At 49.5% G+C, this 447,512-nt stretch carries 458 protein-coding genes, 8 tRNA genes, 6 rRNA genes, 4 pseudogenes and 1 riboswitch (2 of these 477 cut by a window edge); of the genes and pseudogenes, 250 read left to right on the forward strand and 226 right to left on the reverse strand.

Features of this window, described 5'->3' with window-relative positions; genetic code table 11:
• The 3 genes in view from AC2D8L_RS11320 to AC2D8L_RS11330 are tightly spaced (at most 40 nt apart) and all read left to right on the forward strand, a layout consistent with a single transcriptional unit that may run on beyond the window.
• Positions 1 to 344, forward strand: the final stretch of a protein-coding gene (locus AC2D8L_RS11320) for a DUF2259 domain-containing protein (RefSeq protein WP_484685588.1). It extends 382 nt beyond the left edge of the window; 344 of the gene's 726 nt are visible here — the last part of the coding sequence; its start codon lies off the left edge, out of view; it ends in the stop codon at positions 342 to 344.
• 5 nt (positions 345 to 349) lie between these two features.
• Positions 350 to 1,081 (forward strand): molybdopterin-synthase adenylyltransferase MoeB, encoded by a 732-nt coding sequence (gene moeB, locus AC2D8L_RS11325; RefSeq protein WP_484685589.1) that lies wholly within the window; start codon positions 350 to 352, stop codon positions 1,079 to 1,081.
• A gap of 40 nt (positions 1,082 to 1,121) precedes the next feature.
• Positions 1,122 to 2,081 carry a Gfo/Idh/MocA family protein gene (locus AC2D8L_RS11330; RefSeq protein WP_484685590.1) on the forward strand — a complete coding sequence of 320 codons (960 nt, stop codon included), beginning with the start codon at positions 1,122 to 1,124 and terminating at the stop codon, positions 2,079 to 2,081.
• 129 nt (positions 2,082 to 2,210) lie between these two features.
• Here AC2D8L_RS11330 and AC2D8L_RS11335 read toward each other — a convergent pair whose 3' ends face one another.
• Together AC2D8L_RS11335 and AC2D8L_RS11340 are read right to left on the reverse strand one after the other, a co-directional pair.
• Entirely contained in the window at positions 2,211 to 2,834 is a 624-nt protein-coding gene (locus AC2D8L_RS11335; RefSeq protein ID WP_484685591.1) for a class I SAM-dependent methyltransferase, read from the reverse strand.
• A gap of 53 nt (positions 2,835 to 2,887) precedes the next feature.
• Positions 2,888 to 3,340 (reverse strand): MarR family winged helix-turn-helix transcriptional regulator, encoded by a 453-nt coding sequence (locus AC2D8L_RS11340; protein ID WP_484685592.1) that lies wholly within the window; start codon positions 3,338 to 3,340, stop codon positions 2,888 to 2,890.
• Positions 3,341 to 3,422: 82 nt separating this feature from the next.
• On the opposite strand from AC2D8L_RS11340, the gene AC2D8L_RS11345 reads away from it, so the two are divergent.
• Entirely contained in the window at positions 3,423 to 4,055 is a 633-nt protein-coding gene (locus AC2D8L_RS11345; protein WP_484685593.1) for a DUF2306 domain-containing protein, read from the forward strand.
• A 43-nt stretch (positions 4,056 to 4,098) separates the two neighbouring features.
• On the opposite strand, the gene rpiB is transcribed toward AC2D8L_RS11345, so the two are convergent.
• The 4 genes from rpiB to AC2D8L_RS11365 all read right to left on the reverse strand — a co-directional run bounded on the left by rpiB (position 4,099) and on the right by AC2D8L_RS11365 (position 6,915).
• On the reverse strand, positions 4,099 to 4,548 hold the full coding sequence (rpiB, locus tag AC2D8L_RS11350) for a ribose 5-phosphate isomerase B (protein WP_484685594.1): 450 nt from the start codon (positions 4,546 to 4,548) through the stop codon (positions 4,099 to 4,101).
• A gap of 145 nt (positions 4,549 to 4,693) precedes the next feature.
• Positions 4,694 to 5,575 (reverse strand): sigma factor-like helix-turn-helix DNA-binding protein, encoded by an 882-nt coding sequence (locus AC2D8L_RS11355; protein WP_484685595.1) that lies wholly within the window; start codon positions 5,573 to 5,575, stop codon positions 4,694 to 4,696.
• Positions 5,576 to 6,319: an SDR family NAD(P)-dependent oxidoreductase gene (locus tag AC2D8L_RS11360; RefSeq protein ID WP_484685596.1), complete on the reverse strand. Its 744-nt coding sequence runs from the start codon at positions 6,317 to 6,319 to the stop codon at positions 5,576 to 5,578.
• A gap of 134 nt (positions 6,320 to 6,453) precedes the next feature.
• Positions 6,454 to 6,915 (reverse strand): putative quinol monooxygenase, encoded by a 462-nt coding sequence (locus AC2D8L_RS11365; RefSeq protein ID WP_484685597.1) that lies wholly within the window; start codon positions 6,913 to 6,915, stop codon positions 6,454 to 6,456.
• Positions 6,916 to 7,016: 101 nt separating this feature from the next.
• On the opposite strand from AC2D8L_RS11365, the gene AC2D8L_RS11370 reads away from it, so the two are divergent.
• Positions 7,017 to 7,598 (forward strand): TetR/AcrR family transcriptional regulator, encoded by a 582-nt coding sequence (locus AC2D8L_RS11370; protein ID WP_484685598.1) that lies wholly within the window; start codon positions 7,017 to 7,019, stop codon positions 7,596 to 7,598.
• A gap of 41 nt (positions 7,599 to 7,639) precedes the next feature.
• Here AC2D8L_RS11370 and AC2D8L_RS11375 read toward each other — a convergent pair whose 3' ends face one another.
• The 3 genes from AC2D8L_RS11375 to fabA form a co-directional block, all read right to left on the reverse strand.
• Positions 7,640 to 8,185, reverse strand: coding sequence for a GNAT family N-acetyltransferase (locus tag AC2D8L_RS11375; RefSeq protein WP_484685599.1), 546 nt, complete (start codon positions 8,183 to 8,185; stop codon positions 7,640 to 7,642).
• 118 nt (positions 8,186 to 8,303) lie between these two features.
• Positions 8,304 to 9,530, reverse strand: coding sequence for a beta-ketoacyl-ACP synthase I (fabB, locus tag AC2D8L_RS11380; protein ID WP_484685600.1), 1,227 nt, complete (start codon positions 9,528 to 9,530; stop codon positions 8,304 to 8,306).
• Between the two features lie 29 nt (positions 9,531 to 9,559).
• Positions 9,560 to 10,072 (reverse strand): bifunctional 3-hydroxydecanoyl-ACP dehydratase/trans-2-decenoyl-ACP isomerase, encoded by a 513-nt coding sequence (fabA, locus tag AC2D8L_RS11385; RefSeq protein WP_484685601.1) that lies wholly within the window; start codon positions 10,070 to 10,072, stop codon positions 9,560 to 9,562.
• 354 nt (positions 10,073 to 10,426) lie between these two features.
• On the opposite strand from fabA, the gene irrA reads away from it, so the two are divergent.
• Entirely contained in the window at positions 10,427 to 10,843 is a 417-nt protein-coding gene (irrA, locus tag AC2D8L_RS11390) for an iron response transcriptional regulator IrrA (protein ID WP_484686397.1), read from the forward strand.
• A 22-nt stretch (positions 10,844 to 10,865) separates the two neighbouring features.
• Here irrA and AC2D8L_RS11395 read toward each other — a convergent pair whose 3' ends face one another.
• Positions 10,866 to 11,378, reverse strand: coding sequence for an SH3 domain-containing protein (locus AC2D8L_RS11395; protein WP_484685602.1), 513 nt, complete (start codon positions 11,376 to 11,378; stop codon positions 10,866 to 10,868).
• A gap of 202 nt (positions 11,379 to 11,580) precedes the next feature.
• Between AC2D8L_RS11395 and AC2D8L_RS11400 the strand changes: the two genes are divergently transcribed.
• Positions 11,581 to 12,570, forward strand: coding sequence for a 2-hydroxyacid dehydrogenase (locus tag AC2D8L_RS11400; protein WP_484685603.1), 990 nt, complete (start codon positions 11,581 to 11,583; stop codon positions 12,568 to 12,570).
• A gap of 371 nt (positions 12,571 to 12,941) precedes the next feature.
• Here AC2D8L_RS11400 and pnp read toward each other — a convergent pair whose 3' ends face one another.
• From pnp to rimP, 9 genes are all read right to left on the reverse strand, one after another.
• The gene (gene pnp, locus AC2D8L_RS11405) at positions 12,942 to 15,062 is read right to left on the reverse strand and encodes a polyribonucleotide nucleotidyltransferase (protein ID WP_484685604.1); all 2,121 of its coding nucleotides are present in this window, start codon (positions 15,060 to 15,062) and stop codon (positions 12,942 to 12,944) included.
• 232 nt (positions 15,063 to 15,294) lie between these two features.
• Positions 15,295 to 15,564, reverse strand: a complete 270-nt coding sequence (rpsO, locus tag AC2D8L_RS11410) for a 30S ribosomal protein S15 (protein WP_484685605.1) — start codon at positions 15,562 to 15,564, stop codon at positions 15,295 to 15,297.
• A 165-nt stretch (positions 15,565 to 15,729) separates the two neighbouring features.
• Positions 15,730 to 16,638 carry a tRNA pseudouridine(55) synthase TruB gene (gene truB / locus AC2D8L_RS11415; protein WP_484685606.1) on the reverse strand — a complete coding sequence of 303 codons (909 nt, stop codon included), beginning with the start codon at positions 16,636 to 16,638 and terminating at the stop codon, positions 15,730 to 15,732.
• Between the two features lie 20 nt (positions 16,639 to 16,658).
• The gene (rbfA, locus tag AC2D8L_RS11420; protein WP_484685607.1) at positions 16,659 to 17,075 is read right to left on the reverse strand and encodes a 30S ribosome-binding factor RbfA; all 417 of its coding nucleotides are present in this window, start codon (positions 17,073 to 17,075) and stop codon (positions 16,659 to 16,661) included.
• 12 nt (positions 17,076 to 17,087) lie between these two features.
• Complete coding sequence (locus AC2D8L_RS11425) at positions 17,088 to 17,726, reverse strand: LysE family translocator (RefSeq protein ID WP_484685608.1); 639 nt, start codon at positions 17,724 to 17,726, stop codon at positions 17,088 to 17,090.
• A gap of 95 nt (positions 17,727 to 17,821) precedes the next feature.
• The gene (infB, locus tag AC2D8L_RS11430) at positions 17,822 to 20,536 is read right to left on the reverse strand and encodes a translation initiation factor IF-2 (protein ID WP_484685609.1); all 2,715 of its coding nucleotides are present in this window, start codon (positions 20,534 to 20,536) and stop codon (positions 17,822 to 17,824) included.
• A gap of 10 nt (positions 20,537 to 20,546) precedes the next feature.
• The gene (locus tag AC2D8L_RS11435) at positions 20,547 to 21,152 is read right to left on the reverse strand and encodes an RNA-binding protein (RefSeq protein ID WP_484685610.1); all 606 of its coding nucleotides are present in this window, start codon (positions 21,150 to 21,152) and stop codon (positions 20,547 to 20,549) included.
• Between the two features lie 27 nt (positions 21,153 to 21,179).
• The gene (gene nusA, locus AC2D8L_RS11440) at positions 21,180 to 22,826 is read right to left on the reverse strand and encodes a transcription termination factor NusA (RefSeq protein WP_484685611.1); all 1,647 of its coding nucleotides are present in this window, start codon (positions 22,824 to 22,826) and stop codon (positions 21,180 to 21,182) included.
• Between the two features lie 34 nt (positions 22,827 to 22,860).
• Positions 22,861 to 23,508 (reverse strand): ribosome maturation factor RimP, encoded by a 648-nt coding sequence (gene rimP / locus AC2D8L_RS11445; RefSeq protein WP_484685612.1) that lies wholly within the window; start codon positions 23,506 to 23,508, stop codon positions 22,861 to 22,863.
• 215 nt (positions 23,509 to 23,723) lie between these two features.
• Between rimP and AC2D8L_RS11450 the strand changes: the two genes are divergently transcribed.
• Complete coding sequence (locus AC2D8L_RS11450) at positions 23,724 to 24,584, forward strand: DUF6544 family protein (RefSeq protein WP_484685613.1); 861 nt, start codon at positions 23,724 to 23,726, stop codon at positions 24,582 to 24,584.
• A gap of 11 nt (positions 24,585 to 24,595) precedes the next feature.
• Here AC2D8L_RS11450 and trmB read toward each other — a convergent pair whose 3' ends face one another.
• The 20 genes from trmB to AC2D8L_RS11550 form a co-directional block, all read right to left on the reverse strand.
• Positions 24,596 to 25,324: a tRNA (guanine(46)-N(7))-methyltransferase TrmB gene (gene trmB / locus AC2D8L_RS11455; RefSeq protein ID WP_484685614.1), complete on the reverse strand. Its 729-nt coding sequence runs from the start codon at positions 25,322 to 25,324 to the stop codon at positions 24,596 to 24,598.
• Positions 25,325 to 25,329: 5 nt separating this feature from the next.
• Entirely contained in the window at positions 25,330 to 26,499 is a 1,170-nt protein-coding gene (gene metK, locus AC2D8L_RS11460) for a methionine adenosyltransferase (protein ID WP_484685615.1), read from the reverse strand.
• Between the two features lie 125 nt (positions 26,500 to 26,624).
• Positions 26,625 to 27,032, reverse strand: a complete 408-nt coding sequence (locus tag AC2D8L_RS11465; protein WP_484685616.1) for a helix-turn-helix domain-containing protein — start codon at positions 27,030 to 27,032, stop codon at positions 26,625 to 26,627.
• A 1-nt stretch (position 27,033) separates the two neighbouring features.
• The gene (gene lnt / locus AC2D8L_RS11470) at positions 27,034 to 28,698 is read right to left on the reverse strand and encodes an apolipoprotein N-acyltransferase (protein WP_484685617.1); all 1,665 of its coding nucleotides are present in this window, start codon (positions 28,696 to 28,698) and stop codon (positions 27,034 to 27,036) included.
• A 58-nt stretch (positions 28,699 to 28,756) separates the two neighbouring features.
• A complete protein-coding gene (locus tag AC2D8L_RS11475) occupies positions 28,757 to 29,842 on the reverse strand; it encodes a hemolysin family protein (protein WP_484685618.1) in 1,086 nt (361 codons plus the stop codon).
• A 47-nt stretch (positions 29,843 to 29,889) separates the two neighbouring features.
• Complete coding sequence (gene ybeY / locus AC2D8L_RS11480) at positions 29,890 to 30,372, reverse strand: rRNA maturation RNase YbeY (protein ID WP_484685619.1); 483 nt, start codon at positions 30,370 to 30,372, stop codon at positions 29,890 to 29,892.
• A 26-nt stretch (positions 30,373 to 30,398) separates the two neighbouring features.
• On the reverse strand, positions 30,399 to 31,367 hold the full coding sequence (locus AC2D8L_RS11485) for a PhoH family protein (protein ID WP_484686398.1): 969 nt from the start codon (positions 31,365 to 31,367) through the stop codon (positions 30,399 to 30,401).
• Positions 31,368 to 31,494: 127 nt separating this feature from the next.
• Positions 31,495 to 32,844, reverse strand: a complete 1,350-nt coding sequence (miaB, locus tag AC2D8L_RS11490) for a tRNA (N6-isopentenyl adenosine(37)-C2)-methylthiotransferase MiaB (RefSeq protein WP_484685620.1) — start codon at positions 32,842 to 32,844, stop codon at positions 31,495 to 31,497.
• Between the two features lie 120 nt (positions 32,845 to 32,964).
• Positions 32,965 to 33,771 carry a lysophospholipid acyltransferase family protein gene (locus AC2D8L_RS11495; RefSeq protein WP_484685621.1) on the reverse strand — a complete coding sequence of 269 codons (807 nt, stop codon included), beginning with the start codon at positions 33,769 to 33,771 and terminating at the stop codon, positions 32,965 to 32,967.
• Positions 33,768 to 34,217, reverse strand: a complete 450-nt coding sequence (locus tag AC2D8L_RS11500) for a Fur family transcriptional regulator (protein ID WP_484685622.1) — start codon at positions 34,215 to 34,217, stop codon at positions 33,768 to 33,770. The genes AC2D8L_RS11495 and AC2D8L_RS11500 overlap by 4 nt, the downstream gene beginning before the upstream one ends.
• Positions 34,218 to 34,308: 91 nt before the next feature.
• Positions 34,309 to 34,785, reverse strand: a complete 477-nt coding sequence (gene rimI / locus AC2D8L_RS11505; RefSeq protein WP_484685623.1) for a ribosomal protein S18-alanine N-acetyltransferase — start codon at positions 34,783 to 34,785, stop codon at positions 34,309 to 34,311.
• Entirely contained in the window at positions 34,782 to 35,462 is a 681-nt protein-coding gene (gene tsaB, locus AC2D8L_RS11510) for a tRNA (adenosine(37)-N6)-threonylcarbamoyltransferase complex dimerization subunit type 1 TsaB (protein WP_484685624.1), read from the reverse strand. The genes rimI and tsaB overlap by 4 nt, the downstream gene beginning before the upstream one ends.
• A 19-nt stretch (positions 35,463 to 35,481) precedes the next feature.
• The gene (locus AC2D8L_RS11515) at positions 35,482 to 36,045 is read right to left on the reverse strand and encodes a NifU family protein (RefSeq protein WP_484685625.1); all 564 of its coding nucleotides are present in this window, start codon (positions 36,043 to 36,045) and stop codon (positions 35,482 to 35,484) included.
• Between the two features lie 142 nt (positions 36,046 to 36,187).
• Complete coding sequence (locus AC2D8L_RS11520; RefSeq protein ID WP_484685626.1) at positions 36,188 to 36,712, reverse strand: universal stress protein; 525 nt, start codon at positions 36,710 to 36,712, stop codon at positions 36,188 to 36,190.
• 63 nt (positions 36,713 to 36,775) lie between these two features.
• Complete coding sequence (gene trpS, locus AC2D8L_RS11525; protein ID WP_484685627.1) at positions 36,776 to 37,813, reverse strand: tryptophan--tRNA ligase; 1,038 nt, start codon at positions 37,811 to 37,813, stop codon at positions 36,776 to 36,778.
• Between the two features lie 212 nt (positions 37,814 to 38,025).
• Positions 38,026 to 39,579, reverse strand: coding sequence for a murein biosynthesis integral membrane protein MurJ (gene murJ / locus AC2D8L_RS11530; protein WP_484685628.1), 1,554 nt, complete (start codon positions 39,577 to 39,579; stop codon positions 38,026 to 38,028).
• Complete coding sequence (locus AC2D8L_RS11535) at positions 39,576 to 42,377, reverse strand: [protein-PII] uridylyltransferase (protein WP_484685629.1); 2,802 nt, start codon at positions 42,375 to 42,377, stop codon at positions 39,576 to 39,578. Before AC2D8L_RS11535 ends, murJ begins: the two co-directional genes overlap by 4 nt.
• Complete coding sequence (gene mutS / locus AC2D8L_RS11540; protein WP_484685630.1) at positions 42,364 to 45,204, reverse strand: DNA mismatch repair protein MutS; 2,841 nt, start codon at positions 45,202 to 45,204, stop codon at positions 42,364 to 42,366. The genes AC2D8L_RS11535 and mutS overlap by 14 nt, the downstream gene beginning before the upstream one ends.
• An 89-nt stretch (positions 45,205 to 45,293) precedes the next feature.
• The gene (gene olsB / locus AC2D8L_RS11545; protein ID WP_484685631.1) at positions 45,294 to 46,256 is read right to left on the reverse strand and encodes a l-ornithine N(alpha)-acyltransferase; all 963 of its coding nucleotides are present in this window, start codon (positions 46,254 to 46,256) and stop codon (positions 45,294 to 45,296) included.
• Between the two features lie 123 nt (positions 46,257 to 46,379).
• Positions 46,380 to 47,282, reverse strand: coding sequence for a LysR family transcriptional regulator (locus AC2D8L_RS11550; RefSeq protein ID WP_484685632.1), 903 nt, complete (start codon positions 47,280 to 47,282; stop codon positions 46,380 to 46,382).
• A 108-nt stretch (positions 47,283 to 47,390) separates the two neighbouring features.
• On the opposite strand from AC2D8L_RS11550, the gene AC2D8L_RS11555 reads away from it, so the two are divergent.
• Together AC2D8L_RS11555 and AC2D8L_RS11560 are read left to right on the forward strand one after the other, a co-directional pair.
• The gene (locus AC2D8L_RS11555) at positions 47,391 to 47,603 is read left to right on the forward strand and encodes a hypothetical protein (RefSeq protein WP_484685633.1); all 213 of its coding nucleotides are present in this window, start codon (positions 47,391 to 47,393) and stop codon (positions 47,601 to 47,603) included.
• Complete coding sequence (locus AC2D8L_RS11560) at positions 47,588 to 48,343, forward strand: haloalkane dehalogenase (protein WP_484685634.1); 756 nt, start codon at positions 47,588 to 47,590, stop codon at positions 48,341 to 48,343. The genes AC2D8L_RS11555 and AC2D8L_RS11560 overlap by 16 nt, the downstream gene beginning before the upstream one ends.
• A gap of 85 nt (positions 48,344 to 48,428) precedes the next feature.
• Here the strand turns inward: AC2D8L_RS11560 and AC2D8L_RS11565 are convergent, their stop codons facing one another.
• Complete coding sequence (locus tag AC2D8L_RS11565; protein WP_484685635.1) at positions 48,429 to 49,850, reverse strand: helix-turn-helix domain-containing protein; 1,422 nt, start codon at positions 49,848 to 49,850, stop codon at positions 48,429 to 48,431.
• Positions 49,851 to 50,023: 173 nt separating this feature from the next.
• Here AC2D8L_RS11565 and AC2D8L_RS11570 point away from each other — a divergent pair, with 173 nt between their 5' ends.
• Both AC2D8L_RS11570 and aceA read left to right on the forward strand, forming a co-directional pair.
• On the forward strand, positions 50,024 to 50,269 hold the full coding sequence (locus AC2D8L_RS11570) for a hypothetical protein (RefSeq protein WP_484685636.1): 246 nt from the start codon (positions 50,024 to 50,026) through the stop codon (positions 50,267 to 50,269).
• A gap of 111 nt (positions 50,270 to 50,380) precedes the next feature.
• Positions 50,381 to 51,667 (forward strand): isocitrate lyase, encoded by a 1,287-nt coding sequence (gene aceA / locus AC2D8L_RS11575; RefSeq protein ID WP_484685637.1) that lies wholly within the window; start codon positions 50,381 to 50,383, stop codon positions 51,665 to 51,667.
• An 82-nt stretch (positions 51,668 to 51,749) separates the two neighbouring features.
• Here the strand turns inward: aceA and AC2D8L_RS11580 are convergent, their stop codons facing one another.
• The 4 genes and pseudogenes from AC2D8L_RS11580 to AC2D8L_RS11595 all read right to left on the reverse strand — a co-directional run bounded on the left by AC2D8L_RS11580 (position 51,750) and on the right by AC2D8L_RS11595 (position 55,006).
• Entirely contained in the window at positions 51,750 to 52,139 is a 390-nt protein-coding gene (locus tag AC2D8L_RS11580; RefSeq protein ID WP_484685638.1) for a hypothetical protein, read from the reverse strand.
• 121 nt (positions 52,140 to 52,260) lie between these two features.
• A complete protein-coding gene (locus tag AC2D8L_RS11585; protein WP_484685639.1) occupies positions 52,261 to 54,036 on the reverse strand; it encodes a sensor domain-containing diguanylate cyclase in 1,776 nt (591 codons plus the stop codon).
• A 76-nt stretch (positions 54,037 to 54,112) separates the two neighbouring features.
• Entirely contained in the window at positions 54,113 to 54,352 is a 240-nt protein-coding gene (locus tag AC2D8L_RS11590) for a hypothetical protein (RefSeq protein ID WP_484685640.1), read from the reverse strand.
• Positions 54,353 to 54,503: 151 nt separating this feature from the next.
• Positions 54,504 to 55,006, reverse strand: a pseudogene (locus tag AC2D8L_RS11595) (DinB family protein).
• Between the two features lie 101 nt (positions 55,007 to 55,107).
• On the opposite strand from AC2D8L_RS11595, the gene AC2D8L_RS11600 reads away from it, so the two are divergent.
• A complete protein-coding gene (locus tag AC2D8L_RS11600) occupies positions 55,108 to 55,653 on the forward strand; it encodes a hypothetical protein (RefSeq protein ID WP_484685641.1) in 546 nt (181 codons plus the stop codon).
• Between the two features lie 21 nt (positions 55,654 to 55,674).
• Here AC2D8L_RS11600 and AC2D8L_RS11605 read toward each other — a convergent pair whose 3' ends face one another.
• Positions 55,675 to 57,192 carry a YifB family Mg chelatase-like AAA ATPase gene (locus AC2D8L_RS11605; RefSeq protein WP_484685642.1) on the reverse strand — a complete coding sequence of 506 codons (1,518 nt, stop codon included), beginning with the start codon at positions 57,190 to 57,192 and terminating at the stop codon, positions 55,675 to 55,677.
• A gap of 83 nt (positions 57,193 to 57,275) precedes the next feature.
• Positions 57,276 to 57,599 (reverse strand): hypothetical protein, encoded by a 324-nt coding sequence (locus AC2D8L_RS11610; RefSeq protein WP_484685643.1) that lies wholly within the window; start codon positions 57,597 to 57,599, stop codon positions 57,276 to 57,278.
• Between AC2D8L_RS11610 and AC2D8L_RS11615 the strand changes: the two genes are divergently transcribed.
• Entirely contained in the window at positions 57,598 to 58,512 is a 915-nt protein-coding gene (locus AC2D8L_RS11615; protein ID WP_484685644.1) for a LysR substrate-binding domain-containing protein, read from the forward strand. The genes AC2D8L_RS11610 and AC2D8L_RS11615 overlap by 2 nt on opposite strands.
• A 13-nt stretch (positions 58,513 to 58,525) precedes the next feature.
• Here the strand turns inward: AC2D8L_RS11615 and AC2D8L_RS11620 are convergent, their stop codons facing one another.
• From AC2D8L_RS11620 to rsmI, 4 genes are read right to left on the reverse strand one after another with little or no spacing between them, the layout of a single operon-like run.
• Complete coding sequence (locus AC2D8L_RS11620; protein WP_484685645.1) at positions 58,526 to 59,167, reverse strand: MarC family protein; 642 nt, start codon at positions 59,165 to 59,167, stop codon at positions 58,526 to 58,528.
• 17 nt (positions 59,168 to 59,184) lie between these two features.
• Positions 59,185 to 60,135, reverse strand: a complete 951-nt coding sequence (gene gshB, locus AC2D8L_RS11625) for a glutathione synthase (protein WP_484685646.1) — start codon at positions 60,133 to 60,135, stop codon at positions 59,185 to 59,187.
• A 14-nt stretch (positions 60,136 to 60,149) separates the two neighbouring features.
• Positions 60,150 to 60,518, reverse strand: a complete 369-nt coding sequence (locus AC2D8L_RS11630) for a YraN family protein (protein WP_484685647.1) — start codon at positions 60,516 to 60,518, stop codon at positions 60,150 to 60,152.
• On the reverse strand, positions 60,508 to 61,392 hold the full coding sequence (gene rsmI / locus AC2D8L_RS11635; protein WP_484685648.1) for a 16S rRNA (cytidine(1402)-2'-O)-methyltransferase: 885 nt from the start codon (positions 61,390 to 61,392) through the stop codon (positions 60,508 to 60,510). The genes AC2D8L_RS11630 and rsmI overlap by 11 nt, the downstream gene beginning before the upstream one ends.
• Positions 61,393 to 61,539: 147 nt before the next feature.
• Between rsmI and AC2D8L_RS11640 the strand changes: the two genes are divergently transcribed.
• Positions 61,540 to 62,760: a penicillin-binding protein activator gene (locus tag AC2D8L_RS11640; RefSeq protein ID WP_484685649.1), complete on the forward strand. Its 1,221-nt coding sequence runs from the start codon at positions 61,540 to 61,542 to the stop codon at positions 62,758 to 62,760.
• Positions 62,761 to 62,780: 20 nt separating this feature from the next.
• Here AC2D8L_RS11640 and hemW read toward each other — a convergent pair whose 3' ends face one another.
• Genes hemW through rph form a run of 3 tightly spaced genes read right to left on the reverse strand, consistent with a single transcriptional unit; the run spans position 62,781 to position 65,281 of the window.
• Positions 62,781 to 63,902: a radical SAM family heme chaperone HemW gene (hemW, locus tag AC2D8L_RS11645; protein ID WP_484685650.1), complete on the reverse strand. Its 1,122-nt coding sequence runs from the start codon at positions 63,900 to 63,902 to the stop codon at positions 62,781 to 62,783.
• Between the two features lie 22 nt (positions 63,903 to 63,924).
• The gene (rdgB, locus tag AC2D8L_RS11650) at positions 63,925 to 64,563 is read right to left on the reverse strand and encodes an RdgB/HAM1 family non-canonical purine NTP pyrophosphatase (protein ID WP_484685651.1); all 639 of its coding nucleotides are present in this window, start codon (positions 64,561 to 64,563) and stop codon (positions 63,925 to 63,927) included.
• A gap of 1 nt (position 64,564) precedes the next feature.
• Positions 64,565 to 65,281, reverse strand: a complete 717-nt coding sequence (gene rph / locus AC2D8L_RS11655; protein WP_484686399.1) for a ribonuclease PH — start codon at positions 65,279 to 65,281, stop codon at positions 64,565 to 64,567.
• A gap of 207 nt (positions 65,282 to 65,488) precedes the next feature.
• Between rph and hrcA the strand changes: the two genes are divergently transcribed.
• Together hrcA and grpE are read left to right on the forward strand one after the other, a co-directional pair.
• Positions 65,489 to 66,580 (forward strand): heat-inducible transcriptional repressor HrcA, encoded by a 1,092-nt coding sequence (hrcA, locus tag AC2D8L_RS11660; protein WP_484686400.1) that lies wholly within the window; start codon positions 65,489 to 65,491, stop codon positions 66,578 to 66,580.
• Between the two features lie 99 nt (positions 66,581 to 66,679).
• Positions 66,680 to 67,306 (forward strand): nucleotide exchange factor GrpE, encoded by a 627-nt coding sequence (gene grpE, locus AC2D8L_RS11665; RefSeq protein WP_484685652.1) that lies wholly within the window; start codon positions 66,680 to 66,682, stop codon positions 67,304 to 67,306.
• 84 nt (positions 67,307 to 67,390) lie between these two features.
• On the opposite strand, the gene AC2D8L_RS11670 is transcribed toward grpE, so the two are convergent.
• Both AC2D8L_RS11670 and AC2D8L_RS11675 read right to left on the reverse strand, forming a co-directional pair.
• The gene (locus tag AC2D8L_RS11670; RefSeq protein ID WP_484685653.1) at positions 67,391 to 67,804 is read right to left on the reverse strand and encodes a GFA family protein; all 414 of its coding nucleotides are present in this window, start codon (positions 67,802 to 67,804) and stop codon (positions 67,391 to 67,393) included.
• Positions 67,805 to 67,890: 86 nt separating this feature from the next.
• A complete protein-coding gene (locus AC2D8L_RS11675) occupies positions 67,891 to 68,505 on the reverse strand; it encodes an alpha-ketoglutarate-dependent dioxygenase AlkB (protein ID WP_484685654.1) in 615 nt (204 codons plus the stop codon).
• A 309-nt stretch (positions 68,506 to 68,814) separates the two neighbouring features.
• Between AC2D8L_RS11675 and dnaK the strand changes: the two genes are divergently transcribed.
• From dnaK to AC2D8L_RS11715, 8 genes and pseudogenes are all read left to right on the forward strand, one after another.
• Complete coding sequence (gene dnaK / locus AC2D8L_RS11680) at positions 68,815 to 70,716, forward strand: molecular chaperone DnaK (protein ID WP_484685655.1); 1,902 nt, start codon at positions 68,815 to 68,817, stop codon at positions 70,714 to 70,716.
• Positions 70,717 to 70,806: 90 nt separating this feature from the next.
• Positions 70,807 to 71,955, forward strand: coding sequence for a molecular chaperone DnaJ (dnaJ, locus tag AC2D8L_RS11685; protein WP_484685656.1), 1,149 nt, complete (start codon positions 70,807 to 70,809; stop codon positions 71,953 to 71,955).
• Positions 71,956 to 72,028: 73 nt separating this feature from the next.
• Positions 72,029 to 72,571, forward strand: a complete 543-nt coding sequence (locus tag AC2D8L_RS11690) for an NADPH-dependent FMN reductase (protein WP_484685657.1) — start codon at positions 72,029 to 72,031, stop codon at positions 72,569 to 72,571.
• 2 nt (positions 72,572 to 72,573) lie between these two features.
• Positions 72,574 to 73,167 (forward strand): histidine phosphatase family protein, encoded by a 594-nt coding sequence (locus tag AC2D8L_RS11695; RefSeq protein ID WP_484685658.1) that lies wholly within the window; start codon positions 72,574 to 72,576, stop codon positions 73,165 to 73,167.
• Between the two features lie 144 nt (positions 73,168 to 73,311).
• Positions 73,312 to 74,007, forward strand: a pseudogene (gene pyrF / locus AC2D8L_RS11700) (orotidine-5'-phosphate decarboxylase); the annotation flags it as partial.
• Positions 73,996 to 74,529 (forward strand): GNAT family N-acetyltransferase, encoded by a 534-nt coding sequence (locus tag AC2D8L_RS11705; protein WP_484686401.1) that lies wholly within the window; start codon positions 73,996 to 73,998, stop codon positions 74,527 to 74,529. The pseudogene pyrF and the gene AC2D8L_RS11705, both read left to right, overlap by 12 nt.
• Before the next feature lie 64 nt (positions 74,530 to 74,593).
• Positions 74,594 to 75,397, forward strand: coding sequence for a 4-hydroxy-tetrahydrodipicolinate reductase (dapB, locus tag AC2D8L_RS11710; protein WP_484685659.1), 804 nt, complete (start codon positions 74,594 to 74,596; stop codon positions 75,395 to 75,397).
• 39 nt (positions 75,398 to 75,436) lie between these two features.
• The gene (locus tag AC2D8L_RS11715) at positions 75,437 to 76,054 is read left to right on the forward strand and encodes a 2,3-bisphosphoglycerate-dependent phosphoglycerate mutase (protein WP_484685660.1); all 618 of its coding nucleotides are present in this window, start codon (positions 75,437 to 75,439) and stop codon (positions 76,052 to 76,054) included.
• A 31-nt stretch (positions 76,055 to 76,085) separates the two neighbouring features.
• On the opposite strand, the gene AC2D8L_RS11720 is transcribed toward AC2D8L_RS11715, so the two are convergent.
• Positions 76,086 to 76,940: a methylated-DNA--[protein]-cysteine S-methyltransferase gene (locus tag AC2D8L_RS11720; protein WP_484685661.1), complete on the reverse strand. Its 855-nt coding sequence runs from the start codon at positions 76,938 to 76,940 to the stop codon at positions 76,086 to 76,088.
• Between the two features lie 169 nt (positions 76,941 to 77,109).
• On the opposite strand from AC2D8L_RS11720, the gene nth reads away from it, so the two are divergent.
• Both nth and AC2D8L_RS11730 read left to right on the forward strand, forming a co-directional pair.
• Entirely contained in the window at positions 77,110 to 77,766 is a 657-nt protein-coding gene (gene nth, locus AC2D8L_RS11725; protein WP_484685662.1) for an endonuclease III, read from the forward strand.
• Positions 77,767 to 77,832: 66 nt separating this feature from the next.
• A complete protein-coding gene (locus AC2D8L_RS11730; protein WP_484685663.1) occupies positions 77,833 to 78,837 on the forward strand; it encodes an adenosine kinase in 1,005 nt (334 codons plus the stop codon).
• Here the strand turns inward: AC2D8L_RS11730 and coaA are convergent.
• From coaA to hisB, 7 genes are read right to left on the reverse strand one after another with little or no spacing between them, the layout of a single operon-like run.
• Entirely contained in the window at positions 78,834 to 79,787 is a 954-nt protein-coding gene (gene coaA, locus AC2D8L_RS11735; protein ID WP_484685664.1) for a type I pantothenate kinase, read from the reverse strand. The two genes, AC2D8L_RS11730 and coaA, sit on opposite strands and share 4 nt — an antisense overlap.
• A 4-nt stretch (positions 79,788 to 79,791) precedes the next feature.
• Entirely contained in the window at positions 79,792 to 80,109 is a 318-nt protein-coding gene (locus AC2D8L_RS11740; RefSeq protein ID WP_484685665.1) for a phosphoribosyl-ATP diphosphatase, read from the reverse strand.
• Positions 80,110 to 80,111: 2 nt separating this feature from the next.
• Positions 80,112 to 80,912: an imidazole glycerol phosphate synthase subunit HisF gene (gene hisF / locus AC2D8L_RS11745; protein WP_484685666.1), complete on the reverse strand. Its 801-nt coding sequence runs from the start codon at positions 80,910 to 80,912 to the stop codon at positions 80,112 to 80,114.
• On the reverse strand, positions 80,909 to 81,640 hold the full coding sequence (gene hisA / locus AC2D8L_RS11750) for a 1-(5-phosphoribosyl)-5-[(5-phosphoribosylamino)methylideneamino]imidazole-4-carboxamide isomerase (protein ID WP_484685667.1): 732 nt from the start codon (positions 81,638 to 81,640) through the stop codon (positions 80,909 to 80,911). The genes hisF and hisA overlap by 4 nt, the downstream gene beginning before the upstream one ends.
• Before the next feature lie 14 nt (positions 81,641 to 81,654).
• Positions 81,655 to 82,311 (reverse strand): imidazole glycerol phosphate synthase subunit HisH, encoded by a 657-nt coding sequence (hisH, locus tag AC2D8L_RS11755; protein ID WP_484685668.1) that lies wholly within the window; start codon positions 82,309 to 82,311, stop codon positions 81,655 to 81,657.
• Complete coding sequence (locus AC2D8L_RS11760; RefSeq protein WP_484685669.1) at positions 82,308 to 82,799, reverse strand: DUF2628 domain-containing protein; 492 nt, start codon at positions 82,797 to 82,799, stop codon at positions 82,308 to 82,310. The genes hisH and AC2D8L_RS11760 overlap by 4 nt, the downstream gene beginning before the upstream one ends.
• Positions 82,800 to 82,832: 33 nt before the next feature.
• A complete protein-coding gene (hisB, locus tag AC2D8L_RS11765) occupies positions 82,833 to 83,420 on the reverse strand; it encodes an imidazoleglycerol-phosphate dehydratase HisB (protein WP_484685670.1) in 588 nt (195 codons plus the stop codon).
• A gap of 168 nt (positions 83,421 to 83,588) precedes the next feature.
• On the opposite strand from hisB, the gene hslV reads away from it, so the two are divergent.
• The 5 genes from hslV to AC2D8L_RS11790 all read left to right on the forward strand — a co-directional run bounded on the left by hslV (position 83,589) and on the right by AC2D8L_RS11790 (position 86,861).
• Entirely contained in the window at positions 83,589 to 84,152 is a 564-nt protein-coding gene (gene hslV, locus AC2D8L_RS11770) for an ATP-dependent protease subunit HslV (protein ID WP_484685671.1), read from the forward strand.
• Positions 84,149 to 84,670, forward strand: coding sequence for a GNAT family N-acetyltransferase (locus AC2D8L_RS11775; RefSeq protein ID WP_484685672.1), 522 nt, complete (start codon positions 84,149 to 84,151; stop codon positions 84,668 to 84,670). Before hslV ends, AC2D8L_RS11775 begins: the two co-directional genes overlap by 4 nt.
• Positions 84,667 to 85,977 carry an ATP-dependent protease ATPase subunit HslU gene (gene hslU / locus AC2D8L_RS11780; RefSeq protein ID WP_484685673.1) on the forward strand — a complete coding sequence of 437 codons (1,311 nt, stop codon included), beginning with the start codon at positions 84,667 to 84,669 and terminating at the stop codon, positions 85,975 to 85,977. Before AC2D8L_RS11775 ends, hslU begins: the two co-directional genes overlap by 4 nt.
• A gap of 138 nt (positions 85,978 to 86,115) precedes the next feature.
• On the forward strand, positions 86,116 to 86,445 hold the full coding sequence (locus tag AC2D8L_RS11785) for a TM2 domain-containing protein (RefSeq protein WP_484685674.1): 330 nt from the start codon (positions 86,116 to 86,118) through the stop codon (positions 86,443 to 86,445).
• An 8-nt stretch (positions 86,446 to 86,453) separates the two neighbouring features.
• A complete protein-coding gene (locus tag AC2D8L_RS11790; protein ID WP_484685675.1) occupies positions 86,454 to 86,861 on the forward strand; it encodes a TM2 domain-containing protein in 408 nt (135 codons plus the stop codon).
• Between the two features lie 26 nt (positions 86,862 to 86,887).
• On the opposite strand, the gene AC2D8L_RS11795 is transcribed toward AC2D8L_RS11790, so the two are convergent.
• The 4 genes from AC2D8L_RS11795 to AC2D8L_RS11810 are packed head-to-tail and all read right to left on the reverse strand — an operon-like array spanning position 86,888 to position 89,439.
• On the reverse strand, positions 86,888 to 87,673 hold the full coding sequence (locus AC2D8L_RS11795) for an SDR family NAD(P)-dependent oxidoreductase (protein ID WP_484685676.1): 786 nt from the start codon (positions 87,671 to 87,673) through the stop codon (positions 86,888 to 86,890).
• 28 nt (positions 87,674 to 87,701) lie between these two features.
• Positions 87,702 to 88,085, reverse strand: a complete 384-nt coding sequence (locus AC2D8L_RS11800) for a helix-turn-helix domain-containing protein (RefSeq protein ID WP_484685677.1) — start codon at positions 88,083 to 88,085, stop codon at positions 87,702 to 87,704.
• Positions 88,082 to 88,693, reverse strand: coding sequence for a Smr/MutS family protein (locus AC2D8L_RS11805; protein WP_484685678.1), 612 nt, complete (start codon positions 88,691 to 88,693; stop codon positions 88,082 to 88,084). Before AC2D8L_RS11805 ends, AC2D8L_RS11800 begins: the two co-directional genes overlap by 4 nt.
• Before the next feature lie 20 nt (positions 88,694 to 88,713).
• Positions 88,714 to 89,439, reverse strand: a complete 726-nt coding sequence (locus tag AC2D8L_RS11810) for a Tim44/TimA family putative adaptor protein (RefSeq protein WP_484685679.1) — start codon at positions 89,437 to 89,439, stop codon at positions 88,714 to 88,716.
• 151 nt (positions 89,440 to 89,590) lie between these two features.
• Between AC2D8L_RS11810 and AC2D8L_RS11815 the strand changes: the two genes are divergently transcribed.
• A complete protein-coding gene (locus AC2D8L_RS11815; RefSeq protein WP_484685680.1) occupies positions 89,591 to 90,052 on the forward strand; it encodes an FxsA family protein in 462 nt (153 codons plus the stop codon).
• A 97-nt stretch (positions 90,053 to 90,149) separates the two neighbouring features.
• A complete protein-coding gene (secB, locus tag AC2D8L_RS11820; RefSeq protein ID WP_484685681.1) occupies positions 90,150 to 90,647 on the forward strand; it encodes a protein-export chaperone SecB in 498 nt (165 codons plus the stop codon).
• 52 nt (positions 90,648 to 90,699) lie between these two features.
• Here the strand turns inward: secB and dnaQ are convergent, their stop codons facing one another.
• Genes dnaQ through AC2D8L_RS11840 form a run of 4 tightly spaced genes read right to left on the reverse strand, consistent with a single transcriptional unit; the run spans position 90,700 to position 93,451 of the window.
• Positions 90,700 to 91,401 carry a DNA polymerase III subunit epsilon gene (gene dnaQ, locus AC2D8L_RS11825; protein WP_484685682.1) on the reverse strand — a complete coding sequence of 234 codons (702 nt, stop codon included), beginning with the start codon at positions 91,399 to 91,401 and terminating at the stop codon, positions 90,700 to 90,702.
• A gap of 35 nt (positions 91,402 to 91,436) precedes the next feature.
• Positions 91,437 to 92,030, reverse strand: coding sequence for a dephospho-CoA kinase (coaE, locus tag AC2D8L_RS11830; RefSeq protein WP_484685683.1), 594 nt, complete (start codon positions 92,028 to 92,030; stop codon positions 91,437 to 91,439).
• Entirely contained in the window at positions 92,027 to 92,866 is an 840-nt protein-coding gene (locus AC2D8L_RS11835) for a shikimate dehydrogenase (RefSeq protein ID WP_484685684.1), read from the reverse strand. The genes coaE and AC2D8L_RS11835 overlap by 4 nt, the downstream gene beginning before the upstream one ends.
• Complete coding sequence (locus AC2D8L_RS11840; RefSeq protein ID WP_484685685.1) at positions 92,867 to 93,451, reverse strand: Maf family protein; 585 nt, start codon at positions 93,449 to 93,451, stop codon at positions 92,867 to 92,869.
• A gap of 452 nt (positions 93,452 to 93,903) precedes the next feature.
• Here AC2D8L_RS11840 and hemE point away from each other — a divergent pair, with 452 nt between their 5' ends.
• The 8 genes from hemE (at position 93,904) to AC2D8L_RS11880 (ending at position 102,407) form a co-directional block, all read left to right on the forward strand.
• Positions 93,904 to 94,941, forward strand: coding sequence for a uroporphyrinogen decarboxylase (hemE, locus tag AC2D8L_RS11845; RefSeq protein WP_484685686.1), 1,038 nt, complete (start codon positions 93,904 to 93,906; stop codon positions 94,939 to 94,941).
• A gap of 3 nt (positions 94,942 to 94,944) precedes the next feature.
• Positions 94,945 to 95,370: a protoporphyrinogen oxidase HemJ gene (gene hemJ, locus AC2D8L_RS11850; protein ID WP_484685687.1), complete on the forward strand. Its 426-nt coding sequence runs from the start codon at positions 94,945 to 94,947 to the stop codon at positions 95,368 to 95,370.
• 162 nt (positions 95,371 to 95,532) lie between these two features.
• Entirely contained in the window at positions 95,533 to 96,798 is a 1,266-nt protein-coding gene (gene rho / locus AC2D8L_RS11855; protein ID WP_484685688.1) for a transcription termination factor Rho, read from the forward strand.
• A gap of 15 nt (positions 96,799 to 96,813) precedes the next feature.
• Complete coding sequence (gene mnmE / locus AC2D8L_RS11860) at positions 96,814 to 98,124, forward strand: tRNA uridine-5-carboxymethylaminomethyl(34) synthesis GTPase MnmE (RefSeq protein ID WP_484685689.1); 1,311 nt, start codon at positions 96,814 to 96,816, stop codon at positions 98,122 to 98,124.
• A 33-nt stretch (positions 98,125 to 98,157) separates the two neighbouring features.
• Positions 98,158 to 100,026, forward strand: coding sequence for a tRNA uridine-5-carboxymethylaminomethyl(34) synthesis enzyme MnmG (gene mnmG / locus AC2D8L_RS11865; protein WP_484685690.1), 1,869 nt, complete (start codon positions 98,158 to 98,160; stop codon positions 100,024 to 100,026).
• A gap of 8 nt (positions 100,027 to 100,034) precedes the next feature.
• Positions 100,035 to 100,682, forward strand: coding sequence for a 16S rRNA (guanine(527)-N(7))-methyltransferase RsmG (gene rsmG, locus AC2D8L_RS11870; RefSeq protein ID WP_484685691.1), 648 nt, complete (start codon positions 100,035 to 100,037; stop codon positions 100,680 to 100,682).
• 24 nt (positions 100,683 to 100,706) lie between these two features.
• Positions 100,707 to 101,507 carry a ParA family protein gene (locus AC2D8L_RS11875; RefSeq protein WP_484685692.1) on the forward strand — a complete coding sequence of 267 codons (801 nt, stop codon included), beginning with the start codon at positions 100,707 to 100,709 and terminating at the stop codon, positions 101,505 to 101,507.
• A 9-nt stretch (positions 101,508 to 101,516) separates the two neighbouring features.
• Positions 101,517 to 102,407 (forward strand): ParB/RepB/Spo0J family partition protein, encoded by an 891-nt coding sequence (locus tag AC2D8L_RS11880; RefSeq protein WP_484685693.1) that lies wholly within the window; start codon positions 101,517 to 101,519, stop codon positions 102,405 to 102,407.
• A 27-nt stretch (positions 102,408 to 102,434) separates the two neighbouring features.
• Here the strand turns inward: AC2D8L_RS11880 and holA are convergent, their stop codons facing one another.
• The 3 genes from holA to leuS are packed head-to-tail and all read right to left on the reverse strand — an operon-like array spanning position 102,435 to position 106,565.
• Positions 102,435 to 103,457, reverse strand: coding sequence for a DNA polymerase III subunit delta (gene holA, locus AC2D8L_RS11885; protein ID WP_484685694.1), 1,023 nt, complete (start codon positions 103,455 to 103,457; stop codon positions 102,435 to 102,437).
• A complete protein-coding gene (gene lptE, locus AC2D8L_RS11890) occupies positions 103,454 to 103,951 on the reverse strand; it encodes an LPS assembly lipoprotein LptE (protein ID WP_484685695.1) in 498 nt (165 codons plus the stop codon). Before lptE ends, holA begins: the two co-directional genes overlap by 4 nt.
• The gene (gene leuS, locus AC2D8L_RS11895; RefSeq protein WP_484685696.1) at positions 103,938 to 106,565 is read right to left on the reverse strand and encodes a leucine--tRNA ligase; all 2,628 of its coding nucleotides are present in this window, start codon (positions 106,563 to 106,565) and stop codon (positions 103,938 to 103,940) included. Before leuS ends, lptE begins: the two co-directional genes overlap by 14 nt.
• 174 nt (positions 106,566 to 106,739) lie before the next feature.
• Here leuS and AC2D8L_RS11900 point away from each other — a divergent pair, with 174 nt between their 5' ends.
• From AC2D8L_RS11900 to AC2D8L_RS11910, 3 genes are all read left to right on the forward strand, one after another.
• Entirely contained in the window at positions 106,740 to 107,414 is a 675-nt protein-coding gene (locus tag AC2D8L_RS11900) for a YggS family pyridoxal phosphate-dependent enzyme (RefSeq protein ID WP_484685697.1), read from the forward strand.
• A 104-nt stretch (positions 107,415 to 107,518) separates the two neighbouring features.
• Entirely contained in the window at positions 107,519 to 108,202 is a 684-nt protein-coding gene (locus AC2D8L_RS11905) for a response regulator transcription factor (protein WP_484685698.1), read from the forward strand.
• Between the two features lie 13 nt (positions 108,203 to 108,215).
• Positions 108,216 to 108,659 carry a cyclic nucleotide-binding domain-containing protein gene (locus tag AC2D8L_RS11910; RefSeq protein ID WP_484685699.1) on the forward strand — a complete coding sequence of 148 codons (444 nt, stop codon included), beginning with the start codon at positions 108,216 to 108,218 and terminating at the stop codon, positions 108,657 to 108,659.
• Between the two features lie 6 nt (positions 108,660 to 108,665).
• On the opposite strand, the gene AC2D8L_RS11915 is transcribed toward AC2D8L_RS11910, so the two are convergent.
• The 5 genes from AC2D8L_RS11915 to AC2D8L_RS11935 form a co-directional block, all read right to left on the reverse strand.
• Positions 108,666 to 109,469: an exodeoxyribonuclease III gene (locus tag AC2D8L_RS11915; RefSeq protein WP_484685700.1), complete on the reverse strand. Its 804-nt coding sequence runs from the start codon at positions 109,467 to 109,469 to the stop codon at positions 108,666 to 108,668.
• A 98-nt stretch (positions 109,470 to 109,567) separates the two neighbouring features.
• The gene (locus AC2D8L_RS11920; protein ID WP_484685701.1) at positions 109,568 to 110,176 is read right to left on the reverse strand and encodes a LolA family protein; all 609 of its coding nucleotides are present in this window, start codon (positions 110,174 to 110,176) and stop codon (positions 109,568 to 109,570) included.
• Positions 110,177 to 110,295: 119 nt separating this feature from the next.
• Positions 110,296 to 112,968: an FtsK/SpoIIIE family DNA translocase gene (locus AC2D8L_RS11925; RefSeq protein WP_484685702.1), complete on the reverse strand. Its 2,673-nt coding sequence runs from the start codon at positions 112,966 to 112,968 to the stop codon at positions 110,296 to 110,298.
• Positions 112,969 to 113,124: 156 nt separating this feature from the next.
• Positions 113,125 to 114,426, reverse strand: a complete 1,302-nt coding sequence (locus AC2D8L_RS11930; RefSeq protein WP_484685703.1) for an ammonium transporter family protein — start codon at positions 114,424 to 114,426, stop codon at positions 113,125 to 113,127.
• A 22-nt stretch (positions 114,427 to 114,448) separates the two neighbouring features.
• Positions 114,449 to 114,787, reverse strand: a complete 339-nt coding sequence (locus AC2D8L_RS11935; protein WP_484685704.1) for a P-II family nitrogen regulator — start codon at positions 114,785 to 114,787, stop codon at positions 114,449 to 114,451.
• Positions 114,788 to 115,057: 270 nt separating this feature from the next.
• Here AC2D8L_RS11935 and AC2D8L_RS11940 point away from each other — a divergent pair, with 270 nt between their 5' ends.
• Complete coding sequence (locus tag AC2D8L_RS11940) at positions 115,058 to 116,278, forward strand: FAD-dependent monooxygenase (protein WP_484685705.1); 1,221 nt, start codon at positions 115,058 to 115,060, stop codon at positions 116,276 to 116,278.
• A 15-nt stretch (positions 116,279 to 116,293) separates the two neighbouring features.
• On the opposite strand, the gene AC2D8L_RS11945 is transcribed toward AC2D8L_RS11940, so the two are convergent.
• From AC2D8L_RS11945 to trxA, 3 genes are read right to left on the reverse strand one after another with little or no spacing between them, the layout of a single operon-like run.
• Positions 116,294 to 116,500 (reverse strand): Trm112 family protein, encoded by a 207-nt coding sequence (locus tag AC2D8L_RS11945; protein ID WP_484685706.1) that lies wholly within the window; start codon positions 116,498 to 116,500, stop codon positions 116,294 to 116,296.
• The gene (locus tag AC2D8L_RS11950; protein ID WP_484685707.1) at positions 116,500 to 117,156 is read right to left on the reverse strand and encodes an LON peptidase substrate-binding domain-containing protein; all 657 of its coding nucleotides are present in this window, start codon (positions 117,154 to 117,156) and stop codon (positions 116,500 to 116,502) included. Before AC2D8L_RS11950 ends, AC2D8L_RS11945 begins: the two co-directional genes overlap by 1 nt.
• A gap of 23 nt (positions 117,157 to 117,179) precedes the next feature.
• A complete protein-coding gene (gene trxA / locus AC2D8L_RS11955) occupies positions 117,180 to 118,109 on the reverse strand; it encodes a thioredoxin (RefSeq protein ID WP_484685708.1) in 930 nt (309 codons plus the stop codon).
• 255 nt (positions 118,110 to 118,364) lie between these two features.
• Between trxA and AC2D8L_RS11960 the strand changes: the two genes are divergently transcribed.
• The 5 genes from AC2D8L_RS11960 to AC2D8L_RS11980 all read left to right on the forward strand — a co-directional run bounded on the left by AC2D8L_RS11960 (position 118,365) and on the right by AC2D8L_RS11980 (position 122,473).
• Positions 118,365 to 118,439 (forward strand) — tRNA-Gly (locus tag AC2D8L_RS11960).
• Between the two features lie 246 nt (positions 118,440 to 118,685).
• Positions 118,686 to 119,174 carry a fasciclin domain-containing protein gene (locus tag AC2D8L_RS11965; protein WP_484685709.1) on the forward strand — a complete coding sequence of 163 codons (489 nt, stop codon included), beginning with the start codon at positions 118,686 to 118,688 and terminating at the stop codon, positions 119,172 to 119,174.
• Between the two features lie 162 nt (positions 119,175 to 119,336).
• The gene (locus AC2D8L_RS11970; RefSeq protein ID WP_484685710.1) at positions 119,337 to 120,137 is read left to right on the forward strand and encodes a CPBP family glutamic-type intramembrane protease; all 801 of its coding nucleotides are present in this window, start codon (positions 119,337 to 119,339) and stop codon (positions 120,135 to 120,137) included.
• 169 nt (positions 120,138 to 120,306) lie between these two features.
• A complete protein-coding gene (locus AC2D8L_RS11975) occupies positions 120,307 to 121,488 on the forward strand; it encodes a helix-turn-helix transcriptional regulator (RefSeq protein ID WP_484685711.1) in 1,182 nt (393 codons plus the stop codon).
• Positions 121,489 to 121,801: 313 nt separating this feature from the next.
• On the forward strand, positions 121,802 to 122,473 hold the full coding sequence (locus AC2D8L_RS11980) for a hypothetical protein (protein WP_484685712.1): 672 nt from the start codon (positions 121,802 to 121,804) through the stop codon (positions 122,471 to 122,473).
• Positions 122,474 to 122,571: 98 nt separating this feature from the next.
• On the opposite strand, the gene AC2D8L_RS11985 is transcribed toward AC2D8L_RS11980, so the two are convergent.
• The gene (locus AC2D8L_RS11985) at positions 122,572 to 123,006 is read right to left on the reverse strand and encodes an Lrp/AsnC family transcriptional regulator (protein ID WP_484685713.1); all 435 of its coding nucleotides are present in this window, start codon (positions 123,004 to 123,006) and stop codon (positions 122,572 to 122,574) included.
• 146 nt (positions 123,007 to 123,152) lie between these two features.
• On the opposite strand from AC2D8L_RS11985, the gene rocF reads away from it, so the two are divergent.
• Positions 123,153 to 124,091, forward strand: coding sequence for an arginase (gene rocF / locus AC2D8L_RS11990; RefSeq protein WP_484685714.1), 939 nt, complete (start codon positions 123,153 to 123,155; stop codon positions 124,089 to 124,091).
• Positions 124,092 to 124,150: 59 nt separating this feature from the next.
• Here the strand turns inward: rocF and AC2D8L_RS11995 are convergent, their stop codons facing one another.
• A complete protein-coding gene (locus tag AC2D8L_RS11995; RefSeq protein WP_484685715.1) occupies positions 124,151 to 124,588 on the reverse strand; it encodes an Lrp/AsnC family transcriptional regulator in 438 nt (145 codons plus the stop codon).
• A 178-nt stretch (positions 124,589 to 124,766) separates the two neighbouring features.
• Between AC2D8L_RS11995 and putA the strand changes: the two genes are divergently transcribed.
• Entirely contained in the window at positions 124,767 to 128,330 is a 3,564-nt protein-coding gene (putA, locus tag AC2D8L_RS12000) for a bifunctional proline dehydrogenase/L-glutamate gamma-semialdehyde dehydrogenase PutA (protein ID WP_484685716.1), read from the forward strand.
• A gap of 96 nt (positions 128,331 to 128,426) precedes the next feature.
• Here the strand turns inward: putA and rplS are convergent, their stop codons facing one another.
• The 3 genes from rplS to AC2D8L_RS12015 form a co-directional block, all read right to left on the reverse strand.
• Positions 128,427 to 128,939 carry a 50S ribosomal protein L19 gene (gene rplS / locus AC2D8L_RS12005; protein ID WP_484685717.1) on the reverse strand — a complete coding sequence of 171 codons (513 nt, stop codon included), beginning with the start codon at positions 128,937 to 128,939 and terminating at the stop codon, positions 128,427 to 128,429.
• A gap of 1,142 nt (positions 128,940 to 130,081) precedes the next feature.
• Entirely contained in the window at positions 130,082 to 130,645 is a 564-nt protein-coding gene (locus AC2D8L_RS12010) for an ImmA/IrrE family metallo-endopeptidase (protein ID WP_484685718.1), read from the reverse strand.
• Positions 130,646 to 130,652: 7 nt separating this feature from the next.
• Positions 130,653 to 130,988 carry a helix-turn-helix domain-containing protein gene (locus AC2D8L_RS12015; protein WP_484685719.1) on the reverse strand — a complete coding sequence of 112 codons (336 nt, stop codon included), beginning with the start codon at positions 130,986 to 130,988 and terminating at the stop codon, positions 130,653 to 130,655.
• Between the two features lie 211 nt (positions 130,989 to 131,199).
• Between AC2D8L_RS12015 and AC2D8L_RS12020 the strand changes: the two genes are divergently transcribed.
• Positions 131,200 to 131,583 (forward strand): YegP family protein, encoded by a 384-nt coding sequence (locus tag AC2D8L_RS12020; RefSeq protein ID WP_484685720.1) that lies wholly within the window; start codon positions 131,200 to 131,202, stop codon positions 131,581 to 131,583.
• Positions 131,584 to 132,218: 635 nt separating this feature from the next.
• Here the strand turns inward: AC2D8L_RS12020 and AC2D8L_RS12025 are convergent.
• The 6 genes from AC2D8L_RS12025 to ffh all read right to left on the reverse strand — a co-directional run bounded on the left by AC2D8L_RS12025 (position 132,219) and on the right by ffh (position 136,981).
• Complete coding sequence (locus tag AC2D8L_RS12025; RefSeq protein WP_484686402.1) at positions 132,219 to 133,046, reverse strand: sterol desaturase family protein; 828 nt, start codon at positions 133,044 to 133,046, stop codon at positions 132,219 to 132,221.
• 18 nt (positions 133,047 to 133,064) lie between these two features.
• On the reverse strand, positions 133,065 to 133,562 hold the full coding sequence (locus AC2D8L_RS12030) for a hypothetical protein (protein WP_484685721.1): 498 nt from the start codon (positions 133,560 to 133,562) through the stop codon (positions 133,065 to 133,067).
• A gap of 104 nt (positions 133,563 to 133,666) precedes the next feature.
• Positions 133,667 to 134,365 (reverse strand): tRNA (guanosine(37)-N1)-methyltransferase TrmD, encoded by a 699-nt coding sequence (gene trmD, locus AC2D8L_RS12035; protein WP_484685722.1) that lies wholly within the window; start codon positions 134,363 to 134,365, stop codon positions 133,667 to 133,669.
• Positions 134,362 to 134,910, reverse strand: a complete 549-nt coding sequence (gene rimM, locus AC2D8L_RS12040) for a ribosome maturation factor RimM (RefSeq protein ID WP_484685723.1) — start codon at positions 134,908 to 134,910, stop codon at positions 134,362 to 134,364. Before rimM ends, trmD begins: the two co-directional genes overlap by 4 nt.
• Before the next feature lie 29 nt (positions 134,911 to 134,939).
• Positions 134,940 to 135,347, reverse strand: coding sequence for a 30S ribosomal protein S16 (gene rpsP, locus AC2D8L_RS12045; protein ID WP_484685724.1), 408 nt, complete (start codon positions 135,345 to 135,347; stop codon positions 134,940 to 134,942).
• A gap of 71 nt (positions 135,348 to 135,418) precedes the next feature.
• Complete coding sequence (gene ffh, locus AC2D8L_RS12050; RefSeq protein ID WP_484685725.1) at positions 135,419 to 136,981, reverse strand: signal recognition particle protein; 1,563 nt, start codon at positions 136,979 to 136,981, stop codon at positions 135,419 to 135,421.
• 328 nt (positions 136,982 to 137,309) lie between these two features.
• Between ffh and dapF the strand changes: the two genes are divergently transcribed.
• From dapF to AC2D8L_RS12075, 5 genes are all read left to right on the forward strand, one after another.
• Positions 137,310 to 138,179 carry a diaminopimelate epimerase gene (gene dapF / locus AC2D8L_RS12055; protein WP_484685726.1) on the forward strand — a complete coding sequence of 290 codons (870 nt, stop codon included), beginning with the start codon at positions 137,310 to 137,312 and terminating at the stop codon, positions 138,177 to 138,179.
• A 25-nt stretch (positions 138,180 to 138,204) separates the two neighbouring features.
• On the forward strand, positions 138,205 to 139,470 hold the full coding sequence (gene mtaB, locus AC2D8L_RS12060) for a tRNA (N(6)-L-threonylcarbamoyladenosine(37)-C(2))-methylthiotransferase MtaB (RefSeq protein WP_484685727.1): 1,266 nt from the start codon (positions 138,205 to 138,207) through the stop codon (positions 139,468 to 139,470).
• A 23-nt stretch (positions 139,471 to 139,493) separates the two neighbouring features.
• Entirely contained in the window at positions 139,494 to 140,816 is a 1,323-nt protein-coding gene (ftsY, locus tag AC2D8L_RS12065; RefSeq protein WP_484685728.1) for a signal recognition particle-docking protein FtsY, read from the forward strand.
• Complete coding sequence (locus tag AC2D8L_RS12070) at positions 140,816 to 141,415, forward strand: septation protein A (RefSeq protein WP_484685729.1); 600 nt, start codon at positions 140,816 to 140,818, stop codon at positions 141,413 to 141,415. Before ftsY ends, AC2D8L_RS12070 begins: the two co-directional genes overlap by 1 nt.
• Positions 141,416 to 141,562: 147 nt before the next feature.
• Entirely contained in the window at positions 141,563 to 142,078 is a 516-nt protein-coding gene (locus AC2D8L_RS12075) for a hypothetical protein (protein ID WP_484685730.1), read from the forward strand.
• Positions 142,079 to 142,097: 19 nt separating this feature from the next.
• On the opposite strand, the gene AC2D8L_RS12080 is transcribed toward AC2D8L_RS12075, so the two are convergent.
• Genes AC2D8L_RS12080 through ccmA form a run of 5 tightly spaced genes read right to left on the reverse strand, consistent with a single transcriptional unit; the run spans position 142,098 to position 144,894 of the window.
• A complete protein-coding gene (locus AC2D8L_RS12080) occupies positions 142,098 to 142,643 on the reverse strand; it encodes a DsbE family thiol:disulfide interchange protein (protein ID WP_484685731.1) in 546 nt (181 codons plus the stop codon).
• Entirely contained in the window at positions 142,644 to 142,814 is a 171-nt protein-coding gene (gene ccmD, locus AC2D8L_RS12085; RefSeq protein WP_484685732.1) for a heme exporter protein CcmD, read from the reverse strand.
• A complete protein-coding gene (locus AC2D8L_RS12090) occupies positions 142,811 to 143,596 on the reverse strand; it encodes a heme ABC transporter permease (RefSeq protein ID WP_484685733.1) in 786 nt (261 codons plus the stop codon). Before AC2D8L_RS12090 ends, ccmD begins: the two co-directional genes overlap by 4 nt.
• A gap of 9 nt (positions 143,597 to 143,605) precedes the next feature.
• Complete coding sequence (ccmB, locus tag AC2D8L_RS12095; protein WP_484685734.1) at positions 143,606 to 144,271, reverse strand: heme exporter protein CcmB; 666 nt, start codon at positions 144,269 to 144,271, stop codon at positions 143,606 to 143,608.
• Complete coding sequence (gene ccmA, locus AC2D8L_RS12100) at positions 144,268 to 144,894, reverse strand: heme ABC exporter ATP-binding protein CcmA (protein WP_484685735.1); 627 nt, start codon at positions 144,892 to 144,894, stop codon at positions 144,268 to 144,270. Before ccmA ends, ccmB begins: the two co-directional genes overlap by 4 nt.
• A gap of 394 nt (positions 144,895 to 145,288) precedes the next feature.
• Here ccmA and AC2D8L_RS12105 point away from each other — a divergent pair, with 394 nt between their 5' ends.
• The 4 genes from AC2D8L_RS12105 (at position 145,289) to AC2D8L_RS12120 (ending at position 152,625) form a co-directional block, all read left to right on the forward strand.
• A complete protein-coding gene (locus AC2D8L_RS12105; protein WP_484685736.1) occupies positions 145,289 to 148,081 on the forward strand; it encodes a bifunctional aconitate hydratase 2/2-methylisocitrate dehydratase in 2,793 nt (930 codons plus the stop codon).
• Positions 148,082 to 148,379: 298 nt separating this feature from the next.
• Complete coding sequence (acnA, locus tag AC2D8L_RS12110; protein ID WP_484685737.1) at positions 148,380 to 151,055, forward strand: aconitate hydratase AcnA; 2,676 nt, start codon at positions 148,380 to 148,382, stop codon at positions 151,053 to 151,055.
• A gap of 131 nt (positions 151,056 to 151,186) precedes the next feature.
• Positions 151,187 to 151,930: a DUF1223 domain-containing protein gene (locus tag AC2D8L_RS12115; RefSeq protein ID WP_484685738.1), complete on the forward strand. Its 744-nt coding sequence runs from the start codon at positions 151,187 to 151,189 to the stop codon at positions 151,928 to 151,930.
• A gap of 305 nt (positions 151,931 to 152,235) precedes the next feature.
• Complete coding sequence (locus AC2D8L_RS12120) at positions 152,236 to 152,625, forward strand: DUF2794 domain-containing protein (RefSeq protein ID WP_484685739.1); 390 nt, start codon at positions 152,236 to 152,238, stop codon at positions 152,623 to 152,625.
• Here the strand turns inward: AC2D8L_RS12120 and AC2D8L_RS12125 are convergent.
• Both AC2D8L_RS12125 and AC2D8L_RS12130 read right to left on the reverse strand, forming a co-directional pair.
• Positions 152,617 to 153,126: a GNAT family N-acetyltransferase gene (locus tag AC2D8L_RS12125; RefSeq protein ID WP_484685740.1), complete on the reverse strand. Its 510-nt coding sequence runs from the start codon at positions 153,124 to 153,126 to the stop codon at positions 152,617 to 152,619. The two genes, AC2D8L_RS12120 and AC2D8L_RS12125, sit on opposite strands and share 9 nt — an antisense overlap.
• Positions 153,127 to 153,204: 78 nt before the next feature.
• On the reverse strand, positions 153,205 to 153,972 hold the full coding sequence (locus AC2D8L_RS12130; protein ID WP_484685741.1) for a Bax inhibitor-1/YccA family protein: 768 nt from the start codon (positions 153,970 to 153,972) through the stop codon (positions 153,205 to 153,207).
• 277 nt (positions 153,973 to 154,249) lie between these two features.
• Between AC2D8L_RS12130 and thpR the strand changes: the two genes are divergently transcribed.
• Positions 154,250 to 154,789, forward strand: a complete 540-nt coding sequence (thpR, locus tag AC2D8L_RS12135; RefSeq protein WP_484685742.1) for an RNA 2',3'-cyclic phosphodiesterase — start codon at positions 154,250 to 154,252, stop codon at positions 154,787 to 154,789.
• Positions 154,790 to 155,135: 346 nt separating this feature from the next.
• On the opposite strand, the gene AC2D8L_RS12140 is transcribed toward thpR, so the two are convergent.
• Positions 155,136 to 155,603 (reverse strand): low molecular weight protein-tyrosine-phosphatase, encoded by a 468-nt coding sequence (locus AC2D8L_RS12140; RefSeq protein WP_484685743.1) that lies wholly within the window; start codon positions 155,601 to 155,603, stop codon positions 155,136 to 155,138.
• A 206-nt stretch (positions 155,604 to 155,809) separates the two neighbouring features.
• On the opposite strand from AC2D8L_RS12140, the gene AC2D8L_RS12145 reads away from it, so the two are divergent.
• The 3 genes from AC2D8L_RS12145 to rlmN all read left to right on the forward strand — a co-directional run bounded on the left by AC2D8L_RS12145 (position 155,810) and on the right by rlmN (position 158,308).
• Positions 155,810 to 156,355, forward strand: coding sequence for an invasion associated locus B family protein (locus tag AC2D8L_RS12145; RefSeq protein ID WP_484685744.1), 546 nt, complete (start codon positions 155,810 to 155,812; stop codon positions 156,353 to 156,355).
• A 72-nt stretch (positions 156,356 to 156,427) separates the two neighbouring features.
• Positions 156,428 to 156,964 carry an invasion associated locus B family protein gene (locus AC2D8L_RS12150; RefSeq protein WP_484685745.1) on the forward strand — a complete coding sequence of 179 codons (537 nt, stop codon included), beginning with the start codon at positions 156,428 to 156,430 and terminating at the stop codon, positions 156,962 to 156,964.
• A gap of 147 nt (positions 156,965 to 157,111) precedes the next feature.
• A complete protein-coding gene (gene rlmN / locus AC2D8L_RS12155; protein WP_484685746.1) occupies positions 157,112 to 158,308 on the forward strand; it encodes a dual-specificity RNA methyltransferase RlmN in 1,197 nt (398 codons plus the stop codon).
• On the opposite strand, the gene AC2D8L_RS12160 is transcribed toward rlmN, so the two are convergent.
• On the reverse strand, positions 158,305 to 159,192 hold the full coding sequence (locus AC2D8L_RS12160; protein ID WP_484685747.1) for a LysR substrate-binding domain-containing protein: 888 nt from the start codon (positions 159,190 to 159,192) through the stop codon (positions 158,305 to 158,307). The genes rlmN and AC2D8L_RS12160 overlap by 4 nt on opposite strands.
• A 108-nt stretch (positions 159,193 to 159,300) precedes the next feature.
• On the opposite strand from AC2D8L_RS12160, the gene AC2D8L_RS12165 reads away from it, so the two are divergent.
• On the forward strand, positions 159,301 to 160,002 hold the full coding sequence (locus AC2D8L_RS12165) for an SDR family oxidoreductase (protein WP_484685748.1): 702 nt from the start codon (positions 159,301 to 159,303) through the stop codon (positions 160,000 to 160,002).
• A 9-nt stretch (positions 160,003 to 160,011) separates the two neighbouring features.
• Here the strand turns inward: AC2D8L_RS12165 and AC2D8L_RS12170 are convergent, their stop codons facing one another.
• From AC2D8L_RS12170 to AC2D8L_RS12185, 4 genes are all read right to left on the reverse strand, one after another.
• Entirely contained in the window at positions 160,012 to 161,016 is a 1,005-nt protein-coding gene (locus tag AC2D8L_RS12170; RefSeq protein ID WP_484685749.1) for a GlxA family transcriptional regulator, read from the reverse strand.
• A gap of 1 nt (position 161,017) precedes the next feature.
• On the reverse strand, positions 161,018 to 161,572 hold the full coding sequence (locus AC2D8L_RS12175) for an isochorismatase family protein (protein WP_484685750.1): 555 nt from the start codon (positions 161,570 to 161,572) through the stop codon (positions 161,018 to 161,020).
• 116 nt (positions 161,573 to 161,688) lie between these two features.
• Positions 161,689 to 162,540, reverse strand: a complete 852-nt coding sequence (locus AC2D8L_RS12180; RefSeq protein ID WP_484685751.1) for a 23S rRNA (adenine(2030)-N(6))-methyltransferase RlmJ — start codon at positions 162,538 to 162,540, stop codon at positions 161,689 to 161,691.
• A 7-nt stretch (positions 162,541 to 162,547) separates the two neighbouring features.
• Positions 162,548 to 163,210: a LysE family translocator gene (locus AC2D8L_RS12185; RefSeq protein ID WP_484685752.1), complete on the reverse strand. Its 663-nt coding sequence runs from the start codon at positions 163,208 to 163,210 to the stop codon at positions 162,548 to 162,550.
• 174 nt (positions 163,211 to 163,384) lie between these two features.
• Here AC2D8L_RS12185 and AC2D8L_RS12190 point away from each other — a divergent pair, with 174 nt between their 5' ends.
• Positions 163,385 to 164,605, forward strand: a complete 1,221-nt coding sequence (locus tag AC2D8L_RS12190) for an argininosuccinate synthase (RefSeq protein ID WP_484685753.1) — start codon at positions 163,385 to 163,387, stop codon at positions 164,603 to 164,605.
• A gap of 5 nt (positions 164,606 to 164,610) precedes the next feature.
• Positions 164,611 to 165,222: a VOC family protein gene (locus tag AC2D8L_RS12195; protein WP_484685754.1), complete on the forward strand. Its 612-nt coding sequence runs from the start codon at positions 164,611 to 164,613 to the stop codon at positions 165,220 to 165,222.
• Between the two features lie 195 nt (positions 165,223 to 165,417).
• Here AC2D8L_RS12195 and AC2D8L_RS12200 read toward each other — a convergent pair whose 3' ends face one another.
• The gene (locus tag AC2D8L_RS12200; protein ID WP_484685755.1) at positions 165,418 to 166,596 is read right to left on the reverse strand and encodes a benzoate/H(+) symporter BenE family transporter; all 1,179 of its coding nucleotides are present in this window, start codon (positions 166,594 to 166,596) and stop codon (positions 165,418 to 165,420) included.
• A 179-nt stretch (positions 166,597 to 166,775) separates the two neighbouring features.
• On the opposite strand from AC2D8L_RS12200, the gene typA reads away from it, so the two are divergent.
• Positions 166,776 to 168,599: a translational GTPase TypA gene (typA, locus tag AC2D8L_RS12205; protein WP_484685756.1), complete on the forward strand. Its 1,824-nt coding sequence runs from the start codon at positions 166,776 to 166,778 to the stop codon at positions 168,597 to 168,599.
• Positions 168,600 to 168,655: 56 nt separating this feature from the next.
• On the opposite strand, the gene AC2D8L_RS12210 is transcribed toward typA, so the two are convergent.
• On the reverse strand, positions 168,656 to 169,099 hold the full coding sequence (locus AC2D8L_RS12210) for a hemerythrin domain-containing protein (protein ID WP_484685757.1): 444 nt from the start codon (positions 169,097 to 169,099) through the stop codon (positions 168,656 to 168,658).
• Between the two features lie 243 nt (positions 169,100 to 169,342).
• Here AC2D8L_RS12210 and ccoN point away from each other — a divergent pair, with 243 nt between their 5' ends.
• Genes ccoN through ccoP form a run of 4 tightly spaced genes read left to right on the forward strand, consistent with a single transcriptional unit; the run spans position 169,343 to position 172,754 of the window.
• Complete coding sequence (ccoN, locus tag AC2D8L_RS12215) at positions 169,343 to 170,956, forward strand: cytochrome-c oxidase, cbb3-type subunit I (RefSeq protein ID WP_484685758.1); 1,614 nt, start codon at positions 169,343 to 169,345, stop codon at positions 170,954 to 170,956.
• A 12-nt stretch (positions 170,957 to 170,968) separates the two neighbouring features.
• Complete coding sequence (gene ccoO, locus AC2D8L_RS12220; RefSeq protein WP_484685759.1) at positions 170,969 to 171,700, forward strand: cytochrome-c oxidase, cbb3-type subunit II; 732 nt, start codon at positions 170,969 to 170,971, stop codon at positions 171,698 to 171,700.
• A gap of 9 nt (positions 171,701 to 171,709) precedes the next feature.
• Complete coding sequence (locus AC2D8L_RS12225) at positions 171,710 to 171,883, forward strand: cbb3-type cytochrome c oxidase subunit 3 (protein ID WP_484685760.1); 174 nt, start codon at positions 171,710 to 171,712, stop codon at positions 171,881 to 171,883.
• Between the two features lie 4 nt (positions 171,884 to 171,887).
• Entirely contained in the window at positions 171,888 to 172,754 is an 867-nt protein-coding gene (gene ccoP, locus AC2D8L_RS12230; RefSeq protein ID WP_484685761.1) for a cytochrome-c oxidase, cbb3-type subunit III, read from the forward strand.
• Between the two features lie 82 nt (positions 172,755 to 172,836).
• On the opposite strand, the gene AC2D8L_RS12235 is transcribed toward ccoP, so the two are convergent.
• On the reverse strand, positions 172,837 to 173,415 hold the full coding sequence (locus AC2D8L_RS12235) for a flavodoxin family protein (protein ID WP_484685762.1): 579 nt from the start codon (positions 173,413 to 173,415) through the stop codon (positions 172,837 to 172,839).
• A 215-nt stretch (positions 173,416 to 173,630) separates the two neighbouring features.
• On the opposite strand from AC2D8L_RS12235, the gene AC2D8L_RS12240 reads away from it, so the two are divergent.
• Positions 173,631 to 174,014 carry a winged helix-turn-helix transcriptional regulator gene (locus AC2D8L_RS12240; RefSeq protein ID WP_484685763.1) on the forward strand — a complete coding sequence of 128 codons (384 nt, stop codon included), beginning with the start codon at positions 173,631 to 173,633 and terminating at the stop codon, positions 174,012 to 174,014.
• Between the two features lie 12 nt (positions 174,015 to 174,026).
• On the opposite strand, the gene AC2D8L_RS12245 is transcribed toward AC2D8L_RS12240, so the two are convergent.
• On the reverse strand, positions 174,027 to 174,467 hold the full coding sequence (locus tag AC2D8L_RS12245; protein WP_484685764.1) for a MarR family winged helix-turn-helix transcriptional regulator: 441 nt from the start codon (positions 174,465 to 174,467) through the stop codon (positions 174,027 to 174,029).
• A 68-nt stretch (positions 174,468 to 174,535) separates the two neighbouring features.
• On the opposite strand from AC2D8L_RS12245, the gene AC2D8L_RS12250 reads away from it, so the two are divergent.
• Entirely contained in the window at positions 174,536 to 175,048 is a 513-nt protein-coding gene (locus tag AC2D8L_RS12250; RefSeq protein ID WP_484685765.1) for a hypothetical protein, read from the forward strand.
• Positions 175,049 to 175,055: 7 nt separating this feature from the next.
• The gene (locus AC2D8L_RS12255; protein ID WP_484685766.1) at positions 175,056 to 175,382 is read left to right on the forward strand and encodes a hypothetical protein; all 327 of its coding nucleotides are present in this window, start codon (positions 175,056 to 175,058) and stop codon (positions 175,380 to 175,382) included.
• Here AC2D8L_RS12255 and AC2D8L_RS12260 read toward each other — a convergent pair.
• The 3 genes from AC2D8L_RS12260 to AC2D8L_RS12270 form a co-directional block, all read right to left on the reverse strand.
• Complete coding sequence (locus tag AC2D8L_RS12260; protein WP_484685767.1) at positions 175,379 to 176,056, reverse strand: DUF6058 family natural product biosynthesis protein; 678 nt, start codon at positions 176,054 to 176,056, stop codon at positions 175,379 to 175,381. The two genes, AC2D8L_RS12255 and AC2D8L_RS12260, sit on opposite strands and share 4 nt — an antisense overlap.
• 102 nt (positions 176,057 to 176,158) lie before the next feature.
• A complete protein-coding gene (locus tag AC2D8L_RS12265) occupies positions 176,159 to 176,758 on the reverse strand; it encodes a GNAT family N-acetyltransferase (RefSeq protein WP_484685768.1) in 600 nt (199 codons plus the stop codon).
• Entirely contained in the window at positions 176,742 to 177,038 is a 297-nt protein-coding gene (locus AC2D8L_RS12270) for a CBU_0592 family membrane protein (protein WP_484685769.1), read from the reverse strand. Before AC2D8L_RS12270 ends, AC2D8L_RS12265 begins: the two co-directional genes overlap by 17 nt.
• Before the next feature lie 178 nt (positions 177,039 to 177,216).
• Between AC2D8L_RS12270 and AC2D8L_RS12275 the strand changes: the two genes are divergently transcribed.
• Complete coding sequence (locus tag AC2D8L_RS12275) at positions 177,217 to 177,432, forward strand: GDCCVxC domain-containing (seleno)protein (RefSeq protein ID WP_484685770.1); 216 nt, start codon at positions 177,217 to 177,219, stop codon at positions 177,430 to 177,432.
• Here AC2D8L_RS12275 and AC2D8L_RS12280 read toward each other — a convergent pair.
• The gene (locus tag AC2D8L_RS12280; RefSeq protein WP_484685771.1) at positions 177,429 to 178,022 is read right to left on the reverse strand and encodes a TetR/AcrR family transcriptional regulator; all 594 of its coding nucleotides are present in this window, start codon (positions 178,020 to 178,022) and stop codon (positions 177,429 to 177,431) included. The two genes, AC2D8L_RS12275 and AC2D8L_RS12280, sit on opposite strands and share 4 nt — an antisense overlap.
• An 87-nt stretch (positions 178,023 to 178,109) precedes the next feature.
• Between AC2D8L_RS12280 and AC2D8L_RS12285 the strand changes: the two genes are divergently transcribed.
• Complete coding sequence (locus tag AC2D8L_RS12285) at positions 178,110 to 178,475, forward strand: hypothetical protein (RefSeq protein WP_484685772.1); 366 nt, start codon at positions 178,110 to 178,112, stop codon at positions 178,473 to 178,475.
• An 83-nt stretch (positions 178,476 to 178,558) separates the two neighbouring features.
• Here the strand turns inward: AC2D8L_RS12285 and msrB are convergent, their stop codons facing one another.
• The gene (gene msrB, locus AC2D8L_RS12290) at positions 178,559 to 179,005 is read right to left on the reverse strand and encodes a peptide-methionine (R)-S-oxide reductase MsrB (RefSeq protein WP_484685773.1); all 447 of its coding nucleotides are present in this window, start codon (positions 179,003 to 179,005) and stop codon (positions 178,559 to 178,561) included.
• 262 nt (positions 179,006 to 179,267) lie between these two features.
• On the opposite strand from msrB, the gene ccoG reads away from it, so the two are divergent.
• From ccoG to AC2D8L_RS12315, 5 genes are read left to right on the forward strand one after another with little or no spacing between them, the layout of a single operon-like run.
• Positions 179,268 to 180,842 (forward strand): cytochrome c oxidase accessory protein CcoG, encoded by a 1,575-nt coding sequence (gene ccoG / locus AC2D8L_RS12295; protein ID WP_484685774.1) that lies wholly within the window; start codon positions 179,268 to 179,270, stop codon positions 180,840 to 180,842.
• Positions 180,843 to 180,844: 2 nt separating this feature from the next.
• A complete protein-coding gene (locus tag AC2D8L_RS12300; protein WP_484685775.1) occupies positions 180,845 to 181,318 on the forward strand; it encodes a FixH family protein in 474 nt (157 codons plus the stop codon).
• A gap of 12 nt (positions 181,319 to 181,330) precedes the next feature.
• Complete coding sequence (locus AC2D8L_RS12305) at positions 181,331 to 183,625, forward strand: heavy metal translocating P-type ATPase (RefSeq protein WP_484685776.1); 2,295 nt, start codon at positions 181,331 to 181,333, stop codon at positions 183,623 to 183,625.
• A complete protein-coding gene (gene ccoS / locus AC2D8L_RS12310) occupies positions 183,622 to 183,783 on the forward strand; it encodes a cbb3-type cytochrome oxidase assembly protein CcoS (protein ID WP_484685777.1) in 162 nt (53 codons plus the stop codon). Before AC2D8L_RS12305 ends, ccoS begins: the two co-directional genes overlap by 4 nt.
• A 19-nt stretch (positions 183,784 to 183,802) precedes the next feature.
• Positions 183,803 to 184,087 carry a 4a-hydroxytetrahydrobiopterin dehydratase gene (locus AC2D8L_RS12315; RefSeq protein ID WP_484685778.1) on the forward strand — a complete coding sequence of 95 codons (285 nt, stop codon included), beginning with the start codon at positions 183,803 to 183,805 and terminating at the stop codon, positions 184,085 to 184,087.
• Positions 184,088 to 184,095: 8 nt separating this feature from the next.
• Here the strand turns inward: AC2D8L_RS12315 and AC2D8L_RS12320 are convergent, their stop codons facing one another.
• A complete protein-coding gene (locus tag AC2D8L_RS12320; RefSeq protein WP_484685779.1) occupies positions 184,096 to 184,608 on the reverse strand; it encodes a hypothetical protein in 513 nt (170 codons plus the stop codon).
• Positions 184,609 to 184,731: 123 nt separating this feature from the next.
• Between AC2D8L_RS12320 and AC2D8L_RS12325 the strand changes: the two genes are divergently transcribed.
• From AC2D8L_RS12325 to AC2D8L_RS12340, 4 genes are all read left to right on the forward strand, one after another.
• Positions 184,732 to 185,187 (forward strand): tellurite resistance TerB family protein, encoded by a 456-nt coding sequence (locus tag AC2D8L_RS12325; RefSeq protein WP_484685780.1) that lies wholly within the window; start codon positions 184,732 to 184,734, stop codon positions 185,185 to 185,187.
• Positions 185,188 to 185,529: 342 nt separating this feature from the next.
• Positions 185,530 to 185,820, forward strand: coding sequence for a YggT family protein (locus tag AC2D8L_RS12330; RefSeq protein WP_484685781.1), 291 nt, complete (start codon positions 185,530 to 185,532; stop codon positions 185,818 to 185,820).
• Between the two features lie 20 nt (positions 185,821 to 185,840).
• Positions 185,841 to 186,176 (forward strand): DUF167 family protein, encoded by a 336-nt coding sequence (locus AC2D8L_RS12335; protein ID WP_484685782.1) that lies wholly within the window; start codon positions 185,841 to 185,843, stop codon positions 186,174 to 186,176.
• A gap of 53 nt (positions 186,177 to 186,229) precedes the next feature.
• Positions 186,230 to 186,703 (forward strand): nucleoside deaminase, encoded by a 474-nt coding sequence (locus tag AC2D8L_RS12340; protein WP_484685783.1) that lies wholly within the window; start codon positions 186,230 to 186,232, stop codon positions 186,701 to 186,703.
• On the opposite strand, the gene AC2D8L_RS12345 is transcribed toward AC2D8L_RS12340, so the two are convergent.
• Complete coding sequence (locus AC2D8L_RS12345) at positions 186,700 to 187,428, reverse strand: Crp/Fnr family transcriptional regulator (RefSeq protein ID WP_484685784.1); 729 nt, start codon at positions 187,426 to 187,428, stop codon at positions 186,700 to 186,702. The genes AC2D8L_RS12340 and AC2D8L_RS12345 overlap by 4 nt on opposite strands.
• A 220-nt stretch (positions 187,429 to 187,648) precedes the next feature.
• On the opposite strand from AC2D8L_RS12345, the gene AC2D8L_RS12350 reads away from it, so the two are divergent.
• The 4 genes from AC2D8L_RS12350 (at position 187,649) to AC2D8L_RS12365 (ending at position 191,338) form a co-directional block, all read left to right on the forward strand.
• Positions 187,649 to 188,230, forward strand: coding sequence for a helix-turn-helix domain-containing protein (locus AC2D8L_RS12350; protein ID WP_484685785.1), 582 nt, complete (start codon positions 187,649 to 187,651; stop codon positions 188,228 to 188,230).
• A 106-nt stretch (positions 188,231 to 188,336) separates the two neighbouring features.
• Positions 188,337 to 189,542 (forward strand): glycine C-acetyltransferase, encoded by a 1,206-nt coding sequence (locus AC2D8L_RS12355; RefSeq protein WP_484685786.1) that lies wholly within the window; start codon positions 188,337 to 188,339, stop codon positions 189,540 to 189,542.
• A complete protein-coding gene (gene tdh, locus AC2D8L_RS12360; protein WP_484685787.1) occupies positions 189,539 to 190,567 on the forward strand; it encodes an L-threonine 3-dehydrogenase in 1,029 nt (342 codons plus the stop codon). Before AC2D8L_RS12355 ends, tdh begins: the two co-directional genes overlap by 4 nt.
• Before the next feature lie 24 nt (positions 190,568 to 190,591).
• Positions 190,592 to 191,338, forward strand: a complete 747-nt coding sequence (locus tag AC2D8L_RS12365; RefSeq protein ID WP_484685788.1) for an SDR family oxidoreductase — start codon at positions 190,592 to 190,594, stop codon at positions 191,336 to 191,338.
• A 1-nt stretch (position 191,339) separates the two neighbouring features.
• On the opposite strand, the gene AC2D8L_RS12370 is transcribed toward AC2D8L_RS12365, so the two are convergent.
• Both AC2D8L_RS12370 and AC2D8L_RS12375 read right to left on the reverse strand, forming a co-directional pair.
• A complete protein-coding gene (locus AC2D8L_RS12370) occupies positions 191,340 to 192,059 on the reverse strand; it encodes a carbon-nitrogen hydrolase family protein (protein ID WP_484685789.1) in 720 nt (239 codons plus the stop codon).
• 110 nt (positions 192,060 to 192,169) lie between these two features.
• The gene (locus tag AC2D8L_RS12375; protein ID WP_484685790.1) at positions 192,170 to 193,090 is read right to left on the reverse strand and encodes a DMT family transporter; all 921 of its coding nucleotides are present in this window, start codon (positions 193,088 to 193,090) and stop codon (positions 192,170 to 192,172) included.
• 106 nt (positions 193,091 to 193,196) lie between these two features.
• Positions 193,197 to 193,362, reverse strand: a riboswitch (FMN riboswitch).
• Between the two features lie 136 nt (positions 193,363 to 193,498).
• On the opposite strand from AC2D8L_RS12375, the gene AC2D8L_RS12380 reads away from it, so the two are divergent.
• Together AC2D8L_RS12380 and AC2D8L_RS12385 are read left to right on the forward strand one after the other, a co-directional pair.
• Positions 193,499 to 194,680 (forward strand): BaiN/RdsA family NAD(P)/FAD-dependent oxidoreductase, encoded by a 1,182-nt coding sequence (locus tag AC2D8L_RS12380; protein WP_484685791.1) that lies wholly within the window; start codon positions 193,499 to 193,501, stop codon positions 194,678 to 194,680.
• A 179-nt stretch (positions 194,681 to 194,859) separates the two neighbouring features.
• Positions 194,860 to 195,030 (forward strand): annotated as a pseudogene (locus AC2D8L_RS12385) (NAD(P)/FAD-dependent oxidoreductase); the annotation flags it as partial.
• A 274-nt stretch (positions 195,031 to 195,304) separates the two neighbouring features.
• Here the strand turns inward: AC2D8L_RS12385 and AC2D8L_RS12390 are convergent.
• The 6 genes from AC2D8L_RS12390 to sigJ all read right to left on the reverse strand — a co-directional run bounded on the left by AC2D8L_RS12390 (position 195,305) and on the right by sigJ (position 203,394).
• Positions 195,305 to 198,700 carry an error-prone DNA polymerase gene (locus tag AC2D8L_RS12390; protein WP_484685792.1) on the reverse strand — a complete coding sequence of 1,132 codons (3,396 nt, stop codon included), beginning with the start codon at positions 198,698 to 198,700 and terminating at the stop codon, positions 195,305 to 195,307.
• Positions 198,701 to 198,715: 15 nt separating this feature from the next.
• On the reverse strand, positions 198,716 to 200,323 hold the full coding sequence (locus AC2D8L_RS12395; protein WP_484685793.1) for a Y-family DNA polymerase: 1,608 nt from the start codon (positions 200,321 to 200,323) through the stop codon (positions 198,716 to 198,718).
• Positions 200,205 to 201,113 (reverse strand): ImuA family protein, encoded by a 909-nt coding sequence (locus AC2D8L_RS12400; RefSeq protein ID WP_484685794.1) that lies wholly within the window; start codon positions 201,111 to 201,113, stop codon positions 200,205 to 200,207. The genes AC2D8L_RS12395 and AC2D8L_RS12400 overlap by 119 nt, the downstream gene beginning before the upstream one ends.
• Positions 201,114 to 201,317: 204 nt before the next feature.
• Positions 201,318 to 201,632 carry a Dabb family protein gene (locus AC2D8L_RS12405; protein ID WP_484685795.1) on the reverse strand — a complete coding sequence of 105 codons (315 nt, stop codon included), beginning with the start codon at positions 201,630 to 201,632 and terminating at the stop codon, positions 201,318 to 201,320.
• Between the two features lie 107 nt (positions 201,633 to 201,739).
• Positions 201,740 to 202,423, reverse strand: coding sequence for a methyltransferase (locus AC2D8L_RS12410; protein WP_484685796.1), 684 nt, complete (start codon positions 202,421 to 202,423; stop codon positions 201,740 to 201,742).
• Positions 202,424 to 202,494: 71 nt separating this feature from the next.
• Positions 202,495 to 203,394 (reverse strand): RNA polymerase sigma factor SigJ, encoded by a 900-nt coding sequence (sigJ, locus tag AC2D8L_RS12415; RefSeq protein WP_484685797.1) that lies wholly within the window; start codon positions 203,392 to 203,394, stop codon positions 202,495 to 202,497.
• Positions 203,395 to 203,529: 135 nt separating this feature from the next.
• On the opposite strand from sigJ, the gene AC2D8L_RS12420 reads away from it, so the two are divergent.
• The 3 genes from AC2D8L_RS12420 (at position 203,530) to AC2D8L_RS12430 (ending at position 205,304) form a co-directional block, all read left to right on the forward strand.
• Positions 203,530 to 203,913, forward strand: a complete 384-nt coding sequence (locus AC2D8L_RS12420; protein ID WP_484685798.1) for a hypothetical protein — start codon at positions 203,530 to 203,532, stop codon at positions 203,911 to 203,913.
• Positions 203,910 to 204,443, forward strand: a complete 534-nt coding sequence (locus AC2D8L_RS12425) for a hypothetical protein (protein WP_484685799.1) — start codon at positions 203,910 to 203,912, stop codon at positions 204,441 to 204,443. Before AC2D8L_RS12420 ends, AC2D8L_RS12425 begins: the two co-directional genes overlap by 4 nt.
• 66 nt (positions 204,444 to 204,509) lie before the next feature.
• On the forward strand, positions 204,510 to 205,304 hold the full coding sequence (locus tag AC2D8L_RS12430; protein WP_484685800.1) for a DUF2189 domain-containing protein: 795 nt from the start codon (positions 204,510 to 204,512) through the stop codon (positions 205,302 to 205,304).
• Positions 205,305 to 205,316: 12 nt separating this feature from the next.
• Here AC2D8L_RS12430 and AC2D8L_RS12435 read toward each other — a convergent pair whose 3' ends face one another.
• Positions 205,317 to 206,366: a glutathione S-transferase C-terminal domain-containing protein gene (locus AC2D8L_RS12435; RefSeq protein ID WP_484685801.1), complete on the reverse strand. Its 1,050-nt coding sequence runs from the start codon at positions 206,364 to 206,366 to the stop codon at positions 205,317 to 205,319.
• A gap of 320 nt (positions 206,367 to 206,686) precedes the next feature.
• Between AC2D8L_RS12435 and AC2D8L_RS12440 the strand changes: the two genes are divergently transcribed.
• Both AC2D8L_RS12440 and AC2D8L_RS12445 read left to right on the forward strand, forming a co-directional pair.
• Positions 206,687 to 207,118, forward strand: a complete 432-nt coding sequence (locus tag AC2D8L_RS12440) for a MarR family winged helix-turn-helix transcriptional regulator (protein ID WP_484685802.1) — start codon at positions 206,687 to 206,689, stop codon at positions 207,116 to 207,118.
• Positions 207,119 to 207,127: 9 nt separating this feature from the next.
• Positions 207,128 to 207,841, forward strand: coding sequence for a deiodinase-like protein (locus tag AC2D8L_RS12445; RefSeq protein WP_484685803.1), 714 nt, complete (start codon positions 207,128 to 207,130; stop codon positions 207,839 to 207,841).
• Here the strand turns inward: AC2D8L_RS12445 and AC2D8L_RS12450 are convergent.
• The 3 genes from AC2D8L_RS12450 to AC2D8L_RS12460 form a co-directional block, all read right to left on the reverse strand.
• Positions 207,838 to 208,791: a hypothetical protein gene (locus AC2D8L_RS12450; RefSeq protein ID WP_484685804.1), complete on the reverse strand. Its 954-nt coding sequence runs from the start codon at positions 208,789 to 208,791 to the stop codon at positions 207,838 to 207,840. The genes AC2D8L_RS12445 and AC2D8L_RS12450 overlap by 4 nt on opposite strands.
• Before the next feature lie 139 nt (positions 208,792 to 208,930).
• Positions 208,931 to 210,340, reverse strand: coding sequence for a heme biosynthesis HemY N-terminal domain-containing protein (locus tag AC2D8L_RS12455; RefSeq protein WP_484685805.1), 1,410 nt, complete (start codon positions 210,338 to 210,340; stop codon positions 208,931 to 208,933).
• Complete coding sequence (locus AC2D8L_RS12460) at positions 210,337 to 211,428, reverse strand: hypothetical protein (RefSeq protein ID WP_484685806.1); 1,092 nt, start codon at positions 211,426 to 211,428, stop codon at positions 210,337 to 210,339. The genes AC2D8L_RS12455 and AC2D8L_RS12460 overlap by 4 nt, the downstream gene beginning before the upstream one ends.
• Here AC2D8L_RS12460 and AC2D8L_RS12465 point away from each other — a divergent pair.
• Complete coding sequence (locus tag AC2D8L_RS12465; RefSeq protein ID WP_484685807.1) at positions 211,415 to 211,783, forward strand: hypothetical protein; 369 nt, start codon at positions 211,415 to 211,417, stop codon at positions 211,781 to 211,783. The two genes, AC2D8L_RS12460 and AC2D8L_RS12465, sit on opposite strands and share 14 nt — an antisense overlap.
• Positions 211,784 to 211,815: 32 nt before the next feature.
• On the opposite strand, the gene AC2D8L_RS12470 is transcribed toward AC2D8L_RS12465, so the two are convergent.
• Positions 211,816 to 212,526, reverse strand: coding sequence for a uroporphyrinogen-III synthase (locus AC2D8L_RS12470; protein WP_484685808.1), 711 nt, complete (start codon positions 212,524 to 212,526; stop codon positions 211,816 to 211,818).
• A complete protein-coding gene (gene hemC, locus AC2D8L_RS12475) occupies positions 212,526 to 213,476 on the reverse strand; it encodes a hydroxymethylbilane synthase (RefSeq protein ID WP_484685809.1) in 951 nt (316 codons plus the stop codon). Before hemC ends, AC2D8L_RS12470 begins: the two co-directional genes overlap by 1 nt.
• Positions 213,477 to 213,540: 64 nt before the next feature.
• Between hemC and tsaD the strand changes: the two genes are divergently transcribed.
• The 8 genes from tsaD (at position 213,541) to AC2D8L_RS12515 (ending at position 219,849) form a co-directional block, all read left to right on the forward strand.
• Positions 213,541 to 214,617, forward strand: a complete 1,077-nt coding sequence (tsaD, locus tag AC2D8L_RS12480) for a tRNA (adenosine(37)-N6)-threonylcarbamoyltransferase complex transferase subunit TsaD (RefSeq protein WP_484685810.1) — start codon at positions 213,541 to 213,543, stop codon at positions 214,615 to 214,617.
• Positions 214,610 to 215,599 carry an NAD(P)H-dependent glycerol-3-phosphate dehydrogenase gene (locus AC2D8L_RS12485; RefSeq protein WP_484685811.1) on the forward strand — a complete coding sequence of 330 codons (990 nt, stop codon included), beginning with the start codon at positions 214,610 to 214,612 and terminating at the stop codon, positions 215,597 to 215,599. The genes tsaD and AC2D8L_RS12485 overlap by 8 nt, the downstream gene beginning before the upstream one ends.
• A 42-nt stretch (positions 215,600 to 215,641) precedes the next feature.
• A complete protein-coding gene (locus AC2D8L_RS12490) occupies positions 215,642 to 216,196 on the forward strand; it encodes a hypothetical protein (RefSeq protein WP_484685812.1) in 555 nt (184 codons plus the stop codon).
• Between the two features lie 90 nt (positions 216,197 to 216,286).
• Positions 216,287 to 216,583 (forward strand): YciI family protein, encoded by a 297-nt coding sequence (locus tag AC2D8L_RS12495; RefSeq protein WP_484685813.1) that lies wholly within the window; start codon positions 216,287 to 216,289, stop codon positions 216,581 to 216,583.
• The gene (locus AC2D8L_RS12500) at positions 216,583 to 216,999 is read left to right on the forward strand and encodes an EVE domain-containing protein (protein WP_484685814.1); all 417 of its coding nucleotides are present in this window, start codon (positions 216,583 to 216,585) and stop codon (positions 216,997 to 216,999) included. The genes AC2D8L_RS12495 and AC2D8L_RS12500 overlap by 1 nt, the downstream gene beginning before the upstream one ends.
• Positions 217,000 to 217,060: 61 nt before the next feature.
• Positions 217,061 to 217,489: a DUF1761 domain-containing protein gene (locus AC2D8L_RS12505; RefSeq protein WP_484685815.1), complete on the forward strand. Its 429-nt coding sequence runs from the start codon at positions 217,061 to 217,063 to the stop codon at positions 217,487 to 217,489.
• A 289-nt stretch (positions 217,490 to 217,778) separates the two neighbouring features.
• The gene (locus tag AC2D8L_RS12510; RefSeq protein ID WP_484685816.1) at positions 217,779 to 218,291 is read left to right on the forward strand and encodes a PAS domain-containing protein; all 513 of its coding nucleotides are present in this window, start codon (positions 217,779 to 217,781) and stop codon (positions 218,289 to 218,291) included.
• Positions 218,266 to 219,849, forward strand: a complete 1,584-nt coding sequence (locus tag AC2D8L_RS12515; RefSeq protein ID WP_484685817.1) for a methyl-accepting chemotaxis protein — start codon at positions 218,266 to 218,268, stop codon at positions 219,847 to 219,849. Before AC2D8L_RS12510 ends, AC2D8L_RS12515 begins: the two co-directional genes overlap by 26 nt.
• 22 nt (positions 219,850 to 219,871) lie before the next feature.
• On the opposite strand, the gene AC2D8L_RS12520 is transcribed toward AC2D8L_RS12515, so the two are convergent.
• Positions 219,872 to 220,066, reverse strand: a complete 195-nt coding sequence (locus AC2D8L_RS12520) for a DUF1674 domain-containing protein (RefSeq protein ID WP_484685818.1) — start codon at positions 220,064 to 220,066, stop codon at positions 219,872 to 219,874.
• A 101-nt stretch (positions 220,067 to 220,167) separates the two neighbouring features.
• Here AC2D8L_RS12520 and htpX point away from each other — a divergent pair, with 101 nt between their 5' ends.
• The 4 genes from htpX to purH all read left to right on the forward strand — a co-directional run bounded on the left by htpX (position 220,168) and on the right by purH (position 225,940).
• A complete protein-coding gene (gene htpX, locus AC2D8L_RS12525) occupies positions 220,168 to 221,151 on the forward strand; it encodes a zinc metalloprotease HtpX (protein ID WP_484685819.1) in 984 nt (327 codons plus the stop codon).
• Between the two features lie 38 nt (positions 221,152 to 221,189).
• Positions 221,190 to 222,494 carry an RsmB/NOP family class I SAM-dependent RNA methyltransferase gene (locus AC2D8L_RS12530; RefSeq protein ID WP_484685820.1) on the forward strand — a complete coding sequence of 435 codons (1,305 nt, stop codon included), beginning with the start codon at positions 221,190 to 221,192 and terminating at the stop codon, positions 222,492 to 222,494.
• An 82-nt stretch (positions 222,495 to 222,576) separates the two neighbouring features.
• On the forward strand, positions 222,577 to 224,223 hold the full coding sequence (locus AC2D8L_RS12535; protein WP_484685821.1) for a heparinase II/III family protein: 1,647 nt from the start codon (positions 222,577 to 222,579) through the stop codon (positions 224,221 to 224,223).
• Positions 224,224 to 224,353: 130 nt separating this feature from the next.
• A complete protein-coding gene (gene purH, locus AC2D8L_RS12540; RefSeq protein WP_484685822.1) occupies positions 224,354 to 225,940 on the forward strand; it encodes a bifunctional phosphoribosylaminoimidazolecarboxamide formyltransferase/IMP cyclohydrolase in 1,587 nt (528 codons plus the stop codon).
• Positions 225,941 to 226,185: 245 nt separating this feature from the next.
• Here purH and AC2D8L_RS12545 read toward each other — a convergent pair whose 3' ends face one another.
• Positions 226,186 to 226,737 (reverse strand): hypothetical protein, encoded by a 552-nt coding sequence (locus tag AC2D8L_RS12545; RefSeq protein ID WP_484685823.1) that lies wholly within the window; start codon positions 226,735 to 226,737, stop codon positions 226,186 to 226,188.
• A 121-nt stretch (positions 226,738 to 226,858) separates the two neighbouring features.
• Here AC2D8L_RS12545 and ppa point away from each other — a divergent pair, with 121 nt between their 5' ends.
• Entirely contained in the window at positions 226,859 to 227,392 is a 534-nt protein-coding gene (ppa, locus tag AC2D8L_RS12550) for an inorganic diphosphatase (RefSeq protein WP_484685824.1), read from the forward strand.
• 119 nt (positions 227,393 to 227,511) lie between these two features.
• On the opposite strand, the gene AC2D8L_RS12555 is transcribed toward ppa, so the two are convergent.
• Entirely contained in the window at positions 227,512 to 232,266 is a 4,755-nt protein-coding gene (locus AC2D8L_RS12555) for an NAD-glutamate dehydrogenase (RefSeq protein WP_484685825.1), read from the reverse strand.
• A gap of 233 nt (positions 232,267 to 232,499) precedes the next feature.
• Here AC2D8L_RS12555 and leuC point away from each other — a divergent pair, with 233 nt between their 5' ends.
• The gene (leuC, locus tag AC2D8L_RS12560; protein ID WP_484686403.1) at positions 232,500 to 233,909 is read left to right on the forward strand and encodes a 3-isopropylmalate dehydratase large subunit; all 1,410 of its coding nucleotides are present in this window, start codon (positions 232,500 to 232,502) and stop codon (positions 233,907 to 233,909) included.
• Between the two features lie 8 nt (positions 233,910 to 233,917).
• Positions 233,918 to 234,514, forward strand: coding sequence for a DUF4893 domain-containing protein (locus tag AC2D8L_RS12565; protein ID WP_484685826.1), 597 nt, complete (start codon positions 233,918 to 233,920; stop codon positions 234,512 to 234,514).
• Here the strand turns inward: AC2D8L_RS12565 and AC2D8L_RS12570 are convergent.
• The 4 genes from AC2D8L_RS12570 to AC2D8L_RS12585 all read right to left on the reverse strand — a co-directional run bounded on the left by AC2D8L_RS12570 (position 234,504) and on the right by AC2D8L_RS12585 (position 237,365).
• Positions 234,504 to 235,220 carry a hypothetical protein gene (locus AC2D8L_RS12570; protein ID WP_484685827.1) on the reverse strand — a complete coding sequence of 239 codons (717 nt, stop codon included), beginning with the start codon at positions 235,218 to 235,220 and terminating at the stop codon, positions 234,504 to 234,506. The two genes, AC2D8L_RS12565 and AC2D8L_RS12570, sit on opposite strands and share 11 nt — an antisense overlap.
• Entirely contained in the window at positions 235,201 to 236,085 is an 885-nt protein-coding gene (gene hfaB / locus AC2D8L_RS12575; RefSeq protein WP_484685828.1) for a holdfast anchoring protein HfaB, read from the reverse strand. The genes AC2D8L_RS12570 and hfaB overlap by 20 nt, the downstream gene beginning before the upstream one ends.
• Before the next feature lie 8 nt (positions 236,086 to 236,093).
• On the reverse strand, positions 236,094 to 236,522 hold the full coding sequence (locus AC2D8L_RS12580) for a hypothetical protein (RefSeq protein WP_484685829.1): 429 nt from the start codon (positions 236,520 to 236,522) through the stop codon (positions 236,094 to 236,096).
• 141 nt (positions 236,523 to 236,663) lie between these two features.
• Positions 236,664 to 237,365, reverse strand: coding sequence for a hypothetical protein (locus AC2D8L_RS12585; RefSeq protein ID WP_484685830.1), 702 nt, complete (start codon positions 237,363 to 237,365; stop codon positions 236,664 to 236,666).
• Between the two features lie 378 nt (positions 237,366 to 237,743).
• Here AC2D8L_RS12585 and AC2D8L_RS12590 point away from each other — a divergent pair, with 378 nt between their 5' ends.
• Positions 237,744 to 238,340, forward strand: a complete 597-nt coding sequence (locus AC2D8L_RS12590; protein WP_484685831.1) for a DUF998 domain-containing protein — start codon at positions 237,744 to 237,746, stop codon at positions 238,338 to 238,340.
• On the opposite strand, the gene AC2D8L_RS12595 is transcribed toward AC2D8L_RS12590, so the two are convergent.
• From AC2D8L_RS12595 to AC2D8L_RS12615, 5 genes are all read right to left on the reverse strand, one after another.
• Positions 238,315 to 239,091 carry a COG3904 family protein gene (locus AC2D8L_RS12595; RefSeq protein WP_484685832.1) on the reverse strand — a complete coding sequence of 259 codons (777 nt, stop codon included), beginning with the start codon at positions 239,089 to 239,091 and terminating at the stop codon, positions 238,315 to 238,317. The genes AC2D8L_RS12590 and AC2D8L_RS12595 overlap by 26 nt on opposite strands.
• The gene (locus AC2D8L_RS12600) at positions 239,088 to 240,449 is read right to left on the reverse strand and encodes a hypothetical protein (protein WP_484685833.1); all 1,362 of its coding nucleotides are present in this window, start codon (positions 240,447 to 240,449) and stop codon (positions 239,088 to 239,090) included. Before AC2D8L_RS12600 ends, AC2D8L_RS12595 begins: the two co-directional genes overlap by 4 nt.
• 85 nt (positions 240,450 to 240,534) lie before the next feature.
• A complete protein-coding gene (locus tag AC2D8L_RS12605) occupies positions 240,535 to 241,170 on the reverse strand; it encodes a DUF998 domain-containing protein (protein WP_484685834.1) in 636 nt (211 codons plus the stop codon).
• Between the two features lie 57 nt (positions 241,171 to 241,227).
• The gene (locus AC2D8L_RS12610) at positions 241,228 to 241,878 is read right to left on the reverse strand and encodes a hypothetical protein (RefSeq protein WP_484685835.1); all 651 of its coding nucleotides are present in this window, start codon (positions 241,876 to 241,878) and stop codon (positions 241,228 to 241,230) included.
• Positions 241,878 to 242,129 (reverse strand): zinc ribbon domain-containing protein, encoded by a 252-nt coding sequence (locus tag AC2D8L_RS12615; RefSeq protein ID WP_484685836.1) that lies wholly within the window; start codon positions 242,127 to 242,129, stop codon positions 241,878 to 241,880. The genes AC2D8L_RS12610 and AC2D8L_RS12615 overlap by 1 nt, the downstream gene beginning before the upstream one ends.
• A gap of 126 nt (positions 242,130 to 242,255) precedes the next feature.
• Here AC2D8L_RS12615 and AC2D8L_RS12620 point away from each other — a divergent pair, with 126 nt between their 5' ends.
• Positions 242,256 to 242,618 (forward strand): MerR family transcriptional regulator, encoded by a 363-nt coding sequence (locus AC2D8L_RS12620; protein ID WP_484685837.1) that lies wholly within the window; start codon positions 242,256 to 242,258, stop codon positions 242,616 to 242,618.
• A 26-nt stretch (positions 242,619 to 242,644) separates the two neighbouring features.
• On the opposite strand, the gene deoD is transcribed toward AC2D8L_RS12620, so the two are convergent.
• Positions 242,645 to 243,355 carry a purine-nucleoside phosphorylase gene (gene deoD / locus AC2D8L_RS12625; RefSeq protein WP_484685838.1) on the reverse strand — a complete coding sequence of 237 codons (711 nt, stop codon included), beginning with the start codon at positions 243,353 to 243,355 and terminating at the stop codon, positions 242,645 to 242,647.
• A 135-nt stretch (positions 243,356 to 243,490) separates the two neighbouring features.
• Between deoD and leuD the strand changes: the two genes are divergently transcribed.
• The 6 genes from leuD to AC2D8L_RS12655 all read left to right on the forward strand — a co-directional run bounded on the left by leuD (position 243,491) and on the right by AC2D8L_RS12655 (position 248,257).
• Positions 243,491 to 244,099, forward strand: a complete 609-nt coding sequence (gene leuD, locus AC2D8L_RS12630; RefSeq protein ID WP_484685839.1) for a 3-isopropylmalate dehydratase small subunit — start codon at positions 243,491 to 243,493, stop codon at positions 244,097 to 244,099.
• Positions 244,100 to 244,201: 102 nt separating this feature from the next.
• On the forward strand, positions 244,202 to 244,591 hold the full coding sequence (locus tag AC2D8L_RS12635) for a RidA family protein (RefSeq protein WP_484685840.1): 390 nt from the start codon (positions 244,202 to 244,204) through the stop codon (positions 244,589 to 244,591).
• Between the two features lie 62 nt (positions 244,592 to 244,653).
• Positions 244,654 to 245,103, forward strand: coding sequence for a hypothetical protein (locus tag AC2D8L_RS12640; RefSeq protein WP_484685841.1), 450 nt, complete (start codon positions 244,654 to 244,656; stop codon positions 245,101 to 245,103).
• Positions 245,104 to 245,215: 112 nt separating this feature from the next.
• The gene (gene leuB, locus AC2D8L_RS12645) at positions 245,216 to 246,313 is read left to right on the forward strand and encodes a 3-isopropylmalate dehydrogenase (protein ID WP_484685842.1); all 1,098 of its coding nucleotides are present in this window, start codon (positions 245,216 to 245,218) and stop codon (positions 246,311 to 246,313) included.
• Between the two features lie 376 nt (positions 246,314 to 246,689).
• Positions 246,690 to 247,727: an aspartate-semialdehyde dehydrogenase gene (locus AC2D8L_RS12650; RefSeq protein WP_484685843.1), complete on the forward strand. Its 1,038-nt coding sequence runs from the start codon at positions 246,690 to 246,692 to the stop codon at positions 247,725 to 247,727.
• An 89-nt stretch (positions 247,728 to 247,816) separates the two neighbouring features.
• A complete protein-coding gene (locus AC2D8L_RS12655) occupies positions 247,817 to 248,257 on the forward strand; it encodes a GNAT family N-acetyltransferase (protein WP_484685844.1) in 441 nt (146 codons plus the stop codon).
• Here the strand turns inward: AC2D8L_RS12655 and AC2D8L_RS12660 are convergent.
• Positions 248,254 to 248,901 (reverse strand): carbonic anhydrase, encoded by a 648-nt coding sequence (locus AC2D8L_RS12660; RefSeq protein WP_484685845.1) that lies wholly within the window; start codon positions 248,899 to 248,901, stop codon positions 248,254 to 248,256. The genes AC2D8L_RS12655 and AC2D8L_RS12660 overlap by 4 nt on opposite strands.
• Before the next feature lie 127 nt (positions 248,902 to 249,028).
• On the opposite strand from AC2D8L_RS12660, the gene AC2D8L_RS12665 reads away from it, so the two are divergent.
• The 19 genes from AC2D8L_RS12665 (at position 249,029) to AC2D8L_RS12755 (ending at position 267,351) form a co-directional block, all read left to right on the forward strand.
• Complete coding sequence (locus AC2D8L_RS12665) at positions 249,029 to 249,235, forward strand: DUF1737 domain-containing protein (protein ID WP_484685846.1); 207 nt, start codon at positions 249,029 to 249,031, stop codon at positions 249,233 to 249,235.
• 185 nt (positions 249,236 to 249,420) lie between these two features.
• A complete protein-coding gene (gene sdhC, locus AC2D8L_RS12670) occupies positions 249,421 to 249,795 on the forward strand; it encodes a succinate dehydrogenase, cytochrome b556 subunit (RefSeq protein ID WP_484685847.1) in 375 nt (124 codons plus the stop codon).
• An 18-nt stretch (positions 249,796 to 249,813) separates the two neighbouring features.
• On the forward strand, positions 249,814 to 250,194 hold the full coding sequence (sdhD, locus tag AC2D8L_RS12675) for a succinate dehydrogenase, hydrophobic membrane anchor protein (RefSeq protein ID WP_484685848.1): 381 nt from the start codon (positions 249,814 to 249,816) through the stop codon (positions 250,192 to 250,194).
• A gap of 6 nt (positions 250,195 to 250,200) precedes the next feature.
• Positions 250,201 to 252,006, forward strand: coding sequence for a succinate dehydrogenase flavoprotein subunit (gene sdhA / locus AC2D8L_RS12680; protein ID WP_484685849.1), 1,806 nt, complete (start codon positions 250,201 to 250,203; stop codon positions 252,004 to 252,006).
• A 9-nt stretch (positions 252,007 to 252,015) separates the two neighbouring features.
• Entirely contained in the window at positions 252,016 to 252,528 is a 513-nt protein-coding gene (locus tag AC2D8L_RS12685) for an AprI/Inh family metalloprotease inhibitor (RefSeq protein ID WP_484685850.1), read from the forward strand.
• Positions 252,529 to 252,531: 3 nt separating this feature from the next.
• A complete protein-coding gene (locus AC2D8L_RS12690) occupies positions 252,532 to 252,975 on the forward strand; it encodes a DUF3052 domain-containing protein (protein WP_484685851.1) in 444 nt (147 codons plus the stop codon).
• Positions 252,976 to 252,993: 18 nt separating this feature from the next.
• Positions 252,994 to 253,770 (forward strand): succinate dehydrogenase iron-sulfur subunit, encoded by a 777-nt coding sequence (locus tag AC2D8L_RS12695; protein ID WP_484685852.1) that lies wholly within the window; start codon positions 252,994 to 252,996, stop codon positions 253,768 to 253,770.
• Positions 253,771 to 253,797: 27 nt separating this feature from the next.
• Positions 253,798 to 254,025, forward strand: a complete 228-nt coding sequence (locus AC2D8L_RS12700; protein ID WP_484685853.1) for a hypothetical protein — start codon at positions 253,798 to 253,800, stop codon at positions 254,023 to 254,025.
• A 168-nt stretch (positions 254,026 to 254,193) separates the two neighbouring features.
• Positions 254,194 to 254,829 (forward strand): AprI/Inh family metalloprotease inhibitor, encoded by a 636-nt coding sequence (locus AC2D8L_RS12705; RefSeq protein ID WP_484685854.1) that lies wholly within the window; start codon positions 254,194 to 254,196, stop codon positions 254,827 to 254,829.
• Entirely contained in the window at positions 254,829 to 255,983 is a 1,155-nt protein-coding gene (gene zapE / locus AC2D8L_RS12710; RefSeq protein WP_484685855.1) for a cell division protein ZapE, read from the forward strand. The genes AC2D8L_RS12705 and zapE overlap by 1 nt, the downstream gene beginning before the upstream one ends.
• A gap of 134 nt (positions 255,984 to 256,117) precedes the next feature.
• The gene (gene mdh, locus AC2D8L_RS12715; RefSeq protein ID WP_484685856.1) at positions 256,118 to 257,080 is read left to right on the forward strand and encodes a malate dehydrogenase; all 963 of its coding nucleotides are present in this window, start codon (positions 256,118 to 256,120) and stop codon (positions 257,078 to 257,080) included.
• A gap of 47 nt (positions 257,081 to 257,127) precedes the next feature.
• Positions 257,128 to 258,324, forward strand: coding sequence for an ADP-forming succinate--CoA ligase subunit beta (gene sucC / locus AC2D8L_RS12720; protein WP_484685857.1), 1,197 nt, complete (start codon positions 257,128 to 257,130; stop codon positions 258,322 to 258,324).
• Between the two features lie 3 nt (positions 258,325 to 258,327).
• Positions 258,328 to 258,699, forward strand: coding sequence for a cupin domain-containing protein (locus AC2D8L_RS12725; protein ID WP_484685858.1), 372 nt, complete (start codon positions 258,328 to 258,330; stop codon positions 258,697 to 258,699).
• A gap of 8 nt (positions 258,700 to 258,707) precedes the next feature.
• Positions 258,708 to 259,613 carry a succinate--CoA ligase subunit alpha gene (gene sucD / locus AC2D8L_RS12730; RefSeq protein ID WP_484685859.1) on the forward strand — a complete coding sequence of 302 codons (906 nt, stop codon included), beginning with the start codon at positions 258,708 to 258,710 and terminating at the stop codon, positions 259,611 to 259,613.
• A gap of 162 nt (positions 259,614 to 259,775) precedes the next feature.
• Positions 259,776 to 262,757 carry a 2-oxoglutarate dehydrogenase E1 component gene (locus tag AC2D8L_RS12735; RefSeq protein ID WP_484685860.1) on the forward strand — a complete coding sequence of 994 codons (2,982 nt, stop codon included), beginning with the start codon at positions 259,776 to 259,778 and terminating at the stop codon, positions 262,755 to 262,757.
• 47 nt (positions 262,758 to 262,804) lie between these two features.
• Complete coding sequence (gene odhB, locus AC2D8L_RS12740; protein WP_484685861.1) at positions 262,805 to 264,334, forward strand: 2-oxoglutarate dehydrogenase complex dihydrolipoyllysine-residue succinyltransferase; 1,530 nt, start codon at positions 262,805 to 262,807, stop codon at positions 264,332 to 264,334.
• Positions 264,335 to 264,366: 32 nt separating this feature from the next.
• A complete protein-coding gene (locus AC2D8L_RS12745; protein WP_484685862.1) occupies positions 264,367 to 264,774 on the forward strand; it encodes an MAPEG family protein in 408 nt (135 codons plus the stop codon).
• 64 nt (positions 264,775 to 264,838) lie between these two features.
• Positions 264,839 to 266,242 carry a dihydrolipoyl dehydrogenase gene (gene lpdA, locus AC2D8L_RS12750; RefSeq protein WP_484685863.1) on the forward strand — a complete coding sequence of 468 codons (1,404 nt, stop codon included), beginning with the start codon at positions 264,839 to 264,841 and terminating at the stop codon, positions 266,240 to 266,242.
• Positions 266,243 to 266,352: 110 nt separating this feature from the next.
• Positions 266,353 to 267,351, forward strand: coding sequence for a threonine/serine dehydratase family protein (locus AC2D8L_RS12755; RefSeq protein ID WP_484685864.1), 999 nt, complete (start codon positions 266,353 to 266,355; stop codon positions 267,349 to 267,351).
• Between the two features lie 4 nt (positions 267,352 to 267,355).
• On the opposite strand, the gene AC2D8L_RS12760 is transcribed toward AC2D8L_RS12755, so the two are convergent.
• From AC2D8L_RS12760 to AC2D8L_RS12775, 4 genes are all read right to left on the reverse strand, one after another.
• A complete protein-coding gene (locus AC2D8L_RS12760; RefSeq protein WP_484685865.1) occupies positions 267,356 to 268,378 on the reverse strand; it encodes a TraB/GumN family protein in 1,023 nt (340 codons plus the stop codon).
• A gap of 89 nt (positions 268,379 to 268,467) precedes the next feature.
• A complete protein-coding gene (locus AC2D8L_RS12765; RefSeq protein ID WP_484685866.1) occupies positions 268,468 to 269,430 on the reverse strand; it encodes a DMT family transporter in 963 nt (320 codons plus the stop codon).
• Positions 269,427 to 270,584, reverse strand: a complete 1,158-nt coding sequence (gene argE / locus AC2D8L_RS12770) for an acetylornithine deacetylase (protein WP_484685867.1) — start codon at positions 270,582 to 270,584, stop codon at positions 269,427 to 269,429. Before argE ends, AC2D8L_RS12765 begins: the two co-directional genes overlap by 4 nt.
• 136 nt (positions 270,585 to 270,720) lie before the next feature.
• On the reverse strand, positions 270,721 to 271,653 hold the full coding sequence (locus AC2D8L_RS12775) for a tyrosine recombinase XerC (protein WP_484685868.1): 933 nt from the start codon (positions 271,651 to 271,653) through the stop codon (positions 270,721 to 270,723).
• Positions 271,654 to 271,758: 105 nt separating this feature from the next.
• Between AC2D8L_RS12775 and AC2D8L_RS12780 the strand changes: the two genes are divergently transcribed.
• The 13 genes from AC2D8L_RS12780 (at position 271,759) to AC2D8L_RS12840 (ending at position 288,745) form a co-directional block, all read left to right on the forward strand.
• Positions 271,759 to 273,939 carry a primosomal protein N' gene (locus tag AC2D8L_RS12780; protein ID WP_484685869.1) on the forward strand — a complete coding sequence of 727 codons (2,181 nt, stop codon included), beginning with the start codon at positions 271,759 to 271,761 and terminating at the stop codon, positions 273,937 to 273,939.
• A 277-nt stretch (positions 273,940 to 274,216) separates the two neighbouring features.
• On the forward strand, positions 274,217 to 274,777 hold the full coding sequence (locus AC2D8L_RS12785; RefSeq protein WP_484685870.1) for a F0F1 ATP synthase subunit delta: 561 nt from the start codon (positions 274,217 to 274,219) through the stop codon (positions 274,775 to 274,777).
• Positions 274,777 to 276,309, forward strand: a complete 1,533-nt coding sequence (gene atpA, locus AC2D8L_RS12790; RefSeq protein ID WP_484685871.1) for a F0F1 ATP synthase subunit alpha — start codon at positions 274,777 to 274,779, stop codon at positions 276,307 to 276,309. The genes AC2D8L_RS12785 and atpA overlap by 1 nt, the downstream gene beginning before the upstream one ends.
• A gap of 33 nt (positions 276,310 to 276,342) precedes the next feature.
• A complete protein-coding gene (locus AC2D8L_RS12795) occupies positions 276,343 to 277,218 on the forward strand; it encodes a F0F1 ATP synthase subunit gamma (RefSeq protein ID WP_484685872.1) in 876 nt (291 codons plus the stop codon).
• Positions 277,219 to 277,237: 19 nt separating this feature from the next.
• Positions 277,238 to 278,668 carry a F0F1 ATP synthase subunit beta gene (gene atpD, locus AC2D8L_RS12800; RefSeq protein ID WP_484685873.1) on the forward strand — a complete coding sequence of 477 codons (1,431 nt, stop codon included), beginning with the start codon at positions 277,238 to 277,240 and terminating at the stop codon, positions 278,666 to 278,668.
• Between the two features lie 15 nt (positions 278,669 to 278,683).
• Positions 278,684 to 279,100, forward strand: a complete 417-nt coding sequence (locus tag AC2D8L_RS12805) for a F0F1 ATP synthase subunit epsilon (RefSeq protein ID WP_484685874.1) — start codon at positions 278,684 to 278,686, stop codon at positions 279,098 to 279,100.
• A 283-nt stretch (positions 279,101 to 279,383) separates the two neighbouring features.
• Positions 279,384 to 281,909 carry a methyl-accepting chemotaxis protein gene (locus AC2D8L_RS12810; RefSeq protein WP_484685875.1) on the forward strand — a complete coding sequence of 842 codons (2,526 nt, stop codon included), beginning with the start codon at positions 279,384 to 279,386 and terminating at the stop codon, positions 281,907 to 281,909.
• Positions 281,910 to 282,154: 245 nt separating this feature from the next.
• The gene (locus AC2D8L_RS12815; protein ID WP_484685876.1) at positions 282,155 to 284,260 is read left to right on the forward strand and encodes a methyl-accepting chemotaxis protein; all 2,106 of its coding nucleotides are present in this window, start codon (positions 282,155 to 282,157) and stop codon (positions 284,258 to 284,260) included.
• Between the two features lie 246 nt (positions 284,261 to 284,506).
• Positions 284,507 to 284,872, forward strand: a complete 366-nt coding sequence (locus tag AC2D8L_RS12820; protein ID WP_484685877.1) for a methylglyoxal synthase — start codon at positions 284,507 to 284,509, stop codon at positions 284,870 to 284,872.
• Positions 284,873 to 284,976: 104 nt separating this feature from the next.
• Positions 284,977 to 285,747 (forward strand): ABC transporter ATP-binding protein, encoded by a 771-nt coding sequence (locus AC2D8L_RS12825; RefSeq protein ID WP_484685878.1) that lies wholly within the window; start codon positions 284,977 to 284,979, stop codon positions 285,745 to 285,747.
• A complete protein-coding gene (locus tag AC2D8L_RS12830) occupies positions 285,744 to 286,448 on the forward strand; it encodes an ABC transporter ATP-binding protein (RefSeq protein WP_484685879.1) in 705 nt (234 codons plus the stop codon). The genes AC2D8L_RS12825 and AC2D8L_RS12830 overlap by 4 nt, the downstream gene beginning before the upstream one ends.
• A 15-nt stretch (positions 286,449 to 286,463) precedes the next feature.
• Complete coding sequence (locus AC2D8L_RS12835; RefSeq protein WP_484685880.1) at positions 286,464 to 287,459, forward strand: branched-chain amino acid ABC transporter permease; 996 nt, start codon at positions 286,464 to 286,466, stop codon at positions 287,457 to 287,459.
• Positions 287,456 to 288,745: a branched-chain amino acid ABC transporter permease gene (locus AC2D8L_RS12840; protein WP_484685881.1), complete on the forward strand. Its 1,290-nt coding sequence runs from the start codon at positions 287,456 to 287,458 to the stop codon at positions 288,743 to 288,745. Before AC2D8L_RS12835 ends, AC2D8L_RS12840 begins: the two co-directional genes overlap by 4 nt.
• 71 nt (positions 288,746 to 288,816) lie before the next feature.
• Here AC2D8L_RS12840 and AC2D8L_RS12845 read toward each other — a convergent pair whose 3' ends face one another.
• Together AC2D8L_RS12845 and AC2D8L_RS12850 are read right to left on the reverse strand one after the other, a co-directional pair.
• Positions 288,817 to 289,410, reverse strand: a complete 594-nt coding sequence (locus AC2D8L_RS12845) for a class I SAM-dependent methyltransferase (protein WP_484685882.1) — start codon at positions 289,408 to 289,410, stop codon at positions 288,817 to 288,819.
• 94 nt (positions 289,411 to 289,504) lie between these two features.
• On the reverse strand, positions 289,505 to 290,713 hold the full coding sequence (locus tag AC2D8L_RS12850; protein WP_484685883.1) for an ABC transporter substrate-binding protein: 1,209 nt from the start codon (positions 290,711 to 290,713) through the stop codon (positions 289,505 to 289,507).
• Positions 290,714 to 290,891: 178 nt separating this feature from the next.
• On the opposite strand from AC2D8L_RS12850, the gene AC2D8L_RS12855 reads away from it, so the two are divergent.
• The 5 genes from AC2D8L_RS12855 (at position 290,892) to pyrE (ending at position 295,810) form a co-directional block, all read left to right on the forward strand.
• Positions 290,892 to 292,010 (forward strand): glycine betaine ABC transporter substrate-binding protein, encoded by a 1,119-nt coding sequence (locus AC2D8L_RS12855; RefSeq protein WP_484685884.1) that lies wholly within the window; start codon positions 290,892 to 290,894, stop codon positions 292,008 to 292,010.
• Positions 292,011 to 292,276: 266 nt separating this feature from the next.
• Positions 292,277 to 293,290, forward strand: coding sequence for an ABC transporter substrate-binding protein (locus tag AC2D8L_RS12860; protein WP_484685885.1), 1,014 nt, complete (start codon positions 292,277 to 292,279; stop codon positions 293,288 to 293,290).
• A 67-nt stretch (positions 293,291 to 293,357) separates the two neighbouring features.
• Positions 293,358 to 294,230, forward strand: a complete 873-nt coding sequence (locus AC2D8L_RS12865) for an ABC transporter permease (protein ID WP_484685886.1) — start codon at positions 293,358 to 293,360, stop codon at positions 294,228 to 294,230.
• Positions 294,230 to 295,255, forward strand: a complete 1,026-nt coding sequence (locus tag AC2D8L_RS12870) for a quaternary amine ABC transporter ATP-binding protein (RefSeq protein ID WP_484685887.1) — start codon at positions 294,230 to 294,232, stop codon at positions 295,253 to 295,255. Before AC2D8L_RS12865 ends, AC2D8L_RS12870 begins: the two co-directional genes overlap by 1 nt.
• 15 nt (positions 295,256 to 295,270) lie before the next feature.
• Positions 295,271 to 295,810, forward strand: a complete 540-nt coding sequence (gene pyrE, locus AC2D8L_RS12875; RefSeq protein ID WP_484685888.1) for an orotate phosphoribosyltransferase — start codon at positions 295,271 to 295,273, stop codon at positions 295,808 to 295,810.
• A 23-nt stretch (positions 295,811 to 295,833) separates the two neighbouring features.
• Here pyrE and glpK read toward each other — a convergent pair whose 3' ends face one another.
• Positions 295,834 to 297,321 carry a glycerol kinase GlpK gene (glpK, locus tag AC2D8L_RS12880; RefSeq protein ID WP_484685889.1) on the reverse strand — a complete coding sequence of 496 codons (1,488 nt, stop codon included), beginning with the start codon at positions 297,319 to 297,321 and terminating at the stop codon, positions 295,834 to 295,836.
• 243 nt (positions 297,322 to 297,564) lie between these two features.
• Between glpK and AC2D8L_RS12885 the strand changes: the two genes are divergently transcribed.
• Positions 297,565 to 297,975, forward strand: coding sequence for a protein tyrosine phosphatase family protein (locus tag AC2D8L_RS12885; RefSeq protein WP_484685890.1), 411 nt, complete (start codon positions 297,565 to 297,567; stop codon positions 297,973 to 297,975).
• Positions 297,976 to 298,060: 85 nt separating this feature from the next.
• On the forward strand, positions 298,061 to 301,504 hold the full coding sequence (gene pyc, locus AC2D8L_RS12890; RefSeq protein ID WP_484685891.1) for a pyruvate carboxylase: 3,444 nt from the start codon (positions 298,061 to 298,063) through the stop codon (positions 301,502 to 301,504).
• Positions 301,505 to 301,527: 23 nt separating this feature from the next.
• Here pyc and AC2D8L_RS12895 read toward each other — a convergent pair whose 3' ends face one another.
• The gene (locus AC2D8L_RS12895; protein ID WP_484685892.1) at positions 301,528 to 301,839 is read right to left on the reverse strand and encodes a YkvA family protein; all 312 of its coding nucleotides are present in this window, start codon (positions 301,837 to 301,839) and stop codon (positions 301,528 to 301,530) included.
• A 149-nt stretch (positions 301,840 to 301,988) separates the two neighbouring features.
• On the opposite strand from AC2D8L_RS12895, the gene ispG reads away from it, so the two are divergent.
• Positions 301,989 to 303,209: a flavodoxin-dependent (E)-4-hydroxy-3-methylbut-2-enyl-diphosphate synthase gene (ispG, locus tag AC2D8L_RS12900; protein ID WP_484685893.1), complete on the forward strand. Its 1,221-nt coding sequence runs from the start codon at positions 301,989 to 301,991 to the stop codon at positions 303,207 to 303,209.
• A gap of 54 nt (positions 303,210 to 303,263) precedes the next feature.
• Here ispG and AC2D8L_RS12905 read toward each other — a convergent pair whose 3' ends face one another.
• Positions 303,264 to 304,163, reverse strand: a complete 900-nt coding sequence (locus AC2D8L_RS12905; protein ID WP_484685894.1) for a polyprenyl synthetase family protein — start codon at positions 304,161 to 304,163, stop codon at positions 303,264 to 303,266.
• A 215-nt stretch (positions 304,164 to 304,378) separates the two neighbouring features.
• On the opposite strand from AC2D8L_RS12905, the gene rpmF reads away from it, so the two are divergent.
• Together rpmF and AC2D8L_RS12915 are read left to right on the forward strand one after the other, a co-directional pair.
• Positions 304,379 to 304,561 carry a 50S ribosomal protein L32 gene (gene rpmF / locus AC2D8L_RS12910; RefSeq protein WP_484685895.1) on the forward strand — a complete coding sequence of 61 codons (183 nt, stop codon included), beginning with the start codon at positions 304,379 to 304,381 and terminating at the stop codon, positions 304,559 to 304,561.
• Positions 304,562 to 304,701: 140 nt separating this feature from the next.
• Positions 304,702 to 305,109, forward strand: coding sequence for a hypothetical protein (locus AC2D8L_RS12915; protein ID WP_484685896.1), 408 nt, complete (start codon positions 304,702 to 304,704; stop codon positions 305,107 to 305,109).
• Positions 305,110 to 305,150: 41 nt separating this feature from the next.
• On the opposite strand, the gene AC2D8L_RS12920 is transcribed toward AC2D8L_RS12915, so the two are convergent.
• Together AC2D8L_RS12920 and gloB are read right to left on the reverse strand one after the other, a co-directional pair.
• On the reverse strand, positions 305,151 to 305,426 hold the full coding sequence (locus AC2D8L_RS12920) for a hypothetical protein (RefSeq protein WP_484685897.1): 276 nt from the start codon (positions 305,424 to 305,426) through the stop codon (positions 305,151 to 305,153).
• Positions 305,427 to 305,559: 133 nt separating this feature from the next.
• Positions 305,560 to 306,324, reverse strand: a complete 765-nt coding sequence (gene gloB, locus AC2D8L_RS12925; RefSeq protein ID WP_484685898.1) for a hydroxyacylglutathione hydrolase — start codon at positions 306,322 to 306,324, stop codon at positions 305,560 to 305,562.
• 94 nt (positions 306,325 to 306,418) lie between these two features.
• Here gloB and AC2D8L_RS12930 point away from each other — a divergent pair, with 94 nt between their 5' ends.
• The 3 genes from AC2D8L_RS12930 to AC2D8L_RS12940 all read left to right on the forward strand — a co-directional run bounded on the left by AC2D8L_RS12930 (position 306,419) and on the right by AC2D8L_RS12940 (position 309,301).
• A complete protein-coding gene (locus AC2D8L_RS12930; RefSeq protein WP_484685899.1) occupies positions 306,419 to 307,159 on the forward strand; it encodes a class I SAM-dependent methyltransferase in 741 nt (246 codons plus the stop codon).
• 107 nt (positions 307,160 to 307,266) lie between these two features.
• Positions 307,267 to 308,358 (forward strand): histidinol-phosphate transaminase, encoded by a 1,092-nt coding sequence (gene hisC / locus AC2D8L_RS12935; RefSeq protein WP_484685900.1) that lies wholly within the window; start codon positions 307,267 to 307,269, stop codon positions 308,356 to 308,358.
• A gap of 7 nt (positions 308,359 to 308,365) precedes the next feature.
• Positions 308,366 to 309,301 carry a prephenate/arogenate dehydrogenase family protein gene (locus tag AC2D8L_RS12940; protein ID WP_484685901.1) on the forward strand — a complete coding sequence of 312 codons (936 nt, stop codon included), beginning with the start codon at positions 308,366 to 308,368 and terminating at the stop codon, positions 309,299 to 309,301.
• A gap of 7 nt (positions 309,302 to 309,308) precedes the next feature.
• Here the strand turns inward: AC2D8L_RS12940 and AC2D8L_RS12945 are convergent, their stop codons facing one another.
• Positions 309,309 to 310,256, reverse strand: coding sequence for a DUF2125 domain-containing protein (locus tag AC2D8L_RS12945; RefSeq protein ID WP_484685902.1), 948 nt, complete (start codon positions 310,254 to 310,256; stop codon positions 309,309 to 309,311).
• A 139-nt stretch (positions 310,257 to 310,395) separates the two neighbouring features.
• On the opposite strand from AC2D8L_RS12945, the gene AC2D8L_RS12950 reads away from it, so the two are divergent.
• Entirely contained in the window at positions 310,396 to 310,917 is a 522-nt protein-coding gene (locus AC2D8L_RS12950; protein ID WP_484685903.1) for a gamma-glutamylcyclotransferase, read from the forward strand.
• Between the two features lie 10 nt (positions 310,918 to 310,927).
• Here AC2D8L_RS12950 and AC2D8L_RS12955 read toward each other — a convergent pair whose 3' ends face one another.
• The 4 genes from AC2D8L_RS12955 to ftsE all read right to left on the reverse strand — a co-directional run bounded on the left by AC2D8L_RS12955 (position 310,928) and on the right by ftsE (position 313,870).
• Positions 310,928 to 311,281, reverse strand: coding sequence for a hypothetical protein (locus tag AC2D8L_RS12955; protein WP_484685904.1), 354 nt, complete (start codon positions 311,279 to 311,281; stop codon positions 310,928 to 310,930).
• A gap of 132 nt (positions 311,282 to 311,413) precedes the next feature.
• Entirely contained in the window at positions 311,414 to 312,202 is a 789-nt protein-coding gene (locus AC2D8L_RS12960) for a lysophospholipid acyltransferase family protein (protein WP_484685905.1), read from the reverse strand.
• Positions 312,203 to 312,279: 77 nt separating this feature from the next.
• The gene (locus tag AC2D8L_RS12965) at positions 312,280 to 313,224 is read right to left on the reverse strand and encodes a cell division protein FtsX (RefSeq protein ID WP_484685906.1); all 945 of its coding nucleotides are present in this window, start codon (positions 313,222 to 313,224) and stop codon (positions 312,280 to 312,282) included.
• Entirely contained in the window at positions 313,211 to 313,870 is a 660-nt protein-coding gene (gene ftsE / locus AC2D8L_RS12970) for a cell division ATP-binding protein FtsE (protein WP_484685907.1), read from the reverse strand. Before ftsE ends, AC2D8L_RS12965 begins: the two co-directional genes overlap by 14 nt.
• 136 nt (positions 313,871 to 314,006) lie before the next feature.
• Between ftsE and AC2D8L_RS12975 the strand changes: the two are divergent.
• The 4 genes and pseudogenes from AC2D8L_RS12975 to AC2D8L_RS12990 all read left to right on the forward strand — a co-directional run.
• Positions 314,007 to 314,105 (forward strand): annotated as a pseudogene (locus AC2D8L_RS12975) (zinc-ribbon domain-containing protein); the annotation flags it as partial.
• A 57-nt stretch (positions 314,106 to 314,162) separates the two neighbouring features.
• A complete protein-coding gene (locus AC2D8L_RS12980; RefSeq protein WP_484686413.1) occupies positions 314,163 to 315,116 on the forward strand; it encodes a hypothetical protein in 954 nt (317 codons plus the stop codon).
• A gap of 19 nt (positions 315,117 to 315,135) precedes the next feature.
• Entirely contained in the window at positions 315,136 to 315,543 is a 408-nt protein-coding gene (locus AC2D8L_RS12985; protein ID WP_484685908.1) for a response regulator, read from the forward strand.
• A 214-nt stretch (positions 315,544 to 315,757) separates the two neighbouring features.
• Positions 315,758 to 316,468: a DNA helicase gene (locus AC2D8L_RS12990; protein ID WP_484685909.1), complete on the forward strand. Its 711-nt coding sequence runs from the start codon at positions 315,758 to 315,760 to the stop codon at positions 316,466 to 316,468.
• A gap of 38 nt (positions 316,469 to 316,506) precedes the next feature.
• On the opposite strand, the gene lysA is transcribed toward AC2D8L_RS12990, so the two are convergent.
• Positions 316,507 to 317,775: a diaminopimelate decarboxylase gene (gene lysA / locus AC2D8L_RS12995; RefSeq protein WP_484685910.1), complete on the reverse strand. Its 1,269-nt coding sequence runs from the start codon at positions 317,773 to 317,775 to the stop codon at positions 316,507 to 316,509.
• Positions 317,776 to 317,787: 12 nt separating this feature from the next.
• A complete protein-coding gene (gene argH, locus AC2D8L_RS13000; protein ID WP_484685911.1) occupies positions 317,788 to 319,173 on the reverse strand; it encodes an argininosuccinate lyase in 1,386 nt (461 codons plus the stop codon).
• 24 nt (positions 319,174 to 319,197) lie between these two features.
• Between argH and AC2D8L_RS13005 the strand changes: the two genes are divergently transcribed.
• The gene (locus tag AC2D8L_RS13005; RefSeq protein WP_484685912.1) at positions 319,198 to 319,884 is read left to right on the forward strand and encodes a TlpA family protein disulfide reductase; all 687 of its coding nucleotides are present in this window, start codon (positions 319,198 to 319,200) and stop codon (positions 319,882 to 319,884) included.
• Here AC2D8L_RS13005 and AC2D8L_RS13010 read toward each other — a convergent pair.
• Both AC2D8L_RS13010 and AC2D8L_RS13015 read right to left on the reverse strand, forming a co-directional pair.
• Positions 319,881 to 320,468, reverse strand: coding sequence for a sugar O-acetyltransferase (locus tag AC2D8L_RS13010; protein ID WP_484685913.1), 588 nt, complete (start codon positions 320,466 to 320,468; stop codon positions 319,881 to 319,883). The genes AC2D8L_RS13005 and AC2D8L_RS13010 overlap by 4 nt on opposite strands.
• Before the next feature lie 69 nt (positions 320,469 to 320,537).
• The gene (locus AC2D8L_RS13015; RefSeq protein WP_484685914.1) at positions 320,538 to 320,729 is read right to left on the reverse strand and encodes a hypothetical protein; all 192 of its coding nucleotides are present in this window, start codon (positions 320,727 to 320,729) and stop codon (positions 320,538 to 320,540) included.
• Positions 320,730 to 320,933: 204 nt separating this feature from the next.
• On the opposite strand from AC2D8L_RS13015, the gene AC2D8L_RS13020 reads away from it, so the two are divergent.
• The 3 genes from AC2D8L_RS13020 to AC2D8L_RS13030 are packed head-to-tail and all read left to right on the forward strand — an operon-like array spanning position 320,934 to position 322,790.
• Positions 320,934 to 321,611 (forward strand): hypothetical protein, encoded by a 678-nt coding sequence (locus AC2D8L_RS13020; RefSeq protein ID WP_484685915.1) that lies wholly within the window; start codon positions 320,934 to 320,936, stop codon positions 321,609 to 321,611.
• Between the two features lie 2 nt (positions 321,612 to 321,613).
• Entirely contained in the window at positions 321,614 to 322,240 is a 627-nt protein-coding gene (locus AC2D8L_RS13025; RefSeq protein ID WP_484685916.1) for an N-acetyltransferase, read from the forward strand.
• Positions 322,185 to 322,790, forward strand: a complete 606-nt coding sequence (locus tag AC2D8L_RS13030) for a TetR/AcrR family transcriptional regulator (RefSeq protein ID WP_484685917.1) — start codon at positions 322,185 to 322,187, stop codon at positions 322,788 to 322,790. The genes AC2D8L_RS13025 and AC2D8L_RS13030 overlap by 56 nt, the downstream gene beginning before the upstream one ends.
• Positions 322,791 to 322,802: 12 nt before the next feature.
• On the opposite strand, the gene AC2D8L_RS13035 is transcribed toward AC2D8L_RS13030, so the two are convergent.
• From AC2D8L_RS13035 to AC2D8L_RS13050, 4 genes are all read right to left on the reverse strand, one after another.
• Entirely contained in the window at positions 322,803 to 323,483 is a 681-nt protein-coding gene (locus AC2D8L_RS13035) for a rhomboid family intramembrane serine protease (RefSeq protein ID WP_484685918.1), read from the reverse strand.
• A gap of 314 nt (positions 323,484 to 323,797) precedes the next feature.
• Complete coding sequence (locus AC2D8L_RS13040) at positions 323,798 to 324,373, reverse strand: cob(I)yrinic acid a,c-diamide adenosyltransferase (protein ID WP_484685919.1); 576 nt, start codon at positions 324,371 to 324,373, stop codon at positions 323,798 to 323,800.
• 9 nt (positions 324,374 to 324,382) lie between these two features.
• Positions 324,383 to 324,574, reverse strand: coding sequence for a twin transmembrane helix small protein (locus tag AC2D8L_RS13045; protein WP_484685920.1), 192 nt, complete (start codon positions 324,572 to 324,574; stop codon positions 324,383 to 324,385).
• Between the two features lie 18 nt (positions 324,575 to 324,592).
• Positions 324,593 to 325,501 carry a LysR family transcriptional regulator gene (locus AC2D8L_RS13050; protein WP_484685921.1) on the reverse strand — a complete coding sequence of 303 codons (909 nt, stop codon included), beginning with the start codon at positions 325,499 to 325,501 and terminating at the stop codon, positions 324,593 to 324,595.
• 101 nt (positions 325,502 to 325,602) lie between these two features.
• Between AC2D8L_RS13050 and AC2D8L_RS13055 the strand changes: the two genes are divergently transcribed.
• The gene (locus AC2D8L_RS13055) at positions 325,603 to 326,580 is read left to right on the forward strand and encodes an NAD-dependent epimerase/dehydratase family protein (RefSeq protein WP_484685922.1); all 978 of its coding nucleotides are present in this window, start codon (positions 325,603 to 325,605) and stop codon (positions 326,578 to 326,580) included.
• On the opposite strand, the gene gluQRS is transcribed toward AC2D8L_RS13055, so the two are convergent.
• Positions 326,577 to 327,470, reverse strand: a complete 894-nt coding sequence (gene gluQRS / locus AC2D8L_RS13060; RefSeq protein ID WP_484685923.1) for a tRNA glutamyl-Q(34) synthetase GluQRS — start codon at positions 327,468 to 327,470, stop codon at positions 326,577 to 326,579. The two genes, AC2D8L_RS13055 and gluQRS, sit on opposite strands and share 4 nt — an antisense overlap.
• A 39-nt stretch (positions 327,471 to 327,509) precedes the next feature.
• Between gluQRS and AC2D8L_RS13065 the strand changes: the two genes are divergently transcribed.
• The 3 genes from AC2D8L_RS13065 to AC2D8L_RS13075 all read left to right on the forward strand — a co-directional run bounded on the left by AC2D8L_RS13065 (position 327,510) and on the right by AC2D8L_RS13075 (position 329,498).
• On the forward strand, positions 327,510 to 328,169 hold the full coding sequence (locus AC2D8L_RS13065; protein WP_484685924.1) for a DNA-3-methyladenine glycosylase family protein: 660 nt from the start codon (positions 327,510 to 327,512) through the stop codon (positions 328,167 to 328,169).
• The gene (locus tag AC2D8L_RS13070; RefSeq protein ID WP_484685925.1) at positions 328,166 to 328,846 is read left to right on the forward strand and encodes an alpha/beta hydrolase; all 681 of its coding nucleotides are present in this window, start codon (positions 328,166 to 328,168) and stop codon (positions 328,844 to 328,846) included. The genes AC2D8L_RS13065 and AC2D8L_RS13070 overlap by 4 nt, the downstream gene beginning before the upstream one ends.
• A 94-nt stretch (positions 328,847 to 328,940) precedes the next feature.
• Positions 328,941 to 329,498, forward strand: coding sequence for an HNH endonuclease (locus tag AC2D8L_RS13075; protein WP_484685926.1), 558 nt, complete (start codon positions 328,941 to 328,943; stop codon positions 329,496 to 329,498).
• A gap of 205 nt (positions 329,499 to 329,703) precedes the next feature.
• Here AC2D8L_RS13075 and AC2D8L_RS13080 read toward each other — a convergent pair whose 3' ends face one another.
• The gene (locus AC2D8L_RS13080; protein WP_484685927.1) at positions 329,704 to 330,165 is read right to left on the reverse strand and encodes a disulfide bond formation protein B; all 462 of its coding nucleotides are present in this window, start codon (positions 330,163 to 330,165) and stop codon (positions 329,704 to 329,706) included.
• Positions 330,166 to 330,235: 70 nt separating this feature from the next.
• Positions 330,236 to 330,817, reverse strand: a complete 582-nt coding sequence (locus AC2D8L_RS13085; protein ID WP_484685928.1) for a YqaA family protein — start codon at positions 330,815 to 330,817, stop codon at positions 330,236 to 330,238.
• A 132-nt stretch (positions 330,818 to 330,949) separates the two neighbouring features.
• On the opposite strand from AC2D8L_RS13085, the gene AC2D8L_RS13090 reads away from it, so the two are divergent.
• The 4 genes from AC2D8L_RS13090 to AC2D8L_RS13105 all read left to right on the forward strand — a co-directional run bounded on the left by AC2D8L_RS13090 (position 330,950) and on the right by AC2D8L_RS13105 (position 336,848).
• Positions 330,950 to 331,034 (forward strand) — tRNA-Leu (locus AC2D8L_RS13090).
• A 239-nt stretch (positions 331,035 to 331,273) separates the two neighbouring features.
• On the forward strand, positions 331,274 to 333,580 hold the full coding sequence (locus AC2D8L_RS13095; protein WP_484685929.1) for a methyl-accepting chemotaxis protein: 2,307 nt from the start codon (positions 331,274 to 331,276) through the stop codon (positions 333,578 to 333,580).
• A gap of 378 nt (positions 333,581 to 333,958) precedes the next feature.
• The gene (locus tag AC2D8L_RS13100; RefSeq protein ID WP_484685930.1) at positions 333,959 to 336,070 is read left to right on the forward strand and encodes a putative bifunctional diguanylate cyclase/phosphodiesterase; all 2,112 of its coding nucleotides are present in this window, start codon (positions 333,959 to 333,961) and stop codon (positions 336,068 to 336,070) included.
• A 58-nt stretch (positions 336,071 to 336,128) separates the two neighbouring features.
• A complete protein-coding gene (locus AC2D8L_RS13105) occupies positions 336,129 to 336,848 on the forward strand; it encodes a substrate-binding periplasmic protein (protein ID WP_484685931.1) in 720 nt (239 codons plus the stop codon).
• A 70-nt stretch (positions 336,849 to 336,918) separates the two neighbouring features.
• On the opposite strand, the gene AC2D8L_RS13110 is transcribed toward AC2D8L_RS13105, so the two are convergent.
• The gene (locus AC2D8L_RS13110; RefSeq protein WP_484685932.1) at positions 336,919 to 338,091 is read right to left on the reverse strand and encodes a serine hydrolase domain-containing protein; all 1,173 of its coding nucleotides are present in this window, start codon (positions 338,089 to 338,091) and stop codon (positions 336,919 to 336,921) included.
• 40 nt (positions 338,092 to 338,131) lie between these two features.
• On the opposite strand from AC2D8L_RS13110, the gene AC2D8L_RS13115 reads away from it, so the two are divergent.
• A complete protein-coding gene (locus AC2D8L_RS13115; protein WP_484685933.1) occupies positions 338,132 to 338,716 on the forward strand; it encodes a winged helix-turn-helix domain-containing protein in 585 nt (194 codons plus the stop codon).
• 86 nt (positions 338,717 to 338,802) lie between these two features.
• Positions 338,803 to 339,888, forward strand: coding sequence for a D-alanyl-D-alanine carboxypeptidase family protein (locus AC2D8L_RS13120; protein ID WP_484685934.1), 1,086 nt, complete (start codon positions 338,803 to 338,805; stop codon positions 339,886 to 339,888).
• A gap of 14 nt (positions 339,889 to 339,902) precedes the next feature.
• Here AC2D8L_RS13120 and AC2D8L_RS13125 read toward each other — a convergent pair whose 3' ends face one another.
• From AC2D8L_RS13125 to AC2D8L_RS13150, 6 genes are all read right to left on the reverse strand, one after another.
• On the reverse strand, positions 339,903 to 340,967 hold the full coding sequence (locus AC2D8L_RS13125; protein WP_484685935.1) for a bifunctional transcriptional activator/DNA repair enzyme AdaA: 1,065 nt from the start codon (positions 340,965 to 340,967) through the stop codon (positions 339,903 to 339,905).
• Between the two features lie 63 nt (positions 340,968 to 341,030).
• The gene (locus tag AC2D8L_RS13130; protein ID WP_484685936.1) at positions 341,031 to 341,246 is read right to left on the reverse strand and encodes a sulfurtransferase TusA family protein; all 216 of its coding nucleotides are present in this window, start codon (positions 341,244 to 341,246) and stop codon (positions 341,031 to 341,033) included.
• Positions 341,247 to 341,278: 32 nt separating this feature from the next.
• Positions 341,279 to 341,743: a CAP domain-containing protein gene (locus tag AC2D8L_RS13135; RefSeq protein WP_484685937.1), complete on the reverse strand. Its 465-nt coding sequence runs from the start codon at positions 341,741 to 341,743 to the stop codon at positions 341,279 to 341,281.
• A 112-nt stretch (positions 341,744 to 341,855) separates the two neighbouring features.
• Positions 341,856 to 342,335: a DUF1203 domain-containing protein gene (locus AC2D8L_RS13140; protein WP_484685938.1), complete on the reverse strand. Its 480-nt coding sequence runs from the start codon at positions 342,333 to 342,335 to the stop codon at positions 341,856 to 341,858.
• A gap of 123 nt (positions 342,336 to 342,458) precedes the next feature.
• Entirely contained in the window at positions 342,459 to 342,872 is a 414-nt protein-coding gene (fosX, locus tag AC2D8L_RS13145) for a FosX/FosE/FosI family fosfomycin resistance hydrolase (RefSeq protein ID WP_484685939.1), read from the reverse strand.
• A 29-nt stretch (positions 342,873 to 342,901) separates the two neighbouring features.
• On the reverse strand, positions 342,902 to 343,453 hold the full coding sequence (locus AC2D8L_RS13150; protein WP_484685940.1) for a DUF924 family protein: 552 nt from the start codon (positions 343,451 to 343,453) through the stop codon (positions 342,902 to 342,904).
• Positions 343,454 to 343,636: 183 nt separating this feature from the next.
• Here AC2D8L_RS13150 and AC2D8L_RS13155 point away from each other — a divergent pair, with 183 nt between their 5' ends.
• Positions 343,637 to 344,953: an NAD(P)H-dependent oxidoreductase gene (locus tag AC2D8L_RS13155; RefSeq protein WP_484686404.1), complete on the forward strand. Its 1,317-nt coding sequence runs from the start codon at positions 343,637 to 343,639 to the stop codon at positions 344,951 to 344,953.
• Here AC2D8L_RS13155 and znuA read toward each other — a convergent pair.
• Positions 344,945 to 345,937 carry a zinc ABC transporter substrate-binding protein ZnuA gene (znuA, locus tag AC2D8L_RS13160; protein ID WP_484685941.1) on the reverse strand — a complete coding sequence of 331 codons (993 nt, stop codon included), beginning with the start codon at positions 345,935 to 345,937 and terminating at the stop codon, positions 344,945 to 344,947. The genes AC2D8L_RS13155 and znuA overlap by 9 nt on opposite strands.
• Positions 345,938 to 346,083: 146 nt before the next feature.
• On the opposite strand from znuA, the gene AC2D8L_RS13165 reads away from it, so the two are divergent.
• From AC2D8L_RS13165 to AC2D8L_RS13180, 4 genes are all read left to right on the forward strand, one after another.
• The gene (locus AC2D8L_RS13165) at positions 346,084 to 346,911 is read left to right on the forward strand and encodes an ATP-binding cassette domain-containing protein (RefSeq protein WP_484685942.1); all 828 of its coding nucleotides are present in this window, start codon (positions 346,084 to 346,086) and stop codon (positions 346,909 to 346,911) included.
• The gene (locus AC2D8L_RS13170; protein ID WP_484685943.1) at positions 346,904 to 347,716 is read left to right on the forward strand and encodes a metal ABC transporter permease; all 813 of its coding nucleotides are present in this window, start codon (positions 346,904 to 346,906) and stop codon (positions 347,714 to 347,716) included. The genes AC2D8L_RS13165 and AC2D8L_RS13170 overlap by 8 nt, the downstream gene beginning before the upstream one ends.
• Positions 347,716 to 348,111 (forward strand): Fur family transcriptional regulator, encoded by a 396-nt coding sequence (locus tag AC2D8L_RS13175; RefSeq protein WP_484686405.1) that lies wholly within the window; start codon positions 347,716 to 347,718, stop codon positions 348,109 to 348,111. The genes AC2D8L_RS13170 and AC2D8L_RS13175 overlap by 1 nt, the downstream gene beginning before the upstream one ends.
• A gap of 274 nt (positions 348,112 to 348,385) precedes the next feature.
• Positions 348,386 to 349,342: a sensor domain-containing diguanylate cyclase gene (locus tag AC2D8L_RS13180; RefSeq protein ID WP_484685944.1), complete on the forward strand. Its 957-nt coding sequence runs from the start codon at positions 348,386 to 348,388 to the stop codon at positions 349,340 to 349,342.
• Positions 349,343 to 349,373: 31 nt separating this feature from the next.
• Here the strand turns inward: AC2D8L_RS13180 and AC2D8L_RS13185 are convergent, their stop codons facing one another.
• The 3 genes from AC2D8L_RS13185 to AC2D8L_RS13195 form a co-directional block, all read right to left on the reverse strand.
• On the reverse strand, positions 349,374 to 350,543 hold the full coding sequence (locus AC2D8L_RS13185) for a pyridoxal phosphate-dependent aminotransferase (RefSeq protein ID WP_484685945.1): 1,170 nt from the start codon (positions 350,541 to 350,543) through the stop codon (positions 349,374 to 349,376).
• 89 nt (positions 350,544 to 350,632) lie between these two features.
• Positions 350,633 to 350,709 (reverse strand) — tRNA-Arg (locus AC2D8L_RS13190).
• A complete protein-coding gene (locus AC2D8L_RS13195) occupies positions 350,687 to 350,881 on the reverse strand; it encodes a hypothetical protein (protein ID WP_484685946.1) in 195 nt (64 codons plus the stop codon). Before AC2D8L_RS13195 ends, AC2D8L_RS13190 begins: the two co-directional genes overlap by 23 nt.
• On the opposite strand from AC2D8L_RS13195, the gene AC2D8L_RS13200 reads away from it, so the two are divergent.
• Positions 350,874 to 351,653 carry a thermonuclease family protein gene (locus AC2D8L_RS13200; protein WP_484685947.1) on the forward strand — a complete coding sequence of 260 codons (780 nt, stop codon included), beginning with the start codon at positions 350,874 to 350,876 and terminating at the stop codon, positions 351,651 to 351,653. The genes AC2D8L_RS13195 and AC2D8L_RS13200 overlap by 8 nt on opposite strands.
• On the forward strand, positions 351,650 to 353,104 hold the full coding sequence (locus AC2D8L_RS13205; protein ID WP_484685948.1) for a M48 family metalloprotease: 1,455 nt from the start codon (positions 351,650 to 351,652) through the stop codon (positions 353,102 to 353,104). The genes AC2D8L_RS13200 and AC2D8L_RS13205 overlap by 4 nt, the downstream gene beginning before the upstream one ends.
• 52 nt (positions 353,105 to 353,156) lie before the next feature.
• Here the strand turns inward: AC2D8L_RS13205 and AC2D8L_RS13210 are convergent, their stop codons facing one another.
• The 5 genes from AC2D8L_RS13210 to AC2D8L_RS13230 all read right to left on the reverse strand — a co-directional run bounded on the left by AC2D8L_RS13210 (position 353,157) and on the right by AC2D8L_RS13230 (position 359,062).
• A complete protein-coding gene (locus tag AC2D8L_RS13210; RefSeq protein WP_484685949.1) occupies positions 353,157 to 353,723 on the reverse strand; it encodes a CarD family transcriptional regulator in 567 nt (188 codons plus the stop codon).
• A 323-nt stretch (positions 353,724 to 354,046) separates the two neighbouring features.
• Positions 354,047 to 354,385 (reverse strand): ferredoxin FdxA, encoded by a 339-nt coding sequence (gene fdxA / locus AC2D8L_RS13215; RefSeq protein WP_484685950.1) that lies wholly within the window; start codon positions 354,383 to 354,385, stop codon positions 354,047 to 354,049.
• Between the two features lie 188 nt (positions 354,386 to 354,573).
• The gene (locus AC2D8L_RS13220; protein ID WP_484685951.1) at positions 354,574 to 354,963 is read right to left on the reverse strand and encodes an RNA-binding S4 domain-containing protein; all 390 of its coding nucleotides are present in this window, start codon (positions 354,961 to 354,963) and stop codon (positions 354,574 to 354,576) included.
• A gap of 11 nt (positions 354,964 to 354,974) precedes the next feature.
• Complete coding sequence (locus AC2D8L_RS13225) at positions 354,975 to 357,806, reverse strand: helicase-related protein (RefSeq protein ID WP_484685952.1); 2,832 nt, start codon at positions 357,804 to 357,806, stop codon at positions 354,975 to 354,977.
• 455 nt (positions 357,807 to 358,261) lie between these two features.
• Positions 358,262 to 359,062: a DUF3108 domain-containing protein gene (locus AC2D8L_RS13230; RefSeq protein ID WP_484685953.1), complete on the reverse strand. Its 801-nt coding sequence runs from the start codon at positions 359,060 to 359,062 to the stop codon at positions 358,262 to 358,264.
• A 236-nt stretch (positions 359,063 to 359,298) separates the two neighbouring features.
• Here AC2D8L_RS13230 and rpmB point away from each other — a divergent pair, with 236 nt between their 5' ends.
• The 3 genes from rpmB to AC2D8L_RS13245 all read left to right on the forward strand — a co-directional run bounded on the left by rpmB (position 359,299) and on the right by AC2D8L_RS13245 (position 361,750).
• On the forward strand, positions 359,299 to 359,583 hold the full coding sequence (gene rpmB / locus AC2D8L_RS13235) for a 50S ribosomal protein L28 (protein ID WP_484685954.1): 285 nt from the start codon (positions 359,299 to 359,301) through the stop codon (positions 359,581 to 359,583).
• Positions 359,584 to 359,706: 123 nt separating this feature from the next.
• A complete protein-coding gene (locus AC2D8L_RS13240) occupies positions 359,707 to 360,351 on the forward strand; it encodes a VUT family protein (protein ID WP_484685955.1) in 645 nt (214 codons plus the stop codon).
• Positions 360,352 to 360,550: 199 nt separating this feature from the next.
• Positions 360,551 to 361,750 carry a PQQ-dependent sugar dehydrogenase gene (locus AC2D8L_RS13245; RefSeq protein ID WP_484685956.1) on the forward strand — a complete coding sequence of 400 codons (1,200 nt, stop codon included), beginning with the start codon at positions 360,551 to 360,553 and terminating at the stop codon, positions 361,748 to 361,750.
• Positions 361,751 to 361,845: 95 nt separating this feature from the next.
• Here the strand turns inward: AC2D8L_RS13245 and AC2D8L_RS13250 are convergent, their stop codons facing one another.
• The 5 genes from AC2D8L_RS13250 to AC2D8L_RS13270 all read right to left on the reverse strand — a co-directional run bounded on the left by AC2D8L_RS13250 (position 361,846) and on the right by AC2D8L_RS13270 (position 367,683).
• Complete coding sequence (locus AC2D8L_RS13250; protein ID WP_484685957.1) at positions 361,846 to 362,892, reverse strand: M42 family metallopeptidase; 1,047 nt, start codon at positions 362,890 to 362,892, stop codon at positions 361,846 to 361,848.
• Positions 362,893 to 362,984: 92 nt separating this feature from the next.
• Positions 362,985 to 363,950, reverse strand: coding sequence for an esterase-like activity of phytase family protein (locus AC2D8L_RS13255; RefSeq protein WP_484685958.1), 966 nt, complete (start codon positions 363,948 to 363,950; stop codon positions 362,985 to 362,987).
• A 29-nt stretch (positions 363,951 to 363,979) separates the two neighbouring features.
• Entirely contained in the window at positions 363,980 to 365,869 is a 1,890-nt protein-coding gene (cobT, locus tag AC2D8L_RS13260; RefSeq protein ID WP_484685959.1) for a cobaltochelatase subunit CobT, read from the reverse strand.
• A gap of 36 nt (positions 365,870 to 365,905) precedes the next feature.
• A complete protein-coding gene (cobS, locus tag AC2D8L_RS13265; protein ID WP_484685960.1) occupies positions 365,906 to 366,877 on the reverse strand; it encodes a cobaltochelatase subunit CobS in 972 nt (323 codons plus the stop codon).
• Positions 366,878 to 367,062: 185 nt separating this feature from the next.
• On the reverse strand, positions 367,063 to 367,683 hold the full coding sequence (locus AC2D8L_RS13270; RefSeq protein WP_484685961.1) for a J domain-containing protein: 621 nt from the start codon (positions 367,681 to 367,683) through the stop codon (positions 367,063 to 367,065).
• 72 nt (positions 367,684 to 367,755) lie between these two features.
• Between AC2D8L_RS13270 and AC2D8L_RS13275 the strand changes: the two genes are divergently transcribed.
• Positions 367,756 to 368,031: a BolA family protein gene (locus AC2D8L_RS13275; protein WP_484685962.1), complete on the forward strand. Its 276-nt coding sequence runs from the start codon at positions 367,756 to 367,758 to the stop codon at positions 368,029 to 368,031.
• A 5-nt stretch (positions 368,032 to 368,036) separates the two neighbouring features.
• Here the strand turns inward: AC2D8L_RS13275 and AC2D8L_RS13280 are convergent, their stop codons facing one another.
• From AC2D8L_RS13280 to AC2D8L_RS13290, 3 genes are read right to left on the reverse strand one after another with little or no spacing between them, the layout of a single operon-like run.
• Positions 368,037 to 369,317: an HlyC/CorC family transporter gene (locus AC2D8L_RS13280; RefSeq protein WP_484685963.1), complete on the reverse strand. Its 1,281-nt coding sequence runs from the start codon at positions 369,315 to 369,317 to the stop codon at positions 368,037 to 368,039.
• Positions 369,317 to 370,438 carry a 3-dehydroquinate synthase gene (aroB, locus tag AC2D8L_RS13285; protein ID WP_484685964.1) on the reverse strand — a complete coding sequence of 374 codons (1,122 nt, stop codon included), beginning with the start codon at positions 370,436 to 370,438 and terminating at the stop codon, positions 369,317 to 369,319. The genes AC2D8L_RS13280 and aroB overlap by 1 nt, the downstream gene beginning before the upstream one ends.
• Before the next feature lies 1 nt (position 370,439).
• Positions 370,440 to 371,036 carry a shikimate kinase gene (locus AC2D8L_RS13290; RefSeq protein ID WP_484685965.1) on the reverse strand — a complete coding sequence of 199 codons (597 nt, stop codon included), beginning with the start codon at positions 371,034 to 371,036 and terminating at the stop codon, positions 370,440 to 370,442.
• 153 nt (positions 371,037 to 371,189) lie between these two features.
• On the opposite strand from AC2D8L_RS13290, the gene AC2D8L_RS13295 reads away from it, so the two are divergent.
• The 5 genes from AC2D8L_RS13295 (at position 371,190) to AC2D8L_RS13315 (ending at position 375,512) form a co-directional block, all read left to right on the forward strand.
• On the forward strand, positions 371,190 to 371,339 hold the full coding sequence (locus AC2D8L_RS13295) for a histidine kinase (RefSeq protein ID WP_484685966.1): 150 nt from the start codon (positions 371,190 to 371,192) through the stop codon (positions 371,337 to 371,339).
• 10 nt (positions 371,340 to 371,349) lie between these two features.
• The gene (locus tag AC2D8L_RS13300) at positions 371,350 to 372,261 is read left to right on the forward strand and encodes a site-specific tyrosine recombinase XerD (protein ID WP_484685967.1); all 912 of its coding nucleotides are present in this window, start codon (positions 371,350 to 371,352) and stop codon (positions 372,259 to 372,261) included.
• Between the two features lie 162 nt (positions 372,262 to 372,423).
• Complete coding sequence (locus AC2D8L_RS13305) at positions 372,424 to 373,380, forward strand: acetyl-CoA carboxylase carboxyltransferase subunit alpha (protein ID WP_484685968.1); 957 nt, start codon at positions 372,424 to 372,426, stop codon at positions 373,378 to 373,380.
• A 130-nt stretch (positions 373,381 to 373,510) separates the two neighbouring features.
• Positions 373,511 to 374,545 carry a L,D-transpeptidase family protein gene (locus AC2D8L_RS13310; RefSeq protein ID WP_484685969.1) on the forward strand — a complete coding sequence of 345 codons (1,035 nt, stop codon included), beginning with the start codon at positions 373,511 to 373,513 and terminating at the stop codon, positions 374,543 to 374,545.
• Positions 374,546 to 374,600: 55 nt separating this feature from the next.
• Positions 374,601 to 375,512, forward strand: a complete 912-nt coding sequence (locus AC2D8L_RS13315) for a hypothetical protein (RefSeq protein WP_484685970.1) — start codon at positions 374,601 to 374,603, stop codon at positions 375,510 to 375,512.
• Here AC2D8L_RS13315 and AC2D8L_RS13320 read toward each other — a convergent pair.
• Both AC2D8L_RS13320 and AC2D8L_RS13325 read right to left on the reverse strand, forming a co-directional pair.
• Entirely contained in the window at positions 375,509 to 375,973 is a 465-nt protein-coding gene (locus AC2D8L_RS13320) for a GNAT family N-acetyltransferase (RefSeq protein ID WP_484685971.1), read from the reverse strand. The genes AC2D8L_RS13315 and AC2D8L_RS13320 overlap by 4 nt on opposite strands.
• A gap of 6 nt (positions 375,974 to 375,979) precedes the next feature.
• Positions 375,980 to 377,755, reverse strand: coding sequence for an SLC13 family permease (locus tag AC2D8L_RS13325; RefSeq protein ID WP_484685972.1), 1,776 nt, complete (start codon positions 377,753 to 377,755; stop codon positions 375,980 to 375,982).
• 218 nt (positions 377,756 to 377,973) lie between these two features.
• Here AC2D8L_RS13325 and AC2D8L_RS13330 point away from each other — a divergent pair, with 218 nt between their 5' ends.
• Genes AC2D8L_RS13330 through AC2D8L_RS13345 form a run of 4 tightly spaced genes read left to right on the forward strand, consistent with a single transcriptional unit; the run spans position 377,974 to position 380,241 of the window.
• A complete protein-coding gene (locus tag AC2D8L_RS13330) occupies positions 377,974 to 378,150 on the forward strand; it encodes a hypothetical protein (RefSeq protein WP_484685973.1) in 177 nt (58 codons plus the stop codon).
• A complete protein-coding gene (locus AC2D8L_RS13335; RefSeq protein ID WP_484685974.1) occupies positions 378,143 to 378,724 on the forward strand; it encodes a uracil-DNA glycosylase family protein in 582 nt (193 codons plus the stop codon). The genes AC2D8L_RS13330 and AC2D8L_RS13335 overlap by 8 nt, the downstream gene beginning before the upstream one ends.
• Positions 378,725 to 378,758: 34 nt before the next feature.
• Positions 378,759 to 379,529: a hypothetical protein gene (locus AC2D8L_RS13340; RefSeq protein ID WP_484685975.1), complete on the forward strand. Its 771-nt coding sequence runs from the start codon at positions 378,759 to 378,761 to the stop codon at positions 379,527 to 379,529.
• 1 nt (position 379,530) lies between these two features.
• Positions 379,531 to 380,241, forward strand: a complete 711-nt coding sequence (locus AC2D8L_RS13345; RefSeq protein WP_484685976.1) for a hypothetical protein — start codon at positions 379,531 to 379,533, stop codon at positions 380,239 to 380,241.
• A 21-nt stretch (positions 380,242 to 380,262) separates the two neighbouring features.
• On the opposite strand, the gene AC2D8L_RS13350 is transcribed toward AC2D8L_RS13345, so the two are convergent.
• Positions 380,263 to 380,967 (reverse strand): class I SAM-dependent methyltransferase, encoded by a 705-nt coding sequence (locus AC2D8L_RS13350; RefSeq protein WP_484685977.1) that lies wholly within the window; start codon positions 380,965 to 380,967, stop codon positions 380,263 to 380,265.
• A 66-nt stretch (positions 380,968 to 381,033) separates the two neighbouring features.
• Positions 381,034 to 383,706 carry a preprotein translocase subunit SecA gene (gene secA, locus AC2D8L_RS13355; protein WP_484685978.1) on the reverse strand — a complete coding sequence of 891 codons (2,673 nt, stop codon included), beginning with the start codon at positions 383,704 to 383,706 and terminating at the stop codon, positions 381,034 to 381,036.
• A gap of 246 nt (positions 383,707 to 383,952) precedes the next feature.
• On the opposite strand from secA, the gene AC2D8L_RS13360 reads away from it, so the two are divergent.
• Genes AC2D8L_RS13360 through AC2D8L_RS13375 form a run of 4 tightly spaced genes read left to right on the forward strand, consistent with a single transcriptional unit; the run spans position 383,953 to position 386,702 of the window.
• A complete protein-coding gene (locus AC2D8L_RS13360; protein ID WP_484685979.1) occupies positions 383,953 to 384,801 on the forward strand; it encodes a peptidylprolyl isomerase in 849 nt (282 codons plus the stop codon).
• Between the two features lies 1 nt (position 384,802).
• The gene (gene argJ, locus AC2D8L_RS13365) at positions 384,803 to 386,044 is read left to right on the forward strand and encodes a bifunctional glutamate N-acetyltransferase/amino-acid acetyltransferase ArgJ (RefSeq protein ID WP_484685980.1); all 1,242 of its coding nucleotides are present in this window, start codon (positions 384,803 to 384,805) and stop codon (positions 386,042 to 386,044) included.
• 12 nt (positions 386,045 to 386,056) lie between these two features.
• On the forward strand, positions 386,057 to 386,467 hold the full coding sequence (locus tag AC2D8L_RS13370) for a (deoxy)nucleoside triphosphate pyrophosphohydrolase (RefSeq protein ID WP_484685981.1): 411 nt from the start codon (positions 386,057 to 386,059) through the stop codon (positions 386,465 to 386,467).
• 31 nt (positions 386,468 to 386,498) lie between these two features.
• Positions 386,499 to 386,702: a Flp family type IVb pilin gene (locus tag AC2D8L_RS13375; RefSeq protein WP_484685982.1), complete on the forward strand. Its 204-nt coding sequence runs from the start codon at positions 386,499 to 386,501 to the stop codon at positions 386,700 to 386,702.
• Here the strand turns inward: AC2D8L_RS13375 and AC2D8L_RS13380 are convergent.
• A complete protein-coding gene (locus tag AC2D8L_RS13380) occupies positions 386,699 to 387,556 on the reverse strand; it encodes a methyltransferase domain-containing protein (RefSeq protein WP_484685983.1) in 858 nt (285 codons plus the stop codon). The two genes, AC2D8L_RS13375 and AC2D8L_RS13380, sit on opposite strands and share 4 nt — an antisense overlap.
• Positions 387,557 to 387,622: 66 nt before the next feature.
• Between AC2D8L_RS13380 and AC2D8L_RS13385 the strand changes: the two genes are divergently transcribed.
• The 6 genes from AC2D8L_RS13385 (at position 387,623) to AC2D8L_RS13410 (ending at position 390,901) form a co-directional block, all read left to right on the forward strand.
• Positions 387,623 to 388,411, forward strand: a complete 789-nt coding sequence (locus tag AC2D8L_RS13385; protein WP_484685984.1) for a ComF family protein — start codon at positions 387,623 to 387,625, stop codon at positions 388,409 to 388,411.
• Between the two features lie 33 nt (positions 388,412 to 388,444).
• Entirely contained in the window at positions 388,445 to 388,711 is a 267-nt protein-coding gene (gene grxC, locus AC2D8L_RS13390) for a glutaredoxin 3 (protein WP_484685985.1), read from the forward strand.
• A gap of 1 nt (position 388,712) precedes the next feature.
• Entirely contained in the window at positions 388,713 to 389,549 is an 837-nt protein-coding gene (locus AC2D8L_RS13395) for a carbon-nitrogen hydrolase family protein (protein WP_484685986.1), read from the forward strand.
• A 28-nt stretch (positions 389,550 to 389,577) separates the two neighbouring features.
• The gene (locus tag AC2D8L_RS13400; RefSeq protein ID WP_484685987.1) at positions 389,578 to 390,003 is read left to right on the forward strand and encodes a DUF1178 family protein; all 426 of its coding nucleotides are present in this window, start codon (positions 389,578 to 389,580) and stop codon (positions 390,001 to 390,003) included.
• A 111-nt stretch (positions 390,004 to 390,114) separates the two neighbouring features.
• Positions 390,115 to 390,432: an ArsR/SmtB family transcription factor gene (locus tag AC2D8L_RS13405; protein WP_484685988.1), complete on the forward strand. Its 318-nt coding sequence runs from the start codon at positions 390,115 to 390,117 to the stop codon at positions 390,430 to 390,432.
• Entirely contained in the window at positions 390,422 to 390,901 is a 480-nt protein-coding gene (locus tag AC2D8L_RS13410) for an SRPBCC domain-containing protein (protein ID WP_484685989.1), read from the forward strand. The genes AC2D8L_RS13405 and AC2D8L_RS13410 overlap by 11 nt, the downstream gene beginning before the upstream one ends.
• Before the next feature lie 60 nt (positions 390,902 to 390,961).
• Here the strand turns inward: AC2D8L_RS13410 and AC2D8L_RS13415 are convergent, their stop codons facing one another.
• The 4 genes from AC2D8L_RS13415 to ubiG form a co-directional block, all read right to left on the reverse strand.
• Positions 390,962 to 391,375 (reverse strand): SRPBCC family protein, encoded by a 414-nt coding sequence (locus AC2D8L_RS13415; RefSeq protein ID WP_484685990.1) that lies wholly within the window; start codon positions 391,373 to 391,375, stop codon positions 390,962 to 390,964.
• Positions 391,372 to 391,701, reverse strand: a complete 330-nt coding sequence (locus tag AC2D8L_RS13420) for an ArsR/SmtB family transcription factor (RefSeq protein ID WP_484685991.1) — start codon at positions 391,699 to 391,701, stop codon at positions 391,372 to 391,374. The genes AC2D8L_RS13415 and AC2D8L_RS13420 overlap by 4 nt, the downstream gene beginning before the upstream one ends.
• 337 nt (positions 391,702 to 392,038) lie before the next feature.
• Positions 392,039 to 392,656 carry a LysE family translocator gene (locus tag AC2D8L_RS13425; RefSeq protein WP_484685992.1) on the reverse strand — a complete coding sequence of 206 codons (618 nt, stop codon included), beginning with the start codon at positions 392,654 to 392,656 and terminating at the stop codon, positions 392,039 to 392,041.
• A gap of 4 nt (positions 392,657 to 392,660) precedes the next feature.
• A complete protein-coding gene (ubiG, locus tag AC2D8L_RS13430; protein WP_484685993.1) occupies positions 392,661 to 393,401 on the reverse strand; it encodes a bifunctional 2-polyprenyl-6-hydroxyphenol methylase/3-demethylubiquinol 3-O-methyltransferase UbiG in 741 nt (246 codons plus the stop codon).
• Between the two features lie 271 nt (positions 393,402 to 393,672).
• Here ubiG and AC2D8L_RS13435 point away from each other — a divergent pair, with 271 nt between their 5' ends.
• From AC2D8L_RS13435 to prmC, 4 genes are all read left to right on the forward strand, one after another.
• Positions 393,673 to 394,944: an aspartate kinase gene (locus tag AC2D8L_RS13435; protein WP_484685994.1), complete on the forward strand. Its 1,272-nt coding sequence runs from the start codon at positions 393,673 to 393,675 to the stop codon at positions 394,942 to 394,944.
• Between the two features lie 83 nt (positions 394,945 to 395,027).
• Positions 395,028 to 397,295: a phosphoenolpyruvate--protein phosphotransferase gene (gene ptsP, locus AC2D8L_RS13440; protein WP_484685995.1), complete on the forward strand. Its 2,268-nt coding sequence runs from the start codon at positions 395,028 to 395,030 to the stop codon at positions 397,293 to 397,295.
• A 32-nt stretch (positions 397,296 to 397,327) separates the two neighbouring features.
• On the forward strand, positions 397,328 to 398,404 hold the full coding sequence (gene prfA, locus AC2D8L_RS13445) for a peptide chain release factor 1 (RefSeq protein ID WP_484685996.1): 1,077 nt from the start codon (positions 397,328 to 397,330) through the stop codon (positions 398,402 to 398,404).
• Positions 398,405 to 398,407: 3 nt separating this feature from the next.
• Positions 398,408 to 399,247 carry a peptide chain release factor N(5)-glutamine methyltransferase gene (gene prmC / locus AC2D8L_RS13450; protein ID WP_484685997.1) on the forward strand — a complete coding sequence of 280 codons (840 nt, stop codon included), beginning with the start codon at positions 398,408 to 398,410 and terminating at the stop codon, positions 399,245 to 399,247.
• 10 nt (positions 399,248 to 399,257) lie between these two features.
• Here prmC and AC2D8L_RS13455 read toward each other — a convergent pair whose 3' ends face one another.
• Positions 399,258 to 399,779: a nitroreductase family protein gene (locus AC2D8L_RS13455; protein WP_484685998.1), complete on the reverse strand. Its 522-nt coding sequence runs from the start codon at positions 399,777 to 399,779 to the stop codon at positions 399,258 to 399,260.
• A gap of 94 nt (positions 399,780 to 399,873) precedes the next feature.
• Here AC2D8L_RS13455 and AC2D8L_RS13460 point away from each other — a divergent pair, with 94 nt between their 5' ends.
• Both AC2D8L_RS13460 and AC2D8L_RS13465 read left to right on the forward strand, forming a co-directional pair.
• The gene (locus tag AC2D8L_RS13460) at positions 399,874 to 400,752 is read left to right on the forward strand and encodes a LysR family transcriptional regulator (protein WP_484685999.1); all 879 of its coding nucleotides are present in this window, start codon (positions 399,874 to 399,876) and stop codon (positions 400,750 to 400,752) included.
• 391 nt (positions 400,753 to 401,143) lie between these two features.
• The gene (locus tag AC2D8L_RS13465; protein ID WP_484686000.1) at positions 401,144 to 401,773 is read left to right on the forward strand and encodes a DUF4167 domain-containing protein; all 630 of its coding nucleotides are present in this window, start codon (positions 401,144 to 401,146) and stop codon (positions 401,771 to 401,773) included.
• Between the two features lie 35 nt (positions 401,774 to 401,808).
• Here the strand turns inward: AC2D8L_RS13465 and ftrA are convergent, their stop codons facing one another.
• On the reverse strand, positions 401,809 to 402,798 hold the full coding sequence (ftrA, locus tag AC2D8L_RS13470) for a transcriptional regulator FtrA (protein WP_484686001.1): 990 nt from the start codon (positions 402,796 to 402,798) through the stop codon (positions 401,809 to 401,811).
• Between the two features lie 133 nt (positions 402,799 to 402,931).
• Here ftrA and AC2D8L_RS13475 point away from each other — a divergent pair, with 133 nt between their 5' ends.
• The 3 genes from AC2D8L_RS13475 (at position 402,932) to AC2D8L_RS13485 (ending at position 407,034) form a co-directional block, all read left to right on the forward strand.
• Entirely contained in the window at positions 402,932 to 403,198 is a 267-nt protein-coding gene (locus tag AC2D8L_RS13475) for a hypothetical protein (RefSeq protein ID WP_484686002.1), read from the forward strand.
• Between the two features lie 201 nt (positions 403,199 to 403,399).
• Complete coding sequence (gene clpB / locus AC2D8L_RS13480; RefSeq protein WP_484686003.1) at positions 403,400 to 406,003, forward strand: ATP-dependent chaperone ClpB; 2,604 nt, start codon at positions 403,400 to 403,402, stop codon at positions 406,001 to 406,003.
• Between the two features lie 173 nt (positions 406,004 to 406,176).
• Positions 406,177 to 407,034 carry an MBL fold metallo-hydrolase gene (locus AC2D8L_RS13485; protein WP_484686004.1) on the forward strand — a complete coding sequence of 286 codons (858 nt, stop codon included), beginning with the start codon at positions 406,177 to 406,179 and terminating at the stop codon, positions 407,032 to 407,034.
• Here AC2D8L_RS13485 and AC2D8L_RS13490 read toward each other — a convergent pair.
• Both AC2D8L_RS13490 and AC2D8L_RS13495 read right to left on the reverse strand, forming a co-directional pair.
• The gene (locus AC2D8L_RS13490) at positions 407,031 to 407,351 is read right to left on the reverse strand and encodes a DUF2834 domain-containing protein (RefSeq protein WP_484686005.1); all 321 of its coding nucleotides are present in this window, start codon (positions 407,349 to 407,351) and stop codon (positions 407,031 to 407,033) included. The genes AC2D8L_RS13485 and AC2D8L_RS13490 overlap by 4 nt on opposite strands.
• A 268-nt stretch (positions 407,352 to 407,619) precedes the next feature.
• Positions 407,620 to 409,092 carry an MATE family efflux transporter gene (locus AC2D8L_RS13495; RefSeq protein ID WP_484686006.1) on the reverse strand — a complete coding sequence of 491 codons (1,473 nt, stop codon included), beginning with the start codon at positions 409,090 to 409,092 and terminating at the stop codon, positions 407,620 to 407,622.
• A gap of 595 nt (positions 409,093 to 409,687) precedes the next feature.
• On the opposite strand from AC2D8L_RS13495, the gene AC2D8L_RS13500 reads away from it, so the two are divergent.
• A complete protein-coding gene (locus AC2D8L_RS13500; protein WP_484686007.1) occupies positions 409,688 to 409,897 on the forward strand; it encodes a hypothetical protein in 210 nt (69 codons plus the stop codon).
• A gap of 66 nt (positions 409,898 to 409,963) precedes the next feature.
• Here AC2D8L_RS13500 and AC2D8L_RS13505 read toward each other — a convergent pair whose 3' ends face one another.
• Entirely contained in the window at positions 409,964 to 410,320 is a 357-nt protein-coding gene (locus AC2D8L_RS13505; protein ID WP_484686008.1) for a hypothetical protein, read from the reverse strand.
• A gap of 350 nt (positions 410,321 to 410,670) precedes the next feature.
• On the opposite strand from AC2D8L_RS13505, the gene AC2D8L_RS13510 reads away from it, so the two are divergent.
• From AC2D8L_RS13510 to AC2D8L_RS13520, 3 genes are all read left to right on the forward strand, one after another.
• Positions 410,671 to 411,012: a VOC family protein gene (locus AC2D8L_RS13510; protein WP_484686009.1), complete on the forward strand. Its 342-nt coding sequence runs from the start codon at positions 410,671 to 410,673 to the stop codon at positions 411,010 to 411,012.
• Between the two features lie 11 nt (positions 411,013 to 411,023).
• A complete protein-coding gene (locus AC2D8L_RS13515; RefSeq protein ID WP_484686010.1) occupies positions 411,024 to 411,524 on the forward strand; it encodes a cupin domain-containing protein in 501 nt (166 codons plus the stop codon).
• A gap of 88 nt (positions 411,525 to 411,612) precedes the next feature.
• Entirely contained in the window at positions 411,613 to 412,041 is a 429-nt protein-coding gene (locus tag AC2D8L_RS13520) for a CBS domain-containing protein (protein WP_484686011.1), read from the forward strand.
• Positions 412,042 to 412,056: 15 nt separating this feature from the next.
• On the opposite strand, the gene AC2D8L_RS13525 is transcribed toward AC2D8L_RS13520, so the two are convergent.
• Complete coding sequence (locus AC2D8L_RS13525; RefSeq protein WP_484686012.1) at positions 412,057 to 413,997, reverse strand: M23 family metallopeptidase; 1,941 nt, start codon at positions 413,995 to 413,997, stop codon at positions 412,057 to 412,059.
• A gap of 918 nt (positions 413,998 to 414,915) precedes the next feature.
• Here AC2D8L_RS13525 and AC2D8L_RS13530 point away from each other — a divergent pair.
• From AC2D8L_RS13530 to AC2D8L_RS13555, 6 genes are all read left to right on the forward strand, one after another.
• A 16S ribosomal RNA gene (locus AC2D8L_RS13530) occupies positions 414,916 to 416,401 on the forward strand.
• A gap of 165 nt (positions 416,402 to 416,566) precedes the next feature.
• Positions 416,567 to 416,643: transfer RNA gene (locus AC2D8L_RS13535), tRNA-Ile, on the forward strand.
• Between the two features lie 16 nt (positions 416,644 to 416,659).
• Positions 416,660 to 416,735: transfer RNA gene (locus tag AC2D8L_RS13540), tRNA-Ala, on the forward strand.
• A gap of 261 nt (positions 416,736 to 416,996) precedes the next feature.
• Positions 416,997 to 419,718: ribosomal RNA gene (locus tag AC2D8L_RS13545) — 23S ribosomal RNA — on the forward strand.
• A 142-nt stretch (positions 419,719 to 419,860) separates the two neighbouring features.
• A 5S ribosomal RNA gene (rrf, locus tag AC2D8L_RS13550) occupies positions 419,861 to 419,976 on the forward strand.
• The 16S, 23S and 5S rRNA genes sit together here with 2 tRNA genes alongside, the layout of an rRNA operon.
• A 160-nt stretch (positions 419,977 to 420,136) precedes the next feature.
• The gene (locus AC2D8L_RS13555; protein ID WP_484686013.1) at positions 420,137 to 420,448 is read left to right on the forward strand and encodes a DUF1294 domain-containing protein; all 312 of its coding nucleotides are present in this window, start codon (positions 420,137 to 420,139) and stop codon (positions 420,446 to 420,448) included.
• Between the two features lie 104 nt (positions 420,449 to 420,552).
• On the opposite strand, the gene AC2D8L_RS13560 is transcribed toward AC2D8L_RS13555, so the two are convergent.
• Positions 420,553 to 420,924: a type 2 periplasmic-binding domain-containing protein gene (locus tag AC2D8L_RS13560; protein ID WP_484686014.1), complete on the reverse strand. Its 372-nt coding sequence runs from the start codon at positions 420,922 to 420,924 to the stop codon at positions 420,553 to 420,555.
• A 1,220-nt stretch (positions 420,925 to 422,144) separates the two neighbouring features.
• Between AC2D8L_RS13560 and AC2D8L_RS13565 the strand changes: the two genes are divergently transcribed.
• The 6 genes from AC2D8L_RS13565 (at position 422,145) to AC2D8L_RS13590 (ending at position 428,227) form a co-directional block, all read left to right on the forward strand.
• Positions 422,145 to 423,630 (forward strand): 16S ribosomal RNA (locus AC2D8L_RS13565).
• 165 nt (positions 423,631 to 423,795) lie between these two features.
• Positions 423,796 to 423,872 (forward strand) — tRNA-Ile (locus tag AC2D8L_RS13570).
• Between the two features lie 16 nt (positions 423,873 to 423,888).
• Positions 423,889 to 423,964 (forward strand) — tRNA-Ala (locus tag AC2D8L_RS13575).
• A gap of 261 nt (positions 423,965 to 424,225) precedes the next feature.
• Positions 424,226 to 426,947 (forward strand): 23S ribosomal RNA (locus tag AC2D8L_RS13580).
• Between the two features lie 142 nt (positions 426,948 to 427,089).
• Positions 427,090 to 427,205: ribosomal RNA gene (gene rrf / locus AC2D8L_RS13585) — 5S ribosomal RNA — on the forward strand.
• A gap of 215 nt (positions 427,206 to 427,420) precedes the next feature.
• Positions 427,421 to 428,227 (forward strand): hypothetical protein, encoded by an 807-nt coding sequence (locus AC2D8L_RS13590; protein WP_484686015.1) that lies wholly within the window; start codon positions 427,421 to 427,423, stop codon positions 428,225 to 428,227.
• 15 nt (positions 428,228 to 428,242) lie between these two features.
• Here the strand turns inward: AC2D8L_RS13590 and AC2D8L_RS13595 are convergent, their stop codons facing one another.
• Positions 428,243 to 429,445: an MFS transporter gene (locus tag AC2D8L_RS13595; RefSeq protein WP_484686016.1), complete on the reverse strand. Its 1,203-nt coding sequence runs from the start codon at positions 429,443 to 429,445 to the stop codon at positions 428,243 to 428,245.
• Positions 429,446 to 429,587: 142 nt separating this feature from the next.
• Positions 429,588 to 430,490 (reverse strand): LysR family transcriptional regulator, encoded by a 903-nt coding sequence (locus AC2D8L_RS13600; RefSeq protein ID WP_484686017.1) that lies wholly within the window; start codon positions 430,488 to 430,490, stop codon positions 429,588 to 429,590.
• Between the two features lie 125 nt (positions 430,491 to 430,615).
• On the opposite strand from AC2D8L_RS13600, the gene AC2D8L_RS13605 reads away from it, so the two are divergent.
• The 4 genes from AC2D8L_RS13605 (at position 430,616) to AC2D8L_RS13620 (ending at position 433,397) form a co-directional block, all read left to right on the forward strand.
• Positions 430,616 to 431,071: an SRPBCC family protein gene (locus tag AC2D8L_RS13605; RefSeq protein WP_484686018.1), complete on the forward strand. Its 456-nt coding sequence runs from the start codon at positions 430,616 to 430,618 to the stop codon at positions 431,069 to 431,071.
• 37 nt (positions 431,072 to 431,108) lie between these two features.
• Complete coding sequence (locus tag AC2D8L_RS13610; protein ID WP_484686019.1) at positions 431,109 to 431,513, forward strand: DUF427 domain-containing protein; 405 nt, start codon at positions 431,109 to 431,111, stop codon at positions 431,511 to 431,513.
• Between the two features lie 142 nt (positions 431,514 to 431,655).
• Positions 431,656 to 432,582 carry a pirin family protein gene (locus AC2D8L_RS13615; RefSeq protein WP_484686020.1) on the forward strand — a complete coding sequence of 309 codons (927 nt, stop codon included), beginning with the start codon at positions 431,656 to 431,658 and terminating at the stop codon, positions 432,580 to 432,582.
• Between the two features lie 167 nt (positions 432,583 to 432,749).
• On the forward strand, positions 432,750 to 433,397 hold the full coding sequence (locus AC2D8L_RS13620; protein WP_484686021.1) for a nucleotidyltransferase family protein: 648 nt from the start codon (positions 432,750 to 432,752) through the stop codon (positions 433,395 to 433,397).
• On the opposite strand, the gene AC2D8L_RS13625 is transcribed toward AC2D8L_RS13620, so the two are convergent.
• The 9 genes from AC2D8L_RS13625 to AC2D8L_RS13665 form a co-directional block, all read right to left on the reverse strand.
• The gene (locus AC2D8L_RS13625) at positions 433,398 to 433,682 is read right to left on the reverse strand and encodes a DUF3781 domain-containing protein (RefSeq protein WP_484686022.1); all 285 of its coding nucleotides are present in this window, start codon (positions 433,680 to 433,682) and stop codon (positions 433,398 to 433,400) included.
• Positions 433,683 to 433,765: 83 nt separating this feature from the next.
• Positions 433,766 to 434,893 (reverse strand): DNA alkylation repair protein, encoded by a 1,128-nt coding sequence (locus tag AC2D8L_RS13630; protein WP_484686023.1) that lies wholly within the window; start codon positions 434,891 to 434,893, stop codon positions 433,766 to 433,768.
• A gap of 3 nt (positions 434,894 to 434,896) precedes the next feature.
• Positions 434,897 to 435,394 (reverse strand): lysozyme inhibitor LprI family protein, encoded by a 498-nt coding sequence (locus AC2D8L_RS13635; protein WP_484686024.1) that lies wholly within the window; start codon positions 435,392 to 435,394, stop codon positions 434,897 to 434,899.
• Positions 435,391 to 436,071 (reverse strand): DUF599 domain-containing protein, encoded by a 681-nt coding sequence (locus AC2D8L_RS13640; RefSeq protein ID WP_484686025.1) that lies wholly within the window; start codon positions 436,069 to 436,071, stop codon positions 435,391 to 435,393. Before AC2D8L_RS13640 ends, AC2D8L_RS13635 begins: the two co-directional genes overlap by 4 nt.
• Positions 436,072 to 436,143: 72 nt before the next feature.
• A complete protein-coding gene (locus AC2D8L_RS13645; protein WP_484686026.1) occupies positions 436,144 to 436,887 on the reverse strand; it encodes a hypothetical protein in 744 nt (247 codons plus the stop codon).
• Positions 436,884 to 437,585 (reverse strand): fluoroquinolone export ABC transporter permease subunit, encoded by a 702-nt coding sequence (locus AC2D8L_RS13650; RefSeq protein ID WP_484686027.1) that lies wholly within the window; start codon positions 437,583 to 437,585, stop codon positions 436,884 to 436,886. The genes AC2D8L_RS13645 and AC2D8L_RS13650 overlap by 4 nt, the downstream gene beginning before the upstream one ends.
• A complete protein-coding gene (locus AC2D8L_RS13655) occupies positions 437,582 to 438,427 on the reverse strand; it encodes an ABC transporter ATP-binding protein (protein WP_484686028.1) in 846 nt (281 codons plus the stop codon). The genes AC2D8L_RS13650 and AC2D8L_RS13655 overlap by 4 nt, the downstream gene beginning before the upstream one ends.
• 2 nt (positions 438,428 to 438,429) lie before the next feature.
• Positions 438,430 to 439,041 (reverse strand): TetR/AcrR family transcriptional regulator, encoded by a 612-nt coding sequence (locus AC2D8L_RS13660; RefSeq protein WP_484686029.1) that lies wholly within the window; start codon positions 439,039 to 439,041, stop codon positions 438,430 to 438,432.
• Between the two features lie 412 nt (positions 439,042 to 439,453).
• Positions 439,454 to 440,047, reverse strand: a complete 594-nt coding sequence (locus tag AC2D8L_RS13665; RefSeq protein WP_484686030.1) for a TetR/AcrR family transcriptional regulator — start codon at positions 440,045 to 440,047, stop codon at positions 439,454 to 439,456.
• A 99-nt stretch (positions 440,048 to 440,146) separates the two neighbouring features.
• Here AC2D8L_RS13665 and AC2D8L_RS13670 point away from each other — a divergent pair, with 99 nt between their 5' ends.
• Positions 440,147 to 441,184, forward strand: coding sequence for an alpha/beta hydrolase family protein (locus tag AC2D8L_RS13670; protein WP_484686031.1), 1,038 nt, complete (start codon positions 440,147 to 440,149; stop codon positions 441,182 to 441,184).
• 3 nt (positions 441,185 to 441,187) lie between these two features.
• Here the strand turns inward: AC2D8L_RS13670 and AC2D8L_RS13675 are convergent, their stop codons facing one another.
• Positions 441,188 to 442,228, reverse strand: a complete 1,041-nt coding sequence (locus tag AC2D8L_RS13675) for an aldo/keto reductase (RefSeq protein WP_484686032.1) — start codon at positions 442,226 to 442,228, stop codon at positions 441,188 to 441,190.
• Between the two features lie 225 nt (positions 442,229 to 442,453).
• On the opposite strand from AC2D8L_RS13675, the gene AC2D8L_RS13680 reads away from it, so the two are divergent.
• Positions 442,454 to 442,530, forward strand: a tRNA-Met gene (locus tag AC2D8L_RS13680).
• A 79-nt stretch (positions 442,531 to 442,609) separates the two neighbouring features.
• On the opposite strand, the gene AC2D8L_RS13685 is transcribed toward AC2D8L_RS13680, so the two are convergent.
• Positions 442,610 to 445,009, reverse strand: a complete 2,400-nt coding sequence (locus tag AC2D8L_RS13685; protein ID WP_484686033.1) for a PIG-L family deacetylase — start codon at positions 445,007 to 445,009, stop codon at positions 442,610 to 442,612.
• A 15-nt stretch (positions 445,010 to 445,024) separates the two neighbouring features.
• Positions 445,025 to 446,212, reverse strand: coding sequence for an ROK family protein (locus tag AC2D8L_RS13690; protein WP_484686034.1), 1,188 nt, complete (start codon positions 446,210 to 446,212; stop codon positions 445,025 to 445,027).
• A gap of 192 nt (positions 446,213 to 446,404) precedes the next feature.
• Here AC2D8L_RS13690 and AC2D8L_RS13695 point away from each other — a divergent pair, with 192 nt between their 5' ends.
• A protein-coding gene (locus AC2D8L_RS13695; RefSeq protein ID WP_484686406.1) for an extracellular solute-binding protein crosses the window boundary here: on the forward strand, positions 446,405 to 447,512 show its 5' portion. The gene runs 143 nt beyond the window's last position; 1,108 of the gene's 1,251 nt are visible here — the first part of the coding sequence; the start codon lies at positions 446,405 to 446,407; the stop codon falls past the right edge of the window.

A 447,512-nucleotide genomic window follows, 5' to 3' on the forward strand; every position in this document is an offset into this window, starting at 1 on the left:
GTGTGCCCGGCTATAGCAAGCCAGCGGCCATATGGGGTGAATATGAGTTGAGCTTTGACATTTACAAAGCGCCTTCACCGCAAATGTGTGTCGACTATATAGGCGAAGACGCCATGGGCTTTCGCCTAAAATTCAATGATGGGGAAAGTGAGACCATATTGCATGAAGACAGCAAGGTGCCTCAATCCCGCGGATGTCCCATCACCTATCGCGCAAGTGCGGTTGCTATACCGTTTGATGCATACGACCTGAACCATGCGGTTGCCTTAATCTCTGTTTGGGCGCATGGATTTGAAGGGTTGGACCGACGCTATGTTGCTGTTCCAATTTCACCAGGTAACTAAACTATATGCTGAACGCCGATGAGATCAAACGCTACCAGCGCCACATTGTGTTGAAAAATGTTGGCGGCGCTGGCCAGCAAAAACTCAAAGCGGCGAAGGTTTTGATTATCGGCGCTGGTGGGCTCGGCAGCCCGGTAATCGCTTATTTGACAGCAGCCGGGGTTGGCACCATTGGCGTCGTTGACGATGATGTGGTGTCCCTTTCCAACCTGCAGCGCCAAATTGTTCATCGCACCAGCGATGAAGGCGTTGAGAAAGTGGCGTCTGCAAAACGCTTTGCGCAAGATCTAAATGCGCACGTGGATTTTCAAGCGATAAATGAACGGCTTGATGAAGATAATGGCGCGCGCATAATCGCCCCCTTTGATGTGGTGATTGATGGATCAGACAATTTTGAAACCCGAGCAAGCGTCGCCAAACTATGCGAGCAAGCGGCGAAGCCGCTGATTGCGGGTGCAGTGTCGCTGTTTGACGGCACGCTGACGGTCTTCATGCCCTATGAAAATAACAATCCGCGCTTTGTTGATCTCTATCCAGAGGTGCCGACCCCAGATCAGCTCCCGAGTTGCGAGGAGACTGGCATTTTGGGACCTATCACGGGTGTCATTGGTGGGTTGCAAGCCATGGAAGCGGTAAAACTGATAACCGGGGTTGGGGAACTGCTGGTCGGGCGCTTGATGATTTATGACGGGCGCGATGCTCGATTTAGAGAGATGAAATATCGACGCGCCCCTTAGGCGATGATAGCCTCCTCGAAATATGGAGGGGGACATGGCCATGCACGACAAAAATTCAGTATCGGTGATCGGGTTAGGCATCATGGGTCGGCGTATGCTGACGGCGCTGAATAGCCACGAGAGGTTTTCTGCCGGTCACATTTGGGACCCCAATGCTGAAGCTGTCGCCAAAGCCACCGCCATTGCGCCGCAAGCCATCGTGACGGACAATCCAGAAACCGCCATCGAGGCCGCTGACCTGCTTTATCTGGCCTGCCCGCCAGTGCCGCGACGCCTTTATGCGATGATGGGCGCCGACTGCGGCAAGCCTTTATTCTTGGAAAAACCCCTTGGCGTAGACCTGCCTGCCAGCCGTTCTTTGGTACACCATATCGAGCAGGCGAATGTGCCAGCTGCAGTCAATTTCACACAGGCTACGGATATGCCACTTGAAAGGGTTACTGCCGCGCTTGCCGAGGGTGAAATGGGAGAGTTTTTGGGCATTGATATCCATGTCTCTTACCCACAATGGCCGCGCGCGTGGCAAATTGAAGCCGATTGGCTGCGCTTTCGTGCAGAAGGGGGCATGACCCGCGAAGTTATTTCGCATTTTGTTTTTTTCGCTGAACGGTTGATGGGCACAACGCACCTCAATTGGGCGCACCCAGATTTCCCCGATGATGAACTTTGCGAGACACACCTTTGCGCACGCCTGAGTAACCATGAAGGCTTACCGCTCAATATTTTCGCCGCAGTTGGCGGTCAGCAGCCCAATCTGCAAGAAGTGTTTGTGAAGGGCAGCAAGAAGAGCTTCAAAGTTCAGCATTTTAGCGAGCTATGGGAGAGCAAGGGCGATGGTTTCACCCAAATTGTCGACCCGGGCGAGAACTCCCGGATTGATGGGCTTCATACCCAGCTTGATGCCCTAGTGGCGTGCATGCGCGGTGAACCAAACAAACTCGCCACCATTCAGGAAGCGCTGAGCGTTCAAGAAAAAATTGAGGGCATGTTGGCAAGTTAGGGCCGGATTGCCCCTACCATAAATTCGTTCTTTTAGGTATTTTGATTGATGAAATTTGTAATTCTTATTGGCCCCCAGGCTGTCGGCAATCGTGCTGATCAAACCCAATGGCTCAGTGGCATTTAGACCTCAATCATCTAAGCGTTTTTGACCGATAATGCATGTTGCTGGCGCGTCGCCGTCGATAATTTGCTTTTTTGAAATATTGGCAAAGCCTGCTGCGGCAAGCGCCTCCTCGACTTGTCGGATCATTTCTTTTGTTGCCGCAGGGCTGTCTTTATCTAAGCGCGGTTGATAGGTGGTAAGGCACGTCCCGCCTGGCTGTAGCGCGCTATAAATGGTGCGGAAAAAGGCCAATTTGTCACTTTGAAACTGTATGACATTTATGGAGAAGACATAGTTGAATATTAAGGGCCACTTCGCCAACTGGTCTACTTCACCTGTGACAAGCTCAACCCTGTCGCCACCATCACATTTGCGCAATCGGTCGCGCGCTTGGCCAATCATTACTTCAGAATGATCAAGGCCAACCAAACGACCAGACGTGAGAATTGGTGCACAATTGGCCAAAGCTAGCCCCGGGCCGCAACCAATTTCCAGCACTTTGCTGTCCGGCTTTAGGCGCATCAGCTCGATTGTCTTCTCGTTGCGCAAGCGGTTGGACGGCCGTGCGGCCATGACCCGCCCAGCCAGAGCACCCAGCAAACCGGTGGGTTGACGAAATTGCGCAAAAATGACGGATTTCAATGTCATATTGGGGAGCAAGAATTGGCGAACGGAACGTGCGGTTTCACATCAGTCATTATTCAATATTCACCGTTGATTTGAGATTGCAACGTTTGGTTTAAAAGCGCCAATAGTTTTGTTGCGGCGACAACGTCTTGCGGCGGGAGCGTTTTGGCCAACATATTCATTGGCGCTGCCTCTCGCGCCTCAATTTCGGAAAATAGCTGTTTGCCCGCCTGTGTTGGGAAGTAATGAACTGAACGCTTGTGATCTGGATTGTCCTTTGCGTGCACAAGCCCTGCTTCCAACAGAACATTCATGTTTTTTTGAACATGTTGGCGGGAAACGGTTTTTGCCTTGGCAATTTCTGGCACCGTTTGTGGGGCCATTAGAACTAGAGTTTGTAAAGTTGCGCGCATGGATGGCGTTACTTCAAGATCGGCATGTAGCCCTTGAGCCACGGATTTTAGCCGATTGAATGCCGTTCTGATTTCGCCGATTAGCGCACTCATTTGGGCTTGGTCTTTTGCCATGTGGGTCCCTTATGGAATATTTGACAACTTACTTGTCAACATATATGTATGACAACCTTGTTGTCAATATGTGGAGATCAAGATGTCAATTTCTCAGCCCTCAAAAACCCAAGCCAAAAAATGGCTTATCGGTCCTTGGCATCTGGGTGTTTGGGGCATATGGAGCATATTGGCGCTAATTTGCGCGATCTATGGTTTGTTTGCATTTGCAGCCGGTTTAGGGTTTTTGGAAAGCGAAAAGACACGCTCATTGCCGCTGGCATTCAAAATTCATGCGTTGGCGGGGGGCGTTGTTTTGATGATGGGGATCATACAATTCAATCCAAGCCTACGCGCCAGATGGCTTTGGGCCCATCGCTGGGGCGGGCGCATTTATGTGATATGCGCGTTGGTTGCAAGTGCTGCGGCGGTTGCCAATGCCGCGTTTTTTGATGTTGGGCTGTCCGCACGCATGTCATTTGCTGTGCTTGGTGCGATCTGGTTTATATCGACTTTAATCGCTTATCAAAAAATTCGGTCCCGCCGTCTTAAACAACACCGACAATGGATGATACGAAGCTTTTCGCTATCGCTGTTCTTTGTCAGCTTCAGCATTTGGGTGCCCGTTTTGGCTGGAAATTCGAGCGGAAATGAACTCGCCTATTTCGCCGCCGTCACCCTTAGCTGGGTGCTCAACCTCGCCATTGCAGAAATCTGGATTTGGCGCACCAAATGACAAGGCGCGCCAAGCGTAGGAAACTCAAAATCCGGCGGCTTGACTATTCGTCTTCTGTTTCAATCATGTCTACCCGGGTGGCGTGGCGGCCGCCTTCAAATTCGGCGTTGAGGTAGGCGTCAACAATATCAAGCGCTAAGCCTTCGCCGACAACCCGCGCGCCGATGGAAAGCATGTTGGCATTATTGTGTTGCCGGATCATGCGAGCGGAGAATGTGTCGCTGCAAACGCCGCAGCGAATGCCGGGAACCTTGTTTGCGGCCATCATGATGCCTTGGCCGGTGCCGCACAGGATGATGCCGAGTTGGCAATCACCTGAAGCCACCATTTGCGCGGCTTCTTTGCCGTGTTTTGGATAGTGCGTGCTCTCACTGGTCATCGGGCCGATATCCACGGCCTCCCAACCCGCAGCGGCCACATGGCGCGCGATGGTTTGGCGAAGTTCAATATCAGCGTGATCGCTGGAAAGGACGATGCGTTTATTTTCTGTCATGATGAAACTGTTCCGTTTCCAAATGGCGGCTTGCTGGCTCATTTGGGCCGTGCCGATGATTGCTTAACTGCTCGTTCAATGACTATCACAAGCTTTTTTGACGGCCAATCCTTTAGGCATGTTGGCGACAAGAAATGCATTAGACTTAAGTCAATAATGACCAATTCGCATCTTGCATGGCATAGCGGGCATATCGGAAATCGCGAATGAACTCGACGCTGGACGCGTTCACATCAAGCAGAATAAAATAGGCAGGCGCGTGACCCGGCTGACTTTTGTCCATCGCCAAGATAGCCGGGCGCCCTTCAACCAAGCCAGGGAACATTTGCCAATCGTTGCGTTTTGCGTAATTGGAGAAATAGCCAGAGACTTTTTCTTTGCCCTCACGATAGTCGACGGAGACCAATTCCATCCGCACTTCACCGCTGAGCATGTCGCGCAGCCCATCAAAATCATGGGCGTTGAAGAGGTCTGCATATTTATGCAGGGCCTGTGTTTCGCTTTTTGATAATATTTCTTTTTCAGGATTAGGCTTTTCGCGTGCATCGCTCAAGGCGAGGCGACCGCGTCGAAGTGCCGATTTGACCGCACCGACATTGTTGCCCGTCAGGTCTGCAACTTCCTTGGCGGAATATCCCAGCACGTCCCGCAAAATGACAACACTTCGCTGCATCGGCGTGAGCGCCAAATAGGGGGTGAGGGCTTCGGGCAAAGTGTCGCCGCTCATTGGCTGGTCCATTGGTGGCATATGAAATAGATGTTCTTTCATTTGAGCCTCACGTTTTCGGGCGCGAAACATGTTTAGCGCCGTATTGTGGGCGATACGGAAAAGCCAAGCGCGCATATTGTCCACTTCAACCCCGCTTTGAAGCGCGATTGACGCGGCGAGCAATGTGTCTTGCAAGACATCTTCGCCATCAATGACAGAACCGGTCATTCGGGCAAGATAGCGATGCAATTCGCCGCGAACCGCTGGCAGCAGTGCTGAGAGTTGTGTAAGACCTGAAATTTCCGTATCGCTTTTCATTTAGCTCAAAGGTTCCATTTTCGCGCCCGTGACACCCCAAGCACCTGGCTTGTTGTCCGCTTCTGGATTTGCCAAGTCGATGATCTGGCTGGCCAACAATTCGGGGGTCAGTGGTTTTTCCCATTGTGCCATAAATTGATCGTGAGACACACCGCGCGCGGTCGCATAGGCATTTGCGGCACTATTTGCGGTTTTGGTGCCAGCGATGAATTGGCGCGGATAGAGGGTGAAACAGCGCAGATTGAGCTTGCGTTTGTCCGATTCCCAAGCGGTGTAGTCGGTCAGATAATGTTGCATCCGCTTCGCCCCGGCATAGCCACCAGAAAGCGGTGACCCGCCAATTGCGGCGCCGCTGGAAAGGGTGACAATGGTGCTGTTGGGCGCAAGCGGGGCTTGAATTGCTGCTTTGAGAAACTCAAAGGTCGTTTTGGTATCGGCGTTCCAAGTGGCGCTGAAACTTTCCCAATCCTGATCGAAAAAGCTGCCCATCTTCGGGCTTATGCCACCAGCGAGCACCAATAGATCGGGTTTTATCTTTTCGATCAAATCTACCGCGATGCCGGTCGCGCCGTCGCCGACATAAGGATTAATGTTGCTATTCTCTGCAGCCAAAGATTGAAGATCCGCTTGTGTGCGGGCGACGGCGGTTACTTTTGAACCGGCCGCGGCAAGTTGTAGGGCCAGTGCCCGTCCTGTGCCGCGCCCAGCGCCGATGATTAATGCATTTTTGAGTTGAAGAGACATGAGCGTTCCTTTCACGAAGTCTATGAAAGAAAGACACCTCGGCTGGGCAAAAGGGTTCGCGCTTGGATAAATTATTTTATGGTCATGGATAGGTTCGACAGGATCGAGGGGGCATGGCGCCCCCTTTTGAACGATTAGTCGCGCTCAAAACCTTTCCATTCTGTCGTGAATACAGCGCCCATATTCATGCCATACGCCGCGGATTTGAGTTCTGGTGATACGTCACCACGGAAGATGAATGGACCGGGCGCTGCGATTTCGGCAATTTGCGGGAAGTACTTCGCTGCCGTGCCTTGTAGATGAACGGCAAGGGCTTCGTTATTTTCAAATATTTCGTGAATGATGATCTGATCGCCTTTTTCAGACACCGAAATTTCATATTTTAGAAGTCCTGGCTCGCTTGCCTCAAGCACATCGCCCACGGCCGTATATGTGAGAACCAATTGTTCGTTCATGCCAGGCTTTGCCGTCCAAATATATGTGAGATCAATTTGTGTTGATGCTTGATCGGCAAAAGCACCGAGGGTGCCAGCAAGAACCATTGCGCCAGCAACAAGCGTCTTTGTTGCTACTTTTTGCGTGAATTGACGGGTCATTTTATTTTCCTTGTTTCCGTTTTTCAAAAGTAATCGTTCAGTTACCTTGACATTAGTAACCGATCAATTACTTTTATGTCAACAGATTTTTTGAGGACATGATGGCTGGAACAAAAAAATACAATCGCGAGGCATTGCTCGATGAAGCAATCGAGTTGTTTCGTCGACAGGGATATGCCGCAACGAGCACCGCTGAACTTGTCAGCGCTTTGGGCGTAAACCGCAAAAGCATGTATGCGGAGTTCGGGTCAAAGCAGGAATTGTTTGAGGCTGCACTGGATCGCTATTCCAAAGTGCACCTGTCGCGGGTATTGGCACCTATCGAAAAACCCGACGCAAATTCGGACGCTATACGAGCAGCGTTTGATGGCTATGCATCGGCAATTGACAGCCGCTTCAATGGACTTGGATGTTTGATGGCCAATACCGCCGTTGAGCGAAGCGCGCAGGACAGCGGCAGCGCAAAATTTGTTGATGCTTATTTGGAGCGGCTAAATGCTGGGTTTCGGCAAGCACTCAACAATGCACGCAACGAAGGCAAGTTGAGTGATCGCCGCAATATCGACGATCTAGCGTCATTTTTCGCCATGTCAGTTGTCGGCGTGTCTGCGCTCATAAGAGCGAAAGCGCCATCCGATCAGGTTCATGCTGCATGTCGCGCCGTCGTCGGCCAATTAGACTAATAAAAATAGGGGCCAAAAGGCCCCTCAAAACTTTTTGAAATCTACTGTCCTCGTTCAGCCGACCAAACCCAAACCGGCAATTCTGTTCCATTCGAGTTATCTATCCAGTTAAAATCTAGTTCCATTGCCCTTCGCATCGACAGCTTGGCCATAACCGACTGAGACCGAATGTTTTCTGGAGACGTACAACTCAAAATTTTTGTGATATGCAACCGCTCAAACCCGTCGTCCAGCGCCGCCTTCGCGGCTTCCGTCGCCAGACCCTTGCCCCAAAACTTGCGACGAATCCGCCATCCAATTTCGTCATGCGGGCCGAGCGCATTATGTGCTGGGTGATGATTGATCCCAACATAGCCGACAAATTCATCTTGATGATTGAGCACGCACCATCGTCCATAGCCAAACGTCTCACAAAAATGAATGTATCTTGCCAGTTTCTTCTGACTTTCATCCATTGAGAGCGGTGGGCCTTGGTCAGCCATGACTTTTGGATCCGCGTGCATTTTGGCAAATGCAGGAAGATCTGTTTCTCGCCACGGTCGCAGGATTAACCGATCAGTTTTTAAAGAGTGACGCTTTTGAGGCATATTTGGGAACCGTACTGCTTGTCGTGCCTTAATTGTTCACACAGCTCAAAAATTGGATCAAGGAAACAAAAAAAGGGGCCGAATGGGCCCCTTAAAACTTTTGCAATGTCACGCCGAATTAGGCGTCTTTGTGCTTGAACACTAAGGTTGCGTTGGTGCCGCCAAAGCCGAATGAGTTTGACATGACGCAACCAATTTTTTGATTGTCGCGACGTTCGCGCAAAATAGGCATGTCTTCAAATTCTGGATCAAGTTCGAAAATATTGGCCGATTCGCACAAGAAGCCTTCATTCATCATCATGACCGAATAAATCGATTCTTGAACGCCAACGGCACCCAAAGAGTGGCCAGTTAGCGACTTGGTCGCTGACAATGGTGGGCATTTATCTTCGTTGCCAAACACGCGGCGAATGGCTTCGATTTCTTTGATGTCGCCAACAGGCGTCGACGTGGCGTGCGGGTTGATATAGTCAATTGGCATATCAACTGTTTCAAGCGCCATACGCATGCAACGTTCTGCACCTTCGCCCGAAGGTGCGACCATGTCGTAACCATCAGATGTTGCGCCATAACCAACAATCTCAGCCAAAATATTCGCGCCACGCGCTTTGGCGTGCTCATATTCTTCCAACACCATCACACCAGCACCGCCGGCAATAATGAAACCGTCGCGGTTTTTGTCATATGCGCGAGAAGACAGTTCCGGCGTGTCGTTATATTTCGACGTCATGGCGCCCAATGCATCAAACATATTGGACATTGACCATTCTAGATCTTCACTGCCGCCAGCAAAAACGATGTCCTGCTTGCCCATTTGAATCTGCTCGTACGCGTTACCAATACAGTGTTTTGATGTCGCGCAGGCCGACGTGATCGTGTAGTTCACGCCCTTGATTTTAAACGCGGTCGCCAACGTGGCTGATGCTGTGGAGCTCATGGCTTTTGGCACAGCCAATGGGCCGATCCGCTTAGGATTTAGATTTTTGCGGGTAAGATCTGCAGCCTTGATCAAGGTTTCCGTTGAAGGGCCGCCTGAACCCATCACGATGCCCGTGCGTGGATTGGAGATGTTGTCTTCTTCCAAGCCAGCCTGCTCAATCGCTTCTTGCATGGCGATATAGTTCCATGCGGCGCCACGCGCCATGAAGCGCGTTGTCCGGCGATCAAGAATCTCAAACGGGTCTAGCGTAGGCTCGCCGTGCACTTGGCTACGGAAACCATATTCAACATGCATTGGTGCCGTTGTGATGCCAGGCTTGGCATCGTGCAGGCTTTGCAAAACTTCTTTTTTGTTATTGCCGATTGAGGAAACAATCCCCATGCCTGTGATGACAACTCTTTTCATGTAATCCTCTTAATGCGCAAACAGTTCAACTACTTGTTTTCAAGGCCGATGAGGCCAACGCGCAAATTTTCCGCCTTATAAATGATTTCGCCATCTGCTTTTACCCAACCGGTCGCAACGCCAAAGGGCAATGGCGATTTCATGTGTTTTTTGATGTCCACATGATATTCTAGCAGCTTTTTATCGTCAGTGGCTTGTCCAACAAATTTAATTGAACCGCCCAATGCGCGGCCGCGGCCAGGAGAACCTGACCATCCGAGAAAGAACCCAACCATTTGCCACAATGCATCAAGGCCCAAACAGCCCGGCATTACGGGGTCACCAATAAAGTGGCATTTATAAAACCAAAGATCAGGGTTTATGTCCAATTCAGCGGTGACACTGCCTTTGCCAAATTCGCCGGCATCATCGTTAATGTTGGTGATGCGATCAAACATTAGCATAGGTGGAGCTGGCAATCTTGCATCGCCTTGACCTGGCAACTCACCTTTGCCGTGCTGGATTAGTTCTTCGTAGCTAAACTGGCTGGCACGCTCTGTCATTGGCCAAAATTCCTTCATCTTTTGTTTGCTGCGACCAAATTTTGAATTGAATCGTGGCTCGGCCAAACATGCTTTTGGCCGTGCATAACATTTTTGTTCACTTTCGCAAAGCAAATGGTTGTGCGTTTCGACCATTTTTGACGAACGGATACAATATCGCCAAACACCTATGTTTCATGTGAATTTGCCGAAAATCAACATCCAATTTGAACCAATTGCAGGTGAATAAATTGCAATATTCACCACATAATAATTGGTGAGTTGTTTGGCGCGTTGAAATTGATTATAATTCGCAACAATAGACCAACAGATGAATAGACCATTATGAATGCGCCTTTTAGCAATCAACGATTTATGAATGTTTCCCGCGGCCCCTGTTTAACCGCTGTATTGCGGATGGCGGGCCTGCGCCCGACACGCCAAAGACTTGCGCTTGCTGATCTCCTTTATGGTGGCGGACATCGTCATGTGAGCGCTGAAGCATTGCATGCCGAAGCATCTAGTGAAGGCATCACCGTTTCGTTGGCGACCGTTTACAATAGTTTACGTCAGTTCAAGGATGCGGGTTTATTGCGCGAAGTCACTGTTGACGCTGCACGAACCTATTTTGATACCAATACATCTGATCACCATCATTTCTTCATTGAAGATGAGGATCGGGTTGTTGATATTCCGACAAATGATATTGAAATCAGTGGGTTACCTGCGGCCCCTAAGGGCATGAAAATCACCCATGTTGATGTTGTCGTTCGGGTGAAGAGCTTAGGCTAGTTGCACCTAACATCGCTTTTTCCTAGTCGACTTCTTCGCCTTGATAGACACCCCAAAGCGTTGTTTGGCTGATCCAGCCTGAAAAGTTCTGGTTCTTGTCCGCCTCTTTATTTGGCTTAAAGCGACCGGAAATTTCACACCAGCTATTTTCGCATTTATCGACGGTCACCAAAACTTGGGGCTGCAACATTGCGCGTTTTGGCGATGCTGGATCTGGCCGTGCATAAATGGTGGTAACCTCATTAGATGATGCGCGCCAAGGTTTGACCAAAGCCGTGCGACGCCCGGACAGCAGGGTTTTATGGATCCAACCTTCTGCGCCTTCCGAATCACGCACTTTACGCCACGCATCGAATTCCTGAATGATCTCAATTGGCAGTCCGTTTTGTACAAACACCCAGGCCACGTCGTATTTTTGGCCCGGCCCGTGACGCACATTGATTTTGCTGGAACCCAGGGAAGCAAAACGCGGGAGTGGAAGGCCTGAAGCCCCAACATTCTGCGCCCGAACAATGCCAATCGAACTAAAAATCATCACACAGCACAATGATGTAAGGACCATCAATTTAAGCAGGTTATTGAAATTTGGACCCGATATTTGCCGCATTATGTGTGACGCTCTTTCCACAGAATAGAATTTGTCCTAACAATTAGGCAAATACACCTTAATGTATGGCTAAGACAGTTTGGTTCTTTGATCAGACTATAGCGAAATTGGGGCCTAAATGACAGGATCTATGGCTAAGGTTTTTGTGACCCGCCGATTGCCAACGCTTATCGAAGAGCGGATGGCCGCCTTGTTTGACACGCGATTTGTTCGCGATGACCAACCACAGACGGTTGCCGAGCTTATCGCCCAATCCCAAGGTTGCGAAATCTTAGTTTCAACCATCACTGACAATATTGATGCAGAGCTGATTGCTCGGCTTCCCGACAGTGTGCGCATGATCGCCCAATTCGGCAATGGGGTGGACAATATTGACGTCAATGCCGCCGCCACGCGCGACATTACCGTCACCAATACCCCAAGCGTTTTGACCGACGATACGGCGGATATGACCATGGCGCTGATACTTGCAGTGCCACGCCGATTGATCGAAGGCTCGCAAATGCTCTTGAAAGATGGCACATGGCCGGGTTGGTCGCCCAACTGGATGTTGGGGCGCCGATTGGCGGGGAAACGGCTTGGGATTGTTGGCCTGGGACGTATTGGCATGGCCGTGGCACGCCGGGCCCGCGCCTTTGGTTTAGAGATCCATTATTTTGGGCGTTCGCGCAAACCAGCAATTGTGGAAGAAGAACTTGATGCCCATTATTGGGACAATCTTGACAATATGCTGGGTGCAGTGGACATCGTGACTTTGCACACGCCAAGCACTGAGCAAACGCGCACCATCATCAACAAAGAGCGTCTCGAAAAGATGAAAAATGACGCCTATTTGGTCAATCTGGCGCGACCTGACCTGATCGACAAGGATGCATTGATCGAGGCCGTGAACGAGGGCGAAATCAGCGGCGCGGCGTTGGATGTTTTTGAACATCACAAACCGATTGATCCACGTTTGCTTGAGCTAGCGCGACAAGACAAAGTTGTGATGACCGCTCATATGGGCTCTGCGACGCTTGAGGGTCGTATCGAGATGGGCGAAACCGTCATCGTGAATATGCATGCATTCTTGGATGGCCATCAACCGCCGCATAGGGTGTTGCCGGATCGGGTTGGTTAGCTCCTTTCACGCCGCATTGGTCGCTTCGCGCTCGATTCCGGCACCTCCGCGCCGATTAAATTCAAGCCATTCCTAATCCTTGCCTACGCCCTCATCCTGAGCCTGTCGAAGGATGGAAACGCAATGCAATGCATTCATGGCTCGACAAGCTCACCATGAAAGCTTGGATTTGGTTTATGGATCCTCGGGTCAAGTCCGAGGATGGCGTGGGTGGGCAATGCTGCGAATTTGGAAGGCTGCATAAGGCACCAATCGGCGGGGGTCCGGGGTCGGGAGCACCGCGACCAACGGCGGCGAAAAATAGGAGCAAACAAAAAGCCCGGCGCTGATTTATCAGGCCGGGCTTTTCAATTCAGCTAACTAAGAGAAGACTAGTCTTCGTCTTTGATTTCTTCGCCAGTTTCCTGGTTTACAACTTTCATTGACAAACGGACTTTGCCGCGGTCATCGAAGCCCATCAATTTAACGAAGACTTTGCCGCCTTCTTGAACGACGTCAGTTGTTTTTTCAACGCGCTTATCTGCAAGTTGTGAAATGTGCACAAGGCCGTCACGTGGACCGAAGAAGTTCACAAATGCGCCGAAATCAACACATTTAACAACTGTACCCTGATAGATTTCGCCAACTTCTGGCTCGTCTGTGATCGACTTGATCCACTTAACCGCAGCTTCGATGGCTTTGCCATCGCTTGAAGCGATTTTGATGGTGCCATCGTCTTCGATGTTCACTTTAGCGCCAGTTTTCTCAACGATCTCACGGATCACTTTACCGCCGGTACCGATAACTTCGCGGATCTTGTCGGTTGGGATCTTCATGGTTTCGATGCGTGGTGCAAATTCACCAACTTCGTCACGGGCACCGTCAAGCGCTTTAGACATTTCACCCAAGATATGCTCACGACCATCTTTGGCCTGGGCCAAAGCTGTTTTCATGATGTCTTCAGTGATGCCAGCGATTTTGATGTCCATTTGAAGTGAAGTGATACCTTCAGAAGTACCCGCCACTTTAAAGTCCATATCGCCAAGGTGATCCTCGTCACCCAAAATATCAGAAAGAACCGCGAAGCGCTCGCCTTCCATGATCAAGCCCATGGCAATGCCAGAAACCGGACGTGCCATTGGAACACCTGCATCCATCAGCGCCAATGATGCACCACAAACAGACGCCATCGAAGATGAACCGTTTGATTCTGTGATCTCAGACACAATACGAATTGTATATGGGAATTCTTCAACACTTGGACGAATGGGGTTAATCGCGCGCCATGCCAACTTGCCGTGGCCTGTTTCACGACGGCTTGTGCCGCCCATACGACCAGCTTCACCCACGGAGTAAGGCGGGAAGTTGTAGTGCAGCATGAAGTTGTTTTTGAACGTGCCATCTAGGCTGTCAACAAACTGCTCGTCGTCGCCAGTACCCAAAGTCGCAACAACCAAAGCTTGGGTTTCGCCACGGGTAAACACAGCAGAACCGTGCGTACGTGGCAAAATGCCTGCTTCCGCAATGATAGGGCGAACGGTTGAAAGGTCACGCCCGTCAATCCGCTTGCCGGTATCCAAAACGCTGAGGCGAACAACTTGAGCTTGCAATGATTTAAACACTGCGCCAATTGTTTCGTCTTTATATTGCGCTTCTTCGCCATCAGCTGGAGCATAATGCTCTTTAACTTTGGCTTTTGCTGCATCAATAGCTTCGTAGCGCTCTTGCTTTTCAGTGATTTGGTAAGCTGCACGAAGATCATCTTCAACAAGCTTAAGCATTTCAGCTTCAAGTGCAGAATTGTCTTCGGCTTCAAACTCACGAGGTTCTTTTGCGGAAAGCTCAGCAAGTTTGATGATCGCATCGATCACTTTTTGTGATTGCTCGTGGCCATACATAACCGCGCCGAGCATTTCATCTTCGCTTAGTTCGCTAGCTTCTGATTCAACCATCAAAACAGCGTCTTTGGTGCCAGCCATAACCAGATCCAATTTTGAATCTGTTTCTTGCTCTGGGGCGAAGTTCAATACATATTCGCCATCAATATAGCCAACGCGTGCCGCACCAATTGGGCCCATGAATGGGATGCCAGAAATGGTTAGCGCAGCGGAAGCTGCAACCAAGCCAAGTACGTCAGGACGGTTTTCAAGGTCATATTGAAGCACGGTGACAACGATTTGTGTTTCGTGCTTGTAGCCTGATGGGAACAATGGGCGGATTGGACGGTCGATCAAACGACAGATCAATGTTTCCGCTTCTGTTGGACGGCCTTCACGCTTGAAGTAGCCGCCCGGGATTTTACCCGCGGCGTAGAATTTTTCTTGGTAATTCACGGTCATCGGGAAGAAATCGACGCCCGGTTTTGCTTTTTTAGCTGAAACAACGGTTGCCAATACAACGGTTTCGCCAAGGGTTGCCAAAACAGCGCCATCAGCCTGACGTGCCATTTTACCTGTTTCAAGGGTCAGCGGTTGGCCGCCCCAGTTTAGTTCCACCTTATGGTGATCAAACATACTATTACGTTCCTATATGGCTTTGCCGGATATGCCCCTCATGGCCATATTTTCATCGTCGACAAAGCATCATTCGTTCAATTGGCGGAACGGATAAAGAGAGCCGGATGGCAAGGCGCTTTTGAAATGAAGTAAAATACTTCAAAAGCGACCGACGATCCTGCTCGCTAGACCGTTCCGCTAGATTTTAAGTGGCGCGGCGACCAAAGCCACCGCGCCAAATAGCTCTTGATTAGCGACGCAAACCTAGACGCTCGATGAGCGACTGGTAACGTGCCACGTCCTTTTTCTTGACATAGTCAAGCAAACGACGACGCAAGCTAACCATTTTCAAAAGACCACGACGGGAATGGTTATCCTTCTTGTGACCTTTGAAGTGTTCCGTGAGATTTGAAATGCGCTCTGAAAGGATCGCAACCTGTACTTCGGGTGAACCTGTGTCACCTTCTTTGGTTGCGTATTCTTTGATAAGCTCTTCTTTACGCTCAGCAGTAATCGACATCGTAAATTCCCTTCTAGAAAACTAAGAGATTGAAAGCCGCCATGCGCCAAGATGTCGTCCAGCGCTGGCCCGAATTAGCCGCTCAATAGCAATAGCAACGAGCGGTTGGGCTGGCTTATACAGTAAAATGCTCTTCATGAAAAGAGGGAGGTTTTTCGTCCGGCCTTAACCGGCTACAATGACCCGACTTGGCTTAAACTGGCCCTTTTCGACAAAACCGAGGGCAACCAGTTGCCCTTTATGGGTCGCAAATGCTTCCTCAACGGATATTGGTGCGTTCTTGCCGATCAAAAGTGCGGGATTGCCCATGCGGACCAATTGAGCTTGGCGCTCGTCCAAGCTGATTTCTTCGAGGTGAGAAACCGCGTCATTTAGAGGACGAAGTTCCAGATCACGTTCGGCCAATTCTAAGGTCTCAATGTCCTGGATGCTGGTTGCGTCTGCATCGGTGAACGGACCTACAGCCGCGCGATGAAGGCGGGAAACATGTCCTTTGGAACCCAACAATTGCGCAATATCGCGGGCTAACGCACGCACATAGGTGCCTTTTTGGCAGGTTACGCGAAATGATGAGATATCATCATTGTGGGAGATCAATTCAAATGCATCTATATGCACTTCGCGCGGCGGCACATCTACTTTTTCACCTGCTCGGGCCAAATCATAGGCGCGTTCGCCATTAATCTTGATGGCTGAAAAGGCAGGAGGAATCTGGGTGATCAGACCAGTAAATTGTGGCAACACCGCTTCTAATTCACCCCTTGTTGGTCGCACGTCTGATGTTGCGACCACCTCGCCCTCAATATCGTCGGTCGTGGTGGCGCTACCCCATTTGAGATCGAATTCATAAATTTTGACGCCATCTTGCACATACGGTACCGTTTTTGTCGCCTCGCCTAAGGCGATCGGCAATATGCCCGTGGCCAGTGGATCAAGCGTTCCGGCGTGCCCACCTTTTTTTGCACTAAACAGCCATTTGATCTTACCCACAGCCTGGGTCGAGGTCATATCGTAGGGCTTATTGAGAATAAGCCAGCCGGAAATAGACCGTTTTGGGCGCTTCATTTGGGTCATGAATTGTTCTTTTTTGCCGATTACTGGTCGTCTTGATTTTCGGCGTCGTCTTCGTCTTCAGCCACAAGATCTTGCGCCACATGGTCTGAACGCAAAAGGGCGTCGATCCGGCCCGCTTCATCAAATGTTTCATCGGCGTAAAATCTGAACTCCGGTGAAAACCGAAGACCAAGTTTTGGCGTGACTTGACCGCGGATGAACTTTTGATGGCGATTGAGGGCGTCGACCACTATTTCAACCTTCTGGCCGCCCAGCGGCATAATGTAGACTTTGGCCAATTTCAGATCCGGCACCATACGCACTTCAGGCACCGTGATGAATGCGCCGTCGAGATCTGGATCAAGAATTTCGTCACGTGACAAAAATGCTGAAAGCGCATGCCGCACCAATTCGCCGACGCGCAATTGACGCTGGGATGGAAGTTTTTCACCGCTCATAATTTGTTGCCTTTAGTGGCTGGCGGCTGATTTATTGATGGTGGCTAACAATGCCGCGCCCACCAAAAGTGTTCCGCCAGATATTTTGTTGATCCAATGTGCCGCGCCGCGTTTAGCCAAACTCGTTCCTGCGCGCTGAGCGATGAATGCATAAGCCACTACGGTGGAATAATCAAGTATGGCGAAACTTACAGCCATCAGAGCGAATTGGGGCAACAATGGCTGACTAGGGTCAATAAACTGAGGGAAAAATGCAACGAAGAACGCTATGGCTTTAGGACTAGTGATTGCGACCACAAACCCTTGTCTTGCGTGCCACAAATTTGATTTGCGGGGCAGGTCCTCAAGTCCGTCAGTTCTAAATGTCGTTTTAGATCGAATTGTTTTGACCCCCAACCAAACCAAGTAAATAATTCCAGCAATTTTGAGGATTGAAAAAGCCGTTGCAGAAGTTGCCAAAATCAACCCAAGGCCGGTTGCGGCAAGCGCCATCTGAATAACATTGGCGCACACATCACCAAGCGCGGTGAATAGCACACGCCTCCAGCCAAAACTCAGAGAATGTGAAACGCCCAGCAATACAGATGGGCCGGGCGTCAAAACCAAAATGACAACCGCAACTAAGAAGGCAATATACAGCGTAGGGTCCATGATGTGACTCGAATTGTGACGTTGCGGAAAGCTTAGCCCCAAAACAAACATGGCGCCAGAAAGCGCCATGAATAATTCGAAATTCGATCTAAAACTTAGAGCGAGCGCTCGATCGATTCAACGCGGAAACATTCGATCACGTCGCCTGCACGCATATCTTCGTATTTCTCGAAGGCCATGCCGCATTCTTGACCAGACTGAACATCTTTCACTTCGTCTTTGAAGCGTTTCAATGTCGAAAGCTTACCTTCGTGAATAACAACATCGTCACGGATCAAACGCACACCAGCGCCCCGCTCAACCATGCCGTCTGTTACCTGACAACCAGCCACACGGCCCACTTTGGTGATGTTAAAGACCTCAAGAATCTTCGCGTTACCGATAAAGGTTTCACGTACCTCTGGAGACAATAGACCCGACATCGCCGCTTTCACGTCGTCCACGAGATCGTAGATGATGTTGTAATAGCGAATTTCAACGCCTTCGCGGGCGGCTGCTTCACGGGCCTGCTTGTTCGCCCGGGTGTTAAAGCCAATCACAACCGCATTTGAGGCCGCTGCCAATGTGACATCACTTTCAGTGATACCACCAACGCCGCCAATAAGGACTTGGGCCGAAACTTCGTCCGTCGCCAATTTATCAAGCGCACCGTTAATCGCTTCAACAGAGCCTTGCACATCGCCTTTAATCACCAATGGGATTTTGGCCATGTCTTCGGTTTTTAGCTGAGACATCATTTGCTCAAGCGAAGTTACGCCGCCCGCTGCTGATTTCTCACGTTTTGCCCGTTGACGATATTCAGAAATCTCACGCGCTTTAGCTTCGTGCTCAACTGCACCAAACAGGTCGCCAGCATCTGGAACACCGGTAAAGCCAAGAATTTCAACAGGTGTTGAAGGCCCGACGGTTTTTACTTGCTCACCTTTGTCATTGATCAAGGCGCGAACTTTAGCCCATTGCGATCCAGCGACCACAATATCACCAACAGAAAGCTTGCCATTTTGAACCAATACAGTTGCAACAGCGCCGCGGCCTTTGTCCAGTTTCGCTTCAATTACGATACCTTGTGCGCGACCTTCTGGATTAGCTTTGAGCTCAAGAATTTCTGATTGTAGAACGATCGCGTCCAGAATGCCTTCAAGGTTCTGCTTTTTCACCGCCGAAACTTCAACATCTAGAATTTCACCGCCCATGGTTTCAACAAACACTTCATGTTGAAGCAATTCGTTGCGCACACGGCTTGGATCAGCTTCCGGCTTATCCATTTTGTTGATCGCTACGATAATTGGCACTTCGGCCGCTTTTGCGTGTTTGATCGATTCAATGGTTTGAGGCATGACGCCATCGTCGGCCGCAACCACCAAAATGGCAATATCAGTTGCCTGTGCTCCACGTGCCCGCATTGCGGTAAACGCTTCGTGGCCCGGTGTATCCAAGAAGGTAATTTGCTGACCGTCGCGGTCAACTTGATAAGCACCAATATGTTGGGTAATGCCGCCAGCTTCGCCAGAAACAACATTTGCTTCCCGGATCGCATCAAGCAGTGATGTTTTACCATGATCGACGTGACCCATAATGGTCACAACTGGTGCGCGTGATTTCAAGTCTTCAGGGTTTTGCTGCCCCTCATCTTCAAACACACCGGTCTCAACATCAGCCTCAGCAACACGTTTTACGGTGTGGCCCATTTCTGTTGCAATCAATTCGGCCGTATCCGCGTCAAGCACATCATTGATGGTGACCATTTGGTCTTGCGCCATCATGAGCTTAATCACGTCAACCGCACGTTCTGCCATCCGGTTGGCCAATTCCTGAACGCTAATAGCCTCTGGAATGGTCACTTCACGTGCAATTTTTTCTTTAGGCACCTGTGGGCCTTTGCCGCGCTGTTTTTCACGACGACGGCGCATAGCGGCCATTGAAGGGCCGCGATCGCGCTCGCTGTCACCACGGGTGGCCGAGGTAACGGTTAGGCGTGTTTTGCGGCGATCAGGTGCTGTTGATTTTTTAGTTGGCTGCGGTTTCGCCGCGCGTTTTGCCCGCTCCAATTCGTCCTGACGAACCAACGGTGCACCAGATTTGCGTGCATGTTGTTCAGGTGTTTTGGAATTTGCGCGCTCGGTTGGCGGCACAGGCGGTTCATATGGCGCTTCCACCGCCGCCCTTTGTGCAGCTTTTGCAGGCGCAGCAGCTTTTTCTTTGGGCGCTGCGGATTTTTGCTTGGCTTCTTCAGCGGCCGCTCGTTCGCTTTGAGCGCGCTCTTCAGCAAGACGCGCCTCTTCAGCCAATTTTGTGCGTTCTGCTTCTTCACGATCCGCTTTGCGACGCGCGGCGTCATCGATGCGGCGTTGCTCAGCTTCAGCCTGTAAACGCTTTTCTTCGTCGGCCCGTGCTGCAGCGGCGCGTAGTGCGCGCTCGCGTGCTGCATTTTCTGAACTGGTTAAACCTTGTTGAACTGGCCGTTTGTCGCCGCCGCCTGCTGGACGATTGCGATTATTGTTTGGCCGGCCACTTTGGTTTTGAGAGCCAGGGCGCTGACCGCCCGGACGTTGCCCACCGGGTCGCTGACCTTGGGGACGTTGGCCTTGAGGTCTCGCCGCTGGCGTTGGTGCACTATCGCCGCCCGAAGGACGGGGCGCGCCAGAACCACCAGGTGTGGTGAATTGGCGGGTTCGTTTTTCCACTACGACGGTCCGAGAAGACCGCGCACCACCAGGACGACCGCCAGCAGCTGGTCCGCCTTTTAGTGATAGGGTTTTCTTACCCTCATCACCTGATGTTGCATCTGATCTTTTATCGTTGTCACTCATATATTCGCCACTATCCATCTGTTTTGGCCAAATAGCGTACAAGCATTTTGTACCGCTCTAGGGCCGAATTTGCTGCCGCACCGCCAATCAGCGCTGCATGTATCACATTTTTACCGCCAAATGCCAAACTCAATTGTTCGGCACCTAATATATCTATATGAGGCAACGTTCCATCGAGTTCTAAAACCCGCAAAAGTTGCATCATTTTGCGTCGACCATCTTCACGCGCATCCTGCGCTGTGATCAATGCACGGGCTTTGTCCGATTCTAGGGCACTGCGCACTTTCACCGCGCCCATCACCAAAAAACCGCCCTTGCGGGCCAACTGTAACGCGCCAACCAACCGGTTTTCCAAGTGCTCTTGGGTCAAACCGGCGAGGTCGTCTGGCATTTTAACCGGCATTTTTAGTGCGCGGGTAAATGCCTTGCGTTTTTGTGCCTCAGCGACATGATGCGCTGTTGGGGTTACCCATACGCCTCGTCCGCCAGCTTTTCCAGTCACATCTGGATAAATTTGGTCATCTGGCCCAACAACAAACCGCATTAACTCGGTTTTTGGCAAAATTTGTTTGGTCACGCAACATTCACGTGTCGCAATTTGCCGATGTGTTGTCATTGAGCCTTTATGTTCCTTACCTTGGTCTTATTCAGTTATCGGCTGATCGCTTGTTTCAGCTTCTACCACTGGCTCAGCTTCACCCTCAACGCCTTCAAGTTCGCCTTCAGTTTCATCAGACAATTCATCCAACGTTACCCAGCCAGCCTGCAGACGCGCAGCCATGATCATTTCTTCGGCTTCTTCGCGGCTTACTGGGAAGTCTTTGAACGTGCCGTCAAAGCGTGTCACTTCGCCGTCTTTTTTCTCAGTCCAACCAACCAGATCGTCCGCTGCAAAGCCTGCAAAGTCTTCAATCGTTTTGACTTCTTCCTTGCCCAAAGCTACCAACATCGCGCCGGTCAAACCGGGGATATTATATAGCTCATCTTCAACGCCGAGCTTTTTGCGCTCATCGTCGCGCTCTTTTTCGGTCGCTTGGATATATTCAGCGGCACGGGCTTGAATTTCAGCCGCAGTATCTGTGTCAAAACCATCAATCGATGCGATTTCAACTGGCTCAACGTAAGCAACTTCTTCAAGTGAGGAGAAGCCTTCAGATGCCAACAATTGCGCAACCATTTCGTCAACATTCATCGCGTTCATGAACAGATCAGAACGTTCAGTGAATTCTTTTTGACGACGCTCTGATTCTTCTTGCTCGGTAAGGATATCAATATCCCAACCCATCAATTGTGATGCGAGGCGCACATTTTGACCACGACGGCCAATCGCCAAAGACAATTGCTCGTCAGGCACCACAACTTCGATGCGCTCGGCTTGCTCGTCCAGAACAACTTTTACCACTTCGGCAGGCTGCAATGCAGAAACCACCAAATCAGCAATATTTTCTGTCCAAGGAATAATGTCGATCTTTTCGCCCTGCAATTCGTTCACAACGGCTTGCACGCGAGACCCACGCATACCCACACAGGCACCAACCGGATCGATCGAGCTGTCATTTGACAGAACGGCGATTTTCGCACGGCTACCCGGATCACGCGCGATGGAGCGGATATTGATAATGCCGTCGTAAATTTCAGGCACTTCTTGCATGAACAATTTCGCCATGAATTGCGGATGGGTCCGTGACAAGAAGATTTGTGGGCCGCGTTGTTCTTGGCGCACATCGTGAATGTAGGCACGCACACGATCGCCGTAGCGGAACGTTTCGCGTGGGATCAATTCATCACGACGAATAATGGCTTCGCCGCGACCAAGATCAACGATTACATTGCCATATTCAACACGCTTAACTGTGCCGTTGATGATATCGCCCAAGCGGTCTTTAAATTCGTCATACATGCGCTCGCGCTCAGCATCGCGCACTTTTTGCACGATAACCTGTTTCGCGGATTGCGCAGCAATTCGACCAAATTCAATTGGTGGAAGCGGCTCGGTGATAAAATCACTTAGCTTGGCGTCGGCATTACGAACCTGCGCGTCTACTAGCGAGATTTGACGACCGTGCTCTTCAACATCTTCCACAACTTCGAGCAAGCGCCACATGCGCAACTCGCCCGTTGTTGGATTGATTTCAGCTCTTACTTCGGTCTCAGCACCATAGCGAGAGCGCGCCGCTTTTTGAATTGCGTCTTGCATTGCTTCAATTACGATCGTGCGATCAATTGATTTCTCGCGCGCTACAGCGTCTGCGATTTGCAATAGTTCAAGCCGATTTGCACTGACAGCCATTATGTCATCTCCTCAATTGTAAACAGGCGCCCAATTAGGCGTCGCTGTCCTGTTCACCGTTTAGTTCGGATTGGTCGATTTCTGTTTCAATTTCTTCATTATCCAACAGGTTTTCTTGGTCCAACGGGTTCGCCATTTCTTGTCTGGCGCGCGCTTCGTCGAGCAATTTGTCGGTCATCATCAATTTAGCTTCAGCCAAATTTTGAATTTCAATTTTATGCAGGTCTTCTTGACCTTCAGGAATATCCGGCAGGCGGATCAAAACTTGATTGCCTTCAACTGCCTCGATCGTACCGCGATATCGGCGCCGACCATCAACCATGTTTTGCAGCTCAATTTTTGCCTCATGGCCAACCCATAATGCAAAATCTGAAAGCCGAACCAAAGGACGATCAATCCCGGGGGATGATACTTCCAAATGATATTCGCGGCTAATCGGGTCTTCAACATCCAAAATTGGTGAGATCTCTTTAGAAAAATTCTCACAATCTGTGATGCCAAATTCGCCCTGAGCATTTTCAGCCATGATTTGCAGCGTACAACCATTATCGTTGTTGACGCGCACGCGAACCAGCCGATAACCCATATCATGGGCCACCGGTTCAAGGATCGTTGAAACGCGCTGTTCTTGGCCCGTTTCGCGATTATATCTTTGTTCGTTTAAGTCGAGTTCGACGCTCATTTGACCCATTTTGGTATTAAAAAAGAGCGGGGCCGGTTGGCACCACTCTCATATTTAGATTGAGATTTTGAGGTCTATATACTGACCTTATGCCGTTTTGGCAAGCATTTTGAACATACGCCTTTCGGCCATGAACGATGAGCAGAGTTGACTTCCATCAACGTAATTGTCTGTTGATCAAGACAATGTGGATATTCAACTGTAAGGGGATCACGATGGTTAAGAGCTACATTGTCTATGCGTTCTATTTCATCGGGGCGGCCATCCTCATGTTGGCGATGATTGGTTTTTGGTTCAATTTCCGCGATCAACGAGAACTCGAGCGCACCAACCAAAAGATTTGGACATTGGATAATGGGGCAACGGGCACATATGAGCAGTCCCTAATCGCAGAACTACCCGAGGCCGTTCAACGCTATTTCAACTTTATGATTGCTCCCGGTGCAGAACTAAAAATCAACCACCGTATGGAAATGGTTGGGGAATTTGGACTTGGAGACGTGCAGGAGCACAACTATTTTGCCTTTAAGGGCACCCAACATAATGCGCCACCCGTCGGGTTCACATGGTCGCTTCTAACATCCAACAGTTTGATGGTCATGAATGGCAATGACACTTTTTGGGTCCAAGAGGCATGGACAAAGTTCTGGTTGATGGGCGTCTTTCCCATAGTGCGAGCAGGTGGGAATGTGGATTATCAAAGATCTGGGTTTGGTCGCATGGTCATCGAAATGGCCGCATGGTCCCCCGTTTCTCTTTTGCCCCAATATGGGGTGATGTGGGAACAGGTTTCATCCGACCAAATCCGGGCAACCGTGCGAGCCCATGACCTCACCCAAGCCGTTGACATCAAAATTGACGAAGAAGGTGCACCGCTTGAATTTTTCATCGAACGTTGGAGCAATGCAAATCCGGCCAACGAATTTCAACTTCAGCCATTTGGCGGCATCGCCCATCAATTCATAACCATTGATGGCATTAAAGTGGTGAGCGAAGTTGAAGTGGGGAACCATTTTGGCACGCTCGACTATTTCGCGTTCTTTAAAGCGCAAATAACCAAATTCGAATTTAAATAGCCAAGCGGCCTCTAGCGGCGCGTAAAGCTGAAGTAGAACGAAATGTCGCGGCCTTCTTTACGCGCTTTTTGCTCATAGCGGGTGGCTTGCCACCCCTCCCAGGGCTGGTGCCATGAGCCGGCCTTTGCGACCGGCCAATCGAACTCTTTATGCCGCACAATGTGCCCAAGGGTCCAAGTGGCATAATCTTCAATATCCGTCGCAACACGAAATTGCGCACCGGGCTTTAAGATTCTTGCTAATGCGTCAAGCGTCACCGGATTGATGAACCGGCGTTTATGGTGGCGCTTCTTCGGCCACGGGTCCGGATAGAGCAGAAAAGCGCCGTCAAATTGCGCTTCTGGCAATACTCTGAGCAAATGCAGAGCATCATCGGTATAAAGGCGCACATTCTTGAGGCCATCTTCATCGATGGATTGTAGCATTTTGCCAATGCCGCCGATAAACGGCTCGCAGCCAATGAAGTTGGCGTCCAGATTTGTGCCCGCTTGACGTGCCAGATGTTCGCCGCCGCCATAACCAATTTCGATGAAATTCTTCGCCGCAGGTTGATCAAATATATCACCTAGCCCAATAGGAGCGGCAGGCAAGTCCAGTTTGACCTTTGGCAACAAGTTTTGGGCCAGCTTTTCCTGGGTTGGATGCAGCTTATGGGCCGAGCGGCGGCCAAAAAAGGCTTTGCGCTCAGCTTCTGGTCCGTAATCATCTTTTCGCATATGCGACGTGGATACCGGTGACATTAGTTTTAGGTCAGTTCCGACAGAATTGATTGGGCCAAGTCCGTGCGTTCCCAAGAAAACCCGCCATCATTTGTTGGGTTTCGGCCAAAGTGGCCATAGGCGGCTGTGCGCTCATAAATTGGCTTATTCAATTGCAGTGCTTCGCGAATACCGCGCGGAGAAAGGTCCATAACTTTGTTCAGCACAGGCCCCAATTTATCATCGTCTGCAGTGCCGGTGCCAAATGTATCGACAAAGATGGAAAGTGGCTTAGAAACACCAATGGCGTATGACAATTGAATAACGCATTTTTTGGCTAATCCAGCCGATACAACGTTTTTCGCCAAATAACGGGCTGCATAGGCCGCAGAGCGGTCAACTTTGGTTGGGTCTTTACCTGAAAATGCACCGCCACCATGTGGGGCTGCACCGCCATATGTGTCCACAATGATTTTGCGACCAGTTAGGCCTGCATCACCGTCTGGACCGCCAATGACGAAAGCGCCGGTGGGATTAACGTAGAAATCTTCTTCTGGGCACATCCAGCCTTTTGGCAGGGCGTTGACAACAAATGGTCGCACAATATCGCGCACTTCGGCTTGGCTAACGCCTTCCATATGTTGGGTAGAAACCACGATAGATGTCGCACCTACCGGTTTTCCATCTTCATATTTCAACGTGACTTGGCTTTTCGCGTCGGGTGCGAGCTGCGGCACTTCGCCAGCGTGGCGGGCGGTCGCCATGGTGCGCAAGATTTTATGGGCATATTGGATTGGCGCGGGCATCAATTCAGGGGTTTCGTCAGTCGCAAAACCAAACATAATGCCTTGGTCGCCTGCCCCCTCGTCCTTATCGCCTGCCGCGTCTACGCCTTGTGCGATCTCTGCTGATTGCTCGTGCACATAAACATCGATGTCGCAGTTCTCCCAATGGAAGCCGTCCTGTTCGTAACCAATATGCTTGATGCAACCGCGCGCAATGTCTTGCATTTTCGCTTTATCAATCGAGTCAGGTCCACGCACTTCACCGGCCAAAACCACTTTGTTGGTAGTGGCAAGCGTTTCCACAGCAACCCGCGAATAAGGGTCTTCCTTTAGAAAAGCGTCCAAGACAGCATCTGAAATGCGATCGCAAATCTTGTCGGGATGGCCTTCTGACACTGATTCAGAGGTGAAAAGATATGACGAAGTTGCCACAAGCAAAGCCTTTCCTTCAGGGTCGAGAGGCGCACAGAGTGCCCCATAGTCCCAATTGTTGCCAAGAGTGATATTCCTTGCTCGTCATAATTGCAACAGGATATAAAGATTTCGTTATATCAAACTCATTCATCTTGTTTTTGATGAGGGGATGGCGCTGCCATTTGGTCTGCAAGGTCCAAAAGGGTTTTTCTGGCTTGTGGGGATGGAATTGAATTAAACGCTTGCAACAGCCGCTGATCATCAGGTGAAAGAGACGAAAATGAGGTTTGTTCGTCCTCAGACAAGCCTGTTTGAGGCGGGTTGGCATAAAACTCGCCCGGTGTGCCACCCAGCAACTCAGCGATCAACGCCAGACGGGACACGGGAATTCTGTTGGCACCTGTTTCGTATTTTTGGACTTGTTGGTACGTAATGCCGATTTTTTCTGCCAATTGTTTCATCGACATGCGGCGGGTCTTGCGACGAAGTCGGACTTGGTTTCCTACATGCTGGTCAACCAAATCGGGTTGGCGTGGGCTGGTGAATGACAAATTAGTCCTCCCATCGACGACGCCATCGATTGCGCAATATTACAGAAAAAAGCGTCGCAAAGATTATCAGGTAAAATACATTATGACGATATTGGGAAAATATAGTTTTCTCAAGTCTTTGTGGCAAATTGGCTGTTAAAACCAGCGCTTGGTCCTGGGCAAGCGCTGCTGTAACACGGCCCAACGGACCAATAATCGCCGTGCGACCGGTATTGGCGACCCGCACCAGCGGCAAGCCTTGTTCAACGGCCCGCATCCTAGCATGTTCAAAATGCTGGGCCGGGCCAATGGTGCCTTGAAACCATGCGTCATTCGTCAGGTTTAATATCCAATCTGCCTGCTGAACCACAGGGCCAAGCGAGCCAGAGAAAATCACCTCATAACAAATTAGTGGAAGCAACGGGGGCGTTCCCAAAGGCTGGAACGGTTTTTTCTGCGCAGCCCCATGGATAAAGCTATCCGAAGCGGTGACCAATTCTCGAATACCAAGCAGAGAAAGTAGCGGTTTGAACGGCACATATTCACCAAAAGGCACCAGCCGATACTTGTCGTAAATGGCGTTTATCTCGCCTTGATCGTTAAAACTGATGATCGAATTGAAGATGCCATCGTTGCTCGGATCTACCCCAGAAAGAGAGAAATCCTGTCGCGCTGCGCCCGCGATTAATGTGGTGCCATTTGGCAGCAAACGCGCGATGCGTGCCAACGCATCTGGGTGATCATTAATTAGAAATGGAAACACTGATTCTGGCCAAATGAGATGTGTCGCAGCGATTAATCCGGGGTCTGACGGTGAGCTTTTTTCCTGAGATTGGGCCAAGAGGTTTTCAAAAATCGGCACCGCATTTTTTGGCTTCCACTTTTCGGCTTGTGGAATGTTCGGCTGCACCAGACGCAAACGCACATCATCTCTATAAAGCGTTGGGTTGGCGTTCAGTTGCATCTGCCCAAATGCAGCAAAACCAACAAGCATAAGGATGCTGGCGACAAATGGGCCAATTCGTTTCACGCCGACTTGTTCCATATGTGGCCAAATCGTTGCTGGCGACATGGCGAAAAGAAATGCGAAAAAGCTCAGTCCATAAATGCCGATGATGGAGGCGAGTTGCAGCGTTTGATCTGTGACGGCGAAAACATAGCCGGGCAAGTTCCACGGAAAGCCAGTGAATAAGTGCCCGCGCAAAAATTCTGCGATGCTCAAACTGGCCGCGAGGGCAAAGATCCGCTGCCCGTAATCAGACCACAGTAAGTGAGCCAGGGCAGCACCGACGCCCCAAAATAGGGCTAAGACGGCGGGCAAGCCAAAAAGGCCTAGGGGTAAAGCCCATAGGAATAGATCTGGTTCCACAAAGAAGGCGCCAGACATCCAGTGAAGTGAAAGGGTAAAATAACCAAAACCAAATGCCCAGCCGATGCGAAAGGCAGGACCAAACAACCTTTGGCGCCAATTTAGATCGGTCTCGACCCCATCAAGCAGCCAAACCAGAATTGGAAAGGCAACAAACAGGGCGGGGAAGACAAAAAGCGGTGGCATGCTGAGTGCCGCCAGTGCGCCGGCGGAAAAGGATAGCAAAAGACGTCGCCATCCATGAACCAACATGCACCATTGTGCGAAATTTTCCAGCATTTTGCGGCTCAACCCAATTTGCAAATCAGTTAGGGGCATTGCTCACGTTTCAAGGCGTGTTCGTCAAGTGCCGAACATGTCTATTCTTTACTGATCTCTATTCCGCCGCGGTTTTGTTGTTGTCGTTTTCGCCACTTTCTTGGCTCTCTTCGATTTTGAGTTTGCGCGTTGGTCGGGGGCGTACCGCTCGTTTGCGCTGCGTTACCTTTATCGTACGTACCCGGCGCGGGTCAGCATGAATAATTTCAAACTCAAATCCACGCAATTTCGAAATCACTTCGCCGCGAACCGGCACACGATCAACGAGCGAAGTTATTAAGCCGCCCAATGTATCTACATCTTCTGCATGTTCGCCGGGGTCAAAGTCTGGGCCTAGCGTCTTGGCCAGATCATCCAATTCACAGCGCGCGTCCACAACAAACGTGGTTTCGTCCAATTGGCTGATTTGAATTTGCGCGGCCTCATCGTGCTCATCTTCGATGTCGCCAACAACTTCTTCAATCAAATCTTCAATGGTCACCAACCCATCAGTGCCACCATATTCATCAACAACAATTGCCATGTGAATGCGGGTTGATTGCATAGATTGGAGCAAGCTGCCAACCGGCATTGCCGGGGGTACATATAGCACCTCTCGCACGAGACCCGTATTGATCAATTTGGTGCGCAAAGTGCCAGATTTAAGCTTCTCAGGCTGAGACTTCTTATCGCTAACCTCTTGGGGTTCGGACAAGCTGAGCAAAAGATCTTTGATGTGGACCATCCCCACAATATTGTCGAGCATGTCGTCATAAACAGGCAGCCGAGAATGGCCTGCATGGCGAAAGCGCGCAATCAGGTTGGAAACCGTGTCGTCAATTTCTGTGGCTTCGATATCTGCCCGATTGATCATCACATCTTCGACACGAATTTGGGACAGATTGAGGACGTTTTGAATGAGCGCGCGTTCGCCATCTGAGAAGGCAGCGTCAAATCCATTGCTGGTGCCGTCTTCTAATGCCTCTTGCAGATCTTCGCGCAATGTTGGGGCGCGAAACGCTAATTTTGCTCGGATTTTTCCCCAAAATGACAGCTTTTTATCGCCCAGCTGTTTGTCTTGAGACTGAATTTGAGGGGTTGCACGGTCGCCAGATTGACGATGCGGCCTTTGCGCCGCGGCGATGGGTTGATCTTTGTCGTTCATTTCGATGCGGCCGTTGGGCCGTTTTTGCTCCTCTTAAAAGCTCTAAATTAGTTTGCTATTTCGGTATATGGGTCATCAATTTCAAGCGTCGATAATATTTCACGCTCTAATTGTTCCATTTGCTCCGCGTCTTCACTGGTTAGGTGATCATAGCCCAAAATATGTAAAAAACCATGCACACAAAGGTGCGACACATGACCTTTTAGGCTTTTACCTTCGCTCTGCGCCTCTTTTGCAACGGTCTCATATGCCAAAGATATATCGCCAATAAGGCCAGAAACAGGCGCGAATGGTTCAATTTGAGGGAATGACAGCACGTTCGTTGAGGACTGTTTTTCCCGCCATTGGGCGTTGAGTTGATGCTGGTGTTCATCGTTGGTCAGCAAAACCGACAGCTCAGTTGGGCCCTCGATCATAAGTTTTAGATGGGCAATGGCGGCGTTAATTACGCGCAATATCTCGCCTTCCAGATGCTCCGGCCAAGCCTCATCTTCAAAAAGGACATCGATTTCTAAGTCAAATCTAGGCACGCGCAATTACCAAATTTGCAGATCGCTTAATCTGCATTTTTGGCCTTTTTCTCCGCTTTATCGTAAGCGCGAATAATGCGGGCCACCAGTTTGTGGCGCACAACATCTTTGTCGCTAAAGCGCGTGACATGAATGCCTTCGACACCTGATAGAAAGTCCAACGCCTCAACCAAACCCGACCGAACGCCGCGCGGCAGATCCACTTGAGAAGGGTCGCCGGTGATGATCATTTTTGAGTTTTCACCTAAACGGGTCAAAAACATCTTCATCTGCTGGGCAGTTGTGTTTTGCGCTTCATCCAATATCACGACGGCGTTAGATAGTGTCCGACCCCGCATAAAGGCTAAGGGCGCAACTTCGATTGTGTGATTTTCAATGCAGCGGTCAACAATTTCGGGCTGCATCATATCGTAAAGCGCATCGTAGAGCGGGCGGAGATAGGGGTCGACCTTGTCTTTCATATCGCCGGGCAAAAAGCCCAGATGTTCGCCAGCTTCAACGGCCGGGCGAGACAGGATGATCCGGCTAATATCGCCGCGCTCGAGCATTGTCGCTGCATATGCCACAGCAAGATAGGTTTTGCCGGTTCCCGCCGGGCCAACGCCGAACACCAATTCGGTGCGGTCCATGGCGCGGATATAGCCATCTTGGGCCGGTGATCTGGCAATGATGGTGGATTTACGGGTCGCAATTTGTGCCATGCGTACACGGCCTTTTTTCTCAAATGTTGGCAAAGTGAGTTGGCTATCCTCGGTGAGGATCATACGGATAACACCATCCACATCGCCAATCGAGAAATTTTGGCCATCTTCGAGCTGAGCGTAAAGAGATTCTAGGGTTCGGCGCGCCTGATCAACACTTACAGCGTTGCCAGAAAGCATGACGTGGTTACCACGTGTATTGGCGCGAACGCCGAGCTTTTGTTCAATCAGAGCCAAGTTTTGGTCAAACTCGCCATAGAGTTGGGACGCGAGACGGTTATCTTCAAACGCCATTTCCAAATCTGTTGTTTCCGATTTATGGCCTTCGGGTGACCATGATTTTGTCAAACAAGAGCTCCTAAATGTTTTGCGACTCAATTTACCATTTCAGTATGCCGCAACTATTGAAATATTGATCTATCTATTTTGTGACAATCTTACCAAAAAGTGAAAATTTACCCACCGATTCCACAAAAACATCCTGAATAGTCCCGATATGGGACGGATCTGCATCAACTTGCACCGGTTGGAGGTATGGCGAACGGCCAACAATTTGGCCTGGGTCACGGCCTGTTTTTTCAAACAAAACCTGCATTGTGGAGCCAATACGGGACTTGTTGAATTCGGTTTGTTGGTGATTGAGAAGCTCTTGCAAACGCGCCAAACGCTCTGACTTCACTTCTTCAGGCACCTGATTTTCCATCACGGCACCCGGTGTCCCAGGGCGGGTTGAATATTTAAACGAATAGGCCTGCGCATATTCCACGTCACGCACAATTTTCATTGTCGCTTCAAAATCTTCGTCTGTTTCGCCAGGGAAGCCAACGATAAAATCGCCAGACAGTGCAATATCAGGCCGCGCTTCGCGCATGCGATCCAAAACCCGCAAATATTCTTCAGCCGTGTGTTGCCGGTTCATCGACTTTAAAATCGTGTCCGAACCTGATTGCACTGGCAGATGCAGGTACGGCATCAACATATCTAGATCGCGGTGCGCATTGATCAAATCATCATCCATATCACGCGGGTGCGATGTGGTGTAGCGCAGGCGATCCAGACCTTTGATCTCGCTGAGGCGATAAAGTAGTTGGGCCAAACCTTTGGTTTGCCCGCCTGCATCTTCACCGTGATAGGCGTTTACATTTTGCCCAAGCAGCGTGATTTCTTTCACGCCAGCTTCAATCAAATTCTCGGCTTCGGCGACAATTTGGGCGACCGGGCGAGACACTTCCGCCCCCCGTGTATAGGGCACCACGCAGAAAGTGCAGAACTTATCGCAACCTTCTTGCACCGTCAGGAACGATGTTAGCCCGCGCGCAATGGTGGTTTCTTTTGCCGGCTTTGGCAGATGTTCAAATTTATCTTCAGCAGAGAAATCAGTTTCGACCACCCGGCCCTTTTGTGCCTTTTCAACGAGTTCGGGCAATTTATGGTAAGATTGCGGGCCAAACACCAAATCAACAACCGGTGCACGGCGCACAATTTCCTCGCCTTCGGCTTGGGCAACACAACCAGCAATGCCGATCATCATTTCGCCGCCAGCTTGTTCTTTTTTCTCACGCATAATGCGCAAACGGCCAAGCTCGGAATAGACCTTTTCAGCCGCTTTTTCCCGAATGTGACATGTGTTGAGAACCACCAAATCGGCCTGATCGATATCCGTCGTTGCTTCATAGCCCGATGGGGCGAGCGCGTCCGCCATACGATCACTGTCATAGACATTCATCTGACAGCCATATGTTTTGATAAACAGTTTTTTTGTATGTGTCATTTTTTGGGGTTCAAAACCGGTGTTTTAAGGTCACATTAAATGGGTCTAAAACCCAAGGTGAAGCGCTTTGTTACACCAAAGTACGGGATGTGGCAAAGACTTCTGATCTACCTACTAATCTTAGCTCAGATGGGCTTTAGGCAAGGTGGTTTGACGATTAATGGCGACCAACATATCACGCACAGCCTGCTCAGCTTTCTTGGTCACCAATTTACGGTCTTCGTCGCGCGAAAATAGGATCGGTTCGCCAAACATGATGGTGACAGATTTGGTGCCCGATTTAAGAATGTCGCCGATATTGTCTTCGATGCCCATATCTCCCACCCAAGCGATCTTTGATCGCTCGGCACGCGAAATTGGCAACCCATTGAGGTGGGTATAGGCGATGGTCATTGGCTGAATGTATAACTCACTGATCGCGTCGTTCTTCATCGCGGTCTGGGTGCTGCCCACCAGCGCCGAACGAAACGGCAAAACATGCAACCCAAGGTCTGATGTGCCCTCAGCAAAAAGCAGCACAGGTTGCCCGCTGGACATGCGCTCGCTCATTTCATTGGTCACGCGGCCCGTGTCGGTTTTCTTTTGCCGATCGACGTAAATTGTTTTTTGCAAATTGGCCAAGAACCCAACAACGGGCCAGCGACCAACTTCAGATTTCGCAACAAAGCTAACCGGCGCGGTCATCCCGATGGCGGGAATATCGAGCCAAGATATATGGTTGGATACCAGAAGGGTTGGCTTGTCTGTAGCGGGTTGGCCGATTTGGCGCACCTTTATGCCCAAATTGAAACAGACCAAACTGTGGGCCAAACGAGGGAAAAAGTGCCAATTGGAGCCCTTAAGCCACAATGTAACCACCTGGCAGGCGATGATGGCCAGAAGGCCGGGCACCGTGATCAAAACAAAGAAGATGATCCGCCAAATCATTTGTCGTCTTCGTCTGCCGGTTTATCTTCCAGCGGCACGCCATAAAGTTCAAGCCGGTGATCCACGAGCTTAAAGCCGAGCTTTCGGGCAATAACTTCCTGAATCGCTTCAATTTCTTCATTGCGAAATTCGATGACTTTACCTGTGCGCACGTCAATCAGGTGATCATGGTGTTCGTCTGGAATTTGCTCAAATCGCGCGCGGCCATCCTTAAAATCGTGCTTGGTGACCAAGCCTGCTTCCTCAAACAGGTTCACGGTGCGGTAAACCGTTGAAAGTGAAATTTTGGGGTCGATGGCAGATGCGCGTCGGTAAAGTTCTTCCACGTCCGGATGGTCTACCGCTTCGGCAAGCGCCCGCGCGATGACGCGACGCTGCTCGGTCATGCGCATGCCGGATGTTTCGCAAAGCTGTTCTAGGTTCGCATTTTGATTTGAATTGCTCATCAGCTAAACCCCATAGAATCTGCGCTTTGACTAATCGCGTTTTCGAACCGCAAATCCATGCAGCCTTTGCTGAAATCGCTCTAGACTTGAATTATCCGAGATCAGCTTTCATGACAAGCGCCGTTGCAGTTTTGCCGTCTGGACGTGGATAATATCCCCGTCGTTCACCAATTTGAATAAAACCGAAGCGATCGTAGAGTTTTCGGGCGGGCTGATTGTCTTCGTCCACTTCCAAAAACATTTTGGTGACCGGGCTCATCATCAAATCTTCGATCATTGCCTGCATGAGCGCGGTCGAGAGGCGTTTGCCCTTAAACTTCTTACCCACAACGATGGTCATCAATTCGCACTCATCACCCGTAATGCGCAACATGGAAAAACCCGCAATCTTACGCTTCGCGTCACAGGCAACATAAATTGGGGTTTCTGATCCGCGTAAATAGGATTGAAAATCGACTGTAGTCCAGCCGCGAAAGAACCCTTCAGCATGCAGCGCTGCTAGCGGTTTTTCATCGCCGATTTGGGCCGGTTCTACATGAAGTCCGGCTGGAGCCATCCAGATTTTCATAGGCGTTCAATATGTTTTGCGGATTGCGGCTTTGCGTCAGCTGCCCGGATGTAACAAGGCTCTGGCGGGAAATCTTCGATATTTGCGAGCTGACCAAATTCGGCCATCTTCACCGCATTGATGAAGGTGCGCATATCTGGATCGCGGGCCAATTCAATATTTTGAACACCACATTGCTCTGCCGCCCATTCAGCACCTGAACCAAGCACACGGCTTTCGCTATTTAGACCTTCTAACGCAACGTGATTATCAAGCGCCATCGGCCCGGATTTTGGTACGCCGGGCGCCGAAAAATCTTGACGAAAATGCTGGTCGCGTCGTGCGTCGATGAGCACTGTTAGGGGGTGTTTTTCTTTGCCGCTCAAAGAAAGGGCCAGCATGGTGGGGATGCCTAAACATGGGATATCCAGCGCAACCGCCAATCCCCGCGCGGCAGCTAGACCAACCCGCAATCCTGTGAAAGATCCTGGACCCGCACTGACAACAATCCGTTCCAGGTCGTCATATTCGCGCTGTGCATTGTCTAAAAGCGCGTCGATCTGATCCATCACATGCTCAGCATGGCCGCGGGCCCGCGCTTCGGACATAGCATAACTGGAACCATCAGCATCGATCAGCGCGCTTTGACAGCTCGCCTGCGCTGTATCGATGGCAAGGGTGATGGGGTATGTGCTCATCTAACAATTATAGCTGAAGCTAGATTTGCTGTACATCTTCAACACCAGGTACAAAGTGGCGGAGAAGGTTTTCAATGCCATTTTTTAGCGTGGCGGTTGACGATGGGCAACCAGCGCATGCGCCTTGCATATGCAAATAGACAGTGCCCTGCTTGAAGCCTTTAAAGGTGATGTCGCCGCCATCCATGGCCACAGCTGGGCGAACCCGGGTGTCCAACAGTTCTTTGATCACTTCGACCATTTCGGTATCGGCTTCTTCAAAAAACTCGTCCGCATCATCGCTTTGCGATTGGCTAGCGCCATCGGCCAAAAGCGGCTGCCCGGACATGAAATGTTCCATGATCGAGCCCAAAATCGCCGGCTTAATATGCGACCAATCATCGTCGCCCTTGGTGACGGCAATAAAATCTGATCCGAAGAACACGCCAGACACACCATCAATGGTGAAAAGTGCGGATGCTAAAGGCGACGCTGCCGCCGCTTCTTCGGTTCTAAAGTCCATCGGCTCGCCTGCCAACACATCACGGCCCGGCAAAAACTTTAGTGTTTGCGGATTTGGTGTTGCTTCAGTTTGAATAAACATTGTTCTCAGGTCTCCGAGCTCTTAGGCCCAAATGTGGGGCTAAATCTTCTTTAGAATAGTTCCAAAATAGTATTTTTATACGCAAAGGCAAGGGGTAACATCGAACTGTGACGCTTTAATGCCGAAGGAACACGACAAAGCGTTAGGCCAATTCTTCGATTTCGTCGTCACTGAGGAAGCCCGGGACAATTGCTACGGGAATTGGCAGTGCCGTTGCGCCGCGTGCAGCAATGGCGCTGACCAAGGGGCCCGGGCCATCTGTGGATTTTGAGGACGCCAAAACTAAAATAGAAATATGCTTATCTTCAGCAATCGCTGCTTCTAACTCATCCGCCTTATTGCCTTCGCGAATTTCACGCTCAACAGGAATGTCCCCAAGCGCTTTGATCCGCGCTTCGGCCTCATCCAGCCACCGGTTGGCTTCTTCAAAAGCTTCGGCACGCATGACATTTTCAACACCAATCCAATGTTGAAACTGATCGGGTTCGATTACGACCAACAGCTTGACGATGCCGCCGGTACGTCGCATTCGGCAGCCCGCAAAGGTGACGGCCACGGCGCATTCGTCCGTGCCATCCAAAACCGCCAAAAATTTGCGATTATATTTTTCTCGATCCATATGTGCCGCATTTTCCAGTTTGGTGCATGCTGACATTTGCAGCGCCATTTGCCAAGATAGAAATCCAGTCGGAATTCAAAGCAAAATTGACGCGGCAAATTTCAAATTGAATTAGCTAAGAAAGCCAACAATTTGACGCACATGCTTCATGGTTTCTTCTGCGATCTCGCCCGCCCGTTCCGCGCCATCACGCAAAATAGCATCTATTTCGTCTGGTTCAGCGAGCATCCGGCTGATTTCAGCTGAAATTGGGCTAAGACGCTCAACGGCCAAGTCAGCAAGGGCTGGCTTGAACGCGCCAAACCCTTGGCCGCCAAACTCAGCTAAAACATCTTCTGGTGATTTTTCTGAAAGGGCAGCGAAAATCTCAACAAGATTTCGGGCTTCTGGACGTCCCTCAAGACCTTCAACTTCAGACGGTAAAGGTTCTGCGTCAGATTTTGCCTTGCGGAACTTTTTCGCAATTTTATCAGCATCATCCATCAACGCGATACAGGACATTTCGGACGGATCAGATTTTGACATCTTCTTTGTGCCATCGCGCAAAGACATGATCCGCATGGCTGGGCCGGAAATGAGTGGCTCCGTGATGGGGAAGAACTGCCCGTCGTCAAAACCTTCTTCAACAATTTCGGCGTTGAAATCATTATTAAACTTTTGCGCGATGTCGCGGGTGAGTTCTAGATGCTGTTTCTGGTCGTCACCAACGGGTACATGGGTGCCACGATAAAGAAGAATGTCCGCTGCCATTAGGGTTGGATAAGCATAAAGCCCAAGCGACGCGTTTTCGCGATTTTTGCCCGCCTTGTCCTTGAACTGCGTCATGCGGTTCATCCAACCGATCCGCGCGACACAATTAAACACCCATGCCAATTCCGCATGTTGCATGACTTGGCTCTGGTTGAAAATAATCGAACGTTTTGGATCAACACCGGTCGCAATATAGGCGGCGGCCACTTCACGGGTTTTTTGCCGCAGCGCTTTTGGGTCCTGCCAAACGGTAATGGCGTGCATATCAACAACGCAGAAAATGCAGTCAAATTGATCTTGCAATGGCGCGAAGCGACGGATCGCGCCCAAATAATTGCCTAAATGAAGATCACCGGTTGGTTGTACGCCTGAAAATAGGCGATTTTTGAATTCAGTCATGGTGTGGACCCAAGCTTTGTGAGTAGAGCATTTTGAGTTTAAACGGAACCACCCTAAATGCTCTATATTATTGATTGTTCGCGTTTTCGAACCGCAAAACCGTAAACACTTTTGCTGAAAACGCTCTTGATGAATGGATTACCTAAACGAAGTCAGGTAAAATTGTAAACAGGCAAGTCGGAGACATGTCTGGCAGGCCTTGCTCGCCAAAATCAAGATTTCACAAAATCTCGCCATCGATTAAGGCGCTGAATACCCAAAATATGGAGCAACGCAAAATAGCTACCGGCCCCAACAACAACCAACAGGGCCAAACACATTGCGCGCCACAGTAAAGGCAAATCAGCCGCAAATTGGCCGTCTAGATAATTTGATGAGAAATAAAGAACAGCGCCCATAATCGAGCTGACCGCCAGGAGCGCGACAACGTTGAAAATGACCGATTTGGGCAACATCAATTGACGCCAAAACCCCAAGGTTACAACCAGCAATAGCACATTTGCCCACCCTGAAAGGGTTGTCGCCCATGCGATGCCGACATGTTGCAGCCTTGGAAACAGAAGCAGTGAAAAGCCAATATTCAACACTACCGAGACGGCGGCAAAAATGGCCGGTGTTTTTGTATCTTCACGGGCGAAGTAACTTGGTTGGAACACTTTGACCAAAACAAAGGCGGGCAGGCCAAGGGCAAAGATTTGCAAAGCAGCGGCGGCTTGTTTTGTGGCGACAGCGTCAAACGCCCCACGTTGAAAGAGGGTGCTGATTATTGGTTCAGCGATGACGAAAAGGGCAACGGCGGCAGGTAGCGTGAGCATTAAGCCGAAAAAGAGGCTGCGTTCTTGCACATTGGCGGCTTTGCTGGCCTCGCCAGATTTGAGCAAACGGGAGAGTTCGGGCAAAAGCACCACGCCAATGGCAATGCCAATCATGCCCAATGGCAATTGATAAAGCCGATCCGCATAATAAAGATAGGCAATCGCGCTTTCTTGGCCAGATGCAATGTTGGTGCCCACCAGAATATTGATCTGGGTGACGCCGCCGGTCAAAATGGCGGGGATGGCCAGTGCCCAGAATTTCTTTAGGTCACTATCCAATTTGGGCCAAGTCAAACGCGGAAAGTAGCCCGTGCGCATGAGTGCCCAAGCCACCAGCGCAATCTGGGCGAAACCTCCAGCCAACACACCAAAAGATATAATGATGCCCGCAGTGCGTGTTTCAACAGCAACCAGCACCAAATAGGCCAGAACGATCACCAATACAACGTTCAGCAACACCGGGGCCAAGGCCGCGAGGAAAAATTTGCGCAAGCCATTTAGCACCGCGCCATAGGCCGCCATCAATGACATGCAGGCCAAATAGGGGAAACAAATGCGGGCAAGCAACACTGTCAGTTCAAATTTCTCTGGATCGTTTGCAAAGCCCGTGGTGAGCAGCAAAATCAATTGCGGCATGAAGATTTCGGCCAGAATAGTCAAAGCCAGCAGGATGAAAATAAGCGAAGAGATAATATTGGCGGAAAAGCGTTTTGCTTGCGCCTCGCCTTCTTGCTCCAAAGCTTTGGCAAAAAGCGGGATAAAGGCCGTGTTGAACACGCCTTCGGCCAAAATGCGCCGGAACATATTGGGCAGGCGAAAGGCGGCGACGAACGCATCTGCCACCGGGCCTGCGCCTAAAATGCCGGCCATCATGATGTCCCGGGCAAAACCGAGCAAACGCGACAATAATGTTGCGCTGCCGACGCTGGCAAAGTTCTTAATCAATCTCACGCGCTTGTCTCATTTGGCTTTTTCTTCGCCGGTTTCTCGCCATCACCTGACGGGAAGATATCCGAAAGCACGGCTTTTATTTTCTTTTGCCGTTTTTCGTCCGTTACCTTCATGTCGGTCAAGTCGGTCACATAAAACACATCAATTGCCCGCTCGCCAAATGTGCCAATATGGGCAGACCCAATCGTGAGGTTGAGGTCGGCAATCGCCTTCGTCAGGTCATGCAACAGGCCGGACCGATCAAGCCCGGACACTTCGATAACCGTGAATTTTTTGGACAATGAATTTGAGATAATCACGTCCGTTGGAACGCTAAACGGCTTAAGCCGTTTATTGAGTTTTGACCCCTTACCCATTTCCGGCAGGATATGTTTTTCGCCGCTTAGGAGCTTTTGCACGAGTTCGACGATTTTAAGCGCTCGGATACGTTCTTCTTCGTCCGACTTGAAGCTACGTTTTAGGCGCAATGTATCCAAGGCCCTGCCGTCTCGCATCAAGGTGATTTGCGCACCAACAATATCCGCATTTGAAAGGGTACATGCGCCCGCAATCATCGAAAGCAGGCGGGGATGATCTGGCGTGTAAATCGAGATTTCGGTGATCGCTTCAAAGCTTTTAACCCCGACGCAGCCTGCAAATTGCTGGCCCAACCGGTTAGCTTTGCGGATCATGTGCGCATGATCAATTTGCAGCTGAAATTCTGAGCGCAGCCAGTAGGCAGGATAATGGCCCTCAAGATATTCTTGAGCCTGCTCTGTAGGCCAGTCGCGTAAGGCTTGGGCCAAGCGAAGTTTGGCTGCATCGATGCGATCAGCTTGGCTAACTTGGGAATGTCCGCCAGAAAGCAACGGCTCTGTGGCATAATAAAGGGCCCGCAAAAGAGAGCCTTTCCACCCGGTCCAAACGCCCGGACCCACAGCACGGATATCGCAAGCGGTGAGTACCAGCAGCAGGCTAAGCCGAGCCGGGCTCTGAATGGTTTGGGCAAAATTTTTGGCGGTTTCAGGGTCTTGAACATCTCGAGATTGGGAAATCTCGCTCATCACTAGATGTTTTTCGATCAACCAAGCCACCGTGTCGGTTTCCGCTGCACTAAGACCAATACGCGGGCAGAGGCGTCGAGCGATTTTCGCGCCCGCGATTGAATGATCTTCTGGCCGGCCTTTTGCGATATCGTGCAAAAACAAAGCAACAAACAGCAGTTTAACATCTGCGAGATGGGGCAAAAGTTCATGGGTGAGCGGTAGTTCATCTTTTAGGCCGCCCTGAACGATTTCAGCCATGACCCCAACTGCGCGAATGAGGTGCTCATCCACCGTATAATGGTGATACATATTGAATTGCATGAGCGCGACGATTTTACCGAATTCGGGCACAAAACGCCCCAAGACCTCGGCTTCGTTCATTCGACGCAGTATGCGTTCGACAGACGGCGCGTGGGTGAGGATTTCAAGGAAATATTTGTTGGCCTCAGGGTCAGCCCGCAAGTTCTTGTCAATCAGTCTACGCGATCGATTGATCTGCTTTAAACTATCGGGATGAAACAAAATCCCTTCGCGCCCGGCAATGTAAAAGATCTTGATCATATTGACCGGATCTTTTTCGAACACATCTTCACTAATGATGTTCAAGCGCCCGCGCTCGATGACAAAATCTGTTTCGCCCTTGATTTTGCGCCGCCGCGACAATGTTTTGCGCACCTGCCCGACAAAATCCAAGTCTTTGGCATGATTGAATTCAAGCGACGTACAAAAAATGCGCGTCAGGTCGCCAACATCTTTTGCGACAGCGAAATAGCGCTTCATCAGCCGCTCGACGGGCATTAACCCGGCGCGACCTGTTACATTTAGCCTTGCGGCCAATTCCTGCTGAAGATCAAAACTGAGTTTTTCCTCCGCGCGGCCGGTGAGAAAATGAAGGTGGCAGCGAATGGCCCACAAAAAGTCATCCGATCGTCGGAAGCGGCGATATTCCTTTTTCGAGAAGACGCCTTTTTTAATCAGCTGGGCGCTTTTATCAACACGATAGAAATATTTGGAAATCCAAAATAGCGTATTGAGGTCCCGTAATCCGCCCTTGCCGTCCTTGATGTTCGGCTCAACAACAAAACGTGTATTGCCGATTTTCTCGTGCCGCTCATCGCGTTCCGCCATTTTCGCTGCGATAAACTCGGGCCCGGTATCGGCGACAATTTCGTCGCCAAACCGCTTTTGCAGCTCTTTAAACAGCACCATATCGCCCGTTATGTGACGCGCTTCAAGGGTTGCGGTGCGCACGGTCATATCAGCTTTGGCCATGCGCAAACATTCGTCAATCGAGCGAACCGCATGGCCGACCTTTTGGCCTAAATCCCACAATAAATAGAGCACATATTCGGTAACACTCTCGCCCCAAGGTGTTTGTTTGTAGGGCAATATGAACAGCAAATCGATGTCTGAACCGGGGGCCAGCGTGCCCCGCCCATATCCGCCCACCGCGGCGATGGACAAAGATTCTGCTTCTGAACGATTAGTGACCGGATAGACATATTTTGAGGCGAAACGGAACGCCATTTTGATCAGTTCGTCTTGCGCATTATTGAGGTTTTTCGCGCAGGCGCGGCCCCGGCCATTGGCGATGAGGTCAATCTCAGCCTCTTTATGTGCGGTAGCTAGAACTGCCTTGGCTTTTTTAAGAACAATCGCCCTTGCTTTGGAACCCGACGGGTCTTCATCACCAATTTCTTGCAAGATTTGGGCGACCAGATCATCGGCCTTTGCAAGTGAAAAATTTAGATTTTGGCGACTAGCGTTCGGCATGTTTTTGCCCAAGCTTTTTGAGTTCATACAACAGATCAATTGCCATACGCGGCGTTAGTTCATCTGGATTAATTTCACTAACGCGTTTTTGCAGCTCATCATTAATTTTTGGCTGCGGCGTTGGGCGTCGTTCCGCAAATAAGGGCAATTGCGCAACCCCAGCGGCGACATCATTGGTTTCGCGTTGCTCCAAAATCGTCAGAACTTCCTGCGCCCGCTCAACTACATGGGCGGGAAGACCTGCAAGCTTTGCCACTTGAATGCCGTAGGACCGGTCGGCCGTGCCGTTTGCAACTTCGTGCAAAAACACGACGTCGCCTTCCCATTCGCGCACCTTCATCGTGTGGTTCGATACCCGATCCAAACGATCAGAAAGCGCGGTTAGCTCATGATAGTGAGTGGCAAATAAAGACCGGCAACCTGTATTTTCGTGCAATGCCTCAACAGCTGCCCATGCAATGGAAAGCCCATCAAATGTTGCGGTGCCGCGGCCAATTTCATCTAAGACAACGAGCGAGGCCGACGTCGCGCGGTTCAAAATGGCCGCAGTTTCTACCATTTCGACCATGAAGGTCGAGCGCCCATGGGCAATGTCATCTGCTGCGCCGACCCGGGAGAAGACCCGGTCGATGGTGCCAATATGCGCAGCGCCTGCGGGCACGAAAGATCCCATTTGCGCCATGATCGCAATCAGTGCATTTTGGCGCAGAAACGTTGATTTACCACCCATATTCGGGCCGGTGATCAACCAAAGCGCGCCGCCATTCTGCGTTTCGGGCCCATTACTGGCATGGGGTGGGGACAGGTCACAATCATTTGCCACAAATGCCGTTTCGCCAGATTTGGCGAGCATCATTTCAACAACAGGGTGACGACCATCGGTGATTGCAAATGATCTAGTATCATCAATTTTGGGTCGACAGTAATTTTGCTCCAGCGCCAATTGACCCAAAGCGGCGGTGAGATCAAGCTCAGCAAGCGCATCGGCTAGTGCTTGTAGGTTAGCGGTTTCACGCAAAATCAATTCACGAAGCTCATCGAACAATTTCAATTCAATCGCCAATGCCGCGTCGCTGGCATGGGTGATTTTGCCTTGCAGTTCGGACAATTCAGTTGTGTTAAACCGTACCGCATTGGCTAGGGTTTGTCGGTGAATGAACGTTTCATTCAATGGCTCTGCCATCAGCTTTGCGCCATGGCTGGCGGGCACTTCGATGAAATAGCCAAGTACATTATTATGTTTGACTTTGATCGCTTTAACGCCGGTTTCGTCGGCATATCGCGCTTGTAATGCTGCGATGATTTGGCGGCTTTGGGTGGCGAGGGTGCGAAACTCATCTAGCTCGGGGTCGAACCCCTCGCTTATGAACCCACCATCGCGCGGTAAAAGTGGCACTTCGTCTTTTAACCGTTCGCCGATTTGGGCCGCCAGTTCAAACGGCGCGCTCTTAAAGCCATCAGCAAGGCGCTGCACCCCAGCGCTCTGCATTTCAAGCGCTTGCAACTCATCGGCCTGCAATCCTGCAGTTTCAATAGCGGCTTTGATCGCCAGCATTTCGCGTGGACCGCCGCGGCCCAGCGCCAAACGGGTTAATCCACGCATGATATCCGGCGTTGATTTGAGTTTTTCGCGTACCAGAGATGTCACAAGTGAATTGTTGAAGAAGTCACCCACCATATCATGGCGCTCAATGATCGCAGGTGCATCGCATAATGGGGCGCTTAGACGCGAGGACAGTAGGCGGGAGCCTGCAGAGGTCACACATTTGTCCATAGCGGCGCGCAGCGCGCCTTTTGTTTCACCCCGGTTGGTGCGCAACAATTCAAGCGACATCCGGGTTGCTGCATCAATTTGCATCAGCTTTTCGCCAGCCCGTTGGGGCAGACGCAGCGGCACTTTCGCGCCTTTTTGGGTTTGGTCAATGTACGTGACCGCCCCCGCAATAGCGGATCGTACAATGCGAGATTGTCCCAACAGATCATTTGCTGTGTCGCCGAAAGCTTCGCGCAGAATATCAGTGGCGGCTTCTGAGTTGAAAATATCTGAAGGTTGCACCGCCAATTGACCTGAAAAACTGATCGGGATCAGGTTGTGCTCTGTGATGAACTTGTTGGTTTGTTCTGAAACGATGAGCTCTGTGGGTTCAATCCGCGCCAACTCGTCGCTGAGTTGCTCTGCGCTGATGTCACAATAAAACATTTCGCCGGTCGAGATGTCCGTGTAGCAAATCGCAAAATCCGCATCACCATGTTGGATCATCGCGAGGCTGGCGAGGTAGTTGTTGGCACCGTCGTCCAACAGATCATCTTCGGTCAACGTACCGGCAGTGACAAGACGAACCACATCGCGTTTAACAACAGACTTTGCGCCGCGTTTTTTCGCTTCTGCGGGGTTTTCCATCTGCTCGCAGACCGCAACGCGGTGCCCAAGTGCAATGAGTTTTTTCAAATATCCTTGCGCGGCGTGAACGGGCACCCCGCACATGGGAATGTCTTGATCTAGGTGCTTACCCCGTTTTGTGAGGGCAATGCCAAGGGCGCGGGAGGCGATCTCGGCGTCATCAAAGAACAACTCGTAAAAATCACCCATGCGATAGAACAGCAAATATCCCGGATTAACCGCTCGAATTTCGAAAAATTGCGCCATCATGGGCGTGAGTTGAGACGAAGGTTTTGCAGCGCTTTTTGATTTTACCGGCTTTAGCCCGGATAAGCTGGCCGTAGGTGTCGCCTCTGCGTGCGGGGCACTAGCCATGGGTGCGCCCTTAATCGGCGCTTGGGCCACATCGTCACGGGGTTGAGCAAATTGCAGGTTTTCGTCTGTCATCAGTGTCGTTTAAGCCAATCAGTGCGCCATCGAAAGGCAAGACTAGGCTAACCCGTCTAGTGTGCCAACATTAAACCTGATGGTTTTACCTAGTTTTTGCGATCCAAATTGGTCGCGCCGCGAAAATGCTGTTTGTAACGCTCTGGAATTTGATCAATTAGCGCCACAATCATCACGTCCGTCGTGCCAAACTGATGGTCAACGAACACGCCATCGCCGACATGAGCACCGACACGCAAATAACCTTTAATCAAAGGTGGCAATATTTTGAGCATTTGCTTTTTGTCATATGCATGCTCGTCCAAATATTTGACCTGCTCGCCCACATCCGGCAGGGCCGACACAGACCATTTTTCGGGGGTTCTAGCTGTGTGATGAAGAAAACTCAGCGGTTCGATATGCTCTTGAACATCAATGCCTTCAAAACTGGCAACGCCGAAAAAGACATCAATGTCATAGAGCACTGAATAGGCCCAAAGACCTGTCCAAAGGGCTTCCATTGTGCGCCGATCCCGATAGGGCGGCAACACACAAGACCGGCCAACCTCGCAAAAGCTATTTTGCCAATTGTTGGCAAGCATCGATTTCAGATCAAACTCAGCTGCCGAATAAAACCCGTTATTAGCATAAGCCACTTCGGCCCTCAGAGCGCGATAGGTGCCGACGATTTTTGGACGCGCAGGAATGCCTTCGGTATCATCATGGTCAACCACAATGATGTGGTCGCAAATCGGATCAAACTCGTCCGCATCGCGTTTTGTGCGCATTGTACGCAGGTCAGCGGTGGCTGACATTTCTTCGTAGAACACTTCAAAACGCAGACGCTGAGCGCGCCGCACCTCGCTTGCCGTCTGGGCAATCCGCACTTCCAACGACCCGATACGTGCCAGCGACGCCGGGTCTCTTTGTTCTTTAATCGCAGATTTCGAACGACCAATCGCTGCGGGGCTAGAGCCGATAATTTGCTGTGCGCTGGTGGGCAAAATTTGTTCAAACCATCGTCTTGGACGTCGATGAACCGGCACAAATTCTTGCGGCTTCAGATTAAACATAGATATTTTTACGCTTTCTCCGCCGCATTCTTGGCCACATTTTTGGAGATCGTTTTGACAATCATTATATTCAAGCATTCGAAAGGATGCAATTGGTCGATATTGCGCCCCATTGACCCAACGCTAAGTCTTATAAAATGGCCCCTGCATTTTTCGCCGCAACTCCCGGAAACCTTGGGCAAGAAAATCCACAAATCGTTGTACGCGAACCGTGCGGCGCAAATCGGTATGGAGCAAAATCCATATTGTGCGGCTTAGTTCATATTCGGTGCCCGGGACCTTTTGCAAATCAGGGTATAGATCTTCATATATGATCGGGAGTTTGGACATGCCACATCCCTGACGCAGCAAGCTGAGATGCATGTAACCTTCGTAAGAGCCGTGACGCACTTGCGATTGAGGGAATGGTGATTGCTGTAACCAAGCGGGGTTGGTTTCTGGTCCCGTCCAGCCAATCCATTCTAAACCCACGCCGCCTGGGCCAGCATTTGCGACAGTGTTTTTAATGTAGGAATGGCTGGCGAAGGTGCCGATGGCCATCGGGTACATTTTTCGCGCCACAACATCGTCGCCAACTTCAAATGCGACCCGCAGTGAAATGTCCGTCTCAGCCCTATTAATGTCCTCAATGGCGTTGGTGACACCCACTTCGACATCGATCCCCGGATAGGCCTTGAAAAAACGCGCTAGGATCGGTGCCACAATATCAAACGCAAACATTGGCGGCACGGAAAATCGGATTGATCCGGTTTCAGTTTTGTCTAAGCCTTGCAGACGACGCCGAGCACCAAACATGGCCTGTTCGGCTTCTTCGGCCAGTGGCAGCAAAGCTTCACCGGCTTCGGTAAGTTCAAAGCCCCGCCGTGAGCGGGCGAACAGTTGAACGCCATAGCTGGTTTCAAGTGTTTCAATATTGCGCCGCACGGTCACATGGTTGGCGTTGAGCAGTTCAGCGCCTGCCCGCAGGCTACCTTTTCGCGCAACCGCCAAAAACGACGGCATCATTTCCCAATCAAATGTGCTCATGGGTCACCCTTTGTGTTTCACCTATGAAACGTGATGTTCAATTTCTTGCGGTATGCCATCGTAAAAATGAAACATAGATTGATCTTCAACACAATATTGGAGACAAAAATGAAACGCAGAACTTTCTTTGGCTTGGCAGCAGTCCTGGTTGCCGCAACTACAATGGCAGCAGGGCCTAGCTTTGCTCAGGCGCCTAACGCATTGGACAAAAAATACATGGATGTCCAAGGCCAACAAATCGCCTATATCGACCAAGGTGGGGGCCGACCTGTCGCTTCCTTCATGGCAACCCAGCCTCATCCTATTTGTGGCGCAACATAATCCCCCATGTGTCAGGCAATTACCGCGCAATTGCGCCCGATTTGGTAGGGATGGGCGACAGCAGCAAACCCTTGCTTGAAAACACATATGCGGACAGCGCTGAATATATGTTCGCGTTTCTCGAATCACTTGAGCTAAAAGATGCGGTTTTGGTGATCCACGACTGGGGATCTGGAATTGGCTGGCATTATGCCCGCACCCAGCCCGAAGAAATTTCAGGCATTGCCTTCATGGAAGCGATGACACCGCCTTTTATTCCTTATGAAAGCTACGAGGCCATGGGCGATTTTGCCGATTTCGTGCGCAGCATCAACACGGTCGGCGCAGGCGAAGAAATGGTGATGAACCAAAACATGTTGTTGGGCCAATTTATGCGCCACGGCAGCCCCAATGGCTCCTTATCAGACGAAGTGATGGCGGAATATAACCGTTACTATCCAACTGCTGAGAGCCGCAAAATCTTACTGGATTGGCCGCGTGAAATTCCTATTGCCGATGAACCAGCAGATGTTTTTGCCGTCGCAACGGCAAACAATGAATGGCTTGTTGAAAGTGATGTGCCCAAACTGATGTTCCACGTTGATCCGGGCGCGATTATCTCAATGGCGCAAGCTGAGAATTTGAAGAACTCGCTGAAAAACTTGGAAACTGTGTTTCTTGGACAAGGCGGACATTTTGTGCAGGAAGACTATCCTGACGAAATTGGCAAAGCGCTGGTTGATTGGCTTTCTCGCCACTAAGTGCCAGCTAGCATTCAGTTTAAATCAAGCGCATCGCCCAAAAAGCGGTGCGCTTTGACGTTGTATTATGTTGCTGTCGCCCTCTTCACCGCATTTTGGCATATAGATTTTCAGGTTTTGTGGCGCTGTCGATCTGGAACCTATGATCAGCCGGGGGGTGAGCGCGTTGGCCGCATTCAAGTCTTGGACATATGCGGCAGCCCACGCCAATTGGCACCACCTGGCTCAAGTTTTTAAGGTCAACGCCCTCGGAATAAATCATCTCTTTGGCATGTGAAATATGGCACCCCAAGCCGATGGAAAGGTGACGCCGGGGGGCATTATGCCGATATCCGCCCTTGGCAATTGATTTTGCGATGCAAAAATAGGTTTCGCTGTCCGGCATTTGAGAAATTTGAATATTGATTTTTTCTGGTTGTAGGAAAGCCGAATAGATATTCCAGCGCGGGCACGCACCTGAATGGCGTGGAATGTGAATGCCCGACATCGAAAAGCGCTTGGATATGTTGCCAGCAATGTCAGTGCGCACCAAATGCAGCGGAATGCCCTGCTCACCAACGCGTTGCAACGTCGTCATCCGGTGGCAAACTTGTTCAAAACTTGCGCCAAACCGCCGAGACAGGCGCTCCACATCGTAGCGGTATTCACGACAGGCGGTCAGAAACCGGGTGTAGGGCATCACCAACGCGGCAGCAAAATAGGAGGCGAGAACATTGCGCGCCAATATAGGCGCATCGCCTTCGGGCAAATTCGATTGCTCAACAATATTTTCGATTTCATGGGTCGCCGTCAGCAGCGCTGCACGATGTGCCATCGAAAATAGGGCGGATTCTGGGCTCAATATGTCGGAAATATGCAGCTTGTTGGTTGCCTCATCCAGCTGTTGGGCAATGCCCGAAGGCAATGAAGTCACCTTACATTCAAGGCCGAACACGTTGGCCAAATATGTTTTAAGGCCCAACTCAAAGCTATCGGAGGCGTGATCAATGTCATGCCGCACGCGCTCCGCTGACATTTCAAGAGCTGGGAAATGATTCGCATTTTCTTGGATGAAATCCGAAATTGCCTCGGTCGCCATGTGATAGCCAGTCACCGGCGCTGGTTCCTCGCCATCCGATATACCTGTGCCGCCGCCATTTGATTGAACTTCTTGGTATTTGTCGAACAGGCGTAAAATCGCCCGCCCAGCCGTTGGGTTGGCAAATGCCAGATCCCGAATTTCGTGATTTGTCAGATCAGTATCGGCAAAAATATCATCACCAAACAATTCCATTAAATCGCCGACGAGCTGACCTTCGTCACTTTCAACGAGTTCGCCCGGCTCAATGCCAAAATGACCAGCGAGCTTAAACAATAATGGAACGGTGATGTTGCGCCGATTATGTTCGAGCAAATTCAAGTAGCTCGCCGAGATACTCAACGCGGTGGCTAAGTCAGCTTGAGAAATGTGCTTTTGCCGCCGCAAACGCCTGATTTTGCCACCAATTTGCGGTCCTGACTTTTCCACTTTTGCCTCCAAAACCCATGTAAACTTTACAAGAGTTTACAAAATTTGATAACGCGCTTTACTAAACTTTACAGCTTAACACGTTGATTTTATGAATTATCTTGCATTTGTACGGCATATGTCAAATCTTTACATCATCACTTCTCGGAATGGTTCCGGGTATGGAGGAAAAAATGACAACTACAATCGACAACCGGCCACATGCAACGCAAGATGAATACATCACGATCATTGCGCGCACCGTCGCAGATGCGATGCGCCAGTTCAAAGCCAAAGGACTTGATAAGTTGGGCTTTGCGATTGTGGGACCAGTCGACAAACATCAATTCTCGCTTGCTGAGGGTGGAGAAAGTGTCACTGAAATGTTCGACGGCAATCCGATGATCGCCGCAACGTTTAGGCGCAGCACAGCCCAGTAAACAAACCAAATTCCATTCATCTATCTCTCCAACGCTCCTTGGATCAGTATTGTTGCTGATCCAAGGGTCGGCGGAGCTTTGAGCCTAATTGGCAAATACAGGACCAAAATCATGCTTGATCGAAACAAAAAACAATTTGCAGCACCGGAATGGGCACCAGACCGTTGGGACAATATCGCTCGCACATATTCGCCTGAGGACGTGGCTAGACTGGCCGGCTCCTTACCCATCAAACACTCGCTGGCCGAAAATGGCGCGAAGAAGCTTTGGGCGTTGTTGCATAGCGAAGATTATGTGCCAACGCTCGGCACCTTCACCGGCAATCAAGCTGTGCAACAGATCAAAGCTGGTCTGAAAGCAATTTATCTTTCTGGTTGGCAAGTCGCGGCAGATGCCAACAATTCTGGAAACATGTACCCGGATCAAAGCCTTTACCCAGCAGACAGCGTTCCGGCGGTTGTAAAGCGCATCAACAAGGCGCTGCAACGTGCAGACCAAATCCAAACCATGGAAAAACTTTCTGGCGAACAAACAACAGATTTGGATTTCTTCGCGCCCATCATTGCGGATGCGGAAGCCGGATTTGGCGGCCAACTTAATGCGTTTGAATTGATGAAAGGCATGATTGAAGCTGGCGCCGCCGCGGTGCATTTTGAAGATCAGCTTGCTTCTGAGAAAAAGTGCGGACATTTGGGGGGCAAAGTTTTGGTGCCGACCAAGACGTTCGTACGTACGTTGAACGCAGCGCGTCTCGCTGCAGACGTTATGGGCGTTCCGACTTTGATCATGGCTCGTACCGACGCTGAGGCCGCTCGTTTGATCACTTCAGATGTTGATGAGTATGACGCGCCATTCGTAACTGGTGAACGCACAGAAGAAGGCTTTTATCGCCTAAAAGGTGGTTTTGATGCAGCTATTGCCCGCGGTTTGGCCTACGCACCATACGCAGATCTAATTTGGTGTGAAACATCAACGCCAAACTTAGTTGATGCGCGACGGTTCGCTGAATCGGTGAAACGCGAATTCCCAGATCAAATGCTGGCTTATAATTGCTCACCATCGTTTAACTGGGCAAAGCATATGGATGAAAGCCAGATGGCTAAGTTCCAATCGGAATTGGGCGCGATGGGTTATAAATATCAATTCATCACCTTGGCTGGTTTCCACAACCTGAGCTACACAACCTTTGACTTAGCAAGCCGTTATAAAGACCGTGGCATGGCTGCATATTCTGAATTGCAACAAGCTGAGTTCGGCGCAGAAAGCCGTGGCTTTTCAGCTACCCGTCACCAACGCGAAGTGGGCACAAGTTATTTTGATGCGGTGTCGATGGCCGTTAGCCAAGGCGCAAGCTCGACCACTGCCATGGCTGAATCAACTGAAACAGCGCAATTCTAATTTCTCATGTAGGTTGTGCGTGTCCCCACATATGCGCCAACCTATTGAGAGGCCAAGGCCGGCGGGGTTTCCCCGTCGGTTTCTAATCATTATGGCTTGCTCGCCGATCCAATTCGGCGTGAAGCGACGCCAATAGCTCCTGTGCCTTACCCAATCTAATTCCACATTGAACAGACCCTGGCACCTGAGAAAGTTGCTCTGGTAACTTCAACGCCACGAAAATCTGGGTGAGATGATGTCGGCTAATCCCAACATGATGGGGACTAGTCCCCGCAAAATAGTTATAGGTTTTGCCCCACCAAGCGCGTGATCTAGCATGTGCCAGCTGCGCGTTCATCACGCGAATATGTAACAATTGGATCAACCCATGAAGCGTGTGATTTGCCAGTTCAACTTGCTGACTGAGAACAGAGCCACCTTGCGGGCCTAGGCGAAGTGACCGCCTCATATCCAACACAAAATAATCATCCATCAACATCACTCACTTAACTCACCACGTCCAACTTTTTCACAAAAGCTCTTTGGCGGTGATCGCTGCCTTGAAATTTGTGGGGGACTTGAAGAAGACCGACCATAGCATTTCTATATGCACGCTACTTGCTGGCGGCGGTGGATGCCACAATAGACTGCATCTCTTCATTTTCGAACAATTGATCGTCTCGATATTGATAGGCCAGCGTAACTTTGTTTCTGCCGGCGGCTTTTGATCCATAAAGTGCTTGATCAGCCGACTTCATCAATGATTGTGGAGTGCTGCCATCCAGCGGGTAAATTGCAATCCCTGCGGAAACAGTTAGTCTTGGGAGCTTGTTCCCGTCATAGCGCACACTTAATTCTTCAACAGCTCTTCTGAATGTCTCGATCCGCACAAACGCCTCTTCGCGACCAACGCCATCCAACAAAATTGTGAATTCTTCTCCACCAATGCGGAATGCAAAATCGTTGCCATCAAATTCTTCTGCCATTAGCTCCGATAAAGATCGAATTACAACGTCGCCTGCGTCATGGCCGTGATTGTCGTTGAACAGTTTGAAATGATCAATATCAAAAGATGCGATGGCAAATGTTTGATTTTTTCTGTCCGCCACTGCAACTTGGTTGCGACAAACCTCGAAAAAGTGTCGTCTGTTGAATAGACCAGATAAGGGGTCTCTAATCGATTGCTGGCGTAACTCGTCGCGAAGGCGAACATTGGCAATCGCCAAACTCAGTTGCTCTGCACAGGTTTGTGCGAGTTTTGCCGCTTCTTCAGTTTTGTTTTCTTCGCTATTGCGCGCTCCCAGATCAATATGCATCAAACCAATCGTGTCGCCATGGGCAATAATTGGAATACAATAATAGATGTTCTCGTCGCTAAAATGGTCATGGGAACAGGTGAAGTTCAATTCATCATGACCGTAAGTGTATGTTCGCCCGCGCCTTAGGCCCCAGCAATCATCCGCCAAGATTTCGCGTTCAAAATGAGAGCCATTCCAGCTGCAAGCGCCTTCCAAAATGTCTCGCGAATTGGAATAAATATAGATGCTGCCAGAACTTTGCGGCAATAGCCGCTCCAAAATAGTTGTCGCAATGGAGAACAATTCATCCATTGATTTACTAGCTTGCATCCATTCGCTTAGCTGGGACAGCAAACGAACTTCACGGTTTCGCTGCAAATCGCGTTCTAGAATTTCTGCTGTTCTTTTCCGCTGCTCTTTGCCCAATGCGTTAACACGCCGACGAAAAGCAATTCCAGAGAAATAAGCAAAGAGGATCGTAAAGGTAAGCGCCGCAAAGATAATCAATCCGGCGACCAAAAAGCGTATTTTGTTTATTTCAACTTGATCGGTTATGTCTCTAAAGGTCTCTACAACCCCATGAACTTCGCCCTTGTGAATTACAGGGATGTAAATTTCTGAAACAAGTCGATCTTGGTTCTGGATATATTTCTGCCCAAAGTGATCTTGTTCAAATCCTTCAATTGTATCGGCCTTCACAACAACGAACGACTGACTGCTCCGTCCTTGTGTAATCGTCTCTCTGAAAAACAGTGTGGCCGCGATGTTTACATCACGCGCAGAATCTGACGTCCAAAAACTCATTCCGTCTTCGTCATAAAGGCGAAGCCGAAAAGCATCAGAAGACAAAACAAAATTTCGCAGCGCAGCGTCGTCTTTTAGGGCCAATCGGCCTTTTTCAAAAACTTCGTCGCTGTTTCCCAATAGTCTGAGTACGCGAACCTGCCAAAGCTTGGCGGCATTTTGTGTTTCAACAGCGACAAACTGGCGCGCAAAATATTCTGGACCCCAATAAAGGCTGGCAAAAACACCTGCAAAATAGACGCAAAAAAGCGTTAGCAAGATGGTTTTACTCTTCCAATACCGCTCCATAACAGGCCCAACTTTGCATTCATCGTTACGATCTGAATGCAAATTTGGCAGAATTTGGTTTATTATTTGTATTTTTTTACCGTTCAGATGAATTTATCCGCCGTTTCGTCAGGCATAAATTGCCAACGGCCACGTTCGCGGGACATCGGGCAAAGCGGCTGACGATTGTGAAGACCGGTGCTAAGCGCCCCGTTTTGTCCGTCAGTTTTAGCGGCACCATTGCGGATAAACGCTTCCATCGACGGCCAATTTGCAACGCAATATCAACCACTTTCATAAATCGATCTTCAGTTCCAACCCGCCAATTCATCGACATAACATCGCGACATGCCTTGCAAATTGAGATGGCGAACCTTTTCACCAGCACGCTTATTTTTGCTTGAGCCACAGCGAAGCAAAAAATGTCTGTTTTGTGCAGTTTTTTAGCCCGTTTTGGCCGTTAGCGGTGCCCTGGACATCCATTTGGGCTAATATTTTGGCAAATCATGTTCTGCGATACCAAGATTTTCTAAATCCCCCGCACGATCATCGTGGTCAACCCGAAACATAAACTCATCCAGTTGCGGCGGCGCGACGGATGTGCTCGCAAACATAGCGTGGGCTTGGCCGCGGTGATGAACTTGATGCTGGAAAAGATGGGGTAAAATATTGCCAAAGGCTCTTCATACTGCAGCAAAGTGACCGGTTTTGATAAAGTATCTTCGCCAAGTTGTGCGCAAATTTGGATGAGCCGCTGATCCACTTCATGTTGCGCATGCTTGAGTGACGTTGCATCATCGAATGGCTCCGCGTTTTCCCAAGCTTTGGCCCCGAGTGTGCCGCCTTCAATGGCATCCACATAGTACCAATCGACAGTGATGTTGTGATTTAGAGTTTTTCTGATCGACGGGAAAAAGCCCGTTCTTTGTGCTTCGAACTCACCCGGCTGCAATTGTTCAGCGGCGGACAATAAACGATGATTGGCAAACATGTTGTTGTGTGCAAGTTGGCAATATATTTTAAGCAACTGATTTTCCTTGTTAAATGCATAAAAACGCACTACCAATTTTCAAAAATATTTTTGGAGTATTTATGTCATTTCGAGTTGGAGCTGTCCTAATTGTTTGTCTTTTCAGCCTGTTGGGCACCCTTGGCCAAGCTCTACCCAAAGATGTGAGTGTTGAGAGCTTACAATTTATAGAATCCTTCACAAAAAACGTTAAGAAAACGCGCGCTTATTATTCGGGCAAAACCCTGCATTATTATGCAAGAGGTCATGGCACACAGATTGAATATATGGCTTCAAATGGCCTTTCGTACCTTTGGTACCCCAAAAACAGAGCAATTGTGCCGGGACGTTGGAAAATTCGCTCACGGGACGGTCATGCTCAAGTTTGCTATAAATACCCAACAAACAGCTATAACCCGCTAACCATGAAATCCGGTGGCACTTGGCAATGCCAATATGCTGTGAATTCACTGCTCAGCAATGTTGAACGCGTGAAAGGCGGTCCGTTCAACTTGAAGGCTAAACTGCCATTCAAATTGCGAAAGAGCAAAACAACCCTCAAAAAACTGGCCCGAAAAGCAAAATTGAAATCATCAAATTTCAAATACCTCAAAGTTCCACCCAAATAGGTGAGCTGCGTTAAGTAACGCTCACACGCCAAATCCAATTCGATAGCCCAACGCTTCGGCGATATGAGGCTTTCGAATATGTTTGCTATTTGACAGATCCGCCAGCGTGCGCGCCACTTTGAGCACCCGATGGTAGGCGCGGGCGGAAAGGGCAAATTTTTCAGCGGCTTTTAGCAGCAGTTTTTTGCCGTCAGCATCTGGCTGCGCCACTTGTTCGATCAATTTCGCGTTGGTCGCGGCATTATTGTAAACGCCCTTCGCGCCCAGCCGCAGATATCTATCCATTTGTATTTCTCGCGCGCGCATAACGCGTATCGCGACTTTTTCGCTTGGCTCTGCATCCCCTTGTTCAATCATATCCAGCGCCGTAACGGCTGGCACATCAATTCGAATATCGATGCGGTCCAAAAACGGGCCCGAAATGCGCCCCTGATAGTCATCAGCGCAACGGGCCCCTCGTTTACATGTGTGCCCCGGCGTCCCTGCCATCCCACACTTGCAGGGATTCATCGCCGCGACCAGCTGAACCCTTGATGGATAGACTACACGGTGGTTCGCACGCGCGATGACCGTTTCGCCACTTTCCAACGGTTGCCGCAGCCCGTCGATAACTTGCGGCGCAAATTCGGGCAATTCATCCAAGAACAACACGCCATTATGGGCCAATGACACTTCGCCGGGCCTCACTTTAAGGCCGCCACCGATCAAGGCCGCCATCGACGCAGAATGATGAGGGGCCCGAAATGGTCGGCTATCGGACAATTGTCCGCCTGCTAATTCGCCAGCAATTGACTGCACCATTGAAACATCAAGCAATTCTCGCGGGTTAAGTGGCGGCAGAATAGAAGGTAATCGTGCTGCGAGCATGGATTTACCCGCGCCGGGTGGGCCCATCATCAGAAAATTATGACCGCCAGCTGCGGCGACTTCCAACGCCCGTTTTGCCCCCTCTTGCCCCTTTATTTCACTCAGATCAGGCAACAAAAGATTGCGGTCTCGTCGCCTGGCGATTGGCCGCGCGCACAGTTGATTGCCGGTCAGGTGATTGACGAGCGCCAAAAGGTTGACCGGGGCAATGATGGTAAGCTCTTCCCCTGCCCAGGCGGCTTCGGGGCCACAATCATAGGGGCAAATTAGTCCCAATTCACGCGATTCTGCGGAAATTGCAGCGGGTAGAGTACCCGCAACCGACGAAATACGGCCATCCAGCGCCAATTCACCCAGCACGACAAACTCGTCCAAACTATCACCCGGAATTGCACCAATAGCTGCCATGAGACCAAGAGCAATGGGCAGGTCATAATGCGAGCCTTCTTTAGGCAAATCGGCCGGGGCTAGATTTATGGTGATACGTTTTGGAGGCAGGGCAAGTCCTGATGAGGTCAACACTGAGCGCACACGCTCTTTACTTTCACCAACGGCCTTATCCGGCAGCCCGACAATGTTAAAAGCGGGCATGCCGTTGGCGACTTGCACTTGCACGTCTACCGGGAGGGCTTCGATGCCTTGAAAAGCAACGGTTTGAACACGGGTAACCATTAAACGGTCCTGAAATGTCTTTAAGTATATCCCCTAAGGCTAGCAGCCTATCAATCGGGACACAAGAACATTTCAGGAACATATTATTTGTATTTGCGCGGAACATTTGAATCCAAAATTCCGATATCACGCAACAAATGTGGGTTTAGCTCCACCATCCGATCATTGGGGACAATTGGCCGCTTTGGCTTCTGTGCCTGCGAGCGGCGCACGATCCAAACTGCTTTTGCAAGGCGCAAGAAGTAACCGCCAACACGGTGGCGATAAGATTCACGTGGAACATTGATGTTGTCTACACAAGTCATGTTGATCTCCAATATGGTTTGTTCGTTGAGCTCAACATGACAAGAAATACGCTTGTCCACCAACAAAAGTTCAGCTACCATACATAAGGAGATTTTATGCATGAGCCTACAGCCCCTTCCCCCGTTGACTGCTTTGCGCGCATTTGAAGCAGCATCGCGCCATAAGAGTTTTACCAAAGCTGCCAATGAGTTAAACATGACTCAGGCTGCCGTGAGCTACCAGATAAAACAGCTTGAAGATCGGTTTGGTGAACCTCTCTTTATTCGCGGTACACGTCAGGTGGATTTATCAGATGCCGGATTGCGGTTAGCCCCTTCGATTACTGAGGCATTTGAATTGATCAGGCGATCGTTTGCCGAAGCCAAGGGACATGCGGATGGATTGTTGACGATCACGACGTCGCAAACCTTTGCAAGCTCATGGCTTGCAAGGCATTTGGGGGGATTTCAGGTTCATTGTGACGAATTGGCGGTAAAACTGGATATTTCCAACACGTCATATAGCGACTTTCAAAGCGCCGGAATTGATATCGCCATTCGCACCGGGCTTGGCAAATGGGACGGGCTTGTGGCGCGAAAGATAATGCATATCGACTACTCGCCAATGCTTTCGCCAAGCTTAGCGGAACAAAGAGGCGGTGTTCCACAACACCCGAGCGAATTGCTGGACATGCAGCTTATTGACCCTTCGGATCAATGGTGGCGCAAATGGTTCGAGAGTGTAGGCGTCGACACAAGCAAACTTAATACGTCCAGGGGCCTGCGATATGGAACCCAAGCTATGGACGGCATCGTTGCCCAATCGGGGCACGGCGTCGGCATCCTCACCCCTAGCTTTTATCGTGATGAGTTGGCGAGCGGCACCCTCATCCAGCCTTTTGAGCATGTGGAAAAAGAAGAATTTGCGGTTTGGCTTTGCTACCCAGAGCGGCGCAAAAATTGGTCAAAAATCAAGGTATTTGAAAACTGGCTATTTCCAATGCTCGACAAAACAATGCCTGACCGGCGAGTTTGACCGTCATGCAACGCTAGGAAATACCGGGAATTAGTCCAGAAGTACGAATGCCATCAAAGATGAACTGAACCGACAGCGCGGCCAATAACACCCCGACAACACGGGACACCACATGAAGAATTGTGACGCCCAATATTTTTTGAAGCTGAGTTGCCCCCAATAAAAGCACATAGGTCCCCATCAAAATGATGAGCAACCCGCCAACGACAGCGGCTTGGCGCGTTGGTTCCCCTGCGGCATCGGCGATCAAAAGAATCGTTGCGCCAATTGCGCCGGGGCCAGCGATAAGTGGGGTTGCTAACGGAAATACCGAGATGTCGTTGCTAGATGCCGCTTCAGCGTTTTCTTCATCGGTTGTCGACGTGGCGCTAGAATCGCGGGCGAACACCATATCGATCGAAATCAACAATAAAAGAATGCCACCTGCTGCCCTTAATGCCGGCAATCCAATGCCAAATATGTGCAATATGGCTTCGCCGAAAAATGCAAAGAACAGTAGAACCGTTCCGCCAATCACCGTGCCTTTTAAAGCCATTGCACGGCGTTCTTTGGCTGATGCTCCCGCTGTAAGCGCTGCAAACAGCACAACGATGTCTGCCGGACCAATGGTGGCAAAGTAGGTCGTTAGCGCGATAAGGAACGTATCAAGTGGCATAGAGTGAGCTTATCTGATCAGCGACGCTTTTCAATAGCATCCATGATAAGCACTGCGATATCGGGTCCGCCAAACCGTTTGATTTCGCGAATGCCTGTAGGTGATGTCACATTGATTTCGGTGATGTAATCGCCGATCACGTCAATCCCGACAAATATAAAGTCTCTTGCCTTAAGCGCTGGGGCGATTTGCGCGCAAATTTCGTTTTCACGTTCGGTCAATTCGCTCAATTCAGGCCGACCGCCCACGTGCATATTGGAACGCGCCTCGCCTTCTGCTGGAATACGATTGAGACCGGCAACTGGCACGCCATCGATTATGATGATGCGTTTGTCGCCCTTCCTGACGTCTGGCAGATATTTTTGAACCATGAAGGGTTCGGGGAAACTATCCTCAAACATTTCAAGCAGCGAAACCAAGTTTTGATCATTCTCGCGCAGCAAAAACACACCCGCGCCGCCATTGCCAAACAAGGGCTTAATAATGATATCACCGTGCTGTTCGCGAAAATTCACGATGCGCGAACGATCACGGGTGACCAATGTTGGTGGCATCAGTTCAGGAAATTCAGTGACCAATATCTTTTCAGGCGCATTGCGCACTGGGTCGGGTGCGTTGACCACCAAGGTTTTGGGGTGCAATCGCTCCAAAAGGTGGGTTGTGGTGATGTAATTCATGTCAAACGGCGGATCTTGGCGCAACATGATCACATCGAGTTCAGAAAGATCTGTTACTTTGAACTCTCCCAACTCAAACCAATCATTGAGGTCATCTTTTAATGAAAGTGGCGCAACATCTGCGGTCACAACATTATTTTCCAGCGCTAAGGTCGCTGGCACGTAATAATAGATCTCATGGCCGCGATTTTGGGCCTCAAGCATCATGGCAAAGCTCGAATCGCCGGTTGGGTCAATCTTGTCGATTGGGTCCATTTGAACCGCGACTTTGAGTTTTTTAGAAGTTGCCATGTAAATATTCCCAATCAGTTGGTCTGAAACGCATCAACGATATGCACGGGCAAGCGATAGGGCGCAAGACCGATCACATCAAATCTTATTGTATGGTGGGCAAAACCTGGGTTTTGACTAAGCCAATAGTGCGCCGCACTAACGATACGATCTTGGCGAACACTTTCAAATGCTTGTGCAAGCACCTCTTTATCGGCGCGTGCCTTTACTTCAATAAATACAAGCAGTTGAGAGCGCTTTACGATGATATCTATCTCGCCATTTCGAGATTTAAACCTTTGCCCAAGAATACGAAATCCTTGCATGCGGAGATAGAGTTTTGCCCAAAACTCACCGCGACGGCCAAATTGTTCGGCTTTTTGGCGTCGTTGACTATTCGCCATCACGCAACTCGAGCGCGGCTTGGTAAACTTGTTTACGTTTGAGATCGAAATCTGCAGCGATCTTGTCAACAGCACCGCGCAATGGAAGCTCCTCCATCAGCGCAACCAGCGCATTTTTCCATTCGTCCGGGTCCGTTTGCGCCTGCCGCTGAGCCCCAGCCACCAAAATCACCACCTCGCCTTTTACGGCTTGGCCGTCAAATTCTGCAGCAAGTTCCTCGGCTGTTCCGCGATATAGTGTTTCAAATCGTTTCGTCAGTTCACGTGCCACCACCACTTGCCTTTCACCACCACAAGCTTCGCTTATCGCGGCAAGTGTTGCGCCGGTACGTTTCGGCGATTCGTAAAACACCATGGTCTGTTCATGGGACTTAAGTTCATTAAGCCGGGACAATCGAGCTTGCTGTTTTGCCGGCAAAAACCCAAAAAAACTAAAACTATCTGTTGGAAGGCCACTTACAGCCAAGGCGCCAAGCACTGCGGACGCGCCCGGAATGGAGAAAATTGAGATTTCGGCTTGGGCGGCCAAACGAACCAGCGGAAACCCTGGGTCAGAGATTAGCGGCGTGCCTGCGTCTGAAATCAGGCAAATCGATTTACCGCTTTTGACTTCATTGACGATATTTTGGGCTTGGGCAGCTTCGTTATGTTCATGTAGCGAGGCTTTTTGTGTTTGAATACCATAGGCATTTAAGAGCTTTGACGAGGTGCGGGTATCTTCGCAAAGGATTAAATCTGCCCCAGCCAAGGTTTCCAGCGCCCGCACCGAGATATCTTTAAGATTGCCTATTGGGGTTGAAACCAGATAAAGAGCGGCTTCCAGTGGGGGCGCGGTGAACGCTTGTCCCGATATTAAAAATTGTTGCGCCGCCATGAAATCTGCTCATTGTCGAATTAATTCTCTTTTGACTCTTTAAGCTTTGCGGCCTGTTTTGTATAGCTATTGGATGATCTGTGCGAAAATGGCTGATTTAGTGCCAAAGCGTGTACGGCGAAAGATCGATTTGGGGTAGAACTAAATATGTTGGCAAACAGTTTGAATTCGATTGCGACCAGCGCAAAATTGATGGCTGGCTCAGCTGCAATGTTGGCGTTGTTGGCCTGTACACCAGACTTTAGTTTTGGTCCTTCTTCACAAAGCACACCAACAAACCGGCCTGCACTGCAAGGCAACCTGCCGCCGGCAAATGGCGAGATATTGGGCAATGGCCCAGTTCGCGTTGTTTTGCTGACCCCATCGAGCGGCGAAGGTGGATTGGGCAATGTGGGTATTTCCATCCGCAATGGCGCGAAAATGGCGATTGATAAAATCAATTCTAGCCCACAATTTTCGTCCAACATTCACTTGGTCGTCAAAGATACTGGCGGCAGCGCCGTAAAGGCAAAAGCATTGGCCGCAGAAGCGGTTAGTGAAGGCGCAAGTCTGATTTTGGGTCCGTTGCGTGCGGATGGCGTGCGAGCAGCAGGTAGTATTGCCCGTACAGCAGGCATTCCACTTATTGGCTATTCCAACAATTCCGGTGCGTCAGCGGCCGGGATATATTTGTTAAATATTTTGCCGGAAACCGAGGTACTGCGTTCGGTCAAATACGCACAAAATTTTGGCCGCAAGAGCTTTGCGGCAATTGTACCGCGCACCGATTTTGGCCAAATCCAAGAAGGCGCGTTCCGTGTTGCTGCTTCGCAAACGGGCGCAAGCGTGCAGGGGATTTATCAATTCTCAAATGAAGAAGAAGCCCGCACGGCCGTTGAACAATTGGTGCCATTCCTGATTTCAGGCTCTGTAGATGCGATCTTTTTGCCAGATCGGGCGACAGCACCATCAATCGCGGTTTTGTTCGAATCTGCACAAATCGAAAAGACCGACATTACAATTATTGGCTCTGCTGATTGGGACGGTGACGTCAAAGTTTCCCAAACGCCATTCTTAACGGGTGCTTTTTTCCCAGCGGTTGATGGCGCAGGATATGAACGTTTAAAACCAGAATATGAAACCATTTACGGCGCTGAACCGCATCCAATGGCGACGTTTGCCTATACATCAGTGTTACTGGCCAATTCGAATTCACTCGCAAATGCAACCCCGCGTTACGGGCGTCAGCAATTGACGTTGCCTCGTGGGTTCTCAGGACAGGACGGGTCGTTCCGTTTCCTTGATAACGGCACGAACCAGCACGCGCTGGTGATGAAGCAAGTGGTGATTGATGGCAGTCGAATCGTTGATGCAGCAAAAATGCCTTAGGGGCTAGCCCCTTGGGAACTTTAAGCCGCTAGATCAGCTACCACTGCGTCAAGTACTGGCCAGCCTTTATCGGTGACCCGTAGATTGCCGTCCTCTAGGATTTGTACAAACCCGATTTCCGTCAGGTGATCAACTTGTTGCTGCTTCAGCTTCTGGCCAGCAAGTGCCTCAAATCGAGACGGTGAAATGCCGGTTTTAAGGCGCAGGCCCATTAACAAATATTCGTCGCCCTGCTCACCCGGGGTCAAGGCATCAAACTCAACAAAGCCGTCGCCTTTTTGGGTAACATATTCGTCCCACTTAAAGGGCATGCGTTCGGTGGATGTTGCGTGGCGTTTGCCGTCGATCAGCAGGCGACCATGTGCGCCCGGTCCAATGCCCGCATATTCGCCATACTGCCAATAAGTGAGGTTATGACGGCTTTCTTCGCCCGGCATGGCGTGATTTGAAATTTCGTAGGCGGGCAAGCCAAAGCTTTCGCAAATCTCTTGGGTCAGCTCATAAAACTGCGCGGACAATTCCCCGTCTGGCATTTTAAGCTTTCCAGCGCGGAACAGATCGTAATAGCGGGTGCCCGATTCAATGGTCAGCGCATAAAGCGAAATATGGTCTCGCGCTAGGTTAAGCGCTTGGGTAAGCTCTTCGCGCCATTCATCAAGGGTTTGGTTTGGCCGCGCATAGATCAAATCATAACTAACCCGATCAAAAATTGACTGGGCTAGTTCGACGGCCTTGATGGCGTCATCAACGGAATGCAACCGGCCCAGCGCCGCAAGCGGCTCGGCCCGCAATGACTGCACACCCAGAGAAACTCTATTTACACCTGCAAGCCGAATGGCTTGAAATTTATCGGCCTCAACGCTTGTAGGGTTGGCTTCTAGCGTTATTTCAACGTCGTTGGACAATTGCCAGTTTGTTGAAATCGCATTGATGATTTTTTCAACCGATTGAGGCTGCATCAAGGAGGGTGTGCCGCCGCCAAAAAAGATGGAGCGAACAGTACGATCCGGCACCAATTGGGCCGTTTGGTTGATTTCGGTAATGTAGCTCTCAATATAGGCGTCTTCGTCAAACGGGCCACGATGGACATGTGAGTTGAAGTCGCAATAAGGGCATTTGGCCGCGCAAAACGGCCAGTGCACATAAACACCAAAAAGATCAGGCTCAGTGGTCAGGACAGCTATCCTTCACAAACAAAGAAAAAGCACGAGAGCGATGTGAAAGGCCAATTTTATCTTTCGACCAAGCATGTTTTTCCGCTTCGCTCATTTCCCCGAACGTGCGCATATGCCCGTCGGGCTGGAACATCGGGTCATAGCCAAATCCCTGATTGCCCCGTGGGGGCCAAATGAGCGTTCCTTCAGCTCGGCCTTCGAAAAACATGGTTTCGCCTTCTGGGTTGGCCAGGCACAAAACTGCAACAAAGGAAGCTTTGCGCATGCCGGGTGCCATTGCGCCCTTTTCCATCAAAGACGTATGCACTTTGACCATCGCGTCGTCAAAATTCTTATCCGGACCTGCCCAACGTGCAGAATAAATCCCCGGATCACCATCAAGCGCATCTACGCTTAAACCCGAATCATCTGATAAAGCCCAAAGGTTTGCTGCTTTTGTTGCCGCTAGTGCTTTAATTTCTGCGTTTGCTTCATAAGTCGTGCCCGTCTCTTCGGGCTCGGGCAAACCCAGTTCACCAGCCGAGACGAGTTCCAACCCAAATGGCTCGAGCAATGTGCGAAACTCGCGCACTTTACCTTCATTATGGGTGGCAACAACTAGCTTTTGGCCTTTTTCAAGTTTGCGCATATCAGTCTTTCAACGCTGCCTTTTGCAATTCAACCAATTCAGAAACGCCTTTTTGCGCCAATCCAATCAATTGAGCCAATTCATCAGCTGAGAACGGGCTTTCTTCGGCTGTGCCTTGAATTTCAACAAAACCACCAGAACCCGTCATCACAAAGTTTGCGTCGGTTTCTGCTTCACTATCCTCATCATAATCAAGATCAAGCACGGGCTGGCCGCGATAGATGCCGCATGAAATAGCGGCCAGCTGATCGGTGACAACATTGTCGCCCACCAAATCACGTTCGCGCATCCAAGATAAGGCGTCTGACATGGCGACAAATGCGCCGGTGATTGAGGCTGTGCGGGTCCCGCCGTCTGCTTCGATAACGTCGCAATCAACTGTGATTTGGTTTTCACCTAGCGCTTCCATGTCAACGATGGCACGCAATGAACGACCAATTAGGCGTTGAATTTCTTGGGTGCGGCCAGATTGTTTGCCTGCGGTTGCTTCCCGACGCATACGCTGGCCGGTAGAGCGGGGCAGCATGCCATATTCAGCGGTAACCCAACCAAGACCTTGGCCCCGACGCCATGGGGGAAGTTTTGTTTCAACGCTTGCGGTGCACAATACTTTGGTGCCGCCAAATGAGATCATGCAAGATCCCTCAGCGTGAGACGATACATTACGTTCAATGGTTACGTCGCGCATTTGATCATTTGCGCGTTTTGACGGCCGCATCGCGGTTCCCCTTACAGAATTTGCTTTGTTGGCATTTGATTGGCTGATAAATCGCTCAACTTCAAGAGTAAAGCACGCCAAACGCCCTAATTTGCCACCGATTGAACGTTTCGCGTTGATTTCTTGCTTGTTTCCCACTTGGCGGCCACACCTTTTAGGCCTAAATAAGCTTGTCGACACGCATTTCTGGATGAGGCAATATTGAGTATGCCACCACGCGAACCACCAATTGGCCAGGATTTTCTGTCTGTTCTGAATGAACGCTCACAAGGCATTTTCAAACGCCTTGTCGAACGCTTTATCGAAACGGGCGAACCTGTGGGTTCTCGGCAACTCTCTCGGGCGCTGGATGTCAGCCTGTCGGCGGCTTCAGTGCGCAATGTCATGGCGGATCTCGAAGAATTGGGTTTGATCGCTGCGCCACATACTTCGGCTGGCCGCGCACCAACCCAAACCGGGTTGCGCTTTTTTGTGGATGCGATGCTCGAAATCGGCGCTGTGGGCAATGAAGAACGGCAAAATATCGAAAAACATATCGATGCGGCAGCCAAAGACGAAAAAATTGAAGATGTCTTGACCCAAGCCAGTCAAGTTCTATCCGGCCTTTCTCAAGGCGCTGGTCTTGTTTTGGCGCCAAAAGCTGACGTTATTCTCAAACATATCGAGTTCGTACGGTTGGACGCCGAGCTAGCAATGGCCGTGTTGGTGGGCGAAGACGGGCATGTGGAAAATCGGGTGTTTTCCATTCCCAAAGGCTTAACAGCGAGCGAATTGACCCAAGCGAGCAACTTTTTGTCCCATCACATTGTTGGCCGGACATTGCGCGAGGTTCGCTCTGTCATTGAAACCCAGCAAATTGCGCGCCGGGCCGAATTAGATGTTTTGACCAAGCGATTGGTCGACGAAGGTTTGGCAACGCTCACCGAACCCCGCGACGATGAATCGCCAACATTGATTGTGCGCGGTCGCGCCAATCTGATTGCGGACACCATGGCCAGCGAAGAGTTGGATAGGGTGCGCCAGCTTTTTGATGAGTTGGAATCTAAAAAGTCGATTATCGACCTTTTGGAAGACACTAACGATGCGAACGGCGTGCGCATTTTTATTGGCTCGGAGAATAAATTGTTTTCTCTTTCGGGCTCGTCGGTAATTTTGTCGCCCTATCGCGACATCAATCAAAATGTTGTTGGGGTTGTCGGGGTGATCGGCCCAACCCGACTTAATTATGCCAAAATTGTACCGGCAGTGGATTATACAGCGCATGTGGTGTCAAAACTCATCAATAAGCGCGGCGTTTAGCCCAATTTTGCATCCAATTGATTTGAGTGCTTGAAATTTGTCTTTCAATAGTCAATATCCGGGGCACAGTTCAAATAAGAGACAAGCAGACCAACCATGATGAGTGACGAAGAGTTCCAGAACGAAGCAGATCAAAATGAGCAGCACGATGCTGAGCCTTTGCATGATGTTGCGGACGAGCAGGACGCGGCATCCCCAGTGGAGGTGCTTGAAGCGGAAAATGCCAAGCTAAAAGATCGCTTGTTGCGTGCTGTTGCGGAAATGGAAAATTTGCGTAAACGCACCGAGCGCGACGTAAAAGACGCTCGCCAATATGCAATGGCGAATTTTGCCCGTGACATGCTCACAGCGACCGACAATCTGTCCCGCGCGCTTTTGACCATGCCTCAAGAAGCAAAAGACGAAGCCGAAGGCTCGTTTAAATCGCTAATTGAAGGCGTGGAGATGACCGAACGCGAAATGATCCGATTGCTTGAAAAAAATGGCATCACCAAGCTAGAGCCTAAAGGCGAAAAGTTTGATCCCAACTTCCATCAAGCAATGTTTGAAATTCCAAACGAAGATGTGGTGCACAATACTGTTTTAGAAGTTGTGCAAGCAGGTTATGTGATTGGCGAACGTGTATTGCGCCCAGCGATGGTTGGCGTGGCAAAAGGCGGCCCGAAAACCGCCCCGGCTGCAACGCCAGCACCAGAAAGCGGCGAAGGCCTAGACAAATCAGTCTAAAGATCTTCTGCAGCCAGATGCAGAAACGAAAAACCGGCGAATTTGCCGGTTTTTTTATGTCTATGTGTAAGTGGGTAAATAGGGCTACGAGCCCATGACTTCTGCGGCGGTTTTTTTGATACTCGCCTCGCTCAGCTCGGCATAATAGGCCGGCTTTTTGTCGATGAAGATTTCACCTGTTAGAGAAAAGTCTTCAACATTATCAAACAGACCTGCCGCATATATATAGTCACAATTGGTCAAAAGCCGATAAAATAAGTTGGTGCCGCACTCTGTACAAAATCCACGTTCCGCCCATTCAGAAGACCTGAAGGATTTGATAAATTCTTCGCCGGTGGCGTTAAGTTCTGGCCCACAATGGATGGCCAAATATGGCCCGCCGCCGCTCCATTTCCGGCACATTTCGCAATGACACGCGCCGATTTCAGTTTTTTCCGATGGAATTGATATTTTAACTTTTTGGCACAGGCAAGTGCCTTGCATCGTTGCTTTTGACATAGATATTCCTGTTCATTTGGAAAAACGATATAGCGATTCTTAGGCAATGCAATTGATAATTCTTGCTGTTTTTGGCACCCGACATTCTATATCTTAGTCACCCGCCTCATGGTCAGATTTATTCTTCCGCCGTCCGGGAACAGTCCAACAGTTTCGTCTAGCAAATTGGACGAATTTGCATATACCCGATCGATACCGTGAAATGCGAGGCGGGTCGCTTTCTCCAAAATCAATACATCGCCGGAGCTGATTTCAAATGATGATGTTTTGCCGCCACGTTTGGTGCCGCCTAGACGAAACCGCGCCCGGTCGCCAAGGGAAACCGAAAGAACCGGCGCATCAAAATCGTTCTCGTCGCGGTCTTGATGCATGCCCATTTTGGCGCCCGGCGCATAATAGTTGATCAAACACGCTTCCGGTGGCGCGGCGTAATCCGTCAATTCAAACCACAATTGTTGGAGCATCTCGGGAATGGCAGGCCAAGCATCACCCGTTTCAGGATGGGTTGGCTGGTAGCGATAGCCGTCTTTTTGGTCGGAAACCCACCCTAAAGGCCCGAAATTTGACATGCGGACCGAGAAAGCTTTTCCAGTTCGTGGCATCCGCGGTACGAAAAGGGGCGCGCTTTGCAGCCCGGCGCTGATTTGAGCCAGGAGATCAATCTGTTCGGATTTGTCGAGCTGGCCGGGAAAAATTCGCATATTTGTCGTTTTTTCTGTCGCTTTTCATATTCTTAGCGTCTATATAACCGCGCTTGTTCTTTGCGGTCCAAAATATTCGCAAAAATTTGGTCAAAATAGGCATGCAACCAAGGTCGTAATTTGAGACATCAAATTTATAGTGCCACCTGCTTGAAGGGCAATTGGTTGCTTCCTATATACCGATCAACAACTGGTTTGAGCGCGACGGTGCTTAGATCTGAATATCAGGGATCCAAACGGCATATTGCCGGTGAAAGACTGCTGGAAACGGGGTCAGACAAAGGGTCTGCCAAAAAAGAGGTTTTATAAATGGGTAAAGTAATTGGAATTGACCTTGGAACGACAAATTCATGTATTGCGATCATGGATGGTTCTGAGCCAAAAATCGTTGAGAACGCTGAAGGTGCGCGTACAACACCTTCCATGGTTGCGTTTACCGATGACGACCGCCTAGTTGGTCAGCCGGCCAAACGCCAGGCTGTGACCAACCCGGAAGATACGCTTTTTGCGATCAAACGTTTGATCGGTCGCCGGTTCGACGATCCAATGGTGAAAAAAGATAAAGATCTTGTTCCATACAAAATTGTAAAAGCCGATGGCGGCGACGCATGGGTTGAAGCAAAGGGTGAGAAATACTCCCCTTCACAAATTTCAGCTATGATCCTTCAAAAAATGAAGGAAACTGCGGAAAGCTATCTTGGCGAAGCTGTTACACAAGCTGTGATTACGGTTCCGGCTTACTTTAACGACAGCCAACGCCAAGCAACAAAAGATGCTGGCAAGATTGCCGGTCTTGAAGTTTTGCGGATTATCAACGAGCCAACAGCAGCTGCGCTTGCTTATGGCCTTGATAAACAAGAAGCTGGCATTATCGCTGTTTATGACCTTGGTGGCGGTACATTTGACGTATCAATCCTAGAAATTGGCGACGGTGTATTTGAAGTGAAATCAACCAACGGGGACACATTCCTTGGTGGTGAAGATTTCGATATGCGTTTGGTTGATTATTTGGCCGACGAGTTTAAGCGCGAAAATGGCATTGACCTTCGTGGCGACAAACTTGCGCTTCAACGTTTGAAAGAAGCAGCTGAAAAGGCAAAAATCGAATTGTCTTCTGCCACTCAAACTGAAGTCAACTTGCCATTTATCACGGCTGACCAGTCTGGCCCGAAACACCTTCAGCTTAAATTGACACGCGCAAAGCTTGAGCAATTGGTTGAAGATTTCATCAAACGCACAATTGAGCCATGTAAAGCTGCCCTAAAAGATGCGGGTATTACTGCAGGCGAGATTGACGAAGTCGTTTTGGTTGGCGGTATGACCCGTATGCCAAAAATCCAAGAGACTGTGAAAGAGTTCTTCGGCAAAGAGCCACATAAGGGTGTGAACCCTGACGAAGTTGTTGCTGCCGGTGCTGCTATTCAAGCGGGTGTTCTACAAGGCGACGTGAAAGACGTTCTTTTGTTGGACGTGACACCTTTGTCTTTGGGTATTGAGACTTTGGGCGGCGTGTTTACACGTTTGATCGACCGAAACACCACAATCCCAACCAAGAAGAGCCAAGTGTTCTCAACAGCTGAAGACAACCAGTCTGCTGTGACCATTCGGGTTTCTCAGGGTGAGCGGGAAATGGCGAACGACAACAAAATGCTTGGCCAATTTGATTTGGTGGGTATTCCACCAGCGCCACGCGGTGTGCCACAAGTTGAAGTAACGTTTGATATTGACGCCAACGGCATCGTGAACGTTTCAGCCAAAGATAAAGGCACAGGCACAGAACAGCAAATTCGCATCCAAGCTTCTGGTGGTCTTTCAGACGACGAGATTGAAGCAATGGTGAAAGATGCTGAAGCCAACGCAGACTCTGACCAAAAGAAACGCGAATCTGTTGAAGCTAAAAACCAAGGTGAAGCTTTGGTTCATTCAACAGAAAGCTCAATGAAAGAGCATGGCGACAAGGTTGACGAGTTGACCCGTGCTTCAATCGACGATGCATTGCAGGACCTTAAGTCTGCGCTTGAAGGCGACGATGCTGACTTGATCAAAGAAAAAACCGGTGCATTGGCTCAAAGCTCAATGAAACTTGGCGAAGCCATGTATCAGGCCAACCAAGAAGAAGACGGCGAAGAGTTCGATGGCGGTGACGCAGCGGATGATGATGTTGTCGATGCTGACTTCGAAGAAGTCAAAGACGAAGACCAAAAGTCGTAAGTCTTTACTGACTTAACCGATCTGATTGGCGGGGCTATTTGCACGAATTGCGCAAATTAGTCCCGCCAACGATCTCGGAGCACCAGCGCCATGTCAAAAAAAGATTTCTATGAAGTTTTAGGGGTTGCCCGCGAAGCGGATGAAAAAACCCTTAAATCTGCCTATCGCAAGCTTGCGATGAAATACCATCCGGACAAAAACCCCGGTGATGCTGCTGCAGAAGCAACATTTAAAGAAGTTTCAGAAGCATATGACACCCTAAAAGACGCGCAAAAGCGCGCTGCCTATGACCGGTTTGGACATGCTGCGTTCCAAAATGGCGGTGGCGGCGGTCAACACGGATTTGGGTCCGAGTTTTCCTCATCAATGTCCGACATTTTTGAAGATATTTTTGGCGACTTTATGGGCGGACAAGGCGGAGGCCGGCGCGAACGCAGTTCAGCGACGCGCGGATCTGACCTCCGTTACAATCTAGAAGTTACCCTAGAAGAAGCCTTTGAAGGCCAAACGGTTGATATTGACGTGCCGTCTATGGTGGGTTGCGACACTTGCTCAGGCAATGGCGCAAAGCCAGGCACCGGATTTTCGGCCTGTGGCACCTGTCAGGGCCACGGCAAAGTACGCGCGGCACAAGGGTTTTTCACCATTGAGCGTACATGTCCACAATGTCATGGACGTGGCGAAACAATGGATCAGCCTTGTACGGACTGTTCTGGCCAAGGCCGTCGACAAGAATCCCGTTCATTGTCTGTTGATGTGCCAAAAGGTATCGAGGATGGTACTCGTATTCGCCTAACCGGCGAAGGCGAAGCCGGCATGCGCGGCGGGCCACAGGGCGATCTTTACATATTCATTTCGATCAAACCGCACGATCTGTTCCAGCGCGATGGGGCAGATTTATTTTGTCGGGTCCCCATATCGATGACCACGGCGGCGCTTGGCGGTGAGTTTGAAGTACCGGGCCTTGATGGTGCGCGGGCCAAAGTTAAAGTGCCTCAAGGTACACAAGCGGGGCAACGTGTGCGTCTTAAATCCAAAGGCATGCCCGTATTGCGCAGCCAACAGGTTGGCGATCTCTATATCCAGATGGATGTGGAAACCCCGCAAAACCTCTCCAAACGCCAACGCGAGTTGCTTGAGGAGTTCAACGAGCTCACCACAAAAGACAATAACCCGACGTCGTCTGGCTTCTTTTCAAAGATAAAAGGACTGTTCGAGGGGTTGAGCGATCATAAATAGTAAGTTTTTGCTTATTATATATTGACACCTCGGCAAAAATTGAGTTTTTTGGCCTGAAATGATTGGAATGAATATGACAAAAATTCTGGCCGTTTCAGGCTCAATTCGTGCTGACTCTTACAATGTCAAGCTCGCGAAAATGGTGGTTTCAAAACTCATTGAAAAGGGTGCAGACGCCGAATATGTCGACCTTGGTGAATATCCAATGCCGATTTTTGACGAAGATCTTGAAAGTCAGCACCACCCTAAATGTGCGCTTGAATTGGCCAAACGGTTTGCTGAAGCCGATGCGGTTTTCATCGTTACGCCAGAATATAATGGCTCTGTTACGCCCCTGCTTAAAAACACGATCGACTGGCTGACCCGGCAAAAACAAGGTTCATTTTCAAAGGCAACCTTCGGCATCGGTGCCGCAACGCCAGGCGCATTGGCCGGTATTATGGCCCTTTCCCATTTACGGGATATCTTGTCAAAGGTTGGCGCTTTGGTTGCCCCAACTGCGCTCGGCGTCGGCATGGCCGCAAGCGCATTTGATGAAAATGGTGATCTTACAAACCCAGCCGTGGTCGCCCGGGCAGCCGCATTGGTCAATGAACTTCTGACAATCAGAAGATAATTGTGCCCCAAGCGCTCTATCTCTCTCACCCCGAAGTCATTATTGACCCGCAAGTGCCCACACCCAAATGGGGTCTATCTCATGTGGGTCGCAACCGGCTGCAGTTAGCTGTTGAACGCGGCATTTTTGATCAAATCGAATTGATCATTTCCTCGGACGAAACAAAAGCTTTAGATGGCGCGACAATGATTGGCCGACATCTTGGCCTTGATTTCGCGATTGATGCCAAATGCGGTGAAAATGATCGATCGAGCACTGGATTCTTGCCTTCAGACCAGTTTGAAGAAACCGCTGATCAATTTTTTGAAGACCCAGAGGAAAGCATTGCGGGCTGGGAAACCGCACGCGACGCACAACAGCGTATCGTTGACGCCGTGAGTAACCATTTGCAACGACACACGGACAAAAATGTCTTATTTGTCGGGCACGGTGCGGTTGGCACATTGCTGAAATGCCATATTGGCCAACGGCCGATCTCGCGTGTCGAAGATCAAAGTCGAATTGGCGCGAAAGGCGGCGGCAATATTTTTGCGTTTAATTGGGAAGAACAGGCGCTGCTTACCGATTGGGTAGCGATGGAAGATTGGCCTATTTAGTCGATTTGCATAGATCATCACCCCACCCTTAATCCCTCCCCATCAAGGGGAGGGAAACATAAGGGACCAATTTGTCTTGTCGATTTGTCCGAACTATGCCAGTTAACAATTCCGACAAACCAAATTGCCGGAGCCCTTGCCTTTATGTCTAATGCGACCCCCCAATTGATCACCGCGCTTGATGTTGCCACCCGCAAAGAGGCCGAAGCGCTTGTTGAGCAAATTGATGATCGGGGTGTGTTTTACAAAATTGGCTATCAACTCATCTATGGTGATGATGGGTTGGGATTGGCCAAATCGCTTAAAGCCGCGGGCAAAAAGATCTTTTGTGACGTAAAGCTTCTCGACATCCCGAACACAGTTGAAAAAGGTGTTGCGGGCCTTGTTGATCTTGGCGCGGATATTGTGACCATCCATGCGGAGCCCCATTGTATGGCTGCGGCTAAGCGGGCTGCACAAGGGTCCAAAACCAAATTGATGGGCGTCACCGTGATGACCTCGCTTGACGATCAGGACCTAAAAGCCAGCGGCTATGCCTATGGCGTGCGAGATCTGGTGGAACGCCGCGCCAAACAGGCAGCGGCTGAGGGCATTGACGGGGTGATTTGCTCGGCACATGAAATTGAATTGGTCAAACAAGCCAGCGGCGAGAAGTTGATGGCCGTCACCCCCGGCATTCGCCCGGCGGGCAGCGCCAGTGACGATCAAAAACGTATTTTGACCCCAAGCCAGGCCATTGAAATCGGTGCGGATCATTTGGTGGTGGGTCGTCCGATCTATCGGGCGGATGATCCATATGCCGCTGCCGGGGCGGTGAATGATGAAATTGTGCAAGCCAACAACACGATCACTGGATTTCGGGCGGCAGACAGTCAGGACGCCGAGGCCCTAAGTGCCATCGAAGATAATGCGGCGCAAATTTTTAGAACGCTAGGTGGGGAATTTTCCCAAATCGACTTTTCCGCCATGTCGCCGCAATTTTATAATGACGCTATCGCGCAAAACCAAATCATCTGGCTTGTGGAACTGCGGGGTGAACCTGTCGGGTTCTTAAGGGCAAAGCCGGTGGACGATATGCTCTATTGCGCCGAAATGTCCGTGCTAAAACACCATCATGGCAAGGGGTTGGGCGAAAAGCTGATTTCACACTTTATGAATTTCGCAAAGTCGGAAGGCTTTTCGGGCGTTACTGGCATTACATTTAAAGACGTGCCGTGGAATGGGCCATATTATCGTCGGCTCGGACTAAATTACCTCAATGATGATCTCATTGGACCCGAATTGCGCAAAATCATGACGAATGAAACTGAAAATGCCTTGCGCAAAGCCGGTACTCGGGTTGTATTTGGGAAAAGATTCTAAAGGCCTAGATTCAAGCCAATGCGGAACAGATCCGCCAAGGTAGAAAACAAACGAGGCGGCGGCAATGATACAGAAAATTACGGTTTTAGGGGCCAGCGGCCGCATGGGTGCCGCAAACATTCGCGCCATATCTGAAATTGAGGGCGCAGCGCTTTACAGCGGACTAGAACGCGAGGGGGTTGATGCCATCGGTAAAGATGCCAGCGCACTTGCGGGGCTGGAAGCTTCCGGTGTGTTGATCACGTCTGATGTTGATGAGGCGCTTTCGGGGTCTGACGCGATAATCGACTTCACGATACCTCAAGTGAGCATTGAATATGCCAAACGGGCCAACAAGTTAGGTCTGGTGCATGTGATTGGCACCACAGGGTGGACCCAAGAACAGGACGATGAAATCGCCGCTTTGTCTGGCAATGCCCGCATTGTTAAAGCTGGCAATATGTCCATGGGCGTGAACTTATTGATGGGTTTGGTGAAAAAGGCAGCGGCGGCCTTACCCGGTGATTTTGATATTGAAGTGCTCGAAATGCATCACCGCATGAAGGTCGACGCACCGTCTGGAACCGCCCTCATGCTGGGTGAAGCCGCAGCAGAAGGCCGAGATATCGAACTAGCTGAAAACGCTGTGCGGTCACGAGATGGGATTACCGGCAAGCGCGAAACCGGCACAATCGGATTTGCCGCGCTGCGTGGCGGTACAGTGATTGGCGATCATTCTGTGATTTTTGCCGGCAGCAATGAACGGATTGAAATTTCTCACCTTGCCCAAGATCGAACTATTTATGCCAATGGCGCCGTCCGCGCGAGTTTATGGGCGCAAGATAAGGCACCCGGATTATATTCTATGGCTGACGTTTTAGGCCTCTAGCAAATTGGCCCCGTGCCACTGGAAATCAAGGAAAGTTAAATGGACCGCAGATTGATACTTGTCCGCCACGGACAAAGCGAATGGAACCTAAAAAATCTCTTCACAGGGTGGAAAAATCCGGGCCTGACAGAAAAAGGCATTGAAGAAGCAACGGCGGCAGGCCAATTGCTGAAATCTCGCGGCTATGAAATTGAACTCTGCTTCACTTCGGCGCTCGTACGCGCACAACATACGCTAGACTTGATGCTTAAAAATATGGATATCGTCAATATGACGATCATCCGCAATCAAGCGCTGAATGAACGCGATTATGGCGATCTCGCAGGCCTTAATAAAGATGATGCCCGCAAAAAGTGGGGCGAAGAGCAGGTGCACATTTGGCGTCGTTCATATGATACGCCTCCTCCGGGTGGCGAAAGCCTAAAAGATACCGCAGAACGGGTATTGCCTTATTATGAGGCTGAGATTGCACCACGGGTTGCTGATGGCGGCACCATTTTAGTCGCTGCCCATGGCAATTCATTGCGCGCCTTGGTGATGAAGCTCGAGGGTCTAAGCCCGGAAGAAATCCTCAAGCGTGAAATCGCTACCGGCAAGCCGATCATTTATGATTTCGATACGGATGGAAATGTCACCAGCGTCGAGAATATCGAATAAGATCTAAAAGGCGACCTCTGGGTCGCCTTTTTTATGCCGTCAGCCCAGCTTCCCAACCAAGGATCGCTTGTTTGCGGGTAAGCCCCCAATGATAACCGGTTAATTTGGCATTTCTGCCGATCACCCGGTGACAGGGCACAACAAATGAAATGGGGTTGCGCCCAACGGCGGCTCCAACCGCCCGCGCGGCTTTTGGTTTACCCAAATGCGCGGCAATATCACCGTAGCTGGTGGCTTGACCCGGTTTAATCCGTAACAATGTCTGCCAAACCCGCACTTCAAAATCGGTTCCGATCATCACAATGCGCACAGGTTCGTCGGCATTCCAACGGGTTGGATCGAATATTTTCTCCGCCATAGTGCGAATTTCATCAGGCTGCGCTTCAACATAATCGGCTTTTGGCCAACGTTTTGTCATATCCGCCAACGCTTCTTTTTCTTCGCCGACATCGCAAAATGCTTGGCCCGCCAAGCCATATTCAGTAAGCATAATCAACGCCAAACCAAAAGGAGATGGGTGAAACCCATAGCGGATTTCTAGCCCCTCGCCTTTCGCCCGATAAATGCCTGGCGGCATAGCGTCATGGGTAACAAACAGGTCGTAAAGCCGAGCCGCAGACGAAAGGCCAAGCTCATAGCTGGTGTCGAGCAAAGACATATTGTCTTTGAGCATTTGCCGCGCCCGATTTAGCGTCACGCAATGGGAAAATGCCTTTGGCGTTAGACCGGCCCAACGCTTAAAGAGCGCCGTCAATTGACGGGTGTTTAGCCCCAGATCGGCGGCGATATGATCCAGATTATGCTCATCCGCTGGGCGTTTTGAGATTTCCTCAATTACCTGCTTGATGAGCTTATAATCATTTGCTTTTGCATATAGTGGTGTCATGTCATTCATAATGAAGACAACATAATGCTGTTCGGCGCACCAAGCGACCCGATTTTGACGGCAATTGACGATGGAATGTGCGTAGTGCGCGAAAAACTGATATTTGCCCTTTAAATCGTGGCGCGCCCATGCCCTAACTTAGGTTCAAGTCACTCCGGTTCAAAGAATAATGGCAAAACGTTCAAGACTTTCCAAACCAACAATTCATCAGATATTCGCCAATTTTCAGGCTAGCGATCCCGAACCTGAAGGCGAGTTGGATTATGTCAATCACTTCACGTTGTTGGTGGCAGTGGTGCTTAGCGCCCAAGCAACCGATATTGGGGTGAATAAGGCGACAAAGTCTTTATTCGAGATCGCATCGACGCCTGAAGCAATGTATGCGTTGGGCGAAGACAAAATTCGTGACTATGTCAAGACCATCGGGCTTTACCGCAATAAGGCGAAGAACGTTTATGCGCTTTGTAAAGACCTGATCGACAAGCACAATTCTGAAGTGCCACAAACCCGCGAAGAACTTGAGGCGCTGCCGGGTGTCGGGCGAAAAACGGCAAATGTGGTGCTCAATATCGCGTTTGGGCAGCCCACCATCGCAGTCGATACCCACCTATTTCGCATTTCCAATCGCACCGGGCTTGCGCCGGGCAAGACGCCACTTGCGGTGGAATTGCTTTTGGAGAAAATCATTCCGGCTGAATTTTTACTCCATGCCCATCATTGGCTCATTTTGCATGGCCGGTATATTTGCAAGGCCCGCAAACCAGAATGTTATCACTGTGTTATTGTAGATCAATGCAAATTTAAGGACAAAGTTCTAAAAGCGTAGGATAAGCAGGTGTTGGCGACGAGTTTGCCACTGAACAAATTACAATGACGCAAAAGGGTAAATCCCATGGCTAATGCCAGATTTGATGTTTTAACCATTGGCAATGCCATTGTTGATGTATTTGCAAAAGTTGATGATGAATTTTTGCGCCAAGAAGGCATGGATAAATCCATTATGCATTTGGTGGACGCGGAGCGGTCTGAATATTTATATTCCCGCCTACCCGGCAGCCCTCAGCATATTTCAGGAGGCTCTTGTTGCAATACCGCGGTAGGCGTTTCCTCGCTTGGCGGCAATGGCGCCTTTATCGGCAAAGTGGCTGAAGATGAGTTGGGCACCACGTTCCGCAAGGATTTGACCAAAGCTGGGGTTGTTTATACCACGCCGACCCTTATTCACGGCACGTCCACCGCTCGGTCAATGATCGTGATTACCCCAGACGGCGAGCGCACTATGAACACCTATCTGGGTGCATGTCAGGAGCTGACAGTCGCTGATATGGACGAAGACCTGATCTCAGCGTCCGCGCTTACCTTTATGGAAGGGTATTTGTGGGATCCGCCGGAAGCCAAACGCGCCTTCGTAAAAGCTGGCCAATTGGCGCATAAACATCAGCGCTTAGCCGGAATTACTTTGTCCGACCCGTTTTGCGTTGGGCGTTTTCGCGACGAGTTCATCAATCTTTTGCGCAACAAAACCATGGATGTTTTGCTTGCGAACGAAGAAGAAATAAAATCGCTTTATCAAGTTGAAGATCTAAATGATGCGATTAATGCAGTAAAGGAAGATTGCGCCACCGTTGCTATTACCCTTGGCTCAAAAGGCGCACTAGCCATCAAAGATGGCGTGGTGAGTGAAGTCCCGGCATTTAAGGTCAATCAGGTTGAAGATGTCACTGGGGCTGGTGATTTGTTTGCATCAGGGTTTCTTTATGGATTAGCGCGTGGTCAGACCATGGAGCAGAGCCTGTCGCTTGGCTGTTTGTGTGCTTCAGAGATTATTTCGCATGTTGGTGCCCGGCCAAACACTAACCTTGAACAAATGGCAAAAGACAAGGGCCTAACGCTTTAAAGCTTGCGCAGCGCCACTTCATCAATAGTGTGGTCTCGCCCCTTTTTGAGGATCAAGTCCGCACGGCCGCGCGTCGGCAGAATGTTATCTGTTAGGTTGGGCAGGTTGATCTGTTCCCAAATGGATATGGCCAGTTCTTTCGCCTCATCAATATTCAGCTTAGAAAATTTATGAAAAAAGCTGGTTGGGTCGCGAAAGGCCGTTTCGCGCAACCGCAAGAACCGCTCAACATACCAGCGCCGTAGGTTTGATTCATCCGCGTCGATATAGATGGAAAAATCCAGATAGTCCGAAGCGAACAGGATAGGCTTGCCGTTTTTGGGCAATTCACCCGGCTGAAGAATGTTCAAACCTTCAACAATCAAAATACTCGGCCGATCGACAGTGATTTCTTCGCCTTTGACCACATCATACACAAGGTGAGAATAGGTGGGCACGCTCACATTCGGCTCGCCCGCCTTGATCCGCGCCAAAAACTTTAGAAAAGCCCCGCGATCATAACTTTCAGGAAAGCCCTTTTTTTCCATCAAACCACGTTTTTCAAGCTCAGCATTTGGCAAAAGAAACCCGTCCGTTGTAACCAGGTCAACCTTGGGCGACGAGGGCCAGCGTTGCAGCAACGCATGTAGAATGCGGGCCGTCGTAGACTTCCCGACTGAAACCGAACCAGCAACACCGATAATAAAGGGTGCTTTTTCGCCATTTTGATGCAGAAATTTGCCGGAAGCGAGATGAAGTGCTTGCACGGCTTCGACGTAAATCGACAAAAGCCGGGTGAATGGCAAATAGACTTTCTCAGCTTCCGCCAATGAAATTGGATCGTTGAGTGATTGCAGCCGCACCAAGTCTTCAGCGGTCAGCGTCATTGGCTCGTCAGCACGCAACGCAGCCCACTCTGCCTTCGAAAAATGACGATAGGGCGATGGGTAGGCGGCGTTGAGTTGATCCAAGGGTCTAGGCCTTTCGTGATGCTTTTTCGTCGAGCCCGCTCTGCGCGGTTCGGGCTTCAAGTTCACTCAACACGTCGCTTAGGGGAATATCTGCGCCCTTTAGAACCACGAGGAGGTGATAAAGCACATCTGCAGCTTCTTTGGTTAATTCATCTTTATCATTAAGAACTGCTGCCAGCGCTGCTTCTACGGCTTCTTCGCCTAGCTTTTTCGCGGCTTCTTTGCCGCCATTTTGCAGCAGCTTCGCCGTATAGGACTTATCCGCAGATGTGGCTGCCTTTTGGGCAATGATGGCTTCAAGATCGCTTAGTGAAAAACTCATATCTAACCTTTAGCCACATTATCTTGGCGCACGGCAATACCACTTTGTGCCAAATGTTCTTTTGCCTCACCAATTGTGTACGTCCCAAAGTGGAAAATCGAGGCCGCGAGAACCGCACTGGCATGACCGTTTTTGACGCCATCGACGAGGTGATCAAGGTCGCCTACACCACCAGAAGCGATCACGGGCACTTCAACCGCGTCAGCAATTGTCTGGGTCAATTCAATGTCAAAGCCAATTTTGGTGCCGTCACGATCCATAGAGGTCACCAGCAATTCACCAGCGCCGCGTTTGACCATATCAATCGCGAATTCAACTGCGTCTATGCCCGTGGCATTGCGACCACCATGGGTATAAATTTCCCACGGGGACTTGCCTTCAGCCATTTGATCTTCAGCGCGTCTTTTCGCGTCTACAGAAACAACAATGCATTGATTGCCAAATTTATCCGCAGCCCGATTAATGAAATCTGGGTCATTTACAGCGGCAGAATTGATCGACACTTTGTCCGCACCGGACAGCAAGAGTTTGCGGATATCTTCAACTGTACGCACCCCGCCGCCGACCGTTAGCGGCATGAAGCAGTGCTCGGCCGTGCGTGCCACAACGTCATAAATGGTGTCCCGCCCCTCGTGACTTGCAGTAATATCAAGGAAGCAAAGTTCATCAGCCCCCGCTGCGTCATAGGCGATGGCACATTCAACTGGGTCACCGGCATCAACTAGATCAACAAAATTGACGCCCTTGACGACGCGGCCATCCTTGACGTCCAAACAAGGGATTAGGCGGGTTTTAAGTGTCATTTTCCGGTCCCAATCATTTCAAGGGCTTTTTCAACATCAATCCGGCCATCATAGAGCGCTCGGCCCGAGATCGCACCTTCAAGTACAGCCATTTCCGGTTTACACATGGATTCGATGTCATCCATTGAAGCCAAACCACCTGACGCCACAACAGGAATTGAAACCGCTTGAGCCAATTCCAATGTCGCTTCCCAATTGATGCCGGTTAGAATGCCATCGCGGTCAATATCGGTGAAAATGATTGCTGCAACGCCAGCGCCTTCGAACTTTTTGGCCAATTCAATCACATCCAATTCAGATGTTTCGGCCCAACCTTCTACAGCGACTTTGCCGCCCCTTGCATCAATGCCGACAGCAATTTGGCCGGGGAATTTTTTGCATGCTTCTTTCACCAGCTCCGGATCACGCACCGCGATGGTGCCCAAAATGACGCGCGCGAGACCACGATCGAGCCAGGCTTGGATATGCTCAATGTTGCGAATACCGCCACCAAGCTGTACAGGCATGTCTACCGATTTTATGATCGCCTCAACCGCGTTACCATTCACGCTTTCGCCGGCAAAAGCACCATTAAGATCAACCACATGCAAATACTCAAAACCTTGTTCTTCAAACTGTTTTGCCTGATCAGCTGGACTGTCATTAAAGATCGTCACAGCATCCATATCACCTTTTTGCAGGCGGACGCATTTGCCGTCTTTTAAATCAATGGCCGGAAACAAAATCATGTAGCTTGGCCTTTCTAGATGGACCAGTTGAGGAAATTTGAGATGAGTTTTAGCCCCAGCGCTTGGCTTTTTTCGGGGTGGAATTGGGTCGCAACCAAATTGTCACGTCCAATAATTGCCGTCAGGGTTTGCCCATAATCAACTGTCGCAATCAAATGCGCCGGGTCAGCTACCTCAAAAAAGTAAGAGTGCACAAAATAGGCGTGCAGGCCATCGTCACCCAGATCAATATCATCAATCAATGGGTGAGGGTTGGTTTGGGTCAGCGTGTTCCAGCCCATATGCGGCACTTTAAGCGTCTCATCATTCGGCTCGATGTGCTTTACAATCCCCGGTATCCAATCAAGACCCTTGGTATATGTCTTTTCTCTACCTTCGCTGGCCAAAAGCTGCATACCAACACATACGCCCAAGAACGGTACCGCATCCAATATGATCCGGCTGTGCAGAGCATCAATCATACCCTCAACGCCTTCAAGGCCAGACATGCAATCAGCAAATGCGCCAACGCCGGGCAATATGATCCGGTCAGCGTCTTTAACGTCTGCCGCGTCATTGGACACAATTACATTGACTTCACGGCCAAGTTCGTTCGCCGCCCGTTGAGTTGCGTTTTGTGCCGATTTTAAGTTGCCAGCGCCATAGTCAACAATCAGAACTTTTTCACTCATTGAACAATTCCAGTTGGACGATCGTTGGACATTAGTGTTGTGGAAGCTTCACTTGTTGAGCCCGTTGCAACCGGTGTGGCCGTTTCGCGAGATTTTTCTGGTGCTTTTGGTTTCAACAAATTTGCAACAAAGCGCCATTCCGCTTCCCGTGCCGAATGGGCGATGGTTTGGCCTTTGAACGCATATCCCTTTCGGCTGAGTGCATAGCCGCGAATTGAAGAGGCTTCAAACCCGATCAGCAACGCCACCAGAAAACCTATCCAGCTCCCAGCGCTTTCACCAGCAAAGAACGCTGCGAAGGCCAGCAAAAAGGCCACCCCAATGAAGGCGACAAGCTCCAGCCACAATCGATGCCATATGCACCATAGTGGCGTTAGAAAACAGGCAAACAGCGAAAAGCGATCTCGAATGACCACAATTTCTTGGGTAATTGGGGATTGCGGTTCATCCTTGGATGAAGGTTTCGCATAAACAGCAAAAAGGCCCATGGCTTGCCTCAATTTTTCAAATTTGGGTCGCGATTAGAGCGTGCCCTTGGTCGATGGAATGCGATCTACGTTACGCGGATCAATTTCTACGGCGTCGCGCAGCGCACGTGCCAGTGCTTTAAAGCAACTTTCAGCAATATGGTGGGCATTGTCGCCATATACGTTCTCAACATGCAGCGTTATGCCTGCATTCATTGCGAATGCCTGAAACCATTCCTGAAACAGTTCGGTGTCAAAATCACCGACCTTGTCGCGCTTAAACTCAACCCGCCACACCAAAAATGGTCGGCCTGAAATATCAATCGCGGCGCGAGACAATGCCTCATCCATCGGTAAATCGCACGATGCATAGCGGCGAATGCCTTTTTTGTCGCCCAGCGCTTCCTTGATCGCTTGGCCCAGCGCAATGCCCACATCTTCGGTGGTGTGGTGTGCATCAATATGCAGGTCGCCTTTGGCGGTGATCTCAATATCGATCATGCCATGGCGTGCCACTTGATCCAGCATATGATCAAGAAAGCCAACATTTGTGTTGATGTTGGATTTTCCTGTACCGTCCAAATTTACAGACACGGAAATGTCTGTTTCATTTGTTTTGCGGGTCAATTCTGCGCGACGCATAGTGAAGGCAACCTTTTACTTGAGTGCGGTTTTAGCCGCCTCGCCTTTAATTTCAGGGCCTTATTAGCATCAGTTCGCGATCACGAAAAGTCGCTATTCGTTTGAAGTGATTGAAATTGGCGAAAGAAGGCCTAAATAGGATGACGCATTGCAGGAGATTATTAAACTATGCAAGAAAATCAACAAGGCTCAGCAGGATGGCGCGGCACAACAATTTTGACGGTTCGTAAGGGCAATAAAGTTGTTGTGGCTGGAGATGGCCAAGTATCCCTGGGGCCGACCGTGATTAAACATGGCGCGCGTAAAGTACGGCGCTTAGCGGGCGGAAACGTCATTACAGGGTTTGCCGGTGCAACCGCAGATGCCTTTACTCTATTTGAACGTCTAGAAGCAAAATTGGAGCAATATCCAGATCAATTGATGCGCGCATGCGTTGAGTTGGCAAAAGATTGGCGTACGGACCGCTATTTGCGCAAGCTTGAAGCCATGATGATCGTCGCGGACAAAAAGGACAGTCTTGTTTTGACTGGCACCGGCGATGTTCTATCACCCGATCAAGGGGTTATGGCGATTGGTTCGGGCGGAAATTTTGCTCTTGCAGCAGCCAGCGCGTTGATGGACACGGATTATGAAGCGGAAGATGTTGCCCGCCGGGCGATGAAGATCGCGGCAAACATTTGTGTTTACACCAATGACCAACTGATCGTGGAAACAATTGATCTAGACGAATGAACCCAAATCTCAGACGCCTAGGTCGCAATGACGCGGCACAATTTCGCCAATTGCGGCTCATCGCCTTCAAAAATCATCCCGAAGCCTTTGGCTCATCTTATGATGAATTTGCCGGACGGCCTTTAGATGACATCGAGCAATGGCTCACCAAATCAATTACATTTGGCGCCTTTGTCGATGGCGAGTTGGTGGCGATTGGCGCCTATTTTCGCGAAGACGGCGAAAAAATGAAACACCGCGCCTATGTCGTTTCGATGTACACCGCACCTGAAGTGAGAGGCCAAGGATTTTCAGGCCAAATCATTGAACTTATGGCCAATTGGGCAATGGGTGATGGCATCATTCAACTCCATTTGGGGGTTGGCGCGAATAATGAAGCGGCAAAGAGTGCCTACAAAAAGGCTGGCTTTGAAACTTATGGCACTGAGCCACGCAGCCTTCTTGTAAATGGTCAATATATAGACGAAGAACTGATGGTGCGCTTTCTTGATAAGGCACCGAAAGGTAAAACAAAATGAGTGAATTGAGTTTTTCTCCAAGAGAAATCGTATCCGAATTAGACCGCTACATTGTCGGTCAAAAAGATGCAAAACGCGCAGTGGCCGTCGCCTTGCGCAATCGCTGGCGCCGTCAGCAGCTCGATAGCGACCTTCGCCAAGAAGTAAGCCCCAAAAATATTCTAATGATCGGGCCAACTGGTGTTGGTAAAACAGAAATTTCGCGCCGTTTGGCCAAATTGGCCCAAGCGCCCTTCGTAAAAGTTGAGGCAACAAAGTTCACTGAGGTTGGCTATGTCGGCCGCGATGTCGAACAGATTGTGCGTGACCTTGTTGAAGCCGGTATCTCCCTTTTGCGCGACAAACGCCGCAAAGAAGTACAAGCCAAGGCCCATCTGCAAGCCGAAGAGCGCGTGCTCGACGCACTTGTTGGTGAAAGCGCTACTGCATCCACGCGAGAAAGCTTTCGCGCAAAATTGCGTGGCAATGAACTCGACGACAAAGATATTGAAGTTGAAGTTGCTGCCCCGCAAGGCAATGGCATGTTTGAAATTCCAGGCATGCCCGGCGCCAATATGGGTATGATCGATCTGTCTGATATGCTTGGGAAAGCCTTCAAGCAAAAAGGCGTCAAACGCACCATCAAAGTCAAAGATAGCTATAAATTGCTGATCGACGAGGAAGCCGACAAGCTCCTAGATCAAGACAAGGTCAATGCAGATGCCATCGACCTTGTTGAGAACCACGGCATTGTTTTCCTTGATGAAATTGATAAAATTTGCGTGCGCGATGGACGCTCAGGCGGTGATGTTTCACGCGAAGGCGTGCAGCGGGACCTATTGCCACTAATTGAGGGCACCACCGTTTCCACGAAATATGGGCCGGTTAAAACCGACCATATCTTGTTTATCGCCTCGGGCGCTTTCCATGTGGCCAAACCTTCAGATCTACTGCCAGAATTGCAGGGTCGCCTGCCGATCCGTGTTGAATTGCGGGCACTAGAGCATGAAGATTTCGTGCGTATCCTGAAGGACATCGACGCAAGCTTGATCAAACAATATGTCGCCTTGATGGGCACAGAAGGTGTGACCCTTGATTTTGCCGACGACGCGATTGACGTCATTGCTGAACTGGCAGTGTCAATCAACGCTAAGATCGAAAATATCGGGGCGCGGCGCTTGCAAACCGTTATGGAAAAACTAGTGGAAGATATTTCGTTCGACGCACCGGACAAAGATGGCGAAACCATCAAAATTGACGGCGAATATGTGCGCAGACAAGTTGGCGTGTTGGCGGACGATACGGATTTGAGCCGGTTTATTCTGTAACAAACCGCCACTAATTTGATGGTCGCACAGCGATGCGGCCATCATTTTGGCCAATCATTCGAGCGCTAAAGCAATTAGCCTGTTGACATATTCTTAGCGAAGCTCTTTTTATGTTTTCTAAATTTGAGGGAAATATAAATGTCAGACTTCCAAGCATCTAATTCAAAATTCATCCACTGCACTGTCTGTGGCGTTGAAATGGCAGCAACTGCGGGTGCATGCCCAAAGTGCGGTGCACCCAATGCACTTATTGAGGCCAATACGTCACAAAAAACCATGGTTGCAGCCGCCCTATTATGCTTCTTTTTAGGCACATTTGGCATCCACCGCTTTTATGTTGGCAAAATCGGCACGGGTATTTTGATGATCTTAACCCTTGGCGGTTTGGGCATTTGGACACTTATTGATTTTGTGATGATCATTGTCGGCTCCTTCAAAGACAAAAACGGATTGCCCCTAAAGCGGTAAATTGACGGATGTCCGACCAAGAGGGCTGGGGTTTTTGCACATATTGCGGCAAGCAGATGGCGTTTTCCGCCAATGCTTGCCCGCATTGTGGCGCGCCAAACTTGTCTCAAACACAACAAGAATATGTTAGCCCTAAAAAATATGGGGTTGCTGTCGCGCTATGTGGTGTTTTTGGCACGGTTGGGCTGCACCATTTCTATCTGGGCAACATTTTGCATGGGATATTTGATCTACTGCTTTTCGGCGCAGCGGCGTATTTCTACATCGTTGGCGCCGTGAACAATGACCCAAATGCAATTATGCTCGCAATCGGCATTTTCTTAATAGATGCAATCCATACATTTGCCGTGTTCATCCAGCTCATTATCGGCAAAGCCCGTGACGGCGATGGATATGTTGTCGCCATCCCAGGATAGACTTCACCGATAAAGTTGATTTGGTTCTACCAAAGCGTATAGCCGCCATCGATCACCAATGCCGCGCCTGTCATATAGCTTGAAGCATCACTGGCGAGGTAAACGGCAAGCGGGCCAAGTTCTTCTGGTTTTCCGGCGCGACCCATTGGGGTGGAATTGGTGATTTGTTCGATCACTTCGGGCTTGGTTTTGTTCCATTCAACATTTGCGTCGGTCATGAAAAGCCCAGGACAAATAGCGTTTACATTGACGCCATGGGGCGCCCAATCAGCCGCGGTGGCTTTGGTGAATTGCACCATAGCCGCTTTTGCCGTTTCATAGGATCGGCCGCCGATGCCGCGGTTCGACACATAAGCATTCATTGACGCGACATTGATGATGCGGCCGCCGTCGCCACGCTTAATCATTTCACGGCCAAGAATTTTTGTACCCAAAAAACAACTGGTTAGATTGAGATCAATCGCATCTTGCCATTGCTCAAGCGTTAAATCCTCAGTTTGGTCGGGGCTGGTGCGCCCTCCAATATTGTTGATGAGGATATGAATAGGGCCGAATTGACCGGCGGCCATCTTTTCGATTGCCGCTTCACAGGTTTTCGGGTCAGCCATATCAGCAGCAACAATATCCACTTTGGTGCCGAACTTGCCCAATTTGTCGCGAGCGGCCTCCAGTGTTTCCATTGTACGGCCAGTGATGATGATATCAGCGCCCGCTTCAGTCAGCGCGGCAGCCATCTGAAAACCCAATCCGCGACTTGCCCCCGTCACCAACGCGCGTTTGCCGGAAAGTTTGAATTGATCAAGTACGTTCATGATGCTGCCCCTTGGTGAACTCATTTATTTATTTGTTGTTTTTCGCCCGCGCCCGCGCACCGCGTTGCTCAACCTCTTGCACCAAAAACACCAAATCTTCTTCTTCCAAACTGGAAATATTTTGCGCCAGTTTGTTGGTCAATTCGGTGGCCTTGGGCGTCAAACCTGCGGTCTCGATATAGATCTTGGGATCTGAAATTTCAGCGAGGCGCTGTAATTCCTCAGCCTCATCCCAAATCACGTTGAAATAGGAAATGATGCGTTGCAGCATAAACCATGTTGGTTTGCCACGATGACCGTGCTCGAGGGCCGATAGGTACGCGCTAGAAACATCCAAATCACTCGCCATCTGTTTAAGCGAAATTTGCCGTTCCTTGCGGATTTTGCGAATTTTTGCGCCAAGTGGGGTCATTTGACCGCCTTTTTCAAGCGGACATATAGCGCGCCCGCGCCGCCGTGATTTTGCGCTGCACTGTCAATACCTGCCACCATATGCATGAGTGTGGGCTCTTTAAGCCAATCTGGCACAAGGTAACGCAAGACACCTTTTTGCTCAAACTCCGCATAGCCCGTGCGCTTCACGCCCTTCCCCGTGATCACCAACACATTGCGTGCACCACGATAAAAGGCGGATGAAATGAAATGCTGAAGTGCCGATCGCGCCTCTGTTTGGCGCATGCCGTGCAGGTCAAGCGTTGCGTCAATTGAAACGCGGCCACGGGCAATTTTGCGCCGTAATTTTTGATCAATCGGCTTGTCAGGCTTTGGCTGAGATAATGTCGAATTAATATGCGGCACATGCCGATTGTTGTCGCCAGGATGGGTTGGAAAAGGCGACCAACTTTTGGCGGTTGGTCGCACTTTTATTTTTAGATTCTTATCAAGTGTTGCTGGCACTTCAGCCGGCTTCACGCGTAGGACATTGTTTTGTTCAGGCCGAAGAGGGCTGACAGATTTTGCGACTTCACTCCAAAGGTGCCAATCAGCAAGGTCTTTTGGCGGTTTTTTGGCGCGAGACATGGTCTAAAAATCCGTTTTCCTTAATCCAGTTGGTTTGTGCTGACCAGTTTCCAGTTTGGATCGCGGGACTTGGTATTGCGAGAAAATGTCCATTCATCAGCAATGTTCACAACAGCTTCTTCATCGCCATCAATCAGCTCGCCGTCACTGTTTCTGGTGGCTGAAACAACTTGCGCGGCATATTCAACTGTCACGACAGCATTTTTGCCGTCTAACTCCGCATTGCTCATTTTCACTTTGGAGAACCCAACAAAGGTGAAATCAATCTTTTCACCGCGTTTTTCGCGCTCTTCAATGGCTGATTCAAAACCTTCATATACTGATTTGTCGAGAATCATTTTCAGCGTCTTGCGATCACCTTGGGCAAACGCGACGACAACCATTTCATAGGCTGAAATAGCGCCGTCCATAAACGACTTTGGTCCGAAATTGGCGTCCGCATCGATAATCTGGTTGAGGCCAGCTGCCAACGCCGCATTATTATCGGCATAGTTTTCAACTTCTGCCTCTAATTTAAGCGCACGTTTATCAGCCTCCAATTTGGCAGGTTTAACCATTGGTGGTTCACGGTTTGGCAGGCTAACGACATTATCTGCGCTATCGTCATTGTCGTCCGTTTTTTCGTCCGGACGCTCAGGCGGCCGCTCAAAACCGTCGCGTGTTCCCAAAACATTTCTAAGCCGCAGTAAAACCACCACCGCTATAACGAGAAAGAACAATGTTGGAATATCAAAAAAGTCGCCCATACTTGCCTCGAATTTGTGCCGCCACGCGGCACTCGTAATCTTTGTCAATCGCCCCTATATATAGAACGAAACATGTCTGTGACTAGCATGCATAACCGGTAAATATGCGTTTTGGTTCACTTTCGCGTGCATTTTTGGAAAGGTTTATCCGTTGGGACGCTATTTATTCGCATTATTTTTGGTTGTGCCGATAATTGAAATCGCAATCTTCGTCGCTATGGGCGGCCTTATCGGCTTCTGGTGGACTATGGGCGGGGTGGTCTTCACAGCCCTATTGGGATCTTATTTACTACGCTTGCAAGGATTTGCTGTTTGGGCTGATGTGCAGGGGAAAATGCGCGTAGGGCAATTTCCTGGCCAATCAATTGTTGACGGCATAATGCTGGCAATCGCTGGTGCATTGCTTCTAACCCCGGGCTTTTTCACCGATGCTGTTGGTTTTGCCCTGTTTGTGCCGCAAGTGCGCTACGCAATCTTTGAATATTTACGCAAACGGGTAAATGTAGTCTCTGCGACAAGCCACACGTCCTACACGTCGAACCCAACCGATCGGCCGGACCAAGATGATGGGGTGATTGATTTGGATGATAACAAGTGGCGTGACGGCCAATAGCCAAGAAATTGACACCCAACTCGTTCATTGCTTGCGGCACCTTTTTAAAGATGCTAGCCAGCTTCTCGAGTTTTTTTAGTGAAAGATAGGCAGATCGATGGCCGACGAAACACCAAACACCGCAACTGACCCAAATGCACCAGCACCTTCATTGCAGATTGTTGGTCAATATATCAAAGACCTAAGCTTTGAAAATCCTAATGCGCCAGCATCTCTGGCCTCTGGCCCAGCCCCACAAATTTCTATCAGCATTAATGTGGGTGCCCAGAAACAAGAAGACGATATTTTTGCAGTGGAATTGACCATCAATGCAAAAGCCGAGCGCGATGAAGCCATCCTGTTCAATGTTGAATTGGTTTATGGCGGATTGTTCAACATCAAGAACTTCCCTGAAAATCAAATCCATCCGTTGGTGATGATTGAATGCCCACGCTTGATTTTCCCATTTGCGCGTCAAATTCTTTCAACAGTTACCCAGAATGGCGGGTTCCCACCGCTTTTGATGGAGCCAGTTGATTTCAGCACAATCTATCGCCAAAATTTGGAAGCCGCAGCGGCCAAAATTAAAGAAGGCGAAGACAAAACTGTAAACTAACAGCCGTCGGCTGTTGGGAGTTTTTGTAGGATCTGTACATACGTTTCAAAAACTAGTTTTGTGCCCAATATTTTTGCCAAATGGGCGTATCAGACATATCAGCGACAAAGTCCTTGTGATTTTGTCGCTGTTTTTCATCCAGCATTTGCGGCAAGGGTTCGGGTCTCATTTGCGCTTTACGTTGAGCGATTTCTACTTCGGTTTGATTTGAGGTTTCCTGAGCCAAGCTAAAAGCAACTTGGCGACCGCCAATCAATTCAAGATAAACCTCGGCCAAGATCTCACTATCAAGCAATGCCCCGTGCAATGTTCGCCGTGAATTATCAATGCCATAGTTACGACATAGGGCGTCTAGGCTTACCCGGGCACCCGGGTGAATTTTCCGCGCCAGAAGTACCGTATCAATCACGTCATTTTCAAGCCGTGGGGCTTTGCACCATTCCAGTTCAGCTTGCAAAAAACCCATATCAAATGGGGCATTGTGAATGATCAGCACAGAATCTTGGATATAGTCGCGAAATTCTTGCTGAACGTCTTTGAACAATGGCTTATCGGACAAAAACTCTTCCGAAAGTCCGTGAACTTTAAACGCCCCCTCGGGCATATCGCGTTCAGGATTGCAATATTTGTGGAAATTGTTCCCCGTGGGAATATGGTTGATCAACTCAACACACCCGATTTCGACCAACCGGTCGCCGCCCGCCGGGCTAAGGCCTGTGGTTTCAGTATCAAGAACAATTTCGCGTTTGGCCATTGATCAATTTGCCTTTTGGGGAATGTGCGTCCAGTTTAACGATTGTTGATGGCGCGACAAGTTTGGATAATTTCATCCACAATCTGTTGGGTCTGCTCTTGGGCAATCCCCGTGTCGATGGCAAAATCCGCACGCTTTTTTTTCTCGGCCTGGCTCATTTGACGAGCCTTGATCGCTTCGAACTTCTCTTCTGTCATGCCAGAACGCGCAAGAGCGCGTTGTTTTTGAATATCATCGTCGCAATAGGTCACCGCGATCTTATCAAGGGGATAGGCTTTGCCAGTTTCAAACAGCAATGGAATTTCTAAAATGATCAGGTCTTCACCCGTACTTTCTTGGGCGTCGATAAATTCATGCATTTTTTGATGAACAAGCGGGTGTACAAGAGCTTCAAGCCGCGCCAACTGCTCTTTATCCGCTAGCACATGGCCTGAAAGCACTTTTCGATCAATTTTCCCGTCGATCACCGCATCGGGAAACAACGCACCGACTGGTTCTACGGCTTCATTTTCATAAAGTTCGTGCACCGCATGGTCAGCGTCGTAAATTGGGACATCGCGCCGGGCGAACATTTGGGCCACCGTGGATTTGCCCGTGGCCATGGATCCGGTTAGTCCAAGCTTGATCATGGTGCAATTCCCAGCATTTTGTCGCGCAATTGAGACCCAACAGTTGGACGGACCCCGAACCAACGTTCAAATCCCGGCACGGCTTGATGTAGGAGCATGCCAAGACCGTCAATTGTTTTCAGCCCGGCTTTTTGCGCGTCTACCAACAAGGGCGTGCGTAGGGGCGTGTAAACAATGTCGGTCACAATGGCATGTTGGGGCAATAGATTGACCTGGAGGCCTTCAAACCGGCTGTTATTCATCCCCACTGCGCTTGTATTCACCAATAAGTCGGCATTTGGCGCATGTCTGTCGAATTCTGCCAAGGTTCCGGCCTGAAAAACGTCTGTGTTCAGCGGTGTGTTTAGTTCGTCGCACAAGTCTTTAGCACGCGCAAATGTGCGGTTGAGCACCACGATATTCTGGTAGTCTCTTTCTTGAAGGCCCACCAAAATTGCGCGCGCGGCACCGCCAGCACCCAACACAATCGCCAATTGGGATTGCGCATCCCACTTAGCAAATTGCTGATCCAAATTGGCCAAAAATCCATATTTATCAGTGTTGTCGCCAAATAGCTCACCGTCTTGGACCCAAAGTGTATTAACAGCGCCGATTGTTTTTGCGGTTTCACTGACTTGGTCACAGAAATGAATGACGTTCTCTTTATGGGGAACAGTGACATTGCCGCCAATAAATTCGCCCGCTTTTAACCGGCCTGCAAAGTCACCTAAAGCAGCAGGTTCAACATCTAATGCGACATACGTGCCGTCCAATTTGTGCTCTGTGAGCCAATGGCCATGCAAAATTGGCGATTTTGAGTGGTTGATGGGATGACCAATAACAATGGCTTTTTTCATTCAGATGGCTTTCAGTTCTCTAAGCGCCGTCAATAATGGCAATAGGGGTAAACCTAAAACGGTAAAATAGTCGCCTTCTATTTTCTTAAAGAGACGAATGGAAGGCCCTTCCAACCTATAGCCGCCAACCGCATGCAGCAATTTATCGCCTTCCAAGGCGATGATTTGTTCAAGCTCTGTTGGGCTAAAATCATGCATCTCAAGCCGGGCAAAGCTTTGATATTGCCACACAATCCCACTGTCTTTGGCTATTGAAATTGCCGAGCACAGATCATGACTTTTGCCCCGCATGGACATGAGCTGCACCCTCAAGGCGTCGAAATTTTCAGGTTTATGCAAATAGGTACCGTCAAAACTCAAAGTTTGGTCGGAACCAATGACGATGTCTTGTGGATAGGCTTTGGCGATATCAAGCGCTTTTGCGTCCGCCAATAAAGAGGTGAGTCCTTGTTGATCAAATGCGCTTGAAGCGGCGGCGGCCTCGATCTCCCGTTCATCGATTCGGGCTGGAACGCACTTAAAATCGAGCCCAGAGTTGGTCAATAATTGTGATCTTATGGGCGACTTGGATGCCAAAACAATCATGATTTCAAATACTTAGATGATTGAACATTTGTTTTCCACATTCTTATCCACCAGGGCAGACCAACTTATGCCCAACCGGCATCAAAATTGGAATTGGTTGGTTTTGTACCCGTTGTAAAAATTCTCATCCACAGGTTGTGACTTGTTCATAAGCGTCTTGGGAAAACCACGCAAATGTGGACAATTATTTTTATTAAAATTTGTCCCATCCTATCCCCTTCTTATCCATAGGTTTTCCACAAATAGAGATTTGTTTACGCTTTGGTAACCATAGGTCTTAAGAGTTTGTTCACCTTTAAAATTGCGATACGCCAATTGCAATGTACAGCCGGAGCGCATTTGCCACATGTGAACAAGACTTGTGGAGTTAAAAGAATTCCTGCAATACACAGATAAGAAGAAGAAGAAGAAAAATAGAATAAGAATCTTTTGGGAATTAAGGTGGATTGATCGTGGTAGAACGAACGGGTCGTAAGTTACTGGATTGTGTCAGAGGTTTTGTTGATGAAGTACCACCTTTGTGGATTATGCGCCAAGCCGGACGGTATTTGCCAGAATACAAAGAAGTGCGTGCATCAACGAAAGGCTTTCTTGATCTTTGTTACACCCCAAAAAAGGCAATAGAGGTGACATTACAACCCCTTCGTCGTTTTGATCTTGATGCTGCGATTATCTTTTCAGATATTTTGGTGATCCCAGATGCGCTTGGGCAAGATGTAAGATTTGAAGTGGGTGAAGGACCTATTTTAACAGAAATCGAAACCGCCCAAGATCTAGCAAAACTTGACGTGTCAAAAGTGTTGGATCACTTAGCGCCTGTTTTGGAAACTGTACGTGGCGTACGCGCTGGTATTGATGATGATAAGACATTAATTGGATTTTGCGGTGCACCTTGGACCGTTGCCACCTATATGTTGGGCGGTCGTGGGTCTCCTGATCAGGCAAAGGCAAGATTATTCGCCTTAGCGCAGCCTGAATTGTTCGCGCAATTGATGGATATTTTGGTTGAGGCAAGTGCTGAATATTTGTTGGCCCAATTTGATGCTGGCGCAGATGTGGTTCAGATTTTTGAAAGCTGGGCGCTCAATCTTGACGAAGTGAACTTTAAAAACTTTGTGGTTGATCCCACCGTTCGCCTTGTCGAAAAAGTGCGCGCCCAACGCCCAGATGCACCAATCATCGGCTTTCCGCGGGGCGCCGCTGCAATGATCCCGGGATATATTGAAGCGACAGGGGTAAATGCGGTGGGGTTGGATTATGCGATGCCGCTTTCTTTCGCAAGGGATCATATCTCGCCCTTGGCGACGGTCCAAGGAAACCTTGATCCTTTGCGGTTGGTGAGTGGTGGCAAGCAGATGCTTGATCGTGCAGATCAAATATTGAATGCCTTTGAGGGGCGGCCGCATATTTTCAATTTGGGGCATGGTATTGTGCCGCAAACCCCGATTGATAATGTTGAAGCGCTAGTGAACCATGTGAAGGGGCATTAGGGAATGGAATGGGTAAAAGCATTACATGTGATATCTATCATCGCTTGGATGGCAGGTTTACTCTATTTGCCACGACTTTTTGTTTATCATTGTGACGCGCCGCATGGGTCTGATAAATCTGACACTTTTATTATCATGGAACGGCGTCTTCTTAAGGCGATTATGACACCTGCTATGATCAGTTCATGGGTCTTTGGTCTGTGGCTGGCGTATGGGTTCCAAATGGTTGCTGTTGACGATATTTGGGCTTGGGTGAAGGGTTTTGGTGTTATTGGTTTAACGGGGATTCACTTTCATCTGGCGAAATATCAGCGTGAATTTTCTCAAGGAAAAAACACTAAATCGTCACGATTTTTTCGCATGATAAATGAGGTTCCAACATTGTTGATGATCGTCATTGTCATCATGGTGATTGTTAAGCCGTTTTAGTACAAAAACTGGTTTCTTTTGGAATTTATTCTTGCAAAGGTCACTGGTTTGGGATATACACCGCCAACTCTAACGAAACATACGGTCTTTTGGAATAATCGACCTCGGTTTACGTCTCCCCACCCTTTTATTGTTGTCTGCCAGCGCTAGGATACGTCCTTTATGCAGAATATGAAGCTCAGTGAGCTCAAGGCTAAAAATCCAGCCGAATTGTTAGCTTTTGCCGAAGAAGTTCAAGTCGAAAGTCCCAGTACCTTACGTAAACAGGAATTGATGTTTGCGATCCTGAAGGAACTGGCGGCAAACGACGTTGATATTACCGGCGAAGGGGTGGTTGAGATTCTTCCTGACGGTTTCGGTTTCTTGCGCAGTCCAGACGCGAACTATCTGCCTGGTCCTGACGATATTTATGTAAGCCCGTCGCAAATTCGAAAATTTTCGTTGCGAACCGGGGACACAGTGGAAGGCCAGATCAGGTCACCAAAAGACGGCGAACGCTATTTTGCGTTGCTCAAAGTCAATTCCGTCAATTTTGAAGATCCGGATCGCGCCCGTCACAAAATCAACTTTGACAATCTAACACCTCTTTATCCTGACGAACGCTTCAATATGGAAGTACAGGACCCTAAACTTAAAGATAGAAGCGGTCGTATCATCGATCTTGTTGCGCCGCTTGGTAAGGGGCAACGTGCGCTGATTGTTGCGCCGCCTCGAACTGGTAAGACCGTATTGTTGCAGAATATTGCACAATCAATCGGCATTAATCACCCAGAATGCTATCTTATTGTGTTGCTAATAGATGAACGTCCTGAAGAAGTAACAGACATGCAGCGCTCGGTGCGCGGTGAAGTTATTTCGTCAACATTTGACGAACCAGCTAGCCGTCACGTGCAAGTCGCTGAAATGGTTATCGAAAAAGCCAAACGTTTGGTCGAGCATAAACGTGACGTTGTCATCCTGCTCGATTCAATTACCCGTTTGGGTCGTGCTTATAACACTGTGGTGCCATCATCTGGCAAAGTCTTGACCGGTGGTGTTGATGCGAACGCACTGCAGCGCCCAAAACGTTTCTTTGGTGCGGCGCGCAATATTGAGGACGGCGGTTCCCTAACCATCATCTCAACAGCCCTTATTGATACGGGAAGCCGTATGGATGAGGTGATCTTTGAAGAATTTAAGGGTACGGGTAACTCGGAAATTGTTCTGGATCGAAAAGTTACTGACAAACGCGTGTTCCCAGGTATTGATGTAACGAAATCTGGTACGCGTAAAGAAGAACTGCTTGTCGCCCCAGAAGTGTTGAAGAAAATGTACGTTCTACGCCGTATTCTTAACCCGATGGGCACCGTGGATGCGATTGAGTTCTTGATCGACAAGCTCAAGCAAACAAAGTCAAATTCTGACTTCTTTGATTCTATGAACACATAACTGCAGGCGATGAGCGTGGGACAGCAGCTTGACACAATTGTGGCACTGTCTTCAGGTCAATTGCCTTCTGGCGTGGCTGTACTTCGCGCGTCTGGCACACTCGCGGCCAAATTGTTGGAACTATTTGGCATTGACGTGCCGAATGCCCGATTTGCCAAATTTTCAAAACTTCTTTCGCCCATCGACAAAACCGTTGTTGATGAGGGGTTGATCCTTTATTTTCCTGCACCATACAGCTTTAGCGGTGAAGATCTCGTGGAACTCCAGCTACATGGTAGCCGCGCTGTTGTTCAATTTGTACTTGATCAAGCTACAAATCTGCCGAGTATTCGGTTGGCTGAGCCCGGCGAATTCACGAGGCGCGCTTTTGAAAATGGCAAGCTGGATCTAACAGCGGTAGAGGGAATTTCAGACCTCATCGAAGCGCAGACCGAGAGCCAACGAGCGATGGCCGTCAGCCGTATGCGGGGCAACCTCAACGAGGTTCTGGTGGGATGGCGTGGCCAAATTACAAAATTACGTGCAGGTATTGAAGCAAATTTGGATTTCTCCGACGAGGATGATGTTCCGTTTGAGTTGCCCTCCTATTTTTTTGAAGATATTCAGCGACTTCGGACAGAAATAGGTGAAAAACTAAGCCGATTTGATCAAGGACGCATGGTGCGTGATGGCGTTCGTGTAGCGCTTGTTGGCCTGCCAAATGTCGGAAAATCTTCATTGTTGAATGCGCTGGCGCGGTCTGACGTCGCAATTGTGACAGAGATACCGGGCACAACGCGTGACGTTGTTTCTGTTGATGTTAATCTGGAAGGAATTCTATTTTCATTTTTTGATACAGCGGGGGTTCGTGAAACCGAAGATGTTGTTGAGAGATTGGGAATTGAGCGGTCTAGGCAGTCAGCCCAAAATGCAGACATTGTGATTGGCCTTACAGACGATGGGAGCTTGCCTGACGGGTTTGACTTGGACTTTATCGTTGCTACAAAGTCTGACTCACGTGAAACACTGTCGACTGATGTTGATGTATCGTGCGAGGTCACGGTCGTGGAAGAGAATGGGCTAACGACCTTCATTGAACTGTTGGTTGGTACAGTCGTTCAGCAAGATGACTCACGTGAAACATTACTTATTTCACATATGCGAGACAAGAATGCACTTGTTGAAGCCAATGAAAGTCTAGATCGCGCCTCGAAAATGCTGTATGCACCTGAACTTCTCGCTGAAGAACTTCGTGGGGCATCATTTGCACTCTCGCGTCTGATTGGCGATGTGGGTACTGAGGATGTCTTGGACGAGTTATTTTCAGGATTTTGCATCGGCAAATGATTCACGTGAAACATTGGGCATTGTGGAAAGACTATGTTGGACAAATTTGACGTCATCATTGTTGGGGGAGGTCATGCCGGCTGCGAGGCAGCCGCAGCCTCGGCGCGTCTTGGCGTCAAAACGGCCTTGATCACCCACAAGTTTACAAAAATCGGTGAAATGTCATGCAATCCCGCGATCGGAGGGTTAGGCAAGGGTCACTTGGTGCGGGAAATTGATGCCCTTGATGGGCTAATGGGCCGTGTGGCTGATCAAGCCTGCATTCAATATAGATTACTCAATCGCCGTAAGGGTCCAGCGGTACGCGGGCCACGCATGCAGGCTGACCGGAAACTGTACCGCAACGCCATGCAGTCAGCCATCTCTGAATATGAAGATTTGACTGTCATTGAGGGTGAAGTTGATGATTTAGTCGTTGAAAATCAGCAAATTACGGGTGTTCAGCTAACTGATGGGCGCACGGTTGATGCCTCACAGGTTGTATTGACAACGGGAACATTCCTACGCGGTCTCATTCACTTGGGCGAACAGCAAATCCCTGCAGGTCGGATGGGTGAAAAGCCGGTTTTGGGTCTATCAAATCGACTTGAGGCGCTTGGCCTAAAGCTAGGTCGCCTAAAAACGGGCACACCTCCACGTCTGGACAAAAAATCAATCAATTGGGATGAGCTAGAAGTTCAGCATGGTGACGAAGATCTTGAGCCGCTATCTGCCTTGACGGACAAAATCACTGTGCGTCAGGTACCTTGTTACATTACCCGCACCCATGCCGGCACCCACAAGATCATTGAAGAGAATTTATCGAAGTCTGCAATGTACTCTGGACGGATTGAGAGCAAAGGCCCGCGATATTGTCCATCAATCGAAGACAAAATTGTTCGATTTGCCGATAAGGATTCCCATCAAATCTTTTTGGAACCTGAAGGACTTGATGACGACAATATTTACCCCAACGGCATTTCGACGAGTTTGCCAGAGGACGTGCAGTTGCAAATTGTTCATTCGCTGCCAGGCTGTCAAAATGCGGTGATCAATCAACCGGGTTATGCGATCGAATATGACTATATTGATCCACGTGAGTTGGACAACACTTTGCAACTCCTAAAGTTGCAAGGTTTGGCACTTGCTGGTCAGATTAACGGGACAACTGGGTATGAAGAGGCGGGCGCGCAGGGCTTGATGGCTGGCGCGAACGCTGCGCTGAGGGTGCTTGGCAGGGAACCATTCGTGCTATCGAGAACGAAGAGCTATATCGCTGTAATGATTGATGATTTGATCACACGCGGCGTCACTGAGCCTTATCGCATGTTTACGTCCAGAGCGGAGTTTAGGCTGCACTTGCGTTCTGACAATGCCGATCAACGATTAACAGACGCTGGTGAGGAAATCGGCCTGATTGGCCAAGAGCGTAAGGTTCATTACGCAAACCGCAAACAGAAGCTGACCGAAGCGCGGGGATTGTTTGACACCCTGTCATTGACGCCGACTGAGGCAAAGAAATTGGGCATAAAGATCAATGCTGACGGCGTGCGCCGATCAGCATTTCAAATTTTATCATACCCCGAGGTTGAGCTTTCAACTTTGGCAAAAATTTGGCCAGAGCTCGACAAGATCGACAAGGACATATCGGAGCAAGTGACGGTCGATGCGCAATATGCGGTTTATTTGGATCGCCAGAAAGCCGATGTTGAGTTGGTGAGACGAGATGAGAACCGCCGCATACCGGCCGACTTAGATTACGACGTGCTTGATGGCCTGTCATCCGAAATGTGCCAGAAGTTAAAGACACATAGCCCGCAGACCATAGTTCACGCACAACGGATTGAGGGCATGACACCAGCTGCGATCTTGCTAATCTTGTCCGCGTTAAAACGTGACGATTACGTGAAGAAAGCAAGCTGAGGACCTATATGGATCACAAGCAAACGCTCGGCCAAATTAGGTCAATTTGTGAAAAGCACGACATCGACGCGGTAAGCACTATCGCCATGTTGAAACAATATGAGCATGAGTTGGCCCGATGGCAAAAAGTTCAGAATCTTGTTTCACGTGAAACATTGCCGGAAATATGGTCAAGACATTTCTTGGATAGTCTACAACTAATTCAGCTCATCAGTGTTGAGAATGGATCAATTCTCGACTTTGGCAGTGGTGGCGGACTGCCCGCCATCCCGTTGGCAATTGCATTGAAAGATAAAGGTGTTTCGGTACATATGGTCGAAGCAAATGGCCGGAAATGCTCGTTTTTGCGGCATGTTATTCGAATGTTGGATCTGGACGGTGTGGTTCACAATGTCCGCGCTGAGTCGCTTAGTCTGCCACGTTCGCTCGAAGTTGGGACAATCACAGCGCGAGCATTTGCGGATCTATCTAGGACTTTTTCGTACATTTTGCCAATTTTTGGTGATCAAACGGCAGCACTTTTGCAAAAAGGCCGTGGATATGATGAAGAAATTTCAACAAGTCGCGAAAAATGGGCGTATGATCTAGTACAACACGAAAGCATAGTGGCGTCAGATTCTGTGGTTCTAGAAATCAAACATCTAAAGGCGCTTTAGAACTAGTCTTTGGAGGAGCCAGCAGTGCAGCCGCGTATTCTTACATTGGCAAATCAGAAGGGTGGCGTTGGTAAAACGACGACTGCTATCAATTTGGCGACGGCTCTTGCCGCTATTGGCGAGCGTGTCCTAATTGTTGATATTGATCCTCAGGGCAACGCCAGCACAGGCTTTGGCATTGAGCGGCAGGCGAGAACCCATTCCGCATTTGATTTGATGACAGGAGAAGTCAAACTCGAAGATGCTATCGTTTCGACAAATGTGCCAAATGTTGTGGTGGTGCCATCGACAATGGACCTATTGGGGCTTGAAATGGCGATTTCAGATCACGGCGATCGAGCGTTTCGGCTCCGCGATGCTTTGAGTGATGCAGGCAACGTGATTTTTGACGGTAAGCCAATTACCTACATTTTGATTGATTGTCCGCCGTCACTTAACCTACTTACGATTAATTCTCTTGCTGCGGCGGATGCGGTTCTCGTGCCCATGCAGTGCGAGTTTTTTGCGTTGGAAGGCTTGAGCCAACTGTTGCAAACGATTGAGCAGATCAAGTCGAGCTTGAACCCAGACCTTTATATACAAGGTGTGGTGATGACGATGTTTGATAAGAGAAATAATCTTTCAAATCAAGTGCTTAGCGACGTTCGTGCGCATTTGGGTGACTTGGTTTATGATACGGTAATTCCACGTAATGTACGGCTATCCGAGGCGCCATCATATGGTAAGCCGGCATTATTGTATGATTTGAAATGTGCGGGTAGCCAAGCCTATCTGCATTTGGCAACAGAAGTTATTAAGCGCGAGCGCCGGTTAACGGCAGCATAGGGCAGCAAAATGAACGACAAAAACACAAATAGCAGACTTGGTCGTGGACTAGCGGCATTGATTGGTGATGTACCGCCAATTGAAGCAACGCGGATAAATAGCGGTGATGGTATTCGTCGCCTTCCTGTCGAGTTCATTGTCGCAAGCCCCAACAATCCGCGGCGGCACTTTGCCCCTGAAGAATTAGAGGACCTAACGAACTCGATCCGCGAAAAGGGCGTGATGCAGCCCATTTTGGTGCGGCCTAGCCCAATCGATCCAGACCAATATGAGTTGGTTGCGGGTGAACGCCGTTGGCGTGCTTCCCAGCGCGCAGGTCTTCATGAGGTGCCGGTTATCATCCGTGAAGTTGATGATCGTGAAGCACTTGAATTGGCGATTATTGAGAACGTTCAACGGGCTGATTTAAATCCTTTAGAAGAATCAAAAGGTTATGATCAGCTGATGGATCAGTTTGGCTACACGCAAGCTGACCTTGCCCAAGTGATCGGCAAAAGCCGTAGCCATGTTGCCAACACGTTGCGGTTGATGAAATTGCCAGCTTCCGTGCAACAATTTGTGTCGGATGGTGCCCTAACAGCTGGGCATGCCCGGGCGTTAATTACTGCAGATGACCCTGAAGCGCTGGCCAAACGCATCATCGAGGGCGGTTTGAGCGTTCGTGAAACAGAAAACTTGGCTCAAAAGCAGGCGCAAGCAAGTTCTGGCGGTGAACCGACGGCCAAAGCATCCGCTAAGGTGGCCAAAGACGCCGATACGTTAGCGCTTGAAAAGACACTTAGCGATTTGCTGGGTCTAAAAGTAGCGATTGATCATAAAGAGCGTGGTGGCAAAATTGAAATCAAATATCGAACACTCGAGCAGTTAGACGACGTTTGCCAGCGGCTTCAGCGGCGCTAGAAACGATCTTATTAACTTAATCCCAGTTTATTGGCGTGCTGCGATCGTTGCGATGGCGAGTATTGCCTGCCGTGTGTGGGCATGATCGAGATTTGCATTTCTTCGGGTTTGCAAAATTGTGTCATGTAGGCGTGCGCAGGCGGCAGCCAAATTCTGCGCCGACCATGACCTTATTTGAACTTCCATCGCATGTTTGCGCGAGAAATGAACGCGGGCGCGGCCTGAGCTCATAATTTCTTGCAGCGTTTTTCCATTGTCAAATGATGCACGCATTTCTCGAAGAGTGGAAAAGTGCATCAGTGCGCGGGTCAATATTGCAGAGGAATGTGTGCCTGAACTCAAGGCGCGGCTGAGCGCAGTATCCAATTTTTGAAGATGTCCCGTTCCTGCACAATCCAAAATCTCGTCCATTGTTTGGGCCGCATTGTCACCACACAAGGTCATTACATCATCATATGAGACATGTTTTGACTGGTCGGCAAACAAAATGAGCTTCTCAACTTCAAGGCGAGTAATCTGACGATCATTGCCCAAAATATCGGTAAGGGCGTTCAAAGCGTCATTTTCGATGGTAATTTGGGCTTTTTGGAACATTTCACGGGCCAATTGACCCAAACTTCTTGCGTCGTCAGCGTAGCAGGGCACCGCTCGCGCCGATTTTTGAGCCTCAGCGAGCTTTCTCAGCCCATCTCTGGGGGTTAAATTGCCCGATTCGACCAATAAAATGGCGTCAAACCCCTCTTGGACAGTTTGCTCGATGTCTTTGGCGAGGGCATTGGTCGCGCCCCGAACGCGAATTACCCGTCTATCACCGAACATTGAAGGGGTATTTGCTTCGACAGAAATGCGTTCGCCTGGATTGTCGACGTCGCCAAATTGAAGACTGACGAGTGCCATTGGGTCGGCATCTTTGCCGTGAAAATGGGCTTGTAGTTTGTCAGTTGTTTCACGAACCCGGCCGGCGTCGGGCCCGTAGATCAGGATAAAGCCTGCTTGGATATCCGGCGCGTTAACAAATCGATCAACATCTCGTGCCTTCAGGCCTGTCAATTTTTGTCCTCATTAATCGCTTTAGCGATGAGTATTTGCAGTTGTCGAGCGACGTCCTTCGCAGCGCGATCATATGCATCTACCCGCGCCGTATTCACAGCCACTTTTTGCGGGTTTTCTTGGTAGATCGCGGTTGCAAAACGAGACGCCTTGGCAATTTGCTCGCCCGTTTCAATTTTTGTCAGCACGAATGATCCGGTGACGCGCGCTTCTGTCTCATTGCGCTTGAAGCTAGAGCTAAGCGAAAAAATGCCGCGCGTTGATGTGCTGGCATTAATATCGACTTCGTAAATCGGCTTGTTAGACTTTCCGATCCGAAACCGAAGTTCCTCAATGATGGATTGCTCGACCTTTGATGCAGGGTCTGCATATGAAACCGAAAAGGAACCGGCTGACTGGCCGTCATAAACTGGGCGAAGTGTGCACCCGGACAGCATAACTGTGCCGGCCAGAATAACTGGTGCTAATCGTGTGAAATATTTAGACAACGACATTTACAATTCTACCTGGTACGACAATCACCTTTTTAGGTGCTTTACCGTCTAAGATGCGCGAAACAGCATCAAGAGACAAGGCCGTATTTTCGATTTGGTCCTTTGGTAGGTCTTTGGCGACTTTGATTTCGCCGCGCCGTTTTCCGTTCACCTGAACAGGCAATATAATTGTGTCATCCGCCAAATATTTGGGATCTGCCTCCGGCCAGCTTTCATCGGCCAAAATTGTCTTGTTGCCCAAATGCGCCCAGCAGGTTTCGGTGACGTGTGGCACGATCGGGTTGCACAATTTCACAAGGGATTGCATTGCGGTTTTTAAGGCCGAACGTTCTTTGATGGTCGGTTTGTCTTTGACCGCAGCGAGCGCCTTGCTCAACGCGTTCGTTAGTTCGTAAAGTTGGGCGATGGCACGGTTAAACCGAAGGCTTTCATAAGCATTTGAAACTTGTTCAATCGCTTTGTGGGTTGTTTTCAGCAAGGCTTCGACGTCAAAACTGTCCGTATTGCTGTCTTCTGCGGTTTCAATAATGGCTTTGCTGTCATCAATGAGGCGCCAAACTTTTTGCACAAAACGCCAAACGCCTTCAATGCCTGCTTCGGTCCATTGGACGTCACGTTCAGGGGGGGAATCCGACAATACAAACCAACGGGTTGCATCCGCGCCAAAGCTTTCAGCCATGGCGGTCATGTCGATCACGTTGAGTTTGGACTTTGACATCTTTTCAATGGAGCCAATCTTTAGGACTTCATTGGAACCCTTATGGATTGCCTTGCGCTCGCCTTCGGCCCCTTCAAAATTGATCTCTTCGGGCGAAACCCAGTCGCCAGATTTTGTTTTATAGGTTTCGTGGGTCACCATGCCCTGGGTAAACAGGCCTTTGAACGGTTCAGTGACGTTTAAATGCCCGGCCTTTTTCATCGCCCGAGCGAAGAAGCGCGAATAAAGAAGATGCAAAATCGCATGTTCCACCCCGCCGATATATTGATCGACCGGCAACCACGAATCTGCAGATGTCGGATCTGTTGGTGTGGATGCATTGGGCGCGGTGAACCGAGCGAAATACCAGGACGAATCGACAAATGTATCCATCGTATCCGTTTCGCGACGCGCCGGACTATCACATGACGGACAGTGTGTGTCTTTCCAAGTTGGATGATGGTCCAAAGGATTGCCCGGTTTTTCAAAGCTAACATCGTCGGGAAGTTCCACCGGCAAGTCCTGCTCACGGACCGGAACAATGCCACAATTGTCGCAGTGAATAATCGGGATTGGGCAACCCCAATAACGCTGGCGTGAAATGCCCCAATCCCTCAGGCGGTAATTGACTTTGCGCTCGCCTTGGACCTGACCGTTAATATCGCTATTGGCCAAACGGTTGGCAACTTCATTAAAAGCTTCATCAGGCGTCATGCCATCAAGGAATGATGAGTTAATCATCACACCGCTATCGGTATAGGCTTCATCTTCCACGGCAAAAGTTGCTGCATCGCCATCCGCTGGCATAACGACCGCTTTAACGGGAAGATCATATTTGCGGGCGAAGTCCAAATCACGTTGGTCGCCAGAAGGGCAACCAAAGATCGCGCCGGTGCCGTAATCCATCAAAACGAAGTTGGCGACATAAATGGGCAATGTCCAATTGTCGTCAAATGGGTGTTTCACGTGAATCCCGGTATTGAAGCCACGTTTTTCTGCAGTCTCTAACGCAGCGACGGATGTACCAAGGCGACGACACTCTTCAATGAAAGCTTGAAGTTCAGGGTTCGACTTGGCGGCTTCTTTAGCAATTGGGTGATCTGCGGCGACGGCCATAAAGCTTGCACCAAAAATGGTGTCTGGCCGCGTGGTATAAACTTCTAAGTCTGAAAATCCATCAGGAGCTGTTGCTGGGTCAAGTGCCCAACGTACCGTCAAACCCTCAGACTTGCCGATCCAGTTCTTTTGCATCAAGCGAACTTTTTCGGGCCAGTCTTTAAGATTGTCGATTTCGTCCAAAAGATCCTCGGCATAATCCGTTATTTTGAAGAACCATTGGGTTAGCTCTTTTTGTTCCACCAATTCGCCAGATCGCCAGCCGCGGCCGTCGATCACTTGCTCGTTTGCCAAGACGGTGTGATCAACCGGGTCCCAATTCACTTTCGAGCTTTTGCGGTAAATTAGGTCTTCCTTGAGAAAATCCAAAAACAGTTTTTGTTGCTGGCTGTAATATTCAGGATCGCAGGTGGCGAACTCGCGGGTCCAATCCAAGCTAAAGCCCATCGATTTAAGCTGCTGCTTCATCGATTCTATATTTTGGTAGGTCCAAGTTTTTGGGTGGGCATTGTTTTTCATTGCCGCATTTTCAGCGGGCATACCAAACGCGTCCCAACCCATAGGGTGCAAAACGTTAAAGCCTTTAGCGCGTTTATACCGCGCGATCACGTCGCCCATTGTGTAGTTGCGCGCATGGCCAACATGGCAACGGCCAGAAGGGTAGGGGAACATTTCAAGGACATAATATTTGGCCCGCTCGTCATCGTTGCTTGAAACAAAGCTTGAGCGCTCGTTCCAAACTTTTTGCCAATGCGGTTCGCTTTCGCGCGGATTATACCGTTCAGAATTATTGCCGGTCACTATCATGCCCTCTAAATCGTCAAGTTCTGTTCAGATCTTGCGTCTGATTTTTCTATGTCTTATCTGGACCTTCACCAGAATTTGGGGGTCGGGTCAACATAGATCGCACGCGAATCGTTTGCCCAAGCCACAAAAATGATTCAAATAGAGTATGTAAGTGATTTGAGGGTCAAAATGGGCATCGCACAATTAGAAGAAGTTCAATCGCGAATTGCATCATCTGCACGACGATTTGGTGATGATCAGGCACAAAATGTTGAGTTGGTCGTTGTTTCAAAAACTTTTGGCGTTGAAGAAATTGAGCCCGTTATTTCGGCTGGGCAGAAGCATTTCGGTGAGAACCGCGTGCAAGAGGCTCAATCCAAATGGGCAGACCTTAAATCACGACACGATGATATTGTGCTTCATCTAATCGGGCCATTGCAGACCAATAAGGTCAAGGACGCTGTGGCGTTGTTTGACGTGATACAGTCTGTTGATCGGGAGAAGCTTGCCAAAGCCCTCGCCAAAGAATTCTCGGATAAAGGGAAAAGCCTGCCCGTGATGGTGCAGGTTAATATTGGCGAAGAACGGCAAAAGGCAGGCATTGCGCCAAATGAAGCTGTTGAGTTTGTTGAATTGTGCCGCACTACATATGGGTTGGATGTTATTGGCTTGATGTGTATTCCCCCGGCCGGGCAGCCACCGGCACCCTATTTTGCCCAAATGGCGGGTCTTGCACAGAAGGCCAATGTAAAAGAATTATCCATGGGGATGAGTTCAGATTTTGACACTGCTGTTGAAATGGGGGCAACCTATGTGCGCGTTGGTTCGGCCATTTTTGGTCATCGGGATTATCCTGCGAATTAACCAATATTGCGTGCACACATGCTTGTGATTGGGATGTTAACAGCTTGTGCCTACATTATTAATTGGAATTAGATTTTGATTGTGGGCCAACAAAGGGCGAGAAAATGAACAAACGGCGGATTTTGATAATTGATGATGAGGACGAACTGCGCCAATCACTCGTGGACCAAATCTCGCACTATCGCGAGTTTGAAATAACCCAGGGTGATAGTGCGGCAGCTGCCTTGAGTGCCGTTAAAGCATCGCCATTTGATTTGGTGGTAATGGATGTGGGCCTGCCGGATATGGATGGTCGCGAAGCGGTTAAGATTATGCGCCAGGATGGGTTTAAAAGCCCGATTCTCATGCTCACTGGACATGATAGCGACAGTGATGAAATTTTGGGCCTTGAAAGTGGCGCGAACGATTATGTCACCAAGCCGTTTCGTTTTTCTGTTTTGTTGGCTCGGGTTCGCGCTTTGCTGCGCCAGCATGATCAAAGTGAAGATGTGGTTTTCACCATTGGCCAGTATAATTTCCAGCCTGCGACCAAAATGCTTGAAACAGAAGATGGCAGTAAGGTCCGTCTAACGGATAAGGAAACATCGATTTTGAAGTTTCTCTATCGTCAGGGACCAAAAACCGTTTCACGTGATGTTCTGTTGCAAGAAGTTTGGGGCTATAATAATCGGGTAACAACGCATACGCTTGAAACCCATATTTATCGCCTTCGCCAAAAGATTGAGCGTGACCCGAGCAATGCGCGTCTGTTGGTAACCGAAGAAGGTGGCTACCGGTTGGTGCCATAAATTAGGACTAAAAATGTCTCTTGAAGAAATCACCTCAATTCTAAAACTGGCAGACCCGTTCCAAACTTTAAGCGACGAACAGCTCAAACTAATCGGATTTGTCAGCGACACCAAAACCTTGTCGAAAGACGAGGTTTTGTTTGTTGAAGGTGACGTGGCGGATGGGGCCTATATTCTGGTTGATGGCGCTTTGACGACGAAACATGATGGGGCAAAAACAACCGGGCAAGTGATCGATGTTCAAGGGACAACTTTTGGCGAGTTGGCATTGATTGTCGATAAGCCGCGCCCGGCAACTGTTAGTGCGTTGGGCGATACCACATTGATCTTTGTGCCACGCCTTCACTTTAAACGGTTGATTGAAAACTATCCTGAATTGGCGGCAAAAGTCGCCACCCGCATCAAGCTTTCGATGAGCCGTTACGTCAATGCACTGTCCGGTGTTCAGGTTCAGTAATTCGATTTAACCAAACCGAGATATGATGGGGACGTGGTCTGATGGTTTCTCACCCCACCCACGCGCGTCTCTGAGCACCACCGTTTCAGAACTATGGTCCGCAATGTCCGGTGTTGCCCAAATATGGTCAAGCCGACGGCCCTTGTTGGATGCGTTCCAATCTTTAGAGCGATAGCTCCACCAGCTATATAGACGTTCCTCATGGGGAATATGTTTGCGCACAACATCAACCCAGTTTCTGCGTGCTTGCAGCGCGTCCAGCGTGTCGGTTTCAATCGGCGTGTGGCTCACCACTTTTAGAAGTTGCTTGTGTGACCAAACATCGTTTTCGTGTGGCGCGATATTGAAATCACCAACAATGACATGACCATTGTCAAAATCATCCTCATCGAACCAGTCTTTCAGTTCGCTCAAGAAATCCATTTTGTGTTTGAACTTTGGGTTGGTGTCGACGTTGGCTTCGTCGCCACCCGCTGGAATGTAAAAATTATGGATGCGGGTTTTGCCGAATGGTGCTTCGACCGAAGCACTGACATGGCGGGCATCGCCCATCTCACAAAACTCTCTTGTGTCAGTTTCGTGCAGGGGAAGACGTGAAACAATCGCGACGCCATGATAGCTTTTTTGCCCATTCACCGCGTGATATTGATAGCCAGATTCAGCAAACGCTTTGGCGGGGAATTGGTCGTTCTGACATTTGATTTCTTGTAAACACAAAACATCAGGTTGATGATCGGCTAGAAATTCTTGCACCATGGGCAAGCGCAAGCGAACTGAATTGATGTTCCAAGTGGCAACTGAAATCGACATTTTTTCTCCCCGGGATGAGCTGGCGAATCGCTAGCTCCCTATATTGGCAAATTGGGGGAGCGGGTCCACCCGTTTTCTACCGTGGGAGAAAATTGTCTTTATTGATAGTCCGGCAGATAGAAATAGGCCTTTGGAATATCGATGTCTGTTGTGGTCTCGTAGATCGAGAAGGTCACTTCGTTGCCGTTCGGCTCGGTGAGCGTCCATTGTTCAATGTCTTTGGTTGCGAGATTGAAAATCATCGTCACAGAAACCGGACCCGCAGGCGTGTCGTCTGCAACAGAAACTGCGATCATTTCTTCGGTTTTGATCACGTCTGTCATATTGGCTGAAAACAAATCGATCTCGTCAGACAGAAATTGACGCAAGGGTACACGCTGTTGCGGATAGGCGAATTTTGTCTCTTCCTTGCGGTTGATGACATAAAAGCCTTTGCCGGTTGAAATCACTTCTTCGTAAGATGGGGGCGCGTATTTGAACCGGATCTTATTTGGTCGTTTCAAATAAAAGATGCCTTCGGATCGATTGCCCGCACTATCAAGTTGCAGGAAGCGTCCGGCCAATTGTTCAACGCCAGAATGGTGCTTGCCGATATCCGTGATGATGGCGATCTCTTCTTCCGTCAATGCGCGATCCAATGCGCTGGCCGCTGGCACAAATGCCAGAAGAGAAATTGCTATGGCGAGGAAGCGAAATGTTTTGCGCATAATGGACCTGGTCTTTGAACAATAACGATACGAATCATTAGTTTTACAATATGGCGATTGAATGAGCGTTGGCCATCACATTGGACGCTCGTGACGAATTGGCTTTCGTTTCACGTGAATCAAAATGGGCTTTCCTCTTCACCGCCAACCAAGATCTCGCGTTTACCGGCATGGTTGGCAGGTGAAATAAGACCCTCTTGCTCCATCCGCTCGATGATCGTCGCGGCACGGTTATAGCCGATGGATAGACGACGTTGGATGTAGCTGGTTGAAGCCTTGCGATCATTCAGCACGATATTGACGGCCTTGTCGTAAAGCTCGTCGCCTGAATTGGCCACATTTGAGTTGCCAAATTCAGCGCCACCACCTTCTTCGTCTTCAGCCGTTACGCTTTCTAGATATTCCGGCGAGCCCTGGGCCTTTAGATGTTTCACAACGGTTTCAACTTCGCCGTCGGCCACAAATGGGCCGTGCAAACGTTTGGTTCTGCCACCACCGGCCATATAAAGCATATCGCCCATGCCCAACAATTGTTCCGCACCTTGTTCGCCAAGGATGGTCCGACTGTCGATTTTCGATGTCACTTGGAATGAAATACGAGTTGGGAAGTTGGCCTTGATCGTACCGGTGATCACGTCCACGGATGGACGTTGCGTGGCCATGATCAAGTGGATGCCAGCCGCCCGTGCCATTTGGGCAAGCCTTTGGATTGCGCCTTCAATGTCTTTGCCAGCGACCATCATCAAGTCAGCCATCTCGTCCACGATCACCACGATAAAGGGCAATGGTTCAAGATCAAATTCTTCGCTTTCAAAGATCGGCTCGCCGGTTTCTTTGTCGAAGCCGGTTTGTACCGTCCGGGTGATGATCTCACCCTTTTGCTTAGATTCGGCAACTTTTTGGTTGAAGCCATCAATGTTGCGCACGCCGATTTTTGACATCTTTTTGTAGCGATCTTCCATTTCGCGCACAGCCCATTTCAGGGCCGTTACCGCTTTTGTCGGATCGGTCACAACAGGGGTGAGCAAATGGGGAATGCCATCATAGATCGATAGTTCAAGCATTTTCGGATCGATCATGATCAGGCGGCATTGCTCTGGCGTCCAGCGATAGAGCAATGAAAGGATGAATGTGTTTACGGCCACAGATTTACCCGAGCCGGTCGTACCCGCAATCAGCAAGTGCGGCATCCGCGCTAAGTCAGCGATAACAGGTTCGCCGCCAATGGTCTTACCAAGGCAGAGCGGCAGCTTGCCTTTTACTTTTTCAAAGTCAGCCGAACCCAACATTTCACGAAGATAAACTGTTTCACGGGTTTTGTTGGGCAGTTCGATACCAATTGCGTTGCGGCCGGGGACCACCGCAACCCGCGCGGAGATCGCGCTCATAGAGCGGGCAATGTCGTCCGCAAGGCCGATGACACGAGAAGATTTGATGCCCGGTGCAGGTTCTAATTCGTAGAGCGTTACGACGGGGCCGGGGCGGACATTGATAATATCGCCGCGCACACCGAAATCTTCCAACACGCCTTCAAGCAGGCGCGCATTTTCTTCCAGCACTTCTGGCAGATGCTCGCGCTCGGTTTTCTTGCTGGGCGGTTCTGCCATATAGCTGAGTTCAGGCAGTTCAAATTCGTCGTTGCCCAACAAACTTTGCTGCGCTTCTGCCACAACGCGACGGCCGGGCGCAGGGCGCGGGGCAGGGGCCGTGACGCGAGGGCTCGGTTTTTGTGGGATTGGAATGTCCGCTGCCTGTCCTGAAGGCGCTGCAGGCGCATTGCCTGCCTCTGGGGCGTAGTCATCATATGGCGCGTCCATATGGTCTGGGGCAGGCTCATCATAATGGCCTTCCACCCAGTTTTGTGCGTCGTGCGCCATATCGCCCTCAAACTGAGGTTCAATTCGTTGTTGCGCCTGATAGGGGTCTTGATGGTCTGGATGATGCTGATTTTGACTAACTTGCGGCTCAAGCACGGGCTCAGCATCACCTTGCCGCCAAGGTTGGGTTTCAGCTTGCTGTTTTTGCGCGTTGCGTTCCGCCCAAGATTTCTTGATTGAAACATGGGTTGAGAAGATCAAATGCGTTAACGCGCCCAAAAGAATGGTGAACATGGCGGCGATTTTTGACCCAAGCCACGCCCATATGCCTTTTGGCTGAACGTTCTTATCGTTGTTCAATGCAATGTCGGTTGCCGGGGCGGGCTCAAGTCCAAACCGGGTACCAGCTCGAATACAAAGCCAAAAGCTTACAATAGCAGGTGTGAGCAGTATGAGCGCAAATAACCATCCAGCGGCCAACCGCATTTCTTCACCAACCACAAATCCGGCCATAGCAGAAAAGCCAAGGCCGATGATCCCGCCCAATCCTGTTGGGAGCGGCCATGTAGCTGGTGTTGGCATGAAGGCCAGAACACCACAAAATAGAATAGTCGTCACAATCCACATCATGGAACGCAAAGTGAAACGAAGCGGCACTTGTTTGCGAATGAGCGTAAGCGACCAAATGGCAGGCGGAATGATGAAGAGCAGGCCAGCAATGCCTAGAAATTGAAATGTCAGATCAGCAATGACGGCGCCGGGATAGCCCAGCCAATTGTTCACCGGTTCGTTGGATACGTAGCTCAGGCTCGGATCGTTGGCCGACCAAGACATGAGCGACAAAATGACAAGCGCAATGGCGACCAAACACAAGATGCCAATCAAGCGCAGGGGTATCTTCACCGCGATTGAGGTGGGGGCCTCTTGGGCCACTTCTTGGTTCTTTTGTAACGCAGACGATGTTTGAACGGCCAATGTACGATCTCATTTTACGCAATAACTCGATATTGATCCTAGGTCCGCGTGGTTAATTTGTGGCTAATAAAGAACAAAAAGGGCCCATCAGCGATTGCTGATAGACCCTTTTTTTACCAATCAAATTGAACTGATCGGTCTCTTCTCCCCTAGAGATTAGAATTCAGGATAGGCTTCAACCCCAACTTCTGCCTTATCTAGCCCAAGCGACTCGCTTTCAGCGCTTACGCGAATACCGATGGTCAATTTTAGGATGAACCAAATCGCGCCAGAAACGGCCATTGTGAAAGCACCGATGGCGATGATGCCAGTAAGTTGGGTGATAAAGTTGCCCGACCCGCTTAGCGGGGTGACCAACGTGCCCCAAATACCTGCCAAAAGGTGCACCGGAATGGCACCAACAACATCATCAATCTTCAACCGATCTAGCATCGGCACAGCAAAGACCACGATGACACCACCAATTCCACCAATCAGCAATGCAAGGGGAACACTTGGCGCTAGGGGTTCAGCGGTAATTGACACAAGGCCAGCCAACGCACCGTTAATGACCATGGTCACATCGATCTTTTTGTAGATGACTTGCAACAGGACTATTGTTGTGATCGCTCCAGCAGCGGCGGCAAGGTTTGTGTTCACAAAGATCCGGGAAACGTCACCAGCGTCAGCAATGGTGCCCATGGCAAGTTGTGACGCGCCATTAAAGCCAAACCAGCCCAGCCACAGAATGAACATGCCGAGTGTCGCCAGCGGAATTGAAGAGCCGGGCATTGGCGTGACCATGCCGTTTTCCCCATAACGACCTGCACGGGCACCCAAAAGCAATGCACCAGCAAGTGCCGCCCAGCCGCCGACAGAGTGAACCAAGGTTGAACCGGCAAAATCTGAGAAGCCCATTTTGAACAACCAGCCTTGGCCCCACTGCCATGATCCGGTGATGGGGTAGAGTATGCCCGTCAGGATGGCGGTGAAGATGAGGAATGGCCAAAATTTGATCCGTTCGGCGAGCGTTCCAGAAACAATCGATGCTGTTGTGGCGCAAAATACCATTTGGAAGAACCAGTCCGAGGCAACCGAATAGCCCGCACTATGGTCATCCGCTCCAGGAGCCGGGAAGTCGTAAGGGCCAAAACTACCGATGAAGCCGCCATCAACGCCCGTATACATCAAGTTATATCCGGTGAACCAAAACATAATCCCGGCGATTGAATAAAGGGCGATGTTCTTGAGGCCCTGCATGGAGACGTTTTTTTGCCGAACGAGGCCCATTTCCAACATCGCAAAGCCAGCGGCCATCCACATGACTAAAAAGCCACCAACCAAAAAGAGGAGCGTATTGAAAATCTGCGCATATTCGGGTGTGGCGGCTTCTTGGGCAAATGCTGGACTAGCGAGTAGGGGCAAGATCGCTGCTGTCAGGCCGAGCGCCATAAGTTTGTTTTTGTTGTTCTTAATCATGTTCTTGGTCTCCAACTGATCTTTAAAGTGCTTCTAGGTCGCGCTCGCCAGTGCGGATGCGCACGGCGTCTTGCAAATCAAAGACGAAAATCTTCCCGTCTCCGATACGGCCAGATCGCGACGCTTCAGCAATGCAATCCACTGCGCCAGCAACTTGATCGCTTGGCACGGCAACTTCGATTTTGAGTTTGGGCAGGAAATTGACCGCATATTCTGCGCCACGGTAAATTTCGGTATGGCCCTTTTGGCGTCCATATCCGCGCACTTCGGTAACGGTCATGCCGTGAATGTCTTTTGCGCTTAAGGCCGAGCGAACGGCATCCAAGCGCGAAGGTTTGATGATGGCGGCGATAAATTTCATGAGCAGCATCCTTGTTTGAGCAATTCGTTCTGCCCAATAGAGCAACAAGAGTCGTGCCAAACTCGGCGTTTGAGGGTTAGTTGTTTGAATTTGTTGCATGAATCGCAGATACTGCCGAATTGTGGACTTTTAGACTATCGGCCTTTCTGCATAATTTATGCACAAATTATGCACGGTGATCAAAAATTAGACATGCTGCGACAACGCACAACTTGAGTGTTGGGCAAATGAGCATACAATGTGCGCAAATTGATTTGGGAGAGCATGCAAATGCCAAAAGAACAACATTTTGATGTGTTGATTGTCGGGGCTGGTCCGGTTGGGCTAACGCTTGCGCTCGCGCTGAAGCGATTTGCGCCCGATATGTCGATCGCCATAAATGATGTGCGGCCACTTTTGGTGCCAGATGATGAACGTTCGTCGGCATTGGCATTAGGGGTAACTAACGTATTTGAGGCGTTAGATGTTTGGTCTGAGATGCTTGACGAGGCGTCACCCATTGCCGGGATGAAAATTACCGACAGTGATAAAGACGATCTGCACCGGCCCTTGTTCCTAAAATTTGAAGGTGACGCGAAACCGGGCCAACCATTTGCCCATATGGTGCCAAATCGCGTGACCTTAAAAGCGCTTATCGAAGGCGCACAGCAATCTGGTGTTGAGATTTTTGCGCCAAATAAGGTTGTTGAATGCCAGGCCGGGTTAGCAGTGTCTCAGGTGAAATTTGAAGATGGCACGCAAATCAGTGCGTCATTGGTAATCGGCGCAGACGGGGCTCGATCTCAATTGCGCGAAAATGCTGGCATCAAAACGTTCGGCCATGATTATAAACAGTCTGGCATCGTGACGACATTTGCCCATGAATATGATCATGACCAGATAGCTTACGAACACTTTCTGACAGCGGGCCCATTTGCCACGCTGCCATTGCCCAACAAACGCTCGAGTTTGGTGTGGACAGAAAAAACAGAAGATGTTCAGCGCTATTTGGATATGAGTTTAGAAGATGCGGCGTTGGAAATTGAACGTCGCATGGGCTCGAGTTTTGGCAAAGTGACGGTTGAAGCGCCGTTGCAAGCATTTCCGCTAAAATTGCAAATTGCCAAGAGTTTCATTTCCGACCGGTTGGCCTTGATCGGTGATGCGGCGCATGTGGTTCATCCGATTGCTGGGCAGGGCATGAATTTAGGCATCAAGGATGTGGCGGCCTTGTGCGAAGTATTGGTGGAGGCTATGCGTCTTGGCGAAGATATTGGCAGTGAAGCGGTGCTAACGCGCTATCAAAACTGGCGACGGGTGGATATTGGTTTGATGGCGGTGGCAACGGATGGGTTGAACAAATTGTTTTCAAACAATATTGCGCCACTGCGGATCGTTCGAGATTTGGGCTTGGGGGTTGTTGACCGGATGCCAGCGCTCAAAAATGCCTTTATTGGGCGGGCCGCTGCGGCGCAGGGTGGCCCCAAATTGCTAAATGGGCGTCCGATTTAGCACAAACGAAGTTTTTTATGGATTTCGTTTTTCGTCATCGCCCAATTGTCTTGCTTCATCCAAAATCAGCAAGGGGACATTGTTCCTGATGGGGAAAGCCAAACGCGCGGCATAAGAAATCAGCTCGGTTTTGTCCTTTGACCATTCCAATTGGGTTTTGGTGAAAGGGCAGACCAAAAGTTCGAGCATTTTAGGGTCGATATTTGCCGCTTCGTTCTGCATCATTGCATGGTGATGTTAGAGGCTTGCCGCGACATTTCGATTTCTGCAAAGGCCATCAGCATTTCAGCGCGTGTTGATAGCGTTTCTGCTTCTAACAATGCCTGGCGCTCCCGCGCTTCATAAGGGCTTGCCATCGAGCAGGAATTTATCAAATCTTCTAAACCCGCTTCGTTGATCTCTTCCCAGTCCAGTTCAAAGTCGGCAAATTCAGCATATGATTTCAGTAATTTTATAAAGCGCGCGCGATCAATACCGCTTTCGCCAAAGCCAGCAATAAGATCTGTTTCAAACGAACGCATATCGATCTCGCCGATCCGGTAGGGTTTATCGGCGCTGAGCTGTTCGCTTTTCAAAGTAAACCGAGAAATACCGTGCAAACCGATCATATAGCGATCGTCTTCGATCTCTTCAAAATGGGTGATGCGGCCCAATGTGCCGATGGTTTGCAGCGCCGGATTATGGCTTTCATCCCCCAAAGTGGGTTGGATGAGGCCCAATAAACGCCCCTTTCCCAAGACATCGTCCACCAACTCCAAATAGCGCGGCTCAAAAATGTGCAGCGGCAAAATGGTGCGCGGCAGCAACAGTGCGCCTTCTAGGGGAAGAAGGGGAACATTGTTTAGTTCCGAATATTTCGCGTCACGGGCAGTACTCATAACTTATTCTAACCCAGATCGTTCTAGCTGAAAAGAACGCTGGAAAGCATGCGGCGGCCTTTGATTGAAGCTGGGTCGGTTGGGCCCCATGCTTCAAATAGTTCCAAAAGTTTCTTGCGTGCGCCGTCTTCATTCCAATCGCGATCTGCTTTGATGATTTTTACAAGATTTTCAGCGGCACCAATTTTGTTACCTTCTGCGTTGTAGGAAATAGCAAGGTCATACCGGCTTTGGTGGTCGTCCGGGTTTGAAGCGAGTTTGGCTTCCAACGCGCTCGCGCCATCAAGTCCTGCGGCTTCTGCTGCTAATTCCAACGCTGCTTTTAATTTTATGAATGCAGGAAGCTTTTGTCCTTCTTCACTCACGGCCATCAGCGTTTGTTCAGCTTTTTCATTATCGCCGATTTTTGAATGGATCGTCGCAATGCCGATAATCGCATCGTCATTTTCCTGATCGAACTGCAAGATCTGGCTGTAAATCTGGGACGCGCTCGCAAAGTCACCCGCATCCATTGCGCCTGTTGCTTGTTCTAACGCGGCCTTAATCTGCTCTTTGGGATCGGTAGGCGCAGGGGGAGCAGCTTTTTGCACTTTGTCGATAAAGGCATTGATCTCGGTTTGCGGGATTGCACCCATAAAGCCATCAATCGGTTGACCACCCACAAAAGCGATAACTGCAGGAATGGATTGGATGCCCATTTGCCCCGCAATGGCTTGGTTTTGATCGATGTCGACCTTCACCAACTTTACCTTGCCGCCAGCTTCGATGACCGCTTTTTCGATCATGGGGCCCAATTGTTTGCACGGCCCACACCATGGCGCCCAAAAATCAACTAGAACTGGAACGGTTTGAGATGCTTCCATCACGTCTGCGGCAAAATTTGCTGTATCAGAATCTTTGATCAGATCGCTTGCTGGGGCAGTTGCAACACCGTTTTGAAGATCTGAGTGCATAATATCGTCCGTTCTATGAGCCGTTAATGTTCTTACTTTTAATGTGGGACCTTCATGCGACAAAAACAAGGCGCTGACTAGGGTCAGATTGGCTTTCAGCCTTGAAAAATCGCCAGTTCAATTCCCAAGAGGAGAGTTTTTTTACCTCGTGCCAAAAAAGGTGCAAAATATGGCTTGCAATTGGTGCGCTCTTTAGGCATATATCCGCGCACACCAGCTACGTCATTCATGGCGCTCATATTGCTGGTTACGGATGCGGGCGTAGCTCAGTGGTAGAGCACAACCTTGCCAAGGTTGGGGTCGTGAGTTCGAATCTCATCGCCCGCTCCAAAAAACTTCAACATCATTGCTATTTGATCCAGCGTCGAGTGATCAATTTCATAGCCTTATCGGCTTGTTACTCGCTTTCGCGCGCGAATATACGGCCAATATTTGGTTTTGGATCACTACTCAGCTGGTCACAATTTGTTGTAAATCCGATTTCAAATTCTGCCCGTTACCTCCCTGACACACACGGCGTGTGCAGCATCGTGATCCCGAAAAATGGGATCCTAGTGATTATCAAGGAGAAAGTTTATGCGGAAATCTATTATCGGGGCAGCTCTTGCAGTTAGCGTTATGGCAGCACCAGCAGCTTATGCGGGTAACATTGTTGAAACGGCGCAAGAAGCGGGTGTTTTCAACACGCTAATTGCAGCAGCAAGTGCAGCTGGATTGGCTGGCGCTTTGGCTGACGGTGAAAATCTAACGGTATTTGCGCCAACCGACGAAGCATTTGCAGCACTTCCGGAAGGTACGGTTGAAATGTTGTTGAAGCCGGAGAACAAGCAAAAGCTCGCGGACATCCTATCCTATCACGTACTTGCCTCTAAAGTAATGTCATCTGATTTGCCAGCGGGTACAAATGACGTGGCGACCCTGAAAAAGGGTGGTGATGAAACCATCACAGTCAAAGTGATGGGCGGCAAAGTAATGATCGATAACGCGACCGTTGTGACGGCCGATGTTATGGCAGACAATGGCGTAATTCACATCATCGACAAAGTGATCTTGCCTTCTGACTAAATCGATCGCGAGACTAAAGATTTCACAAGGGCGTCCAACGGGCGCCCTTTTTTTGTGCTTCATCCAAATAGCGGGGGATTGACTTAGGCCTTGGGGTTGGGTTCCTGTGAATTGTTGTTCAAACGATATCAATTCAATTGCGTAAGCTGAGAACCCCATCCAATGAATTTATCAAGATTTCGAAATGTCGGCATATTCCTACTTATTGTATTGGGGTCCTCCATATTAGCTGGCTATTTGATGAACGCGGGCTATATGGAAGCCGCATTGCTGTTCATTCTGCCGCCATTCATTGTGCCAACTGTTCTGCGAACATTCTTTGGTGATGGATGGGGAAATGCCGGGCTGTCTCTCAGTTTAACAAAGCAGTGGAAGATCCTGCTCTTCGTTATTTTGCTTCCAATTGCCTTTTTCCTAATTGTTCTAACCTTGGCAATTGCATTGGGTTTGGGGGAATTGACCGTCGAAGGCGGAAATTTACTGCCATTAATGTTGGTTCAGATTTCTATCGGGTATCTAGCATTTGGGTTCTTCGAAGAATGGGGATGGCGCGGCTATCTTGAACCGCAGCTACAAAAGCACGGCGTAAAGGCCTTAACGCGTCACCTTGTAGTTGGTGTTTGCTGGGGCCTTTGGCACATTCCATTTTTTTGGGGTACGCAATTATTGCAAGAAATGCCGGCATTTTTCGTCCCGTTGCATTTAATCGGGGCGGTTGTTTTGGCTGTAATTTATGGCCGTATCCGTGCGGCTTCGACTTCGATTTGGCCGACAGTTTTGCTGCATGGATTTTCCAACATGCTGTTTTTCAGTATCGCACTGCCGAATAAGTTATTTGAATTCACCAACCCATCAATTTTGGAGATGGGACCAAACAGCTTGCTCTCCATCCTAATTTGGGCGGGGTTTGCGATTTTTGTCTGGCGTTTGTTTTCTGAATTCCAACCTGACAACAAATTTTGATATTCCGACGAATAGCAAAACAGCTGTTTCGGGCAGCCAGATCGTGGACTTAGCTCGACAGCAGAAATCGTGAGATTGTGAAATCTCGTGTTGGCTGTTATTGGGGCGCAGGTTTATTGGGCTCCAAATTTTTGGGCTTGGGTCAATATGTGGCAAGGGAAATTGGTTTGTGAGCGACACAGAGCTTTTAACAAGTTTTATCTCAGCCATGGTGTTGGCGCTTTCTTTGTTCAGCGCATCGATATTGCTCAGCGAGCTTAAAACCCGCTTTTTTGTCGCCCCATTGGTGCTGTTTTTCATTGTTACAGCAATAACCGAAGTGCCAGTTGTTTCAGAACCGTTTTTGAATGATAGTTCTGACCCCAAAAATATGCTGGGCCTTGTGGGCGTGGTTGGTGTTGTTTTGCCGCCGCTTTATTGGCTTTATGTGCGGGCCTTAACTTCGCTCAAGCCGCCATTCTTCCATCGGCGCGATCTGTTGCACTTCTTGCCTTTCTTGCTCGCGGTCTTGGCAATAATGTTGTTGTTTCGCTTGGCTACCCTTTATCCCGATTTGGGTGGTGTGCAGGGGATTGAAGACATTGACTTGTTTTCGTTGATCTCGCTGATCCTTATTGCAGTAACCTTCACATTGGTGCCGGTTTTCCAATATTCGGCTTATCTATATCTGATCATAATGCGGATGATTAAATATCGAGCTCGATTGCGGCAACGTTTCTCCAGCACTGAAAAAAGAGAGCTGGGCTGGATAATATGGGTCGGTGTTGCGCTTTTCCTTTATTGGATTTTTGAAGTTTTGGGCCCACTTGTTTATTTGGCCATTCGGTCGCTTTTGGACCAATCCCTCAAAATCAATGCGCCTGAAAGTCTGCTCTTGCCAGGCGTTACCAACTTTATTCTGGTATGGGCTTTGTCCCTTTGGGCGCTTCGTCAGCCACGGGCCTTAGAAGAACCTGGTGCGGAGAGTGCCGAGTTGGGGACCGAAAAATACGCGCGATCTGCACTTAGCGAAGAAAAGCTTGCAGCCATTTGCGAAAAACTGGATCGGGTCATGCGCCAACGTTCACCCCACAGAGATCCGAACTTATCTCTTCGTGATCTGTCCAAGCAAGTTGGCGAGCTGCCCAACTATGTTTCCCAAGCGCTAAACACAAAAATGGAATGTTCCTTTTTTGACTATGTAAATAGATGGCGGATTGAAGACGCGAAAAAACTGATCGCTCAGGAAGATCGCCCAATTGTCGAAATCGCATTTGAAACGGGCTTTAACTCTCGCTCGGCTTTTTACCGTGCATTTCGGCGCGAAACGGGGGTTACACCCAAGCAATATCGTCCTGAGGGCAAAGAATAATGGCTTTATTGCCAAGGTGCTAATTGTCCCAATATGTTTGAAAGGACAGTGGTAATTGTCCTTTCCAGCACAACAAGACCTTTTTGGATAATCTTTTGGGTATGAGTTTTCCGAGCGAATGGTTCGGAGATTGAGATGTTGCTAAAATATAAGAGAAACTTTTTAGGCTGGTCGTCCAACGGCTTATTGATCGTTGGCTTTCTATTGTTGTTGATCTCTATTGTGGCCGAACTCACCGTTTAGGGTGTGCTGCTTGCATTGCTTGATTGCCATTCTCTTTCCCTTAAAGAACATAGATCCTGTGAGATAAGTCATGAAATCCATTTCAGTATTCGCGTCTATTGGCGCGCTGCTTGTGCTGTGCGGCCCCGCACTTTCCCAGTCTGCGCTGGAAAAAGCACGAAATCAAAATCAAAGCGGGCCGGCTTACGCCTATCACTTGCAACATACCTCATCCGAGTTTTCGCTGAGCGCACAAGTGAACCCAAATTCCCCTGCTGGTCGACGGGTGGGCATTGTTTCGCCATCGAAGAGTGAGTGGAATGATGAATTGATCGAATTTGTTCGCGAATTGGATAAAGAGGCGGGTGAATTTATTTGGTGCGCTCAATTTTTTGAAAATATTCCAGCCAATGCGCAACTTGTTCGGGAAACCGGGAATTTGGCAACATATGGCTTCAATCCCGTTCCGGACCAAAAAGCTGATGCAGAGGAACGAAAGTTCCTAAAAAGCATGCGTGCGCAGGTCCAAGTTGGAAAAGACAGGCCGGGAATTGTTGAAGTTGAAATGTCGACAACCCAACCGATTAGTCACGGCTTCATGTCTACGATCAGCCGGTATGAATTGCGGGCAAGTTGTAGCCATACCCCGGATGGGCGAGCCTATGTAACAAAGATGGAAAACATCATTGCAGGCAACGCAATGGGTCAAGATTTTAGTGAATCCCAGACAACCGTGATTTCCAGCTTACAAGCTCTTAACTAGAGCGAAGTGTTCGGGTGCCCATCCCCAAGTGTAACCATAACCCTGTCGTAACAACAACGAACTGGTATGTGGGATGGGTGCCTGATTTTACAAGCAAACTATTGATCGAGCTTTGATTTCTTCGGAGCCAGCAAAATATTGGTCTCGGTGAGGCTTACGCCTTCGATCAGTCTGATGCGGCGCAACACATCGTCGAACTCGATGAGATCTGTTGTTTCCAATTCAGCGATAAGGTCCCACTTGCCGTTGGTTGTGTGCAGACTGCGCACCTGGGGCAGGCCCATCATGGATTTAACGACCGCCTCGGCGCTGCGGCCGCCAACTTCAATCAGGGCGATGGCGTGGATGGTCTTGTCGTCGCTAGGGGAACCAGTGATAATCGTGAAGCCTGCGATAACGCCAGTGCTGACCAATTTATCGATCCGCGCCTTAACGGTTGCCCTAGATATGTTTAGGGTGAGGGCGATGGTAGCGATGGGGGTGCGGGCATCGTGCCGCAACAGTGCGATAAGTTTGTTATCTAGGTCGTCCATTTATCAATTTGCTCATATTGGGATAACATTGTGAGAAAGTTAAACTCAATTTTGGTCAAAATTTCAACTATTCGCTGATCTCTATCCATAATATAAATGCTTTAACCGGAATCAAAGAGTTCCGGACGAAGAGCTAGGGTATAGAAATGGGTAATAATGTTTCGCGTGGATCAGTCGCGCTAATTGGCGCGCCTGTTGATGGCGGGGCTGGACTATCCGGTTGTATAATGGGGCCGGCGGCACTGCGTGTTGCTGGCCTTGCAACTTCTCTCACCCAGTTGGGGTATGAAGTGGCCGACCTAGGGGACGTTACCCCTGACGAAGTTTCTCTTAAATTATCTGGCGCAACACATCATGAAAATGAAGTCGCTGGATTTGCGCGCGCCTTAAACCGCAAGGGCTACGAAGCCTTAAAGTCAGGCGCGACACCGATTTTCCTTGGCGGTGATCATTCATTGGCGATGGGGTCCGTAACTGGTGTGGCGAAATATGCCGCTGAACAGGGACGAAAACTGCATGTTTTGTGGCTAGACGCGCATCCAGATTACAATACGACTTCCACATCAACATCCGGCAATATGCATGGCATGTCAGCCGCCTTATTTTGCGGCGAACCAGGGTTTGACGGCGTTCTAGATGAGCCAATTAGCCCAGTTAACCCAACCAATTACCATGTTTTTGGCGCGCGTTCGATTGATGAGCCGGAAGGCGAATTGCTACGCGAACGCGGGGTTGATGTGATGGATATGCGTCGGATTGATGAGCGCGGTGTAGCCACTTTGATTTCCGGTGTGCTTGATGCTGTGCGTGCGGATGATGCAATGTTTCACGTGAGTCTGGATGTTGATTTTCTTGATCCAGATTTTGCCCCTGGTGTTGGCACAACTGTGCCCGGCGGCGCGACTTATCGTGAAGCCCATTTGGCCATGGAAATGATTTCGGATAGCGGGCTGATGACATCAATGGACTTGGTTGAATTAAATCCCTATCTGGATGAACGTGGCAAAAGCGCAAGAATGCTGGTTGCCCTCACTGAAAGTGGATTTGGCCGTCGCGTCTTTGATCGCCCAACATCAACTGGCTGATGTAAAATTCATCCCTTCACTTATGCTGCAATGTTCCGGATGCATTTTGTCGACGACGATTAATGGTCTTTGACCGCTTCCATCGCCACAAAAGTGGAGGTTTGGGCAACATGGGGTAGGGCAGAGATCACCTCGCCCAAAACCCGGCGATAGGCGGATATGTCTTTCGTTCTGACCTTAAGCAAATAGTCAAAACTAGCCGCAATCATATGGCATTGTGAAATTTCAGGCGTTTGTTTCACAGCCTCATTAAATGCGTCCAATGCCTTCGCGCGCGTATCGTCGAGTGTCACTTGCACAAAAGCGATGTGCCCGCGGCCGGTCAATTCATGGTTTATCCTTGCGCCATAGCCCAAAATGACGCCGTCTCGTTCCAGTTTTTTAACCCGCGCTTGGGTTGGGCTTTTGGATAAGCCGACTTTCGTTGAGAGTTCGGACATGGAGAGCCGCGCATTTGCTGAAAGCGCATTGACGATTTTTCTATCGATCTGGTCCATTTGGCTCGTCTTTTGCCTATTGGTGGTTCATTTGGATTGTTAATCTAGGTTACATAGCGGCAAATTCACTGCTTGTCGCCAGAAAACGGGACAATAGACCAGAGTTTCGGTGATAAATTAGGCCAAATATAGATTTTGCGGCAGGTCGTTGCTGATCTGACCTGAGGAGATTGAGGCTATGCTGGATCAAATTCGCGAAGAAATACGGGCCCATTACTTGCCGAATGAGGCTGAGATCATTGAAAAGCTAATCGCTCATGCACAGCTGAGTACAGAGGATCGATCGGCCATCGTTGACGACGCGGCAAATCTTGTCAGCACGCTGCGCGATCAGTCAAAACAAGGCCTCATGGAAACGTTTTTGGCCGAATATGGCCTGTCGACAGACGAGGGCGTAGCCCTCATGTGTTTGGCAGAGGCAATGTTGCGGGTGCCAGATGGCCCAACCGTTGATGATCTTATTGCTGATAAAATTGTCGACGAAGATTGGTTGAAACATCTGGGTGTTGCCGAAAGTTTTTTGGTTCAGGCGTCGACGCTAGGTTTGGTTGTGACATCCGCTTTGTTGGATGATGACGGCCCGGGCATCTTAAAGCCGATTGCACAAATGAGCCGCCGTTTGTCCGCGCCTTTAATTCGCACGGCCGTTGGTCAGGCTATGCGCATTATGGGATCTCAATTTGTTTTGGGGCGCGACATTGATGAAGCGCTTAAGAATGGCGCTGGTCCGGTATCCAAGGGCTACACATATTCATTTGATATGCTTGGCGAGGGCGCCAAGACCGAGGAAGACGCGCAACGTTATCATAAAGCCTATTTGGATGCGATTGAGCGTTTGGCAAAGAATGCAACCTTTGGTGATGTGCGCAAAAACCCTGGAATCTCAATCAAGCTTTCAGCGCTGCACCCGCGCTATGAATATATCAAACGCGATACGGTCGTTGATGAGATGGTTGAACGGGTGATCGAGTTGGTCAAACCCGCCGCCAAAGCCCAAATGGGGCTCAATATTGATGCCGAGGAAGCGGATCGCTTGGATCTGTCGCTTGATATTATCGAGCGCGTGTTGGCTGATCCAGAACTTGAGGGTTGGGATGGGTTTGGCGTTGTCGTGCAAGCCTATGGCCCACGCGCATCGTTCGTTGTCGATTGGTTGCATGCACTGGCGCAAAAACTTGATCGCAAAATTATGGTGCGGTTGGTTAAAGGGGCCTATTGGGACACCGAGATTAAACGCGCGCAAGTTATGGGCCTGTCTGGTTATCCGGTGTTTACGCGTAAAATCAACACGGACATTTCCTATTTGTCTTGCGCGCGCAAACTATTGGATATGACCGATCGAATCTATCCTCAATTCGCAACCCACAATGCGCATACGACATCCGCCGTTTTACGGATGGCGGGCAATGATCGTGAGGGGTTTGAATTCCAGCGTTTGCACGGGATGGGCGAAGGATTACATGACGTGTTGCGTCAGCAAAATGGTACCCGTTGCCGGATCTACGCGCCGGTCGGCGCACACCGGGACCTGCTGGCCTATTTGGTTCGCCGCTTGTTGGAAAATGGGGCGAACTCAAGTTTCGTCAATCAAGCTTATGACAAAAATATCCCACCGCGGGCAATTGTGTCAGACCCGATTGGGGCGCACCACGACCACCAATTGGTGCATAACAACAATATTCCATTTCCGCGGGACATTTTTGGCGCTGGTCGACAAAATGCCAAAGGTTGGGATTTCACGGACGTTAGTGACGTCAAACAAATCCATCTCGATAGCCGAAAATTTGCTGCGCCGTTTCAATGGAGGGCGAAGGCAAGTAAATCCTTAGGTGATGGCGCGACTGAGCAGCCGATTTTTAACCCAACACATCCGAGCGAAATTGTCGGGTTCGTTCAAAATGTCACGCGGGCGCAAGTGACCAAGGCGGTTGATGTTGCGCTTATCGGCCAACAGGCCTGGGGCAAAACGGACGTTGTTGATCGCGCTGGAATTCTAAATCGCGCGGCGACAATGTTTGAAGAGCGGGCAACTGAGTTTTTCGCACTGGCCACCCGGGAAGCGGGCAAGAGTTTGCCTGATGGGATTGCGGAGGTTCGCGAAGCAGTCGACTTCCTGCGATTCTATGCGAATGAGGGCCTAAAAGCTGAAGCAAATGGCGCGCCGCGCGGCGTTATTGCCTGTATTTCCCCATGGAACTTCCCGTTGGCAATTTTCACCGGACAGGTGGCGGCGGCGTTGGTCACCGGCAATGCAGTTGTGGCAAAACCTGCCGAACAGAGCCCATTGATGGCGGGGCTTGCGGTTTCAATTCTGCATGAAGCTGGCGTGCCAAAGGATGTGTTGTTGCTCACCGCAGGGGCGGGCAATATTGGCGCAGCGCTGACCGCGGATCCCCGCATTGGCGGCGTGTGCTTTACCGGTTCAACCGAAGTCGCCAAGCTGATCGATATGCAATTGGCCAAAACCGCGGATACTGACGCTATGCTCATAGCTGAAACGGGCGGCCTGAATGCGATGATTGTTGATAGCACGGCCCTCGCGGAACAGGCCGTGCGCGACATTGTCGCCTCAGCGTTTCAAAGTGCGGGCCAGCGCTGTTCGGCTTTGCGCATGCTTTATGTGCAAGAGGATATCGCGGAAAATTTGATTGAAATGCTCACCGGCGCGATGAACGCGTTGCAACTTGGTGACCCATGGGATGACGCAACTGATGTTGGTCCGGTGATCGACGCTGAGGCACAATCCGACATTTTGGCCTATTGCGCGAAGATGGAGAATGCCGGGCATTTGGTGAAAAAATTGAAGGCCCCGGAGAAGGGTTATTTCGTCGCGCCGCATCTGTTCAAAGTTTCTGGAATTGATGCGCTGGAGCGGGAAATTTTTGGTCCGATCTTACATGTGGCAACCTTTAAGGCCCATGAAATTGACGATGTGATTGCCGACATAAATGCCCGCGGGTTTGGCCTGACATTTGGTCTGCATACGCGGATGGATGAGCGAATTGAGAAGATTGGTTCAAAAATCAAGGTTGGCAATTTTTATGTAAACCGAAACCAAATCGGTGCGATTGTAGGGTCTCAGCCTTTTGGCGGTGAAGGCCTTTCCGGCACTGGCCCGAAGGCGGGCGGTCCGAATTATCTCAACCGGTTTAGAACCGATAGCGCCCTTAAAGATTTGGACGTTGGTGATGCGAGCATATCTGCAACGAAGATCAAAGATGCCTTTGCTGCAACTGATGTTACCGACTGGGTCCAGCGCGATGATCGGGCTGAACTTCTCGGTTTGGCGCCTGCGCAGATGCAATATGATTTGCCGGGGCCGACGGGCGAATATAACCGTCTTTCCTACACATCTCGGGGCAAGTTCTTGATTGTTGGAACGGGTGAGGCGATGGTGGAGTTGGCGAAGGCTGCTTTGAAATGGGGCAATAATGTCGTGGTGGTGACCGAGCAGGTTTCCATTCAACTCGCTCAATTGGGGATGCTAGGTGCGCCAATTTCAATCATTGAAGGATCAATTGATCCCGCAATTTTGGCGGAACTTGAAATTGACGGCATTGGCCTTGCGGGCGCTGGCGCACTTGGGCGGCAGGTGCGGCAGAATTTGGCCAAGCGCGATGGCCCAATTGTGCCGGTGATTAGCGATGCGTTTGATGTGGCTGGTTTTGTGCATGAGCGCGCGATTTGTGTTGATACGACGGCAGCGGGCGGCAACGCATCGCTTTTGGCGCAGTCGAGTTAGGCGTTTTTCTGCTTCAGGGTGCAGCTGTATAAACCAACAAAAAACCCGGCCATTGAGCCGGGTTTTTCAAATTCTACTTGGAGAATTAAGCGTTGATTATTCAGCGCTTGCTTCGCCTTCAGCCGCAGCTGCTGCTTCGGCGGCCTTTGCCGCTTCAGCTGCTTCTTTAGCTGCAACCTTTTCAGCTTCACGCGCTGCTTTTGCAGTTGATGCTGCTTCGCGTTCGCCGTCTTGAATCTTTTTGGTACGTGCGTTTGTTGATTCAAAGATACGAGCTGATTTACCGCGTAGTTCACGCAAATAGTAAAGCTTCGCACGACGGACTTTACCGCGGCGCAGCACTTCGATCTTGTCGACAACAGGTGAGTAAAGCGGGAATACACGCTCAACGCCTTCGCCGTATGAAATTTTGCGAACTGTAAAGCTTTCGTTTAGGCCAGCGCCAGAGCGGGCAATTACAACGCCTTCATAGGCTTGCAAACGCTCTTTGTCGCCTTCGCGGATTTTCACCCAAACTTTAACCGTATCACCATGAGAAAAATTAGGTGTTTCGCGTTTTGCGGCAAGTGCTTCGAGCTGCTCTTTTTCAAGCTGTTGGATAATATTCATTTTTTCGTCCGTTGATTCTCGCCGATCAGAGCGTCCCTAAAAGTCTAGCCAGAAGGGGCGGTTACACCGGGCTTGGTGTTTATGACAAAATAGATTGGTGGGCTATACTCCAAAATACCTACAGAGTCTATGGGTTGCTTGCGTTTTTGATGAAATAGAATGTTTGTTTTTGATATTTTGCCTTGCGGCTCTTTTTTCGCGCCGCCGTCATTCGCTTCGCTCGCATTTTCTGGCGCTCACGCCGCGCAGGCTGACCCCGGCACCCCGAGCATTTTACGTGCCGCCAGTTGGTGTCCAACACAAATGCCGAGCAAGTGAGGGACAAGGCGGGCGAAGGCCTGTGGCCCTGAGGTAAAACAAACCCCAACACCATACCCGCCACACTGCATTCGCAGGCGACGTTGATCCGGCGGAAATGTGAACCCGGCGGGGGTGCCGGGGTAGCGCCGAAGGCGCGACGGCGGTAATGTAATATGTGCAGCATGCGAGGTCTTTATTGTCTCGTTATGCGCGAAAAATATTTTAATGAGACCATAATGACCTCGCATGTGGTGAATTGGCCTTTCATCCCAACTGCCCTCGGGTGCTAAACCCTTTTATCCCATTACCTGCATCATGACCCGTTGAACGGTCATTTGGTTTATTTTACCTCACGGGGCGTACCACAAATCTCATGACGGCCTACACACTAGTGTGTCCCGCCTATGAGATTTGTTGCCCCTCCGGCAGGGCGGCCAAAACGTTGGCCGAATTTCCCGTTTGGTCGGTGCATGTGGGACGCACCAGTTGGCGGGGGTCCCGCCGGAGGGTCCGGTGCCGGGGTAGCAGGCAAAGCCTGCGACGGCGGCGCGTAAAAACAATACGCAACGCGAGGTAAACTTCCAAGAACGGCTTCAACTTGCCGTTCGATGACTTATGGCTGCCTTCGGTGTCTGGCAGGACATATGATGTTGAAAAGTGCCAAGCCGCAAACGTCTTGCGACCCATCACCATCTTCCAACAGGCTGGTCTGATCAAAACCCCACAAGTGGGTCAGTATGCCAACCCGACCACTTCCTGCCCGTCGGCAAGCTGCGTGGTTAAATGAAAGATGGGGGCATGATGGCACAGGTTTATGGGGGCGGGGATAAGTTTTTTGAGAATTAGTATCTGGAGTTTGAAAGCTGTCGGCCAACCCCCGTCATTCTAACTCGCCAGTTTGCCAACTCTATACTAACTCCGTAATGTGCGGCCAATTCTTTCTGGCCAAGCCCATTTCTGCAGTGATATAGGATCCCATCTCGGGGCATTAGAATTGAAGCTGCAAGCCAATCAGCTTCCTCTTCTATATCAGTTGGATAGTCACTTAAAAGTAGGATATTTCCTTCTGAGCGGTCCACACGGTTTGGCTTATGTTTCAATTCTATGTGCGCCCATTCGTGCATCAACGTATTTGCATTTCGTTCGTTGGAATGGGCTGGGTTGTAGATCATAACTATTTGTTCAGCTTCGCGGATTGTCATGCCCGACCACGAATCTGGATCAATTCTTGTCAGCTGATCAAGGCATTCGGGACTCAAATTGGGAACCTGTTCTGGCGTCCATATTGTAATTCCCATGTGGCTGAGAAAAAGTTTTGGTTCAATTTTTTGTTTGCTGTCTAGTCCTATTTCGGCTCGTGCAGAGAGTGCTAGCCTTTCAGCGTTGGCTTTAAATCCACGACGCATATCAGTACTACAGACTTTCTCTATCTCGAATTGCCGATTGTGCCGCGATGATCAATTCACCCAGGGCGCTTGCAGTCGCTATACTCGTTGTCTTCTTCTTTCGCATATGAACGCTCACTGCTGTTGCAGAAGTGGCAGGTTTGGTAAATCCGAGAAATTGAGATGGATCCTCGCCAAGCCATTTGCATATGGATGCGAATGTCTCCAAATCAGGTAGGTGGCCATTTTCGACCCGAGATAGCGTTGCGGGACTAACGCCTACCTCTTTGGCAGTAGCCCTTATTCCGACGGTGCCTCTTCTTTTGAGGATTAATTTCCCAAGCTGTTCAATGTCTAACGGCATTCTTCCCCCAAAATGCAAAAATGACTTTGACTCCGACGGAGAATCAAATCATTGTGTCTCTTGTGTGAGACAAATATCGTTTCGTTTCTGAGACGTCTTATCTAAGAAACAGAGAATCATGTGTTATTTCCTAGGTCAAGCGTCTTGTAAATAAAAGCGATAATTTCCTGCACGGAATTTACAACGCAAACTGAACAAGGAGTGCGTCGCAATGGCTCACTATTTTGAAAAGTACTTTCACTCAAACTCCGAAATCGCAACTCGATTCAGAACGAACAGCGATATTCTGGTTTGGTCTGAGGGGCTGTCCTCTCACGCTAACGCTGACAACAATATCCGTACTATTAAGCAAAACGGACCTTTTGCGCCAATCATTGATCTGACGGTTGGACAGGCGGCTGGTGGGTATCGTTGGGAAATAACCCAAAGCAACGACGGACAGTTCTTCACGCGGTTTAGGGCGTCCAACGGTGAAATCGTTGCTCGCTCTGAAACATATACTGCGAAACACAATGCAATTGCTTGTGCAAATTCGGTGCGGGAAAATGCATCAACTGCCCCCGTAATTGATCTGACTGCCGAAAGCGTTGCCTGAAAAATGTGCGTTGGTATGGATTACCAGCGCACTCCATAAAGGAGAAAATTATGCCTAGAAAATCAAACGCGACCCGTGCTCGAAGCACTATTTCAGGGCGATTCGTGACAAAGGGACATGCCAGGCGTAGTCCGCGCACCACGGTGTCGGAGAGAGTCGGTGGTGGCTCTACCGGTGGTGTACACCGGAGCGCTGTGAGCGGGAAATTCGTTTCCAAAGGCTACGGAAAACGTAATCCCAATACAACGATGCGTGACAGTTGAGTTGGCGTCGCCTTGAACAAGAAGGATCACGGAGGTTTATCCCCCGTGATCCAAAATTTCGTCAGAATCACGTATAAGCCTCGCCACATTTCGGCGTTGCAACACTCCCGCTACCCATAATTCGCAAATCAGATTAAGGTCGCTTTCAAGGTTAGCCACAAGCTGGCCCCGGGGTGTAGTAGCCCCTCCATAAGCGGCTGATATCAGCCGAAATGATGTCTCTCTTGCCTATTAGGGTCGGGGAGGCAATGGCGTATGTCCAGGACCCTCGTGTCGAGCACGAGGGTGGTGAGGGGGGATGAGTGGTTGCGGCAATGAATGAAATGGATTTTCATTCATAAGCTACTGTTCGACCCTTAAGCAAAAATGCAGTTACTTCTTGCGATTTTTGCGTACAAATGGGTGCAACAATAGGCCCTTCATCGAAAACTCTTTTGGCCCCTCATTGGCTGGCAACCCCATGATGAGCTTGCTTTCGCCGGTTGAGGGATGATCGACATAAGTGTTGAACATCCGATCCCAGATGGAAAAAACTTGTCCAAAGTTGGAGTTGCCTTCCCGATGGTCGATTGAATGATGGGTGCGGTGCATGTCGGGTGTGACGATGATCAAACGCAGAATACGGTCAAGCCAAACCGGCAATGCGATATTGGCATGTGAAAAGAGGCTGTGAAACGTTGCAAGGCCACCATAAATGATCAGGGCAATCACGGGCACGCCCAAAGTAACGCTAAAGAACAGGACAAAAAACAAACTCGCGATGGATTCTAGTGGGTGATGCAAAATCCCGGTCTTTGCATCAACATGTTCATCCGCGTGATGAATGGCGTGCAATTTCCACAAAAGTGCGACTTTGTGCGAAAGCAGGTGGAAAGCAAAAAGCATAAAGTCAATCAGCAACAATCCGATGAGATATACCGCAATAATTGGGATATCGAGCTTGGCGATGCTGAAAATCTGAAGCTTGAGGAATAGTGTGATTGCACCAAAATAGATGGATATTTTGATTATCCATATTGCGGCATATGAACAAATGGCCACCATCAAAATCGCGAATACACGCGCGCTTGGCGTTTTGCGGTCAATTCTTGGAAAAAACCGTTCAAGCAGCGCGAATAACGCCACCAAAAGCAGCGTTAATATCCAGTGTGTTTGGTCCAGGGAAAGATAGTATAGAATGCGCTGGGCGAATTCTTTCACAATCAACTCAACGATTTACTAGGTTGGAGGGTCTGCGACAATAACAGTTCCGCGTGCAGGTGGGCCCTTATAGGTCGATATGCCGACATAAGGTGCGACCGAGCCATCAAGGCCGAAGTGTGCGCCGGCATCAACATATGGCCCCTGTACGCCAAGCCCGACTATGCCTTGGTTGTCGCCAAAATCATATCCAACACCTGCTAGGCCTTGAACATTTGTGTTCCCGAATATGCCCATAATTCTGATGACGGGAAGAAATCCCTCCCCCGGGACAATAGGAACAGCAACATCAAGGAGCGCGCCTGTTACGCCGTTGCTGGTGTCTGTCTGTGTGCTTCGCACCGCGCCAACAATGCTTGGTTTGATTGTATCGCCGAACTCAAAACGTAGGCCAATTGATCCTGAGGTTTCATGACTTGAAGTAAAAGTTGGAACAACCACAACAGCACCAGCAAAACCGATAGACGGTATAAGCATTATGGTCACTGCGATGAAAAATCGGGTAAATTTACGCACTTCAAGCCCCCCTAGGAGTTAACTAACTGTTAGTATTTATATCAATGCCACAAGATTGGCAAGAAACCGCCTTCAAATAACAATCTTAGATTGTAGAGCGAGCGCTAGTTTTTGCCTTTGAACGCGTTCCAAAGATCGGGTCGACGTTCTTTTGTCAGTTTCTCAGACTGTTCTTGCCGCCAAACACCAAGCTTTTTGTGGTTGCCACCGGTCACCACTTCGGGGATCGGTTGGTCTTCAAAAATGGCAGGGCGGGTATATTGAGGATATTCGAGCAAACCGTTCTCAAAGCTTTCGTCCATCTCGCTTTCGTTCGAGCCCATTACTCCGGGCAAAAGCCGGGTTGTCGCTTCAAGCAAGGTCATGGCGGCGACTTCGCCACCACACAGGACATAATCGCCAACCGAAACTTCGATTAGATTGCGCTGATCGATGACGCGTTGGTCGATACCTTCAAAGCGGCCACATACGATAACTGCGCCGGGGCCTTTGGACAGTTCTCTCGCGTAATTTTGGGTGAGCGGTTTGCCGCGCGGGCTCATCAAGAGGCGCGGGCGCGGGTCATCGGCTGATGAAACATCATCGATGGCGCGGGCCAGAATGTCGGGTTTGAGCACCAAGCCGGGGCCACCACCTGCTGGTGTGTCGTCGACCTTTTTGTGCTTGTCGAACGCATAGTCACGCAATTGAGTGGCATTGAGCGACCAGAGACCTTTGTCCATAGCGCGGCCAATGATGGACGCGCCTAGAGGGCCGGGAAATAATTCAGGGAAAAGCGTGATGACATCAGCGCGAAACATCAATCAGACACTTGGTTTTCTTTGACCTCAATTTCCAAAGGCAATTCAAGGATCACATAACCTTCAGCGACATTGATTTCCGGAATGATCTTTTTGGTGAAGGGCAAAAGGTCAGAAGGTCCGCGAACCGGTCGGATTTCCAGAATATCGCCGGCGCCATGGTTTTGAATGGCGGTGATGGTGCCATATTTCTTGCCGTCACTGAACCGAACCTCCAAACCAATTAAGTCGGCTTGATAAAATTCATCTTCATCCGAAGAGTCAGGCAATTGATCCCGGTTCACATAGAGCTTTACCCCGTTAAGGGCTTCGGCTGCAGTGCGGTCGGCGACACCTGAAATTGAAGCAATAATGACGGTTTTATTCAACCGGGCCTTTTTGATGGTGATTTCCAAACCGGGCCGGTTGGTCGATAATGGCGAATAGTTTTTAAGCGCCAAAGGGTCTTCTGTGTGGGACTTAATCCGCACCTGACCCTGAATGCCATGGGCAGCACCAATCTGGCCCATAAGAACCCGCTTGGTAAACTTTTTGTCGTCGCTGTCCATGGCTTATTCCTTCGTGAAACAGAGCGAAATTATTCTGCTGCTGCTTCTTCTGCTGGAGCTGCTGCTTCTGCGGCGGCTTCTGCTGCTGCCGCTGCTGCATCTTCTTCAGCCTGACGTTTTTCGTCCAAACGCTCTTGCGCCTTTTTACCCGGCTTTGCTTTGTTTGGATTGTTCTTCTCGTCGCGCTTCAATAGGCCAGCAGCGTCCAAGAAACGGTGCACTCGGTCAGTTGGCTGTGCGCCAGCAGAAAGCCAGTGCTGAATGCGTTCTTCGTTAAGTTTGATGCGGCCTTCAGCGTCTTTTGCGAGCATTGGGTTATATGCGCCAACACGTTCGATGAAGCGGCCGTCGCGTGGTGCGCGAACGTCTGCAACAACGATGTGGTAATAAGGACGCTTTTTAGAGCCGCCACGGGCCAAACGAATTTTAGTAGCCATCTTTAATTTCTCCTTAGATTGATTTTAAACCGCCAATCGAGGCGGTAATTCTGTTGATTATGAAAGGGTGACTATTTCTTGCCACCAAATTTGGGACCAAGGCCGGGAAGGCCGGGGAAACGAGGTGTGCCGCCGCCTTTGAGTAGATCATCAACGCTGGCAGGCAGTTGTTTTGCAGGTTCTGGTGACGCCAAGCCACCAAGATCTGGCATTTGGCCGCCCATTTGCTTTTCCATTTCGGCAAGCATTTGAGGGTCCATCTGGGATGGGTCGATATTTGGCATGCCGCCACCGCCGCCCAACATGCCGCCAAGTGCGCCGGCAATGCCGCCTTTGCCTTTGGACATTTTTTTCATCATGTCGGCCATTTGGCGGTGCATTTTGATCAGTTTGTTGATTTCTTGAACCGAGGTGCCTGAACCTGCTGCGACGCGTTTGCGACGTGAGGCGTTTAGCAAGGCTGGAGTGGCGCGTTCTTTTTTGGTCATGGACTGGATGATGGCGACTTGGCGGTCGAACATTTTCTCGTCCAAATTGGCGCCAGCCATTTGCTTTTTCATTTTGCCCATGCCGGGCATCATGCCCATAAGGCCGCCCATGCCGCCCATTTTTTTCATTTGAAGAAGTTGGTTTTTCAGATCATCAAGATCGAAAACGCCCTTCTTCATTTTCTTGGCCATTTTGGCCGCGTCTTCGGCGTTTACGGTTTCTGCGGCTTTTTCAACGAGCGAAACGATATCGCCCATGCCCAAAATCCGGTCTGCAACGCGAGACGGGTGGAAATCTTCTAGGTCTTCGAGTTTTTCACCCGTACCCAATAGCTTGATCGGCTTGCCGGTTACCGCGCGCATAGAAAGCGCTGCGCCGCCGCGGCCGTCACCATCAATACGGGTGAGCATAATGCCGGTGATCGACACGCGCTCGTCGAACGAACGGGCAAGGTTTACCGCGTCTTGGCCGGTTAAGGCATCAGCAACAAGAAGTATTTCGTGTGGGTTTGTCGCCGCTTTAACCTCGGCGGTTTCCTCCATCAGTTCTTCGTCGATGTGGGTCCGGCCGGCGGTATCTAGGAACAGAACATCATATCCGCCGCGCTTTGCTTCGGTTTGAGCCCGCTTGGCGATTTCAACTGGAGTTTGCCCCGCAATGATTTCTAGGCTGTCGACACCGATTTGGTCGCCCAAGATTTTCAATTGTTCCATCGCGGCGGGGCGACGTGTATCAAGTGAGGCGAGCAAAACCTTTTTATTTTGCTTGTCTTTAAGGCGTTTGGCGATTTTGCCGGTCGCTGTGGTTTTACCCGCGCCCTGCAAACCAACCATCATCACCGCAACGGGCGGTGTGGATTTTAGATCAAGTGGAGCCGCTTCTGTGCCCAACACGGCAACCAGTTCGTCATTTACAATTTTGACGACCTGTTGGCCTGGGGTGATGGACTTGGTGACTTCGGCGCCAACTGCACGGTCGCGCACCTGCTCAACGAACCCACGGACAACTTCCAATGAGACATCAGCTTCAATCAAGGCCCGGCGTACTTCGCGCAGAGCTTTGTTCACGTCGTCTTCTGAAAGAGCGCCGCGGCCTGTAATTCCATCAAAAATACCGCTTAGGCGGTCGGAGAGGCTTTGAAACATATTGGTCCAATCATTAAGCTAAGTTTGCATAAGAGCTTTCACAAATGGGTATTGAACTCATAAAATTAAAGCCCAAAAACCATAAGCAAGTAACACCCACGGGCGCAACGCGCTGGTGGATGTTGACCCCTTACATCGGCAATGCCGCATAAGGTAGTGACTCGAGAAAGGCTCGAATGCTAAAACTTATCGACGCGTGTTTAGGTCAATTGGCATAAAGAGTCAATTAAACTTGATCCATGGGCGCTTAATCTTCATTCGATATGCTGGTAATTCGGGTCAATCTACGCCATATAGGGCAAAATAGACAATTTATATAGGCGATAAAATGAGCGGCGATGCGGTTCCTTTTTTGAAGATGAATGGATTGGGCAATGATTTCGTGGTCATTGACGCGCGAAAACGTGTGCTCACCTTCACTGAAAATAATGTGCGCTGGATTGCCGACAGAGAGCTGGGCATTGGCTGTGATCAGTTGATCATTATGGAAGCGCCGACATCTGATGAAGCCGACATTTTCATGCGCATCTATAATGCCGAAGGCGGCGAAGTTGATGCTTGTGGCAATGCGACCCGTTGTATCGGCTATTTGATGGCAGAAGAGCTGGGCAGTCCTGATGTGACCATTCAGACCAATGCCGGGCTTTTACGCTCAACGCACCGTGGTGACATGGTCAGTGTCGACATGGGGGTGCCGCTATTGCAGTGGCAATTGATCCCATTGGCTGAAGAATTTGAAGACACAACGGGTATCGAGTTGCAAATTGGCCCAATCGATGCGCCAATTTTGCATACGCCATCCGTTGTGAATGTGGGCAATCCACACGCGATTTTTTGGGTTGATGATTTGGACGCCCATGATTTGGAGAAGTTTGGGCCCATGTTGGAAAATCATCCGATTTTCCCAGAACGGGCCAACATTTCTTTGGCGCAGGTCATGTCGCCAACAAAGATCAAAGTGAAAGTTTGGGAACGTGGCGCAGGCCTAACCAAAGCGTGTGGCACTGCGGCCTGCGCGGTGGGTGTTGCAGCGGTGCGCAAAGATCTGACGGAGCGCAAAGTCGACATTGAATTGCCCGGTGGTATTTTGCAGATCGAATGGCGCGAAAGCGACAAACATATCATCATGACCGGTCCGTTTGAGACGGAGTTTGACGGGGAATTGCCTAGCGATTTGTTTGTGGGTGATGCGGCATGAATGTCTGTAACATAAGTGTGAAACCATGAGTGTTGAAACGCTTACGCTTGGCTGTCGGCTCAACACCTTTGAATCTGAAGTGATGAAAGACCAAGCCAAAGCCGCAGGGCTTGATGAGGTCATCATCGTCAATTCGTGTGCGGTGACCCAAGAGGCTGTGCGTCAAACGCGGCAAACCATTCGCAAAGCGCGGCGGGATAATCCGAACAAGAAGATCATCGTTACTGGATGCGCGGCGCAAACCGACGCGGAAAGCTTTGCGCAAATGGGTGAAGTTGATTTGGTGATGGGCAATGCTGAAAAGATGAAAGCTGAGACCTATCAAGGGCTCGCATTCGGCATTGGCGGCAATTCCAAAATCCTCGTTGATGATATTATGAGCATCAAAGAGACCGCTGGTCATTTGATTGAAGGCATGGAAGGGCGCACCCGTTCTTTCGTGCAGGTGCAAAATGGTTGCGATCACCGTTGTACCTTTTGCATTATCCCTTATGGGCGTGGTCCTTCGCGGTCTGTGCCGATGGGTGTTGTGGTCGATCAGATCAAAAAGCTGGCGGACAATGGTGTTGGTGAAGTGGTGCTGACGGGGGTGGATATTACATCTTACGGCCCAGACCTGCCGGGCAAGCCGAGCTTGGGCAAGTTGACCCAGCAGATTTTACAGCATGTGCCAAACCTGCGCCGCCTGCGCATATCGTCAATCGATAGCATTGAAGCGGATGAGGCTTTGATGGAGACGATCCAGTCCGAACAAAGATTAATGCCGCATTTGCATCTGTCGCTGCAGTCTGGCGATAATATGATCTTGAAGCGTATGAAGCGTCGGCATTTGCGTGAAGATACGATTGGCTTCGTCAATGAAGCGCGGGCACTACGACCTGATATGGTGTTTGGCGCGGACATTATCGCCGGGTTCCCGACCGAAACCGAGGAAATGTTCGCAAATTCCATGAAGATCATTGAAGAATGCGACCTGACTTATCTTCATGTGTTTCCATACTCCATTCGTCCCGGCACCCCGGCGGCGAAAATGCCTCAGGTTGACAAGAAGATTGCAAAAGCGCGGGCCGTGAAATTGCGGGCAGCGGGCGAAAAACAGCATAAGAAGTTTTTAAGCCGACAGGTGGGCGAAACTCATTCAGTATTGATTGAGCGGAACGGCATTGGCCGTACCGAACAATTTGCGCCAATAATGATCAAAGGTGCTGAGCAGGGGCAAGTCCTGCAGGCGCGGGTGATCGGTGTGGGTGAGCACGGTTTGATTGGTGAACCCGTCAGGCAAGTGGCTTAAGGGTTAAGACCCAAAGGATTTTTATGAGCGAAAAGAAACCGGGTTTTTTTGGTCGACTATTTGGTGGCAAGCAAGCTGAACCTGAACAGGCTTCGCCTGAAGCGGAAGATATTGCGGTTGATGCTGCTTCTACAACTGAGGGAGCCGTCAGCCCCGATAAGCCAAAGGACGAGATCTCTGAAGTTGAAGTCGCCGCTTCTGAAACGATAGTCGCTCCTGAGCCTGAGCCTGAGCCTGAGCCTGAGCCTGAGCCTGAGGCATCTATTGATGCCGCCGTCGCGCCGTTGGGTGCTACTTCTAGCGCTCACGCCGCGCAGGCACTTTTTAGCGCTCACGCCGCGCAGGCTGTCCCGACACCTTCGCCAGAACCGGAATCTGCACAATCGGAAGCCGCACCAAAGAAAAATTGGTTTCAACGGCTTACAAGCGGGTTAAAGCGCTCGTCGGATCAGTTGACCGACAATATTGGTGCAATTTTCACCAAGAGAAAACTCGACGATGAAACGCTTGAGCAACTTGAAGATGTGTTGATCCAAGCTGATTTGGGCATCGATACGGCGATGATGATTACCGAGAAATTGGCCAAAGACCGTTTCGACAAGGAAATCAGTGTTGATGAAATTCGCGGCGTCTTGCGTGAGGAAGTTGCTTCGGTTCTAACGCCCGTGGCGCAGCCACTTGAATTTGATAGGCAAAAGAAACCGCATGTCATTTTGATGGTGGGTGTAAATGGATCTGGCAAAACCACAACCATCGGCAAGCTGACGGCGAAACTAACGGTTGAAGGCAAAAAGGTTGTTTTGGCAGCCGGGGACACGTTCCGTGCGGCGGCGGTGGAGCAGTTGCAGGTCTGGGGCCAACGTTCAAACGTTGACGTTATTACCCGGCCAACCGGTGCCGATGCATCTGGGTTGGCGTTTGATGCGGTTACTCAAGCCAGCCAACAAGGCGCGGATGTGCTCATTATCGATACGGCGGGTCGATTGCAAAACCGCGATGAATTGATGGCTGAGTTGGAAAAGATCATCCGTGTCATCAAAAAGGTTGATGAAAGCGCACCACATTCAACTTTGCTGACGCTGGACGCTACAACGGGTCAAAATGCACTCAGTCAAGTTGAGATTTTTGGCAAGCGCGCTGGGGTAAGCGGTTTGGTGATGACCAAATTGGATGGCACGGCCCGTGGCGGTATTCTTGTCGCCATTGCGCGGAAATATCAGTTGCCCGTCCACTTTATCGGTGTTGGTGAAGGCATTGACGATCTAGAACCATTTAAAGCCAATGATTTTGCTGAAGCAATTGCGGGCAGTGAATTGGACACAAAATCCCTTGAGGAAGTAAATTAATGAGTGATGCAAAACAGCCTAGTGAAGAGGTGAATTGGGACGAGTTGCGGCCCCAGCTGGTTAAGCTGGTACTTGAACTTGGTCCGCTCGTTCTATTTTTCATATTGAACAGCCGCGCTGGGATTTTTGTCGCGACAGGCTGGTTTATGGGGGCGATGGTTCTGTCGCTTTTGTTGAGCTGGGTGCTGCTCAAGCGTATTGCGGTCATGCCGCTAGTGACGGGTATTGTTGTCTTGGTGTTTGGCGGACTAACGCTTTACTTTCAGGATGAAACGTTCATCAAACTCAAGCCGACCATTGTGAACATGTTGTTTGGCACGACACTACTTGGTGGGCTGTTGTTTGGTCATTCACTGCTCAGATATGTTTTTGGCGACGTCTATAAATTGAAAGATGAAGGCTGGCGCATTCTGACTTGGCGCTGGTGCATCTTTTTCTTCGTTTTGGCTTTGATCAACGAGATCGTTTGGCGCAATTTTTCGACCGATTTTTGGGTCGCGTTTAAGGTTTGGGGCTTGATGCCGTTGACGTTGATTTTCTCGTTTGCGCTGGTGGTGCCGATTTTGACCAAATATGCACCGGATGCTGAAGAGGCATAGAACCTGGGCTGTAACCTGTTGCTCAATTGGTGGGGCCGCGAACCGTTTGGTTGGTGCAGGAATTGCTTTTTATACGAAGCCCCTCTAGAATTTCTGTCTATGACAGCAATTTGTGTCGAAAAACAAACAGTTTAGGCGGGGACGAGTATGGGGTTTAATAAGGTTTTTAGTATTGCGGTTGTCGGGGCTATGAGCCTGACGCTTGCGGGTTGCATCGGCTCAGCCGTCCCGAAAAGTTCTTATACTGCACCGAGCAACACGCTTTACCTGACATCTATTCGAGCGGTTAAAACGACCACGGGTGGTGGCGAAGACCAGATTTACGTTAAGCATTCGGGTAGCATTCACGGTATTAGGCAATATCCTGTGAAGGGAAAGGCCTATGGCATGCGGGTAGGTGATGTTTGGTCTCCAGGCCTATTTACCAATGCTGAAAAGCAAGGCGTAATTCAGATTTATGAGTTTGATACCAATTCGTCTGATGATCTGATCGGTACATTTGCGTTTAACAATAGCCCGGTCGGCACTTACAATGAAAGAATGACCGGTGATGGTTCGATTTATGAAGTCGAATTTGTTGTTTTGCCCCCGGGGCAGCAACTCCAGTCAACAGAACGCAATCTAGCTAATACTGATACGAGCAAACTCAGAGATAAAGGCTAAATCGAGTTTGCTATTTACCTTATAAAGAGGCGGCTAAGGCCGCTTCTATTTGGGGGACCAAAGCTTCAACAAAACTGGCGGCGTTAATTGGGCCAGTATGCTTGTAGACAATAGTGCCTTCTTGGTTGACCAAATAGCTTTCTGGAACTCCGTATACACCCCAATCTAGGCTAACCCGACGGTTGCGATCAGCGCCGATCGCGTCATATGGATTGCCCAATTCTGCCAAAAAGCGCCGGGCATTTTCCGACTGATCATTATAATTAATGCCGTAGATTTTGATGTCGCCTCGCTTGGCGAGCTCGACCAGAAATTCATGTTCGTCTCTACAGGGCACGCACCAGCTGGCAAAGACATTTACAAGGGTGAGTTGACCCTTCAGATCTGCAGATGAAAAGCCGGGTTGATCATGACCATCAACAGGGGGCAGTTCAAACTCGGGCGCTTGTTTATCGATCAGAGCTGAGGGCAACAGGTTTGGGTTTTCATTGATCTGGGTCGCAAACAAGATGAAGAGGCCACCTGTTATCACCAGCGGTAGAAGATAAATCAATATGCGTTTCATTTAGGATGTCTCTTCTGACCGGCGGCGAACGCCCTTGGCTTCAAGGTCTTTCAGGCGCTTTTCTTGAACGTGATAGTCGCGATTGACCAAAAACACTAAACCACCGACCAGCACACAGGTCACTAAATAGGCGCCACCGATATATTCAAAATGTTGTGAGAGGTCGATCATGCGGATTTCCCCCGAATGCTTTGCGCATTGCGGCGTTCAAGTGCCCGCACCCGGCGACGTAGAACTTCTGCGCGCATGGAAATGAAATGCAGCAGCAAAAACAAAAATGAGAAGCCAAAGAACATCACAAAAAGCGGTAGCAAAATTGACATGGGCATGGTGGGTCCATCGGGACGGAAGACACTGGCGGGTTGATGAAGGGTGTTCCACCATTCAACGGAAAATTTGATGATCGGGATATTGATGGCGCCAACTAGTGTGATGACCGCGATGATGCGCCCGGCGCGGGCTTGATCTTCAAATGTGCGCCATAGTGCAATGATGCCAAGATAGATGAACAACATCACAAGGGTGGAGGTCATGCGACCATCCCATTCCCAAAATGTACCCCATGTCGGTGCGCCCCATAATGCGCCGGTGGCTAAGGCAACGGCGGTGAAAGTTGCTCCAAGTGGTGCGGCTGCTTTTGCGGATACGTCCGCCAATGGATGACGCCATACCAACGCACCGATTGAAGCAATCACCATTACCGCATAGCAGAATTGAGACAACCAAGCGTTTGGCACATGCACATACATGATGCGCACGGTATCGCCTTGTTGGTAGTCAGCCGGTGAATTGAAAAATGCGAGATAGGTGCCAAACAGCAGCAATGCGACGGTGATGACCGTCAGCGGCATGAGCCAATGTTTAGACCATTGCAAGAAGTAACCCGGGTGGGCGAGCCGAGAGAAAAATCCCAAATCTTGAGGCGTTGGGTCAATAGATGCGTTTTTTGACATATATTCTTTCTATTCGGCTCCCATTTTCAAAGCAAGCGCTGTTGCAAAAGGTGTGAACACCAATGCAAGCAGGGTAAAGCCTGCGAGAAACAGTAAGGCAGAATTGGCAGCAGTTTCAATTGCGCCGGTCGATAATGCACTTACCCCAAAAATCAGTGTGGGGATCGATAGTGGCAATATAAGGATTGGAGCGATCAATCCACCGCGCTTTATTGTCACGGTAACCGCCGCACCAATCGCTCCAAAGCAAATAAGGGCAGGTGTTCCCAACAGCAATGTGAATATGATCTTGAGTGTTTGTGGGCCATCTAAATTGAGCAATATCGCCAATAGGGGCGTTGCAATGATGAGCGGCAAAGCATTGGTGACCCAGTGGGCGATGAGTTTTGCGAGAACGATCATTTCAAGCGGCAGAGCAGCTTGTCGCATGGCAATAAGTGAGCCATCCTCATGGTCGGTGCGAAAGAGGCGATCTAGGGCAAGTAAAAGCGATAATAAGGCGCTGATCCAAATAATCGCTGGGCCCAGTTTGGCAAGGAGCACTTTATCTGGGCCAATTGCAAAAGGCATGATGGCGCCGACCATGACGTAGAAAAGAACCACCGTTAGAGCGTCGCCCCCAATGCGCGTGGCGAGTTTGATATCCCTGGAAACGACAGCCCAAAAAGCACTCATTGGCCCGCTCCATTGATCAGAATAGTTTTGATCTTGTCTTTTGGCACGTTGGGAATGTCCAAATGGGTTGCGGCGATAATGATGCCGCCTTTATTCGCATGGTTGGCAATCAAGTCACCAACCCATCCTTCTCCTTGTTTATCTAAAGCAGAGGTTGGCTCGTCCAATATCCAAATCGGACGTTCGACAACCAAAAGTCGTGCTAATGCCAGTCGTCTTGTTTGTCCCGCCGAAAGGATGGCGGCGTCGCTATCCGCGATGAGATGAAGGCCGGCCGCGTCGATAGCGTCATCAATATTATTTGAACTGGCATAAAGGTCGGCCCAAAATTGCAAGTTTTCGCGCACGGTTAGGGTCGTTTTCACCCCCGGCACGTGGCCGATGACATGCAAAAGCTCGCGTTTGTTACGTTCTTCATCATCCAATTCAATATCGATCAACCCCTCGCTTGGGGTCAATGTTCCGTGCAATGCGGCCAAGCAGGTGGATTTTCCCGCGCCGTTTGGGCCGCGCAAAAGAATCACCTCACCGGGCATTGCATCAAAGGAAATGCCTTCAAATATGACAAATCCAGATCGCGAACATGATAGTTCGCGCACTTTAATCGATGTTTTTTCAACCATTTGCGGGTTCTGAGCCATATTGCAGTGATATTGGAAGAAAGTAGAGGCTGGCAAGTCTTGATTATATTCATTATAAAGCGCGCGAACGCCAGTGTGGGGACAATGGTGCTCGTTATGTGCTTAGGAACCAGAAGCCGAGTTTTGCTTTTGGACTGAGCCAATTTGCAATTTGAATAGACAGGCAATTGACGTGACAGGTTCCCCAATGAACAAGCTTAGTGTCGGACACAGTTTGACATTGGTTATGTTACCAATCATTTGGTCTTCTGTTCAAAAAATCTTGCAACTCGCAAAACGTTTAAATATTGATGCGCTCAACACGCTTTAGTAGCTTCTCGCATGTATTTAGTGCGGCATCAGGTAAAGCAATATCGGACAAGGAAGGTCGCAAACCATGGGCTTATATACGGATTATCTAGACGAGATTGAAACTCGAAAAGCTGACGGATTGCACCCCAAACCGATTGATAGTGGGGATTTGCTGGGTGAGATTGTTGAACAGATCAAAGATCAAGGCAATGCGCACCGTAAAGAGAGCCTAAATTTCTTCATCTATAACACATTGCCAGGCACCACGAGTGCAGCGGGTGTTAAAGCAAAGTTCTTGAAAGAGATAATTCTTGGGCAAGCCGAAGTCGAAGAAATCTCACAAAAGTTCGCATTTGAATTGCTGTCGCACATGAAGGGTGGCCCTTCGATTGAAGTGTTGCTCGATCTTGCGCTGGGTGAAGATGCAGCGATTGCAAAGCAAGCAGGTGAAGTGCTCAAAACTCAAGTGTTCCTTTATGATGCGGATACCGACCGTTTAAAGGAAGCATTTGCAGCAGGAAACGCAGTCGCAAAAGATATTCTTGAAAGCTATGCGAAAGCGGAGTTTTTCACCAATCTCGCCGATGTTGAAGAAGAGATCAAAGTTGTGACCTATATCGCTGGGGAAGGCGATATCTCTACAGATTTGCTTTCGCCGGGTGGCCAAGCGCACTCTCGTTCTGACCGTGAATTGCATGGCCAGTGCTTTATCAATGAGAAAGCTCAGGCCGAAATTCAGGCACTGAAACTGCAGCACCCTGATAAACGTATCATGTTGATTGCGGAAAAAGGTACGATGGGCGTTGGCTCGTCTCGCATGTCTGGCATCAATAATGTGGCGCTATGGGCTGGAAAACAGGCCAGCCCTTATGTTCCCTTTGTAAATGTCGCCCCGGTTGTTGCCGGTACAAATGGCGTTTCGCCGATCTTTATGACCACTGTTGGGGTGACCGGCGGTATCGGTATTGATCTAAAGAATTGGGTCAAGAAGAAGGGCCCTGACGGCAAACCCATTATCAATAATAATGGTGATGCGGTTCTTGAAGAGAAATATTCTGTCGAAACAGGGACTGTTTTGACCATCAACACCAAAACCAAAAAACTGTTGGATGAAAACGGCACTGAAGAGCATGCTGATATTTCTTCTGCGCTAACGTCGCCAAAAGTTGAATTTATTAAAGCGGCTGGTTCTTACGCCATCGTGTTTGGTAAAAAGCTACAAACCTTTGCAGCTGCAACGTTGGGTATTGAAGCGCCACTTGTGTTTGCGCCTTCAAAAGAAATCTCACACGAAGGCCAGGGGCTCACGGCGGTTGAGAAGATTTTCAACAAAAATGCTGTTGGCGTGAAAAGCACTGCGCCATTGCATGCTGGGTCTGATGTTCGGGTTGAAGTGAACATTGTTGGTTCTCAAGACACCACCGGCTTGATGACCTCTCAAGAACTAGAAGCGATGGCCGCGACCACCATTTCACCAATCGTTGATGGTGCCTATCAGTCAGGCTGTCATACTGCTTCTGTTTGGGACATTAAAGCGCAAACAAATACGCCAAAACTTATGAGCTTTATGAACAAGTTTGGCCTAATCACCGCGCGTGACCCGAAGGGTGAATATCATTCCATGACCGATGTTATTCATAAGGTTTTGAATGACATTACAGTCGATGATTGGGCGATCATTGTAGGTGGGGATTCCCATACACGTATGTCTAAAGGCGTGGCCTTTGGTGCGGATAGTGGCACAGTGGCGTTGGCCCTTGCGACGGGTGAGGCGAGTATGCCCATTCCGGAATCTGTGAAGGTGACGTTTAAAGGCAAAATGGCCGATCACATGGATTTCCGTGATGTTGTGCACGCAACGCAGTTGCAAATGCTTGAGCAGTTTGGCGAGAATGTTTTCCAGGGCCGGATCATTGAAGTGCATATTGGCACGTTGCTTGCCGACCAAGCCTTTACTTTTACCGACTGGACAGCTGAGATGAAGGCGAAGGCCTCCATCTGTATTTCGCAAGATGATACACTTATCCAATCGTTGGAAATCGCGAAAAGTCGCATCCAAGTTATGATCGATAAAGGCATGGAGAATGAGGCAAAAACGCTTCACAATCTGATTTCGATTGCTGACAAACGGATAGCGGAAATTAAGTCGGGTGAGAAGCCTGCTTTGCGTCCTGACGACAATGCAAAATATGCTGCAGAAGTTGTTGTTGATTTGGCCCAGATCGTTGAACCAATGATTGCGGATCCGGATGTGAACAATATCGAGATATCTAAGCGATATACCCACGATACCATTCGTCCGATTAGCTATTATGGCTCTGAGAAGAAAGTTGATTTGGGCTTTGTTGGTTCATGCATGGTGCATAAAGGTGATGTGAAGATTGTCGCGCAAATGCTTAAGAACCTTGAAAAGGCAAATGGCAAGGTTGAGTTTAACGCACCGCTTGTTGTCGCCGCGCCAACATACAACATCATTGATGAATTGAAGGAAGAAGGCGACTGGGATATTTTACAAAAATATTCAGGCTTCGAATTTGATGATACTAATCCAAAGGCGAAGGCGCGTACAGAATACGAAAATATTATGTATCTAGAGCGCCCGGGTTGCAGCCTTTGCATGGGTAACCAAGAAAAGGCGGCAAAAGGGGATACTGTATTGGCAACCTCCACGCGCCTTTTCCAAGGTCGGGTTGTTGAAGATACGCCTGAAAAGAAGGGCGAAAGCTTGCTCGCATCTACGCCGATTGTGGTGCTTTCAGCCATTCTTGGCCGTACACCAAGTCTGGATGAATATAAGGAAGCGGTAGAGGGCATTGACCTCACCAAGTTTGCACCACCTCAGGTGAAGCCGATCGACACAAAGTCGGTGCATTTCTAGGGGTAATTCGCCCTTTATGAGACGAAAATATGAGCCGGTGGGGGAACCCGCCGGCTTTTTTGTGTCGTTGCTTCGCCACTATTCTTGACTCACTTTTCTAAAAAGTCTGTCGAACTTAACTCTCATTACGACAAAGTGACGTTGCACAGTGCTGGAAAATAGGGCCTAGTTTTACTATATATTGGTTGAATGTTGACGTGGGGACGGCAATGTTCATTCACTCGGCTGCTGGTCGAAAGCGACCCTTTATTGTTTTAGATCAGCGCCGGTTTGTTTCATCCAGATAGGCAGGCATAGTTTGACACATACTTCATTGAACAGTTTCAACGCCAAACAAAAGCTCGTTGTTGGCGACAAAAGCTACACTTATTATTCACTTCCTGAAGCTGAAAAAAATGGCCTGACGGGCATTTCCAAACTTCCAAATTCTTTGAAAGTGGTTTTGGAAAATCTGTTGCGCTTTGAGGATGGTCGAACGGTCACGAAAGCGGACATTCAAGCCTGTGCTGATTGGTTGAAGACAAAATCATCCTCACAAGAAATCGCCTATCGTCCCGCGCGGGTACTGCTGCAGGATTTTACAGGCGTGCCAGCTGTTGTTGATTTAGCGGCCATGCGTGACGCCACGGCAAAGCTTGGCGCCGATCCGCAGAAGATCAACCCGCAAGTGCCCGTAGACTTGGTGATCGACCATTCAGTGATGGTTGACTTTTTCGGTACAGGCACCGCGTTCACCCAGAACGTTGAGCGCGAATATGAACGCAATGGCGAACGCTATGAATTTTTGCGCTGGGGCCAAGAAGCATTTGATAATTTCCGCGTTGTGCCTCCCGGAACCGGCATTTGCCACCAAGTGAATTTAGAATACTTAGCCCAAACTGTTTGGACCAAGGAAGAGAACGGCGAAACTGTTGCCTATCCCGACACGTTGGTCGGCACGGACAGCCACACCACAATGGTCAACGGTCTGTCGGTACTTGGTTGGGGTGTTGGTGGCATTGAAGCGGAAGCGGCAATGTTGGGGCAGCCGATTTCAATGCTTATTCCCGAAGTGGTTGGATTTAAGCTTGAAGGCAATATGCGCGACGGCATTACCGCAACTGACTTGGTGTTGCGCGTTGTTGAAATGCTGCGTGAGCGTGGCGTTGTTGGTAAGTTCGTTGAGTTTTATGGCCCCGGCCTTGATAATCTAACACTGGAAGATCAGGCAACGATTTCCAATATGGCGCCGGAATATGGCGCGACTTGTGGGTTCTTCCCGGTTGATGATGATACGCTAAATTACCTCACCACATCGGGTCGTGATGCGGATCGTGTTGCCTTGGTGGAAGCCTATTCCAAAGCGCAGGGCATGTTCCGAGATGAGAATACCACGGAAGCTGAGTATTCGGATACTTTAATTCTTGACCTGAATGCAGTTGTGCCAGCGATCTCTGGCCCAAAACGCCCGCAAGATTTGGTGAATTTGGACGAAGCAAAATCCAAATTTGCTGGTAGTTTGGCGGGTGAATATGCCAAATCGGATACACCGATGGCGTCCGTTGAGGGCACGGATTATTCCATTACCCATGGTGATGTTGTTATCGCGGCGATTACGTCTTGTACCAACACGTCAAACCCGGCAGTTCTGGTTGCAGCCGGTTTGGTGGCGCGCAATGCCCGCAGGTTTGGTTTGACCGTGAAGCCATGGGTGAAAACATCCTTGGCGCCAGGTTCGCAAGTTGTGACCGAATATTTGACCGCCTCTGGCTTGCAAGAAGATTTGGATGCGCTTGGGTTCAACCTTGTTGGCTATGGTTGCACAACCTGTATTGGCAACTCGGGGCCACTGCCGACAGAAATCTCCAATGCGATTAGTGCTGAGGATTTGGTGGCCTGCTCTGTTCTTTCGGGTAACCGGAACTTTGAAGGTCGGGTAAATCCAGACGTCAAAGCGAACTATTTGGCTTCGCCGCCATTGGTTGTTGCCTATGCGCTTGCGGGGTCGATGACGATTGATATCACAACGGAGCCTTTGGGGGCTGATCAGGATGGTAATCCGGTCTATTTGAAAGACGTTTGGCCGTCCGCAGAAGAAATCGCGACAATTGTCCGTGAAAATGTAACCCGCGAAATGTTCCAAAAACGCTATGCGGATGTCTTTAAGGGTGATGCAGGTTGGCAATCTATCAAAGTCGAAGGCGGAGAATCGTACGGTTGGAATTCATCTTCAACGTATGTAAAGAACCCACCCTATTTTGACGGTTTGTCGATGGATATCGCACCAATTAAAGACGTCCATAATGCGCGAATTTTGAGCCTGTTGGGCAACTCCATTACAACTGATCATATTTCGCCGGCGGGTTCGTTCAAGACAGATACGCCGGCTGGCCGTTATTTGGTGGACCGTCAGGTTGCCGCAAAAGACTTTAACTCATATGGCTCTCGCCGCGGCAATCATGAGATTATGATGCGTGGCACATTTGCCAATATCCGGATTAAAAACCAAATGGTGCCCGGCGTTGAGGGTGGGTTTACAAAAGGTCCGAACGGTGAAGTTGCGGCAATGTATGATGCCGCGATGGAATATGGAGAAGCTAGTACACCTTTGATTGTGTTTGGGGGCAAAGAATATGGCACCGGCTCATCTCGTGACTGGGCGGCAAAGGGCACATTATTACTCGGTGTTCGTGCGGTAATCGTAGAAAGTTTTGAACGTATTCATCGCTCAAACCTTGTGGGTATGGGTGTGTTGCCGCTGGAGTTTAAAGATGGCGCGAGCTGGAGTTCTTTGGGCCTCACAGGGGACGAAGAGATTTCCATCGAGGGCCTCAATGATATAGCGCCACGTTGTGACATGACAGTATCAGTAAAGTCAGCTTCAGGCGCGGTGCGCACATTTGAAACGCTTTGCCGGATCGATACTGAAGATGAACTCGACTATTACCGTCATGGCGGGATATTGCACTATGTGCTGCGCAATCTTGTTTCATAAAGGTTCGAAGCTATACGGGCCTCAGTTTGCTGGCAAATAGACGGGTAAATAAATCGCCCATATATTGCCGCTCGCGAATTTGTTAGTTTGTGTGACTGGCGGGTGAGGCGTGTTTAGCTTAAAAAAATCTCATGAAAAAAATTGTCCAACTGATCGTTGCCGCTACTGCGGGTATTTTGCCGGGCTTTGTCAGCCCAGCATTGTCCATGAGTATCAAGTCTGAGCCGGTAGCGGTTCTTGAACTTTTCACTTCGCAGGGATGTTCGTCTTGTCCGCCTGCGGACAAGATATTGTCCGGTCTTGCGAAGGACAAGAAGCTCATCACCTTGGCTTATCACGTGGATTATTGGAACTATATTGGCTGGAACGATACGTTCAGTGATGAAGAGCATTCCAATCTTCAACGCAGCTATGCGCACCAACTTGGCGCCGAACGCATTTATACGCCACAGCTTTTGATCAATGGAACCGTCGATATTGTTGGCTCGCACGGCGATAAGATCGATAAGGCGATTGCATCATCATCTTTGGATGTTGGGGTGTCGTTCTCGGTCGATGGCGATATGCTTTCCATTGAGATCCCTATGGTGGATACCGATGTTGAGCAGGCAACGGTTTGGTTGGTTCCCTATATTTCGAACGCCAAAGTTGAAATTGAACGCGGTGAAAATCGTGGTCAGACATTGACCTATTCGTCCGTGGTCAAGCATCGCCAGATTGTTGGCATGTGGTCGCCCTCTAAGAGCACGAGCTTGAGCATTCCAATGCCGCAAATGTTGGGCGATGAAGTTGATGGACTTGCTGTGCTGGTACAAGAACGCACAGACCGAGGTCTGCCCGGCCGGATGTTGGGTGCAGCTGCTCTTACGCGCTGAGCTCAATAAATCTTTCAAACAACAGACGAACAAAAAGAACCCCCAAATTGTATTTGGGGGTTTTGTGTATTTAGGGCCTAGACCCGAAGTTGATTTTTGGGGGTCCGGCACCTTGGAGCTGCTCTTCGATTGGGGGCTAAAACAGTCCAAGGGCCGGGGTATACTGGAGGCATGATCAATATATAGCCCTTCAATTCGGCAAGAACTCGGTCAGAATGTGACAATTTGATGGTTTATTGTCCCTTGCTTTCCCTCAAAATTGGGGCAATCATTGGTGAAGATGATTTGAATTGAGGAGTTTGACTTTGACTGAACGGGCAATGCCAAAATCTGCCGGAAAACTCAGGCTTGTTCACTCAAATGACGATGTCAAACCACGCAAACCAAAACCTATCCCTGAAACTGTGCGCTTTGATCGCCATGAACTGTCGACTATCCTAAATGTTTATGGACGCCAGGTTGCGCAGGGCGAATGGAAAGATTACGCGATCGACATGCTCAAGGATCGAGCAGTTTTTTCGATCTTTAAACGGGCGAGTGAAATGCCGGTATTTCGGATTGAGAAAGACCCTAAATTACGCAAGAAACAGGGCATGTACAGGGTGGTTGGCCATGCTGGGCAGGTGCTAAAGCGGGGGCATGAGCTGCGCAACGTGCTTCGGGTACTTGACGGCGATGTTGTGGCTCTACGCTAGCGTTGGGTTGAGCTTGCGCTGCATAATTGTCACCCCGTGCCATTGATCTTTTTTGTGTCCCACTTCATCTAGGCGACCGACCATCTCGAAGCCAAATTTTTTATGTAGGTGGATGGACGCTTGCGCTTCGTCTGCAATCATTGCAATGGCCAGATGAAAGTCCTCACTTTCACACAAGGTTTTAATTAGTGGGCGCATCAGTGTACTGCCAATGCGTTGGCCCTGGAATTGGGGATCGAGATAAATCGTCACCTCACAACTATGCTTATAGGCCGCTTTGGGGCGATATGTGCTGGCATAGGCAAAGCCCGCGACAACTCCATTCTCGTTCAATGCGACCAAGACCGGGTAGTTGCCTTCAATTAAAGTCGCTAGTTTTGCCGCCATTTGCGGCACTTCTAGCGGTTCAACATCAAACGTAATTGCGGACTGGCGTACGTAATGGTTGTAAATCTTGGTGATTGCATCAGCATGTTCAGGGTTAAATGCGCAGATATTCATCAGACTTCTCAACAAAAAAGGCTCCGCACAATTGTACGGAGCCTTTGATAAATTGCCAGTTCTAAATGGCTAGCTTGATTACTCGCGGTTGCCGAACAAACGGAGCAACATGATGAATAGGTTGATGAAATCAAGATAAAGGGTCAACGCACCCATAAGCATTTTCTTGCCCATGTTTTCGCTGCCATCGCTTTCGACATACATCATTTTGATTTTTTGCGTGTCATATGCAGTCAAGCCGACAAACACCAACACACCGATCACAGAGATGGCGAATGCCAAAGGACCAGATGCAAGGAAGATGTTGACGATTGACGCGATAATGATACCGATCAAGCCCATCATTAGGAATGAACCCATGCCTGTTAGGTCACGTTTTGTGGTGTAACCATAAAGGCTCATCGCGCCGAATGTACCGGCTGTGATGAAGAATACACGGGCGATAGATTCACCTGTATATTGCAAAAAGATTGATGAGAGCGATAGGCCCATCGCAACAGCAAAGCCCCAGAACACCAATTGAGCGGTTGCAAAGCTCATTTTGTTGATGCCAAAGCTAAGCCCAAACACGAACCCAAGTGGTGCCAAAGTGACAACCCACATTAGTGGCGAACCATAAAGCGTGGCGCCGAATTGGGTTAGATAGTGGCTGCCCATTTGCGCAACGGCGGCGTCAGGGTTGCCTGTTGTTGTTAGAAAAGTCAGGAAATAGGCAACAACACCGGTAATGCCCAGTGCGATACCCATATAGTTGTAAATGCCCAGCATATAGCTGCGTAGGCCTTCATCGATGGCGGCTTGAGCGCCGGCATGCGATGCGGATGTTTGACGTTCATATTGTGCCATTGATAGTAACCTCGTGATCAATTGCATTCATTTTGGCGGCGCAAAACTGTCGCGTCCACCGTTCGTTGGCTAATATGGACATGGAAAGTGGAAATTACAAGGCAAACGCTTTCTAAATTTTCTGGGTTAAGCTGAGGAAAGCTTAACAAAACAAGGTGTTGTGCGCATTTGGCTGCATTGTTAGAAAAATGTGATGCGAATCGTGATATAGTTTGAGTGTTGGGGCCATGTTATTGGGGTTCAATAATGTGGTCAGCGTCACGAATAGTGAGGTTTTATGCCGCGTTTATTTACGGGCTTGGAAATTCCAAGCGATGTTTCATTTGCGCTTTCTTTAAAGCGTGGCGGGCTTGGTAAATCCCGCTGGATCGATCCTTCCAATTATCACATTACATTACGCTATATCGGGGATGTAGATTATCAGGTCGCTGATGAAGTGGCCGATTGCCTTTCTCAAATGCGGGTCGATCCGCCTTTTAGTGTCACGCTAAATCATTTAGGGGCATTTGGCGGCAATCGCCCAAGAATGTTGTGGGCCGGTTTGGATCCCTGTGCCGAACTTTTAGAATTGCACCATGATCATGAACGGGCCTTGCAACGCTTCGGGCTTAAACCGGATGGGCGAAAATATACGCCTCACGTCACCTTGGCTCGCCTAAGCGGTGTTAGCGCTGGGGATGTTGCACAGCATATTGGACGCGCTGGTGCATTTGTTCCGCTGACATTTGAGGTCTCTCGGTTCGTGCTCTACTCCGCCAAGGAGTCCGTTGGCGGTGGGCCTTATTTGGTGGAAGAGGCTTATCCGTTAGCGGCTTAGTTTTCGCTCACGGGGCGCATCGGATTTGCTATGACGCGCTAAAACCGCGCTATAGCAAATCCTGCCCCTGCCCCTGCGCGGCCAAAAAGTTGGCCGAGGTCCTCGTTTCACTCGTCCGCCTTTTCTATCGCTTGCTCAGAATTTCTGGGGTGCACCCATTGGCGGGGGTGCCGGGGTAATGAGCGTAGCGAATGACGGCGGCGTGCAAAAACTCTGGGGTGCCCGGGGTAGGCCCATACGGCCGACGGCCGCATGCAAAAATTCTAGGGTGCTGGAGGCCGCCTACGCGGGCGTGGCCAAAAAGTTGGCCGATGTTGTCATTGAGCCATGTGGCCGTGGCGATAGGTTACGTTAGTGCCTTGATCAACCCATCACTCGCATCTTCGATAAGATCGAGTACATTTTCAAACCCTTGATCGCCACCATAATAGGGGTCAGGAACTTCGCTCACTCTTTGTGTTTTGGCGCTGCCATAGGCCAGAAAGAGTTCGATTTTCGCGTGGCAGTTTGAAGGTGCGCGGGCATTAAGGTCGGCTAGATTGGCATTGTCCATGGCAAGGATGAGATCAAATTTGTCAAAGTCTGCATCTTGCACCGAACGCGCGCGAAGAATGCTTAGGTCGTAGCTGCGTCGTTTAGCATGTTTGGTGGCGCGGCTGTCGGGTGGTTGTCCTTGGTGCCAGTTTCCAGTTCCCGCGCTTTCAATATGCAAGTCTTGAAGACCAGACTGCTTGGCGCGATGGGTAAATACCGCCTCCGCTGTTGGTGAACGGCAGATGTTACCTAGGCAAACGAATAAGATGGATTGGGTCAATGCCGGTCTCGATTTTTGCGTGTTTTGTTAAGACTTCATTCACCTCGAAAGGTGAAACAGGTGCAAAGCTTTGGCAAGCGTCAAATTCCCGCCCAATTGTGGCGTATGTTGGCATTTGTATAAAATGCTGCACAAAGTTTGCAGCTTGGTAACTTCGTTGGCGGATAATAGTGCGGGAAGCGGGTATTTTGGACAGGAACCCAGAGATGAAAATGGCAAAGATGGATTTGGCAAGAAATATGAAAAAATTCGCGATTGCAGCGGGCATAGCAGTGCTCTCAACTTTCTCCGTTGTCGCTAGCGCTGAGGCTGCCACGAAGTTGGGCACATTTAAGGTTTGGACGGCTTGGACGGACAAAGATGCAAATGGCAAAATTTGTTACATCTCAGCAACGCCAGGCGATAGCCAGCCAACAGGTGTGAAACGTAGTCCAATTCACTTTATCATCACCCACCGCGAAGGCAGCAAGAAACGCAATGAAGTTGCGACTTTGATCGGCTACCCGTTTAAGCCGGGCGCTGAAGCTTCTGCGACCGTGGATGGAAAAACTTATCCTATGGTCACCGACAGTGCGCAAGAAGCGGGTTGGTTGGCATCAACTGCGGATGAGCCAAGTTTTGTTGCGGCGATGAAACGTGGTTCAGAATTGGTTGTTCGTGGTATTTCAACACGTGGCACACGCACAACGGACACTTATTCGTTGTCCGGCGTTACAGCGGCGATGAATGAGATCGACAAATCCTGCAAATAGAATTGATGCGTTTTGGGACAAAGTGTGATTTAAAACACTCGCGCTTTGTCCACTTCATAATGAACTGAATTCATGAAAATTACGCTTGCCCGTCGAAAAACCGCCCCGTTGAAACTGATCATTGCCACTGTGTCCGCAGCGTTGCTGAGCAATGTTGCCTTTGGGCAATCTGTCCAATCACTGGGTAGTTTTAAGGCTTGGTCTGCATATTCTACGACACAGTCCAGCACGGCCATTTGCTTTATTCATTCGAAGCCAGTTTTAGTAGAACCCGAACTTGGTGATATTGATCAACCCTATTTCTATGTCACGCATCGTCCAAACCAGCGTGTATCCCATGAAATGAACCTTGTTGCCGGGTTTGAGTTCGGTACAGACAGTTTGGCCAGCGTGAAAATTGGTGGCGAAGAATTTTCAATGTTCACCCAAGGGGACGCCGCTTGGCTTGAAGATATTAGCCGTTCCAGCGAAATGGCTTCTGCCATGCGCCGAGGCACCTCAATGGTATTTGAGGGGGTCAATAAACAAGGCGCCCGCGTCACGTTAACATTCTCGCTTTCAGGCGCCACAGCATCCATGCGCAAAATTGATGCGGCCTGCAACCGCTAAGGCGTAGACCCGAGATAATTCATCCCAACTATTGGTAATTCCTTCATCTATGTGATAGGTGAGCCAACTTTATTGTTTCAACGCGCGTTGAGACGTGGCTTTGTGCCCTCATGCATATCGCCCCTTAACGTATTTGGTGATGAAAAAATGGCTGTTACTCTGGATTTGGCTGCTGCAACACCGGCTGTTGCGAAAAAACAATCTTTGATCGGTATGGATCGCGCACAACTGACGGAAGCGCTGGCGACGTTTGGTCTGACCGACAAGCAAATTCGTATGCGCGTTTCACAGTTGTGGAACTGGCTTTATGTCAATGGGGTCAGTGACTTTGATGATATGCTCAATATCTCAAAGGGTTTGCGTGAGCAGCTTAAAGAGAAATTTGTGCTGACACGTCCCGAGATTGTTTCGGAGCAGGTTTCTAGCGACGGCACACGCAAATGGTTGTTCCGGTTCACTGATCCTGAACAGCCCAACATGCCACCGGTGGACGTGGAAACTGTCTATATTCCTGAAGAAGATCGCGGCACGCTTTGCGTTTCCTCTCAGGTTGGTTGCACGCTGACCTGTACATTCTGCCATACGGGCACGCAGAAGTTGGTGCGTAATTTAACCGCTGGCGAAATCGTTTCTCAGGTTTTGATGGCCCGGGAACGGCTGGGCGATTATGCGGGTGGAACACGACCGACTGACGGCGTTGTACCAAAAGAAGGCCTACGCACCGTCACCAACGTGGTGATGATGGGCATGGGCGAGCCGCTTTACAATTACGAGCATGTCAAACAAGCCATGTTGTTGATGTCAGACGGTGATGGTATTTCCCTGTCCAAACGCCGAATCACCTTGTCGACATCTGGTGTTGTTCCGTTCATTGAAAAAGTGGGCGAAGAAACCGGCGTTATGCTTGCAATTTCTTTACATGCGGTGCGCGACGAATTGCGCGACATCTTGGTGCCGATCAACAAGAAATACCCACTTGAGCAATTGCTGCAAGCATGTCGCGATTATCCAGGTCTTTCCAATGCGCGACGCATAACTTTTGAATATGTGATGCTCAAGGGGGTCAACGATTCTATAGCGGATGCGAAAGCATTGGTGAAAATGCTTGATGGTATTCCTGCCAAGATCAATCTTATTCCATTTAATCCTTGGCCGGGTTCTGAATATGAATGTTCAAGCTGGGCGCAGATCGAAAAATTCGCCGACGTTGTCAATATTGCTGGATATGCCAGCCCTGTGCGCACGCCACGCGGACGCGATATATTTGCTGCGTGTGGACAGTTGAAGTCCGAAACAGAACGTATGACGAAAAAAGACCGAGACGCAATTACAGCGGCTCATTAATTTTTCGGTTCTGCTTGTTCCAATATCCAATCGCTAACGGTGCGTACCGCTGAATTTGTTTCATTGCGGCGCGTTATCAGATGAAATTTGCCGTCGGGCTGAAACTCAAACCGCTCTGGCAGGGCAGGCACCAAATTGCGGTTTTTCAATGCGTCTTCGACAAACACTTTTGAAACTAGAACCACACCTAAACCATTGATTGCAGCTTCAATTGCATTGTTGGCCTGACCGAAATCAACTGTTGATTTGGGCAATTCAATATCAAATGCTGCGCTCCATTTCATCCAAAGTTTTCGGTTGTCATCGATAAGTGGGATGCGCTCCAAAATGGCAAGCGGCTCCGCCGTTTTGTCCACGTTATCTGGGCTTGCAACTGCAATCACTGAATTTTTTAGAATCGGTCGGGCTTCCAATCCTGGTGTTGGTTTGCCATTCCAGCGTATTGCGATATCTGCGGCCCCTTCGCCAACAAAGCGACGTAATTGTTCTGTTGTGTCGATAGAGATTAAAATGTTCGCATGATGTTTATAGAAACTAACCAATCTCGGCATTAGCCAGCGACTGGCGATTGATGGGACTGTGCTGATCACAACATGTTTTCGGCTTGTTTCAAGTGTGTCCTCAAGTTGGGACGTCGCTTGTGAAATAGTATCAAGGGCTGGTTGGATCTGTTTGAGATAATTCGTGCAAGCAGGAGTGGGCCGCAAGCCCCGCGCCCAACGCTCGAATAGTTTGAATTTTATCTGTGCTTCATACTGGCGAACCTGTTGCGCCACCGCGCCTTGAGTGACGCCCATATGGTCCGCCGCGGCTCGAAAACTGCCAAACCGCGCTGTATTGCGGATTGCGTCTAGGGTTAGAATGCTAGGTGCTTTTGTTTTCACTCATTTACCCGATAGATTTTCTATTACCTTAGCATAAAATAATTGATTTGTTGAAGGCAATTATTGCTGACAAACGGGGAGGGAAACTGCTTGAAGGCGAGAATTGACATGAAACTAAGAGTTGCACTTATCGTTGGCGGTGGCAGTGGCATGGGCGCTGATGCTGCGCGGCATTTGGCAAAGTGTGGGTATAAAGTGGGCATTCTGTCTTCGTCAGGTAAAGGCGAAGAGTTAGCGGATGAATTGCTCGGCATTGGCGTAACTGGCAGCAATCAGAATGTAGCGGACCTGAAGATACTTGTTGACCGTGCCATGGAGCAATGGGGCCAGATTGACTGCGTGATATCGAGTGCCGGGCATGGACCAAAGGGCCTCGTGTTGGAAATCTCGGACGAGGACTGGCATGTTGGCATGGACACCTATTTGATGAATGTGGTGCGCATGGCAAAATTGGTTACACCGATTATGCAAGCGCAAGGTGGCGGGTCATTTGTCAATATTTCAACTTACGCAACTTTTGAACCAGAAGCGTTGTTTCCTACTTCTGGGGTGTTTCGATCGGCTTTGGCTGCATTTACAAAATTGTTTGCCGACAAATATGCGGCACAAAACATTCGCATGAATAATGTGCTGCCCGGTTTCATAGATAGTTTGCCAGAAGCAGAAGATCGTCGTGCACGTATTCCCATGGGCCGCTATGGTCGGGTGGAAGAGATTTCCAATGCAATTGAGTTTTTGGCTTCGGATAAATCGAGCTATATGACAGGACAGAATCTGCGGGTAGATGGTGGCATTACGCGGTCGGTCTAGGTGTTTTTGCTAAGGTTGCGCATTCTGCCACTTCTTTGGCGATAGATCATGATGCTGGTTCCATGCGCGTCTAAAATGTCGTGATGAGGCGAAGCCCAACTCGTCGGACAGGCGTTCTATATGTTTGTCTTCGGCACGAAGGCTGTTTTCCGCAATCGCGATCCTGAGGCCGTTTATATAGTCGGGTACGGACAATCCCGTTTGGGCGTTGAAAAGCCGTGAGAAATGGCGCGGGCTCATATTGGCTGCATCGGCGAGTTGGGTGACGTCCCAGTCAATTGTGGGTGTTTGCCCAATCATATCCTGAATGCGATGAATTGTCGGGTGGAGGTGATCTCTGCCTTTTAACCACGGCGACATTTGCGGATCAGTGCCGTTTCGGCGGGTATAGACCACCAAAAATTTGGCGATTTGCGCGGCGATGGCCAGGCCGATTTTCTCGCCGACGATCTCAAGCATCAGGTCAACACCCGAGGTGATGCCAGCGCTTGCATAGCGGTTACGGTCTTTTGTAAACAGGCAATTATCTTCGATCTTGATGCGGTTGCTGATCGACTTTAACTCATCAAGACTATCGTGGTGGGTCGTGCATTTATAACCGTCAAATAGTCCGGCCTTTGCCGCTAAAAGAGCGCCTGAGCACACTGTAATCAGCATGTGGTTGGGCGTTATCATGGTCTTTAGCCAATTGATGATAGCCTCGTTTTCAGCTTTGATTTCTTTGTCGTCGGGCAGGCCGAGTTGGCCAAGCACGGAGCTCGCGCTGCCAGAGATGATCACCATGGCATCATCTTCAACGTCGACAGGCAATGGGTTGATGTTTGAAACCGGCAGGCCGATCGACGTTTGAATGTCAGGATGATTGCCGACAAAGCTGACGTCGAAATAGGTTTCATCCTGCATGATATTGGCGCGGCGAAAAATTTCGCATGGCCCGGCAAAATCCAGCATCAAGGGAATTGGCCCCAAGATGAAGTAGATTTTGATGATGTTTTTTGCCGGTTGCTTGTTCATGTTAGCCCCTAAAATTCGCAATGGCCTCGTCAACTGACCTAATGGTCGCAAACCTGCCGGACAAAACCGTTTCGGTGCGATGTTTTATTTGGTCAGCGGTTAGAGTGCTGCCATCTGGGTGGATCATATCAAAGGTGAGGGTCGCGTCGGTTACATAGTTGATTTTATAACCAATGTCGGAGCCGTGACGGGTTGTGGTCTCACAACATTGCTCTGAGCGAATGCCACAAATGGTCAGTTCATTGATGCGGTTTTCTTTCAGCCAAATGTCTAGGCTGGTGCCTGCAAATGCACTATGGCGGAATTTTTCAATAATGGTGTCGGGTTTGATGGAGATCGGGTGTAGCGTTTTGACTAAGCCAGAGGCTTTTGAAAACGCGCCTTCGGGTTCCACATGGAAAATTTGCACAATTTTGACGCCAGCGGATGCAGCGCCGTTGATTAGTTTTTGGGTATTTTGAATAAAGGCGGGGACATATTTTTCTTGATAATAGTCGCGATGGGGGAAACTCTCCTGAACATCAACAACGATAAGCGCATGGTGTGAATTGGACATAATAGGCCTTTCCTACATTTTGGTAGGATTGAACTTAAGACCTTTATATCAATGCATATATGCAGACTTCAGACAAATTTAGGACAATTTAGGACAGAAGAAGTAGTGCGAATTATCTAGTCTTCGTTATAAATCCAGCTTACTTCAAATCCGCCTTTGCCCGAAGGGGCCAAAATGGGTTCCAACTCGCTAAGGACCAAGTTCATTTCGTCTTCTAGCGTATAGGGCGGATTAACAACGATCATGCCCGTACCATAAAGGCTTGGCGGATTGGTCGGTTGGTTGATGTTAAACTCGATCCGCAGCATTTTTTTTATGCCAGTATTATAAAGCTGATCGGCAAACACGTCGATTTGCGCCTTATCTTTGATCGGGTACCAAAGCGCATAGGTGCCAGTGTTAAACCGCTTGTGGGCACGGAATAGGCCAGAGCCCAATCTTGTATATTCGTCCGGTTTTTCAAATGGTGGATCAACCAGAATAAGCCCGCGTTTTTCCTTTGGTGGCATATGGGCGACAAGCGCTTGCCAGCCGTCCAGCTCAATCGCCTTAACTTGGATGTCACCTTCAAAATGAGATTTGAGGGTGATCGCGTCTTTGGGGTGTAATTCGGTGGCGGTGAGGCGATCTTGAGGGCGCAAAAGTTTGCGGCTCAAAAGGGGAGAACCGGGATATAGTTTTAAAGTGCCGGAGCTATTGAGGCCTTTAATCACGTCCAAATAGGGTTTGATTAGCGCGTCTAATTCATTGGAGCGGTTTGCATCCATTAGGGCTTGAATGCCCTGCTTCCATTCCGGGGAACGCTGTGCCTCGCTGCCTGCAAGATTATAGAGGCCAATGCCCGCATGGGTATCGAGCACGCGGAAGGCTTTTTCTTTTTTTTGCAAATAGCAAATGATCCGCGTCAAAATGATGTGTTTGATGACGTCGGCGAAATTACCAGCGTGGAAGGCGTGACGATAATTCATTTTTTAATTAGTGCCTAGCTTGAGCGGTGAGAATGATGGCGGCGAAACTGGCAAATACAGCGGCAAAACTGTAGTTGAGCGCACGGCCAATCCATTTGGACTTCGTCAATGTTTCAGACAGCCAATCCGCCGCAAATATCATGCCTGCGGTAATGGGCACAGAAACGAGCACAAAAATCACACCTAATGTGAACAATTTATGGGTGGCAAATGGATCGGTGGCGGTTACGAATTGGGGCAAAAAGGTAATGAAAAACAGTGCCACTTTTGGGTTGATCAAATTGATGGTGATGCCGGTTAGGTAGCTTTTGAAATGGCTGGGCGATTTGGTGCCAGCACTACTGGTCATGGCAAGGTCATTGCCAGCCCTTAAGGCGGAAATTGCGAGCCAAATCAGATAAAGCGCACCAGCGATCTTTAGCGCCAAAAATGCCATAGGTGCCGCCGCGATCAATACCGAAATGCCAAGCGCAACCAATGCTGTGTGCACCAAAATGCCAGTACATGCACCGCCCAATGCAGCTAATCCATGCGAGCGGCCATAATTGAGGGACCGGGACAGAAATAGCGCCATATCCGGGCCCGGCGTTACCGCTAGAACAACGGTTGCGACACCAAATGCGGCGAGCATTGGCCAAGTCGGCATAAACATTGAAATCAAATCTGACATAATAGAATTCCCCATAGAATCCTTCGTGCAAAGTTGGCATAAAACTGAACTTGAATTCGCACATATGATCTTTTGATTGGACGTTTGTCTAGTGAAATGACGTTGCACCAATTGTGCGGTTTGCCATAAGGTGAAGCGAAATCCTTCGAACTCGAGAAAAGAACAGCGTTTTTCATGAGCAAAGACATCAACAAAGTTGTGCTCGCCTATTCTGGCGGGCTTGATACATCCATCATCCTAAAATGGCTCAAAGTCGCCTATGATTGTGAAGTGGTGACGTTCACCGCCGATCTTGGTCAGGGCGAAGAACTTGAACCGGCCCGCAAAAAAGCGGAGCTGATGGGCATTAAAGAAATCTATATTGAAGATGTTCGCGAAGAATTTGTGCGCGACTTTGTATTCCCCATGTTCCGCGCGAACGCTTTGTATGAAGGTGTGTACCTGTTGGGGACGTCGATTGCGCGCCCACTGATTTCCAAGCGGTTGGTTGAAATCGCGCAAGAGGTTGGTGCTGATGCGATTTCGCATGGGGCAACTGGCAAGGGCAATGATCAGGTGCGGTTTGAATTGAGTGCTTATGCGCTAAATCCAAACATTAAAGTGATTGCACCATGGCGTGAATGGGACTTGCAAAGCCGGACAAGTTTGATTGCATTTGCTGAGCAGAACCAGATTCCTGTCCCAAAAGACAAAAGAGGTGAAGCGCCGTTTTCGGTTGATGCAAATCTGTTGCACACTTCGTCTGAAGGCAAAGTGCTTGAGGACCCGGCCGATATTGCGCCTGAATATGTTTATCAACGTACGGTTTCTCCAGAAGATGCGCCAGATAAGCCTGAGATTATCACGGTTGGGTTCGAAAAAGGCGATGCTGTTTCCATCAATGGCGAGGCTATGAGCCCGGCAACATTGCTGACAAAGCTTAATGAGCTTGGCGGCAAGCACGGCATTGGTCGCCTAGATTTGGTCGAGAACCGATTTGTTGGCATGAAGTCCCGGGGTGTTTATGAAACGCCGGGCGGCACAATTTTGTTGTCAGCACACCGCGGTATTGAATCGATTACGTTAGATCGTGGCGCAGCGCACCTCAAAGACGAAATTATGCCCCGATATGCGGAGCTAATTTACAATGGTTTCTGGTATTCGCCGGAGCGTGAAATGCTGCAGGCATTGATTGATAATAGCCAAGAAATGGTGACCGGTGAGGTGACCTTGAAACTTTATAAGGGTAGCGCATCGGTGATCGCGCGTTCTTCGCCTTATTCGCTTTATTCAGAAGACCTTGTGACGTTTGAAGAAGGCTCAGGCACTTATGATCATCAGGATGCGCAAGGCTTTATTCAGTTGAATGCCCTTCGATTGAAAACTTTTGCAGCGCGCAAAAAGATCAAGGTATAGGCCTAATGAAGCTAGATCATTTGGCGCTAGGTGTGAATGATCTGGCAAGCGGGACCAAGGCGCTAAGCGAAATGTTTGGCGTTGAGCCCTTTGGTGGTGGCGAGCATGAATTGTTTGCCACCCACAATAGATTGTGGCGGATCGAAACGCCGACTTATCCGATCTATTTGGAATTGATTGCTGTCAATCCAGATGCGAAGCCGAAGCGGCCTCGTTGGTTTGGGCTAGGTGAGCGTTTTGCAAATGATGACATTAATTTGTTGGGCTATATTGCTAGTACCGATGACATTCAAATTGCAGTCAGTAAGCCACCATATGATATTCTGTCACCGATTGATGTTGCTCGTGGACAATTGTCCTGGAAGTTCGGCATTACCGACGACGGGTCTTTGCCCGCAGATGGCGCATTACCCTATTTGATTGAGTGGCAGGGCGGATTTCATCCGCTAGATGGCGTTGCCGCCCAAGGTTTAGAGCTCGCCAAGCTATCAGGTTCAGCAATTGGTCAATTAAAGGGCGATTGGCCGGTTCCCATTTTTGAAGGCCGCTCAACGTTGGCAATTGAGATTAAAACAGCGGATGGCCGCTCCGTGGAATTTTCGCGCAGCCCACTATAATTCTCTGAAGTCAAAAACGGCAAAAACTACAGGAAACCCAAGGGATTGGTATCTATTTGGTTCTCTTGTCAGAGCGGGTTCACATGTGCAATATCGCGCCGCATCTTTGATGCATTGTGAACTCCCTTGTTGCTCTGTGATGGAATAAGGGGAACTTGCCCCGGAGCATTGCTTCGGGGCCCTTTTCATTTCAAGCTAGGGTTTAGGCAAATATTTTGATGCGGTCAGAATTGCGATGCCTGTCAGTAATCCCCAAAACGCACCTGATATGCCAAAAAAGCTCACCCCAGACGCTGTGATCAAAAAGGTGACGGCAGCGGCATGGCGTTCGCGTTCGGCATTTAGGGCACCAAATGTGGCGGCGGCGAAGGCACCAATGAGGGCAAGGCCGGCAACCGCTTCAACTAAGATGGCGGGCGAAAGCGTGATAAAGGTGATCGCCAATCCGGCAAATAGTCCAAATATTATATAGACCACACCTGTGATAATCGCGGCCCAGTAGCGCTTGCCTTTGTCCGGATGGGCGTCAGGGCTGGCGCACATGGCGGCTGTAATTGCTGCCAAGTTTACCGCATGGCTGCCAAATGGTGCAGCGACGGCCGAGAACAGTCCGGTTGCAGTGAAGAGGGGGCCAGCTGGTGTGTTGTAGTCATTGGCTTTCAGAACAGCCATGCCGGGGATGTTTTGTGAGGCCATTGTGACCAGAAACAGCGGCAGTCCGAGTGAAATGATGGTGGCGAAATCGAAAATAGGCATTGTGAAAACAATATTAGGAGCGAGTGCGTTGGCGAGTTTGCCCATCGTGTCTGCGGGTAGATCGACACCAAAGACAATCACCAATATGAAAGCCAGTAAGGCCGCTGGAACGGCCATGAGTTTATTGAAGAAACCGACCACAAGCCACGCGAGGGCAATCGGTAGGCCCAGCATTGGATCAAAGCCAATCGCTTTGATGGGGGCAAAACATAATGGCATCAAAATGCCAGCCAGCATGGCGTTGGCCAGGGGTACGGGCAATTTTTCGACGGCTCGGCCAAATGGTCTAAATACGCCAGAAATGATAATTAGGACTGCACAAAAGAGGAATGCGCCGATGGCCGCGCTGAATCCGCCGGTTAGCTGATCGGAATTGATCATCAGGGCGGCACCGGGTGTGGACCACGCCACAGAAATCGGCATTTTGCGTTGCAGGCTGAGGATAATGGCGCAAACGCCCATGGCGATGCTCATGACGGTAAGCCCGCTGGCAGCCTGTTCTGGGCTTGCACCAACCGCAAGCAAACCTTGCAACACAATTGCGAACGAGCTGGAAAAGCCGACAAAGCCGGTAATGAGCCCAATAATTAGCGCTTGGGGGGAAAAGTCACGTAGCATTGTTGAAGTCCAAAAGGCGGGGATTTGGCAAGCTTAACTACCCAATTGTAGTTTGCAAGTGCCATATTAAGTAAAAGCCGCGCTTTTCGGGCCCATTTTCCAATTAAAACTTGCCCTTTTGGCCAATCGGCCTTAAAGCGTGCGCGAGAGATGAATTCCCTATAGATTGGAACTTTACAATGGCTTTGCGCAATATCGCCATCATCGCGCACGTTGACCATGGCAAAACAACGCTAATTGACGTGCTGCTGAAACAGTCTGGTTCATTCCGTGACAACCAACGGGTTGAAGAACGGGCAATGGATAGCAATGATCTGGAACGCGAACGTGGGATTACCATTCTTGCGAAGGTGACTTCGGTTGATTGGAAAGACACGCAGATCAATATCGTTGATACACCAGGCCACGCCGACTTTGGTGGCGAGGTTGAGCGGATCCTAAACATGGTGGATGGCGCGATCATTTTGGTCGATGCGGCTGAAGGCCCAATGCCACAAACTAAGTTCGTTTTGGGCAAAGCGCTTAAAATTGGTCTTAAGCCAATTGTTGCGATCAACAAGATCGACAAATCTGATGAGCGCCACGAAGAAGTTCTAGACGAAATTTTCGATTTGTTTGTGTCCTTGGACGCGAATGAAGAACAGCTCGACTTTAAAGTGCTTTATGGTTCTGCCAAGCAAGGTTGGATGGCAGAAGAGCCTACAGGTCCCCAAGAAAGCATGACACCGCTTTTGGACATGGTGCTTGACCATGTGGAAGAACCTCATGTTGAAGAAGGTCCGTTCCGTATGTTGGCGACGACGATCGAATCTAACCCGTTTTTGGGTCGAATTTTGACCGGTCGTGTTTTGTCGGGTTCAGTTAAGCCAAATGATGCCGTACATGCTTTGTCAAACGACGGTAAGATTATCGAGCGTGGCCGTATCTCTAAGGTGTTGAGCTTTAAAGGCCTTGAACGCGAGCCAGTCGAAGAAGCAAATGCAGGCGATATCGTTGCGATTTCTGGTTTGGTGACAGCAACTGTTGCGGATACGATTGCTGCGCCGGGTGTTACCGAAGCCTTGCAAGCGCAGCCTATTGATCCCCCAACATTGTCCATGGCGTTCCGCGTGAATGATGGACCGCTGGCCGGCCAAGAAGGCGATAAAGTGCAATCACGGGTAATTCGTGACCGCTTGTTTGCTGAGGCTGAAGGCAATGTGGCGCTTAAAGTCAAAGATGGCGAAGAAGGCGACGGGGACAGCTATGAAGTGGCTGGCCGTGGCGAATTGCTTTTGTCTGTTTTGATCGAAACAATGCGTCGTGAAGGTTTCGAATTGTGCCTTGGTCGTCCAAAAGTGGTTTATCAAGAAATTGATGGTCAGCGTCATGAACCAATTGAAGAAGTCATCATTGATGTTGATGAAGAATTCTCAGGTCCCGTCGTGCAAAAACTTGCAGAGCGCAAAGGCGATCTGATCGAGATGAAGCCATCTGGTGGCGGACGTACACGGCTTGTGTTCCACGTACCGACACGTGGCTTGATCGGCTATCAACCTGAATTGCTTTCAGACACACGCGGCACCGCAATCTTTAACCGTGTTTTCCATGAATATGCCCCATACCGTGGCAAAATGCAGGGTCGTCGCACGGGCGTTCTGATTTCAAACGGTTCAGGCAAGTCTGTTGCTTTCGCGATGTTCAACCTTGAAGATCGTGGACCGATGATCATCGATCCAGGCGTCGATGTTTACACTGGCATGATTGTTGGCGAACACTCTCGCGGCAATGATTTGGAAGTGAACGTATTGAAAGGCAAGCAGCTCACCAATATGCGTGCTTCTGGCAAGGACGAAGCGGTTAAATTGACGACACCGAAGAAAATGTCTTTGGAGCAGGCTTTGTCTTATATCGCTGACGATGAGTATGTTGAAGTCACGCCAAAGAGCATTCGTATCCGTAAGATCATGCTTGATCCGCATGATCGCAAACGGGCGTCACGGGCAGCGGCTAAAACAGGCTAACTTGCACAAAAGATGACAGAATTTTGAGCGGCGCTGGGTGAAAACTCGGCGCCGTTTTACTTTTTGCGCAATGGTCGCGCGAGCTCTTGCTCAAATGCCATATGGCGGCGCAAGTTTTCAAAGAAGCCGCGTAACATATAGCCGGTCGCATCTGCTGTTTGCACCGGTTGACCCGTGCCATAAGATGCCAACACGTCGCGTACCTCTTCGCCAAAACATAAATCTTCGTGATGTTCGATTTTTAAGCGTTCAAAAATAGCGGTTTGTTCAATCGCATCGGTTTGGTGTTTTGTCAGCGCTGGATAGAGCAACTCTTCTTCATATTGGTGCGCCTTTTTGAGAATTGGCTCAATAGCGCGTGCCGTTGCGACACAGATCTGACGATCTACATTGTCCGGCAGCGCATCGGCGATTTCTTCAAGCCGATCGCACAAGGCGTGTTTGTCATGATGGTTTTTGCGCAATAATGCCAACAAATCATCGGTGCTCGTGTCTGACATTTTTGGGCTCTCTCTCCCTACAAAATGGACGGCTGAAACCCAAATCGAGGTCCTCCATTCAAGCGTCCAATCGTTAGATTTGTCGTGAGGCATTTGGCCACAAGCGACATTGGGCAACCTTGACTTAGATCAACGTGTTCTGTTCCAAACAAAACTAAATTGAAATTTGAGTGCAAAAGGGGCGTGCGCGTAATTGGCCCATTTGCGATTAGGGCTATTTGCGAGAGATATTGCGGGGATTATATGAAAAATTTGGGCTGGACTATCGTCTTGGGGCTAGCGGCCTTACTGGCCGTTTTTGCCGCTGCGTTTGGGCAAGATCAACTTTATCAAACCCATGCGTGGGTTTTGGCAGCAACAACGGGTATTGGCGCGATCATTATGTTGCGTCGTGTGGGGGTTGCTGGAGAGGGTCCCGGTGACAAATCTGGGTACTTGGATGAGCCAATTAAATATGGCGTTATCCTGACCACGTTCTGGGGTTGTGTTGGTTTCTTAGTTGGGGTGGTCGCCGCGTTGCAGCTGGCATTCCCTGAACTTAACATTGAACCCTATCTCAATTTTGGTCGCGTGCGACCTCTACATACCTCAGCGGTTGTGTTCGCTTTTGGCGGCACGGCGTTGATTACATCAAGCCTTTATGTGGTGCAGCGTACGACACAAGCCCGCTTGATATCTGATGGTCTTACTTGGTTTGTTTTCTGGGGCTATCAATTGTTCATCCTTATGGCCGCCACCGGTTATTTGTTGGGCAGTACCCAAGGTCGTGAATATGCAGAACCTGAATGGTATGTCGATATTTGGTTGACCATTGTTTGGGTCGGCTATCTCATCCTGTTTATGGGCACGCTGATCAAGCGTAAAGAGCCTCATATTTATGTGGCCAACTGGTTCTATTTGGCCTTTATCTTCACCATTGCGATGTTGCATGTGGTCAACAATCTCTCTATGCCGGTTTCGCTTCTAGGCTCAAAAAGCTATTCGCTATTTGCCGGTGTGCAAGATGCGCTGACCCAGTGGTGGTATGGACATAATGCGGTTGGATTTTTCCTTACTGCGGGTTTCTTGGGCATGATGTATTATTTCATGCCGAAACAGGCTGAGCGTCCGGTCTATTCTTATCGCTTATCCATCATTCACTTCTGGTCACTGATCTTCATGTATATTTGGGCTGGTCCTCACCACCTTCATTATACGGCGCTGCCAGACTGGGCACAGACTTTGGGTATGGTATTTTCCATTATGCTTTGGATGCCTTCATGGGGCGGTATGATCAACGGGTTGATGACCCTATCTGGCGCATGGGACAAATTGCGGACCGATCCGATTATCCGCATGATGGTGATCGCGGTTGCGTTCTACGGCATGTCCACATTTGAAGGGCCAATGATGTCCATCAAAGCGGTGAACGGTCTCTCTCACTATACAGACTGGACCATTGGCCACGTGCATTCAGGCGCTCTTGGTTGGGTGGGCATGATCAGCTTTGGCATGATCTACTTTTTGGTTCCAAAATTGTGGCACCGCAAGCAACTTTACTCTCTCAGGATGGTCAATTGGCACTTCTGGCTCGCAACGCTTGGCATCGTTGTCTATGCGGCGGTGATGTGGGTTTCTGGCATTACCCAAGGTTTGATGTGGCGCGAATATGACGCGGAAGGTTTCCTTGTTTATTCGTTTGCTGAATCTGTTGCTGCACTGAAACCATATTATGTGCTGCGCGCCATTGGCGGGGCGATGTACCTAGTTGGCGGATTGGTGATGGCTTACAATGTGTGGATGACCATTAAGGGCAAAACACGCAATGAAAAACCCATCGTTGTGGCTCACGCTGTATCAGCACAGCCTGCAGAATAGGGGAGAGATCTAATGGGAATTTTAGACAAACACGGCGTGATCGAGCGTAACGCTACCCTATTATTAGTGGGTGGTCTTGTGGTGGTGTCCATTGGTGGGATCGTTGAAATCGCACCATTGTTCTACCTGGAAAACACAATTGAGAAGGTGGAAGGGATGCGTCCTTATTCACCTCTAGAATTGGCGGGACGTAATATTTACATCCGCGAAGGATGTTATAATTGCCACAGCCAAATGATCCGGCCTTTCCGGGATGAAGTAGAGCGTTATGGTCACTACTCATTGGCGGCGGAAAGCATGTATGACCACCCGTTCCAATGGGGGTCAAAGCGTACCGGTCCTGACCTCGCACGAGTGGGTGACCGCTATTCCAACGAATGGCATGTTCAGCACTTGAAGGACCCGCAATCGGTGGTGCCGGAAAGTATTATGCCTTCATATAGCTTCTTGGCGAAGGCTGAGCTGGGATATGAAAATATTGGTGATCACCTGATCGCCAACCAGCGTGTTGGTGTGCCTTACACCGACGAAATGGTGGCCAATGCCTACGCCGATATGAGCGCACAGGCTAATCCGGATGCGGATTGGGAAGGTGTTGAAACACGTTATCCTAAAGCTGTGTTGGGTGATTTTGATGGCGACCCCACCAAGCTGACCGAAATGGATGCGCTGGTTGCATATATGCAAATGCTGGGCACGCTAGTGGATCTGAGCGCATACAATGCTGAAGCAAACTATCGATAGGAGCTGATTATGATTGACTATAATTCATTTCGGCATTTTGCCGATAGTTGGGGCCTTCTCTACATGTTGGCGGTTTTTATCCTGGTGATTCTATTTATGTTTCGCCCGGGCGCAAAAGATCATGCTGAGACAGCCGCGCAAATCCCCCTAAAAGATGATCGCAGTCCTGCGAGCGAGGAGTAGGTCGATGAGTGACAAAAAAGAAATTGACGATATCTCCGGCGTTGAAACAACCGGGCACGAATGGGACGGCATTAAAGAGCTGAACAACCCATTGCCGCGTTGGTGGCTTTGGACGTGGTATGCGACCATCGCATGGGCAATTGTTTATATGATCTTGTTTCCAGCGATCCCTTTGATAAAAGGCGCAACACCAGGATTGCTTGGTTATTCAAGCCGTGGCGAGTTGGCCAAGGAAGTCGCTGTCGCGACGGAAGCTAAATCAGCGTTCGTGAATAAAATCGAAGCAATGGATGTGGGCGACGTGTTGCTGGACGAGGACCTTCGACGGTTTGCGGTTCAGGGCGGCAAATCTGCCTATAAAGTCTATTGTTCGCAGTGCCATGGAGCTGGCGCGTCTGGTTCTGCGGGTTTCCCAAACTTGAACGATGATGATTGGCTTTGGGGCGGTACAATTGAGGACGTTTACGCGACAATTTCGCACGGTGTTCGGTACGAAGCGGATGACGATACACGCCTTTCTGATATGCCAGCGTTTGGTGAAATTCTAGAAAGCGCAGAAATTCGTGCAACAGCAAACTTTGTGGCAAGCCTTTCGGGGATTGATCATGACAGCGCTCAAGTAAGCGACGGCAAACTATTGTACGAAGAAAACTGTGCTGCTTGTCATGGTGATACTGGTGAAGGCATGAGAGAACTTGGCGGACCAAACCTTAAAGATGCTCTGTGGCTCTATGGCGGTACAACTGAGGAAATTGTCCAGCAGATTGCCGAGCCAAAGCACGGCATGATGCCAGCTTGGAAAGAGCGCTTGGGCGATGCAACGGTTAAACAATTGGCTGTTTACGTCCATTCACTTGGTGGCGGCGAATAGGCAAACGAAATGTTCCTTGGAGGGAACTAAACCCCGGGATTGCTTGAAAAGGCATCCCGGGGTTTTCTGTTTTTTGAGCTTGTTAAGCGGCTTGAGCGCGATCAAACCGATTTGCAAGTGCTGTAACATGTTTGCCTAGAAGCTTGGCGGTCTCTAAGTCCGATTTGGATGGGCCGTCTTCAGGACCCTGATCTGCATTGGATTGGGCCATTGCGCCAAGGGAACTACCAAGCCGATTGATATCGTCAACAGAACCGGTTGATGAATTGTTGCCTGGTGCCAAACCAAGCGGCACCCACAACATGCCGTGTTGCGCAGCAAGGACGGACAATTGCTGCAATGTAGAATGTTTGTCGCCATTTTGGCTGGAAGAGTTGGTGAAGCCCGCGGCGAGTTTGTTGTGCCAACCACGCTCAAACCAAACTTTTGAAGATTTGTCCGCGAACGTTTTGAATTGGGCCGACACGCCGCCCATGTAAGTTGGTGAGCCGAATATTATGGCGTCGGCTGCGGCCAAAATATCCCAATTTTCGTCAACATCATCCACCGGGATCAGATGAACTTCGTCATTTGTGTTGGCCGCTGCGCCATCGCGCACTGCTTCTGCTTGTTTTTGTGTGTGGCCGTAGCCGGAGTGATAAACCACTGCAATTTTTGACATGATAAACTCGTTCGTTGTTGGATCGTGCAATTCAGATGCGTAAGTGCACACCGGCTTGCTTGACAATAAAATGCCTATTGGGATAAAAATCGCAAGAAGGCACTATTTTGTATTGTAGGTACAAAGAAGGTACTAAACCAATTGGTAAAATAGTGTGAGCGTAGGAAAACAGGGCGTTAGTCGCTCTTGAGCCTTGAAATTTTCTGGAGAAAAAAATGTGCGGTCTAGATCACTCAACCGGATTAGGCATACCTGAAGGTTTAACCGAGCAGAATAAAAGTCAGTTATGTCCGGTTGTTTATGCCATTTCTCATTTGGGTGGAAAGTGGAAATTGATTGTAACCCATAGCCTGATAGATGGGCCCCTTAGGTTTGGGGAATTGCGCCGTGCTATCCCTTCGATCACCCAACGCATGCTGACATTGACTCTTCGAGAACTTGAAGAAGACGGCATTGTTCACCGAAAAGTATTTGAGGTGGTGCCGCCCCATGTCGAATATTCCCTGACCGAATTGGGGATGCAGCTGGAGCCGGTTATGGACAGTTTGCGTGATTGGGGTCGAGCTAACCTCGTCGCAAAGTCAGCGGCCACAGCATAGGTACCGGCTGATTTATTCTACATCGGCGATTTTGCGTAGGCTTTCGCGTAAGTTTTTGAATTCACCTTCGCCAAGTCGTTTTTGATATCTAACTTCTATATCACGCTTTATTTGATTGGCAGCCGCAAATGCCCCCAATCCAACTTCAGTGAACCGAACGATTTTTGCCCGTTTGTCTGTTGGGTCAGGAACGCGCTCAATCACCCCGTCGCTTTCTAGCTTATCGAGTAATTGCTGAACAGCTTGTTTGGACATGAGCAAGTTGGCTTGCAGCTTGGACTGGTTGATACCGTTTGGCCCAATATGCATTGTCACCGCGCCGGGTGCGCCTGCGTACCAAGCATAGCCGCGGGCCACCATCTCATCAGTTAGATGTTGTTTCCAACTTTTGGCGGCCTGCCAAAGGTCAAGGCCGATATGGTCGATTAGGTCCACACGGGTTTCATTGGTCAAGATGCTTGACTTTCCTATTTCTTCGATATAGTCAAGAAACTAGACTATATTGTGCGTTGGAGCAAGAGATGGATCGACGGAAGGCAATTGGAATGAGCAGTGCTGTCTTTGCATGCCTGTTCTCTGAGCCCACTTTGGGGATGAAAATGCCAAGCACATTTGAAACTGACGGCTGTCGATTTGAATGGTGGCGGTCTGGTGGGCAAGTCAAATGCACATTTGTGGCGCCAGCTCCGGGTTGGATCGCCATCGGCTTTGGCCCAACCACACAATTGGAAGGCACCAGGTTTTTAATGATCGATGCGCACACCAATAGGCATCAATACGAAGAACGGGTCGCGACAGGTGCGGGACATAAAGCGGTTGATGAATTGGGTGTCAGTCCATGTTTTTCAGGGATTAGTGCCGGTCACTCAAAAGGGGAAACGTGGGCATCCCTTTCAATTCCCCAATTCGTAAAAGCCCCATTTCCGTTGACACTAGAAACGAACAGCGAAGCCAACTTGATGCTGGCTTGGTCCCAGTCGACCGACTTTACTCATCACAGCGCCTGGCGGCGTCATTTTCAAATTCAAATATAGGTAAAACATGTCACAGCAAATATTAGGGTCAGAAACAATTCGCGTGCTGCTTACAGGAAACAGCGTCTATTTGCGTACGATGGAAGGGGCTGAGGGCAACGTTTATTATCACCCGTCGGGCACCGCCTACATGCAACATTTTGAACATGGGCTTTTGACGGGGCCATGGCAGCTTAACGAGGGCGGATATAGCGTCGTTTGGGACAAGTTGGGCGAAGTCATTTGGTCATTACACTACACGCCGGGCGAGATCGCATATCATGACAAGTCTGGCGAAAAACGCGCCACAGTGATCAAAATTATTGCAGGTGACGCGGATAAGCTTTCTGGTTAGGCCGCAACGGCAAAATAGTTGGCCCTCACATCGATTATACAGCGCTGGCGCGAAGACTGCGCGACTTCGTGCGGTGCAAAATCCGCTTCAACCTGATCCAATTGGGCAACTGCTCCTTTAAGCAGAATCCCGATGTCCTCGGGAATTGCGCCGGGGCCATGTTGGTCCGTTATTCGGTCGATTAATCGCACATAGAACTGCTTATGAAATATGGCGTCTGGCAACCCAGTGCGGGTGCAAATGCCATATGTCCCATCCAGAAAGTGCCGCCAAGTGTCGTCGGTTTGATGTTCGTCGAATGCAATGAGAAGCTCAGGGTATGTTGCGACGATGCTTTGTCCCCACGAGCTGTTGGCCAACGTCGCCTTGGTCGCATTGAATTGTGTGGCGAACGCTTTCTTGGCGTCGCTCTCAGTTGAAATATTTTCATTGTGCAAAAGCGCCAGCCAATTAAGGGCCTTTCGGGGGTAAAATTGCAACGTCTGCTGTTCGGAGTGGGCGCCGATATATGATGTCACGTCTAAATTCGCATTTAGGTGATAGGAGGCGTTTGGTGCAACTTTGCGTTTCTGCAATTGCGCCAGCTCGTCCGGAGATTTGCCAGCAAGTCGGCAAAATTCGTCCGTTTCGTAAAAGTTCGAAAACAGGTAGGGCAACAACATGTTTGGTCTCATTCATTTATCAACAGCGTAACTTTTATCACAAATAAACTAGAAGACAATTCGGCTAATGCCGAACTGTTGCTGCTTGAATGGATTTGATATCTGTTCGTCAGTTTAGGCGCGTGGCATGTCCAATTTCCATTGTAAATTGGCCTTAACGCTTGGCCATTCGCTTGGAATGATTGAATAGACCGCGGTGTCGCGAATTGTGCCGTTGGGCATGACCATGTGGCTGCGCAAAACACCGTCAAGTTTTGCCCCCAACCGTTCAATGGCGCGGCGGCTTTGCTGGTTCATAAAATGGGTGCGAAATTCCACGGCAATTGCATCGAGTTGCTCGAATGCATGGGTTAGAAGCAACAACTTGCATTCGGTGTTCAACGGCGAGCGCTGCACAGATTTCGCGTACCATGTGGAGCCGACTTCGACGCGCTTTTGCACTTGATCGATATTCATATAGGTCGTGATGCCGACGCACTTATTGGATGGTAAGTGAATGACGGCAAACGGAACCATGGTGCCCCCATCTTGCCGGGCCAGGAATTGGTCAATTCGGGTGCTAACCTCGAAGGGTTTTGGCACGCCGGTGTACCAAAGTTGGTGCAGCTCCCCGTCATTTGCGGCCAATTGTAAATCGTCTGCATGGGCCTGAGAAAGCGGCACCAATTTAACATGGGTGCCAACTAGTTCGATGGGGTTAAGCCAGTTTGTCATTCTGGTCTTCCTTTTTGAGTAGATTGTCTTTGAGCCACATTAAAATGCCAAAGATGGAAATAATGATCCAAAAGAACTCGATGAGGGCGGACGCCAAATTAAAATTGAAATAAAGCGACGCACCAATCAACAACGACCCGATGAGGTTGATAACGGGAAATGCAAGATCGGTTGCGCTCATGATGCGAAGTTGCGTCAAGAAATAGGCCAACACGACCATGAGGGTGCCGAAGGAACCGACATAATCGATCCAAGTGATTTGGGAGAGAGCTTCAGCCATTTTGTTGATCCGAGGGTCGTTTGATTTTGGACGGGATTTTATCAAAGCCCACAAATTTGCTTGAAGCAAATGGTTTTCGTGTCTCATTCGAGAAACATCAAGTTGGCAAAATGCGAAGTCAACGCGAAGTGATTTGCCTGAACAAAGGGGTGATGCAAGGGTTGGGTCAGGAGAAAATATGAATCAGCTTAAAGTCGAACTCAGTTCTGAAATTACTTGCCCAAAATGTGGACATAAGGCGCTCGAGCAAATGCCGACGGATGCATGTCAGTATTTTTATGACTGCAAATCGTGTGGAGAAGTTTTAAAGCCATTGGCCGGTGACTGTTGTGTTTATTGCTCCTATGGAACTGTGCCTTGTCCGCCAATTCAAGAGGGCAAGGGGTGCTGTTAATCGATGTCATACAGCTTTAACGCCGATTTTAGCGCCCAACTTGCGCGATCTGCAGTTTCACTTTTTGACGGCTCTTTGATCGCGCCGATGGCACGTCTGATCTGTTGATCGCCAACAAGTAGCGAAAGATAGGTCTGAGCAATGGCTTTAGCTTGATCTTTACTCAGATCTTCAAATTTTGAAAATGTTTCAACGATCAGCGGAAACACTGTTCCCTTGCCGGACTGAGATAGGGTTTTGCCCAATTCGCCGCTTGGATCGGCAGCTGCTGCGCGGTTCAGCGCGATGGCTCGCTCCCCGAGTAACAGTTCTAAAAGTAAGGGCCCCAGCTGAGATAATGTTTCGCAAGGCGCACGCGCATCTTCTAAAGCATCATTAAGTAAGTGACGAACTTCCTTGGCGTTTTGTTCAATAAGGACCCTAAACAGACCCTGCTTGTCGCCATACCAATTGTAGAGTGTTTCGTTGGACGCGCGTGCGCGTTTTGCAATCCCGAGCATGGATGTGCCCAGATAGCCTTTCTCTTCAATGAGCGCATAGGCCGCTAGTTCGATCGCCTTTTGTTTTTGTTTCTTTTTCTCGTCGCGCAATCTCGAACTCCTTGGGGGCTTGACAAAACCGTACACCACAATACATAAATGTGCAACCGTACACTAAATTACACTTTGGAGAAAACTATGATTGAAGAAAAAAATTCTGTAGCTGCTTTGGCGATGTTGATTGTTTTGCAGGTGATAATGCTGGCAGCTCTGTTCGCAAAAGTACCCCCGCACCCGCCAACTCTTATACCGATTTCAGGCATTGGACCGTTGATTGGGGTTTCGATTGGGGTGGCCATAGCAGCAATTGTAATCGGGCCGACGCAAGGATGGGCCGGGAAGATCTTTTCTGGGCTGGCTGTACTACTTGCGCTGATTTCTTACGGACCGCAGAAATATCTCGACCCGCAGTTTCCCCTTATTTGGCCTGCAGTTATAGCCGCTCAGCTTGCCGCAATTGCGATCTTGTGGACCCTATTTCGGGCAATTTTTGCCCGGGCATAAATGACTTTAAGAACGAGAATGCAAAACGGGGTGCACTTTAGGGGGCACCCCGGTCTCTTGGGATCAAACAATTGATATTCGGGTTAGTCGCGCAGTAAATCCAAAAACTCGGCATAGCCTTCGGCTTCCATATCTGCGCGCGGGACAAAACGCAAAGACGCAGAATTGATGCAATAGCGCAGGCCGCCAGCATCGCGCGGACCGTCGTTAAAGACGTGGCCAAGGTGGCTGTCCCCGTCTTTCGAACGCACTTCGGTGCGGGTCATGCCAAGGGTTGTGTCTGAATGTTCTTTGACATGTTCGCTTATGATGGGGCGGGTAAAGCTTGGCCAGCCGCAACCAGCGTCGAATTTGTCTGAAGATGCAAACAGGGGTTCGCCGGATACGATGTCGACATAAATGCCGATATCATCTCGGTCCCAAAATTCGTTTTGGAATGGACGTTCAGTGCCATTTTGTTGAGTGACCCGATATTGTTCAGCGCTTAGCTTTTTGATGGCGGTTTCGGACTTCTGGTATGATTTAGTCATGGGTCATCCCTTCGCGTAGCGACTGTTGAGAGCTCAACATAATCATCGGGTACACTTGCTTCAAGAAAATCCGTGTTCAACTATCTCGCACCAAAGCGTGATCGACGGGGATTTAGATCGCAAGGTGGTTGGCTTCAAACTGCTGAGAGGTGCGACAAGCTGGCCTGCGACAGGATGGATGCTGCATTTGACCCAAATCAACGCTACATATGAGAAATATCGATAAGTTGGTATCATAGCGATCGATAGGGATTGGATCGACATGAGTTCAAAAACACCGTCACAGGCTGGCCCGGGCGTTGATCAGTTTGACGTGGAAGCGGTCAATGCTGCGAAAAACCGACCAGAATTATACGCGGCCCGTAAGAAGATTTTTCCTAAACGCGCAAGTGGGTTCTTCCGACAGTTGAAATGGGCGATCATGGCGATCACCCTCGGGATCTATTATATCACCCCCTGGCTTCGGTATGATCGCGGCGAATATGCGCCCGACCAAGCCGTGCTGGTGGATTTGGCCAATAGGCGTTTCTATTTCTTCTTTATCGAGATTTGGCCGCAAGAATTTTATTATGTTGCAGGTCTTTTATTGATGGCAGGGGTGGGCCTGTTTTTGGTGACCTCGACCGTTGGCCGTGCTTGGTGCGGCTATACTTGCCCGCAAACAGTGTGGGTTGATCTGTTCCTGGTGGTCGAGCGCTTTTTTGAAGGCGATCGCAATCAGCGGATGAAGTTGGACAAATCGGCGTGGAGTTTCAATAAAATTTGGCGTCGTGTGGCCAAACACAGTACGTGGATTTTGATCGGTATTGCCACCGGCGGGGCGTGGATATTTTATTTTGCTGATGCGCCCACGCTGTTTTGGGATGTGGTGCGGTTTGAAGCCCCCTCAATTGCCTATTTCACCATCCTTATTCTCACTGCAACCACGTACACTTTTGGTGGGTTAATGCGCGAGCAAGTGTGTACCTATATGTGCCCGTGGCCGCGCATTCAGGGGGCAATGCTGGATGAATTCTCTCTGACCGTCACATATAATGACTGGCGCGGCGAGCAACGCAACAAGCATGCCAAGAAAGCCATTAAAGAAGGCAAAGTGGTTGGCGATTGTGTTGATTGCAATGCCTGTGTTGTGGTGTGTCCGATGGGAATTGACATTAGGGACGGGCAACAGCTTGAATGTATCACTTGTGCGCTATGTATTGATGCGTGTGATAATGTCATGGACAAATTGGGCAAAGAGCGCGGTTTGATCTCTTATGCGACTTTGAATGATTATAACACCAATATGGGATTGGCGACCGATGACGCCAATGTCATTCGGCCCGACAATATTCGCGACAAGGCAGGCAAACTTATTGGTCAGGTAAAGGAAACAAGCCTTAAGACCATTATCCGGCTTCGCACGCTGATCTATTTTGGAGTTTGGGCGGCAATTGGCGTGACAATGCTTATTGTTTTGTCCATGCGTGATCGATTGGACGTGAATGTGCAACATGACCGCAATCCGCTATTTGTGATTTTAAGCGACGGTGCCGTGCGCAATGGATATGATGTCAAAATACTCAATATGACGCCCGAACCACGCACTATTCGTTTGTCGATTGATGGATTGCCGGGTGGGCAGATGACACTTGCTAGTTCTGCGAACGAGCCAAAGGAACAGATCGTTTTGGATGTTGAGCCGGATCGTGTGATGCCGTTGCGGATTTATGTGCGGGCTGACCCGAAGGCATTGAGCGAGCAGCCCACACGGTTTAGCTTTATAGTTGAAGACATGTTTGGTGATGAGACATCACGTGAATTGGTGAAATTTGAAACACCGAAAATAGGGGAATGATGATGGATCAACCAAAACAGCGTGAATTTACCGGCAAGCACATGATCCTCGTGATTGGATTGTTTTTTGGCACAATTATTACGGTCAATCTGATCATGGCCTATTTTGCGACGTCCAGTTGGACCGGTCTCGTCGTGAAGAACTCTTATGTGGCGAGCCAAGGCTTCAATGACAAATTGGCAGCCAATAAGGCTCAAGACGCGTTGGGGTGGGTGCCAAGCTTGGCCTATCAAAATGGCACAATGACCTATCAGCTCAAAGATGATCAGGGTGCACCTATAACGGCTGGTTTTGCAGAAGTTGAACTTAAACGCCCGAGCCATGAGCGGGAAGACCAGTTGATTACATTGTTGCCAAAAGACGGCTCATTTGTTGCAGACTATGCCTTGGATGCGGGGGCTTGGGACGTGTTTATTTCGCTGACCAGCGAAGCAGGCACCCCCTTCACTTATCGTGAGCGCATCATTGTTCAATAGGGGGCTTTGGACATGAGTTGTTGTGCGCCGGGCATAGAGGCTGCCAGTGAACTGGCCCAAAAGGGTCAGAACAAAATTGACAATGAAAGCCTCATTTCTGCATCTATCGATCTGACGGACGGGCGACGACAAGTCGAATTTGCGGTGCCGGATATGCATTGCGCGGCTTGTATGCGTTCAATTGAAACAGAATTGAACAAGCTTGATGCTGTTGAACTGGGTCGTGTGAATTTATCGACCAAACGCGTAAAGATTATTTGGCGCACCTCCGGCGATATGCAGCCGGTCGAGCTGGTGGCAGCAGTGAACCGCGCAGGTTATCGTTCTATGCTGTTAGAAGCTGAAGACGAGGGCGCGAAAGACAAAACCTTCTCTTCATTAGTGCGCGCGCTGGCCGTTTCAGGCTTTGCTGCAATGAACATCATGCTTTTTTCGGTTTCAATTTGGTCGGGGGCTGACGCATCAACCCGTGATCTGTTCCATTGGATTTCAGCGCTCATCGCGATCCCGACGGTTGCGTTTGCCGGGCAGCATTTTTTTCGTTCCGCCGCTTCCGCGATCAAAGTGGGGCGTCTTAATATGGACGTGCCGATATCTCTGGCGGTGATATTGGCGCTTGGATTGAGCGTTTTTGAAACGCTCAATTCTGGCGAGCACGCTTATTTTGATGCGTCGGTGACCTTGTTGTTCTTTTTGTTGATTGGTCGGACATTGGACCATTTGATGCGTGAACGGGCGCGGTCCGCCGTGCGCAATTTGGCGTCCCTCGCGCCACGTGGGGCAACCCGTCGGCTAGAGGATGGAAGCCACGAATTTGTTAAACTCAATCAAATTACACCGGGCATGCAGCTCGACATTGGCGCGGGTGAGCGTATCCCCGTTGATGGGCAAGTTCTCAGCGGTGAAGGTGAGATTGATCTTAGCCTTGTGACCGGAGAGTCCGCGCCCGAACAGATTAAGGAAGGCACGCAACTTCTTGCTGGCGCGACCAACCTTTCAAGCCACATTACTATGCTCGTTTCAAAACCGGCCCATGAAAGTTTTTTGGCCCGCATGGTCGAAATGATGGAAGCGGCGGAGGGCAGCCGGGCTGGATATAAACGTATCGCTGATCGCGCGGCGCAAATTTATGCGCCGGTGGTGCACTTGCTGGCATTGGCGACGTTCTTGGGTTGGGGCTTCTACAATGGAGATTGGCACAACGCGTTGGTGACTGCGATTGCGGTGTTGATCATCACCTGCCCGTGCGCATTGGCGCTGGCCGTGCCGATCGTACATGTGGTTGCGGCGGGTCGCTTGTTTGAACAAGGTATCATGATGCGCGATGGTGCAGCGCTAGAACGGCTCGCAGAAGTTGACCATGCGGCTTTTGATAAAACCGGCACGCTAACCATGGGTAAGCCTGAATTTTTGGGACTTCATTTCGGTGGGCAAAAAGAACTGCAAATTGGCGTGCAGTTGGCGCGCATGAGCCGTCATCCATTTTCGACGGCCTTAGCCCATGCGCATAAGGATATTGTTGCTGCGGACTTTGAACGGACCGAAGAAGTTGCGGGCCTTGGGGTCAAAGCGGAAATTAACGGGGTCGAATGGCGATTGGGTCGGGCAAGTTATTGCGGCGTTAACGAGCGTGAAGATGATAAAGGCGGTAGCCGAACATACCTCTCAAAAGACGGGCAATGTGTGGCCAGTTTTGATTTTGAGGATCAATTGCGTCCTGAAGCGCAGGGGGTAATTGACGACGTTAGGGCCGCGACCAATGGAATTACGCTTCTGTCAGGCGACCGACGCGGTCCAGTGGAAAAAGTTGCACAAATACTTGGTCTAAAAGATGCACATTGGGGGCTGACGCCGCAGGACAAGCTTGACGCGCTTAGCTCATTGGCCAACGCGCAAAAACATGTGTTGATGGTGGGGGACGGGATAAATGATGCGCCCGCATTGCGTGCTGCGCATGTTTCCATGGCCCCTTCAAGCGCCGCGGATGTTGGACGAAATGCCGCCGACTTTGTGTTGACGCGAGATCAGCTTGATCAAATACCATTTGCGCTATCTTTGGCTAAAAGAGCAAAACGGGCGGTGAAACAAAATTTTGGTCTGGCGATTGCCTATAATATGGTGGCTATTCCATTGGCAATTATGGGTTTTGCGACACCACTGGTTGCCGCGATTGCCATGTCGTCATCTTCTTTGTTGGTGACCCTAAATGCGTTACGGTTGCGGCTTGATAGAAATAGGCGCACAGTAAATCCAAGGACACCCACACCCCGGGACCTTGCAGAATCAAAGGTGATGCCGGCCGAATGACCCCATTATTGATTATTATACCTGTTGTTTTGCTGGTTGGCCTGTTAGCCCTAGGTGCTTTCATGTGGTCGCTTCGATCTGGCCAGTACGAAGATATGGATGGTGCTGCCCAGCGCATATTGGATGATAGCGCCGATGATGCGCCACCAGCAGACTAGAATTGTTGGAGGAGAAATGGTGAGCGTGCTTGAAGGGGAAGAACGTTACAACGCGTTAAGTCAGCTTGATGGTTGGGACGAGGTTCACAATAAGAACGGCATCGGTCGAAAATTCAAATTTGCCAATTTTGTTGAGGCGTTTGGCTTTATGAGCCGGGTTGCCATGTTGGCTGAAAAAGCAAACCACCATCCAGAATGGTCGAACGTTTATTCAAACGTCGAGATTTTTCTAACGACCCATGATGCTGGCGGCCTGTCACAAAAAGACATTGATCTGGCCAAGCAAATCGACAAATTGCTCTGATATCTTTGTTAGAACTGCCGGATCTTATAGATCGCGAGCCAAACCAGAGCGCCGCACAGTGTAATTGCTGTGACGAGTTGGGCACTTGCGCTGAGCGCCAATAGTCGCGGTGTCGCATAAAGGATGAGCGCGAGCGGCAGTGTTAGCCCAAGAGCTTTGTCGACCTTGCCCAATGGATAAAGCCAAAACCCCATTAGGATTGACCCTGAAATAAGCAGCGTGACCGGCCCCCAAAACAGGGTTTTGTCAAAATGGCTCGTGTGGGGCGTGAGCCCGAAGCCCATGATATCAAAATAGAAAAATGCTGAAGTAAAGAAGCCAAAAATCATCAAGCTGGCGCCAACTCGATTGGAGCTTGGCGCAAACGGTGCAAACAAAAACCGGATTGTGCTCAAGGCCAATAACAGCATTGCCAGCATTAATATGCTGGCATTAATGGGGTCATATCTGTTGGCAGCGAACAACATCACTTCGCCCAAAAGAAACAAGGCACAGGCAATTAAATGGGTTGTTCTGAGCATTGGTTGTGATCCTGACAACATGGTTTTGCACAATGTCGAACCAAAAGGTGTGGTTTGACGGTTGAGCACAAGCTGGCAAGAGTTTACATCTAAGGAACAGAAAAAAGTAGCGGCAGGAAAATTATGTTTGATGCAATCACCAAGTTATTCGGTGTCAAAAGTGATGGCGAAGCTGATGATCCGTTGCTTGATCCAAAACTTTGTGCGGCAGCTTTGTTGGTGCATTTGTCCGCCGTTGATGGGGAAGTGAGCGAAGAAGAGCGCAAAACCATCGAGAAAACGCTGACGGAACAATATCAGTTAAGTGCCGCTGAAGTTGCGGACCTTGTGGTTCTGGCCACACAAAAGGACCATGAAGCGGTGGATTTCTACACATTTACCGCGACTTTGAACAAATTGGAGTTGGACGAAAAACTCAATATTATCCGCATGATGTGGGAAGTTGTGTTTTCAGATGACCAAAATCACGAGTTAGAAGACAATATGGTTTGGCGGGTGGCAGAACTTATTGGCGTGTCTTCACGTGACCGAACTGTTTTGCGCTCTCAGGTGCGTGGAGAAACGAAGACTAGCTCTTGAATTGCTCGAAATTCGCAATTTGCAAGGCAAGCTGCAATGCAGCATGCAAAGTGATTTGAGCTAACAGTTAATCAAAACGCCGTAAGTACTAGATATTAAGGGTAAATCGTAAACCCAAGACACACCGAAACTGGCACGTTTTGTGCAAGATAGGGGCTGTCGGGATTTTGTTTTGCGTATCCGGCGAAAAATTCATGGCTCGTCCGTCCGGCGTATTTCGGGGGCGAGCCATAAATTTAACCGCTTTTTCAATTTGCATCGATGAAACTGGTCAGCCTCTTGTTGTTTTACGGCTTAGTAGCTACATATGCAAAAGCGTTAGGCGAACAGGAGATGCATTAAATGCTATTGGCGATTATCCAAACTTTGTTGATGGTCTTAGGACTGGTCAAGTGGATCGTGATTATCATGATCATTATGAGCTGGTTGTTTACGTTTAATGTCATCAATGGTTCTAACCAATTTGTTGCGATGATTTGGCGACTTGTTGATGGGCTAACGGCCCCAATTTTAAAGCCGATCCGCAAAATTATGCCAAATATTGGCGGCCTTGATATTTCACCCATCGTTTTGTTCGTGATTATCTTCTTCGCCGAGTCACTTTTGGTGAATTTTGCCCGCGGCATTTATTGATCAGTTCAAAATAATTGATGATGGATTTGCGACAAGCCTGGCGTTTAACAAATGCTGGGCTTGAAGTGTTTTTGCGGGTATCGCCCAACGCAAGTGCTGATCAGGTCGGGCAGGTTGAGTTGCGCGACAATGGCGCAGCGATGTTAGACATGCGCGTTCGCGCGGTGCCCGATAAGGGAAAAGCGAACAAAGCGGTTATCGCGCTATTTGCAAAACATTTCGGGTTGCGGAAAGGCGACATTGATATTGTGCGCGGCCAGCAAGCCCGGCAAAAAACGCTGCTGGTGCGGCAAGGTGACATTAACGGCGTGGTGGAACAGCTTGAAGCACTAAGTCGGCATTTTGATGGTCAATAGACCAGAAGTCATATTAAACTCAAATCGATCCCAATGCGTTTGATGAGGCAGCTATGTCCAAGACCCAACTTAACCCGAACGACCAAACTTTCACTCAGCTTGCCTATCAGGAGGCGCTTGCCGGATTTGAGGAGGGTGGATGTCCTATCGGCTCGGTATTGGCACGTGGTGGCGAACTCGTCGCACAAGGGCGCAACCAACGGGTGCAGGGCGGTGACCCAATTGCCCACGGCGAGATGGATTGCTTGCGCAAGGCCGGTCGGCAAGCTTCTTATAAGGGCATGACGCTATATACGTCTTTGTCGCCATGTATGATGTGCTCGGGCACGATTGTGCAATTTGGCATTGAACGCGTGGTCATCGGCGAAAATGTAAATTTTGGCGGTAATGAAGCGTTTCTGCGGGAGCGCGGCGTGGAGGTCATTGTTGTAAATGATCAAGCTTGCATCGACTTAATGGCGCGGTTTATTGAAGAAAAGCCGGAACTTTGGGCCGAAGATATTGCTGAGGACGTTGAAACGCCTTAGCCGCAGCGAAATTCCAGCCGTTCCATGCTCGGCACGATAAAGGTGCGATTGTGCTCAATTTGAATGACATCGTCTTTGCGCAGCTTTGTCAGCTGACGGGAAACCGTTTCAACGGTTAGGCCCAAAAAGTCAGCAATATCGACCCGGGTTAGGGGTAATTCAAAGTTGGCTGATGTCATTTCATCCAAATCTATTGATGGATCAATATTGGTGGCGATCAGATATAGAAAGCTCGCAACTTTCTCGGCCGCCGTTTTGCGACCCAAGGTCACCATCCATTCGCGGGCGCTATCCAGTTCTTTGAGCGTTTGCATGAGCAGGCGATGTTCCAACTCTGGGTTGGTCTTCATCATTTTTTCCAACGCATTTCGCGGAATTTTACAAAGATTTACGGATGAAGCCGCTTCGGCGCTCATCTGACTTTCTGTGGCAAACGGGCGGCCCAAGAAATCGGGCGCGAATTGCAAGCCAATAACTTGCTGCCGACCATCGGACAGCATTTTGGTTAGCTTCACCACACCCTGCATGACATTGGCGTAGGAGGTGACGGCTTCCGAATCTGCAACCAGTTCGGTTCCGCTTTCGTGTTTGACCTGCCTTGTATGTTTGGCGAGTTCTGCCAATTGATCTGGCTCTAAAGCACCACAAATACCCTTATGCCGCGCTTCACAAGATTGGCAGAGCACTGGAATATCGGAATTGTGAATGTCTTTTCTTGTGGTCATAAAGATCTCCCGCCTTTGATCCATAGCATAAAAATTTCGATGGAACAGAGTGTTGAGGGAAGGAAACTGCGATTGTGTGACAATTGATGCCGCTTTTACGGATTTTTCCATGAAGGAGTGCGGTTTAGCAACGGGCATTTTGGCAATTGATGTTGAAGGGCTTGGAACGTGTGGTGGATTATGATTTGATGGAAGATGAGAATATCCAATATAGTGGAAAGTGTTTTTTCCGATGCAAGAAAATCTGGTGCCACCCCCTCATCTTGGTGCGATTGTGCGCAAGGCGCGCAAGGACCACGGCCTTACATTGGAGATGTTGGCCGAGAGATGTGGGGTTTCGCGTTCCATGTTGAGCCAGATTGAGCGCGGCGCTGTCAATCCGACATTTACGCTGGTTTGGAACTTGACCCAAGCGTTAGGGCTGGACTTGTCATTGTTGGGCGAACGGGCAGTTTCGGACCATATGATTACCCATATTCCAGCCTATTCGACGCCATCAAAGGGCAGTGCAGATGGCAAATGTGTGGTGAAGCTCTTAAATCCACCGCGAACGGCAATGCCAATTGAGTGGTACGATCTTGTCGCTGAGCAGGGCGGAAGCCTGGTTTCCCAACCCCATGCGGCAGGCACGATGGAACATTTGACTTGCATTTCCGGCACGATCGAAGTTGAAGCAGGTGACCTGAGGGCCCAGGCTCAAGCGGGTGACACGTTGCGTTACCGGGCAGACCAACCCCACGCGATCCACAATGTTGGTGATGGCGAAGCCCATGCGTTTCTGGTCGTTGCGCTGCCGCAATAAACATCGATGTATGAGCAGTGGTAAATCAGCATGCAGCGGGTTGATGAATGTTGATCTCACGTCAATTTCCTATATATTGGAATAAATCCAGTATAAAGGCTTCGCGATGTCTAAGAACCTAATTTCAGATGTTGAGCACACTCTAAGCACGCTAAAAAAAGACGGCTTGTTTAAGAGTGAATATCAGATCACCTCGCCTCAGGCTGCCAACATAGCGGTGAAAGATCCGGACGGTGGCGCAGATTTGCCGCTGCTTAACATGTGCGCCAACAACTATTTGGGATTGGCCAATAATGAACGGTTGGGCAAGGCGGCGATCGGCGCGATTGAAGACCATGGTTTGGGCATGGCCTCTGTGCGCTTTATTTGCGGTACTCAGGCATTGCACCATCAGTTGGAAGAGCGGCTTTCTTCATTCCTTGGAACCGAAGACTCCATCCTTTTCGCATCCTGTTTTGATGCAAATGCGGGCATCTTTGAATCTCTATTGACCGCAGAAGATGCAATCATATCAGACGCGCTTAATCACGCATCAATCATTGATGGTGTGCGGCTTTGTAAGGCACGGCGGTTCCGTTATGCCAACAATGATATGGCTGATTTGGAACAGAAACTGATCGAGGCGCGAAGCGTGCGGCACCGGTTGATTGTGACGGACGGCGTGTTTTCGATGGATGGCATTATTGCTGACCTGAAGGGGATTTGCGATCTGGCAGAAAAGTATGATGCGCTGGTGATGGTTGATGATAGCCACGCTGTTGGCTTTATGGGCCCTAAAGGGCAAGGCACGCCGCACCATCTTGGGGTTGCGGACCGGGTACATCTTTATTCAGGCACTTTTGGCAAGGCGCTTGGCGGCGCGGCAGGCGGATATATTGCTGGGCCAAAACCATTGGTGACGATGCTTCGCCAAAAAGCGCGGCCTTATCTGTTTTCAAACGCGTTGCCCCCAATGATTGTGGCCGCCACGCTTGAAGCGTTGGACATTGTTGAAACGAGCCCGAAATTGCGGCCAACTTTGATGATCAATTCGAAATATTTCCGCGCTCAAATGAGCAAGCTTGGTTTCGATTTAGTGCCGGGTGAGCATGCGATTATCCCGGTGATGCTGGGCGACGCAGTGCTGGCGCAAAAATTTGCCCGAGGCATGTTGGACGAGGGAATATATGTCACCGCATTTTCGTTTCCTGTGGTCCCTAAAGGCCAAGCGCGTATCCGCACGCAAATGTCAGCGGCGCACACCAAGGATGATTTGGACCGGGCGGTCACAGCATTTGCCAAAGTTGGCCGCGATCTGGGAGTGATTTCATGAAAGCGCTGGTAAAGGCAAAAGATGCGCCGGGCTTAGAGCTACAAGACGTTGCAAAACCAACCATTGGTGACCGTGAAGTACTGATCCGGGTCAAAAAAGCCTCGATTTGTGGCACCGACATGCATATTTGGAATTGGGATGATTGGGCGCGTAAAAACGTACCGGTGCCCATGGTGACGGGCCATGAATATGTTGGGATTGTTGATGAAATTGGCGCAAAAGTCAGCGAAGTTGAAGTTGGGCAACGAGTATCCGGCGAAGGACATATTCCTTGCGGACATTGTCGAAATTGTCAGTCTGGTCGTGCCCATATTTGTGCGAACACCAAGGGAATTGGGGTGAACACACCGGGTGCATTTGCGCAATATATCTCCATTCCTGAAGCTAATGTGCGTGCATTGCCTGACAGTATTAGCGACGACGTGGCTTCAATTCTTGATCCATTGGGCAACGCGGTGAATACCGCGCTGGCGTTTGATGTTTCGGGCGAAGATGTTTTGATCACAGGGGCGGGGCCAATTGGCTGTATGGCGGTTGCAGTTTGCCGTCATGTGGGTGCGCGGCACATTATCGTGACAGATCTAAATGATGATCGTTTGGCGCTGGCAAAACAAATGGGCGCAACCCGCGGTGTCCGGGCGGATAAAGAAAATTTGCAAACTGTCATGGAAGAATTGGGCATGCGCGAGGGATTTGACATTGGGCTTGAAATGTCCGGCGCAGCCCCGGCCATGTCGGCGATGATTGATGCGATGATCACCGGCGGCAAAGTGGCGATGCTTGGCCTGTTTCCCGGCAAGGTTGAAATGGATCTCAATAGCGCAATTTTTAAAGGCCTAACTTTTGAAGGCATTTATGGGCGCAAAATGTTTGAAACATGGCACAAAATGCTGGCGATGCTTGAAAGTGGGTTGGACGTGACCCCAGTGATTTCACATCACCTGCCATTTGAGGATTTCGCCAAGGGATTTGAGGCTGTTGCATCTGGTGAAGCCAACAAGGTGATTTTGGATATTGCCAGTTAGCAATATGCATTCTAGCCTTTAGCCATGAAAAATATTGCTATTATTACAGGTGGTAGTCGCGGCATTGGTGCGGCGACCGCTCTTTTGTTGGCTCGGTCGGGTGTTGATATTTGCATCAGCTACCAGTCTGATCAGACGAGTGCGAACCAAGTGGTTGCCGCGTGCCAAAAACATGGCGTGCGTGCCATTTGTGTGCGGGCGGATGTCGGGGTTCATTCTGACGTCATTGAGCTTTTTAGCGCATGCGACGAAGAGTTGGGGTCTGCCAATATACTGATCAACAATGCGGGTATTGTTGGCGAAGCGGGCAAGCTGGTTGATTTAGAGCCCCAGATTTTGGCGCGGGTTTTTCAGGTGAACTTGTTTGGGGCCATTTATTGTTGCCAAGAGGCGATCAAACGGATGGCCAAGTCCAGCGGCGGGGCTGGCGGTTCCATCGTCAATATCTCATCAATGGCTGCAAAGTTTGGTAGCGCTAATGAATATATTCATTATGCATCCTCTAAAGGCGCGTTAGACAGTTTAACAATCGGGTTGGCGAAAGAAGTTGGACCCGATGGCATTCGCGTAAACGCCATTCATTCGGGCACGGCCAATACGGACATTCATGAGCGTACCGGCAATCCAGATCGCCCTGCAATGGTTGCAAGCATTAACCCGTTGGGGCGCGTGGCGGAACCTGAAGAAATCGCAGAAGCCGCGGTTTGGTTGGCGATGGAAAAATCCAGTTACACCAATGGGGCGATTATGCCGGTGACGGGCGGGATGTAACTCAAACTTCAACCACGATCATGCCGGTTTCTCCCAAAGGAACTTGATCGACTACTTCGCCTTTTGGGTTGATAGCCGAGGTAGGTCCATAGGCGATGTGACCCTCTCGATGCCCAGTGACATCTGACGAGATATACCAGCATTTATGCTCAATCGCGCGTTCCACTCTGCCTGCATTATGAGCGTTTTTGTACATTTCAGCGACATCCGTAGGCAACATATTGTTGCTGGGGCAAAGAATGACGTGAGCTTCATTTTTTGCCATCAATCGGGCAGCTTGCGGAAATTGATTATCGTAGCAAATATTGATGCCCACATTGTGCTCTGCAATTTTGAACGTGGGCTGATCAGTGCCGGGGGTGAAAAAACTCTCGCTTTTTAACAGGTGCTGTTTGGCGTAACGACCGATGAGTTTGCCGCGCTTTAGAACGATTGCGCTGTTAAATAATTTTTTATCTTTGAATTCGTTCAACCCTACAACAATCACGGGATCGAGATGGGCCAGCCGATTGGCGATGTTTTGGAATTTTGTTGAGGAGAGTTGGATGGCATGTTTGGCTGCCAGCTCTTTGTCCTGAAAATATCCACCAAGGAAACATTCAGGAAAACAGACAAGATCTGCGCCTTTGGCTTGAGCTTGCAGCGAGAACTGTTCGATACATTCGATTGAATTTTCGATGTTACCGCGAATTTCCGGCGGCTGGCAGGTTGCGATTCTCATGGGTGGCGATCAGTGTTGTGGAAAAGCTTTGAGCTTGTGCGTGCAGAAGATGATCGTCAACAATTTTTTGATTTGCCGGACGCGATAAGGGGCGCGTCCGGCATGCAAAGTCAAGAAACAGATTGTGCCTGACTTTCGCGGTGCGCGATGAACAGGGAAGCAGCGATGATGAATGCTGCGCCAAGCCATAGGTTGCCGCCGGGCACCCATCCGAACACATAAAACCCTGCCAATACATTGAACGGCAATTTTAAATGATCGAATGGCTGCACATAGGCCGCGTCCGCAGTCGCATAGGCTTTGGTGATGAACCATTGTGCCAAGGCAACCAAAAGGCCAGCAATGACAATCCACTGGATGGCAGCGTTAGTAGAAATAGCGACGCCTGTTGGGGTGCCAAGGGCCAATGCAAGATTGATCGGTGTGAGCAATAGCAACAGATATAGCGTGATCGATTGTGGGTTTTCGGTTTTTGTCAGCTCTTTGGTGAAAAGTGATGTGACCGCCCAGAAAAACGCCGCACCGATGGGCAACAGTGTTTTGAGTTCAAACGCATCTGACCAAGGTTGCAAAATGATCATACCACCGGCAAACCCCACTAAGGTTGCAAGCCAACGGGCCGGGCCAACTTTTTCTTTCAACACAATCGCAGCACCAATGGTGACGAAAAATGTTGAGGTCATGATGAGGGCAATCGCCTGCCAAATCGGTACGCCAAGTGAAAGGCCATAGACCCACAGCTGAACGCCGATGGTGGCGGCGACAACGCGCATAATGTGCAATGTTAGGTGGTTTGTTTTTAGGCCTGTAAGGCCTGCCTTAAGAACAAATGGCGCGCTGACAAGTGCGGCAATTGCATATTGCCAAAATGCAGCTGAGGTTGAGGACGTGCCTTCGACCATTGTTGCCAATTGGGTAAGTGAGTTAACAGCGGCGAAGGCAATGCCCGCGCCAACCATATAGAGCCCGGCCAAAATGGCGGGGCTTTTTAGGCTAAGACCTGTGCTTGAAGCTTTTACGGTCTGATCCATATCTCGTTCCTTTCGAACAAAATAGAATCAGGGCGTGATTAGGGAGGGTATAAGCGCACATCTCCCAGTTGGCGCACTGCACCTAAGGGTTTTGTGGCATATTACTCACCCTTCTCTTTCATCCGGACTATGACCGTCGGCTCTGGAGTTGCACCAGATCTGCTGACCCTTAAATCTTTAGAAGAAATAAGGCGCTCGCGGGCTTCAGGAAATCTTATTTAAGAAATCTTGTTACCGCCGGTGGGGAATTACACCCCGCCCTGAGAAGGTTTAACCGTTGGACTATTCCAACAGCGTTGGCGATTTAGCACGAGGTTGAATTAAAGAGCAAGTGTTTTGGGGGTTCAGTGAATTGACATTTAGTTGAAGGGGCCGCATGACCAAGTGAGATGAGTTTGAGGCGATGTTTTGAAAAAACATGATGTGATCGTAATTGGTGGTGGTGCTGCCGGTTTGATGTGCGCCATTGAGGCGGGGAAGCGCGGGCGCGATGTATTGGTGGTGGACCATGCGAAAAAGCCGTGTGAAAAAATCCGCATTTCGGGCGGCGGACGTTGCAACTTCACCAACATCAACACCAGCTTCAAACAGTTTTTGAGTGAGAATTCGCGCTTTGCGATTTCGCCTTTGAAGCGCTACACGCAACATGACTTTATTGCGCGGGTGAAGAAACAAAATATTGATTTTCATGAGAAAACGCTGGGCCAATTGTTCTGCAATGAAAGTGCGCAGCAGATTATCGATATGTTGCTTGACGATATGCGTGCGGCCGGTGGCCGTTTGCGGATGCGCTCTGAGGTTGGGCACATTGCGAAGATGGACGATGAGTTTCATCTCACAATTGATGGTGAGCATCATTCAGCACAAAGTGTAGTGATTGCGACTGGTGGCAAGTCGATCCCTAAAATGGGCGCAACGGGCTTTGGCTATGAGGTGGCGCAGCATTTCGGGCTTGAGACTGTTGAGACGCGTCCGGCGTTGGTGCCGTTGACCTTTGATCCATCAATGTTGGACCCGATGAAAGAATTGTCCGGCATTTCGGTGGATGATGCGGTGGTGAAACACGGCAAGACGTCGTTTTCTGAAGCGATGTTATTCACCCATCGCGGGTTAAGCGGTCCTTCGATTTTGCAGATTTCGTCCTTTTGGCGTGAAGGCGATGAAATTGAAATTGGGATGTTGCCGGAGACGGATTTGATGGCGGTGTTGAAGGATGCGCGACAGGCAAATGGCAAGCAGGAAATTCAGACCTTTCTTGGTGGCTTTTTGCCAAAGAAACTGGTGGCATTTGTCTTGACCCAATCAGGTATTGAGGGGCGTTTGGCGGATTTGAGTGACAAGAAGCTGAAAGCCGTTGCGGACCAGATCAACCATTGGCGGATCAAACCGACAGGTTCAGAAGGTTATCGCACGGCAGAGGTGACTTTGGGTGGTGTTTCAACGAGCGAGCTGGATAATAAGACCATGGAAGCCAAGAAGGTGCCGGGCTTGTATTTTGTCGGTGAAGTGGTGGATATGACTGGTTGGCTTGGCGGGTATAATTTCCAGTGGGCGTGGTCTTCTGGTTGGGTTGCTGGGCAGAGTGTTTGATAGGGCCCCCCCACCCTTAATCCCTCCCCACGTAGGGGGAGGGAAACCATTGTTGCGTCCCACACGTTATGCTTGGGTCAGCTTGAGTATTTAGGTTTTGGTTTTATAGACCATTGATGGACTTTTATTTCTTCGAAGTGAATGGTGATGCTTCATGGACCCTCGGGTCAAGCCCGAGGGTGACGAAGGGGGGTGTTTCAACGAGTGAGTTGGACAATAAGACCATGGAAGCCAAGAAGGTGCCGGGCTTGTATTTTGTCGGCGAAGTGGTCGATATGACCGGCTGGCTTGGCGGATATAATTTTCAGTGGTCGTGGTCTTCTGGTTGGGTTGCTGGGCAGAGCGTTTGATAAGGCCCCCCACCCTTAATCCCTCCCCACGTAGGGGGAGGGAAATGGGCCTGGATTTGTTGTTGATGCAAATCACTAAAGTGGAGTGCTTCCCCTGTCCTCATGGTGAGCTTGTCGAATCATGGATGTGGTGCACTGCTTTTTCATCCTTCGACAGGCTCAGGATGAGGTTTGGGAAAAGCCTTTATGTTAGGCACCAATTGGCGGGGGTGCCGGGGTCGGGAGCGTAGCGACCAACGGCGGCGCGAAAAGTGCTCGCGCACCGTGAGGTAGGTTAGTGAAAATCCCTTGATTTTGGGATCACCCGCACATTGCGTGGATGGCGGTGTTCGGTGGTGGGTTTGGCGTGGCTGTCATAATCAACGTTAGAGACCACTTCGTCAGCTGGGGCGGGGGTGGCGCGGATATGTTGGTCTGAGAGTTGGGTGAGCCAGTGGGTGCGATCAACCAATTTGCGCACCACTAAATGCATCACATTATCTTCGGTTTGTACTTGGCCATGTACTTCAACAAATTTGGCGGTCATCACAACTTTTCGATATTGCTCGAGTATTTTCTTCCACACGATGAGGTTGGTGACCCCGGTTTCGTCTTCGATTGTGATGAATACGACGCCTTTGGCGGTGCCTGGGCGTTGGCGCACTAAAATCACGCCAGCGGTGCTGGCCCAGCGATTATGCTCTAGCTTTCGAACATCCTGTGCGGTGATGATGCGGCGTTTTTTAAGGCTTTCGCGCATGAAGGACATGGGGTGTGCTTTTAGGGAAAAGCGCAAAGCTTGGTAATCTGCCACCACATGTTCAGATAGTTTCATCTTGGGCAAGTGGGTTTGAACCTCTTCGCCCTGTTCTGCGGCATCTGCCTGTTCAAATAGGGGCAAGGGTTTTGCCCTGTTTAGCGATCGGGCATCCCATTTGGCTTGGCGACGGTCTAGGCCAATGGAGCGGAACGCGTCGGCTTCGGCGAGTTTTTCAACGTCAAAGATCCGGAAATCCGCGCGTTTATGAAGGTCTTGAACTGAAGTGAATTTTGCCTGTTCGCGGGCGGCGATGAGTTGTTCTGCATATTGTTTGCGCAAGCCATCCACTTGGCGCAACCCAATGCGCAACGCCCATTTTCTTTTGGGGTAAAGCGCGTGCCACAGCATGGATTTCCTATTTACGCTTTTGCCGTGATGTTGCTCTTCAACCGGCTTGGGGGTTGGCAATTTAAGCTCATCATCAGGCTCAATTGGTTCAAGAGAATAATTCCAATTGGAGTGATTAATATCGACGGGCAAAATGCAAATATTGTGCTCGGCGGCATCGCGGATGATTTGGGCAGGTGCGTAAAAACCCATGGGTTGGGAATTGAGCAATGCGGCGGCAAAAATTTCGGGATAATAATGTTTGAGCCAACATGAGACATAGACCAATAAAGCAAAGCTGGCCGAATGGCTTTCTGGGAAGCCATATTCGGAAAAACCTTTGATTTGGTTGAAGCAACGTTGGGCGAAATCCATTTCGTAGCCGCGTTCAACCATGCGATCTACCATGCGGTTTTCTAAACTATGGATGGTGCCGGAACGCCTGAAAGTTGCCATGGCGTGGCGCAACTCGTCCAGTTCTTTGGGGGAGAATTGAGCTGCGTCCATGGCGATGCGCATGGCCTGTTCCTGGAAAAGCGGCACGCCCATTGTTTTGTGCAAAATCTGTTTCAGCTCATCGTGTGGGCCATGGTCTGGGTGCGGGGCGGGGAACTCGGTCGGTTCAATGCCTTTGCGGCGGCGTAAATAGGGGTGAACCATGTCGCCTTGAATGGGGCCGGGGCGCACAATAGCGACCTCGATCACCAAATCATAAAAGGTGCGGGGTTTAAGGCGCGGCAACATGCTCATTTGCGCCCGGCTTTCAATTTGGAAAACCCCAAGCGTATCGGCCCGGCAAATCATATCGTAAACCAACGGGTCTTTTTGCCCGACTTTGGCGAGATTATAATCCTTATTATAATGGGTGCGCAGCATCTCAAAAGCTTTGCGGATGCAGGTGAGCATGCCAAGCGCCAACACATCGACCTTTAAAATGCCCAGCGTTTCAATGTCATCCTTGTCCCATTCGATGAAAGTTCTGTCGTCCATCGCTGCATTGCCGATGGGAACGGTTTCGATCAGCGGGCGCTCGGTTAAGACAAAGCCGCCAACATGTTGGGACAAGTGGCGGGGGAAGCCGATCAGTTCCTTGGTCAATTCAATGACGCGGATCAGATAGGGATCGTTAAAATCCAAACCTGATTGTTCTAAATGTTTGTCGCCACCTTGGCCCCATGACCCCCAAACGGTGGAGGCCATGGCGGTAGTCACGTCTTCGGTAAGGCCCATCACTTTGCCCACTTCACGAATGGCGGAGCGGGAACGATAGGTGATGACGGTGGCGGTTAACCCGGCCCGGTGGCGGCCAAACCGTTCATAAATATATTGGATGACCTCTTCACGCCGTTCATGTTCAAAATCCACATCGATATCGGGGGGCTCGTTGCGGGTTTCGGTGATGAAACGCTCGAACAGCAAATCGATTTCGTTCGGGTCAACAGAGGTGATGCCCAAGCAATAGCAAACGGTGGAGTTGGCGGCGGAGCCACGTCCCTGACATAGGATTTCGTCAAAGCGACCCTTATCGGGCTGCGGGGTGCGGGCAAATTTGACGATGTCGTAAACGGTCAAGAAATAGGGCGCATATTCTTTTTGTTTGATCAGTCTGAATTCGTTTTCAATATTGGTTTTCACCTTTTCAGGCACCCCATCGGGGTAACGCCATGCAGCGCCTTCCCAAGTAATTTGTTCTAAATATTGTTGCGGTGTTTTGCCTTCTGGCACGGTCTCTTCGGGATATTCATATTTCAGTTCATCAAGGTTGAAGGTGCAGGCATGCATAATGTCTAATGTGGCGTCGAGCGCATGTTCGTGACCCTCAAATAGTCGGGCTATTTCTTCGGGGCGTTTTAGATGGCGTTCTGCATTTGCGGCGAGCAAAAATCCGGCTTTATCGATGGTGGTCTTTTCGCGAATGCAGGTGATCACATCTTGTAAAGGACGGCGGGATTTTTCGTGATAAAGCACGTCATTTGTGGCGAGTAATTGGGTGCCTAATTGGTTGGAAAGACTATCGAGCATGGCGATATGGGCGCGGTCATTCCCTTTATAAAGCGCGCTGGCGGCAAGATAGGTTGGCTTGGGCAGAGCATTGGCCATTTTGCGCAGTTCGGTGATGTCGGTTGGGGTGATTTTTGCTGGGGGGATCAGGGCAAATAGACTGTCTTGTGCATGGTCTAAAACATCTTGAAATTGAAGATGACATTCACCTTTTTCAGCCCGCATTTTGCCGATGGAGAGCATGGTGCAAAGTCGGCCAAAGGCTTCTCGATCTTTGGGATAGGCCAAGAGGCTATAGCCGTTGTCACTACCCTCATCTAAATCAATACGTAGCCCGATAATCAGTCGGAAATTCGTGCTCGGGTGCTCCGTCTTAATGTGTCTTGCTTCCCGATGGGCACGGACAATGCCTGCAAAACTATTGCGGTCGGTGATAGCGATGGCGCTTTGGGCTTTTAGATAGCTTGTCGCGACCAGTTCGCCGGGATGAGCGCCCCCGCGCAAAAACGAATAATTGGATGTGGCTTGAAGTTCAACGTACATTTCGACTAGCCCATCTCACGCAAAAAGACCGTGAAGGCGCCAGGTGGGCAGGCCTTTTTCCATTGGATCATCATAATGACCTTCGCGAAAAACCCAGTAGCGCAGGCCTTTATGATCTTCGACTTCAAAATAGTCGCGCATGCGCAGTTCGTCCGCCAGATCAGCCCACCATTCGGGCAATATCCGTTCGGGCCCTTGGGCATAGGTGATGTGGCGCATCACTTTTCGCCAGATGAATTTCATCGGCGGGCCTTCGGGGATTTGGGCGATAACCTCAATCATTTCAGGATGGGAAAAAAGCGTTGTTGGACGGCGAATTGTTTTGGGCCAATTATCCCAGTTTTGCGGCTTAAGCGGGTGGATGCTTTTTTGAGAATGTTCGGGGATATGGCTTTGAAATGGTGCGAGCCGAAAAACAGAACCTGACCCTAACCGATTAGCGACCCGGTCCAGAAATGGCGCGAGATTTTCATCCTGCCTTGTGGTTGCTTGATGGGTATCTAGTTGCAATTGGCTGGGGTGGAGTTGATCCACTTTATTGGCAGATAGAACCAAAGCGTCGATGCCAAAGCCGGGGTCGATAGTGACCAGTTTTTCATCAAATAGTCGTTTGATGTGTGGTTTGGATCGGGTGGGTTGGGCCAGACGAATGGGAAAGCTTTTAACTTTCCCATCGCCAAAAAAGCAATCTAGGCGCAAATGCAAAACGCCTTGTTGCAACTGATCCAAAAGCGCAAAAAGCTGATCGAGCAGCTCGTAAAACCCATGTTCGATTGTCGGCAAATCGATAAAGGGATCGATGGGGGCGACTGTGAAACGGAAATCGGGTTGCTGTTCTGGCGCGGTGAGGGGTTCTTCATATCGGCCAACGGCTTGATCTAACCGTTTAAGCACTGCTTCGCCATGTTTTGGGTCCGGAAAGCGTCGGGTTAAGCTTGCGCGGGGCAGGTCGAATAATTGCCCAATATTTTTTAGCCCCAATTGATAAAGCGCATCGGCTTGTTCTTCACTTAAACGCAGGGCATGAACGGGCAAAAAGGCGAGGCCTTGATGTGGGTTTTGGGGCGGCAGAATAGTTTTATTGTTCTTTTCGTATTTTGCGAGTGCCCATGATGCGCCAATGCTGTCGCCTAAACCAAGCCTTGTTTTATGACCTAGACTTTCCAGCTCTTTTTCAATTCTGTCCAGCATGGGTCTCTCACCGCCAAACAGGTGATCGCAGCCCGTAATATCTAGGAAAATAATATCGGGCTGGTGGGGCACAACAATGGGGGAAAAGCGCATTAGCCATGCGGCGCGGCGCATCAGCAGGCGCTGATCACCTTCGGGGTCGTGATAAATGGTTTCAAGCTGATGGCAGAGGGCTTTTGCATCATTTAGGCGCATGCCTGAGCGCACACCCATCTGCAAGGCGGTTTTATTCGCCGCGAAGATTTTGACGCCTTTTGGCGTTTGCTCAATTAAAGCCAATGGGCTTTTTGCGGATTGGGCTTTGTCCTTTTCTTCAGCTGGCGACCCCTTGCCCATTTTGTCTGTGCTCGGATGTTCTTGCCGCCACTTGAGGCGTAAATGTTCGATTGGCAGGTGTGGGAACCATAAACACAGGATGCGACGATGTTTCATATTCAAGGCTCCATGAACCGGTTTGTCCTGAGCGGGTGCGCAAAAGATGAGCACGCAAATGTCGCGTGCCGGGCGCGCGTTCATCAAATGGGTTTTTTCCGCTCATCTGGCTTTCAATTTGCCAGCGGGAGAAAGCGGCGCTTGCGCCATTGCAATTATGTGGGCGATGTAAAAAAAGCGGCGTCGCCCCGGTTTGGGTGGCAAGGGACAAGCGCCTTGTTTGGGTAAAACTGACATCTTCAATATGCCCCACCACGGCGGTAAAACTTTTGGCGCGGGTGGCTTCTTCTAAGGTCCAAAGTAGTTCTTTGTCGCTTTTGGCGCTCACCATAATGAAACGGTTTGGATCAAGGTTGAACGCCAATAGGCCGGGGGCGAACAATTGGCCCATATCGCGGGTTTGATGTTGGGTCGTGCACCAAAGAATGGGCGCGCTGTTTGAGGTTAATTCGCTTTGCATCTTTAAGGCGAGAAGCAAAAAGCTGGTGCTGGCGGGGTCGCCATAGGTTTTGGGCAATATTTCATGCAGAACAGGCCGGGTTAAAATATCGGTATTGAGTTGGGGCGCCAATTGGGGCAATTGGCCGGCCAAGATGGTGGATTGTTTGGTACTGATGGGCGGTAATGATGGCGGGTTGGCTTTTGCATCATCGTCATTTGCAGGGGTTAAAGCGGCATGGCTTTTCAAAGGTTGGACGGATTTAACGCCAGCATTTTGCCCACCAGATTGCTCAATTTGTTGCAATTGCTGGCGCAAATTTGAAAGCTCTTGATGTCTGTCCTTATGCATTATTCGCCCGCCAAGTTTAATGAGAGTTGGCTAGAGCCTTGATGTGACTCTTAAATTCCAGACTCCTTAAATGTTCATGTTTTGTTCTGCATGTCAATTTGAATGTGAAATGAGGGATAGGACAATGTGTTGCGCAGAAGTGAAAGATCGGCGTTATGCAAAGTGATGGGATTGTTATTTATCGTATGAAGACATTAAGCGGTTTCAATTCGCCACGTCTAAATCAAACACGATAATCCCCTCAGCGCCATTATTGCAAAGTTCGCATAGGCGTGCCCCCAAAGCCTGATGTGTTGGGTGTGAGGCGTAGGTTTCCAACGCGGCTTGGTCTGAAAAGTGGATCACGAAACCAGACTTGAAAGCAGGGGATTTGCCTTCAAAGTCTTTATTGGGCCCAAAATTAAATTTTTGGACGCCATCAAGGCCATGACTAAATTTAGCCAATTCAGAAAGGATGGTGTGTTGTTCGGCGGGGCCTGCACTTTCTTTAAAATCACAAAATACACAATGAAGAATCACACCTTGCTCCTATTCCAAATTACGATTTTCTTTTCATCAAAAATCTACTGGTTATCGCGTGTATGCCCGACATAACTAGCGTGAAGTTCTAGGCGATAGAAGAGAATCTATCCATAAATTCGTTGCATATCCGGCTTCTCGGTACAAAAATAATGCACCCAGATATAAATGTGGCTGAATAGGGCCAAAACCAAAGCCGCGGTGGACTGAAATAGAAATGCTGGGACCCACAAATTGAGGAAGCCAAAAACATACATGGCATTCGGCGACCAGGTGAAAATACCTTGGCGGACGAATTCCTTATCCCGATAGGAAGGGTCAAAATGGTCGATGCCGAATGCACGCGAAAGGCCAAAATAATTTTTAACCGAATAGGCTAAATAGGCTCCGGGAACAAACAATGCAAAAGCAATGATATAACCCACCACAGGGTCAATAGGCAGCGTGCCTCGGTTTGACCACGCAAGGGCCAAGATCAGAATTGGACGCAGCGCAATCAAAATTGCAAATCCAATTTTGAATATTGGAAAAGCGCGTGTACCAAATAGGCGGGTTAGATTTTGGCCACCCAGTTCTAGCCGCCAACCCAGCCAGACATAAATTTGGTGAATGATGGCATTTGCAGCGACAAACCAAGCCCATTCAGATGTGGTAAAGCCCAAAAAAGAACCTGTTTGAAATCCAGAAAGCGAAAAGCAAAAATACAGGGCAATGAGCAAAACAGATAGGGCTAGAAAATGTGTAACTTGTCCTTCAAAAAACGATGCGATTTGCGTGTTCTTTTGTACCACCTGCTTAGCTCCTCCTCTCTGCATTGGAATGTTCACATGTACCGCTGCTCGAGGCAAGTGGGTAGAGTAGGTCAGTTTAGTGATGATACGACATTGAATTGAATATGCCCCAATTTCTCAGGGTTGCGTAGGATGTAAAGGCAGGCGATCTGGCCGGATTTTGTCCATTCGATCGACCAAGTTTGTAGGCTGTCGTCTGGCTCTTTGATTAAAATACCTGGGTCACCATTGATGGACATGAGTTTGAACTTAAACGCTTCGGGCTGTTCGGTTTTCTTTATTAAATTAACGAAGAAGCGCATAATTTTTTCACGGCCATAAATGGGATTAAGGGTTGCGCTTTTAATGCCGCCGCCATCGGTGATCATAATTGCATCATCGGCTAGGAATTTTGAGAAACTGTCTAAATCGCCGGTTTGCAGGGTTTGGTGAAATGAGGTGATCAGCGGTTCTTCTGCCTTGTGCCGTGGTAGCGTTTCAGATCGTTCGGCGCGGATTTTTTGCCGGGCGCGGGATGCTAATTTGCGACATGTGGGTGCTGTGCGATCCAAGGTTTTAGCGATTTCATCAAAGCCCAGATCAAAAACATCATGCAGCAAAAAGGCGGCTCGTTCCGCCGGAGATAGTTTTTCTAGCGTTAGGATGAGGGCGACAGAAACATCATCAGCGACTTCTTTGGCATGGTCGGGGCGGGTGTTTTCGCCTGCATCAACATGGTCCCAAAAAGGCTCTGGCAACCAAGCGCCTACATATGTTTCTTTTTTTCGTTTCGTTGCACGTAGTTGATCCAGACAAAGGCGGGTGACGATGGTGGATAGAAAATGGGGTGGGCTATCGACTTGTGTTTGATCCACATTGTTCCACCGCACCCACGCATCTTGAATGACATCTTCAGCCTCGGTGACGGACCCAAGCATTCGATAGGCGAGCCCCATCAATCGAGAACGTTCTTTTTCAAAAAGGTCGGTCATCTGTCGCATTCCGTTTGCTCTGGCTTTTACAAATATAGACGAATGGGTGGTGAAAAAAGTGACCAAGTTGGTCACAAATTATCTGGCTGAGGCGTCATAGGGGTAGTTCACGTTTGTAAATGTTTGGAGATAGAGATGAACAGAAACGTACTTTGGGGCCTTGGCTCTTGGTTTTTGTTTCTTGCAGGAACAATGTTTTTAACCCCACAATTTTGGTATCAATCAACCCCGGGCGTGCCCGAAATGGGCCCGTTTAATATGCATTTTGTGCGCGACATCGGGTTGGTGTTTTTGTCCAGCAGCATGATGATCATCTATGGCCTGATCAAACGAGATAAAACCGCTTTGGTGGCGGGTGCTTTGTGGCCCTGCCTGCACGCAGTATTTCATATCTATATATGGTTTGTGCGCGGTGTGCCGTTTGATGTGATCGCCTTTTCCAATCTATTTGGCATTCAACTGCCAGCGTGGCTGGCGCTTTTTGCGGGATTGAAGTTCGAGCGGGGAGCAACATCATGATCAAAGGATTTTTGCATGGTCAAACGAAGAAGTTTGAAGATCAATATGCTTACAATGCGGATTATATGCATCACATCATCGAGAAGTCACTTGGTGGCGGGTTTCGACTGGGGCTGTTGCCGGTTCTAAGTGCCTATAAAGGCCCTGAAGCGGCCGTCAATATTTGGGCCGGGGCAACATTGGCCTCAACGCTTGATGGGGATTGTGGATCTTGTGCGCAACTGATTGTCAATCAAGCGCTTGAAGCGGGGGTGCCAGCCCAAGAATTGGAAGATTGTGCAAAGGGTCGTGCCAGCGCGAAGACTGATTGCGGGCTTGGATTTTTGTTTGCTCAAGCAGCTATTCGTGGTGATCAGGACGTTGGAACATTGCGGGCAGAAATTGTGTTGCGGCATGGCGAGGAAGCAGCAATCGCAGCGAGTTTCGCGGCGGCTATGGGGCGGGCCTATCCGGTTTTAAAGCGGGCAACCGTTGGGCAAACAACTTGCGAAATGTTGCGTTTTGATGGTCAAGAAATGCCCGCGGGGTAATTGCGATAGATCATTGTTTCTCTTTTGAGGTGGGCTATTTTAAGCTCACCTTGAGGGGGGAGATTGATGAGTGAAAATAGCAAGGTGGCGTATCAGCCACCAAAATTGCCGAGTGTAAAATCAATTACATTTAAAGATGTGCGGGCCGCGCTTCATGCTGGCTGGCAGGATTTTTTGAAAGCGCCGATTTACGGGCTGCTGTTTGGCGGCTTCTATGTCGCTGGTGGGCTGCTGATATGGGCCGGGCTGATGCTTTATGACATGCCTTGGATGATTATTCCGGTGGCAATCGGGTTTCCGTTGGTTGGTCCATTCGTGGCCGTGGGGCTATATGAAGTCAGTCGTCGGCTATTGGCGGGTAAGCCACTTGTTTGGAGCGAAATATTATTGCTGATGCTTGGGCAACGTGAACGCCAACTTGGTTGGATGGCATTTGTTGTGATGTTTATTTTTTGGATTTGGATTTATCAGGTTCGATTGTTGTTGGCCCTGTTTTTAGGCTTTAAGAGCTTTTCTTCAATTGAAGAGTTTGTGCGTGTGATCACCACAACGCCTGAGGGGCTTGGGTTTTTGGCCGTGGGCACGTTGGTCGGTGCGGGAATAGCGTTTGTGCTTTATGCCTCAACCGTGATGGCCATGCCCTTATTGATGGACCGGGAAGTGGACTTCGTGTCAGCCATCATCATCAGTTTTAAATCTGTGATGACAAATTTGGGGCCCATGTTGGGGTTTGCTCTGATCGTTGGGTTGCTGACAATTATCGCGATGGTGCCTGCTTTTCTGGGGCTGTTGATTGTGCTGCCGGTTTTAGGGCATGCAACTTGGCACCTTTATGGCCGAGTGGTGGAACCAAGCGAATAGGCTAGATTTTCTCTATCGCGCTAATTCGGGGTGTTCATACGCTTCAGGATAGGTCATGGGATGCGAAGGCCCTAAGGGGACGACATTGTTCCATGACCGACCAAAATAGCCCTGACGACAATGAATAAGCGATCCGCTTTGTGCGACGCCGGGCAATGCGTAAACTCGGCATAGCCAACGCCAAAGGTGCGGGAAATCAAGAATTTTCGCGCCGTTCAGTTTCATGCGTAAATAATAGACCGGATCATGTCGATAAAGGGTCGGGAAAAGCCGCAAATCAGCTTCCGTAAAATGCTCGCCCGTTAGAAAGGGTTGGCTGTCCTTTGCAAGTCTGTTTTCCAGAGCTTCAAGTGCGCTGAAATAGTTTTCGTATGCCGTGGCGTAGATAGTCTGGTCAGACGAAAAACCAGCTTTATAGGCACCATTATTGATGTGCACATAGATAGATTTATTTAGTTCATCAATTTCAGCACGCAGCGTTTCGTTTTTCTCGCCCGTTGGATAGAGGTCCATCCGTTCTTCATCGCCATAAATGGAGCCAAGTGGCTTGGCTTGTTGGTTGAGCATGCGCACGATCTCGGCGCTTTCATTGGTGACAATGCGTTTTTGTTTCTTGTCATAAAGAATGGGCACAGATGCTTCGGATGAGCCCTCGGCCTGATAGATTTGCGTAGCCAGCCGGAAATGTTGGCCGGTTGCAGTTTCGTAAGTGCATTCTGCCAATGTCTCGCCGCTCAATGTTGCCACGCGTTCAGGGTTAAACTCCCAGCGACTGGCTTCAATTGGATCGTCCTCGGTGGTGCGATTGGGGAAGGCGACATCCATGGTGATGGATTGTGACAGGCCTAGGATGTTTCTGGCTAAAGTCACGCGATGGCACCATGGGCAATTCAGGGCGACGAATAAATGATAGCGATTGGGTTCAGCAGGGAACATATCTGTTTCGCCCAATATGTTGCGAAACTGGCTGACCCCGCGCACGAATTCGCCCTTTTTCCGGCGTTCAGCGGCGTCGGTTTGGTTTTCGTCGACTGAGGTGTCTAACTTATCATTGTTGGGCATCTAAAGCTCATGATCATGGTGCAAAGTAAAAGGGTCGTGACTAATAAAAGTCACGACCCCATCTCAATATTCTTAAAGGCGTAAGCCTCGGGCATGTAGAAGAGAGCTACATTTTGCCCCGAAAGGAGTTGATTTAGCGGTGCGTTGGCTCCGCTTGTGTCACCTCAATTCCAAAGCCCAAACCTTTTTGTGAATAATGATTAGACATCAGGCACCTCCTTTCAATTGTTAATGTTGGGGTAAGCTTGATCTCAAAATCAGAATCCGTCAAGAAAAACTTAGTTGATTGTAATTTACAACTATTGTATATAGCATCTATTATGATGAAATTTGACGACATATCTTTGTACTGGGTCAACCGACTAGGTTTCTTGGTTCGGCGTGAACTAAGCGACCGGTTTAAGGCAAATGGCCACAATATTGGTGCCGAAGAATGGGCGGTGTTGTTGCACCTCTGGCGGCAAGATGGCATGGCCCCCAGCGACATTGCAGACGCGACCATTAAGGACCGTACGACAATCACCCGGTTTATCGATGGCATGGAAAAAAAGGGATTGGTGACGCGCCAAATGGACCCAAAGGATCGGCGGCGGTTTCAAATTGTTTTGACCGAACGAGGCCGTGACCTTGAAGCCGAGCTTGTGCCAATCGCAAAGCAGGTCATTGGCAGGGCCCAAAACGGGTTAACTGAAGACGAGCAATCCACTTTGGTGGGTTTGCTGCGCAAAATGACGAACAACTTAATCGAATAGGAGTTCAAAATGGCTGACTATAATTATGCTGAGTTTTCAACTGGCGACTACAATCTGAACGACTTTCATGGACCAAAGCTTGGCACCAAAGCACCTAACTTCACTTTGCAAGACGTAAACGGGGATGACGTGGATTTGCTTGGTTTAGAAGGACAGTTTTTGGTGCTTGAGTTGGGATCGATCACATGTCCGCTTTTTCAGGGCCGACGCGGTGGCATGACCAAACTGGTGGAAAAGTACCCCCATATTGACTTTGCTGTTCTCTATGTGCGCGAAGCACATCCGGGCAAAAGCATTGGGTCGCATACGAATTTTGATGAAAAGAAAGCTTGTGCGAACCGACTGGCGGAAGACGGTGAAGGGCGACGTATCTTGATCGATGATTTTGTAGGTACAGCGCACAGCGCATATGGCTCGTACCCCAATGCGGTGTTCATCATCAATAGGAATGGCTGCGTTTTGTTTCGGGCTGATTGGAACAACCCTCATGCGACGGCTAAAGCGCTCGAGAATTTGCTTAAGGGAAAACCAGCAAATGTGAAAAGCTATTTCAAACCCGCACGGCCTGACATTGTTGTTAAAATAATGAAGGATAGCGGAAAAGGCTCGCTAGCGGATTTCCTAAAAGGGTTGCCGGTTTTGATTTGGAAGAACCTTATTCGGCGCAACTTCTTGCTAATGTTCAACCGCGAACCAAAAGTGATGCCGGGAGCGGATTGCTAATTTACGGCAAAAGATCCGCTGCAGCTTTCATGATCTTGTGAAAGCTGCATGCTGCCATTTTCCGAGGTCACATCATAGGACAATAGAGCTTTTGTAAGGTCTAGATTTTGGGTGAATTTGGGAGCAGCAAAAATGTCGTTTTGTGCCAAAACCAACTGCCTATTTGCGTAGATGTTAAACGAAAATCCAAAATGATGCTTGAACAAATAGGCCGTAAAGGCTTGGGCAAATTGTTCTTTTGGCGAGCAAATATCGTAGGCTCTTGTGAAGGCGCGATCTTTGTCCATGTCAATGGATTGGCTCGCGTCGAAATTGGCGCCTAAAAACGTACATTTTGATGAGCCTACCAACGGTTGAGCGGGTTTGGCACAATGTTGAGCATTATCCTGTAAAAAGATGTGCTCAATATGGTGGGCAATTTCGTGGGTGTAAGCCGCCGCAAATCCATGATCGAAGGTGAGCTCAGGCTTGAGGGATCTTTGAAACTTTATCCAAAGTTCGCGCCTGTCGGCATATTTGACAAATATGTCTTTGAATTTGTACCCGGCATGGGCCCAAAGAACCCTATCGTCAAATAGAAAATCTCGTTTTCTCAGCATGCTCCACGCAATGCTCATCTGCCCATTTTCGTAAAACAGACCGCCTGGCGCTGGATCGAGATAACGAACAAGATTGATCTGTTCAAGGGAGCAGGTTGCTTGTTTGACAAGGGGTGGTGAATTCAGAAAAACGCGAATGAACTCTAGATCAGCGTCGGGAAATTCTGGATCTGATTTCTTGCATTCCGCATCAGGATCCAACCGATCTTGATAACAAACATAGTCTTGGATCGGTTTGGCGCACTCAGTCTCAAAAAGAGAACGTATGACCACATAGTCGTGAAATGCGGGCACCGTTGCGATAAGGCAAACAAGAAAGAATGAGCCGATAAAAAGAGGATAAAACCGCATGGCAAAGCTTCAATAAGTGTAAATTATTACCAAGCTTAACCGCCATTCGCTAATCAGGCCAGTGAAATGCAATAGAGCGCGAAAAATGAAAGCCGCAGGCGATGGCTATCACCTTCAATCATGTATTACTTGGCTTTGTTTAGGCCTTTGCGTTGCTAACGCTTTCAGTTGAATTTTGTGCGATCAAGGCAGGTTTTGGCTCTTCCTGCGTTCTAGATAACGGCTCTTTCTCAGTAGGTTCTGATGCAGGAGCATTGCTTGTTTTGCTCATCGCGCGTTGCGGAACTTTCCATTCGAACTTATCCAACTTGCCGCTTAGGGGGGACGTCGGCTCCCATTCGTCAGAGCTAATACCGTCAGCAATCCAACTATTGTCTTGGTGGGCAGTTATGGCGCGGCCAAGCCAGGCGCGGGCTTTGCCTTGATCCCCGGTTTGGCCTTGCTCGATTTGTGCCATCAGTGCGCAAATGGACTGTGTGGGCTCGTTATCCGCAAAGGGCTGCAATGCGGCGCGGGCCAGATCCCATTCATGGGCTTCAACGGCGGCTGTTGCCAACACAACTTGTGCGTCCAAATCATTGCTGGTTTCGGACACAAGGCTTTTTGTGCGTTTTAGGCGTTCAATTGCAGACGCGCCAGATTGTGCGTTGGCATAGAGCAGAGCGACATGGGGGTGCGGGTTGGCACGCCATACACGGCGCAATAAGCCAGATGCTTTGCGCACTTCGCCACGGTTGATGTAGATACGGGCGGCGATTAGCGCCGCGGGCACAAACTCTGGAATGCGTTTAAGCGCATCTGTAGCGAATTGGATTGCCTTATCCGGATCGCTTTCTTCACCCTGTTTAGCAATGGCGGTGCGTAACACCCCTTCCATGCGTTTTGTCTTGGCTTTGTCGGCCCGGGTTGTGGGCATGTTGGTTAGATGTTCGAGCGCTTCTTCGAACTGATCATTTTTGGTGAGATCATCGAAGACGGCTTCATTTGCCCATTCAAGTTTTGGGGCAAGGCTCACCGCTTTTTGCGCAAATTTTAGGGCAGCGTCGCCACGATTTTGTTTTCTGGCCTGTTCGTAAAGTCCCGAAAGCGCGGCGATTGCTGTATCGGGGTTGGCGATCATTTCGCGATATTGTTCGCGGGCATCGTTCCAATTTCCTAGGTCAACGCTGGCTTGCGCTTCTAGCAATTGTGCGGCGCTGTTGCCGCCAAGTTTTACCCGCGCTTCACGGGCCAATTGTTTGGCCCGTGCAGGATCGCCAGTTTGCAGCGCAATAATCGCGTTTGACAGGGCGTCGACGCCTCTATTTTGTTTTCGATTGGCAGCCGCGCGGGTAAATAGAGCCGGAATGCCGAAAATGCGCCGCAAGATCGCCCAGACGAAAATGGTCACAAGCATCAGCAAAATGAGGCCAAATACTGTTAGGCCAAGACCCGGTTGCATCTGATAGCCAAATGCTTCGACAGTCACATTGCCGGGCAGGCCGATAATCCAACTTGCGCCAAGCGCGATAGCTAGAGAAATAGCAACGACGAGCAACATGCGGATCATTGATTTGTTCCTTGAAGTGAAGTCGCCAATTCAAGCGCCATAAGTTGTGCTTTGGACATTAGCTGACGGGCGCTGAATGTTGCGTTAAGCTTTTCGCCAAACGTGGGAACGAGCGCCTGCGCGTCTTCGGGCAATTGATCAAATGCTGTTTTGGCGGCCAAAAGATCATCCGCATCAAGAGCGGCTTCAATGCGGGCAACCAGCGCCAACGGATCGTTTCCGGTTTGATCAAGGGGACGCAAACCGATTGCCGACTTCGCTTGAGCTGCCAATTTGTCGTACCACGCCGCGTCGGCGGGCAGGTCAGCGCTGTCTTTGACAAAGAGTGGAATGTGCTGCGCAAATTCATCCCGAAGCGCGTTTAGCGTACTCACGCCGGTCGCGGCTTGTTTTTGCATCGGCTCCGATGGCTGAAGGTCTGGCAGAATAGCCATCGCGCTTGTGAGATAATTTGCAAATGGGGTGCCGGACTGAAGTGCACTGTCCCATGCGCTTAAAATGAGCGGTAGATTGGCAGCAGAAGATTGCGGTGCCGTTGCAGGCACTTCGTCAATTTTGACTGACAAAGCGGTGAGGGTTTGTGTAACGGACGCGGTTTCTGATTTTAGCGCTTCAATCGAGGCAACATTGACATTTTGCCTTTGTGCAATGGAAGCAATTTGGGCAATTGCTTGTTCGAGCCGCTCATTTTGCGCCAATTGCTGTTCAATGGCAGCAGAATTATCGGGCGACAATTCAATAATTGAGGATTTGAGGGCGGCTAGCTCGGCTTGCAGGTTCTCTAGTTCGTTTGAATTTGCAGAATTTGCGTTACCTGTGCTCAGGTCGGCGATTGAATTTTCTAACGATGAGAACTGGTCGGTTAAGGTGCTGATTTGATCACTTAGCGCGGATTGCGCCGCTGCAATTTCAACGACCTCATTGGTGGTCGCAAGCTCGCTAGTGTCTTGTTTTAGGGCGAACTTTGAGGTGTCGATCGTTGGTGCGTTCTCCAGATCAAAAATCCGTTTTTGCAATGTTTCAACGGCTGCTGAGAGTTCCGAGCGGGTCGCTGACTTCTCAAAAGGTGCGATATTGTTAAAAGCCATAAAGCCAATTGTTCCAGCGCCCAAAGTTGCACCCAATAATGTGGCAATAATGATTGTGCCAATCGATGAGCCTCGTTTTGCTTCAACCTTGGGCGTTGATGATGTGGTGTGGGATGATGAACTTGGTCGAGACGAAGCTGTCGCTTTTGGCGTTTTAACTGATGTCTTCGATGAAGTTGGAGACGGCTTTGACGTTGTCGACGTAGAAGCCGGTTTGGCACCAGATTTCGGTGTTGGTTTCAAGTCTGATTTTTCAGCAGGTTTTGCATCAATGATGGGGGGCTTTACAGGGCCCTTTTTGTCGTCTTCAGCCATAAATTTATTCCCTTGTGCCGCAAATCGGGAGCCTGTTTGATGTAAGACTTGTTATGCCGAATTGCTAGCAGACTATTTATCAATTTGCGCAAAAAGTGCGTTTTGATTGGCCTCTTCTGCAACCCGACCATTTTGTGCACCAGATGTTTTAAGATTATGCCAAATTGATGGCGACAAACATATAAATGGTACATTGGTGATGTCGACGTCATTTTGCTTGCAAAGCAGGGCGAAATGTTGGGCCGCGCGATCAGAATAAAGCAAGACAGCGTCAATATTGCCGCCCTTGAGTTTGCTGATCACCGGATTTGCGAGCGTCTTTGTTGGCACCATTTCATAAACTGGCGATACTTCGAGCGACACCTCAGTGCCCTGAAACGCGTCTTCAATATCTGATTTTCGATCAATCGCACACGGATAAAAATAGGGGCCGATCAAACTCAGCTTCTTAATCGTTGCAATGAGGTCCTGTGCGTTGCCTTTGGCGTTTATCACATTGTGAAAGCCATTATTTTCGGCCACTTGCGCTGTTGTGTCGCCAACGGTGAAGCAGGGCAGCAATTGGTGGCCAATTTCCAGTTCAGCGGAAAGAACAGCTTTCACCGCGTTAGCGGAGGTGAAAATGGTCGCCACGATATGGCGTGGAGAGGGCAGATCAAACGGCAGGATGCGTTTCGAAAAAAGCGGCGCAGCCATCGGCGTATGTCCCAGCCCCATAAGACTGGCCACTGTTTTTTGGCCGTCAGGGAAGGGTCGTGTCACCAATAGGGTTTTGCCGCTCATTATCTTACCTCAAAACTTTCAAAGAAGGCTTCGCCTGCTTCCTTGCGTAAAATCTCAGATAGATGCTGACCGATTTGCGCACAATCTGCAACATGGCCCGATACTTCGCCTTCAAATGCGGTTTGGCCATCAAGGGACAGGATTTGGCCGCTTAGTTTTAAATCATTGCCATTAATTTCAGTAAAAGCGCCAATTGGCGTGCGGCAAGACCCGTCTAGCCCATGTAAATAGTGGCGTTCGGCAACAAGGGACGCAGCAGTTGGGGCATGATTGAGCGGGGCGATTAGTTCTCGGGTGCGCTCATCATCTTCCCGCGCTTCAATGCCGATGGCCCCTTGGGCTGGAGCGGGCATGAAAATGTTGGGGTCGATCAATTGTTTGGCGATGTGGGATTGTTCAAGTCTTCTTAAGCCAGCATAAGCCAACAATGTTGCGTCAGCGACTTTGTTTTCTAGCTTTTTCATCCGGGTTTGCACATTGCCACGAAACTCAACAATTTTTAGATCTGGCCGCAAGCGCAACATTTGTGCGGCGCGGCGCAGTGACGAGGTGCCAAAGACCGCACCTTCTGGCAATTCTTCAACTGACTTATGATGTAACGAAACAAATGCATCGCGAATATCGTCGCGCTCGAGGAAGGCGTAAAGTCCCAAACCATCGGGCAATTGGGTGGCGACATCTTTTGAGGAGTGCACACCAATATCGACCTGGCCTTCAAGTAGCGCGACTTCGATTTCCTTGGTGAAAAGGCCCTTGCCACCCACTTCAGACAACGGACGGTCTTGAATGATATCGCCTGAGGTTTTGATGACTTCAATATGGATATCGTCAATTGGTACTTTGTGGAATTTTGCCAATTTTGAGCGCACTTGTTTGGCTTGAAACAATGCCAGCAAAGACCCGCGGGTTCCGATGCGCAAAAATGGATGTTTTTGTTGATTTGTTTGCAATGGGCTTTCCACTTGATGTAGGCAATAGCGACTTCTTACTATTGGGCTTATCTAATCACGAACTATGTCGCAAGCACACACAACCATATTGGGTATAGAAACCAGCTGCGATGAAACCGCGGCTTCCGTTATTGTGCGTCATCAGGATGGGCACGGTGAGATCTTATCCAATGTCGTGCGCACCCAGCTTGATGAACATAAAGCGTTTGGTGGAGTGGTACCTGAAATCGCTGCTCGTTCCCATGTGCAATGGCTGGATCACATCGTCGCACAGGCACTTGATGAAGCGAATGTTGGCTATGCTGATTTGGATGGCGTTGCCGCAACTGCAGGGCCGGGGTTGATTGGCGGCGTTTTAGTCGGCTTGACCACAGCGAAGGCCATCGCAAAGGCAATGGGAAAACCGTTAGTGGCGGTCAATCACCTTGAAGGCCACGCGCTGACGGCGCGGTTGACCAACAATGTAGCCTTTCCATTTTTGCTGTTGTTGGTGTCTGGCGGTCATAGTCAATTTGTGCTGGTGCGTGATGTTGGCGACTATGAGCGCTGGGGCACAACGATAGATGATGCGCTGGGTGAGGCGTTTGATAAGGTCGCTAAGATGCTCAATCTGGGCTTTCCCGGTGGCCCCAAAGTTGAAGAATGGGCGATGAAAGGCGATGCGACACGCTTTAAGTTTCCGCGCCCTTTGCTCAAAGAAAAACGGTTGGACTTTTCGTTCTCTGGCCTAAAAACAGCGGTGCGGTTGGCGGCGGAAGCCGCGGCGCCTTTATCTGATCAAGATGTGGCGGATATTTGCGCGAGTTTTCAGGCCACAATTGTGGCGGTGCTTGAAAAGCGGTGTGATCAGGCTTTGGAGCGATTTGCAACTGACCTGCCCGACGAGCCTGCTCGCTTGGTGGTTGCTGGCGGTGTCGCGGCGAACCAGCAAATTGGCGCGGCATTGCAACATGTGGCGGACAAAAATGATGCTGAATTGATTGTGCCACCGCTCAAATTATGTACCGATAATGGCGCGATGATTGCATGGGCTGGGGCCGAGCGGTTGATGCGCGGGCAGGTAGATGATACCCGCTTTGCGGCACGGCCACGTTGGCCATTGGATAGCGAAGATATGAGATTGGGTGACGCAAATGGATAATGAGATCTTTGTTGTCGGTGCTGGTGCTTGGGGCGTCGCGATGGCCCATGCGGTCGCAGTGAGTGGATCCAATGTGCGCCTCTGTGGCCGCGATCAGCGGGTAGTTGATCAGATCAACAAAGATCATATTAATCCCCAATATCCAGATGTCGCGCAAGTTGATGACAAGGTTGTCGCGCAACTTGGTTATGATGACATTGAAACGGCGAAGACTATTTTGATGGTGGTGCCAGCCCAAGCAACACGGCAGGCGCTTTTGGACATTGGTCCGGAAAACTTAGGCGGCAAAAATCTTGTTCTTTGCGCGAAAGGTTTGGAGCAAGGCACGCTAAAACGGCAAAGTGAAATTGTGCGCGAAATCGCGCCGGATGCCGCACCATTTTCTCTGTCTGGGCCAAGCTTTGCCATTGATGTAGCACAGTCAAAACCAACGGCTGTAACGTTGGCGGGACCGGATATTGATCAGGCTCGGGCAATTGTTGATGTTTTGGCCGGGCCAACTTTCCGTCCCTATTCCAGCGATGATCTTGTTGGCGTTGAACTGGCCGGCGCGCTCAAAAATATCTACGCACTTGGTGCAGGTGCCGTTGAAGGCGCTGGACTTGGATTTTCTGCACGTTCGTCCCTGATTGCCCGTGGATTTGCAGAAATGGGGCGTTTGGTTGAAGCGCTAGGCGGATCAGCCGCGACATTGAACGGATTGGCCGGGCTCGGTGATCTAACCATGAGCTGCACTGCGCGAGAAAGCCGGAACTATGATTTTGGCTTTCGTCTTGGCGCTGGCGAAAGCGTGCAGGAAATTTTGGACAGCGGTGCGAAATTAGCGGAGGGCGTTTTTTCCGCTCCCGTAGGCCTTAAACTTGCGCAACAGAATGGTGTGGATGTACCCATCATCGCGGCGGTAAACGCACTGCTTGATGGAAAAGTGACCATTGATGTGTTGGTGGCCAGTTTGATGAGCAGGCCATTGCGATCTGAATAAGCGTGTCTGATTTTTGGCAATTGTGTATAATTGGGAGTTCCTATGTCTGTTATTTTTGCTGCGCTCATCAACGGTGAGTTGGCGATTGGTTGTGATTCAAAATCCTCGGAAGAAAATTTGCTTTACCCAGCCGGTGAAAAAGTAAGCTGGCGCAAAATCCATCAAATTGGTTCCGCTTATGTCGGGCATGTCGGCAACACAATGTATCATGCTGTGCTTGACAATTTGGCGCAAAATCATGCCGATTTATTCAATTTTACAGACAGGGTTTCAATTCATCGATCACTGAACGAGATGCAAAAATTGCTGGAGCGCGATTATGGATTGATTGGCCAAGGAGACGATTTTTCTGGTTCGGGCCTAAACTTGTTGATTTGCGCGAACGGGAAACTTTTCACAGCAGACCCTGAGCGGGGTGTGGATGAATATTCTCGGTTTTGGGCTGTTGGTTCCGGCACGCCTTTTGCGCTTGGAGCGGCGGAGGCCATGTTTGATAAAGCGACATCGGCAAGTCAGTTCGTGGAAGAAGTTATTCGCGTTGCTTGTAAATATGATCTTCACTCAATGGAGCCGATTTATGTTACCAATTGTGGGTAACGACATGCCCTAAGATTTATTGGCGCTTGTACATTTGCATGCGAGCTGGAATATTCGAACGCGAAATTAAATCATAAAAGAGGCACTAGCTTGTATTTTGTCATTTCAGGGCGCGACCGGCCCGACGCATTAGAGAAACGCAAAGAAACACGCGCGGCGCATTTATCTTATTGGGGCGATTTGGGCGCGGACCTGAAGCTCGCTGGACCCTATCTGGATGAAAATGGAAATCCATCGGGTAGCCTGATCATTATTAAAGCCCCTACAATAGTTGCTGCACGCACCTATGCTGAAGCGGATCCGTATGTCACTCAAGGCGTGTTCGAGTCTGTTGGGGTTACCGAATGGATGTGGGCAGTGAATGCGCCGGAAGAGGACAATGCGTAATGGCATATTGGCTATTTAAGAGCGAACCAAACACGTGGGGCTGGGAAGACCAGGTTAAAAAGGGTGCACCTGAAGAATGGGATGGCGTTCGTAACTATCAGGCGCGCAATAATATGCGTGAGATGAAAGTTGGAGATTTGGGTTTTTTCTATCATTCGATTGATGAAAAACGGATCGTAGGTATTGTGCGGGTTGCTGCAGAAGCACATCCGGACAGCACAACGGATGATGCGCGCTGGGAATGCGTAGATATCGAAGCGGTGAAGCCACTTGAAACCCCAATAAAACTCGAAGACGTAAAAGCGCATCCCGTGCTCTCAGAAATGGTATTGGCCAATAACTCCCGCCTTTCAGTGCAACCTGTTTCAGAAAATGAATGGCAGATTATTTGCAAGTTGGGTGGCGTTTCAGCATAGTTGAAAGGCGATTAGATGATTGGATCGCCTGAACTGCAATCGACAAAGGCGGAATTGGGACATGAGTCACTTTGCAGATATTAACTGGTTGGCCGTCGTTTTGGCTGCGGTTGCCAGCATGGTTTTGGGCATGGGCTGGTACACTGTTTTGGGCAATCAATGGATGAAGGCCCTTGGGAAAACCAAAGAAGAATTGATGCCGAACGGCAAAAGTTCACCAACGCCATTTATTGTTGCTGGTGTTTGCCAACTCGTGATGGCCTATTTTGTGCTGTTGCTCACCAAAGCGATTATGGCCACAAGTGCCACAGACGTTCAAATGATGGACGCGGTGCTGGTGGCTGCGCATATGTGGTTTGGCTTCATCTTGACCGGCATGATTTTGAACCACGCCTATCAGGGGCAAAAGATTTCTCTTACCATCATTGACGGCGGGTATTTGCTCGGTGTGATGATTGTGCAAGGTGTCGTCCTCGGCCTTTTGGCTTGACCATAAAACTCGGTCGCGCCGAGTAAATTAGCTTCATTGCAACCTGTATCAGGCTACTTGGCGCCGCTTTCTCAGTTGATTTGGATCAACTCTTTGCAAGGTACAATTTCCTTGTCGAACATAAAAACTCATATTTTACAGTAATTTAGAGAATAAACTCGACTATTTTTTGGTGCCGAGTTCCTTGGTTTTATTTTCAGTATTTGTTAATTGCCTCGACCCATACTTAACTAGGTAGTTTTAAGTAGGCGAGAGCCGTCAATTTTTTTAAATTATTGCGAGGGAATAAATGTTTGCTCCTGAAGGAAATTGTCGAACCTTCGACAAAGACCGAATTGTCGTCTCAAAAACCAATGTTCAAGGCCGTATTACATACGCTAACAAAGTTTTTTTGGATCTGGCAGAATTCACAGAAAATGAAGTGGTCGGTCAACCCCACAATATGATCCGCAGCGGTGCGATGCCGCGGTGTGTGTTTAAACTTTTGTGGGACCGGTTGGGGCAAAAACAAGAAGTCTTCGCCTATGTGGTCAACAAGTCAAAATTTGATGATCATTATTGGGTTTTCGCGCACGTTACCCCCAGCATGAACGCCGCGGGTGAAGTGACATCCTACCATTCCAATCGCCGGGTCGCATCCCCTGAAGCCATTGAGCAGATATCGGAATTATACGCCATGTTGCTTGAGGTGGAAAAGACCGCGTCTAATCGGAAGGAAGGGTTAGAGAAATCTACAGCTGTTTTTAATGCATTTTTGAACGACAAAGGAATGGACTATGACGAATTCATATTCACTCTCTAGACTTGGGATTGCCTTTTCGTTCAGCGTCGGTGCCGCGCTGCTTTTTGGTGCACTCGCCTATTTTGATGCGTCAAGTTGGATTTTGGCGGTGGCAGGTGGCCTATCCGCTATCAGCTTCATTTATGCTGGTGTGCAGTTTTTCGCGTTGCGTCAATTTGTTCATGAAATCCGCGACGTGTCGCGTGAATTGGTTCGCGGGGATTTTGATCACCGATTACATATGCCTGCCGCACGTGGAGAATGTGCGGAGGTGCGAGATAGTTTCAATGATCTTGTCGATGTATCAGATGCATTTGTGCGCGAGAGCTACCTCGCCATGCAAGCGGCGAGTGACGGACGCTATTACAGGAAAATTCGGCCGGAAGGCCTGCTTGGGGCTTACCAACATGCATTGCAAAGTGTGAATGCCGGCATTGATAAAATGGCCGCGTTTGACGGCATGCTGGGAGATCTTCGAAATTCTATTGGTTATGTTGTCGAGCGAGGCATTGAGGGAGATTTGAACCATCGTGTCGATGCGAATTTTGCTGATGTCGGTTTGAATGAACTTGCCGATATGATCAACCGCCTCATGATCACGATTGACAGCGGCATTTCAGAAACTGGCCGGGTGTTGGCCGATCTCGCGGACGCAAATTTGACCACACGTGTTGATGGTGAATTTAGCGGGGCATTTGGCAAATTGAGGGACGACACCAATGATGTTGCAGAACGCCTATCCTCTATTATGTTCGGATTGCGCAGCACGTCAGGTTCATTAAAGTCGGCAACTGGTGAGATCTTGTCTGGCTCGGATGATTTAGCTGAACGCACCACTCATCAAGCGGCGACATTGGAACATACTTCAGCGGCAATGATGGAGATGTCGGAAACGGTTCAGGAGAGCTCGGAGCAGGCAAAAGCAGGTCGCGAGCAGGCTTTGGCCACCAAAACCAAGGTGGAAGAAAGTGGGCATGCCATGCAGCGTGCCAATAAGGCGATGGAGCGTATTAGCGAAAGTTCTCAGCATATCTCTAAAGTAATTGAGATGATTGACGGCATTGCTTTCCAAACGAACCTACTGGCGCTAAATGCTTCGGTTGAAGCTGCGCGCGCAGGCGAGGCAGGCAAAGGTTTTGCGGTGGTGGCCGTCGAAGTGCGTCGGCTCGCCCAATCAACTGCTCAGGCATCAAGTGAGGTTAAAGACCTAATTCAAAAAAGCGTCGGCGAAGTGGAAGATGGTTCCGAATTGGTGGCCCAAGCAGGTGAGCAGTTGCAGTCTATTGTGGCCGCGGTTGGCGAACTTTCTGAAACGATGACTGAATTTGCAAATGTCAGTCAAAGCCAGTCGGAAAAAATTGAAGTTTTAAACAGCTCGGTTCAGCAAATGGATGAAACCACGCAGCACAATGCTGCTTTGGTGGAGGAAACAAATGCCGCGATTGAGCAAACTGAAAGCCGAGCAAGTGAACTCGACAAGTTGGTTGGCAGCTTTAAGCTTGGAAATGATCAAGCCAAACAGGCTCAAAATGTCGATGATGCTGACGATGAAACTGTTGTGCTAGCGCAGGCGAGTTAAGTCAATTTGCCGGTAAATTGACTTAAAAGTCGCTGGCGATGCCCTTATTTTCCCAGTCCCCATAGCGGGCTGGGTCAGGGCCTTCTTTGCCGTTGATCTCTCGTGGCGCAGAATTTGAAACATTGTCGATTTTGTCGCGTCTGGCTTTTGCTTCTTCTAGCGCCCGTTTGGCGATCTCAGGGTCCGGTTTTTTAGCGTTGATGCCCGTCTTGGCCATGTTTTTGTCGCCTTCCTTCGTCAATAAGCTTTTTGCGTAACCTTGTAAGGGTGCCTGTTTGCTACCATCTTTGATGGTGAAATGACAATTCAGGAGTTTGCATGTTCAATGCGATCAGAACAACATTTTTGCTAGCGGTGATGACCGGGCTATTTATGGCCGTCGGGTTTGTCGTTGCGGGCAGTTTTGGCATGTTCTTCGCGCTGATCGTCGCGATGGCAATGAATTTGTTAGCGTATTGGAACTCGGACAAGGTTGTTTTGCGCCTGCAAAAGGCGCGGGCATTGGGACGCCATAACAGCCCTGATCTATTTCAAATGGTTGACCGACTATCCATGAACGCCGGTATCCCCATGCCAAAACTATATTTGATCGAGAATGAGCAACCCAACGCTTTTGCGACGGGCCGTAATCCAGAAAATGCCGCCGTGGCGGTTTCAACCGGTTTGCTGAACAATTTAACCTATGACGAAATTGGGGCGGTAATTGCCCATGAATTGGCCCATATTCGATCTCGTGACACGTTGATCATGACGATTACAGCAACCTTTGCCGGGGCGATTTCGATGTTGGCGCAGTTTGGTCTGTTTTTCGGGGCACGCAATTCCAACAGTCCAGTGGGACCAATTGCATCAATCTTTATGATCATCGTGGCGCCGTTGGCCGCCATGCTGGTGCAGATGGCCGTCAGTCGCACCCGAGAATATGAAGCAGATCGAGATGGGGCGGAAATTTGTGGCGACCCACTGGCGCTGGCGAGCGCGCTGCGAAAAATTTCGAGCTTGGCTAAGAATTTTGAGAACCCATTTGCCCGCCGTGCACCCGGCATGGCGCATATGTTCATCATCAACCCATTGGCATGGCGCGGCGCGGATAACCTGTTTGCCACACATCCGAATGTTGAAAACAGGATTGCGGCGCTGGTTGAATTGAGCCGTCAAATGCCACAAAAGAAACCCAATTCGGCGTTAGATCGCGATAAGCGGCAATCTGAAATGCCGTCAAATTCTAGCAGTTGGCGCATTCCTAACAGCCATCAGCCAGGCAATTATAGACAAAACCAGCAAAAAGGCCCATGGAGCTAGCATAAGCAAAATGGCGCCAATTCGATTTAGGACATCAAATGAGTAGATCTTCCCAGGCCACCGGGTTTGAAATTCGTCGTGCTGCGGCGCAACGGTTGCAAACTGTTTTGACAGGTGCGCCCTTTGTGCCATTTCCTGCACGGGATATTGCTGACCCAAGAGACCGGGCACTTGCGAACAAGTTGGTAACGGTTAGCCTGCGTCGTCATGGCCAAATTAGCCAAATTCTGAACTCCGTTTTGGAAAAAGGCATGCCCAAACGCGCTGGGCTTTTTGAAGCGGCATTGCGTATTGGTATCGCGCAGCTGATGTTTTTGCCGGATATGGGTGACCATTCAGCCATTAACTTGGCGGTGGAAGTAATTAAGAAAGATCGTCGAGCAGGGCGATTTGCCAAGCTGGCCAATGCCGCATTGCGCAATGTTCAACGTGGCTTTTCAGTTGATGACCTTGACCCCAAAGACCTTGTGCCCAGTTGGATCTATGCGCGTTGGTGCACCCATTATGGGGAAGACGCCGCGGCGAAGATGGTTCAATCCCTGCTGGTGCAGGCGCCTCTAGATCTCACCGCAAAAAATGCTGATGAGCAATCAGCTTTGTTTGACCAGATTGGCGCGGTTCACAGTTTGGGTGCAAGTTTCCGGGTTGGTGAACGCGACGTTCCGGTCGAAGAATTGCCAGGCTATCAAGACGGCCATTGGTGGGTACAGGATTTCGCGGCAACGCTGCCAGTTCAATTGAGCGGCCCCCAAAAGGACCATTCAATCCTTGATATTTGCGCTGCACCGGGCGGTAAAACGGCCCAACTTGCGGCAAGCGGGGCAGATGTGACGGCGGTTGATCTCGACGGTAAACGGCTTGAGCGGGTGAAGGAAAATCTGGATCGCGTCGGACTTACGGCCAAATTGGTTGAGGCGGACGCGACAAATCTATCCACCGAGCGCCAATATGATCGCGTGATCTTAGATGCGCCTTGTAGTGCCACGGGCACATTTCGGCGTCACCCGGAAGTTATTTGGCATCGGCGTGAAAAGGATATTGCGCAGCGAGGCGAGTTGCAGGCGCAAATGCTGCAAAATGCAGCCCGTTTGGTAAAACCGGGCGGACAGCTGGTGTTTTGCACATGTTCCTTGGAGCCTGAAGAGGGCGAACAACAAGCCGAATCCTTCCTTTCGAGCCAAACCGAGTTCGCCTTGAAACCGATTGAGCGCGAAGAATTGGGCGGTTGGGCCGATGTTATTTTAACAGATGGATTTTTGCGGACCTTGCCAGGTATGAAAATACCGAATAATGAAGGCGATCTTGACGGGTTCTTTGCAGCTCGTTTCATTCGAAATGAATAAATTGTTCGCAACCTTCGTTCTTCAAGTGAGAATCGGTCGTAAACGTGTTATTCTTGCGCGCTATAGTTGAGGGTACATTTACGTGTCAGGCGGACCATTTTTGCGTCATAGTTTAGGGGCCATTGCGGACGGGTTCGTCACCAGTCCGGCGTTCCGTTGGACGTGGTCGGTGCCTGAAAAAGGTCATGTAAAGAAGAAGTTACTCGAAATACGACCGGCTGATGCGCACTCGGTTGATGATATGATGATCGGCCAATATCTGCTTGCCCAACGGCTAGTTGATACAGGCGGAACGTCACCTTTCGCGGTTGATTATGGCACCGACGAGTGGTTTGAAGAGCTGCATGGATTTACGTGGTTGCGACATTTTTCGGCTGCGCATGACGATGGATCCAAGAAGTTTGCGGGCACGTTGGCCATGGACTGGGTTTCCCGATATGGGAAGTTCTCCAAGAAGGTTTGGGACAATAAAATCACCGCGCTGCGGGTCCTAAACTGGGCGAAACACTTTGATGTGCTCAATTATGGCCTGAATGAAGCCCGGCGCATTGTCGTTGAACGTAGCTTTTTTGAACAGGTTCAAAGCTTGCGAATTCGCATTGGATTTGAAGCTGATCCGGCGCGGCGTTTGCTGATGCGTGTGGCCTTGCTGGGCGCAAGTATTGCAACCGAGCAACCAAAAGAAGATGTGGGTAAGCTCCTAAACCGCACTTTACTGTCTCTTACGCGCCAAATTGACGGGCAAGGGTTGCACAAAAGCCGGAGCGGTGAAGAACAGTTTTTGTTGCTGCTGGAAATGATACCAGTGCGGCATGCCGTAACGCCGTTACTGCCGGACCTATCCAAGGAATTTGCGCAAGTCCTAGACCGAATGCATCAAAGTCTTTCGCTGCTCATGCATACAACTGGAGAACTCGCATTTTTCAATAGCGCCCGCACCGTGCCACATGAGATGCTTTTGGCGGTTCAATCTCGGGCCAACAATAATTTGGATATAGAGCGCGGTGTTGCGAATGCCGGCTATAGTGCAATTTTGGGGCAGTTTTCCAAACTAATCACAGATAGTGGCAACGAGTTGGGCGATGATTTTCGTGCACGGCTTTCAGCAGGTGCTGCGAGTTTTGAATATAGTTCGCGCAATGATTTGATTGTGTCCAACTGTGGGGCTGGGCCTTCTTCTTTGGGTGAAGATGCGGACCTGTTCCGGCTACCTGCTTCCCACTCGACGCTAGAAATTGAATATCAGGGCAAATTTCCAATCCGGTCTGAGCAATTGCTGGCCGGTCACATGAAAGCGAACCGCGATGGTGCGCCCAAGCTCGATCTAGAAGAGCGCACTGTAACGCTCAACAATGCGGGGTACGGCTCATTGGCTGGCTTGCAGCATGAGCGCGTATTAAGCGTCTTATCGAGCGACGGCGATGCGTTGTTGGGCCAAGATATCATTCGATGTGATCTTACGCACAAAAATGCGCCTGATCAGTTTTTGCTGCGGTTTCATTTGGGCCCCGGGGTCGAAGCAGAGCTTAACGAGAGTTCGAACAAGATTGAGTTGTTTTTGCGTTCGGGTCTGAAATGGGCCTTTATCTGGGAAGGTGCGAGCGCGATTGTTGAGCCAAGCGCCCGCTATTCTGCCCATAAGGGGTTGGAGCCAATTCAACAGATTGTCTTAAGTGGCTCAATTCAAGCCGAGCAAGAGGTTGTCTGGACCTTTATGCCCCAGACCTGAAGTCTGATCGCAAATTGGAATTGGTTATGCCCAATTGGACGACAAATGATCCTTGGGCGGTTTCTTTTCACAAAAGATCGTGCTAGCGAAGCAAACTTAGCGCCAAGCGCACTTGTTTAACCAACAGCAGATGAGTTTTTCAGTGACCATCAAACGTGCCCTCCTTTCCGTTTCAGATAAAACCGGCCTTGCGGATTTCGCTCGGCATCTTGTGGCCAGTGGGGTTGAGTTGATCTCAACCGGTGGCACCAAGAAAATGCTCGAAGATGAGAAAATTCCTGTAATCGATGTTGCTGAAGTGACAGGTTTCCCTGAGATTATGGATGGGCGCGTGAAAACACTGCACCCAAAAATTCATGGTGGGCTGCTTGGCCGTCGGGATAGCGACAGTCACAAAAGCGCGATGCGCATTCACCAGATTTCAAATATTGATATGTTGGTGTCTAATCTTTATCCGTTTGTTTCGACCGTCAAAAGCGGCGCAGACTACGACACGGTGATCGAGAATATCGACATTGGTGGCCCGGCCATGATCCGCGCGGCGGCAAAAAACCACGCTTCGGTTACGGTCATTGTTGATCCAGATGATTATGGCAAAGTTGTCGACGAGATGAACGAAAGCGGCGAGATCACATTGAAATCGCGCAAACGTTTTGCTGCAAAGGCTTATGCGCGAACCGCTGCATATGATGTCGCAATTTCAAACTGGTTTGCTGAAACACTTGAGTTTGATGAAATTCCATATCGCAGCTTTTCGGGCAAGCTTGATCAGGTCATGCGGTATGGCGAAAACCCACACCAATGGGCTGCATTTCTAAAGGACGGCACGGACCGGGTTGGGGTTGCCACTGCTGAACAACTTCAAGGCAAGGCGCTTTCGTATAATAATATCAATGATACGGATGCGGCGTTTGAACTGGTCAGTGAGTTTGATCCAAGTGAACATGCGGCTGTGGCGATCATCAAGCATGCGAACCCATGTGGCGTTGGCTTGGGCAACAACCTGGTTGAAGCTTACGAAAAAGCGCTGCGCTGCGACCCGGTTTCTGCTTTTGGCGGCATTGTTGCACTGAACCGTGAGATTGACGCGGATGTGGCTGAGCTGATCGTCAAAGTGTTCACTGAGGTGATTATTGCACCAAGTGCGACTCCTCAAGCATTGGCCATTTTTGAAACCAAGAAGAATTTGCGCCTATTGTTGACCGGTGGTTTGAGCGATACGAAAGCCGAAGGCCTTACCGTGAAATCCGTTTCTGGTGGGCTACTTGTTCAGGGCCGTGACAATAAGAGCGTTGCAGATTGTGAGTTGAAAGTTGTCACAAAACGTCAGCCGACAGACCAAGAGTTTCTTGATCTTAAAGTCGCAGCAATTGTTGCAAAGCATGTAAAATCTAATGCTGTTATTTATACAAAGGATGGCGCGACTGTTGGCATTGGTGCCGGGCAGATGAGTCGCGTGGATTCATCTCGCACAGCGCACCGCAAGTCCAAGGATGCTGCGAAGGCCATGAAGCAAAAGGGCGCATTGACCGAAGGGTCCGTTGTCGCCTCCGATGCGTTTTTCCCATTTGCTGACGGGTTGATTTCTGCGGTGGATGCAGGCGCAACCGCGGTTATTCAGCCGGGCGGCTCTATTCGTGATGATGAAGTTATTGCAGCGGCTGATGAAGCAGGCATTGCAATGGTCTTTACCGGCATGCGCCACTTTAGGCACTAGTTCGGTCTCGCGGGGTGCACAATGCATTTTTCGCGCCGCCGTCATTCGCTACGCTCATTACCCCGGCACCCCCGCCATTGGGTGCACTCCACAAATTCTGAGCAAGCGAGAGTAAAGGCGGACGAGTGAAACGAGGACCTCGGCCAACTTTTTGGCCGCGCCCGCGCAGGTGCAGCAAATCGCATAGCGCGGCTTTAGCGCGTCATGCTATTTGCGGTGTGCACCGTGAGCGATGTTAATGTCTCCTATTCAACCCAATCTATAGGCTCGTTGGCGCAATCAAAGCTTTCAGCCATTGTGTCCGCCACGTTTCTGGCGATTTCATTGGCGTTTGAATATCTGGAGGCGTTGATCCGTGCGACTTGGCACGTTTGACCTTGTTCGACTTTTGTAACGATCAGATATTGTTTTTTGTCGCCCATGCCGTCATCGGTGAAGTAACGCAAGATGGTGGCGATAGGGGTCCAACCTCTGGCGCGGTTGGCCAAGCGCCACTCCAATGTTTCTCCAATAGTATTGAATGGGGACAGGGTTTGCTCTGCGGCGCGTTCGTTGAGTGAATCCAAGCCGTAGCTAACAAACATGCGCAAATCGCCTTCCGCCACCATGACCGGATAACCACGATATCCAGGGCAAGCAAATGTTGCGCCGAAATCGTCCGCGTGGATGATCGAGCAATCATTATCCAGATCAAGTTTTGTATAAACGCTGTCATTGGCTTGCGCTGTTGCGCTTGTGCAAAGGAGCGCCAGCAAAGTAAGATGAACTAAAATAGTACCCAAAATGGATTTACGCATGAATGTTTCCTCCCGAACCAGTCAATTTATCGCTTCTCACGCATTATGGCTTGCATTCATGGCATCCGCTAGGCATTAGTGCTGGCGAAATTTAATATTGTTCATCAAAGGGAGCAAATTGATGGATCTCAATGCAATTGGTGCTGGCAAAAACCCACCTGAGGAAATCAATGTTGTGATCGAAGTGCCGATTGGCGGCGAGCCGATCAAATATGAGTTCGACAAAGATAGCGGCGCGATTTTTGTTGACCGGTTCCTTCATACGCCAATGCGCTACCCAGGCAATTATGGTTTTGTGCCAAACACGCTATGTGGTGATGGCGATCCGCTTGATGTTGTGGTGATGAATTCACGCCCAATTATGCCGGGCGCGGTGATCAAATGTCGCCCAATCGGTGTTTTGGTGATGGAAGATGATGGCGGCATGGACGAGAAGCTTCTGGCGTTGCCGATCTCGAAAATGACAAAGGCCTATGAGGGCATCAATGATGTTTCTGACTTGCCAAAGATCGAAGTTGATAAAGTAGAGCACTTTTTCAAGCACTATAAAGATCTTGAGCCAGGCAAATGGGCAAAGATCGAAGGCATTCAAGGCGTTGAAGTTGCCAAAAAAGTTGTTTTGGATTCAATCGAATTGCACAACAAGCAAGGCTAATTGGCGCCTCGCTCTTTTGATGATGATTTTAGAAGGCCGGCTTTCAAGCCGGCCTTTTTGTTTGTCGGAATGTAAGCCCCGGGATTGTAAGAATACAACCCGAGGCAAATATGCGCAGGTTAACCGCGCACCAAGTCTGATAGTAGGCCTGCAGCAACCGAAAGACGTGAAACGCTAAGGGTGCTTTCGGTAATGCCGGTAACGATCTCACTGGTGCGATCAATGTCACTTCGACGCGCCTCACGCCAAGCTCCAAGCCCGGTGTCAACGTCTGCACTATCGAAGCTGAGCACATCCAGTGTGATGTCGCGTTGCGCACGCATTAGGTTGGCAATTGCGCGATCAAGCGCCATACGATCATAATAGTCATTGACCTCAATCGTATCTTGTTGCTCGGTGATGCGGCCCAATTTGAACGTTTCCAGCACCGCGAAATAGGCTTTTGCAGCGTCTTTCACTGGTATTTCAGCACGTTCGCTCACCAGAACAATTTCCGTCGCCAGATTAAGGGCCGAAAGTTGGGCAATTTGTTTGGCCAAGCCAGCCGGCGTGCCGCCTTCAACAAAGCTTTTGGCTTGATCGGAAACAGACTGGGCAACAAAACTTGGCAAAATGTCGTCCAACATAGAGCGGACGATTTCAATGCCCTTGGCGTAGGTTTTTACAACGCTCGATATGCCATCGTTGAAGTTGACATTGCGCAAGAACCACGCGGTTTGGCTCAACAATAATGTGCGCAACTCGTCATAAAGCTCGAGTTGGGTTTCACCATTCATCTTATTATCAAGATCATCGATTGAAACGTTCATCGCCGTGAGCCCGAAACTATCGCGTGCTGCCGCATAAGCTGCTGCGACTTGGGCTGGATCGGAACCGGTAGCAGCGCTAATCCGGTGTACGAAATCAGGCCCACCACGGTTGATCATGGCGTTGCACAACACGGTTGCGATCACTTCGCGCCTTAGCCGGTGGTTTTTCACCGTGTCGGGATATGTTTCTGTGAGTTGCTCAGGGAAGTAGCGGAAAAGTTCTTTGCCCAAATAGGGATCATCCGGCACTTCGCTATCAAGCAGTTGGGTATAGAGTGTGTTTTTCGCGTAAGCCAAAACCACAGCCATCTCTGGTCGATAAAGCCCAGCATTTTGATTGGCACGCTCCATCAAGTCGACATGTTTGGGCAAATATTCGACTTTTCGGTTGAGGTGACCTTCTGCTTCAAGCGCTTTCATGAAATCAGCATGGTAGGGCAAATCGTCCAACTGCCGACGCTCTGCAAGCGAAAGGGCCAGTGTTTGCAAATAGTTGTTGCGCAAACAAAGTTCTGCGACCTCATCCGTCATTTCAGCAAGGAAAGAGTTACGGACTTCTTGCGTGATTTCATTGTCACGTACCAATGTGCCTAAGGCGATCTTGATATTGACTTCCAAGTCAGAGGAATTAACCCCTGCCGAGTTATCAATCGCGTCTGTGTTGATGCGACCACCAGACTTGGCAAACTCAACGCGACCCAATTGGGTAATGCCAAGATTTGCGCCTTCACCAATGGCCTTTGCACCAACTTCAGACCCAGTAATCCGGATCGCATCATTGGCGCGGTCACCTGCGTCTGCATCACTTTCTGTGCTGGCACGTACATAGGTGCCGATGCCGCCAAACCACAACAGATCAACTTTGGAAACAAGGATCGCCCGCATCAATTCGTTCGGGGTCATCTCGTCTTTTTCTAATCCAAGTGCTTGCACCGCTTCAGGTGAAAGTTTTATTGACTTCGAAGAACGTGGATAAATCGCCCCGCCGGTTGAGAGTTTTGACTGGTCGTAATCCTGCCAACTTGAACGCCCGAGATCGAAAATCCGCTTGCGTTCTTCCCATGTTGATTGGGGATCAGGGTCTGGATCGATGAAGATGTCACGATGGTCAAACGCTGCAATCAGTTTGGTGGCTTTGGATAATAGCATGCCATTGCCAAACACATCGCCAGACATGTCACCAACACCGACAGCGGTGAAAGGTTGTGTCTGGATGTCTTTATCCAGCTCTCGGAAGTGGCGTTTGACCGCTTCCCATCCACCGCGCGCGGTGATGCCCATTTTTTTATGGTCATAACCAACAGAGCCGCCGGATGCGAATGCATCAGAAAGCCAGAAGTTGCGATCATCTGAAATTGCGTTTGCGGTGTCGGAAAATGTTGCAGTGCCCTTATCCGCGGCGACCACCAAATAGGGATCGTCGCCATCAAGCCGGTTCACCGAATTTGGTGGGATGATTTCATCGCCGTCCAGATTGTCGGTTATGTCGAGCAAGGAGCCAATAAAGATTTTGTAGGCTTCCGTTCCTTCCGCGATAAATTCTTCGCGGGTTGGGTTATCTGGGATGTGTTTGGGAACAAAACCACCCTTGGCACCCAACGGCACAATAACCGCGTTTTTCACCATTTGAGCTTTTACGAGGCCCAAAACTTCAGTGCGGAAATCTTCGTGTCGGTCAGACCAACGCAATCCTCCTCGGGCGATCATGCCCCCGCGAAGGTGCACGCCTTCAACCCGTGGGCTGTAAACGTGAATTTCGCGGAATGGCCGTGGTTCTGGCAGCCCGTCCACTTTGGACGCATCATATTTGATGGCCAATGCGGGGCGGCGTTTTTCGTCAACCCGTTGGAAGAAGTTGGTGCGCAAACTCGAATCCACCAAGTTCACGAAACGACGGACAATCGTGTCATCGTCGAGCGACGTGATGGATTGAAGCGCGTTGCTAATTGTATCACGTGCTGTTGCTTCAATTGTGTCCCGGTCACCGACAAAATCTGGCGCATGTCGGGTGTGGAATAGATTGACAATGGCCTCTGCAACATCGGGGTGCTTGGCCAATGTGTTCCACATATAGCGTTGCGAATAGGTGATGTTGGTTTGCTTTAGATAGCGGCCAAGCGCACGCACGATTGACACATCGTCCCATTCAAGGGCCGCCCGCACGGTAAGTTTGTTAAAGCCGTCATTGGCTGCTTCTTTGTACCAAACCGCTTTTAGCGCTCGTTCAATAACATGATCTATTTGGGTAAGGTCAGTTTCAATGTCAGGGATTTTGAGGGTCATGTCGTGCATAACCCGATCGTCTGTATTTACGGGCGTTACTGTATAAGTCCGTTCGTTGACCACCTTAAAACCGAAATTTTCCAGCATCGGCACCCGTGCACTAAGCGGGATGGCTGTGGAGCGATGGTAGAGTTTAAGCGAATATGCACCCGCACGACGGGCATGCTTGCTCAACCGGACGGCAATTTGCTCATCGTTCAACAGCAGCTGGAACTGTTCAATATCCCTCAGTGCTTCATCGTGGTCGTATTTTTCTTGATAGGCATTGGTGAACGCGTTTGCATAATCAAGAACCTGACGGGGGTCCTCGGCAGCGGCCAATAGCCGGTCGCCAAATGTAAAGGTCAGGTTGGTTATGTGCGCTTCAAGTTCATCGCGGCCAGGGCGAGGTGTTTTGCCGCCATTGCGACCCAAAATGAAGTGAACCGAAACCAATTCGCCTTCTGGGAAATTTGGATAATAGGCTGATACCCGCGCGTCATATTGTTCTGCGAGATAATCGCCAACCTGTTCGCGCAAGTTCGAATTGTATTTTTCGCGCGACATGAACAATAGGATCGACACAAAATTGTCGAAGGGATCAATACGCGGAAGAACTCTTACACGAGGGCGATCTGCAAGTGCGGAAATGGTGGTCGCAAACTCAAACAGCAAGTCTTCATCGATTTGGAACAGCTCTTCGCGCGGATAATTGTCCAGCGCGTTCATCAAAGCTTTGCCTGAGTGTGAATTTGGATTGTGCCCAGATTTGCGCATCACCTCCATGACTTTTCGACGCAATAGAGGCACTTCGGTGTGCGGCGTCGCCAAGGACATGGATGTAAATAGCCCAAGAATGCGCAGTTCGCCTGCGACGGAGCCGTCTTCATTGAACTGTTTGATGCCGATATAATCCATATGGGCACGACGATGAACGATCGATTTTATGTTGGCTTTTGTGACCATTAACGGCGCTGATTTGGTCAAGAAGTCTGCATGTTGCGCGGTCATTTCGACATAGTCTGCGCCATGGCGTAAGAAATATAGATCCGGGTCTGAAAGAATACCCAAACCACTATCCGGAATAGGTTCCAGATTTGGGGCACCGTCGATCTCTGAGAATTTGTATTCGCGCATGCCTAGGAACGTGAAGTTATGATCAGCCAACCAGCCCAAAAAGTGCATGCTTTCTGACAAAACGGCTTCGTCCACATTTGGCGGATTGTTGCGATAATTTCGCACCACATCGCCCAGTTTTTCCAACATTGGACGCCAGCCAACCACGGCACTGCGCACTTGGGTTAGAACCGCATTGAGCTCTTTATTGATATTTTCAAGCGCATCCGGCTCTAAGCCAGGTTCAAAATGGACGTGCAACAGGCTTTCTGTTGTTGTGTCATCTTGTGCTTTTTCAAGTACTTCAACCTGATCACCATTATATTTGACCGGTAAAATTGGATGGGCAAATAACCGAATATCCGCGCCGCAGCTGCGAATGGCGGCTAAACCCGAATCAACGATGAACGGCATATCCTCGTTACATACATTGATGACATGGGTGTTTGCCCTGTCATTCAATGGCGTAATATCAATGGTATGCTTTTGTGATTGCCGCCCAGAGAAATTGTCATATGCTTGACGTGCAATGTCCAAAAATTCATCACGATTATAATGTGTTAGGTCCGCCTCATCGATTGAGTTGACCAAGTGAACTAGGAAATTTGCGAAGCTTTTTTCCTGGCTGCCCATTTCATGTGCTGTGGCGACCAATTGTGCTTTATGTGAGGTATTAACCTGCGCCATCGTGTGACCCCTTTAGTGATGACATAGGGGGAGCCTAATCCTAGAGTGTAAACAATAGAAGTATGAATTGGTCTGTTCAAATAGGTATTTGGTCTTATTGGGGCGCAATATTGTGAATTGGGGGCACAAAGATGGGAACTGATCTGAATAGCTTAGCCTTGACCCAGTTTTAAGCTCGACCTAAAACTGGCGCTTGAAATTTCCTTTGATCTATGCCGAAAGAACCAAAACCGATGACCAGCGCACCACGTACACTTTATGACAAGATCTGGGACGATCACTTGGTCGCCGACAATGGAGATGGCACGAGCCTTCTTTATATTGACCGTCATCTGGTGCACGAGGTTACGAGCCCACAAGCTTTTGAAGGTTTGCGCATGGCTGGCCGAACTGTTCGCGCACCAAAACGTACTTTGGCCGTGGTCGACCACAATGTGCCCACAACGGATCGTTCAAACGGCATTGATGATCCAGACAGCAAGTTGCAAGTGGACACGCTTGCGATGAACGCAAAAGACTTCAATGTCGAATATTTTGATGAGCTTGATAAACGCCAAGGCGTCGTTCACATTGTTGGTCCTGAGCAGGGGTTTACATTGCCGGGCATGACCATTGTGTGCGGCGATAGCCATACCTCAACACATGGTGCTTTCGGTGCGCTGGCGCACGGCATTGGCACATCAGAAGTTGAACATGTGCTTGCGACGCAAACATTGATCCAATCCAAAGCCAAAAATATGCGCGTGACGGTCAATGGCAAGTTGCGTGATGGTGTTACAGCAAAAGACATCGTTTTGGCGATAATTGGTGAAATCGGCACAGCAGGCGGCACAGGCCACGTGATCGAATATGCCGGCGAAGCGATTGAAGCATTATCGATGGAAGGCCGGATGACGGTCTGTAACATGTCGATTGAAGGTGGCGCGCGCGCTGGTTTGATCGCACCCGACCAAAAGACATACGAGTATATCGAAGGCAAACCTCGTGCGCCTAAGGGCGAAGCGTTTGGTCATGCAAAAGCCTACTGGCAGACATTGCAAACGGACGACGGCGCAGTCTTTGATAAAGAGATCACCTTGAATGCTGAAGACCTAACGCCGATTGTGACGTGGGGTTCTTCACCCGAGGATGTTGTTGCGGTAACTGGCGTTGTGCCAAACCCTGATGATATTGAAAATGAAAATTCTCGCGCTTCAAAATGGCGTGCGCTTGAATATATGGGCCTAAAACCGGGCACTAAAATCACCGATATCCCGATTGACCGCGTTTTCATTGGTTCTTGCACTAATGGCCGAATTGAAGATTTCCGGGCAGCGGCCGCGATCCTTGAAGGTAAGAAAATTGCTGATAGCGTAAGCGCGATGATTGTGCCGGGTTCCGGCCTGGTTAAAGCACAAGCGGAAGCTGAGGGTTTGGACAAGATTTTCGTTGATGCGGGTTGCGAATGGCGTGAGCCGGGCTGTTCCATGTGTTTGGCAATGAACGCGGATAAGCTGAAGCCTGAAGAGCGTTGCGCATCAACTTCAAACCGCAACTTTGAAGGTCGCCAAGGCTTTAAAGGGCGCACCCACCTGGTGTCGCCTGCAATGGCTGCGGCAGCGGCGGTTGCGGGACACTTTGTCGACATTCGCGACGTCCAATAGAGGGTGATATGATCAAGACGAAAATAGCATTTGCGGCGATTTTCGTCTTCTCGATGACCTCAACAAGTATGAGTCAGAATTGCGAAACGGATGGGCTTGGCCTTTCCGTTCGCGATGTTGCGCGCTTGGAAAATGTTAGTCAGACGCGAATGCAGGGGCTATCCGAAGCATTACTGGGTGAACAAAAAGCTGAGCGTGCCGCGGTTTCTGTCCTTTATGCGTCAGGCATTCGGGTGCCAAAAACCGTTCAAGTTGGAAATTATGATTGCCGCACGATAAAGTTGGGCGGCATTTCGGCGCTTGTTAGCTACACGTATTTTGATTGTCGGGTTTATCAGGATGGCGACCAACTTAAGTTGGAAAAGCTAACGGGGTCCCAGCGGTTTACTGGTGAGTTGTTCCATGAGGGTAATGGCATAGCCTACAAGGGCGCGGGCCATTACGGTTATGAAGAGCCAAACATTTATGTTGGCGACAGCGACCGTGATCAAGTTGGCTGTGTGTTCCGTTCAATTGGCAAGCCGGATAGTTTGCTCCTTGAATTGCCAAAACCGTTTTTTGAATCCGTATTTGATGTGATCGAGTTGGTTCAGGTTACTGATTAAAGGCTGGCAAATTGGTCGGTATAAACGTCTGATTTACAAAACTTGCTTTGTTGCCGCCGATTACCGTCGTTGATGTGGCGCTTGCGACACTTCCGGTTTGGCGTGCAATGCCGGTTGTTACCCCATCATTGCTTTGCTGTAGCGAAAAGCTTGACCGAATTCCGTTTGACGTCAGCTTCGCATTGTTGCCGGTAATGCTCAGATTGGATTGGTAGATGTCTGTCGAATTGGAATTGAGCCAGACATCGCCGGTGATTTCGCCAGTGTTGTTTTGATCGATTGTTGCCGTTCGCTCGTCAAGGTCGCCATTGCCTGTAAGGGTAATCAGGTTGCCTGTAGCAACAGCCGTGTCGCGCAAAAATGAGCCATTACCAACTGTTATGGTTGAAAGCGCCTTGGCTGTGCCGAGCTGGGTTTGTGTGATTTGTGCGCCGCCGTTTGTCAGGTCCGCGGTGACCTGATTGCCTGCTGCCAAGGTCGTATCCACAATGTATGTGTCTGTGAAATCTTCGATATTGATGATGTTTTCAGTTTTCTGCGCACCAGTTTGGGTTTGGTTCAATATGAGTTGACCATTGAGCTCTTGCGCACTAGCAACCGAATTGAAGCTGACGGCTGCCATGAGGAAGGCCGCCAGTGTCAAAGTCAAAGAGAACTTGTTTGTTGTTTTGGAGCAGGCGAGCCGACTATGAATTGAAATAATCATATTTGCTGCCAGCATAGTTTAGACATTGATCGATCTCGACTTGATAGATTTTTGAACTCATTTCAAGCACGCTGCGTTCAATGACCGAACGTACGGCCCACTGGATAGGTTCAAGCGCGCGATCGCCGCCACCAATGTCAAAAATTTGTTTGCCCCAAAGGAATGCAAAAATCCCGCCAGAAACTTCACGACCAAGAATTTGTTTTTGCAATGAAACCGTGTCGACGACGCGTAAGGATTTTGAATCGACAAGGCGGAGGTCCATGCCCACATTCATCACATATGTTTTGCCCTTAAAGGCCGCTTTGATGCCTTGAATGGAGCTATCATTATAAAAACCGTTCACGCCTTGGGACGAGATATTGTAGTTAAGTTCGGTGATGCCGCCGAGCAATAAGAAGTCAGACCCCTCAATCATGCCCGCATGAATTGGGCGATAGGGTGATTTTGAAGCATTTGGGTTAAGGCGTGGGTCGCCGCCTGCATCGCCAATAAGCTTATTATTGGCCAATTTTAGTTCGGCTTCGGGAATGCTCATGTCAAAGCGTTCGACAAGATTGGCGCCCGCTTTCGAAAACGCGCTCATCGCCATCAATGAAGCACCTTGGGTGATTTTCTTGCCGCCGTCTTCGTCAGCTTTTTGGGTGTAGTCTGAAATGGCGCCTACTGCAATGCGCGGTGTAATGGCACTTTTTGCTTTTGCCGCTTGTGCCATACACGTTAAAGCGCTCGAATATATTGTGCCATTTTTTGTGACTTGTGACCCGCCAATTGGACGGGCATAACCAAGTTGGCTTTTGCTAATGGGGCTGTTACAGGCAGCTAGCAGGCTGAGTGCAGCGATTGTTGGAATAAGTTTCTTCATTTGCTCACTCAAAATTTCAGGTTGCCGTTGAGCTCAATCGTGCTCGATTGATTACCGGTATTGGTCTGGTCCGCGTCAACAATTACAGTGTTGTTAATACCCGACGTGATCACGTTCATGATGTTGCCGCCAACGGTGACGTTTATGCCCCCGTTCGTGGAGGCCTTGTTGCCGGTTTGGTCGATGACGCCGGAGGACAGCACGCCGTAGTCAAAAACGGTGCCATGCCCAAAGCCCGTGAATGTATTTGTAAAAGTAATGTTGCCAGCGTTGTCGCGCAGGCCAAATTTTGGGACGGATTTCTCTTCATCATTTTCCCAGCCATAATGCTTTTCTGCCCACCCGGAGCCTGGGCTACTTAAATCGCTGGCGTTTGACGCTACGGGGAACAGGGTCCAGCAAACGCTCGACAATAAACAGATACTCAATTGACGCACTTGGAGAAATCCTTCTGGTTTGCCTCCACCATTCGGCGCAAAAGTAACTAAACTTGGTTAATTGATTGATAAACAAAAAAGGGAGTAGCGATGTCTCGCTACCCCCAGTTTGGTCAACACTATGGGTGTTGATTATTCGATTTAGTCAGCGAATACGTTTGAGATATTCACAGAGTTTCCGATTGCTGCTGATGTGATTTTTACACCTTTTAGCGCATCGCCAATATTTACATCTGCATTTGCAGTTGTGATTGCGCCGCTCGCTTGTGTTGAAACAATATCAAGAACAGCGCCGGGTGATGTTACGCGGAATTGATTGTTTGAAGCCAAGTTAGTCAACTCAAACGCACCATTTTGCGTGCCGATATTGATGCTTGCAGTTGCTGCTGGGTCAATTGGGCGCATTGGTGGAGGTGTGATGAATGATTGGTCATTGCTGATTGATACGAAATGCGTACCCAAGCAATCGCCGCTGTCGCAGGGGTTTCCGGCGGTTGTGATCGTTGCATTTGAGCCGATCGCGATGTTTGAGATGTTTGTTTTGCCCCAAACTTCATCAACATTTACATTGACGTCTGAAAAGACATCAGCGCCGAAAGCTTGCGTGTTAGAAATCTGGACGTCGCCAATAAGGTTCGCCTGGAAATCATTGCCCATCGCAATGCCGGTAATTTCAAGATTTTTCGCTACAGTACCAATGTTCACATTTGTTGATTGTGTCACAACTACTGGAGATGTCTGAGTGTTGGAAACGTATGAAGTTAGATCCCATGCAGACGCAGAAATTGTTGTTGTTGCGAGTGCCAATGCCGCGATTGAAAGTGTTTTGAATGTGTTACGCATAATAACCTCTATTGTGTTGACCAAAGTTCCGCTTTGTTGCGGTTGCCAAATAGAGTGCAATCGTTGTGCCAGTTTTTTTGTGTCAATTTGGGGCAGGTTCGAGCTGTTTACTTCCCGTTAATGATTAACGTAAACCCCAATCTGGTACATGTGCGCCAAAATGTGCCAAATCCATAAAATGCCATATGTCTGCGTGCCAAATTGTTCTCAGGCATGTATGGCTTGAAAATTGGAAGCGATTGCATCGCGGATGCTCATACCAGTTATGTTTAGTCAGGTGCGTAAGTTGGATTGCCAACGCATGGGCTTGACAATAGTCAATTTCCTATTGAACGTATTCATTAAATAGGAAATCTGAATATTGTATTGAGGTTGAAAATGCCGCAAATCGGGCAAAATTGGAGCTTCTACGGCATATGCATCTGTTTCGTGACCGTGCTGATCGGGCCGTTTTTCACGCATCCTGACTATAATTGGGTGTTGCATACAACAGGGCAGATGGCTGGGCAGCAAATGCCGAACGCTTGGATCGTCCGGGCTGGTTATGTCAGTTTGGGTTTCGGCATCTTCTTGGACTCAGTGCAGTTTATCGACAAAGAACGGCATGAATATTTCGCCTTTATCGCACTGGGCTTATGCATGATTGGGGCAGGGGCGTTCAATTTACGATCGATTGATGTAACCGGATTTATGGCTGCGCCTTTTGAATATTGGCACGGCTTCTTGTTTATTGGCGGTGGGATATTTCTGGTGCTTGGTATCGCGTTGCGGGCGCGCACGCTTGATGACGGCTATGGCAAATCAATGGCCTGGGCCGCGGTTGGGTTGGTCGGCGCCGCGATGCCAGCAACATTCCTCTTTCCGCTACTTGCAGGCGTTTTCGAGCGCATTGCATTGTTTGTTGGGTTTGTTTGGGTTGCGATATATCTGCCGCCGTCACCCCAGCTCACTAGTCAAACTTCGTCGCAAGTTTGAATTTTCTCAGTTCATCTTGGGTAAAGTAATAGAGCTTTTCCGGTGGGGTTTCTAATGCATGCACCCAAAGCGCTGGTTCAGTACCCATCTCAGCAAGGTGTTTGGTGATGAGTGCAGTTGTTGTTTGCGCATCAGACATGGCTTGAGGCGCTGAAATCTGGTCTCCGGCGCCATAGATTTGATGCACGCCAATTGTTGCCTGTTTTCCTGCAATACGGGAGACGCCGCCGGCAAAGACGATCGGGCAAGATGATGCGCAGTAGCCGCCATTTTCGATATGGGTGTCAAATCCCAGTTCTCGTATTTTAGTTGAGATTTCCAACGCATCACGCACAGATCCGCCCGGAGAATTGATCTGCACTATGTCGATATATTCTTTGGTGCGTTCCAACTCGGCTAAAATGCGTTCCGCAGCTCCGGGGTCGATATGGCCCGACAAAAGCATGATTGCATTTGGCCCTAAAGTTGCAGCGATTGGGGCGGACAAGATTTCTGGTTGGACCGTCACGCGCTCGGTCGGGCTATATTGGGGGGCGTTGGGGTCGATCTCAGGTCGGTCAATCGCGGGCAATATCGGCCGACCCGTTTGTATTGGGTCGGTTTCGCCCTGCAAGTTCAGCTCACTGAAATCCAAATAGAGCACAGATGCAGTGCCCACCAATAGGCCGAAAAAGATGATGCGCATTAAGTTCGCATCGCTCGGCCATCCCCACCAATTGGCTTTTTGGTTAGCCGGTTCGTTCATGCTCATGATGATTTGGTGTCTTTTTTGAAGTCTTGCCGTTTTGCTGCATCGATCGAAGTGACATTGGGATCGTCATTTGCTGTGGCCGCAGGTTCTTGGGCAGGCTCTTCAATTGGCTCTTCTTGATCGGCTTCTTCAACCTGATACTCGACTTCAGGTTCGCGAGCAGGTTTCGAATTGCTGTTCATCTCGTTGAACAGACTGACAGCTCGCATCATTTCCGCTGCCGTGATTTTGTCCGCAGCGTCTAAAGTTTGGGCTTCGCGACGGCTGGCGGAATAAACCACGGCTAAAATGAGCACCAAAACCATGGGCAAAAGATCAATGGAAATTGCCCCAGCCCAACTTGGCAAAAAGTCACGGGCATAAAGCAGTACCGCTTCTGCAGACGATAGGGGCACAAACCGGCGGGGCTGAACTTGAGGTTGGTCGAGAATGGCATCGGCCGCGGCTTTTAGAGCGGTTGATTGGGCCTGAACAGCCCCCATAACGGAACGCATGACTTCGTCTTGTCGGTCGGCGAGGTCTTGGGTGCGCCCGTCAGCAACTGGTGCGATAAAGCCAAGGGACAAATCATCAGCTGACCGGCTGACCGAAGAAGCGATTGATGTTTCTTGCAGAGAAGCTATGACGCCTGTGAGGGCGACAGCTTCTGCGGCGAATTTGTCGGCGCGGGGTTGCACTTCGCCTTCACCAGAAACCAAGGCGCGCATATTCGCGAGGTGGGTTGAGCCTTGCTCAAACGAGGCGCTGACGGTGCTGCGCGACGCGGTGATGGTGTTACCCAACTCATCCAGCTGGGCCGACATTTGGGTGAGCAACTGCACAACAGAGCCAGAACCTGAAGTTCCGGTCAAAGCGCCAGACTGGCGTTCGTCATTGGCCAATCTTGAAAAACGAGATGAGGCGCGTTGAACGTCTGGCAGCAGGCTTTGGGCTGAAAGTGCGTTGCCATGGGCCGCGTCCAGATCGGCGACATAATCTTCTAGGGTGACCGCGAGATGTTGTTCTAGTGCGGCAGAACCAGCAAGGGCTGCAGCATTGAGCCAAGAAGACATGGCGACAATCATCAAACTACCAAGACCCATGACACCGATGAGTGCCACGCGACGTGCAGTATCGCGCATGAGGGGCAGGAATTTCATCATATAGGTCCAGAAGGCATAAATGCCGACGGACACAGCAACCGAATAGATAATGGCCGCAGCGAAGACGGTGTCTGCGGAGCCATCCAACAAGCTGCGCACACCTAAATAGGTGTATACGCCGCTGGCAAGCGCCAACACAGCGAGCGCAAATCGCGTCATTGTTTCAAGGTTTTTCACCCCGTCGCGCAGGCGAACAGCATTATTGTCTTCGAGCATCGCGTTTTGGTCCCTAAATTGGTTGCTCCATATTAAGGGGATTAATCGCGACTAAAAAAGGGCAAGCGGCAAGATTAAGGATTTGTTAGCCATTATGGTTAAGTTGCTGGCTTAGTTTGCGCCAATGGATCAACAAGTAGAGCAGCCAAACATAAATGCCAGTCTCCATCGCACGTTGCACCAGACCAACATAGCTATTGTCAGGTGTGATATTCGTCAAACAGATCAGCAAAATTGGACTGCAAATATAGGCCAGACGCTTAAAAGCATCTGGTTTGTCTTGGTCAGGGCTGGGGCTATAGTATGTCATGGTCGCAAGGCCCAATATGGCCAAAAGGTAGGCCACCAATCCGGTGCTGATGTGAATGGTGTGGGTAATCGTTGGGTCGTCCGGGCGGCATTCAAAATCACATGGCGAGAATGCAGCGACGCTGATGAGAATTGGATAGGCCAAGAAAATGAAGAGGCCAACCTTTACCGCACCGGATTTGGGTATAGTGCTGGATGCTAACCAAAGCCCGGCGAGCAAAATCACTTCGACCACAAGGAAACCAGCAAGATTTACATATTGCGCGCTGGGGGCGCCTTGTGCCCCCAATTCGCTCATGAATTGGGAAATATGACTGTAATTTGGGTAATTGCTGGCGCCGATTAGAACTGTGGCGATCAGCCAAAAATAGCTTAGCCCAACCAAAATAATTGCAAGATTATTGTTTTTCATGCTGCCCTCAGAATTTCATCACCTAAGTGGCAATTGGCAGCGAAAAAGACAAGCCCCTTAATTGAGACGCAAAGGCTGATATTGCAAAAATTTGGCGATGACTTTTTCAACCCGTTTGCGTTTTGCTTGTGTTGGAAGCTCACCCATCCGTCCTTTTAAGATCGCGACAAGGTCACCTTGCTGATCGATTGGGATCGCATTTGACGCCATCTCCGCATACATGGGCAATTGGTTTGGTGCGGCCTTTTCCAGCTGTGCCAGCAATTTTGGCATTGCCACATCGCGATAATGTTCGTCACCCGCAAGGCTTGTCAAAATCTCGACAGCCTTGTCTTTTGCGATCACCGACCCTCGGTCAGCGGCACTCAAAATGGTGTCCAAATGCTCAAATGCAGCGCCAGGAAAGCTTTTGCAGATATTTGCGATGGCGGTGAGCGCTCCCCAAAGAGTGCGATTATCTTTGGTGGTCAAAAGATCGAACAGAAATGTTGTTTTTTGATCGAACGAGCCCGGGGAAATTGCCGCCACTTCGTACAGTACTTTAATCGCATCGTGCTTTTGCGCTTTTTTGCCGTTGGCGACGATGCCGAGCAGTTCCAATATGTCGGCGCTATTATCAGCCTTTGCCGCAACTTGCTTGGCCAACTCAATGTTTGGCACTTCGTCGTTGCGTTCAAGAGCGCAGGCGAGTTGGTCTGCTAAGCTCATTATTGCCACCGTTCCAGTTTTGGCAATCCACGGGTGAAAAGCCAAGCCATGAATTTAGGCATGCCTTGTTTTTGAAGCTGTGCAACGCAGAATTCCTGCATTTCGCTCACGGTGAAATTGGGTTGTTTAAACTCACCACCCTCATAGCAGAGCGAGCAAAATTTTTCACTTTTTTGGCCGTTGGCTTCTGTGCCACCGCCGTTTGGGTCTTTCTTGAGCGGCATTGAGCAGCTTTGACAAAGTCCGGACATGTTCAAATCCTTCAGTTACTTAATTGTGCACAGCTGGCGATTGTTTTCATCAGCAGATTGCATGGACATAAGTGTTGATATAAAAACCATGGAGTAAAGTCAACGGTTTGAGTTTTGGAAGTCGAAATGCGCATTGGGCAATTATCAAAGCGAAGTGGGTTGAGCCGGGATACAATTCGGTATTACGAGCGCGAGGGCTTGATCCAATCTTTACCAGCGCCAGAAGCAACCAACAGCTATCGGGAATATCCAGAAGAGATATTGGATAGGTTGGATGTTATTGGGCAGGCGCAGGATGCGGGCTTTTCCATCTCAGATTTGAAGAATCTCACAGCCTTTTGGGAGGGCACCAATCAAGATTTTGATGGCGAGGGATTTCTGAAGGCCAAAGCGCTAGAAGTGAAAATTACGATTGAACGGGCTCAAGGTTTTTTGAACTTGTTGGAGGCGACGATAGAATCGTTGGAGAGAGGGCCGACCTCCTCGTAGAAAGGCCGGCCCCAAGTCTAGGTTGCCTAGATCTGTATGGCCAACTCCAATGACAATTGTGCCATGTCGGTTAGGGAGGATTGGCGTTGTTCGGCGTCGATTTCATCACCGGTCAAAATGCAATCGGTCATGGTGCAAATGGCGATGGCGCGGCATTGTTTGGCTGAGGCGATTGTGTAGAGCGCAGCGGCTTCCATTTCGACGGCGAGAATGTCGTGGTCGATCAGCGGCTGGTAGCTCTCAATCCCTTTGGGCTGATAAAAACTGTCGGACGAAACAATGCCGCCCGCATGCCACTTCATCTGCTTGCTGTCTGCGAGGTCTGCGGCTTTTCGCATTAGGCCAAAATCTGCGTGCGGCGCATAGGTGAAGTGCCCAAAAACATGGTCAAACATTTTGCTCTCGGTTGACGCGGATGCGCCAAGTACCAGATCACGCACTTTGACCTTTTTGTTCAAGCCGCCACATGTGCCGATGCGGATGAGGTTTTTCACTTCATATTTATCGATCAGTTCATTGACATAAATCGCCAAAGAAGGCTGGCCCATGCCCGTGGCTTGCACGCTGACACGTTTGCCGTTGAAGGTGCCTGTATAGCCCAAACAGTTTCGTACAGAGTTGACCTGCTGAACATCTTGCAAAAATGTGTCCGCAACCCATTTTGCGCGCAACGGATCGCCAGGAAGAAGAACGGTTTCGGCGTAGTCACCAGGCTTTGCATTATTGTGGGGCGTCATTTTACTCTCCGGTCAAATATTTTTGTCGCATCTAGCCACTTTTTGCGGGCCGATTCAACGTTTCATTCCGTCACGTGGCTTGACGCTTGTGCGTGGCTGGGGCATTGAAGGGCAGAATTATAAGGACATGCACTGATGGACAAGTTTACCAATTTGACTGGTGTTGCGGCACCATTGCCATTGATCAATATCGATACAGATATGATCATTCCAAAACAGTATTTGAAAACCATCAAACGCACGGGCTTGGGTAAAGCCCTTTTTGCGGAAATGCGTTTTGAAGAAGATGGTGTGACGGAAAAGCCAGAATTTGTACTCAATAAGGACGCATATCGCAAAGCGTCGATCATTGTTGCAGGCGACAATTTTGGTTGTGGTTCAAGCCGTGAGCATGCACCTTGGGCACTGAAAGATTTTGGCATTCGCTGCGTAATCTCAACTAGCTTTGCTGACATCTTCTACAATAACTGCTTTAAAAATGGCATCCTTCCGGTTGTGGTCACCGAAGAACAATTGGCGGCCCTATTGGACGATGCAGAGCGCGGTTCAAACGCGACAAGTACTGTTGATCTAGAAGGCCAAACCATTTCTGGTCCAGACGGTGGTTCCATTAGTTTTGATATTGATCCTTCGCGTAAAACTGCGCTGCTTGAAGGTTTGGATGATGTCGGGATTACTATGACAAAGGGTGATGCGATTTCTGGCTTTGAAGATAAAGTCGAAGGTGAACGTCCTTGGATCTAAAAACGAGGTCTAGTTCTTCGTTTAGATGAATGGATTTGAGGGTGGCGCATTGCGCCGCCCTTTTTGTTTTGTCATCTTGCCCGCAAATTATGGAGGATTGAAATGGCTGTTGTGAAAATTTCTACCGGCTCACCGTTTGAAAAAGTGGCTGGCTATTCACGCGCAATTAAAGATAGCGACTGGGTGCATGTAGCTGGCACAACTGGGTACGATTACAAAACAATGGTGATGCCGGATGATGTCGCTGAACAGGCTGATAATTGTTTCAAAACCATCGCTAAGGCGCTTGAGGAAGCTGGTTCATCTCTGAGTGATGTGGTGCGGGCGCGTTACTACATCACGGACGCAAGTTTTGCAGAGGCGGTCTTTGCAGTCACAGGCAGATATTTCGGTGAAATCCGTCCGGCAGCGACGATGGTTGTATCAGGGCTAATAAAGCCGGAAATGAAAATTGAAATTGAAGTTACCGCGCGCATTGGTGCTGGTGATTAAAGCGTCATCATGTGAGGCGAATTGTCACTTTTCTTAGCGCGAATTATAATATACGCTTGCGTATGTTTTTTCGTGGAGAAGTGATGATGCTCTTTATATTGGCGGCTTTGGCAGACTTAATTTTGTTCGTACTGCATGTGGTTGCAATATTTGTTGGCGAACCCGCCTATCTGTTTTTACGGGCGGGCAAGGCGATGGCTCAGGCGGATGCCAACGGTGAGAGCTGGCCGGCCATACTAACTGGTGTCGTTTGTACGGTATTTTTGGTCTGGGCGATAATTTCATATTGGGGCGGGACCAAAAAGCCATATGCAAACTGGGCGCGCAATTTGATGATTGCCATAGGCGTTGTTTTCCTTCTACGCGGCGGTGTGATTGTCTTCCAACTTGGTGGTTTCACGCTTTTCTCTGACGGAGAAGCGCCCCAATTGCGTGACTTCATATTCTCTGTTTCAGCATTATTGATCGGCGCATTACATTTGGCCGCGGTCTTTTTGAACAAATCGCGCTGAGTGTTTGTACTATAGTCTTGTCTGTTTTAGACGAATTGTGCCTGCACAGCCTTGTCAGGCAGCGCTTCAAAGCGTAGCAAAGCGCAAAATTCCAATTTAGGACGAGCAGATCATGGCAAAGCAAAATCTATTATTGTTGCCCGGCGACGGGATTGGCACAGAAATTATGGTTGAGGTGGAAAAGCTAATTGCGCACCTAAATTCGAATGGCCAAACAGACTTTGCTTATGACAGCGGTCTTGTTGGTGGTTGTGCATATGACGCACACGGCGCGGCTATCTCTGACGCAGATATGGAAAAAGCGCTGGCAGCGGATGCAGTGATTTTTGGTGCCGTTGGTGGGCCGAAATGGGATGATGTTCCTTATGAGGCGCGGCCCGAGGCTGGGCTTCTTCGCCTGCGTAAAGATTTGGGTCTTTTTGCCAACCTGCGGCCCGCAATTTGCTACCCGGCTTTGGCGGATGCGTCTTCATTGAAAAAAGAGATTGTTGAAGGTCTTGATATTTTGATCGTGCGGGAGTTAACCGGGGGCGTCTATTTTGGTGAGCCGAAAGAAATCATTGATCTGGGCGACGGGCAGAAGCGCGGCATTGATACGCAGATTTATGATACATATGAGATTGACCGGATTGCGCGGGTTGCCTTTGAATTGGCGCGAACCCGGGACAATCGAGTTTCATCCGCGGAAAAACGCAATGTGATGAAATCAGGCGTGTTGTGGAATGAAATCGTTACGCAAATTCACGCTGACGATTATGCAGATGTTCAGCTTGATCATATTCTTGCAGACAATTGCGCGATGCAATTGGTGCGTAATCCCAACCAGTTCGACGTGATTGTGACGGACAATCTATTTGGCGATATCTTGTCTGACGCGGCCGCTATGCTTACTGGTTCACTTGGCATGCTGCCCTCTGCTTCACTCGGCGCACAAGACGCTAAAACAGGCAAGCGCAAAGCGATGTATGAACCAGTTCATGGTTCTGCGCCAGATATTGCGGGCCACGGCATGGCCAATCCCATTGCAATGATTGCCAGCTTTGCGATGGCGTTGCGTTACTCGTTCGAAATGATTGAGTTGGCGGACAAGGTTGAAGCGGCAATTGCAGGGGTTTTGGATAATGGATTGCGCACTGGCGATATCATGCAAGCTGGCGGGACCAAAGTTTCCACCTCTGAAATGGGCGATGCGATTATCGCTAAGCTTTAGGCTTTTGGCTGATTGAGTTGATACGGTGGGGCCGGATTTCGGCCCCATTTTTGATTTAGTGGGTATGTTGCGAACCGTTCTGGGTCAAACTGTTATTGACTCTTAAACATTTGCCTATAGAAATATCGAAGTTATTTTTTGAACAATGTGTGAGCATTTGATGCGCGTTTTGCAAAAGACAGCGATGAAGATGAAAACCATGCCAACAATTGGTGGCGTGGCGCTTACACTTGCAACAATGAAAATTGCAACAAAAAAGACCACCACCAAAACCGTCTAAACCGTCTTCCCTGGGCTTTCCCCCGACAGGGTGGAGGGTCAAAGCGACGGCCGCAACCAAGGTTGCGCGGGGGGTGAAGACAAGGATCAAACGATTATGGGTTATAAGGTAGCGGTTGTCGGCGCGACAGGTAATGTCGGTCGCGAAATGCTTTCAATTTTGGCTGAACGTGGGTTTCCCGCTGACGAAGTGATTGCGATCGCTTCATCTCGCTCAGTGGGCCGTGAAGTTTCATTTGGCGACAAAACGTTGAAATGCAAAGACTTGCAGCATTTTGATTTTACCGGCACCGATTTTGCATTCATGTCTGCGGGTGGTTCTATTTCAGAGAAATGGGCACCAAAAATCGGCGCACAGGGCTGCATCGTCATCGATAACTCCTCTGCATGGCGTTACCACCAAGACGTGCCGTTGATTGTGCCAGAAGTGAATGGCGACGTGTTGGACACCTACATGGCGCTCAACGACAAGATGAACATTATCGCGAACCCGAACTGCTCCACAGCACAGTTGGTGGTGGCGCTTAAGCCGTTGCATGACCACGCAAACATCAAGCGTATTGTGGTGTCGACTTATCAGTCCGTTTCGGGCTCCGGCAAAGAAGCGTCAGACGAATTGTGGAACCAAACTAAAGGTGTGTTTGTCACCGACCAACCAACCCCTTCTGTTTTCACGAAGCAAATCGCGTTTAATGTGATCCCCCATATCGATGTCTTTATGGAAGATGGCTACACCAAGGAAGAGTGGAAAGTTTTGGCCGAGACCAAAAAAATGCTCGACCCGAAAATCAAAGTGACTTGCACCGCGGTGCGTGTGCCGGTTTTTGTCGGCCACTCGGAAGCCGTGAACATTGAATTCGAAAATGAAATCACCGCGGATGAAGCACGCAACATTTTGCGTGAAGCACCTGGCGTTGCAGTTGTTGATAGCCGCGAAGACGGTGGTTATGTGACCCCGGTTGAAGCGGCAGGCGAAGATGCAACCTATGTGAGCCGCATTCGCGAGGACGCAACGGTCGAAAATGGTCTAAATATCTGGGTTGTTTCTGACAATCTACGCAAAGGCGCAGCGTTGAACACAATTCAGATCGCTGAGAGCATTATTCAGCGTGGGTTGATCAACAAAGCCGCCTAAACATTGTCGTTCAGAACGAGTTGAGTAGCCGGGCAATTGCTCGGCTTCTTTTTTGCGTGCAACTTCGCCTTAGATGATAAAGATACATTATGATTGAAACACGCGCAGCAACACAACATGACCTCAAAGAGATTGCCCAATTATTCCTGCGCTCGCGCCAGGTGGCATTGCCGTTTTTGCCTATCCTATATTCGCCAGAACAAGACTTAGCGCATATGCAAGATATGTTCGCCCGAGGCACAATTGATGTGGCGGTAAACGAAGATGCGATTTTGGGATTTGTTGTGGACCTTGATGGCTGGATTGCGCATCTCTACCTTGATCCAGATTTTCGCCGGCAGGGAATTGGCGAGACCTTGCTGGCAAAGGTGAAACAACGGCGCGAATGGGTTGAGCTTTGGTGTTTCCAACAAAATTGGGCTGGCCGTTCTTTTTATGAAAAGAACGGCTTTACGTGTGTACGTGAAACCGACGGGGATAATGAAGAAAATCTCCCCGATCGGCTCTATCGTTGGCAGGCCGAAACTTAAGACTTATCGGGGCGTGCAAAGTCGCCCGTTTCATTGTCCATCACCCATAATTCAGCCGTTGAAATGTCAAACCAAGCGCCGTGAAGCTCCAATGTCCCGGCTTCAACAAGTTCGTTGATATAGGGGAAAGTGCGCAGGCTTTGGATAGATTGGCGCACACTGACGCGTTCAAGCGCTGTTTGACGCTCGGAGTTTGTCATCATGCCAGCGGCGGCGACTTGCTCGGCAACCGGGGCAAGTTGGCTCATCCATTTGCCAATAAAATCACCATCATCAAGCTTGTTGCCTTCTGAAGCGGTGAGCGCGGCTTGAATGCCGCCACATCGGCCATGACCCATAACAACAATGTTCGAAACACCAAGGCCTTTCACAGCAAACTCAATCGCTGCGGACGTGGAGTGGTGACGACCGTCAGGCGCGTATTCTGGCACCAGGTTTGCGACGTTTCGAACCACAAACAGTTCACCGGGGTGAGAGCTGAAGATCATTTCAGGCGCGGCGCGACTGTCGCAACAGGCAATAATCATGGTGGAAGGGCTTTGGCCTTTGTCGGCCAGATCGCGAATTTTTTCGCGTTCGGTTTGGAAACGGCCATCTATGAATTCATGATAGCCGTCGAGCAGTTTTGTTGGAAAGCTTTTCATGGTTTTTCAACTACATGTAAAATTCAAATTTTTCAATGCGCGTAAAGTAGCAATTGGTATGCAAATTTGTAATGGCTTGCGATTTGTGTCATTTGCAATCTACAAAATTTGATCAAGGAACAGACAAGTGAAGATTTATCGTTTTGTCACGAACAATGATGACGCCCAATTCTGCAAGCGTGTCGCAAAAGCATTGACTGAAGGCTGGGAGTTATACGGCGAACCCAAATATGCATTTGATGCAGCACAAAATGTCATGCGTTGTGGCCAAGCGATGACAAAAGAAGTGGCAGATCAGCCATTTGATATGGACAAAGCCTTGACAGACTATTGAGTGTGCAGGCAACTGGCTTAGAGTTAACTTTTGGTTACCAATAGGTAAGCTATGGTCGCTCGACTTAAGAACTAGGCCGTTTGTTTTGACGAATCTCAAATTGAACGGTACATATTTTACGCCTGAATAAGTGCAAATTGCGCAGGTTTAGGTGCAACGCAAAAAGATCAAGAGGCCCTGTCGCAATGGCTGAACCAAATCGTCCTCTCTCCCCACACCTTATGATTTATAAGTCTGAGATCACCATGGTGATGTCAATTGTACACCGGATCACGGGGACAGCGCTTTATTTCGGTACCGCACTTGTGGCGTGGTGGTTTGCTGCAGCCGCCATGGGCGACGGCGCATTTGATCTCGCGCAGGGCTTTTTCAACCACTGGTTTGGGCGTCTCATTCTGCTTGGTTACACATGGTCCCTATTCCACCATATGCTTGGCGGCTTGCGCCATTTTGTCTGGGATATGGGCAAAGGGTATGGCGAAGAACGCTATTTGATGGGCTGGCTCACCATTGGCGGCTCTGTTGTTCTCACAGCCATTGTTTGGCTCTTTCTAATATAGAACCTTTGGAGGTCTGATATGAGTTTTCGTACGCCGCTAAGTCGGGTGACGGGCCTTGGTTCTGCCAAGGAAGGTACTGAGCATTTCTGGGTTCAACGGATGACTGCGGTGGCCAATGTGCCGCTCATGTTGTTTTTTGTTTGGTTGGTGATCAGCCTTATTGGTGCTGACCGGGCACAAATGGTCGCAACTTTTTCTAATCCTATCATCACCGCGCTATCCATTTTGATGATTGTGAGCGCGTCCATCCATATGCGCCTTGGACTGCAGGTGGTGATTGAGGATTATGTGCATGGTGAAGGCCTAAAGGTCTCCCTCGTTCTTTTGAACACTTTCTTTTCATATGGCGTCGCTGCAGTTGCAGTTGTTTCGCTTCTTAAACTCAGTTTCGGGGGCTAAGAACTGATGGCACGCAAAGGTAGTTATGAGATTGTCGACCACGAATTTGACGTGGTCGTTGTTGGCGCTGGTGGCGCTGGGTTGCGCGCAACGCTTGGCATGGCTGAGCAGGGTCTGCGCACCGCCTGTATTTCAAAGGTTTTCCCAACACGTTCGCACACCGTTGCAGCGCAAGGTGGCATCGCCGCTTCGTTGAGCAATATGGGCCCGGACAGCTGGCAGTGGCATATGTATGACACGGTCAAAGGGTCTGACTGGCTGGGCGATAACGACGCGATGGAATATCTCGCACGAGAGGCGCCAGCTGCGGTTTATGAGTTGGAGCATTATGGTGTTCCGTTCTCACGTACCGAAGAAGGAAAAATCTATCAGCGGCCATTTGGTGGCCACATGCAAAATTTTGGTGAAGGCCCGCCAGTACAGCGCACCTGCGCGGCGGCTGACCGGACAGGCCACGCGATTCTGCACACGCTTTACGGACAGTCTCTGCGCAATAACGCAGAGTTTTTCATCGAATATTTCGCCACTGATTTGCTGATGAGCGAAGACGGCGAATGTATCGGCGTTATCGCTTGGAAACTTGACGATGGTACCATTCACCGTTTCCGCGCCAAACAAACTGTCTTGGCAACGGGCGGTTATGGTCGCGCCTATTTCTCGGCAACTTCTGCACACACCTGCACAGGTGATGGCGGCGGCATGGTTGCACGGGCTGGCTTGCCGCTTCAGGATATGGAATTTGTTCAATTCCACCCGACCGGTATTTACGGCGCGGGTGTTCTGATCACTGAAGGTGCGCGCGGGGAAGGTGGTTATGTCACCAACTCAGAAGGTGAGCGCTTTATGGAGCGTTATGCGCCAAACGCGAAGGACTTGGCGTCTCGCGATGTTGTTTCGCGTTGTATGACGATGGAAATTCGCGAAGGCCGCGGTGTTGGTCCAAATAAAGATCATATCTATTTGCACCTTGATCATCTTGATCCTGCGGTTTTGGCAGAGCGTTTGCCGGGCATTACCGAAAGCGCGAAAGTGTTTGCTGGCGTTGATCTCACGAAAGAGCCAATTCCGGTTATCCCAACAGTTCACTATAATATGGGCGGCATTCCGACCAATTATTGGGGTGAGGTGCTCAACCCAACCAAAGATGACAGCGAAGCGATTGTTCCCGGCCTTATGGCAGTGGGTGAAGCAGGTTGTGCTTCTGTGCATGGGGCGAACCGTTTGGGTTCGAACTCGCTAATTGACCTTGTGGTGTTTGGCCGTGCCGCGGCGATCAAAGCTGGTAAGGTTGTTGATGCAGCTTCGCCGGTGCCAGATGTGAACCCTGCAAGTGAAGAAAAGGCTTTGGATCGTTTGGATCGCCTGCGTTATGCAAGTGGCGCAACACCAACCGCTCAATTGCGCGATAAAATGCAGCGCACCATGCAAGAAGATGCAGCGGTGTTCCGGACAGAAGAAACGCTTCAATCTGGTGTAAAGCGCATGACCTCGATCTTTAAGGAAATGGCGGACGTCAAGGTTCACGATCATTCAATGATCTGGAATACGGATTTGGTGGAGACACTGGAGCTTGAAAACTTGATGGCCAATGCGGTGACCACTGTGGTTTCAGCCGAAGCACGGCAGGAAAGCCGCGGTGCGCATGCCCGTGAAGATTATCCAGATCGCGACGACAAAGTGTGGCGTAAGCATTCCATTTCACGTCTGAGTGAAAATGGCGATGTTGAACTCAGCTATCGTGGCGTTCACGTTGATCCGTTGACTGAGGAAGTTGACCTTGAAAAAATCGCGCCAAAAGCGCGGGTTTACTAGGAGAGGGTGATGCAAAAGCTGTGTAACATAACATTGGGACTGACATTGTTGGTGGGCTTAAGCGCTTGCACGACAACTGAAGCACCGGATGGCACGCAGCGTGTTGAAACTTGGTCAAGCTCAACAACATGGGTCGACGGGGAAAAGACGACTACAAAGTCGCATGATGTTGAATATAAAGAATTGCCCAAGCAGGCCACCCAATTTGCCTTTGGCGGGCCTTGGCATATTCAAGACTATGACGACACAAAAGATGGCGACCGACACTGTTACGTTGATCTGAAATCAGCAAAATTGGGCACATACAATTACGCCTTTAAGACGATTGCTGAATGTCATCCGGATATGAGCAATATCGTTGCATGGCGTCCGACCGGCGGTACCGTCGGCGACGTGATTATATTGGTTGATGGATCAGGCGCCAATATTGGTGAATTCGATAAGGTCGGCAGAAGCCTTTATCGGGGTGTCTTTACTTTGGCGAATGGCAACGTTGTGAAGGCCCATTTGAAGAGGTGGTAAAGTTTGGTTGAGCAAACAGGTTATTCTGGCACACCATTGCCCAAGAAATTGGGGCTTAAGGATGGGCAAAGAATATTGTTTGTAAATTTGGCTGAAGCGCAGCAGAACCTACGCAGCGCACGTCAATTTCGCGAATTGGTTGAGTGTGATTGGGACCAATTGGCAGACCAAACAAAGGGATTTGATGTGATCCATGGGTTCACCAAATCTCACGACGAGTTAAATGACCAATTGGAAAGGTTGCAAAACCTGTTGGTTCCAAATGGTATGATTTGGATTTCGTGGCCGAAAAAGGCCGCGAAAGTTGAAACAGATGTCACCGAGGATGTGGTTCGCGCTGAGGCGCTGGCCTTTGACTTAGTGGACGTGAAAGTATGTGCCGTGGATGCGGTTTGGTCGGGGTTGAAGCTGGTCATTCGCAAAGAAAAGCGGCAATTATATGGATAATATTGGGAGCACCAGTCAATGGTACAACTGACCTTGCCAAAAAATTCTCAGCCGACAAAGGGCAAGATTTGGCCAAAGCCTGCTGGCGACAATGTGCGTGAATTTCACATTTACCGCTTTGACCCGGACAGTGGTGAAAACCCACGTATCGATACATTTTTTGTTGATCTAGATGATTGCGGCCCAATGGTTTTGGACGCTCTTTTGTACATCAAAGACAAAATTGACCCCACATTGACTTTGCGCCGCTCTTGCCGCGAAGGAATTTGCGGCTCTTGCGCGATGAATGTTGGCGGCATGAACACCCTGGCTTGTACCAAGGGTATGGACGAGTTTAAGGGTGCGATTGCCATCTATCCTTTGCCCCATATGCCTGTCGTTAAAGATTTGGTGCCGGATCTCACTAACTTTTATGCCCAGCACCGCTCGATTGAGCCATGGCTTAAAACCAAATCGCCTGAACCACGTTCTGAATGGTTGCAGGCGCGTGAGGACCGCGAGAAACTCGATGGTCTTTATGAGTGTATTCTTTGCGCTTGTTGCTCGACTTCGTGCCCAAGCTATTGGTGGAATGGCGACCGTTATTTAGGCCCAGCTGTTTTGTTGCAAGCCTATCGTTGGTTGATCGATAGCCGTGACGAAGCTACGGGCGAACGTTTGGACGATTTGGAAGATCCGTTCCGTCTATATCGCTGCCATACCATCATGAATTGCGCTAACACGTGTCCTAAAGGGTTGAACCCGGCTAAGGCCATTGGTGAAATTAAGAAAATGATGGTTGAACGCCGCGTTTAGGCTTTAGCTTTCTGGTTGGGATGAAATATGGGTGTTAAAACCATTATTAAGGTTGAGGACGTGGCGTATGCCCGCGTTCTCATTCCGGCTCTTAAGGGCCATGGCTTTCACCCAATTGAAGGCACTGATATTGGGCTTTCTGGTATGGGCGGTATGGCTGGCCCCGACGGGATTGCTATTCAGGTACCTGAGGAAGAAGCGGAAGACGCAAAAATTTTGGCCGAAGCGCTTTTGGCCGATATTTTGGCGCAATAGGCCCAATTTTCAAAAATTTGATCACTTTGGTTCGGTTTAAGGCAGGGTTGCCGCACGTTTGCCACAATCTTTGGCGCACAACGCAGACTGAAAACTTGCCGAAGTTGAAGGGCTTTTAAGATATTTCCTTTAATTTGGCACAACTATGATCTCACGAGGGATGAATTGATGAAATTTGTGGTTAAACCGTTCATGTTGAGCAGTGCGATGTGCGCGCTGTTGGTTCTTGCTGCATGTACGTCAACATCATCCCCATTTGCATCGCGCACTGCGCGTTCTTCTCAGCCCCCTGAGCAACTTACGCCAGTGAATAGTGGTTCGGTAAACAAGTCGACATTGCCACCGGTAGGCGCCGATGGAAGCACACCGACGCAAACGGCAGCCAATGGCGACCCGACATTTACGGATGGGCGAATTGATGGCAGCGCTGAGAACCTGTTTGGCGACAGTGACCCATCATTTGTTTCTTTGGATGATTTGGACACCAACACAAATGTTGCGGGTCGCGACCTTACTGGCCCCATAACAGTGCTAAAGCTGTTGGGTGTTTGGACTGTTCAGAGCGGCGAGGAAAATTGCCGACTTAATCTGACCCAATCAGCAAAAGGCTCTACTGGCCGCTATCGTGCGTCTTCGCCGGGCTGTGTCGTGCCAGCAGTTGCAGCTGTGAGTTCGTGGCAACTTGCAGGTAGCCAAGTTCAATTGTTTAATGAAGCTGGTCAGCTCATTGGTGCCTTGTTGCAAAATGGCGATCGTTTTGTCGGCACTATGGTTGGTGGCCAGGGCATCTCGATGGTCGGCTAATGAAAGCTGAGCCTGACATTGTTCAATTGGATGTTTCAACGGGCAGTGTTGGTGCAACCTATAGTCAGCTTGTCTCTGATGGGGTGTTGCACCCAGATCAACAACAAGCCAAATGCGTTCAGGCACTGGATCATGTCCGTGTTGCTTTGGATGTTGAAAAGCCCGCCCCCTCATTTATTTCGAAATTGATTGGCCGCAAGGCTGCTTCCCCCGTCAAGGGATTGTACATTTGGGGCGATGTTGGTCGGGGCAAAACCTTGTTGATGGATATGTTTTTTGACGCGGTGAACGAGCCCAAAAAACAGCGTGTGCATTTCCATGAATTTATGGACGAAGTGCATGACCGAATTTCCACATTTCGCAAAAGCAAGGATGCTGAAAAGTCTGGCGATCCCATTCCATTTGTCGTTGCGCCCATAATCGCCTCTGTGAAGCTTTTGTGTTTTGACGAGTTTCACGTCAATGACATCACAGATGCGATGTTGTTAAAGCGTTTGTTTGAACGACTATTTGAAGCAGGCATCGTCGTTGTAGCGACCAGCAATGTCGTGCCAGAATTGCTTTACAAAAATGGTCTCAACCGACAGCTCTTTTTGCCATTCATTGATCTGCTTCTTGAACATGCGGACGTGCTTAATCTCGCATCAGAAACGGATTATCGCCGTCAGAAATTAGAAACCCAGCCAGTTTATTTCTTCGGCCCGGAGAACGAAACCCGTATTGGACTTGATCAAGCTTGGGACACATTGACCGGTGGCGTTGAGGCTGCGCCTAAAATCATTGATCTGATGGGGCGTGAATTTGTTGTACAGCGACACTTTACCGGCGCAGCGCGATTCGGGTTTAAAGAGCTATGCGAAGCTCCATTGGGTGCGCGAGACTATTTGCGGCTCTCACATCACTTTCATACTTTTGTGATCGAGGGCGTGCCTCGGTTTGATCGGGCTCGATCGGATGCGGCCAAAAGGTTCATCCTGTTGATCGATACGCTCTATGATCGGGGGGACAAGTTGGTCGCCTCGTTTGAGTTGGAGTTGGATGCGTTAAGTCTTGATGACAAAACGGCTTTTGAGTTTCAGCGCACCATATCCCGGCTAATTGAAATGCAGTCGAAAGACTATCTGGCTGCCCCGCGCAAAGATGCAGCGGAATAGGCTGCTTGGGCGGCCTGCCACACTCTACCCCAAATGTATAATTCCTTAGACGAACGCCTTACTTGCGTGGGGGAAACTATGGGGGTAAGGAAGATCAGGATTAATCTCACTTTACCTATAGGGAAACTTCATACATGGCTCGCAAAAAAATTGCCTTGATCGGTGCAGGTCAAATCGGTGGTACGCTGGCGCATTTGGCCGCTTCAAAGGAACTCGGTGATGTTGTTTTGTTCGACATTGTTGACGGCGTTCCACAGGGTAAGGCGCTCGACTTGGCGCAAACTTCTGCAGTTGACGGTTTTGACAGCAATCTTAAAGGCACGTCTGAATATAAAGATATTGCAGGATCAGACGTCGTTATTGTTACTGCGGGTGTTCCACGCAAGCCTGGCATGAGCCGTGACGACTTGTTGGAAATCAACCTAAAAGTCATGGAGCAAGTTGGTGCCGGTATCGCAAAATATGCGCCAGACGCATTTGTGATCTGTATCACGAACCCGCTTGATGCGATGGTTTGGGCTTTGCAGCGTTTTTCTGGTTTGCCAGCAAACAAGGTTGTCGGCATGGCCGGTGTTTTGGACAGCTCACGTTTCAAACACTTCATTGCTGACGAATTTAACGTGTCGATCAAAGATGTTTCAGCCTTTGTGATGGGCGGACATGGCGACACAATGGTGCCGCTAACCCGTTATTCAACAGTTGGTGGCGTGCCGTTGACTGACCTTGTGAAAATGGGCTGGATCACTAAAGAGCGTCTTGAAGAAATCGTTCAACGCACCCGTGATGGCGGTGCTGAAATTGTTGGATTGCTTAAAACCGGTTCTGCGTTTTACGCACCAGCGGCGTCTGCGATTGCAATGGCAGAAAGCTACTTAAAAGACCAAAAGCGCGTTCTACCGTCTGCTGCTTATTTGAAAGGCGAGTTCGGCGTTAAGGGAATGTATGTGGGTGTTCCTGTAGTAATTGGCGCTGATGGTGTTGAACGGGTTGTTGAAGTTTCATTGAGTAAGGCGGAACAAGGCCAATTTGATAAGTCAGTTGGTTCAGTTGAAGGTCTTGTTGAAGCTTGTAAGAAGATCGCGCCAAAACTGGCGTAATTAGACGCATCATAGAACAATATCGCTAACCAAGGTGGAGTGACGCGATGAACATTCATGAATATCAGGCCAAGAAACTATTGGCCTCCTTTGGTGCGCCGATTGCCAAAGGTATTCCTATCTTTTCTAAAGATGAAGCCAAAGCAGCAGCTGAAGAACTTGGTGGCCCATTGTGGGTTGTTAAAAGCCAAATTCATGCTGGTGGCCGGGGTAAAGGCAAGTTTAAAGAATTGCCAGAAGACGCCAAAGGTGGCGTTCGTTTGGCATTTTCAATGGACGAAATGCAGTCTCATGTTGACGAAATGCTCGGCAAAACATTGGTGACAAAGCAAACCGGTCCTGCCGGCAAGCAAGTCAACCAATTGTACATCGAAGATGGCGCGGACATTGAGCGAGAGCTTTATCTCTCCGTTCTTGTTGATCGTACAACTGGCCGCGTGGCATTTGTTGTTTCAACAGAAGGCGGGATGGATATCGAAGCGGTTGCGGAAGCAACACCGGAGAAAATCCACACTTTGCCGATTGATCCAGATACGGGCGTAACGGCAGACGATGCCGCCAAAATTTGCGCCGCATTGGATCTTGACGGTGTCGCAAAAGATGATGGGATGGAGCTTTTCCCAATTCTTTACAAGGCATTCCTTGAAACCGACATGGCCATGTTGGAAATCAACCCGCTGATCGTGATGAAAGACGGTCATTTGCGTGTGTTGGATGCCAAGGTTTCCTTCGACAATAATGCGATGTTCCGTCACCCGGATATTGCTGAATTGCGCGACCTTACCGAAGAAGACGAGAAAGAGATCGAAGCAAGTAAATATGATCTTGCCTATATCGCTTTGGACGGCACAATCGGTTGCATGGTGAACGGCGCTGGTTTGGCGATGTCGACAATGGACATCATCAAATTGTACGGCGAGGAGCCTGCAAACTTCCTAGATGTTGGTGGTGGCGCGAACGCTGAAAAAGTAACAGCAGCGTTTAAGATCATCACAGCAGACCCAAGCGTTAAGGGCATTCTCGTAAACATTTTCGGCGGCATTATGCGCTGTGATGTGATCGCGGAAGGTGTTCTGACGGCGGTTAAAGAAGTGGGACTTGAAGTGCCGCTTGTTGTGCGATTGGAAGGCACCAAAGTAGCTGAAGGCAAGAAGCTCATTTCTGAGAGCGGCCTGAACGTTATTCCAGCTGATGACCTTGATGATGCAGCGCAAAAAATTGTTGCTGCAGTGAAGGGATCGTAGTTCGTGCCACCAAGAAAGATCAACTTAGTTTCTGCTGCAAATGAGAAAATTGACAAAGTGTTCGATCCTCACATTGCAGGGGACATCAATGAAAGTCAGGTCAAAATTGCAAAATTTGGCGCTGAGTTTGATTGGCATTCACATGAGAATGAAGATGAAGGTTTCTTGGTATTGAGCGGTCGTATTGCCATCGACTTTAGAGATGGCGCGGTCGAACTTGGTGAAGGTGATTTTTTGGTGGTGCCGCGGACTGTTGAACACAGACCTCGTTCACTAACCCATGAGCCTGTTGTTTTGATGGTTGAACCTTCAACCACTTTGAACACTGGTAATGTGGATAGCGAACTTACGGTTACCGACCTCAAACGACTTTAGGATAAAGCATGTCTATTCTGATAAACAAAGACACGAAAGTCTTGGTGCAAGGGCTAACCGGTAAAACCGGCACGTTCCACACTGAGCAGGCGCTTGCCTATCATGGCACTCAAATGGTTGGCGGCACACACCCAAAAAAGGGCGGCACAAACTGGACCTCAGGCGTTGATGGCACAGAGTTGCCGATTTTTGCAACGGTTGCTGAAGGTAAAGAGCAAACCGGCGCAAATGCATCTGTGATCTATGTGCCACCTGCTGGCGCAGCTGCTGCAATTTTGGAAGCGATCGAAGCCGAAGTTGAGCTGATCGTTTGTATTACTGAAGGCGTGCCCGTTTTGGACATGGTGAAAGTAAACGCGGCATTGGCGAAATCAAACTCACGTTTGATCGGCCCGAACTGCCCAGGCGTTCTAACCCCTGAAGAATGTAAAATCGGTATTATGCCGGGTAACATTTTCCAAAAGGGTTCTGTGGGTATTGTTTCACGCTCAGGTACATTGACCTATGAAGCCGTGTTCCAAACCACAAATGCAGGCCTTGGCCAAACAACAGCTGTTGGTATTGGCGGTGACCCAGTTAAGGGCACTGAATTTATCGATATGCTGGAAATGTTCTTGGCGGATGATGCCACGGAAAGCATCATCATGATCGGTGAAATTGGGGGCTCTGCAGAAGAAGAAGCAGCTCAGTTTATTATGGATGAAGCCAAAAAGGGCCGCTCGAAGCCAATGGCTGGCTTTATTGCGGGTCTAACTGCTCCTCCTGGCCGAACAATGGGCCACGCTGGCGCGGTTATTTCTGGCGGCAAAGGCGGCGCGGAAGACAAGATTGCGGCAATGGAAGAAGCGGGCATCAATGTGAGCCGCTCACCAGCCAAAATTGGCGAAACCCTTCTGAATGTTTTGAAGGGCTAATAGCTTAAATATCGCGCGTGAATTAGCGTTAATTGAAACCTAACGCATCACGCGCGATACTCGACGACAATTATCGGCATTGTGCCGATTTGTTTACTACCTTCAAAGAAAAGAAGGTATTTGGATTAGGGGACGACGAGGCCACTCCTCGCCAGGCAAGTCATGACACGACAAGAACAGAACTCTGCGTTTCTGCTCACTTCCTTCCTAGATGGGGGCAATGCGGGCTATATCGAAGAGCTTTATGCGAAATTTCAAGAGAACCCCGCCAATGTTGACGAGACGTGGCGGTCTTTTTTTGGCTCATTGGATGATGATGCGCTAGACGTTATTAAAAGCGCGCAAGGTCCATCTTGGGCGCGCAAAGATTGGCCTAAGGCGGAGAGCGGTGATCTTGTTTCCGCCTTCGATGGCGATTGGGGCGATCTCGAAAAGCGTTCAATTGATGCAGTTGCCAAAAAGGCCATCTCATCAGGCCAAGACTTAACTTCTGAAGATGTGCAGCAGGCAACACGCGATTCTATTCATGCGATTATGATGATCCGCGCTTATCGGATGCGTGGCCATTTGCATGCTGATCTTGATCCACTTGGCATCGCCGTTTTGGAAGATGCGCCAGAGCTAGACCCCGCGAGCTATGGTTTTACGCCTGCAGATCACGACCGCAGGATTTTCATTGATAATTATCTAGGCCTTGAATATGCGACCATCCCAGAGATGATCGACATATTGAAGCGAACCTATTGTTCGACCTTCGCGATCGAATTCATGCATATTTCAAACCCCGCCGAAAAGGGTTGGTTGCAGGAACGTATCGAAGGACCAGACAAGGAAATCGCTTTTTCCAAAGAAGGTCGTATAGCAATTTTGAAAAAGCTGATCGAAGCCGAAGGTTTTGAGAAGTTTTTGGATGTTAAATATACAGGCACTAAGCGCTTTGGTTTGGATGGCGGCGAAAGCCTAATTCCAGCTCTTGAGCAGATCATCAAACGTGGTGGTGCTTTGGGCGTTAAAGACATCGTATTGGGCATGGCGCACCGTGGTCGTTTGAATGTTTTGACCCAAGTCATGGGTAAAAAACACCGGGCGCTGTTCAACGAATTTAAAGGTGGCTCTGCTGTTCCAGACGATGTTGAGGGTTCTGGGGACGTAAAGTATCACCTTGGCGCATCATCTGACCGCATATTTGACGACAACAAAGTTCACCTGTCGCTGACCGCAAATCCGTCACACCTTGAGATCGTGAACCCGGTTGTGCTTGGCAAATCGCGGGCAAAACAGGATCAACACAATGCCCAAGATGGCATATTTGTGCGGCCGACTGAGACTGATCGTTCGTCTGTGTTGCCTTTGCTGTTGCATGGTGATGCGGCGTTTGCAGGCCAGGGCGTTGTCGCAGAATGTTTTGGTCTTTCAGGCCTTAAAGGGCATCGTACAGGTGGTTCGATCCACTTTGTGATCAACAACCAAATTGGTTTCACCACTGCACCGAAAAATTCGCGCTCTTCGCCATACCCGACTGACGTCGCCAAAATGATTGAAGCACCGGTGCTTCACGTCAATGGTGACGATCCTGAAGCGGTTGTGTTCGCGGCGAAAGTGGCGATCGAATTTAGACAGAAGTTTAGAAAACCGGTCGTGATCGACATGTTCTGCTACCGTCGTTTCGGTCATAATGAAGGCGATGAGCCGTCCTTCACACAGCCAGAAATGTACAAAAAGATCCGCGCACATCGTTCAACGCTTGAAATTTATTCTGAGCGTTTGGTGAAAGAAGGCGTGTTGAGCGCGGCCGAAGTCGAGCAACTGGTTGGCGAATGGCGCAATCACCTGCAGGGTGAGTTCGACGCAGGTGACGAATATAAGCCAAACAAAGCCGACTGGATGGATGGGGCGTGGAAAAACCTTTCCATGGCCGAAGACGGTGCCCGTCGCGGTAAGTCCGGCGTCGACATGGATAAGTTGGTTCAAGTTGGCAACAAGATAACCGAAGTGCCTGAAGGCTTTGACGCCCATAAAACCATCAAACGTTTCATGAATAATCGCCGTAAGGTGATTGATGCGGGTGAGGGTGTCGATTGGGCATTGGCCGAAGCGTTGGCGTTTGGTTCACTTGTGAATGAAGGGCATCCTGTTCGTCTTTCTGGTCAAGATTGTGAGCGGGGAACGTTTTCGCAGCGCCACACCGTGATCCATGATCAACAAAATGGCAGCCAATATACGCCGTTGAACAATATTGATCCGGGCCAAGCACGCTATGAAGTGATCAACTCGATGCTTTCAGAAGAAGCGGTTCTTGGATTTGAATATGGATATTCATTGACCGAGCCTAACGCGCTAACCATTTGGGAAGCTCAGTTCGGTGACTTTGTGAACGGCGCGCAGGTACTGATCGATCAGTTCATTTCTTCGGGCGAGCGCAAATGGTTGCGTATGTCTGGCTTGGTTTTGATGTTGCCCCATGGCTACGAGGGCCAAGGTCCAGAACACTCGTCTGCGCGGATGGAGCGCTATTTGCAGCTTTGTGCGGAAGACAATATGCAAGTAGCGAACTGTACGACCCCGGCGAACTATTTCCATATTCTCCGCCGCCAGCTTAAACGTGATTTCCGTAAGCCATTATTGCTGATGACGCCGAAATCGCTTTTGCGTCACAAACGCTGTGTTTCTTCGCTTGAAGAATTGGGACCAGACAGCACATTCCACCGTCTTTTGTGGGATGATGCGGAAACGCCAAACGGCAAAACCGAAATCAAATTGCAGGCGGATGAGAAAATTCGTCGGGTGATCCTGTGCTCGGGTAAAGTTTATTTCGATCTGCTTGAAGATCGTGAAAAACGCGGTGTTGATGATGTCTATCTTATGCGTTTGGAACAGCTTTATCCGTTCCCCGCTAAAGCATTGCATGATGAACTTTCGCGGTTCAAAAATGCCGAAGTTGTTTGGTGCCAAGAAGAGCCTAAGAATATGGGCGCTTGGGCGTTTATTCAGCCCTATGTTGAATGGGTGTTGGAGCAAATGGATCGCGCTGGCGAACGCCCACGCTATGTTGGTCGCGCCGCTTCTGCTTCCACAGCAACGGGTTTGATGCGGACACATTTGGCGCAATTGCAGGCCTTCTTAGACGAAGCGTTTGCGGAATAGGGTTAGTCCCTAATTGACTAAGAGAATTTTAGATTGGAATTCGTGCTATGTCAGTTGAAATTCGAGTACCCACACTAGGTGAAAGTGTTTCGGAAGCCACAATCGGGCAATGGTTCAAAAAGGTCGGTGATGCTGTAGCGGCAGACGAACCGGTGGTTGAACTGGAAACTGATAAGGTGACGATTGAAGTCCCTGCACCATCGGGCGGCATTTTGGAAGCGATCAGCTTTTCAGAAGGCGAAACGGTGGAAGTTGGCGCATTGATTGGCGCCATTTCGGCAAGTGGCGCCACGACGGCGCCGGTTGCGCAAGATCAAGATGAACAAGAAACAAGCGAGGCCACAATGGCGAGCGAAGATAAAAATGATGCAGCGCCAATAGAAATTTTGGTTCCAGCGGCAGGTGAATCTGTGGTTGAAGCAGATGTTGGTGAATGGTTCAAAAAAGTCGGCGACCGCGTAGACGTTGATGAAGCAATTGTTGAGCTTGAGACTGACAAAGCGGCGATGGATGTACCGTCGCCCGTTGCAGGTACTTTGATTGAAATTGTTGCCCCAAGTGGTGAGACAGTTGAAGTTGGTGCCGTGCTTGCCCGCGTGCAACCGGGTGAAGGCGGCGCTGCCGCGGTTGCGGCCGCAGCGCCGGCTCCGGCCCCTATTGTTTCAACCCCGACGGCGAGCGGTGACATGCCACCTGCGCCATCAGCAGCTAAAATGATGGCTGAGAAAAACATCAGCGCAAGCGATGTAGATGGTTCGGGCAAACGCGGCCAGGTGTTAAAAGGCGACGTGATTGCAGCGGCAGCAAATATTGGCACGTCGGTTGCAGCAAGTGCTGCACCAGCGCCAGCTCGTGCGCCCTCAAGCGCTGAGGATGCGCCACGTGAAGAGCGGGTGAAAATGACCCGTTTGCGCCAAACCATCGCAACACGGCTGAAAGAGGCGCAAAATACAGCGGCCATGTTGACCACTTTTAATGAAGTGGACATGAAGCCCGTGATGGATTTGCGCAAATCATATAAAGATTTGTTCGAGAAAAAGCATGGCGTAAAGCTTGGTTTTATGGGCTTTTTCACCCGTGCTGTTTGTCATGCGCTAAAAGAAATCCCTGCGGTTAATGCCGAGATTGACGGCAAGGACCTCGTGTACAAAAACTATGCTCACATTGGCGTCGCTGTTGGTACAGAAAAAGGCCTTGTTGTGCCGGTGGTACGCGATGCGGACCAAATGTCTATTGCCGAAGTCGAGCAAGAAATTGGTCGTTTGGGTCGTTCAGCGCGTGATGGCAAACTGTCCATGGCAGATATGCAAGGCGGCACGTTCACCATTTCAAATGGTGGTGTCTACGGCTCGCTTATGTCGACGCCAATTTTGAATGCGCCGCAATCTGGCATTTTGGGTATGCACAAAATCCAAGAGCGCCCAGTGGTGGTAAATGGCGAGATTGTCATTCGTCCCATGATGTATTTGGCCCTTTCATATGATCACCGCATCGTTGACGGCAAAGAGGCCGTGACATTCTTGGTGCGTTTGAAAGAAAGCTTGGAAGATCCGCAACGTCTGGTTCTGGATCTGTAGCAGAAGAAGTTGCGCGATTAAGGAGCGCAAACATGTCAGTTGAACTAACTCTTCTGGTCTGGAGCACGGTGGTGGCGTTGGTCTATGTCACCACACAAAGTTTTTTGTTCAAGGCCCAGGTCGGCAACCATTATACCGTGACGGCCCGGGATGAAGAAAAACAGCCAAGCGGTTTGGCTGCACGCGCGAACCGAGCATTGCGCAATTTTGTTGAAACCTATCCGATATTTATCGCTTTGGTTTTGGCTATTGAGCTGACGAGCGCCAATAGTGGGTTTTCATTTTACGGTGCACATATCTATTTTTGGGCCCGCATTTTGTTTTTGCCAGCCTATTTGATCGGCACACCTTATGTGCGCACATTCATTTGGAAATTTAGTGCATTGGGTTTGGTGTTGATGATGCAACCATTGTTTGCGGCCATGTTTTGGAGCAACTGAGTAAAAAAATCGGGCGGAAACAATCCGCCTAGTTAAACGGGTTTATAATTCTTAAGAGGCTTTTATGTCGGACAAATTTGATCTCACCTTTATCGGAACTGGCCCTGGCGGTTATGTGGGCGCAATTCGCGCGGCTCAATTGGGCATGAAAGTGGCGGTTGTTGAAAAACGCGCAACCCATGGCGGCACATGCCTCAACATTGGTTGTATTCCCTCTAAAGCCTTGTTGCATGCTTCAGAGCTTTTTGAAGAAGCAAACCACTCATTTGCCAAATTGGGCATTGTTGTTGATCCAAAGTTGGATCTGGATGGCATGCTTAAGCACAAAGAAACCACTGTGACATCCAACACCACTGGTATTGAGTTTTTGTTGAAGAAAAACAAGATCACAGCATTCCATGGTTTGGGCAAAATCGAAGCCCCGGGCAAAGTTAAAGTCACCGCTGAAGACGGATCTGAGCAGGTCATTGAGACCACAAATATCGTGATTGCGACAGGTTCTGATTCAGCAAACCTTCCGGGGATCGAAGTTGATGAGCAACGTGTTGTTTCTTCAACCGGTGCGCTGGAACTGAAAGAAGTTCCGAAGAAAATGCTGGTTGTTGGCGCCGGGGTTATCGGGCTCGAATTGGGATCAGTTTGGTCGCGTTTGGGCGCGGAAGTTACAGTTGTTGAGTTTCTTGATCGGATTTTGCCGGGCATGGATGGCGAGATCGCCAAAAACTTCCAACGGACGCTTAAAAAGCAGGGCTTCAAATTCAAGCTTGGCACAAAAGTTACTGGCGTTGACAATTCTGGCGACGTTCTTAAAGCAACTGTCGAGCCTGCGTCCGGTGGCGATGCGGAAGAGCTGGAGGCAGATGTTATCCTCGTTGCGATTGGTCGTACGCCATACACAAAAGGTCTAGGCCTTGAAGAAGCTGGCGTGGCGCTTGATGAACGCGGCCGGGTGAAAACTGATGCGCACTATAAATCAAATGTTGATGGCATTTACGCGATTGGTGATGTGATTGTTGGCCCAATGTTGGCGCACAAAGCTGAAGACGAGGGCGTTGCTGTTGCTGAGATTTTGGCAGGGCAAGCTGGACACGTCAATTATGGGGTGATCCCGGGTGTTGTTTACACGAGCCCAGAAGTGGCGTCCGTCGGTCAAACCGAAGAAGAAGTCAAAGAAGCTGGCATCGAATATAAAATTGGTAAATTCAATTTCACCGCAAATGCGCGGGCTAAAGCGATGCTTTCACCAGACGGTTTTGTGAAAATCATTGCTGACAAAAACACGGACCGTGTGCTCGGCGCTCATATTATCGGCAGGGGTTCTGGTGAGATGATCCACGAATTGGCAGTTTTGATGGAGTTCGGCGGTTCGGCTGAGGATTTGGCACGAACCTGTCATGCGCACCCAACAATGTCAGAAGCAGTACGCGAAGCGGCAATGGGCTGTGGCGATGGCACAATTCATATGTAACTGAGCTTTGTCATATGTAATTGAGCCATAATGTTTGAGCATGGCCTCATTTGATGATCTAATATAAGTGCCGGAGAATTTCTCCGGCACTTTTTTGTGGGAGTTTTTGAATGGTCGATTTGCCAACATTGGATGAAATTGAAGCGCGCTACGCCTCTTTGAAGAATGAGGTTTTGCATACGCCAACCACCCAGGCGGCATCGAGCATTTTGAGCAACGTTCTTGGCCCTGACCTCTATTTGAAACTAGAACTCTTGCAACATACCGGCACGTTCAAGGCAAGAGGCGCACTGTCGGTTGTCAATTCCTTGTCTGATGCGCAAAAGGCAAACGGCATCACCGCAGTGAGCGCAGGCAATCACGCGATTGCAGCCAGTTGGGCGGCAAAGAAGGCGGGCATTTCGGCCAAGGTTGTGATGACCAAAACGGCTAACCCTTTGCGCATCGAACGCTCGAAAGCGGAGGACGCAGAAGTCATACTTTGCGATGATATTGGCGCTGCCTTCGCAGAAGTTCAACGTCTTGAAAAAGAAGAGGAACGCACATTCGTTCATCCATTTGAGGGTGTGAATACAACGTTGGGCGCTGCTGGTGTTGGGCTGGAACTCATGCGCGATGTTGCTGACTTGGACGCAGTCATCGTTTCCATTGGTGGCGGCGGGTTGATTTCAGGCGTTGCGAGCGCAGTGAAACTGATCAATCCAAAATGCAAAGTCTATGGTGTTGAACCAACCGGTGCTGCGTCCATGAGTGCATCTCGTGCACAGGACAAACCAGTGACGATGGATGAAATTGGTACGATTGCTGACAGTTTAGCGCCGCCATATTCATTGCCCTATAGTTTTGAGCTCAACAAAGCTTTCGTGGATGAAGTGGTTAGGGTTTCCGACGATCAGATTTGTGCCGGCATGGCGCTTTACCAAGAAGAACTGAAATTTGCAGTTGAGCCCGCCGCCGGGGCAACGCTTGCTGCTGCCCTAGGACCGCTAAGGTCAAAAGTCGCTGGCAAAAAGACAGCGATGGTTGTGTGCGGCGCGAATATTGATAGCGCGACATTTGCCAAACAAATTTTGCGCGGGCAGGATCACGTTGCGGGATTGTTGGGTTGATTTCCTACCGTTCCAACAATACCCGTTCCACCGCATAACCTTCATTGCGCAGGCCTTCGACGAGGCCTGTTTCGCCGACTAGGTGCAATGCACCGACGGCGATGAAGGTTGGACCTTGTTCGATCAGTGCTGCTGACTTTTCCACCATGCCGACATTACGGTCATCTAGCAGTTGGCGCTGAAAGCTCAGCATATCTGCATCATTACTTTTAAGACTGTGGGAATAGTGCATCATGAGCGGCAGCATGACGCCTATTTCTTCGCTCAAATAGAGTTCGGTTGCGGTTTGTAGAATGTCATCAAATATGCCGTCGCGATATTGTTGCGCGGCATCATCAAGAGATTTGTAAAAGAAGGTCTTGTCGATATTGCTGATCGCGTCAATTTGCTCGCGTACAGTTTCTAGCCCGACGATTTGTATACCGGCTGCACGCGCATCGTTTTCCATGACGACATCTAGAAAGTTGGTATCGGACATGCCCATTTCAACGTCGCATAGGCTAAAGGCCATCAAGGAAGCACTGAGCCAAGCTTGCATTGGATCGATTTGATCGAAATCAGAACCGCGTTCATTTAAGATTTGATCAACTTGGGTCACTGTTTCTGGGCTGAGATTGTCACTCAGCTTTTGTCCATCTTGCTGGAACATCAGTTCGGGTGAGCCACCAATGATCAAGCCCATTTCATAGTTGGTTTGAGAGCTGTCTAGCTCACCTGCGAATGTGTCGACTTGCTCTAGCGCTGCAATCACATTTTTCGGCAAGGAAGTAATGCGCGGATCTGATTTGTGGATTGTGCCGAAAAGCCAAGATACATGATCGTCATCTTCGTGGCTGATCTTCCAGAATGTGCCTCGCCCGTTCAGCGTATTGTCGGCCTCTGCGGTAATCGCCGCGTAGGCGGTTGGGTCCGAGGTCTGCAACTCATTGTACAAGTTGGCATTGGTGCAAGCGGTAGAGGCCTGTGCCGTTTGTGTGAACAGCATAGTTGACACTAAAAGTGTGGCACTGAGAACAGATTTGATCATTGCAGACATCCTTTGAGCCGAATCGATTTTTTCCAATTTGAAGGCGAAAAATGTCAGCTCCATGGCGACGTGAATTATCGCTGGGTGGGCTAAGACGGAATTTGAATTTTTCGCGCAGCGGCTTCCTTTGCCCGTCGATCGATTTGGGTGAAGCTGATGACACCGATTAAAACCATAATCGAACCGATGGCATGCCACAGTGTAAAGGCCTCGCCCAACACCGTGACCGCGAGCAATATGGTGACGATGGTTGATACATTGCCGATGACGGCCGTAGGCGCAGGGCCGACCATGCCAATGGAAATTGAAATCAGATATGCTGGTAAAACGGTGGAAAAGGCAGCAATGGCGAACATCAGCCACATGGCGCGATCCGGCAAGATCAACTCGCTGATATTGTGGGTCAGCAAATATTGGCCGATCACCCCAACCCCTGCAGCTGTCATGGCTATTGAGGTAAAGAGCCGCGCACCGATGATATCGATGTGAGATTTCGCCAGCAATTGATAGATCGCGAAGGAAAGCGCTGCACCCAACACCAACAAAGAGCCGACAATCGTGTCTGGGCCGTCCAATTGCAGGTCACGGGCAAAGATAAGTGCTAACCCTGCGTAAGAGAGCATAAGGGTGAAAATCATGATGGGTTTGATTTTGCGGCGATAGATGACGGCCCCGATCAACACCACAAAAATGGGATAAGTCAGCAAGATCAAACGGTCTAATTGCGCGCTAATGTAGGTTAGGGCTGCGAAATCGAGATAGGACGCGACATAGTAACCCAAGCACCCGATCAGCCCGACGGCAATCGCCCTTTTGCCTGTGATTAGCGGTTGGTCCGTGGTGGCTTTTCGGTGGCGATAGCCAAAATAGCCGATCAACACGAAAACAGGCACCGCTAAGATCATCCGCCATGTCAGGATGGTTAGGATGTTAACATCTTCGATGAGGGCGAGTTTGATGAAGATGCCTTTGGTGGCGAAAAAACATGCACCAACACCACCTATGACGTAGCCCCAGATGATCTGGTTTCCAGCCTTTGTTGCAGTGCTCATCTATTGTCACTCGCCTGATGTTCGATCAAGTCCCGGATAAATTGAACACCCAATTCAACTTGGCTGAGTTCGATAAATTCATCTGGCTTATGGGCTTGGTCAATTGAGCCGGGTCCACATACGATGGTGGAAAATCCACCATCATTTTGGAATTGGCCTGCCTCGGTGCCATAGGGCACGCCGATGGTTTCGTTTTTACCCGCAAGGCGCATGGCTAAAGATTTTGCTGGATCGTCTTTTGGCGCGGCAAAGCCGGGGGTCCAAATGGGGTCTTGAGTGATCGAGCTTTCAGGGTATTTTGCCTTCATTTCGGCTTCTAGCTCGGCCATATACGCATCGATCCTGCCGACAATGGCGGCGTGGTCTTCCTGAGGCAGCACCCGGTAATCGAAAGTGAAAGTGCAATCTTTAGCGACGATATTGTCGGCAATGCCACCATGGATTCGACCTACATTGATTGTTGAGTGGTTGGGCTCTAGCGGAAGACCTTCATATGGGTTCGCCAGCAGTTCGTCGTGGATATCATTGATGAAGTTGACTATCTTTGCGGCATAGCGCGTCGCGCTAACGCCCAAATGAGTTTGGCTTGAATGGGCTTCAAGGCCAGAAACATGCACAGTTGAAGAATGAACGCCTTTATGCATCTCAGCCACCTGCATATTTGTGGGTTCTCCCACAATAACTGCATCGATTGGAGGCAAAACTTTCGCCATTTCCCGAATCATAAAGGGTGCGCCAAGGCAGCCCAATTCTTCATCATAAGAGAGCGCGATATGGATTGGCCTTTTGAGGTCAGCTTTGAGCATTTCAGGCACAAGTGCCAACCCCATGGCGCAGAAGCCTTTCATGTCGCAGGTGCCGCGCCCATATAGGCGGCCATCTTTTTCCACCACTTTGAATGGATCCGTTGTCCAATTTTGGTCGTCAACCGGCACCACGTCCGTATGTCCACTCAGCACAACGCCGCCAGCAACTTTTGGTCCGATGGTGGCATAAAGGTTTGCTTTGGTGCCATCTTCGTTCGGCACCAGATGGCTCTCAATCCCATGGTCTGCGAGATATGATTTCACGTCTTCAATAAGCGCAAGATTTGATTTTGATGAAACAGTATCAAAACTCACAAGATGGGCGATCATATCTTTAATATTTTGCATGCGATTTGCTCCAGAAGACGTGTTGGCGAAATGGCCAAAGGCGGGAAGGCGAGTTTAGGCTGAAAGAATTGGTTGTGCCAATGCTCAATTGTCATTAATCGGTTCGAATTAGCGCGCAACTAAATTTGGCGGTCGATTAGCTGCGCGGATGGGCCTTAAGATAAGATTCCATCAATTGAGCGCTATCAATCTTTGTATAAATCTGCGTCGTGGATAATGATGCATGGCCCAATAATTCTTGAATGGCACGGAGATCGCCGCCGCCCGCCAGAAGATGAGTTGCAAAACTATGCCGCAAGGCATGGGGCGTTGCTGAATTTGGCAGGCCAAAGGCTGAACGCAATTTTTGCATTTTTAGTTGCAATAGGCGTGGGTTTAGAGGGCCGCCGCGCGCGCCGCGAAATATTGGATCAGCGGGGTCAGGCTGATAGGGGCAAAGTTTTTGGTATTCTTCTATTGCGGCATAGATAACGGGCAAGATGGGCACGAGCCGTGTTTTATTGCCTTTTCCAACAATGCGCAGGGAGTTCTTATCGAGTAAATCTTGACCGGTTAATGATAGAGCTTCTGAAATGCGTAAACCCGCGCCATAGCAAAGAGACATCAGCGCAACATCTCGGGCGGTAATCCAAGGTTCTTCGTCTGCAAGATCAGCGTCATTTATGAGTTTTTTCGCGTCGATTGCGGTAAGGGCTTTGGGGAGCGACTGTTTCTTTTTGGGAGCTTTGATGGCGGCAAGGCTATCAGCTGACGCGAAACCTTCCTTTTCCAAGAAGGCGAAGAAGCTTTTAATCCCGGAGAGACCACGCGCCATTGTCGTGTTACCTGCGCCATTTTGGCGGCGGCTTGCCATAAAGCCTCGCCAATCGGCGGGGGTTAGTTCGTTTAAGACCTTTGCGCTTACCGGTCCGCCGCAATGGGCGGTGAAGAAACGCAGCATTTGCTCCACATCACGATCATAGGCAACGAGCGTTTTGTCACTCAGCCGACGTAGGGAGGACAGCTCGTCCTGCCACATGGCCATATAGGTGGCGACTTTTTTGTCTTTGGTGATCAAAAGCTCGTTCATTTGCTCAGTTTATCGATTGAGGCTTACCAAAATTGAAATCGGCCTCGTTTTTTTGCCTGTCCCGTTTTAGGCTCAATGTCTAATTCGATTCTAAAAAGGTACGGAATGGGTCAAATCTCCCCAGATGTGGTTTCAGTAATGGTCAGCGTTGCTGTTGATGGACCTTATTCTTATCGGGTGCCGGACGGAATGGATGTCGTTCGCGGCTCTGTTGTGCAGGTGCCGCTTGGGCCGCGCAAAGTCACTGGGGTCGTTTGGGGCGAACCAAAAGACAAATTCGCCCATAATCGATTGAAAGACATCGATTTGGTTTTCGACACGCCACCACTGACCGAAGAGTTGATGAAGTTGGTCGATTGGATCGCCAAATATACATTGGCGCAGCCGGGAATGGTGTTGCGGGGTGTATTGCGGTCCCCCGAGGCATTTGGTCAGGACAAGCCAATTGCGGTTTATCGTTTTACTGGCGAATTGCCAGATCGCATGACAGGTGCTCGGCAACGGTTAATCGATGTGATGGAAGATGGGTTCGCTTGGCAAAAGCGTGCGTTGATCGGTGAGAGCGGGGTCAGCCCAACTGTCATTGACGGGTTGGTGAAACTTGGGGTGCTTGAGCAAAGTTTCGTGCCGCCCCCACCAATTGTGCAACCACCAATTCCTGATCATGCGCCGTTGCAACTTAATGACGAACAGCAAGCGGCGTTGGCACTGCTTCGAGAACACAAGCCAGATGAGTTTGGTGTTGCGCTTTTGGATGGGGTGACAGGTTCCGGCAAGACAGAAGTGTTTTTTGAAGCCGTGGCGGACTGTTTGCGGGCTGGGCGGCAGGCGGTGATCTTGCTGCCAGAAATTGCGCTGACCAATACATTTCTCAAGCGGTTTGAGGATCGGTTTGGTACCCGCCCAGGTGAATGGCATTCGGATATGACGCCGGTGCAACGGGCCCGGATGTGGCGGGCGGTAGCACAGGGTAAAGTACAGGCCGTTGTCGGCGCGCGTTCGGCTTTGTTTTTGCCGTTCCCCGATCTTGGCCTGATCGTGATTGATGAGGAACACGATACAGCGTTCAAACAAGCTGATCGGGTGAATTATCACGCGCGGGACATGGCCGTTGTGCGTGCTCATCTGTCCAAGGCCCGGGTGATATTGTCTTCTGCGACCCCATCGGTTGAAAGCCGAAACAATGCGGAACAAGGCCGGTACAAACATGTGACCATGTTGGGACGTTTCGCGGATGCGAAAATGCCGGACATTACGGCCATCGATATGAAAGAGGATGGACCAGAAAAAGGCGAATGGATTTCACCAAGGCTGGCGCGCGAGATTTTTTCTGCACTGGACAAAAAGGAACAGGTTTTATTGTTCCTCAATCGGCGTGGCTATGCACCGCTGACGCTTTGTCGGGATTGCGGATATCAATATCAATGTCCGGATTGTTCGGCCTGGCTGGTGGAGCATCGGTTCCGGGGCGTACTTTCTTGTCACCATTGCGGACATGAAGTGCAAAAGCCAAAACAATGTAAGGAATGTGGGGCAGACGATTCGCTTATTCCTATCGGTCCGGGCATTGAGCGAATCGCTGAAGAAGCGGCCCGGCGTTTTCCGGATGCGAAACGGGTCATACTTTCGTCGGATATGGGCGGAATTGCCGCAGCACGAGAGCGTTTTGAAGAAATTGCCCGCGGTGATTATGACTTAATCATCGGCACGCAATTGGTCGCTAAGGGACATCATTTCCCCAAACTCAATTTGGTGGGCGTGTTGGACGCGGATTTAGGGTTGGCCCATGGTGATCCTCGGGCTGCAGAAAAAACATTTCAAATTCTAACACAAGTTACTGGCCGCGCTGGACGAACTGGCAGGGCCGGCCGCGCGTTCCTACAAACCTATGTGCCTGAACATGCAGTGATGCAGGCCATGGTGCGCGGTGACAGGGAAGCGTTTTATAAGCACGAGCTAAAGGCCAGAGAATCGGTTGGTTTGCCGCCGTTCGGACGTTTGGCGGCACTTATTGTATCTGCAACAGAACATGATGTGGCGTTTAATCACGCGCGAGGATTGGCGGTAATGGCGCCAAAGGCGCCGGATGAAATGAAGCTAAAACTGTTTGGTCCCGCAGATGCACCCGTTGCCATGGTGCGGGGGCGACACCGGGTCAGACTGCTTGTGCAAAGCGACAAACAGTTCGATTTGTCCGCTTATGTGCGGTTTTGGCTGAAAGAGGGACCTAAAGTCACTGGAAATTTGAGGGTGCAGGTCGATATTGATCCGATGAGTTTTTATTGAGATACAGACGTTTTTGATCAAATTGGTTCAATCTGTGGGTAAAATCCGTAAAAATTCACCTCGATCCATAAAAAAGCGCTTGCGACAAATGAGTCTACCCAAAATTAGCCAAAGGTCTATTGCACGGCCTAAATGCTTGTGGTAGACGGTGCGCGATAGCTGAGGAGGGCATTAGTGCCAGCCTCCAAACACCATGAAAATTCCCGCCGGTTTGCAGGCAGTTGCTTGCAAGGGATTGGTAAGGCGAATTTTTGCAATTGATTGGGGTATAGAGGCTTTGAGCGCACAAAACTCGGTTCTCGTTACAATCGCCCGTCCTTACGCTTCTGCGCTATTTGATTTGGCGCAGGAAGCAAAAGACGTTGCGGGTGTTGAAAAGGCTTTTGATGGCCTTTTGAAATTGATCGATGGCAGCACAGAATTTTCTGACTTTTTGAAAAGCCCAGTTGTTTCGGGTGACGATAAAAGTGCTGTGGTTGTTGCCTTGGTCAAAAAAGCCAAACTAAAAGGCATATCAGCGAATTTCTTAAATCTAGTGGCAAAAAACCAACGTCTGTTTGCTTTGCCGCAAATGATTTCACAGTTCAAAGCGCTTGCTGCACAGGATCGGGGTGAAGTACACGCCGAAGTAACCTCTGCTCAGCCGCTTTCGAAAGCACACCAGGACAGCCTTGCTAAGGCTCTAAAAGAGAAAATTGGTAAGGATGTCACGCTTGAGCAGCATGTGGATGCTGATCTTATCGGCGGGCTAATCGTTAAGGTTGGTTCTCAGATGATCGATTCCTCGCTCAAGACGAAATTGACAGCCATGAAGATCGCCATGAAAGAGGTCGGCTAATGGATATTAAAGCTGCAGAAATTTCTGCCATTCTCAAAGATCAAATCAAAGATTTTGGGAAAGAGGCGCAAGTCTCAGAAGTAGGGCAAGTTCTCTCCGTTGGAGATGGTATTGCTCGTGTTTACGGTCTTGATAATGTTCAGGCTGGTGAGCTCGTTGAGTTCCCTGGCGGCATTAAAGGGATGGCGTTGAACCTTGAAGCTGACAATGTAGGTGTTGTTATCTTTGGTTCTGACCGTGCCATTAAAGAAGGCGACACTGTTAAACGTACCGGTTCAATTGTTGACGTTCCCGTTGGCAAAGAATTGCTCGGTCGCGTTGTTGACGGTTTGGGTAACCCAATTGATGGTAAAGGCCCAATCAAGTCGAAAAACCGTAAGCTTGTTGATGTTAAGGCCCCTGGCATTTTGCCACGTAAGTCTGTGCATGAGCCAATGTCTACTGGTTTGAAATCAGTTGATTCAATGATCCCGATTGGCCGTGGCCAACGTGAATTGATCATTGGTGACCGTCAAACAGGTAAAACAGCGATCCTTTTGGATACGTTTTTGAACCAAAAGCCTGCACACGCTGGTGATGACGAGAACGAAAAACTTTATTGTATCTATGTAGCTGTTGGCCAAAAGCGCTCAACTGTTGCTCAGTTCGTGAAGACGCTAGAAGATGCTGGTGCGATGGAATATTCTATCGTTGTTGCTGCGACCGCTTCTGATCCAGCTCCAATGCAGTTCTTGGCACCGTTTACCGGCTGTACAATGGGCGAATATTTCCGTGATAATGGCATGCATGCTGTGATCGGTTATGACGATCTTTCAAAGCAAGCTGTGGCTTATCGTCAAATGTCGCTTCTTCTTCGTCGTCCACCTGGACGTGAAGCTTATCCTGGTGACGTGTTCTATCTTCACTCACGTCTACTTGAGCGCTCAGCCAAGTTGAACGAAGATCACGGTTCTGGTTCTTTGACTGCTTTGCCGATCATTGAAACACAAGCGAACGACGTTTCTGCATATATTCCGACAAACGTGATTTCGATCACCGACGGTCAGATCTTCTTGGAAACTGATTTGTTCTTCCAAGGTATCCGTCCTGCTGTGAACGTTGGTTTGTCAGTGTCTCGTGTGGGTTCAGCGGCTCAGATTAAAGCAATGAAGCAAGTTGCCGGCTCGATTAAGGGTGAATTGGCCCAATATCGTGAAATGGCTGCGTTTGCTCAGTTTGGTTCTGACCTTGATGCGGCGACGCAGAAAATGTTGAACCGTGGTGAACGTTTGGTGGAGCTGCTTAAGCAACCACAATTCTCACCGCTTAAAACTGAAGAGCAAGTTGCTGTGATTTTTGCGGGCGTTGAAGGCTACATCGATACAGTTAGTGTTCGTGACGTTCAAAAGTTTGAGCAAGGTTTGCTTGGCGCATTGCGCTCTAAGCACCAAGATTTGCTTGATACAATTGCAAAAGATAAAGCACTTTCTGACGACACTCGTGAGAAATTGCATTCAGCGATTGGCGATTACGCCAAGACTTTTGCAGGTTAAGCAACTTAGGTTTTGACAAGGAGCTGAGGTGCTATGCCCTCATTGAAGGACCTGAAAAACCGGATATCTTCGGTCAAGTCGACCCAGAAGATCACCAAGGCAATGCAAATGGTTGCAGCTGCAAAGCTGCGCCGTGCGCAAGAGAATGCTGAAAGTGCCCGGCCATACGCTGAGCGCATGAATGATGTGCTTGCCGGTTTGGCCGCGGCCTATAAGGGCCGTGAAGGTGCACCGCAGCTACTTGGTGGAAACGGTAACGATCAGACACATTTGCTTATTGTCGCATCCGCGGAACGTGGTCTTTGCGGCGGCTTTAACTCATCAATTGCACGGCTTGCCCGTGATCATGCGAATGAGTTGATTGCACAAGGCAAGGCAGTCAAAATTCTTTGCGTTGGCAAAAAAGGACATGACGTCTTAAAGCGTTTGTTCGCTGACCAAATGGAAGATCTGATCACTTTGCGTGAAGTGAAACAAATTGGTTACACCCACGCAAAAGACATTGGCGATCGCGTGTTGGCAATGTTTGACGCTGGTGAATTTGACGTAGCGACGTTGTTCTATTCAAAGTTTAAGTCTGTAATTAGCCAAGTGCCAACCGCACATCAGCTTATTCCAGCTTCCTTTGATGATGAGCAAGCATCGGGTGAAGCAACCAACTACGAATATGAGCCAAGCGAAGAAGCTATCTTGGAAGATTTGTTGCCACGTAATGTGTCCGTGCAAATTTTCCATGCGCTACTTGAAAATGCAGCTGGTGAAATGGGTGCCAAAATGTCCGCGATGGACAATGCGACCCGTAATGCTGGCGACATGATCAACAAGCTTGAAATTAGCTACAACCGTCAGCGCCAAGCTCAGATCACTAAAGAATTGATTGAAATTATCTCAGGCGCAGAAGCGCTCTAAGAAGAAACGAGGACAGACCATGGCTGCAAAAGCGAAACAGGTCGGACGAATTGCGCAAGTCATTGGCGCGGTGGTAGACGTTGAGTTTGACGGCGCACTACCGCCAATTCTTGGCGCACTCGAGACAGAAAATAACGGCAACCGGATGGTATTGGAAGTCGCCCAGCACTTGGGTGAGAACACAGTACGCACCATTGCGATGGACACTTCTGAAGGGCTCGTTCGCGGGCAAGAAGTTGTCGATCTAGGTACTGCCATTACTATTCCAGTAGGCGAAGAAACTCTTGGCCGGATTATGAACGTAATCGGTGAGCCGATTGACGAAGCTGGTCCGATCAAAACCAAAGAAAAACGCGCAATTCACCAAGAAGCACCAGATTTTGTTGAGCAATCACCAGAAGCTGAAATTCTTGTAACCGGTATTAAGGTTGTGGATTTGTTGGCGCCATATGCGAAGGGCGGTAAAATCGGCCTCTTCGGTGGTGCTGGTGTTGGTAAAACCGTTCTTATTCAAGAATTGATCAACAACGTTGCGAACAATCACGGTGGTTATTCTGTGTTTGCGGGCGTTGGTGAGCGTACACGTGAAGGTAATGACCTTTACTGGGAAATGATTGAATCGGGTGTGAACCAAGAAAAAGGCGCAAAAGGTTCTAAATGCGCGCTTGTGTTTGGTCAGATGAATGAGCCCCCAGGAGCCCGTGCTCGTGTGGCTTTGACTGGTCTAACAATTGCGGAACAGTTCCGTGACGAAGGCCAGGACGTGTTGTTCTTTGTTGATAACATTTTCCGCTTCACCCAAGCTGGTTCAGAAGTGTCTGCTTTGTTGGGCCGTATTCCTTCAGCTGTGGGTTACCAGCCTACATTGGCGACTGACATGGGTGCCATGCAGGAGCGGATTACAACAACATCAAAAGGTTCTGTTACTTCAGTGCAAGCCGTTTACGTGCCTGCCGATGATTTGACCGACCCTGCGCCTGCTGCAACATTTGCTCACTTGGATGCGACGACCGTTTTGAACCGTGCGATCTCTGAAAAGGGTATTTACCCTGCGGTGGATCCATTGGATTCAAACTCGCGTCTATTGGATCCACAAGTTGTGGGTGAAGAGCACTATCAAGTGGCTCGTGACGTTCAAGAAATCCTTCAGCGCTACAAATCATTGCAAGATATTATTGCGATTTTGGGCATGGACGAGCTTTCTGAAGAAGACAAACTTACAGTGGCACGTGCCCGTAAGATTGAGCGCTTCATGTCTCAGCCATTCCACGTTGCGGAGATCTTTACCGGAACGCCTGGTATCTTTGTTGGACTTGAAGACACCGTTAAAGCGTTTAAAGGCTTGGTTGCTGGTGAATATGATCACCTTCCAGAAGCTGCATTCTACATGGTTGGCACAATCGATGACGCCGTGAAGAAAGCGCAAAAACTTGCAGCGGAAGCTGCGTAAGGAAACGAGGGTTTAATGGCCGACGGCATTAAAATCGAAATCGTTTCACCAGAAAACCTGGTGCTCAGTGAACAGGCATCGTCTGTCACGGTGCCAGGTGCTGATGGCTACTTTACCGTAATGGGCGACCATGCGGCGTTGATGACAACGTTGAAAGCGGGTTTTGTAACTGTGACATCTGGTGGTTCTGAAAAGACCTATTATGTGCAAGGCGGTTTCGCCGATGTTTCTGACGCGGGCTTAACTATTCTTGCTGAACAAGCGAAGTCCGGCGCGGACTTTGACCGTTCTGAACTGGACGCTGCAATTGTAAGTGCGCAAGAAGCACTTAGTGGCGCAACAACAGATCAGGCAAAACAAGAGGCGCAAACCGCCCTTGATGGTTGGAAAAACCTCATGCTTGAACTGGATGTAGTGGGTTTGCCTAACTAATCTCTATAGCCAGAATTAATAATTGAACCCGCATATTTCGATATGCGGGTTTTTTTGTGGAATTTTGAATTGTTCGAAAAAGTTGATCAATGCGTTATTGGGCCACAGTAAGAAGGCGTTAACCGCTTTCTCGGTAAACATATCAAGTACAAGATGTATGTTGCCGACTTTTTTGAAGCCATTGCCGATCACGAATCTTTCCATTTTAGATTCCAGTTGGCCAGCAGTCTTGTACCAAAAGGACGACGTGCGGGGGTCCGCGCGTGGCTAAAGGGGTAGATAAATGAAAATATTGTCGCGGTTACAGATTTCGCAAAAGCTTCCAGCATTGGTCATTGGCAGCGTTGTTGCAGTGGGGTTGGCGCTTGGAACCGCTAGCGTGTTGGTTGGGTCCAATCTGATTGAACATGCAGAATATGAAAAGCTAGAAACAAGCGCTGCAGCTCATGCACATGAGCTGGAAATTTACATCAAGAATATTGCCAGCGATCTTGAACTAACGGCTCATAACCCTTTAACGATTTCGACCTTGAAGTCTTTTAATGAGGCTTGGGGCAAAATCGAGGGCGACAAAACAAAGACCCTTCAGTCTGCCTATATTGACAAAAATCCAAACCCGTTGGGCTCCAAGCACTTGCTTGACGAAGCAAAGACCGGCACGGATTATGACAAAGTGCATGGCGAAATTCACCCCCACTTCCGCGAACATTTGGAGCGTTGGGACTTTTACGACATATTCCTGTTCAACGAACAAGGTGAGCTGGTTTATTCCGTCTATAAGGAATTGGACTATGCCACAAACTTTAAGACCGGCGGCGGACAATGGGCTGATACGGATCTCGGAAATGCCTTCCGCGGGGCAATAGCCTTGAACAAGGGCGAAGAACTCTTCCTCGACTTCAAGCCATATGCGCCAAGCGCAGGTGCACCGGCAAGCTTTATGGCAACGCCGATCTTTGATGGCAAAAAACGCATTGGTGTTCTCGCCTATCAAATGCCGATTGATGCAATCAATGAATTGATGAGCAGCAATGCTGGTTTGGGCGAGACCGGCGAATCTATTATTGTGGGTGAAGATCATTTCTTGCGAAATGACTCTCTCTTCACTGAGGAGAACGATACTTTAACAACTGAATTTAAAGACAACGCAATAGATGCTGCAATTAAGGGTTCTCCAACCCACGGAGAAATTAGCCATTACAGAAACATGCCGATGCTTATGGCCGCCGCACCGTTTGAGTTCCATGGGATACATTGGGCAGTTGTTGTGGCGCAATCTAAAGCTGAAGCGCTTGCATCGGTTAGTACGCTACAAATTACAATGGCTGGGCTTAGTGTTCTCCTGCTATTGATCATCGGAACCGTGGGATGGTTGTTTGGCAGAGCAATCACTGGACCAATGACAAAAATGACCGACGTCATGGGTTCTCTGGCTGCAAATGAACTCGATGTGGTTGTGGAAGGTACTGAACGAGAAGACGAACTTGGCGGTATGGCCCGAGCTGTGGAAGTCTTCCGTGAAAATGCGGTCCGGGTTTCTGAGCTAGGTGTTGAAGAAGCTGCACGTCAGAAAGCAATTGCAGAACGAAACGCAATGATGAGCGACCTCCAGCAAGGACTTGGCGTCGTTGTTGGCGCCGCAGCCGCTGGCGACTTTTCTCAGCGGGTCAGTGAAGATGTGGCTGATGACGAGTTGGTAAAACTTGCACGCAGTGTGAACTCTCTTGTTGAGACGGTAAATCGCGGCATTCGCGACACCGGCGAAGTTTTGGCTGCATTGGCCAATACGGATCTGACCAAACGCATGGACGGCAGTTACGAAGGCGCGTTCTTACAGTTGAAAAACGATACCAACCGTGTCGCCGATCGTTTGACTGATGTGGTCGGCCAGTTGCGCGGTACATCTTCAGCATTGAAGAATGCCACAGGCGAAATTCTGGAAGGCGCAAATGACCTTTCTGAACGTACAACCCGGCAGGCCGCGACCATTGAAGAAACATCTGCGGCAATGGAACAACTTTCTGAGACCGTGCTTGAAAACGCAAAAGAGGCTGATGCGGCGAGTGAAATTGCGGACAAGGTTCGCAACACTGCAGAAGAGGGCGGCGATGTTATGCGCCAAGCCACTGAGGCAATGGGTCGTATTACGGATAGCTCTAGCAAAATCTCAAACATTATCGGCATGATCGACGACATTGCTTTCCAAACGAACTTGCTTGCCTTGAATGCCTCAGTTGAAGCGGCCCGAGCCGGAGAAGCTGGTAAAGGATTTGCGGTTGTTGCGGTTGAAGTTCGACGTCTGGCGCAATCAGCGGCCCAAGCTTCATCTGAAGTGAAGGTTTTGATTGATCAATCGGTAACTGAAGTTGGCGGTGGCACGAAACTTGTTTCCCAAGCCGCAGACAATCTTGAAGTGATGTTGGAAGCAGCACGCCAAAACAATGAGTTGATGGTTTCAATTGCGCAGAAGAGTAAATCGCAAGCCTCTTCAATTGAGGAAATCAACACAGCGGTCCGCGAAATGGATGAGACCACCCAACACAATGCGGCATTGGTTGAACAGACCAACGCAGCCATTGAGCAGACCGAAGGTCAAGCCAATGAGCTGGATCGCATTGTCGATGTATTTGTGACCGCAACTGGAGGAACACCACGTCTTCCGGTAGGCGCCGACAACAAAGTGCCAAAAGAGCTTCCTGTGGATATCGGCATTAAAGGCCTGCAGCAAAAAGCGGCAAGCGTAGCGAAAAAATACCTAAGCGAGGGTAGCGCAGCGGTTGATGTGGATGCAGAATGGAAAGAATTCTAATCCATTAATCTTCAATTTTGAGAATTGAGGGCGTCGCAATTTGCGGCGCCCTATTTCGTTTCAATGGCGATAAAGCGATCCCACGCGCGACGCGCGCACCAATGCGCCGTTTTGCGTGGTTAATTAACAGTTACATTTTCTCTTAAAGTTGAATTTACTAAGATGATTTACACTTGCGTCAAATTAGAATTACAAAAGGGGTGCGTTAAGTCCGTACTTGTACCAATACTTAACGCAAAATAAGAATGGCAAAATCAAATCGATTTAAGCTTGGCCAGCCAAAATTGACCACATCGATTGCCTTATTCGTTGTTGTAAGCATCGCGACGACAATTGCTGCAGTTGGAATACCCATCTATTTTCAAGTTTCAAGCGATGTGCTCAAGCATGCTAAAACGTCACAATTGGCGAATATGCGCACCACGATTGCGGTACTTGAAACTCAAATGCCCGGTTCAGAAATGGCACGGGACGAGTTTGGCGAAATCACAACCATCACAACTTTCCGCATGCCGAAACTGCGTACAGACGATATGGTGGATTCGATCAAGAATATCACAAAGGAGCCTGCTTCCTTGTTGCGGTTTGACGCTGAACAGGAAGGGTTTGTTCAGTTCACCACGACTTTGGAAATCGAAGAGGGCGTTCGAGATAAAGAATATGTTTTAGATGCAACTCATCCTGCTTTTGCAAGCCTAATTGCAAATGAAAAGTTTGCGGGTGAGGTGAATATTCGCGGCATTGACTATTATGCTGTCTACCAACCGATCCAGAACAAAAAAGCAGAAGTTGTCGGCGCCATTTTCGTTGGTGCGCCAATTTCGGAATTCGCTGGTGAAATTTCGCATCTGCTTGAGCTAATCCTACTTGTCTCTGTCATTGTGCTTGTGGTTGCAAGTATTGTCGCGGTTGTTGTTTCTCGGATCTTGATGGGACCCATTCCACGGATTTCTCAGGCAATGACTGAAATCGCTGACGGTGATTTGGAATATACAGTCCCCTTCACCAACCGCACGAACGAGCTCGGCGAAATGGCACGGGCCGTTGAAGTGTTCCGGGAGAACGGTCTTCGGGTGAACCAAATGACCGAGGAAGAAAAGATCGCCGAGCGTGAGCGGACATCAGAACGCGCCAAGATGATGCAAGATTTGCAGCAGGCGTTTGGTGCAGTGGTGGACGCTGCGGTGGCAGGTGACTTTTCCCGCCGGGTGGAAGCCCAGTTCCCAGATGAGGAACTGAACCGTTTGGCCCATGGGGTGAACGAGCTGGTGGAAACTGTTGATCGCGGTGTCACCGAAACCGGTGAGGTGCTTTCAGCTCTTGCCAATACCGACCTCACCCAGCGGATGGAAGGGGACTATCAAGGCTCGTTCCTCCAGCTCAAGAACGACACCAACCGGGTGGCGGATAAGCTGACCGAAGTAATCTCTAGCCTTAGAGATACGTCCGGATCGCTTAAACAAGCCACCGGGGAAATCCTATCCGGTGCCAATGATCTTTCTGAGCGCACCACCCGTCAGGCAGCTTCGATTGAAGAAACTTCTGCCTCTACCGAGCAATTGGCAGAAACAGTGCGGGACAATACAGAACGGGCAAAGCAAGCGCAGAACTCGGCTGATGAAGCCAGTGCGGTTGCTGAACGCGGTGGTCAGGTTATGAGCGAGGCCAATGAGGCCATGCAGCGCATTACAGCCTCTTCCAATAAGATCTCTGACATTATCGGCATGATTGATGACATTGCCTTCCAAACCAACCTGCTGGCGCTTAACGCCTCTGTTGAAGCGGCACGTGCTGGTGAAGCGGGTAAAGGCTTTGCGGTTGTGGCGGTTGAAGTACGTCGCTTGGCCCAATCCGCAGCGCAAGCATCTTCAGAAGTGAAGGCTCTCATTGATCAGTCTGTTACCGAAGTGAATGGGGGCACCAAGCTTGTTGCTCAAGCCGCAGAGAACCTTGATGGTATTGTGGAGAGCGTTAAGGGGGTGACCTCCCTCATGGACGAGATCGCACGTGAAAGCCAAGAGCAGGCCAATGCGATTTCTGAAATCTCGACCTCCGTCCGCGAGATGGACGAGATGACCCAACACAATGCGGCTCTGGTTGAAGAAACCAATGCAGCTATTGATCAGACAGAGAGCCAAGCTTCTGAACTTGATCAAGTGATCGAGCAGTTCCGTCTTGATGCCAACCACGTGGTTGCTCCACCTACAGAGCAAACTGCACCAGAACCACAAGAAGAACCACGCCAAGAACAGCGTCAAGACGCTCGGGCATTGCAACAACAAGCAGCAGGGGCATATCTAAGCCAAGGCAATGCAGCTATTGATACAGATGCTGAGTGGAAAGAGTTCTAGATAAAAGTTTACCTACGACCTCACCGCGTAACATCAAGACCGTTCGGATGAAATGCCGAGCGGTCTTTTTTGGTGCATCAGCCGCAGGCGAGATTGCGGTGGTCTAGTTTCATTAGGGACTGATTGATCAACACTCAGTCTTGGACGACTTGGCATTTCCTTCATTGGCATTTCAGCCCACTTTGCTATATCTAGTTGGTAGTTGTAGTTAGGGGGCAGGTCGACAAAATTTGACCTGATGCGTATATGAAGAAGTCGATTGGGCTTGTCGCACATGACGACAAGAAAGAGCTTTTGGCACAATGGTGCGCAAGTCATCAACAAAAACTGACCTCCCTTGAACTCTTTGCAACTGGAACAACCGGTTCGCGGATTGTGGAAGAAACAGGGCTCGACATCACCCTGCTGAAGAGTGGGCCATTGGGTGGCGACGCCCAGCTGGGCGCCATGATTGTCGAAAACAAACTTGACGGTTTGATTTTTTTCATAGATGCCCTGACCGCAATGCCGCATGACGTAGACGTTAAAGCATTAATTCGATTGGCGACGCTTTATGATGTGCCTTTCGCATGCAATCGATCAACGGCTAATGCGGTGCTTGGATTGTTCTAAAGGCCTAGGGAGGTATTGATTGACCAATAGGTCGGTTTTAGGGCAGTTTAACTAAAAATATAAACTCCGAAAAAAGGGGAATATACGGGGTGGAAAAAGAAAACATGATTGAGGTCAGGGGGGTCTCCAAAAGTTTTGGAGGGTTAAAGGCCGTATCTGATTGTTCTTTGCAAGTTGAAACGGGGTCGATCACAGGGTTGATTGGTCCCAATGGCGCGGGCAAAACCACGCTTTTCAACATTGTTGCGGGGAATTTACCGCCTGATGAAGGCCAAATTATCTTTAATGGTGAGGATATCACCGCGTTAAAACCGCACGAACTTCATGCCAAAGGCATGTTGCGCACATTTCAGATTGCGCACGAATTTTCGCACATGACTGCGTTGGAAAACTTGATGGTCGCCGCGGCTGATCAGCCTGGCGAAAGCTTGTTTCAATCTTGGTTCAGCGTTCGCCATGTGACCGAGTTTGATCACGAAGTGCGCAAAATGGCTTTGGATGTCATCGATTTCTTGCATCTTAGCCACGTCAAAAACGAGTTGGCGGGCAATTTATCTGGTGGGCAGAAGAAGCTTTTGGAACTCGGTCGCACCATGATGACCGATGCAAAAGCGGTGCTGCTCGATGAGGTTGCTGCTGGTGTGAACAAGACTTTGCTCAAGGATTTGGCAGGCAATATTCAGCGTATGAATAAAGAGCTTGGCTATACATTCTTTGTGATTGAACATGACATGGATCTTATTGGCGAATTGTGTGATCCGGTGATCGTGATGGCCCAAGGCACAAAGATTGCTGAAGGGCCGATGGAAGAAATCCGCAACAATGCTGAAATCGTCGAAGCCTATTTCGGTACAGCTGTGGAGGCCGCATCGTGAGTTTATTAGATGTCAAAGCAGTGCATGCCGGCTATGGCGGTGCGCCGATCCTGAATGGCGTGGACATGGCCATCGATCGCGAAGATATTGGGGTTATCGTTGGGCCAAATGGCGCAGGGAAATCCACCACATTGAAAGCCATCTTTGGCCTTTTGCAAGTGACAGAAGGCAAGATCGTCCTTGATGGGGTTGAGATTGCAAACATGCTTCCCGATAAGCTGGTACCTTTGGGGCTAAGCTTTGTGCCGCAGGAATTCAATGTTTTCACCGACATGACGGTCCATGAAAACTTGGAAATGGGTGCATATATTCGCAACGATGATATCAGCGCGACGCTGGATTACGTTTATGAGATGTTTCCGCCGCTTAAAGACAAGCGCCGCCAAAAGGCAGGTGAGTTGTCAGGCGGACAACGGCAAATGGTGGCGATGGGACGCGCCTTAATGAGCCAACCCAAACTACTATTGTTAGATGAACCTTCTGCTGGGTTAAGCCCACGCTATATGATGGAAATCTTTGAAACAGTAGTGAACGTCAATAAGTCCGGTGTGGGCATATTGATGGTGGAACAAAATGCCCGCCAAGCACTTGAATTTGCCTCAAAAGGCTTTGTGTTGGCAGGTGGCAAAAACCGGTACACAGGCACCGGGCGGGAGTTGTTGGATGACCCAGAAGTCGCCCAAAGCTTCCTTGGCGGTTAGTGGGGATCTAACGCAATGAATGAATTTATTTTCTTTTTGAACAAAGTTGTCATTTCAGGGGCAACGCTCGGGTCCGTTTACGCGCTCGGGGCTGTGGGGGTTACGCTGGTCTTTGGCATTTTGCGCTTTGCGCACTTTGCCCATGGCGACATGATGACGTTGGGTGCCTTTATCTCATTTATGCTGGTGGGCGTGTTTCAGGCCATGGGCATTCAAACAGCGTTGCCAACAGGTTTTATTGTTTTGCCGTTTGCGATGGCAATTACCGCTGGTTTGGCTTTGGCAATTGATAAAGGATTTTATCAACCCTTGCGGGCCAAGGGCGTGAAAACAGTAACGCTGCTTATTGCCTCGATCGGGGTAACGTTGATGCTGCAGGGTCTGATCCGTCTTTTCGCGGGCACAGGCACACGCAGTTTCTTTGAAAACGAAACAAAGGATCTCTTTCGGCTTAAACTGCCAATTGAGGGCGTACGCCGTTCGATCAACTTTTCCGAGCCGCAAGTTCTGGTGATTGTCACGACAATTCTGACGGTGCTTGCTTTGCATTTCTTCTTGACGCGTTCAAGAACAGGCAAGGGCATGCGGGCAATGGCGGACAATCCGAGCCTTGCGCAAGTATCCGGTATCAACACAGCCAAAGTTGTGCGCGCGACATGGATTATCGCTGGCAGCTTGGCAGCGATGGCGGGCACGATGCTAGCCCTTGACGTGATTTTGAAGCCGGATCTAGCCTTTAACATCGTGTTGCCAATCTTTGCGGCAGCGGTTGTGGGCGGTTTGGGCCACTCATATGGCGCGATTGCCGGTGGGTTCTTAATCGGATTTGCAGAAACAATGGCGGTGTTTAACTGGTCGATTATGTTCCGTGGGTTCGACAATTTACCTGACTGGTTCCCGAAAGACCTTTCACTGGTGCCAACCGAATATAAATTGACGGTTGCATTTGTGATTTTGGTGGTTGTCTTGCTGGTTCGTCCGCAGGGTATCTTTAAAGGAGCATCATCATGATTAGACGCGATGCAATTTTGTTTGCTGGCCTTGGCGTGTTAATTTTGGCGCTTGCGGTTTGGCTTAAGATCCCGACAACAATTCAATTGTTGGTCACCGCTTCTGCCTATGCGTTGATTGCGCTTGGGCTCAATGTGCAATGGGGATATGCGGGCCTGTTCAACTTCGGTGTGATGGGCTTCTTGATGGTGGGTGGCGCGTCCGTTACCTTTGTCTCCTATCCACTCAATGATGCATTTTGGTCTTCTGAAGGACCATTTATGTTGTTCAAAGCTCTACTTGCAGCGATTGCTGGGGGTGCTTTGATCTGGGGTGTAACTCGAATTCCGAAATCGGGCAGCCTGAAAAAGCTTCGCGGATTTTTGTTGGTTGTTGCATGGGCTGTTGCTTATGTCGTTTACCGCTCTCAGATCGATCCGGCAGCTCGTTTGATTGAAGCTGAAGCCGACTTTGTGGGTGGGCTTGGCCTGCCAGCAATCTTTGGCTGGATTTTTGGCGGCATCATGGCCGGCATTGTTGCCTATGTGATTGGCAAGGTTTGTCTTGGTTTGCGAACTGACTATCTCGCGATTGCCACCATTGGTGTTTCTGAAATCATTCGCGCCCTGATCAAAAATATGGATTGGCTTACAAGGGGTACGTTGACCGTTTCTCCTGTGCCATGGCCTTCACCATTGCCAGCGGATGTTACCGCATCAGGGATCGCTGATCCAACCATGGCGATCATTTTGGCACGTTCAGGTTTTCTTGCCATTACGGTGTTGTTTATTGCGGTGATCTTCTTCTTCCTGCAACGCGCATATGAGGGACCTTGGGGCCGGATGATGCGCGCAATCCGGGACAATCATGTTGCGGCCGGTGCAATCGGCAAAGACGTGGTGAAACGCGAACTGGAAATTTTTGTGTTGGGTGCCATCCTTATGGGAATTGGCGGGGCGATCTTAACGTCCTATGTTCAAATCCTGGACCCAAGCGGTTACCAGCCGATCAACCATACATTCATTGTTTGGGTGATGATTATTGTTGGTGGCGCGGGGAACAATTATGGCGCGCTGTTTGGCGGTGTGTTCATTTATATTGTTTGGACCATTTCAGAGCCAGCGTCGTTGATCTTGTTCTCATTCATTAGTGAGATGTCCGATGGGGCGGGTATTGGTGCGATCCCAGATATTGAATCTCGGGCATTGCAAATGCGCGTGTTTGTTTTGGGGATGGTGATTACGTTCGCCCTGCGCTATGCGCCTCAAGGCATGATACCCGAACGGGTACGTAAAGAAGAAGGCTGATTAATCAGTTTGTCTTTATTGAAAATTTAAGTGCCGCTCCTTTGATCTGGAGCGGCATTTTTGTATGAGTTTTAAGCTCTCGCCGTTACCCAAAGTACGTTATAAGCAGTGCCATCGTGGCCGATGCCGCCTTTGCCTTCAGAAATATTAAAGCTCGCCCAAGGGGCGGCGCTTTGAAATTTTTGATTAAGGGCTTCCTGAGTTGGTAAATTGTAATAGCGATCCAGCTTATCGCGTCCTGCGCCATTACCACTTTTAAAGCTCGCCATCAGCAAGCCGCCCGGTTTTAGGGCCTGATGGATGGCCTTAACAATATTGTCGAGTTGATCCCATGGGGCATGAAGCAAACACATATTGGCCCATATGCCATCATAGAGCTGTATGTCATCTAGTTCATCAAACAACATCACCTTGGCGCGATCACCAAGTCGCTCAATGGCGTGTTTTGCAAGTGCTGGGTTGCCTTCGGTGGCGGTGATATCAAAACCGCTTTCTAGCATATGAGCAGATTCTAAACCCGCCCCGCATCCAAGTTCAAGTATGCGACCACCTTCTGGAATTTGACTGACAAAGTGGGCCAGCGTTTTGGACGGTTGGGTTCTTTTGGCAGCGTATTCATCAGCATTTTCAGCGTAGAATTTAAATGTGGTTGGATCATATGACATGAGCCGACATTAGCTGAATTTCGCGCCATAAAAAAGACCCGATGCGGGTGCACCGGGCCTAATGTTGTTGTTCGCGTTAAAGCGACTTGTTCGATTATTCGGCTTGGCCGAGTTCAACCCAAGTGCCGCCTTTAACAACCATTTCAACGATTACGCCAGCAACGTCGCCAGCTGCGTCGAATTCGTGGCTGCCGCCGCCGCCTTCATAGTTGATGTCTTTGCCTTCAGCGATAAGCTTTTTAGCTTTTTCCCACTCGCCTGGAACAATGACTTCACCTGGGGCAGTTGCAACTTCACGAAGTGCTTTGTTCAAGCCTTCACGGTCAGTTGAACCATGCTTTTCAAACGCAAGAGCAAGCATAAAGGCCGCATCGTATGATTGCGCGCCAAAGGCAGCAATCGGGTCTTGACCAGCAGCAGTAGCAAGATCAGCATACACTTGTGTACCAGCTGAATCTGCACGGCCCTGACGTGTGCCAATCATGCCTTCAACAGATGATGCATCGATACCTGTTAGTAGGTCATCAGCGATCATGCCGTCACCACCGAAATATACTTCAAAGTCACCAGACTCGATGGCCTGACGAAGCATTGTTTGGCCTGAACCAGAAGCATAAGCCAATACAACCAGGTTTGGTGAGCCGCCAGCAGCCAAAGAACCCAATTCAGCGCGATAGTCTGATTTGCCTTCTTCGTGTGCTTCGTTAACGGTCACATCGCCACCGCCTGCAGTGTAAGCTGCGGCCAATGCGTCGGCGAAGCCTTTACCATAGTCGTTGTTCACATATGAAATGGCGATGTCGTTGATGCCTTTAGCAAGCAACAAACGCGCTACAACTTCACCTTGGTAGCTGTCTGATGGGCCGGCGCGGAACAATAGATCATTGTCTTCCACAGTGGTAACCGCTGGTGAAGAAGCTGATGGAGAAACCATCACAACGCCAGCTGGGATTGCAGCAGTGTTAGCAGCTGAAATTGTTGCACCTGAACACATGGCACCAACAATGGCGTGTACGCCATCAGCGTTGATCAAGCGATCAGCCGTGTTTGCAGCTGCGGTTGCATCGGCACAAGTCGAATCACCGATGGTGAATTTTGCTTCGCTGCCGAGAATGCCGCCTTGCTCATTAATATGCTGAATAGCAAGTTTTGCAGCATCACCCATTGGGGGTGACAATGTTTCAAGTGGACCCGTAAAACCGAACATAATGCCGATATTTACGCCTTCAGCCATTGCAGGTGATGCAACGCTAAGTGATGTTGCTGCCACTGCGGCTGTAAGTGCTGTTTTTAAATGACGCATAATTTCCCTCTGACTAGTTCGTCTTCTAGTTTTTTTGACCTAAATTATTTGCCAGACTATTCTGGCGACATTAGGTTCATGCGAGGTCGTTTTCCTCCCCCGCCTAATCTCAACAATACGCATTTTGGAAAAAGAGTCACCCATTTTGATGCAAATTTACCAAAGATCATGCAGCTTTATGTCATTGTTGGTTAAGTTTGGGCGCGGTGACAAGCGATCTGACAATCCAAAGTTAATTCATTTGCTTAGCATTGATTGCCCGACAATCGAAAAACGATCAATTAAGAAGAAGAGAAGTCATATTTCCATGTTTGGTTGGTCGGTCTTGTTAAAAGTGCGTGCGCTCATATCAATTGTGTTATTTGGCCTGGTTGGAGCTGGTTCAGGCTTTGCCCAGGATCAATCCGCCGGCACAGGTTGCAGCGGCAAAGAAATTGTTATTGCAGATCTGCAGTGGCCTTCCGCATCCATTCTCGCCCATGTCCATGCCCGTTTGATTGCAGACCATCTAAATTGCAAGACCAAGGTCGCACTGATGGATATCGATAGCGCTGTGACCACGCTTAAGACAGCACAAACCCCTGCATTTATTCCAGAATTATGGATTACCCACGCCACCGAACGCTGGAACCAAGTGCAAGAGGCTCGGGCCGGGTTTGGCGCGGGCAATAGCTTTGATCGTTCAACGCTCGAAGGCTGGTTTTCCGCAGCGAAGCTGGTTGCAGATTTTCCGCGATTGAAAAACGCTGAGAATTTGAAGGAACTTCAAGAGCTGTATCAGCTCGACAGCAAACCTGACTTTATTTCTTGCCCCAGAGAATGGGGTTGCGCGATTCTGAACCGTAATATGCTCAAAGCGCTGGGACTATTTGATACGTTCAATATTATTGAACCGACGGACCGGTTGATGATGGACCAATTGATCGGTCAGGCACTTTCGAAGAATTCGCCGAGTGTATTTTACTATTGGCAACCAAACGCTATGCTAAATGAGCTTGATTTGGTCCAAATTGACCTCGGGATTTATGACAATAGTGCATATCCTTGTCTTGGTCGGGCTGAATGTTTGCAATTAGTTCGGAGTAACTTTGTCGAGGAACAAGTTAAAATAGTTCTGGCAGATTGGGTGCGCGGAGATGCACCGGAATTGTTGCCTTATTCCCGAAAAGCAGTGATGCCGATTACTATTATGAATTCTTTGTTGGCCTGGCAGGTTGAAAATAATGCGTCTGCACAAGCTGTCGCAGATCATTTTTATGCAAGTTATGACACGAGTTGGAATAGTTGGGTGGAATAGCGATATAAGTATATTTCATGAATTACTAAAGTAAATATCTAGCGATACCCAAACATCAAATAAACAAAATTTACAATTTCTGAATACAAGCTTTATCAGATTGTATGGATGTTAAATACATGAGATATATTTAATTAATACAAATTCGCAGTATTGCCGTTACTTTCCCGTTTTGTTCGCAAAATTTTGTTTGCGAAAATTATTTGACGCATTAGTTTTGCCTGATTATGCTCCGGCCAAACGCTGAACTATTAGGGAGAATGCGTGTGACTAATAAATTTTCAAAATTCGTTGCAGGAGCAGCGCTGGTTGTCGGTGCACTTGGATTCGCACCTGCGGCTGTTGCGGCGACATGTGACACCGACAAAAAAATCGACATTGCGGAGATGTCATGGGCATCTGCAGCAGCGTTAGCGCATATACACGCCAAGATTTTAGGTGCAGGCTATGGTTGCGACGTTGAGATTGTTGCCGGGGACTCTGTGCCAACATCAACTTCAATGCTAGCCAAAGGAAAACCTGCATTTGCGCCAGAACTTTGGACGGGTTCCATTGTTGAAATTTGGTCGAAGGGCGAAGCTGAAGGCACAGTGGCGAGCCTTGGGCCAGCGATTTCTGACGGCGCGGTAGAAGGTTGGTGGATCCCTAAATATGTTGCAGATGCTAATCCTGACCTAAAAATGGTTGAAGATTTGGTTGCGCACAAAGAGCTCTTTACGGATCCAGAGGACGGTTCAAAAGGTCGATTTTACTCGTGCCCTCCAGGCTGGACCTGTGAAATTATGAACGCCAATCTGTTCAAAGCCTATGGCCTAAATGACAGCTTCAACATCTTCTCACCTGGTTCGGGCGGCAATTTGGACGCGTCGATTGCAAGGGCATTTGTTAAGCAAGAACCAATTGTATTTTATTATTGGGGCCCCACAAGCTTGATGGGTAAATATGATATGGTTAAGTTGGGTATGCCTGAGCATGACCCTGTTGCATTCCAGTGTAATGGTACACCCGATTGTGCAAATCCAGGCAAAACCGATTGGCCAACACCGCCTGTTATTAAGGGCGTAGCCGCTTGGTTGCCTGAAGAAGCGCCAATGGTTGCAGAGTATATTTCAAAAGCATCATTGACCAATGTTGAAGTGAGTGCATTGCTTTCTTGGGGTGCTGAAAACAAAGCATCAGCTGAAGAAACCGCTGAGAACTTCTTGAAAAACAGTGAGTCCGTATGGATGAATTGGGTTGATGCAGACGTTGCAGCAGCTGTTAAAGCAAGCTTGAACTAAGGCGAGCCTATTTGATTGTTAAAAGGACCGGGAATTTCTCGGTCCTTTTTTGTCTTTGCGGGGGAATATGTTTCCAGAGATTTTTGAAACGCGGCCGTTGCGGGCGTGGATGGATAATGGGCTCGATTGGATCGTCGCCAATTGGGGAGACCAGTTTGAAGCAGCGGCAGCACCGCTCCTGTGGTTGCTGAACGGCATCGAATTTGGCTTGTTGCATACCCCGTGGTGGATCATTATTGGTTTTTTCACCCTCCTTGCCTATTTGGCGACCCGGAACTGGCCATTGCCCTTGGTTGTGCTGATTTCCACATTGTTCCTTGGGATCATGGGGTTGTGGGAAGATGCGATTAAGACCATGGCGTTGATGATTGCGGCCACCGTAACAGCGATTATCTTTTCCATCCCTTTGGGCATCGTGCTGGCCCGTTCGGCATTAATGCGCAAAATCGTGACCCCGATATTGGATTTGATGCAGACAATGCCAAGTTTTGTATATCTGATCCCAACGGTGATGATTTTTGGCCCTGGCAAAATCCCGGCACTTTTGGCGACCATTGTTTATGCCGCACCGCCATTGGTGCGGCTGACAGATTTGGGTATCCGCATGGTTGACCCGCAAATTATGGAAGCCAGTCAGGCATTTGGGGCAAGTCCACGACAGAAATTGTTTGGTGTTCAAATTCCATTGGCCCTGCCAACGATATTGGCGGGGATCAACCAAACAACCATGATGGCATTGGCGATGGTCGTGATCGCTTCAATGATTGGCGCAGGCGGACTTGGCTATCAAGTGTTGCAAGGTATTGGCCGTCTAGAAGTATCACGCGGTGTGCTGGCAGGTCTCGGAATTGTTGTGTTGGCAATTGTGTTCGACCGGATCACACAAGCGTTTGGCAAACAGCTTCAAGCCCAAATTGGTGTTGATGTGGAGCGTGCATAATGGCTGATCGTACAATCAAAATGCGCGGTGTAACCAAGGTCTTCGGCCCGCGTCCAAACGATGTTCTAAAAGCATTGCGCGAGGGTGCATCTAAAGATGATTTGCAGGCTGAAACCGGCCATGTGATCGGTCTCAACAATGTTGATTTGGACGTTGGTGAAGGCCAACTTCACGTCGTCATGGGGCTGTCCGGTTCCGGTAAATCCACCCTTATCCGGCACGTAAATCGCCTTATTGATCCAACCGCCGGTACCATTGAAGTAAATGGCAAACAGGTGCTGGAGATGGATATGGCGCAATTGCGCTCGTTCCGGCGCACTGAAATTGCAATGGTGTTTCAAAAATTTGGTTTACTGCCCCACCGGTCGGTGATCGACAATGTGGCCTATGGACTTGAAGTTCGTGGCGTTGCCAAACCAGGACGCCTAAATACCGCTGAAGAGTGGATCGCAAAAGTTGGGCTGGAGGGTTATGAGAACTCCCGGCCACACCAACTTTCCGGCGGACAGCAGCAGCGAGTCGGCCTTGCGCGGGCCCTTGCGATGGATGTTGATATATTGCTGATGGACGAGGCTTTTTCGGCGCTCGATCCGCTTATCCGTTCGGGCATGCAAGATGAGTTGTTGGCGCTACAAAAAGACTTGAACAAGACAATTTTGTTCATCACCCATGATTTTGACGAAGCGCTTAAGATTGGCGACCAAGTAACAGTGCTGCAAGATGGCGCGGTAATTCAATCGGGACGACCTGAAGAAATCGTACTCAATCCGGCAAATGCACATGTGGTTGAGTTTGTAGCCGACGTGAACCGCGCAAGGGCTATCCATGTGAACACGATCATGGAAGCGGGTGATTTTGGCCCATGTGATCATCATGTTCGGGCGAGTGCCGTTTGTGAAGATGTTTTGCCGCTATTTGCCGAGCATGATTGGGTCGGCGTGTCTGACGATAATGACAAAATCATTGGCAAAATTACGGCCAAGCAAGTGATTAGAGCTTTGGCGCGGCATAGTGCGCCGGTGTAGTGGTTGCTGCGGTTAATGGAGTGCCCTCTGCCTGAACTAAAGAAGCGCATAATCGACGCTTGCAAGCTAACCGGGGAGTTCACGACCCGGTCTGGCATGGTGGTTGATACATATTTTGATAAGTACCAGTTTGAGGGTCAACCGGACATATTACGAGATATCGCCAAGCGCTTGGCTAAGACATTGGACGGTGTGCCAGACTTGGATTTTGACGTTTTGGCCGGGTTGGAGATGGGCGGCATCCCAATTTCCACGGCTCTTTCCTTGGAAATGGAAAAGCCCGTTTGTTTTGTGCGTAAGAAAGCAAAATCTTACGGCACGGAGCGGATTTCTGAGGGGCCAGAGATCAACAATAAACGTGTGCTGATTGTTGAGGACGTTACGACAACAGGTGGGCAGATTTTGATATCGGCCAAAGAATTGGAACAAGCTGGCGCCCAAATTGTTGGCGTCGTGTTGGTGATCGCACGGGATCAACAGGCAGTGGATGCCATTGGCGATGCCGGCTTACCGCTTTTTGCACTGATTATGCCCGAAGAGCTTAGTTCTATCTAGGGTCTTCAAATTGAGTCCAGACCCTAAACTTTGACCAAAGTCCGCTCTATCGCATCTTGCCAGCCTGCATATTTTTCATCAGCCCAGTTTGCGTCTTGCTCAGGGTTGAACTGACAGTCTAAATCCCAACTTTCCATCATTTCTTCTGGTGGTGGGCAAACGCCCAAGTGCAAACCAGCCAAATAGGCCGCGCCTTTGGCGGTGGTTTCCAAATATTGCGGGCGATCAACGGGGGTTTGGCAAATGTCTGCCAAAAATTGCATGGTCCAGTTGGATGCGGTCATGCCGCCATCAACGCGGATCTTTTCGATTTTGCCGCCAAAATCGGCGTTCATGGCGTTTAAGAGATCTCGGGTTTGATATCCAACAGCTTCCAATGTTGCTTTGACGAATTCATTTGGTCCGGTCCCGCGGGTCAGGCCATAAATGGCACCACGTGCTTCAGAATCCCAATAGGGCGCACCGAGCCCCACAAAACCGGGCACCAAATAGACATGTTGGTTTGGGTCAGCCGCTTGGGCCATCCTATCGCACTGGCTTGCATCTTCAATGATCTGCAAACCGTCGCGCAGCCATTGAACAGCCGCGCCCGCAATGTAGATTGAGCCCTCTAACGCATAAGTAGGTTTACCGTCCAACTGGTAGCAAATGGTCGACAAAAGCCGGTTCGACGAGGGAAGTGGTTTTTCTCCAACATTCATCATCGCGAAACAGCCGGTGCCATAAGTTGACTTCACCATGCCTTTTTCAAAACATGCTTGGCCGATGGAGGCTGCATGTTGATCCCCTGCCACCCCGGCAATTGGAACAGCCGCTCCGAAAATGGCTGGATCGGTTGTGCCAAAATCGGCAGCACAATCTTTGACCTTGGGCAACAAAGATGCAGGCACTTCAAAAAGGTCCAAAAGCGCATCATCCCATTGGCCGGTATGGATGTTGTAGAGCAATGTTCTTGCGGCATTAGTTGCGTCGGTGACGTGTGCTTGCCCACCAGTCAGTTTGTAAATCAGCCAGGTATCAATGGTGCCAGCAAGCAGTTCTCCACGTTCTGCCCGCTCTCGCGCATTGGGCACATTGTTCAGTAGCCAATTGATCTTGGTGCCGGAAAAATAGGGATCAAGCAGCAGTCCGGTTTTCTCGGTTACAGTTTTTTCGTGTCCCAGCCCTTTAAGCTGCGCACAATGGGCAGCCGTTCGGCGATCTTGCCAAACAATTGCATTATGGATTGGCTCACCCGTGGCACGGTCCCAAATGACAATTGTTTCGCGTTGGTTGGTGATGCCAATGCCAGCAATTTCGCCAGCTGAAAGTTTTGTGTCACTTAGTGCGCCAGCGATGGTTTGTTGCACTGTTTGCCAAATTTGATTTGCATCGTGCTCAACCCAACCATCATCTGGAAAGTGCTGGTCGAACTCCATTTGGCTCGCGCCAAGCGCTGTGAGCTGGAGGTCATAAATAACGGTGCGGGTGGACGTTGTGCCTTGATCGATGGCAAGTAAGTGCTTGTTCATTTGCCCATTTTAGCTGCTGGAATTGACCGCCGCAATCCAGATCCGTTAAATTTTGCTGCGCAATACTGCACAAAATTTGTGCAATTTTGCCCAGCAGGCGCGGGTTTTTTGCGATGTTAGACTAATTTGCAACTTTATTTCTTCTGGCTAGTGGTTTTTGGTGCTGGTGATGCTTGCTAAAGGCGGAATTTGACGCCTATAAACCCGTAAATAACTGGCGCACCCCTTAAAAGGACCTTCTTGATGGAACTGAAAAAGATCAATGATCAGGTGAGTGTTAGCCCGCAAATTGCAGTTGAGGACGTCGCTGCAATCAAGCAAGCGGGCTTTAAAACCATCATCAATAATCGCCCCGATGGGGAAGCATATGACCAACCTTCATCAGATCAAGTGAAAGCCGCCGCGCTGGAACATGGGCTGAAGTTTGTTGAAATTCCAATGGGCCGCGAGGGCATTTCTGAAGAAATGGTGGCCCAAACGCGAGACGTTTTGGCTTCTGGTGAACCTGTGCTTGCCTATTGTCGTTCGGGTACGCGTTCAACAACACTTTGGGCACTCAGCCAAGCAGGGAAATTGGATGCCCAAGAGATTATCTCAGCCGCCGCGAATGCAGGCTATGATGTCAGTCATCTTGCTGGCCATTTGAGCGAATAGGTTGAAATTAGATAAGTAGAAAATGCGCCATTTTTGGGCGTGCAAATCTTGCCAATAGCGAAGAAATAAAAGGATCAATCTGTCCATGAAGATCAAGAAAATCCTCGTCGCCAATCGAAGTGAAATTGCCATCCGCGTGTTCCGCGCTGCAAATGAAATGGGTATTAAAACCGTTGCCGTTTTTGCAGAAGAAGACAAGTTAGCGTTACATCGATTTAAGGCAGACGAGGCCTATTTGATTGGACAAGGCCTAGGCCCGGTTGAAGCCTATTTGCAGATTGATGAATATATCCGCATCGCCAAACTTTCCGGTGCTGACGCCATTCACCCTGGCTATGGTTTGCTGTCTGAAAGTCCAGAATTTGTTGATGCCTGCGAAGAAGCAGGGATCATCTTTATTGGGCCAAAAGCTGAGACAATGCGGGCGTTGGGCAATAAAGTTGCAGCGCGTAATATTGCGGTTGAAAGTGGCGTTCCAGTTGTGCCGGCCACAACGCCACTTCCAGATGACATGGAAGAAGTTGTGCGCATGGCGGCAGAGGTGGGCTATCCGCTGATGCTTAAAGCCAGCTGGGGCGGCGGTGGCCGTGGTATGCGGACCATTCGCGATGAAGCTGCGGTTCGTGCTGAAGTGCCTGAAGCCAAGCGCGAAAGTAAAGCAGCCTTCGGCAAAGACGAAATGTATTTTGAAAAGCTGGTGGAACGCGCTCGGCACGTTGAGGTGCAGTTGATTGGCGATAGCCATGGTAATTTGGTGCACCTGTTTGAGCGTGATTGTTCGGTACAACGGCGCAACCAAAAAGTTGTTGAGCGTGCGCCAGCGCCATATCTGAGCGAAGAGGTGCGTGAAGCCCTTACCGGTGCAGCGATCCAGCTTGGGTCGGCTACCGGTTATCGGGGTGCGGGCACGGTTGAGTTTTTGATGGATGCGGATAGTGATGAATTTTATTTCATCGAAGTGAACCCACGCATTCAAGTGGAACATACTGTAACCGAAGAAGTGACCGGCATTGATATTGTCAAAGCTCAAATTCGGATTTCAGAAGGCAATAAAATTGGCGATGAAAAGTGCGGTGTTCCAGCACAAAAAGACATCAGGCTGAATGGCCATGCGCTGCAATGTCGGGTAACGACGGAAGATCCAGAAGAGAACTTTATTCCAGATTACGGCCGCATCACCGCCTATCGCGGCGCGACCGGTTTTGGCGTACGGCTTGACGGGGGAACTGCATATTCAGGCGCGGTGATTACCCGCTATTATGACCCATTGCTAGAGAAAGTGACCTGCTGGGCGCAAAGCCCCGAAGAAGCCATCGCACGGATGGACCGGGCACTGCGTGAGTTTAGAATTCGGGGGGTGACCACCAACCTGAACTTCTTGGAAAACATTATTACCCATCCGAAATTCTTGGACAATAGCTACACGACGCGCTTTATCGATAATACGCCAGAGCTATTTGATTTCCCAAAACGCCGGGACCGGGCAACCAAACTGTTGACCTATGTGGCTGACGTGTCGGTCAATGAACATCCAGAAGTTAAAAACCGACCCTTGCCGCCAGTAGACGCTGCAGCACCTAAAGTGCCTGTGTTTGAGCCACCCACCGTCCTTGAAGGCTCACGCCAAATTCTTGAGCGCGAGGGGCCAGCGGGGCTGGCGAATTGGATGAAGGCACAAAAGCGTGTCTTATTCACAGACACGACTATGCGCGACGGGCATCAAAGCCTCTTGGCCACGCGTATGCGGACCCATGATATTGTAAAAATTGCTAAGGCCTATTCACATGGCATGCCGAATCTCCTTTCGCTGGAATGCTGGGGCGGCGCAACATTTGATGTGTCTATGCGGTTCTTGACCGAAGACCCATGGGAGCGCTTGGCGACCATTCGCGAAGAAGCACCAAACATTTTGACGCAGATGCTGCTGCGTGGTTCGAACGGGGTTGGATACACCAACTATTCGGACAATGTGGTCAAATATTTTGTTCAGCAAGCGGCCAAAGGTGGGATCGATATTTTCCGGGTGTTTGATTGTTTGAACTGGGTGGAAAATATGCGCGTCTCTATGGATGCGGTGATCGAAGCCAACAAAATCTGTGAAGGTGTGATCTGTTATACCGGGGACATGTTGGACCCAGATCGCGCTAAGTATGATCTGAAATATTATGTTGGTTTGGCCAAAGAGCTTGAAGCCGCGGGCGCTCATGTCCTTGGTCTAAAAGATATGGCCGGTTTGCTGAAACCAGCTGCGGCGAAAAAGCTAATTTCGACCTTGAAGGAAGAGGTTGGCATGCCCATCCACTTCCATACCCACGATACGTCGGGCGCGGCGTCTGCCACAGTGTTGGCAGCGGTTGATGCAGGTGTTGATGCGGTGGACGCGGCAATGGATGCGTTTTCGGGCACCACGTCACAGCCTTGTTTGGGCTCGCTGGTTGCGGCATTGCGCGGCACGGAGCGCGACCCTGAATTGGACGCGAAAACCATCCGGGAAATCTCGTTTTATTGGGAAGCCGTGCGCACACAATATCGGGCATTTGAAAGCGATCTGCGTTCGGGTGCTTCTGAAGTTTATCTGCATGAGATGCCCGGCGGGCAGTTCACTAACCTTAAAGAACAAGCGCGTTCATTGGGCTTAGAATCCCGTTGGCATGAAGTCGCGCAAACCTATGCGGACGTGAACCAAATGTTTGGCGACATCGTGAAAGTGACCCCGTCCTCAAAAGTTGTTGGCGATATGGCGCTATCAATGGTCTCATCCGGGCTGAACCGTGCCGATGTTGAAGATCCTTCACGCGAGGTGGCGTTCCCAGAATCAGTGGTTGGGTTCTTTGCTGGCGATTTGGGTCAGCCTCCGGGCGGTTTCCCGAAAGAGTTGCAAGCCAAAGTGCTTAAGGGCAAGCAAGCGATGGCCAAGCGCCCGGGCGCTTATCTTGAGCCTGTGGATTTGGAAGCAAAACGAAAAGAAGCGGAAGAATTGGTTGGGCATCCAATCGATGATTTCCAACTGGCTTCTTACTTGATGTACCCGAAGGTCTTTGTTGAATATATGTCTGCACAAGACACTTATGGACCAACTTCCGTGCTGCCGACCCCTGTTTATTTTTATGGGTTGGAAGCAGGCGACGAGGTATTGGTGGACTTGGCAAAAGGCAAGACCATGGTTGTTCAGTTGGTCGGGCAATCAAAGCCAAACGAAAAAGGCATGGTGCGCGTGTTCTTCGAATTGAACGGTCAGCCGCGTTCGGTGTCTGTACCAGACCGCTCAATGGCCAGCGAGATTGTGGTGCGGCCAAAAGCTGAAATTGGTAATATATTGCATGTCGGTGCACCAATGCCGGGCGTTGTTTCAACCCTAGCGGTTAAGCCGGGCCAAGAAGTGACGGCTGGTGATGTGCTGCTTTCCATTGAAGCGATGAAAATGGAGACAGCCATTCACGCAGAGGCTGATGGCGTTGTTGCTGAAGTACATGTGCAGCCGGGTAATCAAATCGACGCGAAAGACTTGCTGGTGCGGTTTGAAGGTTAGACGAACCTACATATGAAAAATCTCTATCGGCGGCGAACTTTGCCGTCGATGACTTTTTGATTGGCCACAGTCTCAGTTTCTTCATTTTGCGGGTAATATGTTGTTATACTTGGCAATCGCGATACGATCCAAGAAACCGCAAACGAGACGATCACGATATCATCTACCCAGCCTAAAACCGGAATTAGGTCAGTTATTAGGTCGAGCGGGCTGATCACATAGGCAACGGTGAGAAGGGTCAGCACTTTTAAATAAGTCGGCGTGACCGGGTGCCAGAAGGCATGCCACAAAGTTACGATTTCACGTCGAAACTGAATAATGCGCTTTACAATCATTTTGTGATTCCTCCCTCATCGTTCAAGCGTGGGCACTTGACCTACATGCATAAGAGATAGGTCATTTGGTCACGTTTTCAAGCCGTCGTGCTTTTGTTGCGCCGATGCGATATTGAGCTTATATGCTTGAGGCACATAAGGAGATGTCTATGTCGGGTCCGATCGAGCGCAGAAATTCAGTTGGAGTAATGGTTGGCAATGTGCAGGTTGGCGGCGATGCGCCAATTGTTGTGCAATCTATGACCAACACGGATACCGCTGATATTAAAAAGACAGTGGCGCAAGTCGCTGATTTGGCTCAAGCGGGATCTGAAATTGTCCGCATTACTGTAGATCGCGATGAAGCCGCCGCCGCTGTGCCCCATATTCGCGACCGGTTGATGCTCAAGGGCATTGATGTGCCGTTGGTGGGGGATTTCCACTATATTGGCCATAAGCTCTTGGCGGACCATCCGGCATGTGCTGAAGCGCTTGCAAAATATCGGATTAACCCGGGTAATGTTGGATTTAAGGCCAAACGCGACACGCAATTTTCGCAAATGGTCGAGATTGCCAACCGGTACGATAAACCGGTGCGCATCGGGGTCAATTGGGGGTCGCTTGACCAGGAATTGCTGACCAAATTGATGGATGAAAACTCGGCCAATGGTTCGCCTTGGAGCGCCGCGCGGGTTCAACGCGAGGCGATTATTCAATCTGCAATCCTTTCTGCTGAACGGGCCGAAGCGCTTGGCATGGGCCGGGATAAGATTATCCTCTCCACCAAAGTGTCAAACGTTCAGCACCTTATCGATGTTTATGCAGACCTTGCTGCCCGTTGCGATTATGCGCTGCATTTGGGACTAACCGAAGCGGGCATGGGCGCAAAAGGCATTGTTGCGTCTTCGGCTGCCTTGGGCATCTTATTGCAACAAGGCATTGGCGATACAATCCGCATTTCGCTTACCCCAGAACCCGATGGTGACCGCACGCTTGAAGTAGAAGTGGCGCAGCAATTGCTACAAACCATGGGCTTTCGCCAGTTCTTGCCGGTTGTTACCGCATGTCCGGGGTGCGGGCGCACCACATCAACTGTTTTTCAGCAATTGGCAAAAGATATTCAAGACCATTTGAACACGTCAATGCCGATCTGGCGGGAAAAATACCCCGGTGTTGAAAGCATGAGCGTTGCGGTGATGGGCTGTATTGTAAATGGCCCGGGTGAAAGTAAACATGCCGATATCGGCATTTCCTTACCCGGCACCGGCGAGACACCTGCAGCGCCCGTTTTCATCGATGGTGAAAAAGCAAAAACCCTGCGCGGAGAAGATATTGCAGATCAGTTTAAACTGATGGTGGCAGAATATATTGAGGGACGATTTGGTGGGTGATTTCGGAGCTCTGCGGGATAAGATTAAAATAGTGGTTGAGAACCGCTTGGCGGCCTAAGCTTCTCGCCGGGCGAAATGGGTCACCAACTCATTCATCAATTGGGCGCGGGTGCCGAACATTTCTAAATGCGCAAGTGCACCTTGCAGTTCAGTATTGAGTACCCGCCGGGCATGGTCCAATCCGTGGGACGCAATAAGCGTGGACTTGCCTTGTGCTTCGTCTTTGCCAGCTGTTTTGCCCAATTGTTCTGACGATTTTGTTGCGTCCAAAATGTCATCGGACAATTGATAGATTCGTCCAGCGGCTTCGGCGAACTCGGTCAGCACTGAAACCTGCACCTCATTCGCTTGTGCCATGATTGCCCCCATGCGCACGGAAGCGCGGATCAGCGCGCCGGTTTTCATGGCGTGGATTAGGGAAATAGCGTTAGGATCGTAGCCCTGGCGTTCGCCTTCAATGTCGCGCATTTGCCCGCCCGCCATGCCGCCAACGCCGGCCCCTTGCACGAGTTCGGTGATAAGCGATGTGCGGGTATGGGCTTCCGGGTGTGTTTTTTGGTCTGCCAAAAGTCCAAATGCATGGGTGAGTAAGCTATCACCTGCAAGGATCGCGGTGGCGGGGTCGTAAGCTACATGCACGGTTGGTTTGCCGCGCCGCAATTCATCGTCATCCATGTCGGGCAGATCGTCGTGCACGAGCGAGTAGCAATGAACATATTCAATTGCTGCGCCTGCGCGAATAAGATCGCCATTGGTCTCACCGATCAAATCTGCGCTTAGTTTGAGGAGCAGCGGCCGTAAACGTTTGCCACCGTTTAACGCACCGTGACGCACGGCCGCAACCAACCGCTCTGGCGCTTGGTAGGGCGCAGACAATCCGTTGGCGCTCAGCTCTTGATCAAGAAACTGTTCGACGGCTTGGGCGCAAGATTTCACGGCGTCATCTAGAGACATGTTTGGGCTTTCGATAGGGCATTTGGGCGACTAAATTGACTTGTTGGTTCTAGCTGTGATTGAGTTGGTTTTCAACAACTGCCAAATTGGCATTTTTTACTGGCCAATCCGGCATAAAGAGCGTATATAGCCGCCCAACAGACAAGAATTTGATGCTTGAACGGCCCCAACGTTGGAAAATGGTGCGGGGCGTTTTTGTTGAATGGAGAGATTAAATGGCAGTACCTAAAAGTAAAATATCTCGTATGAAGCGCGGATTTCGTCGCTCTACTGATGCGTTGAAAAACCCAACATATGTTGAAGACAAGGATAGCGGCGAATTGCGTCGTCCGCACCATGTTGACTTGAAGTCTGGCATGTATCGTGGTCGCCAGATCTTGAACGCGAAAGAAGCGTAAGGCTTACTTTCAGTTCTATGACATTTTTAAAGCCGTCTCGTTTTCGAGGCGGCTTTTTTTTGTTGTCGTGTGGTTCGCCTTGCCTCAAATGGCAAATAGGGAAATGATGGGTTCACATTGAACCCTCAAAGGACGGTCCTATGATCTGGAAAATCCCGCTGCTTGCTCTGCCACTGTTAATCTACAATTTGGTGGCATTTGATGTTGTTGGCGACAAATCCAACGGATGGGCTTCCCCGGTCATGTCATTAGACATGGTTTCAGGCGCGGTTTGGACGATGAGCGTTGGTGACCTGTTGGTCGTGTTCGCGCTGGTTTTATTGTTCATTGAGGTGTTGAAATCAACGAAGGTTGGCAATGCGTCCATCATGGACCATATGCTCTCAACCATTGTGTTCATTGCTTATCTGGTCGAGTTCTTACTGGTGCCAGCTGCTGCAACATCCTTGTTCTTTACGTGCATGGCGATGTCGCTGGTCGATCTAATTGCGGGTTTCTCCGTCTCAATTCGTTCCGCATCGCGCGACGTTAATTTTGGCGGCCACTGAATAGTAGTTGGCCGAACAAGCTGTATAAGCGGCGTGCTTATCTAGGCGTCCAAGGTCCGCAGGTAGCCTGCAGGCATGCGCACAATTTTGCGTTGGTCGTTTTGCGCGTAGGCGCTTTGGGCATCAATTGGGCTGCCGCGACGCTTTTGGCGATAGGTTGCAATGTTTGACTTCGCAGCGATCACTTGGGTGACAAAGGATGCATCTGGGCGATAGTTGGCGTTGAAAAAGCGTGTGCGGCGCACAGCTGGCTCCAAGGCCACTGGCAAGTTTTGTTCCGAATTGACCCGGCTTGTTTCGTTTTGGTTCGAACTCATGGCACACTCCGCTTAAAAGCGAGCCGTTGTTTCAAAATGATACAATTTGGATGGCTCACACCCATTATATTGCAATGAGCGTGCCAAAAATAAAGGTTTTGTTAACTTTTAACCCCTGAATTCGGGATAATGGTTAAAACTGATCCTTGGCTTTTCTTAGAGATGCGAAGGTTTTCACCGGGTCAGTTCCATCCAAATTCTGAGATTTCGCGATGTTAGGTTCATCTGCGCGCAAAAATGGATTGGCCTGTTTCTCGATGCCTAAACGGGTTGGCAAAGTGGGCTGATCCGCTTTGAGTTGATTGTCGATTTCTTGCATGCGCTCAATCAACACTTGGTTGTTAGGATCGACGGATTTAGCGAATGCAGCGTTGGAGGCGGTATATTCATGCCCGCAATAAAGTGCTGTTTCATCGGGCAGGGTGCGTAGGCGTTTTAGGCCTTCCCACATCTGCCCAGGTGGACCATCAAACATTCTGCCGCAGCCAAGAGAAAACAGAGCGTCGCCAGCAAATAGGGTCGGTTGTTCTTCAAGATAATAGGCGATGTGCCCAGAAGTGTGCCCCGGCGTGGCAATCGCCTTCAGCGTGCCCGCACCAAATTTCAGGCCATCATTCGGGTTCACTTTCTTATCCAAACCTTCAATTTGCGATGCTTCTGCGGCGGGGCCGTATACCACAAAATCGTAATGTTCGCGCAATGGGGCGATGCCGTCGGTATGGTCCCAATGGTGATGGGTGACAAAGATCTTTGTGGGCACCAAGTTCAGTTTTGCGCAGGCGTCCACAATTGGCCCCGGTTCTGGCGCGTCGATAAGGGCGACTTCGCCGGTATTTGTGCACTCAAGAATGAGCGCATAATTGGTCTCCAAAGCCGGGATTTGGTGGATTTTGAACATGGTGCTCTCTTTTGTTGCCGGTAGAATTGGAACTTTAAATTGTCCGCACTTAAATGCATAGTGCGAGCTTAAGCGTTTCAAAAAGTAGAAACAGATGTTTATTGTTGTCGATGAGTTGCTGCAATTTTACCGGTCCCCGTTGGGGCGGATTTCTCGACGTCTTATTCAAGATGTTATGGGGAAAATGGTTGATGGCGCCCATGGGCAACGGGTGGTTGGGCTTGGCTACAGCACGCCCTATCTGAAAAGGCTGACCCACAATGCGGAGCGGGTGATCTCGCTGATGCCGGCGCGCCAAGGCGCGCAGGTTTGGCCTAAAGAAGGGCCGTGTCGTACAGCACTTGTTGATCCATTGGAGCTGCCGTTCACCGATAGCGCGGTTGATCTTGTTGTTGCCAATCATCTGTTTGAATATGCGCGTGAACCTGAAGAACTTATGCAGGAACTATGGCGGGTGACGACACCGGGTGCACGGCTTGTGATTGTTGTGCCACGTCGGCGCGGGCTTTGGGCGCAGCGCGATAATACCCCATTTGGTCACGGGCATCCATATTCACGCAATCAATTGAGCAAATTGCTGCGCGATCATTCATTTACGCCCGAAATTTGGCGGGAAGCACTTTATTTGCCACCCAGTAATTTTGGACCAGTTTTAAAGTCCGCGCGATTGTTTGAGGGGCTCGGACGGCTTGCTGGTCCAGCATTTGCTGGGGTGATGGTGGTGCGGGCGCGCAAGGAAATGTTCCCCGCCGTGACTCGAAAACGACGCACTGGGCGTTTGGTCAAATTGCCAGAATTTGTGCCCCAGCCTGCCTATCCAGCCAATTCCAGTTAGTCAATTCGCATAAATCGAACCAAAACGATCCCGTTTGCTTTGCGCTTTGGTGATGTCCTCATTAAGGTGCAGCGCGCAAATATATTTCAACGAAACGAGCAGGAAAAGTGTCAGACCGTCCTCAGGTTAATCCATCGATATTGGAAATCGCTGCTTATGTGCCGGGCAAGTCCAAGGCTGCGCCGGGCATTGAGCCAATTAAATTGTCAGCAAATGAATCTCCATTGGGCGCAAGCCCAAAGGCCATTGAGGCCTATCGATATCATAGCGGCGATTTAGCGATTTATCCGGACGGGTCGACAACTGAACTGCGCCAAGCGATTGGCGATGTGCACGGCCTTGATCCTGAACGGATTGGCGTAGGCTCGGGCTCTGATGAGTTGTTGCATCTTATAGCACAACTTTATCTTCAAGCTGGGGATGAAGCCGTGATGTCTCAATATGGATTTTTGGTCTATCCGATTGTGACGCGCGGGGCAGGTGGTCATCCGGTTTTTGCGCCTGAAACAGATCTGAAGGCTGATATTGATGCCATGTTGGCAGCGGTGAACGAGAAGACAAAAATTGTCTTTCTCGCCAACCCAAACAACCCAACGGGCAGTTACCTCTCAGCTGAAGAGCTGGATCGGTTGCATGCCGGTTTGCCCAAAGATGTTCTGTTGGTCATTGATGCGGCCTATGCTGAATATGTTGATGCCCCGGATTACAAATTGGGAATTGATTTGGTCGACGCGCATGAAAATGTCGTGGTCACGCGAACATTCTCAAAAATTGGGCTCGCGAACTTGCGCGTTGGTTGGTTATACGGGCCGACGCATTTTATGGATGTGTTCAACCGATTGCGTGGGCCATTCAACGTAAATGGCGCGGCGATGAAAGCGGCGACGGCTGCCGTTCGCGATGTTGAGTTCACGGCTAAGCTAAAGGCGCACAACAAGCAGATGCGTGAAAAATTGGTTGCTGAATTACAATCCAATTGGTTCCGCACACGGCCGAGCCAAGGCAATTTTGTGCTCACCGAGTTTTCGGATGAGGTTGGCTACACGGCCAAAGATGCATTTGAAACGCTGTTGGCAAAAGGTTTGGTGGTGCGTGAGATGGCTGGGTATGGATTGCCTAATGCCTTACGCATTTCGATCGGCCTTGAAAAAGATATGACAATGCTGATGCAGGTGCTGCACGGCATGCGAAAGAATTGAAAATAAGATGTTTAACAAAGTTGCAATTATCGGGATCGGCCTTATCGGTTCGTCCCTTACGCAGGCAATTGCTAGAGGGCAGTTGGCCAAAGAAGTTTCCATTTCGGACAAAAACGAAGCCTACCTGCAAGAGGCAGAAAAACTTGGGCTAGGAACACATTATAGTTCTGACCCAGAGATTGCGGTTAAAGATGCCGATCTCGTTATTTTGTGCACGCCGGTTGGTGCATATAAAGCGATCGTTGAGCAAATAGCTGGTTCACTGGCGCCCAGTTCAATTTTGACAGATGTGGGCTCTGTAAAAGGCCATGTGGTCAAAACGTTGGCCGATTTGCTGCCTGAGCATGTTGAGTTTGTGCCCGGGCACCCGATTTCGGGTTCTGAAAATTCTGGCCCAACTGCGGGTTATGCAGAACTGTTTGACAATCGCTGGTGCATTCTTACCCCGGCGGAACGCTCAAGCGATGTCGGCGTGGAAAAACTCAAGCGATTTTGGGAAGCGGTTGGCAGCGACGTCGAGATAATGGACGCAGAACACCATGACATGGTGTTGGCCATTACCAGCCACCTGCCTCACTTAATTGCTTACAATATTGTCGGCACCGCGGACCATCTGGAAAGTGTGACCAAATCTGAAGTGATTAAATTTTCGGCCGGTGGATTTCGGGATTTTACCCGAATCGCTGCGTCGGATCCCGAAATGTGGCGCGATGTGTTTTTGACAAACCGTGAAGCGGTTATGGAAATGCTTGGGCGGTTTTCTGAAGACTTGTCAATGTTGCAGCGCGCGGTGCGATTTGGCGACGGGGAAATGCTCGAAGAATTGTTCACCCGCACCCGCAATATTCGCCGCTCAATTATTGATGCGGGTCAAGAAATTGATGCACCTGACTTTGGGCGACAAGTTGTTGTTTCGGACGATGACGAAGCGAAAAGCGAATAGCTTTCGCCTAAAACAATGCTGGCACGAAAAAGAGTGGGGCAACACCAAGGCTCACCGTGCCAGCATTTGCTGTCCATAAAGACTTATATTCACCCGTCGAATTGGCGACGCCAAAAATTGTTGGGGCAAGCAAGCCATAGGCCTCAGGGTCAAACAGTTCGACCAAGCCTTTGGATTGGGTGGTGGCCCGGCCATTGAGCAAACCAGCTTCGTCTAAGAACATTTCACCGGCAGCCGTGAATTGCATGTTGGTTGCCGTGAAGTCGATATTGTGGACAATCAATTTGCCGTCTGCATTTTGCCATTGCTGCAAGATGGTTGGGTAATGCCATGCATTTACATTGCGGTTTAGCTCGCTCAGCTCAAATTCGACTTTAAGATTGGCGTCTTGGACTTGTAGTTCAATTAGATTTGCCGCCTCAGCTCTAAAAAATGCTTGCAGACCCGCATCTGCATTTTGGGTCGCGATCAGGTGCGCTTCAAGAGTTTTGGCATTTGCCAATTCAATGGCGCCAAATAGATCATCCACGAGTTTTAAGTCTTCAGCTACCGCGGAGATACGCATTAATTCCATGCTCCAGTTCAGGCGACCGCTCAGCTGCATTTGGGAGAAATCAAGTTGGCGTTGGCTGCCAGTAAATTCGTTGCGCCAATTGATCGGGGCGTCAGCAAAGCCAATCAAGTGCGTAGGGCTATAGATCCGAACGGTGGCTTTGATGTTCGCGATGTCCACTTGGTCGTCACCCGATATAAGGGTGGCATTTTTGCACGTAACATCATAGCGGAATGGAAATCCGGTGATTGACCGATCATCGCATGTGACTTGCGGCACACTGTTTGCTGAAGCGAGCTGATCCATCTCTTTGATGATCAGCGTCGTGCCGTAGAGCCATCCGCCGGTCCAGACAACAATGAGAAGAACAACAGTGGCGATGAGGATTTTGAACTTGGTCATAAGTGATGATCTAACGCGGGTTTGGATGATTGTCACCCCACTTGGGATGAGATGTTTTTGATTGTGGTTGTTGTTGAACAGGCGTGAAAAGCTTATAAGGCATGTTCTGTCTCTTATTCCTCTTCAATATGGTCAATTTATGGGTCACTGGGTTTTTGGATATGGTTCGCTGATCTGGCGACCTGGGTTTGAGTACATCGATGCACGGCAGGCCATTGTGCGCGGTTTGCACCGGCAATTATGCATTTATTCGTTCACCCACCGTGGGACGGAGGAGCGGCCGGGCTTAGTGTTTGGTCTTGATCAAGGCGGTGCGTGTCGCGGCATGGCGTTTGAGGTTGACGGGGCCATATGGGACAAAACCCACGCCTATTTACGTGAGCGTGAGCAAGGCAACGATGTTTATAAGGAGAGCTTGCGCAAGGTAACGCTTGAAGATGGGCGGGTTGTTGAAGCGCTGACATTTGTTGCGGATCGCAACCATCGCCAATATGCGGGCCGTTTGTCGCGGGAAGAACAATTGCGTTTAGTGCGTCAAGGCGTTGGCAATTCGGGCGCAAATCCAGAATATGTCATCAATACATATGCGCATTTGGCACAAATGAAAATCAAAGACGAAACGCTGAAATGGCTACATGACGCGCTGATCCAAAGCGATTAACGCCGCTTGGTTAAGCGGCGTGGCGCTCCGGGTGAAGACGCGCTGCCTCTAAATCCCAGATCATCGTAAGGGGTGGCATTTCATTATCCGCCAATTCATAGACATAGGCGCTATCGGCCACATGCACCGCTTTTAGGAAAGCGCGACGGCTCTGCTCGTCATGGATTAGGTTTTCACCCGTTCCAACCCATAGGGCATCTTCGCTGTCATTTTTATGCTTGGCTAAAAGGCAAAGTTGATTGCCAGCCATATTGAGATCGGCAAGGCCGATTTTTACAAGGGTATAAGTGCGACCTGTTCGGCCCACCCACTTGGCGGCGTGATCGGAACTGTTCAAATTTAGTCGTCGAATGGCTTCAGACATTACATTCCCCGATTCTTTTCCAACACCCAAGAAGAACAAAAATAGAACAAAACGATCTATCTGTCAATCTGGTATTTGGAGCAGTACCACATATATGGTGAACGGGAGATGAATTGTCAATATATAGTGTGTTCAGGTCCGATGGGCGTCAATTCGTGCCTGAAGCGCAGGCGTAATAGGTCGTGACAGGCCAGCATCGATATCTTCTAACAGCATTTGGGTTGTCAAAGGCTCAATTCGGTCCTGAATGGTCTGATGAAACTCTTCCAAACTAAGTCCTGCTGGAATGGGCTCCATATATTTCGCGCGTGCTGTGCCGGGCCAAAGGATGAGCGAGTTGCGCGGCCAATAAAGACCAGAGGTGAGCGCAACGGGCACAACGGGCACGTTTTGCGCAACATACATTTTAGCAAGCCCCCATTTGTAACGTGGCTCATCTAGCGGTGCGCGGCGGGTGCCTTCTGGGTAAATGACAATTCGACATCCGCGTTCAATTGCTTCTTTGCCTTGCTTGACCATTTGTGGCAACGCAGATTGGCCGTTCTTACGGTCGATCGAAATGGTGTGAAAGTTGCGCATGCACCACCCAAAGAATGGAATATCCAGCAATTCCTTTTTGGAGATAAAGGTCGGCTTGCCATTGGTTGCGGCGAGCAGTGCGAAAATGTCCCAATCGGACATGTGTTTTGAAGCAATGATGAAAGGGCCGTCGGGCAGGTTCTCTTGACCAGTTATTTCGGTTTTGATGCCAACAATCCAGCGCAATAGAAATAGGTTAGCGACATACCAGAATTTGACGACCCACCATCCCGACATTTTGGGGCCAAACAGCGAGTAGATGCCAAAAGGAATCGCCAATAAGGCGGTCACCGTAAAGAAGAACGCATAAAATATCAGCGACCGAATAGCTTGGAGAATCATTTAGGTAACTTTCAACTTTGGGACTGCTTGATCTCAAGCAGGTGATTTTATCGATCAACCGTTATGATGCGACATCATTATGGTGCGACTTGGGCCAAAAAGCGATGGACAGTAATTCGTGACGTGATGGCTGTTAGTACAGCGATTGTAGCGACAACCAGAATGAGGCCCAGAAGCCCAAGCCAGCCGAGGGTGAACTGACCAAACAAGAGTTCGACTTGCGTTGCACTTTGCACCGGCAATATCGCGTTGGTTATGGTGCTGGCGATAAAGAAAAACAGGATCGACATCGCACCGCCGATCAAACCACCCTGCAATCCAATCGCTAGGAAACGTTCTTGAAACGCGCCAGCAATATAGTTGTCCGAAGCACCAATGAAATGCAGCACATCGACAATTTCGCGGTTCGTGGCCATTGCGCCGCTAGTGGCAAAGATAATTGCCAAAACGGTTGCTGCCAAAATCAGGATCAAGGCCAGTGTACCAGATAGGACAACCGTGCCTGCCATTGCATTGAGTTGTTGTTGCCAAAGCGCGTGGGTGTCGACACTGATTTCGGGAATTGCTGCTGTCAGCTTGGTTTTTAGATCTTCTAAATCAAATTGACTTGGATTGCCGAGTTGCACAACAACCAAGCGGGGCACGTTAAATGTGCTGATGTCGAATTTTTCCCCAAGCCATGGCGTGAGCAAATCTTGGCTGTCTTCAAGCGTGAGTTCAAACGCACGGCTAACCCCGGGTGATTGGTGGGCCATCGAAATTGCTGTCCGGATATTGGATAACATTATTTCTTCTTCGACCGGTTGCAATTGAATGGTGACTTCCCGCCCGACTTCTGACGACCATGCTATGGCTGAATTTTGCACCAAGAAAACCGAGCCAAACGTGACGCAACTCAAAAAGGTCATGATGCCAACAAGCAAAGCGAGCGTGCGCCCGGCAATTGATTGGCGCGGGACAATCGGGAACGGCGTTTTCGACTTTAACGATAGCATTTGCAGCAATTGGTTAAGCGGTGACATTGATGCCCCCATTTTCCAATTGAAGGCGAGGGAACTTGAACTTATCCAGCAGATGATGCTCGTGACTGGCCAAGATAATTGTGGTGCCCATCCGGTTCAATTCAACAAACAAATGCAGCAAACGTTCAGAAAGTTCAGGGTCAACATTGCCTGTTGGCTCATCTGCCAGCAATAACACTGGCTTGGCGATCACTGCCCTTGCAATGGCCGCGCGTTGCTTCTCGCCACCGGACAAGAGTTCGGGGCGCACATTCATTTGATGGCCGAGGCCGACCCAATCCAAAAGCTCTTCTACGTTTGATCTATATGCCTCTTCCGGCTCACCACGCACGGCGAGGGGAAGGGCGACATTTTCAAATGTGGTGAGGTGTTCCAGCAGTCGAAATTCTTGAAACACAATGCCAATACGTTGACGCATCTGCATCAAGGCGGATTTGTCCAAAACACTGGTGTTTTGGTTGAACATTTCCATATGCCCGTTTGTTGGCCGCAACGAGAGTAAAAGCAGGCGCAACAAAGATGTTTTGCCTGACCCCGAAGGCCCGGTCAGAAAGTGAAAGGAACCCGGATCAATATTGAAATTGAGGGTCTTTAATATTTCTGGTCCGCTTCCATATCGAAGCCCGACATTTTGAAATTTGATCAAGATCTACTCCCGAATCACCATTTAGAAACCATTTTAACAGTGATGTGTGTTTTCGCGCTGATTAGTAGCAGGTTTTTTCGGAGTGTTAACACAATCAGCGTTAGATTTATGCCGAGTTTAGTCATCGGTTTTTGCAATGATCATTGTATGTCCAAATTGTAACACACGTTATGAGGTTGCCGCGCAAGCAATAGGCGACCACGGCCGTTCTGTGCAATGCGCAAGTTGCCAACAATCTTGGCACGCGCAAGAGCATATTGAGGAAGATCTTTCAAACCAGGTGCAGGATGCAATGGACGAAGCGTCAACTATCGGCGCGAGCGAAAGCCAAGAACCCGTCGATGAAGATGCGCTTGATATCGCGTTCGGTGCCGAAGAAGATGTTGTCGCCGCTCAAGAAGCACCGATGCCAACGGCTGCTGAAGAATTCAGCAATGAAATTGATTTGATGGCAGAACCGCCAGCTGGCGACGACGAACTTGAAGATCAAGAGGATGCTGGAGCCGAAGCGGTCGAGAGTGCTCGTGACGCTGCACAGGACGTCGTCAACTCAATCAATGATGATGATGAAGTTGAGCTAAAGTCTTATGCTGGGCGTCGTCGTCAACAAATTGAGCGGATGAAACGTTCGCGACGTATTGCAAAGCGCAGAAGAGAAGTTGCGCGCGCGTTGCCCTTGGCAAGGCTGAAGCGCAATGTCAGCTATAGTGCGCTATTGGCGACGTGCGTTGTTTTGGGGCTTATGTTTGGCTTTAAAAACAAAGTGGTGCAGCATTATCCCGACATGTCTGGATTTTACCGGCTTTTCGGTCAAAGTGTGAACGTTGTCGGGCTTGAATTTATCAATGTAAAAACCGACCGGGTTTGGCGCGACGGACACGAAGTGTTGACGGTGCGCAGCGATATTGCAAATATCGAGGACCGGATGATTTATCTGCCGCCTATTCGAGTGGCATTGATCGGTGAAGCAGGCGACACCATTTATGAATGGAACACCACGCCTGGACTTGCTGTGCTGGAATCAAATGGGGTGTTTGAGTTTACGACCGAGCTGTCTTCGCCGCCAAACGACGTCAAGCGCGTGAAAATGAAGTTTTTGGACTGGCAGGTTAAGCCCAGATCTATCGAGCAACAAAATGCTGACAAATTGAAAACGAGTTCAGCACAACCAAACAAAAGACCAACAGTTTACGCCGGAACAAAAGTCGCCGCTGAGCGATTGAAGGCGTTCAACAATAATAATTAGAGTACAGGAGAGTATCGGGATGGCGAAGATTTTGTTGGCTGAAGATGACCCGAGTGTCCGCGGATTTGTAAGCCGGGCATTGGAAATGGACGGCCATGATGTTGTGGTTACCGAAGATGGTGGTCTCGCGGCTGAAGCTGTGCTTGAGCATAATGGTGAATTTGACCTTCTGCTTTCCGATATCAAGATGCCGGTAATGGATGGCATTGCACTGGCGCTAAGCGTTGCCGCGCAATATCCTGATATTACAATTTTGATGATGACAGGCTTTGCCGATCAACGCGAACGTGCCCATGGGTTGGAAGCGCTTGTGCATGATATTGTGCCAAAACCTTTTACTTTAGCCGATATCCGCGCAAAGGTTGCCGAGGCGCTTGAAGGCGGCGAAGTTGAAAAAGTGACCTTGGCGAGATCTCTTGGCGCCTAACTTGCCGTCACTATTCGATCTCGAAATCCCTTAGAAAATGTTGTTGCAATTTCCCATTCGGCAAGTAGGCTTTGGGCACGGCATGACCCGTGCCGCCCACCTCCGTTATGGGGAAGTATTTGCATATTGGGCATATTCTTGATTTTGAACCCACCGCTCGGGCTATACGCATAAGGAGGAATTGCGTGATTGGTCCGATGGAAGGTTCTTAAAAATGAAACTATCTGCACCAATATTTCAGCTAAAGCGCCAAGCAAAATTGCTCGCGAGGCAAAACAAATTGCCGTTGCATAAAGCGCTTGATCAAGTCGCAAATACTCAAGGCTTTACAAGCTGGAGCCTGCTGAGCGCCAAGGCGCAATCTGTTGAGCAGGTTGAAAAATTTGCGCAAACTCTGGAGCCAGCTGACATGGTTTTGCTTGGCGGCAGGCCGGGGCAAGGCAAAACGATGGTGGCGCTACAAGTGGCCTTGCTAAAATTGAAGTCGGGTCACCAAGCTTATTTCTTTACGTTAGAATTTCACGCCGACGAATTAGGCAAGTATCTCGTGGAAATGGCAGGTGGCGATCCTGTTCTCAACCAACTAATAATTGATACATCAGATGAAATTTGCGCTGAACATATCGTCGCAAAAATGAAGCATGCGCCGCGAGGTTCTGTTGCGGTGGTTGATTATCTTCAGCTCCTGGATCAAAGACGCATTAATCCCGAACTTGATATCCAGCTTAAACAATTAAGTGAGTTTGCCCGGTCATCTGGCATCACAATTTTGCTGATTTCGCAAATTGATCGGGCGTTTGAGCAGTCGGGCAAAGCATTTCCAGAACTTTCGGACGTGCGCCAACCCAATCCGATTAAGCTGCAATTATTCAATAAAACTTGCCTTGTGCATCAGCAGAAGCTGCGCTGGTCAGAAGTGGCCTGACATGGGCGGAGGAGCGGGGCAACTTGCCCCACATATTTCTAGTCCAACCAATCAGGGACACTATCCAATTCAATGAGCGCATCAAGGTCTTGGCGTTCACGAATGACGTGATAGCGATCACCGTCAACCAGCACTTCAGCGCATAGCGGCCGCGTATTGTAGGTGCCAGACATCACCGCGCCATATGCACCCGCGCTCATGATGGCGATATACTCGCCTTCATTGACTTTGGGGAGCTGCCGGTCGCGGGCGAGATAGTCCCCTGTTTCGCAAACAGGACCAACGATATCGCCGCGCTTTTCAAGCAACTGATGGTCTTCAACCAAAGGCTTTGCTTCATGGTACGCTTCGTAAAGTGTTGGCCGGATCATGTCGTTCATACCAGCGTCAACAATGACAAAGGTGCGGTCTGCACCCTCTTTAACATATTCGACTTTGGTGACGAAAATGCCGGCATTGCCCGCGATCAAACGACCCGGTTCTAGAACCAACTCGCAATCTAGATCTTTGACGTTTTTGAATACAACTTGCGCATAGGCGAGCGGGTCGGGTGGCACATCGTTTGATGTGCCATAGGGAATGCCAAGGCCACCTCCAACGTCGACATGGCGAATATTGTGGCCCTCTTCGCGCAATTCACCGACCAATTCAGCCAAGAGTTTAAACGCATTATTAAATGGCTCCAGCTCGGTGATTTGCGAGCCGATATGCATATCGATCCCGGTAGCGTCCAAGTGCTCAAGCTCTGCAATACGCTTATAGACATTACTTGCCCGTTCAAACGGAATGCCAAATTTGTTTTCGGCTTTTCCCGTTGAGATCTTGGCGTGGGTTTTCGCGTCCACATTTGGGTTGATGCGCACAGAAACGGGGGCCACTTTGCCTATGGCTTTCGCGACTTCATTAAGCCGTTCAAGTTCGGGTTCACTTTCAGCGTTGAAGCATTTAATGCCCGCTTCTAGCCCGAGTTCCATCTCAGCGCGGGTTTTAGCCACGCCTGAAAACACGATTTTGTTGGCAGGAATACCGGCCTTTAGAGCGCGTTTTAACTCACCCAAAGACACAACATCCGCACCCGCGCCCATTTTGGCGACAAGTCGAAGCATTGCTTGGTTTGAGTTGGCCTTCATCGCATAGGCGACCAGCGTATCAACCCCCTTGAACGCTTCTTGCATAACCCGAATATGGCGGGTGAATGTCGCCGTCGAATAGACGTAAAATGGCGTGCCGATGTCACCAGCCAATTCGGTTAAGTCGACGTCTTCAGCGTGCAAATGCCCGTTGCGATATTGAAAATGATGGACCATTTTGTCTGGCTCTTATTCTGAGGCGAGTTGAGATTTCCAACGTGCCGCTTGTTCACGAACATTATTTGGCGATGTGCCACCATAAGATGTGCGGCTTTTCACGGAGTTTTCAACGCTGAGGACTTTAAAGACCCGGCTGTCGATGCGCTCATCAACTTGCTTGAAATCTTCAATTGTCAGCGCATCCAATTCGCAGCCCTTTTTCTCGGCAAGTGCAACAGCAGATCCAGTTATGTGGTGCGCATCGCGGAACGGTACATTTGCTTCACGAACCAGCCAATCGGCCAAATCAGTTGCGGTTGAAAAACCAGAACCCGCTGCTTCGCGCATCGCCTCACGATTGACTTTTAGGTCGTTGATCATGCCCGTCATGGCCGCAAGCGCCAGGCCAAGACTATCAAAGGCATCAAAAGCGACTTCTTTGTCTTCTTGCATGTCTTTGGAATATGCCAATGGCAGGCCTTTCATCACGATCGTCAGCGAGGTAAGTGCGCCCATGATGCGCCCAATTTTGGCGCGGATGAGTTCAGCTGCGTCTGGGTTCCGCTTTTGCGGCATGATGGAAGAGCCGGTTGAGAACTTGTCTGACAGGCTGACGAACCGGAACTGTGCCGTTGACCAAATCACCAATTCTTCGGACAGGCGCGATAAGTGCATGGCGCAAATTGAAGCGCAGCTTAACGCTTCTAAAACAAAGTCACGATCCGCGACGGCATCCAGTGAATTGGCCGCAGGGCGTTCAAAGCCCAAAGCTTTCGCCGTCATCTCGCGATCAATTGGAAATGATGTACCAGCAAGCGCTGCTGCGCCCAAAGGACTTTCGTTCAGCCGTTTGCGGGCGCCATGAAAACGCGACGCATCACGGCCTAGCATTTCCACATAGGCCAGCATGTGGTGACCAAATGTAACTGGCTGCGCGCTTTGCAGGTGTGTGAAGCCCGGCATAACCGTTTCAGCTTCTTCTTCTGCGCGATTGATCATTTCAAGCTGCAGCGTTTTAATCTGGCTGATGAACATATCAATGCTATCGCGCACATAAAGCTTAAAGTCAGTTGCGACTTGGTCGTTGCGCGAGCGGCCGGTGTGCAAACGTCCAGCGGGTTCGCCGATCAGATCCTTCAGCCGTGCTTCAACATTCATGTGGATGTCTTCAAGCGCGCGCGAAAAAGTGAACGTCCCGTCATCGATTTCTGATCTAACCTGATCTAGACCTTTTAGAATTGCATCCTTATCTTGATGGGTAAGAATGCCGGTGGCGGCAAGCATGGTGGCATGGGCTTTTGAGCCTTCTATATCTTGTTTATAGAAGCGCTTATCGTAATCGATGGAGGCATTAATTTCCTCCATGATGGCGTCTGGGCCTGAAGCGAAACGACCGCCCCACATTTGATTGCTCATACTTACCTCTCTTAAGGAGAAATGATGTCTCAAGATCCGCACAATGAACCCAAAAACCCCGCCACTAACAAGTGGACAATGGGTGCATTGATGGTTGTGGCGGTAGGTATAGCGACCGCTGTTTGGGTTAGCAATGGCGGGGGCGGGCAAAACAGTTCTGTTGCGCAGGGCTCTTTTGAAGCCAACCCGGCCATTGAAGCCGTAATTGATAGTGCGGCGCAGGGAGATTTGGCTGCATTTCGAGCCACAGCAAATGGCAGCGCCTATCCTGAAATTAGCTTTGTTTCAGATGGGGGCGAAAAGGTCGGGTTTGACCATTTTGCCGGCAAAGTTACGCTCGTCAATTTCTGGGCAACATGGTGCGCGCCATGCCGTGCTGAAATGCCAGCGCTTGATGCCTTGGCGGCCAAATATGCGGATCAAGGCTTTCAAGTAGCAACCATCAATTTGGACGTCGGGGACGATGGTATCCAAAAAGCTAAGGCCTTTATGGATGAAGTTGGCCTGAAAAACTTGCCCCTACATGCTGACCCCAGCTTTGAGGCTTTTGAAACGCTCAAGAAACGTGGCGTCGCGCTTGGTCTTCCTGCAACATTGTTGCTTGGTCCGGATGGACACGAATGGGGCGTTCTTGCCGGACCTGCTGAATGGAATGGCGAAGACGCATACATGCTGATTGATGCAGCTTTGGCGCAGGCTTCAAAGAGCTAAAGTTTTTTGATCACTCTGGCCGGGTTTCCGCCCGCGACGCAATCGGCAGGAATGTCTTTAGTGACAACGGCACCTGCGCCAATGGTGGTGCGCGCGCCGATGGTGACGCCGGGCAAAATGATTGCGCCAGCGCCGATCCAGCAATTGTCGCCAATGGTAATTGGAGCTGCCTTGTTGACGAAATTCATGGTGTCAGGCGCGTCCGGATAGGGATAAACACATCGCTCGTCGGATCTTACCGGGTGGCCTGCGGTTAGAATTTGCACATTTGGGGCGATGAGGACTTCATTGCCGATTTTGATGAAATGGTTGTCCATAATGGTGCAGTTGCGATTGATGAAGCAACGTTCTCCAATTTCAACCATCTCGCCATATTCAACATAAAAGGGCGATTCGACCCAGAATTGCTCTGACGCCTTACCCAAAATGCCGCGCAATAATTCCATGCGATTTGGATCGTCATATTCGGCTTCATTGAATTGTTTGACGATATTGCGCGTGCGGTTTGCGTGCGCCACAAGGTCTGGATCGCCAGCTAGAAATGGTTCACCGGCGAGCATTTGTTCTTTTGCGGATTTTGACATGACATGCCTATTGGACTGGAATTGGTATGTTCCATCTTTAGGCAACAAATAGTGATTTGAAAAGAGTGATTAGGCAGACTTATCGACGATGGTGCCGGTGCCGGGTGCAGGCGTTGCTTTCGCGGTCGCAAGGCTCTGGTCCAACATGTTAATCATTTGCTTTTGCATGTCATTGGAGGCTTTAACCATCGCCAATTCGGCGCTCTGTTGGTTTTGAGCCGATTGCATTGCAAGTGATTGTGTCACGAGTGACATATCCATCTGAAGCGCCTTTCTAGCTTTTCAGTTGTCCAACTATCGCTCTGTTTGCGTTAATTTTGGGTAAACCAATCGCTTAGAATTGTAATTGCGCGCTAAATCCCAAACGTGATGTTGGTTCAGTTATCACCCTGATGGACTTGCAATTTCTCAAATAGTATTTAAATAACTGACTGGTAAGTTATTTATTATGAATGAGGTGGCAAGATGGAAAATGAGATAAGGCCAGAGCGTAAAGGCGACAGAGCAGCACGAGCCAATGTTGGTGGCGTTGAAACGGGCGGTATGTGGGTAAATTGGAACCCACCCGAGCCGCGCACGGGCATCAAAGGCAGTTTAGACAGGTTTGTTGGACCGGGTGCCACGGGCGCAGAAGAATTGGTTCAATTTGTGTTTGGCGGCCTAATCAGTGTCGGAATTTTGGTGGTATTTTGGTTGGCGCGGGGAACAGACGCTAACATTTGGCAATGGTTATTTGTTGTGGTGCTCGCACTTGATATTGGCGGAGGGATTGTCACAAACGCAACTTCGGCGGCAAAGCGCTGGTATCACCGCCCGGGACATGGCCGTGCGTTACACTTGCGGTTTATCTCGGCTCATCTTGTGCATATTGCTTTGACGGCATATCTGTTTTCGTCAGACCCCATAATCTATGGTGTAATACTGGCTGTGGTCGTTTTGGGCAGCGCGGTGTTGGTATTGTACTCCCCTCTTTATCTGCAACGCCCAGTTGCGATTGCCTGTGTCATGTTGGCGATTTTGGCGGCCCAATTGCCAGTTTTGGATATTGCTGGGCTAAATTGGTTCGTCGCCGCATTGATGTTGAAATTGATATTGGGGCATGCGTTAAAAGAGGCACCGTTCCAACCAAAGGACGGAAATTAGACGTGGTGGATGTACGAGAATTGGCGGCTGAAGAATTTCATGCCGCCTCTAAACTTCTTGCAAGAATGTTTAAAGTTGATCAAGGCATGACAAGCCTATTTACACCCCGGACAGATGCGGAGATGGCAAAGACGCTTGAAAACTGGTTCTACGTGACGTTGCAGGTTTGGCAAAAAAATCATCAAACATTGTTGGGTGCGTTTGAAGATGGGCAATTGCTGGGTGTCCTTGTTGGTGGGCATACCGAGTTTAGGCCTAGCAATTGGGATCAATTGGTTTGGTCATTTGGTATTTTCCGCGCTGGAGGCGTTCGATCAATTATTAGAACGGTCACGCATGATCACGAGCGGGCGCAGTCCTTCCCGGCAGCCCCTGCACAGATCGTTGAATTTGTTGCGGTTGATGAAAAAGCGCGCGGAAAAGGCGTTGGTCGGTCAATGTTCGACCATCTGCACAATATTATTGCCGTTGAAGAGCCAATTTGGCTTGAAACAACGCGAACTGAAAATCTTTTGATTTTCAACAAGCTAGGTTATGAAGAGGTTAGTCGCTCAATGTCGCATGGTGTTGAGCATGTCCAATTTGTTCGACAGCCTGCTAAAAGGAAATCCATTGCCGCGTCCAGATAGAAGTGCCGAACGCATCCCGCAAATTTTGAATGCTGCGGCAAAGATTTTTGCCCGGGATGGTGTGCAGGGCGCCAATATGGATGCGGTGGCAGCAGAGGCTGGATTGTCGAAAGCGGCAGTTTATCTCTATTTTAAAAGTAAAGACGCGCTGGTTTTGGCGTTGTTACAGCAGTTCTTTGAAGCCAATTTGGAAGCGCTAAAGCTAATTCCATTGGGTGAAAATGCAGCCGACCGTTTAAGCAAATGGATTGACTTGGTGAGTGCGGCAATGAGTTCTGGAGCTCATTTTCAAACAGTGGGATTTGAGTTTCTGGCTTTAGCTGGTCGAGATGAACATGCTCGCAAGGTAGTATTGGAATTTTACAATCAATATCAAACCGCCATTGCCCATCTACTTTTAGACGATGGGTTCGGCCAGGTCGAAGCCCAGCAAAAGGCCAGCGAGATTGTCGCTTTGCTTGAAGGCACCAACCTGTTGTGGATGGCCCATTCGGGCAATTTGGATTTTGCGACGCTGGCTAAATTTGGCGTCAATTCATTGTTGAGTTGATCTGCGAATGAGCTAGCGGCCAAATAGAGATACAGAACTTCTTTTCAGGAAGAACACCAGTGTCGCACCGGCCACCAACCCGCCAACATGTGCCCACCAAGCCGTAGATCCGCCATCCGGGAACAGCACAAAGAAAAATTGCATAGCGACCCATAATCCAAGCACCCAAAGAGCGGGGATCGGCAAGGGTAGCGGGATGATAATCCGCGCCAACACGTAAACTCTGACTTTTGGGAAAAGAATAATATATGCCCCGATAACGCCCGCAACCGCGCCGGAAGCGCCGACAAGTGGCGCTGTGCTTGTTGGGTCAGCGAGCATGTGTGCAAGACCACCGGCAGCGGCGCACGCGAGATAGAAAATTAGATAGCGCACATGGCCCAACGCATCTTCGATATTGTCGCCAAAAACCCACAAAAACAGCATGTTGGACAGCACATGCATCCAATCCGCATGCAAAAAAGCGTAGGTGACCAATGTTGTTTGATCGGGAAGGTTTGGCACCTGATCAATCAGCGGGTCGCTCAGCCAACCCGGCACAACCGCCATCGTGACAAGAACGAACTCCTCGCCAGCCGTGGGCAACACATATTGAATGGCAAAGAAGATGATATTGATGACGATAAGGGCTTGATTGACCCACGGGCGTTCAACATAGACCTTGGGGTTCTGATCATATAGGGGAATAAACAATAGGAACTCCGGGTCGCTGAATGGGCGGCTGATGAAAGTATGTTGGCATTTTGCAGGGCCAATGCCAAGCAGTATGGAAGTTGGTGCTTTTATGGGCCGCAGTTGGTCGTGTTGCTCTGCATTTTTTGGCGTTTACGCCGCGCGGGCTGGCCCGGCACCCCCGTGCATTTTACGCGCCTCCGTCGACCTGCCGGTCTTTCCCGGCATCCCCGCCAACTGGTGCCCAATGTGAGCATTTCTTGTTCTGCCGCATTTTGAGCTTGTCATATGCTGGTAATGCAATGCTCTTCCTGTGTTCGCTTATGCCGCCAACACTACCGAAATTGCCCGGGCACCCACAAAACGTCGCCATTTCCATTGTCATTTGTCACGCGCGACAGGACAAACAGCAAATCTGACAATCGATTGAGATATTTAACTGCCATGGGATTGGTGTCCGCTTCCATGTCTTTTAGCGCAACGCCCACGCGTTCCGCGCGGCGCACAATGGTGCGGGCGAGGTGAAGATGGGCGGATGCGGCACTACCGCCCGGTAGTGTAAAGCTTTTTAATGGCTTCAATTGCTCGTTGAACTCATCAATTTGCTGTTCAAGCCAATCCACTTGGCTTTGCACGGCCCGGAGTGGCTCATAGGATAATTCTTCGTCAGGACCCGGTGTCGCGAAGTCTGATCCAACGTCAAAGAGATCGTTTTGAATACGGGCGAGGACATCGTCGATTTGTTGATGTTCATTCGTGTGTAGACGCACCATGCCGATGGATGAATTGGCTTCATCCACGCTCCCATATGCTTCAACTCGAATATCTGCTTTTGACCGGCGAGGGCCGGAAACAAGGCCAGTGGACCCATCATCGCCCGTGCGGGTGTAAATCTTATTGAGCTTGACCATTTTGTTCCCTTAGCGTGGCGCAAAAAAGAATGCAGCGACCATCAATAAGATAATGGCGATGAATTGAGCGATGACCCGCGCACGCATGAGTTTTTGGCTTAGATTGGGTGATCCGCCGCGGAACATGTTGAATAGGCCGGCAAATAGAATAAGCGTGACCGCGCCAAGCGCAATGAAAATCAGAATGTTGATCGGTTGCATGTTTCGACTCGTTTTTCGTTAGTTACTGCGAGTATATGCGTTCAGCTCGTCCGCCAACAGGTCATAAATGACGCGGATGCGATTTGCTTTATGCACCTCGCGGTGGGCAACCAGCCACATTTCCATTGGCGGGATTTTGAGGTCTGGCACGATGGGCACGAGCCCGGGCGTTTTTTCGATCAAATTGAGCTGCGCAAAACTAATGCCTAATCCTTGATTGACCAATTCCCAAATAAGCGTCTGACTGTCCGTACGCAGTGCAAAATTCTCCCGATCAAGCGGAAAGCCAAGCGCTTTGGACACACGCACAATATCGTCTTGCCGATCAAGGCCGATTATTTCGTGATCATAAAGGTCTTCGGGCCGCTCGGGGGTGCCATGCTTCTTTAAATAGGATTGATGGGCGAAAGCATGTAAAATCACGTCACCAACTTTTTTGGCAACAATATCAAGTTGGCCCGGCCTAAACATACGCACAGCGATATCCGCCTCTCGCAGCAATAAGTTCTCTACCGCGTCAGATGGCACGATTTCCAATTCAATCATTGGAAATTTGGTCCGTGCTTTTTGCAATATTGCCGGCAGAATTTGATGTGAGATAATCTCAGAAGCTGTGATGCGAACGGTACCGTCCAGAACTTGTGTGGCGCCGGTCACCGCCAATTGCGCTTCAGCGAGCGACGCTTTCGCCCGCCGCACGGGCTCGACCAGTTGATGCGCGACGGGGGTCGGTTTTAGGCCTCTCCCGGTTCGGTCAAATAGAACCGCATCCAAGCAATTTTCCAACTCTTCTATATGTCGCCCAATGGTGGGCTGCGACGCACCCAAATTGCGGGCGGCGCCAGACAGTGATCCTTCATCCATAACCGCGAGGAAGGAACGCCATAAGAACCAATCCGGTTCGCCAGCAGATGATGATCTATTCATTTTTGTATATTCCAACTGCAGTTTTGGGCAATTTTAATTTGATTATGAATATATATGTTGGTGTCAGTCAAGAAATTCAAACAACAAATCGGAGCAGATAAATGACTGACACAGTAACAATTTTGGGCATTAATGGACGTATCGGACAATTCGCAGCCAAGGCTTTTATCGATCAAGGTTGGAACGTGATTGGATTTGGTCGATCCAACAAAACAGCTTTTGATGGATTTGAATTTCATCAAGGCGATGCGTTCAAGCAGTCGGACGTAAAGGCCGCTATTCAGGATGCTGATGTGGTCGTTCACGCTCTCAACCTACCGTATGATCAGTGGGAAGAAGATGCTGAGCGCATGAATGACGTGGTGATCGAGGCGATGAAGGGCAGCGGCAAAACGCTGATCTTTTCAGCCAATGTTTATAATTTTGCCGCCGACGTTGCGCAAATGAAGCCTCAGGGCGCTCAGGTGCCGCATAATGCCAAGGGTGAAATCCGCAAACGGTTAGAGGATGCTCTTAAAGCCGGGGCACAAAAGCACAATTTCAAAGCCTTCATGATGCGGGCAGGCGATTTTTACGGACCTGGCGCTGAGGGTAGTTGGTTTGACCTTGGTTTCGGCATGAACTTCAAGAAACGCCAAATCACATTGCCATGTGATGGGGAAACCAAACACTCATGGGCCTATTTGCCGGATTTGGGGCGGGCGTTTGAGGCCGTGGCGGCAAAGCGCGACACGCTTGAAACCTTTGAAAACTTTCACTTCCACGGCAACTTCATCACCGGCAATGAGATGGCCGATGCCATACAGCGGGCAGTGTCCCAGCCCTATAAGTTGGTCAGCGTCCCTTGGTGGCTGCTTTCAGTATTGGGCCTATTCCAGCCGGTGATGCGTGAAGTTGTTAAAATGCGCTACCTATGGAATTCGCCACAAGAGTTGGTCGATCCAAAGTTGGACGCCATCTTGGGCGAAGGGTTTGGCACGCCGTTCGAGCGGGCAGTGGCAGAAACGACATTGAGTTTGCTGCCGGCGTCTGAGCTTGAGGCCATAAGCCATAGCAACAGGGCCGTTGCGGTCGGTTAGTCCTGAGGTTGGTCTTCGACTTCGTCTAGATCGTCTTCAATTTCCAGCTGGGCGCGGATTTGTTCTGGTGTCCAGCCTCTTTTTCTCAATGCGGCAAGGCTGAGGGCTTTCTTTGATTTGGAAAGCTTTTTGCCTTCATCATCAAGGATTAAGCCATGATGCAAATATTTCGGTTCTGGCAGTTCAAGCAAGCTCTGCAAAACGCGGTGCACAGCAGTGGCAAAATAAAGGTCTTTGCCGCGCGTGACATGGGTGATGTTTTGGTCGGCGTCATCAACCACAACACTTAGGTGATAAGATGTTGGGGTGAACTTACGGGCAATAATCACATCTCCCCAAGCAGCAGGATCGGCCTTTATGGTCTCCATTTCAGCGAAATCTTCACTGAGTTCTTGCCAAGTTAGATCGCCAACCTTTGCTATTGCTTTATCCATATCAAGACGCCAAGCAAATGCCTTCGCGTCTTGCATGCGTTTTTCCCGATCATATGGGCTCATATGTTTGCAAGTGCCCGGATAAAGTGGCGCTCCGTCCGGGTCTTTTTCACCCGTTGCATTGGATTTGATCTGATTGCGCGAGCAAAAGCACGGGTATAGCAGGTCGTCGTTTTTCAGTTTTTCCAGTGCCGCTTCATAATCAGCAAAATGCTCTGACTGTTTGCGCGGTTCTTCGTCCCAGGAAAAACCAACCCAATCCAAATCGTCCAACATTTGGGTGGTGCCTTCTTCAGTACATCGAATGGTATCGATGTCCTCAATCCGCAACAAAATCTTTCCATCATTGGCTTGGGCGACTTGTTGGGTCAAAAGGGCGGAAAAGGCGTGGCCGAGATGCAATTGCCCATTTGGGCTGGGGGCGAAGCGAAATATGGGTTGATCAATGTTGTTCATAATTGCTCTAGTTGGCACGTTCAGTCGTGAAAGACAAATATGAAATCCACTCCCGTAAAAGATCGTTTGCGCGATGAGCAGACATTGGCGACCCATCTAACGGCGCTTGGCGCACTTGATCCAACCCTGATCAATGTGATTGAGCGATGTCACCCGGTGCCATTGCGGGCAGAGGCGGGCGGCTTTGAAGGTCTATCGCGGATTGTTATTGGTCAGCTGCTTTCGGTGCAGTCGGCAAAAGCCATTTGGGAGCGGTATTGCGCGGCTTTAGGCGAAGTGAGCGCCAAGCGCTATCTTTCATTGGGTGAAGAGGGGATGGCTGGTGTTGGTCTTTCCAATGCAAAATTTCAAACCATTCGCGCCATCGCCAACGCTGAAATAGGGCAAACGCTAAGATATGATTTGATCGAAACATTGCCGTTAAACGAAGCCATGCGCACATTGACCAGCATAAAGGGCATAGGCCCTTGGACGGCAGAGATTTATTTGTCCTTCTGTGTGGGGCACGAGGATATTTTCCCTGCCGGAGACTTGGCCTTGCGAAAAATTGTTGCGCATCATCTCGAGCTTGATGATACACCCAGCATTAGCGATACGATGAAATTGACCCAGAAGTGGTCTCCCTATAGGGGTGCAGCAGCGCGTCTTATGTGGCGCTATTATGCTGTGATGAAGAATAAAGAAGGCATATTGATATGAGCGAATTGTTTGGCCCAAAACTTGAACCCGCAAACGGCAATCCACCAAACAAGCTTGTGATTTTGCTGCATGGTTATGGCTCGGACGGCAAAGACCTAATTGGGTTGGGTGATTTCTGGGCACAAGGATTTCCAGACGTAGAATTTTTGGCCCCCAACGCACCTGAACCTTGTTCGGTTAATCCGTTCGGATTTGAATGGTTTCATTTGGATTTGGAGCGGGGCGACACCGACTACGAAGCGGGGGCAGAACAAGCCTATCCGCAAATCCGCGAATATGTTTTGCAACGCACAGCAGACGCAGGGTTGAAACTAAGCGACGTAGTGCTTGCCGGATTTTCCCAAGGGGCGATGATGGCGCTGCATGTCGGTTTGCGGTTTGAAGAACCACTTGCGGGCATCTTGGCATTTTCAGGCAAGCTGGTTGATCCAGAAGGCATTGGCGACGAGATGGAAAGCACGCCGCCTGTTTGTTTGATCCATGGTGAAGATGATGAAGTGGTGCCGGTGCAGGGTAGTTTGGAAGCCAAAGAAGCGCTGGAGCAGTTTTACGTCAATGTGTCGCTGAAAGTGAGCCAAAAAACCGGCCATTCCATTGCCATGGATGGGCTCGAATTTGCCACAGGTTTTTTAAATCACGTGTTTAAACCTGAAGATCAAATCAAGATCGAAGAGTAAATGAAAAGTTAACCGGCCTTCACATGGCTGACATCTTAGGCCACAATGATGAGCGTGAATATTAGTGGAGTGATTCTCACCAAAGGAGGAAGGTGTGACAATCCATGTGTCACCCGAAGCTCTGCCGGCGCTTGTTCTAAACGCTGATTTTAGGCCGTTGAGCTATTATCCTTTATCATTGTGGTCCTGGCAGGACGCGATCAAAGCCGTGTGTCTTGATCGGGTCAATATTGTCTCTGAATATGACCGCGTGATTAAGAGCCCAAGTTTTGAAATGAGGCTGCCGAGCGTTGTCTCTCTGAAGTCCTACATCAAACCCGCCGGAAATCCTGCCTTTACGCGGTTTAATCTGTTCCTTCGGGACCGATTTGAATGCCAATATTGTGGCTCAAAGCACGATCTCACCTTTGACCATCTGATCCCCCGCTCACGTGGTGGACGTACCACATGGCAGAATGTGGTCACGGCCTGTTCGCCTTGCAATTTACGTAAAGCCAATAAAATGCCGCGTGATATTGGCATGTGGCCCAGCCAAACGCCCTATCAGCCCACAGCATATGATCTGCAGGCCAATGGGAGAAAGTTTCCGCCCAACCATTTGCATGAGAGTTGGATGGATTATCTATATTGGGATATCGAACTCGAACCCTAGAGCGCGCCCTGATGCTCTCATTTGGGCTGCAAATGTCAGCCTTTTGCGCTTCCGGTGCTCACGTACATAAGAGTACGCTGCGCTCCAGTTCTCAAAGTCTGCCATTTTCGCCTCAAATGAGCGCATCATAACCACGCTCTGGGCTTTGAATTTCCTGTCCTCGAACCGAACCATTTTCGACTCAAATCTGAAATTCAGCTTTGAACTAGGCGTCTTTTTTGGCGTGGAAATTTATGTGTCCGGCATAGAGCGTTGCAGCGGTTAGGATTGTCGAGACAATTGCATTGTATCCCGCAAAGCTAAGGCCAAAGAACCGCACCTGTGCCTGATCGCAAGGGATCACGACTGTGTCGTTGATCTTCTGCAAATCTGCAAAATCGGCGATACCTGCACCAACGCCGGTACATGTATCAGGGCCGGGCCACCAACCCCATTCAACTCCAGAATGGTAAGCTGCCATCCAGGTGCCGTAGGCAAATATGATCGCAACAATGCCGAGCACGATTGTGCGCGCATTACTGCCCAGCCGGTCCCACAAAAAGAGACCGATCAATAAAAGCGGGATGGCGATATAGTAGGGATTACGTTGCTCGTAGCACAGGTCACACGGAATATAGCCGCCAATATACTGAAAGCCATATGCACCAACGATTGTTGCCGTTGCCAAAATTGTGGCACCTATAGTTATATTTTTTGCATTTGAGCTGGTCACAAACAGTCCCCAATAATTGACGTGGCTAGATAAGGTATTTCACCGCAACAAACCCACCTACTAACAGCGTGCACCCAATAAAGAACATCAGTCCCAAACGTTTCTCGATGAAGTCCTTAATGGGTGGGCCAAAGAAATATAAAAGCGCAGCAACGATGAAGAACCGCAACCCGCGTGCAACAATAGAGGAGAGGATAAATATGGGCAGATTAAGACCGGTTGCGCCCGAAGCGATTGTGATCACTTTATAGGGGAATGGGGTTAGCCCAAACACGAAGACGATCAACAAGCCCCATTCATTAAAGGCCAATTGAAAGTCTTCAAATTTGTGCCAATATCCATAAAATTCTAAAATTGGACGGGCAAGCGTTTCCAACAAGGCTGCGCCTATATAATAGCCCAATATACCGCCCAGGACGGAGGTGATGGTGCAGATTAGTGCATATCGCCACGCGCCAGCACGTTTCGCCAACACCATCGGAATAAGCATAATGTCCGGTGGTATGGGAAAGAATGAACTTTCTGCAAATGAAATTGCACCCAGTGCCTTTGGTGCATGTTTGGATGCACCCAGTGCTAAAACCCAGTCATATAGGCGTCTGATCAACGGCTTAATCCTCAAAAATTATTTAGGACAAGCTGTCCTTTTGGCTCACAGATGTAATCAGTTTGGTTTTCGTGTCAATCAGTGATTGACGCGGGTGTGTTTTTGAGTATATTCCGCCCCCATCACCTTAGTGCGGGTGTGGCGGAACTGGTAGACGCGCGGGATTCAAAATCCCGTTCCTTCGGGAGTGGGGGTTCGATTCCCTCCACCCGCACCAAATATCAAAAATTCTCGGCAAGCTCATTTAACCTTCTGATAAAACAGAATGTTTTTTGCCGTCCTTGCTTCTTCTCTTTGATTTTCCATTCAAGACCAGCGAAAGCTGAAATGCACTTGGTGATGTCGCCTGTGCGAGAATTGTGATGCCTATGCAGACCACCTCCTTTTGAGGGATTATTAACCATAATTATGCATGTTGTTAATTGTTGAATTCTCGAATCGAAATGGAAAATCCTCATGGACGTGGCCGAACAAAAACCGCCGTTCAATCTTAAACTAAGTTTGGCAACCAAGGTTCTTTTGGTAACAGTTGCAGTAGTCGTCATCATGTTTGTCGCTTTCTCTGTCTATAATGACCGGGAACGCAGTGCCGCGATGGACAAAACCATCGCTGATAACGCTATAAATGTTGGTGGTAGCATGGCGCAAGGCGTCGGCAATTGGTTTGCTGGACGGCAACTTTTGATTGAAAATGCCGCTCAAAGCGTTGCAGCGATGCCCGAAGGTGGTGAGATCACCAGCCACTATCAACACGAAGTTTACACCAGCAATTTTGGAGCAACCTATTTCGGTTCTGAAGCGGATGGAAGTTTCCACACCGTGCCTAAACTTGAGTTGCCGGAAGGGTATGACCCGCGTAAGCGGCCATGGTATCAAGATGTTGTAAGCAAGAAAGCCACAACAATCACAAACCCTTATCCGGACGCGTCAAGCGATGATCTTATTGTTACGATCGCGTCGCCAGTTATGAAGGGCAACAAAATACTTGGTGTAGTGGGCGGTGACTTTTCAATCGACGCTCTTGTGCAAATGTTAGCGGATATCAAACTTGAGGGCGGTTATATGTTCCTTGTCAGTGATGAGGGCACAATACTTGTTCACCAAAACCAAGATTTGGTTGGAAAATCTTTGAGCGAAGCTTTTGACGGGGAAACCCCTTCACTTTCCTCACAAATTCAACCGGTAAGTGAAGCTGGCGTTGATCGTTTGCTAAGCTTTGCGCCAATTCCCGATATGCCTGAAGTGAAGTGGTATGTGGGCACATCGCTTGATCAATCGCTTGCCTATGCGGAACTGGCCAGCTCTCGCTGGACCAGCCTCATAGCGACCATTATTGCGACAGCCCTAACGGTTTTGGTGATCTTTGCGGTTTTCCAAAAACTGGTCGCGCGTCCTATGCAACGCATGACTGGCAATATGAGCCAAATGGCCAAGGGCAATTATGATGTTGAAATCGATTATGAGAATCGACAGGACGACATCGGCGAGATGGCTCGGGCCATTGAAGTTTTCCGCGAAAACGGCATGAAGATCTCGGCGATGACTGAGGAAGAACGTCAAGCTTCTGAGCAACGTGCCTTAGACCGATCTGCCATGATGCAGGATCTGCAAAGATCATTTGGTGCTGTTGTTGATGCCGCAATTGCCGGGGACTTTAACCCAAGGGTTGAGGCCGACTTCCCAGACGATGAGCTTAATGCATTGGCGAACAGTGTGAATACACTGGTCGAAACCGTAGATCGTGGCTTTAATGAAACCGGCGACGTATTGGCAGCGTTGGCAAAAACCGACTTAACCTTGCGTGTGTCGGGTGACTATCAAGGTGCTTTCTTGAAGTTAAAAGACGATACGAACGCTGTTGCTGATCGACTTACAGAAATTGTTGGCCGTCTGCGCGAAACTTCTGGTGGGCTCAAGTCTGCAACTGGGGAAATTCTTGAAGGGGCGAACGATCTATCTGAACGGACTACCCGGCAAGCCGCCACAATTGAAGAAACCTCTGCTGCTATGGAGCAATTGAGCGATACGGTGACGGAGAACGCTAAGAAGGCGCAATCTGCTACTGAAAAAACTTCTTTGGCTTCTAAACTTGCAGCGGAGGGCGGAGATGCGATGACGCAAGCCACCGATGCAATGGAGCGGATTACAAGTTCATCCTCGAAGATTTCCAATATTATTGGCATGATTGACGACATTGCTTTTCAGACGAACTTGCTGGCGCTTAACGCTTCTGTTGAAGCTGCCCGTGCCGGTGAGGCTGGTAAGGGATTTGCGGTGGTGGCGGTTGAAGTTCGCCGCCTTGCCCAGTCCGCAGCCCAGGCCTCGTCTGAAGTTAAAGTGTTGATCGAGCAAAGTGCTGGCGAAGTGTCTGAAGGCACAAAGCTTGTTTCGGGCGCGTCAGAGAAACTTGGTGAGATGCAATCTACTGTGCAAGAGAATGCGACTTTGATGTCTGACATTGCGGTAGCTTCACGCGAGCAAGCATCGGCGATTGAAGAGGTCGGCACAGCAGTGCGTCAAATGGACGAGATGACCCAGCACAATGCGGCCTTGGTTGAAGAAACCAATGCGGCCATTGAGCAAACCGAAATTCAAGCGAGCGACCTTGATAAGATTGTTGATGTCTTCCGCATTGCAGACGGCGCGACAGCGGTTGCACCAGCAACGAGCGTTAAAGCACAACAAAGCAAAGTCGCAAGTGCTGTTAAGTCATTCCCCGCACAAGGGAACGCTGCAGTTCAAGAAGAATGGGCCGAGTTCTAAACCGGTTTCAGTTCCTTAAATTATTGAGGTGTGGGACTCGCCCCACCCTCATCAAAATATCTCTCCAGACATTTTGTATCGCACTTGTTGTTCATTGCGTCTTGCAAATGTGCGTTGGATTACTGTGCTGTGGTCATGTCCACCAGAAATTGGATAACGACTCGTCCCTTGGAGCAATTTGTCCATTGGAAGAGCGGGAATTCTTACTCATTTTTTGACGTTAAAGAATTGTGTAACAATTGGATGTATAATCCTTAATCATTAGTTATTTTTTAGGATCATAATAAGGTGGCGAAAGACAAAAGCGGTTCGCGTACTACTCGCTTAAATAGATCTTCGACAAAAAGGCAAAGTATCCGCCAGCTAAGCGGCGTTTTAATGCGCACGACATTGTTGGCAACTTTGTTTCTGGGCATATTTGCCGGCCTCATCCAACTATATTTAGACCTTCAACAAGAAAAACAAGCAGTCGTATCGAGTTCAGAGCAGTTTGTGGACAGTGTGTCCAATTCGGCTGCGACAGCTGTTTACAATTATTACAATGAGGGTGCGGCGCAAGTTGCGGTTGGGTTATTTACACAACGTGCGATTAAGCGCGTTGTGATCTTGGCAAATGATAGCGATGTACCAATGGTGGATAAAAGTCGAGAGGTTGCACCGACTTTGCCCAAACTTGGTGTTTTAACGCAGGCCGATATCGTTGTGTTGGAGCGCACGCTTCTCGCGCCACCGGAACTTGATGCAGGCAATGAAGCGATCGGTTCCATTGTGGTCTACGTAGACAAGTCCATTGTTCCCCCTGCAATCGTCAACCGACTATTCGTCTATTTCTTCGTTGCTTGCGTCAAAAACTTTTTGCTCGGGCTGCTGTTGGCGTTCTTTGTTTTCTCAGGCCTTGCTCGTTACATTATCGCTCTTGCAGATGTCGTTTCAACTTGGCGACCAGGCGGCGGCATTATTGATGCGCCACATCCACCTTCCCTGCTTCACAATACCGAATTGGGTGTATTAGGTGGCCGGATATCGGAGCTATCTCGCGAGGCCGAGAATACGATCTATGAAATCTCTGCTGCAAGAGATCAGGCCTTTGAGACCAGTAGTGTGCTGGCCAATAAGAGCGAACAATTGGAAAAAATTGTCAACGAACAAACTTCCAAGCTTCAGCAAGTCAATGAACGCCTAGTCGATTTGGCCGCTAAAGATTCTCTGACTGGGCTGAAAAATCGCGGCTATTTCGACAGTAAGGCGAAGCGAAAGATTGGCAAGGCGATTAAAGAGGGCCAGTCTCTGTCTTTGTTGATGATCGATATTGATTTCTTTAAAGGCTATAACGACTTTTATGGTCATGGCGCAGGTGATGACTGCATCGTTGAGGTTGGCCAATGCCTTGAAAAACAAGTTTCGGAGATTGGTGGATTGCTTGCCAGATATGGCGGTGAGGAATTCGTGGTTCTCTTGTCAACGGGCCTGGAAGAAGCGGCGCAATTTGGAGAAAAACTTGTTGAGGCTGTGCGGCTTTTGTCAGTTCCCCATGAACAATCAAATGTTGCGACCTTCGTTACAGTAAGCGTTGGCGTTGCATGTCAATCACCTACTGAGTTGGACGATTTGGAGTCACTGTACATGGCCGCAGATGAAGCGATGTATGCTGCAAAGCGCGGAGGCCGCAATCGCTGTGTGGTTTCTACCAACGAGTTGAAGCACGCTCTTGATGAGAAGAAAGCGCAGTCTGACAAGCTTCTCGCAGCAATTGGGAGTGGTGACTTTGAACCATTTTATCAGCCACAAATTGACGGTGCCAACGGGCAACTGATTGGTGTTGAGGCGCTTGCGCGTTGGAAACGAGAAGATGGGCAAATTGTTTCGCCAGCAGATTTTATTCCGTTGGCAGAGGAATTAAATCTTGTTCAAGAGATTGATCAGATTATTTTTGAGAAAGCCTTGAAGCAATTGAAGAAATGGGAAAATGGAGGTCATAAGGTGCCACATCTTTCTGTGAACGTTTCCTCGGCACAATTGTTTGGGGGTGATTTTGAGCGTTGCGCTGATGCGATCGGTGAACTTAAAAACACCAAAATCTCATTTGAACTTTTGGAAACCACTTTCCTGGATGCAGCAGATGAAACATTGCTATTTCAAATCGACAAATTAAAGGAACTTGGCATTGGCATCGAAGTCGATGATTTTGGGACTGGGTATACTTCAATCGTGGGATTAATGAACATTGCACCCACCCGCTTAAAAATTGCTCGCGAACTTGTTATGCCAATCGTTGAAAAGGGGCCAGCGTGCGATGTGGTCCGAAGTATTATTGAAATCGGCAATAGTTTGGGCATTGAGGTGCTATGCGAGGGCGTTGAAACCGAGCGACATGCCGAGCTGCTTATCTCCATTGGCTGTTCGTTTCACCAAGGGTTCCATTATGCCCGCCCGATGTCGAGCCGAATTTTTACCAAATATATGAAAGAGTTAAAAAGGAATGCGGCCTAGCGCGTAACCCTCGCGCTTACTCATAAATCGATTTGCCGCAAAGTTGAGGTGAAACAAAATGATCAGGTTTGTAATTTTATTATCAATCTCAATGTTCGGATTTGCATCGACCAGTTCGTTCGCGTCGAGTGAAGAAGTTTCGATTGCGACGGGCGAATGGCCTCCTTATAGCCAAGAAAAAAGAGAAGATAAGGGTTTGGTCAACAATGCTCTAAGTGAAGTCCTTGGTGAACTGGGATACAAGGCCGTGTTCAAGTTTATGCCTTGGAAACGAGCGTTAGAAGTAACGCGAAATGGCAAGTTTCAGGCGACGTCATTTTGGTATTTTGATGAAGCGCGCGGGCAGGACTTTTATCATGTTGGGCCCGTGTCGCGAGAGCAGCTCGTGTTTGCCTATCGGAAATCTGAACCTTCTCCGACTTGGGTCGAATTAAAAGACCTTAGTGATCGAAAGATCGGCGGTGTCGTTGGTTTAACCTACACAGAAGAATTTTGGAAATTGGTCGAGGATAAGGCGCTCAATGTGCAAATGGGGCCAAATGATCAATCAAATTTGCGCAAGTTGTTGGCTGGTCGCATTGACTTATACCCGATTAGTAAGGCTGTAGGTGTTGAGTTGTTGAATCGTGAATTTTCGGCAGAAGAACGTGATCAACTGGCATTTTCGGAGCAACTAATTGATGAGAAGATTGGCTATATTCTCTTTTCACGCCAAGTTGAGGATAACAAACTAATTGCGGAAAAGGTTCAGGAAGCTCTCGATTTGAACATCGATTAGAGTCCATTTTTTTGGGGAGTGGGTGACTTTTGACTCCCCACTCCTTTTTGACTCAGGTTTTAAATCAAGTCTACTCAAGTTCGCTCAGAATCTTGTTCGAGAGTTCGCCAAAATTCATCTCGGATCGCATGATGGTGCCTGAGTTTGTTGCAAAAGCAATAACCGCATCATAGTCGGGCGAAAAGGCTAAGAACGCGTACCACATGGTGTTTGATCCATTGTGGAACATGGCTTCGCCCTTTAGTGGCGGTTGCAATGGTACATGCATCCAACCTGCCGCATATTGATCTGTTTCTTTTGTCAGTTCTGATGCTTCATGCAAACGTTTGACGGTTTGAGCACTCAGAAAACTTACATCGCCTTTGCTGGCTTCTAGGTGCGCGTTTGCAAAAGTCGCCAAGTCCTGAAGCGACATGTGAACTGTGCCCGCAGGGCCAATGATCGGCGTGTTATCTGATCCGTTTTCCTCAGGGTCCACGGCTTTGGTGAACAGGAAGAATTTTGTTGAATGGCCCCACGGGTTGGCCCCTTTGGGTGGGCCAAATCCGGCGCTGGTTAGTTTGAGCGGTTCGAAAACTTCTTTGCGAACCAAGTTTTCCCAACTCTCGTTCATGACTTGAGCCGCCATGGCGCCGGCAATCGTGTAACCGATATTGGAATAAATAAACTTGGTGCGGGGCGTTGCTTTTGGTGGATTTTTCAAGACGTCAAGGACCGCGTTCAAACGGGCTTCGCTTAGATGCGCTTCATCCGAAAACTCTCGGTTCATAGAAGTCTTTACGCCAAAATTCGCTTTAACGCCGGACGTGTGGTTTAGCAGATCAATTAGAGTTACATCGTGCCATGCATTGTCAATTTGGTCCGCAAATTCAGGCAATAACTCATTGATCTTATCGTCGAAATCAAGCCTGTTTTGGTCAACCAGACGGCCAATCATGGTGGCAGTAATTGATTTGGTGATGGAGCCGATATGCCACTTGTCTGTGCTCTCTACTTGCTCTGCGCCGCCTTTTTTGCGCAAGCCAGACGCGGATATTGCGATGGATTTTCCTTTATGCATCACAACTCCGCCATTACCGATTTGAGCGGCTTTTTTGCGCACGATGGGTAATTGTTCATCGAGCAAGGTTTGAATATGAGCGTTTGTTTGGCTCGCGGCGGGTTGTGTCATAACTAATCCAAGCATGAGAATAAGCGTTGATATTGGCAAAGAGGACCGAAGAAGCTGGGGAAAATGTTGCATGATTCTTCACTTATATTAAAATTTGTGAAATATATTTAATATGCAGGATGACCCTATTCAAGGCCCCGTTGAGAATTTTGTGCTTAAGACGCCAGAACAACTCCGTGTTCTTGGCGCGCCGGCCAGTCGAGCTGTCTTTCATGGGATGTTGAAAATCGGCAAAGGTTCCATCAAGGATGTGGCGGATGCAATCGGCAAATCCCCCCACTCGCTTTATCATCATATCGAGAAACTAATGGACGTTGGCCTTGTGCTACATGCGGGCGAGCGACGGTCTGGCGCAAGAATGGAGCAGCTCTATCGGCCCGTAGCGCATCTGTTGCAAGTCGATACAACAAACAACTCGCCCGAATATTTGGCCGCAATTGCGGACAATGCAAGTGCGAGTTTTCGGCAAGCCGACCGGACCTTGCGCCGTTCGACGGTAGATGGCAAGGCAACGATTGCAGATGGGGATAGAAATATAGCTGCCCTTCAATTCACTGTACGTCTGAATGATGAGCAGCGCGCTGATCTGTTTAAGCGCATTAATGCGCTTGTGGATGATTTTACAATTGGCCTGCAGCAAGATGAAGACGCACCATTTCACCTCATCACGATGGCACTAAGCCCAACTGACGAATAAATGATGTGGGTTTCACATCTGTGAATTGAAACAATCGCTAACCAAGGCTACAAGAGCGTGGTCTTTGTTTGTGAGCTGGATATTTCATGCGTCTTTTGACACGCATTTCATTCGTGTTTCTATTTGGGTTGATGTGGTTGGCGCCGGTTTGGGCGACGCCGCAATTGCTCGTGGATATGCGAAGTGGTGAAGTTCTGTATGAAGAAGATGCGGGCATTACCTGGCACCCAGCTTCGTTAACGAAATTGATGACAGCCTATGTGGCGTTTGAAGCCATCGCTGCAGGCTCAGTCTCGCTTGATACACCGGTTATCATGTCTGAAAATGCATTGAAGGCGCCACCAAGTAAAATGGGTTTCCCTGTTGGCACCGCTGTTACATTGGAAGATGCGCTTTATTTGCTTGTCGTAAAATCTGCGAATGATGTTGCGATTGCGGTTGCGGAAACTGTTGGTGGCAATGAGCAGAAATTTATCAATCTGATGAATGCCCATGCGCGCAACTTGGGTATGAGCAATAGCTTCTTTGTCAACCCAAATGGTTTGCATGACGGCAACCAAGTCACAAGCGCCCGCGACCTTGCCATCCTGTCGATTGTGATCCGCAACCGATATCCACAATATGACGGCATTTTCAACACACGGACGGTGGAGTTCGGTAAGTCCAAACTCGCATCATTCAATATTCTGCTGACCAAGTTCCGCGGCACCACTGGCATGAAAACGGGATATGTCTGCTCGTCTGGTCTGAACATTGTAGCGACCGCTGAACGCAATGGCCGCAAATTGATGGCGGTGGTCTTGGGCGGATCTTCAGCCCGTGAACGGGGTGAGCTGACTGCACTATTGTTGGAACGTGGCTTTACCAACCGCTATCCGGGTACTGGAAAATCTGTAACACGGGTCGCCAATTTGGCCGTGCCACCGGTGGATATGCGACCAAAAATTTGCGGCAAAGAAGCCAATCAATATGTCGCTGCGCGCAAAGCGGCTTTCCCATTTGGGCTGGAAGGTGAGATTTCTTATCTCGGGGACAGTGTCACACCAAAACGGGTGCGTATTCGCACGCTTGGCAAATTGGTTAATGTTGATCTGCCGCGTCCTCGCCCGGCCTATTCATATGTGCCAATTGTCGCGCAGATCGAACTGCCTCGACCACGGCCAACAAATTGAAATTTTGCTGGTGCTTAACTGGCATTTTGTTGAGCGTAATGCCGCTCTAGCTCAATCAGTTTCTGTTTACGCCAAAGCCCGCCGCCATAACCTGTTAGTGAGCCGTCAGCGCCGATCACCCGATGACAGGGAATGAGGATGGCGATTTGGTTCGCGCCATTGGCACGAGCGACAGCACGGGTTGCTGTTGGGCGTCCGATTTCTGCTGCGAGCTGGGAATAGCTTTTCGTTTCGCCCGCCGGGATGGTACGCAATGCGTCCCAGACATTTTTGGTGAAATCTGATCCATGCATGGTTAGCGGCACATCAAACTGAGCCGACTTTCCCTGAAAGAAACGTGTGAGCTCTTGTTCAACTTGGTCTGTTGGCGGAAAACGCCCAATGCCGATATTGCCTTTGACTAGCTTTAAGAGTTTCCGGAGTTCGGTTTTGATCGCTTTGCGGTCGGCAAATTCAAGCAGATGCAAACTGTCCTTATCGCTTACTGCGATCATCGGCCCGAGTTCGGTTTCCATCCAATCGGCTTTCAACATTGCATCCTTGGCCAGTTTGCCCGGCGGTAGCCCGAGCAAGCCAGCAAAGGCACTTCGAAATGCGCTGGGTGATGAATAACCCGCGTCCAACTGTGCGTCGATTACTTTGCCGCCATCAGCCAACGTGGTAAACCCGTCACGGATACGGCTTAGTCGTGCCATTTCCAAAAAGGTAATGCCAAATTGACGTTTGAAAGCGCGTCTAACGGTTGATGGATCAAACCCTAAGCGCACGATGTCTGGTTCCCCCCAGCGTCTTGCGGGTTCCTCAAGCAGGGCTTTAGTGAGGGTTTGAATTATCGGGTCGCCGTTTGCTTCTGGCGCGAGCGGCTTACACCGCTTGCAAGGGCGAAACCCTGCTTCAATTGCGCCGCCAACCTCGGGGTAGAACGTGCAGTTTTCGCGCTTTGGTTTTCGCGCCGGGCAAGTCAGGCGGCAGAAAATCCCGGTGGATGATACACCAACATATGCGTGTCCATCGTAAGTTGAATCACGATCTAACAGCGCTTGGTATAGTTTGTCGTCGTTTGGTAATTGAAATAACATGGGTATAAATTAGCACGAAATTGGTCGACCTGTCCGTCGCAATTCGGGCGTCTATTCTTAAAATTACGCTTTTTGAATTTCAAACCGCAAATAATTTTCCGCCTTTGTGCTTTCAATCAGACGATGACCCATTTGATTGCACATATTGGGAATATCAATGGCGGCAAGTGGATCGCTGGCCAAAACGATCAGGCGTTCGCCGGACTTCATGCTTGCCAGCGCCTTTTCAGCCTTGATGACGGGTAGAGGGCAGTTCAATCCAATGGTATCGATTTGCATATTCGTTTTGCCACGTTGTTTGGGTTCAAGTCCTAGTCTTGAACCACGAGTACCCAATGTGTGCCAAAATTAGAGTTTTGGCTGTAATTGACCGCCAAGCCAGCTTGTTTTGCCCGGGGTGTCAGCAATGTCTTTGCGTCGCGACTAGAGCTGCGCCAGCCGGAAAATGTTTCGGCAAAATTGGAATAACCAGCACTAAATAATGCGGATGCGTTGGACTTTTCGGCGATTAATGCGGCTGCACCATTATTGTTGCCATCATTTGCATAGCGGGCAGCAGAAAGTTTTGCCACTTCATTGAGTTGGCTTGTTAGCGTGAGCAGGGGAAGGTTGTTTGCGGCACGATATTGATTGATCAGGCCAATGGCTTCTTGGCGGTCCAATTGAGCGCCCGGTTTTGCCATGGATGCAGTTAGACCAACAGGAAGTGGGCTGGTCGCGGCGACACAGCCAGCAAGTGGCAACAATAGTGCGAAAATGGCGAATAGTTTACGCATGGCAATCCCCAACCAACATCAATATCGGCTTTTAACAGAGCAAATAAAAAACGGCCAGCAAATCCATGCTGACCGATGATCAAGGAAGCCTAAAAGTACGGCGAAATTGAGGTTAACTTGCGCGATCAATACGTGTGGTAAAGCAAGTGTAGGCGGCAGAACGCAAATGGATGAACTCAACATCGTCTTTTGCAAATATGTCGTTCGCAACTTTTTTCAGTTCATCGACACGTACGATTTGGCCCGTGGTGTAATTGATCTTTTCGTCCGACGAATATCCCCGGATCATAAATTTTTCGCGCTCGGCAACCACGGGCGGCAGTTCGTTCGCCTTGCCCTCAAATCGCTGGCACGGTTCGCCACACACAAATATAGGTCCAGTTTCGGTGAATGCGCCGGTGCCATCGAACGGCTTATAGGCACCTAGAAGTACGGGCTTTCCTTCCGCGATATTCTTAAGGCAATGGCGACATGGTGAGCCACCATCAGAAACGCGATGCTCTAGCGCATTGCCATAATCGTCATTTCCACCGTCCCACCATTTTTGAGCGCGTCGTGTTGGGATTGGGGTAAATTTAAAAGCCTGTACCATCTGTCTATCTCCTTGTTCTGTGCCAAGAAGATGCAAAATCAATTGAATTTAGGCGACCCGGTTTTGACCGGTTTGAGATTTTTTTGAAAAAATATTCTGCGTTTTACTTGCAGGGCCACAGTATTATGAATTCTCTTCCTGTGCATATCGAGCAAGCCGTGTGCTCAATGTTCCGGTATGCAGTTCGAATAGGTGGTTGTCGTGGTCATAAAAATAGATGGAGCGGCCTTCGCCCTTAACACGATCACGAGGCGGGAGAACCTCAAGCTTGAGGTTGGTGATGCGTCCGAGATATTCATCAAATTCATCCTCGCCAATTTTAAAGGCGATGTGGTTGTATGTGGGTGAGGGAAGTGGTTCGCCCTCCATGATTGCGATCCAAATCTCACCAACTAAAAAGAACTTTTCCGCCGAGCGCGAAAATTGCTTTTCGTCGCTGGCGTACACTTCTTCGGCATCAAAAACACCAATAAGAATGTCTGTCATTCGATTTATGTTGCGCACGATAAATGTGAGGTGTGACAATCCTTCAATCATGTGATGGCCTCAACGTAGATTCTGTTTCTTTACTGGCCAAAACTATCATGATCACCGGACAAAAAGGCGTCTTCTTCCGGCGTGTTTTTTCGACCTAAAACCTCATTGCGATAGGGGTAGCGGCCGAATTTTTCAATCATTGCGCGGTGTTTAATTTCATATTCTAAGCTGTTTTCGCCGGGTAATGCGTCAAATAGTTTTATTGCTTCATCGTGCACCATCAGGCTTTCGCAATGCATATAGGGCATATAGGCAAAGGTGCGGCGTTCGTCGGGTAATTTTAGATCATCACCACGTAACACCATCTCTTGCGCCAATGTCAATGCGATGAGGTCGCAGGCAAACGCACGGGGGTCTTTGCGGTAAATTTGGCGGGTGAATTGATCAAGTACAATAATTTCAGCTAGCCGATTTTCCGGTGACGTGCGCCATGAAAACAATTCGCCTTTATGTGCCGCGGCGTTGGTGTCGCCAAACTGATCGACGATTTTTTGATCAAATTCATCGCCACCAGAAAACCAGTCTTTTGGTCCATGGGTGACAAACCAAAACTCAGTGACGTCTTCGGGTTTTACAATCATGGTGATCCTCGGAATGGCTTCAATTTGGTCTAAAGTGCAATTGTTAAAGCCCAAGATCAAGTTCTAACGCCTGACATTAAATTGAAGCGCCCTATCGCCAATCGCGGTTGGCTGGGCTAAAAGGCGCGAAACGGTTTCACTCAGGTGTAATTTATGTCGCAACGCGCATCCAATCATTTTCAAATGCCCCCCGAAAGCCTAACAGGCCTCAGCCGGGATCTCATGAAGCTTGAAGAAGCGGGCAAAGAAGTGATCATCGGGCTGATTGGCGCCGGGGAAATGGGCACCGACTTGATCATGCAAGTGGCACGTATGCGCGGTTTGCGGATTGGTGCCGTGGCGGTACGCAATGCCGATAATGCACTGAAAGCGGTTGAAATCGCGTATGGCGATCGCTCAAACGGCATTGTCTGTGAAAATGACGCAGCGATCACCAAAACCATCGAAATGGGCAAAATTGCCATTTGCACGGACGCAGCGCTGGTGGCGAATAATCCATTGATCCAACAAGTGGTGGAAGCAACGGGCAAGCCAAGTGTTGGAGCGGATATTGGATTGCAGGCTCTAGAAGCGGGCAAACATCTCATCATGATGAATGTTGAGGCCGACGTAACGGTTGGTGCCTATCTGAAGCGCCGTGCCCATGAACTTGGGCAAATCTACACGGTTGGTGCCGGGGATGAGCCATCTTCCATCATGGAGCTGATCGATTTTGCCAACGCGCTTGGCTTGCCAATTGTTTCCGCTGGGAAGGGCAAGAACAATCCGCTTAATGTTGATGCTGTGCCAGACGATTATGAGGCCGAGGCCATCGCGCGCAACATGAACCCACGCATGTTGGTGGAATTTGTTGACGGCTCAAAGACCATGGTGGAAATGGCCGCTTTGGCCAACGCCACCGGTTTGGTGCCAGACAAGCCAGGCATGCATGGTCCACAGGCCACCTTGGATACGCTGGAAGATATTTTGGTTCCCGAATGGGATGGCGGCATTCTGTCCGATGTGGGTCGGGTTGATTACACAATTGGTAAAGGCGTTGCGCCGGGGGTTTTCGTAATTGTGAAAGCGCCACACGAGCGCATTCATGAACGCATGGCGGATCTTAAAGTTGGTCGCGGGCCGTATTTTACTCTTTATCGCCCGTTCCATTTGACCAGCTTGGAAGTGCCATTATCATGCGCGCGGGTTGCGCTTTATGGGCAGGTGGACATGCAGCCACTTGATGTGCCGGTGGCCGAAGTTTGTGCGTTGGCGAAGAAGGACATGCAAGCAGGCGAGAAGTTCGATGCGATTGGCCAATATTGTTATCGGTCTTGGACCATGACGGCAACTGAGGCGCGGCAAAACAAGGCCGTGCCCTGCGGTCTGATTGAGGGCGGCGTTGTCACTGCCTCAATCAAAAAAGGTGAACTGATCACCTATCAAAACTGCAAACCCGACAACAGCTTGGCCATTGTCGGGCTGCGGGGCAAACAAGATGCGATGCTCGGACTAGCTTAAGCAAGCCACCATATCATTTGTTAGCTTCTTGATGAGATTGAAATAAAGGTCTTTGTCGCTCGGCAAATCGGCGCCGAGTGGATCAAGTTCACCTGTTTTTACATTCGTGCCTTCAACAGCCAGTTGCACCAATTTTGCGTCAAATTGTGGTTCAGAAAAGATGCATTTTATGTTGTTTTCGCCCAATGCAGCTTTAAGGGTCGTTAAGCGTTTTGCGCCAGGCTTTGCTTGCGGGCTAACGGTTACAACGCCAGCGTTTTGCAGGCCGAAGCGTTTTTCGAAATATTGATAGGCATCATGAAAGGTTACGAATTTCTCGCCTTTTACCGGGGCCAGCGCTGCCTGTGTTTCGGCGATTAGAACATCAAGATCTTGGATAAGTTTATCGGCATTTTCACGATATTGAACCTGATGGTCTGGATCATGCTTGCTCAGGGTTTGGGCGATAATGTTTGCAACTGTTTTGGCGTTTTCTGGATCAAGCCAAATGTGCAAATCGTCAGCACCGTGGTCGTGGCCTTCATGTTGATCGTGCCCTTCCTCCTCGTGCTGAGCTTCTTCTTCATGCTCATGTTCTTCTTCGTGATCGTGTTCTTCGTGCTCGTGGTGATCATCTTCATGAAGCAATTCAATTTCGCGGCCGGGCAAAACCAGAACGCCGGACTGTTCGCCAAGCGCGATTGTTTCGCTGTTTTGCGGGATTGTTTGCAGCGCCTTGTCCAAAAAACTCTCAAGATGCTCGTCGACCCAAAAGATTACGTCAGCATTTTGCAGGTTCTGCGCATCTGATGGTTTAAGAGCATAATTATGGGGCGAGGCATTGGCTGGCACTAAAACCGTAACATCTGCATGATCGCCAGCAACATATTCCACCAACGCGTTTATGGGGCGAATAGAGGTGACGACTTGTAATTTCTCAGCCATTCCGAGTTGGGGGACGAGGCTAAACGCAGCGGCGCAAAGGGTAATGGAAGTTGAACGCATTGATATATCCAAATTTAGATTGAAATGTAATAACATTACATAATTGTGTTATGATATAACGTATGCCATACAGAGTGGCAATAGGAATTTGGTCAACTGGCAACGGGAAATTGTTCGTTGCTCAACTTAGAAATTGAGGATGCCAGATGGCTGCCAGCCAAGATGTGCTTGTTTCTTTAAAAAATGTCGGCGTTGAACGAAGTGGAAAATGGCTTGTTCGCGGTGTAGATTTTGACGTTAAGCGCGGCGAAATTGTCACGCTCATTGGGCCAAACGGTTCGGGTAAATCTACCAGCGTGAAATGTGCGCTTGGTTTGCTTAAGCCAAGCGAAGGCACCGTCATACGCGACCCCAAACTGGTCGTCAGCTATGTACCGCAAAAGTTTGATCTAGATTGGACGCTTCCCTTGAGCGTGAAACGTTTGATGAACCTAACGGCTGAACATTCTGATCAAGAAATTGAAGCGGCGCTGGAGCGGGTTGGCGTTGGGCATTTGATTTATGATGAAGTGAGCGGCCTTTCGGGCGGCGAGTTTCAACGTGCTCAATTGGCTCGCGCGATGTTGCGAAAACCGGATTTGCTGGTGCTTGATGAGCCCGTTCAAGGTGTCGACTTCCAAGGCGAAGTCGCAATTTATGAGCTGATCCAGCATATGCGAGACTATCATGATTGTGGCGTGTTGCTTATTTCCCATGATTTGCATGTGGTAATGGCCGCGACGGACACGGTGATATGTCTTAACGGCCATGTATGTTGCCGTGGTGCGCCGCAACTCGTGGCGCAAAATCCTGAATATCAAAAGTTATTTGGCGCGCATAGTTCCGACGCCGTCGCCTTTTATAACCACCAACATGACCATCATCACCTGCCGGACGGCCGAGTAAAACATGCGGATGGCACAATTTGTGAAGATTGCGACCATTCCCAAAAACCGACGCAAACTGAGGGCGAAGGAGGGCACGGTCATGTTTGATGATTTCTTCATCCGCGCCATCGTTGCAGGTATTGGTTTTGCGCTAATCACAGGGCCGTTGGGTTCCTTTGTTGTTTGGCGGCGTATGGCCTATCTTGGGGATACGATGGCGCATTCCGCTTTGCTTGGGGTCGCCATTAGTTTGCTTTTGAACATCAATTTGATGGTTGGCGTGGTGGCCGCGGCGCTATTGGTTTCAGTTGCATTGATGGTGCTTGAACGTCGCGGCGTATTTTCTTCTGACGCCCTTTTGGGTATTTTATCACACTCCACATTGGCACTAGGGCTGGTGCTTGTTGGCTTTATGAGCTGGGTACGGGTGGACTTAATGGCCTTATTGTTCGGTGACATTCTCGCGGTCTCTAAAGGCGATATTGCACTGATTTATGGATTTGGCGCGCTTATCCTTGTCGGTCTTGCTTGGGGATGGCGGGCGTTGATCGCTGCTACGGTGAATGTCGAACTGGCACAGGCTGAAGGCATGCATCCACAACGTTCACGAATTTTGCTTATGGTGTGTCTTGCCGTGCTGATTGCAATTGCGATGAAGATCGTTGGTATCTTGTTGATCACTGCCTTGTTGATTATTCCGGCGGCTGCAGCGCGAAGGCTTTCAGCCAGTCCAGAACAAATGGTTGTCATTGCGTCGACTATTGGGGTTATCGCTGTTGTTGGCGGGTTGAATATGAGCCTTTCCTTTGACACGCCATCGGGCCCTTCAATTGTTGTTGCAGCGCTTGTGATATTCCTCGTCAGCCTTTTGCCAATCTCAAATTTGGTGCGCAAAATGAGAAAGGCCAAATGATGACTTCAAAAGATAAATTGACGAAAAACCAATCACTGGTCTTTGAGCGATTGATGGCCTCAAAAGGGCCGATGAGTGCATATGATATTCTGGACGAGTTACGTGATGACGGGTTGAAGGCGCCGCTGCAAATATATCGTGCACTCGAAAAGCTGCAGGAAATTGATCTCGTGCATCGACTTGAAAGTATGAACTCGTTCGTTGCTTGTGCTGGTCCGCATTGCCACGAGCAAACCGGTTTTGTCGCGTTCGCAATTTGTGAATCGTGCGGCAGTGTTAGCGAGTTTTCGGATGAAACAGTTCAAGAGCGGCTGGCTGCATGGTCAAAGGATCGACAATTTAGCCCACAAAAAACCAATCTAGAGATTCGCGGCTTATGTTCAACTTGTTCATAAGAAAGTTTAGTACAATTTTAGTTTACAATGGCCCAACTGAAGATTGCTGATCCTTATTTTTGTTAACAAGAGCATGTCTCTTTTCCTCTTCAGTTGCAGATCAGCGGCATCAGTTTTTGAGCTTAACTCATTGGAACATATGAGCTAAAGAATCTGAACGGCTTTCGCACATTTATTCTCCGATATGGTGCGCCATTTAACCATTTGATGAAAGTTCTTTAACCAAAGTGCAATAAACTCCGCCGCACTTAAGTGTTCGACAATGTAGGACGATATGGAAGACTTCGACCTTTTTGCGGATGATGTTGATGACGTCAACACCATCGTCAAAACGCAAGAATCGCTGTTCGACACTGAACAGCGGTTGGGTGCGATGCTTGACGCTATGCCGATTGGTCTGCTGTTTCACACCCAACAAGGCATTCTTTATGCCAATGGCGAGTCCTGCAATCTTCTTAAAGCAGATAAGTCTGAATTGATCGGGCGGCACTTTTTGGATTATGTGCGCGAAGATGAGTTCATAAACGCCAGCTCATTGTTCCAAGAGGCTTTTGACGCAAACGAAAAAGCCGTTGAAGCTGAGAGTGTTATTGTCAGTAGGGGTTCGACAGACCGCTTAATTAAGATCACCGCTAGCCGCCTCCCATGGGAGGGCACGCCTGTCGTGCAGGTGCTATTTCAGGATATTACTGAGCAAAAAAAGGCGGAGCAATCGCTGCGCATGCTCAGCATTACCGATGAGCTGACCGGCGCCTTTAACCGCCGGCACGTGTTTTACGAAGCCGAGAGCTATCTCAATCAAGAAGAAGTGCCAACTATCAGCATTGCATTGCTCGATGTCGATCATTTTAAGTCGCTAAATGATACATATGGCCATGCACTCGGCGACTTGGTTTTGAAAGAAATTACCCGCATTGCGCATGAATTTGTTGGCACATTGCCCAAATGCGACTCGGCAATGTTTGCCCGAATCGGGGGGGAAGAATTCTTGTTTTTGTTCCCCGGTCTTTGCGCTGACGCGGCTTTTGCTATGGCAGATGAATTCCGGCGTTCCCTTATGCGGCTAAGGGTTGTCGCGGACGATGGTCGAATGGTTAGCGTAACGGGTAGTTTTGGGATCGCTGAATTCCGAACTGGCGACAAGACAATCGACAAATTGCTGAGCCGCGCTGATGATGCTTTGTATAAAGCCAAAAGCGGTGGTCGCAATCAAGTCGAATACGCTTCCTAATTGGCCTTCGTGCCTAATCGATTGGGCAAGTTTACCCCAAATAGCTTTCAAGTCGTTTGAACGCTTCTTGCAAGACATTCTCCGGTTGGGCGTAGCACAGGCGCAGATGTCCTTCGCCTTCCTCGCCGAACGCGATGCCAGGGGCTAGTCCGACTTTTGTTTTTTCCATGATGTCCAACGCAGCAGCAAAGCTGTCGCTAAGGTCGTCGACTTTGAAGAAGCAATAGAACGCGCCATCTGGTTGGATGAATTTCACACGTTCAAACTTCCTGAGATTGGCTGCGGCGACTTCATAGCCGACACCGATTTTTTCTCTCAGGTTTGCAATTTCCTCGTCACCTTGCTCGAGGGCGATGCGCCCTGCATCTTGTATGAAGCCGGGTGTGCAGGACGTGTTGAACTCGGTCAATTGGCCCAGTTTTGCTTCCAATGTAGCAGGTGCTGCGAGCCAACCCAGCCGCCAACCCGTCATTGACCAGCATTTAGAGAATGAGTTTACACAAATCAAAAGATCGTCCGGCTCGCCAACTGAAAGGAAAGATGGCGCACAGTCTGCATGTCGGTAAAGGCGTGCATAGACGTCATCAGCAACGATCCAAATCCCATGCTTGCGGCAATGATCAAGAACCCTACGTTGATCGCTTGCCGACATTGTCCAGCCTGTTGGATTGTTGGGGGAATTGATCAGCACCGCTTTCGTGTCAGGTGTTAGGGCGCTCAACAAGAGATCCAGATCTAGTGACCATCGACCATCTTTTGGCGCGAGGGGGACGGATGTTAGATCAGCACCCATTGCGCGAAATGCGCCGGGGATGTTCGGCCAGCCAGGTTCCAAAACGACGATCCGATCGCCCGGGGACGTCAAAATCTGTGCTGTCAGCATGAGCCCTTGCATGCCGGAAGGGGTTACGGTGATGTTTTCACGCTGAAGTTTGGCGGTAAACATTTTGTTGGAGTAAGTCGCAATGGCGTCCCGCAAGTCTGCGGCGCCATTATTGGGCTGATAGAGATGGTTGCCCTCACTCAGTGAGGTCGTTGCGGCATCAACGATGATCTTACCAGTTGGCCACGCGCCTTCCCCAAACCATAGCGGAATGATGCCATCTTTCTTCATGCCGATTTCGGCAACTTCGCGAATCTTTGAAGCGGATAAGGTTTGGGCTCGGTCAGAAATGCGTGAGGAAATGTTGAATTCTGTCATGCCGGACCACTTCTTAAACGTTTTGTTGTCGCCAGCAGGTAGAAGATCAGGTGTTGAATAACGTGCTTATCTGGCGACAAATGAATAAGTGGTGATCCCGACGCGATTCGAACGCGTGACCCCCAGATTAGGAATCTGGTGCTCTATCCTGCTGAGCTACGGGACCACTGATTTGCCAACATAACCTGCTCATCACATTGAGAAAAGTCGGAATAAGGGATGATTTTTGCCTTAATTTCATGCAACATCACGTCCAGTAAGTGATCTTGTTTGGTTGGGGCGTCGTATTTCTTGGCATTTTCAGTTTTTAAATCAATGGCGGCGGTCAGCATGAGCATGTCGATGTTCTTCGGTGGGACCGTATTTGCCTGTGAAACGCTTAAGCCGGGGCCCAAAGGTCTGGTGGTGGAAGTGACCGATGGGGATACTGTCGTGCTCGACAATGGCGACAAAATTCGCCTGATTGGTATGCAGGCGCCCAAACTGCCGCTTGGGCGCGTTGGCTATGCCAAATGGCCCTTCGCCGATGAATCCCAAGAGTTTCTTTATGATTTTGCGATGGGTGAAAATGTTCGTATTTACTATGGCGGCGCGCGCAGAGATCGGCATGGTCGTGTGTTGGGCCATCTATTTGTTGAGGATGATCGATCAAGATGGGCCCAACAGGCCGTAATTGAAGCTGGGTTGGCGCGGGTCTACTCTTTCAGCGACAATCGGCATTGCCTTGATGAACTGTTGTTGGCTGAGCGCAAAGCACGCAGTGAGCGCCGCAATATTTGGGGCCATGATTATTATCGTTTGCGCGACGCCCATAAGCCGCAACAATTGGAAAAACGCGAAGGCCACTACGAACTGGTTGAAGGACGGGTTTTTGGCGTTGGGGATACTGCGCACCGAATCTATTTGAATTTTGGCCGGGAATGGAAAACAGACTTCACCGCCGTGATCGACCGACGGGTGGTGAAACACTTCACGGCGATGGGTGTCGATCTAAATGACCTTGATGATGCATTTGTGCGTATTCGCGGGTGGGTTGATGTTGATGACGGCCCCCGTATCGATGTAACACATCCAGAGCAAATTGAAGTTTTGGCGTTGAAATCAAAATGAACATTTTTCGGATCATTATAGCGCTGACAATCAGTGCATTGCTTGTTGGGTGCACAACCATTTTCAATGGCGGTCCCAATGTTGGGGTTAGCCGTCTGGGCGATGGCACAACCGCAATACCTGCGGGCACCGATCCGAGTGATCAGGTGGTGGGGCAGCGCGAACATCCAAAGATTGTCGCCTCTTATGGCGGCTCTTATGAGGATCGTTCTTCTGAAATCATGCTCGCGCGGCTTGCAGGGAAATTGCTGGTCGCTGCGGGTGAGGGGAATAGCAAACTCACCGTCACAATTTTGGATAGTGAAGAGGTCAATGCATTCGCCCTACCAGGTGGCTATATTTACGTGACGCGCGGGATTTTGGCGCTTGCAAATGACGAGGCAGAACTTGCGGCCGTTTTAGCCCACGAAATTGCTCACCTGACCCTGCGTCATGCGCGGGAACGTTCTAACCGGGAACGCACCAGCAAAATTGTTGACCGGGTAATTGGTGGCATTTTGGGATCAAACCCAGAGACGGACCAGTCGGCGGCAAGGTCCAAACTTTCATTGGCTGCTTTTTCTCAAGCCCAAGAATTGGCTGCGGATAAAGAAGGCGTGAAAATCGCTGGGCAGGCTGGATATGATCCTCACGCCGCGGCGCGGTTCCTAGGGCTGATGGGGCAATTCGCTTCTTTTAAATCCAAAGAAACATCTGGCGATGATTTCTTGTCGAGCCATCCTTCAACACCCGACCGGATCGAGTTGGCAGTAAAGGCTGCGCGCGGATTTGGTGCGCCGGGCATCGGTGCCAGCGAACGTACACGTTATCTCAAAGCCATCGATGGAATTGCGTTTGGGCCGAACCCCAACAATGGCGCGATTGCGGGGCAGCGCTTTTTGCACCCAAATCTAGGGTTCGTTTTCACTGCACCAAAGCGATATTCGCTCAGCAATGGCAATTCTTCGGTTGTTGCGGTGGCAAAAGACGGAACGGCGGCGCGGTTTGATAGCGTGTTTGTACCCGTTGAAGTTTCATTGGTTGACTATATTGCTTCGGGATGGGTCGCTGGCCTTGATGACAGCACCATCAAACAAAGGCGCGTCAATTCAATCGATATGGCCACTGCCTCAGCGCAAACAAAAGACTGGGCATTTGAAGTGGCGGTGTTGCGGTTTGAAGGACAAGTTTATCGCTTCATCTTTGCCGCAAAAAGTGCCGGCGCGCGATTGCGTTCGGATTTCCACTCTACATTGGAGAGCTTTAGGAAAATTCGCTCTAACGATTTGAGGCAAATCCAGAAATATCAAATTTCAGTTCTTACCGCCAAAACCGGACAAACGAGCTCAAGCCTTGTTGCTCGTATGAAGGGCGTGTCTGATGCCGCGGCGCTGTTCAACGTGTTGAATGGGTTGCTGCCAGGTGACCAACTTATTGCGGGACAGAGCTACAAGATTGTGGTCAAAAAATAAGGCCGATCGAAATGACCGGCCTTATTGAATTAATTTGATTTGCTTGAAAAACCTATGCGGCTGCTTCTGATGAGTTGCCGCCTTCTTCAGTTTTTGGACCGCGACGTGGGCTTGTCGCCAGGTTTTTTTGGATCAGTTTCAGTGCTTCTGTAAGCGTGATCTTGTTCACAGAGCTGATTTCGCGTGACATGCGATCAATCGCTGCTTCAAACAATTGACGCTCTGAATATGATTGTTCTGGCTGCTCTTCTGAACGGAACAGGTCACGAACAACCTCAGAAATCAAAATCAAATCACCAGAGTTGATCTTGGCCTCATATTCTTGTGCCCGACGGCTCCACATGGTGCGTTTAACGCGCGCACGGCCTGTGACAGTTTTAAGGGCTTTTTCAACTGTTGCTTCTTCAGCAAGTTTACGCATGCCGACGCTTTTTACCTTCGCGAGTGGAACGCGCAGGGTGAGTTTGTCTTGCTCAAAGTTAATGACAAAAAGCTCCAGAGATGTGCCTGCGACTTCTTGCTCTTCTATACCGGTAATTTGGCCAACACCGTGTGCGGGATATACAACATATTCGCCTGTTTTAAATCCTTGACGCTGAACTGACTTCTTAGTTGCCATTCGGTAGTACTCCTGATTGACGCCTTGACACCTTTTGGGGTGTCCTAACTGATCTATACTGACCATTGTTGCAAAAACTGTCGTTCACGAACCCAACTGAGGTCTAGTGATTGGTTACCAAAATCCTAATTTGATTGCATTTGAGCAAAAAAAACGTGCCCTCCGGCACGGTTGGGTAAACGACAAAATTACAACTGTTACGCTAATGTAACACAAAAGCGCGACAGAATCAATTTTGCCGCGTTTTTACGTACTTAATGCTTAATTTTGCCATTATTTGCTTGGCCAACCGCTCGTTGTTGGCGTGGCCAGACAATTGCCGATCAGTCGCCTTCGCCAGGCGCTTCGGAGAAATGGTTTTCCAACTTGTTCTTTTCACCATCGAACTTGGCGGCATCTGCAGGCGGCTCACGCTTTTCGGTGATGTTTGGCCATACGTCAGCAAATTTGGTATTGAGTTCCAACCAAGCTTCTTGGCCCGGCTCTGTATCGGGCAAAATCGCTTCGGCAGGACATTCAGGTTCACACACGCCACAATCGATACATTCGTCAGGGTGAATGACCAACATGTTCTCGCCCTCATAGAAACAATCGACGGGGCAGACTTCAACGCAGTCCATATATTTGCATTTGATACAATTGTCGGTGACGATGTAGGTCATAGGTGAGTTCCGTTAGGTGAATATTTTCGCCATGGCCGTTGGGAAAGTGCAACTGGACTTAAACTGCCCCAATCTTTCCAGCCTAGCGAGAAAACTGTCGGTCTATTGGCTAATGAATTTTTGCGATAAGCGCAAGAGCGGTTTTGAGTAACGCTTTTCAATCCTAGGGCAAAAGAGGAAATGCTGTTTCAATCCGGCGTTTTCAGCTGGTCTGTCTCACGTCTTTCGCGCTTTGTCGGCCGACCTGCGCCTTTTTCACGCACTGCTTGAGGCAGCGGGCGGGGCTCTGTGGACTTGGGCAATGGCGGTGGGCTCAGGTCTTCATAAAGTTGGGCGGCCAAAGTTGCGGACTGTCTTTTCTCACCTGGATCTAGCATTTTAAGAATGCGAATGCCGCGCGGGAGCGTGATGGTGAGCACATCACCAACTTTCACTTTTGCGGCTGCATTGATGCATCTATCTGAATTGACGCGCACATGACCGCCATTCACCAACTTCTGGGCAAGTGTGCGGGTTTTTGCGCATCTGGTGAACCAAAGCCACTTATCTAGTCTTTGCCTTAGTTCCGGTTCACCCATTAGTTCGTTGGCTATTTCTTTAGTGCAGCAAGGGCTGCAAATGGCGAATCTGGATCAATCGGCTTAGATTTTGGCGCCGGTTTCGCGTTTCGCTTTTGATGCTGATTGTTCTTGTTGTTGGGCTTGCCGGATTTTTGGCCTTTGCCCTGAGCATTCTGGTTGCGATTTTGCTCGCGCTTTTTGCCTTGGAACTGCTTGTTGTTTCGGCGCGGCGCTGGATGCCAAACTTCGTCGAACTGTGGCTCAATGGGCTCAGCGGCGGCCGTCGTTTTGTCGTCACCCTCCGCAGCTTCAGCTGGGGTTGTTTCTTCGTTATTGTTTGCCGCTTCAGTCACCGGCTCAGCCGTCACTTCTGCGCTCGCTGGCTTTTCATTATCGTTGGTGATCGGTTCAGCAGTTTCAGCTTCAATCGGCGTGCGTGTCACCTTGTATCCAAGTGAAGCCAGCACGGTAGAAAACTCTTCGCCAGCACAGCCAAGCAATGATGTCATTTCAACCGTTACACGGAACCCGTTGCCATCAGCCGCGCCTTCGGGCGGCGTGTCTTGGTTGCGTTTGGGGTCAAATGCAATCAGCGGGCGAATAAGATCGGCCAACCGTTCAAGAATATCCACACGCACTGCGCGGTTGCCGGTCACCTTGAACCCAGCAATTTCGTAAAGCTCTTTCGCGACTTCTGGATCAGTATCAATTGACGTACGGCCAGAAAGAATGATTTGCGGCAACTCGCGCACGCCCGTCTGACGGACGCCACCATTTTTCAATGCCCAAAGAATCAGTGCGATTTCGCGAGGCGCTGGTTTTAGCGAAAGCGGCAAATAAATGTGGTAGGCGCCAAATTTTATGCCCATTTTGCGCATGATGCCACGCACGTCTTGGTCTAGAGATTTAACGTCATCAGCGATCTCTGTTCGCGGAATAACGCCCAAGCTTTCTGATAAGCGGAAGGCAACACCGCGTGCGGTGCCTTCTAACTCGGCAGGATTTTTCAACGCGATCAACTGTTCAAGTTGCGTGTTCACCGCATGGCGAAGCCATAGATCTAATCGATCTTGCACGGATCCGAGATCTGGGCCAGTGAGGCTTTCGTCGGCCAGAATAACCAAACGTGGCGTCAGGATGTCATCGCCTGGAGATAGTTCAGCAATAACCTCGCCGCGCCAACGGATGAGGCCATCTGCGGTTAAAACAAACTCGTCGTTGGGCGAATCGGTAACTTTTTCCGCTCTCTTTTTGATCTCGGGCGCAATTGCAACGCTTGCGGCAGAGCGCAAGCCTTTGGTTTCGCCGCCATCTTGAGATGAGAGGGTAAATCGAAATCCTTCAATAGAGCCAATCGCTTGGCCCTCCAAGGAAACTTCGCCGCTTTGTGATACTTCTGGAGCCGTCATTTGTTTATCTCTTAAATGGCGCATTAAAACACTCGTGCGACGATCGATAAATCGCTGCATAAGACGCTTATGTAATGCGTCTGATAGGGAGTTTTCAATCTCTTTTGTTTTTTCACGCCAATAGGTAGGGTCTTTGAGCCAATTTTTTCGGTTTGCAACGAATGTCCAGGTTCGAATTTGTTTGATCCGATTGGACAAGGTGTCAATTTCACCATTGTCATTGTCGCAAAACCTGACCTGTTCGGCAATCCAGTCTTCGCTAATTGTTTCAGATTGCGCAAGATTTGCAAAAATTGTGGCAATTATCTCACCATGTTGGGCCGGCGAGATGTTCCGATAGTCCGGAATTGACGCGCATTCCCATGCAAGATGGGTGAGAGTTTTGCCCGATTTGGGCCCAATATCGGGGTGACGCATCAAAAACTCTAACCCCAGCTGGTCTTTTGCAACCGGTACATTGGTGAGTTTTTTGTGGGTCGAGCGCATATCTAGAGAACGCTGCAATGCAGTGAAGGATGAGAAATCCAGCTTCATATTGCGCCATTGCAGCATTTTGACCGGTTCGAATTGATGGGCTTCGAGTTGTTCGACCAATTCGGGTGTAAAACTTTCAGCGCCGCCGGTGACGCCAAATGTGCCATTGCGTTTGTGGCGGCCAGCACGCCCAGCAATTTGGGAGAACTCCGCCGGGGTGAGCGGGCGCATCTGCTTGCCATCAAACTTCATATCTGCAGCAAACGCGACATGGTTGATATCTAAGTTAAGTCCCATGCCGATAGCGTCGGTGGCGACCAAAAAATCAACTTCACCATTTTCATAGAGTTCAACCTGCGCATTACGGGTCCGCGGGCTCAGGGCGCCCATCACCACAGCCGCGCCGCCGCGCTGGCGTCGAATTAGTTCTGCGATGGCGTAAACTTCGTTTGCCGAGAATGCGACAATGGCTGATCGACGAGGCTGCCGGGTGATTTTTTTTGAACCCGCGTAAGTGAGCTCAGAAAACCTTGGTCGCATGATGATTTCGGCATTCGGCAAAAGCGCGGCGATGATGGGTGCCATGGTTGCGGCACCTAGCAAAAGCGTTTCTTGCGTGCCGCGCACGTTTAAGATGCGATCCGTAAATATGTGCCCACGATCAAGATGGGTTGCGGTTTGGATTTCATCGACGGCTACACATTCAACAACCAAGTCGGTGGGCATGGCCTCTACAGTTGCCACCCAATATCTTGCGCCTTTGGGCACGATACGTTCTTCACCGGTCACAAGGGCCACCGCGCCTGTGCCAACCCGGTCCACAAGACGTTGATAGACTTCGCGTGCCAGCAGGCGCAAAGGTAAACCAATCATACCCGAACGGTGCGCCAATATACGTTCAACGGCAAAGTGGGTTTTTCCGGTGTTTGTTGGCCCCAAAATGGCCTTAACGGTTCCCGTGGTGAAGTGGGTCGTCATAAATTGCTCCGGCGTCCTTAAAGTAGCTGCAATAACTGTCTTTTTTTGGGACAGGACAGCGGGTTAAAGCAGCGCTGGATTTACTTCTGGTACGAAACGAGAACGAACACGGACCGAATCGCGGTTCTGTGTTGATTCTGATTTCGTTCTCCACATTATATGGTGGGTCGAAGTGCAATGGGCCACTATTTTTTGAAAATCGTTCATTTTTCGCCCTTGAAATTGCCGACCGGCGTTCATTTGAGTTTCAAATCAATTAATTTGGGGCATTTGATAATGAATGTTGCATTAGTTTGAACAGCGGCAATGTGGTTTTATTTGTGGCGTTAACTTCTGGCGTTGGAAATGTGGGGCATTTAGGGCGAATTTTTACCAAAAAGAAATTGACGTGTCGAAACGAGAACGCGCTTCAGGCGTTTATGGTTAATGGAACTGAGCCAAAATCTCGAGGTTTTTTAGTAATTTAGCCGGGTGAGTACCATGGACAAGTCGCCAAAAGCCGTGCCGACCAAAACCCGATAGGGAATCATATAGCCGGAGTTGCCCAAAGGGGCGTACCAGATCAGAAAGCGCTGGTTGCTTTTCATGTAATTGGTGGTGTCCGAATTGGTGAAGTGGCCAGAAATTGGCTTGTAGCGCATGGTGCACAACATCACAGGCCCCTGATATCCAGTGCGTTTGGATGTGGCGGTTTGCTTTTCAGCGAATTTGAGATCGAGATCATATCGCTCAACGCCGGTATAGACATTGAAATTGTGGTTGCAGACTTCTGGGCCTAACGTGTCGGCCTTCACAAGAAATGCCGCAACTGGATCGTTGATGCCACGGCGATGTTTTGAGACAACGGGCACACGGTTGTTGTTTTGGCTTAGGGGTGGCACCACTTGCATGCTGGTGACATTGCCGTTGTTGGCTTGGAATTGAACGGTGAACGTGTCGGCGCTGGTTTTGGTTTCCAATAGGAACCGATTGGATTGAAGCTGTTTGCCACTTGAAGAACCGCTTGATGTCAGTCTTGCTGTACCTGCCGCCACCAAAGATGCAAGACCAGAAACATCACCACTAATGTTGACGCTGTAATTGTTGCCGTCATCCTTAAAGCTCACCCCAACTTCCGCAATATTGACCCCACGTAAGGTGACCACATATCGTGCTTGGCTGTCTAATGACGCAGCGAACCCGTTTGTGGGTAACAATGCGAAGATAAGTAGGGTAAGAAGGGTGCGGAAAAGAGTTTGTAAGGGGTATGCGGCCACGATGTCGGTCGCTCCTTGGCTAATGCGAACTGGTTTTACGAATCACTGATTTTTTACAGTGCCGACATGGAATGACGCTTTCAAGGCATTTCACGATGTAAAATCAACAGAAGTGCTTGACTAATGCCAGCCCATTATCTATTTAAACGCGACTTTTTCATATAATTGAGACCTATCGGGCTCGGCGTAATGCACGAGACAATTCAGGTTTTATGGATCGAACGGGAACAAAAAACATGGCACGTCGTTGTGAACTTTCTGGCAAAGGTGTGATGTCTGGCAATAATGTGAGCCACGCGCTCAACCGGACTCGCCGTAAATTTTTGCCAAACTTGTGCAATGTGACTTTGATGTCTGAAGCTTTGGGCCGCAATGTGAAACTTAAGGTTTCTGCAGCGGCTTTGCGTACAGTTGAGCACCGCGGTGGCTTGGACGCTTATTTGCTTAAAGCGAAAGACACTGAATTGTCAGATCGCGCATTGGGTGTGAAAAAAGAACTTCGTCAGGCGCTTGCGTCTTAAGGAAACGGTTCTTCTAAAGAATTCAAATTTGATACCGCGCAACATAATGTTTCGCGGTATTTTCTTTTCTAAGTGGCGCCGGTCTTTTGCCGGAATTGCTGCGTAAAATAGAGGTGCATTTTCATGCTCACTCGCTTTTTGATTGCAATTGTGGCAATGGCAATCGTTGTTGTTTCATCGAACTTCCTTGTTTCTCATCCTGTTGATTTTCAACTTGGCATGTTTGATCTCAATGAGATCCTGACTTGGGGTGCCTTCACTTACCCATTTGCATTTTTGGTAACAGACCTGACCAACCGCCATTTCGGTCCGAAATCGGCGCGCATTGTCGTATTGGTCGGCTTTTCGTTGGCGGTTTATCTGTCGCTCAAACTTGCCGACCCACGCATAGCTGTTGCTTCGGGTTCCGCATTTCTGGTGGCCCAACTTCTAGATGTTTCCATCTTTGATAAACTTCGCAACGGCGAATGGTGGCGCGCACCGCTAATTTCATCAGGCATTGCCACGGTGATTGACACAGTTATCTTCTTCACACTGGCATTCTCACCAGCATTTTCTGGCATTGACCAGTTTTTCAACCAAGCAGACACATCGCTTGGGTTTGGTGTGCCGTTCCTAAGTGTCGGGCCTGAAGTGCCGTTATACGTCTCGCTGGCTGCCGGGGATATGCTCGTGAAAATGCTGATGGTCTTTGCTCTATTGGCACCGTTCAACTTGCTTCGCCGGTTCATTGCAGACCGACAAGTGGTGAGGGACGCAACTGCATAGCATTCATGAATGTGAAATTATCGGATTTAGCCAATTTGTTTGTGAGCGCGATTTGGCAACCAAAGCGCCCCGATCCTGTCGGGGCGTTTTTTTGTGTGGTGAAATGCGCAACATAAATTGATCAAAAAGTATGTTTAGATTTGGGAAAGCCGATAGCGAGCTTGCTGACTTGTTTGACCCTACCTAACGGAGCACCACCATGAAAAATCCAATCGCCTTCGCCCTTTTGGTTCTCTTTGCGGCCACTTCTGCATTTGCGCAGGATGACGCTTATGGCGGTGCAAAAAATGTGCCCGAATTCTCCCCGGCCTTTGAAAATCAAACCCGCGCGCCAATTCTTGCTTCGAAGATGTCTTTGAAAACAGAAATGATAGCCACTGGTCTTTCGAACCCTTGGGGCATCGCGAAACTGCCCAACGGCGGTTATCTGGTCAGCGAGCGAAAGGGCCAGCTGCGGTTTATCACGGCAACCGGAGAGTTGGTTAAAGACCCGATTAAGGGCATACCAGAAGTATTTGCCGAGCGGCAGGGCGGACTGCTTGATGTGGCGTTGGCCCCAGACTTTGAGCAAAGCCGGGTGATCTTCCTTACCTATGCAAAACCTATGGGCAATAATTTATCTGCGACAGCGGCGGCCCGAGCGGTCCTATCTAACGATATGCGCAGCCTCACGGAATTGAAGGATATATTTATCCAACATCCTCCTTCGCCATCGCCTATGCATTTTGGCAGTCGAATTGTATTGCATAACGGTTTTGCCTACATCACAACGGGTGACCATTCATCCGAGCGAGAGCGCGTGTTTGCACAGGATTTGGACAAGAGCTACGGCAAAGCCATCCGGGTGACACAGGATGGGGAAACTCCAAGCGATAATCCCTTTATTGATCAAGAGGGGGCAATCGACACGATTTACGCCCTTGGAATGCGCAATGTGCAAGGCGCTGCCTTGCGCCCGGGCACCGACGAGATTTGGTTGCTTAGCCATGGCCCTAAAGGCGGTGATGAACTGAACAGGCTACAAGCTGGGGCCAATTATGGTTGGCCAGTTGTCAGCTATGGTGAGAACTATAGCGGTCGCCCTGTTGGCAGTGGTAAGCCGCGCGCCCAAGGCTTTACAGAACCTAGATACTATTGGGACCCGGTAATTGCGCCCAGCGGCTTTGCCTTTAAAACAGGTGAAGAACTTTCGGATTGGAATGGCAACATCATTGCTTCTTCGCTTAATCCGGGTGGTATTGTGCGGCTGACCCTTGATGGCGACAAGGTAACAAGCGAAGAACGGTTGCTCCCCAAACTTGGTCGCGTTCGCGATGTTGAGATCGATCATGACGGATCGATCATTGTGCTCACCGATTCTCGAAATGGGCAAGTGGTGAGAATTACGGCTGAGCGCTGACCATTGAATAGTCAGTTCCGCCAAACCAATATCAACCAAAAAGCCCGCCGCAACAATGCGACGGGATCCAATTTTCTAGTTTTAGGTGGCTCTGTTTAGTTTGCAGCCAAGTAAGCCGCCAAAATATCGCGGGCCGCTTTAAGATCCGTTTTGTCGATCATTTCTGTGACCGTGTGCACATAGCGACAACCAACAACAATGCCGACGGCTTTTGCTCCAGCAGCAGCTTGTTGCGCCGCTGCGCCGTCTTGGCCGCCACGGGCGAGAACGGTGCGCTGGTAAGGAATGTCGTTTTTCTTCGCCACCGCTTCAACATCACGCACCAGATCAATGTCGGCGATGAACGAGCTATCTTTCACGTGAAGGCCAAAGCCCTTGCCTTGAACGGTGACGGATTGATGCTCAGGCACGCCTGGGGTGTCACAAGCAAGCGTTACGTCGATGCCAAGGCCGATGTCCGGCTGGATCGCATGGGACGCTGTGCGGGCACCGCGCAGGCCAACTTCTTCTTGGGTGGTAAAGGCCACGTGGATTTCGCAATCATGGGTGGACTTGTCTGCCACCAATTTGCGGATAGATTCGATGCCCAACCAACACGCAACGCGGTTGTCCAAGGCTTTAGAAACCACTTTGTCTTCTAGATCGAGCAATGGCTCGTCCATCACCACATAGTCGCCAACTTGCACAACGTCTTTGGTTTTTTCGCCTAAGCCAAGATCGATCACGAACTCAGAAACGGTTGGGATTTTTTTGCCTTCTTCAGGGCTTTGAATATGGATTGGCTTGCCGCCCGGGTTCATCACTGCTTTATAGTCGCCATTTTCGGTAACAACCAAAACGCGACGGCTGAACAGGTTGCGTGTGTCAAAGCCGCCAACATTGTCGACATAGACATGGCCTTTTTCAGATACGTGGGAAACCAAAAAACCGATTTCATCCATGTGGCACAACAGCATGATCTTTTTCGGCGGATTAGCTGGTGTGCCTGTTGGGTTGCGTTTGCAAAGCAATGACCCCATTGGGTCAGTGGTCACTTCGTCAAAAAGACCCTCGACTTCTTTTTCAATGACAGCACGAATGCGGTCTTCGCGACCAGGCACGCCTGGTGTTTCGCACAGGTGCTTCAATAGTTCGATGTTCATGGATTATCCCTTTTAGAGTTGCCCGTTTACCTCGAGCTTTGATTGGAAGTTGCGCCCACCTTAGGCGAGATCAGTCGTTTGTACTAAAATTATTATTCTAAAATAAATTGAAGTAAAAGGGTGCGTTCCCAATTTCTGAAATTATCGTCAGATAGGATGGTGATGATTGTGTCGCCTTTGCCGTCAATATGTGTGGCCAAACCTTCCATATTGTCGACATCGCCGCCATTAGCTTCCAGCAGTTTTTCGCCAAATAAAACAACACCCGCTTTCACGTCTGCAGCTTTGATCAAGCGCAGCTGCATGGAGAAGCCAAAAATTCCAATGTCGCGATGAAGAATTAAGAGATCACCGTTTTGGGTAAAAGTACATGCTGTGGGTCGATAGCCACCTTCTGCCCGAACACTTAAATTTCCACCGTCACGCTTGCCGGAAAGCCATGCACGATTATGTCCTTGATCGTTGCGGACATCTTCCAAAATCATCAGGGTTGACCCGGCAACCGGAGACGCTGGCGGCGCAATACACAGCGATTCAATTGAGCCGTTATTGCGTTGCCGGGTGATCCAATTGGGGATTGTATATTCGCGCGCCGCACCGCCAGGGCGCGTACCGTCCAATTCGAAATCTGCAACACGGGTCAGGTGCTCAAAGCCAACGCGCACCGCAACGGGCTTGCCGTCTCGGTAAATGGTGTCAATTGCTTCCGGATCGCGCGAAAATGTGGATGGTAATTTTACGCCCTTTGAATTTCGCAATCGCTTAATGTCGGCATTGATGATGCCTTCGGGGGCACCTTTCGGGTCATATTGCAATTTCCCGGAGATAAAGTGCCCTTTGTCCGTGACAATGGCGAGATCGCCGTCCGCGGACGTAAATGTAATGTCAGAAAGGCCGCCAAAGTTCCTGACATTGCCGGTTAGGTGTAACCCACCATACCATGTCAGTCCGTTGCCAACCGGCTTGCCGATTTCTCGACCCTGAAAATGACTAATCTGGTTGGCACCAATATTAAATGGTTCCGCAAATGCAAAATTGGGCGCGAGGAACGCGCCCAATAGGCAAGATAGAATGGATAAGTTGCGTGCTATTTTCGGCCTCGTCGACGGGTTTCTTGAGGCAACTCTTCGTCAAACAAAGCCGCTAGATTATCCGTCAAAGCGCCGGCCAATTCTTCCGCATCCAGCAACGTGACTGCCCGTCGATAATAACGGGTCACATCGTGACCGATACCGATGGCCACAAGTTGAACGGGAGAACGGGTCTCTATATCTTCAATGACGTAGCGCAGATGTTTTTCCAAATAATTGCCCGGATTAACAGATTGCGTGCTGTCATCGACAGGCGCGCCGTCAGAAATCACCATCAATATGCGGCGATTTTCAGGCCGACCCAAAATTCGTTTGTGCGCCCATTGAAGTGCTTCGCCGTCGATATTTTCTTTCAGCAAGCCTTCGCGCATCATCAAACCAAGATTTGACTTCGCGTGACGCCAAGGCTCATCAGCTGATTTGTAAATAATGTGACGAACATCATTTATCCGGCCTGGCCCTGCTGGACGGCCAGCTTGCATCCATGCTTCGCGAGACTTGCCGCCTTTCCAAGCGCGGGTTGTGAAGCCCAAAATCTCAACTTTCACGCCGCAACGCTCGAGCGTGCGGGCAAGAATGTCACCACAGATTGCTGCGATAGTGATCGGGCGTCCACGCATGGAGCCTGAATTATCGATCAATAAGGTCACAACCGTGTCGCGGAAATCCGTGTCTTTTTCGATTTTGAACGAAAGAGGTTGCAGCGGATCGGTCACCACGCGGGTGATCCGTGCAGTGTCCAAAAGCCCTTCCTCAAGATCAAATTCCCATGATCGGTTTTGCTGGGCCATCAAGCGGCGTTGCAATTTGTTGGCCAAACGGGCCACTGCACCAGACAAACCGTCCAATTGCTTATCCAAAAGTGCACGCAATTGATCAAGTTCTTCGGGCGGACAAAGTTCGGAAGCACTTACGGTCTCATCAAACTTTGTCGTAAAAACCTTATATTCCGGCATGTTGCGGAAATGCTCTGGGATATCATTTTCAGGTTGAGCATTGGGGCTGTCTTCGCCCTGTTCAAGCGGTGCGTCCTGCTCTTCCATATCTTGGAAGTCAGCGTCTTCGCCTTCAACTTCGCCCTCCTGCTCGGTGTCGCCGGGTGCCTGTTCGGCATCCATTTGCTCTTCTTCCTTGTCAGAAGAGCCATCTTGTTTATCGGCATTTTCGTCGGGCGCGTTTTGCGGATCTGTATCTTCACCCGCATCATCTTCGTCGCCATCCAAATCGGTTGGATCAGCGTCGACCACCAATTCCATATTGCGCAACGCCGTGCGGCAAAGTTTAGAAAATTCGGCTTGATCATCAATTAGCGAAGCAAGATCGTCCAATTGATTGCCAGCTTTTTGCTCGATGGTTTCGCGCCAGAAGTCGACTAGTTTCTCGCCTGACGATGGAATGTCGATACCTAAGAGTTTTTCACGTAAAACCAAGCCCATGGCTTCCGCTAAAGGCGCATCAGCAATGTCGGTAATCGAACCATAATTGGCCCGGAAAAGTTTGTCTTCCAGCATGGCGGCAAGATTGCCCTTCATGCCGGGCAACCGGTCGGTGCCGATTGCCTCCACCCGCACTTGCTCCAGCGCGTCGAACACGGCGCGCGCCTCTGTATCTTGAGGCGAGTATTTCTTATGTAATTTTTGATCGTGGGCCGCCAAGCGCATGGCCATCGCATCGCCCTGTCCGCGGGCAATGGCAACGTCTTCGGCTTTTGGCACACGGGGCAAGTTGGCCAAACGGGCTTTGTCTTTAGTCAGCAAGGGGCGGTCAGAGGTAAAGGCAACCTCTAACTCGCTATCCTGCGCGATGGCGCGCATGGTGACGCCCACAGCACTTTTTAGTGTTGCTGCAGGGTCAGGCCTGTTGGCGCTTTTGGATATGCCAGACATATTTTCCCTTTCGGGTTAAAACATTGTGTCGCCGCTTTATGCACTCAAAGCGATGTTTGCGGCTGATTCAGGCAAATCCGTGCCAAATACGCGCTGGTAGAATTCAGCAACCACGGCGCGTTCCAACTCGTCACATTTATTCAAGAATGTAAGGCGGAAAGCCATGCCAATATCATCAAAGATCGACGCATTCTCGGCCCAAGTAATCACCGTACGAGGGCTCATCACGGTTGAAAGATCACCATTGATGAAAGCTGAACGGGTCATATCTGCCAGGCGCACCATGTTGGAAATGGTTTTTTCACCCTCTTCATTTTGGAACGCTTTGGCTTTGGCCAACACAATGCCAACTTCTTTTTCGTGCGGCAGATAGTTCAAAGTTGTCACGATTGACCAACGGTCCATTTGACCTTGGTTGATCTGCTGGGTGCCGTGATAAAGACCCGACGTATCGCCCAACCCAATAGTGTTGGTTGTTGAGAACAGGCGGAAAGCTGGATGCGGCTCGATGACTTTATTTTGATCCAACAATGTCAGGCGGCCAGAAACTTCAAGTACGCGCTGGATCACGAACATTACGTCTGGGCGGCCTGCATCATATTCATCAAACACAATCGCGATATTGTTCTTCAACGCCCATGGCAAAATGCCATCACGGAATTCTGTGATTTGCTTGCCGTCTTTGATGACGATGGAGTCTTTACCCACCAAATCGATCCGGCTGACGTGGCTATCTAGGTTGACCCGTACCAGTGGCCAATTCAACCGGGCTGCAACTTGCTCAATGTGGGTTGATTTCCCGGTACCGTGATAGCCCTGCACCATGACGCGACGATTATGCTCAAACCCAGCCAGAATGGCCAAGGTCGTGGCTTTATCGAAAAGATAGTCTGGGTCTAAAGGCGGCACGTGTTCGGTGCGCTCTTTATAGCCTTTGACCATCAAGTCTGAATCAATGCCGAAAAGTTCGCGGACAGAATATTGAGTATCAGGCAAGGGTGCGGTCATGATGTGAGCCTTTTAAATAGATAGCTGTTCTTTAATTGGGGTTTTGGCACAAAAAGCGCGCAAAGGGTAGGGCAGGTATTTTATTGGTCGGCGGGTTTATAGCAACAAAAATTGTACTCGACTAGGGTCCAGACACAAGGTCTTTGACCCCGCGCCGAGCACAAACAGAATTTTTGCGGTTTTGCTTACACAAATCCCTTGGACTTAAGGTGGTTGTAAGCCGTCACAATATTGCGCAGTCGCTCCTCAGAACTCTTGTCACCGCCATTGATGTCAGGGTGGTGCTTTTTCACCAAGTCCTTGTAGGCTTTTTTGATCTGATCTGGGCCAGAAGTGTGGCTCACATCAAGCATTTCAAGCGCCTTTTTGTCAGCATCTAGGATCTTGCGGTCGGCAGAACGGTTTGGCCCACTGGACGCGCCTTGCATGCGCGCATAGCGGCGCAGCACATTCGACGGATCGTGGTTCTTTTTCTTACGCCCGGCCGTGCTCGGTGCCTCGGCTTGGGCCGGCGCGGCTTTATTCACGCCCATATCCCACGTTGGACGGCCGCCGGTACGATCGGTTACAATTTTTTGAATTTCCTCATCATTCATTTCTGAGAAGAAATTGAAACTTTTATTGTACTCACGCACATGGGCCATGCAGAACTGATAATAGCCCGGCATATCAGAACCCTTTGGTGCCTTATGTGCGCCAGGTTGATCGCAACCTTTCCACGCACAACGGGGGAGGTCGTCCTCCGGTTTGACTGCAGATGACGCGCGACGTTTTACTTTGATTTTATCGAAGAGCTTGGAATTCAATGTAAGTGCTCTTAAAGCTAGAGAAAATGGACACCCCTTTTACATCAAAAAATGGCCGGAGCGAAACCCCAAATGTCGATGAAAGATACAATCATTGCGAAATTGATCAAAGAATTTCAGCCAACAACCCTGCGGGTACACGATGAAAGTGAACTACACCGGGGCCATGCGGGATATCGCGAGGGGGGAAATAGTCATTTCCGCGTGCAAATCGCCGCACCTTCTTTAGATGGGAAAATGCGGGTTGCGCAACATCGCGCAATCATGACGTGTTTGGCCGAAGAGCTAAAGGAAACCATTCACGCGTTGGCTATTGAAGTGGAGCCAACGGGTTCTCCAACCGATTGAACACATTAGGGAATAATCTTTAGCTCAGTAATGCGGTTGCGTTCTTTTTTCAGAATGCGGAACCGCATGCCGTGGAACGTAAATGTTTGATTGACGTTGGGGATCATCTTGGCTTCATCAAGGATCAGTCCAGCAATTGTGGTGGCGTTTTCGTCCGGCAAAGTCCAATCAAGTGCACGGTTGAGGTCGCGAATGGGCAGCGAGCCGTCAACGATGTAGGAACCGTCTGGTTGCTTCTTCGCCCCTTCCATCATTTCGTCATGCTCGTCGGCGATTTCACCAACGATTTCTTCCAAAATGTCTTCAAGGGTCAAAAGGCCTTCAACCTCGCCATATTCGTCTACTACCAAGGCAAAGTGCGCTTTCTCTCGTAAGAAGGCATTAAGTTGGGCTTGAACTGGGGTTGTATCCGGCACAAACCATGGTTTTGAAATAATCCGTTCAATATCGAGATTTTCGACTTTGCCACCAAGCTTAAACAAGGCGCGTAGTAGGTCTTTGGCGTGCACAACACCAACAATATTGTCTTGGTTTTCGCGCCAAAGCGGAATGCGGGTATATGGGCTTTCCAATATGTCTTGCACCAGTTGTTCTGTCGGCATATCCGCGTCAAAGGCGAGCATTTTGGTGCGGTGAATCATGACGTCGGAAACTTCAAGCTCACTTAGATCAAGAATGCCGCCAAGCATGTCACGGTCATTTTTGATCACTTCGCCGTCGCGGTGCAACAAATCCACGGTGCCGCGCAATTCTTCATGGCTTGTCATGCCAGAAGTGTCGTCTTCACGCCGTGCGCCGACGAGGCGTAAAAGTGCATTGACTAGCTTTTGGATTGCGAACGTTACGGGGGCAAAAATAGCCACAATAGGTCGCACAAAAGGGGCGACGCCGAGTGCAAATTCATCAGGTTTGGAAATAGCCCATGTTTTGGGCAAAACTTCAGAAAAGATCACGACCAAGGCGGTCATGACGATGGTGGCATAAATCACACCAGTATCGCCAAACAGCGCAATCAAGACGCTGGTGGCAAGCGCAGAGGCGAGAATGTTGACGAGATTATTGCCAAGCAACAAAGCGCCGATCAAGCGTTCTTTGTCTTTTGTAAGATCTTCAACAATTTTTGCCCGTTGGTTTTCTGCTTTGACCCAATGGTGAATGCGGGCGCGTGAAGCGGCAGTTAGCGCAGTTTCAGAACCGGAGAAAAATCCAGATAGGGCCAAAAGCACTACAATCGCGGCGATCGAAATCCAAAGTGATGGTGGAATGGAGGCGAAAAACTCGAACATTAGCTGCGTTGCTCCTCAAGGAATTTCAATATCGAATTGGGTTCTACCCCGTTTTCGATAAAGGCTTCGCCAATACCCTTGGTCAAAATAAAGGTGAGGGCACCGCGTGAGACCTTTTTGTCTTGGGCGATATGATGCATCAATTCTTCGCTCGATGCCAATTCACCCGGAATGTCACTCAATTCGGTCGGCAATCCAACCGCTTTGAAATGGTTTTCGACACGCACCGCATCTTGCCCGCTGGCAATGCCGATTTGGGTTGAATAGCGGTGGGCGAGGACCATGCCGATGGCGATGGCTTCTCCGTGTAACAAGCGATCTGAATATCCGGTCGCCGCTTCAAACGCATGGCCGAATGTATGGCCCAGATTTAGCAGCGCTCGTACGCCATGTTCTTTTTCATCCGACTTTACGAAGCGTGCTTTTGCCCGACATGCATGGGCGATTGCCTTGGCCCGTGCTGGCCCGCCCTCATAAATTTCGCGCCAATTTTCTTCTAGCCAAAAGAAGAACTCCGCATCGTCAATCAGGCCATATTTAGCCATTTCGGCATAACCGGCGCGGAATTGACGTTCGGAAAGTGTTTCAAGGGCACCTAAATCGGCGGCAACAAATCGGGGTTGATGAAAAGCGCCGATCAGGTTTTTGCCATGTGGGGAGTTGATACCTGTCTTGCCACCAACGGAGCTGTCTACCTGCGCGAGTAGGGATGTTGGCACTTGAACAAAGTCCATGCCGCGCCGAATAACCGAGGCGGCAAATCCAGCTAAATCGCCGACCACACCGCCACCAAATGCGATGATGATATCGTTGCGCTCTAGCCGTTGGTCCAATAGCGCTTCGATGACCTCGTTGAGCACCTTGTTGGATTTAGAGCTTTCGCCCGCCGCAATGCTCACAACGCTATATTGCAGTCCTTCGGCCTCTAAACTCTTTTTTAGCCGCGGCAGCTGTTCGCGCTCGACATTTTCATCTGTGACAATGCCAAACCGCGCGCCAGGAAACATAGACTTAAGCGTTGCCCCTAACGTTTCAATGGCATCATGCGCGACATTGATATCGTAACTACGCGTCCCAAGGTCGATGGTGACAATATTTGGCTTCGTGTGTTGCTCGGTCATTTTATGACTTTGTGGTTGGTGCTAGATGGTCAGCGAGGGCCGCAATAATCTCGGACGCGATTTGTTCGTGGCTGGCTTCGTGCGACATCACAGTTACCTCCGCTTTAGCGTAAGTTGGATATCGTTTGTCGACCAATGCCTTGAGCGTGCCGTAGGGATCAGCTGTGCGTAAAAGTGGTCGCGTGTTTTTGCGCGACACCCGTTCAAACAGCAGATCAATGTCCGCCTTCAGCCAAACAGAAATTGCGTTTTTTGCAATATTGTTTCTGGTTGTTGGGTCCATATAGGCCCCGCCGCCGGTAGAGATAATGGCGTTTTGTCTTGTCCGCAGAAGCCGGGCGATCACCCTTGTTTCCCCGGCACGGAACTCTTCTTCGCCATGGGTTTCAAAAATATCGGCAATGGGCATGCCAGCAGCGATTTCAATTTCGTCGTCGCTATCGATGAATTCTAATCCAAGGAAATGGGCAACTCTTCGGCCAACTGTAGATTTTCCAGCGCCCATCATTCCAACAATTACAATTGGCTTGTTGGCGCGGCCGTCGTTCACGCGATCTGCATTACGCCGTACTATGGTGCTGTCCAGTTCGACGGGCACTAAATTCTCCACTTAAACATGAATGTTGGTTGAAGCGATGTGTGGGCAAATTGTCAAGTCACTTGGTTTGAACACATGCCACATGATTTCATCAAATGCTTGATTGGGGACGCAAAATAGTCGAAAAAGGGCAATCAAGGGAGTTAAAGTTTCATGCCGACACTTATTCGATTTTTAGTTTTTCTTGGCGTGTTGGCTGGAATTGCTTTTGGCACAATGTATGCGCTGACCATATTTGTGGAGCCGACGCCACGTGAAATGAGCGAACGCATTCCAGCACGCGAGTTGTTCGATAATAAGTAGGTCGCCTGAGATGACCAATGACCAATTGATTGAAAATTTCCTTGAAATGATGAGCGCTGAAAGAGGCGCTGCGCAAAACACGCTTGAAGCCTATCGGCGCGATCTTGGCGATTACGAACAATTTGCAACATCTAAGTCCACACCAATTGGCAATGCTGATCGCCATGCAATCCAGCACTATTTGATTGATTTAGATGAACGCGGTTTCGCCGCATCCAGTGCGGCGCGGCGTTTAAGCTCTATTCGGCAGTTTTACCAATTTCTGGTTTCCGATGGGTTTCGAAAGGACGATCCGACCAGGGTGATCCCCGCACCCAAAGCTGGTGTGCGATTGCCCAAAACCATGTCGATTGAAGAAGTTGATCAGCTTTTTGCCCAAGCAGAGTTGGAAGCCAATGACGATCAACTCAAACCAAAGGCGCAATTGCGGGCGCAAAAACTCTATGTGTTGCTCGAGTTGCTTTACGGCACCGGCATGCGTGTATCCGAGCTGGTGGGGCTTTTGCGCTCAAGCGTGACACGAGAAGCGAGCATGCTCAACATTATCGGTAAGGGCAATAAGGAGCGGGTGGTGCCGCTAAATGATCGCGCAAAAGACGCGCTGTTGAATTATCTTTCAAAGCTTACGCCGGGTCGGTTTGTCTTTCCAGCTAATACAGAAACTGGATTTATGGCGCGGCAAGTTTTTGCGCGTGATCTAAAGGCGTTGGCCGGACGCGCTGGTTTAGATACGCAAAAAATCTCACCCCATATATTGCGCCATGCTTTTGCCTCACATTTGTTGGAAAGGGGTGCAGACCTTCGTGTCGTACAATTATTGCTGGGGCATTCAGATATTTCGACAACGCAGATTTATACGCATATTCTTGATGAGCGATTGACTTCGCTTGTGCATGAGCATCATCCTTTGGCCAAGGATTAACAAGAATTGTGCAAACCTGACGCGCGTTCCTTTTAGGAATATTGTTGCCAATTTGGTGCGCAAAGGTTGACATTAATGGGGGGAATGGCCACTTTCCGCCGCAATTGAATGGGTTCCAAAAGGCCACTTGCCTTTTAGGGGACAAATAGAAGACGGAACAACATGCAGTCCTATCTCGAGTTTGAAAAACCGGTCGCAGATTTACTGGGTAAAGTGCAAGAACTTAAGTCACTTGCGCAAAGTGGTGAAGCGGTTGAAATTGAAGATGAAGTGAAACGTTTGCAAGATAAAGCAGACGAAGCACTACTCGATATTTATGGTCGCCTGTCACCTTGGCAAAAAACCCAAGTTGCGCGCCATCCGCTGCGTCCGCATTTTATTGATTATGTAAAAGAGCTGATAACGGACTTTGTGCCGTTGGCTGGCGATCGTAAATATGCCGAAGACGCCGCTGTTCAATGTGGATTTGGTCGATTTGACGGCCAAGCGGTCGCGATTATTGGGCAAGAAAAAGGCTCTAATACTGAAACGCGCCTAAAGCATAATTTTGGTTCTGCACGGCCTGAAGGATATCGTAAGGCAGTTCGCGTCATGGATATGGCGGATCGGTTTGATATTCCGGTACTGTTTTTTGTCGATACCGCTGGTGCTTATCCGGGTGTCGGTGCTGAAGAGCGCGGCCAGGCCGAAGCCATCGCTCGCTCAACAGAAATGTGCCTTGAAATTGGTGTGCCTTCCATTGCGATTGTGATTGGTGAAGGCGGATCTGGTGGCGCGATTGCGATTGCGACGGCGAACAAAGTCGTGATGTTGCAGCATTCGATTTACACCGTTGCTTCGCCGGAAGCGGCGGCATCGATTTTGTGGCGAGATGCCGCAAAAGCGCAAGAAGCTGCAAACAACATGAAAATCACAGCGCAAGATTTGCTTGAATTTGGCATTATTGACCAGATCATTCCCGAGCCTGCTGGCGGCGCACATCGTCATCAACAAGAGATTTTGCAGTCTGCCCACAAGGTGATTGAGGATTTCTTGGCTGAATATGAAGGCAAAGGCCGGCTTGAAGTGCGTGAGCACCGTCGGGAAAAATACTTGGCCATGGGTGCAAACCTTTCCTAATCGGATCAAAGTTCACCTAAAAGTGAATTGAGTGCTGAGGGAAAGCGCTTTGGTCTTCAATTGATTAACTGTAATTTATTTGGGGCCGCCTAGTATTGAGCGCCGGGCAGTTGTGGTTTGGAGTAATTTCTTGATTTTTGGTTTGCACAAATTTGCAAAAAATCTTTTGGTGCCAAGATTCTTGTTGGTGATCTGCGGTATTTTTCTGCTGTCTGCCTGCACCACCGGATTTGAAAGCAATCGCCACAACATTCCTTTGACATCCTTGACCAAAATCCGCCTTGATCAAATGGGGTCTAGCGAAGGTGCGCCAATGTTGGTGCGTATCTTTAAGCGAGAGAGCGAACTCGAGGTTTGGAAAAAGGTCAAGAAAACCGGCAAGTTCGCCCATTTTCGTACCTATAAAATTTGCGCGTGGTCAGGTGATCTGGGTCCAAAATTCCGTGAAGGAGATCGCCAGTCTCCCGAAGGATTTTATGATGTGACACCGGGCCTGATGAACCCGCGTTCGAACTATTTTCTTGCGTTTAACCTTGGTTTCCCAAATCGGTTTGACCGCGCCCATGGGCGCACTGGTTCAAATATAATGGTGCACGGGGATTGCTCATCTCGCGGTTGCTACGCGATGACGGACGAAAAGATCGGCGAAATCTATGCGCTTGCGCGTGAGACATTTAAGGGCGGATCGAAGAGTTTTCAGGTTCAAGTTTTCCCGTTCCGAATGACCGCACCAAACTTGGCTGAATTTAGCGACAGCAAACATATGAGTTTCTGGCGCGATATCAAAGTTGGTTACGACCATTTTGAAATCACCAAAGAGCGGCCAAAATGGTCCGTGTGTAATGGTCGATATGGCATCAACAAAGCTGGTGGTTGTGGCAACACAACGCTGAGTACGGCAGATCAAAAGCGCTTTAGCGAAAAACAGATCCAAGACGCTGCAGCGTTTAAAGTCGCAATGGCCAATAGAGATCAAGCAAAGCTAGATGCGGAAGCCGCAGCCAAGCGCAAAATTGAAGCCGCACAAGCAGCGGAAGAGCGCAAAAAAGCGATCAACCAGACCACCCAAAAAGTCACCGGTTGGTTCGGTGGACTGTTTGGTGGTGGTAACGGTGCTCAGCAAACGGTTGAAGACCCGAACGCCCCAGTTCCACCAACGCGCTAAGGGCTAAGCCCTAGTATTACTTGCCAGCAGCACTGCTTGCTTTTAGCTTTGGCCCATGAGTTTAGAAACATTGCCGGATTGGCCGTCATTGGCTTGCCAATTCGAACTTGAACATGCCCTTTTTGGCGCCCAATCCACCCGTTTGCGCAAATGGTGTAAGGGTCAATTTGACCTCATGACTGACCCTGCCTTTGCGCGGCTCTTTTCCGATAATATCGATAATTTCGACGTGCCACCCTCAGCCTATAATCATCGATATATCACGACAGAAGATGGCGAACTGCTTGGTGGAATTCGATTTTATGGGTTAGACGTTGAACGCCCCTTCGTTGAAGTCGTCGCCCATAGTTTTTCTGACTTAGACACTTTGCGGTCCGTTGTGGCCCGAGAATGGTCAGTCTTTTCCCCTCAATTCGTACGCCTTGTTGTGGCGAAAGATCATTTGCCAATGCCGGACGCGATATTGGACCTTTCCATTCATGCCGCTTTATATCGGGATATCGCCACAGGGCAAAACCAGATCACGTTGACTGGTACGGAAGACGTTGAATTAGCCCATAAAATTGTGACCGCACGATACGCGGTATTGCCACAAGATGGCGCAAGACGGGCCAATATCGCCGCTGCGGAACTGTCAGAATTGAAGGAATGTGCTGAGGACGACGGACTTTCTCTTGCCCAAGACAAAGCAGGTTCAACCATCGGCGTCATTGCCTGCAAAAAGGGAGAACTAGACTGGATCGAGGGTGATATCGTGATTGAAGAGGTCGTCAGTGCCGACCATAGCGGTCATGGGTATGGGGTTCAAATGCAACGCGCTTTGGCGAAAATTCGGGGCGCTAAGTTTCCAGATCGATTGCTTTTAGGCACGATCGATAGACACAATCATTCATCGCGAAAGTCAGCCGTCCGCGCTGGACGACCAGAAATATTGCGCAAAGTCTTTGTGCAGCTAAGTTCTGACTAAAACTCGATGGCCCAATAGCCAACGGTTTTGGTTTCACTTAGGTCTGCAGTGCCGATTTGCTTGAATCCTAGCTTTTCGTGGAATGCGACGGAGCCTGGGTTTGGTGGATTGTGATTGATCTCACAGCACACCATTTTGATGCCGTCTGCCTTGGCCTTTTCGATCAAATCTAAATAGAGCCGCTTTGCGTGGCCTTGTTTGCGCGCATGTTTTGCGGTCACTACCCGGTCGATATAGGCAAAGCTGTCATAACGCGATTTGAACCAAGAGAAATTGATCCCATCATGGGGCGAAGCGTGGCTCATGCCGATAAGAAAGGCATCAAGTTCGCCAATTGTTTGGGTCAAATAGGAGCGATCCAGCAACTGCTGAAGGTCATTAGGTTCCAAAAAACTTGTTTCAATTGCATGCTCATTGTTGAGCGCTAAAACCAAGTGAAACTGATTTGCAGATAGGGTCATAAATAATCAAAGAGGCCAAAAGAGTAGAATTGCGGGAACGGAAACCGCCACGATGATGATTTCCAACGGTAAACCCATACGCCAATAATCCGAGAATGAATAGCCGCCCGGGCCAAGGATCAGCATGTTGTTTTTATGCCCGATTGGGGTAAGGAATGCGCAGCTAGCAGCTACAGCTACGGCCATCAAAAATGGATCAGGATTGACCCCCATTTGCCCCGCCAGCCCGATGGCAACCGGTGCTGCAACAATGGCCGTGGCCGTGTTGTTGAGCACGTCGGAAAGGGTCATGGTGACAATCATTAATAAGGTCAGCGCCACCCAAGGTGGCGCGCCTGCGGTCGCGGCGGCCAATCCATTGACGATTAGTTCTGTGCCCCCAGAACTTTCAAGTGCTGCGCCAAGGGGGATCATAGATCCCAAGAGCACCACAACGGGCCATTCAATGGTGTCGTAAAGCTCGCGGATGGGCACAATGTCCGTAAAGACAAATAATATGGCGACCACCGCAAGTGCCACCGGCAGATAAATCCAACCGAAACTGGCAGCAGTTAGCGCCGCGGCAAAAATGCCGATGGCGGTCCAGGCGCGGTCATATTGGGTGACTTGCAAATTCCTGTCTGCAAGCGGCAAAAATCCCATGCGCCCAATGACATCTTCAACACTATTTGGCGAACCCAATAGGAGTAGAATATCCCCCGGGTCGAGTTGGGTTTTGCGCACTTGCGTGCGGATGGCTTTGCCCTGTCGAGAAATCCCGAGCAGCGACACGCCGTAACGGGCCAACAATTTCGATTGCATTGCGGTGCGTCCAGTCAAACGGCTTTCGGCGGTAACAACTGCCTCGGACAAAATCAAATCACCAGAAAGGGCGTTGTTGCTGGCTGTTTGTCCTTGGAACTGCAATCCCAATGCGCCGACAATTGCGTTGATGGCCTCCGGGGAGGCTTCAATAATCAAGTGATCGCCGGCTTTAATTTCTTCGCTCCTTGCACGCCCGGCCAAACGTTTGCCGCGTCGCGCGAGGCCAAGCACATAGCAATCATTTTCCTCAGCCACGGCATCAAGGTCTCTAACTTTTTGTCCGATTGCTTTGCTCGTGTCCCCAACGACCAAATCAGCCACATAGCCTTCAAGGGAAGCGAGTTCGGACGGGGAGTTTTTGGATTTGGGTTGCTCTGGAATAAGCCGCCATCCGATGATCGCAACATATGCCATGCCGACAATCGCCGCGACCAAACCGACGGGCGCGAAGTCGAACATGTTGAAGGGTTCGCCAAGGGTTGTTTCGCGAATGGATGCGATAATGATGTTTGGGGGTGTGCCAATCAGCGTAACAAGGCCGCCAAGTATAGTAGCGAACGATAAGGGCATGAGGGTTTGGCCCGGCGAGCGTCCAGATTTCTGCGCCGCTTGGATGTCGACAGGCATCAGCATGGCAAGGGCGGCGACATTATTCATAAAGGCCGACAGGATGCCGCCTAGCCCCCCTAAAATCGTGATGTGCATACCAATAGAGCGAGATTGATCGATGACTGAGCGGGTGATCAGATCAACTGCACCTGAATTGGTGAGACCACGAGAGACCACAAGCACGAGTGCGACGATAATTGTTGCCGGGTGGCCAAAGCCGGAAAATGCATCAGCTGTCGGCACCGCGTTGAACAATAAGGCGATGATGAGGGCGGTAAACGCCACAAGATCATAGCGCCAGCGTCCCCATAACAGGCCTACAAATACCAAGAAAAACAAAGAAAAAAGAATAATCTGGGTGGTGGTCATGGGTGCAGGCCTAGTTCGAAGTAACTTGATCCAATCATCGCAAATCCAATGGCCCAGCACTAGGGGGAAATTGGAATTAGTTTTTTGAGTTTGGTGCACATAGTGGAAACAAATTTGGGTTTGATTTTGCAACCGTCGGAGCCATGTGGGATAAGATGGTTATGGCAAGAGATAAATCAAAACATCCGTTTGAGGGTGCCCATTCAATAGGGCCAAAAATGATTCAATATTTGTCGATGATCGGCGTGACCGATTTTGACGATTTGATCGATGTTGAAGCAGAAGAATTGGCAATGCGTATTGACGTGGAGTTTGGCCAAAAAACCATGAATGCCATGGGGCTACGCGCGCTGGAAAACTTGGTCATTTTCGCAAAAGAACAGCGCAATGGATGAATTGGATGGCCTAGTTACCAAGGTTCGGTCATGCACGATATGTGCTGATCATTTGCCATTGGGACCGCGCCCTGTTTTGCAGGTCAGCAAAAACGCTAAAATTCTTATTGCGGGCCAAGCGCCGGGAAGGCTCGTTCATCTGTCGGGTAAACCATTCGATGATAAAAGTGGCGAGCGGCTACGCGATTGGCTGGGGGTGAGTGCCGAACAGTTTTATGACCCCAACCTATTTGCCATCCTGCCAATGGGTTTTTGTTTCCCCGGTACTGGCAAATCAGGTGACTTGCCGCCGCGCACTGAATGTCGGGCAACATGGCATGAAGATGTTCTGAAATTGTTGGACGGGATTGACTTAAAAATTATCATTGGTGCTTACGCGCTCAATTACTATTTGGGTGACACCCAATCAAAAACATTGACCGATACGGTAAAGCGGTGGGCAGAGTTTATGCCATCTAGTTTGCCCCTGCCGCATCCTAGTCCGCGCAACAATATATGGCTTAAGAAGAATGAGTGGTTTGAGACCGATGTTTTGCCAACGCTACGGCAAAGGGTTGCTCAAATTCTTGGATAACAAAGGGCTAGGCAAAAGAAGGGAATGTATCGGTATGTTTGGTAAGATTTGGGTTTTGGCAATGTTGGTGGTTTTAGGGCCTGTTGGCGCTGCATGGTCAGGGGAACAATGTGGGCCGGAGAGTTTGATCAAGTGGGCTAAGGTCTTCGATACAATTACCATCTGCGCCACCCAAAGTGTGCCTGATGAGAAGATAATGCATGCCGCACATGTTGCGGCCCAGTGGTTAGATAATGACGGGGATGGTGAAGTCGATGATGCGAAATTGTTGAAACAACTCGCGCAATCTAACCCGGTACTCGTTATGAGCGAAGAAGGGTTTGAGGACGCGCAGGCAGATGAAGTTTTTGACTATTTTGATCGTCACGTGGTTCAAGATTTGGGGGCGTTTGAAACCAACCCAGTTGACGAACGCGACGCATCTCAAGAGGAAATTCATCATCTCATTGTGAATGCTGGTTGGCAAAAATATCAGCCAAATGTTTTCAGTGAACAACGCGCAAAGGGCAGCGTATTGTTCGGGCAATGGGAAGAAGCGGAACGCAAAGGGTATTACGCTTACGACGACCCGACATGCGATGCGAGCTGCAAAGTGACAGAATTCGTATATTTGGCATCAGCGGCTTATCTTGGGTCAAAGGCGGATTTGTTTTCCGATGAAATGCGTATCAAATCTCAAACTGAGTTGCGTCAAAAACTGCCAGAAGTCGTGCGCATTTTTGAAGACCCATCATATGGCTATCCAGTTCACATGTGGCCAGATGGAGATTACGGGCACAGCAAAAACATAGTCTTGGGCCAATAGGTTGTCCGAACTGTCACCGCCTCAAACAAGTTGGCCACGTTGGCAGAGTGCATTGGTCTATGGGTTGAAAAATGTGCCCGCGCTACTCAACCCTGTCGCTGACAAGCTTATGTTTGAAACGGCGAAAGAGCCGCATTTTGACAGTGCTGAGATACAAAGTTGGTTCACAGAACAGCTGAAAAAGTGCCGGTCTTATTTGGAATACGGTAGCGGTGGCACAACATATTTGGCAGCTCAGTTTAAGGTTCCTTTTGTCAGTAAAGAAAGCGATTTACTGTTTTCGCTAAGCGTGCAACGCACAATTGAATTGGCCGGCATGCGCCGTCCAAATCAAGAATACTGCCATGCAGATATCGGGTTGACGGAAAACTGGGGTTATCCGTTTGTGCTTGGACAGGTGTCCCCATTTAGACGGCAAAAATTTGCCGCTTACTCAGACGTTCCAAACCAAGAAGCCATGCCGGATTTTGTTTTGATCGATGGGCGATTTCGTGTTGCTTGCATGCTGAAATGCGTAAAAGCACTGGGCCACAATGATGACTGGACCATTGCGTTCGACGACTATGTAGACCGTGTGCAATATCATCTCGTCGAAGAGTTCGCCCAACTCGATCAAATGGTCGGACGAATGGCGGTTTTTAAGCAAATGCCTGCCGTGAACTTGCCTAAACTAGACGAAGTCCTTCAAGCGCATCTTCATGATTATCGCTAGTGTGGGACGAGGCTGTGCACCTTAAGTGATTTTGGCGGGTTTTCTAAGCGTGAAGAAAATGAACCGCGGCTGAGTAGTCAGGCTTTTATAGGCGTCGGGAAACTTCTCTTTAGCCGTTTCAGCGGGCATAGGCTCTTTTATCGCTTCGATTTCAAACCCAGATGCAATGAACTCCTCAATCATCTGAGTGAGTGGGCGGCGCCAAAACCGCACATGCATGGTCTCGCCATTTTTCGTCCAACTGTCCTCAATCAATGTGTGGGCGAAATAGTTCTCGCCGCCTGCCATCTCATGATCTTTAAATGGATGATGGGTGGAAATCACCAAGCGGCCACCCGGTTTAAGCAGACGGTAGAATTCACCAAGTGGCATGTCCCAATGTTGCAGATAATGCATGGCGAGAGAGCATAGGATGCCGTCAAAACTGATGCTTGTGTAGGGGAGTGCCTTGGACAAGTCCGCGACTTTCAACTCCACCTGATCCCCAATTGCTGCTTCGGCAAAAGACAACATCTCTTTACTTAGGTCAAAGCCATACATATTGGCGCCCTTGTCCAAAAGGTCAGCCAAGTGTTTGCCGCCGCCGCAACCTGCATCCAAGATAGTTTTGCCCTTTACATCGCCCATCAGCTGGGTGGATGCCGGGCGTTCATATAGGTCATTCCACGGGTTGATTTTTTCGGCGCTATAAATTTTGGAGAGTTTGTTAAAATCTGTTGTCGTCATCTCATTCTCCATAAAAAAATGCGCCAAAAGAGGCGCATTTTTACAAATTTAGATGATGGCTTGCAACTAAACGATTGCGCCGTGGCAATGTTTGTATTTTTTGCCAGATCCGCATGGACAGGCTTCGTTCCGGCGCACTTTGCCCCAAGTTTCTGGCTTGTCTGGATCAATGCCGTCAGTTGCTGGAGCCGCAGCATTCTCGCCTGTAGTAGGGTCGAGATGTTGCTCTGTCATTTGCGGTAGTTCGGGCTCAGGTGGCGTCATCTGCACCTGCACATGGCTAAGTTGAGCGATCACAAGTTCACGCAAGCTATCCAGCAGTGTTTGGAACAGCTCATAAGCTTCTTGCTTGTACTCATTGAGCGGATCGCGTTGGGCAAGACCACGCCAGCCAACTACTTTTGACAAGTGATCAAGGGTGATCAAATGCTCGCGCCACAGGCCGTCAATTGACTGCAACAAGAGTTGTTTTTCGATCTGCCGCATAATTTGTGGCGTATAGTCTGCGGTTTTCTTCGCCGCTGCCTCACTTGCCGATTTGATCAGTCGCTCCGTAACTTGCTCGCTGTCAATGCCTTCTTCTTCCGACCATTCCTTGATCGGTGCATCAACGTTCAAGTAAGTGCGGGCGGCTTCAGTTAGCTGCTCATGCTCCCACTGTTCTGGATATGAACGCTCAGGGATCGCTTTTTCGATAATGTCATGGACAACATCTTCACGCATTTCCTTGATCGCTTCAGCCACATTGGCGTCGTCCATCAATTCAAGGCGTTGCTCGAAAATCACCTTACGTTGATCATTCATCACATCATCATATTTGAGGATGTTTTTACGAATGTCGAAGTTGCGGGCTTCCACTTTTTGTTGGCTTCGTTCAAGCGCTTTGGTTACCCATGGGTGGGCAATCGCTTCGCCTTCTTCTAGGCCAAGCTTAACCAACATGCCTTCCATGCGTTCCGGTGCGAATATCCGCATCAGATCATCTTGCAATGAAAGGTAGAATTTTGAGTGACCGGGGTCACCTTGACGGCCTGAACGACCGCGAAGCTGATTATCAATCCGGCGAGATTCATGTCGCTCGGTGCCGATAACATAAAGACCACCAGCGGCAAGGGCTTCTTGCTTGCGGGTCTCAATTTCAGCTTCAATTTCTTTGATCTTGGCGTCGCGTGCTTCGCCTTCAAGGCCTTCGCATTCGTTGGCGATGCGCATCTCAAGGTTACCGCCCAACTGGATATCTGTACCACGGCCCGCCATGTTGGTCGCAATTGTCACCGCGCCGGGCATACCCGCATCAGCAATGATTTGCGCTTCTTGCTCGTGATGGCGTGCGTTGAGAACTTTGATGTCCTTTGCGCCCTTTTTCTTCAAAAGGTCAGCGAGGAATTCAGATTTTTCAATAGACGTCGTGCCAACCAACACTGGCTGTTTGCGCTTTTGACATTCCTGAACTTCTTCAGCAATCGCGTTGAATTTTTCTTCAACAGAGCGATAGACTTCGTCTTCCTCATCAACCCGGGCAACATCAACGTTGGTTGGGATCGAGATCACATCCAAGTTGTAAATGTCTGCAAATTCGGCAGCTTCTGTTTCCGCTGTACCGGTCATGCCGGCCAATTTGTTGTAAAGACGGAAGTAGTTTTGGAATGTGATCGACGCCAAAGTCTGGTTTTCAGGCTGGATTTGGGCACCTTCTTTGGCCTCAAGGGCTTGGTGCAGGCCTTCAGAAAAGCGACGGCCCGGCATCATCCGGCCCGTAAACTCGTCAATGATCACAACTTCATTGTCGCGCACGATATAATCTTTATCGCGAGAGAAAAGCTTGTGGGCACGTAGGGCAGAGTTGAGGTGGTGAACGATCGAGACGTTTTCCACGTCGAAAAGGCTTTCGCCTTTAATCAGATCAGCGTCTTTAAGGATGGTTTCAAACTTTTCGATACCCTCGTCCGTGAAGGTGGCTGAACGTTGTTTTTCGTCCAGATCAAAATCTTCGTCCGCCACATTGACCATTAGTGCGTCAATTTGGGTATAAAGTTCGGAACGGTCTTCGGATGGGCCGGAGATAATCAATGGCGTACGCGCTTCATCGATTAGAATTGAATCGACTTCGTCCACGATTGCAAAATTGTGGCCGCGCTGTGCCATTTGCTCGCGCGAGAATTTCATATTGTCGCGCAGATAGTCGAAACCAAACTCGTTGTTTGTACCATATGTCACGTCCGCTGCGTATGCCGCGCGACGTTGATCATCGGACAGGCCATGTACAATGACGCCCGTGGTCAGGCCCAAAAAGCTATAAACTTGGCTCATCCATTGCGCATCTCGACTGGCGAGATAGTCGTTTACTGTAACAACATGAACGCCTTTGTCGGTTAGGGCGTTTAAATAAACGGCCAAGGTCGCTACAAGGGTTTTACCTTCCCCAGTGCGCATTTCTGCAATGGCATTATCGTTCAACACCATGCCGCCGATCAGTTGCACGTCAAAATGGCGCATGCCCATGCTGCGTTTCGCGGCTTCGCGTACTGTCGCAAATGCGGGGACCAAAAGGTCTTCAAGTTTGGTGCCGTTTTTATACTGGGCCTTAAATTCGTCCGTTCGCGCGCGTATTTGTTCGTCGCTTAGTGCCTGCAATTCTGGCTCAAGTGCGTTTATTTTGTCGACCAAAGGGCGATATTTTTTGACTTGGCGCTCATTTGAGGAGCCAAAAATTTTACGTGCAAGCGCGGCGAGTGCCATATAAGCGGTCCCATTTTGTTGCTGTTGTGCCTTAATTTGGGCACATCAGCTAAGAATTCTGTGCATTGGTATGGCGAATTAAGGGCAGAAGTTGCTAAATTTCACCTAATCAAGCGTTGGGAGATGTAAGTGCGGTGAAGTGTCTTGTCAACGCCTCCCAAATCACGCAAACCTCAAACAAATTTGTTGGGCCCGTGCAATTGTGAGCGAAGTCCGATTTTGCACAGATAAAAAGAAAGAACAATAATGCTGAATTTGAAGAGAAAACACCTTAATTCACTACGTGCAACTTTGCTGGGCAGCGCAATGGTTTTCAGCATGTTGGGTGCCGCAAGCACCAACGCTCAAGAGGCTCCGTCGCCCACCACAGTGATTGCCGTTGTTGGTGGGGAAAGCATTACCCAGGCAGATTTGGGCTATGCACTTGAGGATATGGGTGAAGAGATTTCTGCAATTCCAGCGGCAGAGCGTCGCGGCTTTTTGGTGCAAATGCTTGTTGACATGAAAGTGATGGCGCAAGCGGCGAAAAAGGCAGGCATGGCAGAAACAGACACTTTTGCTAGTCGCAAAGCTTATTTGGAAGATCGCGCACTTCGTAGGGCCTATTTGCAAGACGTCATGGCAACTGAAATCAGCCCAGAAGAGTTGCAAGCTGCTTACCAAGAAGCGTTCAAAGATTTCGTGCCTAAAGAAATGTTGCGCGCGCGCCATGTGCTCGTCGCCAGCGAAGAAGATGCCAAACTGGTTATTGCCGAACTGGATAATGGCCGGGATTTTGTTGAAGTTGCAAAAGAGAAATCGACTGGTCCAAGTGGACCAAATGGTGGTGATCTAGGCTACTTCAGCGAAGGCGACATGGTAGCAGAATTTTATGATGCATCGCGTGCATTAGAGGTTGGTGCTTATTCGGCACCGGTCCAATCGCAATTTGGCTGGCATGTGATTAAGCTTGAGGATCGTCGTCCGTCAAATCCACCAGCATTTGAGCAAGTTCTACCCCAAATTCGCCAACGTGTGATGGTGGGCAAATTTGAAAAGCTTGTCGAAGATTTGAAAGCGAACGCTGACATTCAAATCGTTGGTGCGGGCAACTAATATGGCTGAAGTGAGTACAATTTCGCCTTTAGCACCAAAAACATTCCCAAAACTTGATCAAATTGAAGGGGTGGATTTATTTTGTGCCCCAATTGGGGAAGGGTATCACGGGCGGGATAACTTGCTTTTTGCGCGGTTTAGCGAAAGGACATGCGTTGCTGGTGTTTTGACTAAAAGCAAATGTCCTTCTGCACCAATTGACTGGTGCCGCGAGAATTTGGGTTATGGTTTGGCGCGCGGTTTGGTCATCAATGCAGGCAATGCAAATGCATTTGTCGGCAAGGTTGGCGCACAGACGGTGCACCAAACGGCGGTCGCGGCGGCAAAAATGCTTGATTGCTCAACTTCAGAGATTTTTATCTCTTCAACTGGTGTGATTGGCGAACCACTGGACCATGCGCCGCTGGTTGAAGCGTTGCAAAAATCGCCTCAAACTGCCTGTGATTTTGAAGCTGGCGCAAACGCCATCCGCACCACCGACACATTTGCCAAAGGGGCCGGTGCGCAGTTCGATCTGGATGGTGTTTCCGTCTCCATTTCGGGCATTGCAAAGGGGTCTGGCATGATCGCCCCAGACATGGCGACCATGCTCTCTTATGTTTTTACCGATGTGCCGATCTCAGTTGAGATTTTGCGCGCATTGTTGAAGGACGCGAACGCGCTTAGCTTTAATGCTATCACGGTTGATAGCGATACGTCGACATCGGACACTTGTTTGGTGTTTGCTACTGGCGCGGCTGAAGCGCGTGGGGTTGCGCCAATTACCTCGCTCGACGATCCAAGATGCGCAGATTTCAGACAAGCACTTAATGCAGTTTTGAAGGACCTCGCCTTACAAATTATTCGGGATGGCGAGGGCGCCACCAAAATGATGGTGGTCAAAGTCTCTGGCGCTGTTTCAGATCAAAGCGCAAGCATTATTGCGCGCTCCATCGCTAATTCACCGTTGGTGAAAACAGCATTGGCTGGCGAAGATGCGAATTGGGGACGGGTTGTGGCCGCAATCGGCAAGGCAGGTGAACCCGCCGAGCGTGACAAGTTGCAAATCCGTTTTGGCGACTTACTTGTTGCGAAAGATGGATTTCGCTCTCCGTCTTATACCGAAGAGGATGCCAGCGAATATATGAAGGCTGATCAAATTGAGATCAGTGTTGATCTTGGATTAAACGGGGGCAGTGCAACAATTTATGGTTGCGATCTAACCCATGGCTATGTCTCCATAAATGGCGATTATCGCAGCTAAGAGGGCAGTTTATTGACTAAAGAAAAACCAATTTTGTTGGTGGTTGCCTGTGCGCTTGTCGATGCGGACCGACGGGTCCTGATTGCACGTCGGCCTGAGGGCAAAAATATGGGCGGACTATGGGAATTTCCTGGTGGCAAAGTCGAACCCAACGAGACCCCGGAAGCCGCGATCATTCGCGAGCTGAAGGAGGAGCTTGCCATCGACACCAAGGAAGCTTGCCTTGCGCCACTGACTTTTGCGTCATTTTCTTATGAGAAATTTCATCTTCTTATGCCACTTTATGTCTGTCGTAAGTGGCAAGGAACACCGGTTGCGCATGAGCATTCTGCCCTGAAGTGGGTAAAACCACAGCGCATGCGAGACTATCAAATGCCACCTGCTGACAAACCGCTGGTCGCCCACTTGTGTGACTTGTTGTAGTTTTCGTGGTTTGACCTTTTTGGGGGGCGAAATGGGCAAAAACAATTCAATCATTCATCGTTTTTTAGCCGATGAAAAGGGTGCAACGGCCATTGAATATGGACTGATCGCAGCGGTCATTGTGGTCGTCATTATCGGTGCGATTGGCGCTTTTGGTAGTGCATTATCGGGAGTATTTTCGGGCAGTGAGGACAGTGTCGGCGGCGCAATTGATAAAGCGATTGGGTCGTCCTAGTCTTCATTGCTTTCTAAAATATCCTTCAAAGAAACTTTTGCGCTACCTGGTGCGAGCGGCTTTTGTTGGCTTTCGTGGGGCGCCCATGCTGAAAGCCAAATAAATTCCAATGTCGCTTTTACCCGGCCATCTTGATCTGCAAACTCGGTTTGATAATTTGAGATTGCTTGGCCCAACAATGCGCGTGTTGTCGCTCTATTTGGGGTCTCTATCATCGGGTTGCTCGCCCCAAAAGCTCTTAACTCAGCCATCAGCGCCAACGGATGTTCGTACCTAACGACGTGATGTTCAATGTCAGCGACCGGTAAAGCAAACCCGGCGCGTTGCAACAGGCCTCCGGCGTCTCGAACATCAATAAACGGCGCCACCCGGGCATAGGCCCCGCCAGATATTTCATCATCTGCCTTCAGCCATGCTGCACGCAGTTCCTTCAGAGTTTCGCCGCCAAGGGCAACACACAAGAATAAACCATCTGGTCTGAGATGTTGGTGCGCTTGATGCAAAAAACCAGGCACGTCATTGGTGACCTGCAGGTCCATCATCGACACGATCAGATCATAATCTTTGTCGACTTGGTCAAAAGCTTCAACATCAACTTGCTTGACATTGTCGGCAGGCAAAAGGGTGGTTGCACATTCAAATGCAATCGGGTCGGTTGCTGACATGCCGTCTTTGATGAGGTACTCGATTGATGGCGCGATGATGATCGCTTTTTCAAACTTGCGGGTAATCGTTGCAAGTCGGCTTTCAAGATCTTCGATGACCAACTCAGCGACGAATTTATCTTCCGCATCGCCGCGACGTTTCAATCGTTTGTGAATTCGGCTACGATCAAAAAGCTTTGGCGGCTGCATGGTGGCTCCAAGGAAAAACTGAAGAACATTATATTTTGAGCAATAGTTATGGGGGTGATGGGCAATATGCAACTTGTGTTGCGCATAAAGTCACTATTTTCGGGCAAACAGCAAATCATGTCAGCCATGCGGAACGGCGCATTGGATATGTTGTTCCCGCCCAGCTGTCTGGCTTGTGACGAGCCGATTACTTCTAGTGACGGATTATGTGCTGGTTGCTGGAGCAAGTTGCGGTTTATATCAAAACCCTATTGTCCCAAATTGGGTATTCCGTTTGCTGCTGATATTGGGGCCAGTGTTTTAAGCGCGCAAGCAATCGCTAAGCCGCCAGCATTTGACCGTGCCAGGTCCGCTCTGATTTACGATGACCTCGCCCGTCAAATTGTAAGCCAGTTCAAATATGGGGACCGTTTGGAATTGGCAAAATTTTGCGCGCGGTTGATGCTTGTGGCCGGTAGTGATTTTTGGGAAGAACCTTGCGTGCTTGTGCCAGTGCCGTTGCATTGGCGTCGCCGTCTTTTGCGGCGATACAATCAATCTCAATTGCTGGCTGATCAGATTAGCGCCATGACAGGCTATAAGGTCCACAATGATTGGCTAACGCGTAAGCGATTTACCCGACAACAGGTCGGATTGAGTTCACATGATCGCGAGGACAATGTGCGTGGCGCTTTTTCGGTGACAGATCAGTTTTTGGAGCAATATGAAGGGCAACGTATTGTAATTATTGATGATGTTGTAACAACTGGCGCTACAATTGAAGCGATTGCACGCAGTTTTAGGATCAAATATCGATCAAAGATTGACGTGTTAAGCTTTGCACGGGTTGTCATGGAGCCTGTTGGGGCAATATAGACAAGGTCTGACCTTGATCTAGAAGGAGCGCAAATGCCCACGATCGAACTTTATACCACGCCAACTTGCCCCTATTGCATTGCTGCTAAAGCGTTGCTTGACAATAAAGGCGTTACCTACAAAGAGATGACTGTTATTGGCGACCCAGCCAAGCGGCAAGAAATGCTCAAACGGGCAAATGGCAGCCACACGGTGCCACAAATTTTTATCGATGATCTACATGTTGGTGGATTTGACGATATGAATGCGCTGGATCGGCGGGGCAAACTTGATGCGTTGTTGAACCTCGCCGCAAGCTAAAATGTTACTCGCAGCCTTACAAATGCGCTCGTCGATGGATTTCGAGGAGAATTTTTCAGCTATTGAAGAGGGCTGCGAGCAAGCGAGCGCGCAAGGCGTTGGCTATCTGCAACTGCCTGAAATGGCGCCTATGTTTGCCGAAAATCACGATGGCCTTCGCGCTTGGGTGCGCGACGGCGGCCCCGAACAAGCTATTGAAGCGTTGGGTGGATTTGCGAAAAAATACCAGTTAAACTTACACCTTGGTTCAATGGCTGTGGCGAGCAAGACGGGCAAATGCCTTAATCGGTCATTCCTGTTTGCCCCGAGCGGCGATATTGTTGCCCAATACGACAAAATCCATTTGTTTGATGCGGATGTCGCTGGCGACGCGCCTTATCGGGAAAGCAAGAATTTTGACGCTGGCGAAGAAGCGGTGCTTGCTGACCTGAACGGCGTCGGTTTGGGAATGTCGATTTGTTATGACGTCCGGTTTCCAAGTCTATATGGGACTTTACGTCAAGCAGGAGCACAAGTAATTGGCGTTCCCGCAGCTTTTACGGTGCCAACTGGTGAAGCCCATTGGGAGAGCTTGTTACGTGCCCGCGCGATTGAAACTGGATGTTATTTGGTAGCGGCAGCGCAAGGCGGCAAGCATGCTAACGGACGACGAACCTACGGGCACTCAATGATTTTGAACCCATGGGGCGAGGTAATTGCGGCCTGCATTAACGATCAAACAGGATTGATTGTCGCTTCTTTTGAGCACAATGCTATAAAAGATGCACGATCTCGCATTCCAACACTTGCAAATTCACGCCATTTTTCGTTAAACGTTAACCATAATGGGCCACAATAGTATTGGTTAAACACAAAGGTATCTTTCGGTGATCCAGTATTCGCTTTGCTGTGCAAACGAACATAAGTTCGAAGCTTGGTTTAAAAATGCCGCCGCCTATGATGCGCAGGCGGGTCAGGGTATCTTGGAATGCCCTGTTTGTGGTTCTGCAGACGTCAACAAAGCGTTGATGGCACCGGCTGTTGGCAAAAAATCCAACCAAAAAGTTGCTTTGTCCGCGGGTCATCCAGAGCAAAAAGCTTTGCGTGAAGCCATGAACAAGCTGCGCACAAAAGTGGTGAACGAAGCCGAGTATGTTGGCGATCGGTTTGCCGAGGAAGCCCGCAAAATTCACTTGGAAGAAAGTGATAGCCGCGGCATCTATGGTGAAGCGACAAATGAAGAAGTGTCTTCGCTTGTGGAAGACGGTATCGACTTTTTACCATTGCCCAACGCACCTGAAGAGCACAACTAGAAGTCTTCAATTCGTTAAAAATATGAGAGCCGCCTAGCATTGTTAGGCGGTTTTGTTTTGCGCGATTTCACGCGGCTTGACATCTATGTAAGTTATGGCTTACGGTAAGTTATGGCTTACCAAGAAATATTCGTAGCATTGGCAGATCCGACCCGGCGGCAGATTTTTGAAAATCTACGCGCGCATCCAAAAAGCGTGAGCGAACTTGCAAAAGGTCAAGCCGTGTCTCGGCCCGCGGTTTCTCAACATCTAAAAGTGTTGAGCGCTGCAAAATTGGTCGATGTTGAGCCAAAAGGGAACCGTCGCCTTTATTCGATAAGGCGGGATGGTTTGGAGGAACTCAGGGAGTATCTAGACAGCTTCTGGTCAGATGCCTTGTCCGCATATAGTGCCGAAATCGCACGCATAGTTGAAGAAAATGGGAAATAAAAAGATGCTTGAACCACTTGTAAAAACCGTTGATGTGCCTTGCGATCAGGCGACTGCTTTTGATGTCTTTATCAACAAAATGGACAGTTGGTGGCCGTTGTCAAAGTTCACGCTGTCCGCCATGAAAGGCGCACCAGCTGAAGGCATTCGTGTTGATGCGCATCCGGGTGGTCAAATTGTTGAACTTGGGGCAGAGGGTGTGGAAACACTGTGGGGCACGATCAAAGAATATAGCCCCAATGACTATCTCGCGATGGATTTTCATATTCCGGCACCTGGCCATGAAGAAGTGGGAGATCGCACATTGGTTGAGGTTCGTTTTACCTCGTTAGGTGACAATTCAACGCGGCTTGAATTGACGCAAAGCAATTGGGAAGCGCTGGGCGATATGGCCGAGATGGTTATGGGCGGTTATGGACATGGCTGGACCATGATTTTGGAAGGCGGCTATTTGGCTTCATTTAGCTAAACGATGTGGCATCTCAGATAATTCGGCGCTGGCAGAAATTGCCAGCGCCATCAGTTCTACTTACTGAGCGGCGTTTGTTCTCAGATCGCCAAGATGTTTGTCCCATCCAGCATCGAGTGCTTGGGCCAAGCCGAACATCTCTTCGGATTGAGGTAGTCCTGCATGTTCAAGCGAAAGCTGTGTGCCGCCAGCTACTGGCGTTAAATTGCAGGTCACGACGGTTACTTGGTCATTTAGTTGCGGCATTTGAAATTCATAGCATAAGAGTGTGTGCGGTTCAGACTTGAGCACCTTGCCCCACATGAACGCCTTTCCACTTTCTGCGCCGATCATTTCAAAGCTGTTGTCTGAGCCAAGCGCCTTATTTGGTTTGTGGAACCAAATGGAGAGTTTTTCTGGGTCGGTTAGAAATGTCCAAACATGCTCCGGGCTGGCTTTGAGGAAAATGGATTTATTGATGGTTAGGCTGCTCATTGTACGTCCTTTTCGATGGCAGTTTTCAAGTCGCCAAGTTTGTCGTCCCAGAATTGGCTGAAATAGTTGAGCCAATTTGATGTTGATTGCAGAGTTTGTGGCTCTAGGTGATTGTAACGCTCCCGCCCAGAAGCATGGACGGAGATCAGAGCACCTTCTTCCAATATATTGAGATGTTTTTTCACGGCTGCGCGGGTGAAGGAAAAATGCTCACCCATTTCGCCGATGGTCATGTCCTTTTTGGACAACAGCATTAGCATTTCACGCCGATTTGGATCCGCCAAAGCGCGGAAAGCGAGTTGAATTTGGTCCTGACTATTTTGCATTTCACTTCCTTATGAAACCAAATGGTATCATTTATATATGATACTAAAAGGTATTATGTCAAGTCGGGATGCTTATGGAATTTGGTTTGCAAAATTTTGTGGTTTTCACCCGTGATTGGCTAAATACTTGCAATCGGTTGCAATATTGCGGCCAAAAAGCCAGTTTTGTGGACTGATTAGGCAGATATGGGGTTGTCGCCAGCACCTGCTGAACCGAGTGTACGGGCGCTGGTTTTCCTAACCCGAAGCCGCATTTGCTCTTGTTTCAGGCAAGAGTTATTGGTGCCAGGTGGTTCTCCAATAAATCCATCTGGCACTTATAATTGCTATGTCGATCTTAGCGCTGGCTAGCCATCAACATGCTGCCGCCCAACAAAAAACCGCCACCGACATAATTCATGCGCCGTTTCGCCGTTGTTGACTGCAAGAATTTTTTCGCCCGTTCTGCCGCGATGACATAGGCTGATAAAACCAGCATCACAACACTCGAGGATGAAACCATTAGGATTACGAACTGCGGCAAAGGTGCGGATTCTGGGTTCATGAATTGGGATAGAAATGCCACATAAAATATGATGGCTTTAGGGTTCAGCACACCAGTGATAAATCCAATCCGAAAGCTCTTTGCGCCTTGCTTAGGGTCAATGCCAATATCGTCGTACGTCGCGGTGCGGGCAAAACGAATTTGGCTGAAGCCGAGATAGGCCATGTATAAGATGCCGGCCCACTTCACCAGCTGAAACAGCTCTGATGATGCGGCCAAAATCGCGCCAAGGCCAAAAAAGCTCAGGATCATCAGCAAAATTCCCCCGCAAACATCACCGGCAACGCAAGAGAGAGCCGGTTTTTTGCCAAAGGAAAGCGATTGACCAATGGCCAGTAAAACGCTTGGGCCGGGAATGATTGAAATGACGGCATAGGCAGCAACAAAGGCCAACCAGTTTTCAATGGTCATCAATTTAGCCTTTGGGTTTTTCTGCCAAAAGCATGTAGTTCACGCTCAGATCTTTAGACCGTTTCCACTTGTCTTCAATCGGATGATAGGAAACCCCGGTCCGCTCCATAATGTTCATGTCATTGCGCTTGAGAATGGAGGTGATTTCTTCTGGGGTCACAAACTTATCGTAAGTGTGGGTGCCTTTGGGCAACCAGCGTAAAACGTGCTCTGCGCCAACAATTGCCAATGCATAGGCCTTAAAGGTGCGGTTGATGGTGGCCACAAACATGATGCCGCCGGGCTTAACGAGCGCCGCGCAGCTTTCAAGGTAAAGTTGGATATCGTTGACATGTTCGATCACTTCCATGTTCAAGACAACGTCAAATTGCTCGCCAGCTTCGGCTAGCGCTTCTGAAGTTGTGGCACGATAGTCGATTTCCAGTTCAACACGTTCAGCGTGGTTTTGCGCGATCTGAATGTTCTTCTCACCAGCGTCGGCACCAACAACATCTGCGCCGAGCCGTTTCATCGGCTCACACAGCAAGCCGCCGCCGCAACCAATGTCCAAAAGCCGAAGGCCTGCGAACGGTTCCCGAGCCATTTCGTCCAAGCCGAAATGAGCAATAACTGCATTGCGGATATAGGCTAATCGGACTGGATTGAACTTATGCAATGGTTTGAACTTGCCCTTGGGGTCCCACCATTCGTCGGCCATTGCAGTAAAACGGTCAATTTCGGCAGCTTCGATTGTGGTGGTTGCCATGGTCAGTCCTCATTGTGTCTAAGATCGTAACAAGCGGTACGAGATGTTCCAAAGTCGACTTGCATCTTAAGCCAAGTTCACCTTAACAGGTCAGGTGTGATATTGTCTCAGGCCAAGTCCAAGCAAGTCAAACGTCATGCAAATGATGGCTTTTTGTTGATTGCAATGCTGGTTTATGGCAATGGTCCGCGCGCGACAACTTTAAAATCCATCTAAATAACCCGTGGCAGACGAACGCCAGACGGGATGAAAAATATCAGGAACTTTTATAATGGCAATCATTGTGATGAAGTTTGGCGGCACGTCAGTCGCTGATATTGAGCGGATTAGGCATGCTGCTGCGCATGTTAAACGCGAAGTTGATTTGGGTCATAAAGTTTGTGTTGTTGTATCTGCCATGTCGGGCAAAACAAATGAGCTTGTAGGTTGGGCGCGTGAAGCTGCGACCTTACATGATGCGCGTGAATATGATGCTGTGGTTGCCTCAGGCGAGCAGGTGAGCGCTGGGTTGATGGCGATTGTCTTGCAAGATGCGGGCGTGCCCGCCCGTTCATTTGCAGGTTGGCAGGTGCCGATTGAAACCAATGACGCCCACGGCGCGGCGCGGATTACCAATATTGAGCCAGATCTCTTGCATGAGCGCATGGATGATGGCGTTGTGTGCGTCGTCACTGGGTTCCAAGGCATATCGCCGCAAAATAGAATAACGACACTTGGCCGGGGCGGCTCGGATACGAGTGCAGTTGCTGTTGCGGCGGCGGTTGGTGCTGACCGGTGTGATATTTATACAGATGTGGACGGTGTTTACACAACGGACCCACGAATTGTGCCCAAAGCCAAGCGGCTTGATCGGGTGAGTTTTGAAGAGATGCTCGAGATGGCATCATTGGGCGCAAAAGTGCTGCAGACCCGTTCTGTTGAATTGGCCATGGCGCAGAAAGTGCGCTTGGTTGTGCGCTCTAGTTTTGATGATCCAACCAGCGTGCCGGCACCGTCAGCAGACGGTTCATGGAACGGCCCTGGAACATTGGTGTGTGATGAGGATGAAATTATGGAAAAGCAAATCGTATCTGGGGTGACTTGCGCCCGTGCCGAAGCCAAATTGACCTTGCGCGGCGTGAAGGATAATCCCGGCGTTGCTGCTGATGTGTTTGGTCCATTGGCGGATGCGCAAATTGTTGTCGATATGATTGTGCAAAACGTTTCAGACGATGGCCGCGAAACCGACATTACGTTCACTGTACCGGAAAGCGAATATGAGAAATCGCTAAATGTTCTGACCGAAGCGGGCAAAAATGCGCTGGAATATGATTCGATTTCTGGGTCCAAAGGCAGCGCGAAAATCTCAGTTGTTGGTGTCGGCATGCGTTCCCACGCCGGTGTTGCTGCATCCATGTTTAAAGCCTTGTCAGACAAGGGGATTAACATTCAATTGATCACCACATCAGAAATTAAAACCTCAGTTTTGATTGATGAGGAATACGCCGAACTTGCAGTTCGGGCCTTGCACACTTATTACGGTCTTGATCAAGAAGACGCGTAACCTGAAAAATCGGGTCGCGCCATCTTGTAAATAGTCACTAAGGTGAATGGCAATTGCGTTTTAAAGGCGCGATTGAGGAACAAATGGCTAAATTGACCACCGGCCCTCGAGAACTTTTGCGCCGATTGCGCGCAACAATGGCTGAGCCATTGGGCATTCAAGAACGGCTAAATAAAATCGTTGAGTTGATTTCGGATAGTATGCACGCCGACGTGTGCTCTTTCTATGTTCTGCGCGATGATGGTCAATTGGAACTGTTTGCCACCCAGGGGCTAAAAGCGGAAGCTGTTCACAAAACCACATTGCGGGTTGGTGAGGGCTTGGTTGGTCTCATTGCAGCGGAAGCGGAAACGCTCAATTTGGCAGATGCGCCGTCGCACCCGGCCTTCGCCTATCGACCGGAAACGGGGGAAGACCCTTATCATTCGTTCTTGGGTGTGCCGGTGTTGCGTTCTGGCCAAACCCTCGGCGTACTTGACGTCCAGGGACGAGAGGGCCGTCAATATTCAGAGATTGAAACCGAAGCATTGCTTACCACCGCTACATTGATGGCGGAGATGGTTTCAACAACCGAATTTGGCGCGTTGGTTGGGTCCGGCTCTAATATTGATCTTAGACGTCCGCGGACATTAGAAGCAGCGAGTTTTTCTGATGGAATCGCTCTAGGCAAAGTCTTTGTTCACGATCCACGGGTTGTGGTCACCAATTTTGTTGCTGAAGATGTCGACGCGGAAACGGAACGGCTAGAGCGCGCCATTCGCACCATGCGCATGTCCATTGATGACATGTTCAACAAGCGCGATATGCAAGCCCGTTCTGAGCACCGTGAGATTTTGGAAAGCTACCGGATGTTCGCCCACGATCGGGGCTGGGTGCGTCGTTTGCGTGAGGCTGTGGCGAGCGGTTTGACGGCAGAGGCAGCAGTTGAGCGCGTGCAGAACGATACACGCGCACGGATGCAGCGTCAGACTGATCCATATATTCGCGATCGTTTGCATGATTTGGATGATCTCGCGAACCGGCTTTTGCGCGTACTTACAGGCGACACGAAAGTGTTTGGCCGTCATGAATTGCCTGAACATGCGATTTTGGTCGCGCGGAATATGGGCCCGGCGGAACTGCTTGAATATGACCGCACCAAACTCAAAGGTGTTGTGCTGGAAGAAGGCGGGATGACGGCCCACGTGGCCATTGTTGCCCGTTCCTTGGGCATCGTTGTTCTTGGCCAAGCGGACAATCTTGCGTCGATCTGTGAGATCGGCGACAACATTATCCTTGATGGGCAAACGGGCACTGTCCATTTGCGACCAACCGAAGATGTTGCGGCAACTTATGCGGACAAGGTACGCCTTAGCGCCAAACGTCAGGAACGTTTCGCCGCTCTTAAGGACAAACCATCTGTCACTCTTGATGGGGTGACCATCGATTTGCTGCACAATTCGGGCCTTATCGCAGACTTGTCAGCGATTGAAGAAACCGGTGCCACAGGCATTGGCCTGTTCCGCACTGAATTGCAATTTATGATCGCGTCTAAATTGCCAAGGCTTGCAGAGCAAGTCGAGCTTTATGGGCAAGCCATGGACTTGGCAGGCGACCGACCAATTGTGTTCCGCTTGCTCGATATTGGTGGCGATAAGGTCGTGCCTTATTTACGTTCAGCAAGCGAAGAAAACCCGGCTATGGGTTGGCGTTCTTTGCGCCTTGGGCTTGATCGTCCAGCCTTACTGCGCACTCAAATTCGGGCGCTGTTGCAGGCAGCCAATGGCAGAGATCTTGATATCCTGGTGCCTATGGTCACTGATTGCAACGAGTTTAAACAAGCTCGGCAAATGGTTGATGTCGAATTGGCGCGGCTTAAGAATTCGGCATTTGATGCACCAAAGAACCTGCGCATCGGCGCAATGATTGAAGTGCCATCTTTGCTGTTTGAATTGGATCAGTTGCTACCGATGACCGATTTCGTTTCCATTGGTTCAAACGATTTGGTGCAATTTTTGACTGCCTCAGACCGTGCGAATGCGCGTGTCGCCCGTCGTTATGATTCTATTGCGGCGCCGCGATTGCGGGCATTCAAACATATTGCAGATGCTGCAAAACGGCATCAGAAGCCTTTGACCATGTGTGGTGAATTGGCTGGGCGTCCGATTGAAGCTCTTGCTTTGATGGCGGTTGGCATTGAACGGCTTTCCATGTCCGCGTCATCAGTCGGGCAAATCAAAGAGCTGGTGCTTAGCCTTGACCTGATGCATATTCGCGAGCAAATAGCGGAAGCGTTAGATAGTGATCGTGGCGATCTGGATGTTAGAGAGTTTCTTTATGCGCTTGCGGACCGGCAGGGCCTGCCGCTTTAACGCATCTATATAGACAAGAAGGTGCCTGACTTATGGCAAAATTACCAACCGAAAAGTTGGATGCAATGGTTGATCGCTATCAAGCGATCGAAGATCAAATGGCGTCTGGGCCCGATCCTGAAACGATCGTGCGTTTGTCTAAAGAACATTCGGAACTGCAGCTTGTTGTCGAAAAGATACGCGAGTTCAATCAGGCTCAAACTGATCTAGAAGGCGCTGAAGAAATTATCGCGTCTGGCGATAAAGAATTGGCTGAACTTGCCGAAATGGAGCGAGACGAGCTGAAAGAGGTCCTGGAAACTTTAACACAGGATATTAGGCTTCTTTTACTGCCAAAAGATGATGCCGACGACAAAAGCGCGATCCTTGAAGTGCGCGCTGGCACGGGCGGTGATGAAGCTGCGCTTTTCGCCGGCGATCTGTTTCGAATGTATCAGCGCCACGCCGAGCTTGCCGGTTGGAAAATGACCATCATGGAACAAGCAGAAGGCGATATGGGCGGCTACAAGGAAATTGTGGCCTCGATTAAGGGTGATGGCGTTTATGCCCGGATGAAATATGAATCCGGTGTGCATCGCGTGCAGCGGGTGCCGGACACAGAATCAAGTGGTCGTATTCACACATCTGCCGCAACCGTTGCGGTTTTGCCGGAAGTTGAAGATATCGATATTGAGGTGCGCAATGAAGATATCCGCATCGATACGATGCGGGCATCTGGGGCTGGTGGCCAGCACGTGAACACGACGGATAGTGCGGTGCGCATCACCCACATCCCAACGGGCATTGTGGTGCTTTCTTCCGAGAAATCTCAACACCAAAACCGGGCGAACGCCATGAAGGTTTTGCGGGCACGTCTTTATGAAGAGCAACGCGAGAAACGCGATAGCGAACGGGCGGATGCGCGTCGTGACCAGGTAGGGTCAGGTGATCGGTCTGAGCGTATTCGGACGTACAACTTCCCACAAGGTCGCCTTACCGACCACCGCATCAACCTCACCCTTTATAAGCTGGACAAGCTGATTGCAGGTGAGGGATTGGACGAAGTATTCGACACGTTGATTACCGAAAATCAGGCAGCTCAATTGGCAGCATTGGACGAAACTGTCTAAGTGATGATCAGTTTTGCTCAGCGGCAATTATTTTGGCGCAAGAAGTTCGAATCGGCAGGTCTTGCAACCGCAGGTCTTGATGCACGCTATTTATTGATGGCGGCTTCTGGGCTGGATGCCGCGCAGCTGATCAGCCGTGACCGCGATCCGATCCCTGATGATGTTTTGGAGCGGTTTGAGGCCATGTGCACCCGCCGCCTTACCAATGAGCCAGTGGCCCGAATTCTGGGCGAAAAAGAGTTCTACGGTCACAATTTTGCGCTCAATCAAGATACGTTGGTGCCGCGGCCGGACACAGAATTGATTGTTGATGTCGCCCTTGAACGTTTCGAGGCGGATGGTCGATTTTTGGATTTGGGCACCGGTTCAGGCGCCATTGCAATTTCTATTTTGCTCGAGTTCCCCGAGGCGACCGGGGTGGCAACGGATTTATCTGCATCGGCGCTTGAATGTGCCCGCCAAAACGCAAAGCGCCATGGGGTTGAAGACCGTCTAACGTTCTTGCATGGCAGTTGGTTCGAGCCGGTAGACGCGCAGAGCTTTGACCTTATCATTTCCAACCCGCCCTATATTGGGCAAGATGAGCGAAATGAGATGAATATTGAAGCGCTTGGGTTCGACCCGCATCTTGCTTTATTTGCAGAAGAAGGTGGGCTGGCAGCTTATCGCGCGATCATTGATGCTGCTGGCAAGTATTTAGCCGATGATGGTTGGCTGATGTTTGAAATCGGCCACAAACAGGCGGAAGCGGTGTCTTTGCTTCTGGTGGAAAATGGTTTTGATGAAATTGCCAAACTATCAGACCTAAGTGGCCTCGATCGGGCCATTTTGGCGCAACGATAATTCTCCTCGATTATCCATGTGGCGTAAGAATTTCGTCGACTGTACGACGTTCGCGTTCTTTTTTGGCTGGGCTGTCACCTTCTGTCAGTCGGCCAATTACGATACAGGTTACTGCATCAAATCCGGTTGGAAGGTCTAAGACCTCGCGGGCCAATTTGGGGTTGAAACCGCCCATTTGATGGACTTGCAAATCCAATTCAAGTGCAGCCATTGTCAAATATGCCGCCGCCTGTCCGGCATCGTACCAGGCATGATCATTTATCAGCCCGTCACGCATGCGCTCGCGGCGTGCGGCACAAACAATTATGGCTGATGCGCCACCAAATTTTGCTTGGTTGGATTGCGATAGGATACCCATCAGTTCTTCAAATGCTGAACTGTTTTGACGCAGGGCGTAGTAAAATGACCAAGGCTGTTCATTGAACGCAGAGGGGGTCCATCGAACTATCTCAAAAATGGTGTTCAAGTCGGCATTTGTAATTTCACTGCCATCAAATGTCGCGGGGCTAAATCTATCGGTAAATTTAATCATCGAGATGTTCTTTCATGTTTGCTGACATATTCTTACCAAACCGAGAAATTTTGTCTGGACCAAACGCTGGCGGTAATGGTCTAATAGTTACACCATGAAGAACATTCCTTTGAACATGTTGCGGGCATTTGCGCTTGTCTATCAGACAGGCGGTATTCGCGCAGCCTCGCGCCAACTTATGGTTTCGCATTCTTCGGTAAGTCGTTTTGTTCGTGAACTCGAATCATTTCTTGGCGTGAAGCTTATTGATAGGTCAAAAGTAAGCCGCACCGTTGTTTTTACGGACGAAGGGGTGCGCGTGGGCAAAGGTGCGCTCAAGTCGTTGGGCGAGTTACAGCTTATATTGGAGACAGTTCAGCGCAGGCCGAGTTCGTCTTCGGTTACAATAGAAACAACGCCTTCATTCGCAACAAGATGGTTATTTCCGAAATTGAAGCAGTTCGAACAAAAGTTTAGCTGGATTGAGCTTTCGGTGTCGGTCGGGCAACAGTTTACAAGCGCCGAGAACTGCGAAGCGGACTTGGTTTTGCGCATGGGTCAGGGGCCTTGGGATGGTTTTGATTGTGAAGTATTTATGGATGATCGTTTGGTGCCGGTAGCAGCACCAGAATATGTCGCAAAAGCCAGCATGCCGTTTTCATTGGAAAAAGAAAAACTGCTACATGATCGGGACCCGAGATCCGGTTGGGGCCTTTGGCGTCAGCAGTTTGACGATTGTGCTTCGTTGCAAATGAAGGGGCCAACCTATTCGTCTGGCGAACTGCTATTGCGAGCCGCAGAGCAAGGGCTTGGCGTGGCGCTTGTGCCCATGAGCATTGCGGCAGAATCGATTCATGCCGGACAATTGGTGCGGCTTTGCGATGGCCGGGAAATTGAAGTACCACGGTCTATCTGGATGTTGCAGCCTAAGAACCGGCGAAAAACAAAAGCGATAGAAATCACAATGAATTGGTTGAAGGATCAATCCGCTTGAGAACCCTGAAAACGAGGGTTGTGCAGGTTCTGTTTTATGTTTGAGCCCACAAAAATTGCGACGGCAACGACAGCAGTTTTTTGATCATTTGGATCAATTAATTCTAGTAAAAATTTTTTTCTTGGCAATTTTTAACGAAGCATATAGGTTCCACTTGCGTGTTAAGTTTTCAGGTGCTGGTCACCTGATCGCGAGCATCTTTTTTGATTGATGGATCGCGCACACGCCGGACAGCAGGCATATAGCAGCATCCACCATAGATAAGACAACGAGCGGACTTCTCAGTTGAAGCGCTTGGCCAAGTTTGGACTGTAATCGCACTTTGTGCGAAAAGTGGCTGTCCAATGAATTTAAACAAGAACAATGATTGTAGTGATCGCAAGAGCAACCTATGAGACCAGGACAAAAAAATAACCGCTCACGTGGTCGTGGGAATGGCGGCGGCGGTGGTCGCAAAAACGTAAATCCTTTGTCACGTAGTTATGAGAGTAACGGCCCTGACGTAAAGGTACGCGGCAACCCGGCAACCATTGCGGAAAAATATGTGCAACTCGCTCGTGATGCGCAAGCGTCTGGCGATTCTGTTATGGCGGAAAACTATTTTCAGCATGCTGAGCACTATTTCCGAATTATTTCGGCCGCCCAAGCGCAAGCGCAAGCCCGTCAGGATGAGCGTCCTAAGGAGCGTCAAGAGCAGCCAAATAAAGATGATGGTTCGAACGAGCGCAGCGAAGACGTAAAATCGACTTCGGACGCTGATGGTGCTGAAAAAGCTGTCGCTGATCAAGCGGAGAGCAAGCCGCAGGCAAATGGTGATGAAGAGAGCGCCCCGCGCCCTCGGCGTGCGCCACGCACCCGTCGTCCTCGTCGTAAGCCAGTTGAAAATGCCGAACTGTCCGAAGCACCGCAGCCTTCAATTAATTTGGGCGAAGCGGAAGTTGTTAAGGCAGCACCATCAAATGATGATGTTCCTGCAAAAGCTGGTGGCGACGGCAGTCCAGCAGCAGAAGCGGCTGAATAAACAGCTCAGACTTGCAGAGATTTTGAAGGCCGGTTTCAGACCGGCCTTTTTTCATGTTCGGTTGGATGTTGCCCAAATTGCTTTCGATATTCGCTTGGGCTGACTTTCAGCTTTTTGCGAAAATGATGTCGCAATGTTTCAGGTGTCTTAAATCCAGTGCGCAGGGCCACTTGGTCAATTGTGAAATGAGCGCTTTCCAACAATTCCCGCGCCAAATAAATACGTTCATTTGTGAGCCATTGCGCGGGACTTTGCCCAACGGTGGATTGGAATTTGCGAATGAGGGTGCGCTCCGACATTGAAGCTTTGTTCGCTAACGTGCTTACGCTCCAATGTTCATCCAGTTTTGTGCGCACCTCGTCCAACAATTGATTTAGCGCGCCCAATTTTGGCGGTGCGACCGGACGGGGAACAAATTGGGCCTGCCCACCTTCACGGTGCGCTGGCAGCACCAATCGCTGTGCCACGAGGTTGGACGCTTGTGTGCCAAACTCTTTGCGAATGACATGAAGTGCCAGGTCTATGCCAGCGGCCGATCCGGCGGAGCTCAATATCTGGCCGTCCAAACAATAAAGCACATTGTCTTTAACATCTGCATTGGGGACACGGGCTTTAAGCTCATCAATATATCGCCAGTGAGTTGTAATGGTGCGCCCCTCAAGCAGGCCAATTTTGTCGAGCAAAAATACGCCGGAGCAAATTGCCATAAACTGCGCACCTCGTTTATGGGCATTTAGCATTTGTTGCTTTAGCTTTTCACTTGGTTCTTTGTTGATTGGCCAGCCTGGAATGATGATAAGATCTGCATGTTCGAGTTCTTCCTCTTGCGTGTCGCACTGAACCATCAACCCACCCGCGGCCCGCAATGGTCCGGTTTCCACTGCGACCGTTTTGCAGTCATACCAATTTTCTATTTGCGGTCTGGGCGTTGCGAAAATTTCAACACAAATACCAAATTCAAACGTGCACAATTGATCATAAGCGAGGACCGCGACCTGCTTGTTCTGATTTTGAATGTCGCCCATCGGGTGCCTGCTAAATTGCTAGATTGGCTGAAATTTAACGTATAGCGCAATTTATGCCAATCGCGGGCGATAGACAATGCCCAATTTTGTCGCCATATTGGAACTAAATATATTGTCAGACAAGGATTTCAAAATGTCTATTTTTCAAACATTTTTTGGGCTCTTGGAAGAGCAGGCGTTTTCAATATTTATGATTGGTTGGGTTGTGACTTTGGCTGGTTCTGTCACGCACCTCATTGGCGGCGGGTTTAAAGAGGGCTCCTCTAATGTGCCGGTGTTGGGCAACTGGGAAGCCATCAGAGCCGGTGAAAAAGGGTTCTTTCAACAGCGTATTGGTGTTTTGACCCTACGATTGGGTCTTGTCATGGTGCTGGTTGGTGGCCTTATTCATTTTCTCTAGAAAATCTAGGTTGAGCTCTTTTAACTGCGCGAACCGTTCCTATATTTACAATTGAAGGGTGCGCCCAAAGTGGGCATCCGAGATAAATTGTTTTTGTGGCTTGAGCATTCTGGCTTGAACGCAAAAACACCAACGCTTCGAGACGCAATATTCTGTGCCAGGTTGGGCAGATTGAGCGGGCCGAAAATGGAGAGTTGAAACGTGAATATAGAAAAATACACCGAACGTGCGCGTGGTTTCGTTCAATCCGCACAAAGTGGCGCCCTTTCTGCAGGGCATCAGCAATTTTCCCCCATTCATTTGTTGAAGGTCCTGATGGACGACGATCAAGGCATGGCTTCTGGCCTTGTTGATCGGGCAGGGGGTAATTCAAAAACATTGCGCGCCAGCGTTGAAGCGGGATTGAAGAAAATCGCTTCTGTTTCTGGCGGCGGTGGCCAACTTTATCTCAGCCGCGAAATGGCCCGGACTTTTGAAACTGCCGAAAAAGCTGCGGACAAGGCCGGTGACAGCTATGTCACCGTTGAGCGGCTTTTGCTGGCGCTGGTAATTGAAAAAGACAGCGATGCGGGCAAATTGCTCGCAGCTGCGGGCGTCACTGCAAATGGCTTGAACGATGCGATCAATGAATTGCGCAAGGGCCGCACTGCAGATTCGCAGAGCGCCGAAGAATCATATGATGCATTGAAAAAATATGCACGTGACCTCACCGAGGTTGCCCGTGAAGGCAAACTTGATCCGGTGATTGGTCGCGATGAAGAAATCCGTCGTGCCATTCAGGTCCTGTCCCGTCGCACCAAGAACAACCCAGTGCTAATCGGTGAGCCAGGCGTGGGTAAAACTGCCATCGCGGAAGGCTTGGCCTTGCGCATCATCAACGGCGATGTCCCCGAATCGATCAAAGGCAAAAGCTTGCTGGCGCTGGATATGGGCGCACTAATTGCGGGCGCGAAATATCGTGGCGAGTTTGAAGAGCGGTTGAAGGCGGTCTTGAACGAAGTCCAATCCGCTGAAGGCGATATCATTCTGTTTATTGATGAGATGCACACGCTTGTCGGCGCGGGAAAATCGGACGGCGCGATGGATGCGTCGAACTTGCTCAAACCTGCCCTAGCGCGAGGTGAGTTGCACTGCGTGGGCGCGACCACATTGGACGAATATCAAAAGCATGTTGAAAAAGACGCGGCGCTGGCCCGTCGGTTCCAGCCTGTTTTCGTTTCCGAGCCAACAGTTGAAGATACGGTTTCGATTTTGCGTGGCCTGAAGGAAAAATACGAACTCCATCATGGGGTGCGGATTTCCGATAGTGCGCTGGTTTCTGCCGCGACCCTGTCCAATCGCTACATCACTGATCGGTTTTTACCAGATAAGGCCATCGATTTGATGGATGAGGCGTCAGCACGGCTGCGGATGCAGGTGGACAGCAAGCCAGAAGAGCTGGACGAGTTGGATCGCCGCATCATTCAATTGAAAATTGAACGCGAGGCACTGAAGAAAGAAACCGACGATGCGTCAAAATCCCGGCTTGGAAAGCTGGAAGCTGAGTTAAGCGATTTAGAAGAAGAGGCTGATGCTCTCAACCAACGCTGGGTGGCGGAAAAAGATCGGCTTGGGGCGGGCCAAAAGCTCAAGGAGCAACTCGACCAAGCCCGAACCGATTTAGAAAACGCACAGCGTCAAGGTGACTTGGCAAAGGCTGGGGAACTTGCCTACGGTTTGATCCCAGAGCTAGAACGCAAAATTGGTGAGGCCGAAGGCAATTCTGCTGAAACTGAAAGCATGGTTGAGGAGGTGGTATCCCCATCCCACATTGCGCAGATCGTTTCGCGCTGGACCGGTGTGCCGGTGGACAAGATGCTGGAAGGCGAGCGCGAAAAGCTTTTAAAAATGGAAGAGCAATTGGCCAAACGCGTTGTTGGACAATCAGAAGCGGTGGAAGCTGTTTCCAAAGCCGTGCGTCGCTCCCGGGCTGGGTTGCAAGACCCAAATCGCCCGATGGGTTCGTTCATTTTCTTGGGACCGACCGGGGTCGGCAAGACCGAGCTAACCAAGGCTTTGGCGCAATTCCTATTTGATGATGATACCGCCATGGTGCGTTTGGACATGTCCGAGTTCATGGAAAAGCATTCTGTCGCGCGTTTGATAGGTGCACCTCCGGGATATGTCGGGTATGACGAAGGTGGTGTGCTTACTGAAGCGGTGCGGCGTCGGCCTTATCAGGTCATTCTTTTCGACGAGATCGAAAAAGCGCACCCAGATGTGTTTAATGTCCTTTTGCAAGTGCTTGATGATGGCCGCCTAACTGACGGGCAGGGCAGAACGGTTGATTTCCGCAACACGCTGATCATCATGACATCGAATTTGGGCGCTGAATATCTGGTGGAACAGAAAGAAGGCGAATCGGTTGAAATGGTGCGCGGCAAAGTTCTGGACGCGGTCCGGGCAAGCTTTAGGCCCGAATTCCTAAACCGTGTCGATGAAATCTTGTTGTTCCATCGCTTGGCCCGCTCTGACATGGGTGCGATCGTTGATATTCAACTTGGCTATTTGCATAAACTGCTGGTTGATCGTGACATCACACTTGAGATTGACGAGAAGGCTCGCGAATGGTTGGCCAATGAGGGCTATGACAGTGCCTATGGCGCAAGGCCGCTCAAGCGGGTCATTCAGCGCGCCTTGCAAGATGAGTTGGCTGAAAAGATTTTGGCTGGCGATATTGCAGACGGACAGACAGTGCATGTCAGCGCCACGAAACTGGGTTTGATAATTGACCCCGCTGCGTCTCAAAAGGACGCCGCTCAATAATTATCTTTCTAAAATAGGGCACTTATTGCTCTAATGTTCAACGATCAGCATGTGCTCAATCCCAATGGTGGGGTTGGGCACATGTTGGTTTTTGCGCGTGGAATTCTGGGAAAAGATGATAAAGCTCTATCCGTTGTCAAGATGAATTGAGCTATAAATGTGAGTATCGGGCGATGACGGAAAGCGAAGTTGAATCTGAGATAGCATCGATAAAGTTGGCCGCCGGATTGTCACTGGAGTTTGATTGGTTCGCCGTCGGTCAGATTGACGATGCGACTTTAGCAATTGGTGAACCCGCCTATAATCAATGCAATTGGTGCTATCTCATTCAAAGCGAGGGCGAAAGTCTGCTCTTTGATACCGGGTCCGGACGGCGCCCGATCATGGCATTGCTTGATCGACTTGGCAGCGCAAATGCGCGTGCCTTTCCGTCCCATATGCATTTTGATCATTTGGGAAATGTTGAAGCATTTCGCAAGGTCATGATTGCCGACTTGCCCCTGCTCAGAGCAATCGAAAAGGATGGATTTATCGTTCCACCGGAAACGTTGTTTTTGGGATCTATGGAGGGCGTTGAGCCGCCGCGTTTTCAAGTTGAGCAATGGGTGGAACCAAACACGTTTATTTCGGTTGGTAGCCGAAACCTACAAATTCTGCACACACCGGGGCATTCGCCAGATTCAATTTCGATTTGGGAACCAGATCGCAATCAGTTGTTCGCCGCTGATTTTATCTATCCGGGTGGTCTCTATGCGCATGTTCCAAATGCTTCCCTTTACGACTATTTAGAAACTGCGGAACGATTGCTGGATTTGCTACCCAAAAGTACAAAGATTTTGTGTGCTCATGGCCAACAGCAAAATGGTATCTACGATGTCCCAACGCTGGGCTATGGCGATCTAGAAGATTTGCGGAACAGTTTGAAACATCTGCTTGAAAGCACAGCACCGTCCAACGGTGAAGTGCGGGTCAACAATAACCTCTCACTGATTTACAATGAAGCAAGTTTTGCTAACCCGCATAAAGCCTAACGTTTTTGTGTTGTTTTTAGCCGCAAGTAAAAATAAAGCGGGATGGCCAGCGAAAGTCCGACACATGAGCCCGCGAGCAAAATTGACCACCAATGGGGCACATTATTCTCCCTCGCGTCAAAAAACGTCCAAAGCCAAAAGGCTAAAGTGCCCCACAAAACATCTACTGCCCAACCGCTAGACGGACCTGTTGCAAAAACCTGGGTCAAAAATAGCGGGATATCGAGACCATTTTGCATGATGAAGGGCACATAGAACGACCAAGGCAGAATGGTGCCGATGATTGCAAGAATAAGATAAGGGCGAGGGTTGGTCATATTGTTTTCCGAAATTAGTGACGTTGACCCTATCTAAATCAGACAAGGGAATGGCATCAATTCCGTCATGGGGTATGGCGCGACGAAGGGTGCGTATCCACCCGTAATTCTTGCTTATTGCATCTTCGACCGCATTAGTCGGTTTGTGATCGATCTCGCTCAACTTGGCAATAAATGTCAGCTGCGGGTCCAATCAAGATGCTGGTTACACCCGTATTGAACCTTCTCTAATTGGTCAAAACATCACCCATGAAATTACAGCGGTAAACTATCTGCGCAAATGGGTAATTTTAAACGATCGTTGATGCTCGCCAAATGTCGGTTTAACCGGATCTGAAATCTGGTTGGCTTCTGCCTTTTTCATCAGTCGCTCAGCGAGGAAAAATGAGACGATAGCCACAAAAATTCCACCGGCCATTTGTCCGATCAGCACACCTTCAGCTCCCCAGAGTTGCGCGCTAACATAGACAAACGGGATAATGCCTAGCGTGTTGCGCCCCCAATTGACCCATGTTGAATAGAATGGGTGGCCGAGATTATTGTAAGCCGCATTTCCAACAAAAATTACGCCGTTAAATATCCACGCTAGAGAAAGGGGGCCGCAGAATAAAAAGATTAGGTCTCTTGCTACGCCTTGTGCGTCAAACATGTCGGCAATCAACCCGCGTAGCAGATACAAAACTGCGACAACTGGAATTACATAAATGACGATCAATACCATGCTGCTATTGAAGGCTTTCCGGACTCGATCGTGTTGCCCAGCGCCAAAGTTCTGGCCGATAATTGGTCCAATTGCGCCGGACATTGCAAAGATCAAGGCAAACGCAATTGGGGTGACCCGCCCGATAATCGCCATTCCAGCAACGGCGGCTTCGCCAAATTCCGCTGCAGCTTTGATGACATAGGCCCCACCGATTGGTGCTGCAATATTGGCCAACATTGCCGGGAAAGCAATCGCCGCGATAGGCCGCAAGTCGCGCACGATCATCTTAAAGGATAGTCCTGTAAATCCACCATAATTGCGCACGATATACCAGACGGCGACAATCGCGACAGATACGCGCGAAGCAACAGAGGCCCAAGCTGCTCCCTGTAACCCCATGTCTAAAACAAAGATAAAGATTGGATCAAGAACGGCATTCACAACGCCTGCAAGCAGGGTCACGATCATGGATAGTTTTGCAGCACCGTGACTGCGCAAGGCAGCGGATGACACAATTCCGATCAAGAGAATTGGCATTGTCGGAATGAGGGTTTGAAGATAGGAAACCGCTAGTTCCTGGGTTTCACCCGTCGCGCCGATCAGGCCGGTCAACCCGTCCAGATTAACATAAATGATGGTCGCAAATATTAGCGCGAAGGCAACACCCACAATCAACACATGGGTCAGTAGTTCGGTCGCGCGCTGGGGTTTGTTTTCGCCCAGTGATTTGGCCACCATCGCACCACCTGCAATCGCCATACCAATGCTAATGGATGTCGTCATGAACAGAATTGTTCCTGCAAAACCAACAGCGGCGGCCAATTCTTCAATTCCCAACATCGAAATGAACAGCATGTCGGCGAGATCTACGGCGAACAAGGCGACAAACCCGATAGCAGAAGTCAGTGACATTGTAATGATGTGCTGAGTTAATCCGCCTGTTAGAAACTTAGCTTGCTCAGGAGCCTTGTTCATACTCGTTCCCCAATCATAATCGCCCAAAATGTTGATCAATTGCAGTTCTATTTTGGTTCTCATCGGACAGTACCGACTTTTATGGCATCAGCAAAGGACAGTTAGGGCGCGTATTGGGTTCGACTAAAACAAGACTGAGCGATTATCGCAGGCATTCGATGCAAACTATTTTTGTTGAATGCGGCCGCATCGGCCCAAGCAAGTCAGCGCTAACGCCTAATAGCCGCGGTCTGATTGATGGACTGGGTATGATCATGTTGTAAAATATAGTGACCTTATCCCCGCAATTCAGCGATGGCCGAAGCCACAGAATAGTCCAGCGTCAAACGTTCGTTCCTGCATTTTGCGGGCCGTGCGGCCCAAATTTGTCCATAAAGAAATCATGGGCAAATCATACGTCATGGAGTTGATCAGTATCTCCATTTGGGTCGGCTTAAAGGGTGGGCCAATATGTGGCGTTGATTGCTTACACATTCGTGTGGGGATCTGGCGCTACACTTTACACCCGCAATGCTTACATCTGTGGGCAAGATCACAGGGAATGCCATCACATCCCATTGGTTCTATCAAGTTCACAAGTAAGCAGATATGTGTTTGTTGCAAATGACTGTCATTTGCGATAACCTGAAAAGGTTGACTGCTAAATGAGGCGTGACAAATGAGCATTTTGAAACGAATGGGCAAATGGGTGATCGTTTATTTGATCATCAAATGGACAGGGTTGGTCGGGCTGATCTATTGGCTTTCGCGCTATGAATGGTTTCGATACGAATATCTGTTTGCGTTTCCCGCAATTGCTCTTTTGATTCTTTTGGTGAAGTTTCTTTGGCGCAAAAAGAAACGTGGTGAACTTTTAGCTGGTGATTGAGGTGAGGATAATTCGATGCTGGCAGTTGATCATGCAATTGCGTCCGCGTTCAGATTTTATTGAAAACTAATCCCCGCCCCCTAAAACCATGCCTATCATTGCGCCATCTTCTTTGAAGCCTTTGGGATTGCTGACGAGCAATGAGGGCGGTGAAAATGGTGGGCGAACAATTTCAATAAAGCGCCAAATCCAAATCACTAAAAGAAGAAGTTGGGATATGGGTTGGCCGCAATTCATATCGCTACGATCAAATGTCCAGCCTGACACCGAAGGCAGGCGTAATTCATCGGGCAGCAAGTTGAAGCTGTTCTGGATGTTGACCTTAGGAGGGGAAATGAAGGACGAGCCGCGCAAGTGGTGAGGACCTCGGGCGACGTTTCGCCCGCCCTGCCGGAGGGGCAAGTTTTTGAATAGTGCGGACACACTTGTGTGTAGCACGTCATTCAAAAACTGGTACGCCCCCGTGAGGCAAATCCAATGATCTTTTCAACGGATCATGATGTGGCAAAAAGGGGATAAAAGGGTTCAGCACCCCGGGGCATTTGATTAGACGCGTAAGAACTCTGCTGCACGAGGCGTTTATTGTCTCATTTTCTACCCACATAACGAGCCAATATGCGCCTCGTGCTCCCGCTTCTTTTTACCCCGCAAATGGCGCTGCCATGTTGCGTTCTTTTGGGTTGGGGTTGAAGTTGAACATTGACTCGATTAGGAATCAGACTTAGAACAAAAAGAGAACATAAACGAATGTGTGCGGCGCGAAGGGAAATGAGATGCCAACTCTATTGAAGATTGATTATGTGGAATTGCCCGGCGCAGATTTGGCAGCGAGCAAGCATTTCTTTGCCAAGGCGCTGGGGTGGAAATTCACGGATTATGGCCCAGAATATTTCTCCTTCGACAATGCTGGGCTTGATGGCGGGATGGACGGCACGAAGGACGCTATGACCAAACCACTTGTTGTGCTTAAGGCGGATAATTTGGAAGCGGCTCAAACTCAGATTGAGGCGGGAGGCGGAGAAATTGTACGTCCGATATTTTCGTTTCCCGGGGGTCGGCGTTTTCACTTTAAAGAGCCAAGCGGCAATGAATTGGCTGTTTGGTCTGAAAGTTAGGGAGATCAATAATGGGAAATGTAAAAGCGTTTGTACGTCTGTCAGAACTGAAAACCGAGCCATTTCAACATGGCAAATCCTATGCATCAGAGGATGCAGGCATTAGTGAAGAACTGGGTTTGACGAAAATTGGTGCCTCCTACACGATTGTGCCGCCGGGCAAAACCGGATGTCCTTTTCATGTTCACCACGCAGAAGATGAAATGTTTATCATCTTGTCAGGTTCAGGCGAATACCGGTTCGGCGATGACAGGCATCAGGTTAGGGCTGGCGATGTGTTAGGCGCACCGGTAGGCGGGCCAGAATATGCGCATCAGCTTTGGAACACCGGCATCGAGCCTTTGATCTTTATTGGCATTTCCAACAAGGCAGATGCGGACGTGGTGCAATATCCTGATACGCAAAAGATTATGTCGATGAGTAGACGTGGGGGAACGGGGCACTTCACCCATCGGCACATGAGTTATGAGAGTTCCAAGGTTGATTATTTTGACGGCGATAAGGATGTTTAATGCGTCGGCCAAGTCATAATTCGAATGGGTTACTTGCCCGATTGGTTTTCTTGGCGCAGACTTGTCTTTTTCGAAAGGAGAAATGCAGATGAAAGTTAGCGATATTCTTCATGATAAGGGTAGCTCTGTTCTCACTTTAACCCCCAACGATAAAGTGGCTAAGGCCGTAGATACGCTTGGTGAGCACAATGTTGGTGTTGTTGTGATCACTGGTGATGTTGGGGAAGTTTGCGGCATCCTATCCGAGCGCGACATTGTGCGCAGACTTCGCGAATCAGGTGCTTCAGCCCTTGATGGCACCATTGGTAATTGCATGACGCCTGATCCGTTCACCTGCGATCTTGAAGCGACAGTTGATCAGCTGATGGGCATTATGAGCCAAAAGCGCATTCGCCATATGCCTGTTGTCGATGCGGGAAAGCTGGTTGGACTGGTTTCGATTGGCGATTTGGTCAAACGTAAAATCGAACAGGCAGAACGCGAAGCCGCGGCTATGCGAGATTACATCGCTTCATAGCCTTTCAGTTTTTTCTTAGCGTTCGGCGACGTTTATCGGTTTGGATTCGCGGGCCATCAATTCTTGAATTTGAGCGATTGTTTGCTCAAATTTGCGTCTGTACTTATTTGGCAGCGCTTTATCGCGCGGCAATCTCACGCCAAGTGGGTCCACCGTGCGTCCATTGATTTTGATTTCATAGTGTAGGTGTGGGCCGGTCGAATATCCGGTTGAGCCCACATAGCCGATAACTTGGCCCTGCCGAACGCGTACGCCAGGTTTCATTCCGTCGGCGATGCGGGTCATGTGGGCATAGGCTGTTTCATAGCCATTGGCGTGGCCGATGGAAACAAAGCGCCCATAGCCCGACACCCATTGGGCTCGCTTTATGACACCGTTGCCGCCCGCATAAATTGGCGTGCCGGTTCGCGCCGAAAGATCAACGCCGGTGTGCAATTTATACGTCTTGAAAATGGGGTGTACGCGATATCCGTAGTTGGACCGCAATTTACCACCGCCCTGAAGCGGCCGCCGCATCAGGAACTTCTTACCGGTCTGGCCGTTTTCGTCGTAGAAATCGACCAGCCCTTCATCTGATTGATGACGATACATATGCCGTGTGGCGTTTGCGAGGTTTAGGCCGACATAAAGCAGTTCCTTGCGGCCTTGATCGTCAGGTTCTGACATTAAAAGTTCGATATTGTCGCCCGCATTGATCTTCTTGGTGAGGTCAAGGTCATAGGCGAACATAGCAATAATTCGCTCGATCGTGGTGTCTGGCAAGTCGTGCTTTCTGCCCGTCTCAAAGATGGAACGATATAAAGACGGCAGGTTGGCAACGTCAATTTCTTCGGTGTCTTCTTCCGGGAAACTGATCGTTGGAGGGGCCAGCCCAAGCACATATTGGCCCCGATCTGTGCGCGCCACGGTTACGATATGTTGCTCGTTCTTTGTGTAAACGCTCATGCGAAACGGAATTTGGATTTCAGATCCAAGCTCATTTCCAAACAAGATGCGCAGCTTCATGCCCTGGTTTAGCGCAGCAGATGGGTAGACATTGCGGATCGCGCCACCAATGCTATCAACCATGGATTCAGTGAAGCCGTTTTTGGAAAGAACATCGCCAAAATCTGCCGTCTGCCGCACCGTTAGCACCCGTTCGGTGCGCGATACAGAATTTGCGCCCTCAATATTCGTCCGGGGAACAATCGACACATTTTGCGCTACAGACGTGAAGCCTTTGCGCTCAATTGATAATGGGTTGATATTGTCAACTTGGGTTGATGCATATGCCAATGTCGGGCTATCGAAACCAGTATATGCACCCTCAACAGTCGCACGCACATAGTCAGACGCGATGGCGTCATTGATTTGGGGCGCTGGAATATCGTCGAGTGTTAAAGAAGCCTGCACCACGGTGACCTCGCCTTCAACCTCGGCACCATATATATCTGTGTTGATCGTTCTCGTGTCGTCAGGCAAAGAAATGGGCTGGTTACGACGCAAAAGTGCGACAGGGTCATAATTGGGAATGTCTTGCGAAAGGGCCGTTGCCGAAGTCGCCAGCGTCGCTTTAATCCGCTCGAACGGCTGGCGCCGAATTTTTGAGACCCCATCTGCATTTTCTCGAATGGACGCTTCGATCACTTCCTTTTCAGACCGGGATGCCGCCACAGGGCGCACACGATCTGACTTTTGCATCACTTCGCGGACAGGACTGTATGAAGCGGTCTCAATTTGAAGGCTTTCATATGGTGTCGAAAAGTTCTGTTTGCCGTCAAAGGAGACATATAACACCGCGGCCATTAATAAGGCGCCAGTCAAACCTGTAAGCACTGTGCCGCTTAACCAAGTCAAGGAGACCTCGCGGCTTTCCGGCGCGTCACTGCGCAGCGCACGCAAGCTTAAAGCCGCACCGTCACGAAAACCTGCGGACTTAAGAAGTGCTTTATCTTGTTTGCGCTTGACGGCGTTCAATGTTCGACCCTGTTGTCACGGCTACTTATACTATGCCCAGCCATTTCATCATGTTGAGCGCTGCAATTTATGGCATGTTCACAAAGCGAAAGACAAGCCAGAGTTGCATCTGCGACCCTCTCGCCCCATAATAGCGCTATATATTAGAGTGTGTGGACAAGAATTGCGGCGAAACTTGGTCGGATTTGACAATATTCACCCCGGTCAAGACATGGCCGATTTTGGCCAAACCCCCAGCTATTGGGCATTGTTATATAGGACCCAATCTGAGGCTCAAAGTTTGTGCAATTTTTATGACATTTCTTTGAATGATTTGTTGACTCTTTATTTTGGTGGTCCTATAACCCCCAAGCGCTGACGGAGATGGTGTTGAGAGACGCGGTTGAGGTTAGTTAACTGATTGAAAGTAAAGTATTTATTTTTGGTTGGGGGTGTTGCTAACGGGGATTGATCTTGTTAGGAGCGGCGGGCTTGATTGGGTTTGGTTTTAACCAAAAATTATCAAGTTGTTTCTGATGGAAACTAATTGGTTTTTATTGGAAAATGGTAGTTGACAGGTTGGTTCGCTGATCTTATAACCGCCAAACACTGAGTGATTAGCTTCGTGCTGATGTTTAGTGTTTCCTGAATTGGGCAGAATGTTTCTGCTGGCTTGTCCGGCTAGAGAGTTATGTTTTTGGTTTGGGTTTGACGTTTATGCCTTTGGCATTTGGGTCTGTTCTTTGACAGTGTGAAGAAGAAGAAAGAGAAACGTGGACGGCGAAGTCCTTGCGGATCTGGTTTTACCAGGTCATTACGAGACTTCGATGGGTGTACGTTTCTATTAGAGAACACCAAATTAACATACGCGTTGAGAAACGCGTCGTGACAAGTGGTGTCCTCGTCAAAACGTGCATTGCGTCGACAAAAGTCTATATCAAACTTGAGAGTTTGATCATGGCTCAGAACGAACGTTGGCGGCAGGCTTAACACATGCAAGTCGAGCGCTTCACTTCGGTGAGGAGCGGCAGACGGGTGAGTAACGCGTGGGAACATACCTAATAGTACGGAATAACATTTGGAAACGAATGCTAATACCGTATACGCCCTTTGGGGGAAAGATTTATCGCTATTAGATTGGCCCGCGTTGGATTAGTTAGTTGGTGGGGTAATGGCCTACCAAGACGACGATCTATAGCTGGTCTGAGAGGATGATCAGCCACACTGGGACTGAGACACGGCCCAGACTCCTACGGGAGGCAGCAGTGGGGAATATTGGACAATGGGCGCAAGCCTGATCCAGCCATGCCGCGTGAGTGATGAAGGCCTTAGGGTTGTAAAGCTCTTTCGCTAGGGAAGATAATGACGGTACCTAGTAAAGAAGCCCCGGCTAACTTCGTGCCAGCAGCCGCGGTAATACGAAGGGGGCTAACGTTGTTCGGATTTACTGGGCGTAAAGCGTACGTAGGCGGATTAGAAAGTAAGGGGTGAAATCCCGAGGCTCAACCTCGGAACTGCCTCTTAAACTTCTAGTCTAGAGATCGGGAGAGGTGTATGGAACTCCTAGTGTAGAGGTGGAATTCGTAGATATTAGGAAGAACACCAGTGGCGAAGGCGATACACTGGCCCGATACTGACGCTGAGGTACGAAAGCGTGGGGAGCAAACAGGATTAGATACCCTGGTAGTCCACGCCGTAAACTATGAGAGCTAGCCGTTGGGAAGTTTACTTTTCAGTGGCGCAGCTAACGCATTAAGCTCTCCGCCTGGGGAGTACGGTCGCAAGATTAAAACTCAAATGAATTGACGGGGGCCCGCACAAGCGGTGGAGCATGTGGTTTAATTCGAAGCAACGCGAAGAACCTTACCAGCTCTTGACATACCTATCGCAGCTTCCAGAGATGGAAGCCTTCAGTTCGGCTGGATAGGATACAGGTGCTGCACGGCTGTCGTCAGCTCGTGTCGTGAGATGTTGGGTTAAGTCCCGCAACGAGCGCAACCCTCGCCCTTAGTTGCCAGCATTTAGTTGGGCACTCTAGGGGGACTGCCGGTGATAAGCCGGAGGAAGGTGGGGACGACGTCAAGTCATCATGGCCCTTACGGGCTGGGCTACACACGTGCTACAATGGCGGTGACAGAGGGCAGCCACTCCGCGAGGAGGAGCTAATCCCTAAAAACCGTCTCAGTTCGGATTGCACTCTGCAACTCGGGTGCATGAAGTTGGAATCGCTAGTAATCGTGGGTCAGCATACCACGGTGAATACGTTCCCGGGCCTTGTACACACCGCCCGTCACACCATGGGAGTTGGTTCTACCCGAAGGCGCTGCGCTAACTTTTGAGGCAGGCGACCACGGTAGGGTCAGCGACTGGGGTGAAGTCGTAACAAGGTAGCCCTAGGGGAACCTGGGGCTGGATCACCTCCTTTCTAAGGATTGTCCTTCAAGACTTTATGTCTTATCGGACTTTCATTGGATAAGATTGGTTTAAGTCAAAACCAGTCGACTACTACAAAAGCGGGACATCGCCGCCTTCGTTTCTCTTTCTTCACATTAAGTGACGTTCATCACGTGCAGGTTGCGCTTTTAGATAAGGGCCTGTAGCTCAGTTGGTTAGAGCGCACGCCTGATAAGCGTGAGGTCGGTAGTTCAAATCTACCCAGGCCCACCATATTCCTTATTAATAAGGGGCCATAGCTCAGCTGGGAGAGCGCCTGCTTTGCAAGCAGGAGGTCGTCGGTTCGATCCCGTCTGGCTCCACCATTTATAGCTGGAAGCTGGATGTTGGTAATCGCCGTTTGGACAGTAAGTCACTTAAGAAAGAACAAGTTTTGTGGGACTGATTTTATTGGTTCTGCATGATCTTATATATCGTATAGAGAAAGATAGTTTGTTTGTTTGACCCACACCCGGGGAGAACAGATTGTCTTCGTGAAGTTAAATTTAAATATGATCTAACCTTATCATATTCGACGGTCCATTATGCCTTGCACGAGGCGGATTGCGGATATTGATAATGAGAACAATCAAGTGTCTTAAGGGCATTTAGTGGATGCCTTGGCGCACACAGGCGATGAAAGACGTGATACGCTGCGATAAGCATCGGGGAGCTGCGAATAAGCTTTGATCCGATGATTTCTGAATGGGGAAACCCACTCCGTAAGGAGTATCCCGCAAGGGAGGCGAACCCGGGGAACTGAAACATCTCAGTACCCGGAGGAAAGGACATCAACCGAGACTCCGTTAGTAGTGGCGAGCGAACGCGGACCAGGCCAGTGGCTTGAAGTTAAGAACGGGAAGAAGCTGGAAAGCTTCGCCATAGTGGGTGATAGCCCCGTACCGGTAGAAAAACTTCAAGTCCTCGAGTAAGGCGGAACACGTGAAATTCTGTCTGAACATGGGGGGACCACCCTCCAAGCCTAAGTACTCGTGTGCGACCGATAGTGAACAAGTACCGTGAGGGAAAGGTGAAAAGCACCCCGACGAGGGGAGTGAAATAGTTCCTGAAACTGAATGCCTACAAACAGTCGGAGCCCGCAAGGGTGACGGCGTACCTTTTGTATAATGGGTCAGCGACTTAATTTAACATGCAAGCTTAAACCGTTAGGTGTATGCGCAGGGAAACCGAGTCTGAATAGGGCGTTGAGTATGTTGGATTAGACCCGAAACCAAGTGATCTAGCCATGGGCAGGCTGAAGGTGCAGTAACATGCACTGAAGGGCCGAACCCACTTCTGTTGAAAAAGAACGGGATGACCTGTGGCTAGGGGTGAAAGGCCAATCAAACTTGGAAATAGCTGGTTCTCCGCGAAATCTATTTAGGTAGAGCGTCAGACGAATACTCCAGGGGGTAGAGCACTGGATGGGCTAGGGGTCCCCAACGGATTACCAAACCTAACCAAACTCCGAATACCTGGAAGTAATATCTGGCAGACACACCACGGGTGCTAAGGTCCGTGGTGGAAAGGGAAACAGCCCTGACCGACAGCTAAGGTCCCAAAGTCATGGTTAAGTGGGAAAGCTTGTGAGATTGCACAGACAACCAGGAGGTTGGCTTAGAAGCAGCCATCCTTTAAAGATAGCGTAACAGCTCACTGGTCAAGCGATCTTGCGGCGAAAATGTAACGGGGCTCAAACCATGCACCGAAGCTTCGGGTTTGCACTTTGTGCAAGCGGTAGCGGAGCGTTCTGTAAGTCTGCGAAGGGATACCCGCGAGGGGTCCTGGAGGTATCAGAAGTGCGAATGCTGACATGAGTAGCGATAAAGAGTGTGAGAGACACTCTCGCCGAAAGTCCAAGGGTTCCTGCGCAATGCTAATCAGCGCAGGGTTAGTCGGCCCCTAAGTCGAGGCAGAAATGCGTAGACGATGGGAAACAGGTTAATATTCCTGTACCTGGTGGTAGTGACGAATCTATAGATCTGTCAGTCCTTATCGGATTGGTTCTGGCAGTGAGTAGGTTCCAGGAAATAGCTCCACCAACAAGACCGTACTCTAAACCAACACAGGTGGACAGGTAGAGAATACTAAGGCGCTTGAGAGAACTATGCTGAAGGAACTCGGCAAATTACATGCGTAACTTCGGGATAAGCATGACCATATAGGAGGCAACTCTTATGTGGTGGCACAGACCAGGGGGTGGCGACTGTTTACTAAAAACATAGGGCTCTGCGAAGTAGCAATACGACGTATAGGGTCTGACGCCTGCCCGGTGCCTGAAGGTTAAAAGGAGAGGTGAGAGCCTTGAATTGAAGCCCAGGTAAACGGCGGCCGTAACTATAACGGTCCTAAGGTAGCGAAATTCCTTGTCGGGTAAGTTCCGACCTGCACGAATGGCGTAACGACTTCCCCACTGTCTCCAGCATAGACTCAGCGAAATTGAACTCCCCGTGAAGATGCGGGGTTCCTGCGGTTAGACGGAAAGACCCCGTGCACCTTTACTATAGCTTCACACTGGCATTCGTGTCGGCATGTGCAGAATAGGTGGTAGGCTTTGAACTATAGACGCTAGTTTATAGGGAGCCGAAATGTGAGATACCACCCTTATCGTCATGTATGTCTAACCGCGGCGTAACAGCGTCCGGGACAGTGTGTGGTGGGTAGTTTGACTGGGGCGGTCGCCTCCCAAAGAGTAACGGAGGCGCGCGATGGTGGGCTCAGACCGGTCGGAAATCGGTCGTCGAGTGCAATGGCATAAGCCCGCCTGACTGCGAGACTGACAAGTCGAGCAGAGACGAAAGTCGGTCATAGTGATCCGGTGGTCCCGCGTGGAAGGGCCATCGCTCAACGGATAAAAGGTACGCCGGGGATAACAGGCTGATGATGCCCAAGAGTCCATATCGACGGCATTGTTTGGCACCTCGATGTCGGCTCATCGCATCCTGGGGCTGGAGCAGGTCCCAAGGGTTTGGCTGTTCGCCAATTAAAGCGGTACGCGAGCTGGGTTTAGAACGTCGTGAGACAGTTCGGTCCCTATCTGCCGTGGGTGTAGGAATGTTGAGAAGAGTTGCCCCTAGTACGAGAGGACCGGGGTGAACAGATCTCTGGTGGACCTGTTGTGGCGCCAGCCGCATAGCAGGGTAGCTATATCTGGACGGGATAACCGCTGAAAGCATCTAAGCGGGAAGCCTCCTTCAAAACTAGCATTCCCTTGAGAGCCGTGGGAGACCACCACGTTGATAGGCCAGGTGTGGAAGCGCAGCAATGTGTGAAGCTTACTGGTACTAATAGCTCGATTGGCTTGATTGTTCTCATTAATCAATGTCCGTATTACACCAATACCAACAACATCATCCTAGACGTCAAAATCTAGAAAACATGTTCCTGTATTGCATTCTCAAAGAATGCGCGAATAAATCAAATTTAACTTCACGCTTTTGTTTTTTGCTGACTTGGTGACTATGGCGAAGCGCCCAGAACTCGATCCCATTCCGAACTCGAACGTTAAATGCTTCAGCGCCGATGGTACTTTGTCTTAAGGCACGGGAGAGTAGGTCGTCGCCAAGTCTGCTAAAAGCAAAAGCTCAATACGATATGTAAAATTAAAAAAAACGCCCTCCAGTGAAAACTGGGGGGCGCTTTTGTATGTGGGAGGGCTCAGTAGTCAACCCTCTTTTGTATCAGTCCATCGCAGCTGCATACTGTGTCCTGAATCAAGGGAATCAAATTGCAATTTTACGTTTTCACTTCGGAACTTGCTTTTGCTGTCGGGTATTTGTTGCTCATCCACGGCATCGCCCTTGGGGCATTTGCATTAGACAAATACCCTGCCAAGCAACATATGTGGCGAATTTCTGAGAGAACATTGCTAACGCTTGCGATGTTTGGCGGCCCTATAGGTGCGATTACCGGTCAGCACTTGTTGCGTCATAAAACCCGTAAGCAACCATTCAAAACAATTTTGTACCTGATACCGATCCTCCACATTGTAGTTGCTACGATTTGGTGGATTCTTCAGGCAAAAGAATCCCTACAATAGAGGCCCTGCCCACATGGTGATTTATGTCATGCAATAGATCGAGGTCTTTACACAAATCTAACCGGTCGACTTACGAACGTATTGCAAGGTAAGAAACAAGCGGGTTAGTGAGCAGATTGGTCTTCAAACACCGTGCAGATCCGATCAATCACACGACGTACTTCTGGCAGGTAATGGTCATCTTGGTGGGTGACAATCCATTGGTCATGGGTAAGTTCAGGAATTACATCTCCAGCACGGCTTAATTGGGCGTGCGAATCACCAATGAATGTTGGCAGTAGGGCTTTGCCGTTGCCGGTCAATGCCAGATTGAGGCTGTTTCGCGGTGCAACGACTTCGCAAATGGCTTCTCCCGCAATTTCGTCTTCCAACCATCTGCCTGAAGGCGTGTCGCCGATCACCTTGATCCATGAATCATTTCCCCCATCTGCGACATGGGGGGTGAATTCAACGCGTGATAGTTTGCGACCAGCCAAACTCGGTTCCGTGGGGCGTTGGTTGGGCAGGCCAATAACTGCCTCACGATCGGGACCATTAGGTAACTCATGATAACCGTTGGGAAATGGATGGCTGACCGGCAAGTATTCGATGGTAATTAAACCGGCAGGCCAAACGAGGTGGGGCGAAAACCCAAGTCGGGGCGTTGAAGCATACGAGCGGCGAAATACGAATAAAACCCATGAGATTCTCGAAACGGTACGAAGGATCGCTGCGCGTCATGACCGCCCAGCATCTCATGTCGCACCTTCATGGCTTGGGTCTCGTCCGTTTCCTCGCTCCCTTACCCCTATAACTTCCTAAGAGAATGGTGCAAGATGGATGTCTGGGTGCATTTGGGAACGTAAATCCCGGGTCTCGACCTAGGTAGCAGCGAATCCGTGTTGCAAGCGTTTAGACATAATATGGAGGTAATCTCTATAATATGCCCCGCAACCCTCGTGATTAGCACGTAAACATGCGTCGTGTTTCCGTTTAGATTGCTGTGGCTTCCAAATTTTTCCGTCGAAAGAAAAGCTAACCTATTGAAACAAAGCCGTTTTCCAAACGACGGGGAACTAATGCAGATTATTTCTTCTATTTCTTTGAATGATTTGTTGACTCTTTATTTTGGTGGTCCTATAACCCCCAAGCGCTGACGGAGATGGTGTTGAGAGACGCGGTTGAGGTTAGTTAACTGATTGAAAGTAAAGTATTTATTTTTGGTTGGGGGTGTTGCTAACGGGGATTGATCTTGTTAGGAGCGGCGGGCTTGATTGGGTTTGGTTTTAACCAAAAATTATCAAGTTGTTTCTGATGGAAACTAATTGGTTTTTATTGGAAAATGGTAGTTGACAGGTTGGTTCGCTGATCTTATAACCGCCAAACACTGAGTGATTAGCTTCGTGCTGATGTTTAGTGTTTCCTGAATTGGGCAGAATGTTTCTGCTGGCTTGTCCGGCTAGAGAGTTATGTTTTTGGTTTGGGTTTGACGTTTATGCCTTTGGCATTTGGGTCTGTTCTTTGACAGTGTGAAGAAGAAGAAAGAGAAACGTGGACGGCGAAGTCCTTGCGGATCTGGTTTTACCAGGTCATTACGAGACTTCGATGGGTGTACGTTTCTATTAGAGAACACCAAATTAACATACGCGTTGAGAAACGCGTCGTGACAAGTGGTGTCCTCGTCAAAACGTGCATTGCGTCGACAAAAGTCTATATCAAACTTGAGAGTTTGATCATGGCTCAGAACGAACGTTGGCGGCAGGCTTAACACATGCAAGTCGAGCGCTTCACTTCGGTGAGGAGCGGCAGACGGGTGAGTAACGCGTGGGAACATACCTAATAGTACGGAATAACATTTGGAAACGAATGCTAATACCGTATACGCCCTTTGGGGGAAAGATTTATCGCTATTAGATTGGCCCGCGTTGGATTAGTTAGTTGGTGGGGTAATGGCCTACCAAGACGACGATCTATAGCTGGTCTGAGAGGATGATCAGCCACACTGGGACTGAGACACGGCCCAGACTCCTACGGGAGGCAGCAGTGGGGAATATTGGACAATGGGCGCAAGCCTGATCCAGCCATGCCGCGTGAGTGATGAAGGCCTTAGGGTTGTAAAGCTCTTTCGCTAGGGAAGATAATGACGGTACCTAGTAAAGAAGCCCCGGCTAACTTCGTGCCAGCAGCCGCGGTAATACGAAGGGGGCTAACGTTGTTCGGATTTACTGGGCGTAAAGCGTACGTAGGCGGATTAGAAAGTAAGGGGTGAAATCCCGAGGCTCAACCTCGGAACTGCCTCTTAAACTTCTAGTCTAGAGATCGGGAGAGGTGTATGGAACTCCTAGTGTAGAGGTGGAATTCGTAGATATTAGGAAGAACACCAGTGGCGAAGGCGATACACTGGCCCGATACTGACGCTGAGGTACGAAAGCGTGGGGAGCAAACAGGATTAGATACCCTGGTAGTCCACGCCGTAAACTATGAGAGCTAGCCGTTGGGAAGTTTACTTTTCAGTGGCGCAGCTAACGCATTAAGCTCTCCGCCTGGGGAGTACGGTCGCAAGATTAAAACTCAAATGAATTGACGGGGGCCCGCACAAGCGGTGGAGCATGTGGTTTAATTCGAAGCAACGCGAAGAACCTTACCAGCTCTTGACATACCTATCGCAGCTTCCAGAGATGGAAGCCTTCAGTTCGGCTGGATAGGATACAGGTGCTGCACGGCTGTCGTCAGCTCGTGTCGTGAGATGTTGGGTTAAGTCCCGCAACGAGCGCAACCCTCGCCCTTAGTTGCCAGCATTTAGTTGGGCACTCTAGGGGGACTGCCGGTGATAAGCCGGAGGAAGGTGGGGACGACGTCAAGTCATCATGGCCCTTACGGGCTGGGCTACACACGTGCTACAATGGCGGTGACAGAGGGCAGCCACTCCGCGAGGAGGAGCTAATCCCTAAAAACCGTCTCAGTTCGGATTGCACTCTGCAACTCGGGTGCATGAAGTTGGAATCGCTAGTAATCGTGGGTCAGCATACCACGGTGAATACGTTCCCGGGCCTTGTACACACCGCCCGTCACACCATGGGAGTTGGTTCTACCCGAAGGCGCTGCGCTAACTTTTGAGGCAGGCGACCACGGTAGGGTCAGCGACTGGGGTGAAGTCGTAACAAGGTAGCCCTAGGGGAACCTGGGGCTGGATCACCTCCTTTCTAAGGATTGTCCTTCAAGACTTTATGTCTTATCGGACTTTCATTGGATAAGATTGGTTTAAGTCAAAACCAGTCGACTACTACAAAAGCGGGACATCGCCGCCTTCGTTTCTCTTTCTTCACATTAAGTGACGTTCATCACGTGCAGGTTGCGCTTTTAGATAAGGGCCTGTAGCTCAGTTGGTTAGAGCGCACGCCTGATAAGCGTGAGGTCGGTAGTTCAAATCTACCCAGGCCCACCATATTCCTTATTAATAAGGGGCCATAGCTCAGCTGGGAGAGCGCCTGCTTTGCAAGCAGGAGGTCGTCGGTTCGATCCCGTCTGGCTCCACCATTTATAGCTGGAAGCTGGATGTTGGTAATCGCCGTTTGGACAGTAAGTCACTTAAGAAAGAACAAGTTTTGTGGGACTGATTTTATTGGTTCTGCATGATCTTATATATCGTATAGAGAAAGATAGTTTGTTTGTTTGACCCACACCCGGGGAGAACAGATTGTCTTCGTGAAGTTAAATTTAAATATGATCTAACCTTATCATATTCGACGGTCCATTATGCCTTGCACGAGGCGGATTGCGGATATTGATAATGAGAACAATCAAGTGTCTTAAGGGCATTTAGTGGATGCCTTGGCGCACACAGGCGATGAAAGACGTGATACGCTGCGATAAGCATCGGGGAGCTGCGAATAAGCTTTGATCCGATGATTTCTGAATGGGGAAACCCACTCCGTAAGGAGTATCCCGCAAGGGAGGCGAACCCGGGGAACTGAAACATCTCAGTACCCGGAGGAAAGGACATCAACCGAGACTCCGTTAGTAGTGGCGAGCGAACGCGGACCAGGCCAGTGGCTTGAAGTTAAGAACGGGAAGAAGCTGGAAAGCTTCGCCATAGTGGGTGATAGCCCCGTACCGGTAGAAAAACTTCAAGTCCTCGAGTAAGGCGGAACACGTGAAATTCTGTCTGAACATGGGGGGACCACCCTCCAAGCCTAAGTACTCGTGTGCGACCGATAGTGAACAAGTACCGTGAGGGAAAGGTGAAAAGCACCCCGACGAGGGGAGTGAAATAGTTCCTGAAACTGAATGCCTACAAACAGTCGGAGCCCGCAAGGGTGACGGCGTACCTTTTGTATAATGGGTCAGCGACTTAATTTAACATGCAAGCTTAAACCGTTAGGTGTATGCGCAGGGAAACCGAGTCTGAATAGGGCGTTGAGTATGTTGGATTAGACCCGAAACCAAGTGATCTAGCCATGGGCAGGCTGAAGGTGCAGTAACATGCACTGAAGGGCCGAACCCACTTCTGTTGAAAAAGAACGGGATGACCTGTGGCTAGGGGTGAAAGGCCAATCAAACTTGGAAATAGCTGGTTCTCCGCGAAATCTATTTAGGTAGAGCGTCAGACGAATACTCCAGGGGGTAGAGCACTGGATGGGCTAGGGGTCCCCAACGGATTACCAAACCTAACCAAACTCCGAATACCTGGAAGTAATATCTGGCAGACACACCACGGGTGCTAAGGTCCGTGGTGGAAAGGGAAACAGCCCTGACCGACAGCTAAGGTCCCAAAGTCATGGTTAAGTGGGAAAGCTTGTGAGATTGCACAGACAACCAGGAGGTTGGCTTAGAAGCAGCCATCCTTTAAAGATAGCGTAACAGCTCACTGGTCAAGCGATCTTGCGGCGAAAATGTAACGGGGCTCAAACCATGCACCGAAGCTTCGGGTTTGCACTTTGTGCAAGCGGTAGCGGAGCGTTCTGTAAGTCTGCGAAGGGATACCCGCGAGGGGTCCTGGAGGTATCAGAAGTGCGAATGCTGACATGAGTAGCGATAAAGAGTGTGAGAGACACTCTCGCCGAAAGTCCAAGGGTTCCTGCGCAATGCTAATCAGCGCAGGGTTAGTCGGCCCCTAAGTCGAGGCAGAAATGCGTAGACGATGGGAAACAGGTTAATATTCCTGTACCTGGTGGTAGTGACGAATCTATAGATCTGTCAGTCCTTATCGGATTGGTTCTGGCAGTGAGTAGGTTCCAGGAAATAGCTCCACCAACAAGACCGTACTCTAAACCAACACAGGTGGACAGGTAGAGAATACTAAGGCGCTTGAGAGAACTATGCTGAAGGAACTCGGCAAATTACATGCGTAACTTCGGGATAAGCATGACCATATAGGAGGCAACTCTTATGTGGTGGCACAGACCAGGGGGTGGCGACTGTTTACTAAAAACATAGGGCTCTGCGAAGTAGCAATACGACGTATAGGGTCTGACGCCTGCCCGGTGCCTGAAGGTTAAAAGGAGAGGTGAGAGCCTTGAATTGAAGCCCAGGTAAACGGCGGCCGTAACTATAACGGTCCTAAGGTAGCGAAATTCCTTGTCGGGTAAGTTCCGACCTGCACGAATGGCGTAACGACTTCCCCACTGTCTCCAGCATAGACTCAGCGAAATTGAACTCCCCGTGAAGATGCGGGGTTCCTGCGGTTAGACGGAAAGACCCCGTGCACCTTTACTATAGCTTCACACTGGCATTCGTGTCGGCATGTGCAGAATAGGTGGTAGGCTTTGAACTATAGACGCTAGTTTATAGGGAGCCGAAATGTGAGATACCACCCTTATCGTCATGTATGTCTAACCGCGGCGTAACAGCGTCCGGGACAGTGTGTGGTGGGTAGTTTGACTGGGGCGGTCGCCTCCCAAAGAGTAACGGAGGCGCGCGATGGTGGGCTCAGACCGGTCGGAAATCGGTCGTCGAGTGCAATGGCATAAGCCCGCCTGACTGCGAGACTGACAAGTCGAGCAGAGACGAAAGTCGGTCATAGTGATCCGGTGGTCCCGCGTGGAAGGGCCATCGCTCAACGGATAAAAGGTACGCCGGGGATAACAGGCTGATGATGCCCAAGAGTCCATATCGACGGCATTGTTTGGCACCTCGATGTCGGCTCATCGCATCCTGGGGCTGGAGCAGGTCCCAAGGGTTTGGCTGTTCGCCAATTAAAGCGGTACGCGAGCTGGGTTTAGAACGTCGTGAGACAGTTCGGTCCCTATCTGCCGTGGGTGTAGGAATGTTGAGAAGAGTTGCCCCTAGTACGAGAGGACCGGGGTGAACAGATCTCTGGTGGACCTGTTGTGGCGCCAGCCGCATAGCAGGGTAGCTATATCTGGACGGGATAACCGCTGAAAGCATCTAAGCGGGAAGCCTCCTTCAAAACTAGCATTCCCTTGAGAGCCGTGGGAGACCACCACGTTGATAGGCCAGGTGTGGAAGCGCAGCAATGTGTGAAGCTTACTGGTACTAATAGCTCGATTGGCTTGATTGTTCTCATTAATCAATGTCCGTATTACACCAATACCAACAACATCATCCTAGACGTCAAAATCTAGAAAACATGTTCCTGTATTGCATTCTCAAAGAATGCGCGAATAAATCAAATTTAACTTCACGCTTTTGTTTTTTGCTGACTTGGTGACTATGGCGAAGCGCCCAGAACTCGATCCCATTCCGAACTCGAACGTTAAATGCTTCAGCGCCGATGGTACTTTGTCTTAAGGCACGGGAGAGTAGGTCGTCGCCAAGTCTGCTAAAAGCAAAAGCTCAATACGATATGTAAAATTAAAAAAAACGCCCTCCAGTGAAAACTGGGGGGCGCTTTTGTATGTGGGAGGGGGAATTCCCGCAGTTTCTGGTTCTAGTGCAGATCCAAACATACCAGGAAGACGATCTAAGCGCTGATCACCTTGTTCATACTTCCTGTTCCCAATATCCTTCTGGTGAACAAAGTTGGGGCGGCGTATGTCTAACGAACAATTACAAGAACAATTACTAAGTTGGTTACGGCAGCTTGTTGATGAGCGTAAAATGCCCCTTGTTCTAGGAGTTGCAGGTGGGCAAGGCGTTGGCAAAAGCTATCTTACCCATGGCTTGCTGACCGAACATTTTCCCGACAGTGTGGTTCTATCACTTGATGACTATTACCTGCCAAGGGGCCTGCGTGATGAACTGGCACAACGAGTCCACCCGATGTTGGCGACACGGGGCGTGCCTGGAACGCATGATCTTGATCTATTGGCTTCCCATATTTCTCAATTGCGGTTTGGCAGTGGCGATCCGATTATGGTGCCCCAATTTGACAAGTTAACAGACGACCGAATTGGGTTTCAAGAACTGCGAAACATGTCGCCATCATTGATCGTAGTGGAGGGGTGGTGCGTCGGAGCAATATCGCAACCGCCTAGTGAACTTGCAGTGCCTGTCAACCAGTTGGAAGCGCAATCTGATCCGGAAGGTTTTTGGCGTGCCTATGTGAATGACAAGTTGGTGGAGATGGAGAAGAAGCTTGGGGCGCTGCTTGATGCTACCATGTTCTTAAAGCCAGATCACTTCCAATCTGTTCTTGCTTGGCGGACCGAACAGGAACGATCAACTTATGCCGCACAAGGCAAGAGCATGCCTGACAAACGAATTGATGAAATCGACGTGTTCATTCAATATTACCAACGGATCAGCGAGCATATGATTAGCCGCCATGCTCACTTTGATTTCGTTGTCGAAGTGAGCGGCGCTGAAAGGTCCTGGAGATATCTTGGTCCTTCCAGTTAATCTAATGTCGTACGATTACTCCAACAATTCCTTGCGCAGGTTTGCGGCTAGTCGATAGAGCACGGCGACCGAAACCGCGAGCACCGTCATCACCATCCACATTGCAAAGCCGCCAAATTGGTGGAGCAGAAAACCGCCGACAATTGGTGCCATGACGATCCCTAGGGATGCCAGGGAAGCTGCACCGAAATAGCTGCCTTTTAAATGTTCAGGGGCCATGCGATCAATGATGATGTTTAGGGTGGGGAACAAAATTGCTTCTCCGATGCTCAGAACAAACATCGCGCCCATGATCCAGTAAGTGGGTTCGGTTGGCGCAAGGGCAAAGCCTAGGAAACCACCGGCAAACAACACAACACCGAGTGTTGCGCGGTTGAGTGGGCGCATATTTTCGAGCAGCTTCAGCAGTGCAAATTGGAGCAGGACGATTGTCGTGCCGTTGATGAAAATAAGCGTCGCATAGAATTGTGCGATCTCAACTACTTCTTGCTGGCGCAAATACTGGATAAGGCCCGCATCGATTTGCCCATAGGCAATATCTGCGATCAATGTCGCAGCGACAAAGATCAAGAACGCGGTGTCCTTCCTCAACACCCCAATCGCAGCGCCGAAGCGCAAAGGTTCACCGGATTTGGTACGCTTAAGGGGGCGCTCGACGCGGAAGATGACGGACGCAACCACGAGATAGATGACATAGACGCCTGCTACGACATAGAACGTGGATTGCTGCCCTGTGGCGCCTGCAAAGACCCCCAATAGAGGACCCGTCGCTGCGCCAACATTTAAGGCGAAATAGCGCACATGGAGCGCCATGTCTTTGACGGCGCGTTTTTCCACCATGTCAGTCATCAAGGCTTTGCTGGGGTTTTCAACCATGCCGCGGCCGAAGCTTTGCACAACTGTCCCGGCGAACAATAACCAAAGGTCGTTTGAAGCGCCCAAAATCACCATGGCGACAATATTTAGGGCAAGCCCCGCGAGAATGATCTTCCGCCGCCCGATAATGTCGGACAGGAACCCGACATAAAAGCCAAACACCACGCCAACGGTCGCGGAACCGGACAGAAACGCACCAATTTGAAATTCGTTTAGTCCAAATTTTTGGTGCAGTAGGATCGCCAAAAAGGGCCACACCATGAACAGCACAAACCTGCTGGCGAATGTGGCCATAATGACAAGCCAGATGGTTTTGTTGAATTGACGTACAGCTGCAAACACGTGTGGCGTTCCAGTATCAAATTGGAGTTATGTGGGGTTGGCGTGAACCAAGGGGAGGCGCTGAAATGCTCAGCGTGGCGTAATTCTATTCTTGTTCGACAATCATTTCAACAGTGGATTGCGGCCCTAACATTTGGGTGCGTTAGGCTTTTGCATCATATAGATGTCGATCCAATAGAATTCGATCTGCAAGGTAATCGACAAAGACGCGTATCCGACCAGTTGAGCGCAAGTCGCTATGCAACAAAAGCCAGATTGAACGATCAGGAATGGGTTCGTTAAACGGGGCGCGTTCAATGCCGTCAAATTGATCCGCGATGAAACAAGGCAGCATCGTCAACCCAACGCCATGTTTGGCAAGTGTAAGTTGGGGCACGACCTCGTTGCCGCGATGCTTAAGTTCTGCTTTGGGGAAAGGGGACTTCTCTGTCCAAGCGACCGTTTTTGTGCCCTCTTCCTCGGCCCAGCCGATCCAGTGCAGTCCTTCGCCACCATTGTCGACAATCTGCTTTGCGTAATCGGGGCTGCAATAAATGGCTTTGTTGCATTTGACGACGCGTCGGCCAACGACGTCATCATTTACTTCCTGCGCGTAGCGCAAGGACACGTCGGCCTCGCGTTGGTTCAAATTCACAAATGAATTTGTAAGTTGCAGGTTTAGTTCGATGTCCGGATATTGATCAGAAAAATCAGCAAGATATTGAGCGATTGGGGACAACATCATTGATGGGGGCAGGGAAAAATGCACGGTGCCCTCTAGCCGCTGGTCTCTGCCAGTGATCACACGGGAGGCCGCCGCGATTTCCGCCTCTACATTGACAGCGAAGGGGAATAGATCGTGGCCCATGCCTGTAAGGGACAGTCCGGTTTTTGTTCTGTCAAACAGGCGAGCGTCAATTTCGTCTTCTAGCGATGTCAGCCGGCGGGCGAGGGTGGCATGATTAATCCGCAGCATTTCGGCGGCGCGCCGCAATGTGCCCGCGCGCGCGATCGCTAGGAACAGCTTGATATTGTCCCAATCCAAATTATCGATTGCTGTCGCCATTTTGGTTGCCAATAGTTGTGGTTCAAATTCGCACCATCACGTATGGATGTTGCATATTTAAGGCATCTCACAAAAAGCATAACCTCGTCAAATCGATAACCAACACGCAAAGACAGGAGATAAGAATGGTTCATATCGACAAGGAAGTTGTGATTAATGCCCCTATCGAAGATGTTTGGGCAAGTTGGGACAAATTTGGTGACATCAAGGATTTTCATCCTGGGCTGAACGATTCAAAACTATTGCCGGAAAGCAAATCAACAGGGGTCGGGGCGAAGCGGCAATGTGATTTGGCGGATGGTAAGACCACGATCTATGAAGAGATCACAAGCTACGCGCCGCAGGAACATATGACGGTTTTGCTTTATGATGGTAATGTGCCGATCAAGCGCGCACTTATCCGACTGGATTTTGAAAGTGTGAGCTCAAACAAAACACGTATTGTCGTTCATGCGGAAATTGAAGCAAAATTTGGGGTTCTCGGCAAAATGTTGGGCCCTGTATTAAAGTCACAATTCGGCAAGACATTTGAGCAGCTGCTTCAAAATAACGCGCAATATGTTGAGCGCATGGCGGCATAACTTGCCAAGCAGCATTCCATTAAGAAGGTCAAACATTATGAGCCAAACGGCAAAATCCGAAATTGAAGTTGCGCCACTTGAAGGGGTTATTCGCAACCCGGCCAACCCACATCACTTTATGAGCATCCAACCCGTTGGCAGCCTGGTGGAGATATTCGTTGTCGATGAGTTGATTGCAACATCTGAAAATGCGGTTTGGATCCTTGAAGTCGGTAAGGCGATGTATCCGCCAAGATTGTATGTGCCCAAAAAGCACATCCGGCAGGAATTGTTGAAAACGGATAAGACGACCCATTGCCCGCTGAAGGGTGATGCGAGCTATTATTCTTTTATGGGCAATGAAATCGCGTGGGGATATGAACTAAGCGTTGAACCTGCTGAAGAGCTTGGCGAGCTTGTGGCATTTTGGCCAGACAAAGTGCGTATTGAAATCGGTGTTTGAAACCCCTTACGGCATTCAACTCATTTTGTTTGATTAAGGAACTAACTGTTGCAAACTTACGGGTTAATCAAATTCGTTGTGTACCTATATTGAACGATAAGCGCGGTCATGTGTGATCGCAAATATTGTTTTGGAGTACAAAATGTCCATACGCCCAGTAAAGAAAACAGTTGACGCAAAGCCTACATTGGAAGGCGCAGGTGTAAAATTACACCGCGCCTTCGGGTTCCACGATCCAAAGGAACTTGACCCGTTTTTGTTGTTTGATGACTTCAGGAATGAAAAAGAAGAAGACTATATCAAAGGCTTTCCTTGGCACCCACACCGCGGCATTGAAACCATCACTTATGTGTTGTCCGGTTCGGTTGAGCACAAAGATAGCCTAGGCAATACAGGTGAATTGAACGCGGGCGACGTGCAGTGGATGACCGCCGGTTCCGGCATTATGCACCAAGAAATGCCGCATGGTAATGAAAATGGGCAGATGCACGGGTTTCAGCTTTGGGCAAACTTACCTGCCTCGATGAAAATGACGACGCCGCGCTATCAAGATGTTGAAAGCAATGACGTGCCAACAATTGTTGATGACGACGGGACATCTGTTCGTGTTGTCGTTGGTGAGTTCTGGGGCAAAAAAGGGCCCGTGGATGGCATTGCGGCTGACCCACAATATTTGGATATTTCCGTGCCTGCGGGCGTGCGCAAAGTGTTTAAGGTCGACACTTACCGCAACAGCTTTGCTTATGTGTTTGCCGGTGCGGGAAGTTTTCGGGATGCATCAAAACCAGTTGGCATTTTGACCGAAAAAGAAGTCAACGGCGAAGAGCTTCATATCCGGGATATGAGCGGCGACAGAACGCTTGTTTATTTTGATAGTGGAGACGAAATTGTTGTTCAGGCTGGTGACGAAGGCATTCGCTTTTTGCTGATTTCGGGTAAACCGATACAAGAACCGGTGGCTTGGCACGGCCCAATTGTGATGAACACGCGCCAAGAACTGATTGACGCTGTGAATGAACTCAACGCTGGCACCTTCATCAAAGAAAGTGGCACGGACTGGAAAGGTTAGTGGTTTGCGGCTTCAAATAGTCTAATATCTTGATGTTTGAAGCCGTTCCGCACCCGCTGGAGAAATCGTTTTAGAATCAAACCGGTTAGCATTTTCAAGACTAAATTTGATGAATTATTGAAATAAGTTCTCTATATGTTCTGGTGAATTTGTGGCATACACGCCGCATGAAACATTTGCGATTTAGTAATTTGCCCCTTGCGGAACAGCGCTGCGCACTTAAAGAAATTATCCGCTCATATCCTGAATTGATGGATATTTTGACGCGAGCGCGGGACATGAAATTGGCGAACCATTGGATTGTCTCCGGCGCGATTTACAATAATGTTTGGAACTATTTGACCGAGCGCCCCTATATGCATGGGGTGAAGGATGTCGACATCTTTTACTTTGATCCGACCGACTTGAGCTATGAGGCGGAAGACGAGGTGATTAAGCGGGCCGATGCGGTGTTTGCAGATTGTGTGCCACCGGTTGAAGTGCGTAATCAAGCGCGTGTGCACCTCTGGTACAAAGACCATTTCGGTGAGGATTATTCTGCTTTAAAGACCGCCGAAGAGGGTATTGATCGCTTCGCGTCCATCACTCACGCTGTAGGCATGCGGCTCGATGAAAATGATCAGCTTGAAGTTTATGCGCCCTATGGATTGGATGAAATCTTTTCGTTCCGCGTGACGCCAAATTATGTGCTGAACAACAAGAACACGCACCATGAAAAAGGCGAGCGCAATCGGCGCAATTGGCCTGAGGTGGCCTTGGTGCCGTGGGATGACGCTGTACTAGACGGTCCCGCCGAAAATGTTCGGACAGGCTAGTTAAGGCTTGTAGGGTTTTGCGGTGATGATCCCAAGACTAGATTTGTTGATGGTCAATATTGCGGAATATTCTTCGCAATATAGGTAAAAATTCTTTCCCTGTTCTTTGATTTGTTCGATTGGCGTCGCCAATATGATCTTGCGGCAATGAGCAACTATTTCAGCGTCAGACATCTCGTGAAGATTGAGATTTTTTGCGATCCGCACCAAACCCATTTCTGTGTTCTTGAAATTGTTGGCTAGTCGATTTCTGGTGCCCGACATTGGATGGTTATGTTCGCTCATGTGAAGATTTTCTTTAGCTGCCTCGGTTCTAAGTTCATTGCTATAGATTGGATTTGACAGATCTGGTGACTAGTTAGTTCGCGTCAGACTTCCAATGTAAACGCAAAGCTTCCTAGAGATTTTCCATTCGCCAAAATTTCGACCTTGTGTTCTCCGGGGTAAAAGGTGCGGGTGGTGATGGGTTTGATCATTTGAGATTTTGCAATCTCCATCTTTTCGCCCGGCTTGATTTGCCCGGTTTTCAGTTTGAACACTTTTGGCGACAGGTCCCCATTGGCCTTCTTGAAGTGGATTGCGTAATCCAAAATGAGGGGTTGGGATTTCTTAGCTGTTGATTGCAGCGTGAACTTGAATTCAAGCGGTGAACCCATCTCAACATTTGGCGTTGTGATTTCAAAATCAGAGAAGTCAGCTTCTAAGTTTGAATATCCCAATGCTTCAAGCGTTGGTTGATGGCCTTGTTTGATCAATGTGCGGCAAGCGTGGCGAACCAATCGCTCACGATTTTTGTTGGCATCAACAAGCCAATCCGAAGCGATTTGAGCGACCAAATCCGGCTGGTTTTTCGCAATGTCATTGATGTTATTGGCCACAGACCTTCGTACATATTCAGTTGGGTCATTCTTTAGCGTTTCAAGGATGGGTAGGATTGGCGTGGGGTCTTTGACAAAGCTTTGCAAACGCAATCCCCACGGCAGTAATGGTCGGCAACCCTCAGACGCCAATCGGCGAACATGGGCGTTGGTGCTGGTCGACCATTTGGCAAAATATTGCATGGCGGCTTCTTGGTCCGCGACGATGAATGGGCGCACAGCGAACTCGGCGCTAAATCGTTTGGTGAGTTCTTCGAGCACGCCAAAGCTTGTTTTGATGTCATCCATGCCGATTTCAGCCACAAAGTCAGCCATGGGCATGATGGCAAACCCGCTCAGCCCGTCTTCGCGTTCTTTGGTTGAACCGCCATCAATTGGCGCTTCTGACCCGAGCGTTGCCACCAATAGAGGGCCTGCCTCTTTGATGCCATTTGGCAAGGTGGTCACCAATGCGTCGCGAATTTGGTTGGAGCGCTCTTTTAGTTCAAGTGCTTCCAAGTTCTCGCTCGCAAGCTGCAAAAACTTTTCGCGTTCAAATGTGGGGGCTGCTTGAGAAAGCAGCGCCCCCATTTTGTTGATCACGTCTAGGTTGAAGAAATTTTTAAACGGTTCAGGCATTGCTTACATGTTTACCCAGTCTAGATAGCTGCCAAGATCGATAGCACGGGTGGCCGTGGCATCAAGCAAGCAGCTTGAGTGGAATGTTGAGCGGATCGTGCCTTCTTTCCAATATTCATATTCAAAGCCACATTTTGCATCGCGGTAGGTTATCCACGCGCGTTGCGCATCGCGAAGGCTGGCAAATTGATCTGTGGTCAGGTTTGCTTTCAGGTCTTGGTAGAGAAAGTTCAAATAATTGTCCCACCATGCATTTTCGCGCAGGGTACATTCCATCATGCCAACGGTTGTGTCGCCACCAGGTGCTTCCATGCAAACCCTTGATGCGGCACCGATACATTCACGCAGGCTGATTTCATCGCCAGAACTTTGGATGTCATGCACTGTTTCAATACATTGCTGCAATTGAACTTCGTCGTCGGTGGTAAATTCTTGCGCATTGGCGGTTGATGCACCGCTAAGCGCAAGGATTGCGACAAGTGATAAATAGAGTTTTTTCATTCTGGTTTCCTAAATTTTGATGATGTCGGTAATTGCAGAATAGCGCGACGCGCAGCAGAAAAATATTCTCGATAGATGATGAAGCCAATTGTTATGACCGCCATTGCAATGCCCATGTTGCTGGACAAAAACCAACCCACATTGGCAATAGAAAAGTAGTAAGCGCGAATGCCCGCATTGAAGTGTTGTGCACCATGGGCGTTCAGATTTGCCATGGCCTCGACTTCCTGATCCTGCGCATCACCATCATGATTGGCTGCGCCCAACAGGATGCAGTAGTGGTTGAAATGTCTAAGCGACAAGGTGAAGGATAAAAATGCCATCACCGTCATGACGAGCATGACCACGAAGTGAATTTGATAGTCAAAGTCGCTATAGGTTTCGCCCCAGCTGAGGGAGCGAATGGTGGGCAATATTTCGTTGAGCTGCCCGATGACCGCAAACATGGCGAGGATCAGCAAAACAGAGGTTGAGGCGAAAAAGGAAACGGCGCTCATGATATTGCCGGTGAGAATGCCGTCTAGTGGCGTGTCACGCCGCACAGCATTGTGCACCCATCTCAGCCGCTGATTGGCCATCAGCTTAGACATCGAGGGGCGTTGGGTCTCAATTGCCTTGCTTAGATAGCCATAAAAGGCCCAAATTATCAGCGGAAGCAATGTGGAAATTAGGATCATAGGTGGCTTCACTCAAGGTGCTTAATTTTCACCCAAGCATAAAGCAACGCCTGCAATTTGCGAGTTCAATTTTCACAATTGCTCATATCGCGAAATTGCACGACGGAAGGCCAATAGCAACCACACCAAGTGGGAGGTAATGGCGAATAAAATGATCGATGGTGTTGTTATGGTGTCCACGCCAGAGGAAATGTAGAACTCGCCAATCCAAAAGCTGGGCACAATGCCACCAACAAACCGCCAAGCCGATGGTATGAGCGCGAGGAGCGGCACCATCGTACCGATATTGAGCAATTTGGTGAGAGCGAGCCCTTCGACCTTGTTTGAGGCGATGGAAAGTAGGATGAGGGCAACGATGGCCGTCTCCAGCGCAACCATTGTCGTGATGACAAGGGTCAATTCGACCGGTTGTTCTGGGTAGATCTGCAAGCTGGCCAACAAAGTTGATGCTGCCCCTAGCATCACTGCAACACCAAGGCGATAGGCAAAAAATCCCAACTTACCTATAGAGGTTGTTTCTATGGCCAAGAGCATGTGGTCGTCGCGGTCTTCCAACAGCAAAAAGCCGACAACCCAGCCAATTAGAAATGCAGGAATAAGCAGGGCAATCGGGGCGATATATGTTGCGACCTGCTCAATACCGAAATAGGCAAGGCCCAACTTGTCCAAATCATCTCGAAAAGCCACAAATAGTGGTGGCGGCGTGACGCTCATCAAAGTTGCAAGCAGTAACACAGGATCACGGCCTAAATTTTGGCCATCACTTTTGAGCAGCAGCCAAAATCGAGTGAATAGATTGGAAGTGGTTGAAGTCATTTTTTGCCAAACTCCCGTTGTAGAAAAATTGCGGCACCCCAGAACGAGAGGACGGCTGCTCCAAATGTACTTACGAGCGCAATTGCGAATGCTTGCGGCGTAATTGGGCCAGCATTAAAGCCAACGAGAAGCAGCTTGAACTGGGCTAAGGGCGGTATCAAATAAGCAAAGTCTGGCAAAGGATCGACCAGCAAAAGCAGAAGCGGGGCGTTGAGCGGAATGAGAATGGGCACCGCACCGATCAAGTAGGTGTTCACTGTTTTGAACCGCAGGGCCATCACAGCGCCCAGCGCGATATACATGATTGACGTTGTTATGGTCGCATAAAGTACCAACCAAAGCGCGCTTAAGTCGGCACGCGACACTAAGGACAAAACCAAGACGGCGACCAAAGCGATAGATGTTAGGCTTGCGGATTTTGCGGCCAAATATTGCGCTGGGGACATTGGCGACATGGAAAGTGCGCCTCGAACATTCTCACTCTTTTCGAGCATCATCAGGCCGCCCAAAAAGAAATAGCCAAGGACCGCAGGATCAGAATAGACAAGGGCTGCGATCACCCAGCTGGGCACCGCATCGCCGGCAATGATTAGAATGGCGCAATAAACAGCAATCACAACCGCATAGGCGGCGATGATGCGATAACGCCATTGTAGGGTGAGATCATTTAGCGTGAGGTGGACAATGGCCAAATTCATTGTGCCGTCACCTTTATGAATACATCGTCCAGGCTAGCTTCTTTGGTGTGCAAGCTGAGAATTTGATCATTGTGCATCAGTTCCAAAAAATCTTGATTGCGGCCAATATCTGCCATCGGGAATTCATGGCTGTTAATCGCGGATTGAGTGCCGGTTTTGACTTCGAGTGCGGAGCTGCCGAATTGCTTTTTTAAGGTTTCTGGCGCGCCGACGAGGGGGATGTTGCCCTTGTGCAAGAAGCCAATCCGATCGCACACTTCGTCTGCTTCAGCCATATTGTGGGTGGTCAAAAAGATCGTTTTACCTTGCTTCTTTAGGCTCTTGATGAGATCTCGGGTAAGGCGGGCGCGGGCAGGGTCTTGCCCGGTTGTTGGTTCATCAAGAAACAGGAATTCAGGATTGTGGATTAAGGCGCGACAAAGATTGAGCCGCATTTTCATGCCTTTGGAAAAACTCTCAACCCGTTTGTCGGCGTTTTCTGCAAGATCAACCAGCGATAAGCACTCTTCGATGTCCATCGTTGGTTTATTATAGAGCGCGCCAAACAGTTTTAGATTTTCCCGCGCCGTCAGCCGCATATAAAGCGCTGGTAGTTCAAAGCTCACGCCGATCCGGTCGTAAAAGGAGCGGTCAATATTGGCGATTGATGTGCCAAACATTTCAACTGTGCCGCCAAACCCGGGCAGGAGACGCATCAAAATACGTTGCGTCGTGCTTTTTCCCGCGCCCGATGGTCCCAAAAGTCCAAAGACTTCGCCTTCTTGAATTTCTAGGTTCACACCATCAAGGATTGGGTTCTTGCTATTGGGATAGGTGTAACTCAGGTTTTTGACATTCAGCATGTTCACGGCTTTCGTGGCGATGTTAGTTTAAATATGAAGAGGTCGCGCAGTTGGGCGATGGCTGCTGTTAGCGCTTCTGGGGGCAACAAGTTTGCTTGCATGACTGCGCAAAATAGCAACGTTGCGATTTCGCCAAATGTGCTTTGCTTGGCGTTTGCGCTGTACCCCATTGCTTGAAGTTTTTTTGTCACTTGTGCAAAAAACACCATATCGTTTTCTTGGTGTTGGGCCATCTGCTCAGGACCCAATTTGCGGGCCAACATTTCTAGTTCCCCTGGCCGCATCATGATGGCGATGAATGGATCAGATTGCATGGCGGCTAAGAGCGTGTCGAATAATTGACCCACCAATTCCACTTCAGAACCACTATGGGTGTTGAGTAGGTGTTCAACAGTTTGATGATGGGCCGCCTCGCGCTGCTCCATGATGGCGAGAAACAATTCTTCTTTGCTGGCAAAGAAACTGTAAAAAGCGCCTTTTGAAATTCCCGCGGCGCGACAAATATCTTCCACCCGAGCAGCCCGTAAGCCACGCTGGGTAAACTCTTCATGACCAATCTCACAAAGCTGGGTAGCTATCTTTTGTTTTTCATGTGCGGAGAAATGTTTTGCCATTTTGCTTGTTCGTTCCCTGCTATCCAAAGCGCAGCGTCTGTTTTTGACAAGATCAACAGGGCATCGTTGGTTATGCCACGCTGCCCATGTCACCAAATATGCTGCAAGATTGATGCAGCTCATCATCTGTTTCTAACTCGAAAATTTCAAATTCGCAATGACCAAATAGTTTTTTCAGTCATTGTTGTTAGGCAGTTGCCGGCCACAATGGTGCGTGCATTGTGCGTGAATGTGTTGTATTGGTGTTTTTGAAGTTGGTTTTGAACTCAACGACGATGATTGACGGGAACGCGATCATCAACGAAGCATGGAGCCAATAGGGAGGCTGGCAAAGTTGTTTGGGGCAACGGCACGTGCTGAAACCGACTTGGTGAACAGGGGTCGATTAATCGACTAACACGAGGCTCGTAGCCTACTCAAACAGAGCCATGACGGCTTTTTGCACCGAAGCTGTCAATTGCCTTTTTGTCGGTGTTGGTGAGGTGGCTGCACGGACGGTGATGCCATCCATCAAGCACAAGATGACAAAAATGGCCGTGTCGATGTCTGCGTTTTTGGCAATTTGTTTCCCAGATTGCGCAGCAGCAAATATTGCCACTAAATCAGTCTTAAATTGTGTATCCGCTTTCGTGATAATGTCGTGAACCTCGCCATTATGACTGGCTTCGGTTGAGATTTCGATCATCAATTTCGCGAAGTTTCGATCGAGCAAAGTATCCAGGATTTCAGGGATTGCGTCTTTAAAACCTTTGGCTGGATTTCTCGTCGTGCGTAGATAGTCGATCAGTTCAGCATTTTGCTGATGTTCTTCATCTGTGATGGCTTCAATGATAGATTGTTTGGACGGGAAATACCGATAAAGCGCGCCGGGACTGATTTTGCCTGCCTTGCAGATATCCTGCATTGAGGCATTGTGGATGCCACTTTTGATGAAACATCGGCGTGCGGCAGATAAAATCTGGCGTTTGCGCGTGACGTGAAGCTGTTCGTTGCGGGTGCGGGCCATGGGTGTCCATTGAAAATTGAATGTTCATTCTTAGAATGCAATTGACGTAATCTCAAGGTGTGATATTAAGCGAATGATTGTTCTTATTTAGGTGGCTTCATGAGTTTTCGAAACTTTTCCCTTGGCGTTGGTGCCCTATTTGGGCTTGTTCTACTTGCACTTACATTTTGGTTCTTGGTGCCCGATACCAGAACCAGAGCCCAAGAGATCGCCTTCGACTTTGAAGGACATCGCATGGTTGGGCAGTTAATCATGCCGATGGCGGCGAAAACCGGCCCAATTAATTGTTTGGTGTTCGTGCATGGAGATGGGGAAATGCCCTATGACGGGCTGGGCTATTATGCGCCATATTTCTCCCTGTTCGCAGACAATGGCTGGTGCAGTTTTTCCTGGGATAAACCCGGTGTTGGGGCGTCAGAAGGGAACTGGCTGAGCTTCTCTATGCAAGACAGGGCAGATTTGGTCGGTGCAGCTATAAAAGCACTACGCGCAAATTCGCATGTTGAAATTGACAAGGTGGGCCTGATCGGTTTTTCGCAGGCGGGTTGGGTTTTGCCGAATATATCGCCGGGCGTCGAGAAAGTTTCATTTCATATTTTTGTGTCCCCTGCGGTCAACTGGATGGCGCAGTCAGCTTACATGACCAACTTGCGTCACCAGGAAACACCAATTGACCCCGCGCAAAAAGCGGTAGATGAACACGTGGATCAATTGCTGCTCGAAGGTGCTGCCTTTGAGGCGTTTGAGAATCTCGCCGCCAAATTTCCGTCGCTGGATGCGGATGCTTTTACGAAAGAGCGTTGGGAATTTGTTGCTAAAAACGTAAGTGCAGATCTTCGCAAGGACTTAAGAAATCTGGTCGATCAACCTGTCTTGCTATTTGTCGGCGGTCGAGACGGGCAAGTTGACGGGGGGGAAAGTGCGAAGGTTTTTCAACACGTTCTTGCCGAAAAATTGCAAGTGCAATCATATGCGACTGCTGGGCACAGTATGGTCGAAGTGGATGAACGGCGGCCGATGACAAGTTGGGATGGGGTCGTTCTTTTGACCAAAATCGCGTTTAGCGGCAGTGGAGCATTTGTTGAGGGATATTGGGCGACAATGGAAAAGTTCATCGCCGCCCAATTCGCAAATTAGACGTTAGATTGGCCGTGGATATTGCTGATAGACTTTTTGAATATCAGCTAATACCGCTTCTGAAAGCGCAATGTCTTTCGCGTCAATGTCCGTTTTGAGCTGGTCCATATTGGTGGCGCCAATAATGACGGATGTCATGAACGGGCGATCAAGCGCGAATTTCAGTGCCATTTGACAGACGTCCAAACCATGGCGTTCTGCTATTTCCATATATGCGCGAATGGCCGGTTCCGACTGTGGGCTGTTGCGATAGGTTGCACCAGCAGAAAGCTCACCTCGTGTGCCGGCAGGAATTTTGCCATCAAGATATTTGCCTGAAATTGCACCCGCGGCCAATGGCGAATAAGCAAGGAGGGCCACATCTTCATGGTGAGACAATTCCGCAAAGTCATGGTCAAAGTAACGACGCAATAATCCATATTCATTTTGCATGGATGCAACGCGAGGCAGATTGTACTTTTCCGCTAGTCTCAGATATTGCGCCGTTCCCCAAACGGTTTCGTTGGAGAGGCCTATGTGGCGAATTTTACCGTCATTTACGAGTGCACCAAGCGTTTCCAGCACTTCCAGCATGTTGTCTTTTACGGCATTGGTGTCTTGAGTTTCTGGCTGATAGTCATAGGCATAATTGAAGTGATAATGTCCACGGTTTGGCCAGTGCAATTGGTAGAGGTCGATATAGTCTGTTTGAAGGCGCGACAGGTTACCCTCTATGGCTTCGTGAATTGAGGCGGCGTTGATTTCTCCGCCCTCACGTACCCATGGCACACCTTTGCCCGCGACTTTAGTGGCTAAAATGACCTTGTCACGATTGCCGGATTTCTTGAACCAGCTGCCGATGTATTTTTCGGTCAATCCTTGTGTTTCGGCTGTGGTTGGCACAGCGTAAATTTCAGCGGTATCAAAGAAATTGATGTCGCGCTCCAATGCATAATCCATTTGCTGGTGCGCTTCGGCTTCAGAGTTTTGACGACCCCAGGTCATCGTGCCAAGGCAAATCTCACTGACCATTAAATCAGTGCGTCCAAGTTTATTGAATTTCATCGTGTATCTCGCGTTTGGAGGGAAATTGAACTTAACCTAAAGCCGCCATATCAGGCAAGATTGGAGCCACTCAAACCCTGCGAAAAAGTTTTTTGGCAATTTGTGTCATTAAGCCTTCACATTGTGATCAAAGCACCCTATATAGGCGCTGTCTTGATGTTCATCAGACACTGAAACGGCTTTAAAGTCGTTCTCTTCAAAGACAGATATTGTCTTACTTATTGGCGCGGGGTGGAGCAGCCCGGTAGCTCGTCAGGCTCATAACCTGAAGGTCGTAGGTTCAAATCCTACCCCCGCAACCAATAAATCAACTTCCCAAAAAAAATGTCGAGTTTGCGCTTTCAATGTAATCTTGTCGCGGTACTTGCGGCAGCATGAAGCCTAGCGCACAGGTTGCAAAAGATTGGCCATTAGGCGGTAGGCGCCGGGGACCAATTTGTCGAGCTGGTGGTGTAGGATGAGGCTGGTATGGGTGTGTCGGCCTTTGCCGAAATTGCCTGTAAGCATAGAGCCCAATAGCGGGTCTTCGCCTTCATCAGACATCGACAATAATGGGGTGTATGCATCGTCCCACGATGCCACGAAATAAAGCCCGCGTTCCTTATGCCAGTTTGTCCAATCTGCTTCGCTGATCTCATTCAGCTCGTTGAACAAGTCGTGCCCTGGCTGAAGGACAGTGACCTGCGCATTCTGATTGGTGACGCGCCAACGTAAGGACGGTTTGCCGATGGTGAGCGGAGCAAGCGCGGTGCCATCTTGGTCCCAATTGTCCCAAGGGCGGTGATAAAGTGTCACCAGATTGCCACCTTCTTTGACCCATCGGTGCAGGGATTTCAGATTGTTGGACAGCTCAGGGCGGGTTCGGAAAGCGAACACGCCAACTAAGATGCTGTCATATTTATCGAATGCGGACTTGGCGATATCATCATCGGATATGGCTTGGATGTCCATGCCAACCTGACGCAGCCAAAAATCACATTTGTCGCTGCCGCCACCAATATAGCCGACTTTGCCGGTCGGCAATTTCACATCAAGCGCCAGCAATTCCACATTGGCGGGTGACGCGAAGAGCATTTTGCCAGTGTGGGCAAAGTGCATGCGTTGCACGGTGGAAGCGGGTGTCCCGTTCAAAGCCAGCGAAGCTGAATATTGTGCGGGCTTTGCATTGTCCGCCAGCGAGAATTTGACAGCATTTTTGTCTAAACTCGCGCTTAGTTCTACTGGGCAATCGATCTCAATTTTCGCATCACCCGGGTGGGTGTGCGCAATCTCAATTTCTTGGTTCGCAGGTGCGTTCAAGTTGAAAATCAGGGCTTGGCGATCAAGTTCAATTTCGGCGAGTGGGGCAATGTTTAGCCGTTGTTCTGGTGCGATATGGATTGAAACATCTTCACCATGGACGTTGAATTCAAGTCGAGCAAAAATTTCGGCATTTGCTTCATAAGGAGACCAAATATCTGGCAGGGGATCGCTTGGTTCCGCATCTTGCGGAATTTGAATTGTTGGGTTTTTCGAAGTCGGTGACGTCACCTGCCAACCGCTTGGGGCGCATATGCTAGATTTGATCGCAACGCCATCAGACGTAAATAGATTTGCTTCAAGTTCTTGGCCAGGACGAACCTCATAATTGGAAAGTTCGAGGCGTGCATAAATATTGGCGGCAATGTAGATCGCGCGCTGGAGCTGATCTTGTTTGGCGTGTAGCCGGTGCAACACTTCGTAAGTGGCTGTTGCAGGGCAGCTCACTTCTGCTTGTCGAATAAGTTCTAGTGCAGCGGCGCAATGTTTCAGCACATCGGCGCAATTTGGCCAACCGCCAATGGCGGCGTCGATTTCGGATTGAGCATCGGCCAGTAAGGCATCGAGTTCGGGGGCGTTGGCGAAAGAGGCAAGGTCGGCAAGGGTTTTGGGCAAGCGGTCAAAAATTGAATTTTCGTCGCCTTCAAACCCTTCAGCGGCCCAAGCCAAATTCAATCGCCAGTTCGCAGTTTTGCCCGGCTCGACCCATCGGCCCATGCCTTGGGTTTTGTGATAACTGCGGGAGACTTGTCCCCATTGGGCATAGTCGATACCCAAAATGGGATCTGCACCACTGCCTTCAATATGGACCGTAGCCGGAGGAGGTGGCAGGTCATCGTCATACGCATCGCCTGCGCCAGACCATGCGGGGAGGTAGACTTTTTTGACCTGCCAAGGGTCAAGGCCCTGTTCTGGAAATGCACTTGGATCGGCGGCCAATTTGACCACTTCGAATGCGCTTTGTGTCATTGCGCGGTGATGACCATGCTGCCCGGGCACGTCCAAAAATGTAGGTGCGATCATATCGGGGCGTTCGGTGCGAATGATATGCACAAAGCGCTCAAGGGTACGGGTCTTGCCCCAGTTTTCTAGCGTTTCTTCACCACTTTTGGAAAAGCCAAAATCGGCAAGTGGATCGCCCGGATATTGACACAACCAATATTGCTTCATGTCCAACACTTCAGCCGCGCGTTCCATCTCACGGGTTCGGATGACGCCCAGTTCGACCCCGGTTTGGGTGCCGATATCGTTTTGTCCGCCTTCGCCCCGTGTTGAACAGGCATGGGACAATTTCACCCCGTCACGAAAGCCAATGACGGCGATCATTTCCGAGGTTTCATCGTCTGGATGTGCGCCAGTGTTCATGAAAGATGTTACCGACTTAAGGGGCAGAAGTGCTTTCCAAAGTTCGGTCGCGCGTGGCTTGGACTGGAGGTCGAGTAGGCGTGCGGTTTGTGTCGTCGTCATTTGTGAACTCTTCATGGAGTGCTCCGGCCCTTATGCAAGGGTGAGGTTGGAAGGCGTAATGGTTTGATGAATGATCATGGCTGCCGCACCGATTGCGGCGGTCTCGCGGCCTGAAAATCCACGAATGACGCGGGCGATATCTCTGTCGTCGCGGTTTGAAACAGAGCCCACGGGCAATTCGAGACGCTCGATGAGCGAGTCGATCAAAATATCGGGCAAAGCACCGCCCAGAATAACAGTTTGCGGATCATAGATATTTTCAACAATGCCGATGACCTGAGAGAGGTGCGTGCTGGCAACTTGCATCCATTCACGCATGTTTGGGTCTTTGTCATTCACCGCTTGTGCAAAGTCCGAGCCAGATTCTAAGTTTAGCCCAAACTGTTTCATATGCTGTTTTGCGGCGAAACGGCTGGCATATGTTTCTAGGCACCCCTTGTTGCCGCAGGCGCATAAATTGCCGTTAGCTTGGGTGATGATATGGCCAATTTCGCCAGCATTACCATATGCGCCCCGTTGGGCATGGCCCTTAGAGACAACGCCCAGGCCAATGCCGGTTCCAAAATAGATGAAGCAGAAATTGTTGAGGCCTTTCGCGATGCCAGCAACACGTTCTGAAACAGCGGCCGCCGTCGCATCATTTTCAATGAGCACGGGATAACCAAGCGCATCTTCAAAAATTTGCTGCGTGTTCATTTCTGACCAGCCGGGTAGCACCGCTTCGCCGGCGCTGGTGAGGGCGGTTTCGCCAAACGGGCCGGGCATCACAATGCCAACGCCCAACAATGTCGACTTCGGGCGACCGCTTGTTGAAATTGCTTCCTCGACCAAATCAACGATTAGGGGAACTGCAGTTTCAGGATGCGCGCTATCGATAAATTGATGTTTTGAAAATCCAATTTCCCCAGAAAGATTCATCAATGTCGTCACAATGGCGTCGGGACGCAACTCGACGCCAACAGCGCATGCCCCGTTCGGGTTAAACCGATATTGCAAAGCTGGTTTACCTCGCACACCGGTTCGGTGGCCATCTGGCTTGAGTAGGCCCTGTTCTTCCAAGACCGCGGTAATGTTGGAAACGGCTTGAATACTTAAGCTGCAACTTTTGGCAATTTCTGCACGGCCTGCCGGTTCATGCGCGCGTACATATTCAAGCACCACTTTTTGATTGTGGTCCCGATTGCGTTCTGCGTTGCCACCTATTGCGCCAATTGGCATTTGAATGTCCCAAACTGGAGTTATTTACTCAATTAACTTGAGTTAAGTATTGATTTGTTTTCGCAAATGGTCAACACTTTGTAATTATCGAATATGAAATATCCCAAATTCTAATTGCGACAAGCGCTAACCAGTTAAGAATAAACACCTTTTAATGGGTGGAAATGTCATAATGAGGAGGAAACTGAAATGATGTCATGGAAGAAAAAGCTATTAAGCTTCGCTGCAGGGGCGGTACTTACGCTTTCTAGCACTGCATCCTGGGCTGTGGAAATCGAGTATTGGCAGTACTTTTTTGAAGCACGTGTAAATGCGATGGATATCCTGATCGAAAAGTTTGAAGCGGCTAATCCTGGTATTACTGTTAAGCAAACAACTTTCCCATATGCTGACTATCGCACCAAAGTTGCTGCGGCTATTCCTGCGGGCGAAGGTCCGGATGTTGTGCAACTGTTCTACGGTTGGTTGAACGATTATGTTGATGCGGAACTCATTACGCCGCTACCAACAGATATGTTCCCTCCGGAAAAAATCGAAGCTGAATTTTTCCCAATGGTTCAAGCGATGAAACGCGACGGCCAATATATGGCACTGCCAACGGCTGTGCGCTCACTTGCATTGTTCTACAACACACGCTTGTTTGATGAAGCTGGCATCGAAAACCCGCCGGCAACTTTAGACGAATTCATTGAAGTCGCTAAGAAGCTGACCAAAAAAGATGCCTCGGGCAATCTAACGCAGGTTGGTATCACAACAGGCATGAACGCGCAGGATCACCACTGGTGGCGTGAAGTGCTGACCCGTCAGTTCGGCGGTAGCCCGTATGATGCGGATTACAGAAACGTAACATATACTGATGGTGGCGGTGCTGCTGCGATGAAGTGGTACACAGACCTTCAAAATGTTCATGAAGTAACCCAAGCTGGATTTATGGATGAGCCGCAAGCTGCATTTAAAGCAGGTCGCGCTGGTATGCATATTGATGGATCGTTCCGTATTGGTGCGTTGGAAAAAACACGTGGCCTGAAGTGGGGCGTTGCTGAATTGCCTGCTGGTCCGGATGGCACAAAGTCCAACTATTCAAGCTATTGGGTAAATGCTGTGACTTCCAAAGCAACCGGCGAAAAAGCCGAAGCTGCGAAGAAGTTCTTGGCTTATGTGACGTCGGACGAAGCGATGCAAGTTTGGTTGGATACAGTAGGTGAATTACCTGCAAAACCATCTGCTGCTTTAACAGACGCGAACAAAGCTGACCCAGTGTTTGGTCCATTCATTAGTGGCCTTTCATACGCAAAGACAA

This window comes from Maritalea sp. YIW29, from assembly GCF_057219265.1.

What these genes read in the sequence shown, in the direction of transcription:
- AC2D8L_RS12445 (WP_484685803.1), top strand. Translation starts at nt 207,128, where the DNA reads ATGGCTGACTATAATTATGCTGAGTTTTCAACTGGCGACTACAATCTG.
- AC2D8L_RS12305 (WP_484685776.1), top strand. Translation starts at nt 181,331, where the DNA reads ATGAGTTGTTGTGCGCCGGGCATAGAGGCTGCCAGTGAACTGGCCCAA.
- secB (WP_484685681.1), top strand. Translation starts at nt 90,150, where the DNA reads ATGGCCGACGAAACACCAAACACCGCAACTGACCCAAATGCACCAGCA.
- tdh (WP_484685787.1), top strand. Translation starts at nt 189,539, where the DNA reads ATGAAAGCGCTGGTAAAGGCAAAAGATGCGCCGGGCTTAGAGCTACAA.
- AC2D8L_RS11690 (WP_484685657.1), top strand. Translation starts at nt 72,029, where the DNA reads ATGACAAAAATTCTGGCCGTTTCAGGCTCAATTCGTGCTGACTCTTAC.
- AC2D8L_RS11600 (WP_484685641.1), top strand. Translation starts at nt 55,108, where the DNA reads ATGTCATTTCGAGTTGGAGCTGTCCTAATTGTTTGTCTTTTCAGCCTG.
- AC2D8L_RS11605 (WP_484685642.1), bottom strand. Translation starts at nt 57,192, where the DNA reads ATGGTTACCCGTGTTCAAACCGTTGCTTTTCAAGGCATCGAAGCCCTC.
- AC2D8L_RS13425 (WP_484685992.1), bottom strand. Translation starts at nt 392,656, where the DNA reads ATGACCATTGAAAACTGGTTGGCCTTTGTTGCTGCCTATGCCGTCATT.
- AC2D8L_RS11715 (WP_484685660.1), top strand. Translation starts at nt 75,437, where the DNA reads ATGGACCGCAGATTGATACTTGTCCGCCACGGACAAAGCGAATGGAAC.
- AC2D8L_RS12320 (WP_484685779.1), bottom strand. Translation starts at nt 184,608, where the DNA reads ATGCTCAGAACAACCCATTTAATTGCCTGTGCCTTGTTTCTTTTGGGC.
- purH (WP_484685822.1), top strand. Translation starts at nt 224,354, where the DNA reads ATGAGTTTTTCAGTGACCATCAAACGTGCCCTCCTTTCCGTTTCAGAT.
- AC2D8L_RS13295 (WP_484685966.1), top strand. Translation starts at nt 371,190, where the DNA reads ATGCCGACACTTATTCGATTTTTAGTTTTTCTTGGCGTGTTGGCTGGA.
- AC2D8L_RS13040 (WP_484685919.1), bottom strand. Translation starts at nt 324,373, where the DNA reads ATGGTCAAGCTCAATAAGATTTACACCCGCACGGGCGATGATGGGTCC.
- AC2D8L_RS13415 (WP_484685990.1), bottom strand. Translation starts at nt 391,375, where the DNA reads ATGAGCAGCCTAACCATCAATAAATCCATTTTCCTCAAAGCCAGCCCG.
- dapB (WP_484685659.1), top strand. Translation starts at nt 74,594, where the DNA reads ATGATACAGAAAATTACGGTTTTAGGGGCCAGCGGCCGCATGGGTGCC.
- AC2D8L_RS13070 (WP_484685925.1), top strand. Translation starts at nt 328,166, where the DNA reads ATGAGCGAATTGTTTGGCCCAAAACTTGAACCCGCAAACGGCAATCCA.
- AC2D8L_RS12955 (WP_484685904.1), bottom strand. Translation starts at nt 311,281, where the DNA reads ATGTCTGAAGCCATTCGACGACTAAATTTGAACAGTTCCGATCACGCC.
- AC2D8L_RS12335 (WP_484685782.1), top strand. Translation starts at nt 185,841, where the DNA reads ATGGATTTGCGACAAGCCTGGCGTTTAACAAATGCTGGGCTTGAAGTG.
- AC2D8L_RS13280 (WP_484685963.1), bottom strand. Translation starts at nt 369,317, where the DNA reads ATGTTCGAGTTTTTCGCCTCCATTCCACCATCACTTTGGATTTCGATC.
- rsmI (WP_484685648.1), bottom strand. Translation starts at nt 61,392, where the DNA reads ATGGCGGCGCAACAATTTTTAATATCGGGACAAGCGTTCACCGCGCCC.
- AC2D8L_RS13330 (WP_484685973.1), top strand. Translation starts at nt 377,974, where the DNA reads ATGATTCAATATTTGTCGATGATCGGCGTGACCGATTTTGACGATTTG.
- AC2D8L_RS12185 (WP_484685752.1), bottom strand. Translation starts at nt 163,210, where the DNA reads ATGTCAGATTTGATTTCAATGTTTATGCCGACTTGGCCAATGCTCGCC.
- AC2D8L_RS12590 (WP_484685831.1), top strand. Translation starts at nt 237,744, where the DNA reads ATGCCGCAAATCGGGCAAAATTGGAGCTTCTACGGCATATGCATCTGT.
- AC2D8L_RS11535 (WP_484685629.1), bottom strand. Translation starts at nt 42,377, where the DNA reads ATGCCGAACGCTAGTCGCCAAAATCTAAATTTTTCACTTGCAAAGGCC.
- AC2D8L_RS12225 (WP_484685760.1), top strand. Translation starts at nt 171,710, where the DNA reads ATGATTGACTATAATTCATTTCGGCATTTTGCCGATAGTTGGGGCCTT.
- AC2D8L_RS11970 (WP_484685710.1), top strand. Translation starts at nt 119,337, where the DNA reads ATGAATTTATCAAGATTTCGAAATGTCGGCATATTCCTACTTATTGTA.
- AC2D8L_RS11785 (WP_484685674.1), top strand. Translation starts at nt 86,116, where the DNA reads ATGTCAGACTTCCAAGCATCTAATTCAAAATTCATCCACTGCACTGTC.
- AC2D8L_RS11580 (WP_484685638.1), bottom strand. Translation starts at nt 52,139, where the DNA reads ATGGATGATTATTTTGTGTTGGATATGAGGCGGTCACTTCGCCTAGGC.
- AC2D8L_RS11880 (WP_484685693.1), top strand. Translation starts at nt 101,517, where the DNA reads ATGAACGACAAAAACACAAATAGCAGACTTGGTCGTGGACTAGCGGCA.
- AC2D8L_RS12300 (WP_484685775.1), top strand. Translation starts at nt 180,845, where the DNA reads ATGGATCAACCAAAACAGCGTGAATTTACCGGCAAGCACATGATCCTC.
- AC2D8L_RS13385 (WP_484685984.1), top strand. Translation starts at nt 387,623, where the DNA reads ATGCAACTTGTGTTGCGCATAAAGTCACTATTTTCGGGCAAACAGCAA.
- prfA (WP_484685996.1), top strand. Translation starts at nt 397,328, where the DNA reads ATGGCAAAATTACCAACCGAAAAGTTGGATGCAATGGTTGATCGCTAT.
- ccmA (WP_484685735.1), bottom strand. Translation starts at nt 144,894, where the DNA reads ATGGTTGAAAAAACATCGATTAAAGTGCGCGAACTATCATGTTCGCGA.
- mtaB (WP_484685727.1), top strand. Translation starts at nt 138,205, where the DNA reads ATGAGTGTTGAAACGCTTACGCTTGGCTGTCGGCTCAACACCTTTGAA.
- AC2D8L_RS11810 (WP_484685679.1), bottom strand. Translation starts at nt 89,439, where the DNA reads ATGGGCGACTTTTTTGATATTCCAACATTGTTCTTTCTCGTTATAGCG.
- AC2D8L_RS12700 (WP_484685853.1), top strand. Translation starts at nt 253,798, where the DNA reads ATGGGTGTTAAAACCATTATTAAGGTTGAGGACGTGGCGTATGCCCGC.
- AC2D8L_RS11790 (WP_484685675.1), top strand. Translation starts at nt 86,454, where the DNA reads ATGTCCGACCAAGAGGGCTGGGGTTTTTGCACATATTGCGGCAAGCAG.
- AC2D8L_RS12520 (WP_484685818.1), bottom strand. Translation starts at nt 220,066, where the DNA reads ATGGCCAAGACGGGCATCAACGCTAAAAAACCGGACCCTGAGATCGCC.
- rocF (WP_484685714.1), top strand. Translation starts at nt 123,153, where the DNA reads ATGGGTAATAATGTTTCGCGTGGATCAGTCGCGCTAATTGGCGCGCCT.
- AC2D8L_RS13485 (WP_484686004.1), top strand. Translation starts at nt 406,177, where the DNA reads ATGACGGAAAGCGAAGTTGAATCTGAGATAGCATCGATAAAGTTGGCC.
- AC2D8L_RS13515 (WP_484686010.1), top strand. Translation starts at nt 411,024, where the DNA reads ATGGGAAATGTAAAAGCGTTTGTACGTCTGTCAGAACTGAAAACCGAG.
- AC2D8L_RS13665 (WP_484686030.1), bottom strand. Translation starts at nt 440,047, where the DNA reads ATGGCCCGCACCCGCAACGAACAGCTTCACGTCACGCGCAAACGCCAG.
- AC2D8L_RS11330 (WP_484685590.1), top strand. Translation starts at nt 1,122, where the DNA reads ATGCACGACAAAAATTCAGTATCGGTGATCGGGTTAGGCATCATGGGT.
- AC2D8L_RS11360 (WP_484685596.1), bottom strand. Translation starts at nt 6,319, where the DNA reads ATGTCTCTTCAACTCAAAAATGCATTAATCATCGGCGCTGGGCGCGGC.
- AC2D8L_RS11340 (WP_484685592.1), bottom strand. Translation starts at nt 3,340, where the DNA reads ATGGCAAAAGACCAAGCCCAAATGAGTGCGCTAATCGGCGAAATCAGA.
- AC2D8L_RS13100 (WP_484685930.1), top strand. Translation starts at nt 333,959, where the DNA reads ATGCGCACGACATTGTTGGCAACTTTGTTTCTGGGCATATTTGCCGGC.
- sucD (WP_484685859.1), top strand. Translation starts at nt 258,708, where the DNA reads ATGTCTATTCTGATAAACAAAGACACGAAAGTCTTGGTGCAAGGGCTA.
- AC2D8L_RS11615 (WP_484685644.1), top strand. Translation starts at nt 57,598, where the DNA reads ATGAGCCTACAGCCCCTTCCCCCGTTGACTGCTTTGCGCGCATTTGAA.
- AC2D8L_RS12265 (WP_484685768.1), bottom strand. Translation starts at nt 176,758, where the DNA reads ATGACAAACTGGCTTAACCCCATCGAACTAGTTGGCACCCATGTTAAA.
- ccoO (WP_484685759.1), top strand. Translation starts at nt 170,969, where the DNA reads ATGGGAATTTTAGACAAACACGGCGTGATCGAGCGTAACGCTACCCTA.
- AC2D8L_RS11475 (WP_484685618.1), bottom strand. Translation starts at nt 29,842, where the DNA reads ATGAACGACAAAGATCAACCCATCGCCGCGGCGCAAAGGCCGCATCGT.
- AC2D8L_RS11795 (WP_484685676.1), bottom strand. Translation starts at nt 87,673, where the DNA reads ATGAACGTACTTGATCAATTCAAACTTTCCGGCAAACGCGCGTTGGTG.
- aroB (WP_484685964.1), bottom strand. Translation starts at nt 370,438, where the DNA reads ATGACCGAGCAACACACGAAGCCAAATATTGTCACCATCGACCTTGGG.
- AC2D8L_RS12470 (WP_484685808.1), bottom strand. Translation starts at nt 212,526, where the DNA reads ATGAGCGGCAAAACCCTATTGGTGACACGACCCTTCCCTGACGGCCAA.
- AC2D8L_RS11375 (WP_484685599.1), bottom strand. Translation starts at nt 8,185, where the DNA reads ATGCCTCAAAAGCGTCACTCTTTAAAAACTGATCGGTTAATCCTGCGA.
- thpR (WP_484685742.1), top strand. Translation starts at nt 154,250, where the DNA reads ATGCCGCGTTTATTTACGGGCTTGGAAATTCCAAGCGATGTTTCATTT.
- tsaD (WP_484685810.1), top strand. Translation starts at nt 213,541, where the DNA reads ATGTCGCAAGCACACACAACCATATTGGGTATAGAAACCAGCTGCGAT.
- AC2D8L_RS12685 (WP_484685850.1), top strand. Translation starts at nt 252,016, where the DNA reads ATGCAAAAGCTGTGTAACATAACATTGGGACTGACATTGTTGGTGGGC.
- rbfA (WP_484685607.1), bottom strand. Translation starts at nt 17,075, where the DNA reads ATGAGCGGTGAAAAACTTCCATCCCAGCGTCAATTGCGCGTCGGCGAA.
- AC2D8L_RS11720 (WP_484685661.1), bottom strand. Translation starts at nt 76,940, where the DNA reads ATGACACCACTATATGCAAAAGCAAATGATTATAAGCTCATCAAGCAG.
- ispG (WP_484685893.1), top strand. Translation starts at nt 301,989, where the DNA reads ATGTCGGGTCCGATCGAGCGCAGAAATTCAGTTGGAGTAATGGTTGGC.
- AC2D8L_RS12610 (WP_484685835.1), bottom strand. Translation starts at nt 241,878, where the DNA reads ATGAGCTTAGCAGACCAACTCGCCTGCGCTCTTGAACGCAACGACGAA.
- AC2D8L_RS13205 (WP_484685948.1), top strand. Translation starts at nt 351,650, where the DNA reads ATGAACATTTTTCGGATCATTATAGCGCTGACAATCAGTGCATTGCTT.
- hslV (WP_484685671.1), top strand. Translation starts at nt 83,589, where the DNA reads ATGCAAGAAAATCAACAAGGCTCAGCAGGATGGCGCGGCACAACAATT.
- AC2D8L_RS12190 (WP_484685753.1), top strand. Translation starts at nt 163,385, where the DNA reads ATGAGCAAAGACATCAACAAAGTTGTGCTCGCCTATTCTGGCGGGCTT.
- AC2D8L_RS13690 (WP_484686034.1), bottom strand. Translation starts at nt 446,212, where the DNA reads ATGCCAATTGGCGCAATAGGTGGCAACGCAGAACGCAATCGGGACCAC.
- grpE (WP_484685652.1), top strand. Translation starts at nt 66,680, where the DNA reads ATGAGTGACGAAGAGTTCCAGAACGAAGCAGATCAAAATGAGCAGCAC.
- AC2D8L_RS11620 (WP_484685645.1), bottom strand. Translation starts at nt 59,167, where the DNA reads ATGCCACTTGATACGTTCCTTATCGCGCTAACGACCTACTTTGCCACC.
- AC2D8L_RS12635 (WP_484685840.1), top strand. Translation starts at nt 244,202, where the DNA reads ATGGCTGTTGTGAAAATTTCTACCGGCTCACCGTTTGAAAAAGTGGCT.
- AC2D8L_RS13140 (WP_484685938.1), bottom strand. Translation starts at nt 342,335, where the DNA reads ATGGTACAGGCTTTTAAATTTACCCCAATCCCAACACGACGCGCTCAA.
- AC2D8L_RS12430 (WP_484685800.1), top strand. Translation starts at nt 204,510, where the DNA reads ATGAGTGAAAATAGCAAGGTGGCGTATCAGCCACCAAAATTGCCGAGT.
- lnt (WP_484685617.1), bottom strand. Translation starts at nt 28,698, where the DNA reads ATGCCCCTAACTGATTTGCAAATTGGGTTGAGCCGCAAAATGCTGGAA.
- lptE (WP_484685695.1), bottom strand. Translation starts at nt 103,951, where the DNA reads ATGTCGTTGTCTAAATATTTCACACGATTAGCACCAGTTATTCTGGCC.
- AC2D8L_RS11940 (WP_484685705.1), top strand. Translation starts at nt 115,058, where the DNA reads ATGCCAAAAGAACAACATTTTGATGTGTTGATTGTCGGGGCTGGTCCG.
- AC2D8L_RS13250 (WP_484685957.1), bottom strand. Translation starts at nt 362,892, where the DNA reads ATGAACATCGAACTATTGAAGCACCTGTGCGAAACACCAGGCGTGCCT.
- atpA (WP_484685871.1), top strand. Translation starts at nt 274,777, where the DNA reads ATGGATATTAAAGCTGCAGAAATTTCTGCCATTCTCAAAGATCAAATC.
- sdhC (WP_484685847.1), top strand. Translation starts at nt 249,421, where the DNA reads ATGGCTGAACCAAATCGTCCTCTCTCCCCACACCTTATGATTTATAAG.
- AC2D8L_RS11590 (WP_484685640.1), bottom strand. Translation starts at nt 54,352, where the DNA reads ATGTCGATGAATTGGCGGGTTGGAACTGAAGATCGATTTATGAAAGTG.
- AC2D8L_RS13225 (WP_484685952.1), bottom strand. Translation starts at nt 357,806, where the DNA reads ATGACGACCCACTTCACCACGGGAACCGTTAAGGCCATTTTGGGGCCA.
- AC2D8L_RS12920 (WP_484685897.1), bottom strand. Translation starts at nt 305,426, where the DNA reads ATGAGTTCGAACCAAAACGAAACAAGCCGGGTCAATTCGGAACAAAAC.
- AC2D8L_RS12810 (WP_484685875.1), top strand. Translation starts at nt 279,384, where the DNA reads ATGAAAATATTGTCGCGGTTACAGATTTCGCAAAAGCTTCCAGCATTG.
- AC2D8L_RS12615 (WP_484685836.1), bottom strand. Translation starts at nt 242,129, where the DNA reads ATGTCCGGACTTTGTCAAAGCTGCTCAATGCCGCTCAAGAAAGACCCA.
- AC2D8L_RS12075 (WP_484685730.1), top strand. Translation starts at nt 141,563, where the DNA reads ATGGGGTTTAATAAGGTTTTTAGTATTGCGGTTGTCGGGGCTATGAGC.
- AC2D8L_RS13135 (WP_484685937.1), bottom strand. Translation starts at nt 341,743, where the DNA reads ATGCGTAAACTATTCGCCATTTTCGCACTATTGTTGCCACTTGCTGGC.
- irrA (WP_484686397.1), top strand. Translation starts at nt 10,427, where the DNA reads ATGAATGTTTCCCGCGGCCCCTGTTTAACCGCTGTATTGCGGATGGCG.
- AC2D8L_RS12010 (WP_484685718.1), bottom strand. Translation starts at nt 130,645, where the DNA reads ATGCGTCGTGGATTTAAAGCCAACGCTGAAAGGCTAGCACTCTCTGCA.
- AC2D8L_RS13045 (WP_484685920.1), bottom strand. Translation starts at nt 324,574, where the DNA reads ATGCAACCGATCAACATTCTGATTTTCATTGCGCTTGGCGCGGTCACG.
- typA (WP_484685756.1), top strand. Translation starts at nt 166,776, where the DNA reads ATGGCTTTGCGCAATATCGCCATCATCGCGCACGTTGACCATGGCAAA.
- AC2D8L_RS12650 (WP_484685843.1), top strand. Translation starts at nt 246,690, where the DNA reads ATGGGTTATAAGGTAGCGGTTGTCGGCGCGACAGGTAATGTCGGTCGC.
- cobT (WP_484685959.1), bottom strand. Translation starts at nt 365,869, where the DNA reads ATGTCTGGCATATCCAAAAGCGCCAACAGGCCTGACCCTGCAGCAACA.
- dnaQ (WP_484685682.1), bottom strand. Translation starts at nt 91,401, where the DNA reads ATGGCCAAACGCGAAATTGTTCTTGATACTGAAACCACAGGCCTTAGC.
- AC2D8L_RS11370 (WP_484685598.1), top strand. Translation starts at nt 7,017, where the DNA reads ATGGCTGGAACAAAAAAATACAATCGCGAGGCATTGCTCGATGAAGCA.
- dnaK (WP_484685655.1), top strand. Translation starts at nt 68,815, where the DNA reads ATGGGTAAAGTAATTGGAATTGACCTTGGAACGACAAATTCATGTATT.
- AC2D8L_RS12815 (WP_484685876.1), top strand. Translation starts at nt 282,155, where the DNA reads ATGGCAAAATCAAATCGATTTAAGCTTGGCCAGCCAAAATTGACCACA.
- AC2D8L_RS12585 (WP_484685830.1), bottom strand. Translation starts at nt 237,365, where the DNA reads ATGCGTAACACATTCAAAACACTTTCAATCGCGGCATTGGCACTCGCA.
- AC2D8L_RS12895 (WP_484685892.1), bottom strand. Translation starts at nt 301,839, where the DNA reads ATGATTGTAAAGCGCATTATTCAGTTTCGACGTGAAATCGTAACTTTG.
- AC2D8L_RS13055 (WP_484685922.1), top strand. Translation starts at nt 325,603, where the DNA reads ATGACTGACACAGTAACAATTTTGGGCATTAATGGACGTATCGGACAA.
- AC2D8L_RS12985 (WP_484685908.1), top strand. Translation starts at nt 315,136, where the DNA reads ATGGCGAAGATTTTGTTGGCTGAAGATGACCCGAGTGTCCGCGGATTT.
- AC2D8L_RS11515 (WP_484685625.1), bottom strand. Translation starts at nt 36,045, where the DNA reads ATGTTTATTCAAACTGAAGCAACACCAAATCCGCAAACACTAAAGTTT.
- cobS (WP_484685960.1), bottom strand. Translation starts at nt 366,877, where the DNA reads ATGACCGCACCCTTGCCTGATACTCAATATTCTGTCCGCGAACTTTTC.
- AC2D8L_RS11610 (WP_484685643.1), bottom strand. Translation starts at nt 57,599, where the DNA reads ATGCATAAAATCTCCTTATGTATGGTAGCTGAACTTTTGTTGGTGGAC.
- AC2D8L_RS13165 (WP_484685942.1), top strand. Translation starts at nt 346,084, where the DNA reads ATGGCTGCCAGCCAAGATGTGCTTGTTTCTTTAAAAAATGTCGGCGTT.
- AC2D8L_RS11450 (WP_484685613.1), top strand. Translation starts at nt 23,724, where the DNA reads ATGGTTAAGAGCTACATTGTCTATGCGTTCTATTTCATCGGGGCGGCC.
- AC2D8L_RS13490 (WP_484686005.1), bottom strand. Translation starts at nt 407,351, where the DNA reads ATGACCAACCCTCGCCCTTATCTTATTCTTGCAATCATCGGCACCATT.
- AC2D8L_RS12340 (WP_484685783.1), top strand. Translation starts at nt 186,230, where the DNA reads ATGTCCAAGACCCAACTTAACCCGAACGACCAAACTTTCACTCAGCTT.
- sigJ (WP_484685797.1), bottom strand. Translation starts at nt 203,394, where the DNA reads ATGACCGACCTTTTTGAAAAAGAACGTTCTCGATTGATGGGGCTCGCC.
- AC2D8L_RS11570 (WP_484685636.1), top strand. Translation starts at nt 50,024, where the DNA reads ATGACAACTACAATCGACAACCGGCCACATGCAACGCAAGATGAATAC.
- truB (WP_484685606.1), bottom strand. Translation starts at nt 16,638, where the DNA reads ATGACCCAAATGAAGCGCCCAAAACGGTCTATTTCCGGCTGGCTTATT.
- AC2D8L_RS12655 (WP_484685844.1), top strand. Translation starts at nt 247,817, where the DNA reads ATGATTGAAACACGCGCAGCAACACAACATGACCTCAAAGAGATTGCC.
- AC2D8L_RS12735 (WP_484685860.1), top strand. Translation starts at nt 259,776, where the DNA reads ATGACACGACAAGAACAGAACTCTGCGTTTCTGCTCACTTCCTTCCTA.
- ccoP (WP_484685761.1), top strand. Translation starts at nt 171,888, where the DNA reads ATGAGTGACAAAAAAGAAATTGACGATATCTCCGGCGTTGAAACAACC.
- AC2D8L_RS13150 (WP_484685940.1), bottom strand. Translation starts at nt 343,453, where the DNA reads ATGATTGTAAAACCCGAAGACGTCACTGAGTTTTGGTTTGTCACCCAT.
- deoD (WP_484685838.1), bottom strand. Translation starts at nt 243,355, where the DNA reads ATGACGCCCCACAATAATGCAAAGCCTGGTGACTACGCCGAAACCGTT.
- AC2D8L_RS13605 (WP_484686018.1), top strand. Translation starts at nt 430,616, where the DNA reads ATGGTTCATATCGACAAGGAAGTTGTGATTAATGCCCCTATCGAAGAT.
- AC2D8L_RS12165 (WP_484685748.1), top strand. Translation starts at nt 159,301, where the DNA reads ATGAAACTAAGAGTTGCACTTATCGTTGGCGGTGGCAGTGGCATGGGC.
- AC2D8L_RS13050 (WP_484685921.1), bottom strand. Translation starts at nt 325,501, where the DNA reads ATGAATAGATCATCATCTGCTGGCGAACCGGATTGGTTCTTATGGCGT.
- AC2D8L_RS11935 (WP_484685704.1), bottom strand. Translation starts at nt 114,787, where the DNA reads ATGAAATTTATCGCCGCCATCATCAAACCTTCGCGCTTGGATGCCGTT.
- glpK (WP_484685889.1), bottom strand. Translation starts at nt 297,321, where the DNA reads ATGAACAAGCACTTACTTGCCATCGATCAAGGCACAACGTCCACCCGC.
- AC2D8L_RS13375 (WP_484685982.1), top strand. Translation starts at nt 386,499, where the DNA reads ATGGGCAAAAACAATTCAATCATTCATCGTTTTTTAGCCGATGAAAAG.
- AC2D8L_RS12195 (WP_484685754.1), top strand. Translation starts at nt 164,611, where the DNA reads ATGAAGCTAGATCATTTGGCGCTAGGTGTGAATGATCTGGCAAGCGGG.
- AC2D8L_RS13495 (WP_484686006.1), bottom strand. Translation starts at nt 409,092, where the DNA reads ATGAGAACCAAAATAGAACTGCAATTGATCAACATTTTGGGCGATTAT.
- AC2D8L_RS12240 (WP_484685763.1), top strand. Translation starts at nt 173,631, where the DNA reads ATGTGCGGTCTAGATCACTCAACCGGATTAGGCATACCTGAAGGTTTA.
- AC2D8L_RS13120 (WP_484685934.1), top strand. Translation starts at nt 338,803, where the DNA reads ATGCGTCTTTTGACACGCATTTCATTCGTGTTTCTATTTGGGTTGATG.
- AC2D8L_RS12170 (WP_484685749.1), bottom strand. Translation starts at nt 161,016, where the DNA reads ATGAACAAGCAACCGGCAAAAAACATCATCAAAATCTACTTCATCTTG.
- AC2D8L_RS13245 (WP_484685956.1), top strand. Translation starts at nt 360,551, where the DNA reads ATGAAAAATCCAATCGCCTTCGCCCTTTTGGTTCTCTTTGCGGCCACT.
- AC2D8L_RS13645 (WP_484686026.1), bottom strand. Translation starts at nt 436,887, where the DNA reads ATGACTTCAACCACTTCCAATCTATTCACTCGATTTTGGCTGCTGCTC.
- AC2D8L_RS12285 (WP_484685772.1), top strand. Translation starts at nt 178,110, where the DNA reads ATGATTGAAGAAAAAAATTCTGTAGCTGCTTTGGCGATGTTGATTGTT.
- AC2D8L_RS13030 (WP_484685917.1), top strand. Translation starts at nt 322,185, where the DNA reads ATGTCCAATTTGTTCGACAGCCTGCTAAAAGGAAATCCATTGCCGCGT.
- AC2D8L_RS12355 (WP_484685786.1), top strand. Translation starts at nt 188,337, where the DNA reads ATGTCTAAGAACCTAATTTCAGATGTTGAGCACACTCTAAGCACGCTA.
- prmC (WP_484685997.1), top strand. Translation starts at nt 398,408, where the DNA reads ATGATCAGTTTTGCTCAGCGGCAATTATTTTGGCGCAAGAAGTTCGAA.
- AC2D8L_RS13610 (WP_484686019.1), top strand. Translation starts at nt 431,109, where the DNA reads ATGAGCCAAACGGCAAAATCCGAAATTGAAGTTGCGCCACTTGAAGGG.
- AC2D8L_RS11485 (WP_484686398.1), bottom strand. Translation starts at nt 31,367, where the DNA reads ATGGCGTTTGAAGATAACCGTCTCGCGTCCCAACTCTATGGCGAGTTT.
- nusA (WP_484685611.1), bottom strand. Translation starts at nt 22,826, where the DNA reads ATGGCTGTCAGTGCAAATCGGCTTGAACTATTGCAAATCGCAGACGCT.
- AC2D8L_RS13455 (WP_484685998.1), bottom strand. Translation starts at nt 399,779, where the DNA reads ATGATTAAATTTACCGATAGATTTAGCCCCGCGACATTTGATGGCAGT.
- AC2D8L_RS11995 (WP_484685715.1), bottom strand. Translation starts at nt 124,588, where the DNA reads ATGGACCAGATCGATAGAAAAATCGTCAATGCGCTTTCAGCAAATGCG.
- AC2D8L_RS11920 (WP_484685701.1), bottom strand. Translation starts at nt 110,176, where the DNA reads ATGCGCAAAACATTTCGCTTCCTCGCCATAGCAATTTCTCTTCTGGCA.
- AC2D8L_RS11945 (WP_484685706.1), bottom strand. Translation starts at nt 116,500, where the DNA reads ATGCAGAACGAAGCGGCAAATATCGACCCTAAAATGCTCGAACTTTTG.
- AC2D8L_RS13320 (WP_484685971.1), bottom strand. Translation starts at nt 375,973, where the DNA reads ATGACCCTATCTGCAAATCAGTTTCACTTGGTTTTAGCGCTCAACAAT.
- AC2D8L_RS13675 (WP_484686032.1), bottom strand. Translation starts at nt 442,228, where the DNA reads ATGAAATTCAATAAACTTGGACGCACTGATTTAATGGTCAGTGAGATT.
- AC2D8L_RS13590 (WP_484686015.1), top strand. Translation starts at nt 427,421, where the DNA reads ATGTCTAACGAACAATTACAAGAACAATTACTAAGTTGGTTACGGCAG.
- AC2D8L_RS13325 (WP_484685972.1), bottom strand. Translation starts at nt 377,755, where the DNA reads ATGACCACCACCCAGATTATTCTTTTTTCTTTGTTTTTCTTGGTATTT.
- AC2D8L_RS11425 (WP_484685608.1), bottom strand. Translation starts at nt 17,726, where the DNA reads ATGGACCCTACGCTGTATATTGCCTTCTTAGTTGCGGTTGTCATTTTG.
- AC2D8L_RS12260 (WP_484685767.1), bottom strand. Translation starts at nt 176,056, where the DNA reads ATGAGACCAAACATGTTGTTGCCCTACCTGTTTTCGAACTTTTACGAA.
- AC2D8L_RS13195 (WP_484685946.1), bottom strand. Translation starts at nt 350,881, where the DNA reads ATGCTCATGCTGACCGCCGCCATTGATTTAAAAACTGAAAATGCCAAG.
- sdhD (WP_484685848.1), top strand. Translation starts at nt 249,814, where the DNA reads ATGAGTTTTCGTACGCCGCTAAGTCGGGTGACGGGCCTTGGTTCTGCC.
- AC2D8L_RS11900 (WP_484685697.1), top strand. Translation starts at nt 106,740, where the DNA reads ATGGGCATCGCACAATTAGAAGAAGTTCAATCGCGAATTGCATCATCT.
- AC2D8L_RS12620 (WP_484685837.1), top strand. Translation starts at nt 242,256, where the DNA reads ATGCGCATTGGGCAATTATCAAAGCGAAGTGGGTTGAGCCGGGATACA.
- AC2D8L_RS12440 (WP_484685802.1), top strand. Translation starts at nt 206,687, where the DNA reads ATGATGAAATTTGACGACATATCTTTGTACTGGGTCAACCGACTAGGT.
- AC2D8L_RS11520 (WP_484685626.1), bottom strand. Translation starts at nt 36,712, where the DNA reads ATGGCGCTGCAAATGTCAGCATGCACCAAACTGGAAAATGCGGCACAT.
- tsaB (WP_484685624.1), bottom strand. Translation starts at nt 35,462, where the DNA reads ATGAGCACATACCCCATCACCCTTGCCATCGATACAGCGCAGGCGAGC.
- hisF (WP_484685666.1), bottom strand. Translation starts at nt 80,912, where the DNA reads ATGACACTTAAAACCCGCCTAATCCCTTGTTTGGACGTCAAGGATGGC.
- zapE (WP_484685855.1), top strand. Translation starts at nt 254,829, where the DNA reads ATGAAAGCTGAGCCTGACATTGTTCAATTGGATGTTTCAACGGGCAGT.
- AC2D8L_RS12850 (WP_484685883.1), bottom strand. Translation starts at nt 290,713, where the DNA reads ATGCGTCATTTAAAAACAGCACTTACAGCCGCAGTGGCAGCAACATCA.
- AC2D8L_RS11760 (WP_484685669.1), bottom strand. Translation starts at nt 82,799, where the DNA reads ATGGGCCTTTTTGCTGTTTATGCGAAACCTTCATCCAAGGATGAACCG.
- ffh (WP_484685725.1), bottom strand. Translation starts at nt 136,981, where the DNA reads ATGTTTCAAAGCCTCTCCGACCGCCTAAGCGGTATTTTTGATGGAATT.
- grxC (WP_484685985.1), top strand. Translation starts at nt 388,445, where the DNA reads ATGCCCACGATCGAACTTTATACCACGCCAACTTGCCCCTATTGCATT.
- AC2D8L_RS13510 (WP_484686009.1), top strand. Translation starts at nt 410,671, where the DNA reads ATGCCAACTCTATTGAAGATTGATTATGTGGAATTGCCCGGCGCAGAT.
- trpS (WP_484685627.1), bottom strand. Translation starts at nt 37,813, where the DNA reads ATGACTGAATTCAAAAATCGCCTATTTTCAGGCGTACAACCAACCGGT.
- AC2D8L_RS12545 (WP_484685823.1), bottom strand. Translation starts at nt 226,737, where the DNA reads ATGCGTAAATCCATTTTGGGTACTATTTTAGTTCATCTTACTTTGCTG.
- olsB (WP_484685631.1), bottom strand. Translation starts at nt 46,256, where the DNA reads ATGTTTAATCTGAAGCCGCAAGAATTTGTGCCGGTTCATCGACGTCCA.
- ccoG (WP_484685774.1), top strand. Translation starts at nt 179,268, where the DNA reads ATGAGTTCAAAAACACCGTCACAGGCTGGCCCGGGCGTTGATCAGTTT.
- AC2D8L_RS12390 (WP_484685792.1), bottom strand. Translation starts at nt 198,700, where the DNA reads ATGTACGTTGAACTTCAAGCCACATCCAATTATTCGTTTTTGCGCGGG.
- AC2D8L_RS13010 (WP_484685913.1), bottom strand. Translation starts at nt 320,468, where the DNA reads ATGTCAAAATCCGCAAAAGAACAAATGCTCGCCGGTGAACCATTTCTA.
- AC2D8L_RS12980 (WP_484686413.1), top strand. Translation starts at nt 314,163, where the DNA reads ATGGACGAAGCGTCAACTATCGGCGCGAGCGAAAGCCAAGAACCCGTC.
- AC2D8L_RS12795 (WP_484685872.1), top strand. Translation starts at nt 276,343, where the DNA reads ATGCCCTCATTGAAGGACCTGAAAAACCGGATATCTTCGGTCAAGTCG.
- AC2D8L_RS12490 (WP_484685812.1), top strand. Translation starts at nt 215,642, where the DNA reads ATGTCTGTTATTTTTGCTGCGCTCATCAACGGTGAGTTGGCGATTGGT.
- leuB (WP_484685842.1), top strand. Translation starts at nt 245,216, where the DNA reads ATGGCAAAGCAAAATCTATTATTGTTGCCCGGCGACGGGATTGGCACA.
- AC2D8L_RS11355 (WP_484685595.1), bottom strand. Translation starts at nt 5,575, where the DNA reads ATGAAAAGCGATACGGAAATTTCAGGTCTTACACAACTCTCAGCACTG.
- ftrA (WP_484686001.1), bottom strand. Translation starts at nt 402,798, where the DNA reads ATGGGCGACATTCAAAATCAGAACAAGCAGGTCGCGGTCCTCGCTTAT.
- argJ (WP_484685980.1), top strand. Translation starts at nt 384,803, where the DNA reads ATGGCTGAAGTGAGTACAATTTCGCCTTTAGCACCAAAAACATTCCCA.
- hemJ (WP_484685687.1), top strand. Translation starts at nt 94,945, where the DNA reads ATGGAATGGGTAAAAGCATTACATGTGATATCTATCATCGCTTGGATG.
- ccoS (WP_484685777.1), top strand. Translation starts at nt 183,622, where the DNA reads ATGACCCCATTATTGATTATTATACCTGTTGTTTTGCTGGTTGGCCTG.
- AC2D8L_RS11640 (WP_484685649.1), top strand. Translation starts at nt 61,540, where the DNA reads ATGTTGGCAAACAGTTTGAATTCGATTGCGACCAGCGCAAAATTGATG.
- AC2D8L_RS12115 (WP_484685738.1), top strand. Translation starts at nt 151,187, where the DNA reads ATGAAAAAAATTGTCCAACTGATCGTTGCCGCTACTGCGGGTATTTTG.
- dapF (WP_484685726.1), top strand. Translation starts at nt 137,310, where the DNA reads ATGAGCGGCGATGCGGTTCCTTTTTTGAAGATGAATGGATTGGGCAAT.
- hisA (WP_484685667.1), bottom strand. Translation starts at nt 81,640, where the DNA reads ATGATTTTGTTTCCGGCCATTGATTTAAAAGACGGCAAATGCGTCCGC.
- AC2D8L_RS12180 (WP_484685751.1), bottom strand. Translation starts at nt 162,540, where the DNA reads ATGAATTATCGTCACGCCTTCCACGCTGGTAATTTCGCCGACGTCATC.
- AC2D8L_RS12345 (WP_484685784.1), bottom strand. Translation starts at nt 187,428, where the DNA reads ATGACCACAAGAAAAGACATTCACAATTCCGATATTCCAGTGCTCTGC.
- AC2D8L_RS13170 (WP_484685943.1), top strand. Translation starts at nt 346,904, where the DNA reads ATGTTTGATGATTTCTTCATCCGCGCCATCGTTGCAGGTATTGGTTTT.
- AC2D8L_RS12965 (WP_484685906.1), bottom strand. Translation starts at nt 313,224, where the DNA reads ATGTCACCGCTTAACCAATTGCTGCAAATGCTATCGTTAAAGTCGAAA.
- AC2D8L_RS11835 (WP_484685684.1), bottom strand. Translation starts at nt 92,866, where the DNA reads ATGAAAAAAGCCATTGTTATTGGTCATCCCATCAACCACTCAAAATCG.
- AC2D8L_RS12400 (WP_484685794.1), bottom strand. Translation starts at nt 201,113, where the DNA reads ATGCATAAGGACAGACATCAAGAGCTTTCAAATTTGCGCCAGCAATTG.
- AC2D8L_RS12530 (WP_484685820.1), top strand. Translation starts at nt 221,190, where the DNA reads ATGAGTAGATCTTCCCAGGCCACCGGGTTTGAAATTCGTCGTGCTGCG.
- AC2D8L_RS12330 (WP_484685781.1), top strand. Translation starts at nt 185,530, where the DNA reads ATGCTATTGGCGATTATCCAAACTTTGTTGATGGTCTTAGGACTGGTC.
- AC2D8L_RS11910 (WP_484685699.1), top strand. Translation starts at nt 108,216, where the DNA reads ATGTCTCTTGAAGAAATCACCTCAATTCTAAAACTGGCAGACCCGTTC.
- AC2D8L_RS12370 (WP_484685789.1), bottom strand. Translation starts at nt 192,059, where the DNA reads ATGAGAATCGCAACCTGCCAGCCGCCGGAAATTCGCGGTAACATCGAA.
- AC2D8L_RS13155 (WP_484686404.1), top strand. Translation starts at nt 343,637, where the DNA reads ATGCCCCCCGAAAGCCTAACAGGCCTCAGCCGGGATCTCATGAAGCTT.
- AC2D8L_RS12510 (WP_484685816.1), top strand. Translation starts at nt 217,779, where the DNA reads ATGTTTGCTCCTGAAGGAAATTGTCGAACCTTCGACAAAGACCGAATT.
- AC2D8L_RS12505 (WP_484685815.1), top strand. Translation starts at nt 217,061, where the DNA reads ATGAGTCACTTTGCAGATATTAACTGGTTGGCCGTCGTTTTGGCTGCG.
- AC2D8L_RS12930 (WP_484685899.1), top strand. Translation starts at nt 306,419, where the DNA reads ATGTTTATTGTTGTCGATGAGTTGCTGCAATTTTACCGGTCCCCGTTG.
- rplS (WP_484685717.1), bottom strand. Translation starts at nt 128,939, where the DNA reads ATGAATATTATCCAACAGCTTGAAAAAGAGCAGCTCGAAGCACTTGCC.
- AC2D8L_RS12460 (WP_484685806.1), bottom strand. Translation starts at nt 211,428, where the DNA reads ATGGCTTTTAACAATATCGCACCTTTTGAGAAGTCAGCGACCCGCTCG.
- AC2D8L_RS12760 (WP_484685865.1), bottom strand. Translation starts at nt 268,378, where the DNA reads ATGATCAAATCTGTTCTCAGTGCCACACTTTTAGTGTCAACTATGCTG.
- htpX (WP_484685819.1), top strand. Translation starts at nt 220,168, where the DNA reads ATGTTCAATGCGATCAGAACAACATTTTTGCTAGCGGTGATGACCGGG.
- hisB (WP_484685670.1), bottom strand. Translation starts at nt 83,420, where the DNA reads ATGCGTCGCGCAGAATTGACCCGCAAAACAAATGAAACAGACATTTCC.
- AC2D8L_RS13240 (WP_484685955.1), top strand. Translation starts at nt 359,707, where the DNA reads ATGCTCACTCGCTTTTTGATTGCAATTGTGGCAATGGCAATCGTTGTT.
- AC2D8L_RS12145 (WP_484685744.1), top strand. Translation starts at nt 155,810, where the DNA reads ATGAAAATGGCAAAGATGGATTTGGCAAGAAATATGAAAAAATTCGCG.
- AC2D8L_RS11980 (WP_484685712.1), top strand. Translation starts at nt 121,802, where the DNA reads ATGAAATCCATTTCAGTATTCGCGTCTATTGGCGCGCTGCTTGTGCTG.
- AC2D8L_RS11495 (WP_484685621.1), bottom strand. Translation starts at nt 33,771, where the DNA reads ATGATTTGGCGGATCATCTTCTTTGTTTTGATCACGGTGCCCGGCCTT.
- AC2D8L_RS11800 (WP_484685677.1), bottom strand. Translation starts at nt 88,085, where the DNA reads ATGACCCCACTTGGCGCAAAAATTCGCAAAATCCGCAAGGAACGGCAA.
- AC2D8L_RS13200 (WP_484685947.1), top strand. Translation starts at nt 350,874, where the DNA reads ATGAGCATGTCGATGTTCTTCGGTGGGACCGTATTTGCCTGTGAAACG.
- AC2D8L_RS12820 (WP_484685877.1), top strand. Translation starts at nt 284,507, where the DNA reads ATGAAGAAGTCGATTGGGCTTGTCGCACATGACGACAAGAAAGAGCTT.
- AC2D8L_RS12825 (WP_484685878.1), top strand. Translation starts at nt 284,977, where the DNA reads ATGATTGAGGTCAGGGGGGTCTCCAAAAGTTTTGGAGGGTTAAAGGCC.
- AC2D8L_RS13360 (WP_484685979.1), top strand. Translation starts at nt 383,953, where the DNA reads ATGCTGAATTTGAAGAGAAAACACCTTAATTCACTACGTGCAACTTTG.
- ccoN (WP_484685758.1), top strand. Translation starts at nt 169,343, where the DNA reads ATGAAAAATTTGGGCTGGACTATCGTCTTGGGGCTAGCGGCCTTACTG.
- rimI (WP_484685623.1), bottom strand. Translation starts at nt 34,785, where the DNA reads ATGAAAATCTGGATGGCTCCAGCCGGACTTCATGTAGAACCGGCCCAA.
- AC2D8L_RS12130 (WP_484685741.1), bottom strand. Translation starts at nt 153,972, where the DNA reads ATGGCACAATATGAACGTCAAACATCCGCATCGCATGCCGGCGCTCAA.
- AC2D8L_RS12250 (WP_484685765.1), top strand. Translation starts at nt 174,536, where the DNA reads ATGGATCGACGGAAGGCAATTGGAATGAGCAGTGCTGTCTTTGCATGC.
- AC2D8L_RS13115 (WP_484685933.1), top strand. Translation starts at nt 338,132, where the DNA reads ATGCAGGATGACCCTATTCAAGGCCCCGTTGAGAATTTTGTGCTTAAG.
- AC2D8L_RS12960 (WP_484685905.1), bottom strand. Translation starts at nt 312,202, where the DNA reads ATGATTCTCCAAGCTATTCGGTCGCTGATATTTTATGCGTTCTTCTTT.
- AC2D8L_RS12235 (WP_484685762.1), bottom strand. Translation starts at nt 173,415, where the DNA reads ATGTCAAAAATTGCAGTGGTTTATCACTCCGGCTACGGCCACACACAA.
- AC2D8L_RS12080 (WP_484685731.1), bottom strand. Translation starts at nt 142,643, where the DNA reads ATGAAACGCATATTGATTTATCTTCTACCGCTGGTGATAACAGGTGGC.
- ppa (WP_484685824.1), top strand. Translation starts at nt 226,859, where the DNA reads ATGGATCTCAATGCAATTGGTGCTGGCAAAAACCCACCTGAGGAAATC.
- AC2D8L_RS11585 (WP_484685639.1), bottom strand. Translation starts at nt 54,036, where the DNA reads ATGGAGCGGTATTGGAAGAGTAAAACCATCTTGCTAACGCTTTTTTGC.
- AC2D8L_RS11985 (WP_484685713.1), bottom strand. Translation starts at nt 123,006, where the DNA reads ATGGACGACCTAGATAACAAACTTATCGCACTGTTGCGGCACGATGCC.
- gluQRS (WP_484685923.1), bottom strand. Translation starts at nt 327,470, where the DNA reads ATGAACAACATTGATCAACCCATATTTCGCTTCGCCCCCAGCCCAAAT.
- AC2D8L_RS12570 (WP_484685827.1), bottom strand. Translation starts at nt 235,220, where the DNA reads ATGATTATTTCAATTCATAGTCGGCTCGCCTGCTCCAAAACAACAAAC.
- hrcA (WP_484686400.1), top strand. Translation starts at nt 65,489, where the DNA reads ATGCCACCACGCGAACCACCAATTGGCCAGGATTTTCTGTCTGTTCTG.
- rlmN (WP_484685746.1), top strand. Translation starts at nt 157,112, where the DNA reads ATGGCTGTTACTCTGGATTTGGCTGCTGCAACACCGGCTGTTGCGAAA.
- mutS (WP_484685630.1), bottom strand. Translation starts at nt 45,204, where the DNA reads ATGACAGACGAAAACCTGCAATTTGCTCAACCCCGTGACGATGTGGCC.
- AC2D8L_RS13220 (WP_484685951.1), bottom strand. Translation starts at nt 354,963, where the DNA reads ATGGGTGAACCGGAACTAAGGCAAAGACTAGATAAGTGGCTTTGGTTC.
- AC2D8L_RS13685 (WP_484686033.1), bottom strand. Translation starts at nt 445,009, where the DNA reads ATGAAGAGTTCACAAATGACGACGACACAAACCGCACGCCTACTCGAC.
- AC2D8L_RS13380 (WP_484685983.1), bottom strand. Translation starts at nt 387,556, where the DNA reads ATGCAGCCGCCAAAGCTTTTTGATCGTAGCCGAATTCACAAACGATTG.
- rho (WP_484685688.1), top strand. Translation starts at nt 95,533, where the DNA reads ATGCAGAATATGAAGCTCAGTGAGCTCAAGGCTAAAAATCCAGCCGAA.
- odhB (WP_484685861.1), top strand. Translation starts at nt 262,805, where the DNA reads ATGTCAGTTGAAATTCGAGTACCCACACTAGGTGAAAGTGTTTCGGAA.
- ftsY (WP_484685728.1), top strand. Translation starts at nt 139,494, where the DNA reads ATGAGCGAAAAGAAACCGGGTTTTTTTGGTCGACTATTTGGTGGCAAG.
- atpD (WP_484685873.1), top strand. Translation starts at nt 277,238, where the DNA reads ATGGCTGCAAAAGCGAAACAGGTCGGACGAATTGCGCAAGTCATTGGC.
- AC2D8L_RS12840 (WP_484685881.1), top strand. Translation starts at nt 287,456, where the DNA reads ATGATTAGACGCGATGCAATTTTGTTTGCTGGCCTTGGCGTGTTAATT.
- ccmB (WP_484685734.1), bottom strand. Translation starts at nt 144,271, where the DNA reads ATGAGTGCTTTTTGGGCTGTCGTTTCCAGGGATATCAAACTCGCCACG.
- AC2D8L_RS11740 (WP_484685665.1), bottom strand. Translation starts at nt 80,109, where the DNA reads ATGAGTTTTTCACTAAGCGATCTTGAAGCCATCATTGCCCAAAAGGCA.
- AC2D8L_RS13065 (WP_484685924.1), top strand. Translation starts at nt 327,510, where the DNA reads ATGAAATCCACTCCCGTAAAAGATCGTTTGCGCGATGAGCAGACATTG.
- AC2D8L_RS13300 (WP_484685967.1), top strand. Translation starts at nt 371,350, where the DNA reads ATGACCAATGACCAATTGATTGAAAATTTCCTTGAAATGATGAGCGCT.
- leuD (WP_484685839.1), top strand. Translation starts at nt 243,491, where the DNA reads ATGGACAAGTTTACCAATTTGACTGGTGTTGCGGCACCATTGCCATTG.
- aceA (WP_484685637.1), top strand. Translation starts at nt 50,381, where the DNA reads ATGCTTGATCGAAACAAAAAACAATTTGCAGCACCGGAATGGGCACCA.
- AC2D8L_RS13660 (WP_484686029.1), bottom strand. Translation starts at nt 439,041, where the DNA reads ATGGCAAAACATTTCTCCGCACATGAAAAACAAAAGATAGCTACCCAG.
- AC2D8L_RS11500 (WP_484685622.1), bottom strand. Translation starts at nt 34,217, where the DNA reads ATGAGCAATTCAAATCAAAATGCGAACCTAGAACAGCTTTGCGAAACA.
- AC2D8L_RS13410 (WP_484685989.1), top strand. Translation starts at nt 390,422, where the DNA reads ATGGGAAATAAAAAGATGCTTGAACCACTTGTAAAAACCGTTGATGTG.
- AC2D8L_RS12375 (WP_484685790.1), bottom strand. Translation starts at nt 193,090, where the DNA reads ATGGATCAGACCGTAAAAGCTTCAAGCACAGGTCTTAGCCTAAAAAGC.
- AC2D8L_RS13520 (WP_484686011.1), top strand. Translation starts at nt 411,613, where the DNA reads ATGAAAGTTAGCGATATTCTTCATGATAAGGGTAGCTCTGTTCTCACT.
- gloB (WP_484685898.1), bottom strand. Translation starts at nt 306,324, where the DNA reads ATGTTCAAAATCCACCAAATCCCGGCTTTGGAGACCAATTATGCGCTC.
- AC2D8L_RS12695 (WP_484685852.1), top strand. Translation starts at nt 252,994, where the DNA reads ATGGTACAACTGACCTTGCCAAAAAATTCTCAGCCGACAAAGGGCAAG.
- AC2D8L_RS13500 (WP_484686007.1), top strand. Translation starts at nt 409,688, where the DNA reads ATGAGCATTTTGAAACGAATGGGCAAATGGGTGATCGTTTATTTGATC.
- rsmG (WP_484685691.1), top strand. Translation starts at nt 100,035, where the DNA reads ATGGATCACAAGCAAACGCTCGGCCAAATTAGGTCAATTTGTGAAAAG.
- AC2D8L_RS13395 (WP_484685986.1), top strand. Translation starts at nt 388,713, where the DNA reads ATGTTACTCGCAGCCTTACAAATGCGCTCGTCGATGGATTTCGAGGAG.
- AC2D8L_RS12395 (WP_484685793.1), bottom strand. Translation starts at nt 200,323, where the DNA reads ATGAAACATCGTCGCATCCTGTGTTTATGGTTCCCACACCTGCCAATC.
- AC2D8L_RS13625 (WP_484686022.1), bottom strand. Translation starts at nt 433,682, where the DNA reads ATGAGCGAACATAACCATCCAATGTCGGGCACCAGAAATCGACTAGCC.
- znuA (WP_484685941.1), bottom strand. Translation starts at nt 345,937, where the DNA reads ATGCGTTCAACTTCCATTACCCTTTGCGCCGCTGCGTTTAGCCTCGTC.
- AC2D8L_RS12600 (WP_484685833.1), bottom strand. Translation starts at nt 240,449, where the DNA reads ATGCTCGAAGACAATAATGCTGTTCGCCTGCGCGACGGGGTGAAAAAC.
- AC2D8L_RS12175 (WP_484685750.1), bottom strand. Translation starts at nt 161,572, where the DNA reads ATGTCCAATTCACACCATGCGCTTATCGTTGTTGATGTTCAGGAGAGT.
- AC2D8L_RS12805 (WP_484685874.1), top strand. Translation starts at nt 278,684, where the DNA reads ATGGCCGACGGCATTAAAATCGAAATCGTTTCACCAGAAAACCTGGTG.
- AC2D8L_RS12705 (WP_484685854.1), top strand. Translation starts at nt 254,194, where the DNA reads ATGAAATTTGTGGTTAAACCGTTCATGTTGAGCAGTGCGATGTGCGCG.
- AC2D8L_RS11950 (WP_484685707.1), bottom strand. Translation starts at nt 117,156, where the DNA reads ATGAGTACTGCCCGTGACGCGAAATATTCGGAACTAAACAATGTTCCC.
- rpsP (WP_484685724.1), bottom strand. Translation starts at nt 135,347, where the DNA reads ATGGCTACTAAAATTCGTTTGGCCCGTGGCGGCTCTAAAAAGCGTCCT.
- AC2D8L_RS11555 (WP_484685633.1), top strand. Translation starts at nt 47,391, where the DNA reads ATGAAACGCAGAACTTTCTTTGGCTTGGCAGCAGTCCTGGTTGCCGCA.
- AC2D8L_RS13015 (WP_484685914.1), bottom strand. Translation starts at nt 320,729, where the DNA reads ATGGATATGTCACTCGTGACACAATCACTTGCAATGCAATCGGCTCAA.
- ubiG (WP_484685993.1), bottom strand. Translation starts at nt 393,401, where the DNA reads ATGGCAACCACCACAATCGAAGCTGCCGAAATTGACCGTTTTACTGCA.
- AC2D8L_RS13315 (WP_484685970.1), top strand. Translation starts at nt 374,601, where the DNA reads ATGAGTTTAGAAACATTGCCGGATTGGCCGTCATTGGCTTGCCAATTC.
- hisH (WP_484685668.1), bottom strand. Translation starts at nt 82,311, where the DNA reads ATGAGTGAAAAAGTTCTGATTGTTGACTATGGCGCTGGCAACTTAAAA.
- AC2D8L_RS12605 (WP_484685834.1), bottom strand. Translation starts at nt 241,170, where the DNA reads ATGAAAAACAATAATCTTGCAATTATTTTGGTTGGGCTAAGCTATTTT.
- AC2D8L_RS12015 (WP_484685719.1), bottom strand. Translation starts at nt 130,988, where the DNA reads ATGCCGTTAGACATTGAACAGCTTGGGAAATTAATCCTCAAAAGAAGA.
- AC2D8L_RS11775 (WP_484685672.1), top strand. Translation starts at nt 84,149, where the DNA reads ATGAACCCAAATCTCAGACGCCTAGGTCGCAATGACGCGGCACAATTT.
- AC2D8L_RS11675 (WP_484685654.1), bottom strand. Translation starts at nt 68,505, where the DNA reads ATGCGAATTTTTCCCGGCCAGCTCGACAAATCCGAACAGATTGATCTC.
- AC2D8L_RS11670 (WP_484685653.1), bottom strand. Translation starts at nt 67,804, where the DNA reads ATGTCAAAAGCAACGATGCAAGGCACTTGCCTGTGCCAAAAAGTTAAA.
- AC2D8L_RS11335 (WP_484685591.1), bottom strand. Translation starts at nt 2,834, where the DNA reads ATGACATTGAAATCCGTCATTTTTGCGCAATTTCGTCAACCCACCGGT.
- AC2D8L_RS12855 (WP_484685884.1), top strand. Translation starts at nt 290,892, where the DNA reads ATGTCATTGTTGGTTAAGTTTGGGCGCGGTGACAAGCGATCTGACAAT.
- sdhA (WP_484685849.1), top strand. Translation starts at nt 250,201, where the DNA reads ATGGCACGCAAAGGTAGTTATGAGATTGTCGACCACGAATTTGACGTG.
- AC2D8L_RS13460 (WP_484685999.1), top strand. Translation starts at nt 399,874, where the DNA reads ATGAAGAACATTCCTTTGAACATGTTGCGGGCATTTGCGCTTGTCTAT.
- secA (WP_484685978.1), bottom strand. Translation starts at nt 383,706, where the DNA reads ATGGCACTCGCCGCGCTTGCACGTAAAATTTTTGGCTCCTCAAATGAG.
- AC2D8L_RS13630 (WP_484686023.1), bottom strand. Translation starts at nt 434,893, where the DNA reads ATGCCTGAACCGTTTAAAAATTTCTTCAACCTAGACGTGATCAACAAA.
- fdxA (WP_484685950.1), bottom strand. Translation starts at nt 354,385, where the DNA reads ATGACCTACATCGTCACCGACAATTGTATCAAATGCAAATATATGGAC.
- AC2D8L_RS11930 (WP_484685703.1), bottom strand. Translation starts at nt 114,426, where the DNA reads ATGATTAAGAACAACAAAAACAAACTTATGGCGCTCGGCCTGACAGCA.
- lysA (WP_484685910.1), bottom strand. Translation starts at nt 317,775, where the DNA reads ATGGTCCATCATTTTCAATATCGCAACGGGCATTTGCACGCTGAAGAC.
- AC2D8L_RS12775 (WP_484685868.1), bottom strand. Translation starts at nt 271,653, where the DNA reads ATGAACGAGCTTTTGATCACCAAAGACAAAAAAGTCGCCACCTATATG.
- AC2D8L_RS12210 (WP_484685757.1), bottom strand. Translation starts at nt 169,099, where the DNA reads ATGTCAGACACGAGCACCGATGATTTGTTGGCATTATTGCGCAAAAAC.
- AC2D8L_RS12435 (WP_484685801.1), bottom strand. Translation starts at nt 206,366, where the DNA reads ATGCCCAACAATGATAAGTTAGACACCTCAGTCGACGAAAACCAAACC.
- AC2D8L_RS13600 (WP_484686017.1), bottom strand. Translation starts at nt 430,490, where the DNA reads ATGGCGACAGCAATCGATAATTTGGATTGGGACAATATCAAGCTGTTC.
- AC2D8L_RS13180 (WP_484685944.1), top strand. Translation starts at nt 348,386, where the DNA reads ATGGAAGACTTCGACCTTTTTGCGGATGATGTTGATGACGTCAACACC.
- AC2D8L_RS12485 (WP_484685811.1), top strand. Translation starts at nt 214,610, where the DNA reads ATGGATAATGAGATCTTTGTTGTCGGTGCTGGTGCTTGGGGCGTCGCG.
- infB (WP_484685609.1), bottom strand. Translation starts at nt 20,536, where the DNA reads ATGAGTGACAACGATAAAAGATCAGATGCAACATCAGGTGATGAGGGT.
- AC2D8L_RS13670 (WP_484686031.1), top strand. Translation starts at nt 440,147, where the DNA reads ATGAGTTTTCGAAACTTTTCCCTTGGCGTTGGTGCCCTATTTGGGCTT.
- AC2D8L_RS12865 (WP_484685886.1), top strand. Translation starts at nt 293,358, where the DNA reads ATGTTTCCAGAGATTTTTGAAACGCGGCCGTTGCGGGCGTGGATGGAT.
- AC2D8L_RS12745 (WP_484685862.1), top strand. Translation starts at nt 264,367, where the DNA reads ATGTCAGTTGAACTAACTCTTCTGGTCTGGAGCACGGTGGTGGCGTTG.
- mdh (WP_484685856.1), top strand. Translation starts at nt 256,118, where the DNA reads ATGGCTCGCAAAAAAATTGCCTTGATCGGTGCAGGTCAAATCGGTGGT.
- AC2D8L_RS13475 (WP_484686002.1), top strand. Translation starts at nt 402,932, where the DNA reads ATGTCTATTTTTCAAACATTTTTTGGGCTCTTGGAAGAGCAGGCGTTT.
- sucC (WP_484685857.1), top strand. Translation starts at nt 257,128, where the DNA reads ATGAACATTCATGAATATCAGGCCAAGAAACTATTGGCCTCCTTTGGT.
- AC2D8L_RS12940 (WP_484685901.1), top strand. Translation starts at nt 308,366, where the DNA reads ATGTTTAACAAAGTTGCAATTATCGGGATCGGCCTTATCGGTTCGTCC.
- AC2D8L_RS12945 (WP_484685902.1), bottom strand. Translation starts at nt 310,256, where the DNA reads ATGACCAAGTTCAAAATCCTCATCGCCACTGTTGTTCTTCTCATTGTT.
- AC2D8L_RS11365 (WP_484685597.1), bottom strand. Translation starts at nt 6,915, where the DNA reads ATGACCCGTCAATTCACGCAAAAAGTAGCAACAAAGACGCTTGTTGCT.
- AC2D8L_RS13615 (WP_484686020.1), top strand. Translation starts at nt 431,656, where the DNA reads ATGTCCATACGCCCAGTAAAGAAAACAGTTGACGCAAAGCCTACATTG.
- AC2D8L_RS11435 (WP_484685610.1), bottom strand. Translation starts at nt 21,152, where the DNA reads ATGACAACACATCGGCAAATTGCGACACGTGAATGTTGCGTGACCAAA.
- mnmG (WP_484685690.1), top strand. Translation starts at nt 98,158, where the DNA reads ATGTTGGACAAATTTGACGTCATCATTGTTGGGGGAGGTCATGCCGGC.
- AC2D8L_RS12905 (WP_484685894.1), bottom strand. Translation starts at nt 304,163, where the DNA reads ATGTCTCTAGATGACGCCGTGAAATCTTGCGCCCAAGCCGTCGAACAG.
- rimP (WP_484685612.1), bottom strand. Translation starts at nt 23,508, where the DNA reads ATGAGCGTCGAACTCGACTTAAACGAACAAAGATATAATCGCGAAACG.
- AC2D8L_RS12270 (WP_484685769.1), bottom strand. Translation starts at nt 177,038, where the DNA reads ATGGCTGAAGCTCTCTCCCAAATCACTTGGATCGATTATGTCGGTTCC.
- AC2D8L_RS11805 (WP_484685678.1), bottom strand. Translation starts at nt 88,693, where the DNA reads ATGTCTCGCGCCAAAAAACCGCCAAAAGACCTTGCTGATTGGCACCTT.
- AC2D8L_RS13095 (WP_484685929.1), top strand. Translation starts at nt 331,274, where the DNA reads ATGGACGTGGCCGAACAAAAACCGCCGTTCAATCTTAAACTAAGTTTG.
- AC2D8L_RS12755 (WP_484685864.1), top strand. Translation starts at nt 266,353, where the DNA reads ATGGTCGATTTGCCAACATTGGATGAAATTGAAGCGCGCTACGCCTCT.
- trmB (WP_484685614.1), bottom strand. Translation starts at nt 25,324, where the DNA reads ATGTCACCGGTATCCACGTCGCATATGCGAAAAGATGATTACGGACCA.
- ccmD (WP_484685732.1), bottom strand. Translation starts at nt 142,814, where the DNA reads ATGATCGACCTCTCACAACATTTTGAATATATCGGTGGCGCCTATTTA.
- rph (WP_484686399.1), bottom strand. Translation starts at nt 65,281, where the DNA reads ATGCGGCCGTCAAAACGCGCAAATGATCAAATGCGCGACGTAACCATT.
- AC2D8L_RS12455 (WP_484685805.1), bottom strand. Translation starts at nt 210,340, where the DNA reads ATGATCCGCATGTTGCTCGTCGTTGCTATTTCTCTAGCTATCGCGCTT.
- AC2D8L_RS13275 (WP_484685962.1), top strand. Translation starts at nt 367,756, where the DNA reads ATGTCGATGAAAGATACAATCATTGCGAAATTGATCAAAGAATTTCAG.
- AC2D8L_RS12915 (WP_484685896.1), top strand. Translation starts at nt 304,702, where the DNA reads ATGATCTGGAAAATCCCGCTGCTTGCTCTGCCACTGTTAATCTACAAT.
- msrB (WP_484685773.1), bottom strand. Translation starts at nt 179,005, where the DNA reads ATGACTAAATCATACCAGAAGTCCGAAACCGCCATCAAAAAGCTAAGC.
- AC2D8L_RS13340 (WP_484685975.1), top strand. Translation starts at nt 378,759, where the DNA reads ATGTTTGGTAAGATTTGGGTTTTGGCAATGTTGGTGGTTTTAGGGCCT.
- ptsP (WP_484685995.1), top strand. Translation starts at nt 395,028, where the DNA reads ATGGCTAAATTGACCACCGGCCCTCGAGAACTTTTGCGCCGATTGCGC.
- AC2D8L_RS11630 (WP_484685647.1), bottom strand. Translation starts at nt 60,518, where the DNA reads ATGGCGAATAGTCAACGACGCCAAAAAGCCGAACAATTTGGCCGTCGC.
- AC2D8L_RS12595 (WP_484685832.1), bottom strand. Translation starts at nt 239,091, where the DNA reads ATGAGCATGAACGAACCGGCTAACCAAAAAGCCAATTGGTGGGGATGG.
- AC2D8L_RS12090 (WP_484685733.1), bottom strand. Translation starts at nt 143,596, where the DNA reads ATGTCAAAAAACGCATCTATTGACCCAACGCCTCAAGATTTGGGATTT.
- AC2D8L_RS11550 (WP_484685632.1), bottom strand. Translation starts at nt 47,282, where the DNA reads ATGAGCACATTTGATTGGGAAATGATGCCGTCGTTTTTGGCGGTTGCG.
- AC2D8L_RS11400 (WP_484685603.1), top strand. Translation starts at nt 11,581, where the DNA reads ATGGCTAAGGTTTTTGTGACCCGCCGATTGCCAACGCTTATCGAAGAG.
- pnp (WP_484685604.1), bottom strand. Translation starts at nt 15,062, where the DNA reads ATGTTTGATCACCATAAGGTGGAACTAAACTGGGGCGGCCAACCGCTG.
- AC2D8L_RS11915 (WP_484685700.1), bottom strand. Translation starts at nt 109,469, where the DNA reads ATGTCGATTTCAGTTGCCACTTGGAACATCAATTCAGTTCGCTTGCGC.
- hslU (WP_484685673.1), top strand. Translation starts at nt 84,667, where the DNA reads ATGAGTGAATTGAGTTTTTCTCCAAGAGAAATCGTATCCGAATTAGAC.
- AC2D8L_RS12420 (WP_484685798.1), top strand. Translation starts at nt 203,530, where the DNA reads ATGAACAGAAACGTACTTTGGGGCCTTGGCTCTTGGTTTTTGTTTCTT.
- AC2D8L_RS13005 (WP_484685912.1), top strand. Translation starts at nt 319,198, where the DNA reads ATGTCTCAAGATCCGCACAATGAACCCAAAAACCCCGCCACTAACAAG.
- AC2D8L_RS13650 (WP_484686027.1), bottom strand. Translation starts at nt 437,585, where the DNA reads ATGAATTTGGCCATTGTCCACCTCACGCTAAATGATCTCACCCTACAA.
- AC2D8L_RS12835 (WP_484685880.1), top strand. Translation starts at nt 286,464, where the DNA reads ATGAATGAATTTATTTTCTTTTTGAACAAAGTTGTCATTTCAGGGGCA.
- rpiB (WP_484685594.1), bottom strand. Translation starts at nt 4,548, where the DNA reads ATGACAGAAAATAAACGCATCGTCCTTTCCAGCGATCACGCTGATATT.
- AC2D8L_RS12275 (WP_484685770.1), top strand. Translation starts at nt 177,217, where the DNA reads ATGAATCAGCTTAAAGTCGAACTCAGTTCTGAAATTACTTGCCCAAAA.
- AC2D8L_RS13130 (WP_484685936.1), bottom strand. Translation starts at nt 341,246, where the DNA reads ATGCAAATCGATACCATTGGATTGAACTGCCCTCTACCCGTCATCAAG.
- AC2D8L_RS12425 (WP_484685799.1), top strand. Translation starts at nt 203,910, where the DNA reads ATGATCAAAGGATTTTTGCATGGTCAAACGAAGAAGTTTGAAGATCAA.
- AC2D8L_RS11905 (WP_484685698.1), top strand. Translation starts at nt 107,519, where the DNA reads ATGAACAAACGGCGGATTTTGATAATTGATGATGAGGACGAACTGCGC.
- AC2D8L_RS11965 (WP_484685709.1), top strand. Translation starts at nt 118,686, where the DNA reads ATGCGGAAATCTATTATCGGGGCAGCTCTTGCAGTTAGCGTTATGGCA.
- lpdA (WP_484685863.1), top strand. Translation starts at nt 264,839, where the DNA reads ATGTCGGACAAATTTGATCTCACCTTTATCGGAACTGGCCCTGGCGGT.
- AC2D8L_RS12885 (WP_484685890.1), top strand. Translation starts at nt 297,565, where the DNA reads ATGGAACTGAAAAAGATCAATGATCAGGTGAGTGTTAGCCCGCAAATT.
- AC2D8L_RS13335 (WP_484685974.1), top strand. Translation starts at nt 378,143, where the DNA reads ATGGATGAATTGGATGGCCTAGTTACCAAGGTTCGGTCATGCACGATA.
- AC2D8L_RS12660 (WP_484685845.1), bottom strand. Translation starts at nt 248,901, where the DNA reads ATGAAAAGCTTTCCAACAAAACTGCTCGACGGCTATCATGAATTCATA.
- argE (WP_484685867.1), bottom strand. Translation starts at nt 270,584, where the DNA reads ATGCAAAATATTAAAGATATGATCGCCCATCTTGTGAGTTTTGATACT.
- rpsO (WP_484685605.1), bottom strand. Translation starts at nt 15,564, where the DNA reads ATGTCGATTACTGCTGAGCGTAAAGAAGAGCTTATCAAAGAATACGCA.
- leuC (WP_484686403.1), top strand. Translation starts at nt 232,500, where the DNA reads ATGACCAGCGCACCACGTACACTTTATGACAAGATCTGGGACGATCAC.
- AC2D8L_RS11395 (WP_484685602.1), bottom strand. Translation starts at nt 11,378, where the DNA reads ATGATTTTTAGTTCGATTGGCATTGTTCGGGCGCAGAATGTTGGGGCT.
- AC2D8L_RS12555 (WP_484685825.1), bottom strand. Translation starts at nt 232,266, where the DNA reads ATGGCGCAGGTTAATACCTCACATAAAGCACAATTGGTCGCCACAGCA.
- AC2D8L_RS12780 (WP_484685869.1), top strand. Translation starts at nt 271,759, where the DNA reads ATGGGTCAAATCTCCCCAGATGTGGTTTCAGTAATGGTCAGCGTTGCT.
- AC2D8L_RS13350 (WP_484685977.1), bottom strand. Translation starts at nt 380,967, where the DNA reads ATGACGACAACAGATTTTAACAAACTCTCCAAAATTTATAGCGCCGAA.
- rimM (WP_484685723.1), bottom strand. Translation starts at nt 134,910, where the DNA reads ATGGACAGCGACGACAAAAAGTTTACCAAGCGGGTTCTTATGGGCCAG.
- gshB (WP_484685646.1), bottom strand. Translation starts at nt 60,135, where the DNA reads ATGGCAACTTCTAAAAAACTCAAAGTCGCGGTTCAAATGGACCCAATC.
- AC2D8L_RS13305 (WP_484685968.1), top strand. Translation starts at nt 372,424, where the DNA reads ATGCAGTCCTATCTCGAGTTTGAAAAACCGGTCGCAGATTTACTGGGT.
- AC2D8L_RS12325 (WP_484685780.1), top strand. Translation starts at nt 184,732, where the DNA reads ATGTTTGATGCAATCACCAAGTTATTCGGTGTCAAAAGTGATGGCGAA.
- AC2D8L_RS11840 (WP_484685685.1), bottom strand. Translation starts at nt 93,451, where the DNA reads ATGATTGTTTTGGCATCCAAGTCGCCCATAAGATCACAATTATTGACC.
- miaB (WP_484685620.1), bottom strand. Translation starts at nt 32,844, where the DNA reads ATGACACATACAAAAAAACTGTTTATCAAAACATATGGCTGTCAGATG.
- AC2D8L_RS12365 (WP_484685788.1), top strand. Translation starts at nt 190,592, where the DNA reads ATGAAAAATATTGCTATTATTACAGGTGGTAGTCGCGGCATTGGTGCG.
- AC2D8L_RS13185 (WP_484685945.1), bottom strand. Translation starts at nt 350,543, where the DNA reads ATGACAGAATTCAACATTTCCTCACGCATTTCTGACCGAGCCCAAACC.
- AC2D8L_RS12450 (WP_484685804.1), bottom strand. Translation starts at nt 208,791, where the DNA reads ATGCGGTTTTATCCTCTTTTTATCGGCTCATTCTTTCTTGTTTGCCTT.
- AC2D8L_RS13655 (WP_484686028.1), bottom strand. Translation starts at nt 438,427, where the DNA reads ATGCTGAATGTCAAAAACCTGAGTTACACCTATCCCAATAGCAAGAAC.
- AC2D8L_RS12500 (WP_484685814.1), top strand. Translation starts at nt 216,583, where the DNA reads ATGGCATATTGGCTATTTAAGAGCGAACCAAACACGTGGGGCTGGGAA.
- AC2D8L_RS13405 (WP_484685988.1), top strand. Translation starts at nt 390,115, where the DNA reads ATGGCTTACCAAGAAATATTCGTAGCATTGGCAGATCCGACCCGGCGG.
- argH (WP_484685911.1), bottom strand. Translation starts at nt 319,173, where the DNA reads ATGAGCAATCAAATGTGGGGCGGTCGTTTCGCTTCAGGCCCAGACGCC.
- AC2D8L_RS12070 (WP_484685729.1), top strand. Translation starts at nt 140,816, where the DNA reads ATGAGTGATGCAAAACAGCCTAGTGAAGAGGTGAATTGGGACGAGTTG.
- AC2D8L_RS12640 (WP_484685841.1), top strand. Translation starts at nt 244,654, where the DNA reads ATGTTTTTTCGTGGAGAAGTGATGATGCTCTTTATATTGGCGGCTTTG.
- fabA (WP_484685601.1), bottom strand. Translation starts at nt 10,072, where the DNA reads ATGACAGAGCGTGCCAGCCAGTTTAGCTACGAAGAACTAATCCAGCAC.
- coaE (WP_484685683.1), bottom strand. Translation starts at nt 92,030, where the DNA reads ATGATCAAGCTTGGACTAACCGGATCCATGGCCACGGGCAAATCCACG.
- dnaJ (WP_484685656.1), top strand. Translation starts at nt 70,807, where the DNA reads ATGTCAAAAAAAGATTTCTATGAAGTTTTAGGGGTTGCCCGCGAAGCG.
- putA (WP_484685716.1), top strand. Translation starts at nt 124,767, where the DNA reads ATGCTGGATCAAATTCGCGAAGAAATACGGGCCCATTACTTGCCGAAT.
- AC2D8L_RS13105 (WP_484685931.1), top strand. Translation starts at nt 336,129, where the DNA reads ATGATCAGGTTTGTAATTTTATTATCAATCTCAATGTTCGGATTTGCA.
- AC2D8L_RS12845 (WP_484685882.1), bottom strand. Translation starts at nt 289,410, where the DNA reads ATGTCATATGATCCAACCACATTTAAATTCTACGCTGAAAATGCTGAT.
- fabB (WP_484685600.1), bottom strand. Translation starts at nt 9,530, where the DNA reads ATGAAAAGAGTTGTCATCACAGGCATGGGGATTGTTTCCTCAATCGGC.
- AC2D8L_RS13635 (WP_484686024.1), bottom strand. Translation starts at nt 435,394, where the DNA reads ATGAAAAAACTCTATTTATCACTTGTCGCAATCCTTGCGCTTAGCGGT.
- rpmF (WP_484685895.1), top strand. Translation starts at nt 304,379, where the DNA reads ATGGCAGTACCTAAAAGTAAAATATCTCGTATGAAGCGCGGATTTCGT.
- AC2D8L_RS12150 (WP_484685745.1), top strand. Translation starts at nt 156,428, where the DNA reads ATGAAAATTACGCTTGCCCGTCGAAAAACCGCCCCGTTGAAACTGATC.
- AC2D8L_RS12990 (WP_484685909.1), top strand. Translation starts at nt 315,758, where the DNA reads ATGAAACTATCTGCACCAATATTTCAGCTAAAGCGCCAAGCAAAATTG.
- AC2D8L_RS12565 (WP_484685826.1), top strand. Translation starts at nt 233,918, where the DNA reads ATGATCAAGACGAAAATAGCATTTGCGGCGATTTTCGTCTTCTCGATG.
- nth (WP_484685662.1), top strand. Translation starts at nt 77,110, where the DNA reads ATGGCAAAACGTTCAAGACTTTCCAAACCAACAATTCATCAGATATTC.
- AC2D8L_RS13420 (WP_484685991.1), bottom strand. Translation starts at nt 391,701, where the DNA reads ATGCAAAATAGTCAGGACCAAATTCAACTCGCTTTCCGCGCTTTGGCG.
- AC2D8L_RS13125 (WP_484685935.1), bottom strand. Translation starts at nt 340,967, where the DNA reads ATGTTATTTCAATTACCAAACGACGACAAACTATACCAAGCGCTGTTA.
- AC2D8L_RS13175 (WP_484686405.1), top strand. Translation starts at nt 347,716, where the DNA reads ATGACTTCAAAAGATAAATTGACGAAAAACCAATCACTGGTCTTTGAG.
- AC2D8L_RS12125 (WP_484685740.1), bottom strand. Translation starts at nt 153,126, where the DNA reads ATGAATATCTGCGCATTTAACCCTGAACATGCTGATGCAATCACCAAG.
- pyc (WP_484685891.1), top strand. Translation starts at nt 298,061, where the DNA reads ATGAAGATCAAGAAAATCCTCGTCGCCAATCGAAGTGAAATTGCCATC.
- AC2D8L_RS13465 (WP_484686000.1), top strand. Translation starts at nt 401,144, where the DNA reads ATGAGACCAGGACAAAAAAATAACCGCTCACGTGGTCGTGGGAATGGC.
- AC2D8L_RS13640 (WP_484686025.1), bottom strand. Translation starts at nt 436,071, where the DNA reads ATGATCCTAATTTCCACATTGCTTCCGCTGATAATTTGGGCCTTTTAT.
- AC2D8L_RS12515 (WP_484685817.1), top strand. Translation starts at nt 218,266, where the DNA reads ATGACGAATTCATATTCACTCTCTAGACTTGGGATTGCCTTTTCGTTC.
- AC2D8L_RS12950 (WP_484685903.1), top strand. Translation starts at nt 310,396, where the DNA reads ATGGGTCACTGGGTTTTTGGATATGGTTCGCTGATCTGGCGACCTGGG.
- AC2D8L_RS13620 (WP_484686021.1), top strand. Translation starts at nt 432,750, where the DNA reads ATGAAACATTTGCGATTTAGTAATTTGCCCCTTGCGGAACAGCGCTGC.
- AC2D8L_RS13435 (WP_484685994.1), top strand. Translation starts at nt 393,673, where the DNA reads ATGGCAATCATTGTGATGAAGTTTGGCGGCACGTCAGTCGCTGATATT.
- AC2D8L_RS13110 (WP_484685932.1), bottom strand. Translation starts at nt 338,091, where the DNA reads ATGCAACATTTTCCCCAGCTTCTTCGGTCCTCTTTGCCAATATCAACG.
- moeB (WP_484685589.1), top strand. Translation starts at nt 350, where the DNA reads ATGCTGAACGCCGATGAGATCAAACGCTACCAGCGCCACATTGTGTTG.
- AC2D8L_RS12870 (WP_484685887.1), top strand. Translation starts at nt 294,230, where the DNA reads ATGGCTGATCGTACAATCAAAATGCGCGGTGTAACCAAGGTCTTCGGC.
- AC2D8L_RS11345 (WP_484685593.1), top strand. Translation starts at nt 3,423, where the DNA reads ATGTCAATTTCTCAGCCCTCAAAAACCCAAGCCAAAAAATGGCTTATC.
- AC2D8L_RS12255 (WP_484685766.1), top strand. Translation starts at nt 175,056, where the DNA reads ATGTCACAGCAAATATTAGGGTCAGAAACAATTCGCGTGCTGCTTACA.
- AC2D8L_RS12765 (WP_484685866.1), bottom strand. Translation starts at nt 269,430, where the DNA reads ATGAGCACTGCAACAAAGGCTGGAAACCAGATCATCTGGGGCTACGTC.
- AC2D8L_RS11730 (WP_484685663.1), top strand. Translation starts at nt 77,833, where the DNA reads ATGGCTAATGCCAGATTTGATGTTTTAACCATTGGCAATGCCATTGTT.
- AC2D8L_RS13020 (WP_484685915.1), top strand. Translation starts at nt 320,934, where the DNA reads ATGGAAAATGAGATAAGGCCAGAGCGTAAAGGCGACAGAGCAGCACGA.
- trxA (WP_484685708.1), bottom strand. Translation starts at nt 118,109, where the DNA reads ATGCACTCAGATCTTCAAAACGGTGTTGCAACTGCCCCAGCAAGCGAT.
- AC2D8L_RS13210 (WP_484685949.1), bottom strand. Translation starts at nt 353,723, where the DNA reads ATGGCAACTAAGAAGTCAGTTCAGCGTCAAGGATTTAAAACAGGCGAA.
- AC2D8L_RS12020 (WP_484685720.1), top strand. Translation starts at nt 131,200, where the DNA reads ATGGCTCACTATTTTGAAAAGTACTTTCACTCAAACTCCGAAATCGCA.
- AC2D8L_RS12200 (WP_484685755.1), bottom strand. Translation starts at nt 166,596, where the DNA reads ATGCTACGTGACTTTTCCCCCCAAGCGCTAATTATTGGGCTCATTACC.
- rpmB (WP_484685954.1), top strand. Translation starts at nt 359,299, where the DNA reads ATGGCACGTCGTTGTGAACTTTCTGGCAAAGGTGTGATGTCTGGCAAT.
- hfaB (WP_484685828.1), bottom strand. Translation starts at nt 236,085, where the DNA reads ATGAAGAAACTTATTCCAACAATCGCTGCACTCAGCCTGCTAGCTGCC.
- rdgB (WP_484685651.1), bottom strand. Translation starts at nt 64,563, where the DNA reads ATGCGCAAACTTGAAAAAGGCCAAAAGCTAGTTGTTGCCACCCATAAT.
- pyrE (WP_484685888.1), top strand. Translation starts at nt 295,271, where the DNA reads ATGGAGTGCCCTCTGCCTGAACTAAAGAAGCGCATAATCGACGCTTGC.
- fosX (WP_484685939.1), bottom strand. Translation starts at nt 342,872, where the DNA reads ATGATTGAAGGATTGTCACACCTCACATTTATCGTGCGCAACATAAAT.
- AC2D8L_RS12105 (WP_484685736.1), top strand. Translation starts at nt 145,289, where the DNA reads ATGGGCTTATATACGGATTATCTAGACGAGATTGAAACTCGAAAAGCT.